Source organism: Mycobacterium sp. 3-98, assembly GCF_035918355.1.
Classification (GTDB): domain Bacteria; phylum Actinomycetota; class Actinomycetes; order Mycobacteriales; family Mycobacteriaceae; genus Mycobacterium; species Mycobacterium intracellulare.
The window spans coordinates 1358293-1815087 of sequence record NZ_CP142360.1 but is presented as its reverse complement, the minus strand read 5'-3'; the positions used below and the strand labels follow the sequence as shown (position 1 = coordinate 1815087).

Sequence of the window (456795 nt, the reverse complement as noted above, 5' to 3'; positions counted from 1 at the left end):
CCACCGCGCGCGCCCAATCCTTGGACAGGTTGACCACCTTGACGATCTGCCCGTTCGGGATGGTCAGCACCTCGCCGTCCGGCGAGCGCAGCCGGGTCACCCGCAACGTCACGTTCTCGACGGTGCCGCTGGCTTCCGTGGCCGCAACGACGGTGAGGGTGACCAGATCCCCGAAGCCGTACTGCCGCTCCACCAGGATGAAAAAGCCGGACAGCAGGTCTCTCACCAACTGCTGGGCGCCGAAACCCAGGGCGGCGCCGACCACGGTGGCCGGGGCGACCAGACCCCCCACCGAGAACTGCAGCACGTCGGCGATCTGCAGCATGACCCAGATGCCGATGATGACGACCGATACCCAGGAGATCACCGAGGCCACGGCCTGGCGGTGCTTGGAGGCTTCCGAGCGCACCAGCGCGTCGCTTTCGGCGAAGCCGAGGTTGAGCTGCCGGGTCACCTGCTGTGCCACCCAGTTGACGAACCTCGCCGCCAGCACCGCCGCGATCAGCACCATGGCGATCCGCAGACCCCTGGTGATGATCCACTCACCGATCTCGCCCCGCCAGAAGTCGTGCCAACGGTGCGTCATCGAGGCCGCAAGAATGCTTGTGTTATTCGTCATCTTTTCGGTTGCGCCAACGGATTCCCGCTTCCAGGAATCCGTCGATGTCTCCATCCAGGACGGCCGCCGGATTGCCGACCTCGTATTCGGTCCGCAGGTCCTTGACCATCTGATAGGGGTGCAGCACGTAGGAGCGCATCTGGTTGCCCCACGAACTGCCGCCTTCGCCTTTTAACGCGTCCAGCTCCGCGCGTTCTTCGGATCGCTTGCGCTCCAACAACTTTGCCTGAAGCACTCGCATCGCCGAGATCTTGTTCTGCAATTGCGATTTTTCGTTCTGGCAAGTGACGACGATACCCGTTGGGACGTGGGTTAAACGTACCGCGGAGTCGGTGGTGTTCACGGATTGGCCGCCTGGGCCGCTCGAACGGTAAACGTCAACGCGCACATCGCCTTCCGGAATGTCGATGTGATCGGTGGTCTCCACCACAGGCAGCACCTCGACTTCGGCGAACGAGGTCTGACGCCGGCTCTGGTTGTCGAACGGGCTGATTCGCACCAGCCGATGGGTGCCCTGCTCCACCGACAGCGTGCCGTAGGCGAACGGGGCGTGCACGGCGAACGTCGCGCTCTTGATGCCGGCCTCTTCGGCGTAGGAGGTGTCGAACAGCTCGACGGGATACTTGTGCTGCTCGGCCCACCGGATATACATCCGCATCAGCATCTCGGCCCAGTCGGCGGCGTCCACCCCACCGGCGCCGGAACGGATCGTGACCAGCGCCTCGCGCTCGTCGTACTCGCCCGAGAGCAGGGTGCGCACCTCGGTGGCCTCGATCTCGGCCTGCAGCGCCTTCAACTCGGCGTCCGCCTCGGCCAGCGCCTCTGCCGCGCCCTCGCCCTCCTCGGCCGCCAGCTCGTACAGCACCGGCAGGTCGTCCAGACGCCCCCGCAGCTCCTCGATCCGGCGCAGCTCGCCCTGGGCGTGGGACAACTCGCTGGTCACCCGCTGGGCGCGGGTCTGGTCGTCCCACAACTGAGGATCGGAAGCCTCGTGTTCGAGCTTCTCGATGCGGGCGCGCAGACCGTCCACATCGAGCACCCGCTCCACCGTGGTCAGGGTGGAGTCGAGGGCGGCGATGTCGGCTTGACGGTCGGGTTCCACAGCCGACAACGTTACCGGGGGCCGCCAGCCTGCCCGGCCACCGGCGAGTGCTGAGGTCACGACCAGCGGTCATGCGTTTAGAGTCGAGGCACGATCATGTGCGCCCCGCGTTGCGCGCCGGCCTATTTTGGAAGCCCCCGGCGCTGACGTGGCCCGAATAGAAGGTCGAGAATGCGCCCGTACCACGTTGCAATCGTCGGCTCCGGACCGTCGGGGTTCTTCGCCGCGTCCTCCTTGCTGAAGGCGGCCGACGCGTCGCAGGACATCGATGTCGCCGTTGACATGCTGGAGATGCTCCCCACCCCGTGGGGGCTGGTGCGCTCCGGCGTCGCGCCCGATCATCCGAAGATCAAGTCGATCAGCAAGCAATTCGAGAAGACGGCCCAAGATCCGCGGTTCCGTTTCTTCGGCAACGTCTCGGTCGGCGAGCACGTGCAAGCCAGTGAGCTCGCCGAGCGTTATGACGCCGTCATCTATGCCGTCGGTGCCCAGTCCGACCGCGCGCTGAACATCCCCGGCGAGGAGTTGCCGGGCAGCATCGCCGCCGTCGACTTCGTGGGCTGGTACAACGCGCACCCCAACTTCGAGGAGGCCACGCCCGACCTGTCGGGCGCGCGCGCCGTGGTCGTCGGCAACGGCAACGTCGCCCTCGACGTCGCGCGCATCCTGGTCACCGATCCCGACGTGCTGGGCCAGACCGACATCGCCGACCACGCGCTGGAGTCGTTGCGGCCGTGCGGGGTCGACGAAGTGGTGGTCATCGGTCGGCGCGGGCCACTGCAGACCGCGTTCACCACGCTCGAACTTCGCGAGCTGGGCGATCTGGAGAACGTCGACGTGATCGTCGACCCGGCGCAGCTCGAGGGCGTGAGCGACGAGGACGCCGCCGCGGCCGGCAAGACGGCCAAGCAGAACATCAACGTGCTGCGTGATTACGCGAAGCGCTCCCCGCGCCCGGGGCATCGCCGGATCGTGTTGCGCTTCATGACCTCGCCGATCGAGATCAAGGGCGAGGGCCGGGTGGAGCGGATTGTGCTCGGCCGCAACGAGCTCGTCACCGACGCCAACGGGCGGGTCTCCGCCAACGACACCGGCGAGCGCGAGGAGCTGCCGGTGCAGCTGGTGGTGCGCTCGGTCGGTTACCGCGGCGTGCCCACGCCGGGGCTGCCGTTCGACGCGAAGACCGCGACGATCCCCAACAGCGGGGGCCGGGTCGACGGGAGCCGCAACGAATACGTGGTCGGGTGGATCAAGCGCGGGCCGACCGGCGTCATCGGCACCAACAAGAAGGACTCCCAGGACACCGTGGACACGCTGCTCGCCGACCTGGCCAGCGCCGCCCGCCCCGATGGTGGCGGCCTGGCGGATTTCCCGGACGACCACGCCGATCAGCTGGCCGAATGGCTGGCCTCGCGCCAGCCCAAACTGGTCACCTCGGCGCATTGGGAGCTCATCGACGCCCACGAGCGGGCGGCCGGCGAGCCGCACGGGCGCCCCCGAGTCAAGCTGCCGAGCTTGGCCAAGTTGCTTCGGGTCAGCCACGGCTAGATCGCCGGCCCTACTCAACGCCGGCGATTCTCCGTAGCGTTGGGGTCGTGCGTAGCGACGAACCGGTGAGCGTACTCACCGAGGACGAGAACTGGAATCGGTTGGGCAGTGTCACGCTGGGCCGGCTGGTCACCAACTTCGCCGGTGAGCCCGAGATCTTTCCGGTCAACTTCGTGGCGCAGGACCGCACCGTGCTGTTCCGCACCGCCGAGGGCACCAAACTGTTCTCGGCCGTGGCGAACCACGCGGTGGTCTTCGAGGTGGACGACCACAACCTCGTCGAAGGCTGGAGCGTCATCGTCCGCGGTCGCGCCCGGCTGCTGAAAACCGACGCGGACATTGCACACGCAGACCGCGCGCAGTTACTGCCGTGGACCGCCATGCGCAAGCCGCACTATGTGCGGATCACCCCGACCGAGGTCACCGGTCGTCATTTCCGGTTCGGCCCGGAGCCCGATTCATAGGTTGCCACAGCGGATCGCGAGCACGGAGTGCCTGCTCCGCGTGCGCGTCGGGATACAACCGCATCCACCGTGCGAGTCGGCGATCCAATTGCGCGGGCGCCGTGAAGTTTCCGAGCGCAGCATCGCGCGAGATCGACACCGCTCGCAGTGTGGCTCCGCGCAGCCTCGCTTCCTCGAAAGCGTGCCGCAGCACCGTGCCGTTGTCCACCTCGGCGACGACGGTGCCGACCTGCGCGAGCCTTCGGCTGGTCGACCGATGGATCACGGCGACCGGGAATAGGGCCGCGCGGACCAACGAGAACGCAACCGATCAGCTTGAAAACCGTTTTGCCCCAGAGGATGTCCGCTTCCACCTTGCGCGGTTCGCCGGCCGCGTCGACGGCCGATGGGCGTCGGCAAGCGCGGCGCGCGCGACGGCGAGTCGGGTAATCCGTCGATTCCCACGACAATCGCCGGAGCCGAATACATTTTGCTCATCGCGACTTCCTTCGTTGAGCGGTGCGTTCTCAGGCTATTGGCCGTAAAGCGCTCTCCCCCAAGGAGATCGGTCTCGAATTTGGCGCCATTGGAACCGACTGGCCGCGAAACGCTGCGAATTCACTGTTGCCATCGCGATGCCGGCAACCGAATACTGGGTGCGGACGAAAACCGGGTTTGTTTGACATGCGAGACAGCGGCACCACAGCCACCACCTAGACGGGAGACCTCGCGCATGACCGCTCAACCGACCTCCGCCCAACAGTCATCGTCACAGCCGCTGGTCGGCAAAGGCTGGGTCCAGGGTGTCGCCCTCGTCATGATCTTCGGCTTCCTGGTGATGGGCATTCTGGCCTACCGCACCTATTCGGCGTCGATGCCGATGCCGGACAAGGTCGTCAGCGAATCCGGTCAGCTGCTGTTCACCGGCGAGGACATCACCCGCGGACAGGAGCTCTACCAGGCGCGCGGCCTGATGGAATACGGCTCGGTGCTCGGTCATGGCGCCTACCTGGGACCCGACTACACCGCCGAATACCTGCGCGCGGCAACGCAGGACGTCGCCGATCAGCTGAGGGCGCAGGGTGTCAGCGAGCCGCGCGATCGGGTGGTCACCGAATTCCGCACCAACCGCTACAACCCGGCGACCAAGACGTTGGTGTTCACCGATCGGCAGGCCGCGGCGTTCGACCACATCCAGAACCGGTACGCGGCCTACTTCGGGGAGAATTCGACGAAATACGGTCTGCTGCCCCACATGATCACCGACCGGGCGCAAATCCGTGAACTGACCGGGTTCTTCGCCTGGACGGCATGGGCGGCGGCGGCCGAACGCCCCGGGCACCGGTACACCTACACCAACAACTGGCCCGCCGAGCCGCGAGTCGACAACGGCCCCACCGCTCCGGTGATCGTCTGGTCGGCGCTGTCGCTGATCGCCCTGCTGGGCGGCATCGGCATCATGTTCGCGGTCTACGGCCGCTGGAGCCAGAAGGTCGGCTGGCACAGCGCCGAGTCGTCCACCCTGTCCTTCCGCCAACCCGGCGAGGTGAGCCTGACGCCCGCGCAACGAGCCTGCATCTGGTTCTTCGCCATCGTCTCGGTGCTGTTCCTGGCGCAGACGCTGCTGGGCGCGGCCGCTGAGCACTACCGGGCCGACCTGTCGAACTTCTTCGGCTTGGACCTGGCCCGCGTGCTGCCGTACAACCTCGCCCGCACCTGGCACCTGCAGCTCTCGCTGTTCTGGACGGCGGCGGCGTTTTTGGCCGGTGGCATCTTCTTGGTGCCGTTCATCGCGCGTCGCGAACCCAGGCGTCAGGCGTTGCTCGCCTACGTGTTGCTCGGGGCGGTCGCCGTGGTGGTGTTCGGCTCGCTGATCTGTGAAGCGCTGTCCATCTATGGCGTGATCCCCGCGGGCGGGCTGTTCTCCCAGCAGTGGGAGTACCTCGACCTGCCGCGGCTGTGGCAGGTCCTGCTGATCGTCGGCATGTTCTTGTGGATCGCCATCATCTGGCGCGGCATCCGCGGCAGGCTCAAGACCGAGTCGAAGATGAACATGCCCTGGCTGTTCTTCTTCTCCGGGCTGGCCATCCCGGCCTTCTACGCCGTCGGCCTGTTGGCCGGCAGCGACGCCCACTACACCGTCGCGGACTTCTGGAGGTTCTGGGTCGTGCACCTGTGGGTGGAGGACTTCCTGGAGTTGTTCACCACCGTGATGGTGGCCTACATGTTCGTTCTGCTCGGTGTGGTGCGCGAGCGGATCGCACTCGGCGTGATCTTCCTCGACGTCATCCTGTACTCGGCCGGCGGCGTCATCGGCACCATGCATCACCTGTACTTCTCCGGCACGCCGGTGGAGCACATGGCGCTGGGGGCGTTCTTCTCCGCCGCCGAAGTCATACCGCTGACCTTCCTGACCGTCGAGGCGTGGGCGTTCCTGCAACTCGGCGCGCGCCAGCAATCCGGCGACGCCAATCCCTTCCCGCATCGCTGGGCGGTGATGTTCCTGGTCGCGGTCGGATTCTGGAACTTCTTGGGGGCGGGCATCTTCGGGTTCCTGATCAACCTGCCCATCGTGTCCTACTACCAGATCGGCACCGCCCTGACGGCCAACCACGGGCACGCGGCGATGATGGGTGTTTACGGCATGCTCGCCGTCGGCCTGGCCATGTTCGCCTTCCGGTACGTGATCCCGGCCGACAAGTGGCCGGAGAAGCTGGCGCGGATCTCGTTCTGGTGCATGAACATCGGGCTGGCGTGGATGGTGTTCGCCACCCTGCTGCCGCTGGGCGTGCTGCAGCTCTACCATTCGGTCAACGACGGCTATTTCGAGGCGCGGTCGCTGGGCTACATCACCAAGCCGGGCAACGCGGTACTCGAATGGCTGCGGCTACCCGGAGACGTCATCCTGATCGTCGGCGGCGTGCTGCCGTTCGTCTGGATCGCCTGGATCGCGCTGCGCAATTTCCGGTCGGGCACGACGGCGCAGGAGCTGCCCGAAAGTCCGCTGTACACCCAGGCCGCGGTCGAGCCGGAGGCCGGCGCCGCGGTGCCGGCGAAGGATTGACGGTGACCGCGCCGGCGACCTCGGTGTGGTTGATCGCGGGGTACTCCCTGGCCCTGCTGGCCGTCGGGTGGAGTTTCGACGTCATGGCCCGACGGGCGTCGGCGCACGCGGCGCGCTGGCGCACAGGCCAATTCACCTACCGGCCCGACCATGACGCCTGGATATGTCCGCAGGACCACTGGCTGTGGCCGACGTCGTTCGATCCCAAGCACCGGGTCATGCGGTACCGCGCGCTGCCGGTGGTCTGCAACAGCTGCCCCGTCAAATCCGACTGCACCACATCGGAGCACGGTCGCGAGATCAGCCGCGAGATCGACCCGTGGCCGCATTCGGACGCCGGCCGGTTTCACCGCGGAATCGCCTGCTGCGTGGCGGCATTGGGCATCGTGTTGCCGCTGGCCACCTTGATCGCCAACCACTCGGCCGCGGACGCGCTGGTCCTGATGGCGACCGTGCTGCTGGTCGCACTGCTCGGAGCGCCGCTCGTCCGCCACCTGTGGAACACTCCGTCGAACGCGCCTGAACACCTGCCGCACCGCACCGCGATCGAGGATCAGGTGGCGGCGGCGATCGACCGCTACTCCACGCGCTGGGGCGGCTGGAAGCCCAAGGAGGACAACACGACATGACCACGCTGGTGATCGGCCTCATCGCCGCCGGAATCGTTGTGCTTGTGGTGCTCGCGACGTGGTCGCTGGTGGTGCTGCGCGAGTACGAACGCGGGGTGGTGTTCCGGATGGGGCATGTACGTCCGCTGTACGCCCCGGGGCTGCGGCTCCTCATTCCGCTTCTGGACAAGATGATTCGCGTCGACCAGCGCCTGGTCACGCTGACCATTCCGCCGCAGGAGGTGATCACCCGCGACAACGTGCCGGCCCGCGTCAACGCCGTCGTGATGTTCCAGGTGACCGATCCGCTGAAAGCGATTCTGGCGGTGGAGAATTACGCGGTCGCGACCTCGCAGATCGCCCAGACCACCCTGCGTTCGCTGCTGGGCCGGGCGGACCTGGACACGCTGCTCGCGCACCGCGAGGACCTCAACAGCGACCTGCGCACGATCATCGAGAAGCAGACCGAACCCTGGGGCGTCCAGGTCCGTGTCGTGGAGATCAAAGACGTCGAGATCCCCGAGTCGATGCAGCGAGCGATGGCGCGTGAGGCCGAGGCCGAACGCGAGCGCCGCGCCAAGGTCATCAACGCCCGCGGCGAGTTGCAGGCCTCGGAGGAGCTGCGCGAGGCCGCCGAGACCCTGTCGAAGAGCCCGGCCTCACTGCAGTTGCGTTACCTGCAGACGCTGCTGGAGCTGGGAGCCGATCAGAACTCGACCGTCGTCTTCCCGTTGCCGGTCGACATCATCACGCCGTTCCTCCGAAATCCCGAGATGCTACGGGGTGTGGTCGACAGCTTCAACCATCGCGGTTGACGGCGGGCCGACGCCGGGGTTAGCCCAAATATCAAGCGCGTCAATTACTTTCAATATTCGACACGCGTAGATCTAGAGGCCGCTTCGGTGAACAGAAGATGAACGATGGGCAAACGTAGTCTTAATTCTGCCTGGTCGGCGCCGTGAAATACACAAAACCCCGCACACGTCGGCCGCACCTGCGACCTTTGAAGGGCCCAAAAACCGAAGGTCTCCCGCGATGCCCTGTGCGCACGGTCCGCCAACTCGATAAGTACCGCGCTGCCCGCTAGGCAGGCGCGGAGCGATCGCGCCCGGCCGTCCCGTCCCCCGACGCGGGGGTGAGCTTTGCCGGCTTGTCATGCCGGCCTGGGATCGGCCCCACCAACTTTGATCAACGCCGTTGCGGCAAGCGCCGGCGCCAGTGGCGTCTGTCCGCAGACCGCACTTCGAGGGGATGTATCCACAATGGATTGGGCTTTTGTTCCACCAGAAATCAACTCCGCCCGGATGTATACGGGCCCCGGCATGGGCTCGCTGTTGGCCGCGGCGGGAAGCTGGGACGCGCTGTCGGCCGAGCTGAGTTCGGCCGCCGAGGGCTACGAATCGGCGCTCTCGGGCCTGGACCTGCAATGGCGCGGTCCCGCAGCGCAGGCGATGGCGTTCGCCGCCATCCGCTACGCCGAGTGGCTGCAGGTGACCGCCGAGCAGACCAGGCAGACGGCCATGCAGGCCCGGACGGCCGCGGCGGCCTATGAGCAGGCGTATGCGATGACGGTGCCCCCGCCCGTGATCACCGCCAACCGCACCCTGCTGGCGGCGCTGGTGGCGTCGAACATCGTCGGCCAGAACACCGCGGCCATCGCGGACACCGAGGCGCAGTACGCCGACTATTGGGCCCAGGACGCCGCCGCCATGTCCGCCTACTCCGTGTCCTCGGCGGCCGCGACCCAGTTGCCGCGGTTTGCGCCCGCGACCAACTCCACCAACGAGTCCGGGGTGAGCGCCCAGAAGGCCGCCGTGACCGCGGCCAACAGCAACGCCGCCGCCAACAAGGCCGTCACGCAGAGTTATTCACCGTTGTCCACGCAGCAAACGGGCGACACCTACAACTACTACGGCGACATCTATGACTTGTCGGATACGACAGCGGCGGCCGGCGGCAAACCCTTCTTTGCGGCCCTCGACGCCATTCAGGGCACCGGCGTCGGCTTCAGCGCTCCCTACAACATGGAGCAGTTCGTATCCGGCATCATCGGGGCCGAGAACAATTTGGGTATTCTCGCTAAGCCCTTGGCCGCCGCCCCTGCTCTCGCGGCGCCCGCACTCAGCAGCACCACAACGGGTCTCGGCGGGGGTCTCGGCGCAGGCCTGGGCAACGTCACCGCAACCCTCTCGCACGCCGGATCGATCGGGCCGATGTCCGTGCCCGCAAGCTGGGCCGCGCCCACGAGCACCCATATCTCGCCGTTGGAGCCGGCCGGTTTCACCACGCTGCCGGGAACCGAGGAGCCGGTAGCGTCCGGTTACCCCGGCTACCCCGGCATGCCGGGCGGCGGCGCCTCGCGATCCGTCGGAGCGGGTGTCCCGCCCCGCTACGGCGTGCGGCTCACGGTGATGCCACGCCCTCCGGCCGCCGGGTGACGCACCGCCAACAGGGCCGCTGTACGCAGCTGATAGCGCTGTAAGACAATGGATTTCGGGTTTCTACCTCCAGAGGTGAACTCTGGCCGCATGTACGCGGGCCCCGGCTCGGGGTCGTTGTTGGCCGCCGCGGGAAGCTGGGACTCACTGGCGGCCGAGTTGAGCATCACGGCCGCCGTGTACGAATCGGTGCTGTCCGGCCTGACGGGCCTGTCCTGGTACGGGCCCGCCTCCCAGGCGATGGCGGCCAGCGCCGCCCCTTACGTGGGATGGCTGCACGCGACGGCCGAGCGCGCACAGCAGACGGGCATCCAAGCTCGGGCGGCGGCGGCAGCCTACGAGCTGGCGCGCGCCATGACCGTGCCCCCGCCCGCGGTCGCGGCCAACCGCACCCAATTGGCGACGCTGGTGGCAACGAACTTCTTCGGGCAGAACACCGCCGCGATCGCGGCGAACGAGGCCCAGTACGCCGAATACTGGGCCCAGGACGCCTCCGCGATGTACAGCTATTCCGCCAGTTCTGCTGCAACGGTGCAGTTTTCGCCGTTCTCTGCCCCGCGCGAAGCGACCACTCAGGATGGGGTGACAGCGCAGCAGGACGCCGTTACGCAAGCTACCGCCAATGCCGCGAACTCGAATGCGGGCCCGGGTTCGCAGCTGTTCGCGTTTTCCAGAAGGGACGGATTCGCGCGAATCCTGGACACCATCCAGGGCGCCCAGGTCGCGTTCCGATCAATCTTCACGGCGGAGGGGTTCAACGCGGGAATCATCCAGGCGGACAAGAACTTGGGCATTTTGCCGAACCTCGCGGCGGTCCCGGCCGCGCTCCCGAAGGCGCCCGCGCTGAGCGGCGCCGCGTCCGGTCTGGGGAACGTCAATGCGGTGCTGGCCCGCGCCGGCCGAATCGGCCCGATGTCGGTGCCCGCGGGTTGGGCCGCCGCGGCGGGTGACCCCGTCCCGGCGTTGCCCGGCGGCGGGTTGTCCGGGCTGCCGGCGACCGAGGCGCTCGCCCGCACCGGGCCCGCCGCCGCCGGCGTCCCCGGCATACCCGGAGGGACGGTTCGGCGGGCACCGCTTGTGGTGCCCCGCTACGGCGTTCGCATCACGGTCATGACGCGCCCGCCCGCGGCCGGCTGACGCGCCCTAGGACTGCGGCTCCTGCGGTGCGGGCGGAGTCGGCGGGGCGATTCTCCAGTTGTCCGGATTCTTGGGCGAATACAGCACCGGGAACAGTTGACCGATGGTCGGCCACTGATCCACGTCGACGGCCATGCGCTGATACACCGCATGTTCGTTGACCGAGGGGCCGTTGATCACTCCGGCGATGGTGACGAATTGCTCGCCGGTGGCATCGGGACGCGGGCTGACCCCGGTCACCAGCAGCGTGCCACTCAGCAGCTCACCGCGGGGACCGCGCGGGACGAACCGCTGGACCAGGAATACCGCCAGCACCGCGATCAGGAGGATCAGCAGTCCGAATTCCCACACCCCGCCATCGTAGGGCCGTGATAAGACTGCGTCATGAGTCGCACCGAGGATCTGGCGCTGGCACTGACGCTTGCCGACCGCGCAGACTCGTTGACGTCCTCCCGATTCGGTTCGCTGGACCTGCGCGTTGACACCAAACCGGATCTGACGCCGGTGACCGATGCCGACCGCGCGGTCGAAACCGAGCTGCGGGAGGCGCTCGCGCGCGAACGCCCGAAGGACAGCATCGTCGGCGAAGAATTCGGCGGAGACACGACCTTCACCGGGCGGCAGTGGATCATCGACCCGATCGACGGGACCAAGAACTTCGTCCGCGGGGTGCCGGTCTGGGCCAGCTTGATCGCGTTGCTGCACGACGGCGTCCCCGTCGTCGGCGTGGTGAGCGCCCCGGCGTTGCAGCGCCGGTGGTGGGCCGCGGACGGCCACGGCGCGTTCGTCGCCTTCAACGGCACACCACCCCGCCGGATATCGGTTTCCTCAGTGGCGCAACTGAATTCGGCCAGTCTGTCGTTCTCCAGTCTTTCCGGGTGGGCGCAGCTGGGCGTGCGGGACCGCTTCATCGCGCTGACCGATGCCGTGTGGCGGGTGCGCGCGTTCGGCGACTTCCTGTCCTATTGCCTGGTGGCCGAGGGGGCGGTCGACATCGCCGCCGAGCCGGAAGTGTCGGTATGGGATCTGGCCGCGCTGGACATCCTGGTGCGCGAAGCGGGCGGGACGCTGACGGCGCTCGACGGCACCGCGGGACCGCATCATGGCAGCGCCGTGGCCACCAACGGCCTGCTGCAGGGGCAGGTGCTCGGCAGCCTCACTGTGAATTAGTTAACAAGTGTTCTCTGTGATCTTACTCCGGAGTAAGATCGGCTGTATCCGCTTGCCCATCAACCTGAGGCCGCTGACCCATGACCGATACCGGTTCACCAAAAACAACCGCCCGCTCGCGCGTCAAACGGCGCGACCATAAGTCCGCGGTCGGGCTGCAACCGCACAAACGCACCGGCGTCGACATCGCCATCGCGCTCATCACCCCGCTCGTCGGCCAGGAGTTCCTGGACAAATACCAGCTGCGCGACCCGCTCAACCGCGCCCTGCGCTACGGCACCAAGACGATTTTCTCTACGGCCGCCACGACTTCTCGGCAGTTCAAGCGGGTCCAGAATCTGCGCACCGGGCCGACCCGGCTCAAGTCCAGCGGCAAGGACTATTTCGACCTGACGCCCGACGACGAGCAGAAGATGATCGTCGAGACCCTCGACGAATTCGCCGAGGAAGTGCTGCGCCCCGCGGCGCACGACGCCGACGAGGCGGCCACCTACCCGCAAGACCTGATCGCCAAGGCCGCCGAGCTGGGCATCACGGCGATCAACATTCCCGAGGATTTCGACGGCATCGCCGCGCACCGCTCCAGCGTGACCAACGTGCTGGTCGCCGAGGCACTCGCCTACGGCGACATGGGCTTGGCGTTGCCGCTGCTCGCCCCGGGCGGCGTCGCCTCCGCGCTGACCCATTGGGGCAGCGCCGATCAGCAGGCGACCTACCTACCGGAATTCGCCGGCGAGAACGTGCCGCAGGCCTGCGTGGCCATCGCCGAGCCGCAACCGCTCTTCGACCCCACCCGGCTCAAGACGACCGCGGTGCGCACCCCGAGTGGCTACCGCCTCGACGGCGTGAAGTCATTGGTGCCGGCCGCGGCCGACGCCGAGCTTTTCATCGTCGGCGCCCAACTCGACGGCAAGCCGGCCTTGTTCATCGTCGAGTCGTCGGCGAAAGGCCTGACGGTAAAGGCCGATCCGAGCATGGGGCTGCGCGCGGCGGCCCTGGGCCACGTCGAGCTCTCCGGGGTGTCGGTGCCGCTGGGCGCGCGCCTCGGCGAGGACGACGCCTCGGATCAGGATTACTCCGAGGCCATCGCGCTGTCCCGGCTGGGCTGGGCGGCGCTGACGGTCGGCACGTCGCACGCGGTGCTCGACTACGTCGTCCCCTACGTGAAGGAACGCGAGGCCTTCGGTGAGCCGATCGCCCACCGCCAGGCGGTGGCCTTCATGTGCGCCAACATCGCCATCGAATTGGACGGGCTGCGGCTGATCACCTGGCGCGGCGCGGCGCGTGCCGAGCAGGGCCTGCCCTTCATCCGCGAAGCGGCGCTGGCCAAGCGGCTCGGCGCCGACAAGGGCATGCAGATCGGACTGGACGGCGTTCAGCTGCTCGGCGGCCACGGCTACACCAAGGAGCACCCAGTCGAGCGGTGGTACCGCGACCTGCGGGCCATCGGCGTCGCCGAGGGTGTCGTCGTCATCTAAGTCGTTAACTCATTCGAGCTGAAAGTTCAATCATGGCAATCAATCTGGAACTGCCCCGCAAGATGCAAGCGGTCACGACCAAGACGCATCAGGGCGCCGCTGAGTTGATGCGGCCGATCGCCCGCAAGTACGACCTCAAGGAGCACGCGTACCCGGTCGAGCTCGACACCCTGTTCAGCCTCTTCGAAGGCGCTTCGGAGTCATTCGAATTCGCCGGAGCGAACGCGCTCGGCGGCGAGGACGAAGAGCGCGACAAGAACCACAACGGCGCCAACATGGCCGCGCTGCTCCAGACGCTGGAAGCCAGCTGGGGCGACCTCGCGATGATGCTGTCGGTCCCCTACCAGGGGCTGGGCAACGCCGCCATCTCCGCCGTCGCGAACGACGAGCAGCTACAACGCCTCGGCAAGGTGTGGGCGGCGATGGCGATCACCGAACCCGGCTTCGGGTCGGACTCGGCGGCGGTCGCGACGACCGCCACCCTGGACGGCGACGAGTACGTGATCAACGGCGAGAAGATCTTCGTCACCGCCGGGTCGCGCGCCACGCACATCGTGGTGTGGGCCACCCTGGACAAGTCGCAGGGCCGCGCGGCGATCAAGTCGTTCGTCGTGCCGCGCGAGCACCCCGGGGTCACGGTCGAGCGGCTCGAGCACAAGCTGGGCATCAAGGGTTCCGATACCGCCGCCATCCGGTTCGACAATGTCCGCATCCCGAAGGAAAACCTGCTCGGCAACCCCGAAATCGAGGTCGGCAAGGGCTTTTCCGGTGTCATGGAGACCTTCGACAACACCCGGCCCATCGTCGCCGCCATGGCCGTCGGCGTGGGGCGCGCGGCGCTCGAGGAGATCCGCAAGATCCTGACCGAGGCCGGCGTGGAGATCTCTTACGACCGACCGGCGCACGTTCAGAGCGCGGCGGCCGCCGAGTTCTTGCGAATGGAAGCCGACTGGGAGGCCAGCTACCTGCTCTCGTTGCGGGCGGCCTGGCAGGCCGACAACAAGATCCCCAACTCCAAAGAGGCGTCGATGAGCAAGGCCAAGGCCGGCCGGATGGTCACCGACGTCACCCTCAAGTCCGTCGAATTGGCCGGCACCGCAGGGTATTCCGAACAGACCCTGCTGGAGAAGTGGGCGCGCGACTCGAAGATCCTGGACATCTTCGAGGGCACCCAACAGATCCAGCAGCTGGTCGTCGCGCGCCGACTGCTGGGCCTGTCCTCGGCCGAGCTCAGGTAGCGACCGCGTTCAGCCGCTCGCGGTCGTCGTCGTCCAGTTCGATCGAGGCGACGTCGACGTTCTCCTCCAGGTGCCGCAGCGACGAGGTGCCGGGGATCAGCAGCACGTTGGGCGCCACGCCGAGCGTCCACGCCAGCGCGACCTGGGCCGGGGTGCGGCCGAGGCGCTGCGCGATCCCCTGGACCAGCTGATGGCCGAGCACGGGGTTGGGACGCATGAACGCCGCGCCCAGCGGGAAGAAGGGGACGAACGCAATCCCCCGCGTCGTGCACTCGCCGAGCACCGCGGCCGACTCGCGGTGAATGAGATTGAATGCGTTTTGCACACAGGCGATTTCGGTGCGCTCGCACGCATGGGCCAGCTGCTCGCGGCTGACGTTGCTCAGCCCGATTGCGCCGATCAGCCCGGCGTCGCGCGCGGAGATCATGGCCGAGAGCTGGTCGTCGAACAGCTGATCGGGAGCCGAGCTGTCGAACACCCGCAGGTTGACCACGGCGAGCCGCTCGACGCCGAGAGTGCGCAGGTTCGTCTCGATGTCGCGGCGCAGCTCGGCCGGCTCGCCGGCCGGCAGCCAGGCCCCGTCGCCGTCGCGGCGCCCGCCGACCTTGCTGACCAGCGCCAGGTTTGGCGGATAGGGATGCAGCGCCTCGCGGATCAACTCGTTGGCAACGTCGGGCCCATAGATCTGGGCGGTGTCGATGTGGTCGACGCCGAGTTCGACCGCGCGCCGCAGTACGGCCAACGCCTCGTCGCGGTCGCGCGGCGGGCCGAACGCGTTCGGACCGGGCAGTTGCATGGCGCCGAAGCCCACGCGGTTGACCGAAAACCCACCGAGTGGAAAGGGATCCATACGGTGAGGTTAGCGTCGAAGCATGGACACGTTTCACGCGCTCGTCGCGCGCCAAGATGGTGACCGGATAACCGCGTCGGTCGAGACGCTTCGTCCCGACGACCTACCGCCCGGGGACGTGACGATCCGGGTCCTGTATTCGAGCGTCAACTACAAAGACGCGCTGGCGCTGACGCCCGGCGGCGGCGTGGTGCGCAACTATCCGGTGGTGCCCGGCATCGACCTGACCGGCGAGGTCGTGGAGTCCACCTCACCGGACTTCGCCGTCGGCGACGCGGTGCTGGCCCACGGCTATGCGATCGGCACCGGCCACCACGGCGGCTACGCCGAATACGCGCGGTTGCCGGCCGACCAGGTGGTGGCGCTCGGCGCGTTGAGCCCCCACGAGGGCGCGGCGATCGGAACCGCGGGCTTCACCGCGGCGATGAGCGTGCAGGCGCTGATCGACTGGGGCATCGCACCCGACGCCGGCGACATCGTCGTCACCGGCGCGACCGGCGGAGTCGGCTCGGTCAGCGTGGACCTGCTGGCGGCCGCCGGGTACCGGGTCGTCGCCTCGACCGGCAAGGCCGACGCCGCCGAGCGGCTGAAAACCCTTGGTGCCGCGGAGGTTATCGGTCGCCTGCCCGCCGATCCCGACGCCAAACCGCGACCGCTCGGCAAGGCCCGCTGGGCGGGCGGGGTGGATTGCGTGGGCGGGGCGACGCTCGCCGACGTGCTCAGCACCATCGACTACGGCGGCGCGGTGGCGGCCAGCGGTCTCACCGGCGGTCCCGCCCTGCACACCACGGTCATGCCGTTCATCCTGCGCGGTGTGGCGCTGCTGGGCATGGACTCGGTGCTGATGCCGATCGGGCCGCGGCGCGCGCTGTGGGCCCGGCTGGGTGATTCGTTGCGGCCGCGTCACTTGGACTCGCTGGTCAGCGACGTCGACGTGAAGGACGTCGTCGGCGTGATCGATCAGGTGCGCGCCGGCAAGTTCTCCGGCCGGGCCGTGGTGCGGGTCGCGGGCGGTTTTTGAGGCGGCAGTAGGCTCTGCTGGCATGCGCGCGGTACGGGTGACTCGGCTCGATGGTCCAGACTCGGTCGAGTTGGCCGACATCGACGAACCGACTGGTGACGGGGTCGTCGTCGACGTGCACGCCGCCGGGGTGGCGTTCCCGGACGCCCTGCTCACCCGCGGCCTGTACCAGTACCGCCCGCAATTGCCCTTTGTGCTGGGCGCCGAAATCGCCGGCGTGGTCCGGTCGGCGCCCGAGGGCGCGCACGTGGGTCCCGGCGACCGGGTCGTCGGCCTCACGATGCTGTCCGGCGGCATGGCCGAGGTCGCAATCTTGGCCCCGGACCGGGTGTTCAAGCTGCCCGACAACGTGAGCTTCGAGGCCGGCGCCGGCCTGCTGTTCAACGACCTGACGGTGTACTTCGCGCTCACCGTGCGGGGCCGGTTGCAGCGCGGCGAGACGGTGCTGGTCCACGGCGCGGCCGGCGGCATCGGCACCTCGGCGCTGCGGTTGGCGCCGGCGCTGGGCGCCTCGCGCACCATCGCCGTCGTCAGCACGCAGGACAAGGCCGACATCGCCACGGCCGCCGGCGCGACGGACGTGGTGCTGGCTGACGGGTTCAAGGACGCGGTCAAGGAGCTGACCCACGGCCGTGGCGTCGACATCGTCGTCGACCCGGTCGGCGGCGACCGGTTCACCGATTCCCTGCGCTCGCTCGCCCCCGGCGGACGACTGCTGGTCGTCGGATTCACCGGCGGTGAGATCCCCACCGTCAAGGTAAACCGATTGCTGCTCAACAACATTGACGTCGTCGGCGTGGGCTGGGGCGCGTGGGCGGGCACGCATCCGGGCGCGCTGGCCGAGCAATGGGCCGGCCTCGAACGTCTGCTCACCTCCGGGGAGCTGGCTCCGCCCGAGCCGGCCACCTACCCGCTGGACGAGGCCGCGGCCACCGTCGCCTCACTCGAAAACCGCACCGCCAAGGGCAAGGTCGTGCTGCGCGTCCGGGGTTGACGGACGTATTTGTTGGCCGCCTCCCAGCGAGCGGGCGCGTTGCCATCGGAGTTGTCGCTGGGAGGTGGGCACCGAGCGGGTCCGGCCTGCCGGAGACGCCTGTGGCGACTGTGACTGACGCGAGACGACGACGGCCTGGCGCTCTTGCGGCCCTTGTGTCCGACCAAAACAAAAAGTAATGTCACTTTCAGTTTTGTGACCGCCGAGCTTGGCCCATCGGAGGAGCCGTCCATGGAATCCTTTGTGCACCTGCGGAAAGGGAAGACGCCACGCCGGCTTCATGCGGATCTTGACGGGCTCAAGGACGACGAGCTGGGCCGCGGCGGGTTCACCGGTCGCACCGCCAACCTCTACCGGCGCAACGATCCCACCGCCTACCGGTCGGTCGGCCCGCTGCGCCCCCTCGACGTGCTGTCCAGCGAGCTCAAGCCCGGCGACGCCACCGACGCGGGTGGCGGGCCGCTGCTGATGTTCAGCAACGACGACTGCCGAATTCTGTTGAGCCGTCGCCATGAGCCGATGCCGTTCTTCGCTCGTCACGTCGACGGCGACCTGCTGTGCTTCGTCCACCAAGGCACCGGTCTGGCCGAGACGGAGTTCGGGCCGCTGCGCTATCGGGAGGGCGATTGGCTGTACATCCCGAAGGCGTGCACCTGGCGCCAGCTGCCCGATACCGCGACGACGATGCTGATGATCGAGGCCCGCGACGAGTTTCGGATACCGCCCCCCGGCGCGCTCGGCCGCCACTTCCCCTTCGACCCGTCGCAGGTCGTCATCCCCGAGCCGGTCCCCGCCGACGACGACGCGTCCGGCGGCGAGTACGAGGTCCGGCTGATCCACGAGGGCGGACCGACAACGCTGTTCTACCAACACAATCCGCTCGACGTCGAGGGCTGGCGCGGCGATAACTTCGCGTTCACGTTCAACATCGCAGACTACAACGTGGTCACCTCCGACAGCGTCCACCTGCCGCCGACCGTGCACCTGTTCATGCAGGCCACCGGCGTCTACGTGATGAACTTCCTGCCCAAGCCCGCCGAGGGCGTCCCGGGCACCGAGCGCACACCGTGGTATCACCGCAACGTCGACTACGACGAGATCGCCTTCTTCCACGGCGGCTCGCTCTACGGCATCCCGATGCCGCCAGGTTTGATTTCGCATGCGCCGCAAGGGGTTCACCACGGCGCACCCGAAAAGGCGCGCGAACGGGCGCGCCGCAAGTTCGACGAATACTCCCGCGTCGACTGGCAGGTGATCGCCATCGACACCCGCCGCCGGCTGACCCCGTCGGCGGAAATACTCGCCCACGACCTAGGACAACATTGATGACCCGCGATGAGGAGGAGCGGCGCTAATGACGCACGCCGTGAAACCCAAGAAGCACGAGTACGATCGCATCCCCTATCTCGTTGCCTTCCAGAACAATTCCGGTGTCCGGGACGTCTACGGCGGCCTGGCCGAGATCACCGTGCTGGAAAGCTACCTGCTCAAGCCCAGGGACAATCCGTCGGACACCGTGCTGGTGTTCATGCACCCGATCGGCGGTGGCGCCTACCTGCCGATGATCAATGCCCTGGCCCGCGCCGGTCATCACGTCATCTACTGCAACAGCCGCTTCCGCGGCACCGACTCGGCGCTGCTGATGGAGAAGGTGGTCGAGGACCTCGGCGAGTGCATCAAGGACGCCAAGAAACGGCTGGGGTACTCCAAGGTGGTGCTGGCCGGATGGAGTGGCGGCGGTTCGCTGTCGGTGTTCTACCAGCAGCAGGCGCAGAATCCGACGATCACCTCCAGCCCGACCGGTGACGGCCCCGACCTGACCAAACTCGACCTGCCCGCCGCCGACGGCATCATGCTGCTGGCCGCGCACATCAGCCGGCACGGCACGCTGACCGAGTGGCTGGACGCATCGATCCTCGACGAATCCGACCCGACCAAGCGCGATCCCGAGCTTGACCTGTACAACCCCGACAACCCCAACCAGCCGCCTTACAGCCAAGAATTCCTGGCCCGGTACCGGCAGGCGCAGATCGACCGCAACCGCCGCATCACCGCTTGGGTCAAAGACAAGTTGGCCGAGCTGAGGGCCGCCGGCCGGCCGGACGACGAGTTCGGGTTCGTCGTGCACGGCACCATGGCCGACCCGCGATGGCTGGACCCGACCGTCGATCCCAACGAACGCGCCCCGGGGACTTGCTACCTGGGGGATCCTCAAGTGGTGAACATGAGCCCCGTCGGGTTGGCCCGGTTCTCCACGTTGCGCGGCTGGCTCTCGCAGTGGAGTTACGACGACGCCCGCGGCGACGCGGTGTCCTGCGGGCCCGATATCGCGATCCCGGCGCTGGTGATCGGTAACCTGGCCGACGACGCGTGCACACCCAGCCACACCCGCCGGCTTTTCGAAGCGATCGGGCACCCGGACAAGGAGATACACGAAATCCCAGGCGCCACACACTATTACGCGGGACCCGACCAGCGTGACGCGCTGCGCACGGCGGTCACCATCGTCACGGACTGGCTCGTCCGGCACGACTTCGCGAGCGCCGAGTGATTCCCACAGGTCCGCTGGACGGCGTCCGGGTGCTCGAACTGGGCACCCTGATCGCCGGCCCGTTCGCCGGGCGGCTGCTGGGCGACATGGGCGCCGACGTCATCAAGGTGGAACTTCCCAAGGCCCCGGACCCGTTGCGCACCTGGGGCCAGGCCGAAGTCGACGGGCAGCACGTCTTCTGGACGGTGCACGCGCGCAACAAACGAGCCATCACCCTCGACCTGCGCCACCCCCAGGGCCGCGAACTGTTCTGCGAGCTCGTCGAGAAATCCGACATCGTGGTGGAGAACTTCCGCCCGGGCACCCTGGAGAAGTGGAACCTGGGCTACGACGTGCTGTCCGAGCGCAACCCCGGCATCATCCTGGTGCGCGTCTCCGGTTACGGACAGACCGGACCCGACGCGTCCAAGGCCGGTTACGCGTCGGTCGCCGAGGCGGCGAGCGGACTGCGACACCTCAACGGTTTCCCGGGCGGCCCGCCGCCCCGGCTGGCGCTCTCGCTCGGCGACAGCCTCGCGGGCATGTTCGGCGCCCAGGGAGCGCTGGCCGCGCTGTACCGCCGCAGCGTGACCGGGCGCGGCCAGGTGGTCGACGTCGCGCTCACCGAATCCTGTTTGGCCGTTCAGGAATCCACGATCCCCGACTACGACGTCGGCGGCGTGGTGCGCGGACCGTCGGGCACCCGGCTCGAGGGCATCGCCCCGTCCAACATCTACCGCAGCGCCGACGGCTCGTGGGTGGTGATCGCCGCCAACCAGGACACCGTCTTCGCCCGGCTGTGCAAGGCCATGGGGCGCCCGGAGCTGGCCACCGACGACCGGTTCGCCACGCACGTCGCGCGCGGCCGCAACCAGGACGAGCTCGACAACATCATCGGCTGCTGGGCGGCCGAACGCCAGCCGGGCGAGGTCATCGAAACCCTTTCCGCCGCAGGGGTGATCGCGGGTCCCATCAACACGGTCGCCGAGGTCGTCAACGACCCGCAGCTGCGGGCCCGCGACATGCTGGTCGAGCACTACGACGAGCGGTTGCAGCGCAATGTGCTCGGACCCGGCATCGTTCCGGTGCTCTCGGAATCTCCGGGCCGGCTGCGCAACGCCGGCCCGGCGCGTCCGGGCGAACACAACGACGACGTCTACGTCGGGTTGCTGGGCAAGACCGCCGCGGAACTCGAGGAGCTGCGGGCCCAGGAGGTGCTATGACCACCCAGCATGTCCAGATTCGAGAAGTGGCCCTGCGCGATGGCCTGCAGATCGAGGCGCCAATCCCGTTGTCGGCCAAGCTCGAACTGCTGGCCGCGGTGGCGGCCACCGGCGTCCGCGAGGTGGAGGCCACCGCGTTCGTCTCCCCGACGAAGGTGCCGTCGATGGCCGACGCCGCCGAGCTCGCCGCCCACCTGCACGACTACCCCGACATCGAATTCTCCGCCCTGGTCGCCAGCCCGAACGGGGCCAGGCGGGCCGTCGCCGCGGGCCTGCGCTCCATCGAGTACGTGGTGGCCGCCGACGACACCTTCAGCGAGGCCAACGTCGGGCGCACCAGCGCGGAGGCTACCCACCAGATCGACGAGATCGTCGCGATCGCGCACGACGGCCCCACCGGCGTCCCTGTCACCGTCGAGGTCGTCATCGCCACCGCGTGGGATTCGCCGTTCGAAGGCCCCACCCCGCCGCAGCGGGTGCTCGACATCGCCGCGGCCGCACGCGAGCGCGGCGCCGACCGGCTGTCGATCGCCGACACCATCGGCACCACCACCCCGGGCCGCGTGAGTTCGCTGATCGCGCAACTGCGTCCGGTCATCGGGGACATGCCGCTGGGCGGCCACTTCCACAACACCCGCGGCTCCGGACTGGCCAGCGCCTACGCCGCGGTCACCGCCGGGGTGACCCGGCTGGACGCCTCGGTCGGTGGGCTGGGCGGCTGCCCGTTCGCCCCGGGCGCCACGGGCAACATCGCCACCGAGGACCTGGTGTATCTGCTGCGCGACAGCGGTGTCGACGTCGACGTCGACCTGCAAGCCGCCATCGCCGCGGCCGCCGTGGCGAAGTCGTTGGTGGGCCACGATTTACCGAGCTCCCTGCTGCGCGCCGGCGACCGGATACAGAATTGATGTCCGCCCCGGAGGCAACCCGCGAGCTGACCGCCAAAGGCCGCCAAACCAGGCAGGCCATCGAGCAGGCCGCCCGTAAACTGTTCGCCGAACGGGGGTTTCACGGCACCACGGTGGCCGACATCACGTCGGCCGCCGGGAAATCGCCGGCGGTGTTCTACCGCTACTTCACCGACAAGGAAGACCTGCTGGCGGCGCTGGCGAAATCGTTCCTGCACGAGGTGGTGACGCCGTCGGGGGCCAGTGTTCACCTGCCCGACGCCCCCGACGACGACGCCTTTTTCACCTCGGTGGTCACCGGCTACTGGAACATGTTCAAGCAGAACATCGGGATCATGATCGCGGTGGCCCAGCTGGCCGCCACCCAGCGCCGGTTCGCCGCCGTGCAGAACGAATTCCGGCGATTGGGCATCGATCTCGTGGCGGCCTCGGTGCGCCGCGCCCAGGAGCAGGGCTACGGCGCCGAATTGAACCCCGAACACACCGCGGCGGCCATCGCGCTGCTGTTCGAGAACTTCACCACCGTGTTCGTCGGTCCCTCCAACCTGGGCATCAAGATCAGCGACAAGGACGCCATCGCCACGCTGTCGACGATCTGGAAGAGAACCCTGTACGGCGCATAAGGAGAAAACCATGGATTTCACGCTGCCCGAGCACCTTCCGGGTGTGCTCGCCGAGATGGACGAGTTCATCGAGACCGAGATCAAACCGCTGGAACGCGAGAACATCCAGTATTTCGACCAGCGCCGCGAGCACGCGCGCACCGATTGGGACAACGACGGCATTCCCACCCGCGAGTGGGAGGACCTGCTCGCCGAGATGCGCAGGCGCGCCGACAAGGCGGGCTGGCTGCGCTACGGCCTGCCGGCCTCGCTCGGCGGCCGCGACGGCAGCAACGTCGACATGGCCGTCATCCGGGAACACCTGGCGCGCAAGGGACTTGGCCTGCACAACGACCTGCAGAACGAGTCGTCGATCGTCGGGAACTTCCCGCAGGTGATCATGATGGAGCGCTTCGGCACCGACGAGCAACGCCGGGTGTGGTCGGAAGCGCTGATCACCGGGGAACGTTCGATGGCGTTCGGACTGACCGAGCCCAAGCACGGCTCGGATGCCACCTGGCTGGAAACACACGCCGAACGTGACGGCGACACCTGGGTGATCAACGGCTCCAAGCGGTTCAACACCGGCGTGCACCGCGCCACCCACGACCTGGTCTTCGCCCGCACCTCCGGGGAGCCCGGCGGCGCACGCGGAATCACCGCGTTTCTGGTGCCGACCGATACGCCGGGGTTCGACGTTCCGTACTACTGGTGGACGTTCAACATGCCCACCGACCACGGCGAGGTCGAGCTGACCGACGTTCGGGTGCCCGCGGACGCGGTGCTCGGCGAGGTGGATCGCGGCCTGGAGGTGGCGCAAACCTTCCTGCACGAGAACAGGATTCGGCAGGCGGCCAGCAGCCTGGGCGCCGCGCAATACTGCATCGACCGCGCCGCCGAATACGCCGGCGGCCGAACTGTGTTCGGCAAGCCGCTGTCGGTCAACCAGGCGGTGCAGTGGCCGCTGGCCGAGTTGCAGACCGAAGCACAGATGGTGCGCCTGCTGGTCCAATACGCCGCCTGGCATCTGGACCGCGACCACCACATGGAGGTCTCCGACAAGGTGTCGATGGCGAATTACCGCGCCAATCGCCTGGTCTGCGACGCCGCCGATCGGGCCATGCAGATCTTCGGCGGCCTCGGGTACAGCCGGCACGAGCCGTTCGAGCACATCTACCGACACCACCGTCGTTACCGGATCACCGAGGGCGCCGAAGAGATCCAGATTCGCCGGGTGGCGCAGCGGCTGTTCAACTTCGGCCGAAAATGATGCACGATGACGAGTCGGCCGAGCTGACCGCCAAACTCGCCGCCGTGCTCACGTCGGCCATCGGCACCGACACGGCGGTCGAGAACCTGCGCGCGCTGACCGGCGGCGCCAGCAGAACCACCTGGGCGTTCGAGGCCGTGACCGGCGCGCAACGCCGCTCGCTGATCCTGCGCACCGGTCCGCCCGACGACGTGCATGCCGGCATGGAACTCGAGGCCCGGTCCCAGGCCGCCGCCGCGGCCGCCGGAGCTCCGGTCCCCCACGTCCTGATCGCCGACGATTCGCCTGCGGCACTGGGTAATCCGTTTCTGATCTGCGATGAGATCAAGGGCGAGACCATCGTGCGGCGCATCCAACGCCGGCTCGACTCCGGTGACGGGCACGCCGGCCGCGCCCGATTGCTGCAGCAGTGCGCGCAGGCGGCGGCCGCCATTCACCGCGCCGACCCACACGGCCCGGGCCTGGCCCACGAGGACCAGCTCGACGAATGGCGCCGGCGCCTTGACGACATGGGCGACACCACCGCCACCTTCGAATGGGGGTTTCGCTGGCTGGCCGCAAACCGGCCCGACCCGACGCCGGCGGTGCTGGTGCACGGCGACTTCCGGATGGGCAACCTCATCGTCGACGGATCCGACCTTGCCGCCGTGCTGGATTGGGAACTGGTGCACGTCGGCCAGGCGTACGAAGACCTGGCGTGGTTCTGCATTAGGGCCTGGCGATTCGGCGCCCCGGCCAGCCTGGGCGCCGGCGGCCTCGGCAGCATCGAGAGCTTCCTGCGGGCCTACGAGCAGGCCGGCGCGACTACCGTCGACCGGGTGGCGTTTCACTGGTGGCTGGTGCTGGCCACGCTGCGCTGGGGTGTCATCTGCCGATTCCAGGCGGAACGGCATCTGAGCGGTCAGCACCGCTCGGTCGAGCTGGCCACCATCGGGCGCCGCGTCTGCGAGACCGAGTGGGACCTGCTCAACCTGCTCGCGCCCGCCGACGATGGGCGCCGCGCGGCGGCGCGAGGAGGAGGCGGGCAATCGGGGCCGGGCGGCCCCGTGAGCGGTGCGTACGGCCGCCCGCGGGCGGCCGAACTCGTGGCCGCGGTGGCCGAATTCCTGGAGACCGACGTCCGGGCCGCGACCGACGGCCAGGTCAACTTTCACGCCAGGGTGGCGGCCAACGCCCTGCGCATCGTCGAGCGCGAACTACTCGACGACAGCGGGGCCGAATCCCGTGCGGCGCTGGCCGGCCTGGGTGTCGCCGACGAGGACCAGCTGGCCGCCGCGATCCGGTCCGGCGAGATGGACGACCGGGCGGCCGACGTCACGGCCTGCCTGCGCACCCTGGTACGGCGCCGGCTCGCCGTCGCCCACCCCGGATACGACAGCGAATAGGAGCCACCGCCATGCCCGCGTCCCGCGCAGAAACGGTCATCGAGGCCGCCGACCGCCTGTTCACGGCGATCGAGCGAGGCGATGTCGCGGCGGTCGGCGCGATGTGGAGCGACGACATCGCGGTATGGCGCGTCGGCTCGCGCCACGACCCCCTCAAAACGGACGACAAGGCCCGCGCGATGCGGGTCATCGAGTGGTTCATCGGCGCGACCACGCAGCGCCGCTACGAAATTCTCGACCGGCAGCTCTTCGACGACGGGTCCGCTCAGGGCTTCGTCCAGCAGCACGTCCTGCACGCGACCGGGCATGCGGGGCAATCGATCTCGCTGCGCGTGTGCATCGTGATCCGGGTGGGCACCGACGGCCGGATCGAGCGCATCGACGAATATTTCGACCCCGCCGGGATCGCGCCGTTGCTGGATTGAGACTAGATTCGCCACCAGACATGGGGGTGACGATGACGACTTTGGAGACACTGCTTCACGATCCCGACCTCGCCGGCGGGTGGAACCTGGTCTTGGATCGCTCGGCCATCACGTTCAAGGGCCGCAACATGTGGGGGCTCGTCAACGTCAAGGGCCGCTTCACCGACTTCACCGGCGACGGCCAACTGACCGGCAAGGGAGCGGTTTTCGGGCGCGTCGACATCCGGGCCGCCTCGCTGGACACCGGGATCGGCCGCCGCGACAAACACCTGCGCTCGGCGGACTTCTTCGACGTGGACCGCTTTCCCGAGATCGGCGTCGTCGTCACCGCGCTGCGCCCCACGACGGGCAAGGCCGCCGACGTTCGGGCCAACTTCACCATCAAGGGCATCACCGCGGAGCTGCCGCTGCCCGTCACGATCTCCGAACTCGACGACGGCTCGGTCCGCGTCGCCGGCGAGACCACGCTCGATCGTGCCCGGTTCGACCTGGGTTGGAACCGGCTCGGCATGATCGGCCCGACGGTGACCGCGGCGGCGGAAGCCATCTTCGTGCGCGAATCGCGATGAGATTTCTGCGGGCACCGGCGATAAACCCGCAGCGACCCCAGTAGCATCTGCACCGTGTCCGACAGCCTCCCCCAATCCAGCGTCGCCCTGCGGATCCTCGTCTACAGCAGCAACGCCCAAACCCGCGAACGGGTGATGCGCGCGCTCGGCAAGCAGCTGCACCCGGATTTGCCCGAGTTGAGCTATGTCGAGGTGGCGACCGGTCCGATGGTGGTGCGCACGATGGACGAGGGCGGCATCGACTTGGCCATCCTGGACGGCGAGGCCACCCCGACGGGCGGCATGGGAATCGCGAAACAGCTCAAAGACGAACTCGAGACCTGCCCACCGCTGGTGGTGCTCACCGGGCGTCCCGACGACGCGTGGCTGGCATCCTGGTCGCGCGCCGAGGGTGCGGTGCCACATCCCATCGACCCCATCCTGCTGGGCCGCACGGTCCTCAATTTGCTGCGAACCCCGGTTCGCTGACCTTCTCCTCGCCGCGGCCATGCCGCGGCTTTTGCCTTCCGCTGACCGCCTGCGGCGGTTCTGACCACCGGCGCCGGTCCGAGTTCGCGCAGCACAGCACGCGCGCGGCCCCCCAATAGTGCAAAACGCCCACCCCGGGCAAGCGCACCGCGCGCCGCGACGCTATGTTGAAGATCACTGTGACGGGCTTCAGACCCAGTTCGTCACAGCAGCCCGGTTACCGCCTGGCCGCTGCAGGCGGCTCGTACGACGGATCATGGAGCGAATTGAACGTCTACATACCCATCCTGGTGCTCGGTGCGATCGCCGCGGCCTTTGCCGTGGGCTCGGTGGTGATCGCGAGCCTGGCGGGCCCGTCACGGTTCAACAAGTCGAAGATGGCGGCCTACGAGTGTGGGATCGAGCCCACCGAGACCTCGGTGAGCGGGCCGCATGCGACGGCAGGACAGCGGTTTCCGGTGAAGTACTACCTGACCGCGATGCTGTTCATCGTCTTCGACATCGAAATCGTGTTCCTGTATCCGTGGGCGGTCAGCTATGACGCGTTGGGCACGTTTGCTCTGGTCGAAATGGTCGTGTTCATGCTCACGGTCTTCGTGGCCTACGCGTACGTGTGGCGCCGCGGCGGCCTGACGTGGGATTGAGGTAAGACGTGGGTCTTGAGGAACAGCTGCCCGGCGGGATTCTGCTGTCCACGGTCGAGAAGGTGGCGGGCTATGTCCGCAAGAACTCGCTGTGGCCGGCGACATTCGGGTTGGCCTGCTGCGCCATCGAGATGATGGCAACCGCCGGGCCAAGATTCGACATCGCTCGGTTCGGCATGGAACGCTTCTCGGCCACCCCCCGGCAGGCCGATCTGATGATCGTCGCCGGCCGGGTCAGCCAGAAGATGGCACCGGTATTGCGGCAGATCTACGACCAGATGGCCGAGCCGAAATGGGTGCTCGCCATGGGCGTGTGCGCGTCGTCGGGCGGAATGTTCAACAACTACGCGATCGTCCAGGGCGTGGATCACGTGGTCCCGGTGGACATCTACCTGCCCGGATGCCCGCCGCGGCCGGAGATGCTGCTGTACGCAATCCTGAAGCTGCACGAGAAGATTCAGGAGATGCCGCTGGGCGTCAACCGGGAAGACGCCATCGCCGAGGCCGAGCAGGCGGCGCTGTCGGCCCGGCCCACCATCGAGATGCGCGGACTGCTGCGATGAGTTCGCCGAATCAGGATCCACACGAGGCGATCGGCCGCGCCGACGAAGAAGTCATCGACGTGCGCCGCGGCATGTTCGGCGTCCAAGGCTCGGGTGACACGTCCGGCTACGGCCGGCTGGTGCGCGAAGTCCTGCTTCCGGGCAGCAGCCCGCGGCCCTACGGCGGCTACTTCGACGAGCTCGTCGACGGACTGGCCGAGGCCCTGAAAAAGGGCGGCGTCGAATTCACGGACGCGATCGAAAAAGTGGTGGTGTACCGCAACGAGCTCACCTTGCATGTGCGCCGGGAGGCGCTGCCGCAGGTCGCCCAGCGCCTTCGCGACGAACCGCAACTGCGCTTCGAAATGTGCCTGGGCGTCAGCGGGGTGCACTACCCGCACGAGGCCGGCCGCGAGCTGCACGCGGTTTATCCGCTGCAATCGATCACGCACAACCGCCGCGTCCGCCTGGAAGTGTCTGCGCCCGACGATGATCCGCACATCCCGTCGCTGTTCGGCATCTATCCGACCACCGACTGGCACGAGCGTGAGACCTACGACTTCTTCGGCATCATCTTCGACGGTCACCCGTCGCTGACCCGCATCGAAATGCCCGACGACTGGCACGGACATCCGCAGCGCAAGGACTACCCTCTCGGCGGAATTCCCGTCGAATACAAAGGCGCACAGATCCCCCCGCCCGACGAGCGGAGAGCGTACAACTGATGAGCACCACCACCGAATCGACGCACGACGGCGCCGGCGAGACACTCGTGGTCGCCGGCGGCCAGGACTGGGACAAGGTCGTCGAAGCCGCCCGCAACGCCGATCCCGGCGAACGCATCGTCGTCAACATGGGGCCCCAGCACCCGTCCACGCACGGGGTGCTGCGGCTGATCCTGGAAATCGAGGGCGAGACGGTCACCGACGCCCGCTGCGGCATCGGGTACCTGCACACCGGCATCGAAAAGAACCTCGAATACCGCTACTGGACCCAGGGCGTCACCTTCGTGACCCGGATGGATTACCTCGCACCGTTTTTCAACGAGACCGCCTACTGCCTGGGCGTGGAGAAGCTACTCGGCATCACCGACCAGATACCCGAGCGCGTCGACGTCATCCGGGTGTTGATGATGGAGCTCAACCGGATTTCGTCGCACCTGGTGGCCTTGGCCACCGGCGGCATGGAACTGGGCGCCATGACCCCGATGTTCGTCGGTTTCCGGGGCCGCGAGATCGTGCTGACCCTGTTCGAATCGATCACCGGCTTGCGGATGAACAGCAACTACATCCGGCCCGGCGGCGTGGCCCAGGACCTGCCGCCGAACGCGCAGACCGAGATCGCCGAGGCCCTCGAACCGCTGCGGGAAGTGCTGCGCGAGATGAGCGGTCTGCTCAACGAGAACGCGATCTGGAAGGCCCGCACCCAGGACGTCGGCTACCTGGACCTGACCGGGTGCATGGCGCTGGGCATCACCGGGCCGATCCTGCGTGCCACCGGGCTGCCGCACGATCTGCGCAAGAGCGAACCGTACTGCGGATATGAAAACTACGAATTCGACGTAATCACCGAAGACACGTGTGATGCTTACGGGCGCTACATGATTCGTGTCAACGAGATGTGGGAGTCGATCAAGATCGTCGAGCAGTGTCTGGACAAGTTGAAGCCCGGCCCGACCATGGTCGAGGATCGCAAGATCGCCTGGCCGGCCGACCTGAAGGTGGGGCCGGACGGCATGGGCAACTCGCCGGAGCACATCGCCAAGATCATGGGCGGTTCGATGGAGGCCTTGATCCACCACTTCAAATTGGTCACCGAGGGCATCAGGGTTCCGCCCGGCCAGGTGTACACCGCGGTCGAGTCGCCGCGCGGGGAGCTCGGCGTGCACATGGTCAGCGACGGCGGCACCCGGCCCTACCGAGTGCATTACCGAGACCCCTCGTTCACCAACCTGCAGTCGGTCGCCGCGATGTGCGAGGGCGGGTTGGTCGCCGACCTGATCACCTCGGTCGCCAGCATCGACCCGGTCATGGGCGGGGTGGACCGGTGACCGGCCCGCAGGGACAGCCAGTCTTCCTGCGGCTCGGCCCGCCGCCGGACGAGCCCAACGCGTTCGTCGTCGAGGGCGCGCCCACGTCGTATCCGCCCGAGGTGCGGGCCCGGCTGGAGGTCGACGCCAAGGAGATCATGGGCCGCTACCCCGAGAAGCGCTCGGCGCTGCTGCCGTTGCTGCACCTGGTGCAGGCGCAGGATTCCTACCTGACGCCGGCGGGCCTGGAGTTCTGCGGTGAGCAGCTGGGACTCAGCGGAGCCGAGGTGTCCGCCGTGGCGAGCTTTTACACGATGTATCGCCGCGGCCCCACCGGCGACTACCTGGTAGGCGTCTGCACCAACACGCTGTGCGCCGTCATGGGCGGCGACGCCATTTTCGATGCCCTGAAAGAACATTTGGGCATCGGCAACGACGAGACGACCGCCGACGGATCGGTCACTCTGCAACACATCGAATGCAACGCCGCCTGCGACTACGCGCCCGTGGTGATGGTCAACTGGGAGTTCTTCGACAACCAGACTTGCGAATCGGCACGCGAACTCGTCGACTCGCTGCGTTCCGGTGAGCCCAAGGCCCCGACCCGCGGCGCGCCGCTGTGCGCCTTCCGGGAGACGTCGCGCATCCTGGCCGGCCTGCCCGACGAGCGGCCCGACCAGGGGCAGGGAGGCGCCGGTGCGGCGACCCTGGCCGGCCTGAAGGTAGCCAAGGAACACGGCATGCAGGCGCCCGGCGCGCCGGAAGGCCAGCCATGACAACCACTTCCGAGACGTCCGGCGCCACGCCGCTCACTCCGGTGCTCAGCCGCTTCTGGGACGACCCCGAGTCCTGGACGCTTGAGACCTACCGTCGGCACGGTGGCTACGAGGCGATGAAGAAGGCGCTGGCGATGGAGCCGGACGCGGTGATCGGGGTGGTGAAGGATTCCGGGCTGCGCGGGCGCGGCGGCGCGGGCTTCTCGACCGGGACCAAGTGGTCGTTCATCCCGCAGGGCGACACCGGCGCGGCCGCCAAACCGCACTACCTGGTGGTCAACGCCGACGAGTCGGAACCCGGTACCTGCAAAGACATCCCGCTGATGCTGGCGACACCGCACGTCCTCGTCGAGGGCGTCATCATCGCCGCCTACGCGATCCGGGCCAACCACGCGTTCATCTATGTGCGCGGCGAGGTGCTGCCGGTGCTGCGCCGCCTGCAGAACGCGGTGGCCGAGGCGTACGCCGCCGGGTACCTGGGCCGCGACATCAACGGCTCGGGATTCGATCTGGAGCTGGTCGTGCACGCGGGCGCCGGCGCGTACATCTGCGGCGAGGAGACCGCGCTGCTGGATTCGCTGGAAGGCCGACGCGGCCAGCCGCGGCTGCGCCCGCCGTTCCCCGCCGTCGCCGGCCTGTACGGCTGCCCCACGGTGATCAACAACGTCGAGACCATCGCGAGCGTGCCGTCGATCATCGGCAACGGCGTGGACTGGTTCCGCTCGATGGGAAGCGAAAAATCCCCGGGCTTCACGCTGTATTCGCTGTCCGGGCACGTCACCCGCCCCGGACAGTACGAGGCCCCGCTGGGAATCACGTTGCGGGAGTTGCTCGCCTACGCCGGCGGGGTGCGGGCCGGCCACCGGCTGAAGTTCTGGACGCCCGGCGGCTCGTCGACCCCGCTGCTGACCGACGAGCATCTCGACGTCCCGCTGGACTACGAGGGCGTGGGCGGCGCCGGCTCGATGCTGGGCACCAAGGCGCTGGAGATCTTCGACGAAACCACCTGCGTGGTGCGTGCGGTGCAGCGCTGGACGTACTTCTACAAGCACGAATCGTGCGGCAAATGCACGCCGTGCCGCGAGGGCACCTTCTGGCTGGACAAGATCTACGAGCGGCTGGAGGCCGGCACGGGCACGCACGAGGACCTCGACAAGCTGCTGGACATCTCCGACTCCATCTTGGGTAAAGCGTTCTGCGCCTTGGGCGATGGCGCCGCCAGCCCCGTCATGTCGTCGATCCAGTACTTCCGCGACGAGTACGTCGCCCATGTCGAGGGCGGCGGATGCCCGTTCGACCCACGAGACTCCATGCTGATACCGAACGGAAAGGCATGACGAGCTGATGACGAGCCTTGCCAAAACCGAGACCGGCGACGAAGTGCGTCCGCCGGAGATGGTGACGCTGACCATCGACGGCATCGAAATCAGCGTTCCCAAGGGAACTCTGGTGATCCGGGCCGCCGAGCTGATGGGCATCCAGATCCCGCGGTTCTGCGACCACCCGCTGCTGGAGCCGGTCGGCGCGTGCCGCCAGTGCCTGGTCGAGGTCGAGGGCCAGCGCAAGCCGATGGCCTCGTGCACCACCGTGGCCACCGACGACATGGTCGTGCGCACCCAGCTCACCTCCGAGGCCGCCGACAAGGCGCAGCACGGCGTGATGGAGCTGCTGCTGATCAACCATCCGCTCGACTGCCCCATGTGCGACAAGGGCGGCGAATGCCCGCTGCAGAACCAGGCAATGTCCAACGGGCGGGCCGATTCTCGCTTCACCGACGAGAAGCGCACCTTCGCCAAGCCGATCAACATCTCCTCGCAGGTGCTGCTCGACCGCGAGCGCTGCATCCTGTGCGCGCGCTGCACGCGGTTCTCCGAACAGATCGCCGGCGACCCGTTCATCGACATGCAGGAGCGGGGCGCCCTGCAGCAGGTCGGCATCTACGCCAACGAGCCGTTCGACTCCTACTTCTCGGGCAACACGGTGCAGATCTGCCCGGTGGGCGCGCTGACCGGGACCGCCTACCGCTTCCGGGCCCGTCCGTTCGATCTCGTCTCCAGCCCGAGCGTCTGCGAACACTGTGCCTCCGGATGCGCACAGCGCACCGACCACCGCCGCGGCAAGGTGCTGCGCCGGCTGGCCGGCGACGACCCGGAAGTCAACGAGGAGTGGAACTGCGACAAGGGCCGGTGGGCGTTCACTTACGCGACCCAGCCCGACGTGATCACCACTCCCCTGGTTCGCGACGCCGACGGCTCGCTGCAGCCGACCTCGTGGTCACACGCGATCGCCGTCGCGACGCAGGGCCTCGAGGCGGCGCGCGGGCGCACGGGGGTGCTGGTCGGCGGCCGCGCGACCCTGGAGGACGCCTACGCCTACTCCAAGTTCGCGCGAATCGTGCTGGACGGCAACGACATCGACTTCCGCGCCCGGCCGAGTTCGGCCGAGGAGGCCGACTTCCTGGCGGCCCGCATCGCCGGCAGGCCGATGACCGTCAGCTACGCCGACCTGGAGTCGGCGCCGGTGGTCGTGCTGGCCGGGTTCGAGCCCGAGGACGAGTCGCCGATCGTGTTCCTGCGGCTGCGCAAGGCGGCCCGCAAACGCGGGTTGCCCGTCTACGCGGTGGCGCCGTTCGCCACCCGGGCGCTGGACAAGATGTCCGGCCGGCTGATCAAGACCGTGCCCGGCGCCGAAGCCGCGGCGCTGGACGGGTTGGCCACCGGCGAGGTGGGTGACCTGCTGTCCACCCCCGGCGCGGTCATCATGGTCGGCGAACGCTTGGCCACCGTGCCGGGCGGATTGTCCGCTGCGGCGCGGCTCGCCGATACCACCGGCGCCCGCCTGGCCTGGGTGCCGCGGCGCGCCGGCGAGCGGGGCGCGCTGGAGGCCGGTGCGCTGCCCGGGCTGCTGCCCGGCGGCCGTCCGGTGGACGACGAGACCGCCCGGGCGCAGGTGGCGCGGGCCTGGAACGTGTCCGAATTGCCCTCCGGCCGTGGGCGTGACGCCGACGGCATCCTGGCCGCCGCCACCGACGGGACGCTGGGCGCGCTGCTGGTGGGTGGCGTCGAGCCCGACGACTTCGCCGACCCCGAAGCGGTGCTGGCGGCGCTGGACGGCGCCGGCTTCGTGGTCAGCCTCGAGATGCGGGACAGCGCCGTCACGCAGCGCGCCGACGTGGTGTTCCCGGTCGCGTCGACGACACAGAAGGCCGGCGCGTTCGTCAACTGGGAGGGCCGCTTCCGGCCCTTCGACGCCGCGCTGCGCAACACCCAGGACGCCACCCAGTCCGACCACCAGGTGCTCGATGCGCTGGCCGACGAGATGGGCGTCTACCTGGGCATGTCCACCGTCGACGCGGCCCGCGAAGAACTGGCCGCGCTGCGGCACTGGGACGGCAAGCGCCCCGCGAGCCCGGACGTCGCGGCGCCGCAGCCACCCGAGGTCGGCGCTGGCGAGGCGGTGCTGGCCGGCTGGCGGATGTTGCTGGACAACGCCCGAATGCAGGACGGTGAGCCACATCTGGCGGGAACGGCCCGCAAATCCGTCGTGCGGCTGTCCGCCGACACGGCCGCCGAGATCGGCGCCGCCGAGGGCGACGCGGTGACCGTCAGCACGTCACGCGGGTCCATCAGCCTGCCGCTGCTCGTCACCGACATGCCCGACCGGGTGGCGTGGCTCCCACTCAACTCGTCGGCGTCGGCGGTGCACCGCCAGCTCGGGGCAACCCCCGGCAGCACAGTGAAAATCGGAGTGGGCAAATGACTCGCGCCGGCGACGATGCAGAGCGAAGCGATGAGGAGGAGCGGCGCACATGACCACCGGCTTGACGGTCTTCGGGCACGACACCTGGTGGCTGGTGCTCGGCAAGGCGCTGGCCATCTTCGTGTTCCTCATGCTCAACGTCCTCGTCGCGATCCTGCTCGAACGCAAGATCCTCGGCTGGATGCAGCGCAGGCCCGGACCGAACCGGGCGGGACCCTGGGGCGTCCTGCAGAGCCTGGCCGACGGAATCAAGTTGGCGCTCAAGGAAACGATCACGCCCGGTGGTGTCGACAAGTTCGTCTACTTCGCGGCGCCGGTCATCTCCACGATCCCGGCGTTCACCGCCTTCGCGTTCATCCCGTTCGGCCCGGTGGTGTCGGTGTTCGGCCACCGGACGCCGCTGCAACTGACCGACCTCCCCGTCGCGGTGCTGTTCATTCTGGGGCTGTCGGCCATCGGGGTGTACGGAATCGTGTTGGGCGGCTGGGCATCCGGGTCCACCTATCCACTGCTGGGCGGGGTGCGCTCCACCGCCCAGGTCATCTCCTACGAGGTGGCGATGGGACTGTCGTTCGCGGCGGTGTTCCTCTACGCCGGCTCCATGTCGACGTCACAGATCGTCGCCGCACAGGACCGGGTCTGGTACGTGTTCCTGCTGCTGCCGTCGTTCGTGATCTACCTGATCTCGATGGTCGGCGAAACCAACCGGGCGCCCTTCGATTTGCCCGAGGCCGAGGGTGAACTGGTCGCGGGATTCCACACCGAGTACTCGTCGCTGAAGTTCGCGATGTTCATGCTGGCCGAGTACGTCAACATGATGACGGTGTCCTCGCTCGCCACCGCCTTGTTCTTCGGCGGCTGGCATGCGCCGTGGCCGCTGAACATGTGGGCCGGCGCCAACACCGGGTGGTGGCCGGTGCTGTGGTTCACCGCCAAGATGTGGACCTTCTTGTTCATCTACTTCTGGCTGCGGGCCTCGCTGCCCCGGCTGCGCTACGACCAGTTCATGGGCCTGGGCTGGAAGCTTTTGATCCCGGCCTCGCTGGTCTGGGTGCTGATCGCGGCGGTGGTCCGCACACTGCGCAACCAGGGGTATCAGCACTGGACCCCGGTACTCGTGGTGAGCAGCATCGTGTTCGCCACGGTCCTGGTGATGTTGCTGCGAAAACCGTTCAGCGCGCCGGGGATTCGCGCGCTGGAGCGCCAGCTGCGGCGTCAGGCGAAGAAGCTGCCGGCCGCATCGATCTCCACACCGGTATTCCCGACACCGCCGCTGCCGGCGAAAGAGATGAAGTCGCTGGCGGCGGCGAGCAAGGAGGAAGCACGTGGCTAAATTCTTGGACGCCGTGGCCGGATTCGGCGTGACGCTGGGATCGATGTTCAAAAAGCGCGTGACCGAGGAGTATCCGGAAAAGCCGGGCCCGGTCATGCCCCGCTATCACGGGCGTCACCAGCTGAACCGCTACCCCGACGGCCTGGAGAAGTGCATCGGCTGCGAACTGTGCGCGTGGGCGTGCCCAGCCGACGCGATCTACGTCGAGGGTGCCGACAACACCGAGGAACTCAGGTACTCCCCCGGGGAACGCTACGGCCGGGTGTATCAGATCAACTATCTGCGCTGCATCGGCTGCGGCCTGTGCATCGAAGCCTGCCCGACCCGGGCGCTGACGATGACCAACGACTACGAGATGGCCGACGACAATCGCGCCGACCTCATCTACGAGAAGGACCGGCTGCTGGCTCCGCTGCTGCAAGACATGCTCGCGCCGCCGCATCCCAGGGCCGAGGGCGCCACCGACAAGGACTACTACCTGGGCAACGTGACCGCACACGGGCTGCGGGACAACCAGCACGCCGGAGACTCCCGGTGACCGGTTTCGCGGGCCACGCCGTCACGTCCGTGATGGCCTCCAGTTTCGCCCACGACACCATCGCTCGAACCTCCACCGGCGAAGCGGTGACGTTCTGGGTGCTGGGGGCGCTGGCGGTGATCGGTGCGCTCGGGGTGGTGTTGGCGGTCAACGCCGTCTACTCGGCGATGTTTTTGGCCATGACGATGATCATCCTGGCGGTGTTCTACATGATCCAGGACGCGTTGTTCTTGGGCGTCGTTCAGGTCGTCGTCTACACCGGCGCGGTCATGATGCTGTTCCTGTTCGTGCTCATGCTCATCGGCGTGGACTCCGCCGAATCGCTGCGGGAGACGCTGCGGGGCCAGCGCGTCGCCGCGGTGGCCGCCGGTGTCGGATTCGGCATCCTGCTCATCGCCGCCATCGGCGACGTGGCCACGGGCGGCTTCGCCGGGCTGACCACCGCGAACGCCGCCGGGAACGTGGAAGGGCTGGCGGCGCTGATCTTTTCGCGCTACCTGTGGGCATTCGAACTCACCAGCGCATTGCTGATCACCGCGGCCGTCGGGGCCATGGTGCTGGCGCATCGCGAGCGTTTCGAACGCCGCAAGACGCAACGCGAGCTCTCCCAGGAACGATTCCAGCCCGGCGGGCACCCCACCCCGCTGCCCGGCCCCGGCGTGTACGCCCGCCACAACGCCGTCGACGTGGCCGCGCTGCTGCCGGACGGCTCGTACTCGAAGCTGTCGGTGTCGCCGATGCTGCAAAGCCGCGGCGCCGACGGCAAGAAGACCCAGTCCCCCGAGGCAAGCTCGAGTCTGTCACAAGGCGGTCTGTCGTGAATCCCGCTAATTACCTGTACCTTTCGGCGCTGCTGTTCACCATCGGCGCCGCCGGTGTGTTGCTGCGCCGCAACGCCATCGTGATGTTCATGTGCGTCGAGCTCATGCTCAACGCCGTCAACCTCGCGTTCGTCACGTTCGCGCGGATGCACGGCCACCTGGACGGACAGATGATCGCGTTCTTCACGATGGTGGTGGCCGCCTGCGAGGTGGTCATCGGCCTGGCCATCATCATGACCATTTTCCGTGCCCGCAAATCGGCGTCCGTCGACGACGCGAACCTACTCAAAGGCTGAAGAGCGCCACGTGACGAATCTTATTGGGACTCAATACAGCTGGCTGCTGGTCGCGCTGCCGTTAGCGGGTGCCACCATCCTGCTGTTCGGCGGGCGGCGCACCGACCGCTGGGGGCATTGGCTGGGCTGCGCCACCGCGCTGGCGGCATTCGCCCTGGGCCTGAGCCTGCTGGGCGAGTTGCTCGGCCGCCCCGCCGACGACCGCGTCATCCACCAAAAGGTGTTCAGCTGGATTCCGGTCGGCCAGCTCCAGGTCGACCTCGGGCTCCAGATCGACCAGCTGTCGGTGTGTTTCGTGTTGCTGATCTCCGGGGTCGGCTCGCTGATCCACATCTATTCGGTCGCCTACATGGCCGAAGACCCCGATCGCCGGCGCTTTTTCGGCTACCTCAACTTGTTCCTTGCCTCGATGCTGCTGCTCGTGGTCGCCGACAACTACGCGGTGCTCTACGTCGGCTGGGAAGGGGTGGGCCTGGCGTCCTACCTGCTGATCGGGTTCTGGTACCACAAGCCGACCGCCGCCACCGCCGCCAAGAAGGCTTTCGTGATGAACCGGGTCGGCGACGCGGGGCTGGCGCTCGGAATGTTCTTGATGTTCAGCACTTTCGGCACGCTGTCGTACGCGGGGGTGTTCGCCGGGGCGCCGGCCGCAGGGCGGGGCGCGCTGACCGCGATGGGGCTGTTGCTGCTGCTGGGCGCCTGCGCCAAATCCGCGCAGGTGCCGCTGCAGGCCTGGCTGGGTGACGCCATGGAGGGCCCCACCCCGGTGTCCGCGTTGATCCACGCCGCCACCATGGTGACCGCCGGGGTGTATCTGATCGTGCGGTCCAACCCGCTGTACAACCTCTCGCCCGACGCGCAACTGGCGGTGGTCGTCGTGGGTGCGGTCACGTTGCTGCTCGGGGCCTTCATCGGCTGCGCCAAGGACGACATCAAGCGGGCGCTGGCGGCCTCGACGATGAGCCAGATCGGTTACATGGTGCTGGCCGCGGGCCTGGGCCCGGCCGGCTACGCGTTCGCGATCATGCATCTGCTCACCCACGGCTTCTTCAAGGCCGGGCTGTTCCTGGGATCCGGCGCGGTGATCCACGCGATGGACGAAGAGCAGGACATGCGCCGCTACGGCGGCCTGCGCGCCGCGTTGCCGATCACGTTCGCCACGTTCGGCCTGGGGTACCTGGCGATCATCGGTGTGCCGCCCTTCGCGGGCTACTTCTCCAAGGACGCCATCATCGAGGCGGCGCTGGCCGCCGGCGGCGTCAGGGGTTACGTGCTGGGCGGGGCGGCGCTGCTGGGGGCGGGCGTCACCGCGTTCTACATGACCCGCGTCATGCTGATGACCTTCTTCGGTAAAAAGCGCTGGGCGCCCGGCGCCCACCCGCACGAGGCGCCCGGCCTGATGACGTGGCCCATGATCCTGCTGGCGATCGGCTCGGTGTTCTCCGGCGGCCTGCTCGCGGTCGGTGGCACCTTGGCGCGCTGGCTCGAACCGGTCGTCGGGAAACACGAAGAAGTCACCCACGCGTTCCCGGTCTGGGTCAGCAGCGCGCTGGCATTGGGTGTGGTCGCCATCGGGATCGCCGTCGCCTACCGGCTTTACGCCACCGCGGACATCCCCCGGGTGGCCCCGCTGTCGGTCTCGGCCCTGACGACGGCCGTCCGCAAGGACTTCTACGGCGATGCCCTCAACGAGGAGGTGTTCATGCGCCCCGGTGCGCAACTGACCCACGCGCTTGTCGAAGTCGACAACGCGGGCGTCGACGGCTCGGTCAACGCGCTGGCGGCGCTCGTGAGCCAGACGTCGAATCGGCTGCGAGGCCTGCAAACCGGCTTCGCCCGCAACTACGCACTGTCGATGCTGACGGGCGCGGTGCTGGTGGTCGCGCTGATCCTGGCGGTGAAACTGTGGTGAACCCGATGACCTCGGTTCCGTGGCTCAGCGTGCTGTGGCTGGTGCCGCTGGCCGGAGCGGTGCTGATCATCCTGATGCCACCCGGGCTGCGGCAGCTCGCCAAGTGGACGGGCCTGGTGTTCGGCATCGCGACCCTGGCGGTCGCGATCGTCGTCACCCTCGGGTTCAAGACCGGCGGCGCCCCGTATCAGTTCGTCGAAAAGCACCAGTGGATCCCGGCTTTCGGGGCCGGCTACACCCTGGGCGTCGACGGCATCGCGGTGGTGCTGGTGCTGCTGACCGCGGTGCTGATCCCGGTGCTGCAGATCGCCGGCTGGAACGACGGGGGCCAGCGCACGCGCGGCGTGCACGCCTACGTCGCGCTGACGCTGGCCATCGAATCCATGGTGCTGATCTCGGTGATCGCGTTGGACGTGCTGCTGTTCTACGTGTTCTTCGAAGCCATGCTCATCCCGATGTACTTCCTGATCGGCGGCTTCGGCGGGGGGTCGGGCCGCTCACGTGCGGCCGTGAAGTTCTTGCTGTACAACCTGTTCGGCGGGCTGATCATGCTGGCCGCGGTGATCGGGCTGTACGTGGTGACCTCGCAGCACGGGTCGGGCACGTTCGACTTCCGTGAGATCGTCGCCGGCGTCGCCTCCGGGCGCTACGGGGCGGACTCCGCGGTGTTCAAGGCGCTCTTCCTGGGCTTCATGTTCGCGTTCGCGATCAAGGCCCCGCTGTGGCCGTTCCACCGCTGGCTGCCCGACGCCGCGGTCGAGGCCACCCCAGCCACCGCGGTGCTGATGATGGCCGTGATGGACAAGGTCGGCACCTTCGGCATGCTGCGCTACTGCCTGCAGCTGTTCCCCGATGCCTCAACGTATTTCCGTCCGCTTATCGTCGTGCTGGCGGTCATCGGGGTGGTCTACGGGGCGATCGTCGCCATCGGCCAGACCGACATCATGCGCCTGATCGCCTACACGTCGATCTCGCACTTCGGGTTCATCATCCTCGGCATCTTCGTGATGACCAGCCAGGGCCAGAGCGGGTCGACGCTGTACATGCTCAATCACGGGCTGTCCACGGCGGCGGTGTTCCTGATCGCCGGCTTCCTGATCTCGCGGCACGGCAGCCGGGCGATCGCCGACTACGGCGGCGTGCAGAAGGTGGCGCCCATCTTGGCGGGCACCTTCCTGGTCTCCGCCATGGCCACCCTGTCATTGCCCGGCCTGGCCCCGTTCATCAGCGAATTCCTGGTCCTGCTGGGAACTTTCAACCGGTACTGGCTGGCCGCCGGATTCGGCGTCACCGCGCTGGTGCTGTCGGCAGTGTACATGCTGTGGCTCTACCAGCGCGTGATGACCGGGCCGGTGGCCACCGGCAACGAGAAGATCGGCGACCTGAGGGCGCGCGAATTGATCGTCGTCGCACCGTTGATCGCGCTGCTGCTCGTGCTCGGGATCTATCCCAAGCCCGTCCTCGACATCATCAATCCGGCCGTCGAGAACACCATGACCACCATCGGCCAGCACGACCCCAAACCAACGGTGCCGGTGGTGGGCAATCCCAGGCCGGCCCAAGCCCGGACCGCTGAAGGACCGCGATGACCCTCCCCACCCCCAGCATCCAGTACTTCCTGCTGTCCCCGACCCTCATCGTGTTCGGCATCGCCGTGGTGGGGGTCCTCGCCGAAGCGTTCCTGCCCAGGCGCATCCGCTACGCCGGCCAGGTGACGCTGGCCCTCGGCGGCTTGATCGCGGCGTTCGTCGCCGTCGTCGCCGTGAGCCGCTCGATCAAGAGCTCGGGGCGGGCCGCGGTCCTGGGCGCCATGGCCATCGACCGTCCGACGCTGTACCTGCAGGGCACCGTGCTGCTGGTCGCGGTGATGGCCGTCATCTTCATCGCCGAACGGACCCAAACCAAAACGGAGAGCAAGGTTTCCGTCGCAACGGGCGCCGGCGGCACGGGAGGCCTGGACTCGTTCACCCCGCAGGCGTCGGCGGTGCCCGACAGTGACGCGGAGCGGGAGGCCGAGCGGGCCGGAGCCGCCCAGACGGAGCTCTTCCCGCTGGCGATGCTGTCGGTCGGCGGCATGATGGTCTTTCCGGCGTCCAACGACCTACTGACGATGTTCGTCGCGCTGGAAGTGTTGTCCTTGCCGCTGTACCTGATGTGCGGCCTGGCCCGCCACCGTCGCCTGCTGTCGCAGGAAGCGGCCATGAAATACTTTCTGCTGGGCGCGTTTTCGTCGGCCTTCTTCCTCTACGGTGTGGCGCTGCTCTACGGCGCGACCGGCACGCTGCTGCTGACCGGTATCCGCGACGCGCTGGCCACACGCGGCGACAGCTCGCTGGCGCTGGTCGGTGTCGCGCTGCTGTCGGTCGGCCTGCTGTTCAAGGTCGGCGCCGTTCCGTTCCACTCGTGGATTCCCGACGTGTACCAGGGCGCCCCCACCCCGATCACGGGATTCATGGCGGCGGCCACCAAGGTGGCGGCGTTCGGCGCGCTGCTTCGGGTGATCTACGTGGCGCTGCCGCCGCTGCATGACCAGTGGCGGCCGGTGCTGTGGACGATTTCCATCCTGACCATGGTGGTGGGGACCATCACCGCGGTGAACCAGACCGACGTCAAGCGGATGCTGGCCTACTCCTCGGTCGCCCACGTCGGATTCATCCTCACCGGCGTCATCGCCGACAACCACACCGGACTTTCCTCCACATTGTTCTATTTGCTCGCCTACAGCTTCAGCACCGTGGGCGCGTTCGCCATCGTGGGCCTGATTCGCGACGACGACGGTGTCGAGGATGCCGCGCTGTCGCACTGGGCCGGGCTGGGACAGCGCTCCCCCATTGTGGGCGTGATGTTTTCGATGTTCTTGTTGGCGTTCGCCGGCATCCCGCTGACCAGTGGATTCGTCAGCAAGCTCGCCGTGTTCAAGGCCGCCGCCCAGGGGGGCGCCGCGCCCCTGGTGATCGTCGGTGTGGTCGCCAGCGGTGTCGCCGCCTACTTCTACGTGCGGGTGATCGTGTCGATGTTCTTCACCGAGGCCACCGAGGACACCCCGCACGTGGTGGCGCCGGGCATCCTGAGCAAGGCCGCGATCGCGGTCTGCGCCGCGGTCACCGTGGTGTTGGGCATCTTCCCGCAGCCGCTGCTCGACCTGGCCGATCACGCCGCGCACCTGCTGCACTGACGGTGACCGACGTCGGCGCTCAGGCCAAGAACGGCCGGATCGCCAGCAGGTAGATCACCAGCGCACCCAGCGGGGCGGCCAACGGCAACCACGGCAACTGCAACGGGAACGACGTTGCGACCAACCCGGCGAACGTAAACCCCACCGCGGCAACGGCCGTCGGCCAGCTGCTCAGCACCACCGGGGCGGCCGCGCCGGCCGCATGGCGGCACACCAGGTAGGCGGTCGCGCACAATCCGGACAGCGCGACGAACACGACCGGCGGATCGGACAGCGTGACCGTCACGACCGCCAGCAGCACGGCAACCGTTGCGGCGAACCGGAATACCGTCCCCGCACCCACCGAAACCAGGGCCGCCACCCACGCGGCCACGGCGAAACCGTGCGAGCCCCCGGCCGCCGATCCCACCATGAGCAGACCGAACCCGGTCGCGAACGCGGGCGAGCCCAGCCGACCCAGCGCGCCCGCACCACCGCTATCCACGCAGCCTCCCGCGCACCCGGCGGCGGCGATCGGGCAGCACACCCATCGACTGCTCGAGACCGCTGTCGCCCCGCCACGACACGATGTCCACGCCGACGGTGGCCATGTCGCGATACATCGAGGAGCGCTGCAGCGCCCACATCCGATCGACCAACGGATCCTGATCGTCTTCGAATGGCGAACTGTCGAGGATGTCCACGGCCAACACGACATGGCCCCGCCTCCGCAGATCGATGAGGGCGAGCGCGAATTCGGTGTCGAGCAGCGTGGAGAACGCGATGACGATCGCCCCGGCAGGCACCGCCGCGCGCGGCGCCAGCGTGCCCGTGGTGCGCTCGAATCGGTCACCGGCACCGAGCACGGTGTCGAGCACCCGATAGAACTGGCGCTGCCCGATGTCGGCGCCGAGCCAGCGCGGACGGTTGCCCCCGAGCGCGACGATCCCGGCCCGATCACCGTGCCGCAGGGCGGTTTGCACCACTTGCGCCGCGCCCCGGACGACCCGTTCGGTGGCTGCCGTCGCCGGACCCGCCGGCTGCCGATACCCGTCGATCAGCATGACCACGTCCGCCGCGCGGTCGGTCAACCGCTCCGTGACGTGCAGCTGGCCGCGGCGCGCGCTCACCGGCCAATTCACCGCGCGCAGTTGGTCTCCCGGCACGTAGGGACGAATGTCGGCGTATTCCACCCCGGGGCCGACGTGCCGGGTCAGGTGGGCGCCCAGCCGGTCGAGCAACTCGATCTGCGGGATGGGCGTGGCCTGCGGCGGCGTCAGCGGAAACACGATGACCTCGGCGGCGTCGACAACGCCGGTGCCGGTGAGCAGCCCACCGCGTGCGATCACCTCGACGCGGGCCGCGATCCGGTACCGTCCCCAGCGCTGCGCCGTGGCCGCGACCGTCTTCGCCCGGCCCGCATCGGCATCGGCGATCTCGAGCTCCATCCCCTCCACGTCCGGGACCGTGAGCCGGGCGGCCGACAACCCTTGTTCTTCCCCGCTGATCCACACCCGCAGGTGCGCCTGCTCGCTTTCGAAGCATCGCTGGGCGTCGGGCTCGCCGTGCACGCGAATTTCCGGCACCCGCCGCTGCCAGCTGATCGAACACAGCACGCCGAGCAGCGGCGCCGCGAACGCGATCAGCTGCCACCGGGCGCCGATGACGGCCGCGGCCATCGCGAACCCCGCGCAGGTGGCAACCGCGCGCGTCAATCCCGATGCGCGCCAGCGAAACTCGATCTCGCGGCCCTGCGTCACGCCGGACTCATCCGGTGTCCCCCGGGCTCGCGCCGGTGCGCGGCACCGGCAGCCGGTGCAGCAGCTCCCCGATGACGTCGGCGCCCTGGATCTTTCGCACCCACATCTCCGGGCGCAAGGTGATGCGGTGCGCGACCGCCGCGGTGGCGAGCGCCTTGACGTCCTCGGGGATCACGTAGTCGCGGCCGAGCAGCAGCGCGCGGGCGCGGGCGAGCTGGACCAGGTCGAGTTCGGCGCGCGGGCTGGCCCCGACCGCGACCTGCGGGTGGTGCCGCGTCGCGTTGGCCAGCGAGACCACGTAGTGCAGGACGTCTTCGTGCACGGTCACCTGCTCGACCGATTCCCGCATCGCCAGCAGGTCGTGCGCGTCCACGACCTGATTGACGGTCGGCTCGGCCGATCCGCGTTCGAGGCGCCGCCGCAACATCGAGGTCTCGTCGCGTTCGGAGAGATACCGCAGTTCCAGCCGGATCGCGAATCGGTCGAGCTGCGCCTCGGGCAGCGGATACGTGCCCTCGTACTCGATCGGGTTGTCGGTGGCCAGAACGATGAAAGGCCGTGACAGCTGGTGTGTTTCGCCGTCGATGCTGACCTGTCGTTCGGCCATCGCCTCCAGCAGCGCCGCCTGGGTTTTCGGTGGCGTGCGATTGATCTCGTCGGCGAGCAACAGGTTGGTGAAGATCGGTCCGGGCCGGAACGCGAAGCGCCCCGACTGCATGTCGTAGATCGTCGACCCGAGCAGGTCCGCCGGCAGCAGGTCGGGGGTGAACTGCACACGGGTGAATTGCAGCCCCAGCGCGGCCGCAAAGGATCTCGCGATCAGCGTCTTGCCCAGGCCCGGCAGGTCCTCGATGAGGATGTGACCGCGCGCGAGAACGGCGGTCAGGATGAGCTTGAGCGCGGCGCGCTTGCCCACCACCACGCGTTCTATTTCGTCGAGGATCGCCTCGCAGTGTGCGGTCGTGGTTGCTGCCGGCAGCGTCATTTCTGGATCGCGCCCCCTGTCATACCTGCTCCAACTTTCGCAGAATCTCTTCCAGTGCCGCCCGGCCCGGCCCCGGCTGGCGGTCACCGTTGCGGATGACGTTGTTGGGGTTGACCCAGTCCCACAGCTCGACACCAAAGAGCATTCGGCCGGTCGCGTGGAAGGCGGCGGGATCTTTGGCTTGCCGTTGGCCCGTGGCGATTTCGTACCGTCGGGCCAGCATCGGGCGCAGATGCCGGTCCCAGTCCGCCCGGGTGGCCTCCGACCGGCGGATGGTCGTCTCGGTGGTGGAAAGCCAGCGGCGCAACGAATCCCCGATGTCGTCGGCCTCGGGCTCGGTGCCGGCCTCGGGCCCGCGTCCCAGCGTGCGCCGCAGGCCGAGCAGTACCACGGCCAGCCCGATACCGGAGGCCGCCAACACGAGTCGGCGGTCATGCTGCGTCAGCGTCAGCAGTTCGATGGCGATGATGAGGCAAACCCCGAGGGTCGCGGTCTTTTTCATGCGACGCTCAGCGATCGGAGTTCGTCGAGGACCAATCGAAGCACGCGCACCGCCACGTCGCGGTGTCCCTCGTTCATCACGTGCGGACTGAACCGCGCCTCGGTGAACAGGTTCACCAGTTGTACGGCGTTATCGGCATGCAGGGCATGGCGTTCGACCGCACGGGCCAACACCTCGGAGGGGGTATCGAAGTCCTGGGGGACGGCCCCGGGAACATGCGCGAGTTCGCGTTCCATCGCGGCGTAGCAGGCGATGATCGCCTCGCGCGGCTCGCGGCTGAGGTCCGTCATCTCCGCCAGCCCACGCTCGGCGGCCCGCGCCAGCGACCGCGGCGGCGCCGCGGCCGCCGGGGATTCGGCCGGCTCGTCGGCGATGCGGAGTGCGATCGGGTGCTGCCGTCGCCTCGCCGTGGCGACCGTTCCGGCGACGATCACGAACAACATCGCGGCCGTGCTGGCGAGCAGCACGCCGAGCATGCTCTGGGAACCGTCGCGCGGCCGGTGCTGCTGCTGCGGTGGTGGCGGCGAGCCGCCATGCCCCGACGGCGGCTGGCCGCCGGTCTCGGATGGGGAGGGAGCCGGGCCGATGCCGTGGGGCGCCAGGAGCCTGCTCAGCAGCATCACGATCAGCAGCCACGCGACGATCACCGCGAGGCCGACCAGCAACACCCGCCAGCTCGGTCGGCCCCTCCCGGTGCCCAGCATGTCGGACAGCGCCCCGGCGGACGGCGCGGGTGCACGGGGGTCTCGCAACCGCGCGACGACCGCGATCGCGACCAAGGCCAGCGTCGCCGCCAGGATGGCGACCACGAACACCATGGCCGCCCGGCCCCCCGACTCGCTGCGGGCCGCATGCTGCTGAGCCGGGAAATACCCGCGCAGGGCGGCCGCGACCACGAGTAGGAGAACGATCAGGGCCACGACCCGCCCTGTCGGCTTATCCATACCAGGCATGGGCACACCACTCAACCGGTTGCCTGCCGCCGTTGCGGCACTGGCTTTGCTCATACTTGCACGTCAGGCGGCCCTAGGGCCAGGACTGGCGTTCGATAGCGTCGGTGGCGTGGTCCAGGCTTCGCCGGAGTGCGATCGACCGCCCCGGCTCAGTCCAGCGCGAACGGCCGGAAACTGCCGTCGAGCACTTGTAGGTGCCCGATGGTGCGTCCGGTGACCTTGCCGGGGTCGACGAGCGCCAATTCCACTGCAGCGCGGGCGAATTCATCCGCGGACGCGGTGTCGTCGAAGTTGCGGGCGTAGTAGGAAAGCCCCGGTGTGAGGATCGGCTTGGACGGCGACAGCGCGTTGACCGCGATGTTGTGGTCGGTGAGATCGAATGCCGCGCATTGGGTTAGATGCTCGAGCGCCGCCTTGGACCCACCGTACCCGGGCAGCACACCGCCGCTGCGGTCGGCGTACGGGCCATCACCGGGCAGTCGCGACGCGACCGAGGTGATGTTGATGATCGACCCGCCACCCGCCTCGATCATGTCGGGGCACACCAGCTGCATCAGCTCGTAAGCCGCGAACACCGCGATGTCGAAATGCCGGCGATACGCGTGCAAGGGCGTACTGACGAACCCCGGCCAGCCGGGCTTGGCGGCGCCGCTCGGCGGTTTGGCGGGCTTGGGGCGCGGTTCGCCGCCGGGCGCCGGCGGGCGGCCGGGCGCGGTGAAGGCCGCATTGTTGACCAGAATCGCGATCGGGCCCAACGCATCTCGCGCCGAGTCCACCAGCCGGGCGATCTCGTCGCGGTCGGTCAGATCGGCGCGCACCGCGACGGCGCGTCCGCCCGCGGCCTCGATGCCGGCGACCGTCTCACCGATCGTTCCCGGCAGCCGGTCATCCCAGACCTCTTCGGTGCGCCCGGCGACCGCCACCGCCGCGCCCTCGGCGGCCAGCGCCAACGCGATCGCTCGACCGAGGCCGCGGCTGGCACCGGTGACGATCGCGGCGCGCCCGGCGAGCCGGCCCGTCATCGCCGCACGCCGTGCACGACGATGGCCGTGGTCTGCTCCACCCACGCGTCGTCGAGCTCTTCCTCCGGGCGCAGCAGCATCCGCAGCATCGTCGCTCCCCCAATCAACTCGATCAAGCGATCCGGATCCACGTCGGGATGGGCTTCGCCCCGGTCGACGGCCTCGCGCAGCCGCACCCGCACCGCGGCGAACAAGTCCACGAATCGCGACATCACCCGCGCGTTGAGCGCGGGATCGGCCGTCATGTCGGCCACCAGGCCGGGCAGCGCGGCGCGCACCACCGGGGTGGTGAACACGTCGCGGGCGGCCTCGATCATCATCCGCGTATCGGCGGCGATATCCCCGGCCGGCGCCTCCAGCGCGGTGGGGGCCACGGGGAAGGCCGCCTCATGCACCAGCTCGGCCTTGCTGGACCACCGCCGGTACAGCGCCGACTTCGTGGTGCCGGCGCGCTCGGCCACCGCGGCCAGACTGATGTTTGAATAGCCCGTTTGGACAAGCAGTTCCGCGGTCGCCGATAGGATGGCCGAGTCGATACGCGGATCGCGCGGGCGGCCGGCGCCGGGGGCCTTGTCAAGGCCGGACGGGTCTGCTTTCATAACGCTACCTACCGTATCGTAATTGCCGCGAAAAAGTCTCAAAGGATGGAGGCACTCCCCGTGGCCACTGAACCGGCAGTCGACAACGTCGACCGGCTGCAGCGCTCCAGCCGCGACGTCACCACGTTGCCGACGGTGATGTCGCGCTGGCTCTCCACCGTACTGCCCGACGGCGCAAAACCCGAGGTGACCGTCGAAAGCGGCGTGGATTCGACGGGCATGTCGTCGGAAACCATCATCTTGACCGTCCGCTGGCAGCAGGACGGGCAACCGACCGAGAAAAAGCTGGTGGCGCGGGTGGCGCCCACCGCCGAGGACGTGCAGGTCTTCCCGACCTACCGGCTCGACCACCAATTCGACGTCATCCGCAAGGTCGGCGAACTCACCGACGTGCCCGTGCCCCGGGTGCGGTGGCTGGAGAACACCGGTGACGTCCTGGGCACACCGTTCTTCGTGATGGACTACGTCGACGGGGAGGTGCCGCCCGACGTCATGCCCTACACGTTCGGCGGCAACTGGTTCGCCGACGCGCCCGCCGAACGGCAGCGCGAACTGCAAGACGCCACCGTCGGCGTCTTGGCTTCGCTGCACTCGATTCCCGACGCGCAGAACACCTTTGGCTTCCTCACCGAGGGACAAATCGGGGACACCGCGCTGCGCAAGCACTTCAATTGGGTGCGGTCCTGGTATGACTTCGCCGTGCCCGACATCGGGCGATCGCCGCTATTGGAACGCACCTTCGACTGGCTGGAGGCCAACTGGCCGGCCGAGACGGCCGCCGCCGAGCCGGTGCTGCTGTGGGGCGACGCGCGCGTCGGCAACGTTTTGTACAAAGACTTCGCGCCCGTGGCGGTGCTGGACTGGGAAATGGTGACGCTGGGCCCGCGCGAGCTGGATGTGGCGTGGATGATATTCGCGCACATGGTCTTTCAAGAACTCGCCGGCCTGGCGATGCTGCCGGGGTTGCCGGAGGTGATGCGCGAGGAGGACGTGCGCGCGACCTACGCGCGCCTGGCCGGCGTCGAAGTTGGCGATCTGCACTGGTTTTACGTGTACTCGGGCGTCATGTGGGCGTGCGTGTTCATGCGCACCGGCGCGCGGCGCGTGCACTTCGGCGAGACCGAAAAGCCCGACGATGTCGAATCGCTGTTCTACCACGCCGGATTGATGCGACGTTTGATCGGAGAGGACCAGTAATGCTCGGACCGCTCGACGAATACCCGGTACATCAGATCCCCCAGCCGATCGCGTGGCCGGGCTCCTCGGACCGCAACTTCTACGACCGCTCCTACTTCAACGCCCACGACCGCACCGGGAACATCTTCGTCATCAGCGGCATCGGCTACTACCCCAACCTCGGGGTCAAGGACGCGTTCCTGCTCGTCAGGCGGGGGGACACCCAGACCGCCGTGCACGTCTCGGACGCCATCGATCAGGACCGGCTCAACCAGCACGTCAACGGCTATCGCGTCGAGGTCATCGAACCGCTGCACCGGCTGCGCATCGTGCTCGACGAAACCGAAGGCATCGCAGCCGATCTCACCTGGAAGGGGTTGTTCGACGTCGTCCAGGAGCAGCCGCACATCCTGCGTTCGGGCAACCGGGTGACGCTGGACGCACAGCGTTTCGCGCAACTCGGCAGCTGGAGCGGCCACATCGTCGTCGACGGGGAGGAAATCACCGTCGACCCCAACACCTGGCTGGGCAGCCGCGACCGGTCCTGGGGCATCCGCCCGATCGGCGAGGCCGAGCCCGCCGGCCGGCCCGCCGACCCGCCGTTCGAGGGCATGTGGTGGCTCTATGTGCCCATGGCCTTCGACGATTTCGCGATCGTCCTGATCATTCAGGAGGAGCCCAACGGGTTCCGTTCGCTCAACGACTGCACCCGGATCTGGCGCGACGGCCGCGTCGAGCAGCTCGGCTGGCCGCGGGTCAAGATCCACTACCGCTCGGGCACCCGCATCCCGACCGGCGCGACCATCGAGGCCACCTCCCCCGACGGCACCGAGGTCCACTTCGACGTGGAGTCCAAGCTGCCGGTCCCCATTCACGTCGGCGGCGGCTACGGCGGCGATTCCGACTGGATACACGGCATGTGGAAGGGCGAGAAGTTCGCCGAGCGGCTGACCTACGACATGACGGACCCGGCGATCGTCGCGCGCGCGGGGTTCGGCGTGATCGACCATGTCGGCCGGGCGCTGTGCCGCGACGGCGACAAGCCACCAGTGGAGGGCTGGGGCCTCTACGAGCACGGCGCGCTGGGCCGCCACGACCCGTCGGGATTCAAGGACTGGCTGACGGTCGCGCCGTAACCGGTCCGCGCTTCACGATTTCGCCCTGCAACTCGCAGAAATGCGGTTCACTAGACCGCGTGTCACAGCCGCCCCGGATCGTCGACGTCGTGGTGGTCGGAGCGGGCTTTGCCGGGCTGGCCGCCGCGCGCGAGCTGAACCGGCAGGGCCACGACGTGGTGGTCTTCGAGGGCCGCGACCGGGTCGGTGGGCGGTCGCTGACCGGCAGCGTCGCCGGATTGCCGGCCGATCTGGGCGGCACTTTCGTCGGGCCGACCCAAGACGCCGTGCTGGCGATGGCGGCCGAACTCGACGTCCCCACCACGCCCACGCACCACGACGGCAAGAACCTGATCCACTGGCGCGGCTGGACGCACGCGTATCGCGGCACCATTCCCAAGCTGTCCCTGACCGGGCTGCTGGACATCGGCCGGCTGCGCTGGCAGTTCGACCGGATCGCCCGCGGCGTCCCGCTGGCGGCCCCGTGGGACGCCCGCCGGGCGCGCGAACTCGACGGCCTGTCGCTCGGCGGCTGGCTGCGCTCGGTGCGGGCAACCGCCTCGTCGCGCGACCTGCTGGCGATCGTGGCGCGGGTGACCTGGGGGTGCGAGCCCGACGACGTGTCGATGCTGCACGCCGCCCGCTACGCGCACGCGGCCGGCGGCCTGGACCGACTGCTCGACGTCGAGGACGGCGCCCAACAGGACCGCTTTCCCGGCGGCACGCAACAGATCGCCGAAGCCGCGGCCGCCGAACTGGACACGCGGGTGGTGCTGGGCGCACCGGTGCGGCGCATCGAACGCCACGGTGCGGGCGTGACCGTGACGACCGATGTCGGCGAGACCGAGGCCGGCTTCGTCATCGTCGCGATCCCGCCGGCCCATCGCGCCTCGATCGAGTTCACTCCCCCGCTGCCCGCCGAGTACGAGCAGCTCGCCCGGCATTGGCCGCAGGGCCGGCTCAGCAAGGCGTACGCGGCCTATTCCACGCCGTTTTGGCGGGCCAACGGCTTTTCCGGGCAGGCGCTGTCCGACCGGGGCCCCGTTTTTATCACGTTCGACGTCAGCCCGCACCCGGACGGTCCGGGCATCCTCATGGGTTTCGTCGACGCCCGCGCGTTCGACTCACTGCCCGGCGACCAGCGCCGTCGCGACGTGTTACGTTGCTTTGCAACGCTTTTCGGTGACGACGCACTCAAACCGCTCGACTACGTCGATCATCGTTGGGGCGCAGAGGAATTCGCGCCGGGCGGCCCGACCGCGGCGGTGCCGCCGGGGTCGTGGACGCGGTTCGGGCGGTGGCTGCGCGAACCGGTCGGCCCGATCCACTGGGCGGGCACCGAGACCGCCGACGAATGGACCGGGTTCCTCGACGGGGCGATCAGGTCCGGCCAGCGTGCGGCCGCCGAGATCACCGCGCTGCTATGAGCTGATCCGGCTGGTCGCCGATTGGTGGATCGCCGCTTCGGCCAGCGTGCGCAGCTGGCGGCTCACCTCGCGCGGGTGCTCGAGCATCGAGCAGTGCCCACCGGGCAGCTCCACCAGACCGATCAGATTCGGCACGTCGCGTGCGATCCGGCGGGACTGGCTGATCGGTGTCAGCCGGTCGCGTTCGCTGCCGATGACCAGCGTCGGCACCGTCAGCCCGCTCAGGTCGAGATAGCGGGACCCCATCGACGTGACCAGCGCCCGCGCGCAGCCGGCCCGCCCCCGCGGCGACGTGTTCTCGAAGAGCTCGTAGACGAGGCGGGCGATGCTCGGGTCGGCGTCGCGCCCGGTCGCCAGCATCGCGACCACATAACGGCTCGGGATGCGGGCCGCACCCGGGACGGGAAACCCACCAAAGACGCCGATGAGGGCCTGCCCGGCGAGCACCCGCGCCGGCGACAGCCCGTGGGGCACCGCGAGAAGTTGCACGTTGCGAATCAGGTCGCCGCTCGTGGTGTTGATCAGCGCGACGGCGTCGGCGCGCCGCGGAACCTTGTGCCGGTAGCGCTCCGACCACGCGGCGATCGTGATGCCGCCCATCGAGTGGCCGGCCACCACCGCCCGTTCATGCGGCGCCAGCGTCGCGTCTAGCACCGAATCCAGATCGGACGCAAGGTGTTTGAGGCTGTACGCCTTGGCCCGCGGTACGCCGCTGCGGCCGTGCCCGCGATGGTCGAACGCGATCACCCGGTAGTCGCCGGCCAGGTCGACGATCTGGTAGGCCCACGCGCGGATCGCGCACGTGATGCCGTGCGTCAAGACGATCGGATAACCGTCAGCAGGCCCGAACACCTCCGCGTGCAGCCAGGTGCCGTCGGCCGCGCGGACCGGCAGGGTCTCGCTCGGTGGCAGCCGTTCGGGGAACGGGTCAAAAGCGCGTACCGCCCGTCGAGCACTCATGCGCCGCTCCCCCCTCGAACACGGCCCCGTCGCCGCAGCTAAGGATGAGACGATTTTATCCCGACATTCGGTATTGGTTTGGGAAATCCGGCTCTTCGGGTACCACATCGCGCTGACCGACGTACGGACGTGGATCCGCCCGGCTCCGGCCGCCGCGACCGGCGCGGTGCTCGGTGGGCGCTATGCCGCGAAGCAACTGCTGCACCGGGTGAGCGGTTGATCGCGCGGCCGTCACGCCGGGGTCTGCTGGCGCAGCGTGGTGTGGGGGCTTTGCCCGTAGGTCTGCCGGTACAGCACCGCGAACCGCCCGGTGTGCGCGAACCCCCACCGCTGGGCGATTTCGGTGACGGTCGAGGTGCCCGCCGACGCCGCGATCAGCTCTAGATGGGCGCGGCGCAGCCGGACACGGCGCATGTACTCGGTGGGTGTGGTGTCGAGTTGGCGGCGGAACAGGTACTGGACCGCCCGGGGGGTCAGATGCACCGCGGCCGCGACATCGTTGATGCCGATGTCCTCGGTGGTGTGACGGTGGATGAAAGACACCGCCTCCTTGAGCGTTTCGGGCAGCGTGCCGTCGCCGCCCGGATCCTGCTCGGTCACATTGGATGGATAACACTCGAGCAGCGCGCCGGCCAACAGGTTGGCCATGCCCGCGGCGATCATCGGTTGCTGGGCGGTGTCGGCACACGCCAACGTCGTCAACACGTAGTCGAGCGCGCGATGCCAGGCCCGCACGGCGGCACGCGAACGTGGTCGCCACTTCAAGAACTGGGTCCGTTGCGACAGCGCCGTGTGCCATTCGGCGGCGACCGCGTGCAGCACCTCCGCCGCGAGGACAACCACATCGAAACGTGCCCCGTTGCAGTGCAATACACACGACATGCCGTGCGCGACGAGGATGGGGAAGTCCGCGGTCGCCGAGGGGCCGCCCGCGACGCTCAACGATCCCGCGCGCGGCTGTATGACGACAACGGTGTCGCCCGCCGGGATCTCGAGCGTCAATCGACCCTGGATCGCCACCTCGTCCACCGTCATCGATCCGGTGTCCCGGCGCCGATGCGACACCGCGCAGTGTCCGGTGAAGCCGGAGAGCCGCCAGCCCGGCCGATAGGCGGCGGCGAAAAGCCGGCGCGCCGCCCGCGCATCGATGCCGCGAAACTGCTTGTATTCCACCGCGACTGGCTGGACCCCGTGCTCGTGCTCACCTCCGAGCTCGGGACGTGCGGGGCGGTACTCGGCCCGGGTCTCCTCGGCCGGTACGCCCGCAGAACCGACGAGCTCCGCGGAGGGCAAACTGGCGGTCGCGCGGGTCGCGGTGGTCATGGCCGGCTCGGAGGAAAGACCGGGGGCAGCCTCGTCATTGCATCACCGTGCCGCCGTCGATGACAGATCTGTGGATGCCCGGCCTTGCGCGCCCAGGCTCTGGTAGACATTCAGCGCGTCGAGCGCGATCCGCTCCCATGCGAAGCGTGACTGTGCGCGGCTGCGCCCGGCCGCGCCCATGCTTTCGCACTGAAAGCGCTGGGCGAGAAGCCGTCTCAGCGCGGCGGCCAGGCCGACCGGATTTTCGGGCGGCAGTACGACGCCGGTGATGTCGTCGAGGACGACGTCGGCGAGGGCGCCGACGGTCGCGGCGACCACCACCACGCCACTGGCCATGGCCTGCAACGCGGTCGAGGGGCGCAGCGGTTCGCGAGGGGTGCACACCATGATGTCGGCGGACCGGACCCACATCGGCATTTCCTTGCCGGGGATTGTGCCCGCGAAGCGGACACGATCGGCGACCCCGAATTCCTTGGCGAGATACTGCAGCTGGGCCCGCGCGTCGTCGTGCACGGTGTTGGTCGCCTCGGTTTCCGCAATGACCACCTCGGCGCCCGGAACCCGGGACAGCGCGCTGATCGCAATGTCAAAACCGTTATGCTGCAGTGGATTCGGCGCGACACAGAGAATGCGCTGCAGCCCGTCGCGGGCTATTTCAGGACCGGTAGGGGTGTATCGCTCGGAGTCCACTCCACAGGTCAGCGCGGACACCCGGGCCCGGCTGTGGCGCAGTTGGGCCAGCATGTCGACCTCGGCGCTGCTCTCGCCGGTCGCCCAAGCGGCGCTGCGCGCCAACAACGGCTCGATGCGCTGGCGTTCGCTCCTACGCGCCGAGGCCGCGTCGTGGGCGCGTGAGGCCGCGGTGAGGCCTAAGAACGTCTGCACGACCGGGACACGCCGACGTCGGGCGGCCAGCTGGGCGGCCAATCCGCCGAGCCACCCGTATGCGTGCACGACGTCGGGTTGTTTTTTTGACCAGACGCGCTCGAGTTTCGCCGCCCAGTCCCCGACGTAAGGCAGCACGTCGATGGCGTCGGCTGCGGCGCGCGGACCAACGGGAACCGCCACGCTGCGGCAGGCGCCGGCGGTGGCCTTGGCAGGCCGTGGACCGTTTCGCCGGAAGCACACGGTCGCGTCATGCCCCTGCGCCGTCAATGCGACGCCCAACTGCTCGGGGTCCTCCCCGACCACGTCATCGCCGCTGACAATTGCGATCTTCACTCGCGGTTCCCTCCGCGCGCCTCGTCCATCCGTCCCAACATCACGAGGCATACCACTTGCGGGCGTCCGCGAAACGAACAGATCGGCGCTTCGTTTCCTGGCCAGGCTTTCGCCTGTCGGCCCCAAGGAGACCTGGTGAAACGCCGGAGGCGATATCAGAGCCGGTTTTCCCGCCCGACCAATGCCCAGACGGTTTTGCCCGACGACGTAGGGGCCGCGCCCCACGCCCGCGATACCGCGGAGACGATCGCCAGACCGGAGACGACCTCGGCACGGCGGTCGACGGCTTCGCGCCGGCGGGGCAAGCGAGGACTGTCGTCCTCGACCGCGACAGTGACGGTGCCTCGATAGTTCTCGACGATCAACACCGGCGCGCTCTCGGTGTGGTCGAGCGCATTCTCGACAAAGACGGTCGCCACCGTGGCGGCGGCCGCGACCACTTCGCGGATGTCCCATTTGGTAAGCCGGTCGGTGACCAAGCCACGTGCATGGTCGATGCTGCCGCTGGATCGCGCAAGCTCGGTGCGCGCCCGTCGCCGGACCTTGAAGGTTTGATCGCGCACAGCCTCCAGCGCGAGCTTCCGGGTGGAATGTACCGGCACATATCGGGCCACCCCGGCCGTGGCGATCGCCCGGCGCACCGTCAGCTGTCCGCACACCAGCAATATCGGAACGTCCGGCCACACGCTGACATGCCAACGAGCGCTGTTGAACACCGTCCAGGCTGAAGCGGAGGACGCGCGCAAACGGTCGATATCGACAATCACCGCATGGGGCTCGTCGATCGCGGTCGCGATCACGGAGTTACGGATGGTGAGATAGCTTGCGCTATCCAGCACTCCTGTCATCGTCAGGATCGTTGTGTCGTGACGTGTTTCCGTCTCGATCCCGATCCCCGGAGGCGGGATATTCATCGAACATCGCTCCGGCGGGACTCCAGGGCCGCCCGATTCCCGCCGTTTTCGTTAGCCGCCGCAATCACCACTTCCGTCTACCCGCATCGATGGTAGACAACCCTCGAAAGGAGGGATAGGGCCGGATTGGGGCCGTTTTACACGGGTTTGACGGTGGTACTCCACATCGTTGAGCGATCGTTGAGCGGCCCATCACAGCAAATCAAGCCAGAAAGGCAGTCATGGCCACCGACCAGAATCCCAAGCAGCGCGACCTGGACTCCGCACGCTTCCGTCGGGACACCGGATACCTGACGACCCAGCAGGGCGTGCGCGTCGACCACACCGACGATTCGCTGTCGGTCGGTGACCGGGGACCGACGCTGCTGGAGGACTTTCACGCCCGGGAGAAGATCACTCACTTCGACCACGAGCGCATCCCGGAGCGCGTGGTGCACGCGCGGGGCGCCGGCGCCTACGGCTATTTCGAACCCTACGACGACGCGTTGGCGCAATACACCGCGGCGAGATTCTTGACCACTCCAGGCTTGCAGACCCCGGTGTTCGTGCGATTCTCCACGGTGGCCGGCTCGCGGGGTTCGGCCGACACCGTGCGCGACGTGCGCGGCTTCGCCACCAAGTTCTACACCGAACAAGGCAATTACGACCTGGTGGGCAACAACTTCCCGGTGTTCTTCATCCAGGACGGCATCAAGTTCCCCGATTTCGTGCACGCGGTGAAACCGGAGCCGCACAACGAGATTCCGCAGGCGCAGTCGGCCCACGACACGCTCTGGGACTTCGTGGCGCTGCAGCCCGAGACGCTGCACACCATCATGTGGCTGATGTCGGACCGGGCATTGCCGCGTAGCTACCGGATGATGCAGGGCTTCGGCGTGCACACCTTCCGGTTGGTAAACGACCGCGGCGAGGGCACTTTCGTGAAGTTCCACTGGAAGCCGCGGCTCGGCGTGCACTCTCTGATCTGGGACGAATGCCAAAAGATCGCCGGCAAAGACCCCGATTACAACCGCCGCGACCTGTGGGAGGCCATCGAGTCGGGCCAGTACCCGGAGTGGGAGCTCGGCGTCCAGCTCGTGCCCGAGGAGGACGAGTTCAGCTTCGATTTCGATCTTCTCGACGCGACGAAAATCATTCCCGAGGAACAGGTTCCGGTGCGCCCGGTGGGCAAGATGGTGCTCAACCGCAACCCGGACAACTTCTTCGCCGAGACCGAGCAGGTCGCGTTCCACACGGCGAACGTGGTGCCCGGCATCGACTTCACCAACGATCCGCTGCTGCAGTTCCGCAACTTCTCCTACCTGGACACCCAACTGATCCGGCTGGGCGGCCCCAACTTCGCCCAGCTGCCGATCAATCGGCCGGTGGCCGAGGTCCGGACCAACCAGCACGACGGCTACGGACAGCACGCGATTCCGCAGGGCCGCTCCAGCTACTACAAGAACACCATCGGCGGCGGCTGCCCAGCGCTGGCCGACGAGAACGTGTTCCGGCACTACACCCAGCGGCTCGACGGGCAGACCATGCGTAAGCGGGCCGAGTCCTTCGAGAATCACTACAGCCAGGCGCGGATGTTCTGGATGAGCATGACGCGCGTGGAGGCCGAACACATCGTCGCCGCGTTCGCTTTCGAGCTCGGCAAGGTGGAGATGCCCGAGATCCGTTCGGCGGTGGTGGCACAGCTCGCGCGGGTCGACGGCGAGTTGGCCGCCCAGGTGGCCGCGAAGCTGGGGCTTCCCGCGCCGCCCGAGGAGCAGGTCGACACGGTGACCGCCTCACCGGCGCTGTCACAGGTCACCGACGCCGGCGACACCATCGAATCGCGCAAGGTCGCCGTGCTGGCCGCCAACGGCGTCGATGTGGTGGGGACACAGCGCTTTATCGAGCTGATGGGACAGCGCGGGGCCGTGGTCGAGGTGTTGGCGCCGGTGGCCGGCGGCACGCTGGAGGGCGGGTCCGGCGGCGAACTGCCCGTTGACCGGTCCTTCACGACGATGGCGTCGGTGCTCTACGACGCGGTCGTGGTGGCGTGCGGGCCGCGGTCGATCGCGACGCTGTCCAACGACGGGTATGCGGTGCACTTCGTGACCGAGGCCTACAAGCATCTCAAGCCCATCGGGGCGTACGGCGCCGGCGTCGACCTGCTGCGCACCGCCGGTATCACCAACCGCCTCGCCGAGGACACCGACGTGCTCAACGACCAGTCCGTCATCACCACCAAGGCCGCCGCCGACGAGTTGCCCGATCGCTTCGTCGAGGAATTCGCCGGCGCGCTCGCCCAACACCGTTGCTGGCAACGGCGCACCGACCCGGTTCCGGCCTAGCGCCGGTGTTTTCCCCGCGGCCCGGGCGGGCATAACTGAAAAGGTGTCTCATCGTGGACAGGAGGATGGATCATGCCGCGTTCGTCGATCAAGAACGAGAAGCTGTACCAGGATCTGCGCAAGAAGGGCGACTCCAAGGAGAAAGCCGCGCGGATTTCGAATGCGGCCGCCGGCCGGGGCAAGTCCTCGGTGGGCCGCAAGGGCGGCAAGTCCGGGTCTTACCAGGACTGGACCGTTCCGGAACTGAAGAAGCGGGCCAAAGAGCTTGGCATGTCAGGCTATTCGAGCCTGACCAAGGACAAGCTGGTGGCCAAGCTGCGTAATCACTGACGCGACAGGCCGAGCCGGTCGGCCAGCACCAAGAAGGCGACCGCGTAATCGTTTTCGGCGGTCTCCGCCTCGATGCGCTGCCAGTCCAGGCGTTCACGCACCGCGCGCACGGCCGGCAACAACCGGCCGAAGTCGCAGTGATGCTCCCCCAGGGAGCGCAACTGCTGGACGAGCACCATGGTCGGGGGCAGCACCGGCATGCCGATCGCCAGGACCTCCTGCTGTTCGGCCTGATCCAGCGTCGCGGCGTCGACGGGCACGCCGTTGATGCGATGCAGGACGTCGACGAGCGTGTCGCCGGTGCGGGCCTTGAACAACCAATCCTCCGGGGGACGTTCGATGGCGAAGCCCGCATTGGTCAGGGTGGCCACCGCCGTCTCCACGTCGGCCTCGGCCACCACGAGGTCAACGTCGTGGCTGGGTTCCGGTGCGCCGTAAGCCCATAACGCATAGCTGCCCGCCAGGGCGAAGCGCGGCCCATGTTCCTTGAGCGCCGAGGCGGCGCCTCTCAGCGCCTCTCGCAACCGCGAGGCGCAGCTGGTTGCGTCGGCATGTGCGTCGAGGGGTTCCATGGTGCATTAGGTGATACCCCGCGGGCCGGACCGGCAACCTGACGACGGACGGTCGTAAGGCCGTTTAACTTGCGCGCAACGGGGAAATCGTCCGTTATGTCAACCGCGGTGCCACGCTCATACGATGCTGCGGCCGTCGTGATTTCGGCCCCCTCCCCCGACCCCATCAGGCGAGGGGGAACGCTCCCGGTGGGCGGCCCGGCGTGACGGCGGGGCTGGTCGAGCACTGGCTCGAGTCCGGACGGCTCGAGCTTCCCCTGCCCGCGTCGGGGCGCACGGCCGAACGCTGGCAGCGGCTGGCGCGGCTGGCCGAGGACAACATCGTCGCGGCCAGGATCGCCGAGTCCCACGTGGATGCGGTCGCGATCCTGCACGAGTTGGGCGGCAAGCCCCCCGACCCCGGTCAGCTGTGGGGCGTGTGGGCCGCCGAAGCGCCGGACACGGCGTTGACGGCAACCGACACCGACGGCGCGTTCACCCTGAACGGCACCAAGGTCTGGTGCGCGGGCGCCGGGTTCTGCACGCATGCGCTGGTGACGGCGCGGCTCGAGGACGGGACCCAAGGCCTGTTCGCGGTGACCGTGACCGACCCCGCCGTCAAGGCCCTGCCCAGCACCTGGTGGAACGCGGGGATGGCCGGCAGCGACACCAGGCCGGTCCAGTTCACCAACGCCCAGGCCGTCGCCGTGGGTGACCCCGGAGCCTACCTGAATCGACCGGGCTTCTGGCACGGCGCAATCGGTGTCGCCGCCTGTTGGCTCGGCGGTGCACGCAGGGTCGCCGACCCGCTATACCGCTGCGCCGCAAGCCGATCCGCCGACGCGTACTCGCTGGCGCACCTGGGCGCGGTGGACGCCGCGCTGGCCGCCAGTGACGCGATGCTGGCCGAGGCCGCGGCGCAGGTCGACGCGGATCCGTTCGACCGATCCGGAACCGCGCAACTGCTGGCCCGCCGCGTCCGCACGGTCGTGGAACACGCTGTCGACGAAGCGATTACGCGCACCGGCCGGGCCCTGGGTCCCGGCCCGCTGTGCCAGGACGGACGGCACGCTCAACGGGTCGCCGACCTGAGCATCTACATCCGGCAGAGCCATGCGGAGCGGGACCTGGCCGAACTCGGGCAGCTGGCGGGCAGGCAGGCGATGAGGGCGCCGTGAAAACCGCGCCGGCGGGCAACTGCGCGTTCGCGGCCGATCCGCTGACCCACGGCAGCACACCGGTGCCGTTGTGGCTGGCCGCTTTCGCCGAAAGTCCCCTGCCGACACTGGATCTGGCGGAGTGCCGACGGCTGATCGTCGTATCCCCGCATCCCGACGACGAAACCCTCGGCCTGGGCGCGATGGCCACGCAGCTGACCGCGCTGGGGGTTGACGTTCAGGTGGTCTCGGTCAGCGACGGCGGCGCTGCCCAGCCCGATGTGTCGGTCACGGACCGACTTCGTATGGCAACCATCCGCAGATACGAATTGGGCCGGGCGGCCAGCCTTTTGAATGTCCCCAGCCCGATCTCGCTGGGTTTTCCCGACGGTGAGCTGACCGATCACGAGGACACGCTGGCCGACACGCTGGCGGAGATCCTCGAGGGTGGCGGCCCGGCGACCTGGTGTGCGGCGACGTGGCGGGGCGACGGGCATCCCGATCACGAAGCCGCCGGGCGCGCGGCCTCCGCGGCGTGCGCCCGCACCGGCACGACGCTGCTGGAATATCCGGTGCTGATGTGGCATTGGGCGCACGTCGCCGATCCTGCGGTGCCGTGGGACCGGGCCTATGCGGTGCCGTCACCGAGTTGGGCGATGGGCCGCAAACGCCGCGCGGCGCAATGCTATCGGAGCCAACTCGAGCCCGCCGGCGGGGAATCCTCGCCCACCTTGCCGGGTTTCGTGCTTGCGCGGCTGCTCGCGGTGGGCGCCGCGATAGGGGAACTCGTATTCCGGTGACCCCCGCGCCGACCCGCGACGAAATGCCGCGGTGAGTGCCCAGGCGACAAAGTGGGTAGGTGAAAACCTATGCGCGTGGCGACCTTCAACATCCTGCACGGCCGCACGGTCGGGGACGGTGTCGACGTTGCGCGCCTGCGCGATTGCGTGCGCCGTCTCGATCCGGACGTGCTCAGCCTGCAGGAGGTCGACTGCGATCAGCCACGCTCCGAGCGGGCCGACCTGACCGCCGCGGCGGCCGAGGCCATGGGCGCTGTCGAGCACCGGTTCGTGGCGGCGATTTCCGGTACCCCGGGCGCGACCTGGATGGCCGCCACCGGCCGGGAACAACCCGGGACAGCCGCGTACGGAATCGCCCTGCTGTCCCGCTACCCCGTGGCCAGTTGGCAGGTGTTGCGACTGCCCCGCATCCCGATGCGGTTTCCGATGTACCTGCCCGGCCCCAACCGGGTGATGATCGTCGACGAGGAGCCGCGGGCGGCGGTCATCGCGCAGCTGCGCACCCCGATGGGCGGGCTGACGGTGGCCAACACGCATTTGTCCTTCGTTCCGGGCTGGAACCGGCGCCAGCTGCTGCGGGTGATTCATGACCTGCGCGGCTTCCCCGGTCCACGGCTACTGACCGGCGACCTGAACATGACGCCAAAAACCGTTGGCCGCTGGTCGGGTATGCGGGCGTTGGCCACCGCCGAAACGTTTCCCGCCGATAACCCCAACCGCCAGCTCGATCACATCTTGACCGACGATCCCCGGCTGCGCGGCGGAGCGGTCGACGCCAGCCCCATGCCGATTTCCGATCACCGACCGCTGGTGGTGGACCTCCAGCGAGTCTGAGCCCGCGGCGTCAGCACGGGCGATCGCCGGCCGATTTCATGGCACCCAGGACACGCTCGATGTCGTACGTCGACGGCGCCTCGCCGGTGACCCTGATGATCTCCACTCCGACGTCGGCGCTGTCGACCGGGTGATGCTGAGGCGCAACAAGTTCGCGGGCGATGGCCATGACCTCGTCGTCGGGCACCCGCCGCGGCAACAACGCCAGCAGCGGTGCGTACCCCGTGGCCGGGGCGAGCGGCGGGCAGCCCGCACGCAGAAACGCGACAACCCTGGACACCCGAGCTTGAAGGTTCATGTTCCACCTCGCTCATCCACCGCCCGCCCGCTCCAGCGGGACACGGCAGGGATAACCGGGCGCGGCGGTTTGAAACCGGGCCGGGACCGGAACCCTCGAGCAAGCGGCTTACTGGTTTTTCTTCTGGCGCTCTTCGGCCGCGTCCGCGCCGGCCCGCGCCGACTCGGCTTCGGCTTCCTTCTTGCCCGCGTCGCGTTGGGCGTCGGCTTTGTCTTGCTGGGCCCGGCCCTCGTCGGCAAGGTCGTCACGGCCGAGCACGGCCCCGCCGACCTCCTTGGCCTTGCCCTTCACGCCCTCGACGGCGCCCTGCACCGCTTCCTGCGGCCCGCTCTTCTGGTCCCCCATGGGTCGACCTCCCTCTCGGTGGTGAGTGAGCTTGCGCTCGATGGCACCTAGGGCGTTCCCGCCGCACGCCTCGCCAAACGCCCCGCCGTCGCATCCACGACCCACGTATCGGAGCGTCGATCGGTCGGTTTGAACGGGGTTTTACCGGGTAGTAGTACTAGCCGGCGGCGCGAAGGGGGGTGAAGGCGGTGACCACCATCGCCGTGATAGGGGCCACCGGCACGGCCGGGTCCCGCGTTGTCGCCCGGCTGAGGTCGCGCGACGTCGCGGTGGTCGAGATCTCACGCGAGCAGGGCGTCGATGTGTTCAGCGGGTTGGACCTGTGCGAGGCGCTCCAGGGGGTCGACGTCGCGATCGACGTGTCCGATCCGGTGCCGCCCGAGCCGTCCGACATCGGCCAATCTCTGGCCACCGCCTCGCACAACATCGTGGGCGCCTGTGCCATCCAGGAGGTGCACCGCCTGGTGGTGCCGACGATCGCGGGCATCGACGACCCGGAATTCGACGGCATCCCCTACTACGAAGGCAAACGGGCGGCGAAGAACATCGTGCTCGACGGCCCGGTGCCGACCACGATCGTGAAATCCACCCAGTGGTATGAATGCGCCACCCACTGCGATGCGGTGAGCTGCGACGGTGACGAGGTGATCGTCGAGGACTGGCTGATTCAGCCGATCGCCGCCGACACCGTCGCCGACGTCCTCGTCGAGGCGGCGCTGGGACAGTCGCACACCCCGCGGACCATCACCGGCCCACACCCCATCCGCCTGCCCGAACTGACATCGAAACTGCTTGCCCAGCAAGGCGATGGCCGGCAGGTGCGGACCGTGCGGCCCGCGGTGGCCGCGCTCGCCAACGGGGCGCTGTTGGCGTCCGGGCACGCGGTGGTCGTCGGTCCCGACGTCGACACGTGGCTGCGGACATTGGCGCCGAGCACCGACGGGCACCACGCGCCCGACGGCGAAAAACCCGGCGGGGGCTGAGCTCACAGCAGCAGCGCACAACTGACGACGATCATCCCGCCGGTGACGAACGCGGCGTAGTCGTTGATGCTCCCGGTGTGGACGCGCCGCAGCCACCCCAGCGATCGCGCAACGCCGTCGCGCCGCAGCGCCAGCACCAGCAGCGCCACCCCGAGGATCAGCTCGATGGCGATGGTTCCCAACGTCTTCGGTTCGACATAGCCGAATCCCACGCCGGGGTCCGGCAGCGTGACCGCCGACCCCAGGGCGCCCGCCGCATATCCGGCCGGGTCGAGCAGCCCGGCGGTGGCGGGGCCGGCGACGTGCGCGACGAACGGGCCGGCCAACACGCCGAAGCCCAGGCAGCACGCGCTCAACATGATCAGGCTGGCCTTCATGCCCGGCCGGATCGGCTCCAAATGGGCGTATGCCCGGTTCCGGCGGCGGTAGAAGCCCAGGTATGCGGCGCGCCCCAGGGCGGCGACGGTCAGGACCTGCGCCAGCAGCGCACAGCCCAGCACGGCGGGCCGGTCGGACAAACCCTTGTGTATCAAGCCAAGTGAGGCATATCCGTTCAGCGGCGGCAGGCCGGCGATCGACAACACCCCGACCGTGAACGCCGCGGTCAGCAGCGGACGCCGACGCACCAGCCCGCCCATCTCGGAGAGCTTGGTCAGCCCGGTGGCGTGCACCACCGCGCCGGCGCACAGGAATAGCAGCGCCTTGAACAGTCCGTGGTTGACCAGGTGATAGACCGCACCCGCGACGCCGTCCGCGGTCCTGCTCGCGAATCCCGTTGTCAGGACTCCGGTTTGGGCGACGGTGTCCCAGGCCAGCAATCGCTTGAGGTCGTCTTGCAGCAACGCCATCGCCGCGCCGACCAGCGCCGAGGCCAGGCCGAGTCCGGTCAGCAGCGCCGGCAGCGACGGCAGGTTCACGAATACCTGCAGCCTGAGGCGGGCCAGCGCCACCACCCCGAGGTCGACCATCAGCGCCGAGAACAGCGCCGACACGGCGCCCGGGACGGGGGTGTGAGTGTCGGGCAGCCAGGCGTGGAACGGCACCAGGCCGGCCTTGGTCGCGAAGCCCGCCACCAGAAACGCGACCGCGAGCAGCGTCGCCCTGGTGGCACCGGTGGCGACGGCGCCGTGCAGTTGCCCGAAGTTCAGCGCCCCGGTCGCCGAGTAGAGCATCGCGCTGCCGATGAAAACCGAGAAGCCGGCGATGCTGGTGAGGACCAGGTTTTTGAAGGCGGCCTCCACCGCGATGGGGCGTTCCAGAAAGAAACCGGTCAGGCCGTAGCTGGCCAGCGCGGCCACCTCGAACCAGACGAACAGATTGACCGTGTCGGCGGTGAGCGCGGCCCCGATCAGCGCAGCCAACAGCAGCTGCACCAGGCAGGCCAGGCCACCCAGCTCTCGGCGGCCGAGGTCTCCGAGTTCGGAAAGCGCGCTGACCACCAACACGATGCCCACCCCGGCGGCCAGCGTGGCGAAGGTGAGCCCGAAAGGGTCTGCCACCAAGGCGATTCCGAGCGACGCACCCCGCACCGGGTGTTCGTTGGACAGGAAGTGCGTCAACAGATGACCGGTACCGGCGAACACGCGCGCGGCGACGCCCAGCAGCACCGCCAGCGATGCGCTCAACGCGGTCACCGCCACCCACAGCGGCGCCCGCCGCGCCCGCCGGGCGGCCAGCGGGGCCAGCACCGCGCCGATCAGCGGGAGCACCACTGGCAACGGGAGCAGCTGCGCGGGCGTCGGCACCGGCTCAGCCCCGCAGCTCGGTCAGGTCCGCCGCGTCGACGCTGCGGTAGTGCTGGGCAACCCGGACCACCACCGTCAAGAACACCGCGGTGATGGCCACCCCGATGACCACCGCGGTGATGCAGAAGTTCTGCAGCACCGGATCGGCCACATTCCCGGCAACCAGGTCTTTTTGAGTGCGCCCGCCCGGCAGCCCGGCGAGCACCGGCGCGGTCGAGTCGTTGCGATAGGCCATCGACACCAGCAGCAGATAGGTCGAGGACTCCATCAGTGACAGGCCGAGGACGATTTTGATCAGGTTGCGGCGCGACGTCACCGCGAACAAACCGAGGCAGAACAACACCCCGGCGGCGACGTAGTTGGCGACGATCATGATTCGTCCTCGTCGGGTGTCCAGTCATGTCCCATGCCCAGCAACGCGAACACCGCGATCGTGATGCCGGTGGCCACCTCCACCAACTCGGCGGCCGAGATCACCTGCAGCGTGCCACCGGCGCGGATCGTCTGTTGGGGCGCCAGCGGAAGCCAATTGTCCAGGAATGAACCGGTCAGCCACATGCCCACCAGGCCAACCGCGACAATGGCTGCGGCACCGGCCATTTCGGCGACCTCCAGCGTCGCCGGGCGCACCGCGGCGCGCACCGCGCGGTGCCCGAGCGCCGTATAGAGCAGGACGACGCAGCCCGCCAGCACCACCCCGGCGGGAAAACCGCCGCCGGGCGTGTAGCCCCACGCGGCCAGGTAGACCCCGGCGACCGCCAGGATGACCGCCGCGACGCGCGCGCCCACTCGCACCACCACCGTCATCGCGACCGCTCGCTCCGGGGCGGGCGCGCCCAGCGCGTCGTCGTCGGCGTGCTCGGGGGCGGGCTCCGGCTCGTCCCGGCGCTCTTGGTCTTCCGCCGCACGCGCCTGTGACTCCCGCCGGTCGGGGCCTTCGTCGGGGTCGGCCTTCTCCTGCTCGGCGCGCCCGGCGCTGGCTTCGCCGACGAACTCCGATCGCGGTTCGCGGCCCCGCGAGAGCAGCAGCACCGCGACGACGGCGGCCAGCAACAAAAACGTCTCGCCGAAGGTGTCGAAGGCTCGGCTGCCGTAGACCACTTCGCTGACCACCTCGGTGGTCCCCCACCGCGGCAGCGCGATCGCCATCGCGTGTCTTGCGATGTCCGGCAACGCGTTTGAACCGTCGGGCAAGGCCGTGAAGCCGACGGCCACCACGGCGGCGAAACCGCCGACCAGCAGCCCGCCCAGCCACGCGCGATGCCACCCGGCCTCGCGCGGGGATCGTCGATCAGTCATCGCGGGCACCACCATCGTCGAGGGCCTCGCCCAGCTCACCCCGGTCGAAAACGTCGGTGCGAATCTTCCCGATGGCGATCAGGTACAGGACCGGCTGGGCGATCGCGCCGACCGCGACCGTGGCGAGCGCGACGTCCGGCGCGGCCATGACCACGAACAGCGCGCCCAGCACGGTGCCCATCGCCGACAGGGCCATCACCGAACCGGTGATGCTGCGCAGGAACACCACCAGCACCGCGCAGCCGACGACCAGCGCCAGGCACAGATAGTCGACCGCCCACAGCGATGTCACCGGCCCGCTCCGGGCCCCTCGGGCTGGTCGATGACCGCGCCGTGCCACATCGGCACCCCGGTCTTGTACGCCGCCCGCGCCAACGCGTGCGCGGCGATCGGATTGACCAGCAGGAGCAACACGGCGACCAGCAGCGCCCTCGAGCCGTACTCGGTGAAAGGCCCTTTGGCCACCGCCAGACCGGCCAACAGCGGTAACGCGCCGGCGGTGATTGTCTTGGAGGAACACTGGATTCGCGTGTAGACGTCGGGCATGCGCAGGATGCCGATCGCCCCGCTCAGCGAAAAGAACACTCCCACAACGCATAAGACGATCACTAGTGCGTCGGTGACGACGGAGCTCACAGCAGACCCCGCTCCAGGTACCGCGCCCACACCAGCGCGCCGAGGTAACTGAACGAGGCCAGCCACAGCGCCACGTCCAGATAAATCGCGCGTTCGGCCACGGCGGCGTAGAACAACACCACCAGCGCGCACTGCGTGGAGATGGTGTTCAGCGCGACCACGCGATCCGACACCGACGGCCCCCGCGCCAGCCGAATCAGCAGGACGCACGCCACCAGCAGCTGCGCGATGCAGACCCCCGAAAGCACGCCGCTCATCCGCTTGTCCCGCCCCGAGACCGGCTCACCGCGATCACTCGGCTCTCCAGCGGCCCGTTCACCGATTCCCGCGCCGGGCCGCGCGGCACGGCCATCGCGTGATACTGCAACAGGTGCCGGCCGCGATCGAGGTCGACGAACTGGTTGTCCACGACCAGGGACGTCAGCAGGCCCGTCGCGGCGAGTTCCCCGTCGGAGCGCGCCTGGGTCGGCGCGATGATCATGCCCGAGCGCAGCGGCCGCGACGGCGACAAGATGCGGCGCGACAGCGACAGGTTGGCGGCCACGATGCGCGCCGCACAGGCGGCCGCGAGCGCCACCAATGCGGCGAGACGGCGAGGCGCCAACGCCGACCACGGCCCGGCGACCGGGCCCAGCGGAGCGAAAGCGAACCCGCACCCCACCGCCACCACCAGGCCGACCAGCAGGTTTTCCACTGTCGGGGTCCAGGTCAGCAGGATCCACACCGCAAAAGCCCATGCCGTCAGCGCCACCACCCGCTGCGCACGCGCCGCAATGCCCACCCCGATGCCCACCTTTCGCCCTCGTATCGCGGGGACGGTCCGGGATACCCGTCGCACGGCATGATCAACCGTCCACGGTGGGCCGCACCCCGAATAACGATTGCGTCACGATCGACATCACGATTGGTTAAGAACGGGTGCGTTCTCTTAGAAATTTGCGGACCGCTTCACGGTTCGCTTAGCAAAGACGGCCGCGAGCGCCCTCAGCGGCCCAAGCGCGCCCCGTCGTTCGTCGTCAGCGAACATCGCCACTGTTTGCCTCCGCTACTTTGGATTTCGAGGATCGGGAGCCTCAGTCGAAAGAAATCCATTTCGTTTCGAAGGACAACAAACATCATGAAAATCAGCAGTATTGTCGCGCGCCGCCGAGTGGCCGGAGTCAGCGCCGGCTGCCTGCTCGGGGGGATGGCCATGGGCATCGTCGGCGCGCCGTCGGCTGCCGCGGCACCCGACTGCAGCCCCGCCGGTGTGAACTCCACCGTCTCCTCGGTGCAAGGATCCGCCGAGCAGTATCTGGCTGCGCACCCCGGGGCCAACCAGGTGGTGACGGCCGCCTATGGCCAGCCGCGCCCCGAGGCCGCATCGAGCCTGCGCAGCTACTTCACCGGGCACCCGCAGGAGTACTACGACCTGCGCGGCATCCTGGCGCCGATCGGCGAGACCGAACGGCAGTGCAACGTCACCGCCCTGCCGCCGTACCTGGAGTCGGCCTACCACGAGTTCATGGCCGGCTGATCCAGCCCACGAGACGACCCGCCACGACGTTGTGGCGGGTCGTTTCCGCGTTGACCCCCGAGGACCCGTGTGAACGGCTTTGCGGGCGGGTACTTCTGGCGAATATCGGTGCGGGCGGCGAACGGGAGTGGAGGGCCGATGATGCGACTGCGTCGCAGCGTGCTGAGCAAGCCGGGAATCGCGCGCAAGCGTCGCGGAAAGGGCTTCTCGTACTACGAGCCGGGCGGCAAGCCGGTTTCCGATCCGGAAACCCTGCAGCGCATCAAGGATCTGGTCATCCCGCCGGCGTGGAAGAAGGTGTGGATCTCGCCGCATCCGAACGGCCACATCCAGGCCGTCGGCGTCGACGCCGCCGGCCGCCGGCAGTACCTCTACCACTCCGCGTGGCAGGCCGAACGCGCCGAGGAGAAGTTCGACCGGGTGCTGGAACTGTCGACGCGGCTTCCCGCGTGCCGCGCCGAGATCGCCAAAGACCTTGCGCGCCAAGGCCTGACCCGCAAGCGGGTGCTGGCGCTCGCGCTGCGGCTGCTCGACCGCGGTTACTTCCGCGCCGGCGGCGAGCAATACGCCGAGGAACACGAGTCCTACGGGTTGTCCACCCTGCTATGTGAGCACGTGGTGGTCCGGCGCGACGCCGTCGAATTCGACTTTCCGGCCAAGAGCGGGGTTCGTCGCACCGTGGAAATCGAGGACCCCGACGTGGTCCGCGCGGTGCGTGCGCTGATGCGCAGGCCCGACCGCACCGAGCGATTGCTGGTGTGCCGCAACTCTTCCGGGTGGATCGATGTGCGCGCCGATGACCTCAACGCCCGATTCAAGGAGCTGGCCGGCGACGACTACACCGTCAAGGACCTGCGAACGTGGCACGGCACGGTGCTGGCGGCCGCGGCCTTCGCCGACGCCGACCCGGCGGTATCGGGCCGGGTGGCCAAGCGCGTCGAGGCCGCCGTGATGAAAGAGGTCGCCGAGGAGCTGGGCAACACGCCCGCGGTGGCGCGCGGTTCCTACGTGGATCCCCGCGTCGTCACCGGCTATGAGCAGGGTCTGACCATCGCCGCGGCGGCGCGCCGCGCCGAGCGCGCCAAATCGCCCGACCTGGCGCAGGAGATTCTGGACAAGGCCACTCGAATGCTGATCCGGCGCCTGGCCAAGGCCGACAGCGCCAACGGATCGTCCGGCCTGCGCAAGACGGCATGAACGATTCCCCACCGCCAGCTGTTAACTCGCTGTGAGTCCACCGGGCGGACCGTGAAGGGGAATAACAACCCTCTTTGCGGGTAACCCGGCACCTGTGGGAAGTGCCAAAGCCGCCCATGCGCGGCCGCCTGCCGTAGTCACGCCTGCCTGCAGGTGGTTCAACCAACAGCCACACACGCCCACCCGCCAGCACTGAAGAACCGTCTGCCCAGGAGGGAACAACATGTCCAAACAAGAGGTCTCCGACTACCTGCTGGAACGGTTGCGGGCGTGGGGCGTCGAGCACGTGTTCGGCTACCCGGGCGACGGCATCAACGGCCTGCTCGCCGCATGGGGCCGGGCGGATAACAAGCCCCAGTTCATTCAGTCGCGACACGAGGAGATGAGCGCCTTCGAGGCGGTCGGCTACGCGAAGTTCACCGGCCGAGTGGGCGTCTGCGCGGCGACATCGGGCCCCGGCGCGGTCCACCTGCTCAACGGCCTCTACGACGCCAAACTCGACCATGTCCCGGTGGTGGCGATCGTCGGTCAAACCAACCGCAGCGCCATGGGCGGCAACTACCAGCAGGAGGTCGACCTGCTGAACCTGTTCAAGGACGTCGCCAGCGACTACGTCCAAATGGTCACCGTCCCCGAGCAATTGCCCAACGTGCTGGACCGCGCGATCCGCATCGCGATGACCCAGCGGGCGCCGACGGCGTTGATCATCCCCAGCGACGTCCAGGAGCTGCCGTACTCGCCGCCCGAGCACGCGTTCAAGATGGTGCCCTCCAGCCTGGGCATCGAGTACCCAGACATCGCCCCCGACGACGCCGCCATCGCGCGCGCCGCCGACGTCCTCAACGCCGGCAAGAAGGTCGCCATGCTGGTGGGCACCGGGGCGCGCGGGGCCCACGAAGAGCTGGCCGAGGTCGCCGACCTGCTCGGCGCCGGCGCGGCCAAGGCGCTGTTGGGCAAGGACGTCCTTTCGGACGAATTGCCTTGGGTCACAGGATCGATCGGGCTGCTGGGAACGCGGCCGAGCTACGAGCTGATGATGGGCTGCGACACGCTGCTCACCGTCGGATCCAGTTTCCCCTACACGCAGTTCTTGCCGCAGTTCGACCAGTGCCGGGCGGTGCAGATCGACATCGACGGGCGAATGATCGGGATGCGCTACCCGTACGAGGTCAACCTGGTCGCCGACGCGAAATCCGCACTGCGCGCCCTGATTCCGCACCTGCGCCGCAAGGAGGACCGGTCGTGGCGCGAAGGCGTCGAGAAGAACGTGGCGCGCTGGTGGGAGACGATGGACAAGGAAGCCATGGTCAGCGCCGACCCGATCAACCCCATGCGGCTGTTCTCCGAGCTGTCCCCGCAGCTGCCCGAGAACGCCATCGTCACAGCCGATTCCGGCTCGTCGGCCAACTGGTACGCGCGCAACCTGCGCTTCCGCGGCAACATGCGCGGCTCGCTGTCGGGGACGCTGGCGACGATGGGCCCCGGGGTTCCCTACGGCATCGGCGCGAAATTCGGCCACCCGGACCGGCCGGTCATCGTGTTCGCGGGCGACGGCGCCATGCAGATGAACGGCATGGCCGAGCTGATCACGATTAAGCGCTACTGGAGCGAGTGGAAAGACCCCCGCCTGATCATCGCGATCCTGCACAACAACGACCTCAACCAGGTGACCTGGGAGATGCGTGCGATGGCCGGCGCCCCGAAATTCGCGGAGTCCCAAAACCTTCCCGACGTCGACTTCGCCGCGTTCGCGGCCAGCCTGGGCCTGAACGCCATGGCGATCAAGGATCCGGACGAATTGTCCGACGCGTGGCGCAATGCCTTGTCGGCCGACCGCCCCACCGTGCTGGACGTCTTCACCGATCCCGACATGCCGCCCATCCCGCCGCACGCCACCTGGGAGCAGTTCAAGTCGGCCACCACCGCGGTGTTGTCCGGTGACGAGGACCGTGTGGGCTTCGTCAAGGTTGGCCTGAAAACCAAGATGCAGGAGTTCATGCCGCACAAGAAGAGCTGACCCGGCCGGGTCGGCCGAGCGGCTACGCCAGCCCGGAGCGGGCGATGCGCAGGTCGTCGACGAACGACTGGTAGACCTCGTCGCGGCGGTCGCTGCGGTCGCGCAACACCGACGACGGGTGCACGGTCGCCACCACGATGGGCTCGGGCGTCCTTGCGATGTCGACGGACTCCGGGAGCTTCAGCTCCCGGCCCCGCTGCTCGGAAACCCGAAAGGTGGTGCCCAGCAACGATTGTGCGGCCGTTGCCCCCAGGCACACGATGACCTCGGGCTGCACGGCCTCGATCTCGGCGATCAGCCAGGGCCGGCAGGCGACGACCTCGGTGCGGCCGGGCTTTTGGTGGATGCGCCGTTTGCCACCCTTGCGGGTGAACTTGAAATGCTTGACGGCGTTGGTCTGATAGGTGAGCACCGGGTCGATGCCGGCGTCTTCGAGCGCCCGGGCGAGCAGTCGGCCCGCCGGCCCGACGAACGGCTCACCGGCGCGGTCCTCCTGGTCACCGGGCTGCTCGCCCACCAACATGATCGGCGCCCCGGGATGCCCGTTGCCGAACACGGTTTGGGTGGCATCTTCGAAAAGCGCACAGCCGTGGCATGTTTCGGCCGCGCTGCGCAGCGCGTCGATGTCCCGCTCCTCGGGGAGATAGCGGTCGGCGCCGGGGGCCTTCGCGGTGGCTGTCATGAGAATGTGGCGGCGTGGGTACCCCCGCTCCCCCACCGAGCGGGGGTACCCAGCCTCGGGTGGCTCGTCAGCCCTTGCCCACGATGGCGTCGCGGGCACGGTCGAGCATCGCGGCGAACGGGCCCGCGGCCAGGTTGGCCACCTGTGATTCCACACCGGCGTGGGGCCGGGTGGGCGCGATGGCTTCGGCGAGCTGCGCGGCGCGGCCCATCCGTTCCAGCTCGTCGGCGCTCAATTCCTCGCCCAGCTTGGCGAATTCGTCGTGCTCCTCGTGCTCGGCGTGGTCGATCACCGCGTCGCGCAGCTTGGTCAACTCGCGGGTGAATTCCTCGCTGTCGACGTCGAGCTTTTCCAGCCGCTGCAGCACGGTCTTGGCCTCGTGCTCTTCGTGCAGCCGCTTGTCGACCACGGTGGTGCCATTGGCGATCTTGCGCTTGGCCCGCGGGTGAACGATTTCCTCCTCCGCGGTCTCGTGCACGGCGAGCAGCCGCCGAAGCTCGACGAAGGCCTTCTCCCGTGCTTCTCCGGACGCCGCCAGGGTGTCGGCGAACATCGCCTTGATCTGCTCGTGCTGACTGACGAGAAAGTCGACCACGTCGGTGGGCGACGTGATGGCGCGTGCCATGGTGTCCCTCCCATCTCCCTTGGTTCGACGCGCAGGGCTGCTGCGCGCTCACCGAAGCGGCTACCCGGCGAAATCGGCCATCAAACGGGTGTGGGCGCGCCCGGGTGGGGTATGTGTCCCTGGTCGTGGGCTACATTTCGGGCAGGTTCGGCCGCGAAGGAGGCACGGCGTGACCAACCCCCAGGACCCGTATTGGCAGAACCCGCTGAGTTACGACCCACTCGGCCGGGTCCCCCCGATCGAGCCGATGGAGCCGATCGAACCGCCGGCGGAACCGCCCGGGATCCCGCCGCCGCCCGCACCCCCGCCGTACCGCCCGGCCGTCAACACCCTCGCGACGCTGTCACTGGTGTTCGCGTTCGTGTTCGCTCCCGCCGGAGCGGTTCTGGGGCACCTCGGGTTGGCGCGGATCCGGCGCACCGGCGAACTCGGCCGCGACCGCGCCCTGGTCGGGGTGACGCTGTCGTACGTGTTCATCCTGTTGGCGGTCGTCGCGCTGGCCGGATGGGCGACGCTGGGCGGGTCCACGTCGTCGCACCGGACGGCCCACGACGCGACCACGTCGGCCGGACCGCCGCCCCCGACCGTCCCACCGGACACGATCACCACGCTGCTGCCCGGATTGGACGCGCTGCGGAACATCACCTCCGACGCGAACCTCGAGGTCGGTCCGACGTGGAACAGCCCCGGCCGCTCGGCGCAGGACGGCAGCATCGACCGCCCGGAATGCTGGGGAAGCATCGCCGCGGGCAGCCCGGACGCCTACACCCCGGGCTCCTTCACCGGGTATCACGCCGGCGAATTCACCGACACGCGCAGCATGTTCAAGTCGATCCAAGTCATCCAGGGCGTGGCGGCTTTCCGCGATCCGGCCGGGGCGCAGTCCCAACTGGACACGCTGCTGTCCGGATGGCGCCAGTGCGGCGGCTCGACCGTCACCGTGACGGCTTCGGGTGGGCAGCCGATCAAGATGGCGGTGAGCGCTCCCGCCGACGCCGGCAACGGCATCACCACATTGGACTTGACGCCCAAGGGAATACAGGTGCGCTCGGCGCGAGCGGTCGCGGCCAAGGCCAACGTCGTCCTCGACCTGAACGTGTCGGCCAGCGGCACCACGGACAGCGAGCGCCCGCGGCTGGCCGCGGTCACCATCGCCAACTACATCCTCGGCAAGATCCCGGGCTGAGCGGCAGGCAAGGTCAACTGTTCACGCGTGGCGACCCGCCGCGCCCGGCTCCGCCGCGCTTGCGATCGCCACTAGGCTGACCGGATGAAATACGTCGACGTCGACGGGGTCGGACGGGTCAGCCGGATCGGCTTGGGCACCTGGCAGTTCGGCTCGCGCGAATGGGGTTATGGCGACAGCTACGCCGCCGGCGCCGCGGGCGACATCGTGCGGCGCGCCCGAGCCCTGGGGGTGACGCTGTTCGACACCGCCGAGGTCTACGGGTTGGGCAAGAGCGAGCGGATCCTGGGCGAGGCGCTCGGCGACGAACGCGCCGAGGTGGCGGTGGCCAGCAAGATCATGCCGGTCGCTCCCTTCCCCGCCGTCGTCAGGCAACGCGCGCGAGCCAGCGCCCGGCGGCTGGGACTGGACCGCATCCCGCTGTACCAGATCCACCAGCCCAACCCGGTGGTGCCGGACTCGGTGATCATGCCGGGGATGCGGGACCTGCTGGACCGCGGGACGATCGGCGCGGCGGGCGTCTCGAACTATTCGCTGCAGCGATGGCAGAAGGCCGATACCGCGCTGGGCGGGCCGGTGATCAGCAACCAGGTGCATTTCTCGCTCGCCTATCCGAAGGCGCTCAAGAACCTGGTGCCTTTCGCCGAACGGGAGAACCGCATCGTGATCGCCTACAGCCCACTGGAGCAGGGACTGCTGGGCGGCAAGTACGGCGTCGACAACCGCCCCGGCGGCGTTCGCGCGATGAACTCGTTGTTCGGCACCGAGAACCTGCGCCGCGTCGAGCCGCTGCTGCAGTTGTTGCGCGACGTCGCAACGCAACTCGGCGCCAAGCCGGCACAGGTGGCGCTGGCCTGGTTGATCAGCTACCCGGGCGTGGTGGCCATCCCCGGCGCGTCCAGCGTCGAGCAGCTCGAGTTCAACGTCGCGGCCGCCGACATCGAGCTGCCGACCGAATCCCGTGACGCGCTCACCGAGGCGGCGCTGGCGTTCCGGCCGACGTCGGCGGCGCGCTTCCTCACCGACCTCGCGCGCGAGAAGCTCGGCCGGCGCTAGGACTGGTTGGCCTCGGCGAACGCGGCCGGGCTGGCCGGCGCGCCGCGCGCGACCACGAGCGGCATCGACGTCGAGGCGTTGGTGCGCAGGATGGTGTGCACGACGTCGATCAGGTCGTCAACCGGCATCAATTTGCCGGGCATGCAGCCGCGCGACGACCACAGCGGAACCGCCTTCATGGCGAGGTCCATATCCCAGTCGGCGTTCATTCCGGTTGCCGCGTCGCCCTCGCCGCCCGCGCACTCCCCGACGATCAGGTTGGTGAAGCCGACGTCGGAGTGTTCGGCCCGCCACGCCTCCACGAGCCGTTCCAGGGCGGCCTTGCTGACGCCGTACGCGCCCAGGCCCGGCCACGGCGGTCCGAAGGTGCCCGCATCGGAGGACAGGTACACCGCCTTGCCGGCCGACGCGGTCAAGTGCGGCATCGCCGCGGCCGTCACCAACGATGCGCCGATCACATTGGTGTCGAAGATGCGCCGCCACGTGTCGGCGTCGGTGTCCACCATGCGCACGAGCGGCCCGACGGCGGGTGTGTAGACGAGGTTGTCGATCCCGCCGAGGGCTTCGACGGCCCGACCGATCGCCGCCCGGCAGGACGCCTCGTCGGTGACGTCGCATTCGATGGCGGTCGCGTTCGGGCCGGCCTCCTTGGCCGCGGCCTCGATGCGCTGCAGACGCCGGGCAAGCAACGCGACCTGATCGCCGCGCTGCGCGAGACCGACCCCGATGCAACGCCCCAGCCCACTCGAGGCGCCGACCACCACTGTCCTTGACATATTCGCCCTCTCTTGTAACGCGAGACGCTGTCGCCAGAAACCTACCGGATGCGACTCGTCCGTTGGCGATCACTCGCTACTTAAGTCGCCACGACGGCGTTCCGGTCGCCCGACTTGGCCCGGTACATGGCCTCATCCGCGCGCGCGGTGACCGCGTCGACGGACTCGGCGGGAAGGGCGAGCGTGGCACCGATGCTCAAGGTCGCGCCTATCGTGTTGCCGGAAACGTGGATGGGTTCGGCGACGCGCCGGCGAATCTTCTCGGCGATCTGGGCGAGCTCGTCGGCGCTGCGGACGCCGGGCAACAGGATCAGCATTTCGTCCCCGCCCGTGCGCCCCACGGTGTCCTCGCGGCGGACGCTCGCCCGGATCCGCGCCGCGACGGTCGCCAGCACGACGTCGCCCGTCCCGTGTCCCCACCGGTCGTTGATCGCCTTGAAGTGGTCAACGTCGCAGAACAGCACGCCCACATGCGTTTCGGGAGGCCGCGGTTGCCGCAGCGCGGCGTCCAGGCGGGCCAGGGCCTCGGCCCGGTTCACCAGGCCGGTGAGGGTGTCGAACCGTGCCAACCGTTCCAATTGTTGTTCGGCCTCGACCTGATCGTCGACCACCCGCAACGCCGCGATGAGCCCATCGGTGTTGCCCTGGGCATCGGTGTAAGGCTTCCCATGACCGTCGACCCAGTGGTATTCGCCGTCGAGGGAACACACCCGGAAGCGTTGGAGCACCTGTTCGCCCCCCGCGATGCGGCGCAGGGCGGTTTGGAGTTTGTCGCGGTCCTCGGGGTGGATGCGGCGGGCGAAATCCGTGCCGGTCCACCTCGACAGCGGGCCGCCCAGCGCGGGTTCCACGGACGGGGAGATCCACGCGACCCCGCCGCCGCGAAAGTGCACGATGATGTCGACGGCGTTGTCCGCGAGGATGCGATATCGCGTCTCGGCCTCGGCGCGTTGCTTGCTGGCCAGCTCCTTGGCGATCAGCAGGTGCTGCTCGCGCTGGCTGAAGTAGAAGGTCACTGCGCCGACGACCGCGGTTCCCAGCAGGATCGAGAAGGTCCACTGCGCGTTGGCGTCCGGGCCGAGCTCCAAAAAGATCGGCCTCACCACGGCCACGACGAGCGGAAAGCCGGCCAGGATCGCGAGCAACCGGACCAGCGAGGACCGGTCGGGCCGCGCGAGCAGCCACGCGAGCGGAAACCGGTCAACGCGCGCCAGCGACGTGGCCGCGACGAGCAGCAACAGGGCCGCTGCCGTCAGGAACGCCTGGCCCTTTGACGGCGAGACCCCCACCAGCGCCAGCGCGTCGAACAGGTAGGCCCCGGCCGTGACGAACGGGATGGCAGCGCTCGCCGCCAGGCACAGCGGCCAGACCGCGCGGGTGCACCGATCCACCCGGATCAGCGCGACGGCGGTCGCCAACGGCAGGGCCGACAACGCGGTCTGAACGCTCGGGCGCCCCGGCCACGACCACTCGCGCATGCCGACGGCCTCACCGAACCAGATCCTGTCCACGGTGAACGAGCCGAGGCTCGCGTACTCCGCGAGCACGAGGACGGCGAAGGCGGCCGCGGCCGCGGCCAAACACCGTCCGGCCCATCGGCGCTCGCGCGAGGGACTCCCCCATTGCAGCAGGATCGCCGCGCCCAGCGCGGCCAGCCACAGCGCGGTCCACGGCATCATCTGCGGCCAGGTCGGATAGATCCGCGTCAAGCGCTCGATGCCGGCCGTCCAGCCCACCCACGTCAGCGCTGCGACCACGAGCACCAACAGCGCGGCGGCCCGCCCGGAGGTGTTCATCGCCGATTCCAGTCGCGCGTCAGGACCGGGCCTGTCCATCGGCTGTCCCTCTCGTTCCCGGCGCTCGGCGCGCAGCATCAATGCCGCCGCCGAAAAAATTAGCCGATGTGGCTTGTCGGCGAGAGCGATTCACCCGATCGGGGGAACGGGGCGGTCGTCGGGGACTAGCTCGACGGGAGTCCCTGCAGCACCACGGCGGTGTGGGCTTCCACGTTGAGGGTGCCTCCGCCGGGCACCTCGTCGGCGGGGGTGGTCTCGTCGGGCCCGGTGTACACCACGACCTGCCAGGCGGCACCGAATTCCTTTGGCGGAAGGGTGAATTCGATCGGTTCGTGGTGGGCGTTGAAGCACAGCAGGAACGAATCGTCCAGCACCCGTTGGCCCCGCTCGTCGCGGCCGGGGATGCCGTGGCCGTTGAGGAACACCGCGACGGACTTGGCGAAGCCCGCGCCCCAGTCCTCGTCGCTCATCTCCGTGCCGTCGGGAGTGAACCAGGCGATGTCGGGCAGCCCGCCCTGGCCGCGGCGGCCCACCGGCTTTCCGGAAAAGAACCGGCGCCGCCGGAACACCGGATGCTCGGCACGCAGCGCCGACACCGTGCGGGTGAACTCCAGCAGGCCCGCGTCGGCGTTGGCCCAGTCGATCCAGGTGAGCTCGTTGTCCTGGCAGTAGCCGTTGTTGTTGCCGTTCTGGGTGCGGCCGAGTTCGTCGCCGTGGCAGATCATCGGAACGCCCTGCGACAACAGCAGGGTGGTCAGGAAGTTGCGCTGCTGCCGGGCGCGTAGCGCCTTGACGGCCTCGTCGTCGGTGGGGCCTTCGGCGCCGCAGTTCCAGGACCGGTTGTGGCTTTCGCCGTCGTTGTTGTCCTCGCCGTTGGCCTCGTTGTGCTTCTCGTTGTAGGACACCAGGTCCCGCAGCGTGAACCCGTCGTGGGCGATGACGAAGTTGATCGACGCCACCGGTCGCCGCGCGGTGTGCTCGTAGAGGTCTGCGGAACCGGACAGCCGGTAGGCGAATTCGTCGAGGGTGGCGGGCTCGCCGCGCCAGAAGTCGCGGACGGTGTCGCGGTACTTGCCGTTCCATTCCGTCCACTGCGGCGGGAAGTTGCCCACCTGATAGCCGCCCGGCCCGACGTCCCACGGTTCGGCGATCAGCTTGACCTGGCTGACGGTCGGATCCTGTTGCACGAGTTCGAAAAACGTCGACAGCCGGTCGACGTCGTAGAACTCGCGGGCCAACGTCGAGGCCAGGTCGAAGCGGAAGCCGTCGACGTGCATCTCGGTCACCCAGTAGCGCAGGGAATCCATGATGAGCTGCAGCGCGTGCGGATGCCCGACGTTGAGGCTGTTACCCGTGCCGGTGTAGTCCATGTAGTACTGCTTGTCGTCGTCAACCAGCCGGTAGTAGGCGGCGTTGTCGATGCCGCGCATCGACAATGTCGGCCCCAGGTGGTTTCCCTCGGCCGTGTGGTTGTAGACCACGTCGAGGATGACCTCGATGCCGGCTTCATGCAGCGAGCGCACCATGGCCTTGAACTCCTGCACCTGGCCGCCCGGTGTGGTCGCGCTGGAGTACTTGAAGTCGGGCGCGAAGAAACCGATCGTGTTGTAGCCCCAGTAGTTGGACAGGCCCTTGTCGACCAGCGTGGAGTCGTTGGCGAAGTGGTGCACCGGCATCAATTCGATGGCCGTGATGCCGAGATCCTTGAGGTGGTCGATGATCACCGGGTGGGCCACCGCGGCGTAGGTGCCGCGCAGCTGTTCGGGGATGTCCGGGTGGGTCTGGGTCAGGCCCTTGACGTGTGCCTCGTAGATGACGGTGTCGGCGTAGTGGCGGTCCGGTGGGCGGTCGTTTCCCCAGTCGAAGTAGGGGCTGATCACGACCGACTTGGGCATGCTGGCCGCCGAGTCGTCGTCGTTGCGGCTGTCGGGGTCGCCGAAGTTGTAGCTGAAGAGCGATTGATTCCACTCGAACGAGCCGTCGATGGCCTTGGAGTACGGATCCACCAGCAGCTTGTTCGGGTTGCATCGGTGCCCCGCCTGCGGGTCGTACGGACCGTGCACGCGGTAGCCGTAGCGCTGGCCGGGTTCGATGTTGGGGATGTAGGCGTGCCAGATGAAGCCGTCGACCTCGGGCAGGGTGATGCGGCTCTCGGTGCCCTCGGCGTCGAACAGGCACAGCTCCACCCGCTCGGCCACCTCGCTGAACAGCGCGAAATTGGTGCCCGCGCCGTCGTAGGTCGCGCCCAGGGGGTAGGCCCTGCCGGGCCACACCTCGCCGGTGGGTGTGGGGGCGCCGGCGTCTGCGGCCTCTGCTGGAGTCATGGCGCATCCAATACCCGGCGAAAGCGCCGGTCAAACTCCCGGGCCGCTCGCCGGGGCGGCGTCACTACACGGAAAGCCTTGTGGCATAGCCGATCACGGATTGAGGATGACCTTCACCGCTCCGTCCTGCTTCTTCTGGAAGATCTCGTACGCGTGCGGCGCCTCATCGAGCGGAAGCACGTGGGTGGCAAACGTGTCGACGCCGAGCGGGTCGTCGTCGGTCAGCAGCGGCATGATGTCGTCGACCCAGCGCTTGACGTTGGCCTGCCCCATCCGCAGGGTGACCTGCTTGTCGAACAGGGTGAGCATCGGCAGCGGGTCCGCCATGCCGCCGTACACGCCGATCAGCGAGATCGTGCCGCCGCGCCGCACGATGTCGATGGCCGAGTACAGGGCGGACAGCCGGTCCACGCCGGCGGTTTGCATGAGCCGCTTGGCCAGCGCGTCCGGCAACAGCCCGGTGGCCTGCTGCGCCAATTTGGCGGTCGGCGAGCCGTGCGCCTCCATGCCCACCGCTTCGATCACGGAGTCGGATCCACGCCCGTCGGTCAGGTCACGGATCGCGTCACCGAGCGAGGAGTCGAGCCGGCCCACATCGATGGTGTGAATGCCGCGTTGCGCCGCGCGGCCCAGCCGCTCCGGGACCAGGTCGACGGCGATGACGCGGTAACCCAGGTGATCGGCGATGCGGGCCGCCATGTCCCCGATGGGGCCCAGTCCGAGCACGGTGACCGTGCCGCCCTCCGGGATGTCGGCGTAAGCCACCGCCTGCCACGCGGTGGGAAGCACGTCGGACAGATAGACGAACCGCGAATCGGGCGGTCCCACAGGGACTTTGATGTGGGTGAACTGGGCCTGGGGGACGCGCAGCAGCTCCGCTTGCCCGCCGGGGACTTCGCCGTAGAGCTCCGAATAGCCGAACAGCGCCGCCCCCATGCCCTGGTCGCGCACCTGGGTGGTCTCGCACTGGGTGTAGAGCTGCTGGCCGCACATGTAGCAACTGCCGCAAGAGATTTGGAAGGGGATGACGACCCGGTCCCCCACCCGAAGGTCGCCCGTCTGGGTGCCGACCTCCCGCACGATGCCCATCGGTTCGTGGCCGAGGATGTCCCCCGGCTTCATGAAGGCCCCGAGGATCTCGTAGAGGTGCAGGTCCGACCCGCAGATGTTGGTCGATGTCACCTCGACGATGGCATCGGTGGGCTGCTCGATCTTCGGGTCGGGCACCGACTCCACCCTGACATCGCGCTTGCCGTGCCACGTGACAGCCTTCATGGAAAGGGCGCATACCCGTCTGCCACCCGACGAAACGACGGCGCCGGCGCCCGTCGTGGTCAGTGCGCGCGGTGCTTGAGCGGATGCTCGCTCTCGATCAGCGCCCGCGCGATCTCGATCAGCTTGATGTTGGATTGTTGCGAGACCCGGGTGAGCAACTGGAACGCCTGAACGGCGTCGATACCGAAGCGCTCCATGATGACCCCCTTCGCCTGCCCGATGATGTCGCGCGAGGCCAGGGCGCTGCGGAACTGATCGTTGCGGCGCATCATCGACCACGCGAGGGCAATGTGCGTGGCGAACACCGTGCCGATCTCCACCGACTCCTCGCTGAACGCGTGCGGGTGGTCGGCATAGAAATTCAGCGCCGCCATGCTGCCGCCGTCGATGAACAACTCGAACGACAGGATGGAGCGGATCGGGGTCTGCTCGAGCGCCATGCGGCGGTAGCGCAACCAGCGCCGTTCGGCGCTCAGGTCCGTGATCTGCATGATGTGGTGCTCCCAGGCCGCGGCCAGGCAAGGCCCCTCGCCGGAGGTGTCCTGGATGGCGTCCAGCACCATCGGGTAGCGATGCGTGGCGACCACACTGCTGACCGACGCGCCCTTCTCGGCCAGGGTGATCCCCGCGTACTGGGCGCCGGTGACGTGCTGGACCCCGTCGTCGAGCAGTTCGTGCAGGCCGGCCGCGGTGCCGCTATGTTCACGCTCCAGATTGGCCACCAGCTCCACCAAATGATTGGCAATCGTGGCGCTGCCGTCTCGCATCACATCACCCCCGGAACCGTTCGTGGCCCGCAGAGCCCTTCCTGATAGGCGTCGCGATGGCATCGCAAAGCCGCGCATACCAACGCTCACCAGAAGTCTATGAGCCATACAACGAAGCGCAAGGCACGATAACGAAACGCCAGGACAACAGCGTAGGCGGCGGCATCCGAGCGGGAGGACGCCCTGGGCCGTTTTGCCCGGCCTGTCCCCTTGGATTCCCTTGTCGAACAGTCGTTTTCAAGACGTCGTCGGTCGCGGGGGCGGCGCGGGACACTCTTCACCACCGAAGTCCGCCTACACTCGGGTCGGTGACCTCCATTGTGATCGTGGGAAGCGGCTTCACCGGATTCACCTGCGCCCGCCGTCTGGCCCGGATTCTGCGCCGGCGGCACGCGCCCGTGGACATCACGATCATTTCTCCGGTCGACTACATGCTGTACACACCGTTGCTGCCCGACGTGGCGGGCGGGGTGGTCGACGCCCGGTTTGTCGCTGTCCCACTGGCTAATTCGTTGCGGGGCGTGCACGCGGTGCGCGGCCGCGTCGACGGGGTGGACTTCGCGCAACAGACGCTGACGTATTGCGATCCCGAGGAACGCAGCCATTCCATGTCCTGGGACCGGCTGGTGCTCACCCCGGGGTCGGTGACGCGGTTGTTCGACGTCCCGGGCCTCGCGAGGCATGCGCGCGGGTTGAAGACCACCGCCGAGGCGCTCTACCTGCGCGACCACTTCGTCGAGCAGCTGGAGCTGGCCAACATCGAGGACGATCCGCAGGTGGCCGCCGCCCGGCGCACCGTGGTAGTGGTCGGCGCGTCCTACTCGGGCACCGAGTTGGTGGCGCAGCTGCGGGCGCTGGCCGACGCGGCGGCCAAACAGATGGGCTTCAACCCCGCCGAAGTGCGATTCCTGCTCCTGGACCTGGCGGAGCAGGTGATGCCCGAGGTGGGCAAGAAGCTCGGCGAGGCCGCGATGAAAGTGTTGCGCAAGCGCGGCATCGACGTCCGGCTCGGCGTCACGCTCAAGCAAGCGCACGCCGATCACGTTGTGCTGAGCGACGATTCGCGCATCGACACGCACACGATCGCCTGGGTGACGGGGGTGACCGGCGCCCCGCTGATCCAAGACCTGGGGCTGCCGACCGAGAAAGGCCGAATCACGGTGCAGCCCGATCTGCAGGTGCCCGGTCACCCGGAGGTGTTCGCCGCCGGCGATGCGGCCGCGGTTCCCGACCTCACCCAGCCCGGCCAGATCACGCCGCCGACCGCCCAGCACGCCACCCGGCAGGGCAAGGTGCTGGCCCGCAACGTCGCCGCCAGCCTCGGTTACGGCAGCCCCAAGCAATACAAGCACCGCAACCTGGGTCTGGTGGTCGATCTCGGGCCCCGCTACGCGGTGGCCAACCCGCTGAACATCCACTTGTCCGGGCTGCCGGCCAAACTCGTCACGAGGTCCTACCACCTGTACGCGATTCCGCGCGGCGTCAACCGATGGGCGGTCTCGCTGGCCTACCTGACCGACGTGCTGTTCAACCGCTCCGTCGTCTCCATCGGGTTGTCCTCCGAGGACGACGCGCAATTCACGGCCAGCGAGGGCATCCCGATGCCCAAGACCAGCTGATCGTCAGCCTTCGGCGGACTGCTGGGCCATCGCGTAGGCGAGCTGAAGGAAATCCGCCCCGGCCAACGCGCTGAAGACGCCCGCGATCAGCCGGGTGAACCGGGGTACGAACACCAGACCGATGGCGAATCCGGTGGCGACCCACATGTCCAGGCAGAACGGACAGGTCAACAACTCGCCCAGGCTGTGCCGAAGCTCGCTGTGCTCGCGGACCTCTTCCTGGACCTCGGCCGGGCCGCCGGTGCCCGCGTAATGCGTGAACGGGGCGCGCAGCGGACTGGTCACCGCGTCTTTGGTCAACGTTCGCGAGAGCTTGTGGGTGCCCAGCGTGAGGATGATCAGGTCCTGAATCCGCCAGCGCGACGGCAACGTGCGCCCGCTGACCACGGCGGCGACCACCGCCGCCGTCACGACGAGGCCGTAGACCACCAACACCGCCAGGTAGCCCCCCAGCGGGCGGGGATTGTCGCCGCGGTAGGCGTCCGCCTCCTTGCGTGCACCGTCCACCACCTGGGCGCCGGTTTCCGTCAACTCACCCATCGCTTCTCCTTGAAGGCATAGGGGGTCGAGTACCCGGCGCCGCCCGGCGCAATCGGCGATCAGCTCACCGCCGCGTGCCCTCCCGGTCCCGGGACTCGGCGGGCTTGGCCCCCTTCGCCGCTTCTCGCAACGTGCGGTTGGTGGACCGCAGGTCGGTGTTGGCGGCCGCCAACGTCTCGTTGTCGTCTTCGAGTTCGAGGATGCGAGCGATGCCGGCCAGGTTGACGCCGGCCTCGACCAGACCGCTGATGCGGCGGAGCCGCGCGAGGTCGTCGGCGCTGTAACGGCGCGTTCCCCCTTGACTTCTCGCGGGCGTGAGCAGCCCGTAGCGTTCGTAGAGCCGCAACGATTGCACCGGAATCCCGGACAGTTCGGCGGCCACCGAGATTCCGTACACGCCGTGGCCGGACGCCGGAGCCCCGGCCTCGCCGCGATGTTCGACCATCGCACATCCCCTCAGCTGATTCACTCAAAAAATCTGTTTAGCACACTTGCATGAATATGTCGACAATGCTATACCGAATCTATGTCGTCAGACACAGGAAATTTGTCGGACCACCGCGTAGATCGGAGTGAGAGGTGACAACCATGCTGATGCGTTCAGATCCCTTCCGTGAGCTCGACCGCTTTGCCCACCAGGTCCTCGGCACGGCCGCCCGGCCTGCAGTGATGCCGATGGACGCCTGGCGCCAGGGCGAGGAGTTCGTCGTCGAGTTCGACCTGCCCGGCATCGATGCCGACTCGCTGGACATCGACATCGAGCGCAATGTCGTGACCGTGCGCGCCGAACGCCCGGCCCTCGACCCCAACCGCGAGATGCTGGCCACCGAGCGCCCGCGCGGCGTGTTCAGCCGCCAGCTGGTGCTCGGCGAAAACCTCGACACCGACAAGATCCAGGCCTCCTATTCCGAAGGTGTCCTGAGTCTGCACATCCCGGTGGCCGAGAAGGCCAAGCCCCGCAAGATCGCCGTCGGCCGCGGCGACGGGCACCGCGCCGTCGCAGAGGGCGCCACCCAGCGCGAGGTCATCAACGCCTGACCGAGCGGCGGACCGGGCGGCGGCCGCAGGCGCACGCGCTCGCGTGCCGGCCTCGCGGCCGCCGCCCGCCACGGCAGTCAGAGAGGAGCCACGGTGGAATCGACATGGGAACTCAACGGCGAAACGGCCAGCGTCGAGCAGGCGTTGTCCGGCGGCAACGCGCAACCCGCGGGCTGGTTTCGGTTCCACTTCACCGATCAGCGGTGGGAATGGTCGGAACAGGTGCAGCGGATGCACGGCTACGAGCCGGGCACCGTCGTGCCCACCACCGATTTGGTGCTCTCGCACAAACACCCCGATGACCGCGGGCAGGTCGCGGCCACCATCGATCAGATCGTGAACACCCGCCAGGCGTTCAGCACCCGGCACCGGATCATCGACACCGGCGGAAACGTACGCCACGTCGTCGTGGTCGGCGATCGGCTCTACAACGACGACGGCGACGTGATCGGGACGCACGGGTTCTACATCGACGTCTCCGCATCGAACGGGCAGGTGCACGAGGACGCGGTCAGCGCGAAACTCGCTCAGATCAGCGAGAATCGGGCGGGCATCGAACGCGCCAAGGGCATGCTGATGCTGATCTACGGCCTCAGCGACAGCGCGGCCTTCGAGTTGCTCCGATGGCTCTCGCAGGAGGCGAATGTCAAGCTGCGCACGCTCGCCGAGCAGATCGCCGAGGACTTCCGCGGCGCGGGCTTGCCGCTCAATACCCAGTCGGAATTCGACCATTTGCTCCTGACGGCGCACCAGCGCGTCCGTCCCGCCGACGACCGCGGGTAAGGCACTGCAGCCCACGTCTTTTCGGCGTGGGCGACCCGCTGGGGACCGTCCGCATTTATGCTGACCACGATGGCGAATCACGGCCCCGATCCCACGACGCCGCTGTGGCGCGCGGCGCAGGTTTTTCGGTTGCTGAGTTGCGTGTATGCCGCCGGGTTTCAAATCGCGATCAATCCCGATCTGCGCCGGCCCGCGCTCGGTTGGGTCCTGTTCACTGTGCTGATCGGCTGGAGCGCGGCGTGCGCCGTCGCCTACCTGCGGGGGTTCGGGCGACGACCGTCATGGGTGCTGGCCGAGATCGCGATCGCGGTGTTGCTCATGTGGTCGAACACCGTCGTCGCGACGCCGCACTGGGCGGCCGAGAACCAGACCTGGCCGACGACATTGTGGGCGAGCAATCCCACGATTTCCGCCGCGATCCAGTTCGGCCCCGGTGGCGGGATGCTGACGGGCCTGGCGGTGATGGCCACCAATTTCGCCGTCAAGGACTACCTCGCCCTCAACCTGGGGCACAACGCCACCGTCATCATCGAGCTGGCCATCGGCATGGCGATCGGCATGGCCGCGCAGACCGCGCGCCGCGCGCACGCCGAACTGCAACGGGCCGCCCAGTTGAGCGCCGCGGTGCAGGAACGCGAGCGGCTGTCCCGCGAGGTGCACGACGGCGCCATCCAGGTGCTGGCGCTGGTCGCCAAGAAGGGCCATGAAATCGGCGGCGCCACAGCGGAACTCGCCGACCTGGCGAGCGAGCAAGAACGAGCGCTGCGTCGATGGGCGGCATGCACCGATATCGATCCCGATGCCGACGGCGCCACGATGGATCTGCGCACGCTGCTGCGATGCCGGGCGTCCGACCGGGTGTCGATCAGCCTGCCGGCGACTCCGGTGTTGTTGGGACGCCGGATAGGGACGGAGCTCGACGCCGCGGTGGGCAATGCCCTGGACAACGTCGGTGCCCATGCGGGACCGGAGGCACGCGCGTACGTACTCGTGGAGGACCTCGGCGATTCCGTCGTGGTCAGTGTCCGCGACGACGGCGTGGGCATTGCGGCCGGTCGACTCGAGGAGGCGGCGCGTCAGGGACGCCTGGGCGTCTCCCAATCGATCGTCGGGCGGCTGGCGTCGCTCGGCGGCACCGCGCAACTGCGCAGCGGCCCCGGCGAGGGCACCGAGTGGGAGTTGTGCGTGCCCCGCGGGGAGGGACGTCGTGGCTGAGGATGCGGCGCCGGCGACGGTGATGGTGGTCGACGACCATCCGATCTGGCGTGATGCGGTCGCGCGCGACCTGGCCGAGGGCGGATTCACCGTGGTGGCCACGGCCGACGGGGTGGCCGCCGCGGGGCGGCGGGCGGCCGTGGTCAAACCCGACGTGGTGGTGATGGATATGCAGCTGCCCGACGGGAACGGCGCACAGGCCACCGCGGCGGTGCTCGCGGCGTCGCCGTCGACGCGGGTGCTGGTGCTGTCGGCCTCCGACGAACGTGAGGACGTCTTGGAAGCCGTCAAAGCCGGTGCGACGGGATACCTGGTCAAGAGCGCCTCGAAATCCGAACTGGCACAGGCTGTGACGGCGACGGCCGCGGGCCGGGCCGTGTTCACCCCGGGGCTGGCCGGACTGGTGCTGGGTGAATACCGGCGCATCGCGCAGAGCAAGGACGACGGCCCCGCCCGTCCCAGCCTGACCGAACGCGAGACAGAGGTGTTGCGGTACGTCGCAAAAGGGCTGTCCGCCAAGCAGATCGCCATGAAGCTGTCGTTGAGCCACCGCACGGTCGAAAACCATGTGCAGGCGACATTCCGTAAGCTTCAGGTCGCGAACCGGGTGGAATTGGCGCGCTACGCGATCGAGCATGGCCTGGACTCCGAACCGTGACCCGCTGTTAGCGGGGTGCCCCGCCGGTCTCGTGGGCCACCGCCCGCGCGGCGACGAGTGCGGCCACGACCACGGCCATGCACACCAGCCCGTCGTCCTTGAGGCCCCACCTGATCGCGGCCAGGATCGCGACACCGGCCACGCACAGCAGCGCGCCGACGACCGCGCCCCGCCCGCGCGAGGTGACGGTCCCGGCGCCGTCCCAGCCGGCCAGCGGGTTGTTTTCGAGCGGCCGCAACGCGACGAACAGCACGGCCACGGCGAGGACCACGATGAGCACCTGCGCGACGCTGACGGCGAGGAAATCCGGCTGGCCCGGAAACCGCGGGGAGCCAAGGTAATCGAAGAGCAGGTGCACGCCCAGCAGCACCGGCATGTGCCACAGGTAGAGGGTCATTGCTCCGGAGTTGCCGATCGCGGTCCACCACCACACCCGCGGTCGCTGCGCCCAGCGCGCGATCGCCGGTGCGGCCGCGATGGCCAAGGCGCTCAAGATGATTGCGTGCCCGGCCAAGAGCAACGACGGCGGGCTGGTGTTGGAAAGGTGGTGATCCCCGGTGCCGACCATGCTGATCTGGTACGGCCCCCAGCGCACCAGTGCGATGTCCACGGCGAAGAAGACGCCGGCCACGGTTAGCGCGGCGCGGCCGTCGAGCAGCCGGCGGCGGTAGGCGACGCCGAACATGGCCGGAATGAGCCAGACGCACAAGTTGAGGTAGCCCAGCGGCATCATCGCCGGCGAATGCAGCCTTATGACGTCGATCAGCGCGATCGCCCCGTAGACCGCTGCCACGCCCGCGGCGAGGCGCCGCGCCGTGGTGATGCGATACAGCATCGGCATGGCGGCCAGCACCAGGACGTAGGCGCCCAGGAACCACAGCAGCTGCGTGCTGACGCCGGCAATCGGCCCGTAAATGTGTTGGGGCAGAGCCCGATACAGCACGGTCAGCGCGACCGCCCAGAATGCCAGGTAGTAGAACACCGGCCGGAACAGCCTGGTGCAGCGTTTCATCAGCCAGTCTCCCCAGTTGGTGCCCGGGGACCAGGAGGACAGGCAGGCCGCGGCGCCGGCGAAGAAGAACAGCGGCATGATCTGAAGCAGCCAGGTCGCCGCCTGGAACAGCATCGAGGTGGTGAGCAGGTTGTCCCAGATCAGGACATGGTTTTCGATGACGCTGATGGCCATCACGGTATGGCCGAGCACCACACCGATCAGGGAGGTGATGCGGATGACGTCCAGGACGCGATCACGGTCGGCCGGCGTGCGCGCGGCCACCTCGGCGACGTCGGGAAATCTGGCGAGAGTTGACATGGGTGTCCTTCTGTGAATCGGGATGAAAGCGTTGCGGCGGAGCCGAAGTCGTGCGATGAGAGAAGCATTGCCGACCGCGCGGCTGTGAGCCTGAGCGGTTCTACGCGTTGGGGCTGAGTAGTACTACTCAGCTCGCGGTGTTGAGTGGGTCGTAGTCGGCCAGCAGCCTCTCGATGCGGGCTTCGTCGAGTCGGACCCGCACGGTTGCGGCTTCCTGCTGGTCGCGAATGACCTTGGCCAGCGTGAACGCGCTCGACACCAAAAAGAGGAAGGTGATGCCGAGGAACAGTCGCTGCCACGCATCAAGGGGAAGAAAGTAAATCCCGGCCAGCGCGGTGAGAAAGCTGATCGCGAAGGCGACGGCGGCCTGAACGAAGAAGGCGGCGGTGGTTTTTGACATGCTGTTGGGAACGGTCATGCCAATAAGCCTGCGACGGCGCACCCTTGGCGGGGATCCGTAAGACTACTCAGATTTGGCGACGACTCGGGGTGCCCTCGACAGCGACGCCGCAACACTCGCGGCGCACGCCCCGAGCATCGTGGCGATCACCGTCGCCACCTCCACCACGGCGAAGTGGGCATCCACGACCGGTTTGACCACCAACACCACGGCGAGGGCGGGCACGATCAGCCGCACCCACCACGCCACGAGGCTGTCACCGGGGATGCGTGAATTTGCCTCTGTGGCAAACACATACAACAAAATGAGCAACAGGGCCGCCGCGCCGAAAACGACCGTGGCGATCCCGCGCATCCCGTGCGCCGAAAGGACGGCCGCCATCGCCGCGACAAGCCCTACCACCGCCACTCGCAGGCCGGTATTCGGCGTTGCCTCACGAGCGGCCGCCAGCCCGGCGGCGACGCGCACCGCCGCCCACCCCGAAGCCAACGCGGCCGCCGCCGTCAACGCGACGCCCGCGACGGCCATCCACGTCCAGCCTGCGTCGGCGTAGAACTCCGGAACAGCCTCGGTCAGAAACTTGGCGTTCCACCGCCACGGCCCCGCGACGCCCTGGTGGTCGCCCACCCACAAGATGACCGCCGCGCAGATCACCACCGCGACCGCGAGCGACATCGATCGGCCCGGCCGGGCGATGCGCGCGGCGCGGGCCGTGACGAGTTCGACGCCCACCATCCCCAGACCGAAGCCGACGAGCTGGCCGGACAGCTGGCTCGGGGTTGCGGCCGTTCCGATGACGACCGCGTCACTGCCCGCGGCGACGCGGGCGGTGACCGCCACCGCAAGGTAGACGTAGACGAGCAAACCCGCGACCACGAGCAGCGTCACCACCGAGGCGACGACCCGAGTCGTCACCCAGCAGACGACGGCACCGACGGCGAGCGCGGCCACCAGTGCGCAAGCCGGCAGCGACAGAACAACCTTGGCGGGGTCGTCACCGGAGGAAAAGTCCACCAGCACAACCGCTCCGAGCGCGACCGCGAACTTAGCCGCCAACGCGAGATAGGCAAGCAGCTGAATGGCGCCCGCCGCGAAACCCGCCCGGGGTCCCAGCGTGGCGCCGATCAACTCGGCGGTACTGCGCGCGTGCGGGGCGTAGGCGCGCAGCCGCGTCAAGGCATAGATCACCGGAATCACGGTCACCGCCCCGAGCAGCGCGCCCAGCCCATCCGCCGCCGCGGACGCGATCACGGCCATGCTCAGCCCGGCCGCTTGCCACGTCCCCAGCAGCGGACGGTTTGGACCGGATTCCGGCGGCGCCGGCGGGCGTAGCGGTTTCTTCGGCATCGCTCAAGCATGACGCAGCGGCGCGCAATCGAATACCGAACGCCAACGCATTCCGATACTTTGTAGCCCCAGGGTCAAGCTAGGTAGGGCTGCACATGTCTGACACGGTGAAGGTGACCGTCGACCGCGCCTCGGTCGCCATGGGCGACGACGTCGACTCCCATCGCGAGTTCTGGGTCTATCCCGCCTCGGCCACCATCGATGACCTGCTGGTCGAGATTTCTTCCCACTACGTACCGGGAATCGCCGGGCCGGCCGGGTGGTGCGTGTATCTGGACAACGACGACCGATCGCGCCACCGGGAAATCGGCCTCATCTATAGCCGGGACGACCTCAGGCAGCGGGATCACATCTGCAGGTTGTTGCCTGGAAAGACGACCATGAGCGATTTGACAAAACGCGTGGGGTCGCCGGAATTGGGCGTCTATGTGTCCTACCTGACTTTTGACGAAGCTCGACCCTTAAGCCTCGACGAGGTTGAGGGAAGTTCCACGTTCACCGGATGCCGGCCCACCAAGCTGGAATCCGAGGCCGCCGCCGACGCCAAACGCGACTGGGTGCTGATGCGCGAGCTGGACCGACTCGCGCGGAGCGTCGCCGGGGCGCGCCGCGACTGGGTTCGGGCCAATCTCCTTGCGGCGCCGCCGCCATGGATCGACATCTTCATCGCCCGCAACTTCCACTACCTGACCGAATTGCACTGCCCGGCCAGCATGTCAATAGCCGCAGAGCTTCTCGGCGTCGACGCCTCCCGCGATGAGGACTTGGCGGCAGCGGCCAACGCCGACGCGCGCCCCCTCGTCGTGACGCTCGCGATGGTGCTGGCCGCCTTCGAATGGGGAACCCAGCGCGGCACGTGGCGGGCAGGAGAGCAGCCATCCCACAAGGTCTACTTGGAGCTGCTCGCCCATTGCGGCTACCGGCTCTCGCCCATCGAACAGGTCATGGCCGGCCACATCAGCGTCGAGCAGCTCAAATTCGGCGCGGCGGACGCCGCCAGGCTCGATCGGATCCGCCAACTCCGGGACCAGCAATACCAGCTCCGCATGAGCCGCTACTACGCCAAGACCATCACCGACGAGCAATACCAGGCCGCCATCGGACCCGTGCATGCCGAACTTTCCAGCCTGGGAGAGCTTCCCGGCCCCATGTAGGCGATTCGAAACGCTCAGGCGTCGATGACCACGCGCCCGTTTTTGGCCCGGGACACGCAGACCAGCATCTCGTCGTCGCCCTCGGCGGCGCTCCCCCGTCGATCAACCTGTCCGGCAAGGACTTTCACCTTGCAGGTGCCGCAGAAGCCCTGCTGGCAGGAGTAGGCCGTCGTCGAGTCGCGGTCGAGCATCACGTCCAGCGCCGACCGGTTGGACGGCACGGTGAGCACCCGCTGCGAACGCGCGAGTTCCAGTTCGAACGGGACGCCGTCGATCACCGGCGGCGGTCCGAAACGTTCGTAGTGCAACGGCGCGTTCGCGTGTTCGTCGCGCGCGATGCGCACCGATTCGAGCAGCGCGGTCGGGCCACACACGTAGACGGCGGTGGTTGGGCCGGCGTCGGCGAGCAGGTCCGCCGCGGTGGGGATCCGGCCGCGCTCGTCGTCGGCCCAGACTGTGACGCGGTCCGGCGCGACCGCAACCACTTCGTCGAGCAGCGGCATGTAATCGCGGCTGCGCCCGGCATACACGGCGCGCCAATCGATTCCGTGCTGCTGCGCGGTCTGGATCATGGGCAGAATGGGCGTGACCCCGATGCCGCCGATCACGAACAACACCTCGTGCTCGTCGGTGACGAGATAAAACGCGTTGCGGGGGCCTTCGAACTCGATCGAGTCCCCCACGTGCAAGGTGTCGTGCATTTCGATCGAACCACCGCCGCCGTCGGGAATGCGGCGCACGGCGATGCGATAGTCGGTGCGCCGCCCGGGCGCACCACACAGCGAGTACTGCCGGCGGCGTCCCGACGGGAGCCGGACATCGATGTGCGCGCCGGGCGTCCAGGATGGCAGCAATCCGCCGTCCGGGTCGGCCAGCGTCAACGCAACCACATCGGGCGCCGGCTCCTCACGTTTGGTGATCACCGCGGTCGTGGTCCGCCGCACGGGCTGGACCCGTGAAGGCGTCCACCGCGACGCCGACGCCATGCCGCCGAACAGCGTGCCGACGCCGTACAACGCGGTGTACATCCGGTCGCGTTTGCGCCGGCCGTAGAGGTCGGCCGGAATGCTGTCCCAAATAGCCCGTGTCACAGCCATCCTCACGCCTGCCCCATGCCGTGACGGCCCGCGGGCTCCGATGTCAGGTTGACCCACTCGCCGGTGAATCCGGCGATGACGTCGGGATGCGAGGTGACCACCCAATGGCCACCCTCGATCGGGACGATCCTGCCGCCGTCCGGAATGGAGCCGGTAAACCGTTGCAGGGCGGGCGATACGAAATAATCCCGCCGGGCGACGAGCACCTGCACCGGCACCCGTGTCTGCGGCAACTGCTTCACGGGCACGAAGAACGGCGCCGGCATGTTCGCCCGGTACAGGTTGAGGCCGTTGAGGTAGTCGTCGATCGACCGGGTCGCCGCCGCCCGCTGCCGGTCGCTGCCGCGGCTGCGGCCGATACGTTCCACCGCGGCAAAGACTTTCCCCGTGGCGCGCGAGCGGATTGCCAGCTCCGGCACAACCGGGCACAGGAAGAACCAGATGTACGACGACGCGAGGGCCTGCTTGACGACGTCGAAGACGGCGCGCGGTGTGCGCGGGGACCGTAGGAACCTGCCGGCATAGTTCAGGTGCGGCCCGGAGATCGACGTGAACGAGGCGACCTTGGCCATCACCGTATCGTCGGTGACCGCCGCCCAGCCCTGGATCGAACCCCAGTCGTGGGCCAACAGGTGGACCTGGCCAACCCCGAGGCTGTCGATCACCGCGCCGACATCGGAAACCAGCTGCGGCAGAACATAATCCGTTCGCCGTGCCGGTTTGGAGGAGTCGCCAGACCCGCGCACGTCATACGCCACGACGTTGAACCGGCCGGCGAGTTCGCCTGCGACACCGTCCCACACGTGGTGGTTGTCCGGGTAGCCGTGGATCGCCAGAACGGTGGGCCGCCGTGGGTCGATCTCCGTGTAGGCGTGGACGGCCAGCGAAACCCCGTCTGAGGCGATCACTGTGCTGGACTGAGTCATCCCGAACGCTCCCGTGTTCAGTGCGACGCGCGGGCGGCGGGTGAGCGGGCCAAATAGTCGACCGCGCGACCCACCCCGCCCAGCTGGGACGGATGGAAACTCGGCGTGTAGTAGGCGCCGATGACCCGCAGGAACTGGAATGGCCCGGGCACCAAGCCCCTTCGGGCCGCGCGGAAGTAGTCGCGCCAGCGCGGTTTGGTCCCCGGTGGCAGGTACGGGTCGACCGAATACATGAACCGCACGCCGCGGATGAACAGCCACAGCAACGCGGGCGTCACGAGCAGCTGGGTGCGCACCTGCCGCCAATACCCGGCGCGCAGGTGCTTCATGGTGTCGAACGCGACGGCCTTGTGCTCGACCTCCTCGGCGCCGTGCCAGCGCAGCAAGTCCAGCATCACCGGATCGGTGCCCAGGGCATCGTGCTGAGGGGTGTCCAGAATCCATTCGCCCAGGATCGCGGTGTAGTGCTCGAGCGCCGCCACCATCGAGACCCGTTCGAGCAACCAGCTCTGCCGGCGGCGCCGGCTCCAGTGCGGCCGGTCACCGATGAGTTGGGTGAACAGCCAGCGCATCTGGTCGGTGAACGGCGTGACGTCGATGTCGTTGGCCGCGAAGTGCCCGAGCACCCCCGCGTGCGCCTGGGAGTGCATGGCCTCCTGGCTGACGAATCCCTGCACATCGCGCCGCAATTGATCGTCTTTGATCAGCGGCAGGGTGTCCTTGAACGCGTCGACGATGAACTCCTCACCCGCCGGCAACAGCAGGTGCAGCACGTTGCAGAAGTGGGTGGTGAAGGGCTCGTTCGGCACGTAGTAGAACGGCAGCGTCGACCAGTCGAAGTCGACGTCACGCGCCTGCAGGACGATGCGCTCGTGATCGAGCGAGGCGTCATGCGGGCCCGCTGCCATGTCATCGACGGTGAACATCGTTGCCATCCCCTTTCCGTGCTAGGCGCTGCGCTGGGCCTCGTCCTCTACTTCAGTGATCAGACGCTCGCTGCGCAAGAACCGGACGAGGTGATCGACCGTCTCGGTGAGCGCCGGCTCGCGCAGGCGGACCGTGGCCAGCCCCCGCCTGTGACGGTACTGGGTGTTGTCGTAGCGCTTGTCGCGCATCGCCGCGATCTTGCCCGCCGACCGGGTGAGGAAGTCGACCAGCGGATACATCTGGTCGTTCGGCGTGCACTGACGATCCAGCTGCTCGGCGAACGATTCGATGTCGTGGTACTCAAAGCGGTACCCGTAGCGCTCGGTCAAGATCCGGGTGATGTCGGTCAGGTTGTAGTAGTCGTCGGCCGTCATGTTGAAGACACTGCCCGACTCGGCTGGGAGGTCCATCAGCGCGACGATGTGATCCGCGATGAGGTCCGCCGGCAGCAGGCTGATCTGGTTGAGCGCGTTGACGGCCAGACCGTGCTCGATCATGAATGCCGTGAGGCGCACCAGGATGTCGTCCTGGCTGCCGAAGCCCGCCCGGGTCGGAGAGATCAGCGACGGCCGGTAGATGCGGACGTCGAGGCCCTTCCGCTGCGCGGCCAGCGCCAGCTGCTCGCCGACCCACTTGGTTTGCGAGTAGCCGAAGTCCAGCCCGGCCATCTTCTCGTTCGCGTCCCACTCCCCGACCACCGGTTCGGTGCTCCAGCCGTAGATGAACGTGCTCGAGACCAGGTGGAAAGTCTTGCGGTGGGCGGTCATCGCCAGTCGCAACAGCTCGCGGGTGCCCTCCACGTTCGCGGGCCGCAGGGCGTCGTAGGTCCGCACGTAGTTGACCAGCGCGCCGTTGTGCACGACGGCGTCGACGTCCTCGGCGAGTTGCTGGAAGGCCGCCTCCCCGATGCCCAGCGCGGGCTCGGCGAGATCGCCACAGATCACCCGCACCCGCGCCCGGACCTCCGCCTCGAGCGCCGGCGTCCAGAGCTGGGCGCGGCGCAGCGACGCGACGATACGGTCCAAACCGTGCGCGGCGTCGGTGGCTCGCACCAGCGCGTGCACGTTGTACGACGTCCGGCTGAGCAGGCTGCCCACCAGGAACGGCCCCAAAAACCCGGTCGCGCCGGTCAGCAGGATGTCGGTGGGCGCACCCGCTCGCGCGGGCGCGAGCTCGGGCAGCGGCAGGGCGGCGTCGGCACGCATCTGCGCGGTCTCGTAGGCCTCGTAGTCGGCCGAGATCTGATCCAGCGCCCGGCGCAGGGCGTCCAGCGGCTGGCCGGATCCCTCGCCGAATTGGCGCATCAGCCCGAAGAATTCGGCCACCGTCAGCCGCTGCAGCAGGCGCGTGTTGACCTCGTCGGCGAGCTCGCCCGCGCCGTGCTCCTCGAGCACGGCCTGCAGGTCGGTGCGGAGTTCGGCCAGCGCCAGCGAATCGATGCCGAGGTCGGCGAACGAGCAGTCCTCGTCGCCGGTGAGGTCGTAGCTCTCGATGAGATTGCGGAAGCGCTCCAGCGGGCCCGCACCGACCTCCACGGCGTCGCGGGTCCGGGTGGCCGCCGGGTTGACCCAACTCGTGAACGCGGGCAGCGTGCCGTCCAGCCACAGCTGGCGGGTCCGCGCGCGCCGGATCTTGCCCGAGGTCGTCTTGGGGATGCTGCGTGGCGGCGCGAACACGATGGTGTGCGGATCGATGTGGCAGTGCCGCCGGATCGCGCGGGCCAGGGCCTTCGCGTCGGGCAGGTTGTGCTCGTCTCGCACCTCGGCGACCACGACCAGCGCCTCCTGCTCGTCGCGCTCGACCGACAGCGCGGCGACGCACCCGCTGCGGACCTGGCCGGCGGAACGTTCGACGACGGCTTCGACGTCGGAGGGGTAGCAGTTGACGCCGCGCACGATGATCAGGTCCTTGCTGCGGCCGCAGACGAACAGCTCACCCTCGTAGAGGAAGCCGAGATCGCCGGTCCGCAGATAGGTGTGGTGGTCATCGCCGGCGATGCGGGCCCCGAACATCTCCGCGGTGAGCTCCGGGCGGTTCCAGTAGCCGCCGCCCTTGGAGGGCCCGTCCAGCCAGACTTCGCCGACCCGGCCCTCGCCCAGCGCCGTTCGCGATTCGGGATCGACGATGCGAACCAGGGTTTCGTCGATGGGCTTGCCGCAACTGACCAATGGGACCTGGTTGCTGTTCTCCGGCAACGCCTTTTCGACCCGCGCGACATTCTTTTCCAGCCCGCGCTTGTTCACCGTGATGGTCTGGCGCCCCCGGATCGAGACGATCAGGGTGGACTCGGCCATGCCGTAGGCGCCGGTCAGCGCCTCGGGCCGCAGGCCGTAGTCGGCGAACCGCTTCCGGAATTGGTCGAAGGTGTTGGCCCGCAACGGTTCTGCCCCCACGACGATGCACTCGAGGCTGCTCAGGTCGACACCGGCCAGCTCGGACGCGGGCAGCTTGTCTTCACGCAGGCAGTATTCGAGCGCGAAGTTCGGTCCCGGCGTGTGCGTGGCGCGCACGTCGCTGATCAGTCGAAGCCAGGACGAGGGCCGCGCGAGGAAGTCCAGCGGCGACATCGCATGGGTGGACCCGCCCAGCAGCAGGATGAACATGTAGGCCGAGATCAGGCCCATGTCGTGATGCTGCGGAAGCCACGAGGCCAGGACCACGTCGCCGGTGAAGGCGGACCCGTTGGCAATCACGTTGGCGTGGCTGACGATGACGCCCTTGGGGTCGTTCGTCGAGCCCGAGGTGTATTGCAGGAAGAGCACGTCCCCCGGCGTGTCCGCCACCGGGGCGCCGCCGAATTCCTGGGCGCCGTCGGTGGCGAACCAGGGCAGCTCCGGCAGTGCGGCGTCGGACCACGCCTGCCCACCGTGGCGCTGGCCGAGCAGCAGCCGGAAGTCGTACTCGAACTGCTTCGTCGACAGCACGGCCTTGGCGCCGCAATCCCGCGCGATGAAACTGAGCTTGGCCAGCCCGGACTCGAACGACATGGGCAGCGGTGGGCTGACGGGGACGGCGATCACCCCGATTCGGGCGCAGGCATACAGCGCCGCGATCATCTCCAGGCCGGGGGGGTAGACGAGCAACGCGCGCTCGCCCGCTTTGAGGCCGGCCTCTTTGGACAGGTAGGCGGCCAGTTCGCGGGTGCGGTCGGCGAAGCTCTGATAGGTGTAGTGCTCGAGTTCGCGCCCGTCGACGTCGACGAAGCGGAAGAGAGTCTGGTCCGGCTTCAGCGCTTCCCACTTGTGCAGGTAATCGATCAGCGTCTCCATCTTTGGAGCGACCCCCCTTCCAGGTTTGGGCTGAGCCCGGGAACGACTTCCGTCATGAATATAAAACCAATGTAACCCTGACGCCCGGTGAAGAGCAAAACATCCAGCAGCATTAATGGGCTATGCACAACACATTCACAGCTTCGACTTAAGCGGCGAATTCAATTGCATAAATCCTGATCTGTGTCGATACGGACTTCAGTATCTCAGTGGCTGTTGAGCAGGGATTATGCTCGATGTTGCTCCTCAAATACTGACGTACGGATGTACTAATCCACGCAATTCATATGTCCCTCGCCGCCCGCAATAATAACCCTGCCACCCGCGTCGCCTTATGGTCAAACCGCTGAGCCAGAAAAGATTTCTAGATTCCGATTTTGCCGGCGTTTTGTGCCCAGGCGCCGGAAGTGGATTGCGGAACTAGAAAGTGACAGGCGTCACGGCGCGGGCGCGCTGTGCGCCCGGGCGATGGTGGACGGTGCGACCTGCGCGATGCGGATCCGCGGTCCCGCCCGGGCCACGAGCTTCACGATGCCCAGGAAGCGCTCCCCGTCGATGATGGGTGACAGCGGCTCGTCCTCGGCCTCGATGATCATCTCGTGGCCGTTGACATCACGCAGCCCCTTGCCGCGGAGCATGCCGTTGGTCAGCGCCGTGGGAAGCTGCGCCACGATCCGCGACGGCCGCAGGTATCCGGCCTGAAAGTGCAGCGCACCCGGCTCGGAAGCTTTGGGGAACAACCGCAGCGGGCCGCCGATGCGCAGATCGATCGCGCCGGCGTGCAGCAGGCTGTGCGTGCGCGACGGGACCTCCTCGCCGTCGATGACCACGTGAGCACTCGTGGGGGTGAACAGGATCGAGGCGTAGTTCGGCGTCTTGACCCGACTCGGGGCGATTTTGGACGTGATGTAGTCGCCGAAGCTGCGGGCGATCACCCGCGCGACGGCGAGCCGACCGTGATCGGGGGCGTCGTAATACCGGTCGTAGAAGCGGTTCCCGACCCCGCCCGCGGCCAGCCCGAAGCAGAGGCGATGAAACGCCGCGCCGTCGGCGGTTTCGCCGTCGAGCACCAGCGTGTCGAGCCACATCTCGGGCGGAGGCTGATCGGCCTCGGCGGCGGCGACCAATGCGCGGATGATCGTCTCCGGCCGGCCGCGGACCCGGGCCTTGCGGGCCACCGCGTTCACGCTGCCCCCGTTGGACGGGACGAACGCCGGCCAACTTTCCGGGTCGCCGATGCATCGCTCGGTTTCGTTGATCAACCAGTGCAGCGCGCCGTCGCCACCGTCGCCGACCAGGTGGGTGACCCGGGGACCGATCTGCGCGATGGTGTCGCGGAGATCGTCGATTGATGCGGTCTCATGCACCTCGCCCCAGGGACCGACGAGGCGACGCAGTTCGTCGATGCGCTCGCGGGGCGCGGCACGATTCTTCCGCGCTTTCGGATTGACGATGACGCCTAGAAACATCCGGCGGTCCCCCACGCGTACCTGACAAAACACCGCTGTCGTGCTACCCGCGCCGGTGGGATGTCGCTGGTCATCCCAGGCACGATACCTGCGAGCGCCGCCGGACGAGCAATGCGTCCTCACCGCCACCGCGCGGCCGCTCGGCCCAGCGGCGCGCTCGGCAGGCGCGTCGTTAGGGTGTCTGCCATGGCCGATTGGACCGCAGCCCGGCTGCCCTCGTTCGCCGGACGGACCATCATCATCACCGGCGCCAACGCCGGGCTGGGTGAGATCACCGCCCGCGAGTTGGTCCGGGTCGGTGGCCACGTCATCCTGGCCGTCCGCAACACCGACAAGGGGCACGCCGCCGCCGCCCGCATGGCCGGCCCCGGTCGGGCCGAGGTGCGCCAGCTCGATCTGCAGGACCTGTCGTCGGTGCGGCGCTTCGCCGAGGGCATCGACACCGTCGACGTCCTGGTCAACAACGCCGGCATCATGGCCACCAAACACGCGGTGACCGTCGACGGCTTCGAGGGTCAGATCGGCACCAACCACCTCGGCCACTTCGCCCTGACCAACCTGCTGCTGCCCAAGCTGACCGACCGCGTGGTGACGGTGTCCTCGCTGATGCACCACTTCGGCTATATCAGCCTCAAGGACTTGAACTTTCAGTCGCGGCCCTATTCGGCCTGGCTGTCCTACAGCCAGTCGAAGCTGGCCAATCTGCTGTTCACCAGCGAGCTGCAGCGGCGTTTGGACGGCGTCGGCGCGTCGCTGCGCGCCCTGGCCGCCCACCCGGGCTGGTCGCACACGAACCTGCAGGGCAACTCCGGCCGCAAACTGGGCGACGCGGCGGTCCTGGCGGTCGACCGCATCGTGTCGACCGACGCGGATTTCGGCGCCCGCCAGACGTTGTACGCGGTGTCGCAGGATTTGCCGGGCAACACTTTCGTCGGCCCGCGGTTCGGGCTGTACGGTCGCACCCAACCGACGTGGCGCAACTGGCCGGCCAAGCGCGCGGGCACCGCCGCCGCGCTCTGGGAACTGTCCGAGCGGCTCACCGGAACCGCATTCCCGCTCTGAGCGGGCCGCGTCTGTGCGGCCCGGCAACCGCGAGGCGCGCCGGTCGGGGCCGCGATTAAATTAGTAGTTCGAGCACAAGCCAGCTGGGTGAGGAGGTTATGCCATGTCCGACGTGCATCTGGCGGCCATTCTCGCCCTGTGTGCCGCGCTGGCATCCGCGATCGGCAACGTCGTGCGTCAGCGGTCCGCGCAGGAGGTCACCGACAGGCGGGTGGGCCACCTGACGTTGTTCGGCATGTTGCTGCGCGACACCCGGTGGTGGCTGGGCGGTTTGGGCGACATCGGCAGTTACGTGCTGCTGGCCGCCGCCCTCGACAAGGGCTCGGTGTTGCTGGTGATGTCGCTGCAGGTGACGGCGCTGCTGTTCGCGCTGCCGATTTACGCGCGGATGAGCCATCACCCGATCACGCGCCGGGAGTGGACCTGGGCGCTGCTGCTGGCGGTCGCGCTGGCGGTGCTCATCGCGATCGGAGACCCGACCGGCGGTCAGCAGCGGGCGCCGCTGCAGACGTGGCTCGTGGTGGCCGCGGTGATCGGCCCGCTGTTGCTGCTGGGCTTGTTGGGCGCCCGCATCTGGGTGGATCGTCCCGTCGCGGCGCTGCTGCTTGCGGCGGTGGCCGGCTCGCTGCTGGCGGTGTTCGCGGTCCTGATGAAGGGCGTCGTCGACATCCTCGAGCGCCATCCGGGCCAGGTGTGGCAATCCTTCGAGCTCTATGCCCTGGTGGGCTGCGGGGTGGCCGGGATGATCTATCACCAATCGGCGTATCGGGCCGGCGCGCTCACCGCGTCGCTGCCGACGATCATCGTGGCGAAGCCCGTGGTGGGCGGGATCCTCGGAATCGTCGTGCTCGGCGAGACGCTTGCGGCCGGCGGCTGGGAGTGGTTTGTCCTGGCGGTGACGGCGGTGGTGGTGATCGTCGCGACGGTGGGCCTGGCGCGCGGTGAGGCGGCCACGGTGTCGGCCGGCGCGGGGCGCGACGTGAAATCCAATGAGCGGCCTACCGCCGCCACCCAAGCGTGAGCGGGCCGGAGCGGGACGCGAATCACCGCCTCTAGCAAGCTTTTCGGCTGCTACGGGTTGATGGTGTTGTCGCCGACCTGGCGGCCCCAGACATACTCGATCGCGTACGGCGATCCGGTGTCCAGGTGGTTGTAGGGCGCGATGCTGTTGCCGGTGTCCATCACCAACTCGGGTGCGGGCCACAGGTCGCGGCTGATCTTCTGCCAGCAACCCGGGGCGCCGCCGGGGCCGCCGCGGGCGTTCACGCGTGGCAGGTTCTCGGGCCAGATGTAGGGGTTGGGCGCCCCGCCGACCACCCCGGCGATGCCGCCCACCAGCGACGCGATGACGGGCACCGCGGACACCGGGTTCGCGATCAGTCCGAGCCCGGAGAGCACCTCGGTGTCCATGTTCAGCGAGTAACCGTTGAAGCCGCCTTCGGCCGCGCCCGTGGGGCCCAGCGCATCGACTTCGCTGCGCATCAGGCAATAGATCTCGGGGCTGTAGGTGTCGAGCAGCTGGGCCGTGGGCACCAGATCGGCGGCCCCGCGCGCCAGATACGGGCCGCCCTTGGTGAACAAGTCGGCCCCGGTGTTGCCGAACCCGGCCGCCGACAACAACGCCTGATCCAAATCCTTTTGCTGCGCGTTGATCGTGCGCGAGGTGACCACCGCGTTGTTCAAGAAGTCGAACAGATCCGGCGAGGCGTCCGCATAGGTGTCCCCCAGCGCCGCCAGCCGCTGAATGTCCTTGCGCGCCTGCGGCATCCGCGGATTCACCTCATCCAAAACCGCGTTCGCATTCACCACCGACTGCCCGAACTTCTCCCCCAACCCGGCCAACGACTGCGCCGCCGCGCTCAACGTCAGATTCAACTTGACCGGATCGACCTTCTGCGCGATCGAGGTGATCGTCTGAAACAGCGTGTTGATCTCGGTGGTCACCGAACGCGCATCCAGCACGGTGTGCGCCGAGATCTTCTGCGGCGACGGGTGCGCCGGCGTCGTCAACGACACATACTTGCCACCGAACACCGTCGTCGCCTTGATATCGGCATTCACATTCGACGGGATCAACGCCAAATACCGCGGATAGACCTCCAGCGTGAACTTCGCCGCCGGCTTGCCATCACGCACCGTCTCCGCGATCTTGCCGACCCGCCCGATCTCCACCCCGTTATAGGTCACCTTCGACCCCGGATCCATCACCAACCCAGCCCGCGACGCCAGCATCGTCAACTCGGTCTTCGGCGTGAAGCCGCCCCGGAACTGGATGTACACCAAGGTGAAGATCACCGCGAGCACCACCACAACGACAAAGGTGTAGACCTTGTAGGGCGGGACCCGGGGGTCGTTGATCTGAACGGGTGAACCTTCCATGGCGCTACACCACGAATCCGAAGGTGGATTTTGCGCTGGGCGGCAAGGCATGCGGTTGGCTATTCAGATAACCCACCGTCGCCACAGCTGGCCCCTCACGTCGGTGCCGCGGCCTGGCGGCGCTGCGGCAAATCACTCCCCCGACTCACTGCCCGTTACCAGGGGCTCTGTACACAGATGCAATAACGAAGACCAGTGCAATGTACCGCGACGCGGTGGCACGAACAACGCAACGCCGAACTATCGCGCCGCGCGCGGCGGGGCCGTCGACCGTGGCGGCACGCGAATGATGGTTCCCGGCAACTCTTTCGCGTGCTACGGGTTGATGGTGTTGTCGCCGACTTGACGGCCCCAGACGTACTCGATCGCGTACGGCGATCCGGTGTCCAGGTGGTTGTAGGGCGCGAGGCTGTTGCCGGTGTCCATCACGAGTTCGGGCGCGGGCCACAGGTCTCGGGTGACCCGCTGCCAGCAACCCGGGGCGCCGCCGGGGCCGCCGCGGGCGTTCACGCGTGGCAGGTTCTCGGGCCAGATGTAGGGGTTGGGCGCCCCGCCGACCACCCCGGCGATGCCGCCCAGGAGCGACGCGATGACCGGGACGGTGGCGACCGGATTGAGCAACAGACCTAGGCCCGAGGTGACCTCGGTGTTCATGTTCAGCGAGTAGCCGTTGAAACCACCTTCGGAGGCGCCGGTGATGGGCACGATGTCGTGGTAGTTGTGCAGGGTGCAATAAAGCTCGGGGCTGTAGGTGTCGAGCAGTTGGGCCGTGGGCACCAGGTCGGCCGCCCCGCGCGCCAGGTACGGGCCGCCCTTGGTGAACAGGTCCGCGCCGGTGTTGCCGAACCCGGCCGCCGACAACAACGCCTGATCCAGATCCTTTTGCTGCGCGTTGATCGTGCGCGAGGTGACCACCGCGTTGTTCAAGAAGTCGAACAGATCCGGCGAGGCGTCCGCATAGGTGTCGCCCAGCGCCGCCAACTGCTGAATGTCCTTGCGCGCCTGCGGCATCCGCGGATTCACCTCATCCAAAACCGCGTTCGCATTCACCACCGACTGCCCGAACTTCTCCCCCAACCCGGCCAACGACTGCGCCGCCGCGCTCAACGTCAGATTCAACTTGACCGGATCGACCTTCTGCGCGATCGAGGTGATCGTCTGAAACAGCGTGTTGATCTCGGTGGTCACCGAACGCGCATCCAGCACGGTGTGCGCCGAGATCTTCTGCGGCGACGGGTGCGCCGGCGTCGTCAACGACACATACTTGCCACCGAACACCGTCGTCGCCTTGATATCGGCATTCACATTCGACGGGATCAACGCCAAATACCGCGGATAGACCTCCAGCGTGAACTTCGCCGCCGGCTTACCATCACGCACCGTCTCCGCGATCTTGCCAACCCGCCCGATCTCCACCCCGTTATAGGTCACCTTCGACCCCGGATCCATCACCAACCCAGCCCGCGACGCCAGCATCGTCAACTCGGTCTTCGGCGTGAAGCCGCCCCGGAACTGGATGTACACCAGGGCCAAGATCACCGCGAGCACGAGCAGCGTGGCGACCGCGATCCACTTATAGGGCGGGGTCCGCTGCGAGTTGATCTGCACAGGTGAACCGGGACTCTGCTGTCTCGATACCACCGTCGCCGCCCCTTACGTTCTCCCCCGGGTCAGAGCCGATACCAGGGGCCCTTGATAGAAAGATCATTAAAATCTACCGCGGCGCCCGCACTTATGCGAACCGCCATTAACAAAATTCGTGTTGGCGCCTGTTCCAGCGCTCAACTTTACGAGACGCGCTGGCGCGTCCCCTCTTCGGTGGCGGCGCACCCGTCCGCGTGCGGGTCTACGCTCGGGTAGCGGTAAGGAGAGGTGCGCAATGCTCGCAGCGTTCGGATTCGAATCCCTGGGTGTGGTCGTCGGCGACATGTATTTCGTCGACCCGTCCCCGCTCGAAGGTCAGGAAACCCCGGAGCGGGGAGTCAGACTGGAACTGCGCCTCGTCGACCGGGCCGAGCCCCAGGGCTCGATCTATGCCGGTGGCCCGATCGCCTTCACCCGCCCCGTGTGGCGGGTGGACCTTTTCGGATCGACGGAAAGCCCACCGGGGACGCTGGACCGGGCCCATCACCACCCGCGTTTCGACGGCTGGGAACCCGGACGCCGGCACTTCGTCCCGGAGCTCTCAGCGGACCCGGTGTCGTGGCTGGCCGAGCAGTTGGCCGACCCGTCCGCCGTGCTGACCCGGGCCGGCGTCGACGCCGACGCGGTCAGCGAGGCCGACAAGAAGGGGCTCGCCGCCGCGGCGCCGGAGATCGTCGCCGCGGTGAAGCGGTTGCTCGACGGCGTGCGGGACGGGGAGCTGGCCCCCGAACCCGCCGAGCCGGTTGCCGCCGCCCGTACCGGTTGGCTCTGATCTGCGTTAGCGTCGTCGGCGTGACCCTCAAAGACATCGCCCTGAACACCCTCGACGGCCGGCCCACCACGCTGGCCGAATTGTCCGACGGCGCAACGCTCGTCGTCAACGTGGCCTCCAAATGCGGGCTCACTCCGCAGTACACGGCGCTCGAGAAGCTGGCCAAGGACTACCGCGACCGCGGCCTGACCGTCGTCGGCGTCCCCTGTAACCAGTTCATGGGACAGGAACCCGGCACGGCCGACGAGATCCAGGAGTTCTGCTCGACCACCTACGGGGTGACGTTCCCGTTGTTGGCGAAGACCGACGTCAACGGCGACGGCCGCCACCCGCTGTACGCCGAGTTGACCAAAGCCGCCGACGCCGACGGCCAGGCGGGAGACATCCAGTGGAACTTCGAGAAGTTCCTCCTCGCACCCGACGGTGCGGTGGTGCAGCGCTTCCGGCCCCGCACCGAGCCCGACGCCCCCGAGGTCATCAGCGCCATCGAGGCCGTGCTGCCGCGGTAGGTCGGCGCTCGCTAGGCGAGCATCGGGTCGATCGCGGAGCGCGGCACCAACACCTGAGTGGCGTCGGGCACCATGCGACCTTGGTCGAAAAAGAAGATCACTCCGTCGTTGGTGACCGCGAAATTCTGGTAGTTGGCGGGGTCGTAGGCGGCGGCCGGCGCGATGGCCACCGGCGGGGGCGTCGGCGTCTGGTTCGCGGGAGGTGTGGTCTGCGGCTGGTTCCCCGGCGGGGTCTGCGCCGGGTTCGCGGGCGGCGCGGCCTGCTTCTGCAGCTCGCTCTGCACGATCGGCGCGACGGTCTGCAGCGGGTCGTCGACGCGCCACAAGGGCGTGTTGTTCTTGTCGTCTGAGGCGGCGGTCCACACGATCGCCTTGCGATAGGTCTGGTCCCAGTTGAACGACTTGAACGTCGTCTTGGGGGCGCCGGTGTTCTCGACGACCTTGAACACCACGGCCTCGGTGCCGCGCGGTGGTATCGCCGACCCGTAATTCGTCGACGAAATGGTCAGTTGGTAGGGCTGGTCGCGGGGTGCGGACGATTTGGCGGCGTTGAGGAAATCGTCGCGCTCCTTGGTGATGAAGTCCGCCACCGACTTCTCGTCGGGGTAGTTGACCGGGAAGCTGATGTCGACGTTGTAGCCGGGGTCGGCCATCTGGATCTTGCATGCCTGGCCGGTGTTGGCACCCTTGAGTTCGGCGCAGTAGTCCTTCGGCGGCGCGGCGGCGGCGACGCCGGCCGAGCCGAATAGAACGAGGGCCGTGGCGGACGCTGCCACCTGGATGCTGCGCATGTGGGATCTCCTCCGACAACTCGCGGTACCGATGCGACGGACGGAGGTAAAGATATGCCATCGCGTGCTTGGCGAACACGTTCCCGACTGATCATTCGCTTTGCGAACGTTCGCGCCAACGCCCCCGCCGGGCGTGAAAACGGCCCCCGGAGCAATCTCCGGGGGCCGTTTTACCTGGTAGCGGGGACAGGATTCGAACCTGCGACCTCTGGGTTATGAGCCCAGCGAGCTACCGAGCTGCTCCACCCCGCGTTGGTGAATGCCAGGTTACCGAACCGGTGTCACGGCGACCAAATCGCGCGCTCAGCGGGGTGAGCGGCCCGGCGTTCGCTGACAGGACTGCGCCGGGCGCGTCAGAGCGCCATCCCCATTTGCGTCAATCTGACCCGGTTCTCGTCGAACCACTCCTGTTCGCGACCAGGCTCAGGCAAAACCAATCCAGCCTCCATTGCATTTGCCGGGTCGACTTCGGTCAACGCGACGAGAAATTCGGCTTCAGACTGGCCGGTGGCACGACTCCACATCCGCGAGAATTCGCGCAGCATCGTTTGGCGGGTCGCGGCATCGCGCCCGTGGCGGATGGCGCCGAACAGGTAGGAGTGGCTCGCCTGTTTGCGGCCAACGAAGCAGTCACCCACCGGGATCTCGTGGAAAAGAACGTTGACGAATAATTCCGGTGCTCCGGTGGCGCTGGTGTGAATGGTGGTGATCTCGTCGGCGATTCGAGCCTTCGCCGACTCGCTCAGCAGTCCTGGCGGACTGTAACACTGGTAGACGGGCATTTCGTGGGAGTCCTTTCGAACGAGTAGGGATTTGGCCGGCGCTATGCCGCCAAGGAAGGCGAGCAGATCAGCGACCCCATCGGGGCGACCGAACCGGCCGTGCTAACCACGCACGGCCGCCATGAATCTTTCGAGTTCGCATGGGATGTCGGGTCCCGAGGGCTCGATCATGACCTCGGTGGCACCGGCCTCCGCCATCGCCGCGACGGCCCTCCCGACCGCGTCGGCCGATCCGCTCAGGGTGACCGACGGAACCGAGGCGTAGCCTCCGGCATGCCAGGCCGCCATGTCGGCCGTGTTCATCTCGACCATGGTCCCCTGGTGAATGTGTAAGTGGCGCAGGCGTTGCGGGATCCGCTCGATCACGTCCAACCACGCTGCGCCACCCGGCATCTCGCGCAACGCGTCGGCACCCTGCGTGGTGTAGACGAAATGATATGCCGCCGCCCAGGGGGCACCCACCGCCGAGCGGACCCGTTCGTCTGCCAGGCTCTCCCCTTCGTCGAGTACGGTGCCCATTGTCGCTACCACTGTGCGCGCAAAATCACGCTGTCCGGGCACGACATTGAACATCGAGATGATCCCGTCGGCGCCGACCCGCTTGGCGACGCCTGCACCCTTGGGACCGGTTGCCGCCAGCAGCAACGGGATTCGCAGGGGCAGCACCTCCGATTGCGATGAGCTGAGCATCAATTTTATGGCCGCACCTTCCCAGTCGACCACCTCGCCGGCCAACAGCGCCTGGTAGGCACGGATATAGGCCTCCATGTACGACCATGCGATCGGGGGCTGGCCGATGGCCGCGCGGCTGGAGAATCCTGTGCCGAACGACGTCAGAATGCGTCCGGGTGCCACTCGGTGCAGTGAGACGGTCTCTGCGGCGTTGACCAACGGATGACGCTGTGTCGGAATCAGTACCGCGGGACCCCAGCTCAATCGTCGTCGTCCGCTCGGCGGCGCGGTGCAAGGCCAGCCAGACGTCATCACCACCGAACGGACTGTCGTAACAGTAGGCGCGCCGATAGCCAAGTTTCTCCGCTGAGGCAATGTGCTGAGCCGACTCGATCGACGGTGGTAACGCGACGCTTACCGCAACATCCGTCATCGCCTCTCTACACCTCCGGCATTCGCTTGCTGAGTTTTTGCAGCGTCAGCATTTCGCGTCCTTCGTCGTCGAGGTACGGGATGCCGATCCCGTACTCTTCCCACCGGCCGGCAATTTTGGATTCCAGCTCGGGCGATAACCGATCGGTCGGCGGGAAGCGGCGCCCGCCCCATTCCGCGCGAGGCTCGATCTCCCAGCTACGGGTGGCGTCGATGAGCACCCGCGTCCACTGGCCGGCCCCGTACTTGTTGGTGTCGTTCTTCTCCGGCGGGGTCGACGGATCGAGCGAGGAGCCCAAACCCGGTCCAAAGAAAGCGATGTCGCCGAGCCCCGCGTTGACCCGATAGGACATGGCCCAATCCAGCGCGACCGGATCGTGGATGTCGATGTCCTCCTCGACGACCATCACGTTTTTGTGGAACCACACCGATCCCCCGGTGCCCCAGAGCGCCGCGGCGATCTGTTGCGCGTGGCCGCGGTACCGCTTCTGGATCTGCACCAGTGTGTTCTGGCCGTTGGTCACCTCGGTCATCCAGAGGTCGGTGATGCCGCCGATGCCAAGATCGTCGAGCACGTTCCAGGTGATCGCCGACCGTGCGAAGTTGGTGATGCTGTCCTCGTTGAACATCCCCGGCCGGATGCCCTCGAGGGTGCCGCGAAGCACCGGGTCGTTGCGGTGGGTGATGCGGGTGACCCGCAGGACCGGCGCCGGTGCCGCGCCGCCGATGAAGCCCGGATACTCGGCGAACGGACCCTCTACGACGAACGTCGAGGGGTCGGGATCGATGAAGCCCTCGACGACGATCTCCGCGGTCGCCGGCACGTGCAACGGCACAGATTCGCAGGGCACCAGGTCAACGGGTCGGCCGAGCAGCGCCCCCATCATGTCCCACTCACAGACGTTCTTGGGAAAGGGGCTGCCGGCGCAGAACGGCAGCACGTCGTGCCACCCATAGACAACCGCAACCGGCATCGGCTCTGGCTTGTATTCCTCCATATGGCCGCCCCAGCCCTGGCTGGGCACCAACAATTTGGCGATCTTGTCGCGGTCGACGATCTGGCCGCGGTAGAGACCAATGTTGTCGCGTCCGGTTACCTTGTCTTCGGTGACGACGCCGCAGAAGGTGTCGATGTAGCGGCCGCCGTCCTCACCGTGCCACTTCGGGACGGGGAGCTCCCACAAATTGATGTCGTCGCCTTCGACGATGTTCTCTTTGACCGGGCCCGAGTCGACAACGCGTGGTGGGATGGGCTTTTTGAACGCCTCTCGCAAGTGACGAACGATGGCCGAATCGCTGGTGCCTTCTGGCAGCCCGAGCATCAGTTGGACCTGGCGCCGGCTGCCCAGTGCCGACGTCAACAGCTTTGTGCACCTGGTGTTCTCATGGCCGACAATGTTTTCGAACAGCAGAGCCGGGCCGCCCAGAGACAGGTTGGCGCGGGTGATCGCACCGATTTCCTGGTCCCAGTCGACAGCGGCTCTGACCCGACGCAACTGGTCCGCCGCTTCCAGTGTTGCCAGCCAGCTACGCAGGTCGGGTCCCGCACCGGCCCCGTCCGGTTGGGTGATACTCGTCGTTTCCGGCAGGCTTGTGCCCGTGGTCATTTCGGTCTCCTCACTCGATCGGGGCGCACAGCGGCTGGCGCAACTCCTGCTCGATCCGGGTGGCCCACCGGTCGGCCTCCGTTAGAGCTGAGTCGCCGTTTGGGTGTTGCTGATCGTCCTTCCAGCGCTTGATCAGACTGTGTTCGATGCCGAGCTGATCAAGGACCCGGCCGACCACATAATCGGTCACTTCGTCGACCGAGGTGGGCCGCGCGTAGTACGCCACCGTCGGTGGGAAGATCACGGCTCCGGCTCGCGCCAGGTAGTGCATGTTCTCCAAGTGGATCTCACTCAACGGGGCCTCGCGCGCGACCAGGACCAGCCTGCGTCGTTCCTTGAGCGTCACGTCGGCGGCGCGCGTGATCAGGTTGTCGCTGAAGCCGATTCGGATGGCGCTCAACGTCTTCATGCTGCACGGGCAGACCACCATGCCGTCGGTGCGGAACGATCCACTGGAGATGCCGGCGGCGAGGTCGCGTGCGCTGTACGCGTGTGAGGCCAACGCCCGAACCGCCTCGACGCTGGTATCGGTCTCGAGCTTGATCGTCGCCCGCGCCCAGTCACTCAACACCAGGTGCGTCTCGACACCCAAGTGCCCGAGGGTTTCCAGTAGGCGGATGCCCAGAGCGGCACCGGTCGCTCCGGTCATGGCAATCACCAATCTCATGACCTCCTCCTTTCACGGATCGCCGCTCGAGAACAGCTACGGCGTAACGTTTTCCGACTTCAGCAGCCACGCCTCTTTCTCGAGGTCATCGATGATGGCGTGCAATAGGTCGGCGGTCGCGGGGTCAGCAGCGTCGACGTCGTCGTGCACGGCGCGGATGGTGCCGACGACGGCGTAGATGCGGGTGGTGATCAGGTCAACGGCTTCGGCGGCGCCGATCAGACCCGGGGGGATAGCCGGAACCGTCGTCGTCGCCACCACCGTGTCCGAGCGGCCGTCCGGGACCGCGTCCAACGCGCGCAGTCGTTCGGCGATTGTGTCGCTGGCCTCGCGGGCGGTGTCCACGATGGCGTCAAGTTGCAGGTGCAGGTCGCGGAAGTTCGTGCCGACGAGGTTCCAGTGCGCCTGTTTGCCTTGCAGGTGCAGTTCGATCAGGTCGACCAGGACCCTCTGCAGGTCTTCGAACAGGCTCGCCGCAGCCCGAAAGGGCCGTACGTCGGCGGCGTTACGCCGGTTGGCGGACAGTGAGATCGTCATCATGCTTCCCTTCAGATGGGGGCCGGGTGGCGGTACCCACGGCAATCCTTCCGTCGTGGATCCAAGTCTGCGGCGAACCGAACGGCCGTCGCATCCGCTGGTGGCTAGTCATGCGGGGTCGTCGATCTTCACGCCATAAGGGGTCCGACGGCCCATGCTCCGGAACCCTTCGGTTCACTATGCGTTGCCGAAAGGTTGTGCCCACTTATCAGACGGGACATCTTTCCCACAATTAGCGCCATGGCCGTACAAACGCCTGGGCGCTCTGCTGCGCCGCCTTGTTCAGCCGAAGCGAGAAAGTCCCGTGCAAATCGCTGCCGTTGTGCACACGCCGCGCGCGGTGATTGCGCTCGACGCACGCACTGTCGCTAGCCTCCGGCATGTCGAAATCCCACGCGTCACGCGAGCAAGTCCCGGCGGTAGGCGGTCGGCGTCGTCGCGAGCCTCCGGCGCATCACCGCCGCCAAATGCTGAGAACTCGCGAACCCGCATTGGTGGGCGATATCGGTGATGCTCAGTGACGGGTTGCCCAGCAGCTCACAGGCGTGCATGAACCGACGATTCATCAGCCACCGGTGCGGCGGCTCTCCGGTGCCCTCCAGGAACAGTCCTGAAAGGCGTGTCGTCGACAAGCCCACCACCGCCGCCAGTTCGTTCAGGCCGACATCATCCGAGAGGTGCGCCTCTAGGTAGTCGATTGCGCGCCGCAGGCGCCAATCCCGATAGCCTGGACCACTTTTCTTCGCTAAGGACGGGGATCCCGACACACTCGAGTGCTGGCGTATAAGTCGAACAACGAGTTGTTGACCGAGAGAGTCAATCATCATCCGGGAACACCCGTCCCGGTGAGTCATTTCGCGAACGATCTGCCGGCATATGCTCTCTGCCAAAGGGTCCCGGGAACACATTGGATCGATCAACGTGACCGACCGAGCCACGTTGGCGGCGCCGCTTTCCACCGCGAGCCTTTCCACCATCGCGTGCGGCACATACACGTGCAGATAACTAAATGGCCGCTCAGCGCTGAATACTCCTCTTGGCTGTTCGCCGGCGACCACAACGTTCATGTGGAAAGCCGGATGTTCGCGGCCCCATTTGCGGCGCCCGTCACCAAAGTACGTGTGGTGGTGATGTCCGCTCAGGGGCATGGCGATAAGGTCCGTGGTGTCGACGGCCGGACCCACCAATTCGTATGCCGATTTGTTTTCGAACCGCCAGATCGCTGCAGTAAGAACACCGCCGGAGCCGGTGATGCGTTGTCCGGGCTTGAAGCCCAGGCACTCAGAAACAACTTCGGGCGTGACGAATGCGGGCCCAGTCATGCTTGGACGCCCTGCCCAGGCGCCGTGTGGACGCCGCGCGCCGACCGGTCGCGGTCATCCGAGATCACACAAACAAGTCTCGACTCGGTGTCGGGCCTTCAGCCACCGATGATGGGACACGTTTCCCACAGATAGCGACATCGTCCGGCTACGCACGACATTCCCGAAATCGGTGCGTCTCTCGTGCACAAGGTACGCGCCGCAGACACGCCAGTGACCCACCTGTCGCGGTAGACACGTCCGGACGTTTCGTTTTACACGCGGAGGACACGATGGATGTCAATCGGTTGGACGCCCAAGCGGCATCCACGGTCACGGCGGAGAAATCGGCCAAGTCTCAAGCGAGACCGAACGCTCGATTTCCGGAGCACCGCCCCCTGCCCCTGCCGTCCGTGACGAGCATTGCAGGGCAAGCATGCTTTCACAGCTTTGTCGCGCTATCGCTGGTGTTCGCAAGCGCCATGTTGTGGGCGGCAACATTCGGCGAGCTTCCCATGTTCGTCAAGCCTCCCACACATTGCGTTCAATACGACTTCGGCCCGGCGGGCTCGGCTGACCGCCTCAGTCGATGAAGATGGGCATGAACACACACCGAAGCACGAGAACGAGATTCGGCTCAGAGCGCTATCGCTTTGTGATCCCGGATTATTCGCGGTCGACCGAATTGGACGACTCGCTTGGCCGGGATGTCGTTTTGCGACAACTTGTCCTGCACGGCCTCGCCACGGTCTTGCTGATGATGGCCGCCTTCGCAATCAGCTGTTAGTCCTCGCGCGTCGTCCGCCGACAAAAACGGATCAGAAGGAGACTCAGTGTGCCTGAATTCGGCGAAACCGCAGTCGTTCTGGGGGGAAGCATCGCCGGCCTGATGGCCGCCCGTGTTCTGGCTGACTACTACACCACGGTGACCGTGGTGGAACGAGACGTTCTGCCCGAACGCCCAGTGGCCCGCCGCGGAGTGCCCCATGGCCCCAGTCCGCACATTCCCCAAGTTCGCGCCACGCAGACCATGGAGGAGCTGTTCCCCGGGCTCCTCGATGAGTTGGTGGCGATGGGAGCGCGAGTGTGGAAGGACGGTGACCTATCGCGAATCTGGATGTCGTTCGCTGGGCACAAATTTCTGCAATCCGGCACCATCCCGGATCCCGAGACGGTGATCAAGTACTACGTCAATAGGCCCCTACTCGAGTGGTGCATCGGACGCAGAGCACGCCACATTCCCAATATCGAGTTCCTCGTTGGCCACGATGCGGTGAGACTGACTTCGACTCCGGCCCGTAACCGGATTACGGGTGTCGTGACCGCACAGCGTGACTCAGGTGCGGAAAGAATCTTGGCCGCCGATCTGGTGGTCGACGCCACAGGACGCGGTTCGCGGACCCCGGTATTCCTCGACGATCTCGGCTACCGTCGCCCCCACGAAGATGAGCTGATGGTGCATGCCGCCTACGCGAGCACGTTGTTGCACGTGCCACCTGGAACGTTGCGCGAATACATGGCTGTCAGTGGCGCATTGCCCGGCCGGCCAACGGGATTCGCAATGTTCGCCGGCGAAAACGACACCTACATGGTTGGAATGCAGATGATGGCGGGAGGCCAGCCGCCCTCCGACCACGACTCGCTGCTGGCCCGCTTGGCAGAAGTCGCGCCCGCGCATGTCGTTGAAGCCGTGCGTCGCGCCGAACCACTCGGACCGCTGCGTCAGCATCGCTTTCCAGCGAATCGGTGGCGCCGATACGACAAGTTGACGGCAATGCCTCAGGGTTTGATCGTCATCGGCGACGCCATGTGCAGCTTCAATCCAGTTTACGGGCAAGGAATGTCGATCGCCGCTGTCGAGGCGCTCATCCTGCGCACGTGCCTTGAGCGCGGCGACCGCGACCTTCAGCGGCGGTATTTCCGAGCGGCCGCCAGGGAGATCCGGACCGCTTGGCAGGCCGCCGTCGGGGCAGACCTAACGCTTCCTCAAATCCAGGGGCCGCGGCCTTTGTCCATGCGAATAACAAACGCGTACCTCCGTCGGGTTATGGCAGCCGCGGAAACCGACCCCGTCGTCGTCCAGCAATTCATGCGGCTGATTGGCATGGTCGACCGTCCGTCGCGCCTGCTGCGCCCCTCGATGGTGTTGCGTGTCATGACGAAGTCGAGGCGGGCGACCAAGGACAAAACGCACGTCAGCGCCCAGCCCTGCAAGGAGGAACAGGTCAATGGACATCTATGAAGCGCTCTACACGACCAGAACGATGCGCCGCATGCGGCCGGACCCGATACCTCTGGGCACGCAGGCCCGCATACTTGATGCGGCGATCCGTGCGCCCAACGGCGGCAACACCCAGCGCTGGCATTTCCTCGCGGTCGACGATCCCGCGCTCAAGCGCTCGCTGGGTGAGTTGTACCGCCGCGGCCGCGAGAAAGAGCACGAAGAATTCAGGACAGGGACAATGGCCGCGCCCGCGCCCGGCCTGGATCCCACCGCGCACGCCGACACGTTGCGTCGCGTCATCCGCTCGGGCGACTACCTGGCCGATCATTTCGACGAGACACCGCTATTGCTCTTTGTTTTCGCGATCGACGACCACGGCGGTGCCAACATCTTTCCCGCCATCTGGAGCGCGCTGCTGGCCGCCCGCGCCGAAGGCGTCGGCGGTGCCATGACAACTTTGCTGCGCTATTTCCCAGATGCGGTGAATGAGCTCTTGGGGGTGCCGATCGAGCAGGGGTGGACGATGTCGGCCATGGTGGCGTTCGGGTATCCACTCGGCAGGTGGGACATTGCCGCCAATCGCCGCCCGGTGCACGAAGTCTCATCTCGTAACCGTTGGGGCGCTTCTTTCGGCACCGACGTGCCGCGACCACTGTGGCCCGGTAGCGACGAACCAATCCTGGGCAATCGGTTGCGGCAGGTGAATCCCGACTGCCGATGTTGAGAGCCAAGGATTCCATTCCACATCGATCAAATCGGGGAGATTGCGTGAGCACTTCAAACAAGGGCATTTTCGCTCGACGCCACGACGACGCGCGTGGACGCCCTGTGAACGGGCATCAGCGGCTGCTCGGCCAAACCGGGTTCCGGATGGTCCGGAAAGCCGACACTCCAACGGATTTCAGCGTCGTCGAAGCCCGCGTCAGATGACTTCGACACCAATGCCGGCACCCGAGGTTGCCGCGCGCTACGACTTCGTGATCTGTGGGTCAGGGTCTTCTGGATCGGTCGTCGCCGGTCGGCTTTCGGAGAATCCGGACGTTACGGTGCTTTTGCTCGAGGCCGGTGAAACCGATGATGTTTCGGCAGTCCACGATCCCACGCAGTGGCCGCTGAACTTGGGTAGCGAGCGTGACTGGTGTTTCGTCTCGCAGCCGAGCGCCCATCTCAAGGGCAGATCGGTGCTGCTGTCGATGGGGAAGGTGCTCGGCGGGGGGTCGAGCATCAACGTGATGGTGTGGGCTCGGGGACATCGAAGCGACTGGGACTACTTCGCAACCCAGGCGGGTGACGAAGCCTGGGGCTATGAATCGGTGCTTGACATCTACCGTCGCATTGAGGATTGGCACGGGCCGGCAGTCTCCGCCCGCGGCACCGGGGGCCCCATGTCCGTGACGTCCCCGCCCGACCCCAATCCGATCGCTCCGGCCATCGTCGAGGCCGCTCGCTCGCTGGGGATCCCGAGCTATCCGAGCAACAACGGCGCCATGATGGACCGCGGCGGCGGCGCAGCGCTCTTGGACGTGACATTGCGAAACGGGCTGCGGCAGTCCGTGTATCGCTCCTACGTTCATCCGCACCTGCACCGCCCGAACATGACAGTCCTCACCGGTGCGACGGTGACTCGGTTGGTCGTCGGCCGAAACCGGGCTACGGCGGTCGAGTTCTCGCACAACGATCGGACGCACCAGGTCGTCGCAGCACACGAGGTAGTTGTTTCGCTTGGGGCGATCAACACGCCAAAAGTCCTCATGCACTCCGGTATCGGCGACGCTGACGAGCTGCGGCGCTTCGGAATTCCCGTCGTGGCGCATCTTCCGGGCGTCGGCAGAAACTATCAGAGCCATCCACGGATCGACTGCGTGTGGGAATTCCGCGAGCCACTCGAGCCACGGAACAACGCCGGGGGCGCCGGGGTGTTCTGGAAGAGCGACCAGAACCTGGAGGCACCCGACCTGCAGATCTGCTTCGGCGAAGTTCCGTTGTCCAGCAGCGCGAACGCTGCCGCTTATGGCCTGCCGGAGCACGGGTGGACGGCGTGCGCCGGGGTGCTGCGCCCGAAAAGCTCTGGCCGAGTCCGGCTTACCGGAGCAAGGCCATGCGACCCGGTGTCGGTCGAAGACAACATGCTGGCACACCACGACGACCTCGCGGCCGCCATCGCCTGCGTGGATCTCGCCCGTGAGATCGGCAACTCGACAGTACTTCGGCGTTTCAACAAGCGCGAGGTCATGCCGGGCGATCTCACACGTGCCGAGCTCGAACAGTTCATCCGCTATGGGGCCGAATGCTATTTCCACCAAAGCTGCACGGCGAAGATGGGACGCGACAGCATGTCTGTGGTCGACTCGAACCTCAAAGTTCATGGCATAGAAGGGCTTCGGATTGCAGACGCCTCAATCATGCCTCGGATCACCACCGGCAACACCATGGCGCCCTGTGTCGTCATCGGTGAGCGCGCCAGCGACATCCTCAAAACGGCGCACGGACTCTGACGCCGGCGCTTGGGCATCGGTTTGTCACCCTGAACCTGGACGATCTGTCGGCAAGACCCGGTCAAGTTGACTGCGCGAGCTGATATCGAGCTTGGTGAACACCTTGCGAAGGTGGTACTGGACGGTTCTGGGGCTGATGAACAACCGGGCGCCGATCTCCGGATTCGACAAGCCGTCCCGAGCCAGCCGCGCGACCTGAGTTTCCTGCGCCGTCAGCTTTTCACCGTCGACACCGGCAGTGCGCTTTCGTGCGGTCTCACCGGTGGCCTGCAGCTCACGTCGGGCCCGTTCAGCGAATGCCTCCATCCCCATCGCGTCGAGCATTTCGTGCGCGATACGCAGCTGCGTCCGCGCCTCCGTGCGCCGGCGCCCTCGCCGCAGCCATTCACCGTAGAGCAGATGCGTGCGGGCGAGCTCGGCACGGACACGACTGTGCCCGTAGTGTGCGATCGACTCTCGGTACAGCAGCTCGGCGGCCTCACCGTCGGCCAGCAGCGCACGGCAGCGCGTCTCCACACCGAGCGCCCATCCGGTGCGGGAAGCGCTGGTCATCTCGGTGATCCACTCCATTGCTTGGGTTGCCTCTTCGCGCATTCCGCTTCGCACGGCGGCCTCGACAAACTCTGCCGCGGCCCAGTTGGCCACCCCCGGGTAACGAAGGCTGGGATACTCCTGTTGCTCGAGCCCGCGGCGGGCGGCCGCCAGTGCTTCCGCGTAGTTGCCGAGGCCGTTATGAAGCAGGGCTTTCGTCCACTCGGCCACGGCGATCGAGATGCCTTCTCCCCGTTGAGGGGCTTCTGCAACGGTCCGCGAGATGAGCGCCTCCGCGTCTGCTTGATGGCCGCGGATCGAGGCCAGGGTCATGGCGGCGTACGGCGCGAGGTTGCTTCCCGTGGCCTCTGTCACCGTGTGCTGCTCTTCGACCAGCACGCTCACAGCCGTCAGATCGCCAACGAACGTCAGCAACATCGCCCGTGTGCTCAGGGCGAGCGGAAGCGCGTTCATCGCGCCCGTCTTGCGTGCCAACGTGAGGTAACGTTGCGAGAGCCTGTCCCAGTGTGCGTCATCCCAAAGGTGCAGTGCCGCTTGGCTAGTCAGCCACATCCAGCGAAGCTCGTCATCAACCGACATACCGGTTCCCATGGCGTCCAGCGCCGCACGCAGGTATGGCACCGCGGCCGAATACCCCTCGATGAAATTCGCCGCCAGCCCGTTGAGCACGAGATCGGGAGCGCGTGGCAGCTCCGCCGATCGGGGGGCCGCGGTCGCAGCCCGCGCTACCTCGAGTACGTGGCCCCCCGGACTGGCGAGACGGCCTGCGAACTCAGCGGCGGAAATCGCGTCCAGGTACGTCTCCCGGGCCAGTCTGGCGTCAATCGGCTCGAGCCGCCGCGCCGCCCGAAGCAGCAGGAGCGGAGCATCGCCGCCCCGGTTCGTGGCGTATGCCAACTGGGCACGAATGAGGTCCGCCCGAGCATGCTGCAGTTCGCTGAGCGGTCCGCGCTCGGCCATGGCAAGCAGATCCAGCGTCGAGTCGAACGCGCCGGCGTCGGCTTTCAATGCCGCGGCAACCAGAGCGCGCTCGACGCGAAGGGCCGGATCGAGGGTCAACATCGTCGCCCGCTCGTGAAAGGCGGCCGCGGCCGCCATGCCGCCACGGGCCCGCGCCCGCCCTGCCGAACGCTCCAACTCGGCGGCGACGTCCTCGTCCGGACCTGGCGCAGCATGTGCGCGATGCCATGCGCGCCGGTCAGGATCGGAGTCCGGGTCGGTCACCTCGGCCAGCGCGGCGTGTACCTGCTGTCTGATGTGCAACGGGGCCGCCCGGTAGGCGGCTGAGCGTGCCAGCGGATGGCGGAAACGCACCCGCGCACCGAATTCCGCCAAGCCCGCCTCGATCGCCGGGGTGGCGGCCTGCGCACCGATCTCCAAACGTGCGGCGGCGCGCCACAGCAGCCCCGGGTCGCCGAGCGGCTCCGCCGCCGCCAACACCAACAATCGACGGCTCTGATCGGGCAAGGCCTCCACCCCGCGGCGGAAACTTTGCTCCATCGCCGCTGACAGCCGCGGCGCCCCTGGTAACCCGAACCCGCCGGCCAGTTCTCGCCCCGCGAGACTACGGGGCAATTCGAGCAGCGCCAGTGGATTGCCGCGAGTCTCGGCGATGATCTGGTCGCGCACCCGCGCATCCAGCGGCGTGGCCAAAACCGTCTCCAATAAAGCTCGCGCGTCCGTTTCCGTGAGCCCGTTGACCTCCAGCGTCGGGAGCTTTTTCAGCTCGGGGTTCACAACCCGAGTCGTGAGGACCAAACCCACAGATTCAGCGGCCAACCGCCGGGCGACAAATACGAGCGTCTGCGACGAGGCCTGGTCGAGCCACTGCAGATCGTCGACCAAACAAACGAGCGGCTCGACCTCAGCCATGCTGGAGAACATGTTCAACACCGCCAACCCGACGAGAAGGCGGTCCGGTGCGGGACCTATCGTTTGACCCAATGCCGTGCTCAAAGCGTCGCGTTGCGGCACCGGCACATAATCGAGACGATCGAGCATCGCCGCGCACAACTGGTGCACCGCGGCGTAGGCCAGCTCCATCTCCGACTCGACCCCGCTGGCACGGATGACGCGACAGCCGGCGGCCCGTTCACCGACGTAGTCCAGCAAGGCCGTCTTACCGACACCCGGCTCTCCATGAAGTACCAGAACACGACTCTCACCGGCGCGCACGCGGGTGAGAAGCTGTTCCAGCGCAACACATTCCGCGTGCCGGCCTATCAGGCCACCACCATTCCGTGGCGGCGACACCGGGTCCACGGTGTCGAGAATAGTCGCGTGGTCAGCCACCCGCTGGCCAAAGGATGCTGTTCGGGCGCCAGGCGTCGTTCACGATGATGTCACGCGCTGACAAGAGCTTGAGCCCCCAGGTTCCGCCCCCGGTGAATTTCTTTGTCGCAGTGTGAGTCCAGCGTCGCGCACGCCGCCACTTATCCGGCAGCGTTTCTCAGGTGATCGCCGTTCATGTCGCCGATCCACACGTTGTGACACCCTCCGGCTTGTACTCGTCGTCGCCGGCGCGACACGATGGGCGTATGGCGGAGGCCAACGCAACAACTCGTGTGGTGGTGATCGTCGTCTTCGACGGCGTGAAACTGTTGGACGTTGCGGGTCCCGCCGAGGTGTTCGCCGAAGCCAATCGGTTCGGCGCACGCTATTCGCTCGAAATCGCATCGGTAGACGGACGCGATGTGACCACGTCGATCGGCACCCGATTCGCTGTGACGTGTCCCCTCTCGGCCCTCGAATCCGTCGACACCGTCATGGTCGCGGGCGGTGACACACTGATCGGGCGGCCGATCGATCCCGCTCTCATCGAAGCACTCAAGACCGTCCCGGGCCGGACCCGGCGCTTGGCATCCGTTTGCACGGGTTCCTTCATCCTGGCGCAGGCGGGCCTGCTCAACGGCAAGCGGGCGACCACGCACTGGCGGCATACCGGGCGGTTGGCCCGCATCTTCCCCGAGGTGAGCGTCGAACCGGATGCGATCTTTGTCCGCGACGGAGATGTATTCACCTCGGCGGGAGTGTCGTCGGGCATTGATCTCGCGTTGACGTTGGTGGAGGCGGATTATGGAGCCGAGTTGGTCCGTAAGGTCGCCCGGTCGTTGGTGGTATATCTCAAACGCGCTGGCGGACAATCGCAATTCTCCGTCATGGTGGAGGCCGACCCTCCGCCGGATTCTCCACTCAGGGCGGTTACCGATGCCGTCAACGCGGATCCAGGTGCCGACCACAGCGTGAAAAAGCTTGCGGCTCAGGCATCTTTGAGTACGCGCCAATTGTCCAGACTGTTTCAGTCCGAGTTGGGTTTGACGCCGGCACGTTATGTCGAGTTGGTTCGCGTCGATTTCGCTCGTGCCGCACTCGAAGCCGGCCGGACCGTTGCCGAGACCGCACGGGTAGCGGGCTTTGGGAGCACAGAAACACTCAGACGGGTTTTTCTCAGCCGCCTGGGCATCACCCCCAGCGCCTATCGGGATCGCTTCCGCACGTCCTACGACTGAAACAACCGGGCCGGCTGCAACAGGTCGTGCATCCCGATGCGGTGGAGCATCTCGGCCCTGAGCCTGTCGAGCACGGCGAAGCCGACCTCCGCGCCATCATCGGCGGGGTCGATATGGACCCGAAAAGGACGCTGCCCAAAGGGTTCTTGCACCACGTTGACGACGGCTTCGGCCACTGTGGATGCATCGGCATCCGGAGGCACGATCGCTGCAAAGGCCTCACGAATGCGGGCGGCGAACCCCGCGTACGGTCCGCCCTCATACTCATCGACCACCGCCTCGTCAGCGGGTGAGCCGGCACGTGCGAAGTGGTTGGTGCCGCTGGTGAACGCGCCGGGAACGATGATGGTCGTCTCGATGCCCCACCGCGCGAGCTCCCGGGCGTAAGCCACGGCCAACGCATCCATCGCGGCCTTCGCCGCAAAGTAGGGGGCGAGATAGGGTGGCGTGCCGCCGGCCGCACTGCTGCTCGATACCCACACCAGGAGGCCTTGCCGTTGCCGTCGCATGTGCGGCAGGATCACGCGGTTGACGCGCTGCGTGCTCAGCACGTTCACGTCATACAGCTCTGCCAACTGTTGCGGTTGAAACGCCTCGGCCGGGCCGAACACCATCTGCCCCGCGTTGTGAACCACCACGTCGATCCGCCCGTTGGCCTGGAAGATCCTTTCAATCGCGGCATCCACCGAAGTCTGCGACTGCACGTCCATTTCCACAGCCCGCAGCTCGACGCCATTGTCCTTCGCGAAGTAGCCGATCGCCTCAACCTGAGACGCGTTGCGGCCGTCCGTGTCCCGCATCGACGCATAAACCCTGTGGCCGGCTAACGCCAGCGCTTCCGCGCTGAGGCGGCCGAACCCGCTTGATGCACCGGTGACCACGATGACGTCGCGACCCATGTGGAAAGCTTGACTCGCCCATCGGGTGATCGCATCCGCCGATGGCTAGTTCTCGTCCCTCTGGACTTCCCGGACGCCGCGTTGGCCCGCACGGCCGATTCATCCTGCCGCGGACAGGCTCGCCGTGTCCTGCGGCGGCCAAAGCGGTTGCGGCACTTCGACACCGAACGGCGTGTTCCAGCCGTTTCGGGATGAAACCTCGTGCACGGGATGCCGATTGGCCGCGACACCCCATTTGCCCCGCGGGTAGCCGAGGGCCAGCATGGCCGACATCGTCCAGCCCTCCTCGACGGGGACGCCCAGTAACTCGTTGACCCTGTCCTCGAAGTTGCGGAGCACCATGGTCATGACGCCGCCGACGCCCTCGGCGCGGGCGGCCAGCAGCACGCTCCAGATCGCCGGGAAGATGTTGGCTCCACCGAGGTCGTCGATCGCGAAGACGAAGAGCAGCAAGGGAATCTCTTCGAAATGGTCGGCCAGGTAGTCCCCCGACCCCTTGATTCGGCGCATCGTCTCGGCGTGGGCGGCCGCGTCGGCACCGGGCGCGGGCGCCACCATCGGTCCCGTCCCCGCCCCGAACTTCTCGTATTCGAGGGCGCGGGCCCGCCGGAACAGTTGGGCGAACTCACCGATGAGCGCCGGATCGTCGACGGCGACAAAGTGCCAGCGTTGGGTGTTGGCCCCGTTGGGGGCGCGAATGGCCGCGTCGAGGATGCGGGCCTGCGTGTCCAGCGGAACCGGATCCGGCCGCAGCCGCCGCATCATCCTGGTGGTGTACAGCGCCTCGTGGATGTCCATCTGTCTACTCCCTTCCGGGCTATTCCGGCCAGCTGTTGTGCAGGATCTTGTCGACGAAGTCGACGCGCTCGAAGGTGGGATCGAAGTGCGCCAGGACGTCGGCGTTCATGGTGCCGGCCGTGGTGTGCGGGCGGTGCTTCATGCCGTCGTTGAACGCCGCCAGGATGCGGTTCTTGAAATCGGGGCGCGGGTGGGCGGCGGTCACCGCGGCGAGCGCCTCGGGAGCCAGCTGCTCGCGCCCGACGCCGACCACGTCGACTTCCACACCGGCCTGCAGCAGCGCGACTTCGGGCGCCAGGAACTCGGGCACGCCGGGCGTCGTGTGCAGGGCGATGCCGAGCCACACTGTGTCGGCGTCGGCCTTGTCGGCGCCGGCGTCCATCAGGAAGTCCCGCGCCGCGTTGGCGCCGTCGACCTCGAAGCGGACGGTCGAGTTGCGGTAGTGGTCGGTCAGACCGACGTCGTGAAACATCGCGGCGGCGTAGAGCAGTTCCAGGTTGGGGTGGATCCCGCGGCGCAGGCCCTGCAGGGCGCCGAAGAAGAACACCCGCCGGGAATGGTTGAACAGCAACTCGTCTTCGGTGTCGCGAATGAAGTCGGTGACCTCGCGCGCCAGCGCGGTGTCGGGCACGTGGATGCCGGCGATGGCGTCGATCGAGCTGGTGGTCATGGTCTTGTCTCCTTCTGCGGTGACGGTTGTGCCCAGTGTGCGACGGTCCGGTCGATCCGACGCCGCTCGTTTGAGCCGTCAACTCCTCAAAAAGCGACACAATGGCTGACGTGGCGCACGAGGGAAAGCATTCGCGGGTGGTGGTCATCGTCGTCTTCGACGGGGTGACGCTGCTCGACGTCGCGGGGGCGGGTGAGGTCTTCGTCGAGGCCAACCGCTTCGGCGCCGACTACCGGCTCAAGATCGCGTCGGTGGACGGCGGCGACGTGACGAGCTCGATCGGGACCCGGTTGGGGGTCACCGATCGCCTGTCGGCCATCGACTCCGCCGATATCGTCCTGGTGGCCGGCAGCGACCACCTGCCCGGGCGACCGATCGATCCGGCGCTGGTCGAGGCCGTCAGGTCGGTCGCCGCGCGGACCGGGCGGATGGCGTCCATCTGCACGGGATCGTTCATCCTCGCGCAGGCCGGCCTGCTCGACGGCCGGCGCGCCACCACGCACTGGCACGACGCCCGGTTGTTGGCCCGCGCCTTCCGGGACGTCACCGTCGAGCCCGACGCGATCTTCGTGCGCGACGGCGACGTGTTCACCTCGGCGGGGATTTCCTCGGGTATCGACCTGGCGCTGGCACTGGTCGAAATGGATCACGGGACCGAACTGGTGCGCGACGTCGCCCGGTGGCTGGTCGTCTATCTGAAACGGGCCGGCGGCCAATCACAGTTCTCGGTGCTGGTCGAGGCCGATCCCCCGCCGCAGTCGCCGCTGCGCGCGGTCACCGAGGCGGTCGCGGCGGACCCCGGCGCCGACTACAGCGTGAAAAAGCTTGCGGCCCTGGCATCGTTGAGCACCCGCCAGCTGACCCGGCTCTTTCAATCCGAGCTGGGGATGACACCGGCGCGCTACGTCGAACTGGTTCGCGTCGACTTCGCCCGTAACGCGCTCGAGGCCGGCCGATCGGTCACCGAGACCGCGGGCATGGCCGGCTTCGGCAGCATCGAGACGCTGCGACGCGCGTTCGTCAATCACCTGGGCATCAGCCCGAAGGCCTATCGGGACAGGTTCCGAACCGCCTACGCCTGAACGCTATTTGGTGTTGTTGTACTTGGTGATCGCGTCGTCCAATCGCTGCAGCGCCGCGCCGTAACCGGCGAAATCGCCCTTCTTCTGCGCGTCCTTGGCCGCGCCGATCGCCGCCTGGATCTCTTGCAGCACAGCCGCTTTGGCCGGTGACAGCGCCACCGACCCGTCCGGCGCCGGCGGGACGGCCGCGGGCGGCGGCGATCCCGGCGTCGCGGCGGGCGCCGGCGCGCTGGGCGGCGGATTCGCCGGGGTCCCCGCCTCGGTGGGCTGAATGCCCGTCGCCGCCGCCCCCGCGCCGGGGCCGAACAGCCCGGTGAGCGCGTCGCGCACGGTCGGGCCGTACCCGATCTTGTCGTTGTACATCATCGCCACCCGGATCAGCCGCGGGTAGGACGACGCGGCGTCGCTGGCCCCCGGGGAGGCGTACACGGGTTCGACGTAGAGCAGCCCGCCCTGCCCCACGGGCAACGTGAGCAGGTTGCCCCACCGGATCCGGTTCTGGTTGTCGCGCCCGATCACCCCGAGGTCCTGGGACACCGCCGGGTCGGTGGTGATCGCGTTGTTGGCCAGCTTGGGCCCGTTGACCTGGCCCGGGATGGTCAGCACGGTGATCCGCCCGTACGTCGCCGGGTCGGAGCTGGCGCTGATGTAGGCGGCGAGATAGTCGCGCTTGAACCTGTTCATCGCGCTGGTCAACTGATACGACGACGAATTGTCGTTCTTCGCAATGTTTTTCGCGACGATGTAATACGGCGGCTGATAGCTGCTGGCGGTCGGGTTCGGGTCCAGCGGCACGTCCCAGAAGTCCGACGTGGAGAAGAACGTCACCGGGTCGTTGACGTGATACTTCGCCAGCAGCATCCGCTGCACCTTGAACAGGTCCTCGGGATAGCGCAGGTGCTCGGCCAGCTCGGGGGTGATGTCGCTCTTGGGCTTGACGGTTCCGGGGAACACCCGCATCCACGCCTTGAGCACCGGATCCTGCTCGTCTTGCTGATACAGGCTGACGGTGCCGTCGTAGGCGTCGACGGTCGCCTTCACCGAATTGCGGATGTAGGAGACCCGCTTGTCGGGTGCGAGCCTGTTGAACGCCACCTCGTTGGAGTCCGCGGTCGCCGACTCCAGCGACGTGAGTTCGGAATACGGGTAGTTGTCCAGTGTGGTGTAGCCGTCGATGATCCACACCAGTCGCTTGTTGACGATCGCCGGGTAGACGGCGCTGTCGGTGGTCAGCCACGGCGCCACCGCCTCCACCCGACGCGCCGGGTCACGGTTGAACAGGATCTTGCTGTTCGAGCCGATCACGTTGGAGAACAAGAAGTTCCGCTCGGCGAACTTGGCGGCGAACACGCTGCGCGACAGCCAGTCGCCGAGGGGTACGCCGCCGAGTCCGGTGTAGGTGTAGTTCTTGGTTTCGTTGCTGGTCTCGTAGTCGTATTCGCGGTCGGCGCCGTTGCGCCCGACGATCGCGTAGTCCGCGGCCGTGTTGGAGATGACCGGCCCGTAGTAGACGCGCGGCTGGTCGAGCGGCGCGGGACCGTCGGACACCACGTTGCCGTTGGCGCCGACGACGTTGACCAGGAATTCGGGGTAGCCGCCGTTTTGGTTGGGGTCGTTGGCGATTCCGCGCACCGTGTTGGCCGGTGACGCGATGAACCCGTTGCCGTGGGTGTAGACCGAGTGCCGGTTGATCCAGTCGCGCTGGTTGTCGATGAGGCGGTCGGGGTTGAGTTCGCGGGCCGCCACGACGTAGTCCCGCAGCGACCCGTTGCGGTCCAGGTAGCGGTCGATGGAGAGCTGGTCGGGGAAGTAGTAGAAGTTCTTGCCCTGCTGGAACTGGGTGAACGCCGGGCTGACGATCGTCGGGTCGAGCAGCCGGATGTTGGAGGTGGTGGCGCGGTCGTCGGCGACCTGCTGGGCGGTGGCCTGCGCGTCGCCGGTGTAGTTGCGGTAGGTGACCACGTCGGCGGTCAGGCCGTAGGCTTGCCGTGTCGCGGCGATGCTGCGGCTGATGTATTCGCTTTCCTTTTGCGCGGCATTGGGTTTGACGCTGATCTGCTCGACGATCAAGGGCCAGCCAGCACCCACGATCAACGACGACAGCAGCAACAGGACCAGGCCGATCGCGGGAATCCTCAAGTCCCGCAGGACGACCGCGGAGAACACCGCGCCCGCGCAGATGAGCGCGATCGCCATGAGGATCAGCTTCGCCGGCAGCACGGCGTTGATGTCGGTGTAGCCGGCGCCGGTGAAGGGCTTGCCGCCGCGGGTGTGCGACAGCAGCTCGTAGCGGTCCAGCCAGTAGGCGACCGCCTTGAGCAACACCAACAGACCGACCAGGGTGACCAGCTGGATCCGCGCCGACCGGCTCAGCGCGCCGGTGCGTCCGGAAAGCCGAATGCCGCCAAAGATGTAGTGGGCCAACAGGTTGGCCACGAACGCCAGGAACACCGCCACGAACAGGTAGCTGAGCAGCAGCCGGTAGAACGGCAACTCGAACGCGTAGAAGCCGAGGTCCTTGCCGAACTGCGGGTCTTTGATGCCGAAGTCGCCGCCGTGCAGGAACAACTGGATCCGCACCCAATAGCTTTGGGCGATGATGCCGGCCAGCAGGCCGATCGCCACCGGGACGCCGGCGCTTACCAGCCGCAGCCGGGAAAGGACCAGGGCGCGGTAGCGCGCCACGGGATCGTTGTCGTTGCTCGGTACGAACACCGGCCGGGTGCGGTAGGCCACCGCGAGCCCGGCGAACACGATGCCGCCCACCAGCAGGCCCGCGATCAGAAAGACCACGAATCGGGTGACGAGCACGGTGGAAAACACCGAGCGGTAGCCGAGCTCGCCGAACCACAGCCAGTCGACGTAGGCGTCGATCAGCCGCGGGCCCGCGAGCAGCAGAGCGATCACACCCAGTGCGATCAGGATCAGAATCCGGCTACGCCGAGTCAGCTTCGGCATTCTTGCGGTGGGCCGCATCCCCACTGGCTACGCTCCCTGATCGATTGCTAGACGGTGACAACTCTACGCACTGCACAACCGGCGATCCCGCGCTTGCCTAGCAACTCGGCGGCTGCCCACCGGACGTGATCGCGTGCAGCGCATCTACCGCCTGGCTGAGCGTCTCGACCTTGACCAGCCGCAGGCCGGACGGATTGTCCGAACTGGCCTCGTAGCAGTTCTTCGCCGGCACCAGGAACACCGTCGCCCCGGCCGCGTGCGCGGCGACCATCTTGTGGGTGATGCCGCCGATCTGGCCGACCTTGCCGTCGGCGGTGATGGTCCCGGTTCCCGCGATGAAATTCGACCCCGCCAGGCCACCGGTGGTCAGCTTGTCGACCACGGCCAGGCTGAACATCAGTCCGGCGGACGGGCCGCCGATGTTGGCGAGATTGAAGTCCACGACGAACGGCGCCCACGGCGCGTCGAGCACCGCGACGCCCAGGTAGCCGTAGTCGCGGTCCTTGTTGGAGCCCAGCGTGATCTGCGCCACACCGGCGGGTTCGTTCTTGCGGCGGTAGTCGATCGTCACGGTCTGACCGGGTTTGGTGTTCTTCAGCAGCCCGGTGAAGGCGTCGACGGTCGCGACCGGGGTGCCGTTGACCGCGTCGATGGCGTCGCCGGCCTTCAGCTTGCCCGCCGAGGGACCGGGTTCGGGGACCTTCGCCACCGTGACCGCCGACGGGTACTTCAGATAGCCCAATGCCGCGTATTCGGCGCTGTCCTCGGATTGCTTGAAGTCGGCGCTGTTGGCCTTGTCCACTTCCTCCCGCGACTTGCCGGGCGGATAGATGATGTCGCGCGGCACCAGCTGTTCGGTGTCCGAAAGCCAGAGCGTCAGCGCCTCGCCCAGCGTCAGATCGTCGCGCTGCGAGACGGTCGTCATGTTCAGGTGACCGGTGGTCGGATGCGTCAGGGTGCCCTGGATCGCCACCACCTGCTTGCCGTCGACCTCGCCGAGCGTGTCGAAGGTGGGGCCGGGACCCAGCGACACGAACGGCACCGTCACCACCGCCAGCAACACACCGAACACCACGATCGGCACCAGCGCGACCATCAGGGTCAGGATGCGCCTGTTCACGCCGAATACACTAGACGGAGCGCGTCGCCGGTCATTCGGCTGCAAGGCCCCCCGTACGAGGTTCAGCTACAAGCTGACCCGCCGTCGCGCGCCTTCCGATCCCACGGTGAGTACCGTTGGGGTCATGGCTGACCTGCCGTTCGGCTTCTCCCCCGGGGAGGACCCCGACAAACACGGGAAGAAAGATCCCGATTCGGGGTCGAACCCCTCCGACCCGTTCGCCGCGTTCGGAATGAGCGGTGATTTCGGCATGGGTGACCTGGGCCAGATCTTCACCCAGCTGGGTCAGATGTTCAGCAGCGCCGGCACCGTCGGACCCGGCGGAACGGCTTCGGGGCCGGTCAATTACGAATTGGCGCGGCGCGTCGCCTCGAACTCGATCGGCTTCGTGGCGCCGGTGCCGGATACGACGAATTCGGCGATCGCCGACGCGGTGCACCTCGCCGAAACCTGGCTGGACGGGGCGACGGCGCTGCCCGCGGGCACCGCCAAGGCGGTGGGTTGGACTCCCGCCGACTGGGTCGACAACACGTTGGCGACGTGGAAGCGGCTGTGTGACCCGATGGCCCAACAGATCTCGACGGTGTGGGCGGCGTCGCTCCCCGAGGAAGCCAAGAGCATGGCCGGCGCGCTACTGCAGATGATGTCGCAGATGGGCGGCATGGCGTTCGGCTCGCAGCTCGGGCAGGCGCTGGGCCGGTTGTCCCGGGAGGTGCTGACGTCGACCGATATCGGTTTACCGTTGGGGCCCAAGGGAATTGCGGCGATCATGCCCGACGCCGTCGAGTCGTTCACCACCGGGCTCGAGCGTCCGCGCAGCGAGATCCTGACCTTTTTGGCCGCGCGCGAGGCCGCCCACCACCGGCTGTTCAGCCACGTCCCGTGGCTGTCGAGCCAATTGCTGGGAGCGGTCGAGGCCTACGCGATGGGCATGCAGATCGACATGTCGGGAATCGAGGAGCTGGCCCGCGACTTCAATCCGGCATCGCTGTCGGATCCGGCGGCGATCGAAAACCTGTTGGGGCAAGGCGTATTCGAGCCCAAGGCCACGCCCGCGCAGACGCAGGCGCTCGAGCGCCTCGAGACGTTGCTCGCCCTGATCGAAGGGTGGGTGCAGGTGGTGGTGGCCGCCGCGCTGGGCGACCGGATTCCCGGCGCCGGCGCGCTCGGCGAGACGCTGCGCCGGCGCCGGGCCAGCGGCGGCCCGGCCGAGCAGACCTTCGCGACGCTGGTCGGGCTGGAGCTGCGGCCGCGGAAGATGCGTGAAGCGGCCGCGTTCTGGGAGCGCCTGACGCAGGCCGCCGGGGTCGACACGCGCGACGGCATCTGGCAGCACCCCGACCTACTGCCCGACGCCGAGGACCTCGATGAGCCCGCCGGTTTCATCGACCGTGTGATCGGTGGTGACACCAGCGGCATCGACGAGGCGATCGCCAAACTCGAACGCGAGGACCCCGACTCCGACGGCCCTGTGGACAACTGAACGGGCCGTCGCCCCCGCCGTGACACAGTGGCGCGGTGACTCAGCATTGCCAGGCCGCGCTGTCCACCTACGCGCTGGACCCGGCGATGCCGGTGCTGCTGCGCCCCGACGGCGCGGTGCAGGTCGGCTGGGATCCCCGTCGCGCGGTGCTGGTACGTCCTCCGGGCGGTTTGGCGGCCGCCGAGCTGGCCACGCTGTTGCGGACCATGTCGTCCCCGACCCCGCTGCCGGAGTTGCAGCGACGGGCGCTTGACCGTGGCCTCACCGACACCGAGGGCCTGAGAAGCCTGGTGGCGCAACTGGTTCGGGCCGGGGTGGCGACCGAATGCGGGCGACCGCGCGGCCGGGCGCCGTCGGTGCGGGTGCACGGCCGCGGGCCGCTCTCGGAGTTGCTCGTGGAGTCGTTGCGCTGCTCGGGCGCCCGGATCGCGCGCAGCAGCCAACCGCACGCGGCGGTGTCGGCCGGCGACGTCGACCTGGTGGTGTTGTCGGACTACCTCGTCGCCGACCCGCGCATGGTGCGCGATCTGCACGACCAGGGCGTCGCGCATCTGTTGGTGCGGGTGCGCGACGGCATCGGGCTGGTGGGGCCGCTGGTGATCCCCGGGGTGACGAGCTGCCTGGGCTGCGCGGACCTGCACCGCAGGGACCGCGACGCGGCGTGGCCGGCGATCTGTGCGCAGCTGCGGGAAACCGTCGGCGTCGCCGACCGGGCCACCGTGCTGGCGACAGCGGCGCTGGCGCTGTCTCAGGTGAACCGGGTGATCGCGGCCGTGCGCGGCCAGGGCGCGGCGTCCGAGCCCGAACCGCCCCAGACGCTGAACGCGACGCTGGAATTCGATCTGCACGCCGGCGCGATCGTCGCGCGGCAGTGGGTCAAGCACCCGTTGTGCGCCTGCTGAGGGCGGTCCCGCGCGCTGACCTGCGGCGACGCGAGTTGACAACAAGCGTTGTCGGCTTCTCTCCACATCGCGTGGGCCATCATGGATGATGGTTACGTGGCAGACATCAAACGGGGCCGGGCTGCGCGTAACGCCAAGCTGGCCAGCATTCCGGTCGGATTCGCCGGTCGGGCAGCGCTCGGATTCGGTAAGCGGCTGACCGGCAAGTCCAGGGACGAGGTCCAGGCCGAGCTTCTGGAAAAGGCCGCCCACCAGTTGTTCACCGTCCTGGGTGAGCTCAAGGGCGGCGCGATGAAGGTGGGCCAGGCCCTGTCGGTGCTCGAGGCCGCGATTCCCGAGGAGTTCGGCGAGCCCTACCGCGAAGCGTTGACCAAGCTGCAAAAGGACGCCCCGCCGCTGCCGGCGGCCAAGGTGCACCGGGTGCTCGACGCCCAACTGGGCACCAAGTGGCGCGAGCGGTTCAGTTCGTTCGACGACACCCCGGTGGCCTCGGCGAGCATCGGCCAGGTGCACAAGGGCGTGTGGTCCGACGGACGCGAGGTGGCGGTCAAGATCCAGTACCCCGGGGCCGACGAGGCGCTGCGGGCCGACCTCAAGACCATGCAGCGGCTGGTCGGGGTGTTCAAGCAGCTCGCGCCGGGCGCCGACATCCAGGGCGTGGTCGACGAGTTGATCGAGCGCACCGAGATGGAACTGGACTACCGCCTCGAGGCCGAGAACCAGCGCGCGTTCGCCAAGGCGTATCACGACCACCCGCACTTCGCGGTGCCGCGCATCGTGGCCAGCGCACCGAAAGTGGTGATCCAGGAGTGGATGCAGGGCATCCCGATGGCCGAGATCATCCGCCACGGCACCACCGAGCAGCGCGATCTGGTCGGCACCCGCCTGCTCGAGCTCACGTTCGACGCGCCGCGCCGGCTGGAGATGCTGCACGGCGACGCCCACCCGGGCAATTTCATGCTGCTCGACGACGGCCGCATGGGCGTCATCGACTTCGGCGCCGTCGCGCCGCTGCCCGGCGGCCTGCCGATCGAGCTCGGGATGAGCATCCGGCTGGCCCGCGACAAGAACTACGACCTGCTGTTGCCGACGATGGAGAAGGCCGGGTTCATCCAGAAGGGCCAGCAGGTGTCGGTGCGCGACATCGATGACATGCTGCGCCAGTACGTCGAACCGGTCGAGGTCGAGGTCTTCCACTACACCCGCAAGTGGCTGCAGAAGATGTCGGCCATCGAGATCGACCGGTCCGTGTCGCAGATCCGCACGGCCCGGCAGATGGACCTGCCGCCCAAGCTGGTGATCCCGATGCGGGTGATCATGTCGGTGGCCGCGATCCTGTGTCAGCTGGACGCCCACGTGCCGATCAAGGCGCTGTCCGAAGAGCTGGTGCCCGGGTTCGCCGAACCCGACAACGCGGTCGTCTAGTCTCGCGCGCTAGGCCGCCTTGCGGGGGCGGCCGCGGGGTCGTTTGAAGCTCAACACCGAACCGCGGTCGAAGATCTCGCCGCCCCACACGCCCCAGGGCTCGGCCCGTTCCAGCGCGGCCGCCAGGCACTGGCGGCGCACCGGGCAGTCGACGCACAGCGACTTGGCGCGTTCGAGATCGGCCGGCGCTTCGGCGAACCAGAGATCGGGATCGCCGGCGTGACACGGCAGGTCCGGCCTGGGGGCTATCCGTGCCGACATGTCCTACCACCTACTTCCTGGTCTGGGTTGCTGTCCTTGAGAGGTGATCCGGACCAGGTCGCTTCGTTGCCGACCGATAACTATGGCCACGGATCCTTGACTTCGGGTCCGTGGCCATCTGGGTGAAAACCGGGGCTGCTGCTTACGTTGCCTTCGGTGGGCCCCCGACTCCTACGGACGCGTCGGTCGCGGCGGCGGCGCGATGCTTACGCGCGGCCGCCGACACGGCGGCGGGTGCGGCATGGGAGGTACCCGCGGACAGCTCCGCGCGGGCCACGCCTACACCGAACGCGTCGCTGAGCATCGCGGCCACCCTCCTTCGTCCGTAGTGCCGAGTCGCGGTATCGAGGGTAAACGGTCACCGTCGTCGTCACAACCGATTTTCTGACCTGCGCGTTTGCCGGTCAGCGACCGCGAACCAGCTCCAGCACGTCGGGGCCGTACTGTTCCAGCTTGCGCGCGCCGATGCCGGGAATCGCGATCAGCGCCTCGTCGTCGTCGGGCCGCAGCTCGGCGATGGCGATCAGCGTGTTGTCGGTGAAGACGACGTAGGCGGGCACCTTCTGTTCCTTGGCGACGTCCAGCCGCCACGCCTTGAGCCGGAGCAGCAGGTCCTCGTCGATGTCGGCCGCGCAGGTCTCGCAGCGGCGCAGCATGACAGCCGCCGGGGTCGTGAGGTTGTTGTTGCAGATCCGGCAGCGGGTCGCGGTGGCCCGGTTGCGCCGAGACTTGTTCGGCCCCGGCTCGGCCCGTGCCTGGGGTGCGATGCCGTTAAGGAACCGCGACGGCTTGCGGCCCTGGCGCCCGCCCGGGCTGCGGGCCAGCGCCCAGCTGAGCGCCAAATGCGTTCGGGCCCTGGTGATTCCGACGTAAAGCAGGCGGCGCTCCTCCTCGACCGCCTCGCTCTCGGCGCCGTGGGCCAGCGCGTGTGAGATGGGAAGCGTGCCGTCGGCCAACCCGACCAAGAACACCGCGTCCCACTCGAGCCCCTTGGCGGCGTGCAGCGATGCCAGCGCGACGCCCTGCACCACCGGTGGGTGCCGGGCGTCGGCGCGCATCCGAAGCTCGGCCAGCAGCCCCGGGAAGTCCAGCTGCGGGCGTTGGGCGACTTCGTCGTCCACCAGTTCGGCCAGCGCGCTCAGGGCCTCCCAGCGCTCGCGGGCGCGGGTACCGACCGGCTCCTGGGCCGTCAGGCCCAGCGGTTCCAGCACCGCGCGGACGACGTCGGGCAGGGGACCCTCCGCACCGCGCTCGGCGGCCCGATGCAGCGCCAGCAGGGCCTGTTTGATCTCCTGGCGATTGAAGAATCCCTCGCCGCCGCGGACCTGGTAGGCGATGCCCGCCTCGGTCAGCGCCTCCTCGTAGATCTCCGACTGCGCGTTGACCCGGTACAGCACGGCGATCTCGGACGGCGGGGTGCCGGATTCGATGAGCCGCGCGATCGACGCCGCGACCGCGGCGGCCTCGGCCGGCTCGTCGGGATGCTCGTGGAACGTCGGCGCGGGACCCGGCGGGCGCTGGCCCACCAGGTGCAGCTTGCTGCCGGCGACCCGCCCGCGGGCCGCGGCGATCACCTGGTTGGCCAGCGAGACCACCTGGGGGGTGGACCGGTAATCGCGCTCAAGGCGCACGACGGTGGCGTCGGGGAAGCGGCGGGAGAAGTCGAGCAGGAACCGCGGCGAGGCCCCGGTGAACGAGTAGATGGTCTGGTTGGCGTCGCCCACCACCGTCAGGTCGTCGCGGTCGCCCAACCAGGCGGTCAGCACCCGCTGCTGCAACGGCGTGACGTCCTGGTATTCGTCGACCACGAAGCAGCGGTAGCGGTCGCGGAACTCCTCGGCCACCGCCGGGTCGTTTTCGATCGCGGCCGCGGTGTGCAGCAGCAGGTCGTCGAAATCGAGCAGGGTGACGTGTTCGCCGCGCGCTTTGAGGGCCTCGTAGGCGGCGTAGACGCCGGCGATCTGGGCGGCGTCCAGTGGGATGTCCCGCCCGGCGGCGGCCACCGCGGCGGGGTATTCCTCGGGGCCGATCAGCGACGCCTTGGCCCACTCGATCTCGCCGGCCAGGTCGCGCACGTCGTCGGTGCTGGCGTTGAGCCGGGTGCGGCTGGCCGCCCGGGCCACCACCGCGAACTTGCTGTCCAGCAGCTGCCACCCGGTGTCACCGACCACCCGCGGCCAGAAGTACCGCAGCTGCCGGTGGGCGGCGGCGTGAAAGGTCAGGGCCGAGACCGCGCCGACGGCCGGCCCCGTGCCCGCCGCGGCGTCGATCGCCCGCAACCGGGAGCGCATCTCCCCCGCCGCCCGCTGGGTGAACGTGACCGCCAGCACCTGGCCGGCGGCGACATGACCGCCGGCGACCAGCTGGGCGATCCGGTGAGTGATGGTGCGGGTCTTGCCCGTTCCGGCGCCGGCCAGCACGCAGACCGGGCCGCGCGGAGCCAGCACGGCCTCGCGCTGCTCGTCGTCCAGCCCGGCTGTCAGTGGATCGGCGACCGTCGGCATGGCGTCCATAGTGGCTTCCCATACTGACAAGTCGCCGAGCGAGCTGAGGCATCGCCACGCCCGAATCGGATGGCCTGGCGTGTCGCTGCGCGGAATGCATCGTCGCCGGGCTACCCCCGAGCGCCCACTCCTTCGCATCCCGCTGCGCGGAATGCATCGTCGCCGGGCTACGTTATCGGGCTATGACCACTGCCCCGCTCACCGTCTACACGACCTCCTGGTGTGGCTACTGCCATCGGCTAATGACGGTGCTCAAGTCCAACGGAATACCGTATGAGGCGGTCGACATCGAGCACGACGCGGCGGCCGCTGACTTCGTCAGCTCGGTCAACGGCGGCAACAGGACGGTCCCGACGGTGAAGTTCGCCGACGGGTCGACGCTGACCAACCCGAGCGCGGCCCAGGTGAAGGCGAAGCTGGCCGAGACCGGTAGCTGAGCAGGCCCAGTCAGTCGATCGCGGCCCAGGATTCGATGATCACCCGCGCGATCGAAATCGACCCGGGCAGCAGGAGTTTCGACTCCGAGGAACTCGACCAGTCCCCGGCCGCCAGCGCCTCGCGCACCTCGTCGCGCGTGAACCACGCCGCCTCGGCGATCTCGCCGTCGTTGAACGAAAAGTCCTGCGCCGGGTCGCCGACGGCGTGGAAGCCGACCATCAGCGAGCGCGGGAACGGCCACGGCTGACTGCCCAAATAGCGCACGTCACGCACGGTCAGCCCGATCTCCTCACGGATCTCCCGAGCCACACACCCCTCGAAAGACTCACCGGCCTCGACGAATCCGGCCAACAGCGAGAACATCCGCTCCGGCCACACCGCCTGGCGCGCCAGCACCGCGCGGTCGCCGCCGTCGTGCACCAGACAAATCACCGCCGGGTCGATGCGCGGGAACTCCTCGTGCCCGGTGACCGGGTTCACGCGTGACCAACCCGCCCGGGCCGGACGTGTGGGTGAACCGTCCACCGAGCTGAATCGCGACTTCTCATGCCAATTCAGCAGTGCGACAGCCGATGACATCAGCTGGCCGCTGGTGTCGTCGAAGATCGGGCCGAGGCTGCGCAAGTTCACCACCTCGGTGCGCGCGTCGGGGTCCTCCGGTGCCTGCAGCGCGCCGCGGATCGCCCACACGTGGCGGCCACCCTCGAGGCGCCCCAGAAACACCGCCTCCGACGGCGGCTTGTCGCCGAGTTCGGCGGCGGCACCCAGCACCACCCGGCCGTCGGAAACCAGCACCTGATTGCGCGAGTCCACCCGCAGCAGCGCCGCCTCGGCCCAGCCCGCGGTGGCCGCCTCGACGTCGGTGCGCAGCTGATCGGCTCGGTCGGCGCCGACGCGCGACAGCAACGGGACGCTGCGCAGCTGAAAGTCCGCGATCGCCATCAATGCCCGACGCTTCGGATGTAGAGCAGGCGGTCGTTGGCCTCGACGGCGTCCACCTCCGGGGCGTCGATACGCCACAGGTGCCCGTCGCGCACCACACCGAGCACGATGTCGCGCAAATGCCGCGGCGAGCCGCCCACTTCGCTCTGCTCAACCTCACGCTCGGCGATCGCCAGGCCGGCGTCGGGGGTCAGCAGGTCCTCGATCATCTCCACGACGCTGGGCGTCGTGGTGGCAAGCCCGAGGAGGCGACCGGCGGTCGCCGACGAGACCACGACCGAGTCCGCGCCCGACTGCTGCAGCAGGTGCTGGTTTTCGGCCTCCCGGATCGAGGCGACGATCTTGGCGTTGGGCGCGATCTCGCGCGCGGTCAGCGTCGCCAGCACCGCGGTGTCGTCGCGGCTGGTGGCGACGATGATGGACGCGGCGTGCTGGGCCCCGGCCAGCCGCAACACATCGGCCTTGGTGGCGTCACCGTGGACGGTGACCAGGCCCGCGCTCTCTGCGTGCTCGAGCGTGCTGCGATCGGTGTCGACGACGACCACCTCCGCCTGGATGGTTTCGTCGCCGAGTATCGCGGCCACCGCCGTTTTCCCCTTGGTGCCATAACCGATCACGATGGTGTGATTGCGCACTCTGCTCCTCCAACGCTGAATCTTCCACCCTTGGCGAGACCGCTCGGAAAGCACTTCGAGCGTGGTGCCGACCAGCACGGCCAGGAACGCGATCCGCAGCGCGGTGAAGATCAGGGTGTGCACCAGGCGCGCGGTTTCGGTGTACGGCGTGATGTCGCCATAGCCGGTGGTCGACAGCGAAACCGCCGAGAAATACAGGCAGTCCAAAAATGTCAGCGGCTCGTTGCGCACATCGCGGAACCCGTCGCGGTCCAGATAGACGATGACGGCCGCGCCGAACAGCACCACCAGGGCGATGGCCAGGCGGCGGGTGATGACCCGAATGGGGCTGGCGTGCTCTTCGGGGATGCGCACCACGCCGATCAGCTGGTGACCGCGCTGGGCGGTCAGCGTTTCGTCCAGACCGCTCAGCTTTCGGGACCTACCGTTGCCCACGGCGGCCCGTCATCGGTTTGATTTCCGCGCACGAGACACGCACGCGTCTTATGTAACCACGGGCACCGCCTCCCCAATACTCGGGCGGCGCGGGTCACACCGCGTACCGTCCGGATCGATCAGCAACCCGGCCAGCTCGGCGGCGCTCGGCAGTTCGTCGGGGACCACGGTGGTGCCGGCGCGCACGTAGTAGAAGGCGGTGCGCACCGACGATTCCGCGACCCCGGCCAGCGCCGCCCAGGCCATCCGGTACACCGCGAGCTGGACGGCGGCCTGGCGCAGCGCCTCCGCGCCGTGCGGCGGTTCGCCGGTTTTCCAGTCCACGACGGTCGCGCCGCCGTCGGGATCGGCGAACACCGCGTCGATGCGCCCGCGGACCAGGGTCTCACCGATCGGCATCTCGAACGGCACCTCGACGGCGACGGGAGACCTTGCGGCCCACGGCGATTCGGTGAATGCGGCCTGCAGCGCGGCCAATTCGGCGCTGTCGCCGACGTCGGAGTCCGCCGCACCCGGCAGATCGCCGAGATCGAACAGGCATTCTGCGCCGTAGAACTTCTGGACCCAGGAGTGAAACGCATTGCCCAGCAACGCATGCGGATCCGGCCGCGACGGTAGCCGATGCCTCAACCGCTGCGCGGTGCCCGCCGGGTCGCGCGCCAGGCCGACCAGGGAGCTGACCGACAGCTGGCCGGGCAGTTCCCGGACCGGTGGCTCGATCAACCGCGCCCGTTCGGCCAGCAACGCATCGACGTCGGCGGCCCAGCCGTCGACATCGGCACACGGCCGGCCGGGCCCGGCGGCGAGCGCCCGCCTCACCAGCGTCGCACCGCGCTCGACCTCCTCGCGCCGCACGGCCAGCGGGTCTGCCGGCCACACCGCTTCGATAACGTTGTCGCGAAGCGGGTTTCGCTCGCCGTCGGCGGGCGACGGCGCCCAGTGCTCCACGGTGCCGCAGGGGTCGCCCGCCACGGCCGCACGGTCGATGACGTCCTTGATTTCCACCAGGAAATCCGACGGGCCGCGCGGCTTGACCCCGGTGGCGCCCCAGTGGTGCCCGGACACCAGCAGGGTGTCCTCGGCCCGGGTGATCGCGACATACAACAATCGGCGTTCCTCGTCCACGCGTCGCCGATCGAGCTGGCGGCGATGCTCGGAGATCTTGTCCGACAGTTGTTTTCGGTTGGTGACGTCCGAGGTGTCGAGCACCGGGATGCCCAGCGCCCCGGCGGCGGCGCGGTCGCCGCGAAGCAGCGGGGGCAGCTCCGCGGCGTCGGTGAGCCAAGTGCTCCTGGACGCGGTCGACGGGAACGTCCCACCCGAGAGGTGCGCGACCGCCACCACCTGCCATTCGAGTCCCTTCGCCGAATGCACGGTGAGCACCTGGACGCGGTCGCGCGCGACGGCCAAAGGTGCCGGCGCCAAACCGTTCTCGACCGCCTCGGCGGCATCCAGAAACCCCAGCAGCCCGCCCACCGAGGCGGTTGCGGACGCATCCAGCCGCGTGGCCGCACCGTCGGCGCGCTCGGCGTAACCGGCGACGACGTCGGCGAACGCGTCCAGGTGCTCGGTGCCGGCCCAACCCGCCGCCACCCCCGCCGCGGCCCGGACCTCGCAGTCGACGCCCAGCACGCGGCGCACCTCGGCCACCAGGTCGGCGAGGGGATGGCCGAGGTGGGCGCGCAGGGCGCTCAGCTCGGCGCCCAAGGCGGTGATCCGCTGATACCCCGCCGCCGAATACGAGCCGGCCGGACCCGGGTCGGCGATCGCGTCGGCCAGGCAGACGGTGTCGGCGTCGACGTGCGAGGGGTCGGCGGCGCGCGCAATCGCCTCGGGCGAGGGCGGCGCGGGGTCCCCCGCGGTCCCGCCGAGCGCGCGCGCACGCTGCCACAGCGCGGCGATGTCGCGGGCGCCGAGGCGCCAGCGCGCGCCGGTGAGCACCCGCATCGCCGCCGCGCCGGCCGTCGGGTCGGCGACCAGCCGCAGCATGGCCACCACCTCGGCGACCTCGGGCACCGACAGCAGCCCGGCCAGCCCGACCACCTCGACGGGAATGCCGCGCGCCCGCAACGCGTCGGCGATCGGCGCGGCGTCGGCGTTGCGGCGCACCAGCACCGCGGCCGTCGGCGGGCTCACGCCGTCGGCCCGGGCCCGCCGGTAGTGGGCGTCGAGTTGGTCGGCGATCCACTCGCGCTCGGCCACCACGTCGGGCAGCAGGGCGCAGCGGACCGTGCCGGGCGGGGCGTCCGGGCGAGGGCGCAGCGCGTGCACGGCCACCGATCGCCGCCGCGCCTCGGCGGATACGGCGTTGGCGACCCGCAGGGTCCGCGGCGGATTGCGCCAGCTGGTCCGCAATTCCAGGGCGGGCGCGGGTGTGCCGTCGGAGCGGGGAAAGTCGGTGGTGAACCGGGGCAGGTTGGTCGCCGAGGCCCCGCGCCAGCCGTAGATGGACTGGATGGGGTCGCCCACGGCCGTCAGCGCCAGCCCGTCGTCGACCCCGCCGCCGAACAGGGCCGACAGCGCGATGCGCTGGGCGTGGCCGGTGTCCTGATACTCGTCGAGCAGCACCACCCGGTAGCGGGCGCGCAGGTCCTCACCGACCTGGGGGAAGCCCGCCGCCAACCGCGCCGCCGAGGCCATCTGCATGCCGAAATCCATCACTTTCTCGGCGCGCATGCGCTCGTCGAGCGCGTCCAGCAGAGACACCAACTCCGCGCGCTCGGTCTGGGTGCCCAGCAGGCGCAGTAACCATTGGCTGGGACCGCGCTCCCGCTGATAGGGCCCCGCGGGCAGGCCATGGACGAGCCGCTCTAGCTCGACGTGGGTATCGCGCAGCTGTCCGGTGTCGACGAGGTGTTCGGCCAACTGTCCCCACAGGCGCAACACCATCGAGGTGACGGCGGCCGGGGTCTTGTCGGTGTGCAGCTCGCCGCGGTAGCCGTTGACCACGTCGAAAGCCAGCTGCCACAGCTCGGTTTCGCTGAGCAACCGGGTGTCGGGCTCGACGGGCAGCAGCAGCCCGTAGTCGCGCAGCAACGAACCCGCGAACGCGTGGTAGGTGCTGATCACCGGGGCGCCCTCGGGCTCGGCGACGGCATCGCCGACCGGGCCCAGGCCGACGCCGGCCAACCGGGCCAGCCGGGACCGGACGCGGCGCAGCAGCTGGCCGGCGGCCTTGCGGGTGAACGTCAGTCCCAGCACCTGGGCGGGTTCGGCGTAGCCGTTGGCGATCAGCCACACCACCCGTGCGGCCATGGTCTCGGTCTTACCGGCTCCGGCCCCCGCGATGACGACCAGCGGGCCCGGCGGCGCGGCGATGACCGCGGACTGCTCCTCGGTCGGCGGGAAAAGGCCGAGCGCGCAAGCCAATTCGCTCGGGTTGTAGCGGGCGTTCATCGGGCCGCCCCGTCGGTGTGCGCCGGGCAGCACGGCCGGATGGGGCAGTGCGTGCAACCGTCGTTGCGCCGCGCCACGAACTGCGGGCCGGCCGTGGCGGCGGCGGCACGCCGGATGACCTGTCGCCATTCGTCGCCGGCGTCCGCGGTGAGCGGGTCCTGTTCGCGTTCGACGGCCCCGGCCGCCCCGGCCTTGCCGACGTAAACCAGCCGCGCCCCACCGGGTTCCACGGTGTCGCCTCCGGGGGCCACCAGGCCTTCGGATACCGCCAGCTGATACATCGCCAGTTGGGCGTGTTGTTGGGCGTCGTCCTTGCTGACCGGGGACTTGCCGGTCTTGACGTCGACGATCACCAGCCGGCCGGCGGCGTCGCGCTCCAGCCGGTCGACGCGGCCGCGCAGCCGAACCTGTTCCCCGTCACCGGTTTGAAGGGTTCCGTCGATCTCGACCTCGACGCCGACCTCGGTGAGCGCGCCGCGGCTCTGGCTTCGCCACTCGACGAACGCCTCGAGCATCGCGCGGTGACGGGCCAGCTCGTTGTCCGAATGCCATTGCGCCGCAAAGGGTAGGTGCTGCCAGGCGCGCTCCAGCTCGGCCAGCAGTTCGGATTCGCTTCGATGCGGTTCGGCGATCAGCGCGTGCACTACCGAACCGATGGTGGAGCGCAGGTCGCGCGGATTGGTCCCGCCGTGGCGTTCGGCGAGCCAGCGCAGCGGGCAGTCGGTCAGTGTCTGCAGGGTCGACGGGGTCAGCGTCACGACGTCGCCGCCACCCCGCAGCGGCTCACCGGTGCTGACCGGGGTCAGGCCGTGCCAGCCGGCCGGGTCGGCGCCGGGCACCCCGGCTTTGGCCAGGCGGGCCAATTGCGTTGCCGCGCAGTCGCGGGCGAGCTCGTCCACCGCCCCGTCGGGGGCGCAGACCACGCCCCGCAGCCGGCCCACCAGCGCAGCCGCCGACAGCACCCGGGGCGCCGAAACAGGTTGCAGCGCAGTCGTTTCCACGTCTTCGTCGGCCCATTGCGCGATGTCGAAGAAGAACGGCGACGGCAGCGCGGCCGCGTGGTCCGCCCCACCGGTGTCGCTGTCGACCGCCGTCACCAACAGCCGCCGGCGGGCACGGCCCATCGCCGCCACCAGCAACCGCCGCTCCTCGGCCACCAGGGGTGCGCGCATCGAGGCGTCCGCGGTGACCCCGTCCAGCTCGTCGAGCAGCCGCTGGGTGCCCAGCACACCGCCCCGCGGAACGGTGTTGGGCCACAAACCATCCTGCAATCCGGCGATGACCACGAAATCCCATTCGTGTCCCAGCGCGGCGTGCGCGCTGAGCACCCTGACCTGCCCCGCCGTGGCGGCCGGCTCGGGGTTGGCGTTCGGCAGGTGCAGCGCGGCGACGTGCTCGACCAGGCCGCGCAACGACGCGCCGGAAGTGCGCGACACGTAGTCGTCGGTGATGTCGAACAACGCGGTGACCGACTCGAGATCCCGGGTGGCCTGGGCCGTGGCGGGGCCGCCGCGCTCGCTGACCGACAGCCAGCGGCGCTGCAGCCCGGACCGGTGCCAGGCGGCCCACAGGGTGTAGCGCGGGTCCTCACCGGCTTCGTGGCACCGCGCGGCCGCATCCAGCACCGCGCGGACCTTGCGCAACGAACGGAACTGTGGACCCGGCGGCACGGCGCCCGACAGCGTCTCGACCAACAGCTCGGCGAAGTCGCCCGGCGGGCGATCGGGGTTGGCGCGCTGCAGGGTTCGGCGCAGTTGCCGCAGCGAAACCGGGTCGACGCGGCCGATGGGGCCGGTCAGCAACGCCAGCGCCTGCTGCCCGTCCAGCCCGTCGGCGGCGGCCAGCAGCACGGTCAGCAGCGCGCGCACCGCCGGCTCCTCGGCCAGCGGCCCGGTGGCGGCGGCCGCGGCCACCGGCACCCCGGCGGCGGCGAGCGCACGCGGCAACCGCGCGCCGGCCCGCGGTACCGACCGCACGATGACCGCCATCTGCGACCAGGGCACGCCGTCGACCAGGTGCGCCCGCCGCAGCGCGTCGGCGATCGCCGCCGCCTCGGCGTGCGCCGAGGCGGCGAGGCGCACCGTGACCGATCCCTCCCCCGCCCCGGCGCCGTCGATCCGGCGGCCGGCGCCGCCGCCGGGCAACCGGGCGGCGATGCCGCTGACGGCGCGGGCCACGGCGGGCGCGCAGCGATGCGACGTCGTCAACGTCACCGCCGGGCCGTCGCCGTCGAGCAGCCCGGCCGGTTCGCCGCCCCGGAAGCCGAACACCGCCTGATTGGGGTCCCCGGCGATCAGCGCCAGCTCGGCGCCCGCCGCGAGCACCCGCACCAGGCGGGCCGCCTGAGGGTCGAGCTGTTGGACGTCGTCGACCAGCAGGACCCGGATCCGGCCGCGTTCGGCCGCCAGCAGCTCGGGATCGACGGCGAACGCCTCCAGCGCCGCGCCCACCAATTCGGCGGCGCCCAGCGCGGGTGTCGTCGCCTCCGGCGCGGCCGTGCCGACCGCCGCGCGCAGCAACATCACCTGCTCGTACTGGCGTGCGAATTGCCCCGCGGCGATCCATTCCGGCCGGCGGCAACGACGGCCAAGCCGCTCCAGTTCCCCTGGGTCGATACCGCGTTCGGCGCAGCGGGCCAACAGGTTTCGCAGTTCCGTGGCGAACCCCGCAGTGCTCAGCGCCGCCCGCAACTGCGCCGGCCACGCGGACGTCGCGCGGGGGCCGTCGTCGAGGTCTCCGGCCAGCAGCTCCCGGATGATGGCGTCCTGCTCGGCGCTGGTGACCAGCCGCGGGGGCGCATCGCCGGCCCGTTCGGCGGCGCGCCGCAAGACCGCGTAGGCATACCCGTGCACGGTCCGCACCAGCGGTTCGCTGACGACGACCCGGCCCGGTCGGGAGCGCAGCAACGCCGTCGTCAACGCGCTGCGCTCGGCCATCCCGAGCCGGCCCGAACCGGTCAGCAGCAGAACCGATTCCGGGTCGATCCCGGCGTCGATCCGGGTGACCGCGGCGTCGATCAGCAGGCTGCTCTTTCCGGTTCCGGGCCCGCCGAGCACGCGAACGATCCCGCGCGCGCCGGGCGCCAGCACAGCGCTCGCGTCGGCCTCCCAGGTGTGTGCCATGGCTGCATGCAATCACCAGGGTGTGACAAGTGGACCCGGCCAGCGCCGACGCGAGCTCTTACCCTGGAAGTCGCAGCAGCGCGAAGAATGGTCTCAAGGCTGCAAAAGGAGGGGTTGACGACCATGACGGACGAGCACGGCTTTCCCATCGACGAGGCGCCCGAGGGCGACGCGGTGGAGCAACTGCGGCCCGCCGATTCCGAGGACGACGCCGGCCTGGACACCGATTACGTGAGCGCCCGGGACCGCGAGGCCAACGAAGCCGACGTGATCGAGCAGGCCTACGTCGTGTCCGCGGACGACGATCGGGACGACGATCGCTGAGGACCGCCCGCGACGCCCGGTGACGGCGGCTGGCACCATCGACGGGTGACCGCGAAGTTGTACGTCCACCGCTACGGTCCGTCCGGTCCGGCGCGGATCCTCGCGCTGCACGGGCTGACAGGGCACGGGCAGCGGTGGCAACACCTGTCCGGCCTGCTGCCCGAGATCGGCCTGGTCGCACCGGATCTGCTCGGCCACGGCCGGTCCTCGTGGGCGGCGCCGTGGACCATCGACGCCAACGTCTCGGCGCTGGCCGCGCTGCTCGACGCGCAGCCCGGCACGCCGGTGGTGGTGGTCGGCCACTCGTTCGGCGCAGGGCTCGCCATGCACCTGGCCGCAGCCCGGCCGAACCAGGTTTCGGGGCTGCTGCTGCTCGATCCGGCGATCGGGTTGGACGGCGCGTGGATGCGCGAAATCGCCGAGGCCATGTTGTCCTCGCCCGACTATCCCGACGCCGAGGAAGCGCGCCTGGAAAAGGTGCACGGCTCGTGGTCGGACGTCGAGCCCGCGCTGCTCGAGGCCGAGCTCGACGAGCATCTGGTCGCCCTCCCCAACGGCCGCTACGGCTGGCGCATCAGCCTGCCGGCGATGATGGCGTACTGGAGCGAGCTCGCCCGCGACGCGGTGCTGCCGCCGGCGCAAACGCCGACGATCCTGGTGCGCGCCAAGCGAACATCGCCGCCGTATGTCACCGACGAACTCATCGCGGGCCTTGCGCAGCGGCTGGGATCGCGTTTCCGGCTGCTGGATTTCGACTGCAACCACATGGTGCCCTACGCCAAGCCCGACGACGTCGCCGCGCTGGCCCGCGAGCTACTGGAAGCCCGCTGACCGTGGCGCCGGTGACCGACGATCAGGTCGAGCGGGTGCGGGCGCTGGTCGCCGCCATCCCGTCCGGCAGGGTGGCCACCTACGGCGACATCGCCTCGGTCGCAGGGCTTTCCAGCCCGCGGATCGTCGGCTGGATCATGCGGACCGACTCCTCGGACCTGCCGTGGCACCGCGTCATCACCGCCTCCGGGCGCCCGGCGCGCCACCTGACCACCCGGCAGCTGGAGCTGCTGCGCGCCGAAGGCGTGCTTGCCCGCGACGGCCGGATCGCGCTGCGCGAGGTTCGCTACGAATTCCCGGACGGGGCCTAGTGGCGATCGCCAGCGCGGCCGTGGCGATCGCAAGCGCGGTGCAGCCGGGCGCAGCGGGTCGCCACTACCGGCCGAAGCCGGGCGCAGCGGGTCGCCACGCAACTAACCTAGAGCACCAACCGGACCAGCGCCGCGGTGCGGGCCAGACCGGGGAACGCCTCGGCGGTGGACCGCGGGTGCAGCGCATGGACCGCCAGGCGAAACATCAACGCCCGCAACAACATCTGCGGCCATTCCGGTAGGGCGTTCCAGCGCTCGATGAGTCCGTCGTCGGCCTCGCCCCAGGACAACGCGTCGATGACGGCCACGCCCGCCGCCCATGACGCGGGCCGCCAGTACGGGGTGATGTCGGTGATGCCCGGCGCCGCGGTGCCCACGAAAAGCACTGTGCCGTAAAGGTCCCCGTGGACCAACTGGTTGGGACTCTTGGTCGGCTTGCGCAACGTGGCGAGCTGGTTGAGCAACTCCACCGAGCGCTCGGCGTCCGCGGTGGCCGGGGCCACCCGGGCGCCGGGCGGCACCGAGGCCAGCGGCCGTTCCTCCCACGCCGCGCGGTCGGCGGCGATGAAAATGTCGACGTCCCCCCAGGGCGCCGCGGGGCCCTGGGTCAAAAAGCGGGGGCGTTCCAGTTTGCCCGTCGCCTCGTGCAGGCGCACCGCCGCCGAGACGACCTCGTCGTGGCGGGGCTCCGGCGTCCCCGCGACGAAGGTGTCCGCCCGCCACCCGGAAACGACGTAGCGCCCGTCGGTGGACCGGACCGGGCGGGCCAGCCGGACGCCGTCGACGAACAACGTCTCGCGGACCCGGGCGGACCACGCCGCGCGGGCGTTGTCGGCCACCAGCGACAGGACGACCTCACCGCACCGCCAGCCACCCTCCCAGCTGGCGCCCAGATAGACGGGTTTGACGCCGGCCAAACCGAACGCCGACAGCACATGGTCCGGCGGTGGCTCGACTGTCACACCGGTACTCTAAACGAGTCCAACAGCGGCGAAGCTCAGTACAGGATCATGTCGGGTTGCATCTGCTGCGCCCAGGCCACAATTCCGCCCTCCAGGTGCACCGCATCGGCGAACCCCGCCTGCTTCAGCACCGCCAGCGCCTGCGCCGAGCGCACGCCCGTTTTGCAATACAGCACCGGCATGCGGTCCCGCGGCAGCTTTGCCAGACCCTCACCCGAGTTGATCGACGACTGCGGGACCAGCTGCGCGCCCTCGATGTGCACGATGTCGAACTCCACGGGCTCGCGGACGTCGATCAGGGCCAGCTCCTTGCCGGAATCCAGCAGCTCGCGCAGCTCCCGCGGGGTGATGGCCGTCGCGTCGCCGGCCGGGGTGGCGGCCACCGCGCCGCACAGCTGCTCATAGTCGACGAGCTCGGTGATCTTCGGCCTCGACGCGTCGGACGGGTCCCGGCGAATCGCGATCGTGCGGTAGGTCATCTGCAGCGCGTCGTAGATCATCAACCGGCCCAGCAACGAATCGCCGATGCCGGTGATGAGTTTGATCACTTCGGTGCTCATCACCGAGGCGATGGACGCGCAGACGATGCCCAGCACGCCGCCTTCGGCGCACGACGGAACGGTGCCGGGCGGCGGCGGCTCCGGGTACAGGTCGCGGTAGTTGAGGCCGCGTCCGTCCGGCGCGTCCTCCCAGCACACCGAGATCTGGCCCTCGAATTGGTAGATCGAGCCCCACACGTACGGCTTTTTCGCCAGCACCGCCGCGTCGTTGATCAGGTACCGGGTCGCGAAGTTGTCGGTGCCGTCCACGATCAGGTCGTAGCAACTGAACAACTCGACGGCGTTGGTGGAGTCCAGGCGCACCTCGTGCAGGCGCACGTCCACCAGCGGGTTGATCGCGAGCATCGACTCCCGCGCCGACACGGCCTTGGGACGCCCGACGTCGGCCACGCCGTGAATGATCTGGCGGTGCAGGTTCGATTCCTCGACGACGTCGAATTCGACGATGCCGATCGTGCCCACGCCGGCCGCGGCAAGGTACAGCAAGGTCGGCGCCCCCAGGCCACCGGCGCCGATCACCAGCACCCGGGCGTTCTTGAGTCGCTTCTGCCCGTCGACCCCCAGGCCGGGAATGATCAGGTGACGGCTGTAGCGGGCCACCTCGTCGCCGGTCAGGTGGTCTGCGGGTGCCACCAGCGGCGGCAACGACGACACGGACAACATCTCCTCGGTCAGCTTCGTGGTTCTGCTTATGAATCCATCACAGCAGCCCGCCGGGGCGACGGCAACGAAGGCACTCGGCCGCTAGGCGATCGGGTACGGCCAGGGGTTGAAGCGGCAGGTTTTCCCGTCGGCCTTGACGGTGTCGGGGTCGAACTGCGCGGCGTCGTTGTTGGACGTGGAGAACGTCTGCTGCATCATCACCGGCGCCAGGGCGCCCTGCTGTTCGCAGGCCTCGTGGTGCAGGTATCCGATGGCGTGGCCGACCTCGTGGTTGATCACGTATTGCCGGTACGAACCGATGTCCCCTTCGAACGGCACGGCGCCGCGCACCCAGCGCGCCTCGTTGATGAAAACCCGCGCCTCGCGGTTGGCGCCGAAAACCGGGTTGTAGCAGGACGTCTCCAGCCGGAATTCGTAGCCGCACCCCTCCCGCACCGTCACCGGCGACACCAGCGAGATCCGAAAGTCGGGCTTTGCCCCACTGGCGCCGTCGATCCGGATGAAAGCGAACTGCGGGTTGTGCGTCCAGCCCTTCGGATTGGCCAACGTCTGGTCGACCATCTGCGCGAACGCTTCGTCGTCGCCGAACATCGTCGGGTCGATGCCGTTCTCCACCTCGACGGTGTACCGGAACACCTTGGCGGTGCCCTGGCCGAACTGGGGCGTCGCGCCCGGCACCGCGTGCCACGTCTTGTCGCCGGCTTCGGTGAAGGGGCCGCCGTCGGGCAACGTCCCGGCCGGCAGGTTGGCGTCGAACGCGGCGAGCCCACGCGGCGGCGCGTCGATGATCGTGGTGCCCACCGCGCCGATCGCGGGCGGACTCTCGATGGGCTGGCTGTTCGTGGGCTTCGACGCGCCGGCGCCGGTCACCGTCTGGTACATGACCACGGCCGTCAGCACCGCCAGGACCGGCAGCGCGTACGCGCGCCAGCCGTAGGTGGAGACGAACCGCCCGAGCCACGTTTGTTTGCGCCACTGCCGCTGCCGCTCACGGTCGGCCCGCGCCCGCCCGGCTTCCGGGGCGGCCAGGGGGTCACGCAGCGCCCGCAGCGGCTCGCGCCACTCGTCGCGCAGCACCGGCACGCGACCGCTGCTGCGCGGGGGTCGCTGCGACGTCATTTTCCCAGGATTACACAGCGGACCACCCACGCCGACCGTGGCGCGCCCGAATCCGGCGCCCGACACCGCTTCTGCCAGGTACGACGACGCCGACGGCGGGAGCTCCAACCCCGCGGGTAGTAAGGTCTTTTCAACGAGCTGCGAGCGGCTAGCCCCGGTGGACCGACGGCCGGCCGTCGACAATCAGATGAGGACTCGATGAGCGAACTCGCCAAGATGCCGGCACGGCGTGCCGTCAGATCGGCTGACCGCGGCCGGCCGGCGGACGGCGCCGCGGCCCCCAACCGGCGGGGCAACCGGCTGCCCCGCGATGAGCGCCGCGGCCAGTTGCTCATCGTCGCCAGCGACGTCTTCGTCGACCGCGGCTACCACGCGGCCGGCATGGACGAGATCGCCGATCGCGCCGGGGTTAGCAAACCCGTTCTGTACCAACACTTTACGAGCAAGCTCGAGCTGTACCTCGCCGTGCTGGCGCGGCACGTGGAAAACCTGGTCTCCGGCGTCCAGCAGGCGTTGAGCACCACCAAGGACAACCGCCGGCGGTTGCACGCCGCGGTGCAGGCGTTCTTCGATTTCATCGAGCACGACAGCCAGGGCTACCGGCTGATCTTCGAAAACGACTACGTCACCGAGCCCGAGGTGGCCGCCCAGGTACGCGTGGCCACCGAATCCTGCATCGACGCGGTGTTCGCGTTGATCAGCGAGGATTCCGGGCTGGACCCGCACCGCGCGCGGATGATCGCCGTCGGGCTGGTCGGCATCAGCGTCGACTGCGCCAGGTACTGGCTCGACTCCGATCGCCCGATTTCGAAGGCGGACGCCGTCGAGGGCACCGTCCAGTTCGCCTGGGGCGGACTGTCACACGTGCCGCTGACCCGCTCCTAGCGTCCCTTGCCGGCATGTTTGCCGGCTTCGATTTCGGCACCGATCCCGAAGCCGACCCGCCGCGCGTCGGCGACGCCGATCTCGACGTAGGCGATCTTGCTGGTGTGGATCAGGAAGCGACGGCCCCGCTCGTCGCTCAGTCGCAGCAGCCCCGACCCCTCGCCGAGCGCGGCGCTGACCAGGTCTTCGACTTCGGCGGGTGTCTGGTCGCTGGCAAGGACCAACTCGCGCGGACTATCCGTGATCCCGATCTTGACCTCCACGGTCACCCCTTCCGTAGGCATTGAAGTCGTGCGCGGGCGGCGAAGTCCCAGCCCCGTCAGCAGCAGGCTAGTTGACGCGGCCGACCCCCACCTCGTCGCGTCCCCACACTTCGCGGTCAGCGAAACTTCGGTCGCGCGCCGATAACGATTCGCTTGCAGGTTGTCTCACACACCCGCGCGATACCCGATCCGCGCTTTCGCATGGCTAACTTCGGCCCCATGGGTACCACATTGCCGCACCTCGACGACCGGATCCGGAGCTACCCGGACGACGACGCTGACGACTGCGACACCGACCCCTACCTGAACGCCGACTACAACTGGACGGGCTGGCCGGCCGATTCACGCTGGCGACCCGCGACGGCGATCCTCGGCGCGGTGGTGGCCGTCGGCGCCATCGCCACCGCCGTCATCATCAACAGCGGCGACAGCGCGTCAACCAAGGCCACGCTGGGAGCGCCGGCCCCCCACCCGGTGACCTCGGCACCCGCGACCACCAAGGCGTCCGCGCCACCGAGCCCCTCGCGCGTGGCCCAGCTGCCGCCGGAGACCGTGACGACCGTCACCACACCGAGCGCCGCGCCCAGCACCCCGGCGGCCCAAACCCCCACGGCCGCACCGCCTCTCGCGCCCGCGCCGCCGACGGCCGCGCTGAACCCGCGCACCGTCGTCTACAGCGTGAGCGGGACCAAGCAGCTGCTGGACCTGGTGAACGTGGTCTACACCGACGCGCGGGGCGTCCCGCAGAGCGAGTTCAACGTCTCGCTGCCGTGGTCGAAGGTGGTGGTCCTCAATCCCGGCGTGCAGACCGAATCCGTGGTCGCGACCAGCTTCTACGGCCAGCTCAGCTGCTCGGTCTTCAACGCCGCCGGTCAGCGGATCATGGCGTCGGGCAGCCCGTCGAACATGGCGACCTGCTCGCGCTGAGTTTGACGGCCGTCAGCTCAGGCCCAACTCGTGCATGCGGCGGTCGTGCGTCTGCTGCAACCGATCGAAGAACGCGTTGAGCTGGCCCAGCCCGCCGGCGCCCGACATCACCAGGTCGACGAGCTCGTCGTGGTCGGCCAGCAGGTACTGGGCCTGGGTGATCGCCTCGCCGAACAGCCGACGGGACCACAGCGCGAGCCGGCTGCGCTGCTTGCCGCTGGACGTGACGGCGGCGCGCACCTCGGCGACGACGAACTGCGAGTGCCCGGTCTCGGCCAGCGCCCCCCGCACCACGTCGGCAACCTCGTCGGGCAGCCCGTCGGCGATCTCCAGGTACAAATCGGCGGCCAGGGCGTCACCGACATACGTCTTCACCAAGGCTTCCAGCCACGTGCTGGGCATCGTCAGGCGGTGGTAGTTCTCCAGCGCCGACACGTACTTCGACATCGCCGACACGACGTCGACGCCGCGGCTTTCCAGCGCGTCGCGCAGCTGCTCGTAGTGCTGCATCTCCGCGGCGGCCATGCTCGCCATCGAGATCCGTCCGCGCAGGTCAGGGGCCATCCGCGCCTCGTCGGTGAGCCGGTAGAACGCGGCGATCTCGCCGTAGGCCAAGACCGCGAACAACTCGTTGACCCCGGGGTGATCGGCCGACAATCGCGGGGCAGCCGACTCCTCCACTTGGTCGGTGGAAGAGGGCTGGTAAGAGGGCCGGGTCATGGCAACACTGTAGTCGGCGGAGTTGGCGCGAAACGGGTGCCGGAGCTCGACCAGCTATCATGTAGGTAGATGGCGGTGTTATTTGTGCCAAATGTTCTTCCCACGCCGCTATCGGCGAAATGTGCGTGCACAGCAGGCCCGCCCGGGCTGGGACCCCCAGACTGAGCCGGAGCCCGCGACTCGGCGACGTATTCGGAGTCGGAACTCGTGCGCGCGTGACCGCGACAGAGAAACACCCGACACAATCCGATACGTCTTCGAGAGGCTACCTACCCACGCATGACCACACTGACCAGCACAACTGAACTGACCTTTGCTCAACTCGGTGTCCGCGACGAAATCGTGCGCGCACTCGCCGAAAAGGGGATCGAAAGCCCTTTCGCCATCCAGGAACTGACCCTGCCGCTCGCGCTCGCCGGCGACGACCTGATCGGGCAGGCCCGCACCGGCATGGGCAAGACCTTCGCCTTCGGGGTGCCGCTGCTGCAGCGCATCACCTCAGACACCGCCGCGCGGCCGCTCAACGGAACACCCCGCGCGCTGATCGTGGTGCCTACCCGCGAGCTCTGCCTGCAGGTGACCGATGACCTGGCGCTGGCGGCCAAGCATTTGACCGCCGACGAAGGCCGCCGGCTCTCCGTCGTCCCCATTTACGGCGGCCGCCCCTACGAGGCGCAGATCGAGGCGCTGCGCGCCGGCGCCGACGTCGTGGTGGGCACCCCGGGCCGGCTGCTCGACCTGAGCCAGCAGGGCCACCTGCAGCTCGGTGGGCTCTCGGTGCTGGTGCTCGACGAGGCCGACGAGATGCTCGACCTCGGCTTTTTGCCCGACATCGAGCGCATCCTGCGGCAGATCCCCGTCGACCGGCAGTCGATGCTGTTCTCGGCGACCATGCCGGACCCGATCATCACGCTGGCCCGCACCTTCATGAACCAGCCCACCCACATCCGGGCCGAAGCGCCGCACTCGGCGGCCACCCACGACACCACCGTCCAGTACGCCTACCGGGCGCACGCCCTGGACAAGGTGGAGCTGGTCAGCCGGATCCTGCAGGCCGAGGGCCGCGGCGCCACGATGATCTTCACCCGCACCAAGCGCACCGCCCAGAAGGTCGCCGACGAGTTGGCCGAGCGCGGTTTCGCGGTGGGCGCCGTCCACGGCGACCTCGGACAGGTGGCACGCGAGAAGGCGCTCAAGGCTTTCCGGACCGGCGACATCGACGTGCTGGTGGCCACCGACGTGGCCGCGCGCGGCATCGATATCGATGACGTCACCCACGTCATCAACTACCAGATCCCCGAGGACGAGCAGGCGTACGTGCACCGCATCGGGCGCACCGGCCGCGCCGGCAAGACCGGCGTCGCCGTCACCCTGGTGGACTGGGACGAGCTCACCCGCTGGGCGCTGATCGATAAGGCGTTGGGGCTGGACAACCCCGAACCCGCCGAGACCTACTCCAGCTCGCCGCACCTGTACGACGAGCTGAGCATCCCCGCCGATGCCGGAGGCACCGTCGGTGCGGCCCGCAAGGCGCAGGGCGCGCGCCGCACCGGTGAGCGCGCCACCCAGAAGCCGGGACAGAAATCGGAGAAGACCGCGCGGCGGTCCGGGACGCGGCGGCGCACCCGCGGCGGCCAGCCGGTCAGCGCGCACCCGTCGGGCAACGGCGCCGCGAGCAGCAACGGTGATGCCGCCGCGGAAACGCCGGCCGGCTCCCCGCCGGGAAACGCCGGCTCCAGCCGTCGCCGCCGTCGGCGCCGCAAGCCGGCGGAAGCCGCCGCGGCGGCCCCCACCGCGCAAAACAACTAATTTTCCGCGCCCACGCATGGTCAGACCCGAGCGCCGGACCAAGCGCGACATCCTGGCCGCCGCGACCATCGCGGTCGTCGTCGCGGTGACGGCGGCCCTCATCTGGTGGACCAGCGACGCGCGGGCGACCAGCAGCCGCCCGGCCGCCGTCCCGGCGCCCAACCCGAGCCCGGCCCGGCAGGTTCCCGCCGGCCTGAAACAACTGTGGACCGCCTCCAGTCCGGCCACCACCGAGCCGGTGGTGGTGGGCGGGGTGGTCGTCACCGGTGCGGGCGTGCGGATCGACGGGCGCGACGCCGGCACGGGCCAGTCCCGCTGGAGCTACGCCCGCGACACCAGCCTCTGCGGAGTCTCGTGGCTGTACCGCTACGCCGTCGGGGTCTACCGCGACGACCGCGGCTGCGGGCAGGTGAGCACCCTGGACGGCTCCACCGGTCGCCGCGGCCCCGCCCGCAGTGGCTACGCCGACCCGCGGGTGCGGCTCTCCTCCGACGGCATGACCGTCTTGTCGGTCGGTGACACCCGCCTGGAGCTGTGGCGCTCGGACATGGTCCGGATGGTGGCCTACGGCGAGACCGACGCCCGGGTGAAGCCGTCGTCGCGAGGGCTGCACTCCGGCTGCAGGCTGATCTCGGCCGCGGCCAGCTCGTCCGCGGTCTCGGTGCTGGAGAGCTGCGCGAATCAGGCCGACCTGCGCCTGGTGCTGCTCCGGCCGGGCAAGGACGACGACGAACCCCAGCAACACGTCGTGGCCGAGCCGGGGATCGCGCCCGATTCGGGTGCCCGGGTGCTGGCAGTCCGGGACACCACCACCGCGGTGTACCTGCCGGCGCCCCAGCCCCGGGTGGACGTGATCGACGAAACCGGCGCCACCGTGGCGAGCACCCTGCTGCCCAAGCCGCCGTCGCGCTCGGCGGCGGTCTCGCACGCCGGCAGCCTGATGACCTGGTGGACCGGCGATTCGCTGATGGTTTTCGACGTGAACACCCTGGCGCTGCGCTACACCATCGCCGCGGGTGACAAGACGGCGCCGCTGGGGCCGGGGGTGATGATGGCGGGCCGGCTGCTGGTGCCCGTCACCGGCGCGATCGGCGTCTACGACCCGGTCAGCGGGACCGGCGAACAATACATTCCGGTCGACCGTGCGGCCAATCCCCCGCCACCCGGGAGGGCGGTGGTCCCGGCCGTGTCGGGGTCGCGGGTGTTCGAGCAGCGCGGCGACACCGTGGTCGCCCTGGGCTGAGCGTTCGGGGCGGCGACGGCCGCCCGGGCGTCTTAGCCCATCGGGCCGCGACGGCCGTCGCCCGAGTTAGCCCGTCGGGCAGCCCAGGGCCCGTCGAGTGTGAATCGTTGGCTTTCGGTGTGAATCTGCGGCGGCGACACGCCGATCGGGCGCGCCGCCAGTTCACACTCAAAGCCGTCAGTTCACACTCAAGATTGCGGCTCGGCGCTGAGCGCCGGGCGGGCGATCGCCGCTAGACCTCGACCGCGAACGTCGGCAGCGGCTTGCCGTTCTTCCAATGCCTGAGCAGCGCCGTCGCCAACTCGCCGTACGCCGACGCGCCCTTGTTCTTGCGGCCCGCCATCACCGACGAACCCGAGGCGCTGGCCTCGGCGAAACGCACCGTGCGCGGAATCGGCGGGGCCAGCACCGGCAGGCTATAGCGGTCGGCGACATCGAGCAGCACGTCGCGGGTGTGGGTGGTGCGCGAGTCGTACAGCGTCGGCAACGCGCCGAGCAGGCGCAGCTCCGGATTGGTGATCTGCTGGACATCGGCGACCGTCCGCAGGAATTGGCCCACACCGCGATGCGCGAGCGTCTCGCACTGCAGCGGCACGATGACCTCGTCGGCGGCCGTCAGCCCGTTGAGGGTCAGCACACCCAGCGACGGCGGACAGTCGATGATCACCACGTCGAACCGGTCTGCGAGTTTGGCCAGCGCTCGCTTGAGCGCGTATTCGCGCCCCGCCCGCATCAGCAGCATCGCCTCGGCGCCCGCCAGGTCAATGTTGGCCGGTAGCAGCGTCATTCCCTCGGCCGTCTCAACCAGCGCGGCGTTGGGCTCGACCTCACCGAGCAATACCTCGTGCACGGAGACCGGGAGTTTGTCCGGGTCTTGGCCCAGCGAGAAGGTCAGGCAGCCCTGCGGGTCGAGGTCGACCAGCAGGACCCGCTTCTTCTCCTCCACCATCGCCGCCCCCAGCGAGGCAACGGTGGTCGTCTTGGCGACGCCACCCTTCTGGTTGGCCACCGCCAATACCCGGGTCCTACTCACTGGCCGCCCGCCCCTCCGCATCGCCGCGCGCTCACAGTGCCATCCTGGCATGTTCGTCCACCATGCGCTCGGGCCCGGCAGCCACCGCATGTCGTCCGGCAGAATCATTCTCTATGGGCTTGCATGATCACCGTTTGGTGCTGCTGCGCCACGGCGAGACCGAGTGGTCGAAGTCTGGCCAGCACACCGGCCGCACCGAGGTCGAGCTGACCGACGCCGGCCGTGAACAGGCCCAGCTGGCCGCCGGGGTGCTGGGCGAGCTCAAACTTGTTGACCCACTGGTGATCAGCAGCCCACGGCGACGCTCGCTGGTCACCGCCGAGCTGGCCGGGTTGTCCGTCGACGACGTGACCGAACAGCTCGCCGAGTGGGACTACGGCTCGTATGAGGGCCTGACCACCGAACAGATCCGGGAGTCGGTGCCCGACTGGCTGGTGTGGACGCACGGATGTCCGGGCGGCGAGAGCGTCGCGCAGGTCAGCGAGCGCGCCGACGCGGCGGTCACGACGGCGCTGCGGCACATGGAGTCGCGCGACGTGGTCTTCGTCAGCCACGGCCACTTCTCGCGCGCGGTGATCACCCGCTGGGTCGAACTTCCGCTGGTCGAGGGCAGTCGCTTCGGCATGATCACCGCGTCGATCGCGGTCTGCGGGTTCGAGCACGGGGTGCGACAGCTGCGGGCGCTCGGGTTGACCGGCCAGTGAACCGCGAACCACCGTTCGCGCTGTGCGGGCCGACCCGAACCCTGATCGCCGACGGCGTGTCGCGGCGCTACTGCGACGTGGGCGCGGCGCAGGCGGCGCTGCGGTCGAATCAGGCGCCGATTGTGTTGGGCGCGTTGCCTTTTGACCTCAGCAGCCCGGCCGCGTTGCTGACGCCGCGCGCCGTCGACGTCACCCACGGGCTCCCGGACTGGCCGACGGGCCCGCTGCCGCCGGTGCGGGTGGCCGCGGCGCTTCCGCCGCCGGGTGACTACCGCGACCGGGTCCGCCGCGCCCGCGATCAGCTCGCCGCAGCCGACAACCCGCTGCGCAAGGTGGTCTTGGCCCGCGCCTTGGAGCTGGCGGCCGATGCCCCCATGGATGCGCGGGCCGTCCTGCGCCGGCTCGTGGCCGCGGACCCGGCGGCCTACGGCTACCTCGTCGATCTGAGCGCCGCCGGCGACGGCTACGCGGGCGTGGCCTTGGTGGGCGCCAGCCCCGAACTCCTGGTGGCGCGCAGCGGCGACCGCGTCGAGTGCCGGCCGTTCGCGGGGTCGGCCCCGCGGGCCGCCGATCCGGATGCCGACGCCGCCAACGGCGCCGCGCTGGCCGCCTCGGCCAAGAACCGGCACGAGCATCAGCTGGTGATCGAGACCATCCGGGCGGCCCTGCAGCCGTTGTGCGACGACCTGTCGATCGCCGCCGAGCCGCAACTGAGCCGCACCGCCGCGGTCTGGCACCTGTGCACACCGATCAGCGGACGGCTTCGCGATACCTCAACGAGCGCAATCGATTTGGCGCTAGCGCTGCACCCCACCCCGGCTGTCGGAGGCGTCCCGACCGAAGCGGCGGTCCAGCTGATCGCCGAGCTGGAGGGCGACCGCGGGTTTTATGCGGGGGCGGTCGGCTGGTGCGACGCCGCCGGCGACGGCCGCTGGGTGGTGTCGCTGCGCTGCGCGCAGCTGTCGGCGGACCGGCGCAGCGCGCTCGCTCGCGCCGGCGGCGGTATCGTCGCCGAGTCCGATCCCGACGACGAAGTCGCCGAGACCACAACCAAATTCGCCACGATACTCAACGCACTAGAAGTCCAACGATGACCACAAACATCCGTCGCGCCGCGCCCCACGACGTCGCCGCCATCACCGAAATGATCCACGCGCTGGCCGAATTCGAGCACGCCGCCGATCAGTGCACGGTCACCGAAACACAAATATCCGCAGCGCTTTTCGGCGACCGCCCGACGGTGTACGGACACGTGGCGGAGGTGGACGGCGAGGTCGCGGCGATGGCGCTGTGGTTCGTCAACTTCTCCACCTGGGACGGCGTGGCGGGCATCTATCTGGAAGATCTGTTCGTGCGCCCGGGATTTCGCCGCCGCGGGCTGGCCCGGGCGCTGCTGGCGGCGCTGGCCAACGAATGCGTGCAGCGGGGCTACACCCGGTTGTCCTGGGCGGTGCTGAACTGGAACACCGACGCCATCACGCTCTACGACGGGATCGGCGGGGAACCGCAGAACGAATGGACCACCTACCGGCTGTCGGGGTCGCGGTTGGCGGGGCTGGCGGAGTCGCCCTGACCGCCGGCGGCCCAGCGCACCGCGGCCGGGCTGAACAGCAACCCCAACACGACCAGCGCGACAAGCCCCGCCGGGATCCCGTAGCCGGGCTGGTGTGATCCGACCGCGAGGTACCAGGCCACCGGCAGCAGGAGCAGCTGGGTGATCACGGCCAGGCCGCGGCCCCAGCGCTTGCCCAGCATCAGCGCGCGGCCCGCGGCGATCACCCCGGCGCCGACGAGGACGAACCAGCCGGCGGTGGCCAGACCGTTGGCCACGTGCTGGTCGGCCCCGGCGATCCCGCGCACCACCAGGACCACGGCCACGATCAGCGCGGCCATCCCCTGCACGGCGACGACGACGCCGGCGCGGCGGACGGCGGTCGGGGCGGATGGCGGCGTCACAGCGCCAGCGTAGTCAGGGCGGCGGCGCTCCTCCTCACGCCGCGCTGCGGCGTGCATCGTCGCACCGCCTAACCCGATTGCGGCGCTCCTCCTCACGCCGCGCTGCGGCGCGCATCGTCGCACCGCCTAAGCTCGTGCTTCATGCGGGCCGTGCTGATCGTCAACCCCACAGCCACTTCCACCACACCGGCCGGTCGCGATCTGCTGGCCCACGCCCTCAAGAGCCGGCTACAGCTCAGCGTCGAACACACCAACCACCGCGGGCACGGCACCGAGCTCGCGCAGAAGGCCGTCGCCGACGGCGTCGACCTCGTGGTCGTGCACGGCGGCGATGGCACGGTGAGCGGGGTGGTCAACGGTCTGCTCGGCCGTCCCGGCACGCTTCCGAGCGGCCCGGTGCCCGCGGTGGCCGTGGTGCCCGGCGGTTCGGCGAACGTGCTGGCGCGATCGCTGGGCATCACTGCGGATCCGGTCGCGGCCACCAACCAGCTCATCCAGTTGCTCGACGACTACCAGCGGCGCGGCACATGGCGCCGGATCGGCCTGATCGACTGCGGCGAGCGGTGGGCCGTGTTCAACACCGGCATGGGCGTCGACGCCGAGGTGGTGGCCGCGGTCGAGGCCGAACGCAGCAAAGGCGGCAAGGTCACCGCGTGGCGCTACATCCGCGCATCGGTGCCGGCCGTGTGGGCCTACACCCGCCGCGAGCCGATGCTGACGCTCGAACTTCCCGGCCGCGAACCCATCACCGGGGTGAGCTTCGCGTTCGTTTCCAACTCCAGCCCGTGGACGTTCGCCAACGAGCGGCCGGTGTGGACCAACCCCGGCTGCAGCTTCGAGTCGGGACTCGGGGTGTTCGCGCCGACCAACCTGAAGACGATCCCGACGCTGCGGATCGTCCGGCAGATGTTCGCAAAACGGCCCACGTTCAACTTCAAGCACCTCGTCACCGAGGACGACCTGCCGTGCGTGCGAGTTACCTCGACCGGGGGCCCCGTCGCCTGCCAGTTCGACGGGGATTACCTCGGCGTGCGCGAAACCATGACGTTCAAGTCGGTGCCCGACGCGCTTGCGGTGGCCGCCCCTCCTCAGCAAAAACGACGCTGACCTGCGGCAACGCGTGGCCTGTGGCGCACGCGACATAAACACGGACGGGGAGAGGCCCGTCAGTGTAGTACAACGGAGTAAGGGCTTGACTACGAGATGATCAAAGTGAGATAGCCCACGAGCGAACTCACACTATTGACATCTGTTGAGCCTGTGAAACGATCAAAAGGTTGCATGCAGAAATTACGTAGGGGTGCGGCCCCTTTTCTTCTGCACGCGTTTAACAGCCGAAGAAAATAGCCGTGCGCCTTGCTGCGCACTCAGTAAGGAGTAAAGACGTATGGATTGGCGCCACAAGGCGGTCTGTCGCGACGAAGACCCGGAGCTGTTCTTCCCGGTGGGGAACAGTGGTCCGGCGCTCGCGCAGATCGCTGACGCGAAACTGGTCTGTAATCGGTGCCCGGTGACGACAGAGTGCCTCGGCTGGGCCCTGAACACGGGCCAGGACTCGGGCGTCTGGGGCGGCATGAGCGAAGACGAGCGGCGTGCGCTGAAGCGTCGCAACGCCCGGACGAAAGCCCGCAGCGGGGTTTAACCCAGATAACGCAAAACGGTGCGGCCTCGACGATTGTCGGGGCCGCACTCTTGCGTGTGCCTATAGCAGCATTCGGGTCCGGCGACCGATCGGGACGCGCAGCACCACGTCGGTGCCGCGGGCCGGGGCCTGGGTCATCCCCAGGGTGCCGTCGAGTTCCGCCGACACCAGCGTCCGCACGATCTGCAGCCCGAGGCTGTCGGAGGTCTCGAGGCTGAAGCCGTCGGGCAGCCCCCGGCCGTCGTCATGCACGACAACATCCAGCCAGCGCGCGGAGCGCTCGGCCCGAATCGTCACCGACCCTTCCTCGACCGCCGGGTCGAAGGCGTGCTCGATCGCGTTTTGCACCAGCTCGGTGATCACCATAATCAGCGCCGTCGCGCGGTCCGAGTCCAGCACGCCCAGATCGCCGACCCGGTTGATGCGGATCGGCCGGTCCACCGAGGCCACGTCGTTCATGATCGGCAGAATCCGGTCGATGACCTCGTCGAGGTTGACCTGCTCGTCCACCGACATCGACAGCGCGTCGTGCACCAACGCGATCGACGACACCCGGCGCACCGACTCGATGAGCGCCTCCCGCCCCTCCGCGTTGGCCGTGCGGCGGGCCTGCAGGCGCAGCAGCGCCGCGACGGTCTGCAGGTTGTTCTTCACCCGGTGGTGGATTTCGCGAATGGTGGCGTCCTTGGAGATCAGGGCCCGGTCGCGGCGCTTGACCTCGGTGACGTCGCGGATCAGCACCGCCGCGCCGGCGCTGGCGCCGTCGACCACCAGCGGCAGCGTGCGCAGCAGCACGGTGGCTCCCCCGGCGTCGACCTCCATGCGCATGCTGCGCCCGCCGGCCACCAGATCCCGCACATGCTCGGCCACTTCCTGCGCCTCGAACGGATCCGAGATCAGCGGGCGCGTGACCTCGATGAGGTTGTGTCCCTCCAGGTCGGCGGTCAGGCCCATGCGGTGGTAGGCCGACAGCGCGTTGGGACTGGCGTAGTCGACGACGCCCTTGACGTCGAGGCGGATGAAGCCGTCGCCGACCCGGGGGGTGGAGCGCGACATCACGACGTCCCCCGCGTCGGGAAAGGTGCCCTCGGCGAGCATGTGGACGAGGTCGCCGGCGCACTGCCGGTAGGCGATCTCCAACTGGCCGGACGCGCGGTCGGCGGCCACCGCGGTCTGATGATGCGTGAGCACGGCGACCACCTGGCCGCCGTAGCGCACCGGGGACGCCTCGACGTGCGTGCCCGGCAACCACGAATTCTCTTGATCCGCAACGTCATCCCTCTTGGCGGTGCCCGACGCGAAGGTGTCGGCGACGAGGGACAGCCGCTCGGAGGCGATGGCGGTGCCCACCGCATCGGTCTGTAGCACCGTGGGCGCGGTATTGGGGCGGCATTGCGCCACGCACACCAGCACGCCGTCGTCGCGACGCACCCACATCAGGTAGTCGGCGAACGACAGGTCGGCCAGCAGCTGCCACTCCCCTACCACCGCGTGCAGATGGTCGACCGCGTTGCCCGGCAGCATGGTGTGTTCGGCGAGCAGATCACCGAGAGTTGACATCGCTTACTCCCCGGGTCGTTCCCCGGCGGCTGGTCGAAGGGCCCGACCGGCTAGCTGATCACCGCGATGAGGTCGCCCGCCTGAATGACGTCGCCCACCGACACGCTCACCTTGCTGACGGTGCCGCCGACCTCCGCAAGGACGGGAATCTCCATCTTCATCGACTCCAGCAGCACCACGATGTCGCCTTTGCCGATCTGATCACCCTCGTTGACAACGACTTCGAGCACGCTGGCCACGATCTCGGCGCGCACATCCTCGGCCATCTTCACCCCACTCGTTTCGGCCTCTGCGCAGGCTGGCCGCTGGTCATCGCTGGTTGTTGGTCCATCGCTGGTTGGTCCATCAACGTTCTATCAGGTCGCCTACATCGAACCACAGGCCCCACCGCGACGACGGCGCCCGGCCCCTCCCGCGGGCCGCACCAGGGCGAAGACACTGCGCGACGCGTCTCATGAGAGACTGGACGACAAGCCAACCGGCGCCAGGCGCCTGGTTTGACAGCAATCAACGGAGGTTCGACCCATGGCCAAACGAGGCCGTAAGAAGCGCGACCGCAAGCACAGCAAGGCCAACCACGGCAAGCGGCCCAATTCCTGAGGACGCTACTGCGTACCCCGGATGATGGTGGTGCGCCGAATCTCGAGCCGTAGCCGCTCGCGCAGGCCCTCCGGGGCCCTCTCACCTTTGCACTTGGTGGCGATCAACGCCTTGATCCGCTCTTCGAGCCCGTAGTGCTTGAAGCAGCCGGGGCACGCCTCGAGATGCCTGCGCAGTTGTTCGCGGGTATCCGGGCCGCATTCACCGTCGAGCAGCAGCCATACCTGGCGGATGACCTCCGCGCAGCCGACGCTGCCGTGGGACTCGTCGTTAGGGCAGGCATCCGCCGAAGCACCGCCCTGGCCGGCGAACTCGCTCATGACGACACCTCCTCGTGCGCCTGCTGACCGCGGTTGAAGCCCCGCTCCTTGGCAACGTCGGCCAACAGGCCGCGCAGTTGCCGTCGACCGCGGTGCAGCCGTGACATTACCGTTCCGATGGGCGTGTCCATGATTTCCGCGATTTCCTTATACGGAAATCCCTCGACGTCGGCGTAATAGACCGCCATCCGGAATTCCTCCGGCAAGGCCTGCAGCGCGTCCTTGATCTCGGAGTCCGGCAGCGACTCCAGCGCCTCCACCTCGGCCGAACGCAGCCCGGTGGAGGAATGCTCGGCATTGGCGGCCAGCTGCCAGTCGGTGATTTCCTCCGTCGGGTACTCCGCGGGCTGGCGCTGCTTCTTGCGGTAGCTGTTGATGTAGGTGTTGGTCAGGATCCGGTACAGCCACGCCTTGAGATTGGTCCCGGCCCGAAACGAGCGGAAGCCCGCGTAGGCCTTCACCATCGTCTCTTGCAGCAAATCCTCGGCGTCGGCGGGATTCCGCGTCATGCGCAGCGCACCCCCATAAAGCTGGTCCAGCAGGGGAATCGCGTCGCGCTCGAACCGCGCCGTCAGTTCCGCGTCCGTCTCTTCGGGCGCCGCGGGTTCGGTGATGGACGGCCCCGCCGCGCTATCGCGGCCATCTAGAGAATCGGCCATATCGATTAACCCGGTCCCTTCTGCCGCGGTGTTACCGGAAAGCACCGAAAGTGCCACCGGACTCGCAAGGACGCCAGCCAACTGCTCCTCGCCTAACAGGCTCGTCGCCGTTGACACCACGCTGCTCCTCCCAATCTAAAGGCTCACCCCGACAGCTTTTGCCCGGGTGTGACCCACCGCATCGAAAACCAATTGGATCAACCGCGCGCGCGATCCGGCTATTTCCGGGCGGAATTCGGCCCGCGATATCGGTGCCCGCTCTCCGGCGTAGACCCCGATCGGGCCGATTCGGGCGTGGCGTTAGTGTGACGCCATGTCCCTCAATGGCAAGACCATGTTCATCTCCGGCGCCAGCCGCGGCATCGGCCTGGCGATCGCCAAGCGCGCCGCGCAGGACGGTGCCAACATCGCCCTGATCGCCAAGACCGCCGAGCCGCACCCGAAGCTGCCGGGAACGGTGTTCACCGCGGCCAAGGAGCTCGAAGAGGCGGGCGGGCAGGCCCTGCCGATCGTCGGGGACGTCCGCGATCCCGATTCGGTCGACGCGGCCGTGGCCAAGACCGTCGAGCAGTTCGGCGGCATCGACATCTGCGTCAACAACGCGTCGGCGATCAACCTGGGTTCGGTCACCGAGGTGCCCATGAAGCGGTTCGACCTGATGAACGGCATCCAGGTGCGGGGCACGTACGCGGTGTCGCAGGCATGCATCCCGCATCTGAAGGGCCGCGAGAACCCGCACATCCTGACGCTGTCGCCGCCGGTGCTGCTGGGCCGCGAGTGGTTGAAGCCGACGGCGTACATGATGGCCAAGTTCGGCATGACGCTGTGCGCGCTGGGCATCGCCGAAGAAATGCGGGACGAGGGCATCGCGTCGAACACGCTGTGGCCGCGCACGCTGGTGGCGACGGCCGCGGTGCAGAACCTGCTCGGCGGCGACGAGGCGATGGGCCGGGCCCGCAAGCCCGAGGTGTACTCGGACGCCGCCTACGTCGTCCTCAACAAGCCGTCCAGGGAGTACACCGGCAACATGCTGCTGTGCGAGGACGTGCTGGTGGAATCCGGCGTCAAGGACCTCTCGACATACGACTGTGTGCCCGGTTCGAAGCTGGGCGTGGACTTCTGGGTCGACGGCGTCAACCCGCCGGGGTACTCGGGGCCTTAGTCGTGATCGCAAGCGCGGCGCAGCCGGGCGCGGCGGGTCACGACCGTCGGAGTTAGTCGTGATCGCAAGCGCGGCGCAGCCGGGCGCGGCGGGTCACGACCGTCGGAGACCAGCGGAGGTAGCCGGTGGGCGGCGCGGCCACTCCGGGCATCGTCGCGTTGATGAAAGCCGGTGTGCCGCACCAGGTTCTGCACTTCGACGCGGTCACCGACCTGTCCGAGTCGTCCGACGTCGCGCCCGAACAGGTCTTCAAGACCCTGATCGTCGCCCTGCCGGGCGAGCTGGCCGTCGCGATCGTGCCGGTGCCGTGGCGGTTGTCGCTGAAGGCGGTCGCCGCGGCGCTGGGTGTGCCCAAGGCCGTCATGGCCGAGCCGGCCGCCGCCGAGCGGGCCACCGGCTATGTGGTGGGCGGCATTTCGCCGTTCGGTCAGCGCAAGCGGCTCCGCACGGTCCTGGACGGCTCCGCGCTGCGCTGGGATCGGATCCTGTGCAGCGCCGGCAAGCGGCATTACGACGTCGCGGTCGCGCCCCGGGACCTGATCCGCCTCACCGGCGCGATCACCGCCGACATCAGCCGAACGTGACGACGACCTTGTCCGCGGCGCCCGGAGTCTGGGCGAGCTCGAGCGCATCACCGACGCTGCCGAACGGGATGGTGTGGCTGACGATCAGCGCGTACTTCTCCCAGTTCGCGACGAGATCCTTGGTCACCTCGAAGATTTCGTCGGGGTAGCCCATGCTCCCGAGCAGGGTGATCTCGTTGCTCATCAGGTTGATGAGGTCGACGGGCACCGGCTCCTTGTGGACGCCGACGATGCCGACGGTGGCGCCCTTTTGCGCCGCGGCGAGCGCGGTGTTGACGACGGCGGGCACACCGGCCGCGTCGAGATAGATGTTCGTGCCGGCCTTCCCGGGGTACATGGAATCGCCCGCGCCGTGCAGTTCGATCAGCCGCGCCACCACGTCCTCGTCGGCGGAGTTGATGACGGCGTCGGCGCCGATCTGCAGCGCCTTGTCCAGCCGGCCGGGGAGCAGGTCCACGACGACGACGTGGCTCACGCCAAGGGATTTGAAGGCCAGCGTGGCGCCCAGGCCGATCGGTCCGGCGCCGAACACGGCGACCTTGTCCGTCGGCTTGGGTCGGCACCGGTTGGCGCCGTGGCGCGCGACGGCCATCGGCTCGTTGAGCGCCGCGACCTCCCACGGGACGTGGTCGGGGATGACCTCGAGACTCGTTCCGCGTACGGCGTTTTCGATGAGCAGGTAGTCGGCGAGCGCGCCGCTGGGCCCGCCGTTGCCGATGATGCCGCTCGGGGCGGCCATCGGGTTGATGACGACGTGGTCGCCGACGGCCAGGCCGCTCACCTTCGCGCCGACCTCGGCGATCTCCCCGGCGGGCTCGTGTCCGAGCGGCGTGTGTCCCTGGCGCGGGGGCAGCCCGCCGATGGTGATGTAGAAGGCGTCCGAGCCGCAGATGCCGCAGGCGCGCATCCGGACCAGTACGTCGTTGGGGCCCACCGTGGGACGCTCGGCGTCGAGCACCTCGGCCTTGCCCGGGCCGGTGACCATTGACATCTTCATCGGTGACTCCTCGGTCTTACGGTCAAGCCGCCATGGATTGCAGAAACCCCGGCCAGTCGGGAAACAGTGCCCGGTCCACGATCTCGATGCGGACTCCAGCCGGGTCGACGTAGTAGGCGAACATCGACAGCGTCTCGCCGCTGGGTCGCGCCTCCAGCCGGTACCCGCTGCGTTCGAGTTGCGCTGCGGCACCGGCCATGTCGTCGACCCAGTAGCCGAGGTGGTGGGCGCCGCCCCTGGGCGGCGGGGTCCAGATCGTGCCGGGCACCGCCTGAATCACTTCCAGGTGCGGTGCGTCCACCGAGTACACAAAGCGGAACGGCACCTCGATGTCGCCGTCCGCGGTGGCCACGCTCAACGCGGCATCGACCGGTTTGGTCCACCGGTACCCCATCACCCTGGTGAGCCGTTCGGCGGCGGCGGCCATATCGTCAACCACCAGCCCGGTGTGATAGCAGTCCGCCGGGTTCATGCTGTGCCTTCCAGTTCGATGTCGAACGTATCGAGATATTCGGCGAAGATCGGTTCGAGCGCTTCGACGGTCAGGCCATACTGGTCGAGGGTGTAGGCATTGAGCGCGAACCGGTCCTGGGGGTGCCCGGCGAGCCAATTGCGCATCCGCGCTTCGGTTTCTGCGGTCAGCGGCTCGTCGGCCCATTCGTAGATGCGCCGCATGACGTCCATCGGGTCACGCATCATCTCGTGGTAGTACATATGGAAGAAGCGCTCGTCGCCGATGCGATCGCGGGCGCGCAGCGGCCGCTGGACGTGGTAGCGCATCTGCGCCATGGCGTTGCGCCCCATGGCATTCAGGTCGATGGCATCGGGATGCAGCACCATCCCCTTGGGCAGCTTCCACAGGTTGCACAGCGACCCCGTCGCCCTGTAGGGGTCGCGGTGCGCCCAGATCAGCCGGGCGTCGGGGAACACCTTGAGCAGCGCCTCGATGTGCACCGAATGCGACGGCATCTTGAGGCTCCAGTTGCCGGGCGCGGTGGACTGCAACACCTGCAGGTAACGCTTCTGATATTCGTACGTGCTGGTCATGTCGGCCTCGTGGAACAGCCATTCGGCGTAGCGCGAGGTCGACAGGAACGAGTCCCAGGACAGCCCCTTGAAATCCTGATTGTGGATGAACATGTCCTCGGTGGGCCCATCGGCGTCTTCCCAGTGCGGCAGCGGCACTTTGGCCTGCGTGACCATGTCCAGGATCTTGCGCTGTTCCTCCAGCAGGGCCAGGCAGCGCGGATCGGTGCGCAGCGCCTCGGTGGTGGCCGGCGGGATCGGGTGCACGCACTGCCAGTGCAGCAGCGAGCGCCGGGCCGGATCCTGGTCGAGCAGGTAACTGATGACCGTGGTTCCAGTGCGGGGCATGCCCAGCACGATCAGCGGTCGCTCGACGGGCGCGTCGAGGACTTCGGGGTGCTCCTGGATGTAGGCGTGGACCTGCATGCGCCGCCCGAGCGCGTCGGTGGCGTCGGTGAGGACCCGTTCGCGGCCGAAGGGGGTGAACGCGGCCGAACTGTTGAGCTCGTCGAGCATGATGGCCAGGCCGTCTCGCCAAGAATCGGAATCGATTTCGGTGAGGCCGGTGCGCTGTGCGGCCAGCTTGAAGACGTCGTCGGTGGTCGAGACGTTGTCGAAGTTGTTGTCGCTCATCGTTTCAGACCGTCAGGTATCCGCCGTCGACGGCGATGGTGGTGCCGGTGATGTACGAGGCGGCGTCGGTACACAGGAACAGCGTCGCGCCGGCGCAGTCCTGGGGCGTGCCGGGCCTGCCCAGGGGCGTGTGGAAGCCGATCTCGACGTCCATCACCTCGGGAATGCCCATGGCCGGGTGGGTCATTCGGGTGTCGATGAGGCCGGGTGCGATGGCGTTGACCCGGATCCCGTCGTTGGCCCACCGCCGCGACAGGTTCATCGTGAGGGCGAGCAGGCCCATCTTCGACGAGGCGTAGCCGGGGACGAACACGGCGGAGCGGAACGCGGACATCGACACGACGCTGACGACGCTCGCCCCGCCGGGAGCCTGGCTGGACTTGAGCAGGTCATGGCAGCGCATGGTCAGCCGCATCGGGCCGAACATGTTCTGCGTCACCGACGCGACGTATCCGTCCGGGTCGTATTCGTCACCCGCCGGGTAGGGGCCGCCGGCGTTGTTGATTAAGATGTCCAGTTCATCCAGCGAATCCGCCAGGGCGTCAACCGATTTCGGGTCCTGTATCTGGCATTGGCGGTAGGTGTAGGCGCTCAGATCCGTCTCGGAATAGTCCGTGGCGGACCCGCGGGTGCCGGTGACGGTGACGGCCGCGCCCGCCCCGGCGAATGCGGCGGCGATGGCGTTGCCGATGCCGCTGGTGCCGCCGGTCACCAGCACGGTGGCGCCGGTGAAATCGAAGTTGACGGTGTTCATTCGGGTGACCTCAGTTCGTTGATGGATTTGGTGAGCCACGCTTTTTCCCAGAAGTTGTCGGCGTCGGCCAACAGTGCCTCGTGGGCTTCGGCGGCGACGGCACGTGCCGCCGCGTGCAACGGCTGGGCGGCCAGGATCAGGTCGGTGAGGTGGATGGCCTGCACCGGCCGCCCGACCGCCAGGTGCGCGCGGGCCGCGTCCACGAGCGCGTCGGCCCCGGCGGCGCTCACCACATCGGCCGCAACGGAATCCGGTGCGATCCCATACAGTTCGGTGGTGGAGCGATGCCGGAACCACCCGGTGTACATCTCCCAGATGGCGCGCACGTTCCACGAGGTCTTGCCGTACCCTTCACCGATGTCGAGGTGCTCGGGCACGGTGACCTCGCGCATCGCGGTATGGACGTCGGCGCCGGAATTCATCAGTTCGGCGGTGCGGTCGTGCACGGCCTGCATGGCGTCACGCATCGCGCTGACTTCCTCCGCGATGCGGTCGGCGCCCTCGATCGGGTCGAAGTGGCCGGTGATCAGCCGCTGCGGTCCGTAGTCGAGCACGGTGTTCAACGACTCGATGTAGAGAATGGGATCGCGATAGCGGTCGCCGCGGATGGTCATCAGATTCGGGACATGCCCGAATAGCGGGCCGAACAGGTTGCCGGTGAACAGGATTCGCTCCTGCGGCAGCCACACCACCAGTGCGTCGGTGGTCTCGCCGCCCGGCGTCCACGCCAGCTCGAAGGTACGCCCTCCGACGGTGATGTTGTGGCGCTGGTCGAAGGTCGTCGTCGGCTCGGGGAACGAGAAGTCGATGGTCGCGGGGTCGAGGGTCTTGAAGTGCTCGAGCACGGCGTCGGAGAACTTCTGGAAGGCGAACGACGTCTTGGGCACCCGGTAGCCCATGAGCAGTGTGTTGTCGTCGCGCCAGTACCGGTAGTTGCGGTGCATCACGACGTTGGTGCCCTCGTCGCGCAGCGCGTTCACCCCGCCCCAATGGTCCGCGTGCCCCTGGGTGACGATGATGGCCCGTGTCGGGCCCGGCACCTCGGCAAAAGCCTTGCGGTGCAGCGGCCCCTCGAAGACCAGCCCGCTGTTGACGATGACCCGCCCCTCGTCGGTGGCCACCGCGTAGGCGTTGGAGACGCCCGGCGACATCCAGACGCCGTCGCCGAGGGCCAGCGCGGGCGTGTCCGTCGCCGCCGACAGGTCGCCGGCCCCGGGCCGCTCCCGATGAATCCCAGCCATGACTGGCGATCCTCTACAGTTCTAGAGGTAAAGTCAATATCCATGGGATTGCAGGGTCTGATCGACAAGGTGGCAGTCGTGGTCGGCGGCGCCACCGGCATCGGCGCGGCGACGGCCGCCCGTCTCGCCGGCGAAGGCTGCCGGGTAATCGTCGGCGACGTCGCCGACGATTGCGCGCGGCGGACGGCCGAACGCATCGCCGCGACCGGCGGCGCGGCGACGCACGTGGCCTTCGACCTGGCGGATCCCGCGTCGGTCGCGGCGCTGATCGACACCGCCGCAACGACTTTCGGCGGCGTGGACCTGCTGTTCAACGTGGGCGCCGACATGAGCATCATCCGGGCCGACACCGACGTGGTGGACATCGATTTCGACGTCTGGGATCGGGTGATGGCGGTGAACCTGCGCGGGTATGTGGCCGCGATGAAATACGCCATCCCGAGAATGCTGGACCGCGGCGGCGGGGCCATCGTCAACATGTCGTCGGCGGCGGCGTTCCAAGGAGAGCCCGCGCGCCCGGCCTATGCCACCGCGAAGGCAGGCATCGGCGCGCTCACTCGCCACGTCGCGTCGCGGTGGGGGAAGGACAACATCCGGTGCAACGCGGTCGCGCCCGGCTTCACCGCGACCGAGACCATCCGCTCGGTGCCGCAGTGGCCGGACCTGGAGGCCGGCGCGCTCAAGCGCATTCGCGGACCGCGCGTCGGCGAGCCCGGCGACATCGCCGCGCTGGTCGCCTTCCTGCTGTCCAGGGAGGGCGAGTGGATCAACGGTCAGGTCGTCAACATCGACGGCGGCACCGTCCTTCGGTGACCCATGGCCGCCAGTACGAGATCCCGCAAGCGCGACGGCGATGAACGCCGCCGCGACCTGTGCGACGCGGCGATCCGGGTGCTGGCCGAGCACGGATCGCGTGGACTCACCCATGGGCAGGTCGACCGCTGCGCCGGCGTCCCCGAGGGCACCACGTCGTACTACTACCGCACCCGCACGGCCCTGCTGCGCGGCGTCGGCAAGCGGGTGGCCGAGATCGACGTCGCAAATTTGCAGTCGGTGATCGATGAGCCGGTCGACCCGGTCTCGCCGTTCGCGCACCTGGCCCGGCTGACCATGATGCAGGCCGACGGGACCGGGCTGATGCTGAACCGGGCGCGCCACGAGTTGCTGCTGGGCGCCGCGCGCGATCCCGATCTGGCCGAGACGGCGCAGGTGTTCGTCGCCCGGATCAACGCGATGGCCCGCGACGCCATCGCCCATCTGCAGCCGGACACCCGCGACCCCGAACTGCTGGCCGCGCAGACCACCGCCGTCACGACCTTCATCGCCGGCATCTTCACCCGGCTGGCCGCCGGCGACCGCACCGTCGGCGCCGCCGAGCAACTCACCCACCTGCTGGAGGCGGTGGCCACCGCCGTGGCGCTCGCGGCGCAGCGGGGTTAGGCGCCGCGGCGGGTCTGCTGGCCATGGCTGGGCCGTTGACGATTGGCGTGGGCGTCAGCGACGCCGACACGATTCAGACGGAGGGCAATTACCCGACGCGCGAGGCGTGCCAGAACGCGGGCCCAGGCGTGAAGGCCACGGCGCCGGGAAGCTGGAACAACTTCTGGTGCGTTGCGGACCGTAACGTCAACGGCAACTGGAAGTCGGTGCTCAGCAACTGATCCGGCCGTCAGGCGTTGCGCCCCTCGGGTGCACGTGTCATTCGGCGACGCTCCGAACGCGAACAACGACTCGCCGAGGAGCGTTTCGTCGTCAAGCCTGCACCTACACCTTCCACCACCCGGAAAAGCTGCTGCGCGACGGAGGCGACGATGAGGCGGTATAGCTCAACACGTCCCCATTTGCGAGGATGACGAACCTATGTGAACTTGACGTTCATGCCGCCCATGGGCCCACGCCGCCGACTTTCTCGATCGTGATGTGAGTCAGGTATCCGGGGGGTGCGTCAGGCGGGGGGAACCCCGTGCCGGGGCCAAAGATAGTCGTGGCGATCTTGTCGAGTAGTTCGGGAGCACCGCCCTCCTCGACGCGCGCCGTGCCCCTGATCAACAGATAGGGCGTCTGCGGCCCGCTGCGGTCGGTGGACGCGATGGTCACCGCCACACGGGGATCACGCCGGATGTTGCGGATCTTCTGATGTTCCTGCAGATGAGCGGTGACGAGCTCGTCACCGCCGTCGGCTGTACTCTGCACCGTCACCCAGACCAGGCTGACTTGCGGGCTTCCGTCGCGATTGATCGTGACAAGCGTGGCCGGGTCGGAACCGATGAGTTGGCGTGCGCTGTCGTTGAGTTTCGTGATGTTCATTGTGTTCTCCTGATTCGTCGTGGTTCCGGGCGTTTCGGCTGTCTATCCATACGACGAAGAAGCTGTGCGTGATCCGACAACCCGGCCATCGCGCTGCTGGCGGCCGGCGAAGAACTACGGAAGCGCAAAAGACGACGCGAAATCGCGCCTGCCCTTAGGCAAATCGGTTATTCAGACGTCCACGCGGTCCCGAGCGCAGTAATAGCGGCCAGCCGAGCGCTACAGGATTTTCATCTGCTCGGGCTCCGGCTCGGCCGGCTCGAGTAGCTGCGGGCCGTTGTTGCGCACGTTGTTGACCAGCGTCGACACCTCACGCGTGCGGATGGCGCGCACGTCGGGCGTGCGGGCCAGCAGTTTTTCGTCGATCGGGGCGTCGGGGTCGAGCCATCGGTCCCAATCGCGTTCGGGCATCACCAACGGCATCCGATCGTGGATCTGCGCGAGCTCCCCGGGCGCGTCGGTGGTGATGATTGTGCAGCTCAGCAGGGGCGACGCGTCCTTGGCCGGCTTCCATACCGACCACAGGCCCGCCATGAACAGCGGCTCGCCGTCCTCCCGGTACATGAAAAACGGTGTCTTGCGAGACTTCTTGCCGGCCGCGGCGTCGGAATTGACCCGCCATTCGTAGTAGCCGTCCATCGGGATCAGGCAACGCTTGGACTTGGCGCTGGTCCGGAAGGCCGGCGAGCTGGTGACCTTGTCGGCGCGGGCGTTGATCAGCATCGGACCCTTGGTTTCGGGCGCGCCGTCGGCGCCCGCCTTGGCCCACGGCGGCACCAAGCCCCAGCGCATCAGCCGCACCCGCCGCGTCGGCTCGTCCTCGGGTTCGGAATGCCGGCTGACGACGGTCGCGATGGTCGAGGTCGGAGCCACGTTGTAGTTGGGCGCGCTCGAATCGGCGTCGGCGCCGGTGGTCTCGTCGATCGCCTTGATCTTCTGGGCCAACAGGGCCGGGTCGGTCGTGACCGCAAACCGTCCGCACATACCTCCATGGTGGCAGAAGCCACGGGACTCCTATGGGTGGCAGAAGCCACGGAACTCCTATGGGTGGCAGAAGCCACCGAACTCCTGTGGGTGGCAGAAGTCGCGAACTCCTATTGGTGGCAACAACCGGTGACAGGCGATGATGGACCGGTGACTACGTGGACGGCCCCCCGGGCACCGCAACCGGTGCACGCGACCGTGACCGTTCCCGGTTCGAAATCGCAGACCAACCGGACCCTGGTGCTGGCGGCGCTGGCGGCGGCGCAGGGCCAGGGCACCCCGACCATCAGCGGGGCACTGCGCAGCCGGGACACCGACTTGATGATCGGCGCGCTGCGCACGCTGGGCCTGCGCGTCGACGGCGACGGGACGGAGTTGACGGTCAGCGGCCGCGTGGTGCCGGAACCGATGGCACAGGTCGATTGCGGCCTGGCGGGCACGGTGCTGCGGTTCGTCCCGCCGCTGGCGGCGCTCGCCGAATCGATCGTCGAGTTCGACGGCGACGAGCAGGCCAGGGCGCGGCCCATCGCGCCGCTACTCGACGCGCTGCGCGGGTTGGGCGTGCGGATCGATGGCTCGGGTCTGCCGTTTCGGGTCCTGGGCACCGGCGCGGTCCCCGGGGGCACCGTCGAGATCGACGCCTCGGCCTCGTCACAGTTCGTCTCCGGGTTGCTGTTGTGCGCGGCCTCTTTCGCCGAGGGGCTGACGGTGCGGCACACCGGTTCGGCGTTGCCGTCGGCGCCGCACATCGCGATGACGGTGACGATGCTGCGCCAGGCCGGCGTCGACGTCGACGACTCCGTCCCCAACCGCTGGCGGGTGCGACCCGGGCCGGTCGCGGCCCGGCACTGGGTGGTCGAGCCGGACCTGACGAACGCCGTCCCGTTCCTGGCGGCGGCCGTCGTCACCGGCGGCGCGGTGCGCATCACGGGCTGGCCGGCGAACAGCGTGCAACCCGCCGAGCACATCCTGGCCGTGTTGGGCAAGTTGAATGCTGTTGTCACCCAACATGATTCGCACCTGGAGGCGCGCGGCTCCGGGGACTACGGCGGTTTTGACGTCGACCTGCGCGCGGTCGGCGAGCTGACCCCGTCGGTGGCCGCCCTGGCGGCGCTGGCGGCCCCGGGCTCGGTGTCGCGCCTGTCCGGCATCGCCCACCTGCGCGGCCACGAGACCGATCGGCTCGCCGCGCTGAGCGCCGAAATCAACCGCCTGGGCGGCGATTGCACCGAAACGCCCGACGGCCTGGTGATCACCGCGACACCGCTGCGGCCGGGCGTCTGGCGCGCGTACGCCGACCACCGGATGGCGATGGCGGGCGCAATCGTCGGGCTTCGGGTAGCCGGCGTCGAGGTCGACGACATCGGCGCCACCACCAAGACGCTGCCCGACTTTCCGCGGCTGTGGGCCGACATGCTGACCGCACAGGAAGACCGCGGCATGTGAAGCCCGGCGACTACGACGAGTCCGACGTCAAGATCCGCTCCGGCCGGGGTTCGCGGCCGCGGACGAAGACGCGTCCCGGGCACGCCGACGCCCAGGCCGCCATGGTGGTCAGTGTCGACCGCGGCCGCTGGGGGTGCGTGCTGGGCGGCGACGTCGACCGTCGGGTCACCGCCATGCGGGCCCGGGAACTGGGCCGCACGCCGATCGTCGTCGGCGACGAGGTCGATGTGGTCGGCGATCTGTCCGGGCGGACGGACACGCTGGCCCGCATCGTGCGCCGCGGTGAGCGCCGAACTGTGTTGCGGCGCACCGCCGATGACACCGATCCGACCGAACGGGTGGTCGTCGCCAACGCCGACCAGCTACTGATCGTGGTGGCGCTCGCCGACCCGCCTCCCCGCACCGGGCTGGTGGACCGGACGCTGATCGCCGCCTATGCCGGCGGACTCACCCCGATCCTGTGCCTGACCAAGACCGACCTCGCCCCGCCGGAGCCGTTCGCGGAGCAGTTCGTCGACCTGGATCTGACGGTGGTCGTCGCGGGCCGCGACGATCCCCTGCTCGCCGTGGCGGATTTGCTCGCCGGCAAGATCACCGTGCTGCTCGGGCATTCCGGCGTCGGCAAGTCAACGTTGGTGAACCGGCTGGTGCCCGACGCGGACCGCGCCGTCGGCGACGTGACCGACATCGGCCGGGGGCGGCACACCTCCACGCAATCGGTCGCGCTCCCACTGGCGACGTCGGGCTGGGTGATCGACACGCCGGGCATCCGCTCCTTCGGGCTGGCCCATATCCAGCCCGACGACGTCATGATGGCGTTCTCGGATTTGGCGGACGCCATCGAGGACTGTCCGCGCGGCTGCGGGCACATGGGCCCGCCGGCCGACCCCGAGTGCGCGCTGGACACACTGACCGGGCCCGCCGCCCGCCGCGTCGCGGCCGCCCGCCGACTGCTGGCCGCACTCAACCAGGCTTCTTAGCCAGCCGCATGCCGAGCTCATCCGGCGGCACCAAATGTCCCTCGGCGCACCGGATTTCGACGCTGACCTCGGCACCGCAGCCCACGTGTGTCAGCCGCAGCCGGTGACGCCCCGGCAGATGATGCCTCCCCCACTCGAACATCGCCCACACCACCGGCATGAAATCGATGCCCGCCTGGGTGAGCACATACTCGTCGCGGCTGCGCTGGCCGGGCTCCCGATAGGGCTGGCGCCGTAGCAGTCCGAGCTCGACGAGCTCGGCCAGCCGCGCCGAGGTGGCGGCCTTGGTGATGCCCACCCGGCGGGCGAAGTCGTCGAAACGAGTGGTGCCGTAGTACGCCTCGCGCATGATCAGCATCGCGGATTTGGTACCGACGACCCCCATCGTCTTTTCGATCGCGCACTCGCCCACCGCCGACCAGGCGTCGCGGTCGGCCAGCGGCCCCTGCAGCAGTGTCATCTAAATCACCTCCCCAGCTGGGTTGCTTTCAGCATACCGAGGTGTTTATCTGAGTATAGCTTGATATACCCAGATGGACTCGAGGAGGAGCCATGAACCAGGGTCGCGACGCCGTCATCGTCGGAGCAGTGCGCACGCCCATCGGCAAGGGCAAGGCCAGTGGCGCGCTGCACGATGTGCTGCCCGCCGACCTGCTCGCGCACAGCCTGCGCGAGCTGGTGACGCGCACCGGTGTCGATCCGGCACAGGTCGACGATGTCATCGCCGGCGCCGTCACCCAGGTCGGTGACCAGGCCGTCAACATCGCCCGCAATGCCCTGCTGGGCGCGGGATTCCCGGAGACGGTGCCCGGTGTCACCATCGACCGCCAGTGCGGTAGCAGCCAGCAGGCCATCAGCTTCGCGGCACAGGGTGTGATCGCCGGCGCCTACGACCTGGTGATCGCCGCCGGCGTGGAATCGATGGGGCGCGTCCCGATGGGCAGCCAGGTGTCACCGGGCAGCAACCCGTTCGGCGAGGGGATGGACGCGCGCTATCCCGAGGGCCTGGTGCCCCAAGGCATCAGCGCCGAACTGATCGCCGCGAAGTGGGGCTTTTCGCGCACCGAACTCGACGAGTTCTCCGCGGGCAGCCACGAGAAGGCGGCCCGCGCCACCAAGGACGGGCTATTCGACAACGAGCTCATCCCGATTGCCGGGCTCGCCACCGACGAGATCATCCGCCCCGGTACGACGGTGCAGACCCTATCCGGATTGCAGCCGGCGTTCTACAGCGAGGCGGCCAAAGCCCGTTTCCCGCAGATCAATTGGGAGATCACCCCGGGCAACTCGTCGCCGCTGTCCGACGGCAGCGCCGCGGTCATGATCACCAGCAGCGAGGTCGCCCAGAAACTGGGCCTGCGCCCGCTGGCCCGGATCCACACCACCACCGTGGTGGGCTCCGACCCGCTCTACATGCTGACCGGCGTCATTCCCGCCACCGAGAAGGTGTTGTCGAAAGCCGGGCTCACGCTGGCCGACATCGACCTGTTCGAGGTGAACGAGGCGTTCGCGCCCGTGGTGCTGGCCTGGGCGCACGACACCGGAGCCGATCTGGCCAAGACCAACGTCAACGGCGGAGCGATCGCGATTGGTCATCCGTTGGGCGCCAGCGGCGCTCGCATCATGACGACGCTGGTGAACGCTTTGGAGCAGCGCGGTGGCCGGTATGGGCTGCAGACGATGTGCGAGGGCGGCGGCATGGCCAACGCCACCATCATCGAGCGACTGGGCTAGGAGACGGGGCGATGGACGTAATCCGCGCCGCCGCAGTGCAGCTCAGCCCCGTCCTTTACAGTCGCGAGGGCACCGTGGAAAAGGTGGTCGGCAAGATCGCGCAGCTGGCACGCCGCGACGTGCAGTTCGCGACATTCCCGGAAACGGTGATTCCCTACTACCCGTACTTCTCGTTCGTCCAGCGCCCCTTCGAGATGCGACCGGAGCACCTGCGGCTCCTCGACCAGGCCGTGGCGATCCCGTCGCCGGCGGTCGACGCGATCGCCGAGGCCGCCCGTGCGGCAGGCATGGTCGTATCGATCGGTGTCAACGAGCGCGACGGTGCTTCGCTGTACAACACGCAGTTGTTGTTCGACGCCGACGGCACCCTGCTGCAGCGCCGCCGCAAGATCATGCCGACCTACCACGAACGGATGGTCTGGGGCCAGGGCGACGGTAGTGGGCTGCGCGCGGTCGACAGCGCAGTCGGGCGCGTCGGACAGTTGGCGTGCTACGAACACTTCAATGCATTGGCCCGCTACGCCTTGATCGCCGACGACGAGCAGATCCACTCGAGCATGTTCCCCGGATCTTTCGGCGGCGACCTGTTCGCGCGGCAGATGGAGATCAGCGTGCGCAATCACGCGCTCGAGTCGGGCGCCTTCGTCGTCAACGCGACCGCGTGGCTCGAAGCGGATCAGCAGGCGCAGATCATGGCCGACACCGACTGTCCGATCGGACCTATCTCGGGCGGCCACTTCACCGCGATCATCACGCCCCAGGGCGAATACGTGGGTGAGCCGCTGCGCACGGGCGAGGGCGACGTCATCGCTGACCTCGACTTGTCGTTGATCAACACGCGGAAGGCGCTGATGGATGCCGGCGGCCACTACAGCCGGCCCGAAACGCTCAGCCTGCTCATCGATCGCACCCCACGTACCCAGGTACACGAGAGCATCGGACCAGAGGAGGTCGAAAGTGTCTGCGTCTGAAACCAAGTTCGAGGGCATTCGGGTGCGCTACGACAGCGCCAAGAGCTATGACGCGCTGGTCGGCGCGCTGCTCGCCGACATCGGAGAAAGCCCGGTGCCGATCGACGACATTACGACGACGACCGGCGACTGGCAGGAATACGAGGGTCGAATCCAAAACCACGCCGGCCCAAGTGGATTCATGTTATTCGGCACGGTCGACCACGGCGCCTGGATCACCAAGGCCGGCATCGACCGCAAGGCGTTGCGCGTCATCCTCGGCAACCCGCTGATCGCCATCACCATGCTGCGCCACGACGTCAAGGCCGGATTGTTCGCCCCGGTCGAGCTGTTGGTCGCCGACGAGGGCGACGATGGCAGCAGCGTGACCTATGTCAAGCCGTCGTCGCTGATGGTCGTCGAGCCCAATCCCGAGTTGCTCAGCGCCGCCGAGCAACTCGACGCCAAGCTGGCGGCACTGGCCGAAAAGGTGACCGGCGGCTCCTGACGACCAAATTCGCTGACGCCCGTCATTGACGGGCGTCAGCGATTGGCGTACCGTGCCTGCATGGCGTCGGCACGCGCAGCATCCCCGGCCAACTCTGCAGCCGCGAGCGTCCGGGAGGCCCGGCGGCTCGAGACGCGGGCGCGCCTGTTCGACGCGGCGTTGTCCGAGATCTCGCAACGCGGGTTCGCCGCCGCCGACGTCAGCGCCATCGCCGCCGCGGCGGGCGTGGTGAGGGGGACGTTCTACTTCCACTTCCCCACCAAGGAGCACGTCCTTATCGAGGTGGAGCGCAACGAGGAGACCCGGATCATCAGCGAACTCGGCGATGCCAAGGGCGATCTGGCCTCCGTGCTGTCACAAGTTGTACAGCACGTTCTGCGTGCCGAACGCCGGCTGGGCGACGCCGTTTTCCGCGACATGCTCGGGTTGCATTTCTCCTCGACCCGTCCGGTCGAAGACGAACTGACGCAGCATCCCCTCGCCCAGTTCCTGGTGGGCGTGATCGGCCGGGCCCAAGACGAGGGACAGGTGCCCGCCGACGCCGACGCGGCGGAACTCGGAACGTTCTTCCTCACCGGGCTTTTCGCGCTGCTGTCCACCGGAGCGCACGACGAAGCGCTGTTGGGCCGTTACGTGGCAACGATTGTCAAGGGAATGGAGAGACGATGAATCGCACGGGCATCGAGGGCTACCGGGACTTCCTGGCCCGCCGCGACGGCGAGGCCGACCTGCTCAACAGGCGGCTGGCGAACCGAGAGCGGTTCTTCGGCGAACTCGAAGCCAGCCCCGTCCGGTCGGCCCATCCCGCCGACCGACAGACGTTCCTGCGCAACCTGCGCCGCCGGCGACCCGAACCCGGCCTGGACCCGAAAATGCTGTTCCTGCTGGCGACCGCCAAGCTGAATCAGGCCGAGCGGTTCGGCGTGGGACTCGGCGAAACCTATGGGCGTAACAGCGACGAGAGCCTGCCGCCCGAGAACGTCTACCTCGAACTCGAGGAGCACTACCACACGCGGCTGCTCGCCTACGCGCTGGACGTCTTCGATCTCACCTTCCAGGTTGTGCCCCCGCCTTTCGTGATGCGCCAGTTCGTCAAGACGAGCGTATTCCTGCCCGAACGGCTCGGCTTCCTGTTCGTCGGGGCCGCAGAGATGGCCGGCTGCATCATGTTTGACGAACTGCGCCGCGTGGGCGGAAGGCTCTTCGCCGACGAACCGGACGTCGCCCAGCGAATCGAATTGCTCTACAGCGAGATCCTCACCGACGAAATCGGCCACGTCGGCTACTGCGCGTCACGCTGCACGTCGGCCGAGCGGGCGATCATGCGCCGCATCTACCCGTACATCGGTCGGCTTTTCGCGCGCCAGACCGCGGAGATCGGCCTGCTCGTCGACAAGAAGGCGTTGGCCGCGCGGCTCGACCGGCCCTTCGACGTCGGCGAACTCACCGCCGGCCTGGGCAACGAGACCTACCTCGTCGCGCACCCCTGACGACGCCCGCGGCGAGCGTGCACTCAGGGCGAAAAGTCAGCGAAATATTCGCCGCCAGAACACGTTCGGCGAGAACCTCTAGGCAGCAAGCGCCCTAGGCGGCGAGGCCGTCGTCGACACTGCGCGCGACGGCCGCGCGCTTCCCGCGCCGCCAACCGCGCACGGCGGCGATCGCGGACTTCAAACCGCGGCGGCGGCCGGTGGCCGGATCGGTACCCAAGAAACCCGGCTCGAGTTCGTCGAACATCCGCTCGCTGCGGGTCTCCGGGGCGTTGTCGGCGTCGTCGCGCAAGTACTTGTTCGGCAGCGACAGCTTGGCCAGCGTGCGCCACGTCTTCGCGTACTGGAACAGGAAAGACCCTGTGGTGTAAGGCAAGTCGTACTTGTCGCAGACCTGGCGCACCCGCACCGAGATCTCGTGCAGCCGGTTGCTCGGCAGGTCCGGGTACAGGTGGTGCTCGATCTGGTGGCACAGGTTGCCGCTCATGAAGCGCAGGGCGGGGCCCGCCTCGAAGTTGGCGCTGCCCAGCATCTGGCGCAGGTACCACTGCCCCTTGGTCTCGCCGATCATGTCGGTCTTGGTGAATTTCTCTGCGCCGTCGGGGAAATGGCCGCAGAAGATCACCGCGTTGGCCCACACGTTGCGAATCACGTTGGCAAGCGCGTTGGCCTTCAGCGTGGACATGTAGGTGGCTCCGGGTGACAACGAGGTCAGCGCGGGGAACGCCACGTAGTCCTTGAACACCTGCCGCCCGGCCTTGGCCAGGAACTCGTCGACCCGCTCCCGGGCTTCGTCGTTGTCCATGCGTCGCTTGGCGATCTTGCCGAGCTCCACGTGCTGCAGGCCGACGCCCCACTCGAAGAGGAGGGCCAGCAGAGTGTTGTACACCAGGTTGAAGATGTTGAAGCGCTTCCAGCGCTGGTCGCGGGTGACGCGCAGCAGGCCGTAGCCGACGTCGTCGTCCATCCCGAGGATGTTGGTGTACTTGTGGTGCACGAAGTTGTGGGTGTAGCGCCAGTGCTTGGACGACCCGCTCATGTCCCACTCCCACGTCGAGGAGTGAATCTCCGGATCGTTCATCCAGTCCCACTGCCCGTGCATGACGTTGTGGCCGATCTCCATGTTCTCGACGATCTTGGCCACGCCCAGGGTCACCGTCCCCGCCCACCAGGCCGAGCGCCGCGAGCTGGCGGCCAGCAGCAGCCGGCCGGTTACCTCGAGCGCGCGCTGGGCCGCGATGGTGCGGCGGATGTAGCGAGCGTCTCGCTCGCCGCGCGAGTCTTCCACGTCCTGGCGGATGGCATCGAGCTCAACGGCCAGGTTTTCGATATCGGCGTCCGTCAGATGGGCGAATACGTCGACGTCACTGATCGCCATCGTCGTCATCTCCCTGCGGTCGTTTGTTCGGTACTAGACCTACGCTATCGTAACCTACGAATCCGTAGGTTACCTGTGAGTAGCCTTTAAATGTCGAGCACGCAATCGCCGGACGCGGCCGACACGCAGGTCTGCACCCGGGTCCCCGGGTCGTGCTCCTGGCCGGTCCGCAGGTCGCGGACGTGGCCCTCCACCAGGCCGACCACGCAGGACTGGCAAATACCCATGCGGCACCCGAACGGCATCTGCACGCCGACGCTCTCCCCCGCATCCATCAACGACGTCGCGGCGTCGGCGGCGACGGTGCGTCCGCTTTGCGCGAAGGTGACCGTCCCGCCCGCACCGGCGGGCGCGGCCTTGGACACCGCGAAGCGCTCGAGATGCAAACGCTCGGCGATGCCCGCGGCCGACCACACGCGCTCGGCCGCGGTGAGCAGGCCCTCCGGCCCGCAGGCCCAGGTTTGGCGCTCGCGCCAGTCCGGCACGTCGGCGTCCAGCGCGGACAGGTCGAGCCGGCCCTGAGTGCGCGTCTCGCGCAGCTGCAACCGATAGCCCGGGTGGTCGGCCTGCAGCGCGGCCAGCTCGCCGCGAAACATCACGTGCGATTCCGTGGGGGCCGAATGCAGGTGGGCGATGTCACCGATTTGGTTGCGGCGCACCAGGGTTCGCAACATCGACATCACCGGCGTGATCCCGGAGCCGGCGGTGAGGAACAGGATCGAGGCGGGCGCGGGGTCGGGCAGGACGAAGTTGCCCTGCGGCGCGGCCAGCCGGACGACGGTGCCCGGTTCAACGCCGGCCACCAGGTGCGACGAGAGGAATCCCTCCGGCATCGCCTTGACGGTGATGGTCACGGTGCGCGCCGAACCGGAGCGCGCGGGCGTCGCCGCCGGGGTCGAGGTCAGTGAATACGACCGCCAGCGCCAGCGCCCGTCCATCAGCAGTCCGATGCCGATGTACTGGCCCGGCTGGTAGTCGAAGTTGAAGCCCCAACCCGGCTTGATGACCAGGGTCGCGGAGTCCTCCGTCTCGCGACGCACCTGCAGGACGCGTCCTCGCAGTTCGCGCGCCGACCAGAGCGGATTGGCCAGGTGCAGATAGTCGTCGGGCAGCAGCGGCGTCGTGATGCGCGCGGCGAGCTTGCGCAGGGCGTGCCAGCCGGGATGCCGGTCGGCACCGGCGACCACGGGCCGCTTGGTGTCGACGACGTTGCCCGCGATCGATGGGTTCCGTTTGCCCAGAGGAAGCTCCTGCTCACGACGTGGCGCTTTACTTACGCTCACATTGTGATCGATTCTGTGTGCTTCACGAAACCTACGGTACCGTAACCTACGGTGTCGTAGCTAGCGCTAGGGGCGGGAATGCCTCACAGCGTCACATCAGCTCCAGCAAAAACGGCAGCTCCTGGTTGGCGTACCAGGCCAAGTCGTGGTCTTGCGCGTCGCCAACGATCAGCTCGGCGTCCTCGTCGCCCAGGTCCGCGGCGTCGACGGCCTCGATGGCCCTGGCCACCGCCTCCTCGGCACCTGCGTTGTCGACGTACGCGGCGATCACGTCCTCGATCGGGACCGCGCCGGGCAGCCTGACGACGGCGTCGTCGAGGTCGGGACGGTAGGTGACCCCGGATGCGTCGAAGTCGACGTCGGCGGCCAGCACCGCGCGGCGCGGCGGCCGGGAATCCGAGGGCGCTTCGCCCGCCAACAGGCGCAGAGAGGCCAGCGCCGCCTCGCGCAGCGCCACGTCGGCGAGCTCGTCGTCGTCGCCCGCGGCGTAGGCCTCGCGCAACTTTGGCGTCAGCGCGAACGCCGTGCCGCTGACCGGACGCAGCGAGCCGTCGGCGACGAGCTGCTGCAGCATGGCCAGCGTGGCGGGGATGTAGACGACGGTCATGTTGGCTAGATCGGCGTGGAGGCGTCGGAGATCTCGGGCGCGGCTGGTTTCACAGCAACGAAGGATAGCCGCACGCAGGGGTTTTCACCGCCGGCTACGACCGGGAAGCCTCCAGCAGCTCCTCGAGTGCCTGCCTCAGCAGTCCCGGCAGCAGGTCGACGTCGCTCATGGCCTCGCGGTCGGCGTTGATTCCGTAATAGAGCATGCCGTTGTACGACGTCACCCCGATCGCCAGCGCCTGGTTCTGCAGCAGCGGCGGCACCGTGTAGGTCTCCAGCAACTTGGTGCCGGCGACGTACATCTGCGACTGGGCCCCCGGCGCGTTGGTGATCAGGAGGTTGAACGTGCGCTTGGAGAAGCTCGGGAAACTGGTCGCGACGCGGATTCCCATGGCGTGCAGCGTGGGCGGGGCGAACCCCGACAGCGTGACGATGGTCCTGGCGTCCACCAGCTGGGCGGCCGTCGGGTTGGACTCGGTGGCGTGCGCGATCTGCGAGAGCCGCACCACGGCGTTGGGCTCCCCCACCGGCAGGTCGACGAGGAACGGCATGACCTGGCTGATCGCCTGGCCGGGGCCGCTCGCGTCGAGGTCGCCGTCGTCGTACACCGACAGCGGCGCCATCGCCCGCACCGTCGCCGTCGGCGACACCGCCACCCCACGCGACATCAGCCAGTTGCCCAGCGCGCCGGCGATCACCGCGAGCACCACGTCGTTGACGTCGCAGTCATAGCGGGCGCGCACGGCGCGGTAGTCCTCGAGGCTGCCGGTGGCGACGGTGAACCGGCGATGACGCGAAACGGTGGCGTTGAGCGGGCTGCTGGGCGCGTCGCCCCGGGCCAGGTTGCGCACGAAATCGAACGCCCGGCGCCCGGCGCCGACGAGCTCGCCGTAGTTGGTCACCAGGCCGCCGATCGCGGACCCGACGGCCTGCAGCTGCGCGCTCGGACCGGTCAGCCACTCACCGATCGCACCCAGCACCAGCCGGGTGTTGCCCGGGTCGCGTTCCGGGATCCAGATGTCTTCGGGGGCCGGGGGCGGGCGCCTCGTCCGGTCGCTGATGACGTGGTTGATCTCCAGCGCCGCCATCCCGTTGATCAGGGCTTGATGCGATTTGGTGTAGAGGGCGAGCCGGTTCTTGGACAGGCCCTCGACCAGGTACATCTCCCAGAGCGGCCGCGACTTGTCCAGCGGCCGCGCGGCCAGCCGCGCGATCAGTTCGTGCAGTTGACCGTCGCTGCCCGGCGAGGGCAGCGCCGAGCGCCGCACGTGATAAGTGATGTCGAAGTCGGCGTCGTCGATCCACACCGGCCGGGCCGTGCCGACCGGCACCTCGCGGACCTTCTGCCGGTAGCGCGGGATCTGGGGCAGCCGCTGCTCGACGGTGGCCAGCAGCGTCTCATAACTCAGCCCGGCCCGCGGACGGCGCAGGATGGCCAGCGATCCGACGTACATGGGGGTGGCGGTGTTTTCCAGCCGATAGAACGACGCGTCCGGCGGGGACAACCGGGTCACCATACGGCGCAGTCCTCCTCGTCGATTCATCGCCCTGTCGCCTCAAACGATGTCTGGCCAACGGTAATCGTCCGGCCCGCGGCGCACGTCGGCATGGGGACGCGCGATGGCGACTTATGCCATGATGACGACTGTCTGCCCCTCTCCAGCAGGCTTCCGGTCCGGCCGAGAAGTTGGAGAGTGCGCGTTGAACACTAGCCCCGTTGCGAATCCATCCGGCGCTTTCACCGTTATGCCGGTCGTCGACTACGAACCGGAAACCCAGGATGTGCCGCGCACCGTCCCGTCGTGCCGGCCGTCCTCGCGCACTCCGCTACGCCGCCGCGGCGGCCACGCCACGCCCCGGTCCTACACCGGGCAACTCAGCAGAGCGCCGGCGCCGGTCATGTCCGCGCGGATGCGCCAGGCGGCGACCTTCGCCGACGCGGCGCTGCGGCGCGTGCTGGAGGTCATCGACCGGCGCCGCCCGGCCGCCCAGCTGCATCCGTTGCTGTCGCCCAGCCTGGTGGATTCGGTTGTCGCGGTGGGGCGTTCGGTGGCCGTGCGGGCGCCCGGCCACGCGGGTGCCGCCGTGTTGCGGCGCATGCGACTGCAGCCGGCGGGCCACCGGGACCCGGACGCGGCCGCCGAGGTCTTCGGCTCCTACAGCCGCGGGAACCGAGTCCACGCCATCGCCTGCCGGGTGGAGCAGGTGGGCGCGGCGAGCGGCGCCCGGTGGATGGTCGTGGCCCTACACATCGGGTGACCGCACCGGTCACCTCGCAGCGAGCGGCCGTCCGCGGTGAACCGCTCGCCCGAAAGCTAATGCAGCTCCGCCGGTTGGGCCGGGTCGCGCCGCGGGCGGTGTCCCAGCGGCAGCAACATCGGCACCCGGCGACGGTAGTCGCGATACTGCTCACCCAGCGCCTCCACCAGGTCGTGCTCCTCCAGGTGGGTGGCGACCAGGATGTAGCCCGTCATGGCGACCGAGAACAGCAGGTGTCCGGCCGTCATCGTGGGCACCGCCCAGAAGACGATCACGAAGCCGAGCATGAGCGGGTGGCGCACCAACCGGTACAGCATCCGGGCGTGAAAACCTATGTGCGTGTAGGGTTTTCCGCGCCACGCCAGATACACCTGGCGCAGGCCGAACAGGTCGAAGTGGCTGACCATGAACGTCGCGGCCAGCGCGATGGCCCAGCCGAGCCAGAACAACGTCCACAGCGCCAGGCGCCCGGCCGGTGGCCGCACGTCCCAGACGACGGCCGGCATCGTCCGCCATTGCCAGTAGAGCAGCACCAGCACGACGCTGGACAGCACCACGTAGGTGCTGCGCTCGATCGGCGATGGCACGATCCGCGTCCACCACGCCTTGAACGACGGCCGCGCCATGACGCTGTGCTGGACGGCGAACACGGCAAGCAGCCCGATGTTGATCAGCACCGCCTCACCGATCGGCGCCGGCAGGCCGTGATCGACGGTTCGCGGCACCCAGAAGTTTCCCAAGAACGCCACGAGGTACAGAAATGCGGCAAGAAAGAGCAGGTAAGCGGCGGCGCCGTAACCGACAATCAAGAATCGCTTCATTCGCTGATTGTGCGCCTCGCCGGCGCGTTTGAACATGGGGCGGATGCCTCATTTTCGGCCGCGTACGGCACGTTTCCAGACGCCCGTCGGGTTAGCTGGGCACCGGGTTCACCAGGCCGTGCCGCAGCGCGTACATGCTGGCGCCGATGCGGTTCGAAACGCCGATCTTGGCGTACGTCCGCTCGACGTGATTGCGGGCCGTTTTCTCGCTGATCACCAGCGACGCCGCGATCTCCTTGTTGGACGCGCCGCGGGCGACCAGGCACAGCACCTCGACCTCCCTGGGGGTCAGCCGGTCCGGCCGCAGGTTCGGTCGTTGCGCGGGTTGTCCGGCCGCGTGCAACACCGCTTCGACCGCGACCGCGTCGAGTTCCCCGGCCTGCGCACGCCCGCGCAGCCGGCGGGCCGCCGCGCCGGCCGACATCGGCTCCCGGTACGGCCTCGGCTCGCGGGCGGACTGGTAACAGACGGCGGCGGCCAGGATGCGATCCGGCATGTGCAGCGCGGGCCCGGCCAGCCCACGCGGATATCCCGAGCCGTCGAGGCATTCGTGGTGATTGCCGGCGACCTCGGCCAGCCGGCCCAGGCCGGGGACCTGGTTGAGGATGCGCACCGTCAGATACGGGTGCAGCCGTACCCGCTCGAATTCCGATGCGCTCAACGGGCCTTGCCGCGACCAGATGTGATTCGACACCCCGATGCGGCCGAGGTCATGGACGTGGCCCGCGCGCCGGGTCAGCGCCACCGCGTCCGTGTCCATTCCGGCGGCCAGCGCGGCGTCGCCCGCGAGCCGGGCCACCGCGCGCGAATGCCCAAGAGTGAACGGGCATTTCAGGTCGACGAAGTCGCCCAGCGCGACGAGCAACGCGTCCAGCGACGCATCGTCAAGCCGCTGATGGCGATCGGGCGCCTCACCCAGCGCCGCCGCCCACGCATCGCCTGCGGGCGGTCCGGCCAGGATCGCGTCGGCGTCGCGCAGGAACGCGTCGGCGACCCGGGGATCGAACTGCCCGCCGCGCCGGCTGCTCACCATGGCCACGGCGCCGGCGACGCCGTACGTGCGGTGATGAACCTCGACCATGTCGGCGAGCTGCGCGATGCGCATCTGGATGGGGATGGTCTCCCCCCGCGCTCCCGCGGGCAGCCCGCCGCCGTCGTAGCGCTCGAAGGCGAACGCGAGCGCGGCCTGCACGTCGGGACTCAACCCGATCCGGTCGGCCAGCAGCGCCGCCGACGCGCAGTGCGAGTGGATCAGCCGGGAGATGTGACCGCGCGCGTTGGCGAAAAGCGTTGCCAGCACGGCCATTCGATGCGCGAGGGGCTGGCCGCGGCCGACGTTGCTCGCCAGGAAGCGCAGGTACGGGATCCCGGACCAGTCGACCAGATAAGAATCGTGGCGGACGGCGATGTCGTCGCCGAACCAGCGCGCGTATTCGTGGGAGTCCGCGTGGCAGCCGACCCACATGATCAGCGTGGTGTAGTAGGCGCAGTCGCGCTCGTCGGCACACAGCCCGAGCCGGTCGGCGAGCCGGGTCGCGATGAGCGCCGCGCGCAGCATGTGCTCGGCGGGTTGGCCGAGGCCGAGATCGATCGCCACCGACAACGCCGCGAGCAGCTCCGCCCGCGTCGGTAGTTCGGACTCTGGCATGAGCCTCATTGTGCCCAGCCGGCGGCCGCGGGGTCACCCGATTGCGGCGGTGCGCCGCACGGCCTCGTGCCGGGCGGCGTCGAAGCTGTCGAAATGCCCGGAGCCCACCGCGAACACGCCGCGTTGCGGCGGCCGGAAGCCGGCCAGCCGCGCCTGCGGGCGCAGCGGCCCCACCGGCCCGAGGTCCACCTCGCGCAAGACCGCGCGCGAGTGTCCCACCGCCCACACCTGTGCGGGCGCGATCATGAATCGCTGGCCGTTGGGCGCGGTTCCGGCGAGCCGGATCCGGCCGGCCCGCAGCGTCGGCCCGGCGATGCGGCCGAGGACGGCCAGGGCCGCCCGGTTGGTCCACGCCCAGGCGGGCAGTCGCGCGCCCACCGCGCTCATCAGTCGCGTCGACCACGTGGCGTGCAGGTCGATCTGCCAGGCCAGCAGCCCCGGGATGGCGACGAACAACGACCACGGGGTGACCCACGCGACGTCGATGTCGCACTGGACCGCGTCGCGGCTGGTCGCCGCGCTGAAGAAGCGGGCGCAGCTCTGCGGGCCCGGCGTGGTCGCGTAGAAGGTCCAGGCGCCGTGGGGGTCGCGGTGCCACACCGAGCGATAGCCGGGCGAGAACGACGTCGCCGGGAACTGCCGCAGCGCCAGGTAGTGCCCGCTGGCGAAGGGGAGCCCCAGCACGCCGAATCCGACGAATCGTTCGTCATCTCCGGCGGGCAGGACGGGGTGGTGCAGGACGGCGGTGGCGGCGTCGAGGGGGGTGCGTGCTGTGGTCATCCCTGGATGGTCCGCGCGGCCACCGCCCCGGCGCATGGGGCGGATGCCTCAAATTCGGCGCGCCCGGTTCGCGAGCGCCCGGCCAGTCGGGCGTTGGGCCGCGAGCGCCCGGACAGTCGGGCGGCGGGCGGAAAGCCGGAAAGGCGAATGCGCCCCGCTAGCGCCGCTTCACCGATTTGGGTGGCTTGGCGCCGCGGCCCTGTTGGCGCGCCGCCGCTCGCCGCTCGCGGCGGCTGGCCCCGGCGGGAACCCCCGCCGGTGTCTTGGCGTCACCGCCGTTGCGCTGCACCTGCGCCGAGCCGTCCTCCGAGGGGCCAGAATAGGTGAGGGCCGGCGCCTGGTTGTCAATCCCCTTGGCGCGCAGCGTACTTGGGGCCTCTTCGCGCACGGCGGTCGTGGTACCGCCCTGCTGGGCGGCTGCGGCGGTGGCGAATTCCTCGAGCCCTTCGGGCGCCTGGACCGGTGCGACCTGCGGGGTGGGCACCGCCTCGACGGTCACGTTGAACAGGAAGCCGACCGACTCCTCTTTCATGCCCTCGAGCATGGCCATGAACATGTCGTAGCCCTCGCGCTGGTATTCGACCAGCGGGTCGCGCTGGGCCATCGCGCGCAGCCCGATGCCCTCCTTGAGGTAGTCCATCTCGTAGAGGTGCTCGCGCCACTTGCGGTCGATGACGTTGAGCAGCACGTTGCGCTCCAGCTGACGCATCGCGCCCTCGCCCGCGATCTCCTCGAGCTCGGCTTCCCTTGCGGCATAAGCGTTTTCGGCGTCTTTCAGCAACGCCTCGAGCAGCTCCTCGCGGGTGAGGTCGTCGCGCTCGGAGTCGGCGTCGTGGTGGGTCAGCGGCGCATGGTCGATGCCCACCGGATACAGCGTCTTCAGGGCCGTCCACAGGGATTCCAGGTCCCAATCCTCCGCGTAGCCGTCGGCCGTCGCGCCGTTGACGTAGGCGGTGACCACGTCGCGGACCATGTCCAGCGCCTGCTCCTTGAGGTTCTCGCCCTCCAGGATGCGGCGGCGCTCGGCGTAGATCACCTTGCGCTGCTGGTTCATCACCTCGTCGTACTTGAGGACGTTTTTGCGGACCTCGAAGTTCTGCTGCTCCACCTGGGTCTGGGCGCTCTTGATCGCGCGGGTGACCATCTTCGCCTCGATGGGCACGTCGTCGGGCAGGTTCAGCCGGTTGAGCATCGCCTCGAGCGCGGCGCCGTTGAAGCGGCGCATGAGCTCGTCGCCCAGGGACAGGTAGAAGCGCGACTCGCCCGGGTCACCCTGCCGGCCGGAGCGGCCGCGCAGCTGGTTGTCGATGCGCCGCGACTCGTGCCGTTCGGTGCCCAGCACGTACAGGCCGCCGGCCTCGATCACCTCTTCGGCCTCCTTGGAGGCCTCCTCCTTGACCTTCGGCAATTCCTCGTGCCACGCCGCTTCGTACTCGTCCGGCGTCTCCACCGGGTCGAGGCCGCGCTCACGCAGCCGCTGGTCGGTGAGGAAGTCGACGTTGCCGCCCAGCACGATGTCGGTGCCTCGACCGGCCATGTTGGTGGCCACGGTGACGCCGCCGCGGCGGCCGGCGACCGCGATGATGGTCGCCTCCTGCTCGTGGAACTTCGCGTTGAGCACGTTGTGCGGGACGCGGCGCTTCTGGAACTGCCGCGACAGGTACTCGGAACGCTCGACGCTGGTGGTACCGATCAGCACCGGCTGGCCCTTTTCGAAGCGCTCGACGACGTCGTCGACGACCGCGATGTACTTGGCCTCCTCGGTCTTGTAGATCAGGTCGGACTGGTCGGCGCGGATCATCGGCTTGTTAGTGGGGATCGGCACCACGCCGAGCTTGTAGATCTCGTGCAGCTCGGCCGCCTCGGTCTGGGCGGTACCGGTCATCCCGGCGAGCTTGTCGTAGAGCCGGAAGTAGTTCTGCAGGGTGATGGTGGCCAGCGTCTGGTTCTCGGCCTTGATCTCGACGTGCTCCTTGGCCTCGATGGCCTGGTGCATGCCCTCGTTGTAGCGGCGGCCGTAGAGCACGCGGCCGGTGAACTCGTCGACGATGAGCACCTCGCCGTCGCGCACGATGTAGTCCTTGTCGCGGTTGAACAGCTCCTTGGCCTTCAACGCGTTGTTGAGGTAGCTGACCAGCGGCGAGTTCGCGGCCTCGTAGAGGTTGTCGATGCCGAGCTGGTCCTCGACGAACTCCACGCCGAGCTCGTGCACGCCAACGGTGCGCTTGCGCAGGTCCACCTCGTAGTGGGTGTCCTTTTCCATCAGCGGAGCGAGCCGGGCGAACTCGAGGTACCAGTTGGAGGCGCCGTCGGCGGGGCCGGAGATGATCAGCGGGGTGCGGGCCTCGTCGATCAGGATGGAGTCGACCTCGTCGACGATGGCGAAGTTGTGTCCGCGCTGGACCAGGTCGTCGAGCGAATGCGCCATGTTGTCGCGCAGGTAGTCGAACCCGAATTCGTTGTTGGTGCCGTAGGTGATGTCGGCGTTGTAGGCCACCCGCCGCTCGTCGGGCGTCATCTGGGCGAGGATCACGCCGACGTCCAGCCCGAGGAAGCGGTGCACGCGGCCCATCCACTCGCTGTCACGTTTGGCCAGGTAGTCGTTGACGGTGACGACGTGCACGCCCTTGCCGCCGATGCCGTTGAGGTAGGCCGGCAGCACGGAGGTCAGGGTCTTGCCCTCACCGGTCTTCATCTCGGCGACGTTGCCGAAGTGCAGCGCGGCCGCGCCCATCACCTGCACGTCGAAGGGGCGCTGGTCGAGCACCCGCCAGGCCGCCTCGCGGGCGACGGCGAAGGCCTCGGGCAGCAGGTCGTCGAGGCTCTCGCCGTCGGCGTGCCGCTTCTTGAACTCGTCGGTCTTGGCCCGCAACTCGGCGTCGGTGAGCTTCTCGATCTCGTCGGACAAGGTGTTGACGTAGTCAGCCACCCGCCTGAGACGCTTGAGCATGCGACCTTCGCCAAGGCGCAGCAACTTCGACAGCACAGCTATGTCCTCTACGGTTTGATCGCCCGGCTCCTCCTCATCGCGCTACGCGCTCTGCATCGTCACCGGGCCGGATCGGAGTCTTTGGCGACACCCATCCTAGGTGACGTCGCTCTTTGGGCGCCGAACGTCGACTTCTTGCGCCAATTTGCTTGAAATCTCGCAATAAGTCGACGTTCGGCGGGGTGACGGGATCAGCCCAGTCGGATCAGGCCGTAGTCGTAGGCGTGGCGCCGGTAGACCACGCACGGCCGCTCGGTGTGCTTGTCGTGGAACAAGAAGAAGTCGTGCCCGACGAGCTCCATCTCGTAGAGCGCGTCGTCGACCGTCATCGGCGTGGCCGGGTGCTCCTTGGTCCGCACGATCCGTCCGGGTTCGTGGTCCTGGTCCACGCCGTCAATCGATGCGCCGTGGTCGACGGGCGCCTCGGGCGCACCGCGCGCCGGTTCGGGCGGCGGCACCGCGGTGGCGGCGGCCAGCGAGACCGGCGTCTTGTCGCCGTAGTGGACCTTGCGGCGGTCCTTGACGCGGCGCAGCCGGCTCTCCAGCTTGTCCACCGCGGACTCGAACGCGGCGTAGAAGCTGTTGGCGCAGGCCTCCGCTCGGCTCACCGGGCCCCGGCCACGGGCGGTGATCTCCACGCGTTGACAGGATTTGCGCTGCCGCCGGTTGGGAGCGTGTTTGAGCTCGACATCGAAGAGGTAGATGGAGCGATCGAACCGCTCGAGGCGGGCGAGTTTTTGGGAGACGTACAGGCGGTAATGATCGGGGATTTCTACGTTGCGGCCTTTGAACACAACGTCGGCGGTGGTTGTCGGCTGGGCTTGCCCATCGGGGGCGGAGGGAGGTTGGTCCAGAATCTGACCGGAATCCACGGATAGCCTTGACATACGTGACAACTCATTTCTCTTTACACGTCGCACGCGCGTTGCGTGCCCGGCTGGCTTGATGCGCCGACGAGGTGAGAGCGGTTCGAGACTGGCTACCGCCGCAGGCTGCCCGCCGGTGCAAGGTGTCGATTACTCACCCCTTCCCGCAAGTGGGGCTCAACCTGGGAATATCCCGACCAAGTGAGTCAATGAATGTTGATTCCGACGTTAGCTCGTGTTCGCCTACCCATGCCACTAATTTCGCAGAGCTGTTGCGAGTTCTTCACAACCTCTTGGCCGGTTCACACCCTCACGCGGCGGCGATCGTCAGCACCGCGACGACCCGGACCCCCGCGGCCTGAAGGACGCGCACCGACTCGCGCGCCGTCGCCCCGGTGGTGACGATGTCGTCGACGACCATGACGTCGGCGGCAGGCGGCCGGCCGCACAGCACGACCCGGCCGGTGATGTTGCGTTCCCGCGCGGCGGTGCCCAGCCCCACCGAGTCGCGGGTCAAGGCCTTGATCCGCAGTGCCTGGGCCACGCCGATCTCCGGGTGCTGCACCACCGCGGCGCGGGCCAACCGGAGAACGGGGTCACCGCCGCGCCGGCGCGCGGCCGAACGCCGGGTCGGTGCCGGCACGATCGTGAGCGGGGTGTCGAGGATCCCCCACGACAGCAGCCGGTGCACCCCGAGAGCCAGTGCGCGCGCCAGCGGCGCGACGAGATCGGCCCGGCCGTGTTCCTTGAGCGCCAGGATCGCCTGCCGGCGGGCGTTGGCGTAGCGGCCGAGCGCGAACACCGGGACGCCCGCGTCGATGCGCGGGTTCACCACGTGCGGCTCGTCCGGCCTGACGGCCAGCTCCGTGGCGCAGGCTTCGCACCACCGGGACGACGGCGCGCCGCAGCCGCCGCATTCGGCCGGCAGGATGAGATCGAGCACGCCGCCAGTGTGGCGGGCGGGGCCGACATCGCCGGCCGATGCCGCGGCCGGGGCATCACTCCCGGCGCGCCTTGACCCTGCTGTCGCGGCGCCGCTCGAGTTCGTCGTCGTCGACAAAGGTCAACATCGGTTGACCGGGCGCACACATCATCGTCGCCAGGAAGCGCAGCGGCGCGTCGGCGCGGTTGTTGGCGTCGGAGTAGTGGATGACGTCTCCCCCGAGCTCCCAGAACGCCTCACCGGCCTTGATCACTCGCGGGGCCTCGCCCTCCAGCTCGAAAAGCATTTCGCCCTCGAGCACGTAACCGAAGACCGGCCCGCCGTGGCGGTGCGGCGCGATGCCGGGGCAGCCGGGCGGGTAGTCGACCGTCACCGTCATGACCTCCGCGTTGGCGGGCAGGAAGGGTGGGGTGACGCACTGAACCACGGTCAGCGCGTCCAGCGGCGCCCCGACGTCATCGATCGACATTGCATCCTCCTCGGCCGAGCCGGACTCGTTCGGTCCGCCCGCTCGAATTCGATAGCTGTGCAACGAAATACGCGGGGCGTGGTTCGTCCCCCTTTAGGACAGCAGCTCGGGGCCATCAAGTCCAATGATCGGTTTCGATATGTTCCTTCTCGCAAAGAGATAACATGTCGGGGATGGAACTGCGCCAACTGGAGTACTTCATCGCGGTCGCGAGCGAAATGAACTTTTCACGTGCGGCGCAACGAGTCCACGTCGTTCAGTCCGCCCTGTCCACCTCGGTGAGCAAGCTGGAAAAGGAACTCGGCGTCGAACTGTTCGACCGATCCAAGCAGCAGATCAAGATGACCCCGGCAGGCGAGCTGTTTCGAGAGCATGCGCGCCGCGTCATCCACACCGCCCGGCTGGCCAAGGATTCGATGGACGACTACCGCGGCGAGCTGTCGGGAACCGTCGAGATCGGATCGCTCATATCCTTCGGCCCGCTGGATGTCCCGAAGATCCTGGGGGACTTTCACCGCACGTACCCGTTCGTCCGAATCATCCTGCGGCTGAGCCCGACTGGCTCGATGCCGCACGTCTCGGCCATTGCCGACGGTTCGCTCGACCTGGCGTTCGTGTCGGCACCCGATCGGTTCCCGGCGGGCGTCGAGATGCGGCTCCTCTGCGAGGAGCCGATGCTCTTCGTCTGTCGGCCCGACCATCGGCTGGCGCAACGCAAGCACATCGCCATCGCCGAACTCGCGCACGAGGACCTGATCGGCTTCCCCGCCGAATTCGGCTTGCGCCGCGTCGTCGAGAACGCATTCAGGGCCGCCGGCGTCACGCCGCGCACACCCTATGAAGCGGCGGTCAACTACTGGATGGCGGCCGGCTTGGTGCAGCACGGACTGGGCACCATATTCATGCCCGCCAGCGACGCCGGCCGCTTTCCGGACCTGCGCGCGGTCCCGTTGCAGCCCGAGATCGTGTGGCCGGTCTTCCTCGCCACGGGTGGGCGAGCGCAGATCGCGCCGGCCGCCACCAAGCTCGCCGAGATGCTACTCGCGGCGGCGCCGCGGCCGCGACGCAGGTCCAAGGACAAATAGCCTTATCCAGCAGCATCTTTCGCGCCCCGCTGTCGACATCCACGCCCGCGGGACGGTGTGCAATTAATTCTTCCCGGGTGGTGTTCGGTGTAGGCAACTGACCATGCACCGGACACGACTCGAGGAGACAGCAAGTGCCACAGGGGGAATCGACACAACTCGACCAGGCGGACATCGAGGCACGGGTGCTCGACACCGTCTACGGCCACTGGCGCAGCCAGATCCTGCGCGCGTTGGCCACGCTCTCGGTGGCCGACCACCTCGCCGACGGTCCCCTGACCGCCGCGGAGGTGGCCGCGCGCGAGGGCAGCCTGCCCGACCGCACCTACCGCCTGATGCGGGCGGGCGTGGCCATCGGCATGCTCAGGTCGACCGGACAGGGACTGTTCGAGAGCACGCCGCTGCTCGAGGCGATGCAGAGCGGTGCGCCACGATCGCTTCATCCGATCATCATGGGATTCACCGCCCCATGGCACACGCTGTCGGTGCGGCTACTGGCGGACGCGATCCGAACGGGTATCCAACCGGCGACCACCGCACTGGGAACAGACCTGTTCACCTTCCTGGAAGAAAACCCGGAGCAGGGGCGCGAGTTCTCCGATCTCATGGCGGCGCTGACGGTGCACTGGGCGGGCGACGTCGCCGACCGGCTCGACACGACCGACGTCCGGTGCGCGATCGACGTCGGTGGCGCCACCGGCAGCCTGCTGCGGCAGCTGCAGGGGCGCAATCCCCAACTGCGCGGCGTGATCTTCGACCGACCCAATGTTGCCGAGAAGGTCGCCCAGTCGATCGCGGCGAGCGGTCAGGCCCAGCGGCTTGACGCCGTCGGCGGTGACTTCTTCGTGGCGGTGCCGCCCGGAGACCTGTATCTGCTCAAGATGGTCCTGCACGACTGGGATGACGAACACTGTGTCACCATCCTCGATCGGTGCCGCGAAGCGATGGAACCCGGCGGCCGGGTCGTTATCGTCGAATGGATCATGGGCGATCCCGATGACCCGGGTTTCGCCGCGTTGATGGACCTCAACATGCTGACGTCGTGCCAGGACGGTCGGGAACGCACGCTGGACGAGTTCGACGCATTGCTGCAGGGCGCGGGCCTGCGGCGCAGCGCGATCCATCGTAACCCGCTGGGACACAGCGTGATCGAGGCGCGCGCGAAATGATGCGCATACCCAACGACGAGCATTGGTATCCCCGCAACGCAAGGAGAGTTTCCGGCTATGGCTCAACTCGGTAGGAGGCACGAACCCTTCCCCGCGGCCCCCGCGATGGCCGACGTGCGTGACATGTACCTGATGCACGACACGCTTCGGCGCGAATTCCGCCTCATGCCAGGACTATTCCAAGGTGTCGTCCGGGGCGACACCAGACGCGCGGCAGCCGTCGCCGCGCACGCCGACCTGCTGTGCCGCCTGCTTCACGTGCACCACGAGGCCGAAGACGCCGTTCTGTGGCCGATATTGCGCGAACGGGCAGGGACACAGGCCACCGTTGTGGTGGCCGCGATGCAGGAGCAACACGCGGCCATCGACGCCGCTCTGGCGCGGGCGGCCGAACTGATGCCGATCTGGCGAGCGACCGCGCGGCGAGGAGCCAACCTTGCCGATGTGTTCGACCATCTGTTCACCGTGCTCGTCGAGCACACCGTGATGGAGGAAGAGCAGGTCCTTCCGCTCGCCAAACGCTGTGTCACGGCGCAGGAGTGGAAGCAGATGGCAAAGCACGGCATGCACTCCTTCTCGGCCAAGGACCTGCTGCTGTGTTTCGGTCTGATGATGCATGAGGGCGACCCCGACGTCGTCAAGGGAGCGCTCGACGATGCACCGCTTGCCGGGCGAATCCTGATACCGCGCCTGGGCAAGCGGGCGTTCGCCTCCCACGCCAAGCGGGTGCACGGCAACGCCGCCGCACAGGACCGTTGACCGCGGCGCGTCTACCGTCCCTGAAAGTCGGGTGTCTCGCCCGCGAGGAACGCGCGTTGGCCCCGGGTCCAGTCGTCGGACTTGCACAGGTAGCTGAAGGTTTCCGTCTCGAACGGGATGTTGTCGTTCAACGGCCGGCCGATGCCCCGAAGAATCGTCTGCTTGGCGGCGCGCACCGCCAACGGACCGTTGGAGGCGATCGTCTCGGCCAGGGCGAGCGCCTCGGGCATGAGCTCCTGCGGGTCGACGATCTTGGTGACGAAACCGATTCGGAGCGCTTCCTCGGCGTCGTAGATCCGTCCCGTCAAGATCAGCTCCATCGCCCGGCCCAGCCCGATGATGCGTGGCAATCGCGAACACCCCCCGTCACCGGGCATCAGACCCCACTTGATCTCCTGATGCCCAAAGCGTGCATGCGGCACGGTGATTCGGATATCGCAGAACTCCGCCAGCTCGTGCCCCCCGGCGATGCAGTCGCCGTTGATGGCGGCGATGATCGGGGTGTTGATCGTGTAGCCACCCGAGATTCCCGCCCACCCCGGCCCTTCCCAGGCCCGGCGGCGGTTGTCCTCGTCGCTGGCGGCGCGAATGTGCGGGATGAGTTTTTTCAAGTCCGCGCCGGCCGAAAACGCCGGACCCGCGCCGGTGACGATGGCGACACGGATGTTGGGGTCCGCCTTGATGCGGTCCCAGGCGGCCAGCGTGGCGGCGGAGAGTTCGCGGTCGAACGCGTTGCGTTGCTCCGCCCTATCGAGGGTGACGACTGCGACGTGCCCTCGCTCCTCGTATTTCACGACGTTGGATTCAGTCACCATGTCATGCCCCCGATCTGGCCACCGCTGACGGTCAGCACGTGGCCCTGGACGTAATCCGAAGCGGGCGAGGCCAGCCACGCGACGGCCTCGGCGATCTCGGCCGGCGATCCGACGCGCCCCAACGGATTGGTGGCCAACGCGCTTTGGCGCACCGCCGCGGAGATGCCGAGTTGGTGTGCGCGGCCGGCCACCTCAATGCGGTCGCCGGCATCGGTGGCTGCGGTCAGCCGGGTTTCGATGAAGCCGGGGGCCACGGCGTTGACGTTGATGCCGAGGTGCCCCCACTCCTTGGCGAGCGCCTTGGTCATGGCGATGGTCGCGCCCTTGGCGGCCGAGTAGTTGACCTGGCCGCCCTGCCCCATCAGTCCGGCCAGCGAGACCACGTTGACCACCTTGCGATGCGAAAGCCTCTTGGCCGCAAGCTCTTCCTTGGCCGCGGTGCGCATCGGCTGTGCCGCCGCGCGCAGCAGCCGGAAAGGCGCGACGGTATGGATGTCGAGCATGGCCTGGAACTGCTCGTCCGACATGGTGTGTATCGGGCCGTCCCAGGTATATCCGGCGTTGTTGACCACGATGTCCAACCGGCCATGGGCCCGCACCGCGGCGTCGACCACGGCGTCGGGCGCGCCGGCGGCGGTGAGATCGATGGCCACGGCGGTTGACGGGCCCGCAAGTTGCGCTGCCGCCGAACGCAATTCGGCGCGGTCGACGTCGGCCATGACGACGATGGCGCCCGCCGCCGACAGGCGCCGGGCGATCGCGGCGCCGATCCCGCGGGCGGCCCCGGTGACGATGGCGACCTTGTCCGCGAGGTCCTCGCTCAACGCGGATCTCCCGACTCGGTCGCCGGATCGAGCGCGGCGGCGAGCAGGTCGGCGGCGAGCTGCAGGGTCGCGGTGTGTTGGGCGTGGCCGCCGGTGCGGTTCTTGATGTCCTCGACCTGGATGGTGCCGACGACGATGCCCCAGATGACATCGGCCAGCGGGGCCACGGGCACGTCGCGAATCAGTTTGAGTTGCACGGCGGTCCGAAGGATCGAGCGCGCCAGGGTGAAGTCCTTTCGACCCTGGGTGTCAAGCGCCGCAAGGGTGTCCGGGTCCAGCGTCTCGACCAGCCGTGTCTGGTGCAGCAGCTGGGTGAGCCGGAAGCGCTCGGGGTCGGAGCGGTACGGCGTGAGGACGGCGTCGAGGAAGTGGCCGATCAGCTGCGGGCAGCTGCCGATCGCGCCGGCCTCGAGGTCGCGCTGCAGCGCCTGCAGTTGCGAACCGATGTCGGCGAAGACCGGAAGCATCAGCGTGAGCAGCAGTTCGTCCTTGGTGCGGAAGTAACCGTAGAGCGTCGGTTTGGTGATCTCGGCGCGCAGCGCCACTTCCTCCATCGTGGAACCGGCGAACCCGCGGGTGCTGAAGGTCTCTTGGGCGGCCGCCAGGATGCTGTCCCGTCGCGCGTTGCGTTCGCGCTCGCGGCGACGCCGCGCCGCCACCGACAGCTCGTTCGCGTTCGGCATCACTCCCCCGTCCGTCGTGTCGGCAGTTCACGTTTGAGAGTCTTCCCCATCGAGTTCTTCGGCAGCGACGCCACGATCTCGACGCGGCGGGGCACCTTGATCGCCGCCAGGTGCGCGCGGCAGTGGGCGTCGACATCGGCGGGCGTGACGTCGCCGACGACGAACGCGACGGGAATCTCACCGCGATAGGGATCGCTCTCGCCCACGACGGCGGCCTCGGCGATCCGGGGATGCCGCAGCAATGTCGCCTCGATCTCCGCCGGAGAGACGTTGTAACCCGAAATCACCAGAAGGTCCTTTTTGCGGTCGACGTAGTGCAGGGCGTCGGCGTGGTCGACGTAGCCGATGTCACCGGTGCGCAGCCACCCGTCGGCGCCGAAGCTCTCCAGGGTGTCCTCGGGCCGGCCGAGATAGCCCCGCGACACCTGCGGGCCGCGAAACTCGATGTCGCCGTTGGTCCCCCGTGCGGCGACGCGCCCGTCGACGGTCACCCGGACCTCCCCGACGACGGGCACTCCGAGCGTATCCGGGGTCGGTTTGCCGGGCAGGGCGTTGAACGTCCCCAGGCTGTTGAGTTCGCTCATCCCCCATCCGCCGTGCAGGTCGAGTCCGCTCATCGCCTTCCACCGCCGCGGCAAGTCGGCGGGGATGGGCGCCGCGCCCGTCGCGCAGATTCGCACCCCCCGCAGGGCGGCGCGCTCCACACCGCGCTGCACCAGGGCCGCGTACAGCGTGGGCGGACCGAAGAGCACATTGGCGGCGTGCTGCTGGACGCACCCCATGAAGTCGCCAGGCTCGAACAACGGACGCGGGATGACCGTGCCGCCGCGAACGAACGTCGGCAGCGAGTACACGAAGAAGCCACCGGTGTGAAACAGCGGCAGGATGGACACGGTGACCGGAGTGCTCACGCCCGGCATGGCCGCGGTGTGGGTGATGGCGTTGTGAATCAGGTTGTAGTGACTCTGCAGCACCCCTTTCGGGCGACCGGTGGTGCCCGCCGTGTAGACGATCTGGCCGACCTCCACGCGCACGTCGCCGACCTCAGCGGGATGCATCCGCGGGCGGGTCTTCATCATCTGGTCGAGAAGATTTGGCGCCGAGGAGTTTTCAGCCTCGTCCGACGAGGGCCACCATGCGTCCAGGCCGGGATAGGGGGCGAAGCCGGGATCGGCCAGATCGGCGATCGACACCGTGAACACGCTCGTGCGCGCGGCACCAACCGTTGCCCGCTCGACGACGGGCAGCAGCTTGTCGAGGCAGACGATGACCCGTGGCTCGGCGTCGTCGAGCACGAACCGAAGCTCGTCGGCGCGGTACATGACGTTGACGCCGCAATGCACGGCGCCGAGCCGCGCGAGAGCGAAGAAGACTATCCAGTGCATCGCCGAGGTGGGCACCATCACCGCCACCACGTCCCCGCGACGCACCCCGTTGCTCTGCAGCACGGCGGCCGCGCGACCGACGAGGGCGTGCAACTCGCCGTAGGTGATGGTGTGACCGAGGTAGACGATCGCCGGCGCGTCGGGCCGTTGCCCGGCGTTCGCCCGCACGATGACATCGACGGTCTCCTCCGGTATGGGCGGAAGCGGTTCGGCCCAGTCCGGATCGAACATCACATAGGCGTCTTCCGCCCGATACCGCTCGGCCTCTCCGAGCCACTGTTCGGGGTAGCCCAGTTCCTCGTAGAACTTGCGTGTTTCGACCTTCATTTAACGGATCGTAAAGTATCCGACCAGTCGTCGGCAAGCGGATTCAAATCAGGGTTGCCGGGGTTATGGGGAGGTAGGTCGGGAAGAACCCGCGCCACAACTACGACGCAGAAAGTGACTCGGAATCGTCTATGAGCAACGCACCAAGCTTTCAAGGGCCGGATGACGGCAGCTACGTGCTGGGTCACGTCGATCGCGAAGTCCGGCGGCTCCTGTTGCAGGGCAGGCTGTATGACGACTACACCACCTACGTGCTGCAGCTGGCGGGCCTGCGACCCGGGATGCGGGTGCTCGACATCGGTTGCGGCCCCGGCGATGTGTCGTTCATCGCCTCGCGCCTGGTGGGGCCGACGGGACGGGTGCTCGGCGTGGATGCCTCCTCGGACATCATCGAGTTCGCCCGCGCCCGGGCCCGCGAGCACGGTCTGAACAATGTCGGATTCGAAGCGACCGCGATCGCCGATGTCTTCCTCGACGAGCCCGTCGACGCGGTGATCGGACGAATGATCCTGATGTATCTTCCCGATCCGGTCGAAGCGCTGCGCCGGCTCGCCACGATGGTGCGCCCCGGCGGCGTCATCGCCTTCTGCGAAATGAACTCGGCGGTGGCGGGCAGCCTGCCGGACCTGCCGCTGTGGCGTTCGCTGGTGGACAGTGTCGTCCAGGCCTTTCGGTACGCGGGCTGTGACACAACCTTCGGCGTCAAGCTGGACGCGGTGTTTCGCCGCGCCGGCCTGGGAGCGCCACGGGTGCGGCTGGGCGCGGTGGGCGGCGACACCGACGTCGCGATTCAGCTGGCCGAGACGTGGCGTTCGATGCTGCCCGTGGCCGAACGCGCGGGCCTGGTCTCGGAGGAGCTGGCCGATCTGGACACGCTTGCGCAGCGGTTGCTCGATCAAGCGGCCGCCGCGCAAGCCATCACGATCACGCCGGCGCTGATCGGCGCCTGGGCGCGCGTATAGGTGAACGGTGGCGTGCGCGCGATCTCGGCCGGCGCACGCCACCGTCGCCTCACGCCGTGGGCGCGGCTTGCCGGACGACCTGAGGCGCCCTCGCGTCCCGGTCCCCGGAAGGCCAGCGGAAGGCGCCGGGCTTGCGGGCTTCCTTGGTGATCACCTTGACGGTGCTGCGGCAGACGAATTCCTTCACCGAGGCCGCCAGCTTGCCCACCAGATAGATTCGTCGGGGCGTGTCGTCGCGGTAGGACAACTGAATCGTCCCGTGCCGGCGCCCGATGCTGATGTTCTGCCCGACGAACGCCTGGTTGATGACACCGGGCTGTTTGCCCTCGATGCGGTCGAGCACCGTATTCGCCGCCTTCGCGCCGAGCGGAAGCGCCGCCTGGCAACCCATCCGCAGCGGTTGATTACTCGGTGCCGCAGCGTCTCCCGCCGCGACGATGCGGGGATCGTCGATGCTGGTGAGGGTTTCGTCCGTGACCAGGCGGCCCAGTCCGTCGGTGCTCAGTCCGCTGCGGGCGGCCAGCTCGGGCACCCCGAAGCCGGCGGTCCACACCGTCAGCGCGCTGGGCAGCTCACGCCCGTCGGTCAAGCGCACATAGCCGGCGTCGACTTCCGCGACCACGGCGTCGTCGAGCACCTCGACGCCAAGACGGGTGAGTTGTCGCCGCACGGAACGGCGGGCCTTCTCGCCGATGGATGGGGCCAAGGTCCCGCCGCACAACAGCGTCACGTGGACCGTGGGTCGTTGTTCGGCGAGTTCGGAGGCCGCCTCTATCCCCGTCAATCCGCCGCCGACGACGCAGATCGAAGCGTCCGCCGGTAAGCCGGCGAGGACCGCGCGCACTCGCTCGGCCTGTTCGAGTTCGGCGATGGGGTAGGCGAATTCATGCGCCCCCGGCACCGAGGCCGGTACCGCGCCGGTGCTGCCGACGGCATAGATCAGGTAGTCGTAGGGCAGCGTTTCGCCCGACGCCAACTCCACGCGGCGGTGGCAGAAATCGATGCGCTCCACCGTGCCGACGATCAATCGCACGGTCTTGCCGAGCATGGCCGCCAGATCCCTCGTGGCCTCGCCACTGCCGGCAACCATCTCATGCAGTCGGATGCGCTCGACGAAGATCGGCCGGGCGTTGACGACCGTGATGTCGACATCGGGGCGCTGTTGCAACCGATTGGCGGCCAAGGCGCCCGAATAGCCGCCGCCGATCACGACCACCCGGTGCTTGCGGAACGAAAGTGGTTGCGTGGTTTTGTTTTTCATGACCGAACCTCCTCGTGGGTTTCTGTGGGTCTCTATGCCTTAGGACACCGTGGCTCGGCTTGTTGTGACACCACACGCCTTTGTGTGTCCCGTTTCACGTGCAGTCCGTCGACCGATGGAACACCGGACCAGCGGCTTTGATTGCGTGGCAACCAGTCATCTCATCTAGAGATAGAACAGATCACAACCGTTCATTGGACAAGATGGCTTTGGCGAGGTCTGATGGAAGTACCTGCCCACACCCGACGATCACGAGGTGACGATCATGCCGTCCTCCGCAACGCATCCGGACCCCCGGGGTGTCGACGATCTCGTTGCGCGGTTCGAGCACGAGGCACTGCCGCTGCTCGATCAGCTGTATCGCGCGGCGCGCCGGTATACCCGGACGCATGCGGACGCGGAAGATCTCGTCCAGGAAACCATGCTCAGGGCCTACGCGGGATTCCCCTCATTCAAGGCCGGCACCAACATCCGCGCATGGCTGTTCACGATCATGAACAACACCTGGATCAACAACCACCGCACCGCATCCCGACGGCCGAACGAGTGGTTGTCCGGCGAAATCGGCGATGTCTCCGTCTCGGTCCGGACGCGGTACTCGCACACCGGTCAATTGTCGGCGGAATGCGAAGCGCTCGAATTGCTCGGCGACGACGAGGTTCGCGAGGCGCTACAGAAACTTCCCGAGGGGCAACGGATGGCTCTGTACTACGCCGACGTCGAAGGGCTGCGGTACAAGGAGATCGCGGCCGTGCTCGACATGCCGCTGGGGTCGGTCATGTCTCGCATCCACCGGGGGCGTCAGAACCTGCGAAAGTTGCTGGCGAATTTCGCGATTCAGCGCGGATACCTTCGCGAGCCGGACGACGCGGTGATCGCCGCGTAGGAGAGCGGCGACTCGGCTGGTCCCGCGTCGCCGGGCTACGTTCTGCTTTCAACTCGGGCGCGATAGCGGGCCGTAACGTGTCGTACGCACAACCTCACCAGCAACCTCTGCGGCGGCGGCATGCCGGCCAGGAAGCGTCGCCGCTCTTCGGTTGTGCTGGCCTCGAGAGCCATTCCGACAAAGGCGATACCGAACCACACATTGCGGCCGTTGAGAAAGGCAGCGCCTCGCTCCGTCACCGCGCGCCACTCGGCGTCGGTGACGTTCTCGTTGATCAGCGGAACGGCCCGTTCCTCTTCGGCATTGAGATGGTCACCGACCAGATCTGCGAGCGACGTCATCTCAGAGATCAACGCCTCCGCGGCCCGCGATTGGGACGGAGTCGAATCGGCTGTAGCAATCCATTGGGCCAGCCATCGTTCGACACTGCCCGCCAACTTCGCTATCAGTGCGTGCTCGGTCTCCATACGGTGGACGTCTTCTGCGCGCAGTGGTACCCGGGCGTGCAGCGTCGGCCACAGCAGTTCGTCTTCGGCGATGTGGTGGTGATGCAACGCCGCCAGAACGTTGGCGATGTGGCCGGCTACCACCTTCCGGCGCCTCCGGTCGCCGGGTCGCACCGAGCCGATCAGCTGGGGCGCGAGTTGGAGCTGGTCGCGGAAAACTCGGTGAACCAAGGCCATCTCGAACGCATCGGTAGGCATTCCCTACTCCCCTCGGGCTCGCGCCGGTGACCAACTGCGCCGCCGGCAAGGTGATCCGTCCGCGATCTCATCGGACGGCTTCTGGTGAACATCACGGCCGCGCATGCGAGCCTTCTATTGGGGGGGACGATGGTCTGCCTCGTGATCGAAAGGGACACGACGCATCTGGGTATGGCGATCTCTAATAGCATTGCTATGAACCACGTTTGGACGGCATAAAACGTTCGGACGTGTCCGCGAGCCCATGCTCCGCCCTGATCGCTTGGGCCGCACGCTCGCCGATGACCACGCAGGGCGCCATGGTATTGGCGCTGGTGATTCTGGGCATGATGGAAGCGTCGGCGACGCGCAGGTTTTCGATTCCGTAGACCTTGAGACTGCCGTCGACGACGGCGAGCTGATCGCGTCCCATCTTGGCGGTACCGACCAGGTGCCAATAGGTGACCGCGGCGTCACGCAGGTAGGACGCGAGATCTTCGCCTCTGAGATCGCCCGGCATGACCTCACGCGTGAAATACCTGTGCAACGGCGCGGAATTGCCGACTCTGCGCATCCCCTCAACGCATTTCACGGCCAGGCGCAGATCGTCGGGATGCGATAGGCCGTTGTGTATGACCCGAACGGGAGCATTCGGATCGGGACTGGTCAGCTCGATATGGCCGCGACTTTTGGGATGCGTGATCGCGCCCAACATGGTCCAGCCGTTATCGGGCAGGCCGAACCGGGCGCTGTTCTCCGGCGTGGTCATCAGGAGCGCCCCTTGGCAGGCAAACAGCTGCGGTTTGTCCGAGCCGTCGTCACCGGGCCAGAGCATGACAGCGTCGCCCGGCTGCTCGGCAGGAGGGCCGGCGGGGATTTCCCAGATGCATGAGAAGCCAAGGTGGTCCTGCAGGTTTTGACCGACACCGGGCAGGTGCTGTTGCACGGGTATGCCCAAGGGACGCAACCCGCCTTGGTCGCCGACTCCAGACAGCATGAGGACCTTGGGGGTATGGATTGCGCCCATCGACAGCACGACCTCGGTGCCGCAATGAAATCGCCTGACTTCGTCGCGGTGACAGATCTCGACGCCCGTCGCCCGGCCGCGATCAATGATCACCCGGCGCACCAATGCGTTAGCCAGCACGGTCAGATTCGGCCGGTCCATGTAGGGATATGTGTAGGAGCGAAAGACCGATTGTCGGTTGCCGTGGCGAGCTGTAACGTCGAAGATCGCGGCCCCGCCCTTGCTCTCCATCATCGGACCGTTCGGATGGTCGAAGCGCGAGATGCCCAGACAGCCGGCGGCTTCGAGCACCACGGCACTAGCGGGATGGGGGTGGGGTTTGGGTTGCACGAAGATCGGCCCGCCCCTTCCCCGATATGCGCCGTCGGGGGCGCCGTGCCAATCCTCGATACGGCGATAGATGTCGAGAACCGACGCGTAGCTCCACGCCATGTCCCCCGACTCGGCGGCGAAGAAATCCCAATCCGCCCGGTGACCGCGGACCCAGGCCATCAGGTTGATGCTCGAGCCCCCACCGAGCACCTTGCCCATCGACAGCGGCAGCGTCCGGCCGTTGAGGTGTTCGTTGGGTCCGGCCACGAAAGCCCAATCCGTCACCCCGCCAAGGTTCGTATGCCAAAGACGCGACTCCGTGACACCGGGCATGTCGTCGCCGCCGCCGGCCTCCAGCAACAACACGCTCACCGTTGGGTCCTCGGCCAGCCGGCGGGCGACGACGCAGCCCGACGAGCCCGCACCGCAGACGATGAAGTCGTAGTCTTGCTTCAGCGCGGCGGCGAGGCGCTCGTGGTTCGCGCGCACACGCCGGTCCATTTCGTGGTCCACGTCCGGCCGCGCATGAGTCGGCATAGTCATCCTTCGGTCGCTAGTGGCCGGCGCTTTGTCCGCCGTCGATATGGAGGACCTCGCCCGTGACGAAGGGCGCCGTCTCCAGGTAGAGCGCCCCGTTCACGACGTCGGCGACAGCACCGATCCGGTTCTGGGGATGCATTCCGGCATAGGCGGCGCAGGCGTCGACGCCCACGTGCATCGGCGTGTCGATGACTCCGGGAGATATTGCGTTGACCCGGATTCCGTTGCGGGCGTATTCGATGGCCAGTGCCTTGGTTGCTGCCGCCAGGCCACCTTTGGTGAGCGCTGTCAGCGCCGCCGGGACGGCGGCCTGCGGTTGGTCGACGAGAGCGGTGGTGATGTTGATGACGTGGCCGCCGTGGCCCTGGGCGAGCATTTGAGCGATGACGCGCTGAGTGAGGTGAAAGAATCCGAGCACATTCACCGACGTCACCCGCGCGTAGTCCTCGGTCGTGTACCGAATGAAGGGCTTGGGAACGAAGACCCCCGCGTTGTTGACCAGAGTGTCGATGCGGCCATAGCGCGCGACCGCCTCGATCACGAGGCGTTCAGCGGTACTGGCGTCAGCGATATCGCCAGCGACGGTGACGACTTCGGGATGGGGCGAAGCGGTTATGGCACGCGAATTGGCGATGACGGCGTAGCCGCGTTTGCGGTATGCGTCGACCAAACCCGCACCGATTCCCCGTGATGCGCCGGTGATGATCGCGACTTTGTCGCGGCCGTGTTCGATGGTCATCGATCAGCCCGCCAGCGCGCGCACGATGTCGGCGGCCGAACCCGTTCTCGCTGTGCGGAACGCGGTGCCCGCCCAGAGGCCGATGCCGTGCGGGTCGCCCACCTTCATCGCGGCCGCCTGGATCGGGGCGGTCATCGTGGCAACGTCGGGAAAGCCGAAAAGCGCGTCGCCCTCGTGCATGTCGATGAATCGGTTGCGCAACGCGCGCGCGTAGCGTCCGGTGAACGCACGCGTCAGCACCGTCTCGGTGAACCGCGGATCGCGCAATGCGGCGCGATACACAGGGTCGGTGCCGGCCTCGTCTGCGAGCAGGAACGCCGTACCGAGTTGCACCGCGGCGGCTCCGGCATCGCGAAGCCGGCGCACGTCAGCGCGGGTCCCCACGCCTCCGGCGGCCACGACGGGACAGTCAAAGCAGGCGACCAGGGCCGCGACCAGATCATCGAGTGGGGTGTCGGGCGGCGCGGCGACCTGATCAAAGGTCGCCCGATGCCCGCCGGCGTCGGGCCCCTGGGCCACCAGGGCGTCCACTCCACAGCCGAGTGCGATCACCGCTTCCCGGATGGTGGTCACGGTGGCGAGAGTCAAGATGCCGGCATGGCTGAGACGGCGACATTGCCCCACGCTGGGTGAACCGAACGTGAAGGACACCACTTCGGGCCGCAAATCGCAGACTGCCTCGAGCTTGGCGTCCCACTCGCCGTCATCATGACGCGGTTCACCGAGGGCCACACCATAGTATTCAGCGTCCCGTTCCAGCGTCGCGGCGAACGCAGTGAGCTGTTCGGACGCGCTCACTGATACCTGGGGGACAAAGAGATTCACTCCGAGTGCGCCGGAGGTCAGCTTCCTCGCAGCAAGGATGGCGTCAGCCAGATCCTCGGCGGACGAGGTGCCGGCCGCGAGGAACCCGAGCCCGCCAGCGTTGGTCACGGCCGCCGCCAACGCGGGCGTCGAGGGTCCGCCCGCCATGGGCGCGCATAGCACGCGCGCCCCCAATTCCGTTAACCTGAATCGGTCAAGCACCGCATACCTCCGACTCGCTCCATGGCCGCACCGACATAAGGGCTTGGGCATCGACGATCACCAGACTGTTGTCTTCCAGGCGGATCCAGCCGCGTTCCTCGAATTCGTGCAGCGTCTGCCCGACCGTCTCGCGCGGGATACCGACAAGAAGAGAAAAGTCCTCTGGTGTCAGGTTGTGGACCACCCGCACGGCGTCACCCTCCTGCAAGCCAAACCTCTTCCGTAGGAACAAAAGCCGACTCGCGAGTCGCACCTGGACGTCTTCCGACACGAAGTCAACCAGGCAATCCGTCGTCGTCTTCGTCCACCGCGCCAACAGGCGCAGCATCTGACAGGCGACCTCAGGGTGCTCAGTCATCCATCCGCAGAATTGATCGCGTTCGATCGGCACGGTGACGACTTCGGTAAGGGTCGTCGCCGTCAGGTACTCCGCGCCGGCGCTGAAAAATGTTATCGCGCCCAGTATGTCGGACGGGCCCAGAATGTTGAGCACGAACTCACATCCGCGCGCACGCCGATGGCAAACTTTGACTCTTCCGGCGATGATCACATGCAGACGATTGCCGAAGTTGCCATCTTGGACCATCGCGTACCCCGCCGGGAAGCGGACGGCCGCCAACTGCTTCGCCCAACCGGACACCGCGCGAGGATCAGTCTTGCTGAAGATTCCCGATGCGAGCAGCGCCCGGGCCACGTCCGCACTCTGTGACGGTTCGCGCCGTCTCGTATCACGTGGATGCCGCGGTCCCTCAGATATTTCCGTGTCCGCATATGCGATTCGCACGATTCCACACACTCCCCACTGCTTTGCATCGGCAGCCCATCGCAGGGGCCGGCCTCTTGGTGCAACTACCGGACTCGCCATGGGCTAACGCTATGCAGTCCAGAGCAAACCGAGCTACCCAACGCACGCGGGCGGTTGGCCGGATCGCGCATGCGACCTGGGCAGCGAGGTGTGCGGGCGGCTCGTCTGGAGACAGGCCATGCCCGCAGGCCGTGGATGCCATCGACGATCGTCGAACGGCCGATGGGGGTCGGCTACCGCGGGTATCCCGGTGCGTCCGTGAGCGTCTCGCGCACGGCCTCGAGGAAGCGCTCGGTGGGCGTATAGCCGCATGTGACCATGCGCAGGTGGCCATCGTAGGTGACGACCCCGGTGACGTATTCCCGTTCGATCTGCGTCAATACGACTGGGCCCCAGATGGTTCGGGGTCGAATCGGCCGAACACGCGACATGGCTTGCACGCCGAGGTTGGTGATCGTCAGCTCGGAGGGTAAATGGGTGCAAAGGAATTGCTCTGCGGTGTCACAGTCGGCGTCGAATGGGAAGTTGTCCTCAATCACGGCAGAACCGAGCATCAGTCCGGCGGGCGACCTCATGGCTTTCAACCGGTCACCGGTCTCGCGCGCCTGACGCCAAAACGCGGTACCGTCCGCTGGTGCCATCCCGGTGCATGCGAACGAAATGCATAGGCAACAGCCGGGTTCCTGGGCGACAAGCTCCCGGGCATTGATCGGGCTGTACGCGCGGACGAAGTCGTCGCCGCACTCAGCGCTACGCACACGGGAGGCGGCTGTCACGATCGCGGCGTGCACAGTAGTGTCTTCGTTGCGGCAGCGCTCGAGCAGGTGCGCGGTAGCGCCGCGGTCCATCACAACCCCATGCACATAGGGCGGTGTGGCATCGAAGGGGCGGATACGCGTGGGCACGGCCATCCGCGGGTCACCGAGTTCGGCTGATACATCACCGATGTCGCTGGCCTCGAATCTGCGCGCGGCCAGGTCTTCCAGCGACTCCGGTACCGGCAGCACCGGCAGCCATTCGCCATTGAGCGCGGCCAGCAGGTCGTCGAGCACTGCGACGGACGAAATCCCGTCGGATATGACGTGGTCGAACGTCAGCAGCAGCGTCGAGGTCGTCCGTCGGGCCAGAAGTGTCGCCCGCATCAACGGAACCGTCGCGACCCCGAAGGGCCGGGCGAGTTCCTGCGCGGCGAACACGTGCCAACCTTGGTCGGGATCTCGATGAATACTGAGCTCGATCGGTGTCGCCGGGTCGGCGCGATAGAACACCGGACCCAGCTCGTGGTCCTCGTGGACGTGGGCCGACAGCAACGGATGCCGACGTTGCACGGCATCGAGCGCGTCACCCACGAGGTCCGGGTCGAGGGCTACGTCAAACTCGGCGACCAGTACGAAAAGCAATGGGTTACGTTCGGAATAGCGGTATAAGCAACGCTCCCGCAACCCGAGGGCACGCAGTTCGCCGGTGGGTTGTGCTGCAATACGTTCGCTTGTCACTCTTCGTGTCTCCCGATTAGTAGTGGAACGTGCCGTGGCGGCGTTGGCCACGCGAAAAGCTCAGTCCGACACCGTGTTGCGGCTCGCGTGCCGCAGAGACTATGCCCTCGCCCACGCACAAACGAGCGGCGGCAGGACGATGATCGCTTGCGCCGCGGCGGCTTCGTCCTGCAAGCGCCGCCTGAGCGTGCTTAGCTCGGCCAGCTCATCCGGGACTGGACCCTGCTGTTGAGCCACGGGGAAGATCGATCGCCAGGTCTCCACAACGTAAGTCAGGATGTCGGGGTCGTCGGCCGGACCCAGCGGTGCGCCGAGCGCCAGCCGCGGCGGAGCCAGGCCGGCGGACCGAAACACCGTGTGGAGTTTCGCCCCGAACGCCGCGTCGAGGCCCACGCCCTCAAAGGTTTTGGCAAAACAGTCCTTTACGGCCCGCCACAGCGGCAATTCGGCCACGCTGTAAACCCCGTTGATATCGGATTCGCAGAATACGATGAGGCCACCGGGACGCACCATCGACGCCAGGTGACGCAGCGCGGTGACGGGGTCCGGCAGATGCATGAGGATCAACCGTCCGATTACGGCGTCTACCGGCCGGTCCAAACGGATGTCGGTGATCGCGGTCGCCTCGAACCTGATCGTGCGCAGGCCTTGTTGTGCGGCACGGGAGCGGGCGAGCCTGACGACGTCGGCGGCCGCATCCACGCCGAGTACCGCGCCCTGCTGCCCGACCAGGCGCGCAGCGATGAACGACACATCACCAGGTCCGCAGCCCACATCCAGCACCCGCATGCCCGGGCGCAGGCCCGCCAGCCGCAGCACGTGCTCGGTGAAGTCGTTGTGCAGACTGCCCTGCAACAGCAGACGCCTGATCTCGGCATCGACATGCCCCAGCACATAAGTGCTGGGATCCGAGGGCTTTTGATCGATACTCATGGCTCGCGCATTCACTGAGTCGGGCATTACGCCGCCCACGTTAAGTTGCTCGCCCGGCGGTCCCTAGCCGCCGCACGCAGCGCTCTGGCCAAACTGCGCGGGCTACCGGCTCCCGGATTTCCGGCACCGCGGCGTAGCCTCGACACTGGCATCACCGGTGTTTGGGCGGTGACCCGTCGACGCGATGGTGCCGCGGAAGGTGGAAAGGCTGACCGAGTGATCGACCGGCGGACAGCTCGCGTTTCGGATACCGACGCATGGACGACGACGAAGACGCTTGACGACTTCGCCGTACTCTGCTGCGAGGAGCCCCACCTCGAGCTGCGCAGTGACCCGACGTCGTTTTCGATCACCCAGCGCACGGGTCGCATCGGCCCGATCGCCTTCAGCGAATTCGTCGCCGGCGGCGACGCATTGGTCGATTCCGGCGAGCACTGCAGCGGGTACCGGGTGAATGTGGTGCGATCCGGGCGCCTCGAGTCGTTGCACCGGGGCGCATCGCTGTTCGCCGGCGCCGGCACTCTTGCCGTGTACCAGCCGGAGGGCCAGGGGATGGCGCGCTGGGCGGGCGGGAGCCGGATGCTGGGCGTGAAAATCGACCGCAGCGCTGTCGACCATGCTCTCGGCGATGCCCTCGGTCGGCAGGTGAAGACTCAAGTCGACTTCGCCCCCGTGATGCCGATCGACGCACCGCTGACCCGGAGTTGGGTCAACATGCTGTGGCTGTTCACCGAGCAGTTTTGTCGACCCGACAGCCTGCTCCATCAACCTCTGGTCGCGATGCCGTTCGTCGACGGCCTCGTGCGCGGGCTCTTGCTGGCCGTCGATCACCCGGACCGCGAAGCCGTCATGGACGGCATCGGACCGGCGCCGCCTCGCACGATCCGCGCGGCGATTGACATCATCGAAGCCGAGGCGCACCTGCCGACGACGGTTTCGTCCCTTGCGGCGCGCAGCCACGTCAGTGTCCGTTCCCTGCAGGAGGGTTTTCGCAGCTACCTGGGCATGTCTCCGATGGCGTATCTGCGCGACGTCCGCCTGCGCCGTGCGCATCAGACGCTGATCGAGTCGGACCCGTCGGACGTCACGGTCGCCTCAGTCGCGTACCGTTGGGGCTTCACCAATCTCGGCCGGTTCGCCGCCGCACACGCACGTCGGTACGGTGAGATTCCTTCGGTGACGCTGAACCGGACGGCATTTCCGCGCCGGGCGTAATCCGGCCTGCGCGCTGCGCACACCGGCTAGTCAGCCCGCCATCGCGGCAATACCTTCGAATCCATGCCTGAGCGCCGAATACCCTTGCGCCGAATGGGTTTCCTCACCATCGGCCGGTTCGACGACGCCGATCCGCGGCCGGGCCACGAAGAAACTCTACGGATGATCGAGCGTGCCGAGGCGCTGGGCTTCGACAGTGTCTGGGTACGCCAACGGCATCTGCAACCGGGTATCGCCTCCCCGGTGGCGCTGTTGGCCGCCGCCAGCCAGCGCACCCGCCGGATTGAACTGGGTACCGCGGTGATCCCGCTCGGCTTGGAGAACCCGCTGCGCCTCGCCGAAGACCTGGCAACCGTCGACGTCTTGTCGGGTGGCCGGCTCAACGTCGGTGTGTCGGTGGGCACCCCGGTGCTCTACGAACGGTTCAAAACCGCGCTCTATCCCGAAACCCATGAGGTGGAGGACTTTTCGAAGGCACGGGTCGCGCGGTTACTTGCGTGCCTGCGGGGCGATCCAGTCAGCGATTTCGAGGGCACCGTGGGCCACGACGAATTCTTCCGCCGAGTCCAGCCCCACTCGCCCGGCCTGGCCGACCGGGTCTGGTACGGCGGCGGACTGCAATCCGCGGTGTGGGCCGGGATTCAGGGTCTCAACTACCTCACCGCTAACTTGGTCAGCAGCGAAGGAAGCCATGCGCATGACTTCGCCACGATCCAGGCCGAACATATCGACGCGTTTCGCGCACACCATCCCAGCCCCGAAACCGCCCGAATCGCACAGGCATTGGTGGTCATTCCGACCGATTCCGCGTCGCGCTCGCAGGTGAAGCGGTACCGGGCTTACGCGCAAAGCCGCATCGACCGCACCCGGCAGCCCGATGGGCCGCGTGGCATGATCGCCTCTCCCGACTACGTCGGCACGTCCGGGGAACTCGCCGATATCTTGTACGCGCATCGGGGTTTTCAGCGTGTCAGCGAGGTGGCCTTCGCGCTGCCACACGGATTCGACGAACACGATCAAGTGCAAATAGTCACCGACATGGCCGAGAAACTGGGACCGAAGCTGGGGTGGAGTCCCGCCCCAACACACCATGAGCCACCGCCACTGTGCGCGCACTCTGAGCACCGTGGGCGCGCGTCCGTGGAGCGGAGGACCGTCCATGCAAAATAGCCACACGCCGTCCCCCGATGCCTATCGGTGTCTTTTCGGTGAATCCGGGGCGGCGCTTTCCGAACCGGAATGGATCGCTGCGATGAATGCCGCCCTGCCACCACAGCTTTCGGCGCTGAACGCCCGATTCGAGAGCGGATCACGCGCAGCCAGGACGCTGCGGGTGTCGTTTCGCCCCGGACCCGAGCGCTTCACAGCGTTCACGATTCTCAGTGGCGGATCCACCGCTGAGATGCTGGATCAGACGGCGGCGCATTGCGGCACCCTGGTGGCGGGCCACGGCCTGCCGACCCTGACGATGACGGTGAACTACCTGCGCGCGGGCACGGGAAGCCTGTTTGTTGTCACCGCTGAGGTGCTGTCGGTGACCAGCACCTCAGCGGTGCTCGGGGCGGAGCTTGTGGACGAGCAAGGACGGCCGGTCGCTTCCGCGTCGGTCGTCGCGCAGCTGCGGAACATCACGGGGTACAGGTGAGGGCCCCCTCGACCGGACAGTGCGTTGCAACGTCTTCAACGGCGGCTCCTGGTAGCGAGCGGTATGAGCCGCGGCGAACCTGCCGAGATTGGTGAAGCCCCAGCGGTACGCCACTGAGGCCACCGTGACGGTCGACGGGTCGGACTCGAGCAGGGCCTGGTGCGCCCGGCGCAGCCGGACCTGGCGCAAATAGGCCATCGGCGTGACGCCCACATGACGCTGAAACCCGTGCTGGAGTGACCGAACGCCCACATGGCTGCGTCGAGCCAGCGCTGCGACGGTCAACGGTTGGTCCGCTTCGGCCTCGATGATCTCGATTGCCCTGCGGATGGCGCCTGGCGGCGGCTCAGCCGCCTCGCCCTCCAAACCTGCGCGGTATGGATGGTCCGCGGCAAGCAAGAGACCGCGGATCAGGCCCTCGGCAAACGGCATTCCGACCATCGGCTGGTTCAGCACACTGTGAGGCCGGAACAGCTGCTCGCTGAACTCCGACACGAGGGTGATCCAGCTGCGGACCGTCGGGGCTGCGGTCCGCATGAGCGGCGCAAAGTCGATTTGCGAAGCGATGGACCGCCCCAGCGAATCCGCCAGCGCATCTTCGACGGCGTGACGATCGATCATCACGGCCAGCAGACGGCCGACGTAACGGTCCACGCCCGCTCGGCCTTCGGGCCGATACACCGCGACCGATCCCGGCTCCGCGGCGACGGACACCTCGTCGACCGACGCGGCAGATGTGGGAGAAACCGGCAAAGTGACGTGATAGTGAGGACGCATCTCACCGCCGTTCACCCATACGTCGTCGTGGAAATCTGCGTCTAGCACCGTGATCGGGCCGGCGCGACGCATCCGGTGCGTGAACGAGAACGATCCGGGGTCTCCGACCGGCCCGATCTCTGGCCACCAGTGCGGCGATGAATCCGGCCGGCCTGTGCGCAGCTCGGCGAAGTCGTCCAACGACTGCACCGAAGCCCACACGCCGTCTGCCACGGCCGCCCCAGCGTCTGCCGCCCGCTCTTCCTTCATGGTCATGCGGTCCGCGCGCGGGTCACCAGCTCCGCTGCACTGTGGTGAAATACCTTGCGTCGCAACGTCTCAGTGGGCGTCTCACGATAGCGGGCCGCGTGGGCGGCGGCGAACCTGCCGAGATTGCTGAACCCCCACCGATAGGCAATAGAGGCCACCGTAGCGGTCGACGGGTCGGACTCGAGCAATGCCTCGTGCGCTCGGCGCAACCTGACCTCGCGCAGATATGCCATCGGCGACGTGTCCAGGTAGCGCTGGAAACCCTGCTGCAGCGTCCGGACACTTACGTGGCTGCGGACGGCAATCGACGACAACGTCAACGGCAGGTGTGCTTCCTCTTCGATGATGTCGACTGCGGCGCGAATGGCGCGAGGTGCAGCGAGGCGTTCGTCTCGGGTGAGGGCCTCGAGGTGGGGATGCTCGGCGGCGAGCAAGAACCCGCGCACCAGACCGTCGGCGAATGGCAGCCCGACCAGCGGTTGGTTCAGCAGACTACCGCGGCGGAAGTACTGCTCCTTGAACGACAGCAGCATATTGATCCAACTTCTCGTCGCGGCCGCATCCACCGGCAGGACGGGCGAGAAGTCGACCTGCGACGTCACCTGTCGGCCGAGCGCATTGCTGAGGGCGTCGTCGATTGCGGAACGGTTGATCTTGAGGCAAATCAACCTGCTTCCCGCGTCCCATTGCCCGGCGCCGAGGCCCTCCGGCGTGTACACGGCCGCGCTGCCCGGGCCGCCAACGACGGACTGTCCCCTGTGTTCGGCCGCCGTGCGGCCGGCGCGCACCACGATCACCCGGTAGCTGCCGCACACCTGACCGCCATCCATGGGCATGTCGGATTCCACGGCGATTTCCGACAACGCGACCGGGCCAATCCGGCCCACGCGCTGATTCACCGAAAACGAGTCCGGGTCAGCCAGCAAGCGGAGGTGCGGTTGGCCACAGCAGACCCGGGCAAAGTCATCGAAGTCCTTCGCCGGCGTCCAGACGGGCGCCTCCGACGCCTCCGCTGCCGGTTTGCTCGTGTCGACGTCGTCTTTTTTCACTATGCGCAGATCCCCTCTCGACGCCTGCGGACGCCACGCTAACGCCGCTGACTTTGCTGCGCTATGCCTCGACGGGAAGTCCGCGCAATCTGGCCAGGGGGCCGCGTAAACCGGCCAGGCCGTGCGTCGGCGCCACGACCACTAACGCCTGGTGCGCGGTCTTTCCTACGGCAGACAGGCCCAGATTGGTGCGCGCGGTGCGTTTGCCGGAGCCGCGCGGTCAGCCTCCATGGTGGCGACCCGCCGCGCCCGGCTTCGCCGCGCTTGCGATCGCCACTAGCCCGGCAGCACCGGCGCCGCGCCGGGAATCGTCAGCCCGGGCACATCCGACCAGCCCTGCTGACCGTCGGCGGACGGCGAATACTGCAGCACCCCTTCGGGTCCCGCGACGTAGGCCGTGGACGGGTTGGCCACCACGGTGGTCACCGGCATCTGCAGGCCGCGGGCCGGCGCGTCGGAGTTCACCCCGTCGATGTTCACGTACGAGACAGGATGGTTGGCGTCGGTGCGGGTCACCACGATGTCGTCGCCGGTGCGCCACGACAGCGACACCACCGAATTGCCCAACCCGAAGCCCAGCCGGCGTGGATACGTGAGCGCGTACTGGCCGGCCTGGGTCTGCTCGACGCTGGCGAGGATCACCTGCCCGCCGATCACCATCGCGGCCCGCGTGCTGTCGCGGGACAGCTGCAGGTCGGTGATCGGCCCCGGGAACCGGGTGGCCACCGCCACCGAATCCACCGGAATGCGCGCGGGTTGCCCCGACGCCGGCTCCTGGATCGCCCGGAGCACGTTGTTGCCGTCGACCACCACCCAGACCACGTCGTCCAGCGACCAAGTGGGTCGCGACAGGCTGTGCCCGTCGGCGGACTGCACCGCCTCCTGACCCAGATCACCGATCCACAAGGAGGCCGCCATGTCCGGGGCGCCGCGGTGCAGCGTCACCACGGACGCCACCTCCCGGCCGCTGCGCGACAACGCGGCGCCGGTCTGATCCCCCATGCGACCGAACGCGCCCGGCACCATCGAGGTGTGCTGGCCGTCCAGCGACACCAGTGACCCGTTCACCAGGGCGTGCAGCCCGGCGCCCGCGCCGTCGGCCACGCCGGGATCGGTGGCCGCAACATCGGAGGTGGTCCACCCGTCGCGGAATCGGTCGTCCAGCGGCGCGCCGTCGGCGTTGATCACGTACGGTCCCCGGATGTCGGCGCGGGCCAGCGTCCAAATGATCTGCGCCGCAACCAATTGCCTGCTGTGCGGGTCGGTGGTGGACAGCTTCTCCAGATCGACGCGCGCCCCGCCATACCCGCGCCCGATCCCGTTCTTGCCGCCGTCGGCCCGGGTCACCGGCCCGCGCAGCCGTAGCGGCGGGGCGAGCAGGTTGCGGACCGTGTGCGCCATCTCCGGCCGCGGCCCGGCGATCACCTTGGACACCAGCTCGGTCGCCAGCTGGTCGTGGTCGGGCACCGCGACATAGCGCGGATCGGGGACCACGGTCTTGCCGGTCGGGTCGGCGAAGTAAAGAGTATTGCGTTTGTAGGTCGCCTGGAACTGTTGCCAGTCCAGGAAAACCCCGTTCGGCAGGCGGTCGATGCGCCAGCCGCCGGAGGTCTTGACCAACTCGATCGGCCCGGGATCGGGCAGCACGCCCTCGGCGGTTTCGAACACCCCCATGTCGGACAGCGAGCCCAGGATGTCCGCCCGCATGGTTGCCGAAACACGTTCGGCCGCACGGGTTTCGACGAACACGACGTGGTCGATCAGCAGCGCGCTACCGGCGTCGTCCCACGAGTTGGACGCCGACTGAGTGAGGAACTGGCGGGCGGCCAGGTGCCGGTTCGCCGGATCGGCTGTGGCCTTGAGGAATTCGCGCAGCAGCACGTCGGGGTCCATGCCCGGGGTCGGCTTGGGCAGGTTCGACGGCGCCGGCCGCTCGACGGTGCCGATCGCCTGCGGCGCCGACGAACTGGGCACCCCGGCGCAGCCCGCCAGCAGGACGGCCAGCATCAGCAGGCCCAGCAGGCGCCGCATCACAGCGTCCTTTCGGCGTGCTCACGCTGGCGCTGCGGACGTTCCTTGCGCTCGGACCCGGACTGCGGGGCGGATTGACCACCCGGCTGGGAAGGCTGCGGGATCGGTTTCATGGGCAGCGGGCTGGTGGTGACCTTATGGCCCCGGACCAACGGCAGCGTCAGCCGGAAGCACGAGCCGTCGCCCGGTTCGCCCCACGCCTCCAGCCGGCCCTGGTGCAGCCGCGCGTCCTCGATGCTGATCGCCAGGCCGAGCCCGGTGCCGCCGGACCGGCGCACCCGCGAGGGGTCCGCGCGCCAGAACCTGCTGAAGACCAGCTTCTCCTCGCCCGGGCGCAGCCCGACCCCATAGTCGCGGACGGTGACCGCGACCGTGTCCTCGTCGGCGCCCATCCGGATCTTGACCGGCTTGTGCTCGGCGTGGTCGATGGCGTTGGCGATCAGGTTGCGCAGGATCCGCTCCACCCGGCGGGTGTCGACCTCGGCGATCACCTCGTGCGTGGGCAAATCCACCTGCAGTTCGATGCCGGCGTCCTCGGCCAGATGCCCCACGTTGCTCAGCGCGCTGCGCACGGTGGTGCGCAGGTCGACCGCCTCGACGGACAGCTCGGCGACACCGGCGTCGTGCCGGGAGATCTCCAGCAGGTCGTTGAGCAGCGACTCGAACCGGTCCAGCTCGCTGACCATCAGCTCGGTGGAGCGCGCCAGCGTCGGGTCGAGGTCCGCGCTGTGGTCATAGATCAGGTCGGCGGCCATGCGCACCGTGGTCAGCGGGGTGCGCAGTTCGTGGCTCACGTCAGAAGTGAAGCGGCGCTGCAGGTTACCGAACTCCTCCAACTGGGTGATCTGTCGCGACAGGCTTTCGGCCATGTCGTTGAACGACATCGCCAGCCGCGCCATGTCGTCCTCGCCGCGCACCGGCATCCGTTCCGACAGGTGCCCCTCGGCGAACCGTTCGGCGATGCGCGACGCCGACCGCACCGGCACGACGACCTGGCGCGACACCAGCAACGCGATCCCGGCCAGCAGCACCAGCAGCACCGCGCCGCCGGTGATCATGGTGCCGCGCACCAGCTGGATGGTGGCCTGCTCGTTCTTCAGTGGGAAGATCAGGTACAGCTCCAGGTTGGCCACCTGCGAGGACGCCGGGGTGCCGACGATCAGCGCCGGGCCCGAGAACCCGTCGGTGTGCACGGTCGCGTACTGGTAGGACGCCTGCCCGGCCTTGACGAAGCCGCGCAAGGAATTGGGCACCTGGTCGACGGGGCCGGCCGTGGTGGCGGCGCGCGGTCCGTCGCCCGGCACCATCAGCACCGCGTCGAAGGCGCCGGCCATCCCCGCGCCGGAGGCCTGGTCGGTCTTGGACGTCAGCGTGTTGCGGGCCAGCTGCAGGCTGCTGTCCAGCGAGCGCGCCTCCTCGCCGTTCACGATCCCACCGACCGTGGTCCGCGCCCGCTCGATCTGTTCGATGGCGGCCTTGACCTTGACGTCGAGCACGCGATTGGTGACCTGAGACGTCAACACGAAGCCGAGCGCCAAGATGACCGCCAGCGACAGCCCAAGCGTCAACGCGACGACCCGCAACTGCAGCGAGCGGCGCCAGGCGATGGCGACGGCCCGACTCACTGCGCCCATGCCGCGAGTCATGGGGCCGGAGCGCCCCCAGCGGCTCCGTGTGCGTCGCCGGGAGCCCCAGATCACGTGTTCCTACCGGTCACGGAGGTCCGGCCTTGTACCCAACTCCTCGAACGGTCAACACCACGGTCGGGTTCTCAGGGTCTTTCTCGACCTTGGCCCGCAGACGCTGGACGTGCACGTTCACCAGGCGGGTATCCGCCGGGTGACGATAGCCCCACACCTGTTCGAGCAGCACATCACGAGTAAACACCTGCCGCGGTTTGCGCGCCAACGCCACCAGCAAGTCGAACTCCAGCGGGGTCAGCGAGATCTGCTCGCCGTTGCGCGTGACCTTGTGCGCGGGCACGTCGATCTCGACATCGGCGATGGAGAGCATCTCGGCGGGCTCGTCGTCGTTGCGCCGCAGCCGCGCCCGCACCCGGGCCACCAGCTCCTTGGGCTTGAACGGCTTCATGATGTAGTCGTCGGCGCCCGACTCGAGGCCAAGGACCACGTCGACGGTGTCGGTCTTGGCGGTCAGCATCACGATCGGCACGCCGGAATCGGCGCGCAACACCCGACACACGTCGATGCCGTTCATGCCGGGCAGCATCAGGTCCAACAACACCAGATCGGGGCGCAGTTCGCGCACCGCAGTCAGGGCCTGGGTGCCGTCACCGATGACCGCAGTGTCGAAACCCTCCCCACGAAGCACGATGGTGAGCATCTCGGCTAGCGAAGCGTCGTCATCGACGACCAAAATCCTTTGCCTCATGGAGTCCATGGTGTCACCAGATCGGGACAAAACTCGGGCGCCACACGGGCGTTTCTTCTCCGATACGGCCGAATCGTGACAAATCTGTGCTATCTGGCCATCAAACTGGCGGCCAAACCACCCGGATCGACGTCTTTGTCGACGACCCGCCACGGGCCGCCCCAGCCCGCGGCCGCCAGCCCCGCGTAGACGTCGCCGGTGCGTTGCTGGAGCCCGTCGTCGCGTTCGTAGCTGTCGCGCGCCCGGCCCGGATCGGATGCGGCGCGGCTGCGCGCCCGCTGCCCGGCCAGTTCGGCCGGCACCGCCAGCAGCACCTGCCAGTCGGGCGCGGGCAGACCCAGGCGCTGGTATTCGAGGCCGTGCACCCACGCCACCGCCGGCCCGCCCGCGTCCTGATGCAAGCGGGCGGCGGTGTAGGCCGCGTTGGAGGCGACGTAACGGTCCATGATCACCACGTCGTGGTCGCGGCGCAGCCCCTCGAGCTGCTGGACCGCGGCGGCGCGGTCGAGCGCGAAGAGGGTCGCCATCGCGTAGACCGAGGACGCCAGGTCCCCGTGCTCGCCGTGCAGCGCCTCGGCCGCGATGTCGGCGGTCACCGATTGCCCGTACCGCGGGAAGGCCAGCGTGGCCACCGACCGCCCGGCCGCTTCGAAAGCGGACAGCAACCCTTCGGTTAACGTCCGCTTGCCGGCGCCGTCGACGCCTTCGATCGCGATCAGCACGGCGCGAGCCTAGTCCCTCGCCGAGTGCCCGGCTGGCCGGGCACTCGGTGCCGAACGCCCGGTTGGCCGGGCGTTCGGCCAAAGCCGGCTCAGTAGCGGTAGTGGTCGGCCTTGTAGGGGCCGTCGACGTCGACGCCGATGTACTCGGCCTGCTCCTTGGTCAGCTTGGTCAGCTTGCCACCGAGCGCCTCGACGTGGATGCGGGCCACCTTCTCGTCGAGGTGCTTGGGCAGCCGGTAGACCTCGTTGTCGTACTCGTCGTTCTTGGTCCACAGCTCGATCTGCGCGATGACCTGGTTGGAGAAGCTGTTGCTCATCACGAACGACGGGTGGCCGGTGGCGTTGCCCAGGTTCAGCAGCCGGCCCTCGGAGAGCACGATGATCGACTTGCCGGTGTCCGGGAAGGTCCACAGGTCGACCTGCGGGCGGATGTTGGTCTTGGTGGCGCCGGACTTCTCCAGCCGGGCGATCTGGATCTCGTTGTCGAAGTGGCCGATGTTGCCCAGGATGGCCTTGTCCTTCATCGCCTTCATGTGCTCGAGGGTGATGATGTCCTTGTTACCGGTGGTCGTGATGATGATGTCGGCCTCGCCGATCACGTCCTCCACCCGCTTGACGTCAAAGCCCTCCATCAGCGCCTGCAGGGCGTTGATCGGGTCGATCTCGGTGACCGTCACCCGGGCGCCCTGGCCGGCCACCGACTCGGCCGAACCCTTACCGACGTCGCCGTAGCCGCAGATCAGCACCTTCTTGCCGCCGATCAGCACGTCGGTGCCGCGGTTGATGCCGTCGATCAGCGAGTGCCGGCAGCCGTACTTGTTGTCGAACTTGGATTTGGTGACCGAGTCGTTGACGTTGATCGCCGGGAACGCGAGGTCGCCGGCGGCGGCGAACTGGTAGAGCCGCAGCACGCCGGTGGTGGTCTCCTCCGAGACGCCCTTGATCGACGCGGCGATCTTGGTCCACTTGTCCTTGTCGGTCTCGAAGCGCTTGCGCAGCAGGTTGAGGAACACCCGGTGCTCGGTCGAGTCGTCCTCGTCGTCGGGCGGCACCACGCCGGCCTTCTCGTACTGCGCGCCGCGCAGCACCAGCATGGTGGCGTCACCGCCGTCGTCCAGGATCATGTTGGCCGGCTCGTCGGGCCAGGTCAGCACCTGCTCGGCCGCCCACCAGTACTCCTCGAGCGTCTCGCCCTTCCACGCGTACACCGGCACACCCTTGGGTTCTTCGGGGGTGCCGTGCGGGCCGACGACGACGGCCGCGGCGGCGTGGTCCTGGGTGGAGAAGATGTTGCAGGACGCCCACCGCACCTCGGCGCCCAGCGCGACGAGGGTCTCGATCAGCACCGCGGTCTGCACGGTCATGTGCAGCGAACCCGAGATGCGCGCGCCCTTGAGCGGCTGCACGTCGTGGTACTCGCGGCGCAGCGACATCAGACCGGGCATCTCCTGCTCGGAGAGCTCGATGTCCCGGCGACCGTAATCCGCCAACGACAAATCGGCGACCTTGAAGTCGATGCCGTTTCGAACGTCGGGGGTGAGTGCGTTTTCGGTCGTCGTCATGGCTTCTCTTCCTTTTTCCTGCCGTCTCGGGGCTCGCTCGGATCCAAGCGGTAATTAGCTTAGGTATGTTCTTGCGCCACTGTAGTCGTGCGCCCGCGCGCCGCACGGGCCAGGGAACGTTCAGGGAACCTTGACGACGCCGTGCCGCTCGGCGAACGGGGTCATCAGCCGCGCCAGGTCGGCGGCCACGTCGTGGTCGGCCTCGGGCGGCATCGACACATAGCTCAGCGCCAGCCGCACGATGGCGCGCGCCAGCACACCGGCATCCTCGTCGCTGGTGGCCACCCAGCTGTGCGTGAGCGCGGTGGTCAGCCGCTCGGAGGCCCGCGTGATGATGGGCGCGCTGCCGGTGGTGATGATCTGCAGCAGGTCCGGCTTGGCGACGCCGGTCAGCAGCGAGATCACCAGCGGATCGGCCGACAGCTCGGTGAACAGGTCGCGGAAGCCCTGCAGGAACGCCGCATAGATGTCGCCGACGTGGGCACCCAGCGCGGCGTTGACGGCGTCGACCAGGCGATCGGCCAGGCGCAGGCCGTACCCCTGCGCCAGCCCCTGCCGCGAGCCGAACTCGTTGTAGATGGTCTGCCGGCTGATGCCCGCGGCGCGGGCCACGTCGGACAGGGTGATGGCCGACCAGTCCCGGGTCAGCAGCTCCTCGCGCATCGCGTCGAGCACCGAATCACGCAGCAGGGCGCGCGACGCCTCGGCGTACGGCATCCGCTTCACAGGCGCGACAATAGTGGCTCGCGAGCCGAAATCGGCTCTTTCGCTACTGGCGGTGGCGGCCGAAGGAATCACGAACGGGCGATCTCCACCATCTCGAAGTCGGTTTTGGCCGCGCCGCAATCCGGGCAGCTCCAGTCCTCCGGGATGTCGACCCACCGGGTTCCGGGCGCGATGCCGTCCTCCGGCCACCCCTTGGCCTCGTCGTACTCGAATCCGCATTGGACGCAGACGAAAAGCTTGTAGTCCTCGCTCATCGGTTCACTCCTATCGGGCTAGTTTCGAAATCGACCTTCTCGCGCACCGCGCAATCGGGGCAGCACCAGTCGTCGGGAATGTCGCTGAAGGGCGTGCCCGGCGGAAAGCCTTCCCGCGGAGCGCCTTTCGCCTCGTCGTAGATGTAGTCGCAGCCGGGGCAGCGGTAGGCGGTCATGCGCGGGCCTCCTGGGCCCCGTAGCGCGCGAGCAGCTTCTCGCGGAGCCGCGGCTGGATGTTGACCCGGGTGATGTCACCGTCGTAGTGCGCCAGCACCCGGTGGTCCATGACCTTGCGCCACAGCGGCGGGAAGTACGTGAGCGAGATCATCGACGCGTACCCGCTGGGCAGGTTGGGCGAGCCGTCCAGGCTGCGCAGCGTCTGGTAGCGCCGCGTCGGGTTGGCGTGGTGATCGCTGTGTCGCTGCAGGTGATACAGGAACAGGTTGGTCACCACGTGGTCGGAGTTCCAGCTGTGCGCGGGGGTGCACCGCTCGTAGCGGCCGCTCGAATTCTGTTGCCGCAGAAGGCCGTAGTGCTCGAGGTAGTTGACCGCCTCGAGCAGGCTGAAGCCGAAGACCGCCTGGACGATCACGAACGGGATCAGCGCCGGCCCGAAGACCGCGATCAGGATCCCCCACAGCACCACCGCCATGGCCCAGGCGTTGAGCACGTCGTTGGACGGGTACGTCAGCGGGTTCCAGGGATTCTTGCCCAGCCGGCGAATCCGCTGGGCCTCCAGCCGCAGCGACGAGCGCAGGCTCCCGAAGACGCTGCGCGGCAAGAACTCCCAGAAGGTTTCCCCGAAGCGCGACGACGCGGGATCCTCCGGGGTGGCGACCCGCACGTGGTGGCCGCGGTTGTGCTCGATGTAGAAGTGGCCGTAGCAGGTCTGCGCCAGCGTGATCTTGGACAGCCAGCGCTCCAGCGAATCCTTCTTGTGGCCCATCTCGTGGGCGGTGTTGATGCCGACGCCGCCCAGCACCCCGACCGACAGCGCCACGCCGAGCTTGCCCGCCCAGCCCAGCGGCCCGTCGAAGCCGAGCCAGCTCAGGTTCGACGCGGTGAACAGGTAGGCGCCGAAGACCACGCTGAGGTACTGGAACGGCAGAAACGCGTAGGTGCAGTAGCGGTAGTACCTGTCGTTCTCGAGGCGCTCCATCACCTCGTCGGGCGGGTTCTGCCCGTCGGGCCCGAAACGCAGGTCCAGGATCGGCAGCAGGACGTAGAGCAGGATGGGCCCGATCCACAGCGGCGCCTGCGCGGCGGCGTGCCAGCCGACCCGGTTCAGCGCCCAGACGAGCGGCAGCATCACGAACAACGCCGTCGGCGCGATCAGCCCCATCAGCCAGAGTCGGCGCTTCTTGTCCCGCCACGCGGGCGCGCCGGCTGGCTGTTCTACCTGCGGTTCGAGTGTGGTCATCTGCCCAACCTCCTTGTGAGTCACACCACGTTGCGATTGGACAATACCGGCGTTTGCGTCTCCTGTCTAGACAAACACCATGATTTTGTAAACCAGCAGCCGCTACGGCACCGGGCTGTTCGGGTCCGCCTCGAGCGAGTCGCTGGGCTCGGGTGCCACCGCCTCCCGCTCGCCCTGCACCGAATGCCGGTATCCGTAGCCGACGTAGATCGCCGTGCCGACCACCAGCCAGACCCCGAACCGGACCCAGGTGAGCGCGGTGAGGTTGAGCATCAGCCACACGCAGGCCGCGATCGAGGCGATCGGAAGCAGCGGCACCCACGGCGCCTTGAAGCCGCGCTCTAAGTCCGGCCGGGTCCGGCGCAGCACGATCACGCCGGCGGAGACCAGGACGAACGCGAACAGCGTGCCCACGTTGACCATCTCCTCGAGCTTGGTAATGGGGAACACCGACGCGGTCACGGCCACCACCAGGGCGACCAGCACGGTGATCCGCACCGGGGTGCCCCGCGAACCGGTCTTGGCCAGCGAGCGCGGCAACAGCCCGTCGCGCGCCATCGCGAACAGCACCCGGCACTGGCCGAGCATCAGCACCATCACCACGGTGGTCAGTCCCGCGAGCGCGCCGATCGAGATGATCTTGCTGGCCCAGTGAATGCCGTTCGCGGTGAAGGCGGTCGCCAGGTTGGCCTGCCCGCGGCCCGGGACCGTCTTGAGCTGCGTGTAGGACACCATGCCCGACAGCACGACCGCGACCGCGACGTAGAGCAGGGTCACGATGCCCAGCGACGCCAGGATCCCGCGGGGAACGTCGCGCTGCGGATGCTTGGTCTCCTCGGCCATGGTGGCCACGATGTCGAATCCGATGAACGCGAAGAAGACGATGGACGCCCCCGCCAACACGCCGTACCAGCCGTAGTGGCTGCTGTGCGCCCCCGTCAACAACGACAGAACCGATTGGTCGATGCCCTTGGCCTCGCTGCTGGCCTCCGGTTTGGGAACGAACGGCGAATAGTTGGCGCGCTTGATGTAGAAGACCCCGACCACCACGACGAACAGCACGACCGACACCTTGATGCCGGTGACCACCGCGGAGAACCTCGACGACAGCTTGGTGCCCAACGCGATCAGCGTCGCCACCCCCGCGACGATCACCAGCGCGCCCCAGTCGACCTGGGCCGATCCGAATTCGGCTGTGCCACCGGCGAACCCGAACACGGTGCCCAGGTAGCTCGACCAGCCCTTGGCCACCACGGCGGCGCCGATCGCCAATTCCAGCAGCAGGTTCCAGCCGATGATCCAGGCCAAGAACTCCCCGAAGGTCGCATACGAGAAGGTGTAGGCGCTACCGGCCACCGGCAGCGTCGAGGCGAACTCGGCGTAACACAGCGCCGCGAGCGCGCAGGTGCCCGCCGCGATCACGAACGACAGCCAGATGGACGGCCCGGTGATGTCGCCGGTCGTCGACGCGGTGACCGTGAAGATGCCGGCGCCGATCACCACCGCGACGCCGAAGACGACCAGGTCCCACATGGTCAGGTCCTTGCGCAACTTGGTGTCCGGCTCGTCGGTGTCGGCGATCGACTGTTCCACCGACTTCGTGCGCCACCGATTGGCCATGCAACCGCCCTTTCCCAACGCTGGGAGCCATTGGTCCGACACAGTACTGGGTACTCCCCCCAGATGCCGGACAGCAAAGCAGACGCGCGGGACCACGCGCTGGTCATCGGGGGGAGCATCGCCGGGCTGTGCGCCGCGCGGGTGCTGTCGGACGCGTATTCGCGGGTCACCGTCTACGAGCGCGACGAGTTGCCGGCCTTCCCGGCGAACCGGGCGACGGTCCCCCAGGACCGGCACCTGCACATGTTGATGGCGCGCGGCGCGATCGAATTCGAGAACCTCTTTCCCGGCCTGCTCGACGACATGGTGGCCGCGGGCGTGCCCTAGCTGAAGAACCGGCCCGACTGCATCCACCTCGGAGCCGCGGGCCACGTCCTGGGCACGGGGCAAACCCTGCGCGACGAATTCACCGCCTACGTGCCGAGCCGGCCGCACCTGGAATGGCAGTTGCGCAAACGGGTTCACGACCTCGACAACGTCACCATCGTGCGGCGCTCGGTGGCCGAACCGCGGTTCGACCCCGCGCGACAACGGGTGACCGGTGCGCTGGTGGATCCGGCCGATCCCGACGGCGGGGAGCCGGAATTCGTCGGCGCGGACCTCGTCGTCGACGCGGCGGGGCGGGGCACCCGGCTGCCGGTGTGGTTGGCGCAGTGGGGTTTTGCGCGCCCCGTCGAACAGGCCGTCGACATCGGCATCAACTACGCCACCCAGCAGTTCCGCATTCCCGACGGGCTGATCGCGGAGAAGGTCGTCGTCGCCGGCGCCTCCCACGACCGGTCCCTGGGGCTGGGCATGCTGTGCTACGAGGACGGCACCTGGGTCCTGACCACGTTCGGCGTGGCCGACGTCAAACCGCCGAGAACGTTTCCCGAAATGCTGGGTCTGGCCGGGCAGCTGCTTCCGGGCCGCTTCAGCGTGGCGCTGGCACAGGCCGAGCCGCTAGGCGATCCGGCCTTCCACGCGTTCCCGGCCAGCCGGTGGCGCCGCTACGACAAACTGGAGCGCTTCCCCGGCGGCATCATCGCCTTCGGCGACGCGGTGGCCAGCTTCAATCCCACCTTCGGCCAGGGCATGACGATGACCTCCCTGCAGGCCGGCCATCTGCGCCGCGCGCTGCAAGGCCCCGACGATCAACTCGCCGCGACGCTGCACCGCGCCACCGCCAGGAGCACCTTCCCAGTGTGGATGATGAACGCCATCGGCGACATCACCTTCCACCACGCCGGCACGAAGGGGCCGATTCCCTGGTGGTGGCGGCCCTCCGGCGCGCTGTTCGACCAATTCCTCGGCGCCGCCGAAACCGAACCCGTTCTGGCGGAATGGTTTTTGCGCCGGTTCTCCCTGCTGGACAGCCTCTACATGGTGCCGCCGCCGCGGATCATCGGCCGCGCCATCGCGCACAACGCGCGCCTGTGGTTAGGCGAGCGTCGTCAGGCGGTCAGGCAGCGGCGCGTGGCGACCGCAAGCGCGGCCGCGGCGACCGCAAGCGCGGCGGAGCCGGGCGAAGCGGGTCGCCGCGCTCGGCACCAGCCGGGCGCTGCGGGTCGCCACCATCAGTCCTAGCCGCTACAGCCCTACCGTCGCCCTGAACAACTTGCTCGGCTCGTGCGCGACCAGCCGGATCGGGGCGTCGTCGGCCGCCACCCACGCGGCCATCCCCCGCTTGAGCGTCAGCGAGCCGGACTTGCCGTGCACCGTCGTGGAACCCTGGATGCACAACAGGATCTGCGGGCCGTCGTGGCTGCACGTCGCATCCACCTCGTGGCCGACGTACTCGTCTTCGAGGTCCAGCAGCGCGACGGCGAACTCGTCGGTCGGCGTCTCATAGATCAGCCCGAAGCCCTCGCGGCGGATGTGCGGCCGCAACTGCTCCTCGGTGGTGGGCGCGAAGTCCAGGACCCGCAGCAGCTCGGGCACGTCGACGTGCTTGGGGGTCAGCCCACCCCGTAACACGTTGTCGGAGTTGGCCATCACCTCCACCGCGAAACCCCGCAGGTAGGTGTGCAGGTTGCCGGCCGACACGAAGATGGCCTCACCCGGGCCCAGGCTGACGCGGTTGAGCAGCAACGCCGCCAGCACGCCGGCGTCGCCGGGATAGCGCTCGCCGAGCTCGAGCACCGTCTTGGCCTCGGCCGCGAATTCGGTTGCCCCCGAACTGAGGTACGCGATCGCGCCGTCCAGCACGGCGGGCACCAGCACGTCGATGTCGGGCTGCGGGGCGGTGATCCACGTGGTGAACAGCGCGCGCAGGCCGTCGGCGTCGGACTGGTCGTTCAGCAGATCGATGAAGGGGTCGAGGTCGGAGACCGCCAGGGCCCGCAGCAGCTCGACGGTGCGCGACACCTGGCGGAAGCCCGCGAGCGCCTCGAACGGGTGCAGCGCCACCAGCAGCTCCGGCTTGTGCGAGGTGTCCCGATAGTTGCGCACCGGCGAGGTCAGCGGGATGCCGACCCGCTCCTCGCGCAGGTAGCCCTCGGCCGCCTGCGCGGCGCTCGGGTGCGCCTGCAGCGACAGCGGCTCGTCGGCGGCCAGCACCTTGACGAGGAACGGCAGCACGTCCCCGAAGCGGGCCCGCGACCCGGGGCCGAGCTGGCCCTCGGGGTCGGCGTCGAGCGCCTCGAGCAACGTGATCTCACCGTTGTCGGTTTCCAGCCAGGCCGGGTCGCCCGGGTGGGCGCCGAACCAGAGCTCGGCCTCCGGATGCGCCGCCGGCACCGGACGTTCGGTGAACTCGGCGATCGCGGTACGCGAACCCCACGCGTACGTTCTCAAGGCCCCGCGAAGCAGTTCCACTGTTCTATTTATCCCCGCACCAGTCGCATGTAAACCGCGGCCATCTCCAGCCGGACGGCTAATACTGCCAGCTGCTGCTCGACGCGACCGGGACCCCCCAGCGCAGGCGAAACACCGGAGCCGGCCGAGCCGCCGGGACCGTCGGGCACATCCTCGGCGGCGAGCAGGTACACGTCGTCGAGCCCGGCCGTCCGGGCGGCCACCACGGTCTGCTCGGCCGCCAGGATGATCGCCAGCACCCGCAGCCGCGGCGGCAGCGGCCCGTCGATCTCCTCGTCGTGGAACAGGGCGGCGTCCGGATCGGCGATGGCGCCCCCGAAACCGGACGAGGCCGCGGCGCGCAGGGCGACCACCGCGTCCGCCAGCCCGGTGGCCGGGGTGACCTGGTTCGCGATCCGCAGCAGCACCGAGCTGCCGTGCCGGGCCAGGGCCAGCGTCGCGGCGCCGTCGCCGGCCAGCGCGATCTGGCGGTCGGCGATGCGCGCGGCCAGCAGCTTCGCCGGATTGGTGAACAGCTCGCGGGCGGCGCTGTTGCGCAGCGCCTCGGCGTCGAGCTCGTCGGCGAGCAACGCCAGGTCCACGCTGGGCCGTGGGTCGACGGCGTGCACCACCGCGAGCCCGGCGGCCAGATACCGGCACAGCCCGAATTCGTCGGGAACCCCCAGCCGGGGCGCCAGCACCGCCGCGTGCCCGGCCGTGGCGTCGCGCAACGGACCCTCGTAGGGCGCGGCCACCACGACCCGCGCGCCACGGCGCACCCCGGTCGCGGCGGCGGCGACCAGCGCGGGGTCGCCGGGGTCGTCGCCCGCGACGATCAGCACGTCGAGCGGCCCCACCCACGGGGGCGCCTCGCCGGCCAGCGTGAACGGCTGGGACGCCACCGAATTCAACGTCGCGGCCAGGATCGCCCCGGCGGTCTCCGCGGTGCCGCGGCCCGACACCCAGATCACGCTGCGCGGACGGTCCTCGGCGCTCAGCGGGTCCAGCGCGCCCTCCTCGACCGCGGTGGCGATCGCACGCACCTGCGCGCCGGCCGACGACGCCGCCCGCAGCAGGCCGTCGCGGTCGGCGGTCAGCAGGCCGTCGGTGTCTTCGAGATCGATTGCCTGGGTGGCGTTCACGGGGCGGCCTCCGCGCGCGGGGTCTGCGCGGCGATTTCGGCGCTGATCTGGGCGACCACGGCGCCGACGTCCTCGGCGGTGCGGCCCTCCACGTTGAGCCGCAGCAGCGGCTCGGTGTTCGAGCTGCGCAGGTTGAACCAGTTGCCGTCGCCCAGGTCGACCGTCACGCCGTCCACGTGATCGAGGGAGTGGATGCGGGTGCCGAACGATCTCAGCACCGCCTCGGTGCACTGCGCGGCGTCGGCCACGGTGAAGTTGATCTCGCCGGACGATTCGTAGCGCTGGTAGTCCGCGGTCAGCTCGGACAGCGGGCGGTCCTGCTCCCCGAGCGCCGCCAGCACGTACAGCGCGGCCAGCATCCCGGAGTCGGCGCCCCAGAAGTCGCGGAAGTAGTAGTGGGCCGAATGTTCGCCGCCGAAGATCGCGCCGGTGTCGGCCATCAGCGCCTTGATATAGGAGTGGCCCACCCGCGAGCGCAGCGGTGTGCCGCCGCGCTCGCTGACCAGTTCGGGCACCGCGCGCGAGGTGATCACGTTGTGGATGATCGTCGCGCCGATCTCGCGGCCCAGCTCGCGCGCGGCCACCAGGCTGGTCACCGTCGACGGCGACACGGGGTTGCCGCGTTCGTCGACCACGAAGCAGCGGTCGGCGTCCCCGTCGAAGGCCAGCCCGATGTCGGCGCCGGTCTCGCGCACGAACGTCTGCAGGTCCACCAGGTTGGCGGGCTCGAGCGGGTTGGCCTCGTGATTGGGGAAGGAGCCGTCGAGCTCGAAGTACAACGGCAACAACGTGATCGAGGCGATCGGGCCGAGCACCGCGGGGGTGGTCAGGCCGGCCATGCCGTTGCCGGCGTCGACGGCCACGCGCAGCGGGCGCAGCCCCGAGGTGTCCACCAGGGACCGCAGGTACTGCCCGTAGTCGGCCAGCACGTCGCGGTCGGAGACGGTGCCGGGTGGGCCGTCGTAACCCTGCACGCCGGCGATGACGTCGTCGGCGATGACGCGCAATCCGCTCTCGGCGCCGACCGGTTTGGCCCCCGCCCGGCAGAGCTTGATTCCGTTGTAGGCGGCGGGGTTATGGCTCGCGGTGAACATCGCGCCGGGGCAGTCCAGCAACCCGGAGGCGAAGTAGAGCTGATCGGTGGAGGCCAGACCGACGCGCACCACGTCGAGGCCCTGGCCGGTGACGCCGGCGGCGAAGGCCGCGGCCAGGGTGGGCGAACTGTCGCGCATGTCGTGGCCGATCACGACTTGGCGGGCGCCCTCGGCGCGCATCAGTCTGGCGAAGGCTGCGCCCAAATCGGTGACCAGCGGCTGGTCGAGCTCTTCGCCGACTAGACCACGCACGTCGTACGCCTTGACGACACGGTGGACAGTCGCGGCGGGCCGAGACATGCGGGACTCCTGACGACGTGAACTCTTGGCCGTCAGCCTATCGGGCCGAAGAGAACACGAGCCGCGGTGCGGGCGGATTCGCCTAGTCGCTGGGATCGGGCAACACACGCAGGTGCCCGCGGCGCCTTCCGGACCGATGCTCCGGCGGGGCGAGCACGCTGCTGCTGGGCGCGGTGGCCTGGGTGCCGCCGTGATGGAGGTGCGGGTCGGCGAAGCCGTTCACGGGCGTTGGGGCGCCGCCGTACGGCGCGCCGCGATCCCCCGAACCTCCTTCGCGGACGGCGTCGGCCAGGGCGACCAGGTCGTCCTCGTCGGGGTGGGTGGGCAGGGGGCCGGCATGGCGCACCAGCTCCCATCCGCGGGGGGCGGTGATGCGGCCGGCGTGGTTGACGCACAGATCCCAGGAGTGCGGTTCCCGAGCGGTCGCCAGCGGGCCGACGACTGCCGTCGAGTCCGAATAGACGAACGTTAGGGTCGCCACGGCGTAGTGCGGGCACCCGGGCCGGCAACAGCGACGGGGAACGTTCACGCTCGAAAGGCTATCGTGCGCAAACGCCGCCGAAGCGCCGGACACGCGCAACCGGACGGCCGCCGATGTCCAACCGTTACCATCGGCCCAATGAGTGAATCCCGCGGCGATTCGCGCAGCTCCCCGCAAAGAGATCGGTTTTCGGACGGATCGGCTCCGCGCCGGCCCGCCGGCCATCGACGGTTCCGCCGGGGTCGCGAGATGCGCGGGGCGCTGCTGCCCCCCAGCGTGCCGGGGTGGCGCAGCCGCGCCGAGCGGTTCGACATGGCGGTGCTGGAGGCCTACGAGCCCATCGAGCGGAGCTGGCACGACCGGCTGGCCGACCTCGACGTGGCGGTCGATGAGATTCCGCGGATCGCGGCCAAGGATCCCGACAGCGTGCAGTGGCCGGCCGAGGTGATCGCCGACGGGCCGATCCCCCTGGCCCGGTTGATCCCGGCCGGTGTCGACATCCGCGGCAACTCCACGCGGGCGCGAATTGTCCTGTTCCGCAAGCCAATTGAGCGACGGGCGAAGGACACCATCGAACTCGGCGACTTGCTGCACGAAATCCTGGTGGCCCAGGTCGCCATCTATCTCGACGTTGAGCCATCGGTCATCGATCCGACGATCGACGACGAATAACGACGGTGCGCGGCTTTTAGATGATGCCGCGCTTGAGGCGGCGGCGCTCGCGTTCGGAGAGACCGCCCCAGATCCCGAAGCGCTCATCATGCTCGAGGGCGTACTCGAGGCACTCGTGGCGCACCTCGCAACCCAGGCAGATCTTCTTGGCCTCGCGGGTGGAACCACCCTTTTCCGGGAAGAAGGCCTCGGGGTCGGTCTGGGCGCACAGCGCCCGGTCCTGCCACTGGTCGGCGACGGGCGCCGGCAACGGCTCGGGCTCGAATGCGCCTGGCGCATCAGGAACCACGGTCAAATGCGGCCGGGCGGGTCGGGCCGGCGCCGAGTCGATCGGGGTGTGCGGCGTGCTCGCCATTGCGCCTCGAAAAGTTTCGTAAGACATACGGTCGTCCGCCTCCTCAGCTTGATTGAGAAAGAGTGATTGATTTCCCACTGTTCTGATGTACAGACAATTCGAACAAGTGATCGAATCTCGGTCTGCGACACCGGAGTCGGCCGGCCAACCGGGAAATGACACTGATGTGATTAGACACGGGTTGATCTGCCGGGTCAAGCACTTCGGCGCATTTCCATACCATCTCGTGATCGAATTTCGGCGTTTCTGTTGCTTTGGGCCGTCGGCGTGTTGATCACATAGCTCACAACTTCCCCACAAGTCGTGGGGAGCCCCGACTTTGAGGCAGGCCCGACGGGCCCACCACCGCACGCTCGTCGGGCAGTACTGTCGTGCTGTGTGAGGCTCAAGTGAAGGTCACCGTCCTGGTCGGTGGGGTTGGCGGCGCCCGCTTCCTGCTGGGGATTCAACAGTTGTTCGGGCTGGGTCAGTTTCACACGCAAGGGCGCCCAGACACGAAAGCCGGCAGTCACGAGCTGACGGCGATCGTCAACGTTGGCGATGACGCCTGGATCCACGGACTGCGAGTCTGCCCCGATTTGGACACCTGCATGTACACCTTAGGTGGAGGTGTCGACCCGGAGCGAGGGTGGGGGCACCGCGACGAAACCTGGCACGCCAAAGAGGAATTGGCGCGCTACGGGGTGCAGCCGGACTGGTTCGGACTCGGCGACCGCGACCTGGGCACCCACCTGGTGCGCACGCAGATGCTCAACGCCGGCTACCCGCTGTCACAGATCACCACGGCGCTGTGCGACCGCTGGCAACCGGGCGCGCGGCTGCTGCCCGTCACCGACGACCGCTGCGAGACGCACGTGGTGATAACCGATCCCGACGACGGCAGCCGGCGGGCCATCCACTTCCAGGAATGGTGGGTGCGCTACCGCGCCCAGGTGCCCACCCACAGCTTCGCGTTCGTCGGCGCCGAAAAAGCAGCGGCCACAACCGAAGCCACAGCGGCCATCGCCGAGGCCGACGTCATCCTGCTGGCCCCGTCGAATCCGGTGGTGAGCGTCGGCGCCATCCTGGCGGTCCCCGGCGTTCGCGGCGCGCTGCGGGCGTCCAAGGCCCCGGTCGTCGGCTACTCGCCGATCATCGGTGGAAAGCCGTTGCGCGGCATGGCCGATGCCTGCCTGTCGGTGATCGGCGTCGAGTCCACCGCCGAGGCCGTCGGCCGCCACTACGGCGCGCGTCGGGGCACCGGCATCCTGGATGGCTGGCTGGTGAGTGAAGGCGACGGCGCCGACATCGAGGGCGTCGCGGTGCGCTCGGTGCCGCTGGTGATGACCGACCCCGAGGCGACCGCCGAGATGGTCCGCGCCGGGCTGGAGCTGGCGGGGGTGGCGCCGTGACCCCCTCCCCCGGCGAGCACGGCACCGCCGCCGCGATCGAGATCCTGCCCGTCGCCGGGCTGCCCGAATTCCGGCCGGGCGACGATCTGGGCGCGGCCGTCGCCGCGGCCGCGCCGTGGCTGCGCGACGGCGACGTCGTGGTGGTCACCAGCAAGGCGGTGTCCAAATGTGAGGGGCGGCTGGTGCCGGCGCCCCGCGACCCGGAGGAGCGCGATCGGCTGCGGCGCAAGCTGGTCGACGACGAGGCCGTTCGGGTGCTGGCCCGCAAGGGCAAGACCTTGATCACCGAGAGCCGGATCGGGCTGGTGCAGGCCGCCGCGGGCGTGGACGGCTCCAACGTCGGGCGCGACGAGCTGGCCCTGCTGCCCGTCGACCCGGACGGCAGCGCCGCCACGCTGCGCGCCGCGCTGCGCGAGCGGCTCGGCGTCGAGGTCGCCGTCGTCATCACCGACACCATGGGCCGCGCCTGGCGCAACGGCCAGACCGACGCGGCGGTGGGTGCCGCGGGACTGGCTGTGCTGCACGGCTATTCGGGGGCGCTCGACCAGCACGGCAACGAGTTGCTGGTCACCGAGGTCGCGATCGCCGACGAGATCGCCGCGGCCGCCGACCTGGTCAAGGGCAAACTGACCGCGATGCCGGTGGCGGTGGTGCGCGGCCTGTCCGTGACCGACGACGGCTCGACGGCACGGGACTTGTTGCGGCCCGGCACCGAAGACCTGTTCTGGCTCGGCACGGCCGAGGCGATCGACATGGGCCGCCGCGAGGCGCAGCTGCTGCGCCGATCGGTGCGACGGTTCAGCGCCGACCCGGTCCCGGCCGATCTGGTGGAGGCGGCCGTCGCCGAGGCCCTCACCGCGCCGGCCCCCCACCACACCCGCCCGGTGCGGTTCGTCTGGCTGCAGCACCCGGGCACCCGGGCCCGGCTGCTGGACCGCATGAAGGACAAGTGGCGCCGCGACCTCGCCGGCGACGGCAGGCCCGCCGAGGCCATCGAGCGCCGGGTGGCGCGCGGCCAGATCCTCTACGACGCGCCCGAAGTCGTCATCCCGATCCTGGTTCCCGACGGCGCCCACTCCTATCCGGACGCCGCCCGCACCGACGCCGAGCACACCATGTTCACCGTGGCTGTCGGGGCGGCCGTGCAGGCCCTGCTGGTCGCGCTGGCGGTGCGCGGGCTGGGCAGCTGCTGGATCGGGTCGACGATCTTCGCCGCCGACCTGGTGCGCGCCGAGCTCGACCTGCCCGCCGACTGGGAGCCATTGGGCGCCATCGCCATCGGCTACGCCGCCGAGCCCGCCGGCCCGCGCGACGCCGCGGATCCCGGGGACCTGCTGATCCGCAAGTGAGCCGTCGTTTTTCCGAGATACTAAGCCCATGAACTTCGCGGGCAAGGCGGCGGTTTCGGCCGACAAGGTCCGCGGCGGCTACTACACCCCGGCACCGGTGGCGCGCTTTTTGGCCAGCTGGGTTCGCGAGGCCGGCCCCAAGATCGTCGAACCCTCCTGCGGTGACGGCGCGATCCTGCGCGAGCTGGCCGCGCTCAGCGACCGGGCCCACGGCGTCGAGCTGATCGCGCGCGAGGCGGCCAAGGCCCGCCGGTTCGCGCCCGTCGACACCGACAGCCTGTTCACCTGGATTGCCCGCGCCGCCGAAGCCGGCGCCGGCGGCTGGGACGGGGTCGCCGGCAATCCGCCCTACATCCGGTTCGGCAACTGGGCGTCCCAGCACCGCGACCCCGCCCTGGAGCTGATGCGCCGCGAGGGGCTGCGCCCGACCAGGCTGACCAACGCGTGGGTGCCGTTCGTCGTGGCCGCCACACTGCTGGTGCGCGACGGCGGGCGGGTGGGCCTGGTGCTGCCGGCCGAGCTGCTGCAGGTCTCCTATGCCGCGCCGCTGCGCGACTTTCTGGTGAGCCGATTCCGCGACATCACGCTGCTGACCTTCCAGCGCCTGGTGTTCGACGGCATCCTGCAAGAGGTCGTGCTGTTCTGCGGCGTAAGGGACACGGGCGGGTCCGGCCCCGCCCGCATCCGGACCGTGCACCTACGGGACGCCGACGCGCTGGCGCGGGCGGACCTCGAGGCCGGATGGGCGCCCGCGCTGCTGCACGAAAACGAGAAGTGGACCAAGTACTTTCTGGACCCCGCCGCGATCCGGCTGCTGCGCGCGCTCAAGGGCTCCGGCGCCCTGCTCCCGCTCGGGTCCGTCGCCGAGGTCGACGTCGGCATCGTGACCGGGCGCAACGCGTTCTTCACCCTGACCGACGCCCAGGCGGCGGAGCTGGGTTTGCGGCCGCACTGCGTGCCGCTGGTCTCGCGCAGCGCCCAGCTGTCCGGGCTGGTCTACGACACCGATTGCCGGGCAAGCGATCTCGCGGCCGGGCACCGCGGCTGGCTGCTCAACGCGCCACGCGAGCCGGCCGATCCCGCGTTGATCGCCCACATCCGCGCCGGGGAAGCCGCCGGCGTGCACCGCGGCTACAAGTGCTCGATCCGCACGCCCTGGTGGCGGACGCCGTCGCTGTGGGCGCCGGATCTGTTCCTGCTGCGCCAGATTCACCGGGCGCCGCGGCTGACCGTCAACGGCGTGGGCGCGGTGAGCACCGACACCGTGCATCGGGTGCGCCTGCCCGGTGAGGACCCCGTCGACCCGGCGGCGCTGGCCGCGGTGTTCCACAACAGCGTGACGTTCGCCTTCGCCGAGATCATGGGCCGCAGCTACGGCGGGGGCGTGCTAGAGCTCGAACCCCGCGAGGCCGAGCAGCTGCCCATCCCCGCGCCGGCACACGCCGATCCCGACCTCGCCGTCGATGTGGACCTGCTGTTGAAGGCGGGCGAGATCGACAAGGCGCTCGACCTCGTCGACCGTCGCGTGCTGATCGGCGGGCTGGGACTGCCGGCCGAGGCGGTGGCGGACTGCCGCCGGGCGTGGGCATCGCTGGCCGATCGCAGGAAACGGCGGCGCACCCGGTGAGCCTGCGGGAGTCGGTGATCGCGACCCTGTCCGGCTGGGAACCCCCCGACGCGGGCCAGGATTCGTTGCGGCACGCCGTCTTGGCGTTCGTCGCGGCCCGCGACGACGCGTGCCGCCGCGAGTGTGTGCCGGGGCATGTCACCGCGTCGGCGCTGGTGCTCGATGACGCCGGCGACCGGGTGCTGCTGACGTTGCACCGCCGCCTGGGCCGGTGGGTGCAGCTGGGCGGCCATTGCGACGACGACGACGCCGACATCGTCGCCGCGGCGTTGCGCGAGGCCACCGAGGAGTCCGGGGTCGACGGGCTGCGGATCGAGCCCGAATTGGCGGCCGTGCACGTGCACCCGGTGGTGTGCTCGCTGGGCGTGCCGACCCGGCATCTGGATTTGCAGTTCGTGGCGCACGCGCCGGCCGGCGCGCGGATCGCGATCAGCGACGAGTCGGAGGACCTGCGCTGGTGGCCCGCCGACGAGTTGCCGGAGGGCACCGATCACGCGCTGGCGTACCTGGTGTCGCGGGCGCTCCGTCGAGCGCCCGGCTAGCCGCACATTCGCAGCCGAGTGCCCGGCTAGCCGGGCACTCGTCGGGAACGGCCTTCAGACGTCGGACGAGTAGCGGATCCCGCCGTCGGGAATCGAGACACCGGGCCACACCCGGGCGCCGCGCAGCAGTTCGCACCGCGCGCCGATGTCGGCGCCGTCGCCGATCACCCCGTCGCGGATCAGCGCCCGCGGGCCGATGCGCGCGCCGAACCCGATGATCGAGCGCTCGATGACGCTGCCCGCCTCGACCTTGGCCCCGTCGAAGACCACCGCGCCGTCCAGCCGGACGCCGGGCCCGATCTCGGCGCCGCGCCCCACCACGGTCCCGCCGATCAGCACCGCGCCCGGCGACACCGCCGCGCCGTCGTGCACCAGCTGCTCGCCGCGGTGGCCGTGCAGGGCGGGAGACGGCGCGATGCCGCGCACCAGATCCGCCGATCCCCGGACGAAGTCTTCCGGGGTGCCCATGTCGCGCCAGTAGCTGGCGTCGACGTAGCCGCAGACCTTGACGCCGGGATCGGACAGCAGCGCGGGGAACACCTCGCGCTCCACCGAAACCTCACGGCCGCGCGGGATCCGGTCGATCACGCGGCGCGAGAACACGTAGCAGCCGGCGTTGATCTGGTCGGTCGGCGGATCCTGCGTCTTCTCCAGGAAGGCGGTGACCCGGCCGTCCTCGGTGCTCACACAGCCGAAGGCCCGCGGGTCGCCCACCCGCACCAGGTGCAGGGTGACGTCGGATTCCTGGGCGCGGTGGAAGTCGAGCATCTGGCCCAAATCGGCGCCGGAGAGCACGTCGCCGTTGAACACCATGGCGGTGTCGTGCCGCAGGTGGCCGGCGACGTTGGCGATGCCGCCGCCGGTGCCCAGCGGGCTCTCCTCGGTGACGTATTCGATCTGCAGGCCCAGCTTCGAGCCGTCACCGAACTCCGCCTCGAAGACGCCGGCCCGATACGACGTGCTCAAGATGACGTGCTCGATGCCCGCCGCGGCGACCCGCGACAGCAGATGGGTGAGGAACGGCAGTCCGGCCGTGGGCAGCATGGGCTTGGGCGCCGACAGCGTCAGCGGCCGCAGCCGGGTGCCCTTGCCGCCGACCAGGATCACGACGTCGACTTGTGGAGTTCCCACCTCAGTGTCGCCCTTCTACCAGTTTCGCCCGGCCCGACGCGCGCACCGCGCTGCGCACCATCAGGCGGGAACGTACCGCCAACGAGGCGCGCAGCGCCCAGCGCAGCGGCGCGCGCAACCAACCGGCATGCCGGTCGGCCAGAAACATATACGTGCTCTTGTGATGAGCGGCCAGGTGGCTGGCCGGGTCCCCGCCCGTGGAGTGGCCCTTGTGGTGCAGGACTTCCGCCGACGGCACGTAGACGGACAGCCAGCCGGCCTTGCCGAGCCGGTCGCCGAGGTCGACGTCCTCCATATACATGAAGTAGCGCTCGTCGAACCCGCCGATCTGGCCGAACGCCGACCGGCGCACCAGCAGGCACGACCCCGACAGCCAGCCCACCGGGCGCTCGCTGGGCTCCAGCCGCTCCTGGCGGTACGCCGCCGACCACGGGTTGGTTTTCCAGAACGGCCCGACGACCGCGTGCATGCCGCCGCGGATCAGGCTGGGCAGGTGCCGCGCCGACGGATACACCGAGCCGTCGGGATCGCGGACCAGCGGGCCCAGCGCGCCGGCGCGCGGCCAGCGCGACGCGGCGTCCAGCAGGGCGTCGATGCTGCCCGGTCCCCACTGCACGTCCGGGTTGGCCACGATCACCCACTCGTCGTCGCGGTCCAGCTGCGCGACGGCGCGATTCACCGCGGTGCCGTAGCCGAGGTTGGCTCCGGTGTGAAACAGCCGCACGTTGGGATAGCGATCGACCGCCGCCTGCGGGGTGCCGTCGGTGGAGCCGTTGTCGGCCAGCAGCACGCACACCTCCCGCTCCGTGGCCAGCGACAGCGAGGCCAGGAAGCGCTCCAGATGCGGGCCCGGCGAGTAGGTCACCGTCACGACCGGCAGCACGTCAGTCACGCGTAGAGGGTAACGGTCGATCGGCCGCGGCCAGGGCCGCGACAAGCGCGGGGCGCCAGGGCCGCAGCGGCCGCAGCCCGGCCGCCGCGGACTGGCCACCCGACAGCGCGGAGTAGGCCGGCCGCGGCGCCGGCCGGGGAAAGCGGTCGGTGCCGACCGGACGCACCCGCGCCGGGTCGGCGCCGCACTCCTCGAAGACGGCGCGGGCCTGCTCGAACCGCGAGACCGCGCCCTCGTTGGCGGCGTGCAGGATCGGGCCGGGCACGCGGTCGTCGACGATCTGCAGCAGCGCGGCGGCCAGGTCGCCGACGTAGGTCGGCGAGCCGATCTGGTCGTCGACCACGTCCACCGGGCCGTCCCCGGCGGCCAGCCGGCGCATGACGGCGACGAAGTCCTTGCCGGCGCCGCCGGTGTAGACCCAGGCGGTGCGGACGACGACCGCCTCGGGCAGCGCGGCCAGGACGGTCTGCTCCCCCGCGGCCTTGCTGCGGGCGTACACGCCCTGCGGCGCGGTCTGATCGCTGGGCTCGTACGGCCGCGGTGCGGCGCCGCCGAAATCGCCATTGAAGACGTAGTCGGTGGAGACGTGGATCAACCGGGCGCCGGCCCGCGCGCAGGCCCGCGCGATGTGCCCGGGACCGGCCTCGTTGACCGCAAAGGCGCCCGCCTCGTCGGTCTCGGCGCCATCGACATCTGTGTAGGCCGCGCAGTTGATCACCACGTCACCGCGCTGCACGATCCGTTCGGCGGCCGCGGGGTCGGTGATGTCCCACTGCGACGACGAATGCGCCAGGACCTCCCGGCCCTGATCCGCCGCCAGCGAGCTCAAATAGCCGCCCAGCTGCCCACCGGCGCCGGCGATCACGATCCTGCCTGACATGGTTCGAGTTTGGCATGGCCCGGCGAAGCCCAGAAAAGCGCGGGCCCAAGAAATCGCGGGGTAGCGCGGGCCACGCCGCGATCGGCTACCCGTGAAGCTCGTGTGTCGCAAGTAATGTAGTGGGATGCCTGTGCAACGTGTGGTTCGTGTGATTGCCACCGTGCTGACGCTCGCGGTCGTCGTCGGCACCGGGATCGCGTGGAGCAATGTCCGGTCCTTCGAAGACGGCATCTTTCACATGTCGGCACCCTCGCTGGGCAAGGGCGGCGACGACGGCGCGATCGACATCCTGTTGGTCGGCCTCGACAGCCGCACCGACGCGCACGGCAACCCGCTGTCCCAAGAGGAACTCGAGACGCTGCGGGCCGGCGACGAGGAAGCCACCAACACCGACACGATCATCCTGATCCGCATCCCCAACAACGGGAAGTCGGCGACCGCGATCTCGATCCCGCGCGACTCCTACGTCGCCGCCCCCGGCCTGGGCAAGACGAAGATCAACGGCGTCTACGGCCAGACCCGGGAGGCCAAGCGCGCCAGCCTGGTCCGGGCCGGCGACGCCGCGGCGGACGCGGCCGCCCAGGGCACCGAGGCCGGCCGCGAGGCGCTGATCAAGACCGTCGCCGACCTGACCGGCGTCACCGTCGACCACTACGCCGAGATCGGCCTGCTGGGCTTCTCGCTGATCACCGAGGCCCTCGGCGGCGTCGACGTCTGCCTCAAAGAGCCGGTGTTCGAACCCCTTTCGGGTGCCGACTTCCCGGCGGGCCCGCAACGGCTCAGCGGCCCCGAAGCCCTCAGCTTCGTGCGCCAGCGCCACGAACTGCCGCGCGGCGACCTGGACCGGGTGGTGCGCCAGCAGGTGGTGATGGCCTCGCTGGCCCACCGGGTCATCTCCGGCAAGACGCTGTCCAGCCCCACCACGGTGCGGCGCCTGGAAGCCGCCGTGCAGCGTTCGGTGGTGATCTCGGCCGGGTGGGACGTGATGGATTTCGTGCAGCAGATGCAGAAGCTGGCCGGCGGCAACGTCGCGTTCGCCACCATCCCGGTGCTCGACGGCGCCGGCTGGAGCGACGACGGCATGCAGAGCGTGGTGCGGGTGGACCCGCACCAGGTGGCCGACTGGGTGAACGGACTCCTGCACGAGCAGGAGGAGGGCAAGACCGAGGAGATCGCCTACACGCCCGCGAAGACCACCGCCAGCGTCGTCAACGACACCGACATCAACGGGCTGGCCGCGGCCGTGTCAGACGTGTTGAGCGCCAAGGGTTTTGCCACGGGCACGGTGGGCAACAACGACGGCGGGCACGTCAAGGCCAGCCAGGTCCGCGCCGCCAAGAGCGACGACATGGGGGCCAAGGAGGTCTCCAAGGAATTGGGTGGGCTGCCGGTGATCGCCGACGCCTCGCTGGCGCCGGGCGCGGTGCGGGTGGTGCTGGCCAACGACTACAGCGGCCCGGGCTCGGGCCTGTCGGGCACCGAGACGATCATGCCCGCGCGGGTGTCCACCGCCGGCGCGGTGGCCACCAACCCCAACGTCCCCCCGCCGTCGCCGATCCTGACCGCCGGCTCCGACAAACCGGAGTGCATAAACTAACGACCCGTGCAGCAACCGAGCACGCTGAGCGGGGCCATCCTCGATCCGATGTTGCGGGCCGACCCGGTCGGCCCGCGGATCACCTACTACGACGACGCGACCGGCGAGCGCATCGAGTTGTCCGGGGTGACGCTGGCCAACTGGGCCGCCAAGACCGGCAACCTGTTGCGCGACGAACTGGGGGCCGGGCCGGCCAGCCGCGTCGCGATCCTGCTGCCCGCGCACTGGCAGACGGCCGCGGTGCTGTTCGGGGTGTGGTGGATCGGCGCCGAGGCGGTGCTGGCGGGGCCGGCCGACCTGGCGCTCTGCACCGCCGAGCGCCTCGACGAGGCCGACGACGCGGTGGCCGGGGGCGAGGTCGCGGTGCTGTCGCTGGACGCGTTCGGCCGCCCGGCACCCGACCTGCCGATCGGTGTGACCGACTACGCCACCGCGGTGCGGGTGCACGGCGACCAGATCGTTCCCGAACCGCGCCCGGGGCCCGCGCTGGGTGGCCGCTCGGTCGACGAGGTGCTGGCGGATTGTCAAACATCCGCGGCGGCAAGGGGTTTGACGTCGAGCGACCGCGTGCTGTCCGGCAAGCCGTGGACCGAACCCGCCGAGCTGGTGGACAACCTGCTGTCGATCATGGCCGTCGGCGCCTCGCTGGTGCAGGTGGCCAACGCCGATCCGGACGCGCAGTCGCGCCGCATCGAGACCGAAAAGGTCACCCGGGTGCTCTGAGGCGGGGCCCCCGCCCCGGCACGATTCATATTGATATCGCAATATTTCGATGTTAACGTCGAGCGAGCACGGGCTGAACACGCGGACGACGAGGAAGGTTGCGGCAATGGCGGTGTACGGGCTCTTGGCGAAGGCGGCGGGGACGGTCGTCACCGGGCTGGTCGGCGTGACGGCCTACGAGGTGGTGCGCAAGGCCGTGGCCAAGGCGCCGCTGCACGAGACCGCGGTGAAGGGCGCCGAGCTCGGTCTGCGCGGCACCCGCAGGGCCGAGGAGGCCGCCGAGTCGGCGCGCCTGCGGCTCGCCGACGTCATGGCCGAGGCCCGCGAGCGCATCGGCGAGGAGGCGCCCACGCCGTCGATCGCAGAACCCCACGACCACGAGCACTGATCGCCGCTATGGACCTCGCCCTAGTCCCCGACGTTGACGACGAGGTGCGGGCGAAAGACCCCGCGCTGCAGGTGATTTCCGACGCCGCCGGACGTATGCGGGTCGCGGTCGCCTGGGTGCGCGCCGATTCGCGGCGCGCCGTGGCGGTCGAGGAGGCCGTCGCCAAGTGCGAGGGCGTGCGGGTGGTGCACGCCTACCCGCGCACCGGGTCGGTGGTCGTCTGGTATTCGCCGCGGCGCTGCGACCGCTCCTCGGTGCTGGCGGCCATCGGCGACGCGGCGCACGTCGCCGCCGAACTGATCCCGGCGCGCGCGCCGCACTCCACCGAGATCCGCAACGCCGACGTGCTGCGCATGGTGATCGGCGGCGCGGCGCTGGCGCTGCTCGGGATGCGCCGCTACGTGTTCGCGCGGCCGCCGCTGCTCGGCCCCAGCGGCCGGCTGTTCGCCACCGGTGTCACCGTCTTCACCGGCTACCCCTTCCTGCGCGGCGCGCTGCGCTCGCTGCGCTCCGGCAAGGCCGGGACCGACGCGCTGGTCTCCGCGGCGACCGTGGCGAGCCTGGTGCTGCGGGAGAACGTGGTCGCGCTGACGGTGCTATGGCTGCTCAACATCGGCGAGTACCTGCAGGATCTGACGCTGCGACGGACCCGTCGGGCCATCTCGGAGTTGCTGCGCGGCAACCAGGACACGGCGTGGCTGCGGCTCGACGACGGCCCCACCCCGCGCGAGGTCCAGGTGCCGATCGACACCGTGCAGATCGGCGACGAGGTCGTGGTGCACGACCACGTCGCGATCCCGGTCGACGGCGAGGTGGTCGACGGCGAGGCCGTCGTCAACCAGTCCGCGATCACCGGGGAGAACCTGCCGGTCAGCATCGTGGCCGGCGCGCACGTGCACGCAGGTTCGGTGGTGGTGCGCGGACGCCTGGTGGTGAGGGCCAGCGCGGTCGGCAACCAGACCACCATCGGGCGCATCATCGCCCGGGTCGAAGAGGCGCAACACGACCGGGCGCCGATCCAGACCGTCGGCGAAAACTTCTCCCGCCGTTTCGTTCCCACCTCGTTCATCGTCTCGGCCATCACGCTGGCGATCACCGGTGACGTCCGCCGGGCGATGACGATGCTGCTGATCGCCTGCCCGTGCGCGGTGGGTTTGGCCACCCCGACGGCGATCAGCGCGGCGATCGGCAACGGCGCGCGCCGCGGCATCCTGATCAAGGGCGGTTCGCACCTCGAGCAGGCCGGCCAGGTGGACGCGATCGTGTTCGACAAGACCGGCACGCTCACCGTCGGACGCCCGGTGGTCACCAACATCATTGCGCTGCACAAGGACTGGCAGCCCGAACAGGTGCTGGCCTACGCGGCCAGCTCGGAGATCCACTCGCGGCACCCGCTGGCCGAGGCGGTGATCCGCTCCACCGAGGAACGCCACATCACCATCCCGCCGCACGAGGAGTGCGAGGTGCTGGTCGGGCTGGGCATGCGGACCTGGGCCGACGGCCGGACCCTGCTGCTGGGCAGCCCCGGGCTGCTGCGCTCCGAAAAGGTCAGGGTGTCCAAGAAGGCGTCGGAATGGGTGGACAGGCTGCGCCGCCAGGCCGAGACGCCGCTGCTGCTGGCCGTCGACGGCACGCTGGTGGGTTTGATCAGCCTGCGCGACGAGGTGCGGCCGGAGGCCGCCGACGTGCTGAAGAAGCTGCGCGCCAACGGTATTCGCCGGGTGGTCATGCTCACCGGGGATCACCCGGACATCGCCGAGGTGGTGGCGCGCGAACTCGGGATCGACGAGTGGCACGCCGAGGTGATGCCGGAGGACAAGCTCGCGGCGGTGCGCGAGCTGCAGGACGAGGGCTTCATCGTCGGGATGGTCGGCGACGGCATCAACGACGCGCCCGCGCTCGCGGCCGCCGACATCGGCATCGCGATGGGGCTGGCCGGAACCGACGTCGCCGTGGAGACCGCCGACGTGGCCCTGGCCAACGACGACCTGCATCGCCTGCTCGACGTGCGGGACCTCGGGGCCCGCGCGGTCGACGTCATCCGCGAGAACTACGGCATGTCGATCGCCGTCAACGCCGCCGGGCTGATCATCGGGGCGGGCGGCGCGCTGTCCCCGGTGCTGGCCGCGATCCTGCACAACGCGTCGTCGGTGGCGGTGGTGGCCAACAGCTCCCGGCTGATCAGATACCGGTTGGATGCGCCGCGCAACGGCAGCGGCAACTGACCCGGCTCAGCAGCCGCACTGCTCGCCGCGCCAGGCGCGCACGCCCTGCCACACGGCGACACCGGCGATCGCGAGCCCCACGGCGGGGTCGATCCACCAGGCGCTCGACCACAGCGCCGTCGCCGCGAGGCCGATCAGCACCCCGGCCGCCTGGGCGCCGCACAGGTAGTTCTGGATCCCCTCCGCCTCGGTGGCGCCCGAGCCCAACCGCGCGCCCAGGCGGTGGTTGGCCCGGCCCAGCACCGGCATGAGCAGCAGGGCCAGGGCGGTCAGCGCGATCCCGATCACCGACGTCTCGGCGCGGTGCTCGCCGACCAGCTCGCGGATGGATTCGGCGGCGATGTACGGGGCGGTGAGCCAGAACGACACCGCGACGCCGCGTTGTGCGCGCCGCTCGGCGCTCGGGGAAAAGGTGCGCGCGCCGCTGAACCGCCACACCACCATCGCGCTGGCCAGCGCCTCCGACGCCCCGCCGAGGGCCCAGCCGGTCAGGGCGATGGAGCCGACCGAGAGTCCCTGCCACAGCCCGACGGCGCCCTCGACGAGCACCACGGCCAGGCTGATCCACGCCAGCCGGCGCGCCCACGCGGCGCCGCGCCGCCAGCCGGCGTCGTGCGCGGCGGTGCATTCCCGCGTCAGGGCGGCCGATGTGGTCATTGGGCCAGGTTAGCGAGCGCGCGGCGGGGCCGGGGTCGCAACACCCGGCCGTGATCGATCTGTGTCGCGCCGCCGGCACGGCGGGGCCCGGCCCGCCGGCCGCCGCCCGGCGTTGGTAGTTATTGTGGCTAACCAGTAGACCCGAAGGGATTTCCGCGATGGCGCGCACCGACGACGACACCTGGGACCTGGCGACCAGCGTGGGCGCGACCGCCACCATGGTGGCCGCGGGACGGGCCCGGGCCACCCGGGACGGCCTGATCGACGACCGGTTCGCCGAGCCGCTGGTGCGCGCGGTGGGTGTCGACTTCATGACCCGGTGGGCGGCCGGTGAACTCGATTCTGCCGACGTCGACGAGCCCGGCGCCGCGTGGGGCATGCAGCGCATGACCGACATGATGGCCGCCCGCACCCGCTACATCGACGCGTTCTTCGCCGAGGCGGGGGCGGCCGGCATCGGTCAGGTGGTCATCCTCGCCTCCGGCCTGGATGCGCGCGCCTACCGGCTGCCCTGGCCCGCGGGCACCACGGTGTTCGAGATCGACCAGCCGCAGGTGCTCGAGTTCAAGGCCGCCACCATCGCCGACCTCGGCGCCGAGCCGACCGCCGAGGTGCGCAACGTCCCGGTCGACCTGCGCCACGACTGGCCGTCGGCGCTGCGCCAGGCCGGCTTCGATGCCGGGAGACCCGCCGCCTGGGCCGCCGAGGGGCTGATCGGCTTCCTGCCGCCGGAGGCCCAGGATCGGTTGCTGGACAACATCACCGACCTGTCGGCCGACGGCAGCCAGTTGGTTGCCGAGGTGTTCGCGAACACGGGCACCAGCGGGGACGCGCTGAACGCGGCGAGCGAAAAGTGGCGGCAGGGCGGCCTCGACATCGCGCTGGGCGACCTGGGCTTCCCCGGGCCGCGCAACGACGTGGCGACCTACCTGCAGCAGAAGGGCTGGCAGCCGGTGCGCACGCCGCTGAATCAGCTGCTGGCCAACACCGGGCTCCCGCTGCAATCGACCGACCCCGAGGCGCCCTTCGCCCAGAACTACTACTGCACCGCGGTGCGCAGCGCGGCGCGTTGAGGAAGGCAGGCACCAGTGCCAAACAGCAAGCCACCCAAGCCACTTGACGGATTTCGGGTGCTCGACTTCACCCAGAACATCGCCGGGCCGATGGCCGGCCAGGTGCTGGCCGACCTGGGGGCCGAGGTCATCAAGGTCGAGGCGCCCGTCGGCGAGGCGGCCCGCCACATCACCGCGGTGCTGCCCGGCCGCCCGCCGCTGGCCACCCTGTTCCTCCCCCACAACCGCGGCAAGAAGTCGGTGATGGCGGACCTGCGCGACGACGAGGCCAAGCAGCAGATCATGCGGCTGGTCGACACCGCAGACGTTGTGCTGGAAGGGTTTCGGCCCGGGGTGATGGAACGCATGGGACTGGGACCCGACGAGCTGCAATCCCGCAACCCCAAACTCATCTACGCGCGCCTCTCGGCCTACGGCGGCAACGGCCCGGAGGGCAGCCGGCCCGGCGTGGACCTGATGGTCGCCGCCGAATCCGGCATGACCACCGGGATGCCCACGCCCAGCGGCAAACCCCAGATCATCCCGTTCCAGCTCGTCGACGCCGCCAGCGGACACGTGCTGGCGCAGGCGGTGCTGGCCGCGCTGCTCAACCGCGAGCGCCACGGCGTGGCCGACGTCGTGCGGGTCGCCATGTACGACGTCGCGGTCAGCCTGCAGGCCAGCCAGCTGACCATCCACCTGAACAAGCCCAACGCGGAACCCAAGCCGTCCGACTCAACGCCAAAGCCCAAGCGGCGCAAGGGTGTTGGGTTCGCCACCCAGCCGTCGGACGCCTTCAAGGCGGCCGACGGATACCTGGTGATCAGCGCGTACGTGCCCAAGCACTGGGACAAGCTGTGCGAGATCATCGGCCGCCCCGACATGCGCGAGGACGAGCGGTTCATCGACCAGCGCGCCCGGGCGCTCAACTATCCGGAGCTCACCGAGGAACTCGAGAAGGCGCTGGCCGCCAAGACCGCCGACGAATGGGTCCGGCTGCTGCAGGACGGCGGCCTGATGGCCTGCCACGCCTACACCTGGAAGCAGGTGGTCGGCACCGCGCTGTTCGCGGAGAACGAGCTCGCCCTGCCGGTCGGTGAGGGTGAGGACGCGGTCACGGTGATCCGCACCCCGGCACGCTATTCCAGCTTCGACGCTGACGCCACCGACCCTCCCCCGGCCCTCGGGCAGCACACCGAGGAGTATCTGGGCGCACCGCAACCCGCGTCCTGAGTCTCAGGGCGCCAGCTTGACCACCCGGTCGTTGCCGCGGTCGGCGATATAGACGCTTCGTTCCTTGTCGACCGCCACCGCCAAGGGCGTGTTGAGCCCGTCGAACGGCAGGACGGTCGGCGTGTTCGAGCCCGCCGGGAACTTCAGCACGTCGCTCTTGTCGTGTTCGGTGACGTAGACGGTGCCGCTGTTGTCCACCGCGATGCCCCACGGCACGGAGACGTTCTGAAATGGCAACTCCGCCTGGGTATTCGAATTGGCGTCGAGCTTGACGATCCTGTTGTTGTCGGTGTCGGCGACGTACACGGTGCCCGCGGCGTCGACGGCGACACCGTCGGGATTCTTCAGTCCGTTGAACGGCAACTCGGTCTGGGTCATGGATCCCGCCGCCAGCTTCACCACCCTGCTGTTGCCGCGGTCGGCGACGTACACCGCGCCCTGGCTGTCGACCGCGACGCCCTCGGGGTAGCTCAGACCGGAAAACGGCAGCACCTTCTGGTCGTTGGAGCCCGCGGCCAGGCTGACCACCCGGTTGTTGAAATCGGCGACGTACACCGTGCCGGCGCCGTCGACGGCCAGACCCTGCGGCTGGTAGAGCCCGTGGAACGGCAGCACCGTCGTGGCGTTCGAACCGGCCGTCAGCTTCACCACGCGCCCGTACATGCCCTCGCTGGTGACGTAGACGTCGCCGGCGCTGTCCAGCGCCACCCCGCCCGGGGACAGGCGGAAGTCAATCCCGTTGAAGGGCAACACACTTTGACCGGACGCCTCCTGCGACGGCCCCGAGGACCGCGTGGACAGGTAACCGGCGACCGCCACGATGAACGCCACGAGGGCGACGAGCGCGATGGCGCCGACGATGATCCACTGCTTTCGCTTGCTGTCGATCGGCACGGCGGGACTCCTGAAGTCCGGCCCGGACCCGTAGGTGTGGCCGAACGTCGTTGGGGCGGGACGGATCATCGAGGGGTGATGGCCGGAGCGCTCGGACCAGCCGGTGCCGCCGGGCCTCGGGGCCACCGGACCGGCCATGGTCTCGGCGGCGGGCCAGGACTGCGGCTCGCGCTCCGGGCGCTGGGCCGACGCCTCCGCACGCTGGACCGCGTCCTCCCCTTCGCGCAGGATCGTGGTCGCCTTGCGCTGCTCGGACGTGGTCAGCGCGTCATGCGCGGCGGCGGCGAATTCGCCCGCGGTGCGATAGCGCTCCTCGGGACGTTTGGCCATGCCCTTGGCGATCACCTGATCCAGGGCGGGCGGAAACGCCCCGGGGCGCAGTTGGCTGGGCGACGGGGGTGCCTTCGTCAGGTGCGCGGCGACCAGCCGTTCGATCGTGTCGGCCCGATACGGCGGCGAGCCGGTCAGGCACTCACTCAAAACGCATGCGAGCGAATAGATGTCGGCGCTGTGGGTGACGGTGTCGTCGGTGAACCGCTCCGGTGCCATGTAGTAATACGTGCCGATCGCGGTCCCGAACTGGGTCAACCCCGGATCGGTTGCGGCCCGGGCGATTCCGAAATCCGCCAGGTACGCGAAGTCGCTGCCGGTGATCAGGATGTTGCCCGGTGTGACGTCGCGGTGCGTCACCCCGATGGCGTGCGCCGCGTCCAGGGCGGCGGCGACCTGGCTGATGATCGCGATCGCCCGCGGCGCGGCCAGCGGCCCGTCCCGGCGCAACAGCGTGCCCAGATCGACGCCGTCGACGAGACGCATGTCCACATAGAAACGCCCGTCGATCTCGCCGTAGTCGTGGATCGGCACCACATGCGGTTCGGTCAGCCGTCCGGCGATATCGGCCTCGCGCTGCAGGCGCGCACGGAACTCCGAGTTGCCGGAGAACTGTTGTGAGATCAGTTTCAGGGCCACCATGCGGTGCTTGCGGGTGTCCTCGGCCTCGTACACCTCGCCCATGCCGCCCTGGCGCAGCAGGCGCACCAGCCGGTAGGGCCCGAACCAGGACCCGGCCCGCGAGGCCGGTCCGCTATCGCTCACCGTCGAGTCTCCATGTCACGAAATCGCATTGACCGCGCCCGACAGCTTCGCCGTGAACGAGCTGGGCAGCGGGATGGAACCGTACTGGTCCAGCCCCTCCTGGCCCGGCCCGATCGCGGCCTGCATGAACGCCTTCACCGCCTTGCCCGTCGCCGCGTCCGGGTACTTCGAACAGACGATTTCATAGGTCGCCAGCACGATCGGGTACGCGCCGGACTGTGTCGGCCTGTAGAACGACGAGGTGTCCAGCACCAGGTCGTTGCCCTGCCCCTTGAAGGTCGCCCCGGCGATCGTCTTCTCGACGCTGTCCTTGGTGATCGGCACCGCGTCCGGGCCCGCCGACGTGATGATCGACGCCATGTTGAGCTGCTTGCCCACCGCGAACGACCACTCGTTGTAGGTGATCGACCCCTCGGTGTTCTGCAGCAGCGCCGATGTGCCGTTGTTCCCGCTGGCGCCCTGCCCGACGCCGCCGTTGAACACCTCGCTGTCGCCCTTGCCCCAGGCGCCGTCCGACGCGCCGTCGAGGTACTTCTGGAAGTTGGCGGTGGTGCCGGATTTGTCGCTGCGGAAGATGACCGTGATGGGCGTCGACGGAAGGTTGAGGCCCGAGTTGATCGCCTTCAGCGCCGGATCGTCCCACTTGGTGATGGTGCCGTTGAAGATCTTCGCCACGGTGGGCCCGTCCAGTTTCAGCCCGCTCACCCCGGTCAGGTGATAGGTGACCGCGATCGGTCCGAACACCGTGGGCAGATCCCAGGCCTGCGAACCGCACCGCTGCGCCGCCCGGTCATTTTGACCGGTGGACGGGTCCAGCGGGACATCGGAACCGGCGAGATCCGTTTGGTTGTTCAGGAATTCGGTCACGCCGGCGCCGGAGCCGTTGGCGTCGTAATCGAGCGTGTAACCCGGGCAGGCCCGAACGTAGGCGTAGACGAACTGCTCGATGGCGTTTTGCTGCGCGGTCGAGCCGCTGTCTTTGAGGACCTTCTTACCGCCGCAGTCCACCGACGCCTGCTTGCCGCTCGATCCCGACGACGAGTTGTTGTCGCCGCATCCCGCCAGCGCCAGGGCGACGGCGGCCACCACGCTCAGGGCGACGCCAGATCGAGCGAACCTCACGAAACTCCTTCGATCGTCAACAAAAGTTAACCAATCGCGAATATACAAACCCTTGACAAAGAATAAGAGGTTAATGGCCGGTGACCGCGTGCCGGGCGCAAACACGTAGCATCGGTTGTCAATGCGTCGCGAACAACAGTTACCGGCCGCAGTTGCGGCTCCTGTCGCCGATGGTGGCCAGCTCATGCGGGCCGTCGACCTCACTTTGGGGTTCGGCCCCAAAACGGTCCTCGAGCAGGTCAGCCTCGACTTCCCCGCCCGTTCCGTCACCACCCTGCTGGGGCCGACCGGCTCGGGCAAGACCACCTTCCTGCGCACCCTGAACCGGATGAACGACAAGGTCTCCGGATTCCGGCACAGCGGTGACGTCCTGTTGGGCGGGCGCACCATCTTCGCCGACCGCGACCTGATGGAGTTCCGCCGCAGCGTGGGCATGCTGTTCCAGCGTCCCAACCCGTTCCCGATGTCGATCATGGACAACGTGGTGGCCGGCGTGCGCGCGCACAAAATGGCGCCGCGCAAGCAATTCAAAACTGTCGCCGAGGCCCGGCTCACCGAGGTCGGCCTCTGGGACGCGGTCAAGGATCGCCTCGGGGATTCGCCGTTCCGGCTCTCCGGTGGCCAGCAGCAGTTGTTGTGCCTGGCCCGCGCGCTCGCGGTCAACCCGGACGTGCTGTTGCTCGACGAGCCCACCTCGTCGCTGGACCCGACCACCACCGAGAAGATCGAGGGACTCATCCGCTCCCTCGCCGACCGGCTGACCGTGATCATGGTCACCCACGATCTCGCGCAGGCCGCCCGCACCGGCGACCGGACCGCCTTCTTTTTCGAGGGCAGGCTGGTCGAGGAGGGGCCGACCAAGCAGTTGTTCCTGTCGCCGCAGCACGAGGAGACCGTCCGCTACTTCGCGCCGTTCCGGCCGGCACAGGGCTCGGATCGGGGCTCCTCGCAGACGGCCGGGGTCGCGGAAAGCCAATAGCGGGAAAGGGTCTCGCCGGGAAGAGGAAGCGGGGACGTGAAGAGTCGTCTGGGTACGCTGCTGGGTCTGGTGGCCATCGCGCCGCCGGTCCTCGGGATCGCGGCTTGCGGTGCGCACGCCACGCGGGGGGCGCCGAGCACCGGGCCGGCAGCCGGCAGCGTCGCCACCGCCCCGGCGACGTCCACGATCGAGCTCTCCGAGACCGGCAGCACGCTGCTCTACCCGCTGTTCAGCGAGTGGGGCGCCGCCTACCGCGCCAAGCACCCGAACGTCACCATCACCACACAGGGCAGCGGCTCGGGCGCCGGGATCTCCCAGGCCGCCGCCGGGGCGGTCGTCATCGGCGCCTCCGACGCCTACCTGTCCGCGGGCGACATGGCCGCGCACAAGGGGCTGATGAACATCGCGCTGGCCATCTCGGCGCAGCAGGTCAACTACAACCTGCCCGGGGTGCATCAGCACCTCAAGCTCAACGGCAAGGTGCTGGCCGGCATGTACCGGGGCACGATCAAGACCTGGAACGACCCGCAGATCGCCGGCATCAACCCCGGCCTGCAGCTCCCCGCGACCCCGGTGGTGCCGCTGCACCGCTCCGACGGGTCCGGCAGCACGTTTCAGTTCACCCAGTACCTGTCCAAGCAGGACCCCGACGGCTGGGGCCGCTCACCCGGGTTCGGCACCACCGTCTCCTTCCCGGCCGTGCCCGAAGCGCTGGGCGAGAACGGCGACGGCGCCATGGTGACCGGCTGCGCCGCGAACCCGGGGTGTGTGGCCTACACCAGCATCGGCTCGCTCGACGAGGCCGACCAGCACGGCCTCGGCGAGGCCAAGCTGGGCAACGCCTCCGGCAAATACCTGCTGCCCAACGCCAAGAGCATTCAGGCCGCGGCCGCCGGCGTCGCCTCGAAAACCCCGGCGAACCAGGCGATCTCGCTGATCAACGGCCCCGCCACGGATGGGTACCCGATCGTCAACTACGAGTACGCGATCGTCAACGCGGACCAGCGCGACGACGCCACCGCCCAAACGCTGCAGGCGTTCCTGCACTGGGCGATCACCGAGGGCAACGGCCCGTCGTTTCTGGACAGGGTTCACTTCCAGCCGCTGCCGGCCGAGGTGGTGACGCTGTCGGACGCCCAGATCGCCAAGATCGGCGGATGAACGCAGAAAAGCAAAGGGACGCAAGGGACCTAAAGGGAAAGAGAAAGGGAGAAGGCCGTGAAAGTTCGTATGAGTAGGTTGCTGGCGATGGCCGCGACCGCGCCCCTGGTTTTCGCCGCGGCTGCGTGTGGTTCGAACTCGCAGACCGGTGCGCCGAGTCAGGGCGGCGGCGGCCCGGTCGCGACGACGCCGGCGTCATCGCCGGTGACGTTGTCGGAGACCGGCAGCACGCTGCTCTACCCGCTGTTCAACCTGTGGGGCCCCGCCTATCACGACAAGTACTCGAACGTCACGATCACCACCCAGGGCACCGGCTCCGGGACCGGGATCTCCCAGGCCGCGGCCGGGGCGGTCGCGATCGGCGCCTCCGACGCCTACCTGTCCGAGGGCGACATGGCCGCGCACAAGGGACTGATGAACATCGCGCTGGCCATTTCCGCGCAGCAGGTCAACTACAACCTGCCCGGTGTCACCGAACACATCAAGCTCAACGGCAAGGTGCTGGCCGGCATGTACAACGGCTCCGTCAAGACCTGGAACGACCCGCAGATCGCCGGGCTGAACCCCGGCGTGAATCTGCCTGCCACACCGGTGGTTCCGCTGCACCGCTCCGACGGCTCCGGTGACACCTTCCTGTTCACCCAGTACCTGTCCAAGCAGGACCCCGACGGCTGGGGCAAATCGCCCGGCTTCGGCACCACCGTCGCCTTCCCGACGGTGCCCGGCGCGCTCGGGGAGAACGGCAACGGCGGCATGGTGACCGGCTGCGCGGACACCCCGGGCTGCGTGGCCTACATCGGCATCAGCTTCCTCGACCAAGCGCAGGGCAAGGGGCTCGGCGAGGCGCAGCTGGCCAACGCCTCCGACAAGTACCTGCTGCCCGACGCCAAGAGCATTCAGGCCGCGGCCGCCGGATTCGCCTCGAAAACCCCGGCGAACCAAGCGATCTCGCTGATCAACGGCCCGGCGCCGGACGGCTATCCGATCGTCAACTACGAGTACGCCATCGTCAACAGCGGTCAGAAGGACGCCGCCACCGCCCAGACCCTGCAGGCCTTCCTGCACTGGGCGATCAGCGACGGCAACAACGCCTCGTTCCTGGACAAGGTTCACTTCCAGCCGCTGCCGGCCGACGTGGCGAAGCTGTCGGACGCCCAGATCGCCAAGATCAGCGGCCAGTAGGGGTTTGGTGACCGACATCGCGATGGGCGGCGCGCGGGCGCGGATCCGCGGCGCGCGCCGCCCGGGCCTGGCCATCCGTTCCCTGGGTGCGGCGGGCGCGGTGGTTCCGCTGCTCGCGCTCGTGTTCGTCCTCGCGACCCTGCTTCTCGAGGCGCTGCCCGCGATCAGGGTCAACGGGCTGCACTTTTTCACCGCCACCGAGTGGAACCCCGGCAACACCTACGGCGACGCCGTCGTCACCCGCGGCGTCCGCCATCCCGTCGGCGCCTACTACGGGGCGCTGCCGCTGATCGTGGGCACCCTGGCGACCTCGGCGATCGCCCTGGTCATCGCGGTGCCGGTGTCGATCGGGGCGGCGCTGGTGATCGTGGAGCGGTTGCCGAAGCGTCTCGCGTCGGCCATCGGGATGGTGCTCGAATTGCTCGCCGGAATCCCCAGCGTCATCGTCGGCCTTTGGGGCGCAATGACATTCGGGCCGTTCATCGCCCACTACGTGGCCCCGGTGATCGCCCGCAACGCGCCCGACGTGCCGGTGCTCAGCTACTTGCGCGGCAACACCGGCAACGGGGAGGGCCTGTTGGTGTCCGGGCTGGTGCTCGCGGTGATGGTCATTCCCATCATCGCCAGCACCACCCGCGACCTGATCCGCCAGGTGCCGGTGCTGCCCCGCGAGGGCGCGGTCGCGCTGGGGATGACCGACTGGGAGTGCGCGCGGCGGGTCACCCTGCCGTGGGTGTCGAGCGGCATCGTCGGAGCGGTGGTGCTCGGGCTCGGCCGCGCGTTGGGAGAGACGATGGCCGTCGCCATGGTGTCGGGTGCGGTGTTGGGCGCGATACCCGCCAACATCTACGCGACGATGACCACCATCGCGGCCACCGTTGTGTCGCAGCTGGATTCGGCGATGACGGACTTCACCGACTTCGCCGTGAAGACCCTCGCCGAGGTGTCCCTGGTGTTGATGGTGATCACGTTGCTCACGAACGTCGCGGCCCGCGCGATGGTGCGCCGGGTGTCGGGCACGGCGCTGCCGGTGGGACGGGGTGTCTGACATGGTCGGTACCCGACGCAAGATCGTCAACGCGCTGTTCTGGATCGGCTGCGTGTGCTGCCTGGCGGTGGTGGTCGTGCCGACGCTGTGGATGCTGGTCGAGGTCGTCGGGCGCGCCCTGCCGGTCTTCAAATGGAGCGTGCTCACCGAGAACACCCGCGGCAACGGCGGCGGGCTGCGCAACGCCATCATCGGCACCGTGGTCATCGGCGTCGGCGTCATGCTGGTCGGGGGCACCGTCAGCGTGCTGACCGGGATCTATCTCTCCGAATTCGCCGGCGGCAGAACGCGTTCCATCCTGCGCGGCGCCTACGAGATCCTGTCCGGCATCCCGTCGATCGTGCTCGGCTACGTCGGCTACCTGGCCCTGGTGGTGAAATTCCACTGGGGCTTCTCCCTGGCGGCCGGGGTGCTGACGCTCTCGGCGATGAGCATTCCGTACATCGCCAAGGCCACCGAGTCCGCGCTGGCGCAGGTGCCCACGGCCTACCGGGAGGGGGCCGAAGCGCTCGGGTTGCCGCTCGGCTGGACCCTGCGCAAGATCGTGCTCAAGTCGGCGATCCCCGGCATCGTCACCGGGCTGCTGGTGGCGCTCGCGCTGGCGGTGGGCGAGACGGCGCCGATGCTGTACACGGCGGGCTGGTCGAACTCGGCCCCGACCGGCAAGCTCACCGACTCACCGGTGGGCTACCTGACCTACCCGATCTGGACGTTCTACAACCTGCCGTCGAAGGCGGCCCGCGACCTGTCCTACGACGCCGCGTTCCTGCTGATCGTGTTCGTGTTCCTGCTGATCGTCCTCGGGCGGCTGATCACCTGGTTCGCGCGGCGGCACTCGGAATCCGGGTAGCCCGATTCGGTTGCGCCTCAGCCTCGTTCAGGCGGTCGGTAGCCGCACCACCTGAACGAAGAACTCGTCGATCTGCCGGACCGCCTTCATGAACTGGTCCAGGTCGACGGGTTTGGTGACGTAGGCGTTGGCGTGCAGCTTGTAGCTCTTGAGGATGTCCTCCTCGGCCGAGGAGGTGGTCAGCACGACGACCGGGATCTGGGCCAGCTCGGGGTCGGACTTGATCTTCTCCAAAAGCTGGCGGCCGTCGTATTTGGGCAGGTTCAAATCCAGCAGGATCAGGTCGGGCCGCGGCGCGTCGGCGAACTCGCCGCGCCGGTACAGGTAGTTGAGTCCCTCCTCCCCGTCGTGCGCGACGTGCAGCCGGTTCTTGAGTTTGTTGTGCTCGAACGCTTCTCGCGTGATCAGCTCGTCCCCCGGGTCGTCTTCGACCAGCAGGATGTCGATCGCTCTTCCTTCGGGTGTCACTGATGCGCTCCTTCCAAAGCGACTGAGTCCTCTTCCTCGACGGGCCCGGGCATGGGTAACGTGAATTCGAATCGCGTCCCCTCGGTGTAGGACGTGTCGATCCGCACGGTGCCGCCGTGGTGCTCGACGATCTTCTTGACCAACGCGAGGCCCACGCCGGTTCCCGCATACACCTCCCGGCCGTGCAGCCGCTGGAAGATGACGAAGACCTTGTCGGAGAATTCCTCCGGGATGCCGATGCCGTTGTCCGACACGCTGAACAACCATTCGCCGTCGTGGGTGCCCTCGCCGGGTGCGCATTCGATGACGACGCGGGGCGGGCGATCCTTGTGCCGGAACTTGATCGCGTTGCCGATCAGGTTCTGCCACAGCATCGTCAGCAGCGTCGGATCCCCCACGATCTCCGGCAGCGGCTCCGTCGGGCGCACGATCTGGGCTTCGGTCTCCTCGATCGCGACGGCCAGGTTGCCCAGGCCGGCGTCGAGCGTCGCGTCGAGCTGCACCTCGGTCTCCGTGGTGCCCAGCCGGCCGACCCGGGAGAAGGTGAGCAGGTCGTTGATCAGCGCCTGCATGCGTTTGGCGCCGTCGACCGCGAACCCGATGTATTCGATGCCGCGTTCGTCGAGCTTGTCGGCGTAGCGTTTCTCGAGCAGCTGACAGAAGGAGGCCACCTTGCGCAGCGGCTCCTGCAGATCGTGCGAGGCGACATAGGCGAACTGCTCGAGTTCGGTGTTGGACCGGCGCAATTCGGCGGTCTGCTCATCGAGCAGGGTTTGGGCCGAACGGGACACGTCGAGCTCTTCGACCATGCGCTTGCGCATGTTCTCGACGTCGATGGCCATGTTGCGAATGTCCTTGGGCCGCTTGGGCGCCGAGATCACTTCGTCGAAGTTGCCCTGGGTGATCCGGCGGCAGGCCGCGGCCAGGCTCGCGATCGGCCGGGTGATCGCCGCGCGACTCAGCAACCCCAACAGCACGGCCGCGCCCAAAACGATCAGCACCATCGCGCCCAGCACCCAGTCGCGCCAGCCGTTGATGTCGTTGAGCTCGTCGACGGCGCTGGCCGCCGCGTCGGCCAGGTGCGTGTTCTGCGTGTCGAAAAGCACTCGCAGACGGTCGAATTTGGCTTTGCCGAGGTCGGCCATCGAGGTGCTGACGACGCTGGGAACCTTGGGGGTCACGGCCGCGATGACGGGTTCGGCGTAGCTGGTGCGCCAGTCCGCGGCGGCGGTTTCGACCGCCTCCAGGTCGGCGATCAGCTCCGCGCGCCCGCCCACCAGCCGGCGAATCTCGTCGGCGGCGGCCCGTTCGGCGCGTTGCCCGTCGTAATACGGCGCGAGGAACTGCCGGTCGGCGGTGATCAGGTAACCGCGCACGCCCGTTTCCTGGTCCCGCAGGGCCGCCTGCAAATGCGTCGCGGCGACGCGCGCCGGCTGGATGTCCTCGCCCACCTGGCGCGACACCTGGTCGGTGCGGTCCAGCAGCACCCCGCCGACGACCGCGCCGAGGAGCACCGTCGCACCCATGATCCACAGGACGAGGGCCAGCCACCCCCGCACGGTGAGCTGCGCGAGCCGAAGCGGAGCCGGTGCCGTCACGTGGTGGTCCTCTCGATGCGGAGCACGGCGATGTCGTCGGTGAGGCCGCCGCGCGGCTCGGCGAGTTCCTGGGCGCCGTCGATGAGGGCGTCGACGAACGCCGGGCCGGGTCGGTTGGCGTGCGAGCGGGCCAGCTCGAGCAGGCCGTCCTCGCCGAGCCGCTCGGTCCCCTGCCCCGAATAGCCTTCGTAGAGACCGTCGGTCAGCAACAGCAGGCCGTGGCCGGCGGGCAGCTCCAGCTCGTGGCGCGGCCAGCCGTCGGCGCGCAGGCCCAGCGCCGGGCCGCCCGGCGGCTCCACCCACTGGACCGCGCCGCCGCCCTGCAGCAACATCCCCGGATGCCCGGCGCGGATGACGCTGACCTCCGGGCGCTCCGGGCAGATCTCGAGGCTGAGCACGGTCGCGAAGATGCCGGTGCCGGTGCGTTCCGAATACAGCACCCGCTCGAGCTGGCGCATCAGGTCGACGCCGTGCACGCCGGCGAAGGTGAGCGTGCGAAACGCGATCCGCAGCGCCGCGCCCAGGGCCGCCTCGTGCGGGCCGTGCCCGGCGACGTCGCCGATCAGGACGTGCACGATCCGGTCGGGCGTCTGGACGACGTCGTAGAAGTCGCCGCAGAGCAAAGCGCCTTCGCGGCTGGGGCGGTAGCGGGCGACGATGTCGACGCCCGGGTCGTCCAGCAGCAGCGGGGAGGGCAGCAGTCCGCGTTCCAGCAGCGCGTTCTCCCGGGCCCGCAGCTGGGTCGCGTGCAGGTCGGCGGCGATCAGCTCGGCGCGCTTGCGCTCGATCGCGTACAGCAGCGCGCGGCGCAGCATTTCCGGCTCGACGCGGCCCTTGACCAGGTAGTCCTGGGCGCCGGCGGCGACTGCCGACGCCCCGAAATACTCGTCGTTGAGCCCGGTCAGCACGACGATCGGCACGGTGGCGTCCAGCTTGGCGACGCGGTCCAACGCGTCGATCCCGCTGGCGTCGGGCAGGTGCAGATCCAGCAGCACGCAATCGGGGCGGGCGGATTCCAGCTCGCGTTCGGCGTCCGCCATCGACTTGGCCCACACCACCCGGATGTCGGCGGCCGCGTCGGAGATCAGGTCTTCCACGAGCACCGCGTCGGCGCGGTCGTCCTCGACCAAGAGCAACGACAAGGATTGCCAACTCGCCGTCGGCGTGACCGGAGCACGTGCCGGAATCAATTCCCGGCCATCTGTGGACGGGTGTGGGAAGTCACGTTCTGCACTTGCAGACCCCCTGGCCGCGATAAGACCCTTGCTCGTTGGCGGTGGTCGGACGGGATTGCCGGTGCCTGTTTACCGACCGTCGGCTTGGACGTCACGCGCCGTGGAGATCCTATGCGGTGCGGGCGGGGTTTTCCCAACGGACCCGCGGAACGAATCAGCGCAGCAGCGCCCGCGACATCACCACGCGCTGAATCTGATTGGTGCCCTCATAGATCTGGGTGATCTTGGCGTCACGCATCATCCGCTCGACGGGGAAATCGACGGTGTAGCCGGCGCCGCCGAAGAGCTGCACCGCGTCCGTGGTGACCTCCATCGCGACGTCAGACGCCAGGCACTTCGACGCCGCCGAGATGAAGCCCAGGTGCGATTCGCCGCGCTCGGCGCGGGCGGCGGCGTGGTACACCATCAGCCGGGCGGACTCCACCTTCATCGCCATGTCGGCGAGCATGAACTGCACGCCCTGGTTGTCGCTGACCGGGCGGCCGAACTGCTTGCGGTCCTTGGTGTAGGCGATGGCCGCGTCCAGCGCGCCCTGGGCGATGCCGACCGCCTGCGCGCCGATGGTGGGCCGGGTGTGGTCCAGCGTCGCCAGCGCCGTCTTGAAACCGGTGCCCGGCTCGCCGATGATCCGGTCGCCGGGGATCCGGCAGTTCTCGAAGTACAGCTCGGTGGTCGGCGAACCCTTGATACCCAGCTTCTTTTCTTTGGGCCCGACGCTGAATCCCTCGTCGTCCTTGTGCACCATGAACGACGAAATCCCATTGGCGCCCTTGTCCGGATCGGTCACCGCCATCACCGTGTACCAGCTGGACTTGCCGCCGTTGGTGATCCAGCATTTGGCGCCGTTGAGGATCCAGTCGTCCCCGTCGGCCTTGGCCCGGGTCCGCATGGATCCGGCGTCGCTGCCGGCCTCGCGCTCGGACAACGCGTAGGACGCCATCGCCGAGCCGTCCGCGATCGAGGGCAGCACCTGCTTTTTCAGCTCGTCGGAGCCGCGCAGGATCAGCCCCATCGTGCCGAGCTTGTTGACCGCGGGAATCAGCGACGCCGAGGCGTCCACGCGGGCGACCTCTTCGATGACGATGCACGCGGCCACCGAGTCGGCGCCCTGCCCGCCGTACTCCTCGGGCACGTGCACGGCGTTGAAGCCCGACGCGTTCAGGGCCTCCAGCGCCTCCTGCGGGAAGCGCGAGTTCTCGTCGACGTCGGCGGCGTGCGGGGCGATTTCCTTTTCCGCCAGCGCGCGGATCGCCGCCCGCAATTCGGTGTGTTCCTCGGGCAACTGGAACAGATCAAAGGTGGGATTTCCGGCCCATCCAGCCATCTCGAGCCTCCTACGCTCTCCTGTGGCGCCCTGCCGAACCGCCCGACTCCTGCGCGGGCGCGGCGCGCCTCGTCGCCAAGCTACTAGTCGGTAACTTTACCCCGGCGCTGCTGCAGCGCCTCATCCTTGGCCCGCACGGTCTCGGCCAGCTGCTGCTGGAAGTCGACGATCCGGGCACGCAGCGCCGGATCCGACGATCCGAGGATGCGCACGGCGAGCAGGCCGGCGTTGCGGGCGCCCCCGATGGAGACCGTGGCCACCGGGACACCGGCGGGCATCTGCACGATCGACAGCAACGAGTCCAGGCCGTCGAGCCTCGCGAGCGGCACCGGCACGCCGATCACCGGCAGCGGCGTCGCGGACGCGACCATGCCGGGCAGGTGCGCCGCCCCGCCGGCGCCGGCGATGATCACCTCGATGCCGCGCCCGGCCGCGTCGCGGGCGTAGTCGAACATCACCTGCGGGGTGCGGTGCGCCGAGACGACCCGGACCTCGGCCGGCACGTCGAACTCGGCCAGCGCCGCCGCGGCGTCCTGCATCACCGACCAGTCGCTGTCGCTGCCCATGATCACGCCGACGCGAGCCTGCTGCTCACTCATGGTCATGGTCATTTGCGCCGCTCCTCCTCATCGACTGCGCTCCGCATCGTCGCCGGCGTGTGGATCCCATCCGTCCGTCCACTGCCCGTGTGACAACCAGTGTGCCGCCAGGTCGGCGCGTTCCCGCAGCTTCGCCACGCTTTCGCGGGCCGGGTCCAGGCCGACGAAGTTGATGTGGCCGACCTTGCGGCCCGGGCGCTCCTGCTTGCCGTACAGGTGCACCCGCGCGTCGGGCATCCGCGCGAACAGGTGGTGCAGCCGCTCGTCGACGCTCATCTGCGGGGGCGTCGCGGCGCCCAGCACGTTGGCCATCACGGTCACCGGCGCCAGCGCGTCGGTGTCGCCGAGCGGGTAGTCGAGCACCGCGCGCAGATGCTGCTCGAACTGGCTGGTGCGCGACCCGTCCATGGTCCAGTGCCCCGAGTTGTGCGGCCGCATCGCCAGCTCGTTGACGAGCAGCGACCCGTCACCGGTCTCGAACAGCTCGACCGCGAGCACGCCGACCACCCCGAGTTCGCCGGCGAGCCGCAACGCCAGCCGCTGCGCCTCGGCGGAGACGTCGCCGGGCAGGTCCGGCGCGGGGGCGATCACCTGCACGCAGATCCCGTCGCGCTGCACGGTCTCGACGACCGGCCACGCCGCCCCCTGCCCGAACGGCGACCGGGCCACCAGCGCGGAGAGCTCGCGGCGCAGGTTCACCTGCTCCTCGGCCATCACCGGCACGCCGTCGGCCAGGAAGGCGGCCGCGATCTCGCGAGCGTGCACCGGGTCGCGGGCCATCCGCACCCCACGCCCGTCGTAACCGCCGCGGATCGCCTTGACCACCACGGGCCCGGCGATCCCCCGCGCGAACTCGTCGAGTTCGTCGACGCTGCGGATCTCGGCGTAGCGGGGCACCGGCACGCCGAGGGCCTCCAACCGCCGCCGCATCACGAGCTTGTCCTGCGCGTGCACCAGCGCCTGCGGCGGTGGCGCCACGTTGATGCCCTCGGCGACGAGCTTGTCCAGCAGTTCGGTCGGCACGTGCTCGTGGTCGAACGTCAGCACGTCGGCACCCTCGGCCACCCGGCGTAGGTCCTCGAGATCGGTGTGCGAACCGATCACCACGTCGGGGGCGACCAGCGCGGCCGATTCGTCGGCGTCGGTGGCCAGCACCCGCAGCGTCTGCCCCAGGGCGATCGCCGCCTGGTGGGTCATCCGGGCGAGCTGACCGCCTCCGACCATCGCGACGACGGGGATGACCCGGGGAACGGCTCGGGCGGCCGGGGGGCGCGTTTCGAGGGGGGCTGCGCCCGGGGGGCGTGTACTCGGCACGGCCATCATCGTGTCACGGCCGCGCACACCGCCGCCAAGGCGTGTGACCGGCGCTGACACTGAATTGTTATGTACGATTTTGCGTCGAATTTGTGTCCGTCCGTACACTGACGTGTTGTGTCCTTCGCCGAAGCCACGATCGCGCGTCTGCCAAGGGTTTTGCAGCCCTATTTGCTACGCCACCACGAACTGATCAAATTCGCCATTGTCGGCGGCACCACGTTCGTCATCGACTCGGCGATTTTCTACACGCTCAAGCTGACAATTCTTGAACCCAAACCGGTCACCGCGAAGGTGATCGCCGGGATCGTGGCGGTCATCGCGTCCTACGTGCTGAACCGGGAATGGAGCTTCCGCAACCGCGGCGGCCGCGAGCGCCACCACGAGGCCCTGCTGTTCTTCGCGTTCAGCGGCGTGGGGGTGCTGCTGTCCATGGCGCCGCTGTGGTTCTCCAGCTACGTGCTGCAACTGCGCGTGCCGACGGTGTCGCTGGCGGTGGAAAACCTCGCCGACTTCATCTCGGCCTACATCATCGGAAACCTGCTGCAGATGGCGTTCCGCTTCTGGGCGTTCCGCCGTTGGGTATTTCCGGACCAGTTTGCCCGCACCCCCGACAAGGCCCTGGAATCCGCCCTCACCGCCGGCGGTATTGCCGAGATCTTCGAAGACGAGATCGAGGGCGGAAACGTCACCCTGCTGCGCGCCTGGCGCAATCGGGCCGGCCGCCTGGGTCAGCTCGGCGATTCCTCGGAACCGAGGGTGTCGAAGACTTCGTGATACAGCAGCGCGTGCACCTCGCGCAGCCGCGGAATGTCGTAGAACTCCAACGGATCCTGTGACGCCGATTCGATGATCAGCGTCCCGGTGCGAAACATTCGCTCGGTGATCCGGTCGCGGAATTCCACGCTGTTGATCCGGGCCAGCGGGATGTCGATCCCGGTGCGCGTCAACACCCCGTGCCGGAACATCACCCGCCGGTTCGTCACCACGAAATGGGTCGTCAGCCAGCTTCCGAAGGGCCACAACGTCAGCCACCCGACGATCACCAGCCAGATCCCCCAGATGACGCCGTGGATGATGTTCTTGGCGAGCTGCTCCCAGTGCGTCGAGTTGAGGTATCCCGAGCCGAACGCCGCCAGCCCGGTCACCACGATGAGAACCAGCACCGGCCAGATCAACCGCTTCCAGTGCGGGTGCCGATGCACGATGACGTGCTCGCCGGCGGCCAGCACATTGTCCGGATAGCCCATGCCCGCCGACCTTAGCCGCGCGCGGGGCCGAACTAGCGCAAATGCACCACATCGCCGGCCGCGACGACGGCGGTCTGCCCGCCACTGTCCAGGCACAACCTGCCCTGGTCGTCGATGGCGGTCGCGGTGCCGTCGATCTGCTTGCCGCCGGGCAGGTGCGCGCGCACCCGGTTGCCGAGGGTCAGGCTGCGCGCCCGGTAGTCGGCGGCCAGCGCCCAGTCGGCGCCGCGGGCGGCGCGCCAGGCCACGATGCGCCGCCCCAGCTCCCGCAGCAGGTCCGACACCAACCGCGTGCGGTCGGGTTCGGCCACGCCGAGATCGAGCAGCGACGTCGCGCCGGGGCCGTCGATCTCCTCGGCGGACTGAGTCACGTTGAGCCCCAAGCCGATAACCACCACCGGCTTTGCCACCTCGGCGAGAATCCCGGCCAGCTTGCCCGGCGAATCGCCCGGCCCGGCCAGCACGTCGTTGGGCCATTTGAGCCCCACCCGGACCCCGGACCCCTCCAGCAGCGGCGCGGCGGTGTCGACGACCGCCACCCCGGTGGCCAGCGGCAGCCAGCCCCACCCGGTGCTGGGGACGTCGACGACGCTGACGCCGACCGACATGGTGATCTGGGCGCGTGGGGTGGCCGACCAGCCGCGGCCGTGCCGCCCGCGGCCGGCGGTCTGGTGCTCGGCGATCAGCACGGCGCCGGCGACGTCGTCGCCCGACGCCGCCCGCGCCAGCAGGTCGGCGTTGGTGGATCCGGTCTGCTCGACGACGTCGAGTTGACGCCAGCCCAGCCCGGTGCCGATCAACTCGGCGCGCAGCGCGGCGGCGTCCAGTGGTGCTCGAAGTTGATCTCGGTCTGTCACCGGACCCAGCCTAGAACTCAGGACCGACGGTCGCGCATGTCCAGGACGGCCAGGTGGCTGAACAGCATGCTGGTTCCGATCGGGTTGCCCCCACCGGGATACGCGGTGCCGCTGGGCGCGGCCATGGTGTTGCCCGCCGCGTACAGGCCCGGAATCGGGTGGCCGGACGTGTCGAGCACCCGCGCCGCGGCGTCGGTGCGCAGGCCGCCTTTGGTGCCCAGGTCCGAGATGCCGAACGCCGCGGCGTGATAGGGCGGCGAGTCGATGGGCACCAGCGGCGAGGCGCCCGCCGAGAACGCGCGATCGAACGCCTCGTCGCCGCGGCCGAAGTCCTCGTCGACGCCGGAGGCGGCAAAACCGTTGAACCGCTTCACCGTTGCCGCCAGCCGCTCGCCCGGCACCCCGATCTTGGCGGCCAGCTCCTCGAGGGTGTCCGCGGAGTGCCACAGGCCGGCGGCGACGTACTTCTCGGTCTCGACGATGGAGACGTTGGCCGCCTTGACCGGCGGCACCTCGCCCTCGGAGTCGTCGTAGATCATCCAGTACGGCAACGTGATTGAGCCGTCCTGCAGTTGCGCGATGATCTCGCGGCCGGCCCGGTCGTAGGCCCGGGACTCGTTGACGAACCGGTCGCCGTCCTGGTTGACGAAGATGCCGCCGGTGAACCACAGCGCGAAGGCGGACCGGCCGTCGGGGTGGGTCATGCCCGGCGACCACCAGGCCTGGTCCAGCAGGTCGGTGTCCGCGCCCGCGGCGATGCCGGCCTGCAGCGCCAGACCGCGACTTCCCGGGCCCCCCATGGTGTCTCGCGCGCTGCCCGGCACCCCGTACTTCCGCCGGAGCTCGTCGTTGCCCTCGAAGCCGCCGGCGGCCAGCAGCACGCCCCGGCGGGCGCGGACGGCGCGGCGCTGCCCGCCGGTCTCGACGATCGCGCCGGTGACCCGGCCGTCGTCTACCACGAGGTCGACCAGCGCGGTGTCGCGCTGCAGCGACGCGCCCGGGTACTCGCCGATGGCCTTGAGGAAGCGGGCGATCAGCGCGCGGCCCCCGACGTAGTAGTCCGACGGCGGTTCGGCGCCGAGCCGGTCGGTGTCCAGCGGCCCGCGGATCGCGTCGCGGAACTCGGGGGCGGCGGCCACCGCCAGCGGCTTGGCCGCGATGTGGCGCTGGCCGTCGAGGCGCGCCTTGGGCGCCTTGCCGTAGTAGTCGGGCCACGGCAGCGGCACGAACTTCAGGTTCGGGTCGGCCTCCAGGTACTCGATCAGCGGCGCGCCGCAGCGGACGTAGGTTTCCTGCAGCTCGCGCGGGGTGCGATCGCCGACCACGGCGCGGTAGTAGGTGAGCGCGTCCTCGATGGTGTCGTCGGTGCCGGCGCGCAGCAGCACCGGATTGCACGGGAACCACACGCCGCCACCGCCGGAATACGCCGTGGTGCCACCGAATTTCGCGGTGGCCTCGACCAGGAGCACGTTGAGGCCTTCGCGCGCCGCGGTGTACGCGCCGGTCACGCCGCCGCCGCCCGATCCCGCGACCAGTACGTCGCATTCGGCCGTCCAGTCCGCGGGTCCCAAGAGGCGGGCGTCCATCAGCGGAGACTACCTCGCCGCGTTCACAGGTAGCGCTGCCGGCCGTGCGACGCGAATTCCGCGTCGAGCGAGCGCTTTTCGTCGGCGCTCATCCGGTGGTACGCGGGCGCTCCCCGCCCGGCCCACCGATACACCGGTTCGTCGGTATGCCAGCGCTGTCGTTGCAGCACGCGCTTGAGCACCTTGTTGGAGCCGGTGACGGGCAGGCTCGTCGACAGCCGCAGGAACCGGGGAGCGCCCTTGCTGCCCAAATCTTGCTGGGCGGACAGGTAGGCGGCGAACCCGGCGGCGTCGAAACTCTCGGGATCGGCCACCTCGAGGGCCGCCATCACCTGATCGCCCGAGCGCGGATCGGGCACCGCGTAGACCCCGGCCGCCACCACGTCCGGGTGCCGGCGCAGCACGCGCTCGATGGTCAGCGCGGACGTGTTCTCGCCGTCGACCCGGATCCAGTCGCCGCGGCGGCCGGCGAAGTACAGGAACCCCGCCTCGTCCCGGTACCCGAGGTCGCCGGTCCAATACCAGCCGTTGCGGATCCGCTCGGCGTCGGCGTCGTCGTTTTTGTAGTAGCCCTCGAACGTCCGGGTGCCGGCCTTGTCGACGATTTCGCCCACGGCCTCGTCGGGGTTGAGCACCCGGCTGTGCTCGTCGAGGAGCGCGGGCGGGCAGTCGGTCAGCGTCTGCGGATCGACCACCGCGACACCGGGGTGGGCCGGCCGGCCCAGCGCCCCCGGCGGTGCGTCCGGGGCGTGCGCGACGGCGCCGCCACCCTCGCTCGAGCCGTAGCCCTCCAGCAGCTCCGCGCCGAAGCGGCGCCGGAACTGCGCCTGGTCGTCCGGTGACGCCTCGGTGCCGAAGCCGCGGACCAGCGCGTTGTCGGCGTCGTCGGGCCGCTCGGGTGTGGCCATCAGATAGGCGAGCGCCTTGCCCACGTAGGTGAAGAACGTCGCGCCGAAGTAGCGCACGTCGGGCAGGAACCGGGACGCCGAGAACACCGGCGTCAGGCACACCGTGGCGCCGTTGGCCAGCGCCGGCGCCCACAGCGCCATGATCGCGTTGCCGTGGAACAGCGGCATGCAGCAGTAGTCGACGTCGTCGCGGACATGCCCGAACTTCTCGGTGGCCGTGTGCGCGATTAAGGCCAGCCGCCCCTGGCTGCATTTGACCGCCTTCGACGCGCCCGTCGTCCCCGAGGTGAACAGCAGCAGGAACAACGACTCCGGGCCGACCCCGGCCGCGACGTCGGGTTGGCCGCGGTGGGCGTCCACGCGCTCGCGGTAGCCGGGGTCGTCGACCTGCAGAAAACGGTCCGCCGCCAGTTCCAGGCCGAGCCCGCGCAGTCGCTCCGCGCCCGCGGCGTCGGTGACGATCAGCTGGCAATCGGTGTGCCGGATCTCTTCGGCCAGCTCGGCGGCGCCGCGGGTCGGGTTGATACCCACCACGGTCGCCCCCGCCAGCGCCGCGCCGCCGAGCCAGAAGACGAAGTCGGGCACGTTGTCCAGCAGCACCCCGATGTGAAACGGGCCGTCACGGCGCATCGATCGGGCCAGCGCGGCGCGCGCGGCGGATTCGCGGACCACCTCGTCCCACGTCCAGTCGCGGTCGCGGGTGCGCAGCCCGACGTGTTCGTCACCGAGGCGATCGAGGAGCATCGTCGCGATGTCGGCGGCCATCTCAGGCCGACGCGTGCACGAGGTCCAGGTACTCCTGCGGCAGCTCGTCGCGGGACAGCTTGGTCACGCTGACCACACCGGGGTTGTAGGAGTCCTCACCAATGATCTTGCCGCTCTTGTCGATTGGCCACAGCAGCAGCTGCCGGAACACCACCAGGTAATCCCCGTCGGGGTCGTCGACCGGCATCCCGAGGATGCGCGTCAGCTCCGCCGCCGGGTAGAGCTGCTTGAGCAGACCCTCGGTCACCAGGCAGTCGTCGTCGACGACGAGCCGCTGCACCTCGAACTCGAGAATGTTGGTGCGGGTCGCCAGGAAGTCGACGTAGTAGCTGCGCACCCCGTCGGTGGTTTTCGCGCCCACATCCTGGGCCCCGTGCCAAAAGTGGTAGGCGGGATCGGGGCTCAGCGTCGCCATCAACCGCTCCAAATCCGGTGCGGCCTCGGCCTTCATATGTTCGATCACCACGCTCAGCACCGCCCGGTGCCGCTCGTTGGTGGTTTGGGCCAACCGCCTCTCCAGCGGTTCCCAGGTCCGGTTGGGGTCGATGATCGCCATGCGGTCATCATCACGAATCCGCCGGCCCGCGGTCATCCGCCAGCCGTCGCCCGTATTCGCCGATCCGCCCGACGATCGTCGGTCAGGCCTGTTCCGGTTCGTCGAGTTCGGTCGAGGACAGCGCGATCCGCCGGATCATGAGCACCAGCGTGGCCGTGAACCGGTCCATCGGATCGTTGAGATCCCACCCCATCTGCGACCCCACATGCGCGAGCCGCGCCGCGACGGTGCTGTGATGCAGATGCAGTTCGGCGGCCGTGCGCCGCAGCGACCCGAATACGAGGAAGGCCTCCACGGTGTCGACGTCGAGCGCACCCGTCGGTGTCGCGGCAATCTCGTCGATCCGCAACACATCTCGTTGCCGACGCACCCGTTCCAGGGGGATGTCGGCCAACAGCTCCAGCGCGCTGAGCCGCTCGTAGGCCACGGCGCGCCTGCCGTAACCGGTCGACGACGCGAAGCGCAGCGCGCCCAGCGCCTGCTGCCAAGAGGTGGCCGCGGCCAGCGCTTCGACGCTGGCACCGATGCCGACCCAGGGACCCCGGTTCGCCCCCTCGGTGCGCCGTCCCGGGAACGCGGTGGTGATCGCGCCCTCCAGCCCGTCGGAGAGCGCCCGGGTGTCGATGGGCCCCTGGCACAGCACGGCCGTCGCGTTCCCGATGGCGGTCGAGCGCACCGACGAGCCCGGAAGCTGGCGGGCGATGATCCGCAGCGCCTCGGGCGGCGAGTGCGCCGACACCGCCAGCACGCAGATGTTGCGCTTCTCGTCCAGCCCGAGCAGGCGGACCGCCCGCACCCGATCCTCCCGGCGCTCCTTGCCGGACAGCACGACTTCGAGCAGCGCCGGGTCCCCGATGTGCAACTCGCCCGACGCCCCGGCGCGCGCCGGCACCGCGCGCAGCGTGTGGGCCAACCGATCGAGCAGCACCGGATCGAGGGCGTGCCCGGGACCGTCGCGCTCCAGCCACACGCTCGGCTCGTCCGCCGGTGCCGGCGGCGGCACATCCCCGCCCGGTTCCAGGCCGCCCGTCGCGTCGTAACGAATCACGGTGCCCGACGCCCACCGCGCGCCGACCGGGCACTCGGCCAGCAACGCCGCGCAGCGCACCACGGTGTCGGCGTCGGCCGCCGACTCGTGGAGCCGGTCGAAGTGGGAGATGATCCGCAGCACAGAGGCGGAATCGGAACCCAGTTGCGACATGCGCGCCGGATCGGCGTTCATCAGCGGAGGTTACCGTCAAAGCCCTTCAAACCCCTTTAAAGCCCATGAAAGGGACGGGCTACCAGCCACGCTAAGCTCGACTCCCATGACGAGCGTTACCGACCACACCGCGGAACCCGCTGCCGAACACACCATCGACATCCACACCACCGCGGGCAAGCTGGCCGAACTGCACAAGCGCCGCGAGGAGTCGCTGCACCCGGTGGGTGAAGAGGCCGTCGAGAAGGTGCACGCCAAGGGCAAGCTGACCGCCCGCGAGCGCATCCTCGCCCTGCTCGACGAGGACTCGTTCGTCGAGCTCGACGCGCTGGCCCGGCACCGGAGCAAGAACTTCGGCCTGGAGAACAACCGCCCGCTCGGCGACGGCGTGATCACCGGCTACGGCACCATCGACGGCCGCGACGTGTGCATCTTCAGCCAGGACGCCACGGTGTTCGGCGGCAGCCTCGGCGAGGTGTACGGCGAGAAGATCGTCAAGGTCCAGGAGCTGGCGATCAAGACCGGGCGCCCGCTGATCGGCATCAACGACGGCGCGGGGGCGCGCATCCAGGAGGGCGTCGTCTCGCTCGGCCTCTACAGCCGCATCTTCCGCAACAACATCCTGGCCTCCGGCGTCATCCCGCAGATCTCGCTGATCATGGGGGCCGCCGCCGGTGGGCACGTCTACTCCCCCGCGCTGACCGACTTCGTGGTCATGGTCGACCAGACCAGCCAGATGTTCATCACCGGGCCCGACGTCATCAAGACCGTCACCGGCGAGGACGTCACCATGGAGGAGCTGGGCGGCGCCCACACCCACATGGCCAAGTCGGGCACGCTGCACTACGTCGCCTCCGGTGAGCAGGACGCCTTCGACTGGGTCCGCGACCTGCTGAGCTACCTGCCGCCCAACAACGCGACCGACCCGCCCCGCTACGCCGAGCCGCACCCGCCCGGCGCCATCGAGGACAACCTCACCGAGGAGGACCTCGAGCTGGACACGCTGATCCCGGACTCGCCCAACCAGCCCTACGACATGCACGAGGTGATCACCCGCATCCTCGACGACGACGAATTCCTGGAAGTCCAGGGGGGTTACGCGCAGAACATCGTCGTCGGGTTCGGCCGCATCGACGGCCGCCCGGTCGGGATCGTGGCCAACCAGCCGACGCAGTTCGCCGGCTGCCTGGACATCAACGCCTCGGAGAAGGCGGCCCGCTTCGTGCGGACCTGCGACTGCTTCAACATCCCGATCATCATGCTGGTCGACGTGCCGGGCTTTTTGCCGGGCACCGGCCAGGAGTACAACGGCATCATCCGGCGCGGCGCCAAGCTGCTGTACGCCTACGGCGAGGCCACCGTCCCCAAGATCACCGTCATCACCCGCAAGGCCTACGGCGGCGCCTACTGCGTCATGGGCTCCAAGGACATGGGCTGCGACGTCAACATCGCCTGGCCGTCGGCGCAGATCGCCGTGATGGGGGCCTCCGGCGCCGTCGGATTCGTCTACCGCAAGCAGCTTTCCGAGGCGGCCAAGGAGGGCAAGGACGTCGACGCGCTGCGCCTGCAGCTGCAGCAGGAGTACGAGGACACCCTGGTCAACCCGTACGTCGCCGCCGAGCGCGGATACGTCGACGCGGTGATCCCGCCCTCGCACACCCGCGGCTACATCGGCACGGCGCTGCGCCTGCTCGAACGCAAGATCGCCCACCTGCCCCCCAAGAAGCACGGGAACATTCCGCTGTGAGTCGAGTGAGCGACGGGAACGAGACGAACAATTCGGCCGCTGTGAGTGACGAAAACGGTTCTGCGGCAACCGAAGCCGCGCCCGAGGCGCATGAGCCGCACATCCAGATCCTCAAGGGCGAACCCACCGTCGAGGAGGTGGCCGCGCTGGTCGCGGTGCTGGGCTGCGTCGGCGGTGCGCCCGAGCCCGAACAGCCCGAGGAGACCCGCTGGGGCCTGCCGGTCGACCGGCTGCGGTTCGCGATGTCGAACTACCAGCGGCTCACGTTCCAGCAAATGACGCACATGAGGCATTGACCCGCCTGGTGCTGGCGTCGGCCTCGGCCGGCCGGCTCAAGGTGTTGCGTCAGGCCGGCGTCGACCCGCTGGTCGTGGTGTCCGGCGTCGACGAGGACGCGGTCGCGGCCGCGCTGGGACCCGGCGCGGAGCCGCCCGACGTGGTGTGCGCCCTGGCCAGGGCCAAGGCCGAACAGGTCGCCGGCGGGCTGGACGGCGCCGTCGCGGCCGATTGCGTTGTCCTTGGCTGTGATTCGATGCTTTCCCTCGACGGCCGGCTGTGCGGCAAGCCCGGGTCGGCCGACGCCGCGGCGAGCCAGTGGCGCCGCATGGGCGGGCGCTCCGGCGGGCTGCACACCGGGCACTGCCTGCTGCGGATGTCCGACGGCGCGATCACCCATTGCGAGGTCGAATCAGCTTGCACCACAGTCCATTTCGCCGAACCGACGGATGCCGATCTGCGCGCCTATGTGGCCGGCGGCGAACCGTGGCACGTGGCGGGCGGCTTCACCCTCGACGGCCTGGGCGGCTGGTTCGTCGACGGCATCGACGGCGACCCGTCGAACGTGATCGGCGTGAGCCTGCCGCTGCTGCGGCGCCTGCTGGGGCGGGCCGGGCTGTCGGTGGCCGCGCTGTGGGCCGGCAATTGACCCCGAGCGCCGACTTGTGGGGCCGATCCCGCTCCAACCGCGGCAACTAGTCGACGTTGGTGACGAAATCCCGGGATGAGTAGGCTCGGCAGCGTGGCATTACCCCCCGATCCAAGCCCGACACTGTCGAACTACGCCCACCCCGAGCGACTGGTCACGGCCGACTGGCTGTCGGCCCACCTGGGCACCCCCGGCCTGGTGATCGTCGAGTCCGATGAGGACGTGCTGCTCTACGACGTGGGCCACATCCCCGGTGCGGTGAAAGTCGACTGGCACACCGATCTCAACGACCCGCGGGTCCGCGACTACATCGACGGTGCGCAGTTCGCGGAGTTGATGGACCGCAAGGGCATTGCCCGCGACGACACCGTGGTGATCTACGGCGACAAGAGCAACTGGTGGGCCGCCTATGCGCTGTGGGTGTTCACGTTGTTCGGTCACCCGGACGTGCGCCTGCTCAACGGCGGCCGCGACCTGTGGCTGGCCGAACGCCGGGAGACCACGCTGGACGTCCCCACCAAGACGTCCACCGGCTACCCCGTCGTCACGCGCAACGACGAGCCCATCCGCGCCTTCAAGGACGACGTGCTGGGGATCCTCGGCAGCCAGCCGCTGATCGACGTGCGCTCGCCCGACGAGTACACCGGCAAACGCACGCACATGCCCGAGTACCCCGAGGAGGGCGTGCTGCGCGGCGGCCACATCCCCACCGCCCGGTCGATCCCGTGGGCCAAGGCGGTCGACGAGAGCGGCCGCTTCCGCAGCCGCGAGGAACTCGAGGAGCTCTACGGCTTCCTCGAGCCCGACGACAAGACCGTCGTGTACTGCCGCATCGGCGAACGGTCCAGCCACACGTGGTTCGTCCTGACGCACCTGCTGGGCAAGCCCGGCGTGCGCAATTACGACGGGTCGTGGACCGAGTGGGGCAACACCGTGCGCACCCCGATCGTCGCGGGCCCCGAACCGGGACCGGCACCGGGGCCCGTCTCCGTTTGATGGGTTCGTCATGAGCATGCCCGCGCCGCTGGCCGAGGTGGTCTCCGACTTCGCCGAGGTCGAGGGCCAGGACAAGCTGAAGCTGCTGCTGGAATTCGCCGACGAGCTGCCGGACCTGCCGCCCGAGCTCGAAGAGCGGGCCATGGAGCCGGTGCCCGAGTGCCAGACGCCGCTGTTTCTGCACGTCGACGCCAGCGACCCGAACCGGGTGCGGTTGCACTTCAGCGCGCCCGCCGAATCGCCGACCACCCGGGGTTTCGCGTCGATCCTGGCCACCGGCCTGGATGAGCAGCCCGCCGCCGAAATCCTGGCGGTGCCCGAGGATTTCTACGACGACCTCGGGTTGGCCGCGCTGATCAGCCCGCTGCGGTTGCGCGGCCTGTCGGCGATGCTCGCGCGCATCAAGCGCAGGCTGCGCGAGTCGACCGGATAAACCCGGACCGCCTCGTCGGCCCAACGGCGCGGCGCTTAGACTTCCCGAGAACTCGTTGTAAGAAATTCTCTTAGAGAAGCCCCGCAGAAATACGTCTGCGACCGATGCCATACAGGAGGCGCTGTGGCCAGTCACGCCAGCTCGAGGATCTCCAAAGTCCTCGTCGCCAACCGCGGCGAGATCGCTGTCCGGGTGATCCGCGCGGCCCGCGACGCGGGCCTGTCCAGCGTGGCGGTGTACGCCGAACCCGACGCCGACGCGCCGCACGTGCGGCTGGCCGACGAGGCGTTCGCGTTGGGCGGTCAGACGTCCGCGGAGTCCTACCTGGACTTCGGCAAGCTCCTCGACGCGGCGGCCAAGTCCGGCGCCAACGCCGTGCACCCCGGCTACGGATTCCTCTCGGAGAACGCCGATTTCGCTCAGGCTGTGCTCGACGCGGGCCTGATCTGGATCGGCCCCAGCCCGCAGTCCATCCGCGACCTCGGTGACAAGGTCACCGCCCGCCACATCGCCGCCCGCGCCCAGGCGCCGCTGGTGCCCGGCACCCCCGACCCCGTCAAGGACGCCGACGAGGTGGTGGCATTCGCCAAGGAGTACGGCGTGCCGATCGCGATCAAGGCCGCCTTCGGCGGCGGCGGCCGCGGCATGAAGGTGGCCCGCACCATCGAGGAGATCCCGCACCTCTACGAGTCGGCCGTGCGTGAGGCCGTCGCGGCGTTCGGCCGCGGCGAGTGCTTCGTCGAGCGCTACCTGGACAAGCCGCGCCACGTGGAGGCGCAGGTGATCGCCGACCAGCACGGCAACGTCATCGTCGCCGGCACCCGCGACTGCTCGCTGCAGCGCCGGTTCCAGAAGCTGGTGGAGGAGGCGCCCGCGCCGTTCCTGACCGACGCGCAGCGCAAGGAGATCCACGAGTCGGCCAAGCGGATCTGCAAGGAGGCCCACTACTACGGCGCCGGGACCGTCGAATACCTGGTCGGCCAGGACGGCCTGATCTCCTTCCTGGAGGTCAACACGCGCCTGCAGGTCGAGCACCCGGTCACCGAGGAGACCGCCGGCATCGACCTGGTGCTGCAGCAGTTCAAGATCGCCAACGGCGAGAAGCTGGACCTCACCGAGGACCCCACCCCGCGCGGGCACGCCATCGAGTTCCGGATCAACGGCGAGGACGCCGGGCGAGGCTTCCTGCCGGCGCCCGGCCCGGTCACCCGCTACGACATCCCGACCGGGCCCGGCGTCCGGCTGGATTCGGGCGTCGAGGCCGGTTCGGTCATCGGCGGGCAGTTCGACTCCATGCTGTCCAAGCTGATCGTGTACGGCGCCACCCGCGAGGAGGCGCTGGCCCGCTCCCGTCGCGCCCTGGACGAATTCCACGTCGAGGGGCTCGCCACGGTCATCCCGTTCCACCGCGCCGTCGTGAGTGACCCGGCGTTCATCGGTGACGGCGAGAGCTTCTCGGTCCACACGCGCTGGATCGAGACCGAGTGGGACAACACCATCGAACCGTTCACCGCCGGCGAGCCCCTGGACGACGAAGCCGACGCCCGGCCCCGCCAGAAGGTCGTCGTGGAGGTCGGCGGCCGCCGGCTCGAGGTGTCGCTGCCCGGTGACCTGGCGCTGTCGGGCGGGGGCTCCGGCGGCGGCGAGGCGGGTGTCATCCGCAAGAAGCCCAAGGCCCGTAAGCGGGGGGCGCACGCCGGTGCGGCCGCCTCCGGCGACGCGGTCACCGCGCCCATGCAGGGCACCGTGGTCAAGGTCGCCGTCGAGGAGGGCCAGGAGGTTGCCGCCGGCGACCTGGTGGTGGTCCTCGAGGCGATGAAGATGGAGAACCCGGTCACCGCGCACAAGGACGGCGTCATCACCGGGCTCGCGGTCGAGCCCGGCGCGGCCATCACGCAGGGCACGGTGCTGGCCGAGATCAAGTAGCGGCCCGACGGACTTCAACGGGATCACCGGGAGCGTTGTCGCCCCTGGCCACCACGAGTAGGGTGGCGGGCAAGGTTGAGTTCACAGCCGCCGCCCGGGGTACGTTGTTGGCGTGGGGATAGGCGAAACTCCCTGCTTCTGCGAACTTTTTGCAGTCGGCTGACGTATTCCACAGCAGGAATCCTCCGCACGGATGGAGTCAGCAATGTCTGTGGCGCAATCGTGGCAACAAAGCCGCACGGCGCAGTTCACCGCCCGGTGGGGCCCGACGGGCACCCTGATCACGGTCGACGGTGAGCTCGACGCGGCCAATGCGGATCAGCTCGCCGCGTACGTCCAACAGAGCGTCAACCGCTCCCGGCGGGTGATCCTCGACCTGCGCGGCCTGAAGTTCATTGGCACCGCGGGCTTTTCGACCCTGCACCGGATCAACGTGGTGTGCTCGGCCGCGCAGGTGCCGTGGGCCATGGCGCCGAGCCCGGCGGTGTCGAGGTTGCTGCGCGTCTGCGATCCGGACGGCACGCTCCCGGTGACGACGCCGAAGGCCGAGCCGCTGCTCGAGCCGCTGCGGGTCGATGAGGGCGAAAACCCCCGGCCGCTATTGCAATTGGTCCCGCAGCCGCGTTAGCGATTTCGCCAGTAGGCGCGAGACGTGCATCTGTGAGATGCCGACCCGCTCGGCGATCTGCGTCTGCGTCATCGACTCGAAGAACCGCAGCACCAACACCGTTCGTTCCCGCTCGGGCAGGGCCTCGAGCAACGGGCGCAACGATTCCTGGTCCTCGATGCGGTCCAGGCCGGTGTCCACGTCGCCGAGGGTGTCGGCGATCGCGCGAGCTTCCTCTTCCTCGCCCCCGCCCCCACTGTCGATCGACAAGGTGTTGTAGGAGCTGCCGGCTACCAGGCCCTCGACCACCTCTTCGCGGTCCATCTCGAGCTCGGCGGCGAGTTCGGTCGCGGTGGGCGCACGGCCCAGCCGTTGGGACAGATCGGCGGTGGCGGTGCCGAGCCGCAAGTGCAGTTCCTTGAGGCGCCGTGGCACCTTGACCGACCAGCTGTTGTCGCGGAAGTGGCGGCGGACCTCGCCCATGATCGTGGGCACCGCGAACGAAACGAAGTCGGAGCCGGCGTCGACGTCGAAACGCACCACCGCGTTGACCAGCCCGACGCGCGCCACCTGGACCAGGTCGTCGCGCGGCTCGCCGCGGCCCTCGAAGCGGCGCGCGATGTGGTCGGCCAGCGGAAGGCAGCGCTCGACGATCTTGTCCCGTTGGCGCTGAAGTTCCATGGAATCGGCCGCGACGGAGGCCAACTCACGGAACATGTCCGGAACATCGGCGTACTCGTTCGGACGCGAGACCGAACCGCCGGCAGCTCGCGGTGTCACCTGCTGGAGGCCGCCCGTCGCGCCGTCAGTGTGATGCCGAAAACACTGCCGGTTTCATTGGGTTCGCGACCATCGTGAAAAGTCTGCACGTCGTCGGCCAACGACGTCAGCACATGCCAACTGAAGCTGCCGGGCGACACCACATCGTGGGTGTCGCATGCCGCGGAAGCCTCCACCACCAATTGGTCGTCCTGCGGATCGACCACGACGCTCAGCGTCGCGTCGGGAGTGGCCGAGCGAATCAACCGGGTGCACACCTCATCGACCGCGAGTCGCAGGTCCGCCACCGCATCGAAATCCAGGTCCTCGAAGGTGCCGATCGCGCCGACCAGGGTGCGCAGCATCGCGAGGTTCTCCAGCCGCGCTGCGACGTGAAGTTCGACGGCGCGATGGCCGCGCGGACGCTTGTTAGCGTGCGATCCAGCATCGTTCATATGGTCTCCCGGCATGGTTTGACTGACACTACTACTGCTCCGCAGCCCGCCGTGGACCGTGCGTTCGAGCCGGTCAGTCATGATCGCCGCCGGGTATCCGGCCCGCCATGGACGGGCCTGACGCGACCGATACAGACCGGACGCGCCGGCTCAGGCGCGTCGCAGTAATCGCCGGGGTCACGCTGATCGTCTTGCTGGTGGTCGCAGTGGGCATGTATGTCGATGTGTTCGTGATTCTGTCCCCCATGATGGGGTGACGCCATTTTTGTCCAAGCAAACGCAACCGTTTCGGCACTCATCATGGTGCACACCTGATACCCACTCGACGGCGCCCGTAATCTCGGATTCGGGTTTCCGGCAGGATCTGACCGCGGGCGACGTCGTGGCAGGTCACCCCGGGAAAAGCGGGGCGCCGCATGCGCGGACGGCCCCCTAGCTGGCGGGCCTTTGCCGCAGCACCTCGGGATGTTCGGAGTACCAGCGATCCGCGAGCCTGCGTATCCGCCGGTGCTCCAAGCCCAGCCAGATCAGACCCAGCACCGCGGCGATGACGGCGGTGACGCCCGCAGTCATGCCCTCATGGTGGTGTCCGGTCGCGAAGGCCGCCAGGCTCCCGCAGGTGCCGATCACCCCCGCGACCACCAACAGGTACCCCGGCCAGTGCAGGACGTCGATCAGCGACTCGCCGGCGAGCGGCCGCGTGGTCCTGAGATGGTCGACGGGGTCGTGATAGGTGTCTCCCATGGCTGCTCCCTGCTCCTCAGCGCACCATCAACGTTAGATCGCGGGGAGGCAAACCTAAAGAGCCAGCACCGGACCGGCGATCGGGGCGACGCCCATGGCGACCATGAGCGCCATGACGGTCAGCAGGAACCACCCGGCGCCCTGCCATCCCCACCAGGTTCCGCGGGCCTTCCACACGCGGTACGTGCGCACGAACGCCCAGATCCCGCCGGCCAGCGCGATCATCGGACCGCCGATCGCCAGCAGGGTGCGCTGCGGCGGGCCGCAGGCCACCGTGTCGACGCCCCCGGCCGGACACGTGCTCACCCACACCGCGGCGATCAGCAGGAAGCCGACGGCGGCGGCCGTCGCCGCGGCGGCGAACCGGACGGCGGCGAGCACCTCGCGGTCTTCCTGTCCCAGGCGGTCACCGCCTGGTCGCTGGCCTGCTTTCTGCATCGTCCTCACCTCCCCGGATTCGGCCCCGCCTACGTTCATCGCTAGCCGCGTCGTTTTGGTTACAACCCTCGCGGCTACGCCCCCCGGCGGCGGGTCTAATAAATACCCCCGGACAAACCGGGGCAAACGGCCCGGGGATCTGGTCAGGCCGTCAGGGCCGGTCGGTCAGGGCGCCGCGAATGGCCCGCATCGCGGCGTCGATCTCGGCGCGCGTGACGGTCAGCGCCGGGCGGAACCGGACGCCGTCGCGGCCCGAGGGCAGCACGATCACCGCGCGCCGCCACAGCCGGCGGATCAGCTCGTCGCGGTCGGCGGCGCTCGGCAGGCTGAACGCGCACATCAGCCCGCGGCCGCGGGGCTCGAGGACGACGCCGGGGAACTCGGCGGCGAGTTGCTCGAGGCAGCCCAGCAGGTAGGCGCCCTGGGCGGCGGCGTGATCGAAGAGTTCGTCGGCCTCGATCACCTCCAGGATGCGGCGGGCGCGCACCATGTCGGCCAGGTTGCCGCCCCACGTGGAGTTCAGCCGGGACGGCACCGCGAACACGTTGTCGGCGACCTCGTCGACGCGGCGGCCCGCCATGATGCCGCACACCTGGGTCTTCTTGCCGAATGCGACCACGTCGGGTTGCACGCCGAATTGCCGGTAGGCCCAAGCGGTTCCGGTCAGGCCGCAACCGGTCTGAACCTCGTCGAAGATCAGCAGCGCATCGTGCCGGTCGCACAGCTCGCGCATGGCGGCGAAGAACTCCGGCCGGAAGTGGCGGTCCCCGCCTTCGCCCTGGATCGGTTCGGCCACAAAGCAGGCGATGTCGTGCGGGTGGGCCTCGAAGGCCGCGCGGGCCTGGGCCAGCGACGCGGCCTCGAGCGCGGCCACGTCGGCCCCCGGCCGGATATAGGGGGCGTCGATGCGCGGCCAGTCGAACGTGGGGAAGCGATCCACGGTGACCGGGTTGGTGTTGGTCAGCGACAGCGTGTAGCCGCTGCGGCCGTGGAAGGCGCCGCGCAGGTGCAGCACCCGGGTGCCCAGCGCGGGGTCGAGGCCGCGCGCCTCGTTGAACCGGCTCTTCCAGTCGAACGCCACCTTGAGCGCGTTCTCCACCGCGAGCGCCCCGCCGTCGACGAAGAACAGGTGCGGCAGCGCCGGGTCGCCCAGCACCCGGGCGAACGTCTCGACGAAACGGGCCATCGCCACCGAGTACACGTCGGAATTGCTGGGCTTGTTCAGCGCGGCGGCGACGAGCTCCGCCCGGAATGCGTCGTCGCCGGCCAGCGCCGGGTGGTTCATGCCCAAAGCCGAGGAGGCGAAGAACGAGAACATGTCGAGGTAGCGCCGGCCGTCGCGGGCGTCATAGAGGTAGGAGCCGCGCGAGCGGTCCAGATCCAGGACGAAGTCGAAGCCGTCGATCAGCATGCTGCGCGCCAGCACCTCATGGACGCGGCCGGGATCGCGGTCGGCGTCCGGGCGGCGACCGGCGCGGGCGAAACGTTCCAGGGCGGCCGTCATGACGCCCATGCTACGGGCAAGACGCCGGATTTTTACACTATTATGGCGCTGTGCCAGGATAATTTATGGAATATGCTGCCTATCCGCGTAAAAAGTATTCAGGATGATGGTGCTGCGGGTCTTGACGTTCGCGGCCGTCCGGATCCGCTGCAGCAGGTCCTCGAGCGCCCGGGCGGACGCGACGCGCACCAGCAGGACGTAGCTTTCTTCGCCGGCCACCGAGTGACACGATTCGATTTCCTCGATGTGCTCGAGGCGGGCGGGCGCATCATCGGGTTGAGAGGGATCCAGAGGAGTGATGGCCACGAACGCCGACAGCAGGTGCCCGACGGCCTCCGGGTCGACGCGCGCCGAGTATCCGGCGATCACGCCGCGGGCCTCGAGGCGGCGCACCCTCGACTGGACCGCCGACACCGACAGCCGGGCGCTGGCCGCCAGCTCCGCCAGCGTCGCGCGCCCGTCGGCGACCAGTTCGCGCACCAGGATCCGGTCGACATCGTCGAGCGTCTCACTCATGGCCGGAGACTATCGCAGGAACGGCGCGCCGTGACCCGCGCGAAATGGCTGCCGACGTGGCAGCTTCGCGCGTTGTTCGCGGCGGGCCTCTCGGCGATGTACGCCGCCGAGGTGCCCGCCTACGGCACCCTGGTCGCGGTGAGCGAGCAGGTCAACGCCGATGTCGTGGCGCGCCAGCCCGACGCCGAACGGTTCGGCTCGCTGCGGCGCGTCACCGCCGAGCGGCACGGCGCCATCCGTGTCGGCAGCCCGGCCGAATTGGCCGCGGTCGCCGACCTGTTCGCCGCGTTCGGCATGCTCCCGGTCGGCTATTACGACCTGCGCTGCGCGGCCTCCCCCGTCCCGGTGGTGTCGACCGCCTTCCGGCCGGTCGATGCAAACGAGCTGTCGCTCAACCCTTTTCGAGTGTTCACCTCGATGCTGGCCACGCGCGACGCGCGCTTCTTCGACCATGACCTGCGCCGCCGCGTCGAGGCCTTCCTGGCGCGCCGCCGGCTGTTCGATCCCGCGTTGCTCGCCGGCGCGCGCACCATCGCCGCCGACGGCGGCTGCGCCCGCGACTGCGCGCACGAGTTCGTCGCGGCGGCGGTGGCGGCGTTCGCCTTGTCGGCCGAGCCCATCGACAAGTCCTGGTACGACGAGTTGTCGCGGGTGTCCGCGGTGGCCGCCGACATCGCCGGCGTCGGCTCCACCCACCTCAACCACCTGACGCCGCGCGTCCTCGACATCGACGATCTGTACCGGCGGATGACCGGGCGGGGCATCACGATGATCGACGCCATCCAGGGGCCGCCGCGCACCGACGGGCCGGCGGTTCTGTTGCGCCAGACCTCTTTTCGCGCCCTGGCCGAACCCCGCCGGTTCCGCGGCGCCGACGGCCGGATCACCGAGGGGGCGCTGCGGGTGCGCTTCGGCGAGGTGGAGGCCCGCGGTGTCGCGCTGACCCCGAAGGGCCGCGCGCGCTACGACGCCGCGATGAGCGCCGCCGACCCGGCCGCGGTGTGGGCGGAGCACTTTCCGCCCACCGACGAGCAGATGGCCGCCGAGGGGCTGGGCTACTACCGCGGCGGTGACCCGTCGGCGCCGATCGTCTACGAGGACTTCCTGCCGGCGTCGGCGGCGGGCATCTTCCGGTCGAACCTGGACAGCGACGCCGAAACCGCCGACGCGCCAGACGAATCCGGCTACGACGCGCAGTGCCTGGCCGGGGCGATCGGCCGCGACATCGCCGACCCCTACGCGCTCTACGAGGAGGCCTGCAGATGACCACCGAACAGTTACGCGCCCGGGTGCTGGGGGCATTCGACGCGATCGGCGTCACCGCGAGCCTCGGCGAGCCGGACGCTCATGGGCTGCCGGCCAGCACGCCGATCACCGGCGAGGTGCTCTTCACCGTCGCCCCCACCACGCCCGAGCGCGCCGAGCGGGCGATCGCCGAAGCGGCCCAAGCGTTTTCGGTGTGGCGAACCACGCCCGCGCCGGTGCGCGGCGCGCTGGTGGCGCGGCTGGCCGAGTTGCTGACCGAACACAAGCGCGAACTGGCCACCCTGGTGACCGTCGAGGTCGGCAAGATCACCTCCGAGGCGGCCGGCGAGGTGCAGGAGATGATCGACGTCTGCCAGTTCGCCGTCGGCCTGTCGCGCCAGCTGTACGGGCGCACCATCGCGTCGGAACGGCCCGGGCACCGGCTGCTGGAGACCTGGCACCCGCTCGGCGTGGTCGGGGTGATCACCGCGTTCAACTTCCCGGTCGCCGTGTGGGCGTGGAACGCCGCGCTGGCCCTGGTGTGCGGGGACCCCGTGGTGTGGAAGCCCTCGGAGCTGACGCCGTTGACGGCGCTGGCCACCCAGGCGCTGATCGCCCGCGCCGCGGCCGACGTCGGCGCCCCGCCCGCGGTGAGCTCCCTGGTGCTCGGCGACCGCGACCTCGGCGGGCTGCTGGTCGACGACCCCCGGGTCGCGCTGGTGTCCGCGACCGGTTCGGTGCGGATGGGCCGCGAGGTGGGCCCCCGCGTCGCCGCGCGGTTCGGCCGGGTGCTGCTGGAGCTGGGCGGCAACAACGCCGCCATCGTGACCCCGTCGGCCGACCTGGACCTCGCGGTGCGCGCCGTGGTGTTCGCCGCCGCCGGCACCGCCGGCCAGCGCTGCACCAGCCTGCGCCGGCTCATCGTCCACGAATCGGTGGCCGACGAGGTGGTGGACCGCGTCGTGTCCGCCTTCCGGCGACTGCCCATCGGCGACCCGTCCGCACCGGGCACGCTCGTCGGGCCGCTGATCCACGAGACCGCCTACCGCGACATGGTGGGGGCGCTGGAATCCGCGCGCGCCGACGGCGGCGAGGTCATCGACGGCGACCGCAGGCACCCGCAGGGTCGCGAGCAGCCGAGCGCCTACTACGTCGCGCCGGCCGTGGTGCGCATGCCCGCTCAGACCGCCGTCGTGGCGACCGAGACCTTCGCGCCCATCCTCTACGTGCTGACCTACGACCGGCTGGGCGACGCGATCGCCCTCAATAACGCCGTGCCACAGGGGCTTTCGTCGTCCATCTTCACCACGGACCTGCGCGAGGCCGAACGGTTCCTGGCCGAATCCGACTGCGGAATCGCCAATGTCAACATCGGCACCTCGGGCGCCGAGATCGGCGGCGCGTTCGGCGGCGAGAAGGAAACCGGCGGCGGGCGGGAATCCGGCACGGACTCGTGGAAGGCCTACATGCGCCAAAGTACCAATACCGTCAATTATTCCGGTGAGTTGCCGCTGGCCCAGGGCGTGGAGTTCGGATGAAGCCTGTGAATCCATTGTGGCGGTCGTCTCATGTCGTGTGAGTACTATCTGACACATGCCGACAGCCCGAAGGCGTCTATCCCCCGAGGATCGGCGCGCTGAGCTGCTCGCTTTAGGGGCAGAGGTTTTTGGGAAGCGACCTTACGACGAGGTCCGCATCGATGAGATCGCGGAACGCGCCGGGGTGTCGCGGGCCCTGATGTACCACTATTTCCCCGACAAGCGAGCGTTCTTCGCAGCGGTGGTCAAGGACGAGGCCGACCGCCTGTACGAGAACACCAACATGGACGACGTCACCGGTCTGACCATGTACGAGGAGATCCGAGTCGGCGTGCTGGCCTACATGGCCTACCACGAGCAGAACCCGGAGGCCGCCTGGGCGGCGTACGTCGGGCTGGGCCGGTCCGACCCGGTGCTGCTGGGCGTCGAGGACGACGCCAAGAACCGCCAGATGGAACACATCATGTCCCGGATCAACCAGCTGCTCACCGAGCTGAACACGGGCATGGAACCCGACGTCGAGCGGCATCTGCGGGTGATCCTGCACGGCTGGCTGGCGCTGACCTTCGAGATCTGCCGGCAACGGATCATCGACCCCACCACCGACGCCGACAAGCTCGCCGACGCCTGCGCGCACGCGCTGCTCGACGCGATCGCGCGGGTGCCCGAGATCCCGGAGAAGCTCGGCGAGGCGATGTCCACCTCGCGGCTCTAGGCGCGGCATGTCGGTCCCCGTTGGCACCATGGATGGGTGAGCACTCGCGCTGATTCCGGGCCGCCCGGCCCCGCCGACCCGCTGGGCCGGTTCAGCGCCGTCACCCGAGAGTGGTTCACCGGCACCTTCGACGCGCCGACCACGGCGCAGGCCGAGGCCTGGGAGGCCATCGCCGACGGTCACCACACTTTGGTGATCGCCCCCACCGGGTCCGGCAAGACGCTGGCGGCGTTCCTGTGGGCGCTGGACAGCCTCGCCGGCGCGGCCGGCCGCCCGCCGGGCACCCGGGTGCTCTACGTGTCCCCGCTCAAGGCGCTGGCCGTCGACGTCGAGCGCAACCTGCGCACCCCGCTGGCCGGGCTCACCCGCATCGCCGAACGCCGGGGCCTGCCGCCGCCGGACATCAGCGTCGGCGTGCGCTCCGGCGACACCCCGCCCGCCACCCGCCGCCAGCTCATCAACCGGCCTCCCGACGTGCTGATCACCACACCGGAGTCGCTGTTTTTGATGCTCACCTCCGCGGCGCGCGAGACCCTGGCCGGGGTGCAGACGGTGATCGTCGACGAGATCCACGCCATCGCCGCGGGCAAGCGCGGCGCGCACCTGGCGGTGTCGCTGGAGCGCCTCGACGCGCTGCGGGAGGACAAACCCGCCCAGCGGATCGGGCTGTCGGCGACGGTGCGGCCACCTGAGGAACTCGCCCGGTTCCTGTCCGGGGGGCAGCCGACCACGATCGTCGCGCCGGCGTCGGCCAAGACCGTCGAGCTCACCGTGGCCGTGCCGGTGCCTGACATGGCGAACCTGGCGAACAACACGATCTGGCCCGACGTGGAGAACCGCCTGGTCGACCTGATCGAGGCGCACAACTCGACGATCGTGTTCGCCAATTCGCGTCGGCTGGCCGAACGACTTACCGCCCGCCTCAACGAGATTCATGCCGAGCGCAGCGGCGTCGAGCTATCCACGGAGGCCAACCCGAAGGTGGCGGGCGGCGCCCCGGCCCACATCATGGGCTCCGGCCAGACCTACGGGGCCGAGGCGATACTGGCGCGCGCCCACCACGGTTCGGTCAGCAAGGAACAACGCGCCCTGGTCGAGGAGGACCTCAAACGCGGACTGCTCAAGGCGGTGGTGGCGACCTCCAGCCTGGAGCTCGGCATCGACATGGGCGCCGTCGATCTGGTGATCCAGGTGGAGGCGCCGCCGTCGGTGGCCAGCGGGCTGCAACGCATCGGCCGGGCCGGGCACCAGGTCGGCGAGGTCTCCCAGGGGGTGCTGTTCCCCAAGCACCGCACCGACCTGATCGGCTGTGCGGTCAGCGTGCAGCGCATGCTGGCCGGCCAGATCGAGACGATGCGGGTGCCGGCCAATCCGCTCGACATCCTGGCGCAGCAGACCGTGGCGGCCGCCGCGCTCGAGCCGCTGGACGCCGACAAATGGTTCGACACGGTGCGCCGGGCCGCCCCGTTCGCGACGCTGCCGCGCAGCGTGTACGAGGCCACCCTGGACTTGTTGAGCGGCAAGTACCCCTCCACCGATTTCGCCGAGCTGCGTCCGCGGCTGGTCTACGACCGCGATACCGGCACGCTGACCGCGCGCCCCGGCGCGCAACGCCTGGCGGTGACCTCCGGCGGCGCCATCCCCGACCGGGGGCTGTTCACGGTGTATCTGGCCTCCGAGGCCGAAAAGCCTTCGCGGGTCGGCGAACTCGAAGAGGAAATGGTCTACGAGTCCCGCCCCGGCGACGTCATCTCGCTGGGCGCCACCAGCTGGCGCATCACCGAGATCACCCACGACCGGGTGCTGGTGATCCCGGCGCCCGGCCAGCCGGCCCGGTTGCCGTTCTGGCGCGGCGACGGGGTCGGCCGCCCGGCCGAGCTGGGCGCCGCGCTGGGCGCGTTCACCGGTGAGCTGGCCGGGCTCACCCGGGAGGAATTCGAAACCCGCTGCGCCGGACTGGGTTTCGATGCCTACGCCACCGACAACCTGGCCCGCCTGCTCGACGAGCAGCGTACCGCCGCCGGGGTGGTGCCCACCGACACCACCCTGCTCGTCGAGCGGTTCCGCGACGAGCTCGGCGACTGGCGGGTGATCCTGCACTCGCCCTACGGGCTGCCGGTGAACGGTCCGCTGGCGCTGGCGGTGGGACGGCGGCTGCGGGAACGCTACGGCATCGACGAGAAGCCCACCGCCTCCGACGACGGCGTCGTGGTGCGCCTGCCCGACACCGTGTCCGATTTCGCGTCGGACACGGGGATCGAAACCCCGCCCGGCGCGGACCTTTTCGTCTTCGACGCCGACGAGATCGACCCCATCGTCACCGACGAGGTGGGCGGCTCGGCGCTGTTCGCATCGCGGTTCCGCGAATGCGCGGCGCGCGCCCTGTTGTTGCCGCGCCGGCACCCGGGCCGCCGCTCGCCCCTGTGGCAGCAGCGCCAGCGCGCGGCCCAGTTGCTCGAGGTGGCCCGCAAATACCCCGACTTCCCCGTCGTGTTGGAGACCATCCGCGAATGCCTGCAGGACGTCTACGACGTCCCCGCCCTGGTGGCGCTGATGACCGGCATCGCCCAGCGCAGGGTGCGGGTTGTCGAGGTGGAAACGGCGCGGCCCTCGCCGTTCGCGGCCTCGCTGCTGTTCGGCTACGTCGGCGCGTTCATGTACGAGGGCGACAGCCCGCTGGCCGAGCGCCGCGCCGCCGCGCTCTCGCTGGACAGCACGCTGCTGGCCGAGCTGCTGGGCCGGGTGGAACTGCGCGACCTGCTCGACCCCGAGGTCATCGCCGCCACCGCCCGCCAGCTGCAGCACCTCTCTGCGGAACGGGCCGCGCGCGACGCCGAGGGCGTCGCCGACCTGCTGCGGCTGTTGGGCCCGCTGACCGAGGAGGAGGTGGCCGCCCGCGCGGGTGGCGCCGACGTGGGGGGCTGGCTGGAGGGCCTGCGCGCGGCGCGGCGCGCGCTGACGGTGTCGTTCGCCGGCCGCGGCTGGTGGGTGGCCATCGAGGACATCGGGCGGCTGCGCGACGGCATCGGCATCCCGGTTCCGCTGGGCGTGCCGACGGCCTTCACCGGGGAGGTCGCCGATCCCCTGGGCGAATTGCTGGGCCGCTACGCGCGCACCCACACCCCGTTCACCACGGCCGAAGTGGCGGCCCGATTCGGCCTGGGGCTGCGGGTGACCTCCGATGTCCTGGGCCGGCTGGCCGCCGACGGGAGGCTGGTGCGCGGCGACTTCGTCGCCGAGACCCCGGGGCCGTCCGGCGGTGTCGCCGGGGCCGAGCAGTGGTGCGATGCCGACGTGCTGCGCATCCTGAGGCGGCGGTCGCTGGCGGCGCTGCGGGCCCAGGTCGAGCCGGTCAGCACCGCCGCCTACGGGCGCTTCCTGCCCGCCTGGCATCACGTGGGGGCGGCCGAATCGCCGCGCGCCCCTGGCCATTCCGGGCTGGACGGGCTGATGTCGGTGATCGATCAGCTGGCCGGCGTGCGGATCCCCGCTTCGGCGATCGAGCCGCTGGTGCTGGCCCCCCGGGTCCGCGACTACTCCCCCGCGATGCTCGACGAATTGCTGGCCACCGGCGAGGTCACCTGGTCGGGCGCCGGGTCGATCTCGGGTAGCGACGGCTGGATCGCGCTGCACGCCGGCGAATCCGCGCCGCTGACACTGGGCGGGCCCGCCGACATCGAGCTCGGCGACGCCCACCGCGCCATCCTGGACACGCTCGCCGGGGGCGGCGCCTACTTCTTCCGCCAACTCGCGCACAGCGGGGTGCCCGACGCCGCGCTCAAAACCGCGCTGTGGGAACTGATCTGGGCCGGCTGGATCACCGGCGACACGTTCGCCCCGGTGCGCGCCGTCCTCGGCGGCGCCGGCGCGCGCAAGCGCTCGGCGCCCGCGCACCGCTCGCAACGCCCGCCCCGGCTGAGCCGGTACAGCGTCGCGCACGCGCAGTCCCGGCCCGCCGACCCCACCGTCGCCGGCCGCTGGTCCATCCTGGCGGCCCCCGAGCCGGATTCCACGCTGCGCGCCCACTACCAGGCCGAGCTGTTGCTGGGCCGCCACGGCGTGCTGACCCGGGGCGCGGTGGCCACCGAGGGCGTCCCCGGCGGGTTCGCCACCCTGTACAAGGTGCTGAGCGCCTTCGAGGACGCGGGCCGCTGCCAGCGCGGCTACTTCATCGAGTCGCTGGGCGGGGCGCAGTTCGCCGTCGCGTCGACCGTCGATCGGCTGCGCAACTTCAGCGAGGGGGTCGATCCGGAACGGCCGCAGTACCGGGCGGTGGTGCTGGCCGCCGCGGACCCGGCCAACCCGTACGGCGCGGCGCTGCCCTGGCCCGCCTCCGGCGGCGAGGGCGCGCGCCCCGGCCGCAAGGCCGGCGCGCTCGTCGTGCTGGTCGACGGCGAGCTGGCCTGGTTCCTGGAACGCGGTGGGCGCTCGCTGCTGACATTCACCGACGATCCCGGGGCCCACCACGCGGCGGCGTCGGCCCTGGCCGACCTGGTCGCCTCCCGCCGCGTGGCGGGGATGCTGGTGGAGCGCATCGACGGGGTGCCGGCCCTGGCGCCCCGCGCGGAGGCGTCCGGCCCGCTGGGCGCCCTCACCGAGGCCGGATTCCACACGACGCCACGCGGACTGCGGCTGCGCTGAGATGCCCGAAGGTGACACCGTCTGGCACACCGCCACCGTGCTGCGCGAGCACCTGGTCGGCGCGACGCTGACCCGATGCGACGTTCGGGTGCCGCGGTTCGCCACCGTCGACCTCACCGGCGAGGTGGTCGACGAGGTCGTCAGCCGCGGCAAGCACCTGTTCATCCGGGTGGGACGGGCCAGTATTCACTCGCATCTGAAGATGGAGGGCAGCTGGCGGGTCGGCGAGCGCCCGGTGCGGGTCGACCATCGGGCGCGCATCGTGTTGGAGACCGGCACCGTCCGGGCCGTCGGCGTCGACCTGGGCGTGCTGGAGATACTGGACCGCGACCGGGACGGCGAGGCCGTCGCGCACCTGGGACCCGATCTGCTGGGCGAGGATTGGGACGCCGCGCGTGCCGCGGCCAACCTGATGGCCGACCCGCACCGGCCGATCGCCGAGGCGCTCTTGGACCAGCGGGTGCTGGCCGGGATCGGCAACGTCTATTGCAACGAATTGTGTTTTGTCAGCGGGCATCTGCCCACCGCGCCGGTGGGCGCCATCGCTGATCCGCTCCGGCTGGTCTCCCGCGCACGAGAAATGCTGTGGCTCAACCGCTTTCGCTGGAATCGGTGCACCACCGGTGACACCCGCAGCGGGCGCCAGCTCTGGGTATACGGGCGCGCCGGGCAGCGCTGCCGTCGCTGCGCCACCCCCATCAACGTCGACGACACGAAAGAGCGGGTGGCCTACTGGTGCCCGTCGTGTCAGCGCTAGTCCCGTGCGTGCGCGAGGAAAAACTGGGCGATGGCCTCCGACCCGTCGAGCGCGTGCGTGGTGGGCCCGATGACGGCCGCGGGCAGATATTGCTTGCCGCCCGGCCAGGTGTGCCCGCCCTTGTCGATCTTGTAGAACACCACCTCGGTGGACGCCGCACACGCCGCGGAGACAAACCGGCGGACGACCGTGCCGTCGCGGACGTCGGGCAGCAGCTCCATTGACGGTTCGCCGGCGCACCCGTCCGCCGCGCGCCACTTGGCCACCATGGCATCCGCCGAGATGGAATGGCTGAGCCCGCCACGGCCGCGGACCGCGCCACCCTTGAACGGCACCAGCGGGTCGGCGGTCCCGTGCGCCTCCCACACCGACACCGGCCGCGACGGGTTGCAGGCCACACCCACGCCCAGGGTGCCGGCCACCGGCGCCGCGGCGGCGAAGACGTCGGCCCGGTCGCAGGCCAGCCGGTTGGACATGAAGCCGCCATTGGACATCCCCGTGACGAAAACGTGTCCGGGCGCGATGTTGAAGTCGTTTCGCAGCTTGCCCACCAGCCCGACGAGGAAGGCCACGTCGTCGATGTGGCGGCGATCCGCGGGTGACGCGCCGCGCCCGTCGGCCCAGCTCTTGTCGTACCCGTCGGGGTAGACGACCAACAGGTCGTGGGCGTCAGCAACGGAGTTGAACCCCGTCAGCGCGCGCTGCGCGATCCCGGTTCCGCCGCCGCCGTGCAGACTGAGCACCAGGCCGATGGGGTCGCCCGCCGGCACGTGCAACATGTAGGTTCGGTCCATGCCGCCGGATCGGAACGTACCGGAAACGTCTCGAGCGCTTGCCGCCGACACGTGCCGCACCCCGCAGCCGGCCACGCATATCGCCACCACAGCGAGCCACAGCCATCGCGCGTACGGCATGTTGTCAGGTCGCCGACGGCGCAGCGACGGACAACGAACGGTTACGCGCCGCCGAAAACAGAGCAAACATTGATGTGGCACGGACCGCATTATCGGCGATCCTCCATCGGGTAACGCCGCGGCGTGCGAGCATTCGAACTGGCCCCGCCCTCAGCAAGCTACGGCTCTTCTGTTCCACGGGAGTATCACAGATGACGAGCACCCAGATCCGCAAGCCCGGCCGGGCGCGGTCGCTCCTGGCTATCGGCGCCGTGCCGGTCGCCGGCCTACTCAGCGCGATGACGGCGCCGGCGACCACGCACGCCACCTCCGCCGATGACGCGTTCCTCGCCGCGCTGAAAGCCAAGGGGATCAATTTCGAGTCGCCCGAGGCGGTGGTCAACTCCGGTCATACCGTGTGCCACGAACTCGATTCGGGCCAAACGCCGGAACAGGTTGCCAACAACGTGCTGTCCAGCAGTTCGCTGGACAGCTATCACGCCGGTTACTTCGTCGGCGTCAGCATCAAGGCGTACTGCCCCAAGTACGCGGCGGCGGCATCCGGGTCCTGAAATTTACAGCCGGTTGACAGACTGGTGACCAATTCGCGGCTAAAGTTGGAACATCCGAAACTAATGTGACGACCACAAGGCCAAAATGATTCCGAAACTTTTGGTCGGTGTTGCGGGTGTTGCCATCGTTCTTGGCGCTTCCGGTTGGACCGCAGCATCGGCCAGCACCGACCCTAATCCCTTCAGTCATCTCAGCTGCGCCTGCAAGGAATTGGATCCACCGGGCGGCTCCGCCCAGCGCGACAAAATCAGCCAGGGCATCCAGCACGGTCTTTCCGCCGCATCCCCGGTCGCACAGTGAGCGCGGTCTAGAGCCAGTCGCGACGTTTGAACATCACGTACAGCACCACCATCAGGACGGCTATCACGCTGGTGCTGGCGGCGAATCCGGCCGCCGTACCGAAGCCCGGGTAGGGAACGTTCTGCCCGTAGAACCCGGTGATCGCCGTCGGCACGGCGATGATGGCCGCCCATCCCGTCAACTTCTTCATGACGGTGTTCAGCCGGGCGTCCTGCAGCGACAGGTTGGTCTCGAAAATCGTGGTGACCATGTCGCGCAGCGACTCCGTCCATTCGGACACCCGCAGCACGTGGTCGTAGAGGTCGGCGTACAGCGGGTCGAGCTGGCGGTCGGCGCCGTCCGAAATGCGGTGGTGCTGAATCGAATTGACCACCTCGCGCATCGGTAACGCCACCCGCCGCAGGTTCACCAGGTCCCGGCGCAACCCGAAGGTGCGGCGCGCAAAGTCGCCCTTGCGCGACGTGCCGTCGAACAACTCGTCCTCGATGGCCTCGATGCCGTCGTCGAGGGCCTCGACGGCGGCGAAATGGCTGTCGACCACGACGTCGAGCAGGCCGTGCACCAGGGCGCCGACGCCGTAGGCCTGGCCGCCGATCTCCTCCCACCGCCGGGTCACCAGCGCCATGTCGAAGTCGGGCGTCAGGCGCACGGTGATCAACCCCTGCGGCAGCACGAACGCCGAGATGCGGCGCATCGACAGCGTGCGACCGGGGGCGTCGACGACGTTCGTTGCGGCGCCGGCGATCTCGGCGGCGTACACGGTGAAGAAGGTGTGGGTCTCGTAGCCGGTGGCTTTGACCCGTTCGGCCGCCGCCACGGCGTCTTCCACCGCCCAACGGTTCAGGCCGAGCTCGCCGGCCAGGCCGCCCAGGGTGTCGTGGTCGGGATTGCACAGGTCGGCCCACACCAGGGTGTCGGGCTCGGCGAGGTAGTCCGAGATCTTGCCGAACTCGAAGTCGTCCTGCGCCTTGCCGCCGCGCCACACGCGGCCCTGGATCTGCGGAGCGGTCTGCACCAGGCGATCTTCTCAGCCCGCCGACGGCGGACGGTGCATCACCGTGCCCGGAAGCTCCGCGCCGTACTCGATGTCGTCGTAGTCGCGGCCCTTGCGGCGGCGAGCGCCGCTCGCACCCGAGCCGGGGCGCACCGGGGCCATCGGGAGCATGGGCGGCTCCGCGCCGCCCGGGGGGAGCGGCGACACCGCCGAGGCGAGCTGCACCGGCGCCTGCGAGGTTCCCAGCATTCCCACCGTCGCGGGCGGCATGGTCAGGTGGCCCAGCGAAATTCCCACACCCAGCGCCGCTCGGGGCGCCAGTGACGACCCCGCGGCGCCGATCGCGCTGACGAGCCGCGTCTCCGCCGAGGCCAGCGCCGCGGCGCCGTCCGCCAACCCCGGACCGATGTCCTCGCCCAGCGACGCAAACGCGTGGGCGGTGGCCAATTGGGCCCACACACCCAGGATGTTGACGGGCACCCCGCCCGCGATGGTCTGGTTCCCCCAGGTGCTCCAGTACCCGAACCAGCCCTCGTTGGGGTCGAAAGCGTCTGCGGCGCTTGACCCTTGGCCGATCGAGTCGGCGGCCAGGAGCTGCGCCCCGGAATTGCCCGTGGTCGCCGCGTGCACCATGGCGGCCTGTGTCGTGGCCCCCGAGGGGTTGGCCACCTCGGGCGGCGGCGAGAACTGCGGCAGCTTGACCGCGCCCGCCGAGGTCGCGGCGTAGCGATACATGGCCGCGGAGTTGTTCACCCACATGGTGTGGTACTCGGCCTCGGTTTCGGCGATGGCCGGGTAATTGACCCCGAAGAAGTTGGTGGCCAACAACATCGCCAGGCGCGCCCGGTTGGCGGCCACCAGCGAGGGATGAACCACCGTCCAGTGGGTCCATTCGAACGCAGCGGCAACGACTTGCACCGACGCCGCGGTCTGCTGGCACTGCTGCGCGGTGAGGCGCAGCCAGGCGAGATAGGGTTCCAGCGCCTGGGCCATCGCCATCGACGACGGACCGTGCCACGTCGTGGACAGCCACGACAGCTCCGCGGTGTAGCTACTCGCCGATTGCTCCAGCTCGGCGCTCAATTCCTGCCAGAAGCCGGCGGCTTCGATAAGTGACCAAGCGCCGGGTCCGGAGTGGATCAGCGCCGAGATTATCTCGGGCGGCAGTATCCCAAAATCCATGAACCTTTACCTTGGGGAAGAAGTGGGTTGGGCGAGCGCCGCGCGTCGGCGCGGGTGCTGGTGGCCGCTGAGGGACCTGTCAGACCCGGCCTACCCGGTGCATGCGATCGGCGCCCGCAGTCGTGCGGCGCCACCGTCAATGTCATCCGGCCGACGGGTTTCGAGGCATCACTTTGCCTTTGACCTCCCGGCCCACGGCAACGTCCTCGTACTTTTGCTGTTTGCGTTTTCGCCAGCCGGTGCCCGCCGAGGCGGTCGGCGGCGGCACCATCATCGGCATCATGGGAAATCCGGATTCCGCGGCGGGCAGCGGGGACGCCGTGGACGCGAGTTGTACCCCGGTCGGTGTGCCCGGCAGCAGGCCGACCACGGCGGGGGGCGCGGTCAACTTGCCCAGCGAGACGCCGACGCCCAGCGCGCCGGTCGGCGCCGACGCTCCCGCGCCGATGCCCTTGATCGCGTTGGCCAGGGTGGCCGAGGTCAGTCCCAGGCCCTCCGACAGGCCGGAGCCGATGTCACCGCCCACGGACGCGACCCCTTGCGCGGTCGCCAACTGCGCCCACACACCGAGCAGATTGATGGGGAAACCCGACGAGATGAACTGGTTGCCCCAGGTGCTCGCCCAGCCGAACCAGCTGGCGTTGGGGTCGAAGCCGGTGACGCTGTCGCCGAGCGCGTCCTGGACCTGCGGACCGAACGAGTCACTCGCGGCTTTCATCACCGCCGCCTCTTGGTTGGCCGTCCCGTCCGGATTGGTGTCGGGAACCGGCGAGGTGAACCGGGACAGCTGCCCCGTCGCCTGCGACGTCGTCGCCTGATAGCGGGTCATCGCCGCGGCGTTGTTCGCCCACATGGTCTGGTATTCGTTTTCGGCCTCGGCGATCGCCGCGGTGTTGGTCCCGAACCGGTTGGTCGCCAGCAACTGCCGCAGGCGCGTCCGGTTGGCGGTGACGACCGAGGGGTGGACCACCGTGGCCCGAGTGGCGCTGAACGCCGAGGCCGCCGCCTCCGCCGAGGTGGCCATCTGCGCGGACTGCAGCGCGGTCTCGCGCAACCACAGCAGGTAAGGCTGGACGGACTGCAGCATGGCCGTCGCGGACGGGCCGTCCCACGATTCGATGAGCGAGGTCAACGTGGAGGTATAGGTGGAGACGGAATTCTCCAGTTCGACGGCCAGGCGCTGCCAGGCGCCGGCGGCCTCGATCAGCGAGCCCGCTCCGGGCCCGGTGTGGATGAGTGTCGAGGTGACCTCGGGGGGTGCTAGTAGATCCATCTCGTCTCACAATGCCCACGCTGAGAACGCCTCAGCAAATTTCCGTTAACCAGGCCGCGAAAAAGCCCCAAACTCTGTACGTCGATGCCTGCTACCTGCCGTCGGTACCTCCCAGTTCGACCGCAAGCCGCTAGGACACCCTATACCCCCAGCAACGGGCTCCTCTTCCCATTTAATCGAGCAGGGGACTTGGCCCCCGCCGCTGGTCGGGAGCGGGGGCCCTCTATCAGACGGTCACCGAGTCGCCGCGGTTCACCGTGACGATCCGGTCGCCCAGCCCGCGACGCTGCATTTGCCGGGTGAAGTCGGACAGCGGCGACGCGAACACCGCGTAGTCGTCGAAGTGCACCGGGATGGCCTTCGGCAGGCCCAGCATCGCGACGAGTTCGGCCCCCTGGCGACCGTCCATGGTTACGGTCAGCCCGAACGGAAGCCGCCGGCCGGCCGGCAGCCGGGTGCCGCCGAGGTGCAGCATGCCGACGTCGATCGGGTCGAACCGCGCCGGGATCTCGTTGAGCTCCTGGATCAGCAGAGTGTCCCCGGAGATGTAGAGCCGGCGCCGGGGTGCGCCGTCGGCGGAGCCGATCTCGACCATGGTGCCCATCACCGGCGGCAGCAGGCGCCGGCTCCACCCCGGCGCGTGGCGCCCGGGCAGCGACGTGAGGGTCACGGTGGTGTCGCCCTTGGTGATCGTGTGCTGCTGCCAGGTTTGCAGGCCGCGCGCGTGCGCGAAGCCGCGGTGGTGCAGGCGTTTGGCGGCGTGCGGCGTCGTGATGATGGGCAGGTCGTGGTCGAGACCCCGCTGCGACACCCTGTCCCAGTGGTCGCCGTGCAGATGGGAGAGCACGACGGCGTCGAGGCGCGGAAGTTCGTCGATGCCCAACGCCGGCTCCTTCAGGCGCTTGGACACCAGCCCGTGGCCGAGGTAGGCGCGTTGCCCGCGGTGCAGGAAATTCGGATCGGTCAGCAGCGTCAGCCCGCCGACGGAAATCAGCGTGGTGGCGTTGCCGACGAACGTGACGGCGATGTCCATACGCGCGGGCTACCCGATCCCGGGCGGTCCACGCCGCGGGTTGCCCGCCTCAGTCGATGTGCGACGGGGGGTCGGCGAACGCGAGGTCCGACGGGCGCTGGTCGGGACCCATCACGTCGCAGTGCCCGTCGGGCACGAGGTAGGAACTGGCGCCGTTGGGAATCAGGCGGGTGACGGCCACGCAGCGTTGCCAGGTGCCGTCGGGCTGGACGGGCCCGTCGCACTTGCTGAGCACGCCTCCCCCGTACTGGCAGCCTGCGCTCACCGGCGGTGCCCAGGCGATGAGCCCGGCGGCCATCAGCAGGGCCGCCGATCCCGACACGATGCCGCGCTTCATGGTCGCCTCCCGTCACCTCGCCCCTGGGGCCCTGCGGCGTTGCCGACTGCTTGTGACGCTACCGCTTGCACACCCTGTCCGCGTAGGGATCACAGCGGCTGACGAACTCGCGCCGCACGCCCGAGCGCGGGTCGGTGAACTCGATGCGCCGTGCCAACAACCGCAGCGGTGTGCTGAAGTCGTCGGGCGCAACGTCAATCACGTTGGGGTACAACGGATCCCCCTCGATCGGTATCCCCAGCGAGGCCATGTGCACGCGCAGCTGGTGGGTACGCCCGGTGCGCGGGGTCAGCCGGTAGAGGCCGTCCGCGCTCACCAGCTCCACCAGCGTCTCGGCGTTGGCCGCTCCCGGCTCGCAGACCGCCTGCAGCTGACCCCGGCGCTTGACGATGCGGCTTTTCACCACGCGGGGCAACCGCAGCGCCGGGTCCACGGCGGCGCGGGCCAGATACGTCTTGTCCACCAGGCCCCGCGAGAACAGCGTCTGGAACGCGCCCCGCATTTCGCGGCGCGCGGTGAACACCAGCACGCCGGCGGTCAGCCGGTCCAGCCGGTGCGCCGGGCTCAGCTCGGGCAGGTCCAGCTCCCGGCGCAGCCGCACCAGCGCGCTCTGCGCGACGTGGCGTCCCCGCGGCATGGTGGCCACGAAGTGGGGCTTGTCGACGACCACGATGTCGTCATCGCGATAGAGCACCGGGATCTCGAACGGCACCGGCACCTCGTCGGGCAGCTCGCGGTAGAGGTAGACGCTCGCCCCGGCGGGCAGCACGGTCTTGGCATCGATCACCGCGCCGTCGGCGCCCACCACCTCCCCGGCCAGCACCTTGGCGCGGGCCGGCGCGCCGAACCGGGCGCTCAGCTCGGCCAGCACCGGTCCGCCCCGCAGCCGCACCCGCGCCGGGCCGAGCCCGTCACGCACGGGAAGCGGGGCGGGCCTCACTTGAGCGGGACCGGCTCGAGGATCTCGGCGCGGGCCTCGGGCGCGCTGGCCCGCAATTCGTCGGCCGACACGTCGTCGGGCTGGGCCTGGGACAGCACCTCGGCCTCCACCCGGGCGGTGTAGTTGGCGACCTCGCGGTCGATGTCCGCCGCGGACCAATTCAGCACCGGCGCAACCACATCCGCGACCTCGCGGGCGCAGTCGACACCGCGGTGTGAGTATTCGATGGAGATGCGCATCCGGCGGGCCAGGACGTCCTCCAGATGCAAGGCCCCCTCGGCGGTTACGGCATAGAGCGCCTCGACCCGCAGGTAGCCCGGCGCTTCCTTGATCGGGTCGAGCAGGTCGGGGCGGTCGTCCGCCAACGCCAGCACGTCACCGATCAGCGAGCCGTAGCGGTCCAGCAGGTGGCGCACCCGGTAGGGGTGCAGCCCCTGCAGCTCGGCGACGTGCTCGGCCTGGTTGATGAGCGCGAAGTAACCGTCGGCGCCCAGCAGGCTGACCTTCTCGGTGATCGACGGCGCCACCCGCGCCGGAATGAATTGGGCCGCAGCGTCAATCGCGTCCGCGGCCATCACCCGGTAGGTGGTGTACTTGCCGCCCGCGATGGCCACCAATCCCGGCGCGGGCACCGCCACGGCGTGCTCGCGGGACAGCTTCGAGGTTTCCTCGCTCTCCCCGGCCAGCAGCGGCCGCAGCCCGGCGTACACCCCGTCGATGTCGGCGTGGGTCAGCGGGATGGCCAGCACCGTGTTGACCGTGGTGAGGATGTAGTCGATGTCGGCCTTGGTGGCCGCGGGATGGGCCAGGTCGAGATTCCAGTCGGTGTCGGTGGTGCCGATGATCCAGTGGCTGCCCCACGGGATGACGAACATCACCGACTTCTCGGTGCGCAGGATGATCGCGACGTCGCTGACGATGCGGTCGCGCGGCACCACGATGTGCACGCCCTTGGAGGCCCGCACCTGAAATCGCCCGCGCTGCTTGGACAATGCCTGGATCTCGTCGGTCCACACCCCGGTCGCGTTGACCACCACGTGGCCGCGGACTTCGGTGACCGCGCCGTCCTCGGAATCGCGGACCCGCACCCCGGTCACCCGATCGCCCTCGCGCAGCAGGGCGACGACCTGGGTGGAGGTACGCACCACCGCGCCGTAATGCGCTGCGGTGCGCGCGACGGTCATGGTGTGCCGGGCGTCGTCGACGACCGTGTCGTAGTAACGGATTCCGCCGATCAACGAGCTGCGCTTGAGGCCCGGGCTCAACCGCAACGCGCCCGCACGGGTCAAATGCTTTTGTGCCGGAACGGATTTCGCGCCACCCATCCGGTCGTAGAGAAAGATGCCGGCGGCGACGTAGGGCCGTTCCCACACGCGGTTGGTCAGCGGGAACAGGAACGGCATCGGCTTGACCAGGTGCGGCGCCAGCGTGGTCAGCGACAGCTCGCGCTCGTAGAGCGCCTCGCGGACCAGGCCGAACTCCAGTTGCTCGAGGTAGCGCAGGCCGCCGTGGAACATCTTCGACGAGCGGCTCGAGGTGCCCGAGGCGAAGTCGCGCGCCTCCACCAGCGCCACCTTGAGCCCGCGGGTCGCGGCGTCCAGCGCGCAGCCCGAACCCACCACGCCGCCGCCGATCACGACCACGTCGAACTGCTCGGCGCCCAGCCGGTCCCAGGCCGCCTGCCGCTGTTCCGGACCCAGCACGGACACCGGCGAGCTTCGCTGGGTGGACGCGTGGATGGGATCAGTCACGACCTGGACTCCTCACTGGGTTACTCGTCAGTAGGGGCGTGCTGCACCAAGGCTAACCGCTAGTCCAGATCGTCGTGCGCCATCAGCCGCCGCGCCGCCTCGGTGATCGAGCCGGACAGCGACGGATACACCGCCAGCGTCTGCGCCAGCTCGTTGACCGTGATGCGGTTCTGCACTGCCACGGCGATCGGCAGGATCAGCTCGGAGGCGATCGGCGCCACCACCACGCCGCCGATCACCACGCCGGTGGACTTGCGGCAGAACACCTTCACGAAGCCCTGCCGCAGCCCGGACATCTTCGCGCGCGCGTTGGTGCGCAGCGGCAGCATGATCGTGCGCGCCGACACCGAACCGTCGTCGATCATGGTCTGCGGCACCCCGACGGCGGCGATCTCGGGGCGGGTGAACACCGTCGCCGCCACCGTGCGCAACCGGATCGGGCTGACGCCCTCGCCCAGCGCGTGATACATCGCGATGCGGCCCTGCATGGCCGCGACCGAGGCCAGCGGCAGCAGGCCGGTGCAGTCGCCGGCGGCGTAGATGCCGGACACCGAGGTCCGCGACACCCGGTCCACGGTCAGGTAGCCGCCGCGGCCCAGCTCGATGCCGACCCGTTCGAGGCCCAGGCCGCTGGTGTTGGGCACCGAACCGATGGTCATCAGCGCGTGGCTGCCCTCCACGGTGCGCCCGTCGGCCAGGGTGACCAGCACGCCGTCCCCGGTGCGGGTGACCGACGCGGCGCGGGCGTTCTTCACCAGCTTCACGCCGCGCTCGGAGAACGCGGCCTCCAGCACCCGGGCGGCGTCGGCGTCCTCATACGGCAGCACCCGGTCGCGGCTGGCGACGACCGTCACCGGCACACCCAATTCGGTGTAGGCGTGCACGAACTCCGCCCCGGTGACCCCCGACCCGACCACGATGAGGTGCTCGGGCAGCGCCTCCAGGTCGTAGAGCTGGCGCCAGGTCAGGATGCGCTCGCCGTCGGGCTGGGCCGACGGCAGCACCCGCGGGCTGGCGCCGGTGGCGATCAGCACCACGTCGGCCTCGTACTCGCTGGTGGTGCCGTCCTGGGCGGTTGCCTTGATGTTGTGGCGGGCCAGCCCGGGCGTGGGGTCGATCAGCTCGCCGCGGCCGGCCACCACGTGCACTCCCACGCCGAGCAGCTGATCGGCGATGTCGGACGACTGATCGGTGGCGAGTTGCTTGACGCGGGAGTGGATCTGCCGCAGCGAGAGCTTGGCGTCGTCGATGTCGATCTCGAAGCCCAGCCGCGGCGCGCGGCGCAGCTCGGTGCGCAGCCAGGTCGACGCGATGAACGTCTTGGACGGCACGCAGTCGTCCAGGACGGCGGCCCCGCCGATGCCCTCGGACTCGATGACGGTGACGTGCGTCGTGTCGGGGTGGGAAGTGGCGGCCACCAGCGCGGCTTCGTAACCGGCCGGGCCGCCACCGAGGATCACGATGCGCGTCGCCACAGCCCTAACCTAACGAAGCCGGGCGCACGCCGCCCAACGCTCGGGGGAAGACCGGGCCAGCTCGGACGTCTAAGCTTTCCCCGTGCCGCTCTACGCCGCGTACGGGTCGAACATGGACCCCGAACAGATGCTGAAGCGCGCACCCCATTCGCCGATGGCCGGAACGGGCTGGCTGCACGGGTGGCGGTTGACGTTCGGCGGCGAGGACATCGGCTGGGAGGGCGCGCTGGCGACCGTGGTCGAGGATCCGGACTCCAAGGTGTTCGTCGTCCTCTACGACATGACACCGGCCGACGAGGTCAACCTGGACCGCTGGGAGGGCTCGGAGTTCGGCGTCCACCAGAAGATCCGCTGCCGGGTCGAGCGCATCTCGTCGGACACCACCACCGACCCGGTCCTGGCGTGGCTGTACGTGCTGGACGCGTGGGAGGGCGGACTACCGTCGGCCCGATACCTCGGGGTCATGGCGGACGCCGCCGAAATCGCAGGTGCGCCAAGCGATTACGTGCACAGCCTGCGCACTCGACCGGCCCGCAACATCGGCCCGGGCACCAGCGCCTGAAAAATCACTCGCCTCTGGGCGATCAGGAGTGTAAACAGACAGACCGAAAACCTACGCGTACTTCCACGGAAGGAAATTCGACTGTCAATCCTGTCCGCACCGCCGGTCGCCGACGCACTGGCGCGGGCGTTCGCCGCCGCCGTCAACCCGGCCCCCAAGGCCGCCGTGCGCTTCCCCGAGGTTTCGGGCCGCACGAGCGAAATCACCGTCCCCACCCGGCACGGCCCCACCCGCGCGACCGTCTATCACCCGCCGGCCGGCACCACCGACCCGCCCGTCTATGTCAACGTGCACGGCGGCGGGTTCGTGGTCGGGCACCCCGAACAGGACGACCCGTGGTGCCGCTATCTGGCCGCCAACGCGGGCGTGGTGGTGATCAACCCCGACTACGTGCTGGCGCCGCTTCACCGCTTTCCCGCCGCGGTGCACCAGATCTATGACGTGGTGCGCTGGGCGGCCGGCCCACACCCCGACTGGGACGGTGCCCGGCTGTGCGTCGGCGGCCAGAGCGCGGGCGGCAACCTGTCCGCCGCGGCGGCCCGGCTCGCGTGGGAGAACGGCGGCCCGCCGATCGCGTTCCAGGTGTTGCACTACGCCCCGCTTGACCTGGTCACGCCCACCCGCGACAAGCCGTCCACCCTCGGCCGCCGGGCGATCATGAAACCGTGGATGGGCGAGGTCTTCGACACCGCCTACATACCCGAGCGGGCGCAGCGGCGCGACCGCCTGGCCTCGCCCGCCTGGGGGAACAACGCCGACGACATCGCCGGCATCGCGCCGGCGCTGGTCGTGACGGCCGAGCACGACCGCCTTTGCGGCGAAGCCCGCCGGTACGCAAAGAAGCTGGACGCGGCCGGCGCGTTGGCGGAGTACTACGAGGTGGCCGGCGTCGACCACGGATACAACATCATGAGCCGGGCCGGCGACGTCACGCGCCGCGCGTACGCCCACATCGCCGGCCACGTCGTGCGCGCCACCAACCGCGACGGCGCCCGCTAAGACCGCTCGAACGCCGCCGACTGCTCGACGATGTTGGCCAGCACCCGCACCCCGATCGCCAGGGCCCGCTCGTCGAGATTGAACGTCGGCTGGTGCAGGTCCAGCTGCGGCCCCACCCCCGGCCACACCCCCAGCCGCGCCATCGCGCCCGGGATCTCCTCCAGGTACCAGGAGAAGTCCTCGCCGCCCCCGGACTGGCGGGTGTCGGCCAGCGCGTCGGGGCCGACGGCCTCGATCGCGTGGGTGAGGATGCGCGTCGAGACGTCCTCGTTGACCACCGGCGGCACGCCGCGGCGGTATTGCAGCGTGTGCTCGATGGCCAGCGGCGCCAGCAGCCCGGCCACGGTCTCGCGGATGATCTCCTCGAGCCCCACCCAGGTCTGCCGGCTGGCGGTGCGCACGGTGCCGGCCAGCACGCCGGTCTGCGGGATGGCGTTGGCGGCCACGCCGGCGTTGACCGCCCCCCACACCAGCACGGTGCCGTTACGCGGGTCGATGCGCCGCGACAACACCCCGGGCAGGCCGGTGATCAGCGTGCCCAGCCCGTACACCAGGTCGGCGGTCAGGTGGGGACGCGAGGTGTGGCCGCCGGGCGAGTACAGCGTGATCTCGATCTGGTCGGCGGCCGAGGTGATGGGGCCGTGCCGGACCGCGATCTTGCCGACCTCCAGCCGGGGATCACAGTGCAGCGCGAAGATCCGGGACACCCCGCTGATGGCGCCGGCCGCGATGGCGTCGATCGCCCCGCCGGGCATGAGTTCCTCGGCGGCCTGGAAGAGCAACCGCACCCCGATCGGCAGCTCGGGGACCGACGCCAGCACCAGGGCCGTGCCCAGCAGGATGGCGGTGTGCGCGTCGTGGCCGCAGGCGTGCGCGACGTTGGGCATGGTGGACGCGTAGGGGGCGCCGGTGCGTTCGGCCATCGGCAGGGCGTCCATGTCGGCCCGCAGCGCGATCCGGGGCTCGTGCTCGGGGCCGATGTCGCAGACCAGTCCCGTACCGCCGGGCAACACCTTCGGGTTGAGCCCCGCTTCGGCCAGCCGCTCGGCGACGAACTGGGTGGTGGCGTACTCCTGGCGGCCCAACTCGGGGTAGCGGTGGATGTGCCGGCGCCATTCGACCAGGTCTGCGTGATGAGAGGCCAGCCAGGATTCGGCGGCGTCGGCGAGTCTCATGCGCGCTCCCCGCCGCGTCTGCGTTCGTGCGCCGCCATCACCCGGTCGCGTTCGGCGGGCGTCTGGGCCAGCTGGACCACCGTGCGCGCCAGCATGATCGCACCCTCGATCACGGCGCGGTCGGCGCTGGGGTTGGTGGCGGCCTCGGCGAAGCCGCGCTGGTGCACCATGGCCCCGCCGGAGTCGAGCCCGATCACCGGGTGGATCCCCGGCAGCGCCTTGGTCACGTTGCCCATGTCGGTGCTGCCCATGGGCAGCGCCGCCTCGTACTCGCGGGCCACCGGCTCGCGGCCGAGCCGTCGCATCTCCTCGCGAAAGACGTCGGCCAGCCATTGGTCGGGGGTGAGTTCGTCGTAGGCGGGTGCCGGGTTGTCGATGTCGTATTCGCAGCCGGTGGCCAGCGCGCCCGCGGCGAAGCAGGCGTACATCCTGCCCTCGAGTTCCCGGAGCGAGTCGGCTTCGACCGCGCGCATCGCGTACTGAAGCTTCGCGCGCCCGGGGATGACGTTGACCGCCTGCCCGCCGTCGGTGACGATCCCGTGCACCAGCTGCCCGGGCGCCAGTTGCTGGCGCAGCAGCCCGACGGCCACCTGCGCGACGGTCACGGCGTCGGCGGCATTGATCCCGAGGTGCGGCGCGACGGCGGCGTGGGATTCCGTGCCGCGGTACGTGATGGTCGCCTCGGACAGCGCCAGCGAGCGGGCCGCGGCGATATCCGTCGGCCCGGGATGGAGCATGACGGCGGCGGCGATGTCATCGAACACCCCCGCCCGCAACAACAGCGCCTTGCCGCCGCCGGCCTCCTCGGCGGGAGTCCCCAGCAGCGCCACCCGCAGGCCCAGCTCGTCGGCGACCTCGGCCAGCGCCAGCGCGGTGCCCACCGCCGAGGCGGCGATGATGTTGTGGCCGCAGGCGTGCCCGATCTCGGGCAGCGCGTCGTATTCGGCGCACACCCCGACGGTCAGCGGCCCGCTGCCGTAGTCGGCGCGGAAGGCGGTGTCCAGACCGCCGGGGGCGGCGGTGATCTCGAAGCCACGCTCGGCGACGAGTGCCTGCGCCTTGGCGCAGCTGCGGTGCTCGGCGAACGCCAGCTCGGGCTCGGCGTGAATGGCGTGCGACAACTCGACGAGGTCGCCGCCGCGCCGCCGCACGACAGCTTCGACGCTGTCCAGCAGGCTGTCTAACGGGGCGGTGGGCACTCTCGCAGTATGTCACTCACCGGCCTACGGCCCTGAGGCACTGAGGGCTACACCAGCCCGGCGATGAAACTCGCCGCCTGGCCCGGGTAGGGCGGGGCGGAGTAGTCGTGGTGCGCATCCCGGTCGCGACCGCCGACGACGCAGACGGGATCGCCTTCGCTGCACAGGTCGATGGTGCGGCCGGCGAACGCGCCCGTCGACGACAGGGGTGTGTCGAAGCGGTTGCCGGGATTGCCGAACACCGCGACGGCCCTGATCTTGTTGGCCAGGGCGGGATCCAGCGGGGGCGCCGATCCGAAGTTCCCGATGCGCTGGCCGACGGGCGGCACCCCGGCGAGCATCGAGATCGCGGCGGCGCCCTGCGAGAAGCCGCCGAGCACCAGCCGCGTGGACGGGCACTGGTCGACCATCTCCGCGATGTGGTCGCGTGCGTCGTTGGCGGCGTCGGCGGTCGTCAGGAAGTTGTAGCTGGCCGGATAGTTCACCGCATAGGAATCGACGGTGCGCGACCCCAGCGCGGGCCGCAGGGCGGCGAACAGCGCGTCGCCCACCACACCCAGGCCCGGCGGCTCGGCGGTGCCGCGGGCGAAGATCAGTTGGACGTTCGGACAATCCGCCTTGGCCGACGGCGCCGGGCCGAATGTGACCGAAACCACTGACAGCACAACACCAACGGCGATTGCAATGACCGGGCCAACCACCGGCCACCTACGAAGACTCATACGCCAGATCTTGACACATACCGGCGACACCGTCGCCGGGCCAGGTTCGATCGCCCGGCTCCTCACTCGCGCCTCACCTGCGCTCGCCGTCCCCGGGCTAGGCTCCCGCTGTGACCCAAACCTCGTCCGACCCAGGCGACCTCGCGCGCCGCGCCGCCGCGGTCATCGCCGAGCGCACCGGAATCGACGAGCATGACGTCGCCATCGTGCTCGGCTCGGGATGGTCGCCGGCGGTCGCCGCGCTCGGCACCGAGGCGATCGGGAAGACCGCCGTGCTGCCCCAGGCCGACCTGCCCGGCTTCCGGCCGCCCACCGCGATCGGGCACACCGGCGAGCTGTTGTCGATGCGCATCGGCGCACACCGGGTGCTGGTGCTCGTCGGCCGCATCCACGCCTACGAGGGCCATGACCTGTGCCACGTCGTGCACCCGGTGCGGGCGGCCTGCGCGGCCGGCGTGCGCGCGGTCGTGCTCACCAATGCGGCGGGCGGACTGCGCCCGGACATGGCCGTCGGCGAACCGGTGCTGATCAGCGACCACCTGAACCTGACCGCGCGTTCCCCGCTGGTCGGACCGCAATTCGTGGACCTGACCGACGCCTACTCCCCGCGGCTGCGCGAATTCGCCCGCCAGGCCGACCCGACGCTGACCGAGGGCGTCTACGCCGGCCTGCCCGGCCCGCACTACGAGACCCCCGCGGAAATCCGGATGCTGCGCACGCTGGGCGCCGACCTGGTCGGCATGTCGACGGTGCACGAGACCATCGCGGCGCGGGCCGCCGGCGCCGAGGTGCTCGGGGTGTCGCTGGTGACCAACCTGGCCGCCGGCATCGGCGGCGAGCCGCTCAGCCACGCCGAGGTGCTCTCCGCGGGGGCCGCGTCCGCCAGCCGGATGGGCGCCCTCCTGGCCCTGATCCTCGAGCGGCTGCCCCGGTTTTAGGGCCATGACGCCCGAGGAGTGGATCGCCCACGACCCCGACCCGCGGACGGCCGCCGAGCTCGCCGCGTGCGACGCGGGAGAATTAGCCGCACGGTTCGCCCGTCCCCTGAGGTTCGGCACCGCGGGCCTGCGCGGCCCGGTGCGCGGCGGGCCCGACGCGATGAACGTCGCGGTGGTGTCGCGCGCCACCTGGGCGGTGGCGCAGGTGCTCAAGCGGCGCGCCCCGGCCGGTGCGCGGGTGATCGTGGGGCGCGACGCCCGGCACGGTTCGGCGGTATTCGCCACGGTGGCCGCCGAAGTGCTTGCCGATCAAGGGTTTTCGGTGCTGTTGCTGCCCGGTCCGGTGCCGACCCCGGTGGTCGCGTTCGCGGTGCGCCACACCGGCGCGCTGGCCGGGATCCAGATCACGGCGTCGCACAACCCGCCGGCCGACAACGGCTACAAGGTGTACGTCGACGGCGGCATCCAGCTCGTCTCCCCCACCGACCGCGAGATCGAGGCCGCGATGGCCGACGCCCCGCCCGCCGACCAGATCGGCAGGGCCCCCGTCGAACCCGGGCGGGCCGATCTGGTCGAGCGCTACGTCGAGCGCGCGTCCGGGCTGCGGCGCGGGGCCGGCTCGGCGCGGGTCGCCCTGACGGCCCTGCACGGGGTGGGCGGCGCGGTGGCCGTGGAGACGCTGCGCCGCGCCGGGTTCGCCCAAGTGCACACCGTCGCAGCGCAATTCGCTCCGGACCCGGACTTCCCCACCGTCGCGTTCCCCAACCCCGAGGAGCAGGGTGCCGCCGACGCGCTGTTGGCCCTGGCCTCCGACGTGCGCGCCGACGTGGCGATCGCGCTGGATCCCGACGCCGACCGGTGCGCCGTCGGCATTCCCGACAAAGCGGGGTGGCGGATGCTGTCCGGCGACGAAACCGGTTGGCTGCTAGGAGATTACATTCTTTCCCAGCCGCAGCGCGCCGAAACGCCGGTGGTGGCCAGCACCCTGGTGTCCTCGCGGATGCTGTCGGCCATCGCCGCGCACCGCGGCGCCGTCCACGTCGAAACCCTCACCGGCTTCAAATGGCTGGCGCGCGCCGATGCCGAGGTCCCCGGCGGCACCCTGGTATACGCCTACGAGGAAGCGATCGGGCACTGCGTCGACCCGGACGCCGTACGCGACAAGGACGGCATCAGCGCCGCGGTCCTGGTGTGCGACCTGGTGGCCACGCTGCTGCGCCAAGGCCGTTCGGTCGTCGACCTGCTCGACGAGCTGGCTCGCCGATACGGCGTGCACGACGTCGCCGCGATCTCGCGCCGGGTCGCCGACCCCGCCGAGGCGGCCGCGCTGATGCACCGGCTACGGACCACCCCGCCGGCGACGCTAGCCGGGTTCCCCGCCGAACTCACCGACGTCACCGATGCGCTGATCTTCACCGGCGGTGACGACCACACGTCGGTCAGGGTGGTGGTGCGGCCCTCCGGGACCGAGCCGAAACTGAAGTGCTACTTGGAGATTCGCTGCGCGCCTAGCGACGATCTGGATTCTTCGCGGCGGCGCGCCGGTGCCCTGCGCGCCGAGCTGGTCGCTGCGATGCGGGGCTGGTGAACAGGTTCGGCCCGAACTGGCGGTCCCCCGCGTCGCCGAGGCCAGGCACGATATAGGCCGACTTGTTGAGCCCCTTGTCGACCGCGGCGGTGAACACTCGCGCGTCCGGCGCCGCTTTCTGCACGGCCGCAAGGCCTTCCGGCGCGGCGACCACGCACAGCGCGGTGATGTCGGTGGCGCCGCGGCGCTGCAGCAGGCCGATGGTGTGGGCCATCGACCCGCCGGTGGCCAGCATGGGGTCGAGGACCATCACCGGCCGGCGCGCGAGTTTGTCGGGCAGCGCCTCGAGATACGGGACCGGCAGGTGGGTTTCCTCGTCGCGGGCGACACCGACGAAACCCACCTCCGCCTCGGGTATCGCGGCCTGGGCGGCCTCGACCATGCCCAACCCGGCCCGCAGCACCGGAACCAGCAGCGGCGGGTTGACCAGTCGCGTCCCGGCCGTCGCGGCCACCGGGGTGCGGATCCTGACCGACTTTCGCGGCGCCTCCCGGCTGGCCTCGTACACCAGCATCAGCGTGAGCTCGCGCAGCGCGGCCCGAAACCCGGCATTGTCGGTGCGTTCGTCGCGCAGCACCGTCAGCCGGGCTGCGGCCAGCGGGTGGTCGATCACGCGCACGTCCATCCCATGAAGGGTATATAACGATCGGGCAAAGCCCTTCTGACACGCTTGCGTTCGTCCGGCCACAGCGCACGCGCGTTCGTATACTCCCGGGGTGTCGCGCGAAAATCGAAGTCCGAGAAGCCTACTCGGCAGGGCGCATCGCCTCCTGCTGGCGCTCGGGGTGGTCGCTTTGGTGGCACTGGCGGCAAGTCCGCTGACCCCGCGCATAGGCCTTGCGGCAGCGGCCATTCCGCAACCGGCGCATATCGTGATCGTGGTGGAGGAAAACCGTTCCGAGAACGGCATCATCGGCAACAAGTCGGCGCCCTTCATCACCTCCCTGGCCGCCAAGGGCGCCAACATGACGCAGTCATACGCCGAAACCCACCCCAGCGAACCGAATTACCTGGCGCTGTTCGCGGGCAACACCTTCGGGGTGACCAAGGACCTGTGCCCGATCAACGCCGGCGCGGCCCCCAATCTCGGATCCGAATTGCTGGCCGCGGGCCACACGTTCGTCGGCTTCGCCGAAGGCCTGCCAACCGTAGGCTCGCCGGTGTGCACCGCGGGCAAGTACGCGCGCAAGCACGTGCCGTGGGCCAACTTCACCAACGTGCCGGCGGCGAACTCGATGCCGTTCTCCGCGTTCCCGATGGGCAACTACGCCAGCCTGCCGACCGTGTCGTTCGTCATCCCCAACAACGACAACAACATGCACGACGGGTCCATCGCGCAGGCCGACGCCTGGCTGAATCGCCAGCTGTCCGGTTACGCCAATTGGGCGGTGGCCAACAACAGCCTGCTGATCCTGACGTTCGACGAGGACGACAACGGCAGCCACAACCAGATCCCCACGGTGTTCTACGGCGCGCACGTCCGCCCCGGCAACTACAGCGAGCAGATCAACCACTACAACGTGCTTTCCACGGTGGAGCAGATGTACGGGCTACCCAAGACGGGCTATGCCGCCAGCGCCGCGCCCATCACCGACATCTGGGACTAGACCACTGCCCGGCGGCGCCTTGGCCGGTCGTCGCTATTCTGTGCCGCATGGCTGCTGACCTCGTGCCCATTCGCCTGAGCCTGTCCGCCGGCGACCGCTACACCGTGTGGGCGCCCCGCTGGCGTGACTCCGGCGACGAGTGGGAGGCCTTCCTGGGCAAGGACGAGGACCTGTTCGTCTTCTCCTCCGTCGCCGACCTGGTGGCGTTCGTGCGGTCCGACACCGACAACGACCTGACCGACCACCCGGCGTGGAAGGCCCTGACGTCGGCGCACGCGCATGACTTCGAGCCCGCCGAGGACAAGCAGTTCGATCTGGTCGCGGTCGAGGAGCTGGTCTCCGAGAAGCCCACCGCGGAATCGGTGTCCGCGCTGGCGGGCACGCTGGCCATCGTGTCGTCCATCGGATCGGTGTGCGAGCTGGCGGCGGTGTCGAAGTTCTTCAACGGCAACCCCAGCCTGGGGACGGTGTCGGGCGGGGTCGAGCACTTCACCGGCAAGGCCGGCGCCAAACGCTGGCATGCGATCGCCGAGATCATCGGGCGCAGCTGGGACGACGTGCTGGGCGCGATCGATGACATCGCCACCACCCCCGACGTCGACGCCAAGTTGTCGGCCAAGGCCGAAGACGAACTGGCCGAGGAGCGCGAAGAGGACGAGACCGAAGACGCCGTCGAGGAATCCGCGGCCGACGACATTGACGACGACGTTGACGACGAAGTTGACGAAGACGACGAGGACGACGACACCGAAGCCCGGGCGGCCGGCGACACCGCGGTGCTCGGCGGCGACAAGGACTTCTGGCTGCAGGTCGGCATCGATCCGATCCGGATCATGACGAGCTCGGGCACCTTCTTCACCCTGCGCTGCTACCTCGACGACGAGCCGATCTTCCTGGGCCGCAACGGACGGATCAGCGTGTTCCCGTCCGAGCGCGCGCTGGCCCGCTACCTGGCCGACGAGCACGACCACGACCTGTCCGATCTGAGCACCTACGACGACATCCGCACCGCCGCCACCGACGGATCGCTCACGGTCGAGGTCACCGACGACAACATCTACGTGCTCACCGGCCTGGCCGACGACCTGGCCGACGGGCCCGAGGCCGTGGACCGGGAGCAACTGGAACTGGCCGTCGAGGTGCTCCGCGACATCGGCGACTACTCCGAGGATCCCGCGGTGGACAAGGCGCTCGAAACCAACCGGCCGCTGGGCAAATTGGTGGCCGCCGTGCTCGAACCCGGCTCGGTCACCAAGCCGTCGCCGCCGTACGCCGCGGCGGTGCGCGAGTGGGAGAAGCTGGAGCAATTCGTCGAGGGCCGGCTCCGCCGCGAGTAGGGCGTTTCACGGGCTAGGTTGGTGACGTGTCGCTTCCCGGAATCGGCCCGCTGCCGCTGTACGGGTTCCAGCGCCCGGCCATGTTGCTGTTCGGTTTGGTGCCCCTGGCCCTGCTGGCCGTCTACGTCGTGGTGCAGGCCCGTCGCAACCGACGGCTGCACCGCTACACCGACGCCCCCGTGGCGCAGTCGCCGTGGCGGCACCTGCCGATCGCCGCGTCGCTACTCAGCCTGGCGTTGCTGACGATCGCGCTGGCCACCCCCACCCACGACATGCGCATCCCGCGCAACCGCGCCGTCATCATGCTCGTCATCGACATGTCGCAGTCCATGCGGGCGACCGACGTCGAACCCAACCGGCTCAAGGCCGCCGAACAGGCGGCCAGCCAGTTCGCCAGCCAGCTGACGCCTGGCATCAACCTCGGGCTGGTCGGCTTCGCCGGCACACCCTATTTGCTGGTGCCGCCCACGCCGCAGCACCAGGCGACCATCGACGCGCTCAAGAAGCTGGACTTCGCCGACAGCACGGCCACCGGCCAGGCCATCTTCACCGCCCTGCACGCGATCGGCGCCACGGCGGTCACCGGGGGCGACAATCCGCCGCCGGCCCGCATCGTGCTGCTCTCCGACGGCCGCGAGAACAAGCCTTCCAACCCCAGCGATCCGCACGACGGTGTCTACACCGCGGCCCGCCTGGCCAAGGACGAGGGCGTGCCCATCTCGACGATCTCGTTCGGCACCAAGGGCGGCGAGATCGAGATGGACGGGCAGCGCGTCGCGGTCCCGGTGTCGACCGACCAGATGAAGACGATCGCCCGGCTCTCCGGCGGGCAGCCCTATACCGCCACCAACATCGGCGAGCTCAACAAGAGCTACAACGCGATCGAGAACGAGATCGGCTACCGCACCGTGCCGGGACCCGGCAGTTCCGGCTGGCTGCGCCTGGGGGTGCTCGCGGCGCTGATCGCGACGGCGTTGGCGCTGTTGATCAACCGGCGCCTGCCGGCCTAGCGCCCGTCCACCGACCGAGCCCGCCCGGCGGGTCAGGCGGGCAGCCTGCGGTTCAGCAGCAGGCCGGCCAGCACGGCGCCGGCCATCACGACGGCACCGAGCAGCATCCACGCCAGGCTCGCGTCGCCCTTGACGGTTTCGTAGCCGATCTGGCGCTGCAGCGTCGTGTACACGTTCTTCAGCGAGTCCAGGCTGTCGGCGTGGAACGCCTCGCCGTCGGTGATCTCGCAGATCTTCTGCAGGGTCTGATCGTCCACCGGGACCGGAATGGTGGCGCCCTCGTAGTCGACGGTCCCGTACGGGGTGCCGAACGAGATCGTCGAGATCTGCACCCCTTGGCCCTTGGCGGCCCGGGCGGCGGTGAACGCCCCCTGCGGGGCGTTGGGGTCCAGCGGCACGTTCTCGGCGCCGTCGGACTCCAGCACGATCCGCGCCGGCGGCGGGCCTTCGCCGCCGCCCATCACCGAGCCGACCGTCGCGATCGCCTGCAGAGCGGTGAAAATGCCTTCTCCCGTAGCGGTTTTCGGGGCGGGCTGCAGACTGTCGATGCCCGACTTCACCGCGCCGCGGTTCGTCGTCGGGGGCACCAGCAGCGTGGCGTTGGCCGCGAATTCCACCAGCCCCAGGTTGATGGCCGGCGTCAGCTGATCGGCGAACTGCTTGCCGGCCTCCTTCGCCGCGGCCAGGCGGTTGGGCGGAACATCGTTGGAGGCCATCGATTCCGAGACGTCGATGACGAGCATCACGACCGCGCGGTTGAGCGGGATCCGGACATCCGACGTCGGCCCGGCCATCGCCGTGGTCAGCAGCACCAGCGACGTGGCCAGCAGGATGGTCGGCACGTGCCGCCACCGGCTCGGGTGCGGCGGGGCCACGCGCTCCAGCACCTCCATGTTGGCGAACCGCAGCACCCGGCGACGGCGGGCGAATTGCTGCACGACATAAAGGCCGATCACCAGCAGCACGGCCAGCAGCGCGAGGAAGAACCAGGGGTTCTGGAATCCAGTCAGCGACACCGGGCCCAGCAGCGGCACCTTCATGTCGAGCCACACTAGGCGTCGAATCCGGGCCCCGCATCGGGCCCCGGCTCAGCCCGCGGCGAGATCGCGGCGCTGGGTGAACTTGATGTCGAGGCTGCGCAGGTGGGTCTGCAGCCCGGCGTCCTGGACCGGGATCAGGTGGGCCGGCTCGTCGGTCTCGTTGTAGTGGGCGTGCCACATGCCCGGCGGGGTGGTGAAGGCGCCACCGGCCTGCCAGTCCACCCGGATGGGATCGACGATGTCGCCCCGCTCGTCGAGACGCGTGCCCAGCAGCGTGTAGCAGCCGGCCACGGGCGCGTCCAGGATGAGGTCCAGCGCGACCGACTGGTGCCGGTGCGGGCGCTGGACCTGATGGGGCGGAAGCACGCCGAACATGGCCCACAGCACGTGCGTGATGGTCAGGGTCTGGTCCTGCTCGGCGTTGGCCAGCAGGACGCTGACGCGGCTCTTCTCGTTGGCGCCGGGGCGCGACGCGATCTCGGTCAGCTTGGCGACGGCGTCCGCGCGGCGGAACTTGGTCGCCCGGAAGCGGGGCCGGGTCGCGTCGGCGCCGAGGTAACGCATCAGGGGCTCGTCGTGCACCCAGTACATGGCCGTGTCGGCGCCGGCGTAGAACACCGAGTGCGTGCCGGCGGGCAGCGTCACGAAGTCGCCCTTCTCCCACTCGATCAGGCGGCCGTTGACCGCCGCGAACCCCCGCCCGTAGAGCACGTAATACAGCTGCGAGGTGGCGTTGGGGTGGGTGTCGACGTGCTCGTTCGCACGAATGGACACGAAGTTGGCCAGCAGCGCGGGGCTGGTCGCCGCGCCGGCCGGGCCACCCAGCTCGGCCGACAGGTCCAGCGCGATCACGCCGGTCGGCGCGTCAAGGTAGAGCTCGGGACCGAACCGCCGGATCGGCACCCGCGGGGTCAGCCCCGAGCCGATCGGGTTGGCGGCCCTGGAGTACTCGAAGTATTCGGCCTGCTCGGCCCACTCTTCGAACCGCCCCTCGAACGCGTACTCGGCGACGTTGACCATCGGCGCGGGGACCGTCGGGTCCAGGTTCGGGCTCGCTAGCTGCTGCATGTCGGTCTCCCTTGCCGCTCAGGTGGATCTGGTATCTAAATAGTATTTATCTTGTATCTAAGTGTCAAACGTCGCAGCTAGACGCGGCCGGTGTACGGTCAATTGGTCGGTTGAGATACGACTTAGCTACCAGAAGGGCCGGGTGTGGCGGCGAAGGACAGGCGGACGGGGACGGCCAAGGACCGCGCGCTGGACTACGTCAAGACGCGGGTGCTCACCGGCGAGTTCCCCGGCGGCGAGCTGATCAGCGAGGGCGACGTGGCCAGCGCGCTGGGGATGTCGCGCACGCCGGTGCGCGAGGCGTTTTTGCGGCTGGAGGCCGAGGGGCTGCTGCGCCTGTATCCCCAGCGGGGGGCCCTGGTGGTTCCGGTGTCGCCCGACGAGGTGCGCGCGGTGATGGAGGCGCGGCTGGTGCTCGAGCAGTTCGCGGCGGGCAAGGTGATCGGGCGCGGCGGCGCCGCATGCGCCGCCGTGTTCGGGCGCCTGTCCGGCGAGCTTGCCAGGCAACGCGACGCGGCCGCCGCGGCAAACTGGCGAGAATTCGTGGAGGCCGACCGCGCCTTCCATGCCATCACGCTGCAGGAGTCGGGCAACGCCATCCTGTCCGGCTTCTACGCGTCCCTGCGCGACCGCCAGATGCGGATGATCGGCGAATCGACGCTGCGCGACCCCGACCGGGTGGCCACGATTCTCGAGGAGCATCGGGGTATCGCCGAAGCCCTGCGCGACGGCGATCGCGCGCGGGCGGCGACCGCGGTGCAGACCCACCTGGCCGGCACGGTCCGCGCCATCGGCCTGTCCGTCGACCCGGATCCGTTCTGGGCTACCGGATTTGGCCGCGATGGAGCAGACTGATCGAATAACGCGGGGGCGCAGCGCTCCCGGTCCGCATGTATCGGGGGGAACGATGACCTGGGTGACGGCCTCGAGGTTGCGCGGCACGATGACGAAAACGGCTGTGGCCCTGTCGATTTTGGGGACGGCCACGACGGGTGCGACGATCCCGGCGAACGCGGCACCCGGCTTCGCGCGCACACCCGCCGCGCCGCTCGACGATCCCGATCCCGGCCTTCCCACCAACCCGTCGGATCCCCGATGTGCGGGGATGCCGGGGCTGGCGCAGTGCCAGGGCGGCCCGTACGCCATGGGCGGGGCGCCCACCGGCCCCGCGGATTTGAGCTGCATCAGCATGCCCAGCGACCCGGCGTGCGCGGGTGGCCCGTACGCCCCGCCGCCACCCCCGCCGCCCATTGCGCCGCCACCGGAACCGCTGGCGCCCATGGCCGCGGCCCCCGTAGAACCACCGCCGATGGCCCCGCCGCCGATGGTGGAGCCACCACCCATGCCGGCGGCCGACCCGTCGATGGGGATGCCCGGGCACATCTGAGAACGTCGCACCGGCGGCTCAGCCGATCAGCACCGCGTATCGCGGCTTGATCACCTCGTCGATGATGGCCAGCCGCTCGTCGAACGGGATGAACGCGGACTTCATCGCGTTGATGGTGAACCGTTCGAGGTCGCTCCAGCCGTAGCCGAACGCCTCCACCAGGCGGAGCATCTCGCGGCTCATGAAGGTATCGCTCATCAACCGGTTGTCGGTGTTGACGGTCACCCGGAACCGGGCGCGGGCCAGCAGGTCGAACGGATGCTCGGCGATGCTCTTGACGGCGCCGGTCTGCACGTTCGAGCTCGGACACAGTTCCAGCGGAATTCGCTTGTCCCGCAGGATCGCCGCCTGCTGACCCAACCGGACCTGTCCGTCGGGCAGCACGTCGATGTCGTCGACGATCCGCACCCCGTGCCCCAGCCGGTCGGCACCGCAGAACGCGATCGCCTCGTGGATGGACGGCAGGCCGAACGCCTCGCCGGCGTGAATGGTGAAGCGCGCGTTGTGGTCTCGCATGTACTCGAAGGCGTCCAGGTGGCGCGTCGGCGGGTTGCCGGCCTCGGCGCCGGCGATGTCGAAGCCGACAACGCCCTTGTCCCGGAACCGGATTGCCAGCTCGGCGATCTCGCGGGACACCGCCGCGTGCCGCATCGCGGTGACCAGTAGGCGCACCACGATCGGACGGCCCGCGCCGGCACAGGCCTTCTCACCGTCGGCGAATCCGGCCAGCACGGCATCGACGATCGCGTCGAAGGACATCCCGCGGTCGATGTGCAGCTCGGGTGCGAACCGCACCTCGGCGTAGACCACCGAGTCGGCGGCCAGGTCTTCGACGCACTCGTAGGCGACGCGGTGCAGCGCCTCGGGGGTCTGCATCACCGCGACGGTGTGGGAGAACGGCTCCAGGTAGCGCTCCAGCGAGCCGCTGTGCGAACGCGTGCGAAACCACGTCGCCAGCTCGTCGACGTCGGTGGCGGGCAGCTCGTCGTAGCCGGTCTGCCCGGCGATCTCCAGCACGGTCGACGGGCGCAGCCCGCCGTCGAGGTGGTCGTGCAGCAGGGCCTTGGGGGCCTTGCGGATCTGCTCGAGGCCCAGCGGCGCGGTCATTGCGAGATCCGATCGATGATCAGCGGACGCGAAGCCGGGGCGGCGTCGCCGACGCCGAAGGCGCCGTCCAGCTCGGCGAGCGCCGCGCCGAAGCGCTCCGGGGTGTCGGTGTACAGGGTGAACAGCGGCTCACCGGCCGTGACCGGCTCGCCAGGGCGGCGATGCAGCCGGATGCCGGCGCCGAACTGCACGCGATCGCCCGGACGGGATCTGCCCGCTCCGAGCCGCCAAGCCGCCAGCCCCACTGCCATCGCGTCGATATCGCCCATTGTGCCGCCCCGGGTGGCAGTCACGGTCTCGGCATGCCGAGCGATCGGCAGCGGCACCGACAAATCGCCGCCCTGGGCGGCGACGAGCTGGCGAAACCGGTCCATCGCGGTGCCATCCCGCAGTGTCTCGGCGGGATCGCGGCCGTCGACGCCGGCCAGCTCGAGCATCTCGGAGGCCAGCCGCAGCGTCAGCTCGACGACGTCGGGCGGCCCGCCCCCGGCCAGCACCTCGAGCGACTCGGCGACCTCGAGGGCGTTGCCGACGGTCGCGCCCAGCGGGGTGTTCATGTCCGTCAGCAGCGCGCGGGTGGGCACCCCGTGCGCGGCGCCCAGCGCGACCATGGCGCTCGCCAGGTCGCGGGACTGCGCTTCCGAGTCGGTGAACGCCCCGGAACCGACCTTCACGTCGAGCACCAGCGCGCCGGCCCCCTCGGCCAGCTTCTTGCTCATCACCGAGCTCGCGATCAGCGGCAGCGACTCGACGGTGGCGGTGATGTCGCGCAGCGCATACAGCTTGGCGTCGGCCGGGGCCAGGTCACCGGCGGCGAAGATGGCCGCGCCGAGGTCGCGCAGTTGGTCGCGCACCCGCCGGCCGGACAGCGCGGCGGTGAATCCGGCGATGGATTCCAGCTTGTCCAGCGTGCCGCCGGTGTGGCCGAGCCCGCGGCCCGACGCCTGCGGCACCGCGGCGCCGCACGCGGCGACGACGGGCACCAGGGGCAGGGTGATCTTGTCCCCCACCCCGCCGGTGGAGTGCTTGTCGACCGTGGGGACGCCGAGGTCGCTGAAGTCGAGCCGCTCGCCCGAGGCCAGCATCGCCGACGTCCACCGGGCCGTCTCGCCGCGATCCATGCCCCGCAACAGGATCGCCATCAGCAGGGCCGCCATCTGCTCCTCGGCCACCCGGCCGGCGGTGTAGGCGTCGACGACCCAGTCGATGGCGGCGTCGGACAACCGGCCGCCGTCGCGCTTGGTCCTGATCACCGTGGGCGCGTCGAAGGCGGGCGGCATCAGCGGCGCCCTGCGGCCACGTCGTCGGGACCGAAGGCATCCGGCAGGAGGTCGCCGAGCCGGCGCGGCCCGCGCGGATGGTCGATCAGCAACTCGGGACCGCCGTGTTCGAGCAGCACCTGGCGACATCGCCCGCACGGCATGAGCACCGATCCGCGCTGGTCCACGCACGCCAGCGCGACCAGCCGGCCGCCGCCGGTGGAATGCAGGGCGCACACCACGGCGCACTCGGCACAGAGACCAAGGCCATATGAGATGTTCTCCACATTGCACCCGGTGACCACGCGGTGATCGTCGACCAGCGCGGCCGCACCCACTGCGAACCGCGAGTACGGCGCATAGGCCCCTTCCGATGCCTGGATTGCCTTGTCCCGCAACGTTTTCCAGTCGATCTCCGGCATCGCGCAACCCCGCTCGTCGGTGGCCGTTTCCGACAGTCACCCTAGCCGCAAAACGGCATTTCGCTTGACGGACATTGACGCAAGCCACACCGTGCGCGAGCTAAGCTCAAGTGCCCGGCGTGACTGTCGCGCAACGTCGCAAGAAGGTCGCAAGAAGGCTGGTGAGGACTGGGGTGACTACACAACCGACAACCGCGGATCCGGCGGCACCCGCACCGGCGACCTCGCGCAAACGCAGGCCGCCGCGGACCCTCTACCGGGGCGATCCCGGCATGTGGTCGTGGGTGCTGCATCGCATCAGCGGCGCGACCGTCTTCTTTTTCCTGTTCGTGCACGTCCTGGACGCCGCGATGCTGCGGGTCAGCCCGCAGACCTACAACGCGGTGATCCACGACTATCAGATGCCCATCGTCGGCCTGATGGAATACGGCCTGATCGCCGCGGTGCTCTTCCACGGCCTGAACGGGATCCGGGTGATCCTGATCGACTTCTGGTCCGAGGGCCCGCGCTACCAGCGCCTGATGTTCTGGATCGTCGGCGTCGTGTTCCTGCTGCTGATGGTTCCGGCCGGCGTCGTGACCGTCATCCACATGATGGAGCACTTCCGATGAGCAGCCCCGACCTTCAGCTGACCCGCGGCCAGACGGCGCCGGTCAAACAACGCAGCTACGACCGGCCCGCCAGCCTGGACAATCCCCGCTCGCCGCGGCGCCGGGCCGGCATCCCCAACTTCGAGAAGTTCGCCTGGCTGTTCATGCGGTTCTCGGGCATCGCGCTGTTCGTGCTGGCGATCGGCCACCTGTTCATCATGCTGATGTGGGACAACGGCGTGTACCGCATCGACTTCAACTATGTGGCGCAGCGCTGGGCGTCGCCGTTCTGGCAATTCTGGGACCTCGCGCTGCTGTGGCTGGCGCAGCTGCACGGCGGCAACGGCCTGCGCACGATCATCGACGACTACAGCCGCAAGGACAGCACCCGGTTCTGGCTCAACAGCCTGCTATTGCTGTCGATGGGGTTCACGTTGGTGCTGGGCACCTACGTGCTGCTGACGTTCGACCCCAACATTCACGCCTGACGGAGGGAGGCTGACCCGTGATCCAGCAACACCGGTACGACGTGGTGATCGTCGGCGCGGGCGGCGCAGGGATGCGCGCCGCGGTGGAAGCGGGTCCCCGGGTGCGCACCGCGGTGCTGACCAAGCTCTACCCCACCCGCAGCCACACCGGCGCCGCCCAGGGCGGCATGTGCGCGGCGCTGGCCAACGTCGAAGAGGACAACTGGGAATGGCACACCTTCGACACCGTCAAGGGCGGCGACTACCTCGCCGACCAGGACGCGGTGGAGATCATGTGCAAGGAAGCCATCGACGCGGTGCTCGACCTGGAAAAGATGGGGATGCCGTTCAACCGCACCCCCGAGGGCCGCATCGACCAGCGCCGGTTCGGCGGACACACCCGCGACCACGGCAAGGCCCCGGTGCGCCGGTCCTGTTACGCCGCCGATCGCACCGGCCACATGATCCTGCAGACGCTGTACCAGAACTGCGTAAAGCACGACGTGCAGTTCTTCAACGAGTTCTACGCGCTGGACCTGGTTTTGACGCAGACGCCGAGCGGGCCGGTGGCCACCGGCGTGGTCGCTTACGAGCTGGCCACCGGCGAGATCCACGTCTTCCACGGGAAGGCGATCGTGCTCGCCACCGGCGGTTCGGGCCGCATGTACAAGACCACCTCCAACGCGCACACGCTGACCGGCGACGGCATCGGCATCGTCTTCCGCAAGGGACTTCCCTTGGAGGACATGGAGTTTCACCAATTTCACCCCACCGGCCTGGCCGGTTTGGGCATCCTGATCTCCGAGGCCGTGCGCGGCGAGGGTGGCCGGCTGCTCAACGGCGAGGGTGAGCGGTTCATGGAACGCTACGCACCGACGATCGTCGACCTGGCACCGCGCGACATCGTCGCTCGCTCAATGGTTTTGGAAGTCCTGGAGGGCCGCGGCGCCGGCCCGCACAAGGACTACGTATACATCGACGTCCGGCACCTCGGCGAGGACGTGCTCGAGGCCAAGCTGCCCGACATCACCGAGTTCGCCCGCACCTATCTGGGCGTGGACCCGGTCAAGGAGCTGGTCCCGGTGTACCCGACGTGTCACTACGTGATGGGCGGCATCCCGACCACCGTCACCGGACAGGTGTTGCGGGACAACACCTCCACGGTCCCGGGCCTGTACGCGGCGGGCGAATGCGCGTGCGTGTCGGTGCACGGCGCCAACCGGCTGGGCACCAACTCGCTGCTGGACATCAACGTGTTCGGCCGCCGGGCCGGCATCGCCGCCGCCAATTACGCACGGGGACACGACTTCGTGGACATGCCGCCGGATCCGGCGGCGATGGTCGTCGGCTGGGTGGGCGACATCCTCTCCGAGCACGGCAACGAGCGCGTCGCCGACATCCGCAACGCGTTGCAGCAGTCGATGGACAACAACGCCGCGGTGTTCCGCACCGAGGAGACGCTCAAGCAGGCGCTGACCGACATCCACGCCCTGAAGGAGCGCTATTCGCGAATCACCGTGCACGACAAGGGGAAGCGATTCAACAGCGACCTGCTGGAGGCCATCGAGCTGGGCTTCTTGCTCGAGCTGGCCGAGGTCACCGTGGTCGGCGCGCTGAACCGCAAGGAGTCCCGCGGCGGGCACGCCCGCGAGGACTACCCCAACCGCGACGACGTCAACTACATGCGCCACACCATGGCCTACAAGCAGGGCCCCGACCTTTTGAGCGACATCGCGCTGGACTTCAAGCCCGTGGTGCAGACGCGCTACGAACCCAAGGAACGGAAGTACTGATGACGGACGTTGCAGAGCCGCAGGCCGAAAGTCTGGAACCGCCCCTTCCGCCGGTTCCCGACGAGGCGGTGATGGTGACCGTCAAGATCGCCCGGTTCAACCCCGACCAGCCCGATGCCTACGCGGAAACCGGTGGCTGGCAAAGCTTTCGGGTGCCCTGCCTGCCCAGCGACCGGATGCTCAACCTGCTGATCTACATCAAGAGCTACCTGGACGGGACGCTGACCTTCCGGCGCTCCTGCGCGCACGGGGTGTGCGGGTCGGATGCCATGCGGATCAACGGTGTCAACCGGTTGGCCTGCAAGGTGCTGATGCGCGACCTGCTCCCCAAGAAGGCGGGCAAACCGCTGACCATCACGGTCGAGCCGATCCGCGGGCTGCCGGTCGAGAAGGACCTCGTGGTCGACATGGAGCCGTTCTTCGACGCCTACCGCGCGGTCAAGCCGTACCTGATCACCACCGGCAACCCGCCGACGCGCGAACGCATTCAGAGCCCGACCGACCGCGCCCGCTACGACGACACCACCAAGTGCATCCTGTGCGCGGCGTGCACCACCAGCTGCCCGATCTTCTGGCACGAGGGCAGCTACTACGGCCCGGCCGCGATCGTCAACGCCCACCGGTTCATCTTCGACAGCCGCGACGAGGCGGCCGCCGAGCGCCTGGACATCCTCAACGAGGTCGACGGCGTGTGGCGGTGCCGCACCACGTTCAACTGCACCGAGGCCTGCCCGCGCGGCATCCAGATCACCAAGGCGATCCAGGAGGTCAAGCGCGCGATCATGTTCTCGCGCTGACCGGCCGCGTCTGCTCGTCACACATCGCCGGGCTGTCTCGTCTGAGGGGTATGACACAGAAAACCCGCATCGAGCCCCTGCCCCCCAAGCGCGCCGGATTGCTGATCCGGGCCATGTATCGGATAGCCAAGCGTCGCTACGGCCAAGTTCCCGAGCCGTTCGCCGTGGCCGCGCATCATCGCAAGCTGATGACCGCGAGCGCCATGCACGAGACGATGGTCGAGCGGGCGTCGAAAACCCTGCCGGCCAGCGTGCGTGAGCTGGCGGTGTTGTGGACCGCGCGCCAGATCGGCTGCTCGTGGTGCGTCGACTTCGGATCGATGCTGCAGCGCCTGGACGGCCTGGACGTGGAGCGGCTCAAGGAGATCGACAACTACGCCACCTCGCCGGCCTATACCGACGACGAGCGCGCCGCCATCGCCTATGCCGACGCGATGACCACCGATCCGCACACCGTCACCGACGAGCAGGTCGACGACCTGCGGGCCCGCTTCGGCGATGCCGGGGTGTTCGAGCTGACCTATCAAATTGGATTGGAGAACATGCGGGCGCGGGTGAACACCGCGCTGGGCATCACCGAGCAAGGCTTCAATTCGGGTGACGCGTGCCGGATTCCCTGGGCTAGCGACGATCGCAAGCGCGGCGTAGCCGGGCGCAGCGGGTCGTCGCCCGTTGGCTAGCGACGATCGCAAGCGCGGCGTAGCCGGGCGCAGCGGGTCGTCGCCCGTTGGCTAGCGACGATCGCAAGCGCGGCGTAGCCGGGCGCAGCGGGTCGTCGCCCGTTGGCTAGCGACGATCGCAAGCGCGGCGTAGCCGGGCGCAGCGGGTCGTCGCCCGTTGGCTAGCGACGATCGCAAGCGCGGCGTAGCCGGGCGCAGCGGGTCGTCGCCCGTTGGCTAGCGACGATCGCAAGCGCGGCGTAGCCGGGCGCAGCGGGTCGTCGCCCGTTGGCTAGCAAACCAGGGCGTGGGCTGATCAGCCCTCCTGGGCGGGCTCGATCTCGATATAGGTGGTCGGAATACTGAGCGCCGCGCTGCCCTTGTCCAGACCGCGCTCGAATAACTTCATCGGCAGGCTCCAGTTCGCCGCAATCACCTTGTACGCGTGGGCGTGTTCGGACTCGGGCAAGATCCTGGCCTTTCCGGCGACCGCTTGCCCTTTTGGCTTGCCGCGAAGACTGCTGGGCACCACAACGACACGCGGATTGTTGTTGATCCGCTTCACCTTTCCGGTGGACGCATCCGTTCGCACGTAGATCTTTCCGTCGGCGACACCGTGGTTGATCGGGCTCGGCATCGCCTCGCCGGAACGCTTGAACGTCACCAACAAGATTTGCCGCGTTTTGTCGAAACCGGTGAAGTCCTTACCTTGCGGGGTCGCAGCGCCGACGTCGAAGGCGCTGCGGTGGCGCATCATGTCCATACCGCGGAACATCAATTTGCCCAACGTTTCGGTGACGCTGCCGCCCATGTGCTCTCTCCAATCTGCGCCTGACTCGACTGACTTACGGCTGCTCGCGCCGCAGCGGAGAGCCGGTGAACTTCTCGGGATTGGCGACATCCCATAAGGCGCAAACCTTTCCGTCGCGCACCGTCATCGCCATGATCCGCGGGCACATCTCGCGGTAGCCGTCGGCAGCGGGGAAGCCGGCGGTGTAGATGCCCAGCTCGCCGTTGACCAGTCCTGCTTGATAGGACGTGTAGAAGGCGGGCCCGTAGCGGTTTGCCAGGCCGAGCATGAACCGGACCACCTTGTCCGGGCCGTGAATGACGTGAACCGCGGTGGGCGCCTTGCCATTTGAATCGCCGGTGAAGATGACGTCCGGGTGCAGCAAGGAGACCACCGCCTCCAGATCGCCGGCGGCCATGGCGGCCAACAACTTTCCCACCACCTCATTGTGCGATGGGTCGGGTTCGGGCGGTGGCTCGGCCGCGACGGCCTTGCGGGCCCGCGAGGCCAGCTGCCGGGCGGCGGCCTCGCTGGTACCCAGCGCCTCGGCAACCTCCGCGAACGGCACGTCGAACCCGTCGTGCAAGACGAACGCGACCCGCTGGTCAGGCGAGAGGCGCTCCAGCACCACCATCGCCGCGAACCGGGCGTCCTCGCCGGCCACCACCGCGGACAGCGGGTCGGCTTCGGAAGCAGGCGGGCCGAATCCGGTGACGACGGGCTCGGGCAGCCAGTTTCCGGTGTAGGTCTCGCGCCGGTGCGCCGCCGAGCGCAGCCTGTCCAGACCAAGCCGGCTCACCACCGTGGTCAACCACGCCCGCAGGTCGGTGATCTGCGTTCCCTTGTCGGGGTCCTGGCGGTGCCAGCGCAGCCAGGCATCTTGGACGATGTCCTCGGCGTCGGCGATCGTGCCGGTCAGCCGGTAGGCGACCGACATGAGATGCGGTCGCAACGACTCGAATTCGCTGACCTGTTGCGCTGAGGTCATATCGCCGAGCCTAGCCCGGCGACGGCGAGCGCCGAAACGGCGCGAGTGAGGAGTCGGGCAATCCAACCAAGCCCGGCGACGGCGAGCGCCGAAACGGCGCGAGTGAGGAGTCGGGCAATCCAGCCGAGCCCGAAGCGGGCGCTACGCTCACCACCAATGACCGACAACCTGTGGCTGCACTTCTCCCGGCACGGCCCGGGAATCACGCCGCCGATCATCACCCGCGGTGAGGGCGTCACCATCTTCGACGACCGCGGCAAGAGTTACCTCGACGGCCTATCCGGGCTGTTCACCGTGCAGGTCGGTCACGGCCGCGCCGAGCTCGCCGAGGCCGCCGTCCGGCAGGCGGGCACGCTGGCGTTCTTTCCGCTGTGGGGATACGCCACCCCGACGGCGATCGAGCTCGCCGAGCGCCTCGCCGGCTACACCCCGGGTGACCTCAACCGCGTCTTCTTCACCACCGGCGGCACCGAGGCCGTCGAGACCGCGTGGAAACTGGCCAAGCAGTACTTCAAGCTCACCGGCAAACCCGGTAAGCACAAGGTGATTTCGCGATCGGTCGCCTACCACGGCACCACCCAGGGCGCCCTGGCGATCACCGGGCTGCCCCGGTACAAGGCGCCCTTCGAACCGGTGACGCCCGGCGGCTTCCGGGTGCCCAACACCAACTTCTATCGGGCACCGGAACCGCTGCGCACCGACCCGAAAGCCTTCGGGCAGTGGGCCGCGGACCGCATCGCCGAGGCCATCGAGTTCGAGGGCCCCGACACCGTGGCGGCGGTGTTCCTGGAACCGGTGCAGAACGCCGGTGGCAGCATCCCGCCTCCCCCAGGCTATTTCGAGCGCGTGCGGGAAATCTGCGACGAATACGACGTGCTGCTGGTCTCCGACGAGGTGATCTGCGCGTTCGGCCGCATCGGGTCGATGTTCGCCTGTGACGACTTCGGCTACGTGCCCGACATGATCACCTGCGCCAAGGGAATGACGTCGGGCTACTCACCGATCGGCGCAATGATCGCCAGCGAGCGCCTGTTCGAGCCGTTCAACGACGGCGCGACGATGTTCCCGCACGGCTATACCTTTGGCGGCCATCCGGTTTCGGCGGCCGTCGGGCTGGCCAACCTCGACATCTTCGAGCGCGAGGGGCTCAACGATCACGTCCGGGCCAACGCGCCGGCCTTGCGCGCCACCCTGGAAAAGCTCTACGACCTGCCGATCGTCGGCGACGTGCGCGGCGAGGGGTTTTTCTACGGCGTGGAACTGGTCAAGGACAAGGCGACCAAGCAGACGTTCAGCGACGACGAGCGCCGGCCGCTGCTGGCGCGGGTGGGCTCGGCACTGTTCGATGCCGGGTTGTATTGCCGCACCGACGACCGTGGCGATTCGGTCATTCAACTGGCGCCGCCGCTGATCAGCTGCCAGGCCGAGTTCGACACCATCGAGGCCATCCTGCGCGAGGTGCTGCACGAGGAGTCGGCGCGGCTCTAGCCGGATGGTGGCGACCCGCTGCGCCCGGCTTCGCCGCGCTTGCGATCGCCACCAGACACTAGCTCGCGCGCCTGACCGCGTCGGCGGCCAGCATCACCTCGCGGACGTGCGGGGCGCTCGGATTGCGCCCGAACCGCGAGACGGCGTTGCACAACCAGGCCAGTGCCGAGCGCAGCTCCGGCTCGGTGGCAGCGTCACGATGCAGCGTGAGTTCCGCCAGCACCTGATCGAGCCCGGAACGCCGCACCTGGGTCGCCTTCTCCACCTGTTTGAGCAGATCCTTCAGCGCGCGCGGGGCGACACCGGCCGCGCCGTCGCGCCGGCGCCGCAGCCTGGCCCACAATCGGTCGTCGGGAATGGCGAATCCTCTGAAGTCGGTGCGGGCGGGCGCTTCCCGCGGACCGCGCGCCCAGCGTATCCCGGGGCCGCCGCCCCGGCTGAGTAACTTCCGTCTCATCAGTCACAGCGCGGCTCCCCGAATTCGGGCCCCCGATCGCTTAATGTGCACAGACGATGAGCTTCCTACGTTCGATGTCGTGCCTGGTCGCAGCGGGTTTCGTGGCCTGGGCTCCCGCCACGATTGCCTTGCCCCCCGCCAAGGCCGAACCCGGCGCCGAACCCAACGCCGCGCCCGCGAGCTGCCCGTACAAGGTGAACACCCCGCCGGCGGTGGACTCGTCGGAGGTCCCCACGGCCGGGGATCCCCCGATCCCGCTGGCGGTGCCCGCCAAGCCGGTGGGGGGTGACGCCCTGGCCAGTTGCGGCATTGTCGCCGCACCCAACACGCCGCCGCTCCCGGGCGATGTGTCCGCCGAGGCCTGGCTGGTGGCCGACCTGGACAGCGGCGCGGTCATCGCCGCCAAAGACCCGCACGGCCGGCACCGCCCGGCCAGCATCATCAAGGTGTTGGTGGCAATGGCCGCCATCAACACGCTCAACCTGAACAAGTCGGTCGCCGGAACCGCCGACGACGCGGCCGCCGAGGGCACCAAGGTCGGCGTCCAGGAAGGCGGCGTGTTCACCGTCAACCAGCTGCTGCACGGGCTGCTGATGCACTCCGGCAACGACGCCGCCCACGCGCTGGCCATGCAGCTCGGCGGCATGCAGCAAGCGCTGGAGAAGATCAACGTGCTGGCCGCCAAGCTCGGCGGCCAGGACACCCGGGTGGCGACGCCGTCCGGGCTGGACGCGCCCGGCATGAGCACCTCGGCCTACGACATCGGGCTGTTCTATCGCTACGCGTGGCAGAACCCCACGTTCGCCAACATCGTCGCGACCCGGACGTTCGACTTCCCCGGCCACGGCGACCACCCCGGCTACGAGCTGGAGAACGACAACCAGCTGCTCTACAAGTATCCCGGCGCCCTGGGCGGCAAGACCGGCTACACCGACGACGCGGGCCAGACGTTCGTGGGCGCGGCCAACCATGACGGGCGGCGGCTGGTGGCGGTGCTGCTGCACGGGACGCGGCAACCGATCGCGCCGTGGGAACAGGCCGCCCATCTGCTGGACTACGGGTTCGCCACCCCGCAGGGCACGCAGGTCGGCTCGCTGGTCGCTCCCGACCCGTCGCTGGCGCCCGCCAAGAGCGACACCGCCGCCGACCGGCTCGCCAATAACGCCGCGGCCGGCGCGATCATCGGCTCGGCGGACGCCATGCCGGTCCGGGTGGGCGTCGCTGTCATCGGCGCCATCATCGTGTTTAGCTTGATCATGGCCGCACGCTCGATGAACCGCCGACCCCAACACCGCTGAGCGCCGGTGGGCACCGGATCGCGGCGCGGCCTGCTGGTCGGGCTGACCGCCGCCAGCGTGGGCGTCATCTATGGCTATGACCTGTCCATCATCGCCGGTGCGCAGTTGTTCGTCACCGAGGACTTCGGGCTGTCCACCCGGCAACAGGAACTGCTGACGACGATGGTGGTGATCGGCCAGATCATCGGGGCGCTCGGCGCCGGTGTGCTGGCCAACGTGATCGGCCGCAAACGCTCGGTCGTGCTGATCCTGTTCGCCTACGCGGCTTTCGCGCTGCTGGCCGCGTTCTCGGTGTCGCTGCCGATGCTGCTGGGGGCGCGCCTGCTCGTCGGGCTGACCATCGGCGTGACGGTGGTGGTCGTCCCGGTGTACGTGGCCGAATCGGCGCCGACGGCGGTGCGCGGCTCGCTGCTGACGGCTTACCAGCTGGCGATCGTCAGCGGGCTCATCGTCGGATACGTGACCGGCTACCTGCTGGCTGGCACGCACAGCTGGCGGTGGATGCTGGGGTTGGCGTGTGTGCCCGCACTGCTGTTGGCGCCGTTGGTGATTCGGATGCCCGATACGGCCCGGTGGTACGTGCTCAAAGGCCGGGTCGACGACGCCCGGCGGGCGCTGCTGCGGGTGGAGCCCGACGCGCGGGTGGACGACGAGCTGGCCGATATCGGCCGGGCGGTCAGCGAAGGTGGCGGCCGGCTCTCCGAGATGCTGCCGGAAATGGTTCGCAGGCCCTATCTTCGGGCGACTGTCTTCGTCGTCGTTCTCGGCTTCCTGATCCAGATCACGGGCATCAACGCGATCATCTACTACAGCCCCCGGATCTTCGAGGCCATGGGCTTCACCGGAAATTTCGCGCTGCTGGGTCTGCCGGCGCTGGTCCAGGTGGCGGGATTGGCCGCCGTCGGCACGGCGCTGCTGCTGGTCGACCGGGTGGGCCGGCGGCCAATCCTGTTGTGCGGCACCGCGATGATGATCGGCGCCGATGTCGTGCTGATGGCCGTGTTCGGCCGTGGGATCGGCGGCGCGGTCGCCGGGTTCGCCGGCGTGTTGCTGTTCATCTTCGGCTACACCATGGGTTTCGGCTCCCTGGGCTGGGTGTACGCCAGCGAAAGCTTCCCGTCCCGGCTGCGCTCGATCGGGTCGAGCACCATGTTGACCTCCAACCTGGTGGCCAACGCCATCATCGCCGCCGTCTTCCTGACCATGCTGCATTCCTTGGGCGGCGCAGGGACTTTCGCGGCGTTCGCCGCGCTCGCGTTGATCGCGTTCGTCTTCGTCTATCGGTATGCGCCGGAGACCAAGGGCCGCCAGCTCGAGGACATCCGCCACTTCTGGGAGAACGGCGGCCGGTGGGACTGATCGCCGCGGGAACCATGGTCGTGGACGGGCGGCTCTGCCGACCGGGCTGGCTCGAGACCGCTGGCGGGCGGATCGCGGCCGCCGCGCCCGGGCCGCCGCCGCGCCCGCCCGACCGCGACTACCCCGATTGCACTGTGGTGCCGGGATTTATCGACATGCACGTGCACGGCGGCGGGGGCGCTTCCTACACCGACGCCGACGGCATCGGCAAGGCCGCCGCCTTCCACCTGCGTCACGGCACCACCACGACGCTGGCCAGCCTGGTGACCGCCGCTCCCCCGGAATTGCTCAGTGGGGTGCGCGCGCTCACCGACGCCACCAGGAGTGGCACGATCGCGGGGATCCACCTCGAAGGCCCCTGGCTGAGCCGGGCACGGTGCGGGGCCCACGACCGCACCCAGATGCGCGACCCGGACCCCGACGAGATCGATGCGCTGCTGACCGCCGCCGGCGACGCGATCAAGATGGTCACCCTGGCGCCGGAGCTGCCCGGTGCCGACGCCGCCATCCGGCGTTTCCTGGACGCGGGAGTCGTTGTGGCGGTGGGCCATACCGACGCGACCTACGAGCAGACCCGCCGCGCCATCGAGCTGGGCGCCACGGTCGGCACGCATCTGTTCAACGCCATGCCGCCGCTGCACCATCGGGAGCCCGGCCCGGCGCTCGCGCTGCTGCGGGACCCACGGGTGACCGTCGAGCTCATCGCCGACGGCGTGCACCTACACCCGGACGTGGCGCGCGCGGTGATCGAGGCCGCCGGCGCGGACCGCGTCGCCGTGATCACCGACGCGATCGCCGCGGCGGGCCGCGCCGACGGCGCGTATCGGCTCGGCGCGGTGCGCATCGACGTGGTCTCCGGCGTCGCGCGGGTGCAGGGGACGTCGACGATCGCGGGCAGCACGGCCACCATGGATCGGCTCTTTCGCGCCGTGGCCGGGTTCGGCGCGAACCGCGACGCCGGGCTGGCCGCGGCGGTTCAGGTGACGTCGGCGACCCCGGCGCGCGCGCTCGGGCTCGAACGGGTCGGTAGCCTGCGGCCCGGCTACGACGCCAATCTTGTGGTGCTCGACCGTGATCTGCGGGTGAGCGACGTCATGGTGCGCGGCGACTGGCTCTGAGCGTTAACATCGGAGACGTCAGCACCTGACACCGGACGAGGGGCCCCGTACCCGGCCAGCGACAAGACGGGCGCCGTGGAGGTGCGCAATGGCATGGCTCGTCTTGATCGCGTCGGGCGTCCTGGAGGCGGTGTGGGCGACCGCCCTGAACAAGTCCGACGGCTTCTCCCGGCTCGGCCCTTCGCTGGTCTTCGTTGTCGCACTGGCGCTTTCGATGGCCGGGCTGGCGACCGCGATGCGCACGCTGCCGGTCGGAACCAGTTACGCGGTCTGGGTCGGCGTCGGGGCCGTGCTGACGGTGGGCTACGCGGCGCTGATCGGCGAGGAACCGGCGTCGTTGACCAAGCTGTTGCTGATCGGCGGCATCGTGGCCTGCATCGCGGGCTTGAAGTTGGTCAGCTAGCGGCCACGGCGGGCCAACCCTGCGATCCGCGAAAGTGCCAGCGCCCCAACGGCTCCCAGCCCCATTGCGGTCAGCGTCTGGCGGGTGCTCAGACCTTCGTCCATGTGCACCCGCGGCGCGATGATCGCCGGGGCCGGGGGCTCCACAGGGCGGTCGCGCGGGTCGGTGGATGCCGTCGCCCCCCACGCAGTGCAGAACAACACGAGATAGGCGGTGATGTAAGCGAACACCATCAACCCCAGCACCGGGCCGAACGCCGCGCCCGCGGGGCTGCGCAACACCGTCTTCAAATAGATCGACCCCACCTGCTTGAACACTTCGAAGCCGACGGCCGCGATCAGCCCGGCCCGCATCGAATCGACGAAGCTGACCTTCTCCCGGGGCAGGCGCGCGATCATCCACGTGAACAGCAGCCACGACACCAAGGTCGCGATCAGGATCGAGAAAAGCCAGAACAGCCAATCGAACACCGCGAATTGCGGCACGCCAAGCCATTTCAGCAACGCGGCCATCGGCGCGGCGTGGCCGACGGTGGTCAGCGCGACGGTGGCCAGGATCACCGCGAACGTCCCCACCATCGCCAGCAGATCGGAGAACTTGCTCCGCACGAAGCCCGGCGACTCCACGTGCGAGTCCCACCACATCTCGGTCAGCGCCTGCCGCAGGTGCGATATCCAGCCCAGCCCCGCCCACACCGCGGTGACCAGACCGATGACACCGACCGAAGTCCGGGCGTCGATGGCCGAGTTCATCAACTCCTGCAGCTGATTACCCAGCGTGCCCGACACCTGGGACCGGATGTGGTCGTCGATCGTGCTCAGCAGGTGCGGCCGCCGGGCCAGCACGAAGCCGAACACCGCGAAACCGACCATGAGCAACGGGAACAACGCGAAAATCGTGTAATACGTGAGGCCGGCGGCGAAGAACCCGCCGTTGCGCTCGTCGAAACGCTGGTAGGCGCGGATGACGTGGTCGAGCCACCCGTGCCGGGACCGCAGCCGATCAAGAAACCCCTCCTCGGCCGGCTCGCTCATGGTGAAACGTCTTACCTCCGTTGCGGAAGGAACCCAAGCCGATCGTAAACCCGCTGGACCGTCTTCCCGGCGACATCCTGGGCCCGTTCGGCGCCGGCCGCCAAAACGGCCTCCAATTCGGCCAAGTCGGCCGTCAGTTCGTCGACGCGGGCCTTGATCGGGGCGACGAACTCGACCACCGCCTCGGCGGTGTCCTTCTTCAGATCGCCGTAACCCTTTCCGGCATAGCCCTCGACGAGCTTGTCGACGCCGACGCCGCTGACCGCCGACTGGATGGTCAGCAGGTTGGACACGCCGGGCTTGGCGTCGGTATCGAAGCGGATCTCGCGCTCGCTGTCGGTCACCGCCGACCGAATCTTCTTGGCCGACAACGCCGGATCGTCGAGCAGGTTGATCAGCCCGGCGTCGGTGGCCGCGGATTTGCTCATCTTCGACGTGGGGTCCTGTAGGTCGTAGATCTTCGCGGTCGCCTTGGGGATGAGCACGTCGGGTACCACGAACGTGTCCGGGAATCGGGCGTTGAACCGCTGCGCCACGTCGCGGGCCAGCTCGAGGTGCTGGCGCTGGTCTTCGCCCACCGGCACCAGGTCGGTGTCGTAGGCCAGCACGTCGGCGGCCTGCAGCACCGGATAGGTGAACAAACCCACGGTGGTGGAGTCGGCGCCCTGGCGCAGCGACTTGTCCTTGAACTGCGTCATCCGCGACGCCTGCCCGAAGCCGGTGAAGCAGCCCAGCACCCACGCCAACTGGGAGTGGGCGGGCACGTGGCTCTGCACGAACACGGTGCTGCGCGCCGGGTCGATGCCCAGCGCCAGGTATTGGGCGGCGGTGACCAGGGTCCGCCGCCGCAGCGCCTCGGGATCCTGGGCGACGGTGATGGCATGGAGGTCGACCACGCAGAAGAACGCGTCATGGTCGTCCTGCAGTTCGACCCAGTGGGTGACGGCGCCCAACGCGTTACCCAGGTGAAGCGAATCGGACGTGGGCTGCACGCCGGAGAAAATGCGGCTGGATCCGGTAGCGGTGCTCATGATGCACCGATCTTTTCACGCGCGGCCGCCCCGCCCGGTGTGCGGCCAGCCTCACCCTCGATGCCGAGTGTGCGGCGTGCCGGCCGCTCGCGATCGGCCCGCCTTGCGATACCGGCGGTACCGCCTTTAATGTCGGGCTATGCACAACCTCGTCTGCTCGGCTCCCCGCTCGTGAGACCCGCTCACTCGGCGTCGCACTCGGCCCGTCCCCCGATTCATCTCGGTTCCGGCGAGCCGGTCGTGCTGCTCCACGGGTTTTTGATGTCGCAGACGGTGTGGGATCCGGTGGCGCCGCGGCTGGCCGACACCGGCCGCTACGAGGTCTTCGCCCCGACCATGGCCGGGCACAACGGCGGCCCCTACGCGGGCACCTGGCTGCTGAGCTCGTCGGTGCTGGCCGACCACGTCGAACGCCAGCTCGACCAGCTCGGCTGGGAGAGCGCGCACCTGGTGGGCAACTCGCTGGGCGGCTGGGTGGCCTTCGAGCTCGAGCGACGCGGGCGGGCGCGCAGCGTCACCGGCGTCGGCGCCGCGGGCGGGTGGACGCGCTGGAGCCCGGTCAAATTCGAGGTCATCAGCAAGTTCATCGCCGGGATGCCGATCCTGGGACTGGCCCGGCTGCTGGGCCCGCGCGCGCTGCGGCTGCCGCTGAGCCGCCGCCTGGCCACCCTGCCGCTGAGCGCCACCCCGGAAGGGGTCAGCGACGAGCAACTGCGCGGTGTGGTCGACGACGCCGCGCACTGCCCGGCGTACTTCCAGCTGCTGATCAAGTCGCTGCTGCAGCCCGGCCTGCTGGAGCTGGCGCAGACCGCGGTGCCCGTGCAGCTGGTGCTGTGCGAGAAGGACCGGGTGGTGCCGCCCAGCAGGTTCAGCCGGCATTTCACCGACTTTTTGCCGGAGGGAACGAAGATCACCAAGCTCGACGGCGTCGGGCACGTGCCGATGTTCGAGGCGCCGGAGCGGATCACCGCGGCCATCGCCGACTTCATCGACGAGTGCACCGCGGGCCCGGACCGGCTTTCCGACCGGCACCGGCCGCCGGCTAGCTAGCCAGTTCCTTTTCCAGGTTCTCCGCGATCGAGTCGAGGAATTCCTCGCTCTGCTGCCACTCCTGGTCGGGCCCGATCAGGATGGCGAGGTCCTTGGTCATCTTCCCGCTCTCGACGGTGGAGACGACGACGTTTTCCAGCGTCTGCGCGAACTCGACCACCTCGGGGGTGTCGTCCAGCTTGCCGCGGTGCGCCAGTCCCCGCGTCCAGGCGAAGATCGAGGCGATCGGGTTGGTCGAGGTCGGCTTGCCGGCCTGGTACTGGCGGAAGTGCCGGGTGACGGTGCCGTGCGCGGCCTCGGCCTCGACCGTCTTGCCGTCGGCCGTCATCAGCACCGAGGTCATCAGCCCCAGCGAGCCGTAGCCCTGGGCGATGGCGTCGGATTGCACGTCGCCGTCGTAGTTCTTGCACGCCCACACGTAGCCGCCCTCCCACTTGAGGCAGGCGGCGACCATGTCGTCGATCAGCCGGTGCTCGTAGGTCAGGCCCTCGGCCTCGAACTGCTCCTTGAATTCCTCGTCGTAGATGCGCTGGAACTCGTCTTTGAACATGCCGTCGTAGGCCTTGAGGATGGTGTTCTTGGTGGACAGGTACACCGGCCACTTGGCGTTCAGGCCGTACTTGAACGACGCGCGCGCGAAGTCGCGCACGGAGTCCTTGAAGTTGTACATCCCCATCACCACGCCGCCGTCGTCGGGCAGGGACACCATCTCGTGGACCATCGGCTCGCTGCCGTCGGCCGGGGTGAACGTGATGGCGACGGTGCCGGGCTTGTCGACCTTGAAGTTGGTCGCCCGGTACTGGTCGCCGAACGCGTGGCGGCCGATGACGATCGGTTTGGTCCAGCCCGGAACCAGGCGCGGCACGTTGGAGATGACGATCGGTTCGCGGAAGATGGTGCCGCCCAAGATGTTCCGGATCGTCCCGTTCGGCGAGAGCCACATCTTCTTGAGGTTGAACTCCGAGACGCGAGCCTCGTCGGGGGTGATCGTCGCGCACTTGACGCCCACGCCGTGCTTCTTGATGGCGTAGGCCGCGTCGATCGTCACCTGGTCGTCGGTGCGGTCGCGGTGCTCGATGCCCAGGTCGTAGTAGTCCAGATCGATGTCGAGGTGCGGAAGGATCAGCTGGTCCTTGATCAGCTTCCAGATGACGCGGGTCATCTCGTCGCCGTCGAGCTCGACCACGCGGCCCTTGACCTTGATCTTGGCTTCTTTGGAACCCGGGCTCGACATCGGTGCCTTTCCTGCGGCGTCAGCCTTGTGCGGCGGCCAGCACTTCGTTGAACGTCTTGCTCGGCCGCATCACCGCCGTCGTCTTCTCGCTGTCCGGGTAGTAGTACCCACCGATGTCGACCGACTCACCCTGCACCTCAGCGAGTTCGCCCACGATGGTGTCCTCGTTCTCGGCCAACGAGTCCGCCAGCGCGGCGAAGCGCTCGCGCAAATCCTGGTCGTCGTTTTGCGCGGCGAGTTCCTGGGCCCAGTACAGCGCCAGGTAGAACTGGCTGCCGCGGTTGTCGAGTTCACCGGTCTTGCGCGACGGACTCTTGTTGTTGTCCAACAGCTTTCCGATCGCGGCATCCAGCGTCTTGCCCAAGAGCTTGGCGCGCTCGTTGTCGGTCTTGATGCCGATGTCCTCGAAACACGCTCCCAGAGCCAGGAATTCACCGAGGGAGTCCCAGCGCAGGTGGTTCTCCTCGACGAGCTGGTGGACGTGCTTGGGCGCCGAACCGCCCGCGCCGGTTTCGTACATTCCGCCGCCGGCCATCAACGGCACGATGGACAGCATCTTGGCGCTGGTGCCCAGCTCCAGGATCGGGAACAGGTCGGTGAGGTAGTCGCGCAGGATGTTTCCGGTGGCGGCGATCGTGTCCTGGCCGCGCATCGCGCGCTCCAGCGTGTACCTCATGGCCCACACCTGCGGCATGATGTTGATGTCCAGGCCCTCGGTGTCGTGTTCCTTGAGGTACTCCTTGACCTTCTTGCGCAGCTCGACCTCGTGCGGGCGTTCGGTGTCGAGCCAGAACACCACGGTCATGCCCGAGTTGCGCGCCCGGGTGACGGCCAGCTTGACCCAGTCCCGGATCGCTTCGTCCCGCACGATGGGCATGCGCCAGATGTCGCCGGCCTCCACGTTCTGGGTGAGCAGGACCTCCCCGGTGTCGAGGTCGACGATGTTGGCGACGCCGCCCTCGGGGATCTCGAAGGTCTTGTCATGCGAGCCGTACTCCTCGGCCTGCTGCGCCATCAGCCCGACGTTGGGGACCGTGCCCATCGTCGTCGGATCGAACTGCCCGTGGGTCTTGCAGAAGTTGATGATCTCTTGGTAGATCCGGGAAAAGGTGGACTCGGGGTTGACGGCCTTGGTGTCCTTCTGCCGACCGTCGGCGCCCCACATCTTGCCGCCTGCGCGGATCATCGCCGGCATCGACGCGTCGACGATCACGTCGCTGGGCGAATGAAAGTTGGTGATGCCCTTGGCCGAATCGACCATCGCGAGCTCGGGCCTGTGCTCGTGGCAGGCGTGCAGGTCGCGGATGATCTCCTCGTGCAGCGACGCCGGCAGCGACTCGATCTTGCTGTACAGATCGACCAATCCGTTGTTGACGTCGACGCCGAGTTCGTCGAAGAGCTCCTGGTGCTTGGCGAAGGCCTCCTTGTAGAAGATCTTCACGGCGTGGCCGAAGACGATGGGGTGGGAGACCTTCATCATCGTCGCCTTGACGTGCAGCGAGAACATCACGCCGGTCTCGTAGGCGTCCTGCATCTGCTCCTCGTAGAACTCGACGAGGGCCTTCTTGCTCATGAACATGGAGTCGATGACGTCGGCGTTGCGCAGCGACACCATCGGCTTGAGCACGATCGTCTCGCCGCTTTCGGTCTCCAGCTCCATCTTCACGTTGCGCGCGCGGTCCAGCGTCATCGACTTCTCGCCGTGATAGAAGTCGCCGCCGCGCATGGTCGCGACGTGGGTGCGCGACGCCGGCGACCAGGGCGCCATGCTGTGCGGATGCTTGCGCGCATACTCCTTGACGGCCTTGGGTGCGCGTCGGTCCGAGTTGCCTTGCCGCAGTACGGGATTCACGGCGCTGCCCAGGCACTTGGCGTAGCGGTCGCGAATTTCTTTGTCCTCGTCGGTCTTCGGGCTCTGCGGAAAGTCCGGAATCTTGAATCCCTTGCCTTGCAGCTCCTTGACGGCGGCGATCAGCTGGGGCACCGAGGCGCTGATGTTGGGCAGCTTGATGATGTTGGTGTCGGCCAGCTTGGTCAGCCGGCCCAACTCCGCGAGGTTGTCCGGGACCCGCTGCTCTTCGGTCAGGTGTTCGGGGAACTCGGCGAGGATCCGGGCGGCCACGGAGATGTCGCTGGTCTTGATCTCGATGCCCGCGGGTTCGGCGAAGGCACGCACGATCGGCAGGAACGCGTAGGTCGCCAGCAGCGGCGCCTCGTCGGTCAGCGTGTAGATGACGGTCGGCTTTTCGGCGCTCACGGTCCCTCTCCCGGCGTGATTATGGTCAGATCTGTGGGGGGCTCAGCAATCTAACTGCCACGTTATCAAGGGTGTTTGGACAGGTGTCGACCTGCGTCTGCACCGCGACAGTTGGCAGCGGGTCGGCACAGTAAGATAGTCTTCGTATTGGTCATGAGCGCCAGCGACAAGCCCCGGCTTGCTGGCCGGCAACCCTCCAACCGCGGTGGGGTGCCCCGGGTGATGACCAGGTCTAGTAGCCACAGGCTGCGCGGCAAGCGCGGGTCCGCCATAACGGACCCCTGACTAGAGGGGACACGTGATGTGCTTCTGTCCAGCTCCTTGCGATCATCGGCTCGCCTTGGTGGAGCCGCTGATGTGCGCGACCGTGCGCCGCTGCTAGCCGGCCGGCCGTAAGGCCCCGCTGAAGACCCGAGCCCATATTTCAGGAGAAAGCCAACCCACGTGAGTTCCGACAGTTCTTCTTCCAACGGCACCACCAGCGAGAACACCGATCCGACCGCGCATTGGTCGTTCGAGACCAAGCAGGTGCACGCCGGGCAGCAGCCCGACCCGGCCACCAACGCCCGCGCCCTGCCGATCTACCAGACCACCTCGTACGTCTTCGACGACACCACGCACGCCGCCGCCCTGTTCGGGCTGGAGGTGCCGGGCAACATCTACACCCGGATCGGCAACCCGACCACCGACGTCGTCGAGCAGCGCATCGCCGCGCTCGAGGGCGGTGTGGCGGCGCTGTTCCTGAGCTCCGGCCAGGCGGCGGCCACGTTCGCCATCTTGAACATCGCGTGTGCCGGAGATCACATCGTCTCGAGCCCCAGGCTCTACGGCGGGACCTACAACCTGTTCCACTACTCGCTGGCAAAGCTCGGCATCGAGGTCAGCTTCGTGGAGGACCCCGACGATCTGGATTCGTGGCGGGCCGCGGCGCGGCCGAACACCAAGGCCTTCTTCGCCGAGACCATCTCCAACCCGCAGATCGACATCCTGGACATCCCCGGTGTCGGCGGGGTCGCCCACGACACGGGCGTCCCGCTGATCGTCGACAACACGATCGCCACGCCCTACCTGATCCAGCCGCTGAAGCACGGCGCGGACATCGTCGTGCACTCGGCCACCAAGTACCTCGGCGGCCACGGCTCGGCGATCGCCGGGGTCGTCGTCGACGGCGGCACGTTCGACTGGACGCAGGGCCGTTTCCCGGGGTTCACCACGCCGGACCCGAGCTACCACGGGGTGGTGTTCGCCGAGCTCGGACCGCCGGCCTACGCGCTCAAGGCGCGCGTGCAGCTGCTGCGCGACCTCGGTTCGGCCGCCGCGCCGTTCAACGCGTTCCTGGTCGCCCAGGGCATCGAGACGCTGAGCCTGCGCGTCGAGCGTCACGTCGCCAACGCCCAGCGCGTGGCCGAGTTCTTGTCCGGCCACGACGGCGTGCTCTCGGTGAACTATGCGGGACTGCCCAGCTCGCCCTGGCACGAGCGGGCAAAGAAGCTGGCGCCCAAGGGAACCGGGGCGGTGCTGTCGTTCGAGCTGGCCGGCGGCATCGAGGCCGGCAAGGCCTTCGTGAACGCGCTGAAGTTGCACAGCCACGTCGCCAACATCGGCGACGTGCGTTCCCTGGTGATCCACCCGGCCTCCACGACGCACGCCCAGCTGTCCCCGCAGGAGCAGCTGAGCACCGGGGTTAGCCCGGGCCTGGTGCGGCTGGCGGTCGGCATCGAGGGGATCGACGACATCCTGGCCGACCTGGAGCTCGGCTTCGCCGCGGCGGCCAAGTTCGGCGCGACCGCCGGAGCCTCGGGCACCGATCCGCACGCCGTGGCGGCGTTCTGAAGGAGACCGCCCCGATGACGATCCCCGACGCGCCCACCCAAACGCTGCCCGACGAAGGCGAAATCGGCTTTGTCCACATCGGCTCGCTGACCACCGAAAGCGGCGCGGTGATCGACGACGTGCACATCGCCGTGCAGCGCTGGGGCGAGTTGTCGCCCACGCGCGACAACGTGGTGGTGGTGCTGCACGCGCTGACCGGTGACTCGCACGTCACCGGCCCGGCCGGACCAGGACATCCCACCGGCGGCTGGTGGGACGGCATGGTCGGGCCGGGAGCCCCGATCGACACCGACCGGTGGTGCGCGGTGGCCACCAACGTGCTCGGCGGTTGCCGCGGCTCCACCGGGCCCAGCTCGCGGACCCGGGACGGAAAGCCTTGGGGCTCAAGGTTCCCGCGGATTTCGATCCGCGACCAGGTGGAGGCCGACATCGCCGCACTGGCCGCGCTGGGGATCGACGAGGTCGCCGCGGTGGTCGGTGGATCCATGGGCGGCGCAAGGGCTTTGGAGTGGATGGTCGGTCACCCGGACCGGGTCCGGTCCGGGCTGCTGCTGGCGGTGGGCGCGCGCGCCACCGCCGATCAGATCGGTACCCAGTCCACGCAGATCGCGGTGATCGAGGCCGACCCGAACTGGCAGGGCGGCGACTATCACGACACCGGGCTGGCGCCCGACACCGGGCTGGCGATCGCGCGGCGCTTCGCCCACCTGACCTACCGCGGCGAGGTGGACCTGGACACCCGGTTCGCCAATGACGCGCAGGGCGACGAGGATCCCGCCGCCGGCGGCCGCTACGCGGTGCAAAGCTACCTGGAGTACCAGGGCGACAAGCTGCTCGAGCGCTTCGACGCGGGCAGCTACGTGGTATTGACCGAGGCGCTGAACACTCACGACGTCGGCCGTGGCCGCGGCGGGGTGGCCAAGGCGCTGCGCGGCTGCCCGGTGCCGGCGGTGGTGGGCGGCATCACGTCCGACCGGCTCTACCCGCTGCGTCTGCAGGAGGAGTTGGCCGAGCACCTGCCGGGCTGCACCGCTTTGCAGGTGGTCGACTCACTCTGCGGGCACGACGGCTTCCTGGTGGAATCCGACGCGGTGGGCGAATTGATCCGCAAGACACTGGTTTTGGCCGGCGCGGACAGCAGGGAAGGCACGTCGCAACGGTGACCCGCTCGCGGCACGACCGCTCCTTGTCATTCGGCTCGGCGGCCGCGGCCTATGAGCGTGGCCGCCCGTCCTATCCCCCGGAAGCGATCGACTGGCTGTTGCCGGTCGGCGCGCGCCAGGTGCTCGACCTGGGGGCGGGCACCGGCAAGCTGACGACCCGGCTGGTGGAGCGCGGCCTGGACGTCGTGGCCGTCGATCCGATCCCGGACATGCTGGAGGTGCTGCGGACCTCGCTGCCCGAGACCCGCGCCCTGCTGGGCACGGCCGAAGAGATTCCGTTGGAAGACAACAGCGTTGACGTGGTGCTGGTGGCCCAGGCCTGGCATTGGGTGGACCCCGAGCGCGCGATACCCGAGGTGGCCCGCGTGCTACGGCCGGGCGGGCGGCTGGGCCTGGTGTGGAACACCCGCGACGAACGGCTCGGCTGGGTGCGCGAACTGGGCCGGATCATCGGCAGCGACGGCGACGGCGGCCGCACCCAGGTGCAGCTGCCCGAGCCGTTCACCGACCTCGCGCAGCATCGGGTCGAGTGGACGAGTTACCTTACGCCGCAAGCATTGATCGACCTCGTCGCGTCGCGCAGCTACTGCATCACCTCGCCGACCGAGGTTCGCTCCAGAACGCTCGACGAGGTGCGCCAGTTGCTGGCCACCCATCCGGCCCTGGCGAATGCGACCGGGCTGGCGCTGCCCTATATCACCATGTGCACCCGGGCGACGCTGGCCGGCTGAGCGCCCGCGTAGTGTCTCGTCGCATGGAGCAGCGACTGAGTCTGATCACCCTGGGCGTTGCCGATCTGGACCGCGCCCGCCGCTTCTATGAGCGCCTGGGCTGGCACGGTCAAGTGGTGCAGGAGACCGTCTTCTTTCAGGCGGGCGGCATCGCGGTGAGTCTGTGGGCGCGAGAGAAGCTTTCGGCCGATCTCGGCATCGCCGATCAAGGCGATGACGGTTTCGGCGGCATCGCCTTGGCTCACAACGTGCGGTCGCGCGCCGAAGTGGACGAGATCCTGGCCGCGGCAACAGATGCCGGAGCCACCATCACCCGCGCCGCTGCCGAAACGTTCTACGGCGGGTATGCGGGCGCGTTCCGCGATCCCGATGGTCACGCATGGGAGATCGCCCACAACCCCGGGTTCGCGCTAGCCGACGACGGCGCGATCACAGTCCCCGACTTCTCGGAAGGCTGATCCGTCGTTCAAGTACCCCAGCCCGGTTACCACCCGTCATCGTCGTCGTCACGCAGTAGTTTCTCCGGATGGTGGAAGGTGTTGGTGCGTGGCCGATTACGCTCGAGGTGGGGTGGGGGTTTCCATTCGGTCTCGCCGCGGGTGTTTTTGCGGGTGGTCCAGCCGCCGGGGTTGAGCATGCGGTGATGCGGGCCGCAGGCGAAGGTGAGCTGGTTGATGTCGGTGCTGTGACAGGTGCTGTAGTCGGTGGTGTGGTGGACTTCGCAGTAGTAACCCGACACGGTGCAGCCCGGGGCGGTGCAGCCGCGGTCCTTGGCGTACAACACGATTCGTTGTCCCGGGGAGGCCAGCCGCTTGGCGCCTCTCTGTGTCAAGAGGTGTGCCATTGTTCGGTTGTATGGTGGCTGCTAGCAGGTCCGGGAAGTGGCTTGTCCGAAGAGTCAGTGTGCGGGGTTTCAGCTGGCCGCGCTGGATATTAGAGCCGCCCCCGATTGTCCTCCCGGGCCTGCCTTACGTCTTGTCGCGTCGCGGAGCAGTTGGCGGTAGACGATGTCAGACAGGCGTCGTTTCAGGCACCGTATTGCTTCCTTGTGACTCTTACCGCCGGTTCGTTTCCGCAAGTAGTAGGCCTTGCTTGGGGTGTCCTGCCGGATTTGTGTTAAGGCCATGATGTGTAGACAGCAGTTGAGTTGGCGGTCTCCGGCGCGAGAGAGCCGGTGGCGGATGACATCTCCGGAGGACACGTCGATCGGGGCGGTGCCGTTGTAGCTGGCGAACGCCGCGGCGGAGCAGAACCGATCGATGGTGCCGACTCGGGCGAGGATCTTGGCCGCGGTCAATTCTCCGATGCCGCACAACTCGGTGAGGGTTGTGCCAGAGGCGCTGACGGCGGTCTTGATGTCGGCGGCCGCCTTGGTGATTCGGCGGTCCAGGTGGCGTACCTCAGTGATGAGGTCGGCGGCGAGGCTGCGCAGGGTTTTGCCGGCGGCATCGCGAGGACGGACCTTGCGAAGGAGTTCGACGGCCCGCTCGGCTGTGAGATCACGTTTTGCACCACCAGGAATGAGATTGGCAAGCACGACGTGCAGGCGGTTGACGGTCTGGGTGCGGGTTTTGACCAGGTCGTCGCGGTGGTCGACGATCGCACGTAGGGCGATCACGGTGCCGTCTACCACAACAGAAGTCAGCGAACGTGCGCTCAGTGCGGCGATCCCCACGCTTACTGCGTCCGCGTCGTCGTTCTTGCGACCGTGGCCGGTCGACAGCGTCCGCACGCGCGCAGCTAGTTTCGCAGGTATATCGACGACGTCGATTCCGTCGGTACGTAGCCACGCTGTCAGTGGCGCGCCCAGACCGGATGCGCCTTCGATCGCCCATGTCGAGTCGGGCCACTGGCGGGCGAAACGACGCAATGCGCGGTAGCCGTCACGGCTGACCGGTACGCGAATGGCGGCTACGGGCCGCGACGAGGCGTCCACTGCTGCGGCAGTCCAGGACGCTTTGTGTGGATCGATTGCGATCACCATCTGGGTCTTCAATATCGCTGGCACGAAACTTCTCTCCTCGCCTCGGTTTAGAGATGAAAGCGCGGAGGGCACACCAACTTTCGGCTACGCAGGCCTCTCTTCAGCCACTCTGCGCATATACGGCGGTGACCGGCCGACAAGCCAAGCGAAAGTCAACCACGGGTGACAGGTGTGATACGAGTCAACCGGCCACCACCTCGGAGATCATGGCTGCAGACCACGATCGCCTGCAAGGATTTAACAAGTTGGTGTGATACAGCGCCAGGGCCTTGCCCTTATCGAAAATCGCCAAGTAGTGATGCGCGTGGCGGGCCAGGCGGATCACCTCACTCATCGGCAAAATCGTGCCCCCACCGGTCAGGGCTCGCCCGGCGGCGGCCTCCAACTCGGCCAGGGTGGTGGTGACGATGATGGAGGCCGGTAACCCGTTGTGCTGACCCAACTCCCCAGAGGCCAACAGGCCACGCAGCGCCGCCAGCAGGGCGTCGTGGCCGCGCTGAGCAGCCGAGCGGGTATCACGGTCGATGGCCTCTTGGCTGGGCGTCCCGTCGACACACGGGATGTCGTCGAGAGGGTTGCACATGCCCGGGGCGCCGAGTTTGGCCTCCACGGCTTCCAGCGTGGCCCGCAGCTCGGGGGTGATCAGGCCCCGCAGCTCCGACATGCCGTCGGCCTGTTGGCGGCCTAGGGTCACCCCGCGGCTGCGGGCCCGGTCCTCATCGGTGAAGACGCCATCGGGGTTAAGCGCATCGGTGAGCCCGCGGGCCAGCTCGGTGAGGTGTTCGGGGCCGAACTGGGTGCCGAACCCGGCCAGTTGGGCTTCGGCGAACTCACGGGCCGCAGCGCTCACCCAGCCGGGTAGTTGGTGGTAGAACTTGCGGATCACGGCCACCTGACCCGCGCCCAGGTCTCCGGCGCGCTGGGCCGCCGCGGTGGCCGCCAACACCGGCGGCAATGGTTCACCGGTCAATCCGTGGCGCTGACCTAAATCGGCGGCCTCTTTGATACGCCGAGACGCTTCGTGACGGCTGATCAGGGTACGTTCGGTCAGCGCGTGGGCCAGCCCGCCGCCGAGCTCCTGCGAGGGACCTTGGCGGGCCAGCGAATTGAGCAGCGGATGCTCAATGACCGGAATGCGCCGGCGCAGCCTCTCACAACGCTCCAACACCGCCAGCTGCTGCTGAACGGTCAACGCGTCGAGCACCAACGCACACGCGCGGTCCACCTCGGCATCGAGCGCGTCGAACACCGCGTCGACATCGGGCAGACCAGTGGAACTCACACCGCCAAACTATCGACACACACCGACAAAAATCGGCTCTGAGGCCGCCCTAGATTCACACTCGCGCAATTGGTTTCGAAAAATCCGATCCCGAGAAGACAGCCGATTCTCCGCCCGCTCAATAAGCCACATCGCGAACACACCCACCTCACGAAACGCTTATTGTGCGAACCTTTACCCCACCGTTTCGTAAACGTGACAGTGATAGATCAGAGTTCGTAGGCGTGATTCGAGTGCCGTCGGTGCACTCCATGCGGACGGGGAGGCTGGCGTGAAGGCACTTGCACGAACTCATCAATGGATCTGGGTCTTGCGCCAACAGCCCCTCACCATTCGCCTGCTCGCCGCGGCCGCCGGCCTGCTCACCGTGGCCTCGGCCTTTGCGGCGCCGGCCGAAGCGGAGGGCAACGGCGACGACTTCATCGACGCGCTCAATCACGCCGGCATCGACTTCGGCGAACCCGGAAACGCGATGGCCGTAGGCGAGTCGATCTGCCCGATGCTGGCGCAGCCGGGCGGCAGCTTCGCCGGGGCAGCGTCCAGCATCTCCGGCCGTGGCATGTCCCCGCAGATGGCGAGCATGTTCACCACGATCGCGATCCAGACGTACTGCCCCCAGGAGATGGCGAACATCGCCAGCGGCAACCTGTCCGGCGCCATGCCGCAGGTTCCGGGAATGCCCGGCCAGATCCCGGGAATGGGGGGCCAGATCCCGGGCATGGGTGGCCAGATCCCGGGCATGGCGGGCCAGGTCCCCGGAATGACGGGCCAAATCCCGGGCATGGCGGGCCAGATGCCGGGACAGATTCCGGCGCTCCCGAGTTACTAGACGGTGCCCAGCGGGTCGATCGTCCAGGCAATGTAGTCCATCGCCGCCCCGACCGCCGCGGTGGTGATGAAGTCGATTCCCTTGCCGCGCACCACCAATAGGCCGGCCCGCTCCTCGGATAGCACCAATCGCAACAGCGCGGCCACGCCCACACCGATGCCGATCAACAGCGAGCCCCGCCGCCAGAAGTTGGCTCCCACCAATACCAGTGCCGCGGCAAAGATCAAGCCCACCAACAGAATCGGCCACTGGGCTCGCAGCACGGTCCGCGCGGTCATTCCCGTTCGGCCAGCTCGACGACGTTGGTCAGCAGGAACGCCCGGGTCAAGGGGCCCACACCGCCCGGGTTGGGCGACACGTGCCCGGCCACGTCCCAGACGTCGGGATGCACGTCGCCGACGAGTCCGTCGTCGGTCCGGCTCACCCCGACGTCGAGCACCGCGGCGCCGGGACGCACCATGTCGGCGGTCAGCAGGTGCGGGACTCCGACGGCGGCCACGATGATGTCGGCCTGTTTGGTCAACGCCGGAAGGTCGCGAGTTCCGGTGTGGCACAACGTCACCGTCGCGTTCTCCGAACGGCGGGTCAGCAGCAGCCCCAACGGGCGACCGACCGTCACACCGCGGCCGATGACGACCACGTGCGCCCCGGCGATCTCGACGTCGTAGCGGCGCAGCAGGTGCACGATGCCGCGCGGCGTGCACGGCAGCGGGGCAGCGTTGTTGAGCACCAGCCGGCCCAGGTTGGTCGGGTGCAGACCGTCGGCGTCCTTGTTCGGGTCGACGCGCTCCAGCGCCGCGTTCTCGTCCAGGTGCTTGGGCAGCGGCAACTGCACGATGTAGCCGGTGCAGTCGGGGTTCGCGTTGAGCTCGTCGATGGTCTCGTTGAGCGTGGCGGTGCTGATGTCGGCGGGCAGGTCGCGGCGGATCGAGGTGATCCCGACCTTGGCGCAGTCGGCGTGCTTGCCCCGCACGTACGCCTGGGAGCCCGGGTCGTCGCCCACCAGGATGGTGCCCAAACCGGGGGTGCGTCCCGACGCGGTCAATACGGCCACCCGCTGTTTGAGGTCGACGAAGATCTCGTCGCGGGTGGCCTTGCCGTCCAGCGTGATTGCTCCCACGCTGACAGTCTGGCAGATCTCGATGATGGCGACCCGCCGCGCCCGGCTACGCCGCGCTCGCGATCGCCATTAGGCTCCCGGTATGTCTACCCCTCCGGACGTCTTCAGCCCCGCGAAGCTCGGTCCGATAACGCTGCGTAACCGCGCCATCAAGTCCGCCACGTTCGAGGCGCGCACGCCCGAGGCGCTGGTGACCGACGACCTCATTGAATACCACCGGCTGCCGGCCGCCGGCGGGGTCGGCATGACGACTGTCGCCTACTGCGCCGTCTCGCCCGGCGGGCGCACCGAGGGCAACGGCATCTGGATGCGGCCCGAGGCCGTGCCGGGGTTCCGCCGGCTCACCGACGCGATCCACGCCGAGGGCGCGGCGGTCAGCGCGCAGATCGGCCACGCCGGCCCGGTCGCCAACGCCAAGTCCAACAAGGCGAAGGCGCTGGCGCCGGTCCGATTCTTCAACCCGATCGGGATGCGGTTCGCCAAGAAGGCCACCCGTGAGGACATCGACGACGTCATCGAAGGCCACGCGAACGCCGCCCGGCTGGCCATCGAAGCGGGCTTCGACGCCGTCGAAATCCACCTGGGCCACAACTACTTGGCGAGTTCGTTCCTGTCCCCGCTGATCAATCGCCGCGACGACGAATTCGGCGGATCGCTGCAGAACCGGGCGAAGGTCGCCCGCGGGATGGTGATGGCCGTCCGCCGCGCGGTCGAAAAGGAAGGCACGCCGATCGCGGTGACCGCCAAGCTGAACATGGCCGACGGCGTTCGCGGCGGCATCAGCACCGACGAATCGCTGACCACCGCCAAGTGGCTGGAAGAGGACGGTGGGCTCGACGCGATCGAACTGACCGCGGGCAGCTCGCTGGTCAATCCGATGTACCTGTTCCGCGGCGACGCGCCGCTCAAGCAGTTCGCCGGCGCGTTCAAGCCGCCGCTGCGTTGGGGCATGCGCATGACGGGCAAGAAGTTCCTGCGCGAATACCCCTACCGCGAGGCCTATTTATTGCGCGACGCCAAGCTGTTTCGCGCCGAGTTGAAGATGCCGTTGATCCTGCTCGGCGGCATCACCAACCGCGAGACGATGGACCTGGCGATGGCCGAGGGTTTCGAGTTCGTCGCGATGGCCCGCGCGCTGCTCGCCGAGCCTGACCTGATCAACCGGATCGCCGCCGAGGACGCCCAGCACCGGGTGCACTCCGCCTGCACGCACTGCAATCAGTGCATGCCGACGATCTACAGCCGGACGCACTGCGTCGTGACCGGCGCGCCCGACGCCGCGGCCGCTCCACGCTGATCCACAGGGCCGCAAGCTACAGTTGTGGCGATGTCAGCACCAGCCCCGCCAGCGCTAACCGTCCATCACGAAGGGTCCGAACGTACCTTCGCAGCCGGCCACGATGTGGTCGTCGGGCGCGATCTGCGGGCCGACATGCGCATCACGCATCCGCTGATTTCGCGGGCCCACCTGTTGCTGCGTTTCGACCAGGGCAAGTGGCTGGCCATCGACAACGGTTCGCTCAACGGAACTTTCGTCAACGGCCGGCGCGTGCCGGTCGTCGAGATCCACGACGGGCAGACCCTCAACATCGGCAACCCCGACGGGCCGCTGCTGACGTTCGACGTCGGCCGCCACCAAGGCATGGCCGGGCGCCCACCCAAGACCGAATCGATGAACATCCCGGTGGCGGCCCCGCCGCAGCCGGCGGCGTGGTCGGCGCAACCGGGCCCGCCCGTCGCCGCTCCACCCGGGCCGCCGCCGCCTCCAGCCGGGCGCACGCCCAACTGGGCGGCGCCGCCGCGGCGGCCGCAGCCCGCTCCCCGGCCCGGCCCGGCGGGCCAAACCATGTACGGCGCCGGCGGTGGGCGACCGCCCGCCTACCCGCCCGCCGCGCCACCCCCGCCGCACAATTCCCCCCTGCAAGCACCCGTCCACAGCCCCCCGCCGGCGCAGCACATCCCCGCGCCCACCCGGGCCGCACCCGCCAACGCCAAGCCGCCCGAGGTGGCGAACCTGGCGACCAAGATGTTCCAGGCGCTGCGGCCGTCGCGGTCCGGCGCGATCCAGAAACCGGCCGGGTCGCAAACCATCGGGCGGGCCACCGACAACGACATCGTCATCCAGGACGTGCTCGCCTCGCGCCATCACGCGTTCTTGATCCAGACGCCGCTGGGCACCGAGATCCGCGACGCGCACAGCGTGAACGGCACCTTCGTCAACGGCGTCCGGGTCGGGTCCGCGGTGTTGACCGAGGGCGACGTGGTCACCATCGGCAACGTCGACCTGGTGTTCACGGGCGACGGCCTGGTCCGGCGCACCGAGGCGGCGACGCGGACCGGCGGCCTGGAGGTCAACTCCGTCTGCTACACCGTCGACCACGGCAAGCAGTTGCTCGACCACATCTCACTGACCGCCCGGCCCGGGACACTCACGGCCATCATCGGCGGTTCGGGCGCCGGGAAGACCACGCTGTCGCGGCTGATCGTCGGCTACACCAGCCCCACGTCGGGCACGGTGACCTTCGAGGGCCACAACATCCACACCGAGTACGCGTCCATGCGCAGCAGGATCGGGATGGTCCCCCAGGACGACGTCGTGCACCGCCAGCTCACGGTCAACCAGGCCCTCAACTACGCCGCCGAACTGCGCCTGCCGCCCGACACCAGCAAAGAGGAACGCGCCCGCGTCGTCGCCCAGGTGCTCGAGGAACTCGACATGACCCAGCACGCCGAGACGCGGGTCGACAAGCTCTCGGGCGGCCAGCGCAAGCGCGCCTCGGTCGCGCTCGAGCTGCTCACCCAGCCGTCGCTGCTGCTGCTCGACGAGCCGACGTCCGGGCTGGACCCGGCGCTGGACCGCCAGGTCATGCTGATGCTGCGCCAGCTCGCCGACGCGGGCCGCGTGGTGCTGGTGGTGACCCACTCGGTGTCCTACCTGGACGTGTGCGACCAGATCCTGCTGGTCGCGCCCGGCGGCAAGACCGCGTTCTGCGGGCCACCCGACCAGGTCGAGGCGGCCATGGGCACCCGCAACTGGGCCGACATCTTCGCCAAGGTGGGCGCCGACCCGGACGAGGCCAACCGACGCTTCAAGGAGCGCAATCAGCAGTCGTCGCAGCCGCCGACCCCGCAGAGCCCGGCGGACCTGGGCGAACCACCCCAAACCAACCTGTGGCGGCAGCTATCCACGATCGCGCGCCGCCAGGTTCGCCTCGTCGTGTCCGACCGTGGCTACACGATCTTCCTGGCGATCCTGCCGTTCCTCATCGGCGCGTTGTCGCTGACGGTGAAGGGCCCGCACCCCGGCCTCGGGCCGGCCGACCCGATGGGCCCCGCACCCACCCAGCCGCAGTACATCATGGTGCTGCTCAACATCGGCGCCGTCTTCATGGGCACCGCGCTGACCATCCGGGATCTCATCGGCGAGCGCGCCATCTTCAAGCGGGAGCAGGCCGTCGGCCTGTCGACCACCGCCTATCTGTTGGCCAAGATCGCGGTGTTCTGCGTCTTCGCCACGGGCCAGGCGGCGATCGCGACCATCATCGTGCGGCTGGGGAAGGGCGCGCCGACCGCGCACCCGCAGTTCTTCGGCAACTCCACCTTCTCGCTGTTCGTCACCGTCGCGGGCACCTGTGTGGCCTCGGCCATGCTCGGCCTGCTGCTGTCGGCGCTGGCGCAGTCCAACGAGCAGATCATGCCGCTGCTGGTGGTGTCGATCATGTCGCAGCTGGTGTTCTCCAGCGGGATGATCCCGGTGTATCAGCGCATCGGGCTGGAACAGCTGGCGTGGTTGACGCCCGCCCGCTGGGGCTACGCGGCGGGCGCGTCCTCGATCGACTTCCCGTCGCTGGTGAAGGTCAAGCAGATCCCCACCAACGATCCGATCTGGCAGCACTCGAAGCACATCTTCGTCTTCGACATGGCCATGCTCACGCTGCTCTCGATCGCCTACACCGGCATCGTGCGCTGGCACATCCGGCTGAAACGCTGAGGCGGCTCTCAGGCGGCGACCCTAATCTGGGATGCGATGACCCGACCTGCCCAGCCCCTGCTGACGGCGCGATCCGAGCACTCGCAGGGCAGCTTCACCGCCGGCCGCGACGTCGTCGTCGGCAACGACCTGCGCGCCGACCTGCGGGTCGCGCACCCGTTGATCGCCCGCGCGCACCTGCTGTTGCGCTTCGATCGGGGCCGGTGGCTCGCGGTCGACAACAACACGCTCAACGGCGTCTACCTCGACGGCCGGCGGGTGCCGGTCGTCGACATTCGCGACGGCCAGAGCATCAACATCGGCAAGCCCGACGGCCCGCGGATCACCTTCGAAGTGGGACGGCCGCCCGCACGCTCGTTTCGCCGCAGGGACGCCGGGCGCACCGCGCCGCAGCCGCCGGCCGACGCCGGGGAGTTCCCCACCACCCGGGTCGCCGTCGCGGGACCCGAAGCCGATCGCCGGCCGGTGACCGGGCGGGCCGCCTGGATCGGCCGCGCGCTCGACAACGACATCGTCATCCACGACGTGCTGGCTTCGCGCCGCCACGCCTTCTTGACGCCGACGCCGGCCGGCCCCGAGATCCGCGACGCGAACAGCAGCAACGGCACCTTCGTCAACGGGGTCAGGGTCGCCTCGGCGGCGCTGTCCGAGGGCGACGTGGTGACGATCGGCAACGTCGACCTGGTGTTGCGCGGCGGCGCGCTGGTTCGCCTGCAGGAGGCGGCGACCCGCGCCGGCGGCCTCGAGGTGCGCGAGGTCAACTTCGCCATCGGTGACAAGCGCCTGCTGGAACGGATCTCGCTGACCGCCCGCCCCGGCACACTGACCGCGCTCATCGGTGGCTCCGGCGCGGGCAAGACGACGCTGTCGCGGCTGATCGCCGGGTACGCCACCCCGACGTCGGGCTCGGTCACCTTCGAGGGCCACGACATCCACACCGAGTACGCGTCGCTGCGCACCCGGATCGGGATGGTCCCCCAAGACGACGTCGTGCACCGGCAGCTCACGGTCAGCCAGGCCCTCGGATACGCCGCCGAGCTGCGCCTGCCGCCGGACACCAGCAAAGCCGACCGGGGCCGGGTCGTCGCCGAGGTTCTCGACGAGCTCGGCCTGACCGAGCACGCGAACACCCGGGTCGACAGGCTCTCCGGCGGGCAGCGCAAGCGCGCGTCGGTGGCGCTCGAGCTGCTCACCGGGCCGTCGCTGCTGATCCTCGACGAACCCACGTCGGGCCTGGACCCCGCGCTGGATCTGCAGGTCATGACGATGCTGCGGCAACTCGCCGACGCAGGCCGCGTCGTGCTGGTGGTGACGCACTCGCTGACCTACCTCGACGTCTGCGACCAGGTGTTGCTGATGGCGCCGGGCGGCAAGACGGCGTTCCTGGGTCCGCCCGCCCAGATCGGTCCCGCCATGGGAACCACCAACTGGGCGCACATCTTCGCGAAGGTGGGCGCCGACCCGGACGAGGCCAATCGCCGCTTTCTGGCCCAGAACAGACCGCCGCCCCCGCGGCGCACCCAGGCGCCGGCCGAGCTCGGCGCGCCGCCGCGCACCAGCAAGCGCCACCAGTTCTCCACCATCGCGCGCCGACAGGTCCGGCTGGTGGTGTCCGACCGCGCCTATTTCGTGTTCCTGGCCGTGCTGCCGTTCGTCATGGGCGCGCTGTCGCTGACCGTTCCCGGCAGCGCCGGCTTCGGCTACGCCGACCCGGCCGGCGAGTCGGCGGGCGAGGCCGGGATGATCCTGACCCTGCTCACCATGGCGGCCGCGTTCATGGGCACCGCGCTGACCATCCGCGACCTCATCGGGGAGCGGCCGATCTTTCGGCGCGAACAGGCCGTCGGCCTGTCGACCACCGCGTACCTGCTGGCCAAGGTCGCGGTGTTCTGCGGGTTCGCCGTCGCCCAGGCGGCCATCGCCACCGCCATCGTGGTGCTGGGCAAGGGGCCGCCGACGCGACCCGCGGTGCTGCTCGGTCCCTCTAGCTCGGCGGCCACCGTCGAGCTGTTCGTCGCCGTCGCGGCGACGTGTGTGGCCGCGGCGATGCTGGGCCTGCTGCTCTCGGCGCTCGCCCGCACGGGCGAGCAGGTGATGCCGATGCTGGTGGTGTCACTGATGATGCAGATGGTGCTCTGCGGTGGGATGGTGCCGGTCACCGACCGGATCCTTCTGGACCAGGCGTCCTGGCTGATGCCGTCGCGGTGGGGATACGCCGCGCAAGGGGCGACCGTCGACCTGTGGGCGGTCTCGCCCGGCCCGCAAAGTCCCCGGGACAGCCATTCCCAGCACGCGCCGGCGGCCTGGCTGCTCGACATGGGCATGCTCGCGGCGCTCTCGGTCGGCTATGGCGCGCTGGTGCGCTGGCGCATCCGGCTCGCGCGCTGAACCTCAGCCGTCGTCGTGCGGGCCCCCATCCAGTCGAAGCCCGTGCGCCAGCGCGAAGGCCACCGCCTGGTCGACGTCGACGCGGGCGCCGGCCAGCGACGCGGTCGTCCACAACCCGGGGTCGGCGGTGGTGCCGCGCAGATCGGCGCCGTCGAGCCGGGCGCCGGCGGTCCGCGCGCCACGCAGGTCCGCGCCGCGCAGCACGGCCTTGCGCAGGTCGGCCTCCACCAGGCTGGCCTCCCGCAGCCGGCAGCCGCTGAAGTCGACGCCCCGCAGGTCGATGCCGGCGAGCACGGCGAGCGTGAAATCCACCTCGTCGAACGTGATCGGCCGCAGCCGGCACTGCACGAACACCGACCCCAGCATCGAGCATTGGGCAAAAGAGCTGTGCCACAACGACGTCCGGTGAAACGAGCAGTTGCGGAAGGCCGAGCCGCGGTGCTGCGACTCGGCCAGGTTGGCGCCGCTGAAATTGCATTCGGTGAACACGGTCCGCTCGGTCCGCAAGCGGCTCAGGTCTTCGTCGGTGAAGTCGTGGCCGTCGAACTCGCGGTCGACCCACTCCTCGCTCAATTGGGCGTCAGGGTGGCCAGGGCGTATTCGCTGACCGCGATCAGGGCGTCGGTCGCCGACCGGCGGTCGCGGGCGTCGACCGTGATCACCGGGATGTGCGGGGGCAGGGTCAGCGCTTCGCGCACCTCGGCGACCGGGTAGCGCGGGGCCCCGTCGAACTCGTTGACCGCGACCAGGAACGGCAGGTTGCGGTGCTCGAAGAAGTCCACGGCGGCGAAGCTGTCCTGCAGGCGCCGGCAGTCGACCAGCACCACCGCCCCGATGGCGCCGCGGACCAGGTCGTCCCACATGAACCAGAAGCGGCGCTGCCCCGGCGTGCCGAACAGGTAGAGCACCAGGTCTTCGGCCAGGGTGATCCGGCCGAAGTCCATCGCGACGGTGGTGGTCCGCTTGTCCGGGGTGGCCTCGAGGGCGTCGACGCCGGTCGAGGCGTCGGTCAGCATCGCCTCGGTGCGCAGCGGCATGATCTCCGACACCGCCCCGACGAAGGTGGTCTTGCCGGCGCCGAATCCGCCGGCGATCACGATCTTCGTCGACGCGTGCGCGCCGGAATCTTGCTGCACCTCAGAGTGCGCGTAAGCCACGCAGGGTCCTTCCTATGAGTTCGTGACGCTCATCTCGGGTCGAACGCTCGGACAACGTCCTGTGCACCCGAAGGTAGCCGGACAGCACCAGATCCCCGACGAGGACGCGCGCGACGCCGAGCGGCAGGTCCAGCCGGGCCGAAATTTCGGCGACCGACGGGCTCGGCGGGCCCTGGCCGCACAGCTGGATGATTCTGCCCCGCGCGTCGTTGGGCGGATACCGGTGGGGGGCGCCGGGCTGCAGAGTCTGCAGCGGCGCCTCCAGGGGGAGCTCGACGTTGGTGTCGGTCCGGCCGGACGTCAGGGTGTACGGGCGGACCAGGTTCCCCTTACGGTGTGCGGGCCAGCTCTCGGGGGTGTCCATCGCGGCTCACGAGTGGGCGGCGGACCGGCGGGTCGACTGCACCACGCCCCCGACCCGTTCGACGAGGACGGCCATCTCGTAGCCGATCTGACCGATGTCGCACGACGTCACGGCGAGCGTCGCGAGATGCGAGCCATCCCCGACGCGCATCAACAGCAGGTAGCCGTTGGCCATCTCGACGACCGACTGCAGCACCTGCCCGCCCTCGAACAGCTGCGCGGCGCCGGTCGCCAGGCTGGCCAGCCCGGAGGCGACGGCGGCCAGCTGGTCGGCGCGTTCCCTGGGCAGGTGCTCGCTGGCGGCGATGGGCAGCCCGTCGACGGACACCAGCAGCGCGTGCGCGACGCCGGGGACCTCGCGGGCGAACCTGGTCACCAGCCAGTCCAGTGAGTTGTCGGGGGAGGTCATTGTTCGTCGGGTCCTTGCTCCGTGTCACGGGCATGCGAGCGTCCGCTGCGCACGCCGCCGAAATGGTTGCTGAACGAGGCGCGCACCGCCTCGGGGTCGCGGGTGACGGCCGCGTGCTGCGGCTCCCGGTGCGATCTGCCGTTCTGGCCGTGCTCGGGCTCGTCCCGTTCGGCCAGACCCGTTGCGTTGGCGCCGCCGGGCACCAGCCGGGCGCCGGGCGTGCGCACCGGCAGGCCGTGGTCGGTGGTGTGCGACTCGACGGGCTTGTCCTCGGCGGCCGCCGCCAGGGTCCAGCCGCGGTCCCATACCGACTGCCAGTCCAGGTCGGGGCTGTTGACCAGGTCGTGCGGGTCGCCCAGCATCTCCGAGAGCATCCGCCGGTAGATGACGTCATCGTCGGTCGCCGGGTCGGCGGGCTTGTCTTGCCGGGGTTCGCGGGGCCGGGCGGCGAAGAAGGCCGAGGTGTCCGATGCCGCCCGCACCGGCGGAGCCGGCGCCGGTTCGGGCGCGGGCTCCGGCGCGGGCGTGGGCTGCGGTGGTGGCTCCGGTGCGGCCTCGGGCTCGGCGGGCCTGGCGGCCGGCGCGGCCTGGGGCGCGTTTTCCCACCAGGGGGTCGCGAGCTCGCGGCGCCGCCGCGGGGGCGGTGGTTCGGCGGGCGGGGTCGGGACGTCGGTGATGCCGCTGGAACCCGGGTTGCGGCGCGGCAGCAGGGTGACCGACGGCCCGGGCGCGGGCGGGGCGTTGCGGGCCGCCGGCTCGCGCGTGCCGTCGTGCCGCCGCGCGTCGTCGGCGGGCGGGGGCGCGGCGATCGCGCTGGCGAGTTTGGCGCTCGGAGACGACACCGCCCGAATGTGCCGGGGCGCAGCCGATTCCGCGGCGGCCAGGCCGGTGAGGACCGTCGGCGGCAGGTAGATCTCGGCGGTGGTGCCCGTACCCGTCTCGTTGGCCGCGGGGCCGCGCAGCCCCACCCGGATGCCGTGCCGGCCCGCGATCCGGCCCACCACGAACAGCCCCATGTGGCGCGCGTTGTCGGGGCTGACGTCGCCGCCGGCCTGCAGGCGCATGTTGGCGATGCGGCGGTCGGCGTCGTTCATCCCCAGACCGGAGTCGGCGATCCGCACCACGACCCCGCCGTCACCGCCGCGGGACGCCGAGACCCGCACCGACGTCGTCGGCGGCGAGTAGCGCAGGGCGTTGTCGATCAGCTCGGCGAACAGGTGGATGGCGCCGCCCGCGGCCGCGCCCACCAGCGCGCACTCGGGCAGCCCGGCGATCTCGACGCGGCGATAGTCCTCGACCTCGGATACCGCGGCGTTGATCACCGTGGCCAGCGGCACCGGGTCGCGCTGGTCGCGCGCGAGCTGCGCGCCGGCCAGCACCAGCAGGTTGGCGCTGTTGCGGCGCAGCCGGGCGGCCAGGTGGTCCAGCCGGAACAGGCTGTCGAGGCGTTCGGGGTTCTCCTCGTTGCGCTCCAGCCGGTCGATGAGCGCCAGCTGCTGGTCGACCAGCGACCGGCTGCGCCGCGACATGGTCTCGAACATGTCGTTGACCAGCAGCCGCAACCGCGCCTCGTCGCCGGCCAGCAGCAGGGCCTGGGTGTGCAGTTCGTCGACGGCGTGGGCGACCTGACCGATCTCCTCGGTCGTGTAGACCGGCAGCGGCGTCGGAATCGGTTCGGCCCCACCGGCTTTCACCCGGGCGACCTCCTCCTCGAGATCGGTGTGGGCGACCTTGAGCGCGCCGTCGCGCAGGATGCGCAGCGGCCGCACCAACGCGCGCGCCACCAGCAGCACCACGACCAGAGCGATGACGATCGCCGCCAGCACCAACACGGTGTCGAGGATCGCGGCGCTGCGCCGGTCGGCGGCCTGGGCGTGCACCGCCTTGGTCACTGAGGCGGTGACGTTCTTGATGACCTGGTCGGCGATGTCGTCGGTGGCTTGGACGGACCGCAGCAGGTCCGCGTTGTCGACGAGCACGCTGGCCGGGTCGGACATGATCGCCATCCGGGCCACCATCTGCTGTTGCAGCGTCTTGGCCTCGGGCGATCCCGCCCCGAGCACTTCGCTCATGCCGAACAGCGTCGACGGTTCGGTGCCCGCCAGGGTGGCCATCGAGGTGCGCAGCTGCGGCTCGGGCAGTTCGGCCCCGCGGGTGATGAGGATCTTCTGCATCGTCATCTGCCCGCGCGCGCCGACCGCCCGGCTCAACCCCTGCGCCTGGGCGCGGATGTGCTCGTCGTCGACCCGCACCGAGGCGTTGATGACGTCTTCGGCCGTCAACAGGATCGGCGCGTACAGGGTCACCCGCTCCCGCAGACCGAGGCCGCTGTCAGACGCCTTGCTCACCAGCATCTGGCCGGCGTCGAGCAGCGTGTTGACGCCCGATCGGACATCGTCGGTGACGTCGGTGTCGGCCAGCCGGCCCTGCAGTTCGCCTTTGCGGGCCTCGTAGTTCTTTTTGGCGCCCTCGACGTCGCGCCCGGCGGAGCCGGCCTGCAGCGCGACGTCCAGGGCCGACATGTATTTGGTGATCACCGGGACCACGTCGGCGCGGGTGGCGGCCAGTTTCAGGCGCGCCGCGCTGTCCATCGCGGTGTCGATGCGAAGCACACCGAAAACCGTCACCAAGATCAGCGGCACCAGCACGATCGCCAGCACCTTCCAACCGACCGGCCAGTTGCTCAGCGACCAGGCGGGCGAGCGTTTGGCCGCCGCGTCGGCGCCGGGAACCGGTGCGGGCGGGGCGGCATCCGCCTCGGCCGCGCCGGCCGGGCGGGCGAACATGGTCACGTCATCGCGGCCGCATGACCGGCCGCCGCGCTGACCCTGAGCGCTGAACAAAACGAGAGGCTCATGAAACTTCCTGCTTTATTTCCACCCGCCCCGCGCCAGATAGGCGCGCGCGTGTAAGTGTGGCAATCCGACGAGTATGACAGCCCGCGGCCCAGCCCACCAGAATCGTTACTGAGCAGACAGGTCCCTCCAAGGTGGCGCCGCGCGCCCGCGGTCGGTCCTGGCAAACACCGGTCCCGCGAAAACGCTAGGCGGGCCGAAGGATTGCGACCAGGAAGTCGGAGTCGTCGGTGAACGGCCGCAGATCCCAGGTGGACAGCAGCACGTCGATCGCGAATCCCGCGTCGACCGCGTCGTTCAGAAACACGTCGAAGTCATAGTCGCGCCCGGCGCCGAAGCCGATCGCCGCGCGACCGTCGCCGGCGACGTGGGCGCGCAGCCGGCTCAGCACTCGGACCCGGGTGCTGGGGGCCAGAAACGTCATGACGTTGCCGGCGGAGACGATGACGTCGAACGGGTCGGCGATGCCGCGCGCGGGCAGGTCGAGCTCGGCGAGGTCGCCGACCAGCCAGCGCGGGCCGGGATGGTCCTGTTCGGCCGCGGCGATGAGCGCGGGGTCGACGTCCACGCCGACCACCCGGTGGCCGGCGCCGGCCAGGTAGCCGCCCAACCGGCCGGGCCCGCAGCCGGCGTCGAGGATGCGGGCGCCGCGGGGGGCCATGGCGTCCACGAAGCGGGCCTCGCCGGCCAGGTCGTCACCCGCGCGGGCCATGGCGCGGAACCGCTCGATATACCAATGCGAATGCCCGGGATCGGCAGCGACCTTCTGCATCCAAATGCTCTGCTCGACCATGCGACCATTATCGCGTTGTGTTCAAGCTGATGTTCTACTCCCCGCGCATCGCCCCCAATACGGGCAACGCCATCCGCACGGCGGCGGCGACGGGTTGCGAATTGCATCTGGTCGAGCCGATGGGATTCGACCTGTCCGAACCCAAGCTGCGACGGGCGGGGCTGGACTACCACGACCTGGCCTCGGTCACCGTGCACGCCTCGTTGGCGGCGGCCTGGGACGCGCTGTCGCCCGAGCGGGTCTTCGCGTTCACCTCGCACGCGCCCACCTCGTTCGCGCAGGTGCGCTACCGCGCGGGCGACGTGCTGATGTTCGGCCCCGAGCCCACCGGGCTGGACGCGGCGACGCTGGCCGACCCGCACATCACCGGGCAGGTCCGCATCCCGATGCTGGCGGGCCGGCGCTCGCTGAACCTGTCCAACGCCGCGGCGGTCGCCGTCTACGAGGCGTGGCGCCAGCACGAGTACGCCGGGGCGACCTAGGTCGCGATCGCCGCGGTGAGTTTCGCGCCCGCGGGAAGTCAGCACGGCATGGCTACCTTCATCACCATCGGTTACGGGGACGCGGCCGGGTACCACCGCGTGAGCGACGAGTGCAGGCAGGCCGCGCACGCGCGCGATGACGCGCTGCGCGCCGCGGGTGCCCTCATCGGGACCGCCGGACACCCCGTTCAGGTGCGCAATCCGGACGGCGCCGGCGTGCGGATCGAGCCCGGGCCCTATCTGCATTCGGCGCTGCCGATTGCCGGGTTCGCGGTCTTGGAGGCCGACGATCTCGACGCGGCGATCGAGCGGGTGAGCCAGACCCCGTGCGCCGTCGCGCACGGGGTCGTCGAGGTGTGGCCGCTGATGTCCTGGCCGACCTAGCTCTCTTGATCGTGGCGACCCGCCGCGCCCGGCTACGTCGCCCGCGCGAACGCCGCGGTCACCAGCTGTTCCAGTGCGTGACCTGCTCGGCGGGCAGCCGCTTGGCCGGGCGGAAGTCGGTGCCCTTGGTGTAGGCGATCGGGAACAGGCCGCCCTGGCTGTAACGGTCGCGCGGGATGCCCACGATGTCGGCGACCTGTTGCTCGCCGTCGCGCAGCAGGTGCAGCGTCGTCCAGCACGACCCCAGTCCCCGCGAGCGCAGCGCCAGGCAGAAGCTCCAGACCGCCGGGAACAGCGACGCCCAGAACGACACCCCACCCAACGGCGACTTGTCCGGGCGGCCCTCGAGGCAGGGGATCAACAGCACCGGCGCCTCGTGCATGTGCTCGGCGAGGTAGGTGGCGGAATCGCGGACCGCGCCCATCCGCTCGCCGCGGGTGTCCCCGTCGGGGTACGCGGCCCCCGGAGCGCTGAGGTAGCCGCGGGCGTTGGCCAGGTAGACGTCGGCGATCGCCTTCTTCTTCTCGGCGTCCTCGACGAAGACCCACTGCCAGCCCTGCGCGTTGGACCCGGTGGGCGCCTGCAGCGCGAGTTCGAGGCATTCCCTGAGCACGTCGCGGCTGACCGGCTTGTCGAAGTCGAGGCGCTTGCGGACCGAGCGGGTGGTGGTGAGGACTTCGTCGACGGACAGGTTGAGGGTCATGGGTGGAGACTACCGACGCGGCGGGCCGGCCGGTTCACGCCGAACGTGCACTCACGGCGACGATTCGGCGGAGTCTGCGCCCTGAGTGCACGTTCGGCGTGGCACGTCAGCGGAAATCGCGGGACTTCGAGCCGACCGCCAGGGTGATGCGGCCCAACCGCTCGGCGACGACGGTGATCGCGCCGGTGGCGTTTTGGACCTGCCCGCGCACCAGCAGCGCCGGCGCCGAGTTCGCCAGCTTGCGATGCCGCGCCCACACCCCCGGCGCGCAGAGCACGTTGACCATCCCGGTCTCGTCCTCCAGGTTCAGGAACGTCACCCCCTGGGCCGTGCCGGGGCGCTGCCGGTGGGTCACCGCCCCGGCGATCAGCACGCGGTCGCCGTCGGGCACCGATCCCAGCTTCTCGGCGGGCACCACCCCCATCGCGTCCAGGTCTTCCCGCAGGAACTGCGTCGGGTAGCTGTCCGGGGAGATGCCGGTGGCCCACACGTCGGCGGCGGCCAGTTCCAGCTCACTCATCCCCGGCAACGCCGGGACGTGCGAGGACGAGCCCACCCCGGGCAGGCGGCCCGGCCGCTGGGTGGCCGCCGCCCCGGCCGCCCACAGCCCCTCGCGCCGGGACATGCCGAAGCAGGCAAAGGCCCCGGCGGTGGCCAGCGCCTCGGTCTGCGGCACGCTCAATTGCAGCCGTGACGTCACATCCAGCAGGGAGGCGAAGGGGCCGTTGGCCTTTCGCTCCTCGACCAGTTGCTCGGCCAGGTCGTCGCCGATATGGCGGACCGCACCCAGACCGAGCCGGACCTCGGTTCCCGTGTTTTCCAGGGTGGCGTGCGCCAGGCTGGCGTTGACGTCCGGGCCGTGCACGGTCACGCCGTGCCGGCGCGCATCGGCCACCAGCGACTGCGGCGAGTAGAAACCCATCGGCTGGGCGCGCAGCAGCGCGGCGCAGAACGCCGCCGGGTGGTGCAGCTTGAACCACGACGAGTAGAACACCAGCGACGCGAAGCTCAGCGCGTGGCTTTCCGGGAAACCGAAATTGGCGAACGCCTCCAGCTTTTCGTAGGTCCGGTCGATCACCTCGTCGGGTGCGCCGTGCAGCGCGCGCATGCCCTCGTAGAACCGGCCGCGCAGCCGCCGCATGCGTTCGGTGGAGCGCTTGGACCCCATGGCGCGGCGCAGCTGATCGGCCTCGGCGGCGGAAAACCCGGCGCAGTCGACCGCGAGTTGCATCAGCTGCTCCTGAAAAAGCGGCACCCCCAACGTCTTTCGCAGCGCCGGTTCCATGGACGGGTGGTCGTAGACCACCGGGTCCTCACCGTTACGCCGCCGGATGTAGGGGTGCACCGACCCGCCCTGGATCGGGCCGGGACGGATCAGCGCGACCTCCACCACCAGGTCGTAGAACACCCGCGGCTTCAGCCGCGGCAGCGTGGCCATCTGCGCGCGCGACTCCACCTGGAACACGCCGACGGAGTCGGCGCGGGCCAGCATCTCGTACACCGCCGGCTCGGAGAGGTCCAGGCGGGCCAGGTCCACCTCGATCCCCTTGTGCTCGGCCACCAGGTCGATGGCGTAGTGCAGCGCCGAGAGCATGCCCAGCCCGAGCAGGTCGAACTTCACCAAACCGATTGCCGCGCAGTCGTCTTTGTCCCATTGCAGGACGCTGCGGTTCTCCATCCGCGCCCACTCCACCGGGCACACGTCGGCGATCGGGCGGTCGCAGATCACCATGCCGCCGGAGTGAATGCCCATGTGCCGCGGCAGGTTCCGGATCTGGTTCGCCAGGTCGATCACCGGCTCGGGGATGTCCTCGACCTCCGGCGAGTCCGCCAGCCCGCCCCAGTGGCTGATCTGCTTGCTCCACGCGTCCTGCTGGCCCTGCGAGAAGCCCAGGGCGCGGGCCATGTCGCGCACCGCGATCTTTCCCCGGTAGGTGATGACGTTGGCGACCTGGGCGGCGTAGTCCCGGCCGTATTTGTCGTACACGTACTGGATGACCTTTTCGCGCTGGTCGGACTCGATGTCCATGTCGATGTCGGGTGGCCCGTCGCGGGCCGGCGACAGGAAGCGCTCGAACAGCAGCTCGTTGGCCACCGGGTCGACGGCGGTGACGCCGAGGGCGTAGCAGACCGCGGAGTTGGCCGCCGATCCCCTGCCCTGGCACAGGATGTTGTTGTCCCGGCAGAACCGGGCGATGTCGTGCACCACCAGGAAGTAGCCCGGAAACTGCAGCTGGGCAATGACTTTGAGCTCATGCTCGATCTGTGCGTAGGCGCGCGGTGCGCTCGGACCGTAGCGGTCGCGCGCGCCGGCCATGGTCAGCTGCCGCAGCCAGCTGCCCTCGGTGTGCCCGTCGGGCACGTCGAACGGCGGCAGCTGGGGTGCGATGAGCGCCAGCCCGAACGCGCACTGCTCGCCCAGTTCGGCGGCCGCGGTCACCACGTCGGGGCCCCCAGCGAACAGCCGGGCCATCTCCGCGCCGGAGCGCAGGTGCGAACCGCCCAGCGGGGCCAGCCACCCGGCGGCCGAATCCAGGGACTCCCGGGCCCGGATGGCGCCCATCGCCATGGCCAGCCGGCGCCGCGACGGCCCCGCGAAATGCGCGCCGGTGGTGGCGACGACGCCGACCCCGAAGCGCGGGGCCAGCGCGGCCAGCACCGCATTGCGTTCGTCGTCGAACGGTTGCCCGTGATGGGTCAACTCGACGCTGACCCTTTGCGCACCGAACCGGTCCACCAGGTCGGCCAGCGCCCGCTCGGCGGCGTCCGGACCACCGTCGGAAAGCGCTTGGCGCACATGGCCTTTGCGACACCCGGTCAGGATGTGCCAGTGCCCGCCGGCGGCCTCGGTCAGCGCGTCGAAATCGTAACGGGGCTTGCCCTTCTCGCCGCCGGCCAGGTGCGCCGCGGCCAGCTGCCGCGACAGCCGCCGGTAACCCTCGGGGCCGCGGGCCAGCACCAGCAGGTGCGGGCCGGCCGGGTCCGGCCGCTCGGTGCGGGCCTCACCGCCCAGCGACAGTTCGGCGCCGAACACGGTACGCATGTCGAGCTCGGCGGCCGCCTCGGCGAACCGCACCGCCCCGTACAGGCCGTCGTGGTCGGTGAGCGCCAGGGCGCGCAGGCCCAGCCGGGCCGCCTCCTCGACCAGTTCCTCGGGCGTGCTAGCCCCGTCTAGGAAGCTGAACGCCGAATGCGCATGCAGTTCGGCATACGGAACGGAACGGGCGGCGGACGGGCGGGGTGCCCGGCCGTCCCCCGGCGGCCGGTACGTGGCGCGCTTGCGCGACAGGGGGGCGTCCTCGGGAAGGCCCGCCGGCTCACCGGCACGGCGCGGCTTGCTGTCGAGCACCCGCTCCATTTCCGCCCAGCTCGGCGGCCCGTTGAACCAGCCCACACGCGCAGTCTATCGAAAATATGTTCGATAGAGGTCGCCGTGAGAGGGTTGGCACATGCCGGTCATCATCGACCCGCGCCGCCACGACGCGGTGCTGTTCGACCTGGAAACCGACCTCGGCTCAACGCTGGCCGCGCGGCTGCGTGACGTCGGGGTGGGCACCGCCGTCGTCCCCGCGGACGGCGCGGCGCGGGCGGCCGCGGACCTGAAGGTGCGCCCGGGCCGCGCCGTCGTGGTCGCCGGGGCGGCGGCCGGCGTCGAGGCCGCCCGCGCCGCGGGATTCGCGTCGGTGATCGGCGTCGGGCCGGCCGGGAGCGCCGGCGCGCTGCGTGACGCCGGGGCCGACGCCGTGGTCAGCGACCTCGGCGAGGTCGGCGTGCGCACCGGGGACCTTCGGATGTCGCAACTGCCGGATGCGATGCGGGCCCTCACCGACGCCGCCGATGGCCTGGCCGGCCGGCGGCCGGCCGTGTTCTTCGACTTCGACGGCACGCTCTCGGACATCGTCGACGACCCCGACGCCGCGCGGCCCGTCGCCGGGGCCACCGAGGCGCTGGCGAAGCTGGCCGCCGGCTGTCCGGTCGCGGTGCTGTCCGGCCGCGATCTCGCCGATGTGACGAATCGCGTTGGCGTGCCTGGCATTTGGTACGCGGGCAGTCACGGTTTCGAGCTGACCGCGCCCGACGGGACACACCATCAGAACGACGCCGCGGCCGCGGCCATCCCGGTGCTCGAGCAGGCGGCGGCCCGGCTGCGCGACCAGCTCGGCGGAATCCCCGGAGTGGTGGTGGAGCACAAGCGATTCGGCGTCGCCGTGCACTACCGCAACGCCGGACGCGACCGCGTGGGTGAGGTGCTGGCCGCGGTGCGCGCGGCGGGGCGCCGCGACGCGCTCCGGGTGACCACCGGCCGCGAGGTCATCGAGCTGCGTCCGGATCTGGACTGGGACAAGGGAAAAACGCTGCGCTGGGTGATCGATCACCTGCACCGGGCCGGGTCGGGATCACTCACGCCGGTCTACCTCGGCGACGACATCACCGACGAGGACGCGTTCGACGCGGTGCACGACGACGGGGTGCCGATCCTGGTGCGGCACAGCGACGATGGCGACCGCGCCACCGCGGCGCTGTTCGCGCTGGACAGCCCCGCGCGGGCCGCGGCATTCACCGACCGGCTGGCCGATCAGCTCGAAGCCTAGTCAGGCGTATTCCACCACGCCGTCGTCGAGCACCACGCGAACGCCGGAACCCTCGGCGCCGGACGCCTCGGTGCGGAACACCGCCTTGCCCTCCCCGGTACGCCAGATCAGCGTGGTCAGCGTCTCGCCGGGGAACACCGGCGAGGTGAATCGCGAGGCGATCGAGGTGATGTTGGCCGCGACACCCCCACCGAGCTCGGCCACCAGCGCGCGACCCGACACCCCGTAGGTGCACAGCCCGTGCAGGATCGGCTTGGGGAACCCGGCGAGCTCGCGGGCGAACCATGGGTCGCTGTGCAGCGGGTTGCGGTCGCCGGAGAGCCGGTAGATCAGCGCCTGGTCCTCGCGGGTGGGCAGCGCGATCCGCGCGTCGGGCTCGCGGTCCGGGAACTCCGGCGCGACCGGCCGCTGACCCGGCATCCCGCCGAACCCGCCCTCGCCGCGGATGACCAGGGTGGTGAGCGTCTCGGCGATCAGCTGCCCCGATTGCGGGTCGGTGCCCCGGCCGCGCAGCACGAGGATCGCGTTCTTGCCCTCGCCCTTGTCCTGGATGTCGGCGACCTCGGAGACCACCGAGAGCTTCCCCGCGGGCGGCAGCGGGGCGTGCAGCCGGATGCTCTGCGATCCGTGTAAGAGCATGGCCCAGTTGAACTTTCCGACCAGGCCCGCCGCGCCGAAGGCCGGGCAGCAGATCACCGCGTAGGTGGGCAGCACCTGCTGGTCGATGTCGTGGCTGTTCTCGGTGGTGAACGCCAGGTCGTCGATGCCGGCGCCGACACCGAGCGCGTAGAGCAGCGTGTCCCGGTCGGTCCATTCGAAGGTCATGGGTTCGGTCACCGCGCCGACGGCACTCGGGTCAATCGCCATGGGGTCTCCTATTCCAGAAGTCGAGAGCTTTTCTGCACGTAACCATCGCAAACCCTTCCCACCGAAGGCGTCGGCAGGGCAGGCTATCTCCCATGTCCAAGCGCAGCTTGTTCCGGAAGGCCTCGGTTGCGGTCGCCGCCCTCACCGCAACGGTAATCGTCGCCGGCTGCGGCGGCTCGCCGCAGGCGCGGTCGATCACGGTGACGTTCGTCCGGCACGCCCAGTCGGAGGCCAACGCCGCCGGCACCATCGACACCGACGTGCCGGGCCCGGGTCTGACTCCGGAGGGCAAGGGGCAGGCCGAACAGATCGCGCACCAACTCGGCCGCAAGGACTACGACAGCGTCTACGCCTCCACGATGACGCGGACGCAGCAAACCGCCGCGCCGCTGGCCGCCGAGCTCGGCAAGCAGGTCGAGATTTTGCCCGGCATCCAGGAGATCAACGCCGGCTGGTACAACGGCAAACCCGAGTCGATGGCGAAGTCGACCTACCTGGTGGCCCCGGTGAACTGGATCAAGGGCGATGTGTCCTACAGCATCCCCGGCTCGATCAGCGGCAAAGAGTTCAACGACCAGTTCACCGCGGCCGTCAACAAGGTCTACAACAGCGGCCACCGCAACCCGGTGGTGTTCTCGCACGCCAACGCGATCATGGTGTGGACGCTGATGAACACCCGCAACGGCAAGGAAAGCCTGATGAACACCCACCCGTTGCCCAACACTGGCCGCGTGGTGATCACCGGCAACCCGATGACCGGCTGGACGCTGGTCGACTGGGACGGGATCCGCGACTTCCACAGCTAGCCCGCGGCCAGCCCTCGCGGATCGGCAGTTGACGTGGGCGGCTGCCGACGCCACCATGTCTTCATGCGGTATGTCGTTACCGGCGGTACCGGGTTTATTGGTCGCCGCGTCGTGTCTCGTCTTCTGGAATCCCGGCCCGACGCGCAGGTGTGGGTCCTGGTGCGACGGCGGTCGCTGGGCCGCTTCGAACGCCTCGCGGCGCAGTGGGGCGATCGGGTCAAACCGCTGGTCGCCGAGCTGCCGGAGCTGGACCTGAGCGACGAGGTCCTCGCCGAGCTGGGCGAGATCGACCACGTGGTGCACTGCGCGGCGATCTACGACATCACCGCCGGGGAGCCCGAGCAGCGCGCCGCCAACGTCGAGGGCACCCGCGCGGTGATCGGGCTGGCGCGGCGCCTGGGCGCGACGATGCACCACGTCTCGTCGATCGCCGTGGCGGGCGACTTCCGCGGCGAATACACCGAGGACGACTTCGACGTCGGCCAGCAACTGCCGACGCCCTATCACCAGACCAAGTTCGAAGCCGAACTGCTGGTGCGCTCGACGCCCGGCCTGCGCCATCGCATCTACCGCCCGGCGGTGGTCGTGGGCGATTCGCGCACCGGCGAGATGGACAAGGTGGACGGGCCGTACTACTTCTTCGGCGTGCTGGCCAAGTTGGCCGTCCTGCCGTCGCTGACGCCCATCCTGCTGCCCGACACCGGCCGCACCAACATCGTCCCTGTCGACTACGTCGTCGACGCGCTGGTCGCGCTCCTGCACGCCGACGGTCGTGACGGGCAGACGTTCCACCTCACCGCCGAGAAGACGATCGGCCTGCGCGGCATCTACCGCGGCGTGGCCAAGGCGGCCGGGCTGCCGCCGCTGCGCGGGTCGCTGCCCCGCTCGGTGGCCGCCCCCGTCCTCAACGTGCGCGGCCGGGCCAGGGTGCTGCGCAACATGGCGGCCACCCAGCTGGGCATCCCCGCCGAGGTGTTCGACCTCGTCGACCTGCCGCCCACCTTCGTCAGCGAGAAGACCCGAAACGCCTTGCGGGACTACGAGATACGGGTTCCCGAGTTCTCCTCCTACGCACCGAAGCTGTGGCGGTACTGGGCGGAACACCTCGATCCGGACCGCGCGCGCCGCGACGATCCGCGAGGACCGTTGCACGGCCGGCACGTCATCATCACCGGCGCGTCCAGCGGCATCGGCCGGGCGTCGGCGATCGCGATCGCCGAGCGCGGCGCCACGGTGTTCGCGCTGGCCCGCAACGGCGCCGCGCTGGATGAGCTGGTCGCCGAGATCCGCGCCAATGGCGGTGCCGCCCATGCCTTTACCTGTGACGTCACCGATTCCGCGTCGGTGGAGCACACCGTCAAAGACATCCTGGGGCGCTTCGACCACGTCGATTACCTGGTGAACAACGCCGGCCGCTCGATCCGCCGCTCGGTGGTCAACTCCACCGACCGGCTACACGACTACGAACGGGTGATGGCGGTCAACTACTTCGGCGCGGTGCGAATGGTGCTGGCGCTGCTGCCGCATTGGCGCGAGCGGCGATTCGGCCACGTCGTCAACGTGTCGAGCGCCGGCGTGCAGGCACGCAACCCCAAATACAGCTCCTACCTGCCGACCAAGGCCGCGCTGGACGCGTTCTCCGACGTGGTCGGATCCGAGGTGCTGTCCGACCACATCACCTTCACCAACATCCACATGCCGCTGGTGCGCACCCCCATGATCGTGCCGTCGCACCGGCTCAACCCGGTCCGGGCGATCAGCCCCGAACGCGCGGCGGCGATGGTGGTGCGCGGGCTGGTGGACAAGCCCGCGCGCATCGACACCCCGCTGGGCACGCTTGCCGAGGCCGGAAATTACTTCGTCCCCAGGACTTCTCGGCGAATCCTGCACCAGCTCTATCTCGGCTATCCCGACTCGGCCGCGGCGCGCGGGCTGGCACCCGCCGCCCAAGCGCCGCCGCCGGCCGTGCGCCGCAAGCCCAACCGGCCCGTCCGCGCCGTCACCGGCGGCCTGCGCACGCCGCGGGGCGTCAAGCGGCTGGTGCGCCGGGTGCCCGGCGTGCACTGGTGATCATTTCTCCAACGTGAACTGGTTGACGTCGACGTAGCCCACCCGAAAGGCGTCGGCACAGCCGGTCAGATATTTCATGTACCGCTCGTAGACTTCCTCGGACTGCACCGCGATGGCTTCCTCCTTGTGGGCTTGCAGCGCGGCGGCCCAGATGTCGAGGGTCTTCGCGTAGTGCGGCTGCAGCGACTGGATGCGGCTCACGGTGAAGCCGTTCGCGGTGGCGCGCTCCTGCACCATCGGTATCGACGGTAACCGCCCACCCGGAAAGATCTCGGTGACAATGAATTTGATGAATCGGGCGAACGTGAACGAGATGGGCATGCCGCGCTCCACCATCTCGGTCGGGTGCAGACCGGTGATGGTGTGCAGCAGCATGACCCCGTCGTCGGGCAGCAGGTCATGCGCCATGGTGAAGAACGCGTCGTAGCGCTCGTGCCCGAAGTGCTCGAAGGCGCCGATGCTGACGATCCGGTCGACCGGCTCGTCGAACTCCTCCCAGCCCTGCAGCAGGATCCGCGCGGAACGGGGGCTCTTCGACTGCGCGATCAGCCGCTCGACGTGCTCGGCTTGGTTGCGGCTCAGGGTGAGGCCGACAACGTTGACGTCGTATTTCTCCACGGCGCGCATCATGGTGGCGCCCCAGCCGCAGCCGACGTCGAGCAACGTCATGCCCGGTTGCAGCCCGAGTTTGCCCAGGGCGAGGTCGATCTTGGCGATCTGCGCTTCCTCCAGCGTCATGTCCTCGCGCTCGAAGTAGGCGCAGCTGTACGTCTGGGTCGGGTCGAGGAATAGCCGGAAGAAGTCGTCCGACAAGTCGTAGTGGGCCTGCACGTCGTCGAAGTGCGGCGTTAATTCAGTGCCCTCCGGGGGCTCCGACGTTGTGGGCATCAGCTCAGCCTAATAGCCGAGATGGCTATGTTGTAGACAATGAACGGTTGTAGACAATGAACGCTCCCGTTTTCGTCGACGTCGACACCGGCGTGGATGACGCGCTGGCGCTGATCTACCTGTTCGCCAGCCCGGACGCCGAGGTGGTCGGCATCGCCTCGACCGGTGGAAACGTCGGGGTGGAGCAGGTCTGCGAAAACAATCTCGGCCTGCTGCGGCTGTGCGAGGTCACCGGCATACCGGTTTCGAGAGGCTCCGATCAAACCCTGACCGGACCGATGTGTTTGCCGTCAAAAGTCCACGGCCCCAGGGGATTAGGCTACGCCGAGCTGCCACCGGGTGGGGACGGGCTCACCGACTACGACTCCGCGGACGCGTGGGTGCGGGCGGCGAAGGCCCACCCCGGGGAGCTCATCGGCGTGGCGACCGGCCCGTTGACCAATCTGGCGCTGGCGCTGCGCGCCGAACCACCCTGCCGTCGCTGCTGCGCCGGCTGGTGATCATGGGGGGTTCCTACGACCACCGGGGCAACACCACCACGGTCGCGGAATGGAACATCAGCGTGGACCCGGAGGCCGCGGCCGAGGTGCTGGCGGCCTGGGGCCAGGAAACCGTTGGCCACCAACGGCTTCCGATCCTGTGCGGGCTGGATTTGACCCGTAAGGTCGCGATGACACCGGAGCACCTGGCCCGGCTGGCGGCCGCCGCCGGGTCGACGACCACGCCGCTGAGCGAACACGACGAACGCGCAACCCGGTCCACGGCGTCCAACCCCCTGATCAGGGTGATCGAGGACGCGACCCGGTTCTACCTGGAGGCCTACCACGACCTCGGCCACGGGTATCAAGCACACATGCACGATCCGTTGGCCGCCGCCGTCGCGCTGGATCCGGGGCTCGTCAACACCCGGCCGGCGACGGTGGACATCGAGCTGACCGGGACCCTGACCCGCGCCATGACGGTGACCGACTGGTCGGGTCGACGAGAACCCAACGCGCTCATCGGGATTGACGTGGACGCAGCGGGGTTCTTCGATCGGTTCATCGAGCGGGTGGGCCCCTTCGCGCGCCGGTTAGCCGATACCCCATGAAGTTTCGTGCCATCGAGCTGATCCGGGCGGGGTGGGGCGGCGTGCTGCTGGCCGCCCCCGCCGAGGTGCTGAGCCACATCCACGGGGTACGGGTCGATCGCAAGGCGATCGTCGTCACCCGGATCCTGGGCGCTCGCCATCTGGTCCAGGCGGCGTTGTCGGGGGTCGACCCCGGCCCGGAGGAGCTGGCGGCCGGGGTCTGGGTCGACACGGTGCACTCGGCGACCGCGCTCGGCCTGGCCCTCGTCGACCGGCGCCGGGCCCGCGGCGGGGTGACCGACGCCGTGGTCGCGGCGTCGTGGGCGTTCCTGGGGTGGCGCCATTTGCGCACCGGTCAGGCCAGGACCGGCGCTCTCCGCGGCCGCGACCGGCTGGCCCGCGCCGTTCTGCGGGCGTTGCCCGGCGGCCGCGCCCTGGTGGCGCAGGCGCAGGCGGTACGCGCCGATTAACGCCACGCCCTTGACGTCAGGGACAATGGGAGTTTGTGTTGGCATGATTTGGTGGGATGTGTGGGGCTCGGCGTCAATTCGTTAGCAGCTCTCATCAAATGAAAGGTTTCGGAAGTCATGGCGGAGCTGGTTACGGGGAAAACGCTGCCGAACGTGGTCGTCACGGGCATTGCCATGACGACCGCACTGGCGACTGACGCCGAGTCCACGTGGAAGCTGTTGCTGGACAGGCAAAGTGGCATCCGCAAACTCGAGGACTCGTTCGTCGAGGAGTTTGACCTGCCGGTGCGCATCGGCGGTCATCTACTCGAGGATTTCGACGGCGGACTCACCCGCGCCGAACGCCACCGGATGGGCTACCTGCAGATGATGTCGACCGTCCTGGGCCGGCGGGTCTGGGAGAACGCCGGCTCGCCCGAGGTCGACAGCAACCGGCTGATGGTGTCCGTCGGCACGGGCCTGGGCTCGGCGGAGCAAATCGTGTTCAGCTACGACGACCTGCGCGCCCGCGGGATGAAGGGTGTCTCCCCGCTGGCGGTGTCCAAGTACATGCCCAACGGGGCAGCCGCTGCGGTGGGCCTGGAGCGGCACGCCAAGGCCGGGGTCATCACCCCGGTGTCGGCGTGCGCATCGGGTTCGGAGGGCGTCGCCCAGGCGTGGCGCAACATCGTCTTCGGGGAGGCCGACATCGCGATCTGCGGTGGCGTGGAGGTCAGGATCGAGGCGGTCGCGATCGCGGCGTTCGCGCAGATGCGGATCGTGATGTCGACCAAGAACGACGACCCCGTCGGCGCGTGCCGCCCGTTCGACCGCGACCGGACCGGCTTCGTGTTCGGCGAGGCCGGCGCCCTGATGGTGATCGAGACCGAGGAGCACGCCAAGGCCCGCGGGGCCAACATCTTGGCCCGCATCATGGGCGCCAGCATCACCTCCGACGGCTACCACATGGTGGCCCCCGACCCCAACGGCGAACGCGCCGGGCACGCCATGAGCCGCGCCATCCAGCTCGCCGGGCTCTCCCCCAGCGACATCCACCACGTCAACGCCCACGCCACCGGCACCTCGGTCGGCGACGTCGCCGAGGGCAGGGCCATCAACAACGCCCTGGGCCCCCACGGCGGCAACGCCGCCGTCTACGCCCCCAAGGCCGCCCTGGGCCACTCCGTGGGCGCCGTGGGCGCCGTCGAATCGATCCTGACCGTGCTCGCGCTGCGCGACCAGGTCGTGCCGCCCACGCTGAACCTGGAAAACCTCGACCCCGAGATCGACCTGGACGTGGTGGCCGGCAAACCCCGCCCCGGCAACTACGAGTACGCGATCAACAACTCGTTCGGCTTCGGCGGACACAACGTGGCGACCGTCTTCGGACGCTACTGACGCGCGCATAGCGAAGCGCATCGAAACCGCTTAGTGCCGAACGCGTTTTCGCCACACCGGCGACCCGTCGGACCGCATCCTCGAACACGGTTTGGTGCACGGGGTGCGGGGTACTGGACCGACTATGGCCTTCGCCGACTATCAAAAAGAGCTGTACGACCAGTCGCTGCACGGTAATCAGCCGCAGTACCCGATCAGGTTCGAGGACCTGGAGGAAAAGGCGGCGGCGGCGATGGCACCGAAGGTGCTGCAGTACGTCGCGGGCGGCGCCGGTGACGAGCACACCCAGCGCGCCAACTGCGCGGCCTTCAAACGGTGGGGGCTGTACCCGCGGATGGGGATCGCCCCCGAGGAGCGCGACATGTCCGTCGAGCTGTTCGGCATGAGGTTTCCGTCACCGATCTTCATGGCGCCCATCGGCGTCATCGGGGTGTGCGACCCGGAGGGCCACGGGGACATGCTCTGCGCCCGGGCCTCCGTCCGCACCGGCGTCCCGTTCTTCGTGGGCACGCTCACCTCCGACCCGATGGAGGATATCGCCGCCGAACTGGGCGATAGCCCGGCGTTCTTCCAGCTGTACACGCCGCCGGACCGCAAGATGGCCGCCAGCCTGGTGCACCGCGCCGAGGCGGCCGGCTTCAAGGCCATCGCGGTCACCCTGGACACCTGGGTCACCGGCTGGCGGCCCCGCGACCTCAGCGGGGGGAACTACCCCCAGGTGCCCAGCGGGTGCCTGGCCAACTACACCAGCGATCCCGTTTTTCGCTCCCGCTTGAGCCGGGGCGAAGACGCCACCGAGGCGGCGGTGCGCAAGCTGCCCATTTTCGGCGGCCCGTTCCGGTGGGACGACCTGGAGTGGCTGCGGGCGGAGACCGACCTGCCGCTGATGGTCAAGGGCGTCTGCCACCCCGACGACGTCCGCCGCGCCAAAGACATTGGCGTGGACGGCATTTACTGCTCCAACCACGGCGGCCGGCAGGCCAACGGCGGGTTGCCCTGCCTGGATTGCCTGCCCGACGTGCTCGAGGCGGCCGGCGGGCTGCCCGTGCTGTTCGACTCGGGCGTGCGCAGCGGGGCCGACATCATCAAGGCCCTCGCGCTGGGGGCGACCGCCGTCGGGATCGGCCGCCCCTACGCCTACGGGCTGGCCCTCGGGGGCGTCGAGGGCGTCGTGCACGTGCTGCGCTCGCTGCTGGCCGAAGCGGACCTGATCATGGCCGTCGACGGATATCCCTCGCTCAAGGACCTGACGCCGGAGGCGCTGCGGCCCACCTACTCGTAGCTGCCCTCGAGGTACCAGCGCCGCTGGCGATAGCACAACAGCAACGCACGCTCGCTTTCCAGCAGGATCTGGGCGCGGGCGGTGCGGCCGGACCCTTGACCGGCCCCCTGACCGCCCACGGGCCGGTCGTCCCACCACCGCTCGTCGACCGGCCAGGGGCCGGCCCACCAGCACAGCCGCTCGTCTCGGCCCTGGCTGATCATGCGGGCGGGGTCGGCGGAGAACAGCCCGCGGTTGGTCACCCGTATCGGGTTCCCTTGGGTGTCAAGCAATTCCACCGGATCGTCCAGCAACACCGCCGGTGACGGCGCGGGCAGCCGGCCGGGCCACGGCAGATCGGGATCGGCCCGCGGCACCGGCTCGTCGCCCAGCGGGATCAGCGTGATGCGCTCGGCCGGCCCGCGACCCCCGGACAGCACCGGCACTCGCACCGCCTCCGGACCGAGCAACCCCTGCACCCGCACCAGCGCCCGGCGGGCCCGCAGCCTGTCCTCCTCCCCCAGCCCACCCCAGAGCGGCAACTGCAGCGCCTCGGCGGATACCACCTCCACCGCCTGCAGCCGCAACAGCGTCACCGCGGCGGTGGGCCGGGGATCGCGCGCGGTGCGATTGCTCAGCCAGCCGTCGAGCTGCCAGCGCACCCGGTCGGCGGTGGCGTCCTCGGTCAACGGCTCGGCGCACCGCCACACCCGATGGCGTTCTTCGCCGTTGGCGGTGACGGCGTGGATGGCCAGCCGGGTGCATCCCACGCCGGCGGCCATCAGCGCCTGATGCAGCGTTCCGGCCAGCGAGCGCCCGGCGAACGCCGCGGCATCGACCCGGTCGATCGGCGGATCGCAGTCCAGCACGGCCTCGAGCTCGGCCGGCGGCTCCCGCCCGGAGGGCGGCCGTTCGGGCTCGCCGCGGGCCAACCGGTGCGCGGTCACCCCGTCGGCGCCGAACCGGGAGGCCACATCGCTGCGCGACAGCGCGGCGAACTGCCCGATGGTGCGAATCCCCATCCGCCACAACAGGTCCGTCAGCTCTTCCCGGCCCGGACCGGACAGGCTCGGCTCGGTGGCGAGTTGGCGGATGGACAGGACCGACAAAAACCTCGCGTCGCCTCCCGGCTCGACGACGCGGCCCGCCCGCGCCGCGAAGACCGCGGTGGACAACTGGTCGGCGATCCCGACCTGACACTCGGCGCCGGCGGCGGCCACGGCATCGATCAGCCGTTCGGCGGCGACGGCCTCGGACCCGAAATAGCGGGCCGCCCCGCGCACCGGCAACACCAGGAGCCCGGGCCGCAGCACCTCGGCGCGGGGCACCAGGTCGTCCACCGCCGCGATCACCGCTTCAAAGAAGCGGGCGTCGCGGTCCGCGTCGGCGGTGGTGACATGCAGCTGCGGGCACCGGGCCGCCGCCTCCCGGCGTCGCAGCCCCCGGCGCACCCCCACCGCGCGGGCGGCCGACGAACAGGCGACCACCCGGTTGGCCAGCGTGACCGCGACCGGGACGGACGCGGACAGATCCGCGGCCGCCGCCGCCGCGACCGCGGGCCAATCCATGCACCAGATCGCCAAAACCCTTGAACCAGAAGGGGTTACCACCGGAGTTCACCCCGCTCGCGCTTGGGCCGTCACCCGTCGTCCCGCACACATCCCGCTGACCTGCAGCCGCACCCCGCTGATCCGCCCGAATCCGGGGGCGGGCGTTCCCCAGTGCGGGGTGATCTCGTAGCCACAGACCCGGGCCGCCAGCCGCGTCGGCGCGCCCTGCCAATCGCCGCCGGTGACCAGCAGAGTGCAACCCTTGCTGCGGGCCCGCGCCACCACCGCCCGCGCCCGCGTCGGCGGCACCCGGCGCCCGCCCAGCCCGAGGACCACCAGATCCATGCCGTCGACGAGCACCGCGGCCACCTCGACCGGATCGGTTCCGGGATCCGGTATCACCGCGAGCCGGCTCAGATCCGCCCCCATCTCCGCGGCGGCCAGCAGCCCGATGTCCGGCTGGCCGACGATCGCGGCGTTGCCACCGGCCGCCGTGACCGCGGCGACCATGCTCAACAACAGCGACCGGGCACCCGAGAGCACCGCCACCGTTCCCCGCGGCAGCGGCGCCGGCAGCAGGTCCGCCAGCCACTGCGGCAGCGCCAGCTGGGACTCCGAGTCCAGCAGGTCGTCGGGGACGGTCGGCCCGGCCTTTTTCGAGGAGATGCTCGCCATCCGCCGTCGAAGCGATTCGAGCTGCTCAGCGCGGGTTTCTTCGCGGTGACTGGAGGCAAAAGCCGCGGTCATGACCTAGCCTCCTTCACCGGGCGTTCGAAAGTATGTTCGAAGTAAACACCGGCCCTCTGACAACCGTCAAGCAACGTGAGGGGCTGCTTTATGCGCTCGGTGCCGGTGTGGCTGATGGTGTTTTCGGGCGTGATTTTTTCGGCGGCAACGCCCACTCCGTCGACGCTGAACCATGCCAGCCGGCCGGCCGCCGCGGCCCCGGGCACGGGGCCGGCGTCGCCGCACGTCGCGCCTCACAAGTCCCATCGGCCACACCAGACCCTGGCGGAGGGCGCAGTGCGTGTGCCCACCTCCGAGCGACAACACGTTTTCGCTGGTCACGGGCCCGCCCGAGATTGTCGCTCGGAGGTGGGCACAACGCCTGTCCACCCGCGCAGCGACGCGTGTGGCGCCTGTTACCCATGTTGTGCGGCATCACTCGGCGGCCGCATCTCCCGCTCGCGCGTCTTGTCCAGGAGGCGGACCTTCCGGCGGAAGCTCAGCGGGCACGCCGAGCGGTGATCACTTCCACCGGAAACAACGCCGAAAAGTCCTGCACCCACGCGAGGGCGACTACTCCCATTCGATGGTGCCCGGCGGCTTGCTGGTGATGTCCAGCACCACGCGGTTGACCTCGGCGACCTCGTTGGTGATGCGGGTCGAGATGCGTTCGAGCACCTCGTAGGGGACCCGGGTCCAGTCGGCGGTCATGGCGTCCTCACTGGTCACCGGCCGCAACACGATCGGGTGCCCGTAGGTGCGGTTGTCGCCCTGCACGCCGACCGAACGCACGTCGCCCAGCAGCACCACGGGGCACTGCCAGATCAGGGTGTCCAGGCCGGCGGCCGTCAGCTCCTCGCGCGCGATCGAGTCCGCCCGCCGCAGCGTGTCCAGCCGCTCCGCGGTGACCTCGCCGACGATCCGGATGCCCAGGCCGGGACCCGGGAACGGTTGGCGCGCAACGATTTCCTCCGGCAGGCCCAGCTCGCGCCCGACCGCGCGCACCTCGTCCTTGAACAGCAGCCGCAGCGGCTCGACGAGTTTGAACGTCAGGTCGCCGGGCAGGCCGCCGACGTTGTGGTGGCTCTTGATGTTCGCTGTGCCGCTGCCGCCGCCGGACTCCACCACGTCGGGATACAGCGTGCCCTGGACCAGGAACTCGACGCCGGAGCCGTCGGAAGCGTTGTCCCCCACGATGTCTCGCACCGCGCCCTCGAACGCCCGGATGAAATGGCGGCCGATGATCTTGCGCTTGCCTTCGGGATTGGTCACGCCGGCGAGCGCGTCGAGGAAGGTGTCGGCCGCGTCGACGGTCACCAGATTGGCGCCGGTGGCGGCCACGAAATCGCGTTGCACCTGTGCGCGCTCGCCCTCGCGCAGCAGCCCGTGGTCGACGAAGACACAGGTCAGGCGGTCACCGATGGCGCGCTGTACCAGCGCGGCGGCCACCGCGGAATCCACGCCGCCGGACAGCCCGCAAATCGCATGGCCGTCGCCAATCTGGGCGCGCACCTGCTCGACCAGCGCCTCGGCGATGTTGGCGGCCGTCCAGTCCGCGCCGAGCCCGGCGAAGTCGTGCAGGAAGCGGCTGAGCACCTGCTGCCCGTGCGGGCTGTGCATCACCTCCGGGTGGTACTGCACGCCGGCCAGCCGACGGGCCCGGTTCTCGAACCCGGCGACCGCCGCGCCCGCGCTGCTGGCCACCACCTCGAACCCGTCCGGCGCGGCCGTGACCGCGTCGCCGTGGCTCATCCACACCGGCTGGACGCTCGGTAAGCCCGAATGCAGTTCGCCGCCAAGGACTTTCAGTTCGGTGCGGCCGTATTCGCTGGTGCCGGTGTGGGCGACGGTCCCGCCCAGCGCCTGGGCCATGGCCTGGAACCCGTAACAGATGCCGAACACCGGCACCCCGAGGTCGAACAGCGCCGGGTCCAGCTGCGGGGCGCCGTCGGCGTAGACACTGGACGGCCCGCCGGAAAGGACCAGCGCCAGCGGGTCCCTGGCCTTGATGTCCTCGGCCGTGGCGGTGTGCGGGATGACCTCCGAGAAAACCCGCGCCTCGCGGACCCGGCGGGCGATCAGCTGCGCGTACTGCGCCCCGAAGTCCACGACGAGCACCGGTCGAGCGGGCGGTCCGGACGCGCCCGCCGGCTCGGTTGCCTCAGTTTCCCTGGATTCGGCCACGCAGGCGAGTCTAGTGGCCGCCTGCGCCGCCGCCGCCCGAGAGGCCCACGGCGAAAACGCGGTGCGTAACGCGCCGCCGCGGCGAATTCTATGCCTTTGGCATGAGGTCGGCGGTCGAGTATTGATAACGACAATCATTTTCAATTGACTGGTCGAGGATCTGCACACTGCCCAGCCCAGGAGTTGCCGTGATGACGTTGCCCGCCGCAAGCGCGCCGCCGATGGCCGACCGCCGACGAGGCGTCCGGCGATGACCGCGCCGGTGTGGATGGCGTCCCCGCCCGAGGTGCACTCGGCGTTGCTCAGCAGCGGACCGGGGCCGGCGTCGCTGTTCGCCGCGGCGGCGGCGTGGAGCTCAATGAGCGCCGAATACGCCTCGGCCGCAGAAGAACTCGGCGCGCTGTTGACGTCGACGCAGGCCGGGGCGTGGCAGGGGCCCAGCGCCGAATCCTACGTCGCCGCGCACGCCCCGTACCTGGCGTGGTTGACACAGGCCAGCGCGCACAGCGCCGCGGCGGCCGCCCAGCACGAGGCGGCGGGCACCGCCTACACCGCCGCGCTGGCGGCGATGCCGACCCTGCCGGAGCTGACCACCAACCACGTCGTCCACGGTGCCCTGGTGGCGACGAATTTCTTTGGGATCAACACCATTCCGATCGCGGTCAACGAGGCCGACTATGCGCGGATGTGGGTCCAGGCCGCCGGCACGATGGCGACCTATGAAGCCGTCTCCACGGCGACGGTGGCGGCCGTACCGCCGACCGACCCGGCGCCGCCGATCCTGAAGTCCGAGGCCACCGCGCAACACGACCACGAGGAGGACGACGACCACCACGACCACGAGCACGGGTTCGACAGCCCGCTCAACCAGTTCGTCGCCCAGATCCTGCGGCTGTTCGGCCTCGACTGGGATCCGGTCGAGGGGACCCTCAACGGCCTGCCCTACGAGGCCTACACCAACCCCGGGGACCTGATGTGGTGGGTGGTCCGGGCCCTCGAGCTGTTTTCCGATTTCCAGCAGTTCGGGGCCCTGTTGCAGGAAAACCCGGCGGCGGCCTTCGAGTTCATCACGCAACTCGTGCTGCTCGACTGGCCGACACACCTGGCCCAGCTCGCCAGTTGGCTCCCGACGCAGCCCCAGTTGCTGTTGCTGCCGATGCTCGTCGCCGCGGCCCCCTTCGGGGCGCTGGCCGGCTTTGCCGGCCTGGCCGCCCCGGCCCCCCCGGCCGCGCCCGCCGCGGTGCCGGCCGCCCCGGCCCCAGCCGCACCTCCGAGCCTGCCGGCGGCGCCCGCCATGAGCCCCGTCACCGCGCCAGCCGCGGCCGCCGCGCCGGCACCCGCGCCCGCGCCCGCGCCCTCGGCCGCCACGGTGGCCAGCCCGGCGCCGCCCGCGCCGCCGGCCGCCGGCACCGTCCCGTTCGTGCCCCCGTACGCCCTCGCGCCTCCCGGCATCGGTTTCGGTTCGGGGATGAGCGCGGGCGCCGCCGCCGGCGCGAAAAAGAAGGCGCCCGAACCCGATTCGGCCGCGGCCGTCGCGGCCGCGGCCGCGCGGGAGGCGGCGCGCACCCGCCGGCGCCGGCGGGCGCGGCAGCGCGCCCATGGCGACGAGTTCATGGACATGAACGTCGACGTCGATCCGGACTGGAACGAGCCGGAGACGACGGCGTCGCACGGCGGCGCCGGAAACCTGGGCTTCGCCGGCACGGCGCGCAAAGAACCCGTCGCCGCGGCGGGCCTGACCACCCTGGCGGCCGACGAATTCGGCGACGCACCCCGCATGCCGATGGTGCCGGGCACCTGGCCCCCGGGCGACGGCACGGGGGCGCCCGGCAGCGGGGGCTGACTCCGTTGTCGACGAAATCACCTGCGGCACAGTGCGTTAACGCGTTGACCGGCGACCGGCCGTCCCCGCAGGCATCCGCCCCGCCGCGGCGGCGGACACCGAAACGCTGGCGGCACGCATGGCGGACATGGTGGAGTGGGTATCGGTCAACCAGCCCCCGAGACCAGAAAGCGAGGACCGCCGGTGAGCTCAGAGCTGGGTCTGCCAGAAAAGGTGCGCGCCTGCCTGTTCGACCTCGACGGCGTGCTCACCGACACCGCCAGTGTGCACACCAAGGCGTGGAAGGCGATGTTCGACGCCTACCTGTCCGACCGGGCCCAGCGCACCGGCGACGAATTCGTCCCCTTCGACGCGGCCGCGGACTACCGCAAATACGTGGACGGCAAGAAACGCGAGGACGGGGTCCGGTCGTTTCTGGAAAGCCGCGGCATCGAACTGCCCGACGGCAGCCCCGATGACCCCGATGACGCCGAGACCGTCTACGGCCTGGGCAACCGCAAGAACGACATGTTCCAGAAGGTCCTCAAGCAGGACGGCGTCAAGGTCTTCGACGGTTCGCGGCGCTACCTCGAGGCGGCGTCGGCCGCGGGCCTGGGCATCGCGGTGGTGTCCTCGAGCGCCAACACCCGCGACGTCCTCGAGGTCACCGGGCTGGACCGGTTCGTGCAAAAGCGGGTGGACGGCATCACCCTGCGCCAGGAACACATCGCCGGCAAGCCGGCGCCCGACTCCTACCTGCGCGGGGCGCAACTGCTCGACGTCCCCGCCGAGGCGGCGGCCGTGTTCGAAGACGCCTTGTCGGGGGTGGCCGCCGGCCGGGCCGGTAACTTCGGTTTCGTGATAGGTGTCGACAGGGTGGGCCAAGCCGAGGACTTACGCCGCAACGGCGCGGACGTGGTGGTCAGCGACCTCGCCGAGTTGCTGCAGTCATGATCACCGACGAAGCGTTTCCCGTTGACCCGTGGCACGTTCGCGAAACCCAGCTCGACCTCAACCTGCTGGCCCAGTCGGAATCCCTGTTCACCCTGTCCAACGGGCACATCGGGCTGCGCGGCAACCTCGACGAGGGCGAGCCCTACGGCCTGCCGGGCACCTACCTGAACTCCTTCTACGAGATCCGGCCGCTGCCCTACGCCGAAGCCGGCTACGGCTACCCGGAAGCCGGCCAGACGCTGGTCGACGTCACCAACGGCAAGATCATCCGGTTGCTGGTCGAAGACGAGCCCTTCGACGTGCGCTACGGCGAACTGATCTCTCACGAGCGCGATCTCGACCTGCGCGCCGGGACGCTGACGAGAACCGCGCACTGGCGCTCGCCCGCGGGCAAAGAGGTCAAGGTGGTCACCACCCGGCTGGTCTCGCTGCCGCACCGCGGCCTGGCCGCCATCGAGTACGTCGTGGAAGCGGTCGGCGAATTCGTGCGGGTCACGGTGCAGTCCGAACTGGTCACCAACGAGGACCAGCCGCAGACCTCCGGCGACCCGCGCGTGTCGGCCATCCTGGAGAACCCGCTCGAAGAGGTCGCCCACGAAAACACCGATACGGGCGCGGTCCTCATGCACCGCACCCGTAGCAGCGCGCTGATGATGGCCGCCGGAATGGATCACGAGGTCGAGGTTCCCGGCCGCGTCGAGGTCAGCACCGATGCGCGGGCCGATCTGGCGCGAACCACCGTGATCTGCGGGCTGCGCGAGGGACAGAAGTTGCGCATCGTCAAATACCTGGCCTACGGCTGGTCGAGCATGCGCTCGCGTCCGGCGCTGCGCGACCAGGTCGCGGCCGCGCTGCACGGCGGCCGCTACAGCGGATGGCAGGGGCTGCTGGATTCGCAACGGAAGTACCTGGACAACTTCTGGGACTGCGCGGACGTCGAGGTCGAGGGCGACCCCGAATCCCAGCAGGCGGTGCGCTTCGGGCTCTTCCACCTGCTGCAGGCCAGCGCCCGCGCCGAACGCCGCGCCATCGCGGCCAAGGGACTCACCGGAACCGGCTACGACGGGCACGCCTTCTGGGACACCGAGGGTTACGTGCTGCCGGTGCTGACCTACACCGCGCCGCACACCGTGGCCGACGCGCTGAAGTGGCGGGCCTCCACCCTGGATCTGGCCAAGGAGCGGGCGGCCGAACTGGGCCTGGAGGGCGCCGCCTTCCCGTGGCGGACCATCCGCGGGCAGGAGTGCTCGGCGTACTGGCCGGCCGGCACGGCGGCCTGGCACATCAACGCCGACATCGCGATGGCCTTCGAGCGCTACCGCATCGTCACCGGCGACGACGAGCTGGAAGCCGATTGCGGCCTGAAGGTGCTGGTCGAGACCGCCCGGCTGTGGCTCTCGCTCGGCCATCACGACCGGCACGGCGTCTGGCACCTGGACGGTGTCACCGGCCCCGACGAGTACACCGCGGTCGTCCGCGACAACGCCTTCACCAACCTGATGGCCGCGCACAACCTGCACACCGCCGCCGACGCGTGCAACCGCCATCCCGACGCGGCCAAGGCGCTGGGGGTCACCACCGAGGAGGCGGCCGCGTGGCGCGATGCCGCCGACGCCGCCCACATCCCCTACGACGACGGGCTCGGGGTCCATCAGCAGTGCGAGGGGTTCACCACCTACGCCGAATGGGACTTCGAGAAGAACACCACCTACCCGCTGCTGCTGCACGAGGCCTACGTCCGGCTCTATCCCGCGCAGGTGATCAAGCAGGCCGACCTGGTGCTGGCGATGCACTGGCAGAGCCACGCGTTCACCCCCGAACAGAAGGCCCGCAACGTCGACTACTACGAGCCGCGCATGGTGCGCGACTCGTCGCTGTCGGCCTGCACCCAGGCGGTGATGTGCGCCGAGGTCGGGCATCTGGAGCTGGCCCACGACTATGCCTACGAGGCCGCCCTGATCGACCTGCGCGATCTGCACCACAACACCCGCGACGGCCTGCACATGGCCTCGCTCGCCGGCGCCTGGACCGCGCTGGTGGCCGGGTTCGGCGGCCTGCGCGACGACGAGGGCATGCTGTCATTGGATCCCGCTCTGCCGGACGGGATTTCGCGGTTGCGATTCCGGCTGCGGTGGCGCGACTTCCGGGTCACCATCGACGTCAACCACGTCGATGTCACGTACACGCTGCGCGACGGGCCCGGCGGCGAGCTGACCATCCGCCACGCCGGCGAGGACCTCGAGCTGAGCACCGAATCCCCGACGACGGTCGCCGTGCGTCCCCGCAAGCCGCTCCTGCCGCCGCCGCACCAGCCGCTGGGGCGCGCGCCCATGCACCGGCGGGTGCTGTCGCGGCCTCACTGAGTGTCGGCGGGCCCGAGCATCCGCTCCACTTCGGCGCCCACCGCGGCGCGCAATTCGGCGTCGGTCAGCTCTTCGATCCCGGTCGCCGAGCGCAGGACCGGCGCGAACAACCGCCAACCAAATTGCAGGGCAAGGGCATTGGCGACGGCGAGCCTCGCCTTGACCTCGTCGTCGTAGAGCGGCCGCACCCCGTCGAGCAGGGTGGCGATGTTGGGGAAGCGCTTCTGCAGCTGGCCCGCCGGATAGCCGTCGAGCACGGTGCGGGCCATCACCCGCATCTGGCGGTCCAGGGAGCGCTGCACCACCTCGGCGGGGGTGTCGGTCTCCAGCTGGGCGCTCAGGTCGTCCCCCAGGTGGTCGAGCACGGCGCCGACGAGTTGTTCCTTGGTGCCGAAGTGCCGGAACACCAGCCCGTGGTTGACGCCTGCCCGCGCGGCGATGTCGCGGATGGAGGTCGCCGCCGGGCCGCGCTCGGCGAACAGCTCGGTGGCGGCCTCCAGGATCGCCGCGGCCACTTCCGCCCGCCCGGTCGGGGGTTTCCCGCGGCCTCTTGCGGACGTTGTAGTCATCTGACTACACTACCAAACGTAGTCACTTGACTACACCCGTTTTGACTCGAGGAACACGACATGACTGCTCAAATCACCGTCACCAAGCTGGGAAGTCGCATCGGGGCCCGAATCGACGGCGTCAGCCTCGGCGGCCACCTCGACGACGCCGCGGTCGAGACGATCCGCCGGGCGCTGTTGACGCACAAGGTCGTCTTCTTTCGCCACCAGCACCACCTTGACGACGAGCAGCAGCTCGATTTCGCGCGCCTGCTGGGCACCCCCATCGGCCACCCGGCCGCGTCCGCCCTGGCCGCCAAGCACATGCCGGTGATCACGCCGATCGACTCCGAGTACGGCAAGGCGACCCGCTGGCACACCGACGTGACGTTCGCCGCCAACTACCCGGCGGCCTCGATCCTGCGGGCGGTCACCCTGCCCTCCTATGGCGGCTCGACGCTGTGGGCCTCCACCGTGGCGGCCTACCAGCATCTGCCGGAGCCGCTGAAGCACCTGGTGGAAAACCTCTGGGCGCTGCACACCAACCGCTACGACTACGTGTCCACCGAGGCGGTCATGTCGATGAGCGACGCGCAGCGGGCGTTTCGGCAAGCCTTCGAGAAGCCCGACTTCCGCACCGAGCATCCCGTGGTGCGGGTGCACCCGGAGACCGGTGAACGCGCGCTGCTGGCCGGCGATTTCGTGCGCGGCTTCGTGGGCCTGGACAACCACGAGTCGAGCGTGCTGCTCGAGCTACTCCAGCGACGAATCACCATGCCGGAGAACACCATTCGCTGGGCCTGGGCGCCGGGCGACGTCGCCATGTGGGACAACCGCGCGACCCAGCACCGGGCCATCGACGACTACGACGACCAGCCCCGGCTCATGCACCGCATCACCTTGATGGGCGATGTGCCGGTCAACGTGCGCGGCGAGCGCAGCCGGGTGGTCAGCGGCACACCGCTCGAGGTGCTGGCGAGCTGATGGTGACGACCCGCAGCGCCCGGCTACGCCGCGCTCGCGATCGTCACGGGAGCTGATGGTGACGACCCGCAGCGCCCGGCTACGCCGCGCTCGCGATCGTCACGGCGAGTTAGCTAGCCCACCGAGCTGACCGGATCGACCGGTGACCAGCGCAGCGCGCCCGGGGCGGAGAGGGGCACCCGCGGGTGCGCCGGCGCTATCGGATCCAGCCGGCGATACGGCTCGCCCTGCGCCGGGCGCCGGTCGTTTTCGCCGTTGTTCGGCCACAGCGACGCGGCCCGCTCGGCCTGGGCGGTGATGGACAGCGACGGATTCACGCCCAGGTTCGCCGAGATCGCCGCGCCGTCCACCACATACAGCGTCGGGTAGCCGTAGACCCGGTGATAGGGGTCGATGACCCCGTGGTCGGCGTTGTCGCCGATCACCGCGCCGCCGAGGAAGTGCGCGGTCAGCGGGATGTTGAGCAGCTCGCCCCAGGTGCCGCCGGCCACGCCGTCGATCTTGGCGGCGATGCGGCGGGTGACCTCGTTGCCCACCGGGATCCACGTCGGGTTCGGCTCGCCGTGGCCCTGCTTGCTGGTGTACCAGCGGATGCCGAGCTTGCCGCGTTTGGTGAACGTGGTGATCGAGTTGTCCAGGTGCTGCATCACCAGCGCGATCATGGTGCGCTCACTCCACTGGCGCGGGTTGAGCAGCCGCAGCATTCCGCGCGGATCTTCACGGGCGGTGTCCAGCAACTGCTTCCAGCGCGGCACGTCGGTGCCTTCGGGGCCCGGCCCGTCGGTCATCAACGTCTGCAGCAGCCCCATCGCGTTGGAGCCCTTGCCGTAGCGGACCGGCTCGATGTGGGTGTCGGGCGTCGGGTGGATCGACGACGTGATCGCCACCCCGTGGGTGAGGTCCAGATCCGGAGAGACCTCCAGGCGCCCGGCCCCGACGATGGACTCGGAGTTGGTGCGGGTCAGCACGCCGAGGCGGTTGGAGAGCCGGGGCAGCCGGCCCTCGTCGCGCATCTTGAACAGCAGGTGCTGGGTGCCCCACGTCCCGGCGGCCAGGATCAGGTGCTTGGCGGTGTAGGTGCGCCGGTCGCGGCGCAGCCAACTGCCGGTGCGCACCGTGCGGACCTCCCACAGCCCGTCGGGGCGCTGCTCGAACCGCTTCACCGTCGTCATCGGAATGACTTGCGCCCCACCCGATTCCGCGAGATAGAGGTAGTTCTTCAGCAGGGTGTTCTTGGCGCCGTAGCGGCACCCGGTCATGCAGCAGCCGCACTCAAGGCAGCCGGTGCGCTCGGGTCCGGCGCCGCCGAAGTAGGGGTCCGGCACGGTCTTGCCCGGCGCCTTGGTGCCGTCGGGGCCGAAGAACACCCCGACCGGTGTCGGCACGAACGTGTCGCCGCAGCCCATGTCGTCGGCGACCTCCTTGACGACGCGATCGGCGTCGGTGAAGGTCGGGTTTTCCACCACGCCCAGCATGCGTCGCGCCTGGTCGTAGTGCGGCATCAGCTCGTCGCGCCAGTCGGTGATGTGCGACCACTGCTGGTCTTTGAAGAACGGCTCCGGCGGCACATACAGCGTGTTGGCGTAGTTCAGCGAGCCGCCGCCCACGCCGGCGCCGGCCAGGATCAGCACGTTGCGCAGCGGGTGGATGCGCTGGATGCCGTAGCAACCCAGCTTCGGTGCCCACAGGAACTTGCGCAGATCCCAGGACGTCTCGGCGAAATCCTCGTCGGCGAACCGGCGTCCGGCCTCGAGGACGCCGACGCGGTAGCCCTTTTCCGTCAGCCGCAATGCGCTGACGCTGCCCCCAAAACCCGAACCGATGATCAGTACGTCGTAATCCGGCTTCATCGCACCAGTATGGCCTTACTCGCGGGTAACAAACCAGCGGCCTCCGCCGATGCGCGGGCGCCCGGCTGCCCGGGCGGTCGGCGTCCCGCGCCCGCCTGGCCGGGCACTCGCCGATGACGAGTCAGCTACCGACGGTCAGCCCGACCTTCTGGAATTCCTTGAGGTCGCAGTAGCCGGCCTTGGCCATCGACCGGCGCAGCCCGCCGACCAGGTTGAGGCTGCCGAACGGGTCATCGGACGGCCCGCCCAGCACCTGCCGCAGGGGCGGGCGTTCACCGACGGCGATCTGCAGCAGCGCCCCGCGCGGCAACGACGGGTGCGCGGCCGCGGCCGGCCAGAACCACCCCTCGCCGAGCGCCTCGGCGGACTCGGCGAGCGGGGTGCCCAGCACCACCGCGTCGGCGCCGCAGGCGATGGCCTTCGCCAGCTCGCCCGAGGTGTGGATGTCGCCGTCGGCCAGGACGTGCACGTACCGGCCGCCGGTCTCGTCGAGATATTCGCGGCGCGCGGCGGCCGCGTCGGCGATCGCGGTGGCCATCGGCACGCTGATGCCCAGCACCTCGTCGCTGGTGGTCACGCCGCGGGTGGCGCCGTAGCCGACGATGACGCCGGCGGCGCCGGTGCGCATCAGGTGCAGCGCGGTGCGGTGGTCCTGCACGCCCCCGGCGACCACCGGCACGTCGAGCTCGGAGATGAACGTCTTCAGGTTCAGCGGCTCGCCGTCGCTGGCCACTCTTTCGGCGGAGACGATGGTGCCCTGGATGACCAGCAGGTCGATGCCGGCCTGCAGCAACACCGGGGTGAGCGCCTGGGCGTTTTGCGGGCTGACCCGCACCGCGGTGGTGACGCCGGCCTCGCGGATGCGGGCGACGGCCGAGCCCAGCAGGTCCGGGTTCAGCGGGGCGGCATGGAATTCCTGCAGCAGCCGGATCGCCGCCGAGGGTTCGGGCTCCTTGCTGGCGGCCTCGACCAGCTGGGCGATCTTGGCCTCGACATCGGCGTGCCGGCCGATCAGCCCCTCGCCGTTGAGCACGCCCAGCCCGCCGAGGCGGCCCAGCTCGATCGCGAACTCCGGCGACACGAGCGCATCGGTCGGATGCGCCAGCACCGGGATCTCGAACCGGTAGGCGTCGAGCTGCCAGGCGGTCGACACGTCCTGCGACGACCGGGTGCGCCGGGACGCCACGATGCTGACTTCGCTCAGTTCATAGCTGCGACGGGCGGTGCGGCCCATCCCGATCTCGACCATCTGGGCCTCAGCGCGCGTAGTAGTTGGGGGCTTCGACCGTCATGGCGACGTCGTGCGGGTGGCTTTCCCGCAGCCCGGCCGCCGTGATCCGGACGAACTGGGCCTGCTGCAGTTCCTCGATGGTCGACGAGCCGGTGTACCCCATCGCCGCGCGCAGACCGCCGGTCAGCTGGTGGATCACCGAAGACAGCGGGCCGCGGAACGGCACCCGGCCCTCGATCCCCTCGGGCACCAGCTTGTCCTCGGAGAGCGCGTCGTCAGCGAAGTAGCGGTCCTTGGAGTACGACTTTCCGGTCCCGGAGCCCCGGCCCGCCATGGCCCCCAGCGACCCCATGCCGCGGTAGCTCTTGAACTGCTTGCCGTTGACGAAGATCAGCTCGCCGGGCGCCTCGGCGGTGCCCGCCAGCAGCGAGCCCAGCATGGCCGTCGACGCCCCGGCGGCCAGCGCCTTGGCGATGTCGCCGGAGTACTGCAGCCCGCCGTCGGCGATCACCGGCACCCCGGCCGGCCCGCAGGCGGCGACGGCCTCCAGGATCGCGGTGATCTGCGGCGCGCCCACGCCCGCGACCACCCGGGTGGTGCAGATCGACCCCGGCCCCACGCCCACCTTCACGGCGTCGGCGCCGGCGGCGACCAGCGCGGCGGCCGCCGACCGGGTGGCGACGTTGCCACCGATCACCTCGACGCGGTCGCCGGCCTCGGCCTTGAGTTTGCCGACCATGTCGAGCACCAGCCGGTTGTGCGCGTGCGCGGTGTCCACGATCAGCACGTCCACCCCGGCGTCGACCAGCATCATCGCCCGCACCCAGGCGTCGCCGCCGACGCCGACGGCGGCGCCGACCAGCAGCCTGCCGTCGCTGTCCTTGGTGGCCAGCGGGTGCTGTTCGGTCTTGACGAAATCTTTGACGGTGATCAGCCCGGTCAGCCGGCCGTGGCCGTCGACGATCGGCAGCTTCTCGATCTTGTGGCGCCGCAACAGGCCCAGCGCCGCGTCGGCGGACACCCCCTCCTGCGCGGTGATCAGCGGGGCCTTGGTCATCACCTCGGCGACCTTCTTGGTCTGGTCGACCTCGAACCGCATGTCGCGGTTGGTGATGATGCCGACGAGCGCGCCCGATTCGTCGACCACCGGCAGGCCGGAGATGCGGAACCGGGCGCACAGCGCGTCGACCTGGGCCAGCGTATTGTCCGGGCGGCAGGTGACCGGATCGGTGACCATGCCCGCCTCGGAGCGCTTCACCATCTCGACCTGGCCGGCCTGTTCGGCGACGGGCAGGTTGCGGTGCAGCACACCCATGCCGCCGGCGCGCGCCATCGCGATCGCCATGCGCGACTCGGTGACGGTGTCCATTGCCGAGCTCACCAGCGGCACCTTGAGCCTGATCTTCTTGGTGAGCTGGCTGGACGTGTCGGCGGTGGCGGGGACCACGTCGGAGGCGGCGGGCAGCAACAGGACGTCGTCGAAGGTCAGCCCCAGCATCGCGATCTTGTGCGGGTTGTCGCCCCCCGTGGGCACCGGGTCGTCGACCAGGCCGCCGACCCGCACATACGGACTGCCGACGAGGTCAGAGCTGGCTTCCAGGTGGGACGTGCCACGGGTCATCAGTGGGGCCCTCCATACGATGCGGCGTGAGAAAACCCATCCTATCGGCTCCCCTTCGCCGGGTGACGATGCGCGCCGGGACGGCGCGAGGAGGAAGTCGGCCAATCGGGCACAGCGTGAGAGTTCGCTTGCTCGGGGCGCGCCGCGCACCCCGAACGGAACGGGAACGGCGGGCGGCTCCCTGCTGGCGTTATCCCGACCGGGCTGCGTAGGCTAGGGGCGTGCGCGACCACCTCCCACCGGGTTTGCCGCCCGACCCTTTCGCCGACGACCCCTGTGATCCGTCGGCGGCACTGGAAGCCGTCGAGCCGGGCCAGCCCCTGGATCAGCAGGAGCGGATGGCCGTCGAGGCCGACCTCGCTGATCTGGCGGTGTACGAAGCGTTGCTGGCGCACAAAGGCATTCGCGGGCTCGTCGTCTGCTGCGACGAGTGTCAGCAGGATCACTACCACGACTGGGACATGCTGCGGGCCAACCTGCTGCAGCTGTTGATCGACGGCACCGTGCGCCCGCACGAGCCCGCCTATGACCCCGAGCCGGACGCCTACGTCACGTGGGATTACTGCCGGGGCTACGCCGACGCCTCGCTCAACGAGGCGACGTCAGACGCCGACGGCTTCCACCGCCGTCACTGATTGGGCGCACCCGGCGTAGCCGCCGACGAGGGCAGCGTCGCGTTCGGGTTGCGCGATTCGACCTTGGCGTTCAACAGCTTCAGCTGATTCATCAGCTCCCGCTTGGCGACGGGGTCGTCGATCGACTGCACCAAACTGCTCACGTCGGTCAGCTGAGTCTTGGCCTGCTCCCACTCGCCGCGGTCGATCGATTCCTGCACCTTGGCCAGGTCGGCCTTGGCGGCCAGCATTTCCTGCTTTTCGTGGACCCGCGGTTGGTCGAAGAACATCGCGTGCAGCCCGTGCAGGGGGGTGCCGGGACGGGCCTCGACCACCATGGCCCCGAAACCGCTGAGCGCGATCAGCGCGGCGGCGACCGAGGCGATGGCGGTCAGGCCGCGACGGCCCCGCCGGCGCTCGGCCAGTCCTTTCCGCAGCGCGTTGACGGCCTCCTCGGGCGTCACTAGCGCGCTGGCCGGCGGCCATCGCAGGTTGTCGCGCCAGTCCTCGAGCATCGTGGTCAGCACGTCGACGTCGGGGTCCTCGACGCTCACCGGCCGGCGGTGGGCCAGCGCATCGAGGAGCAGGTCGGTGCGGGCGAATTCATCCAGGGATTCAGGCACAGTCACCTGCCGCAATCATCTCGGACTTCAACCGCGACAACGCGCGGTGCTGGGCAACTCGGACCGCCCCCGTGGTGCTGCCGACCGCGGCCGCGGTCTCCTCGGCGGACAGGCCGACGACGACGCGCAGGATCAAGATCTCGCGCTGCTTGGCGGGCAGGATTTCGAGCAGTTCGCTCATCCGGCTCACCGAATCGGCTTCGATGGCAAGCTGTTCGGGCCCCGCGTCGGGCGACCACCGTTCGGGAATCGATTCGGTGGGATAGGCCAGGTCACGACCGGCGGCCCGATGGGCGTCGGCGACCTTGTGGGCCGCGATGCCATAGAGGAAGGCCAGGAAGGGGCGTCCGCGATCGCGATAGCGGGGCAGCGCCGTGATGGTCGCCAAGCACACCTCCTGCGCCACGTCATCCGCTGACAGGCCACCCCGATCGACCGTGCCGACGCGGGCCCGGCAATATCGCACGACGATCGGACGGATGGTCTCCAGCACCTCCCTCAGCGCGCCGTGGTCTCCGGTGACGGCCTTGGCGACCACGGCATCGAGACGTTCCCCTGCTGGAATTGTCATCGACGGTGATATCCCTAACGTTACGAACCGGACACATCGCGGGCCAACTGGGCTAACTAACGAAATGACAATAACGGGCAAGGGCCCGATTCAAGCGGAACGCCACGTTCCACCGGCGTGCCGCACCTGGCCTGCGCAGACATCCCGGATTTCGTGCAGTTGCTGTGCCGAAAACGTGACGCTTTCGATATCGATCAGCAAGCACGCCAACGCCCAACGCAACGGGAGCAGACCTAACCGGCCGGTGGTCTGCAGCGCGGCGTCCGCGACCGCGCGGGCGCGCTCGATGTTTCCCGCACTGCACAGCGCGGCGGCCAGCACCACCTCGCTCTTGACTCGGTGCCGGGCCGACGGGACGCTCATGGCCGCCGCCAGCTCCGCCGCCTCGCCGGCATGGCGGACGGCGACGTCACCCTCGCCGCGGGCCATCGCGAGTTCGGCGGCCACCCACCGCCGGCGCACCGGAATCCGGTCGGGCACGGGCGTTTTGGGGTCCGTGGCTGCCAGTAGCGGGTCGGCGCGCGCCAGCAGCGCCGCCGCGGCCGCGAAACGCCCCACGCCCAGCGCGTCGGCCGCCAGCCCGATCAGGGCGTCGGCGCCCGCCTCGGGATCGGCGCCGGCCAGCGCCAGGGCGCGCCCGTCCCAGCGTCGCGCGACGGTGTGCCAACCGAGCTGGCGCAGGAACGATCCCTGCGTGCTCATGCCCAGCGAGGCCAGCCGGCCGGCCGGCGCGGCGCGCCGCAGCGCCGCGAGGTCGCGCTGCGCGGCGCCGTAGCGCCCCTGTCCCCCGGCCGCGACGGCGCGCAGCCACAGTTGCGCCGGCGTCGTCGCCGACGGCAGCGGCCAGTCGCCGGGCCCGTCTCCGAACGCGGCGTCGGCCAACCGCCGCCCAATCAAGGAAGTGTGACGAGTTTCAATCACAATGATGTAGTAAACAGTTTGTGGTCTTCCTGTTACCGAACAGTTAATCACTATAGCCCATGGATAAATTCGGTCCGCGGGCGCGGTCGGCGCTGAGCTGGGAAATCACGTTTCGGACAACCGCCTGGTAGCGCCCCGTCGGAGGCGCCATTTCATTCGAGATGAACGCAACGTTAATTTTGCACCAAAGGACACATACTTTGCCGGGCTAAGTGGCTATTGACGGAAATTCACCGTCGCCCCTAACGTCTACACACGACGGGTAGTCATCGGGGACTCCACTCCACTTAATTTAAGTTGCACACAATCGCTTTCGCGAACCCGACCGCACGTGGGCGGGCCGTGCAGAGAGGGAACGAACCAATGCCACAGCCGGAGCAGCTACCTGGACCCAACGCCGACATCTGGAATTGGCAACTGCAGGGCTTGTGCCGCGGCGTTGACTCAGCAATGTTCTTCCACCCCGACGGCGAGCGCGGGCGCGCCCGCATGCAACGCGAGCAACGCGCCAAGGAAATGTGCCGGCAATGCCCGGTGATCCAGGAATGCCGTTCGCACGCCCTCGAAGTCGGCGAGCCCTATGGGGTGTGGGGCGGCCTGTCGGAATCCGAGCGCGACCTCCTGCTCAAGGGTGACCTCGGCCGCGGCATCCGCCGCAGCGCCTGACCGATCGTCCTTCGCGGGCGGCGGCCTAGTATTCCGGCCGTCGACGCGACCTGGGCAGGTACTCCGCGCCGCCCTCGCCTTCCCAGCGGTGGATCTGCTTGTCCGGAACGTGCGCCGAATCACGCTGGGTGAACAGCGATTTCGCCTTCTCCGCGGGCATGGTTGCTTCCATCGTCTGCATCATCGCAAGACCACCTGTGGCCCAAGGCTTTTCGCCGCATGCATTTCGTACGGCAGGGCCCTCAGCACCGTCACGGACCGCCCAGTCCCACCCGGGATGGCGTAGAAACGCTGGTCGCCGGGGCGGGCGCCGGCAATCGCGCGACCCAGCGGGGACGCCATCGAATAGGCCTTGATGCCGGCGGCCTCGGGGCACGGCCGGCCGAGCAGAAGCGTCTCCGTCTCGCCGGTGTCGTCGTAGCGGATGGTCAACACCATGCCCGCTTCGGCGACGGGGTCAAAGGCCGCCCCTTCGCCGACGACGACCGCGTGGGACAGCAGGCCCTCGATCTCGCAGATGCGCGCGCGCCACACGGACTGGCGCGCACGGCGATTCGGGTTGTAGTCCATGAGGTCGTCGGGAACCTCGGCCCCGCGGCGCGAACGCAGCCCGGCCAGTTCGTCGTGCAATCGGGTGTAGTCCTGAGGCGTCATCCGGATGCGCTGGATGGTGGTCATGGCGCGTGGCGTCCTTTCGTGTCGGAGGGGTTGCCGCCAGGGGCGGGCGGGCCGGTGCACCGCCCCTGACGACTCGGGTCGCCCGGGGGGCGAAGTCTGCGTCCCTTGCTGATTCCATGGTCGCGTGACCGGCCGCAGTGGCGCTTGCCCCCACCGGACAACGGGGAGGGGGCTCGTTGTCGAGCCCCGACAATGTCGCCGCCGCACGGCCCGGCCGGCCGTCGAATGAACGATTCGCGGCCGCCGCCCGTGAACCAGACATGGACGCGGCGGGCCAGCCGCGGTCTATAGCCGACGCGGCGTCGAGACGCGTTGCGCCGCGCCGGTCCCCGCACAACGGAGGGGATGCACTGTGGCACACGGGCGCACCACACTGGGACGACAAGCGTGGCTGGATCGGCCGAGCTACCGACTCGAGCACGCTCTGACCTTCGTGTTCGCCGCGGCGGGTCGGCACCGGGATCGGATCAGCAATTTCTTGCACGGCACCTGGCTCGGTCATCCGCTGCATCCGGCTCTGACGTCGATTCCGATGGGAGCGCTGACGACGACGGTCGCAATGGATGCGGTCGGCGTGTTGCCGCGCCGCGCCGCGCCGCTGCACGACGCGTCGAGGTTTGCGCTGGGCGTCGGGCTCGCCGGCAGCGTCGGCGCGGCCGCCACCGGACTGACGGACTGGCAGCACACCCACGAACAATCGCGTCGAATCGGTCTCGTCCACGGCGCCCTCAACGCCATCGCCACCGGCCTGTACGCGGTGTCCTGGTGGGACCGCCGGGGCGGGCGGCACCGGCGCGGGATGGCGGCGAGCGCGCTGGGCTACGGCCTCACCCTCGGCGCCGGCTACCTCGGCGGCACGTTGGTGTTCGCATCGGGCACCGGGGTTGACCGCTCCGGCGCCCGGCTGAGCGGAGACCGGTGGACACCGGTGCTGGCGGTCGCGTCCTTGGATGGCCAGCCGCGGCGTGTGGAGGTGGCCGGCGTCGGCGTGGTGCTCTATCGCAACGAAGGCCGGGTGCTGGCCGTCGGCGAGCACTGCCCCCACCTGGGCGCGCCGATGAACGACGGCTGGATCGACCGCGATCGAATCGTTTGCCCCTGGCACGGTTCCAGGTTCGCGTGCGAATCGGGAGAAGTGTTGCGCGGACCGGCAACAGCGGCGCTGCCGAGTTATCCGGTGCGGATCCGCGACGGGCTGATCGAGGTGCGCGGAGTCGCGCAGTGAACGCCTACGACGTGCTGTTCGAGCACCACAGAGTTTTACGCGGACTCTGCGAGAGGATCACAGCGATACCGCCCGAGGCCGACGAGCGCCAAGTCGCCCTCGACGAGCTGTTGATTGAGCTGGACGTCCACATGCGGATCGAGGACGACCTGTTCTACCCCGCCGTGTCGGCGGCGAGCACACTCGTCGCGATCGCCCATGCGGAGCATCGCCAGGTCTGGGATCAGTTGGCGGTGCTCCTTCGGACGTCGCCGACCGCGCCGGACTACGAAGACGAATGGCGCTCATTCGTCACCGTCCTCGATGCCCATGCCAGCGAGGAGGAACGCGACTTATGCCCGGCCCCAATAGATTTGAGCGAGGACATGCTCGAGCGCCTCGGCAACCGAATGATCGAGCGCATCGCCCGGCTGCGTGGGTCGACGCTCAACCGGCTCCGCGTCCGCGGCCGCGCGGCCCTGCTCAGTTCGCTGTGACGGGCGGGGATCTGGCGCTGCGGCGAGTCGTGCCCGTTTTTGAAATCGGCGAATTGGGTAGGCACCGCCCATGAACAAGGGCGCATCCTTTGCGGTCGCGGCGCTCACCGCGACCCTCGCACCGCTGGCCGCCTGCGCGAACCAGCAGGGCAGCCAACCCAATACGTCGCCGCTGACCAGCCCCGCCCCGGGCGCGGAGCGGCTGACCACCCAGCTCAAGACCGCCGACGGGATCCCGGTCGCCAACGCCACCTTCGAATTCGCGAACGGCTACGCCACGGTGACCGTGGAGGCCGGCCCCAACCAGGTGCTGAGCCCCGGTTTCCATGGGCTGCAAATCCATTCGGTCGGCAAATGCGAGGGCGACTTCGACTCCGCGGGAAGCGTCTACCAGGCGGCCGATCACACGGGCTACCCCGCCAGCGGAGACCTGACCGCGCTGCAGGTGCGCTCCGACGGCTCGGCGAAGCTGGTCACCACCAGCAACTCGTTTACCGCCGCGGACCTGAGAAGCAGCTCGGGCAGCGCCCTGATCCTGCACCAGAGCGTCGACAACTTGGGCGGCGGCCCCACCGCCGAGTCGAACAAACGAATCGCCTGCGGTGTGATCGCGGCGGCGTCGGCGACGACGACCTCGTCGACCACCAGCGTCACAACCAGCACCAGCACCAGCACAGTCGTCGTGCCACCGCCGTCGACGAGCACGAGCACGAGCACCGTCACGGTCACCAGCACCCCGACCACGACGTCCGCGCCGACCACGACCGTAACGACCCCGCCCAGCCTGCCGCCGGGCACCCGCTGACGCTTGAGGCCCCGAAAACGGCGCCGGCCCCGCGACGGCGAATTACTGTGCTGAGATGCAGACCGCGCTGTTCACCCTGGGTCTGGTCCTGTTTCTGCTCGGCCTGCTCACCGGGCTGGCCGTCCCCGCCCTGAAGAACGGGCGCATGGGGTTGTCGAGCCACCTGGAGGCGTTGCTCAACGGCATGTTCCTCGTGTTGCTCGGTCTGCTGTGGCCGCACATTCACCTGCCCCACGCGTGGGGAATCGCCGCGGTCGCGCTCATCGTGTACGCGGCCTACGCGAACTGGTTGACGACGCTGCTCGCGGCGGCGTGGGGCGCCGGTCGCAGATTCGCGCCCATCGCGGCGGGCGACTTTGAGGCCTCGACGGCGAAGGAGAGCTTTGTCAGCTTCGGGTTGGTGTCGCTCTCGCTGGCGATCTTGGTGGGCGTAGGCATCGTCATCGTCGGGGTCCTCGTCGGGCGCTGAGGATCGTGCTTAGGTCGGGATTGTGAAACCCCTCGCCGACTTCTTTCGCGACACGGTCGGGGCGCGGATAGCGGTGGCCGCCGTGCTCGGAGTCGCCGTCGCCCTTGGGGTGGGCAACACGGTCGGCTGGCGGTTCGCGCTGGCCGGCTGGATCGTCACCGCCGGTGTCTACGTGGTGTGGACGCGGCTCATCCTGGGCGGAATGGATGCCGATCAAACCCGCGAATATGCGACCCGGGAGGATCCCACCCGGTGGGCATCCGACGCGGTCATCGTGTCGGCGAGCGTCGCGAGCCTGGGCGGGGTGGGTTACGTGGTCGCCGCGGCGTCGCGTTCGGGTCCCGGCGCCGTGGAAGCCGCCGTCGTCGGCATCCTGACCGTCGCGGCGTCCTGGTTCGCCGTGCACACGCTGTTCACCGTGCACTACGCGCGGCTGTATTACTCGGACGAACCGGGCGGAATCAACTTCCACGACCCGGAGCCGCCGCGCTTTCGCGACTTTGCGTATGTCGCCTTCACGGTCGGCATGACCTATCAGGTGTCAGATACCGAGATCGGATTGACCTCCATCAGGGCCACGGTGCTGCGCCAGGCGCTGCTGTCCTACCTGCTCGGCGCGGTCGTCCTGGCGGTCACCATCAACCTGATCGCGGGATTGGGCGCCAAGTTCTGACGCGTGCGGTCGAGTGGAACGCGTTGCGCCACAGTCGATCGCTTCGAAATAGTCGGCCATCTCTTGCTGCGACTCGGGATAGCCGCGCATGAGCACGTGGAGCAGCCGGGCCAGCCGGCGGTTGTCGCGCAGCAGCTCCTCTTTCTCGGCCTCGGTGAACTCGCGGCCGATCAACAACCGCCCGGCCTGTGCGTTGACGATGTAGCCGGTGGCGATCACCCACTGATAGGCCTCGGGATTCAAAGCGCTGATCTGCCTACCGGTCTCGGCGCTTTTCATGGTGATCGGCGGCGCCGGGGCGGATGAATCGAGAGACTTACCGAGCCGCCGCTCCGACGGCATCGCCGAGTGACCGAGTTGCTCATTTCGTAACGGGTATGTCCGCTATCCACTCACTAGCCGGTACATCTGACGGAGGTATGAAGACGTACGGCGGTATGTCCTGCCCGATGCACAACGGCCAGTCGACCACGCTGTCATCGTCTTGATATTCGGGTCCGTGCACAGTGCAGCATCATCCCATAGCACACAGACGACACAACAGATTCGTTAGCTGGCACGTCACGTCGAGCGCGTGTATGTCCTGTTAGATACATTGTTCGGCGCAAGTGGTGGCTTAGCTTGCTGCCTCAAAAATCGCGGTCATCGCGCGCAGGCGCCCGACGACGAGAAACACCCCCGGTCCCAAGACCGAGGGTGCATCTTTGAGTCAGCCGAGACCCCTTGCTAGTGATGGTGATGATCGTGGCCGTGGTCATCCCTCTCGGCCGGCTTGTCGACGACGGCCGTCTCGGTGCTGCTCCATGCAAGCCAAGCCAAGCGCCGGCCGGGATTCAGTTACCTGTGCGCGAATTCGGCAAGCTTGGCATTGACGGCTGCAGAATCGGGTCCCGCGTACGCCTTCGGATCGCGCGTTTTGACCCATACGAGTAACGGGCAACTTACTGCGGGACCGTCCACGGTGCCTAGTTGCTCGATGCGCTTGCCGGTCTTCGCCTCGCGCAATTCGATGTCGTACTGAACTGCGTAGACGTCAACGTCGACGTGTTCGCCGGTGTCAGTCTGCAAGTTGCAGGTGCGGGCCTTTACTTCCGTCCCGGATTTGCGGGTAAGGCAGGCAACAACGTTCGTCGAGCGGAAGTCGTCGGGATTCGCCCGGTAGTCGGCACGGGAATCCAATGTCACTTCCGCCCAGTGGGAATTGGCCAGTTCGCGCATCGGGCTCGGCTCGTCGTCCGGGGCGAACGCAGCAATCTTGTACGGCTTCCCGTACGCGGCTGCGTTACTGATCGATCCGCCGTCGCACACCACATCGAAGGCCGTGGGAGATGCGGCTTCCTGGACTCGACCGCGCTCATCGCGGGCCATGTCCTGGAGGAGAAAAAATCCGACCAACGCCACCGGTACGAGAACGACGACCGCCGCGACGGCAAGCACGACTATGAGCCCGACATTGGTCTTACGTCGAAGAGGCGGCTGCGACGGGTACGACGGTGGCCACTGCTGGGGGTATTGCGGTGGTTGCGGTGGCCACTGCTGCGGATAGCTCACGCTCACGCTCCCCAAGTCAGAGTCCGGCCAGCGTAGCAATCGGCGCGACGAAAACGCCCCCGGCGATTTGAGCCGGGGGCGTTTGTCGTCATTCATTCAGTGGTGGTGATGACCGTGGCCGTGGTCATCGGCCTCCTCGGCCGGCTTATCCACGATGGCCGTCTCGGTGGTCAGCACCATCCGCGCCACCGACGCCGCGTTGAGCACCGCCGAGCGGGTGACCTTGACCGGGTCGATGACACCGTCGGCGATCAAGTCACCGTAGGTGAGCTTGTCCGCGTTCAGCCCGTGCCCGTTGGGCAGCTCGGTCACCTTGTGCACCGCGACCGCACCGTCGAGCCCGGCGTTGGTGGCGATCCAGTACAGCGGGGCCGCCAGCGCCTCGGAGAAGACGTCGACGCCGAGCGCTTGATCGCCGGACAGCGAGCCGCGCAGCTGTTGAAGCGCCTTGCGGGTCTGCAGCAGCGCCGAGCCGCCGCCCGCCACGATGCCCTCCTCGACGGCGGCCTTGGCGGCCGCGACGGCATCCTCGACGCTCTCCTTGCGTTCCTTGAGCGCGGTCTCGGTGGCGGCACCCACCTGGATCACGGCGACACCGCCGGCCAGCTTGGCCAGCCGCTCCTGCAGCTTCTCGCGGTCCCAGTCGGAGTCGGTGGACTCGATCTCGGCGCGCAGCTGCTTGATGCGGTTGGCCACCGCGTCCTTGGCGCCGCCGCCGTCGACGATGACGGTGTCGTCCTTGCTGACCACCACGCGGCGAGCCGAGCCCAGCACGTCCGTGCCGACCTCGCGCAGCAGCAGGCCGGCGTCGGGGTTGATCACCTGGCCGCCCGTCACGATCGCCAGATCCTCCAGGAACGCCTTGCGGCGGTCGCCGAAGAACGGCGCCTTGACCGCGACGGCCTTGAGCGTCTTGCGAATCGAGTTCACCACGAGGGTCGCCAGCGGCTCGCCCTCGATGTCCTCGGCGATGATCAGCAGCGGCTTGCCGGATTCGGCGACCTTTTCCAGCATGGGCAGCAGGTCGGGCAGCGAGCTGATCTTCTCCTGGTGCAACAGGATCACGGGGTCGTCCAGCACGGCCTGCTGGGCATCGAAGTCGGTCACGAAATACGCCGACAGGAAGCCCTTGTCGAAGCCGACGCCCTCGGTGAACTCGAGCTCGGTGCTCAGCGTGGAGGATTCCTCGACGCTGACCACGCCATCGGTGCCGACCTTGGTCATCGCCTCGCCGACGAGCTCGCCGAGGAGCTGGTCGCGCGACGACACGGTCGCCACCTGGGCGATCGCTTCCTTCCCGGAGACCGGGGTGGCCGACGCCAGCAGGGCCTCGGACACCGCGTCGGCGGCCTTGGAGATTCCCGCACCGAGTTCGATGGGGTTGGCGCCGGCCGCAACCAGGCGCAGGCCGCCCTTGACCAGCGCCTGGGCCAGCACAGTCGCCGTGGTGGTCCCGTCGCCGGCGACGTCGTTGGTCTTGGTCGCCACCGACTTCACCAGCTGGGCGCCCAGGTTCTCGAACGGGTCTTCCAGGTCGATCTCCCGCGCGACGGTGACACCGTCGTTGGTGACCGCGGGCCCGCCGAATGCCTTGGCCAGCACCACATGCCGGCCGCGCGGGCCCAACGTCACGCGTACCGCGTCGGCGAGCGTGTTCACGCCCGCCTCGATGGCGCGGCGCGCCGTTTCGTCGTACTCAATAATCTTGCTCATCAGGCTCCTTCACGCCCCAGCTTTGAGGCTCTAACGCATGCCGCCCCGGAAATCACCCGCGCGGACGCGGGGATCGCCGGGGCGGGACACGGTTCTTACTTGGAGACGACAGCCAGCACGTCGCGCGCCGACAGGATCAGGTACTCCTCGCCGTTGTACTTGATCTCGGTGCCGCCGTACTTGCTGTAGATGACGGTGTCGCCTTCCGAGACGTCCAGCGGGATGCGCTTCTCGCCGTCTTCGTCCCACCGGCCGGGGCCGACTGCGACGACGGTGCCTTCCTGCGGCTTCTCCTTGGCGGTGTCGGGAATGACCAGACCGGACGCGGTCGTGGTCTCGGCCTCGTTGGCCTGCACGAGAATCTTGTCCTCGAGTGGCTTGATGTTCACCTTCGCCACGATTGGAGCCCTCCAGTGTTTGGGTCGGGTCCGGGACGAGCCCGGACCGGGAGTTGGTGGCCGGTCCGGGGCGGGCCCGGAACCTGCCGAATTATCAGGTGTTCGGCATTCGTCCATGCCCGAGCGCCGTCGTCGCGGGTGCCGACACAGGGCGTGGCCGATTGCCACCTAGCACTCTATACACGGGAGTGCTAGCACTCAAGGGGGCCCCGCTGCTCCCCGCGTGTTCGCCCTCAGCGATCAGCTGACCTGCGCCTTCACCACCGGCAGGCCTGGGTCGCTGGGCGCGTCCAGCGGGGATGGCGCCGCCCCGGCCGCCACCAGATGCGCGGCGAACGACGCGATCATCGCGCCGTTGTCGGTGCACAGCCGGGGCCTGGGAATCCGCAACGTGAGGCCGGCCGCCGCGCAGCGCTGCTCGGCCAGCTCCCGCAACCGCGAATTCGCGGCCACTCCCCCGGCGATCAGCAGTGTCGAGACGCCGAGGTCCGTCGCGGCGCGCACGGCCTTGCGGGTCAGCACGTCGGCCACCGCCTCCTGGAACCCGGCCGCGACATCGGCGTTCACCGCGTCCGGGTGGCTTTCCAGGTGCCGGGCCACGGCCGTCTTGAGGCCGGAGAAGCTGAACGCATAGGGGTCGTCGCGCGGCCCCGTCATGCCGCGCGGGAAGGCGATCGCGTCGCGGTCGCCGGTGCGGGCCAGCTCGTCGAGCACCCTGCCGCCCGGGTAGCCCAGCCCCAGCAGCCGCGCCACCTTGTCGTAGGCCTCGCCGGCCGCGTCGTCGACGGTGCTGCCCAGCTCGACGATCGGCTCGCCGAGCGAGCGCACGTGCAGCAGGTGGGTGTGGCCGCCCGAGACCAGCAGCGCCACGCACTCGGGCAGCGGCCCGTGCTCGTAGACGTCGGCGGCCAGGTGCCCGCCCAGATGGTTCACCGCATAGAACGGAACCCCCCAGGCGGCCGAATAGGCCTTGGCCGCAGCAACTCCCACCAACAGGGCGCCGGCCAGCCCGGGCCCGATGGTGGCGGCGACGATGTCGGGCTTGTCCAGGCCCGCGGTCGCCAGCGCGCGGCGCATGGCGGGCCCCAACGCCTCCAGGTGCGCGCGCGAGGCGATCTCGGGGACCACGCCGCCGAACCGCACGTGTTCGTCGACGCTGGATGCCACCTCGTCGGCCAGCAGCGTGACGGTGCCGTCGGTGTCCAGCCGCGCGATGCCGACTCCCGTTTCGTCGCACGACGTTTCGATGGCCAAGATCGTCGTCACAGCGCCTCCCGCCGCATGGTGTAGGCGTCGGCGCCGCTGACTCGGTAGTAGCGCCGGCGCACGCCGATCTGCTCGAACCCGACACTGCGGTACAGCCCGATGGCCGCCTCGTTGTCGGTGCGCACCTCCAGGTAGACGACGCCGCCGTCGGCGAACGTCAGCAGCTCGTCGAGCAACCGGCGGCCGATGCCCTGCCCCTGGTAGGCGGGGTCCACGCCGATGGTGTGGACCTCGTGCTCGTAGGGCGGTGTGCGGCCCAATCGCGAGATGCCGGCGTAGCCGACGAGTGTGTCGCCGACGCGAGCGCCCACGTAATGGTTGTGGGCACTGGCCAATTCGCGGTTGAACGCCGCCGCCGGCCACGGATCGTCGCCGTCGAAGAGCTGCGCCTCCAGCTCGGCGCAGCGCTGCGCGTCGGCCCGCGTCAACGCCCCGACGGTCACCGGCTCGGCGATCATTGCCGCGCCGCCAGGGGTTTGGCGTCGGGCCGACGCAGGTACAGGGCCACCAGCGGAGCCGGGTCATCGCGCCAATCCCCCACCGCGGCAACGAGTCCGGCCGGTGTCGGGTGGACGGGACCGCACACCGGCAGGCCGAACATCGCCGCGTGGTCGGGTGAGCCGGCCACCGCCTGCGCTCCGCCGTGGTCGACGTCGGCGGGGGCATCAACGCCCGGTCCGCCGGTCCGGACGCCGTCGCGGTAGCGGGCCCAGTAGACCTCGCGCCGTCGGGCGTCGGTCACCACGAGCGCGTCCCCGGTGGTGTGCACGCCGATGGCGTCCAGGCTGCACACGCCGTGCACCGGGATGCCGAGCGCATGCCCGTAGGCGGCGGCGGTGGCCATCCCGGCCCGCAGGCCGGTGAACGGACCCGGGCCACAGCCCACCACGACGGCGTCGAGGTCGGCCATTGCCAGCCCCGCATCGGCAAGGGCGGCAAGCACATTCGGGGTCAGGCGTTCGGCGTGGGCGCGGGCGTCGACGGTGACCCGCTGCGCCAGCACGCACAGGTCCTCGCGCCGCACGATGCCGGCCGTCACCGCCGGGGTGGCGGTGTCGAGGGCAAGGACGATGCTCATGGGTGCGCCTCACTGTCAACCCACTGCCAGGTCGCGATCCGCACGTCGGATCCGCTGAGGCGTTCCAGCCTGATGTCGAGGTGGCGTTCCGCGAGGCGCTCGACCAGCCCTTCACCCCATTCCACCACGACGACAGCGTCGTCGAGATCGCTGTCCAAGTCCAGCGAATCGAGCTCACCGAGCAGGTCGGCGCCCTGGTTGTCGGTGTGGTCGAGCAACCGGTACATGTCGACGTGAATCATCGCCGGGGCGGCTTCCCGTCGCGGCGGATGCACCCGCGCCAACACGTAGGACGGCGAGGTGACCGGGCCATCGACGTCCATGGCCGCGGCAATCCCCTTGGCCAGCACGGTCTTTCCCGCACCGAGCGGACCGGAGAGCACCACCACGTCGCCCGCCCGCAGCTGCTCACCGAGCCGGGTCCCCAACGCGATCGTGTCCTCGACGCGCTCGCAGGTCGCGGTGCCCTCACCCTTACCCACGACGCCACAGCCTTTCCCGTATCCGCCGCAGCCGCAGCGCCGCCTTGGTCGGGGTGGCACGCCTGACCAGCCGCACCAGGCCACCGTTGATCGCCTCCGGCTTGTCCAGCAGCGCCAGGTGACTCGCGCCGACGACGATGACCAACTCGGACCGCGGCAGGCTGGCGGCCATCTTTCGCGAATACTCGTCCGGGGTGAGCAGGTCGTGGTCCCCGCAGGCGATCAGGGTCGGGACCCGCAGCAGGGTCCACAGCCCGGCGGTTTCGTCGTGCTTTTCCAACGCGTCCAGAAACCCCACCATGGTGGGTATCGGCGTGCTGTTCATCATCCGCTGCGAGAACGCGTCCAGGCTCCGGCTGACCTGCAGATCGCTGTAGGACGCGGCGCGCAGCACCGGGCCGATCAGCGAGCGGGATACGTTGCGCCCGCGGTGCATCAGGTTCGGCGCGGACCGCGCGGCGACCCGGACCGCTTCCAGCGCAGGGTTTTTCAGGATCTCGCCCAGTGGTGATCTCGCCACACCTTCGGCCGCCGAGGAAATCAGCGCGGCGCCCACGATTCGGCGCCCGTACTGTTCGGGGAACTGGCGGGCGTGCGACAACACCGTCATGCCGCCCATCGAGTGGCCCACCAGCACGATCATTCCGCGCGGCACCACCGCGTTCAGCACGGTCTGCAGGTCCCTGCCGAGCTGGGTCAGCGTGTAGGTCTCGGGCTCGGCCTCGCCGGATCGGCCGTGGCCACGCTGGTCGTAGAAGACCATGCGCACGTCGGGGCCCAACTGGTCGGGCAGCCGGGTCCGCTGAAAGTGGAAGGCCCCCATCTGCAGGCAGAATCCGTGCACGAACACCAGCGTCAGCGGCGCGTCGGCGGGGCCCGCGTCGCGGACCGCGAGCGGCACCCCGTCGGGCGTGGTCACCACCAGGCTGCGGTCGTCCTCGAGCCGGTTGAAATCCTCGTGGGCGTAAGGGTCTTCGACCGTGGCGCGTTGGGTGATCGAGCGGCGGGCCGAGGCTCCGATGATCGTGGCGATGGCCGTCAGCCCCGCACCACCCGCAAGCCATGCCCTGCCCCTATAGCGCCTGCGGGTTCCGTCAGGGCTCAATGGTTCGCGCCTCGCGGTAGGTCCTGGTGATCCGCCCGCGGGGGCTGGTCACCACTTCGTAGTGGATGGTGCCGAGCAGATCCGCCCAATCCTGCGCGGTGGGTTCGCCGCTCGCGCCGGGACCGAACAGGATCGCCTCGTCGCCCTCGGCGACATCGGTGGGGCCGGGTCCCAGGTCGACGACGAACTGGTCCATGCAGATCCGCCCGACCCCCGGTCGGCGCCGGCCGTTGATCAACACCTCCAGGCGGTTGCCCAGGGACCGGAAGACGCCGTCGGCATAGCCCACCGGCAGCAGCGCGAGGGTGGTGTCTCGCCGCGCGGTCCAGGTGTGCCCGTAGGACACGCTCTCGCCCGCACGAATCGACTTCACCAGTGCCACCGGGCATTTCACTGTCATCGCCGGAATCAGTCCCATGTCGCCGCGCTCGGGAACCGGGCTCAGTCCGTACACCGCGATGCCGGGGCGCACCATGTCGAAGGCGAGGTCGGGCCGCGACATCGTGGCCGACGAGTTCGACAGGTGCGCGGCCTCGTACCGCACCCCCTGATCGCGCGCCTGGGCGAGCATCTCGGTAAACCGTTGGGCCTGAAGGTCGTTGACCGGGTTGGCGGGTTGGTCTGCGTACACCATGTGGGACATCAGGCCGCGCAGCACGATGGCGTTCTCGGCGACGGCGCGGCGCAGCGCGGTCAGCATCGACGGGTAGTGCTCCGGCGGTACGCCGTTGCGATTCAGCCCGGTGTCGACCTTGACGGTGACCGTCGCGGTCCGGCCGGTGCGGCGCACGGCGTCGAGCAGCTCGTCGAGCTGGCGCTCCGACGACACGGCGATCTGGACGTCGGCCAGCAGCGCGGGCCCGAAGTCGAAGCCGGGTGGGTGCAGCCAGGCCAGCACCGGCGCGCGGACGCCGTCGGCGCGCAGCGCCAGCGCTTCGTCGACGGTGGCCACACCCAGCTCGGCGGCCCCCGCGGCCAGCGCGGCGCGCGCCGTCTGGGCGGCTCCGTGGCCGTACCCGTCGGCCTTGACGACGGCCATCACCTGCGCGCCGCCCGCCTGCTCGCACAGCAGCCGCACGTTGTGCGCGATGGCGCCGAGGTCCACCAGGGCCTCGGCGAGGAGGCCCGGTGTCAGGGATATCGGCGTAGCGGCCCGCCCGGTCATGGGCGCCATTGTCCCAGAACCGCGCCGCACGCCGCCGAGCGTGGACTTGTTGGCGAGATTTCGGCGTGATCGGCGCAACAACTCCACGCTCGACGGCGCGGCGCCACCACCTCAGTGCGCGAAGTGCTGATCCGCGTAGTGGCCGCCGGGCCGGAGCTTGTCCAGCGAACTGAGCGCCGAGACGGCGTCATCGTGCAGGGCCCGGGCCAGGTCGGCGGACAGGCCCTCGCGCACCACGATGCGCAGCACGGAGACGTTGGTGGCGTTGTCCGGCATGGTGTAGGCGGGCACCTGCCAGCCGTAGGTCCGAAGCTCGTGGGAGACGTCGAACTCGGTGTAGCCGCGGTCCTTGGCCAGCCGGAACGCGACCACGGGGATCGCCGAGCCGTCGGAGACCAGCTCGCAGTGCTCGCTGACCCGCAGCTGCTCACCGAGCCAGCGCGCCGTCCCGGACAGCGCCTGCATGACCTTGGTGTAGCCCTCCCGGCCGAGCCGCAGGAAGTTGTAGTACTGGCCGACCACCTGGTTGCCGGGCCGGGAGAAGTTCAGCGTGAAGGTCGGCATATCGCCGCCGAGATAGTTGACCCGGAACACCAGGTCGTCGGGCAGGTACTCCTTGCTGCGCCACACCACGAACCCGACGCCGGGATAGGTCAGCCCGTACTTGTGGCCGCTGACGTTGATCGACACCACCCGGGGCAGCCGGAAGTCCCACTTGAGCTCGGGGTGCAGGAAGGGCACCACGAATCCGCCGCTGGCGGCGTCGACGTGCACCGGGACGTCCACACCGCCGCCGGCGGCCAGCTTGTCCAGCGCGCCGCAGATGTCGGCGACCGGCTCCAGCTCGCCGGTGTAGGTGGTGCCCAGGATCGCCACCACGCCGATGGTGTTCTCGTCGACGGCGTCGACGACCTGTTCGGGGGTGATGACATAGCGCCCCTCCTCCATCGGCAGGTAGCGGGGCTCGACGTCGAAGTAGCGGCAGAACTTCTCCCAGACCACCTGGACGTTGGACCCCATCACCAGGTTCGGGGTGCGGCCCTTCCAGTCCTTGCCGATTTTCGCGCGCCACCGCCACTTCATCGCCAGCCCGCCGAGCATCACCGCCTCGCTGGAGCCGATCGTGGACACCCCGCACGCGCTGTAGGGGTCGGCGTCGTTCAGGCCGTCGGCGTGGAACAGGTCGGCCACCATGCACACGCAGCGCTGCTCGATGGCCGCGGTCGCCGGGTACTCGTCCTTGTCGATCATGTTCTTGTCGAACGTCTCGGCCATCAGCTTGCCGGCCTCGGGGTCCATCCAGGTGGTGACGAAGGTGGCCAGGTTCAGCCGCGAACTCCCGTCGAGCATCAGCTCGTCGTGGATGAACCGGTAGGCGGCGTCGGGATCCATCGATTCGTCGGGCATCCGCAGTGCGGGGACCGGCGCGGTGAACAGCCGGCCCGTGTAGGCGGGGGCGATGGAGTGCGCGGGCAGCGAAGGGTGTTGTGGCACTGGGGAATCCTCTCGATAGGTCTACAGGGCGGCCAGGGCGGCTCGGATGTGTGGCACCATGCGCGAGGCCGAGGTGGGCGCGTCGCCGGGGCCCGGGTCGGCGGCCGAGCTCGCCGCCGCGCGCGCGTGGACGAAAGCCGCGGCCGCGGCCGCCTCCCCCGGCGGCAGGCCCGCCGCCAGCAGCGCGCCGATCATGCCGGACAGCACGTCGCCGGAGCCGGCGGTGGCCGCCCACGACTGCCCGGCCGGGCTGAGGTAGACCGGACCGCCCGGATCGGCGACGACCGTGACGTTCCCCTTGAGCAACACCGTGGCGCCGAACGCGTCGGCCAGCTTGCGGCACGCGCCCACCCGGTCATCACCGGGGGGGTTACCCGCCAGACGGGCGAATTCACCCGCGTGCGGGGTCAGCACCGTCGGCGCGCCGCGTTCGGCGACCAGTTCGGGATGGGCCGCCAGGATGGTCAGCCCGTCGGCGTCCACGATCACCGGCAGGTCGGTGTCGAGCGCGAACCACAGCGCCGCGGCCCCGGCGTCGTCGGTGCCCAATCCCGGCCCGACGACCCAGGACTGCACCCGCCCGGCCGACGCGGGGGTGGGCGAGGCGATCACCTCGGGCCAATGGGCGAGCACCTCGCGGCGCGCGCTGCCGGCGTAGCGCACCATCCCGGAGGTCGCCGCGACGGCGGCGCCGGTGCACAGCACGGCCGCACCCGGGTACGTCGACGAGCCGGCCATCACGCCGGTGACACCCTGGGTGTACTTGTCGTCGTGGGGTCCCGGCACCGGCCAGCGCGCCGCCACGTCGGCGGCCTCGAAGCCCAGCACGTCCGTGTCGGGCAGGTCCAGGCCGATGTCGATCAGCCGCACCCGCCCGCACTCGCCGAGCGCGTGCACGGGTTTGAGCCCGCCGAAGGTGACGGTCAGGACGGCGCGCACGGCGGGGCCGCTGGTGGCACCGGTGGCCGCGTCGATGCCACTGGGGATGTCGACGGCAACCACCGGGATCCCCGCGTCATCGACCGCGGCGAACACCTCGGCCGCGGCGGGCCGCAACGATCCCGAGCCGGAGATGCCCACCACCCCGTCGATGACGAGATCGGTTGCGGGCGAGACGCTTTCGACGATCCTGCCGCCCGCCCTGCGGAACGCCGCCAGCCCCTTGCGGTGGGTGCGCTCGGGGTTGAGCAGGATCGCGTCGGCGGCCGCACCGCGACGGCGCACGAAGGTGGCCGCCCACAGCGCGTCACCGCCGTTGTCTCCGGAGCCGACGACCGCGCACACCCGTCGCCCGCTCACCCCGCCGGTGCGGGCCGCCAACTCGCCGATGATCTCGGCGGCCAGCCCGTAGGCCGCGCGCCGCATCAGGGCGCCGTCAGGCAGGCTGGCCAGCAGCGGCGCCTCGGCCTGGCGGATCGCGTCTACGGAGTAGTAATGCCGCATCAGAGCCAGATTACGTGTCGCCGTCGCGGGGGCTTGGCGCCCACCATCTTTCGCCGCGGACCGCCATCAGCTCGGGGGCACGCTGCGGCGCGCCATGGCCTTGAGTCGCGCGGGACTCAATTGCCGGCTGCGCCGGGACCGGGTGCGGGTCATCGGGTAGAAGCACAGTCCGATGAGGATCGAGGCGAAATGCCCGATCGCGGTGAAGTCGAGGTCGACGCGGTCCATCGTGATCAGCGGGAAGCCGAAGATGACGAACAGCACCCCCAGATAGCCCCAGCGCCAGGGCCGGGCGATGTGGTAGGCCAGCACGGCCATCACGCCGACGAGGAAATAGCTGACCCCGATGTCGCGGGCGTGCACGAGGCGTTGCGACGCATCGCGTTCCTCGATCGCGAAGTAGAGGATGCCCTCGCTGATGTAGGTGGCCAGGATGTGAGAGCTCAATCCCACACTGAGCCAGCGCAGCTGACCGAGCCAATGCTCGGCCGGCGCGAGAAACAGGGTGAACAGCAGCAGGTAGGGCTCGAAGCTTTTGCCGTCGATCCACAGCAGGCTGGAAAACAGTACGTGGAGCGGATCCTTGCCCAATTCGTGAATGTTGGTGGAGCGGTGCAACAACACCGAGTGCAACTGCCGGCCGGTGAGATGGTTCTGGATGATCGTCGTGACCATCAGCACCAACAGCCAGCCGTAGGTCAGCGGCGCGGTGCTGACGAAATGCCACACCGCCAGCGTCATGCTGCGCACTCGTGCTCGAACCGATGCAGGCGCCACGACATCAACCTTCGCACGCGGGGCGCCGCGCCCCTGCGACTTCGGCGGCTAACACGCCGCCACCCCTCAGCTACCCGATGGCGCCGGGACCTCGGCCGGCGGAGCGGCCGCGGGCGCCGGCGGTGTCAAATGTCGCCACCAGCAGCCGATGTAGAGCACCATCGAGGCCACCAGCGCGACCAGGACCCAGATCACGACGGTGATGTCGACCCAGCTGCCGAAGGGTGGTGAGCCGGGCAGGGCGTTTCGCAACGGCACCACCGCGAACAGCATCGCCGCGTACCAGGTCGTCATCGGTGGCTGGAACGGCCGCCGGTCCCGCGCGGTCTGAACCGCAACGAACACAGCCAGACTGGCGATCGTGATGAGCACGCCGAGGATGACGATGGCGAACGCCGCGGTGCTCAGCGACCGCCGCAGTTGCAGCCGGTAGGGGCCGTCCGCCTGGGGCCTGGTCGCGGTGAGCTGCCACCCCGAGAGGTGGTCGACGAACGTGACGGGCACGTGTGCGGGCGCGCGGTCGGTGTCGGGGCCGTAGAAGATCTCGACTTCGATCAGCCCCGAGCGGTATTGGTCGAACGGCCAGCGTTCGATCTGCCCGGCGATGGTCAGCGGGACCGACATCAGGCCGGGGAGCATGCCCTTGGTCCAGGTGTGCCGGGACGGCATCGCCGAGGATCGGACGCGGAGGCTGAGATCCTCTTTGAGATGGTGGGTTTTCGGATCCAGCAACGCCGATCCCGGATTGAAGGCGAGGTTGACGGCGAGCACGCTGTAGTTCGACTGGATCTCTTCGACGTTGATCGTCGCCGAGGGCTCGTCGGCGCTCACGACCGGGGTTATACCGTCCAGACGCCGGACGGCATCGCCTTGGGCGTACATCATGATCGACACGATGTATGCCGCGACGATGAGCACGACGAGGCCCACGACAACGTATCTGATGCCGCCCGATCGCATACTTCCTCCCGCACGGACGCCGTGACCAGCTGGCCGAAATGCTTCCCAGGGCAATGTAATGGATCGACCGCGGGTCCGTCGCCGATACGCGCGAAGCGGTGCGCGCTGCCTACTCGACGGTGACGGACTTGGCCAGGTTGCGCGGCTTGTCCACGTCGTAGCCGCGCGCCTGGGCCACGGACGCGGCGAACACCTGAAGCGGGATCGTCGACAGCAGGGGCTGCAAAAGCGTTGACACGGAGGGGATTTCGATCAAGTGGTCGGCGTAGGGGCGCACGGTGTCGTCGCCTTCCTCGGCGATCACGATGGTGATCGCCCCGCGGGCCTGGATTTCGCGGATGTTGGACAGCAGCTTGGCGTGCAGCACGGCGGACCCCTTGGGGGACGGCATGACGACGATGACGGGCAGATCGTCCTCGATCAGCGCGATGGGGCCGTGCTTGAGCTCGCCGGCGGCGAACCCCTCGGCGTGCATGTAGGCCAGTTCCTTGAGTTTGAGCGCACCTTCCAGCGCCACCGGGTAGCCGACGTGGCGGCCCAGGAACAGCACCGTCGGCGACTGGGCGAATTGGTATGCCAGCGCGGCCACCGGCTTGATCGTCGCGAGGACCCGCGCGACGACGTCCGGCATGGCTTCCAGCTCGTGGTACTCGCGCGCGACCTCGTCGGGGTACTTGGTGCCCCGCGCCTGCGCCAGCGCCAGGCCGACCAGATAGTTGGCGGTGATCTGCGCCAGGAACGTCTTCGTCGACGCCACCCCGATCTCCGGGCCGGCGCGGGTGTAGAGCACCGCGTCGCACTCGCGCGGGATCTGCGAGCCGTTGGTGTTGCAGATCGCCAGCACCTTGGCCTTCTGCTCCTTGGCGTGCCGCACAGCCTCGAGCGTGTCGGCGGTCTCGCCGGACTGCGAGATGGCGACCACCAGGGTGCTGCGGTCCAAAACCGGGTCCCGGTAACGGAATTCGCTGGCCAGCTCCACCTCGACCGGCAGCCGCGTCCAGTGCTCGATGGCGTACTTCGCCAGCAGCCCGGAGTGGTACGCGGTGCCGCAGGCCACCACGAACACCTTGTCGATCTCGCGCAGTTCCTGATCGGAGAGCCGCTGCTCGTCGAGCACGATCCGGCCGTCGACGAAATGGCCCAGCAGGGTGTCGGCGACGGCGGCGGGTTGCTCGGCGATCTCCTTGAGCATGAAGTACTCGTAGCCACCTTTTTCGGCGGCGGCCAGATCCCAATCGATATGGAACTCGCGGTATTCGACATCGTCGTTGCCGTCGAAGTCGGTGATCCGGTAGCCGTCCGCGGTGATCACCACGGCCTGGTCCTGGCCGAGTTCGACGGCGTTGCGGGTGTGCGGGATGAAGGCCGCGACGTCGGAGCCGACGAACATCTCGCCGTCGCCGATGCCGAGCACCAGCGGGGTGGAGCGGCGGGCGGCGACGATGGTGCCGGGGTCGTCGGCGTTGGCGAACACCAGCGTGAAGTGGCCGTCGAGGCGGCGCAGCACCGCGAGGACCGACGCGGGGAAATCGCCGGCGGTCTCGCCGTGGCGGTAGGCCTGCGCCACCAGGTGCACCGCGACCTCGGTGTCGGTGTCGCTGGCGAACTCCACGCCCTGGGCCTCGAGCTCGTGGCGCAGGTTCGCGTAGTTCTCGATGATGCCGTTGTGGACCACCGCGATCTTGCCGGCGGCGTCGCGGTGCGGGTGGGCGTTGCGGTCGGTGGGGCGCCCGTGGGTGGCCCACCGGGTGTGGCCCAGGCCGGTGGTGCCGGTCAGCGAGTGCCGCGGCATCTGGGCGACCGCCTCTTCCAGGTTGGCCAGCCGGCCGGCGCGGCGGCTCACCGTCAGGGTGCCGTCGCCGTTCGCCAGCGCGATGCCCGACGAGTCGTACCCGCGGTACTCCATCCGGCGCAGCGCGGCCATGACGACGTCACAGGCGGGCTGCTGCCCGACATAGCCGACAATTCCGCACATTCTGACCAGGGTAGTGCAGGCGGCACACCGAACCCGCAATCCGGCGCTATGGTTAGGCCGCCCACCTGCAGGAAGGCGTGCCCGGGCACCGCGACTGGGACGGCCTCAGGTGGACGTCCTGGACCAATCCGCCCAGTCCCCAGCCATTCATGTCACCGTCATAACCGGCGGGAGTTCTTTCATCTGATGTGCGCGCGACGTTTTCGTTCACGTCATCGCGGCCGCGCTTAACGCCTCTAGCATTCGAAATTGTCAGCAAAGATCGTCACCGACCGAAGGACGAGCTGCGTGAGGTTGCCCAGAGTCTCTGGCTACCTCGATTCCCGTTTTCGCCGACGCATGAATTCAGCCGTCGATGGTTGTTCACCGGGAATTGTGCAGCGGGTCGCATTGAAATGCGTAACTTGCTCCGACCGACAACCGTGCGCCATGAGGAGGCAATCATGACCGCAGTTCGGTACGACGAAGTGGTGCCCGCCCCCTCGGCGCCGGCCCCCGGGCACGCCGCCCGGCCACGCCGGCACCCGTCCGCGGGCTCCGGAAACGCCTTGATGGACTTGACCACCCACGTGCTCACCGCCACGCTGCACCAGCTCTACGCGGCGCTGTGGCGGGCGGGGGTCATCGAGGTCACGGCGTAGTCATCTGCGCCGGCGCGCGATTGGGATGCGCTAACGTCGACGCGTGGCCCGCATCCGCAAGCTCGTTGCCGCTCTGCACCGCCGTGGTCCGCACCGGGTTTTGCGGGGTGACCTGGCCTTTGCCGGCCTGCCGGGAGTGGTGTACACCCCGGAGGAGGGCCTGAATCTGCCCGGCGTGGCGTTCGGCCACGAGTGGCTGGCCGGCGCCGCCCGGTACTCGAATCTGCTCGAGCATCTGGCGTCGTGGGGGATCGTGGCCGGCGCTCCCGACACCCAGCGGGGTGTGGCCCCCTCGGTGCTGAACTTCGCCTTCGATCTGGGCACCGCCCTGGACATCGTGTCGGGTGTGCGCCTCGGGCCGGGCAAGATCAGCGTGCATCCCGCCAAGCTGGGCGTGGTCGGTCATGGTTTCGGCGGCTCGGCCGCGGTATTCGCCGCCGCGGGAATGCCCGCCAAGCTCGCGGCGGTGGCGGCGATTTTCCCCAGCGTCACCAGCCCGCCGGCCCAGCAGCCCGCCGCGACGCTCAAGGTGCCGGGAGTGATCTTCACCGCGCCGGGCGACCGGACGACGTTGAACTCCAACGCGCTGGCGCTTGCCGAGGCGTGGAAGCCGGCGACGCTGCGCATCGTCAGCAAGGCCGAGCCCGGCGGGCTGGTGGAGGGTCGGCGGCTGGCCACGGTGCTCGGCCTGCCCGGCCCGCACCGGCGTACCCAGCGGTCGGTTCGGGCGCTGCTGACCGGTTACCTGCTCTACACGCTCGGCGGCGACAAGAGGTATCGCGATTTCGCCGACCCGGACGTGCACCTGCCCGGGACGGACGCCATCGATCCCGAGGCCGAGGCGATTCCCCTGGAAGACAAGATCGTCGCCCTGCTGAAGTGAGGGGGAGTTGATGTCGAGCGTGCACGCGTTGTACGCCCGCTGGATCACCGAACTCTGGAACGGACGGCCGGTCGCGGCCGAGCTGGTCACCGACGACTTCGTCGGTCACTGGCCCGGCCGGGAGGTACAGGGACCGGACGCGCTCGCGCAGATCATCGAGCAGACACGAAACATGTTCTCGGACTTGAGCTTCGCCATCGTGGTCGGCCCGCTGACCGAGGGTGATCTGGTGGCCGGGCGCTGGGTGGGCACCGGCCACGGCCCGGACGGCCCGGTCTCGTTCACCGGCAACGACATCCTGCGCCTGGCCGCCGACGGCCGGCGGTTCGCCGAGTACTGGACGGGCACTTCCGCGGGCTGAGCGCCCCGTCCCGCACGGGCGCGTGGTAAGTGTCATGGATGCGAATCGGGATCGCTCTCAACTATTCGGGCGGCTTTCACGAAGCCGTGGACCGCGTCGTCGAACTCGAAAAGTCCGGCATCGAGGTCGCGGTGGTGGCCGAGGCGTATTCGTTCGACGCCATCAGCCAGCTGGGATACCTGGCCGCCAAGACCAACACGGTCGAACTGGCGTCCGGGGTGCTTCCCCTCTACATCCGCACGCCGTCGCTGCTGGCGATGACGGCCGCGGGCCTGGATTTCGTGTCCGACGGGCGATTCCGCCTCGGCATCGGCACCTCCGGGCCGCAAGTGATCGAGGGCTTTCACGGGGTCCCGTTCGACGCCCCACTCGGGCGCACCCGCGAGATCGTGGAGATCTGCCGCAAGGTGTGGCGCCGCGAGCGCGTGCAGTACGCCGGCAAGCACTACCAGCTGCCTCTGCCCGCCGACCGCGGAACGGGTCTGGGCAAGCCGCTGCAGCTCATCAATCACCCTGTGCGCGAACGCATTCCGATCAGCATCGCCGCGCTGGGTCCCAAGAATGTCGAGCTCACCGCCGAGATCGCCGAGGGCTGGCAGCCGGTCTTCTATCTTCCGGACAAGGCCGCGTCGATCTGGGGTGAGCCGCTGGCCGCCGGCGCCGCCAAACGCGATCCCGCGCTGGGTCCGCTCGACGTCATGGTGCACGCGTCGCTGGCCATCGGGGACAACGTCGACGAGCGGCTGGCCTGGGTCAAGCCGCAGCTCGGGCTCTACATCGGCGGGATGGGCGCCAAAGGCCGCAATTTCTACCACAATCTGGCGACGCGTTACGGGTACGGCGAGGTCGCCGACCGGATCCAGGAGCTGTATCTGTCCGGCCGCAAGCAGGAGGCCATCGACGCCGTGCCCGACGAGCTGGTGCGGGGCATGTCGCTGATCGGGCCGCGCGGGTATGTGGCCGAACGGATGGCCGCCTTCGCCGAGGCCGGCGTGACCACGCTGTTGTTGAGCCCGCAGGCCACCGACCGCGACGAGTCCATGCGTTTCGTCGAGGAAGCCCTGCAACTGCAGCCCTGAGCGGTCACTGCCCCGCCTGCGGAAGCTGGTCCGCGGCAATCTCGCACGGCGTCGACCCCTCCCCCGCGGCGGGTGCGGGTTCGGCGGCCGGCGCTGCCGCGGGAGCCGGCGGCTCGGCCGGCGCCGGATCCGCCGGCGGCGGGGTCTCGACCGGTTGGGCTTGCTGTTCGGGCTCCGTGGGATCGGGCTGACCCGCCTCCCCGTCGACGGGTTCGGCTGGGCCGCTCCCCTCGGCGGTGTCGTCGGCGTCCTCGGCGTCGCCGGAGTCCTCTGCGCCCATCGCGTCAGTCGGATCCTCGGCGTGAAAAGGGTTCTCGTCGAACGCGTTTCCGTCCGCCGAATCGCCGAGCGCGGCCGCGCCATCCGACCCGTCGCCCGCCGACCCGAGCAGATCGCCCATCGCGTCGACAATCCTGCCGGCGAGCCCGAGAAGACCGCCGCCACCCCCACCGAGCCCACCACTGCCGAGTCCGCCGCCGAGCCCACCACTGCCGAGCCCACCGCCGCCGAGCCCACTGCCGAGCCCGCCCAGATCGCCCAAGCTTTCGGCGGGCCACCCCGACGCGTCACCGATGCCGCTACCCCAGCCCGCGACCGGCGCCGGCGGGGCCGGCAGGGGGGCGACCGGCGCCGGCGCCGCGGCCGCCACCGTCGCCGCGGAGTCGTCCACCCGCGGTGCGGACGCGGCGGCCACCGGCGGGGCGAGCTGCACCGGAACGACGCCCGCCCCGAGATCACCGGGAAACTCGAACCGCGCCGCCGGGGCGGCCGCGGCCCTGTCGATCACCATGGCGTAGGACGTCTGAACCCCGTCCGACGCGGACCGCATCGCGGCCAGCCAGTCGTTACGAATGTCGTTGTCCACGTAGGGAATCACCTGCTGCCGCACCACATCCTCGGCGCCCCGCCGGACCCCGGCCGTGACCGCGGCGGCGGCGGCCAACCAGGCCGGCCGCTGCGCCTGCGCCCGGTCGTCGACGGCGATGGCCGTCGCGACTTTCGAATCGACCAGGTGCCACAGGTTGTCGCGCAGCGACTCGCATCGCTGGGCCGCCGCGCGCAGTTCGCCGACGACCGCGTCCGCGCTGTCGCAATGCCGTTGCAACAGCTGCACCGCGGCGTCGCCGCCCGCGCCCTGCCACGCGGCGGCCAGCTCGGCCACCTGGGCGCGCTGCATGCGCAGCGCCTCGGCGGCCACCACGCCGGCGGCCCGCAGCTCCGCGCAGTCACGGTCGAGCGCGCGCAGGTCGAGTTCGTCCTCGCTCGCATACCATTCCCGGATCTGCGCGGGATGCGCTGTCAGGTCGGGATGTTGGTAGCCGAGCGCGTGGGACGCCAGCACGTAGGTCTGGGTGTGCTCGACGGCAACCCGGCCCTCGGCGAGGCGCGCGTCCACGTCCAACCGGTCGGCCACGAGCTACGCGATCCGCGCCGCGGCATACAGTTCGGCGTCGGCGTAGCGCTGCGCGCTGGACCGCAGGGCGGCGGCGATCTCGCTGGACGCGCGCGACCACTGCGTCACCTGCTGCGTCAGGCGCCCCAACTCGACGCGAAGCGCGTCGCCGCGCGCGGCGTGCGCCCGCCCGGCGCAGGCCCCGCCGAAGGCCAGCCTGGCCAGGTGATCGCTGACCGCGCGGTCGAGAAATTCCGCGGCCATGGCGAATTGGTTAGCGACCCGGTGCGTGGCCGACGCGTCGATCTGGGCGCGGGCGGCGGCGACAGGCCGTGTTCCCCCAACGAATTTCATGCCTAATCCGACGCCGGTAGGCGTGTCGGGGTTCCCGGCGCTGCGGGATCAGTGCGCGGCGCTGACCGCTTCGGCGACCCGGGTGGCGATCCGCGCAGCGATCTCCTTTTCGGGGGCCTCCACCATCACGCGGATCATGGGCTCAGTTCCCGACGGGCGCAACAGGATTCGACCGGTGTCGCCCAGCTCGGCCTCGGCTTGCCCGACCGCGGACTGCACCGACGGCGCGGCGGCGGCCGTGGCCTTGTCGGCGACCGTGACGTTGATCAGCACCTGCGGCAGCGTCTGCATGGCCGAGGCCAAATGCGCCAGCGACGAGCCGGTCTGCGCCATGCGGTTCATCAGCCGCAGCCCGGTGACGATGCCGTCGCCGGTCGAGCCCAGCGCGGGCATCACGATGTGCCCGGACTGCTCGCCGCCCAGGCTGTAGTCGCCGGCCCGCAGTTCCTCCACGACGTAGCGATCGCCGACGCCGGTGGTGCGCACCGTGATTCCGGCCGAACGCATGGCCAGATGCAACCCCAGGTTGCTCATCACGGTGGTCACCAGCGTCCGCGAGGACAGTTCGCCGGCCTCGTGCATGGCCAGCGCGAGCACCACCATGATGTGGTCGCCGTCGACGAGGTTGCCGTCGGCGTCGATGGCCAGGCACCGGTCGGCGTCCCCGTCGTGCGCCAGGCCCAGGTCGGCGCGGTGCGCGACGACCGCCGCGCGCAGCGAATCCAGGTGCGTGGAGCCGCAGTTGTCGTTGATGTTGAGCCCGTTGGGTTCGGCGTTGATCGCGATCACCCTCGCGCCGGCCGCGCGGTACGCGCGCGGGCCCACCGCCGAGGCCGCGCCGTGGGCGCAGTCCACCACCACGGTCAGCCCGTCGAGGCGCAGCGTGCTGGCCTTGCTCAGGTGACGCAGGTAGCGGTCGGCCGCGTCCTCGGCGTCGACGACCCGGCCGATGCCGGTTCCGACCGGGCGCGGCCCCGGATCCCCGACGAGGGCTTCGATCTGGTCCTCGGTGCCGTCGTCGAGCTTGCGGCCGCCGGGCCCGAAGATCTTGATGCCGTTGTCGGGCATCGGGTTGTGGGAGGCGGAGATCATCACCCCGAAGTCGGCGTCGTAGGCGCCGGTCAGGTAGGCCACCGCGGGGGTGGGCAGCACCCCCACCCGCAGCGCGTCGACGCCCTGGCTGGTCAGCCCGGCGATCACCGCAGCCTCCAGCATCTCGCCGCTGGCCCGCGGATCGCGGCCGATCACCGCGACGCGGCGGCCCGGCGCCGACGCGCTCGCCAGACGCCGCGCCGCCGCGGAACCCAGCGCCAGCGCCAGCTCGGCGGTCAACTCGCGGTTGGCGACCCCACGGACACCGTCGGTGCCGAATAGTCGACCCATGCGAACAAACCTCTCACAGTTGTCGGGCTAGCACCTAACGTGCCCGTTCCTTTGTGGCCGAAACCAGGCGCGGGTGGGCGCAGACACGCCGCAACCGGCCACAACTTGTGCACCGCGATGCCAAGTTGTGGCCGGAAAGCGACGGCTGATCAGCGCTTGCTGTACTGAGGCGCCTTGCGGGCCTTCTTCAGGCCGTACTTCTTGCGCTCGGTGGCGCGCGGGTCACGGGTGAGGAACCCGGCCTTCTTCAGCGCGGGACGGTCGTCCGGCGAGGCCACGATGAGCGCCCGCGCGATGCCCAGGCGCAGCGCGCCGGCCTGCCCCGAGGGGCCGCCGCCGTGCAGGTGGGCGTAGACGTCGAAGCTCTCCACCCGGTCCACGGTGACCAGCGGGGCCTTGATGAGCTGCTGGTGCACCTTGTTGGGGAAGTAGCCCTCCAGGGTGCGGCCGTTCAGGTTGAATTGGCCGGTGCCGGGCACCAGGCGCACCCGCACCACGGCCTCCTTGCGGCGGCCGACGGTCTGGATGGGCCGTTCGAACACGTAGGGCTCGGCGGGCGCGGCGACGTCGGCGGGCTCCGAGGCCTCGACCGGGGCTTCGGTCACCTCGGCGGCGGCCACTGTTTCCTCTGCGGTCTCTGGGTTGTCCGGGTTCTCTGGGTTCTCCAGGCCCTCGGTCGTTTCGGTCACTGGGCCACCTGCTTGATCTCGTACGGAACGGGCTGCTGTGCGACGTGGGGGTGCGTCGGGCCGGCGTAGACGTGCAGCTTGCGCGCGATCTGCCGGGCGAGCTTGTTCTTGGGCAGCATGCCGACGATCGCGTCCTCCACGACGCGGTCGGGGTGCTTGGCCATCAGCTCGCGGATGGTGCGGCTGCTCAGACCGCCGGGGTACCCCGAGTGGCGGTACGCCAGCTTCTTGTCCAGCTTCTGGCCGCTGAAGGCGACCTTGTCGGCGTTGATGACGATGACGAAGTCACCGCCGTCGACGTTGGGGGTGAACGTCGGCTTGTGCTTGCCGCGCAGCAGGTTGGCTGCCGCGACGGCAAGGCGGCCAAGCACCACGTCCGTGGCGTCGATGACGTGCCACGACCTCGTGGTGTCACCCGCCTTTGGCGTGTACGTAGGCACAGCGCTTACCACTCTTTCTCTGCGAGCCTCTGTTCCGAGGCTGTGGATCCCGGTGTGACCGGGTGCCGGTCAGGCGTCCGCGGTAAGGGCTTGGTCTCGGCGACCGACGTTGACCCGAGGCCCTGGCGTCCCGCACGCCAACGGAGCAGCTTACCGACCGCCATCCCCGCAGGTCAAAATGACTGTGTGGCCCCGACGGCTCTCCCCCGTCAGGACCACACAGTCTCACGCGCGGCCAGACCGCGCGGTGTCTCGTCGGCCGCTACCGCGCCCACACGCCGGCGGCGCGGCGGTCGGCGTTGGCCACCTCGTCCGCGCCGTCGCGGACCGCGTTTCCGAGCGCGGCCAGCATCTCGTTGAGCGCGGTCGCCGACTGGTGCCATTTCAGCTGCTCGGCCTGGTAGGCGGCGGCCGCTTCGCTGGTCCACAGCTGCTGCAAGGGCGCGATGTGTGCTCTCAGCTCGTCGAGCGCGGCATTGAAGCGGGCCGATGTCGAGTGAATTTCCTGGCGCACCGAGTATTCAATTTCACCGAAGTTGTAGGACAACACCGAATCCACGGGATCTTTCCTCCTCACAGGTTTCCGCCGGCGGCGGCGATGCGGTCGGCGTGGCTTTGGCCGGCCTCCTGCAGGGTGGCCGCGTTCTGCCGAATGGTGTCGGCGATGGCGTGTAGGGCGTGGTAGAGCCGCACCGACTCGGCGTTCCAGCGATCGATCACGTCTTTGAAGCGCGTGGCCGCCGGCCCGCCCCACGCCGACGGCGGCACGCCGCCCATCCGGCCGATGAACGCCTGCAACATTGCCCTGATTTCCTCGTTGCGCGCGTCGGTGGTGCCCGCCACCGACCGCATCAGGTCGACGTCGGCGCTCAGTGGGTTTGGTGCAGCCATACCTATTACGACCGTGACGGGGATCGTTCGGTTCCACGAATTGTCATCCGATCGCGTGGGCGGATCTGACCGCCTGCTCGCACGCATCGCGGACCCCGCCCTCGTCGCCGGGTCTGCTCTGGCATCCGACGCTGATCCGCAGGGGGCCGTCGAGCAGCACCGTCCAGCGCACCTCATGACCCGGGCGCACCTCGCGGTAGGTCACCGCCGACCGGCCCGCGCTGGTACCGGACGGGTTGAAGTCGACGAACAGCCCGGCGGGCTCGACGTCGATCGCGCGTTTCAACCGTTCGGCGGTGCCGCTGAGCGTCTCGCCGGCCACCGGCGACTGGGTGATGTGCAGCGCGACCTCGGGATCGGCCGGAGACGTGACCTGGACCCGCGCCGAGCCCGGCCCGGTGACCACCCGTCGCGCCGGCCATGTCGCCGGGACCGACAGCGCCACCCGGCCTTCCACCAAAAACGTCGTGGGCGTGGCCTCTACTCGCGTCGGGGGCACTACGCCACGCCGGTCCGGCGCCATCGCAGCCGGCGCCGCCGCGGCGACGACGATGGCGGCGGCCCCCAGTGTGCCCAGGGCCCGCACCCGCGACGGGCGGGCGGTGGGACGCGCCCCCGACGGCAGCGGGCGCACCGGGAAGGACGCCCGCGCAAGCCGGGTGAAGCGAATATGGTTGATTTCCAGCACACTTGGTGCCGACGGCCCGCTCCCGCGTAGCCCGTGGATGATCGACGCCGCCAGCGCCGACGCCCCGGCGACCGTGCTCGGCGTGTCGATCACCACCGCCGCGGGGGCCGCGCCGGCGATGACGGCCGCGACGGCTTCGGCGACGGATTGCGGATCGGCGTTGCGCGGTACGGCGGTGATCTCGCTCGCGGTGACCGCCACCAGCCGCTCGGCGATTTCCACCGCCACCGTCGGTTCCGCGCGAGACGCCCGCGTCAGCAGCCATGATCGCGGGCGCGTCCGCACCGCGCCGGCCACCCTCGCGGCGGCCGCGGTCACCACGCCCACGCGCGAGGAGGACCACCAGGACGGGTGCACGACGACCATGCCGTCGGCGGTTCCGCAGGTTGCCGCCCGCAGCGCGGCCTCCCACAACGCGTCGACGGTTACCGGCCGCTCCCCCACCAGCGCGACGCGGTCGTCTATCGCGTCCAGGGCGGACCGGATGACGTCGGCCGTCTCGCCCTCGTCGATCGGTCCTGTGCCACAACATAACCGGCGGATAGTGCCCGGCCCGGCCTCGATGATCGGACGGTGTTCGCTCACGGCGGGCTCCAAGCCACCTGGACGAGGTCTTCGTCGCCGGTACGGTTGGTCAGCAAGCCGCGGCCCGGCGGCAATTGCGCCGGCCGAGCGCGGCCGAACGGCGCGCCCTCGCTGGGAGATCCGCTCATCATCAGCGACATGCAACCGAGGTCACGCAGACCCGCGAGCACCGGCTCGAACATCGCGCGCTCCGCCCCGGCGCCGCGCCGGGCGACGACGAGGTGCAATCCCAAATCTTGTGCGTAGGGCAGGAATTCGGCGATCGGTCCCAGCGGATTTCCCGTCGGCGTGGCGACCAGGTCGTAGTCGTCGACCACGACGTAGATCTGCGGCCCGGACCACCACGAGCGGCTGCGCAACTCGGCCTGGCTCGCGTCGGGCGGCGGCATTCGTGCGCTCAGCAGGGCGAGCACGTCGGGCAGCAGCGCGGCCAACGCGGCCGGCGACATCGCATACCCGCGGAGATGCTCCGACTCGACAACGCCGAGCAGCGTGCGCCGGAAGTCGACGATCAACAGCTGTGCTTGCGCGGCGGTCTTCGTCCGGACCAGCTCACGGCACAAGGTACGCAGCGTCGCCGTCTTCCCGCACGCGCTGTCGCCGAGGATCACCAGATGCGGCTGACCGTCGAAATCTATTGCCGCCGGGCATAGTTCGCGCTCTCGCAGGCCGAGCAGCACTTGGGCGCGAAGCTCGGCTCCCGACCCGCGCACCAAGGTCTCGCGGTCCACGTGATCGGGCAAGAGCGGTATCGGCGGCGCAACCGAGTGACCGGCGAGCACCTCGGCGACGGGCCTTGCGACCACCATGTGCAGGCCGTCCCGGGACAGCCCCCGTCCCGGGCTGTCGTGCGGGACGTGCGCGGCGGCCTTGCGGTCCAGTTCGGAGTCGGCGGGATCGCCGAGCCGCAACTCGACGCGGGTGCCGAGCTGATCCCGCAGCGACGGCCTGACGTCGGCCCAGCGCGACGCCGACAACACCACGTGCACACCGAACGAAAGCCCATGGGTCGCAAGGGCGGTGATCGAGGCCTCCAGCGCCTCGAATTCCTGGCGCACGGTTGCCCAGCCGTCGATGACGAGGAAGACGTCGCCGAACGGATCATCGTTGGCGACGCCGGCTGCGGCCCGCCGGCGATAGTCGGCGATCGAGCCGATCGCGTGCTCACCGAATATGGCTTCACGCCGCCGCACGACCGACTCGCATTCGGCGACGATCCGCCCGACGAGTCGGGACTCGGCCCTGCCGGCGACCGCACCGACGTGCGGCAACGACCGCACCGACGACAGCGTCCCGCCACCGAAATCCAAGCAGTAGAACTGCACCTGGCTCGCGTCGTGCGTGGCCGCCAGGGCGGTGATGAGTGTGCGCAGCGCCGTCGACTTGCCGGATTGGGGCCCCCCGACGATCGCCGCGTTGCCGGCGGCCCCGGACAGGTCGATCATCAGTGGCGTTCGGCGCTGTTCGAAGGGGCGGTCGACAAGGCCGATGGGGACGGCGGTCAGGCCGGCCGGCGTGGGCTCCGCGCTGTGCAGCAGGGTGTGCAGCTGCGGCGCCGGCCCCAGCGGGGGCAGCCAAACCCGGTGCGCGGGCGGCCCCTGGCCGCGCAGCCGGTCCAGGACCGCATGGTAGATGGCCGGCGGGGAAGTCATGTTCGCCCGGTGGGTGCGACGGACCGCGCCGGTGACGCGGGTCGTGAACGCCTGGGTCGAGCGCGCCGCGGCGGGGGCCTTATCCGGGGAAGCGTCCGTCCGCAGCGGTCCCGAAACCGAGGCGGCCTGGAAGCGAATCGGTTCGCCGCCGCCGATCCGCAGGAAGCCGGCGCCGGGCGCGGCGGGCAGCTCGTACGCATCGAGATTGCCCAGCACCGTGCGGGATTCGGCGGCGGACAGGGTCTTCAGGCACAGGCGGTACGACAGGTGGGCCTCGAGCCCGCGTAGCCGTCCCTCGTCGAGGCGCTGGCTGGCCAGCAGCAGGTGCATGCCCAGGGATCGGCCGAGACGACCGATCGCCACGAAGGTGTCGGCGAAATCTGGTTGCTGGCTGAGCAATTCGGAGAACTCGTCGACGATTATGAACAGCGTCGGCAGGGCCGGCAGCGGCTCAGGCGGGTCGCCGCTGCGGCGCGCGCCTTCGTAGGCCTCGACGCTGACGCAGCCCGCCGTGCGCAGCAGCTGCTGGCGACGATTCATCTCGCCGGCCAGCGCGTCGCGCATGCGGCTCACCAGCGGCGCGTCGTCGGCCAGGTTGGTGATCACGGCGGCCACGTGTGGCGCTCGCGCATAGTCGAGAAAGGTTGCCCCGCCCTTGAAGTCGATGAGCAACAGGTTGAGCGTCAGCGGGGAGTTACGGACCATCATGCCCAGCGCGATGGTCCGCAACAGCTCCGATTTTCCCGACCCGGTTGCACCGATGCAGAGCCCATGCGGGCCCATCCCGCCCTCGGCCGGCTCTTTGATGTCCAGCTCGAGCGGTGCGCCCTGCATGGTGGTGCCGATGGGGACGCGCAGGCGGTCGCGGCGCGCCTGGCCGCGCCATAGCGTCGCCGGGTCGAAACGATGCACGTCGCGCAGACCGACCAATCCGGGCCAACCGGGATCACCGCCCCCCGCTCTCCCCCGATGACCGGCCAGCCGGAGGGCGCACACCAGCGCGTCGACGGGCTCCATCCGGTCGGGGCAAGAAACCGGCGCGGCCTCGCCGGAGCGCCGGATCGTCAGCGGCGCACCGTCATTGCCGCCGCCGATCGCGATGGTGGTGGCGCCGCCGAGCGCGGTGGGACCCTCGTCCAGCTCGGCGACCACCACCACCCGGGTCGCCGCAACGCCCGCGAGCGCGCCCTGCGCCTGCGCGGCATCCGAATAGACCATCCGCACCGGACCGGCCGCGTCGGAATCGCCGGGATGTTGGTTGTGCGGCAACCATTTCAGCCATTCCCAGTGGGCGCGATGCGGCTCGCTGACCGCGGCGGCGATCCGCACCTGATCGGGCGCATGCTGCACGGCGAGCTGGCAGATCATCGCGCGTAGCAAGCCACGCGCGGCCCTCGCGTCGCCGTCGATCGTCACCAGCGATCCGTCCCGCAGGTCGATCGGTACCGGCGCAACGACTGTCGAATATGCGTGGAGGAACCGGCGCAACGCCGTGTCGGTGACCGGATCGCGAAGCTCCTCGGCGGCGAGCTCCGGCGCCACCAAACGACGGGCGAGCGGCTGAGGTCCCGTGCCCAGCCGCACGACGCAGAAGTCCGCGTCGCCCGGTCCGCGCTGCCACATCCGAGCGCCGCCGATCAACGTCCACAGTGTGTCGGGATGGGGATGACGCCGAATGGCGCACGCGCGCTGCGCCATAGCGACCTCGGATACGGATTGACTGAGCCGACTCAGGTAGTCGAGATACCGTCCGCGGTCGGCATCGATGCCATCGCCGCGCCGGTGGGCCCGGCCGGTCAGCCCGGACGCCAGGGCCGAGACCAGCATCATCAGCGGGAAGGCCAGGAACACGGGGGTGCGGGCCATGGCGGTCCCCGACGCGAACGCGGCGGCCATGATGCCGATGCTCACCACGGAGATAGCCACCGGCAGCAGGCGGGGCAGCAGGCCGGGCCCCGCCGGTGGCGGCAGGTCCGGTGGCGCCTCGACCACGATTGGCGCCTGTTGTGCCTCGGGCACCAACATCTCGGTCATCGCATCGCCTCCAGTTCGACGACGGTAGGGAGCACCGAAAACGGCGACAAGTCACCTGTGGACAGCCGGATGCCGGGACGTCGAAACCCGGCTATGTTCGCCAGGATCCGACCGAAGGGACCGCCGTTGGCTGCATCCGATACCGGGCTGTGCCGGGTCCGCGTTCATTGGGGCACCGCCGTCGCCGATCTGGTGCTGCCCGCCGGAGTGCCTGTCGCGGTGTTGATTCCGTCGCTCATCGACGCCCTCGGGGTCCGTCCCGCCGACCAGGAGGCGGTGCGCTACCAGGTGTCGATCCCCGGCGCGTCCGCGCTGAACCCGTCGACGACGTTGGCGCAGAACCGCATCGGCGACGGCGCGGTCTTGGTGCTGAGCACACCCTCCGTGCCGTTACCCGCGCCGCGTTACGTCGACATCGCGCGGGAGGTGGCGGCCACGCTGGAGGGGCCCGCTCGGTTGCGTGGCGGTGCCGCAACCCGGCGGGTCACCCGGCTCTGCGGAGCGACTGCGGCCGTCGTCCTGACGGCGGTTGGCGGGCTGGCTTTGGTCCGAAACACCTTCAGCGACAGCCACCCTCGAGACGAAGGGATGACGGGCGCCGCTTTGGGATCGGCCGCCCTCGTCGCGCTCGGGCTTGCCGCGGTCGCGCACCGGGCCTACCGAGACCCGATCGCCGGGCTGGCGCTGAGCGTGATCGCCATCGTCTTCGCGGCGGTGGCCGGGTTTGTGATGGTGCCCGGTGGCCCAAGCGTTTCCAACGTGTTGCTGGCCGCGGCGGCGGCGGCCGTCACCGCCGTGCTGGCGATGCGGCTGTCGGGCTGCGGCGTCGTCGCGTTGACGGCGGCGGCGTGCTTCGCGGCGGCCGTCGCCGCGGCGGCGCTGGTGGGCGCGATCACCGCCGCGCCTGTGCATGTCATCGCGTCGGCATCCGCGGTCCTGTCGCTCGGTCTGCTCGGGGCGGCGCCGCGCATGTCCATTGCGCTGGCGGGGTTGTCGCCCCGATTTGCGACGGCGGACTTCGCTGTCCCCGGCCCGAGTGACTCGCGGGTGCCCGCGCAAGCGATCCGCGCCGACCGGTGGTTGGTGAGCCTGCGCGCGGGGCTGTCGTCGTCGGCCGGCGTCGGCGCCGCTCTCACCGTGCTCGCCGGCGCACCGCGGCTGTCCTGCATGGCGTTCGGGACCGTCACCGCCGCCCTGTTCCTGCTGCGCTGCAGGTCCGGCGCAGGCGCCGGGCTGCTGAGCTTTGCCGTCGGCGGAACCCTCATCGCGGCAACGACCTTCGGCGTCACGGTACTGCGCATGCAGATGCCCGGACCGCTCCTCGCGGCGGCGACGGCGCTGGCCGCCGCCGCGATGTACCTCGGGTTTGCCGCGACACCCTCCTCGCCCGTCGCGCTCCGATGTGTCGAAGTGCTCGAGTGGCTGGCGTGGTCGGCACTGGTCCCGCTGGCCTGCTGGATCAGCGGGCTCTACGGCGCGGTCCGGGGATTGCATCTCACGTGAGGAACTCGCACGTTGGGCGCGTGTTCGCGGTGTCGGCGCTGACGATGCTCGCCGCGTTCGGAACGCCGCCGGCGCAGGCGGTTTCGCCACCCGGCATCGACGACAAGTGGCTGCCCCAGCCCGCCTTGCCCGCGCCGACGCGGCCGACCGTGCAGCGCGAGGTCTGCGCGGCGCTGACGCGCGACTCGAGGCCGGGCCGTAACCAGCCGCCCGGGGCGTTCGATCTCTCGGAGGTGTGGCGCCTCACCCGCGGCGCCGGACAACGGATCGCGGTGATCGACACCGGGGTCTCGCGGCACCGCCGGCTGCCCGACGTGGTGCCCGGGGGTGACTACGTGTCGACCGGCGACGGCACGCAGGACTGCGACGCGCACGGCACGCTGGTCGCGGGAATCATTGCGGCCGCGGCGGATTCCAAGTCGGACGGCTTCAGCGGGATCGCTCCGGAGGCCACGTTGATCAGCATTCGGCAGTCCAGCGCGAAGTTCGCGCCCGCCACCGACCGGTTCCGCTCAGGGGTGGGTGACGTCGACACCATGGCGAAAGCCGTTCGGACGGCAGCGGATCTGGGCGCGTCGGTGATCAACATTTCCTCGGTGGCGTGCGTTCCGGTGGCCGCCGCGCTCGACGACCGCGCGCTGGGCGCCGCGCTGGCCTACGCCGTCGACGTCAAGAATGCCGTCGTGGTTGCGGCGGCGGGGAATACCGGCGGCGCCGCGCAGTGCCCGCCGCAGCGACCGGACGCCACCTGGCAGACCATCACGGTCGCGGTCAGTCCCGCGTGGTACGACGACTACGTGCTGACCGTCGGTTCGGTGAACGCCGAAGGGGCTCCCTCGGGTTTCAGCCTTGCCGGACCTTGGGTCGATGTCGCCGCGCCCGGCGAGGCCGTGGCCTCCCTCGCGCCGGATCCGGTGTCGGGCACGAGTTATGCCGCCCCGGTGGTGAGCGGTCTGGCCGCTCTCATCCGGGCCCGCTTCCCGGCGCTGACCGCGCGGCAGGTGATGCAGCGCATCGAGTCGACCGCGCATCATCCGCCCGCGGGGTGGGATCCGCTCGTCGGCAACGGCACCATCGATCCGCTCGCCGCGGTCAGCACCGGGACGGGCCCGCCCGCCACCACTCCCAAGCCGCCGCCTGCCGCGGCGCCGGCCGCCGTGTCGCCGCCGACGACCCGATCGCGCGATACCCGCGCCCGGGACACCGCGGTGCGCGGCGCCGCGGTTTGCCTCGTCGCGCTGACGGTCGCGCTCGCCGCCGGAGCGGTCAGAAGCCGGTTACGGGGAGCCCGCGACCGCGTCCCGGGCGATTGACGCGCCGCGTCTGCTCAGCTCCGGTCCCGCCGGCAAGAGCGTGAGGATCGGCCAGGGCGCCGGGGTCGGCTCGGAGAGGCCGAGATCGTGCGCGGCGTCGTCGTCGGGGATGGCGAATCGCACCCCGGTGTCGACGATCAGGTAGCGGGTGCCGGCTTTGTCGCCCGCCCGCACGTAGGCGCTGCGGCCGGTCGGCACGTACGCGGCATCCAGCGCGGGGCCCCGGCCGTCCGCCTGCGCCAGCGTCACCGCCGCCTGACCGGGCGGCACGGGCAGCCGGCCCCCCGCCAGCAAAGCCACCCCCGCTCGCCCGCCCGCCCAGCTGGCGCATAACGTGCCGGCGGCCTCCGGCAGCGTCGGCGCCCGGTCGGGGAAACCGGCCACGGGCAGCTCGGCGACGACGGGCGCGGCCCGGATCGCCGCGGGCGCGACGGTGATGGGACTGACCGTGCCCTGGGAGCTGCCAAAGCGCATCAGGTCGGCGGCGACCTGGCCGATCCGCTGCACGCCGTCGGCCAGCACCGCGTAATACTCGTCACCGTCGGCGCGTGTGACGCGAAGCACACTGCCGACGCGAAACCCCGGCAGCCCGGGCGCGGCGCCCCCGAGGCCGCGGATGCGGGGCGCCGAGATCGGCGGCGCCTCGGGCATGGCGTTCAGCAACGCTTGCGAGACGAGCCGCGGCGCGTGGCCCTCGAGTCGGAGCGCCCGCACGACGGCCGCGTCTTCCAGGTCCACGATGGCCCGGTGCCCGTCGTAGAGCAGATAGGCCGGCGAACCCGAGGAGACCGCGGCAAGGACGGCCTGCCCGGGGGGCATGCGGGTGACCCCGTTGTCGGCGACGGGGCCGACGACGACCGTCGTGCTGCTGGCGTCATCGCTGTCGCACATCGAGAAGGCCAGTTCCTGCGCGGGCAGGGGCCTGCCGACGAATTGCGGTGCACCCGGGATGCCCAGCAGCGGGCCGCGTTTGGCGCGCTCCAGGTCGGCCTCGCGGATCGGCTGCGGATCGGCGGCGCTCCCCGCGATGAGCCGCGCGGAGGCCAGGTTCGGCACCGGATGCCAGACATCGCCCACTCGAACGAACAGCGCACCCGAGTCCCGGGACATCACGATCTGCGCCCGATCCAACGCGACGTGCGGGCTCAGCAAACCCAGCAGCGCACAGCCCGCCAGTGCGAGGACCGTGACCACACAGCCGGCTGCCAGCGATGCCGACGGCATCCGCGCCCGGGGACCGGTCGGGTATATCGCCTCGCCCAGCAACGCGCATTCGGTGCGGCGCACGAGGTATCGGTGAGCGCTGACGCGCAGCCACGTGGTCGGCTGACGCGGCACTGATCCCCCCACCCTGCGAAATCCGTCTGGGCCCACGGTAGGCCGCCGAACGGCCCCGCCGGAGCGCTTATCCACAGGTCGCAGGAGTTTCGCCCCGGCCGAAATTGGGTAAAATTGCCCGGTGAAAACTCACCGTGCAGCTCGCCTCGTCGGCCTGGGCGCTTCGGCCCTGGTGACCGCCGCCGGCCTCCTCGCCGCACCGGCTGCGACGCCGGTCGCCTCCGCCGATGACTGCCCGGACGTCGAGGTCATCTTCGCCCGCGGCACCAACGAGCCCCCCGGCCTGGGCCGGGTTGGCGATGCCTTCGTGGACTCGCTGCGTCAGCAGACGGGCGGGCTGAACATCCTGCCCTACGGCGTGAACTACGCCGCCAGCAAGCTGCAGCTGCACGGCGGTGACGGCGCCAACGACACCATCGACCGCGTGAAGAAGAGCGTGGAGAAGTGCCCGAGCACCAAGATCGTGCTGGGCGGCTACTCGCAGGGCGCCTCGGTGATGGACATCGTGGCCGGCGTGCCCATCGGCGGAATCAACTGGGGCAACTCGCTGCCGCCGCAGTACGCCGACAACATCGCGGCCGTCGCCACCTTCGGCGACGTGGCCGACCGCGCCGGCGGCACGTTGCCCAGCCAGAGCAAGCTGCTGGGCTCCAAGGCCATCGACCTGTGCAACCCCAACGACCCGATCTGCCACGCGGGCCCCGGCAACGAGTGGAGTGGGCACACCGAGGGCTACGTCCCCGTCTACACCACCCAGGCCGCGGCGTTCGTCGCGTCCCGGCTCGTCGGCGCCGGCCAGTCGGTGCCCGGGTACGGCCCGTCGTTCCCCGGCGCCGGCCCGCAGGTTCCGGGCCAGCCCGGGTACGGCCAGCAGACGCCGGTGTACGGGCAGACCCCGCCCGGGTCGGGCCCCTCGATCCACGGCGGCACCGGCACCGCCCCGGCGCCCGCGCCGCTCGCGCCCGGGCCGGTCACGTCCGTACCGCAAGCACCTCTCGTCTAAATCGTTACCGGCGGGTTATCAACGCGCGCTTAACATCTCTGTGTGAGGCTTATCCCTTTAGGGCTGGGCGTCGGATTGCTCGCGGGGGCAGCGTTATTGGTTGCCCCGCAATTGGTTCCCCGTGCATCGGCGTCCTGCCCCGGCGTTGAAGTGGTGTTTGCCCGGGGAACGGATGAGGCGCCCGGTGTCGGGAAGGTGGGCGGGGCGTTCGTCAACTCGTTGCGCGAGCAGACCCGTAAAAGCGTTGGCGCATATGGCGTGAACTATCCCGCCGACAAGGACTTCCTGGCCGCCGCGGACGGCGCCAACGACGCGAGCAGCCACATCCAGCGCATGGCGGTGAACTGCCCCAACACCAAGCTGGTGCTGGGTGGCTACTCGCAGGGGGCCGCCGTCATCGACATCGTCACGGCCGCACCGGTGTCCGGCTTCGGGTTTCGCAGGCCGTTGCCGCCGGCGGCCGCCGATCACGTCGCCGCCGTCGCTCTCTTCGGGAATCCGTCCGGCCGGGCGGGAAACCTGATGAGCGCGCTGAGCCCGAATTTCGAGGGCAAGACCATCGACCTGTGCAACCCGGGCGACCCGATCTGTTCGGGCGGCCTGCGGTGGGCGTCGCATTTGAGCTACGTGCCCGGATTGACCAACAAGGCCGCGAGTTTCGCCGCGGCGAGGGTCTAGCGCGAGCGCACGTCCCTGGTGATGAGGTTGCGGGCGGCCAGCTGGTCGTCGGGCGGGTAGTCGACGCCGACCAGTGTCAGCCCGTGCGCCGGGGCGGTCGCGTAGTCGTTGGATCGGGCTGTGGCGCTGAGCAGTTCACGGCACCAGGAGACGGGACGGCGGTGTTCGCCGACGGCCAGCAGCGCCCCGACCAGGGAGCGCACCATCGACCAGCAGAACGCGTCGGCGCTGACCCGCGCGGTGATCAGGTCACCCTCGCGCGTCCACTCCAGCCGCTGCAGGTCGCGGATGGTGGTGGCGTTCTCGCGGTGACGGCAGAACGCGGCGAAGTCGTGCAATCCCAACAGGTCCCGCGAGGCGGTGGCCATGGCCTCGACGTCCAGGGGGCGCGGCCAGGCGGTGACGTAGCGGGCCTGCTGCGGATCCACACCCCACGGCGCCGTCGACAGCCGGTACACGTAGTGACGCCGCAGCGCCGAGAATCGGGCGTCGAAACCCGCAGGGGCGCGGACGATGTCGACGACCCGGACGTCGGTGGGCAGGAACCGGCCCAGCCGGCGCAGCAAAGGCAGAAACTCCGCCTCACCGACGTGCGGTGCACGCGAGTACGCGTTCGGCAGGGCCGCCGCGGGCACGTCGACATGGGCCACCTGCCCGGTGGCGTGGACTCCGGCATCGGTGCGTCCCGCCGCCCGCAGCCGCACGGGTGTGCGGAAGATGGTCGTCAGCGCCTCGTCGAGAGCCCCGGCCACGGTACGCTGGCCGGTCTGAGTGGCCCAGCCTGCGAAATTTGTTCCGTCGTAGGCGATATCGAGCCGCAGACGGACGTCCTTGCTAACTCTCGTCAGCCTCGTCGTTCGCCTTCTCGGCGGCCTCGGCTTCGGCCCTCGCGGCCACGGCCTTGTCGGCCTTGTCTTCGGCTTCGGCCTGGGCCTTGGTCGGCTCGTCTGAGGCCTCGGAGGCCTGGGTCTCGGGCTTGGTCTCCGAGGCCTCGGCGGTGGCTTCCTCGGCCGTCGGGCCGACGGCTTCCTCAGGCTCGACGGCGGCCTGAGGCGCCGCCGCCGCCGCGACAGGAGCGTCAGACTTCTTGGACGCCTTCACCCGGCGGGCCCGATCGGCCTCGGAGGTGACCGTCTTCTCCCGCACCAGCTCGATCACGGCCATGGGCGCGTTGTCGCCCTTGCGCGGCTCGACCTTGATGATCCGGGTGTAGCCGCCGTTGCGGTCGGCGAAGAACGGCCCGATCTCCTCGAACAGGGTGTGCACGACGTCCTTGTCGCGGATCTTCTTCAGCACCTCCCGACGGTTGTGCAGCGCACCCTTTTTCGCGTGGGTGATCAGCTTTTCCGCATACGGCCGCAGCGCACGCGCCTTGGGCTCGGTCGTCTTGATACGGCCGTGCTCGAACAGCGACGTCGCCAGGTTGGCCAGAAGGGCCTTCTGGTGCGATGACGACCCGCCGAGGCGAGGACCCTTGGTGGGCTTGGGCATTGCGACTTCTCCTAATTGGGGCCGGTCCCCGTATCAGGTAGGACCGGGACGGACTTTCGCCAGTTGTGTCCGGTTCCTCAGCTGCCGCTGCACGGCCGCATCGTCACCGGACGGCCTTTAGAGCTGTTCGGTTTCCGCGTAGTCCTGGTCGTCGTAGGCGGCCTCGGTGGACCAGGTGCCGGTGGCGACGTCGTAGCCCGCGACCTGCGAGGGGTCGAAGCTCGCCGGGCTGTCCTTGAGCGACAGGCCCAGCTGGTGCAGCTTGACCTTCACCTCGTCGATGGACTTCTGACCGAAGTTGCGGATGTCCAGCAGGTCGGACTCGGTGCGCGACACCAGCTCGCCGACGGTGTGCACGCCCTCGCGCTTGAGGCAGTTGTAGGACCGCACCGTCAGGTCCAGGTCGTCGATCGGCAGCGCGAACGACGCGATGTGGTCGGCCTCCGCCGGCGACGGCCCGATCTCGATGCCCTCGGCCTCGACGTTGAGTTCGCGTGCCAGACCGAACAATTCGACCAGGGTCTTGCCCGCGGACGCCAGCGCATCGCGGGGGTTGATCGAACTCTTGGTCTCGACATCGAGGATCAGCTTGTCGAAGTCGGTGCGCTGCTCGACACGGGTGGCGTCCACCTTGTAGGTGACCTTGAGCACCGGCGAGTAGATGGAATCGACTGGGATGCGGCCGATTTCGGCGCCCGAAGCCCGGTTCTGAACGGCCGGCACGTAGCCACGGCCCCGCTCGACGACCAGCTCGACCTCGAGCTTGCCCTTGTCGTTCAGCGTCGCGATGTGCAGGTCGGGGTTGTGCACCGTGACACCGGCGGGGGGCACGATATCGCCCGCGGTGACCTCGCCCGGACCCTGCTTGCGCAGGTACATCGTGACGGGCTCGTCCTCCTCGGAGGACACCACCAGGCTCTTGAGGTTCAGGATGATCGCGGTGACGTCTTCCTTGACGCCGGGCACGGTGGTGAACTCGTGCAGCACGCCGTCAATGCGGATGCTGGTGACGGCCGCACCCGGAATCGAGGACAGCAGCGTCCGGCGCAGCGAATTGCCCAGGGTGTAACCGAATCCGGGCTCCAGCGGCTCGATGACGAACTGGGAGCGGTTGTCGGTGAGGACTTCCTCCGACAGTGTGGGTCGCTGAGAGATCAGCATGGTGTTTCTTCTTCTCCTTCTCGGCACCCGCTATTTGATGCCGTTGGGTTTTCGGGCCGGCCGGCCCGAAAGTCACTTACTTCGAGTAGAACTCGACGATGAGCTGCTCGGTGAGTGGGACGTCGATCTGTGCCCGCTCGGGCAGCTGGTGGACGAGGATGCGCTGACGCTCCCCCACGACCTGCAGCCAGCTCGGGATCGGCCGGTCGCCCGCCGTCTCCCGCGCGATCTGGAACGGCACGGTGTTCAGCGAGGAGTCCCGCACGTCGATGATGTCATACTGCGACACCCGGTAGCTGGGGACGTTGACGTGCACGCCGTTGACGCTGAAGTGTCCGTGGCTGACCAGCTGGCGTGCCATCCGGCGGGTGCGCGCCAGTCCGGCGCGGTAGACGACGTTGTCGAGCCGGCTTTCCAGGATCCGCAGCAGCTCTTCACCCGTCTTGCCGGGCTGCCGCACGGCCTCTTCGTAGTAGCGGCGGAACTGCTTTTCCATCACGCCGTAGGTGAAGCGGGCCTTCTGCTTCTCCTGCAGCTGCAGCAGGTATTCGCTTTCCTTGATCCGCGCGCGGCCGTGCTGGCCGGGCGGGTAGGGGCGCTTCTCGAACGCCTGGTCGCCACCGACGAGGTCGGTGCGCAGCCGGCGCGACTTGCGGGTGACGGGTCCGGTGTAACGAGCCATGAGTATCTCCTAGACCCTTCTGCGCTTCGGGGGGCGAACGCCGTTGTGCGGCTGGGGGGTGACGTCGGAGATCGCGCCGACCTCCAGTCCGGCGGCCTGCAGCGACCGGATCGCGGTCTCCCGGCCCGAGCCCGGTCCCTTGACGAACACGTCGACCTTCTTGACGCCGTGCTCCTGCGCCTTGCGGGCCGCGTTCTCGGCGGCCAGCTGCGCGGCGAACGGCGTCGACTTCCGCGAGCCCTTGAACCCGACGTGACCCGACGACGCCCAGGCGATGACGTTGCCCTGCGGGTCGGTGATCGTCACGATCGTGTTGTTGAACGTGCTCTTGATGTGGGCGGCGCCGTGCGGGACGTTCTTCTTTTCCCGGCGACGGGTCTTCTGCCCCTTCTTGGGGGCGGACGCTGCCTTCTTGGCTGGTGGCATGGGGGGTTACCTGGCCTTCTTCTTGCCGGCGATGGTGCGCTTGGGGCCCTTGCGGGTGCGCGCGTTGGTCTTGGTCCGCTGGCCGCGCACCGGCAGGCCGCGGCGGTGCCGCAGGCCCTGGTAGCAGCCGATCTCGATCTTGCGGCGGATGTCGGCCTGGACCTCGCGGCGCAGGTCACCCTCCACCTTCAGGTTGGCTTCGATGTAGTCGCGCAGGTGGGTCAGCTGGTCGTCGGTGAGGTCCCTGGTGCGCAGGTTCTTGTCGATCCCGGTCGCTTCGAGAATCTCGTTCGAACGGGTCCGGCCGACGCCGAAGATGTACGTCAGCGCGATCTCCATCCGCTTGTCACGCGGCAGATCGACGCCTACTAGTCGAGCCATAGGTGGCGTTTCCTCTTTTTCTCGGCGGAGGTCTGATCCCAGCCCGTTCCCGATCTATCCGGGGCCCGGCCTCCGTCCGGGCGTGGATGAGCGACGTATTCGCTCAGTGGTGCTGGGAGGTCTGCATTCAGTTGTGTTGGTACCGCGGGGCGCCTGGCTCAGCCTTGGCGCTGCTTGTGGCGCGGATCGGAGCAGATCACCATGACCCGCCCGTGCCGACGGATCACCCTGCACTTGTCACAGATTGGCTTGACGCTCGGGTTCACCTTCACGGCTGTTCGATCCTGTTCTGTGTCGTTCGTAGGTTGTTCTGATCGGGCTTGTTACTTGTACCGGTACACGATGCGGCCCCGGGACAGGTCGTAGGGAGACAACTCCACCACCACCCGGTCCTCGGGCAGGATGCGGATGTAGTGCTGCCGCATCTTGCCACTGATGTGGGCAAGCACCTTGTGACCGTTCTCCAGCTCAATGCGGAACATCGCATTGGGCAGCGGCTCGACCACGCGGCCTTCGACCTCGATGGCGCCGTCTTTCTTGGCCATAACTAGTTAACAATCCTCATCGTTTAGTCTCGTTCGCGTCTGCGCCCAGATCGGCGCGACATGGCGCACCGACTTGTAACGTGAGCCGGTGACAGGAAATTCCTAGGACTGGACACACCGAAAGTCGGCGCGGATGCCGCACCGTCGTTCCACGATACCTGGTCATCGGCGTCCACCAAAATCGCTGTCGGCGGAAGGCGGGCCGCCCGCTCGACCTCCCACACGCCCGCTGACGAGCGCATACTTAACGCCGATGACCAACCCCTCAAGCCAGCGCAAGCCCGTCATGCTCACCGTCGACGACGACCCCTCGGTTTCGCGGGCGGTCGCGCGCGACCTGCGTCGTCATTACGGCGAGGACCACCGGATCGTGCGCGCGGAGTCGGGGCCCGACGCGCTGGGCACCCTCAAGGAGCTCAAACTGCGCGGCGAGACGGTCGCGCTGCTCATCGCCGACTACCGGATGCCGCAGATGAGCGGCATCGAGTTCCTCGAGCAGGCGATGGACCTGTATCCGGCGGCGCGCCGCGTGCTGCTGACCGCCTACGCCGACACGCACGCCGCCATCGACGCGATCAACGTCGTCGACCTGGACCACTACCTGCTCAAGCCGTGGGACCCGCCCGAGGAGAAGTTCTACCCCGTCATCGACGGGTTGCTGGACGCCTGGCGGGCCGCCCCCGAGCACCCCGTCCCGCACACCAAGGTGATCGGCCACCGCTGGTCGGCGCGGTCCTGGCAGGTGCGCGACTTCCTGGCCCGCAACGGCCTCTACTACACCTGGTTCATGGCCGACGAGCCCGCCGGCGAGCGGCTGCTCAACGCGGCGGGCGAGGACGGCCTGCGGCTGCCGGTGGTGGTCACCCAGCGCGGCGACACCCTCGTCGAACCCACGGACACGCAGCTGGCCGAGACCCTGGGCCTGACCACCACGCCGTCGCAGGAGTTCTACGACCTGATCGTGGTCGGCGGCGGGCCCGCGGGCCTGGCCGCCGCGGTGTACGGCGCCTCCGAGGGCCTGCGCACCGTGCTCATCGAGCACATCGCGACGGGCGGTCAGGCCGGGCAGAGCTCGCGCATCGAGAACTACCTGGGCTTCCCGGACGGGGTTTCGGGCGGCCAGCTGGCCGACCGCGCCCGCCGCCAGGCCGAGAAGTTCGGCGCCGAATTGATCACCGCCCGCAAGGCGACCGCCCTCGAGGTGAACGGGTCCAAGCGCACCGTGCGCTTCGCCGACGGCGGCTCGATCGACGCGCACGCGGTCATCCTGGCCACCGGCGTCGCCTACCGCCAGCTGGACGCCGAAGGGTGCGCCGAGCTGACCGGCTGCGGCATCTACTACGGGGCGGCGGTCTCCATCGCCGCGGAGTGCGAAGACGAAGAGGTCTACGTGATCGGCGGGGCCAACTCGGCCGGGCAGGCCGCCATGTACCTGTCGCGCACGGCCAAATCGGTCAACATCGTGGTGCGCGCCCCCTCCCTGGAGGCGTCGATGTCCTACTACCTGATCCAGCAGATCGAGGCCAACCCCAAGATCAACGTGCTGACCTGCACCGAGGTGCAGCGCGCCACCGGCGACGGCCACCTCGAGCAGCTGAGCCTGGTCAACAACCGGACCGGCGAGACCGAGGACGTCACCTGCGGCCGGATGTTCATCTTCATCGGGGCCGCCCCGCGCACCGACTGGCTGGACGGGGTGCTGGCCCGAGACGACCACGGTTTCATCCTGACCGGCCCGGACCTGCGCAACGTGTGCGGCTGGACGCTGGACCGCCCGCCGCATCAGCTCGAAACCAGCGTGCCGGGGGTCTTCGCCACCGGCGACGTCCGCTCGACGTCGGCCAAGCGGGTCGCGGCCGCCGTCGGCGAAGGGTCGATGGCCGTGATGCTGGTCCACCGCTACCTGGCCGAATCATGACCGGCGCCGAATCGATCAAGGTCCCGTGCGAGCCCGACGAGCTGCGCAGCCTGTTTCTGTTCGAGGCGCTCACCGACGAGCAGCTTGCGGTGCTGTGCGCGGCGGGCCACATCGAAACCTACGAACCGGGCCCGATCTGCGTCGAAGGCGAACCGGCGACCTGCTTCTACGTGCTGATCGAGGGCGAGCTGATGATGTCCAAGCTCTCCGGCGGCCAGGACATCGAGACCAACCGCACCTCGCAGCGCGGCGTGTACTGCGGGGCCTGGCGGGCGTTCACCGGCGGCAAGCAGAAGAGCTACGACGCCTCGGTGCACGTGACCCGGCCGTCGCGGTTCTTCGTGATGGACGCCCCGGTGTTCGCCCAATTCATGCGCGACCAGTTCCCGATGGCCGTCCACCTGCTCGACGGCATCGCCGTCGGCACCGACCGGACCCGCCGCATCATCGACAACCGGGAGAAGCTGCTGGCGCTGGGCCGGCTGTCGGCCGGGCTGACCCACCAGCTCAACAACCCGGCCGCGGCGATCTCGCGGGCCGCGTCGGATCTGCGCGAACGGGTGGCCAGCATGCGGCACAAGCTGGCGATGCTCGCCGACGGCACCGTCTCCCCCGAAGCGCTCAGCGCCTTGGTCCGGCTGCAGGAGAGGGTCGCCGAGCAGGTCGCGAAGTCCGCCTCGCAGCATCTGAGCGCGATGGAGACCGCCGACCGCGAGGACGCCGTCGGCGACTGGCTGGAAGCCCACGGCATCGACGGCGGCTGGGACATCGCGCCGACGTTCGTCGAGGGCGGCATCGACACCGATTGGCTGGAGCGGATTTCCGCGGTCAGCGAGGAGCTCGCGTCGACATCGGCGGAGCAGGCGATCCGGTGGATCAACTACACCATCGAGAGCGAACTGCTGATGAACCAGATCCTCGAAGCGAGCAAACGGATTTCGGCCCTGGTCGCCGACGCCAAACAGTATTCGCAGCTGGATCGGGCGCCGTTCCAGGTGACCAACGTGCACGAACTGCTGCGCAGCACGCTGGTGATGTTCGCCGACCGGCTGACCAAGGACGGCGGAAAAAACTCGCACGCCATCGCCGTGGTCAAGGACTTCGACCAGTCGCTTCCCGAAATCCCTTGCTATCCGGGTGATCTCAATCAAGTGTGGACCAACATCATCGACAACGCGATCGCCGCGATGCGCGATACCGGCGGCACGCTGACCATCCGCACCTGCCGGGAAGGCGAGCACATGGCCCGCGTCGAGATCTGCGACACCGGCCCGGGCATACCCGAGGACGTGCGCGAGCACATCTTCGAGCCGTTCTTCACCACCAAGCCGTTCGGCGAGGGTACCGGTCTGGGCCTGGATCTGGCGTTCAACATCGTGGTCAAGAAGCATCGCGGGGACCTGCGGGTGGAATCGGCGCCCGGCGACACTCGATTCATCGTGCTGCTGCCACTGCAACCGCCCGCCGCCGACGTCGCCCCCGAACTCGACGGCCCGGAAGAAAACGTCACGACCCCGGAATAGGACTGGAATAGGGCCGCACCGCGCCCGGTTGGGAAGACCATGACCGATGCAGCAAGCAAGCCCGATCTCGGCCGGTTCGGATCGTTCGGACGCGGCGTCACACCCCAGCAGGCCAAGGACATCGAGGCGCTGGGCTACGGGGCCGTCTGGGTCGGCGGGTCGCCTCCCGCCGAGCTGTCCTGGGTCGAACCCCTCCTGGAAGCCACGACGACGCTGCAGGTGGGCACCGGCATCGTCAACATCTGGACCGCGGCCGCCAAGCCGGTCGCCGAGTCCTTCGACCGCATAGACAAGGCGTACCCGGGCCGCTTCCTGCTCGGCATCGGCGTCGGCCATCCCGAGGCTCACACTGAATACCGCAAGCCCTACGACGCCCTGGTGGACTACCTGAAGCAGCTCGACGACTACGGGGTGCCCGCGAACCGCCGGGTCGTCGCCGCGCTCGGGCCGCGCGTGCTCAAGCTGTCCGCGGAGCGCTCCGCCGGGGCACACCCCTACCTGACCACGCCGGAACACACCGCGCGGGCCCGCGAGATCATCGGCCCGTCGGCGTTCCTGGCCCCCGAGCACAAGGCGATCCTGACCACCGACGCCGAGAAGGCGCGGGCGGTCGGCCGTAAGGCGCTCGACGTCTATTTCAATCTCGCCAACTACCGAAACAACTGGAAGCGGCTGGGTTTCGGCGAGGACGAGGTCGCCCGGCCGGGCAGCGACCGGCTGGTCGACGCGGTGGTGGCCTATGGCACCGTGGACCAGATCGCGGCGCGGCTCACCGAGCACCTCGAGGCCGGCGCCGATCACGTCCCGGTGCAGGTCCTGACCAAGGATGAAAACCTGGTCTCGGCGCTGGCCGAACTGGCGGGGCCACTGGGACTGAATCCGTCCTGACGACCGGCAGGGGGAGCTGGATGACCGAGGGAGTTTCGCTCAAGCCCGACCTGGGCCAGTTCGGCGTGTGGCTGCCGACGCGATCCATCGAACCCGAGTTGGCGGCGGGGATCGAATCGCTGGGCTACGGCGCCGCCTGGATCGGCGGCTCGCCGGACGCCGAGTTGTCCTGGGTCGAACCGGCCCTGGCGCGCACCACGTCGCTGCAGCTGGCCACCGGAATCGTCAACATCTGGTCGGCGCCCGCCGCGGCCGTCGCCGAGTCGTTCCGCCGCATCGAAACTCACCACCCGGGAAGGTTTTTGCTCGGCGTCGGGGTCGGCCACCCCGAGCACACCCAGGAGTACGTCAAGCCGTACGACCCCTGGTCTCCTACCTCGACGAACTCGACGCGGCGCTGGTGCCGACCAGCCGCCGGGTGGTCGCCGCGCTCGGGCCGCGGGTGCTGCGGCTCGCCGCGCGACGCAGCGCCGGCGCACATCCCTACCTGACCACCCCGGAACACACGGCCAAGGCGCGCGAGTTGCTGGGCGGGGCAGTGTATTTGGCGCCCGAGCACAAGGTGGTGCTGAGCACGGACGCCACACAGGCCCGCGAGATCGGCCGCCAGACCGTCGAGCATTATCTGGGCCTGAGCAACTACGTGAACAATTGGCTGCGGCTGGGGTTCACCGAAGCCGACGTGCGCACGCCCGGCAGCGACCGGCTGATCGACGCGGTGGTCGCCCACGGCACCCCGGAGGCGATCGCGGGCCGGCTGCGCGAGCACCTGGACGCCGGAGCCGACCACGTGGCCATCCAGGTGCTGGGCGGCTATTCCGAAGAAACCCTGCTACCTGCGCTGACCGAATTGGCCGGCGCTCTGGGGCTAACTGCCGCAAACTGACCCATCGGCTCGGTTAGGGTTTGGGGCATGCGGTTACTGGTCACCGGCGGCGCTGGTTTCATCGGCGCCAATTTCGTGCACAGCACCGTTCGCGAGCACCCCGAGGACTCCGTGACCGTGCTCGACGCCCTGACCTATGCGGGCCGGCGCGAGTCACTGGCCGGCGTCGAGGACGCCATCGAGCTGGTGGTCGGCGACATCACCGATGCCGAACTGGTGTCGCGGCTGGTCGCCGAATCCGACGCCGTGGTGCACTTCGCCGCGGAGAGCCACGTCGATAATGCGCTGGAGGGCCCCGAGCCGTTCCTGCACACCAACGTGGTCGGCACCTTCACCATCCTCGAAGCGGTGCGGCGTTACGGTGTGCGGCTGCACCACATCTCGACCGACGAGGTCTACGGCGACCTGGAGCTCGACGACCCCCAGCGGTTCACCGAGGCGACGCCGTACAACCCGTCCAGCCCCTATTCGGCAACCAAGGCCGCCGCCGACATGCTGGTGCGGGCCTGGGTGCGCTCGTACGGGGTGCGCGCGACGATCTCGAACTGCTCCAACAACTACGGGCCGTATCAGCACGTCGAGAAGTTCATCCCGCGACAGATCACCAACGTGCTCACCGGGCGGCGACCCAAGCTCTACGGTGCCGGCGCCAACGTCCGGGACTGGATCCACGTCGACGACCACAACAGCGCGGTGCGGCGCATCCTGGAGAAGGGCGAGATCGGCCGGACGTATTTGATCAGCTCCGAGGGCGAGCGCGACAACCTGACCGTGTTGCGGACGCTGCTGCAGATGATGGGCCGCGAACCCGACGACTTCGACCATGTCACCGATCGCGCCGGCCACGACCTGCGCTACGCGATCGACCCATCGACGCTGTACGACGAATTGTGTTGGGCGCCAAAGCATACCGACTTCGAGGAGGGGCTGCGTGAGACCATCGACTGGTACCGCGCGAACGAATCATGGTGGCGCCCGTTGAAGGACGCCTCCGAAGCCCGCTACGAAGAACGTGGGCAGTGACGTGGAAGTTCGCGAGCTGAAAGTTCCCGGCGCCTGGGAGATCACCCCCGCCGTTCATGGCGATTCGCGGGGCCATTTCTTCGAATGGCTGACCGACAAGGGATTCAGGTCCTTCGCCGGTCACCGGTTGGATGTTCGGCAGGCCAATTGCTCGGTGTCATCGGCCGGCGTGCTGCGCGGCCTGCACTTCGCCCAGGTACCGCCGAGCCAGGCCAAGTACGTGACCTGCGTGCGCGGGGCGGTATTCGACGTCGTCGTCGACATCCGGGTGGGCTCACCGACATTCGGTCAGTGGGACTCGGTGCTGCTCGACGACACCGAGCACAGGACGATCTACATCTCCGAGGGCCTCGGACACGGTTTCCTGGCGCTGCAAGACAATTCGACGGTGATGTACTTGTGCTCGGCGGAATACAACCCGCAACGCGAACACACCATTTGCGCAACCGATCCGGCGCTGGGGATCGATTGGCCGCTGGTGGACGGCGCGCCGCCCACCCTGTCCGACCGCGACGCGGCGGCCCCCAGCCTCGACGACGTACGCGCCTCCGGCCTGCTCCCCACGTGGGAGGAGACGAACGCGTTCGTCGAGGGTTTGCGGGCAAAGCCCGCGAATTGACGCGGGCGATCGGCATGCCCATCTGAGGCGATGTGCGTTATCCCGCACCATTGTTGACGCGCGCGGCGCGCAAAATCATTTGCACCGCCTGAGCTGCCTATTAGACGCATATCTATTAACGTTCCCATTGCGGGCGCCGAATTGGACCAGTACCGTAAACCGGCCCAATTCAGGATTCGGTGGCGCTAGGATTGCGCCGATGATGCCGATGACGCCCTGTTCAAATGGCGGGAACCGTCAATGAAACTCGGGCAGGTGTTCGATCCGCGCCGCAATGCGCTGAACGCATGGCGGTTAGCGCTCGCGGGCGAGGTCATTTTCTGGCACACCTACCCGATCCGGGGTCATCTCCCTTCGGTGCGGGCGGTTCTTCAACTGCTGCTCTGCGTCGGCGTCGACGGATTCTTCGCGATTTCGGGATTCCTCATCACCGCGAGTTGGATCAGCAACCCTCGGCTGCGCGAGTATCTCGCCGCTCGCGCCCTTCGCATCCTGCCCGGCTTCTACGTCTGCATGATCGTGACCGCGTTCGTCTTCGCCCCATTGAGCGTGGCGATCCAGGGCGGCTCGGCGGCAAGGCTGCTCTTCTCGTTCGCTCCGTTCGAGTACGTGCTGAAGAACATCGCCGTGATGTGGCTCAAATTCGATGTCGGAGGCACTCCGCACGGGATCCCCAATGCCGGCATCTGGAACGCTTCCCTGTGGTCGCTCTTCTGGGAAGTGATGTGCTATATCGTCGTCGCCGTCATCGGCGTGGCCGGGCTCGCCAATCGCCGATGGGTTTCGTTGACGATTTTGGTGGTGGCGGCGATCGGCGCGTCACTCATGCCGCCCGTCCGGTTCCCCGACGTGTTCCATCACCCCGAGGGCAACATAGCGACCACTCTCATCTTCATGGCGTGCCGCGCCGCCATCATGTTTGCGGCTGGAGCGTTCTTGTATCAATGGCGGGACGTGATTCCCGCTCGCTGGTCGCTGGTCGCGGTGAGCGTGGTCATCGTGCTGGCGGCCGGCCAGCTGCCGGACTACAGGGTTGTCGCCGCCATCCCGCTCGCCTATGCCGTCGTCGTCTCGGGCTCCCTGCTGCAAAGCAAGCGGTTGAGATTGCGCACCGACCTGTCCTACGGCATGTACATCTACGCCTTCCCGATCCAGCAGTTGCTGCTCGTCCTCGGGTTGATCAGCCTCACCCCCATCGTGTTCTGCCTCACCGTCGCGGTAGCGACCCTGCCGCTGGCGGCGGCAAGCTGGTTCCTCGTTGAGAAACCGGCCAGGTCCCTGAAGTCGCGTTTCAAAGGGAAACCTTTGGCCTCCCGGTCGCAAGCGCCGGTCGCATTGCCACCAGAGGTCTCGGGTGCTGCTTAGCACCTGTCACGGCCTGTATCGACGTTAGGTCACCGGTCCACCGGCACGTCGTTTTGGTCGTTGTCGCCCGACCGAGCCCGCCTATGTCGTCCGACCGATACGATGGCGCCCGAGGGAGCGCGGCGTACACGTGGACGGAGGCCGATGAAACTCGGGCAGGTATTCGATCCGCGCAAAAACGCGCTGAACGCACTGAGATTGGCGCTGGCGGCCGAGGTGATGCTGTTCCATTCCTGGCCGATCACCGGCCACATGCCGCCGAAATCTACCCTGCAGCTTTTCTTCTCGGTGGGTGTTGACGGATTTTTCGCGATCTCCGGCTTCCTCATCACCAGGAGTTGGATCAGTGATTCGCGCCTGCGCGACTACCTTGCGGCCCGCGCGCTTCGTATCCTTCCTGGCTTCTACATCTGCCTGATCGCGACCGCGTTCGTTTTTGCCCCGCTCAGCGTGGCCATCCAGGGCGGCTCGGCCGCCAAGCTGCTCGGGTCCACCGCGCCACTCGAGTACGTCGTGAAAAACGCCGCTGTCGCCTACTTGCAGGTCGATGTCGGCGGCACCCCGCGCTTCGTGCCGGGCGGACCGACCTGGAACGGCTCGCTGTGGTCGTTGATCTGGGAACTGCTGTGCTACCTCGCCGTCGCCGTGATCGGCGTAGCCGGATTGGCTAATCGCCGGTGGATTTCTGCCGTGATCCTGGCCCTGGCTACGGGTCTGGCGCTGATACTTCCGCCGCTGACATTTCCGGGCGTGTGGACCATCCCGCAGCTCGCGGTGCGCGCAGCCATCATGTTTTCGGCGGGCGCGGTCATGTACCAGTGGCGAGACCTGATCCCAGCCCGCTGGTCACTCGTCGCCATCAGTCTCGTGATCGTGGCGGGCGCCGGGTTCCTGCCCGACTACCGGGTCGTTGGTGCCCTGCCCCTGGCCTACGCAGTCATCGTGTCGGGTGCCCTACTGAAGAACGACCGGTTGAGACTGCGTACGGATCTGTCCTACGGCCTGTACATCTATGCATTCCCGACCCAGCAGTTGCTGGCCGTCTGCGGGCTCGCGACTCGCCTCCATCCCGCGGTGTTCTTCCTCGTCGCCGTCGCGGCCAGCTTGCCGCTGGCCGCTGCAAGCTGGTTCCTCGTCGAAAAACCCTCGATGTCGCTCAAACGCCGGCTCAAACAGAGGTGGTCCGCCCCCGTAACCTCCAGCTCCGAGGAGCCGCCCCCCGCCAGCAAAGCCGACGTCATTGGCGACCGGCCCGGTCCGGGTTTGAGCGAAACCGCCTAGCTCCCAATGACGTTCAAAAACAGCTGAAAACGCCAGTCGTCCCGGCAGAGTGACATAGACTGCCGCCGACAGCTGGGGGCAACGGGTGGAGGTCTATGAAGCTCGGGCAGGCATTCGATACGCGCGATAACGCACTCAACGCATGGCGGTTGGTGCTGGCGATTTCGGTGATCCTCGGGCACTCGTTTACTGTCACGGGCCGCCCGTCGCCGACCGGGATCGTCGGACATCTGCTTGGCGCCGGAGGGGTCGACGGGTTCTTTGCGGTCTCGGGATTCCTCATCACCGCCAGTTGGCTGCGCCAACCGCACCTGCGGGAATACCTGACGGCGCGAGCTCTTCGCATCCTGCCCGGGTACTACGTGTGCCTGATCGTCACGGCCTTCATCATCGCTCCCGTCGGTGTGGCAATTCAGGGTGGCGCAGCGCTGAAGCTCCTCTTCTCAGCCGCGCCCTTCCAGTACGTCTTGATGAACATCGCGGTGGCGACGCTCAAGGTCGACGTCGGCGGAACACCAACTGGGATCCCTTATCCGGGAACGTGGAACAGTTCGCTGTGGACGCTTATGTTCGAGATCGCCTGCTACTTCGTCGTTGCCGGCCTCGGGGTGGCCGGGCTCGCCAATCGCCGCTGGGTCTCGCCCACGATCCTGGTGACAGCGGTAATCTGCGCAGCGTTGGTGCCGCCCTTCAAACTGCAGGCGGAATTCACGCTCCAATTTGCCGCCGCCAGCGCCCGCTTCGCCATCATGTTCGCGGCGGGAGCGCTCCTCTACCAGTGGCGAGACGTCATTCCGGCGCGGTGGTGGCTCGTCGGGGCGAGTGTCGCAGTCGTCCTGCTGGGCGGGACCGTACTGCCGGATTACCGCAGGCTCGGCGGCATACCGCTTGCGTACGCGATCATCGTCTCGGGCGCCCTCATCCGAAACAAGCGCTTGAGGTTACGTACGGATCTCTCTTATGGCGTGTACATCTACGCGTTCCCAACTCAACAGTTGCTGGTGATCTGTGGGGTTGGCGTTCTGAATCCGAACGTGTTCTCGATAGTGGCCACACTGTGCACCCTTCCGCTGGCCGCGCTGAGCTGGTTCGTCATCGAAAAGCCTGCGATGTCTCTCAAACGCCGACTCAAAAAGAGGTGGTCCGGGCCCGCCGCGGCCGAAACGGACCCCAGGGTGGCAGAGACCGACACAGAACGTCCCGCTGCCACGGCCGATGCGACGGCCGACCGGCCGGCCCCGAACGGCACCGGCGCCGCCTAGCCGGGTTCGGCCCGCTGACAAAATAAAAAGGCTCAATCGTCCCCGCTCCAACAGCGGTAATATCCGCGAAGCGGGGGGTGCACGACGGGCGGTGGCCGATGACCCTCGGACAAGCTTTCAATGGCGGAAACAACGCGCTGAACGCGTGGCGGCTGGTGCTGGCTGCCGAGGTGATGCTGTGGCACTGCTGGCCCATCACCGGCCGGATGCCACCGGCGGCGACGCTGCAACTTCTGTTCTCGATAGGGGTGGACGGGTTCTTCGCGATCTCGGGGTTCCTCATCACCAGGAGTTGGCTCGACGACCCGCACGTGCGTGACTACCTGACCGCCCGCGCCCTTCGTATCCTGCCCGGCTACTACGCGTGCCTCATCGTGACGGCGTTCGCCTTCGCCCCGCTCAGCGTGGCGCTCCAGGGCGGCTCGGTCGGCGAGCTCGTGTGCTCCGGCGGGCCGCTCGAATACGTCCTGAAAAACAGCGCGGTGGCCTATGTCCATCTCGATGTCGGCGGAACACCAAGCGGGATACCTCATTCCGGGCTCTGGAACGGTTCGCTGTGGTCGCTGGTCTGGGAAGTGATCTGCTATCTCGCCGTCGCCGGTGTCGGTCTGGCGGGCCTGGCCCATCACCGCTGGGTCTCTCCGGCAATACTCGTCGTGGCTACGGGTCTGGCAACGGCGATGCCGCCGATGACGTTCCCCGGGGTATGGACCATTCCCCAGATCGCCGTGCGTTCGGCGATCATGTTCGCGGCCGGAGCCGTCCTCTATCAATGGAGAGAGGTGATCCCCGCGCGGTGGCCGCTCGTCGGGGTGAGCGTCGTCATCGTGCTGGCGTCCAGCATGCTGCCCGATTACCGTACGGTCGCCGCCCTTCCGTTGGCCTACGCGATCATCGTGTCCGGAGCCTTGCTGAAGAGCAGCCGCTTGAGGCTACGCACGGATCTGTCCTACGGCGTCTACATCTACGCGTTCCCGACCCAGCAACTCTTGGCCGTGTGCGGCCTTGCGCGTCTTCAACCCGTTGCGTTCTTTCTCGTCGCCGCCGCGGCGACGCTACCCGTGGCCGCGGCGAGCTGGTTCCTCATCGAAAAGCCCTCGATGGCTCTCAAGCGCCGGCTCAAACGGAAGTGGTCTGACGCCGCGAAAGCCGAAGGCGGCCACCCCGCCACCACAACAGCAGGATGACCACTTCGGCGGCCACGCTGATCGCCGCATGAGGCGACGGATCCCAGCCCCGTTCGGAGAAGCCGAAAAGCCCCACGGTCCGCGACAGCGCGAAGGCGACCAGAGATCCGGCGGCCATCGCGGCACCGGCCCAGCGCAGCCACGCGGGACCGCCGGCCACGATCAGCAGAGCGATCGCCAATGACACACTGGCCTGCACCAGGAATCCCGTGCCGATGGCCGGAATGCGTTGGTAGCCATGGACATAGAGGTAGGCGTGGCTGACGGCGCTGAGGGCCAACGACGCGGCGAGTCCGAGCCGCACCAGGGCGCCGATCACCGCAACGCCCGCTCTTTCAGCGCCAGCGCGGACTCTCCCGTGGTGTAGCCGACCTCGCGGATACCCAATGCGTCGCGCAGCTTGCCGGCCGGCAGCGTCACCGGTTTGGGCGCGGGCCCGTCACCGGGTCTGGGCAGCGGGTACGCGGTGGCGGTGCCGCTGTGAAACGTCACATTGTCCTCCGTTTTGGAAAACAGCTGGTGGACATGGCCATTGAGGCACGTGACGGAGGAGAACCGGCGCAGGTAGCTCAGCGCCTGGGCGGCGTCGTCGGTGCCCCAGCCCCATTGGGGGTACATCGCGAACAAGGGGATGTGACTGAACACGATGATCGGGGTGTCGCTCGGCAGATGGGCGACGTCCTTCTTGACGAACTCCAGCTGATCCACCCCCAGATGGCCCAGCTTGCGCAGGTTCAACGTGTTGACGAGCGCGATCAGGTGCACACCGGCGATGTCGAAGCTGTACCAGCCGTCGCCAACCGCGGCCGCGCCGAAGGTGTTTCGGTACTTCTGTCCCGCGTCGTCGACGGAGTCGTGCTCGCCCGGCACGGTGAACACGTGGGGCGTCTTCAGACCGCTCATCATCTGCTTCGCCTGATCGAACTGTTCGGGGCTGGAAAGGTGAGTGAGGTCGCCGGTGTGGATGACGAAATCCGGTGTGTAGCCGAGGCTGTTGACCTTGTCGATCGCGTCGCTGAACGTCGCCGCGACGTCCCTGTTGGGCGCACCGGTGAAGCCGAGGTGGCTGTCGCTGATTTGGGCGAACCGCAGGGCGGGCCGGACGTGCGCGCGCTGAGCCGCCGCTTCCCCGGCGACATGCGAGATGACCTCGCCCCCGGCCACGGTCAACCCGACCGCCGCCCCGAACCACGCCGTGTGCCGGAGGAGCTGGCGCCGGGTCATGGCATCGTCGCCCGGGCGGCCGGTCATCCCGTCACCACCACGGTGCCGCGCATCATCGGATGAATCGAGCAGACATAGTCGAAAGTCCCAGGGGCGGAGAAGGTGTGGGCGAAGGTCGCTCCGGTTCCCATGCCGGGTGAGTGAAATGAGCCGTCACTTGCGGCGACCGTATGGGGTTCCTCGTCGCGGTTGGTCCAGGTGACGGTGGTCCCGGCGGGCACCGTCAGGTTCGGCGGCGCGAAAGCGAAGCCGTCGATGGTGACCTGGTTGGCGGCGGCTGCGGGGGGCGGCGCGGTGATCGACACCCCGGTGGTGGGCGCGGGGGTGGTCGCCACGGGACGCGGCCGGCCACAGCCGGGCGATGAGAGCACGCTCGCGGCCAGCACGGCCGCCAAAAGCCTTCGACGCAGGGCGATATCCATGCCCACAGATAGGGCGGCGGGTTACACCGTTCAGGCGCGGCGCCCCGGGGCGAAGACCTCGATAGCACCGTCGACCTCACGAACCATCAATTCGGGCAACGGTTTTGGTGCGATCGGCAACTGGTGGGTGAGCACCTGCCCGCTGGGCGAGAACGACGTGGTGTGGCAGGGGCAGCGCAAGGTGTCTTCGGGCGCGTCGAACCACAGCTTGCACCCTTGATGGGTGCACACCCCCGATATCGCGTGCACGTTGCCGTCGATGCGCCGGACGAATCCGGTCACCGAACCCAGATCGAAAGCGCGCATGGCCCCGTCGGGCACGTCCGAGCTGGAGGCGACGCGCTGCCAGCTTCCCTCGTTGGGGGTGAGTTGCCCGGCGGCGTTATCCGGGGCACTCGGTCGCCGATGGCGACCGGAGATCACTGCGCGATCGAGGGAAACCGCGGCGACCGCGGCCGTCGCCGCGGCCGACGTGCCGACGATGACCTGGCGGCGCGTGCCGGTGCGCCCGGGCGGGGTTCGCGGCGGCGTGCCTGACATCTGCTCGCCGATGCGACGGTGCAGATCGGCGAGGAATTCCGGGCGCGGCGTGTCATCCCCGCTGCGGGCGGCCCGCAGCTCGATGGCGGTGCGCAGCTGCGCCGCCTCGAAGTCGTCGGGCGCGAACGGCCTGGGCCGGCGCCCCCGCAACAGATCGTCGACATAGCGTCGCAAGCCCCGCGCATTCATTGCTTGCCCCCATCGTTGACCTGCGCCGCCAGCCGCAGGGCGCGGTGCTGGAGCACTTTGGCATTGGGCACGCTGATTCCGAGTTCCGCGGCCGACTCCTTGATCGAATTGCCGCGCAGAAAGCGCGATTCCAGGATCAGGCGATACCGATCCGGCAGGGCGTCCAGGACGCGGGCCACCCGCTGCGGCGCGGTGCTGATCGCCTCCTCGCTGTCGGCCGGTTGCTCGATGTCCTCGATCGAGGTGATCTCCCGTCCCAGGGTCTGGCGCCAGTGTGCGGCCAGCACCGTCCTGGCCGTGGTCCGCAGGTAGGCGCGCACCTCGGCCACGCTCACGGTCAGGCGCAGCGGCCGCAGCGCGGCGAGGAACACCTCGGCGGTGAGGTCTTCGGCGTCGGTCCGGTTGCCGACGCGCGCGAACAGCGTGCGGTACACCCACCCCACGTTGTCGGAGTACACGGCCTCCCAGTCCGGGTAGCCGGGCTCATAACCGGCGCCGGGTACCGCGCGCAGGGGTCGCGGCCCGACGGGATCGCTTCTTGCCGCCACATGCCTCCTTCACCCGATCAATATCGGCTCGGGTTACACGGGTCAGCGCGCGGCGAGCGCGGCTTCGGCGGCCATCAGCTCGTCGAGCTTGGTGGCGGTGGCGGAAAACACGGACTTGGCGATGCCCAGTATCCGCTCGCGGACCCGGGGCTTCGCCGACGCCGACGGCAGCAGGTGGCCGATCAGGTGACCGAACAGGTCCAGGCGCGCCGTCGACAACCACGACATCAAGTCCGGGTCGTCGAACCAGCGCAGCTGGTTGCTGTAATCGGCCCACGCCAGCCGTAGCCAGTCGACATCGGTGTCCGGATGCGGCAGCGGCACACAAAGCTCGTTTTTCAGCGAGTCGTCGCGGTACGCGGCCTCGATGTGGGCGATCAGCGCCGCGCTGAAGATCTGTTGGCAGCCGCGCACGCTCTGCAGGGTGATGCGGTTGGAATCGAATATCGGTGTGGCGGGCCGCTTTTCGGCGCCATCGGCGGTGCAGTCGAGATAGAGCTCGCGGCCGCTGACCGCCACGGCGCCCCGGTCGAGGACCATCGTGTCGGCCTCGATGGCCCGCAGGTGCCCCATCCGCACGACGTCGGTGATCCGCCGCAGCTGCTCGAGTTCGAGGCGGGTGACGGTGGCGCAGCGGTACATGGCGGGACGGATCGCCGGCTCGATCCGCAGCAGCAGGCCGGCCTCTTCGAGGCGGTCGAACAGATCCCGAACCGACGCCGCGTCGTTGATGGCGCGCAGTTGCGCGGTGAAGCTGGCCTTGGTCTTCTCGGCGAACAACGCGCCGGGCTGCATGGTCTCGCGATCCAGCAGCCAGGAATCGCGCGGCATGATCCAGGTGAGCCGATCCGGGTCGACGCCCTGGCCCAGTAGCCACAGGCAGGTGTCGATGCCGGTCTTTCCCGCCCCGACGATGACGTAGCGCTCGTGGGCGCCGCGCCGCGGCAGGTCGCCGGGCGGGACGCAGTCGATGCCGGGCGCGACCCGATATGGCGGCGGGCGCATCGCGGGGACCGTGACCCGCATGTAGGTGGCGTCGACGATGCGGCGCGCCACCCGGACGGTGTAGTCGGCGCCGGCGAGCGTGCGGAACCGGGCTTCACCACGGTGTTCGCCGAGGTATTCGCTCATCGGGAAGTACCTGACCCGCCCGCTCGGCAGCAGCCGCCGGCGCATGATGTGGTCGTAGTAGGCGCAGATCTCGCCGGCGGTGGCCAGTTCGTAAAGCCCCCGGTTCCAACCGACTTGGTCGATGGCGTCGCCACCCAGCGGCAGCGAGTTAACGCCGTAGAACGCCGAGGGCTGGTGCAGCCGCACGAACGGGTAGGCCATGGTCCAGTGCCCACCGGGCGCGTGGTTGCGGTCCACCACCACGACGCGGGCCCGCGCCGCTGAGGCTTCGGCGACCAGCGCGTCGATGAACGCCATGGCCATGGCGCCCGCCCCGACCACCAGGTAGTCGGCCTCGATGGTGTGCATACCGCTGTCAGGCTAGCCCGCCACCCACCTTGCCAAGGCCCGAACCGGGTTACTAGGATATGCAAGTATCCGCTTAAGCGCGTCAACCACATCCGAGGGCCCCATGACCACACAGATTCCCCACTTCATCGACGGTCGGCGCACCACCGGCCAGTCCGGCCGCACCGCCGACGTCTTCGACCCCAGCACCGGGAGTGTCCAGGCCCAGGTGCCGATGGCCGGCCAGGCCGACATCGACGCCGCGGTGGCGTCGGCCCTCGAGGCCCAAAAAGGTTGGGCCGCAACGAATCCGCAACGCCGCGCGCGGGTGATGATGCGTTTCATCGAGCTGGTCAACAAACACAACGACGAGCTGGCCGAGCTGCTGTCGCGCGAGCACGGCAAGACCCTGGCCGACGCCAAGGGCGACATCCAGCGCGGCATCGAGGTCATCGAGTTCGCCATCGGCATCCCGCACCTGCTCAAGGGCGAATACAGCGAGGGCGCCGGTCCGGGCATCGACGTCTATTCGCTGCGCCAGCCGCTGGGCGTGGTCGCGGGCATCACGCCGTTCAACTTCCCGGCGATGATCCCGTTGTGGAAGGCCGGCCCGGCGCTGGCCTGCGGCAACGCGTTCGTGCTCAAGCCCAGCGAGCGCGACCCGTCGGTCCCGGTGCGCCTCGCCGAACTCTTCGTTGAGGCCGGCCTGCCACCGAGCGTGTTCCAGGTCGTGCACGGCGACAAGGAGGCCGTCGACGCCATCCTGAACCACCCGGACATCCAGGCGGTCGGGTTCGTCGGGAGCTCCGACATCGCCCAGTACATCTACGCCGGGGCCGCGGCCACCGGCAAGCGTTCGCAGTGCTTCGGCGGCGCGAAGAACCACATGATCGTGATGCCCGATGCCGACCTGGACCAGGCCGTCGACGCGCTGATCGGCGCGGGATATGGCAGCGCGGGCGAGCGCTGCATGGCGATCAGCGTCGCGGTCCCGGTCGGTGAGCAGACCGCGGACCGGCTGCGCGCCCGGCTCATCGAGCGGATCAACAACCTGCGCGTGGGCCACAGCCTGGACCCCAAGGCCGATTACGGTCCGCTGGTGACCGAGGCCGCCGTGGCGCGGGTGCGCGACTACATCGGCCAGGGCGTCGACGCGGGCGCCGAATTGGTCATCGA

Annotated in this window: 433 protein-coding genes, 1 tRNA gene, 8 pseudogenes and 2 riboswitches (2 of these 444 cut by a window edge); of the genes and pseudogenes, 204 read left to right on the top strand and 238 right to left on the bottom strand. The window is 68.9% G+C overall.

The window, feature by feature from the left end:
- Positions 1-619, bottom strand: partial view of a mechanosensitive ion channel family protein gene (locus QGN30_RS08860; RefSeq protein WP_026071243.1) — the 5' portion only. It extends 359 nt beyond the left edge of the window; only the first 619 of its 978 coding nucleotides appear in the window; the start codon lies at positions 617-619; the stop codon falls past the left edge of the window.
- Positions 609-1721, bottom strand: a complete 1113-nt coding sequence (prfB, locus tag QGN30_RS08855) for a peptide chain release factor 2 (protein WP_008259372.1) — start codon at positions 1719-1721, stop codon at positions 609-611. Before prfB ends, QGN30_RS08860 begins: the two co-directional genes overlap by 11 nt.
- A 171-nt stretch (positions 1722-1892) precedes the next feature.
- Between prfB and QGN30_RS08850 the strand changes: the two genes are divergently transcribed.
- The 7 genes from QGN30_RS08850 to QGN30_RS08820 all read left to right on the top strand — a co-directional run bounded on the left by QGN30_RS08850 (position 1893) and on the right by QGN30_RS08820 (position 10959).
- Positions 1893-3269, top strand: coding sequence for an FAD-dependent oxidoreductase (locus QGN30_RS08850; RefSeq protein ID WP_036459546.1), 1377 nt, complete (start codon positions 1893-1895; stop codon positions 3267-3269).
- Between the two features lie 47 nt (positions 3270-3316).
- Positions 3317-3733, top strand: a complete 417-nt coding sequence (locus tag QGN30_RS08845) for a pyridoxamine 5'-phosphate oxidase family protein (RefSeq protein WP_009954272.1) — start codon at positions 3317-3319, stop codon at positions 3731-3733.
- 712 nt (positions 3734-4445) lie between these two features.
- On the top strand, positions 4446-6776 hold the full coding sequence (locus QGN30_RS08840) for a nitric-oxide reductase large subunit (protein WP_009954273.1): 2331 nt from the start codon (positions 4446-4448) through the stop codon (positions 6774-6776).
- A gap of 2 nt (positions 6777-6778) precedes the next feature.
- Entirely contained in the window at positions 6779-7405 is a 627-nt protein-coding gene (locus QGN30_RS08835; protein ID WP_014712156.1) for a hypothetical protein, read from the top strand.
- Positions 7402-8199 carry a slipin family protein gene (locus QGN30_RS08830; RefSeq protein WP_009954275.1) on the top strand — a complete coding sequence of 266 codons (798 nt, stop codon included), beginning with the start codon at positions 7402-7404 and terminating at the stop codon, positions 8197-8199. The genes QGN30_RS08835 and QGN30_RS08830 overlap by 4 nt, the downstream gene beginning before the upstream one ends.
- Before the next feature lie 447 nt (positions 8200-8646).
- Positions 8647-9822, top strand: coding sequence for a PPE family protein (locus QGN30_RS08825; protein ID WP_095763633.1), 1176 nt, complete (start codon positions 8647-8649; stop codon positions 9820-9822).
- A gap of 48 nt (positions 9823-9870) precedes the next feature.
- Complete coding sequence (locus tag QGN30_RS08820) at positions 9871-10959, top strand: PPE family protein (RefSeq protein ID WP_014942742.1); 1089 nt, start codon at positions 9871-9873, stop codon at positions 10957-10959.
- Between the two features lie 6 nt (positions 10960-10965).
- On the opposite strand, the gene QGN30_RS08815 is transcribed toward QGN30_RS08820, so the two are convergent.
- Positions 10966-11310, bottom strand: coding sequence for a hypothetical protein (locus QGN30_RS08815; protein WP_009955097.1), 345 nt, complete (start codon positions 11308-11310; stop codon positions 10966-10968).
- 33 nt (positions 11311-11343) lie between these two features.
- Here QGN30_RS08815 and hisN point away from each other — a divergent pair, with 33 nt between their 5' ends.
- The 3 genes from hisN (at position 11344) to QGN30_RS08800 (ending at position 14845) form a co-directional block, all read left to right on the top strand.
- On the top strand, positions 11344-12129 hold the full coding sequence (gene hisN, locus QGN30_RS08810; RefSeq protein WP_014380847.1) for a histidinol-phosphatase: 786 nt from the start codon (positions 11344-11346) through the stop codon (positions 12127-12129).
- Positions 12130-12209: 80 nt separating this feature from the next.
- Positions 12210-13607 (top strand): acyl-CoA dehydrogenase family protein, encoded by a 1398-nt coding sequence (locus QGN30_RS08805; RefSeq protein WP_008259397.1) that lies wholly within the window; start codon positions 12210-12212, stop codon positions 13605-13607.
- A 32-nt stretch (positions 13608-13639) separates the two neighbouring features.
- Positions 13640-14845 carry an acyl-CoA dehydrogenase family protein gene (locus tag QGN30_RS08800; protein ID WP_008259399.1) on the top strand — a complete coding sequence of 402 codons (1206 nt, stop codon included), beginning with the start codon at positions 13640-13642 and terminating at the stop codon, positions 14843-14845.
- Here QGN30_RS08800 and QGN30_RS08795 read toward each other — a convergent pair.
- On the bottom strand, positions 14838-15695 hold the full coding sequence (locus QGN30_RS08795; RefSeq protein ID WP_009955101.1) for an oxidoreductase: 858 nt from the start codon (positions 15693-15695) through the stop codon (positions 14838-14840). The two genes, QGN30_RS08800 and QGN30_RS08795, sit on opposite strands and share 8 nt — an antisense overlap.
- Before the next feature lie 22 nt (positions 15696-15717).
- Here QGN30_RS08795 and QGN30_RS08790 point away from each other — a divergent pair, with 22 nt between their 5' ends.
- The 26 genes from QGN30_RS08790 to nuoN all read left to right on the top strand — a co-directional run bounded on the left by QGN30_RS08790 (position 15718) and on the right by nuoN (position 42915).
- Entirely contained in the window at positions 15718-16716 is a 999-nt protein-coding gene (locus tag QGN30_RS08790) for an acrylyl-CoA reductase family protein (RefSeq protein ID WP_009955102.1), read from the top strand.
- A 22-nt stretch (positions 16717-16738) separates the two neighbouring features.
- The gene (locus QGN30_RS08785; RefSeq protein ID WP_009955103.1) at positions 16739-17710 is read left to right on the top strand and encodes an NADPH:quinone oxidoreductase family protein; all 972 of its coding nucleotides are present in this window, start codon (positions 16739-16741) and stop codon (positions 17708-17710) included.
- Between the two features lie 231 nt (positions 17711-17941).
- On the top strand, positions 17942-19036 hold the full coding sequence (locus tag QGN30_RS08780) for a homogentisate 1,2-dioxygenase (RefSeq protein WP_009955104.1): 1095 nt from the start codon (positions 17942-17944) through the stop codon (positions 19034-19036).
- Between the two features lie 28 nt (positions 19037-19064).
- Positions 19065-20261: an alpha/beta hydrolase family protein gene (locus QGN30_RS08775; protein ID WP_009955106.1), complete on the top strand. Its 1197-nt coding sequence runs from the start codon at positions 19065-19067 to the stop codon at positions 20259-20261.
- Positions 20258-21463, top strand: coding sequence for a CaiB/BaiF CoA transferase family protein (locus QGN30_RS08770; protein WP_009955107.1), 1206 nt, complete (start codon positions 20258-20260; stop codon positions 21461-21463). Before QGN30_RS08775 ends, QGN30_RS08770 begins: the two co-directional genes overlap by 4 nt.
- A complete protein-coding gene (locus QGN30_RS08765; protein WP_014380849.1) occupies positions 21460-22371 on the top strand; it encodes a hydroxymethylglutaryl-CoA lyase in 912 nt (303 codons plus the stop codon). Before QGN30_RS08770 ends, QGN30_RS08765 begins: the two co-directional genes overlap by 4 nt.
- Complete coding sequence (locus QGN30_RS08760; RefSeq protein WP_009955109.1) at positions 22371-22994, top strand: TetR/AcrR family transcriptional regulator; 624 nt, start codon at positions 22371-22373, stop codon at positions 22992-22994. Before QGN30_RS08765 ends, QGN30_RS08760 begins: the two co-directional genes overlap by 1 nt.
- 10 nt (positions 22995-23004) lie before the next feature.
- The gene (locus QGN30_RS08755) at positions 23005-24243 is read left to right on the top strand and encodes an acyl-CoA dehydrogenase family protein (protein WP_009955110.1); all 1239 of its coding nucleotides are present in this window, start codon (positions 23005-23007) and stop codon (positions 24241-24243) included.
- Entirely contained in the window at positions 24240-25628 is a 1389-nt protein-coding gene (locus QGN30_RS08750; RefSeq protein WP_014380850.1) for a phosphotransferase family protein, read from the top strand. The genes QGN30_RS08755 and QGN30_RS08750 overlap by 4 nt, the downstream gene beginning before the upstream one ends.
- A gap of 11 nt (positions 25629-25639) precedes the next feature.
- Positions 25640-26053, top strand: coding sequence for a nuclear transport factor 2 family protein (locus QGN30_RS08745; RefSeq protein WP_009955114.1), 414 nt, complete (start codon positions 25640-25642; stop codon positions 26051-26053).
- A 32-nt stretch (positions 26054-26085) separates the two neighbouring features.
- Complete coding sequence (locus tag QGN30_RS08740) at positions 26086-26622, top strand: YceI family protein (protein ID WP_029384835.1); 537 nt, start codon at positions 26086-26088, stop codon at positions 26620-26622.
- A 54-nt stretch (positions 26623-26676) separates the two neighbouring features.
- Positions 26677-27090 carry an Rv3143 family two-component system response regulator gene (locus QGN30_RS08735; RefSeq protein ID WP_008259435.1) on the top strand — a complete coding sequence of 138 codons (414 nt, stop codon included), beginning with the start codon at positions 26677-26679 and terminating at the stop codon, positions 27088-27090.
- Positions 27091-27356: 266 nt separating this feature from the next.
- Positions 27357-27734 (top strand): NADH-quinone oxidoreductase subunit A, encoded by a 378-nt coding sequence (locus QGN30_RS08730; RefSeq protein WP_008259436.1) that lies wholly within the window; start codon positions 27357-27359, stop codon positions 27732-27734.
- Positions 27735-27742: 8 nt separating this feature from the next.
- Positions 27743-28297, top strand: coding sequence for a NuoB/complex I 20 kDa subunit family protein (locus QGN30_RS08725; RefSeq protein WP_008259437.1), 555 nt, complete (start codon positions 27743-27745; stop codon positions 28295-28297).
- Positions 28294-29001, top strand: a complete 708-nt coding sequence (locus QGN30_RS08720; protein ID WP_009955118.1) for an NADH-quinone oxidoreductase subunit C — start codon at positions 28294-28296, stop codon at positions 28999-29001. Before QGN30_RS08725 ends, QGN30_RS08720 begins: the two co-directional genes overlap by 4 nt.
- Positions 29001-30326 (top strand): NADH dehydrogenase (quinone) subunit D, encoded by a 1326-nt coding sequence (nuoD, locus tag QGN30_RS08715; protein WP_008259439.1) that lies wholly within the window; start codon positions 29001-29003, stop codon positions 30324-30326. Before QGN30_RS08720 ends, nuoD begins: the two co-directional genes overlap by 1 nt.
- Entirely contained in the window at positions 30323-31081 is a 759-nt protein-coding gene (gene nuoE, locus QGN30_RS08710; protein WP_009955120.1) for an NADH-quinone oxidoreductase subunit NuoE, read from the top strand. Before nuoD ends, nuoE begins: the two co-directional genes overlap by 4 nt.
- Entirely contained in the window at positions 31078-32418 is a 1341-nt protein-coding gene (gene nuoF / locus QGN30_RS08705; protein WP_009955121.1) for an NADH-quinone oxidoreductase subunit NuoF, read from the top strand. Before nuoE ends, nuoF begins: the two co-directional genes overlap by 4 nt.
- A gap of 7 nt (positions 32419-32425) precedes the next feature.
- A complete protein-coding gene (locus QGN30_RS08700) occupies positions 32426-34840 on the top strand; it encodes an NADH-quinone oxidoreductase subunit G (protein ID WP_248923190.1) in 2415 nt (804 codons plus the stop codon).
- A 61-nt stretch (positions 34841-34901) separates the two neighbouring features.
- A complete protein-coding gene (gene nuoH / locus QGN30_RS08695) occupies positions 34902-36173 on the top strand; it encodes an NADH-quinone oxidoreductase subunit NuoH (RefSeq protein ID WP_009952978.1) in 1272 nt (423 codons plus the stop codon).
- A 43-nt stretch (positions 36174-36216) separates the two neighbouring features.
- Positions 36217-36711: an NADH-quinone oxidoreductase subunit NuoI gene (nuoI, locus tag QGN30_RS08690; protein WP_230487587.1), complete on the top strand. Its 495-nt coding sequence runs from the start codon at positions 36217-36219 to the stop codon at positions 36709-36711.
- 32 nt (positions 36712-36743) lie between these two features.
- Positions 36744-37532 (top strand): NADH-quinone oxidoreductase subunit J, encoded by a 789-nt coding sequence (locus QGN30_RS08685; RefSeq protein WP_029384250.1) that lies wholly within the window; start codon positions 36744-36746, stop codon positions 37530-37532.
- Positions 37529-37828 (top strand): NADH-quinone oxidoreductase subunit NuoK, encoded by a 300-nt coding sequence (gene nuoK, locus QGN30_RS08680; protein WP_008259456.1) that lies wholly within the window; start codon positions 37529-37531, stop codon positions 37826-37828. Before QGN30_RS08685 ends, nuoK begins: the two co-directional genes overlap by 4 nt.
- 10 nt (positions 37829-37838) lie before the next feature.
- A complete protein-coding gene (gene nuoL, locus QGN30_RS08675; protein WP_248923191.1) occupies positions 37839-39740 on the top strand; it encodes an NADH-quinone oxidoreductase subunit L in 1902 nt (633 codons plus the stop codon).
- Positions 39741-39745: 5 nt separating this feature from the next.
- A complete protein-coding gene (locus QGN30_RS08670; protein ID WP_029384252.1) occupies positions 39746-41329 on the top strand; it encodes an NADH-quinone oxidoreductase subunit M in 1584 nt (527 codons plus the stop codon).
- On the top strand, positions 41326-42915 hold the full coding sequence (nuoN, locus tag QGN30_RS08665) for an NADH-quinone oxidoreductase subunit NuoN (protein WP_009952984.1): 1590 nt from the start codon (positions 41326-41328) through the stop codon (positions 42913-42915). The genes QGN30_RS08670 and nuoN overlap by 4 nt, the downstream gene beginning before the upstream one ends.
- A gap of 19 nt (positions 42916-42934) precedes the next feature.
- On the opposite strand, the gene QGN30_RS08660 is transcribed toward nuoN, so the two are convergent.
- The 7 genes from QGN30_RS08660 to QGN30_RS08630 form a co-directional block, all read right to left on the bottom strand.
- Complete coding sequence (locus QGN30_RS08660) at positions 42935-43399, bottom strand: hypothetical protein (RefSeq protein ID WP_042792058.1); 465 nt, start codon at positions 43397-43399, stop codon at positions 42935-42937.
- A complete protein-coding gene (locus QGN30_RS08655) occupies positions 43392-44654 on the bottom strand; it encodes a DUF58 domain-containing protein (protein ID WP_248923192.1) in 1263 nt (420 codons plus the stop codon). The genes QGN30_RS08660 and QGN30_RS08655 overlap by 8 nt, the downstream gene beginning before the upstream one ends.
- Before the next feature lie 7 nt (positions 44655-44661).
- Positions 44662-45639, bottom strand: coding sequence for an AAA family ATPase (locus QGN30_RS08650; RefSeq protein ID WP_009952989.1), 978 nt, complete (start codon positions 45637-45639; stop codon positions 44662-44664).
- 19 nt (positions 45640-45658) lie between these two features.
- Complete coding sequence (locus tag QGN30_RS08645) at positions 45659-46141, bottom strand: hypothetical protein (protein ID WP_009952990.1); 483 nt, start codon at positions 46139-46141, stop codon at positions 45659-45661.
- Entirely contained in the window at positions 46138-47085 is a 948-nt protein-coding gene (locus QGN30_RS08640) for a DUF4129 domain-containing protein (RefSeq protein ID WP_029384254.1), read from the bottom strand. Before QGN30_RS08640 ends, QGN30_RS08645 begins: the two co-directional genes overlap by 4 nt.
- A gap of 158 nt (positions 47086-47243) precedes the next feature.
- Positions 47244-48116 (bottom strand): SDR family NAD(P)-dependent oxidoreductase, encoded by an 873-nt coding sequence (locus QGN30_RS08635; protein WP_014380858.1) that lies wholly within the window; start codon positions 48114-48116, stop codon positions 47244-47246.
- Positions 48113-48715 (bottom strand): TetR/AcrR family transcriptional regulator, encoded by a 603-nt coding sequence (locus QGN30_RS08630; RefSeq protein ID WP_008259472.1) that lies wholly within the window; start codon positions 48713-48715, stop codon positions 48113-48115. The genes QGN30_RS08635 and QGN30_RS08630 overlap by 4 nt, the downstream gene beginning before the upstream one ends.
- 60 nt (positions 48716-48775) lie before the next feature.
- On the opposite strand from QGN30_RS08630, the gene QGN30_RS08625 reads away from it, so the two are divergent.
- From QGN30_RS08625 to QGN30_RS08615, 3 genes are read left to right on the top strand one after another with little or no spacing between them, the layout of a single operon-like run.
- Entirely contained in the window at positions 48776-49912 is a 1137-nt protein-coding gene (locus QGN30_RS08625; protein WP_009957464.1) for a phosphotransferase family protein, read from the top strand.
- Complete coding sequence (locus QGN30_RS08620) at positions 49912-51027, top strand: hypothetical protein (protein WP_009957463.1); 1116 nt, start codon at positions 49912-49914, stop codon at positions 51025-51027. The genes QGN30_RS08625 and QGN30_RS08620 overlap by 1 nt, the downstream gene beginning before the upstream one ends.
- 59 nt (positions 51028-51086) lie before the next feature.
- Complete coding sequence (locus QGN30_RS08615) at positions 51087-52433, top strand: flavin monoamine oxidase family protein (RefSeq protein ID WP_009957462.1); 1347 nt, start codon at positions 51087-51089, stop codon at positions 52431-52433.
- On the opposite strand, the gene QGN30_RS08610 is transcribed toward QGN30_RS08615, so the two are convergent.
- A complete protein-coding gene (locus QGN30_RS08610) occupies positions 52428-53393 on the bottom strand; it encodes an alpha/beta fold hydrolase (protein ID WP_014380859.1) in 966 nt (321 codons plus the stop codon). The genes QGN30_RS08615 and QGN30_RS08610 overlap by 6 nt on opposite strands.
- On the opposite strand from QGN30_RS08610, the gene QGN30_RS08605 reads away from it, so the two are divergent.
- Entirely contained in the window at positions 53392-53613 is a 222-nt protein-coding gene (locus QGN30_RS08605) for a hypothetical protein (protein ID WP_134770484.1), read from the top strand. The two genes, QGN30_RS08610 and QGN30_RS08605, sit on opposite strands and share 2 nt — an antisense overlap.
- 11 nt (positions 53614-53624) lie before the next feature.
- On the opposite strand, the gene QGN30_RS08600 is transcribed toward QGN30_RS08605, so the two are convergent.
- The 3 genes from QGN30_RS08600 to QGN30_RS08590 form a co-directional block, all read right to left on the bottom strand.
- Positions 53625-54716, bottom strand: coding sequence for a helix-turn-helix domain-containing protein (locus QGN30_RS08600; protein WP_014380861.1), 1092 nt, complete (start codon positions 54714-54716; stop codon positions 53625-53627).
- Positions 54717-54758: 42 nt separating this feature from the next.
- Positions 54759-55937 carry a glycosyltransferase gene (locus tag QGN30_RS08595; RefSeq protein ID WP_014380862.1) on the bottom strand — a complete coding sequence of 393 codons (1179 nt, stop codon included), beginning with the start codon at positions 55935-55937 and terminating at the stop codon, positions 54759-54761.
- Positions 55938-56092: 155 nt separating this feature from the next.
- Positions 56093-56851 carry an STAS domain-containing protein gene (locus tag QGN30_RS08590; protein ID WP_014380863.1) on the bottom strand — a complete coding sequence of 253 codons (759 nt, stop codon included), beginning with the start codon at positions 56849-56851 and terminating at the stop codon, positions 56093-56095.
- A 221-nt stretch (positions 56852-57072) separates the two neighbouring features.
- Between QGN30_RS08590 and QGN30_RS08585 the strand changes: the two genes are divergently transcribed.
- Together QGN30_RS08585 and QGN30_RS08580 are read left to right on the top strand one after the other, a co-directional pair.
- Positions 57073-59175 carry a catalase gene (locus tag QGN30_RS08585; RefSeq protein ID WP_009957455.1) on the top strand — a complete coding sequence of 701 codons (2103 nt, stop codon included), beginning with the start codon at positions 57073-57075 and terminating at the stop codon, positions 59173-59175.
- Positions 59176-59247: 72 nt separating this feature from the next.
- Positions 59248-59505, top strand: a complete 258-nt coding sequence (locus tag QGN30_RS08580; protein ID WP_008259505.1) for a DUF7218 family protein — start codon at positions 59248-59250, stop codon at positions 59503-59505.
- Here the strand turns inward: QGN30_RS08580 and QGN30_RS08575 are convergent.
- A complete protein-coding gene (locus QGN30_RS08575) occupies positions 59499-60077 on the bottom strand; it encodes a nucleotidyltransferase family protein (protein ID WP_009957454.1) in 579 nt (192 codons plus the stop codon). The two genes, QGN30_RS08580 and QGN30_RS08575, sit on opposite strands and share 7 nt — an antisense overlap.
- Before the next feature lie 203 nt (positions 60078-60280).
- On the opposite strand from QGN30_RS08575, the gene QGN30_RS08570 reads away from it, so the two are divergent.
- The 3 genes from QGN30_RS08570 to QGN30_RS08560 all read left to right on the top strand — a co-directional run bounded on the left by QGN30_RS08570 (position 60281) and on the right by QGN30_RS08560 (position 62847).
- Positions 60281-61234, top strand: a complete 954-nt coding sequence (locus QGN30_RS08570) for an acyl-CoA dehydrogenase family protein (protein WP_095562865.1) — start codon at positions 60281-60283, stop codon at positions 61232-61234.
- On the top strand, positions 61231-62013 hold the full coding sequence (locus tag QGN30_RS08565; protein WP_038537277.1) for a PIG-L deacetylase family protein: 783 nt from the start codon (positions 61231-61233) through the stop codon (positions 62011-62013). Before QGN30_RS08570 ends, QGN30_RS08565 begins: the two co-directional genes overlap by 4 nt.
- A 69-nt stretch (positions 62014-62082) precedes the next feature.
- Positions 62083-62847: an endonuclease/exonuclease/phosphatase family protein gene (locus QGN30_RS08560; RefSeq protein ID WP_008259511.1), complete on the top strand. Its 765-nt coding sequence runs from the start codon at positions 62083-62085 to the stop codon at positions 62845-62847.
- 10 nt (positions 62848-62857) lie between these two features.
- Here the strand turns inward: QGN30_RS08560 and QGN30_RS08555 are convergent, their stop codons facing one another.
- Positions 62858-63145, bottom strand: a complete 288-nt coding sequence (locus QGN30_RS08555; protein WP_038537280.1) for a DUF3349 domain-containing protein — start codon at positions 63143-63145, stop codon at positions 62858-62860.
- Positions 63146-63253: 108 nt separating this feature from the next.
- Positions 63254-63490, bottom strand: coding sequence for a microaggregate-binding protein 1 (gene mbp1, locus QGN30_RS08550; RefSeq protein ID WP_008259513.1), 237 nt, complete (start codon positions 63488-63490; stop codon positions 63254-63256).
- A 179-nt stretch (positions 63491-63669) separates the two neighbouring features.
- Between mbp1 and QGN30_RS08545 the strand changes: the two genes are divergently transcribed.
- On the top strand, positions 63670-64473 hold the full coding sequence (locus tag QGN30_RS08545; protein WP_038537282.1) for an SDR family oxidoreductase: 804 nt from the start codon (positions 63670-63672) through the stop codon (positions 64471-64473).
- A gap of 2 nt (positions 64474-64475) precedes the next feature.
- On the opposite strand, the gene QGN30_RS08540 is transcribed toward QGN30_RS08545, so the two are convergent.
- From QGN30_RS08540 to QGN30_RS08510, 7 genes are read right to left on the bottom strand one after another with little or no spacing between them, the layout of a single operon-like run.
- A complete protein-coding gene (locus tag QGN30_RS08540; RefSeq protein WP_326566808.1) occupies positions 64476-66218 on the bottom strand; it encodes a complex I subunit 5 family protein in 1743 nt (580 codons plus the stop codon).
- Positions 66219-66222: 4 nt separating this feature from the next.
- A complete protein-coding gene (locus QGN30_RS08535; RefSeq protein WP_014380866.1) occupies positions 66223-66591 on the bottom strand; it encodes a sodium:proton antiporter in 369 nt (122 codons plus the stop codon).
- On the bottom strand, positions 66588-67532 hold the full coding sequence (locus tag QGN30_RS08530) for an MnhB domain-containing protein (protein WP_029385357.1): 945 nt from the start codon (positions 67530-67532) through the stop codon (positions 66588-66590). The genes QGN30_RS08535 and QGN30_RS08530 overlap by 4 nt, the downstream gene beginning before the upstream one ends.
- Positions 67510-67809, bottom strand: a complete 300-nt coding sequence (locus QGN30_RS08525; RefSeq protein WP_014383119.1) for a Na(+)/H(+) antiporter subunit B — start codon at positions 67807-67809, stop codon at positions 67510-67512. The genes QGN30_RS08530 and QGN30_RS08525 overlap by 23 nt, the downstream gene beginning before the upstream one ends.
- The gene (gene mnhG, locus QGN30_RS08520) at positions 67806-68153 is read right to left on the bottom strand and encodes a monovalent cation/H(+) antiporter subunit G (RefSeq protein ID WP_014712192.1); all 348 of its coding nucleotides are present in this window, start codon (positions 68151-68153) and stop codon (positions 67806-67808) included. Before mnhG ends, QGN30_RS08525 begins: the two co-directional genes overlap by 4 nt.
- Positions 68150-68410: a monovalent cation/H+ antiporter complex subunit F gene (locus QGN30_RS08515; RefSeq protein ID WP_009956830.1), complete on the bottom strand. Its 261-nt coding sequence runs from the start codon at positions 68408-68410 to the stop codon at positions 68150-68152. Before QGN30_RS08515 ends, mnhG begins: the two co-directional genes overlap by 4 nt.
- Positions 68407-68946: a Na+/H+ antiporter subunit E gene (locus tag QGN30_RS08510; protein WP_014380868.1), complete on the bottom strand. Its 540-nt coding sequence runs from the start codon at positions 68944-68946 to the stop codon at positions 68407-68409. The genes QGN30_RS08515 and QGN30_RS08510 overlap by 4 nt, the downstream gene beginning before the upstream one ends.
- Positions 68947-69270: 324 nt before the next feature.
- Between QGN30_RS08510 and QGN30_RS08505 the strand changes: the two genes are divergently transcribed.
- From QGN30_RS08505 to QGN30_RS08495, 3 genes are all read left to right on the top strand, one after another.
- Positions 69271-69669, top strand: a complete 399-nt coding sequence (locus QGN30_RS08505; protein ID WP_008259529.1) for a heme-binding protein — start codon at positions 69271-69273, stop codon at positions 69667-69669.
- 141 nt (positions 69670-69810) lie between these two features.
- Positions 69811-70866, top strand: coding sequence for a DNA topoisomerase IB (locus QGN30_RS08500; protein ID WP_036397574.1), 1056 nt, complete (start codon positions 69811-69813; stop codon positions 70864-70866).
- Between the two features lie 223 nt (positions 70867-71089).
- Positions 71090-72883: a thiamine pyrophosphate-requiring protein gene (locus tag QGN30_RS08495; protein WP_009956826.1), complete on the top strand. Its 1794-nt coding sequence runs from the start codon at positions 71090-71092 to the stop codon at positions 72881-72883.
- Positions 72884-72905: 22 nt separating this feature from the next.
- Here the strand turns inward: QGN30_RS08495 and QGN30_RS08490 are convergent, their stop codons facing one another.
- Positions 72906-73565: a UdgX family uracil-DNA binding protein gene (locus QGN30_RS08490; RefSeq protein ID WP_009956825.1), complete on the bottom strand. Its 660-nt coding sequence runs from the start codon at positions 73563-73565 to the stop codon at positions 72906-72908.
- A gap of 67 nt (positions 73566-73632) precedes the next feature.
- Positions 73633-74190: a hemerythrin domain-containing protein gene (locus tag QGN30_RS08485; protein ID WP_014380870.1), complete on the bottom strand. Its 558-nt coding sequence runs from the start codon at positions 74188-74190 to the stop codon at positions 73633-73635.
- A 169-nt stretch (positions 74191-74359) separates the two neighbouring features.
- On the opposite strand from QGN30_RS08485, the gene QGN30_RS08480 reads away from it, so the two are divergent.
- Together QGN30_RS08480 and QGN30_RS08475 are read left to right on the top strand one after the other, a co-directional pair.
- The gene (locus QGN30_RS08480; protein WP_014383122.1) at positions 74360-75376 is read left to right on the top strand and encodes a sensor domain-containing protein; all 1017 of its coding nucleotides are present in this window, start codon (positions 74360-74362) and stop codon (positions 75374-75376) included.
- An 84-nt stretch (positions 75377-75460) separates the two neighbouring features.
- Positions 75461-76432, top strand: a complete 972-nt coding sequence (locus tag QGN30_RS08475) for an aldo/keto reductase (protein WP_014383123.1) — start codon at positions 75461-75463, stop codon at positions 76430-76432.
- Here QGN30_RS08475 and QGN30_RS08470 read toward each other — a convergent pair.
- The 5 genes from QGN30_RS08470 to QGN30_RS08450 form a co-directional block, all read right to left on the bottom strand.
- Positions 76429-77196 (bottom strand): SDR family oxidoreductase, encoded by a 768-nt coding sequence (locus tag QGN30_RS08470; RefSeq protein ID WP_248923691.1) that lies wholly within the window; start codon positions 77194-77196, stop codon positions 76429-76431. The genes QGN30_RS08475 and QGN30_RS08470 overlap by 4 nt on opposite strands.
- Positions 77197-77288: 92 nt before the next feature.
- Entirely contained in the window at positions 77289-79082 is a 1794-nt protein-coding gene (locus tag QGN30_RS08465) for a sensor domain-containing diguanylate cyclase (RefSeq protein ID WP_014380872.1), read from the bottom strand.
- Positions 79083-79168: 86 nt separating this feature from the next.
- On the bottom strand, positions 79169-81328 hold the full coding sequence (glgX, locus tag QGN30_RS08460) for a glycogen debranching protein GlgX (RefSeq protein WP_009954046.1): 2160 nt from the start codon (positions 81326-81328) through the stop codon (positions 79169-79171).
- A gap of 93 nt (positions 81329-81421) precedes the next feature.
- Positions 81422-82603: a zinc-dependent alcohol dehydrogenase gene (locus QGN30_RS08455; RefSeq protein ID WP_009954047.1), complete on the bottom strand. Its 1182-nt coding sequence runs from the start codon at positions 82601-82603 to the stop codon at positions 81422-81424.
- Positions 82604-82662: 59 nt separating this feature from the next.
- Entirely contained in the window at positions 82663-83370 is a 708-nt protein-coding gene (locus tag QGN30_RS08450; RefSeq protein WP_248923208.1) for a GAF and ANTAR domain-containing protein, read from the bottom strand.
- Positions 83371-83678: 308 nt separating this feature from the next.
- Here QGN30_RS08450 and QGN30_RS08445 point away from each other — a divergent pair, with 308 nt between their 5' ends.
- Positions 83679-84989 (top strand): NAD(P)/FAD-dependent oxidoreductase, encoded by a 1311-nt coding sequence (locus QGN30_RS08445; RefSeq protein ID WP_043955295.1) that lies wholly within the window; start codon positions 83679-83681, stop codon positions 84987-84989.
- A gap of 3 nt (positions 84990-84992) precedes the next feature.
- Here QGN30_RS08445 and QGN30_RS08440 read toward each other — a convergent pair whose 3' ends face one another.
- Together QGN30_RS08440 and QGN30_RS08435 are read right to left on the bottom strand one after the other, a co-directional pair.
- The gene (locus QGN30_RS08440; protein WP_202376660.1) at positions 84993-85529 is read right to left on the bottom strand and encodes a DUF1360 domain-containing protein; all 537 of its coding nucleotides are present in this window, start codon (positions 85527-85529) and stop codon (positions 84993-84995) included.
- A 64-nt stretch (positions 85530-85593) separates the two neighbouring features.
- Positions 85594-85974: a MerR family transcriptional regulator gene (locus tag QGN30_RS08435; RefSeq protein WP_233042145.1), complete on the bottom strand. Its 381-nt coding sequence runs from the start codon at positions 85972-85974 to the stop codon at positions 85594-85596.
- 143 nt (positions 85975-86117) lie between these two features.
- Between QGN30_RS08435 and QGN30_RS08430 the strand changes: the two genes are divergently transcribed.
- The 4 genes from QGN30_RS08430 (at position 86118) to QGN30_RS08415 (ending at position 89223) form a co-directional block, all read left to right on the top strand.
- Positions 86118-86567 carry an Hsp20/alpha crystallin family protein gene (locus QGN30_RS08430; RefSeq protein WP_014380875.1) on the top strand — a complete coding sequence of 150 codons (450 nt, stop codon included), beginning with the start codon at positions 86118-86120 and terminating at the stop codon, positions 86565-86567.
- A gap of 93 nt (positions 86568-86660) precedes the next feature.
- A complete protein-coding gene (locus QGN30_RS08425) occupies positions 86661-87350 on the top strand; it encodes a PAS and ANTAR domain-containing protein (RefSeq protein ID WP_014380876.1) in 690 nt (229 codons plus the stop codon).
- A 57-nt stretch (positions 87351-87407) separates the two neighbouring features.
- Positions 87408-88565, top strand: coding sequence for a MacS family sensor histidine kinase (macS, locus tag QGN30_RS08420; RefSeq protein ID WP_009952934.1), 1158 nt, complete (start codon positions 87408-87410; stop codon positions 88563-88565).
- Entirely contained in the window at positions 88558-89223 is a 666-nt protein-coding gene (locus QGN30_RS08415; protein ID WP_014380877.1) for a response regulator, read from the top strand. Before macS ends, QGN30_RS08415 begins: the two co-directional genes overlap by 8 nt.
- Here the strand turns inward: QGN30_RS08415 and QGN30_RS08410 are convergent.
- The 3 genes and pseudogenes from QGN30_RS08410 to QGN30_RS08400 form a co-directional block, all read right to left on the bottom strand.
- Positions 89187-90535, bottom strand: a pseudogene (locus tag QGN30_RS08410) (acyltransferase family protein). The gene QGN30_RS08415 and the pseudogene QGN30_RS08410 sit on opposite strands and share 37 nt — an antisense overlap.
- A 127-nt stretch (positions 90536-90662) precedes the next feature.
- Entirely contained in the window at positions 90663-90953 is a 291-nt protein-coding gene (locus QGN30_RS08405) for a YiaA/YiaB family inner membrane protein (RefSeq protein WP_009952929.1), read from the bottom strand.
- Positions 90954-90998: 45 nt separating this feature from the next.
- Positions 90999-92282 (bottom strand): hypothetical protein, encoded by a 1284-nt coding sequence (locus QGN30_RS08400; RefSeq protein WP_009952928.1) that lies wholly within the window; start codon positions 92280-92282, stop codon positions 90999-91001.
- A gap of 95 nt (positions 92283-92377) precedes the next feature.
- Here QGN30_RS08400 and QGN30_RS08395 point away from each other — a divergent pair, with 95 nt between their 5' ends.
- Positions 92378-93436, top strand: a complete 1059-nt coding sequence (locus tag QGN30_RS08395; protein WP_014383124.1) for a hypothetical protein — start codon at positions 92378-92380, stop codon at positions 93434-93436.
- A 14-nt stretch (positions 93437-93450) separates the two neighbouring features.
- On the opposite strand, the gene QGN30_RS08390 is transcribed toward QGN30_RS08395, so the two are convergent.
- The 5 genes from QGN30_RS08390 to QGN30_RS08370 all read right to left on the bottom strand — a co-directional run bounded on the left by QGN30_RS08390 (position 93451) and on the right by QGN30_RS08370 (position 101124).
- Positions 93451-94533, bottom strand: a complete 1083-nt coding sequence (locus QGN30_RS08390) for a PDR/VanB family oxidoreductase (protein WP_014380887.1) — start codon at positions 94531-94533, stop codon at positions 93451-93453.
- Between the two features lie 2 nt (positions 94534-94535).
- Complete coding sequence (locus tag QGN30_RS08385; protein WP_036453707.1) at positions 94536-95459, bottom strand: alpha/beta fold hydrolase; 924 nt, start codon at positions 95457-95459, stop codon at positions 94536-94538.
- 17 nt (positions 95460-95476) lie between these two features.
- Positions 95477-96385 (bottom strand): metal-dependent hydrolase, encoded by a 909-nt coding sequence (locus QGN30_RS08380; protein ID WP_008259582.1) that lies wholly within the window; start codon positions 96383-96385, stop codon positions 95477-95479.
- Positions 96386-96406: 21 nt separating this feature from the next.
- Complete coding sequence (locus QGN30_RS08375; protein WP_095562870.1) at positions 96407-99655, bottom strand: thioester reductase domain-containing protein; 3249 nt, start codon at positions 99653-99655, stop codon at positions 96407-96409.
- A gap of 437 nt (positions 99656-100092) precedes the next feature.
- Positions 100093-101124, bottom strand: a complete 1032-nt coding sequence (locus QGN30_RS08370) for a diacylglycerol/lipid kinase family protein (protein ID WP_014380891.1) — start codon at positions 101122-101124, stop codon at positions 100093-100095.
- 186 nt (positions 101125-101310) lie between these two features.
- Between QGN30_RS08370 and QGN30_RS08365 the strand changes: the two genes are divergently transcribed.
- Together QGN30_RS08365 and QGN30_RS08360 are read left to right on the top strand one after the other, a co-directional pair.
- A complete protein-coding gene (locus QGN30_RS08365; protein WP_009952920.1) occupies positions 101311-102186 on the top strand; it encodes an SDR family NAD(P)-dependent oxidoreductase in 876 nt (291 codons plus the stop codon).
- A 103-nt stretch (positions 102187-102289) separates the two neighbouring features.
- Positions 102290-103207 (top strand): DMT family transporter, encoded by a 918-nt coding sequence (locus QGN30_RS08360; RefSeq protein WP_009952918.1) that lies wholly within the window; start codon positions 102290-102292, stop codon positions 103205-103207.
- Between the two features lie 50 nt (positions 103208-103257).
- Here the strand turns inward: QGN30_RS08360 and QGN30_RS08355 are convergent, their stop codons facing one another.
- Together QGN30_RS08355 and QGN30_RS08350 are read right to left on the bottom strand one after the other, a co-directional pair.
- Complete coding sequence (locus QGN30_RS08355) at positions 103258-104565, bottom strand: MCE family protein (protein ID WP_163800554.1); 1308 nt, start codon at positions 104563-104565, stop codon at positions 103258-103260.
- Between the two features lie 315 nt (positions 104566-104880).
- Complete coding sequence (locus QGN30_RS08350; protein WP_014383127.1) at positions 104881-106173, bottom strand: MCE family protein; 1293 nt, start codon at positions 106171-106173, stop codon at positions 104881-104883.
- A gap of 271 nt (positions 106174-106444) precedes the next feature.
- On the opposite strand from QGN30_RS08350, the gene QGN30_RS08345 reads away from it, so the two are divergent.
- Positions 106445-106981 (top strand): hypothetical protein, encoded by a 537-nt coding sequence (locus QGN30_RS08345; protein WP_095562872.1) that lies wholly within the window; start codon positions 106445-106447, stop codon positions 106979-106981.
- A 20-nt stretch (positions 106982-107001) separates the two neighbouring features.
- A complete protein-coding gene (locus QGN30_RS08340; protein ID WP_008259599.1) occupies positions 107002-107490 on the top strand; it encodes a glutathione peroxidase in 489 nt (162 codons plus the stop codon).
- A gap of 11 nt (positions 107491-107501) precedes the next feature.
- Here QGN30_RS08340 and QGN30_RS08335 read toward each other — a convergent pair whose 3' ends face one another.
- From QGN30_RS08335 to QGN30_RS08300, 8 genes are all read right to left on the bottom strand, one after another.
- A complete protein-coding gene (locus QGN30_RS08335; RefSeq protein WP_009956618.1) occupies positions 107502-108281 on the bottom strand; it encodes an RsiV family protein in 780 nt (259 codons plus the stop codon).
- Positions 108282-108456: 175 nt separating this feature from the next.
- Positions 108457-108533: transfer RNA gene (locus QGN30_RS08330), tRNA-Met, on the bottom strand.
- A gap of 101 nt (positions 108534-108634) precedes the next feature.
- Positions 108635-109063, bottom strand: coding sequence for a tautomerase family protein (locus QGN30_RS08325; protein WP_014383140.1), 429 nt, complete (start codon positions 109061-109063; stop codon positions 108635-108637).
- Between the two features lie 102 nt (positions 109064-109165).
- On the bottom strand, positions 109166-110092 hold the full coding sequence (locus QGN30_RS08320; RefSeq protein WP_248923209.1) for an LLM class flavin-dependent oxidoreductase: 927 nt from the start codon (positions 110090-110092) through the stop codon (positions 109166-109168).
- 83 nt (positions 110093-110175) lie between these two features.
- Positions 110176-111774, bottom strand: coding sequence for a UbiD family decarboxylase (locus tag QGN30_RS08315; protein ID WP_014380896.1), 1599 nt, complete (start codon positions 111772-111774; stop codon positions 110176-110178).
- Between the two features lie 10 nt (positions 111775-111784).
- On the bottom strand, positions 111785-112441 hold the full coding sequence (locus QGN30_RS08310; RefSeq protein ID WP_014385624.1) for a UbiX family flavin prenyltransferase: 657 nt from the start codon (positions 112439-112441) through the stop codon (positions 111785-111787).
- 36 nt (positions 112442-112477) lie between these two features.
- The gene (locus tag QGN30_RS08305) at positions 112478-112981 is read right to left on the bottom strand and encodes a Dps family protein (RefSeq protein WP_014380898.1); all 504 of its coding nucleotides are present in this window, start codon (positions 112979-112981) and stop codon (positions 112478-112480) included.
- Between the two features lie 395 nt (positions 112982-113376).
- A complete protein-coding gene (locus tag QGN30_RS08300; protein WP_248923210.1) occupies positions 113377-114300 on the bottom strand; it encodes a helix-turn-helix domain-containing protein in 924 nt (307 codons plus the stop codon).
- Positions 114301-115114: 814 nt separating this feature from the next.
- Between QGN30_RS08300 and QGN30_RS08295 the strand changes: the two genes are divergently transcribed.
- The 3 genes from QGN30_RS08295 (at position 115115) to QGN30_RS08285 (ending at position 118998) form a co-directional block, all read left to right on the top strand.
- Complete coding sequence (locus QGN30_RS08295; protein ID WP_014380901.1) at positions 115115-116521, top strand: FAD-dependent oxidoreductase; 1407 nt, start codon at positions 115115-115117, stop codon at positions 116519-116521.
- Entirely contained in the window at positions 116508-117227 is a 720-nt protein-coding gene (locus tag QGN30_RS08290; RefSeq protein ID WP_009956605.1) for a nitroreductase family protein, read from the top strand. The genes QGN30_RS08295 and QGN30_RS08290 overlap by 14 nt, the downstream gene beginning before the upstream one ends.
- Before the next feature lie 217 nt (positions 117228-117444).
- Positions 117445-118998, top strand: coding sequence for a GMC family oxidoreductase (locus QGN30_RS08285; protein ID WP_009956604.1), 1554 nt, complete (start codon positions 117445-117447; stop codon positions 118996-118998).
- Between the two features lie 24 nt (positions 118999-119022).
- On the opposite strand, the gene QGN30_RS08280 is transcribed toward QGN30_RS08285, so the two are convergent.
- Positions 119023-121812, bottom strand: a complete 2790-nt coding sequence (locus tag QGN30_RS08280; RefSeq protein WP_080552563.1) for a helix-turn-helix transcriptional regulator — start codon at positions 121810-121812, stop codon at positions 119023-119025.
- A gap of 275 nt (positions 121813-122087) precedes the next feature.
- Between QGN30_RS08280 and QGN30_RS08275 the strand changes: the two genes are divergently transcribed.
- Entirely contained in the window at positions 122088-123059 is a 972-nt protein-coding gene (locus QGN30_RS08275) for a GlxA family transcriptional regulator (protein WP_009956601.1), read from the top strand.
- Here the strand turns inward: QGN30_RS08275 and QGN30_RS08270 are convergent.
- The 3 genes from QGN30_RS08270 to QGN30_RS08260 form a co-directional block, all read right to left on the bottom strand.
- Positions 123050-123958, bottom strand: a complete 909-nt coding sequence (locus QGN30_RS08270; protein WP_009956600.1) for an SDR family oxidoreductase — start codon at positions 123956-123958, stop codon at positions 123050-123052. The two genes, QGN30_RS08275 and QGN30_RS08270, sit on opposite strands and share 10 nt — an antisense overlap.
- Positions 123959-124057: 99 nt before the next feature.
- Positions 124058-124756 (bottom strand): nitroreductase family protein, encoded by a 699-nt coding sequence (locus tag QGN30_RS08265; protein ID WP_009956599.1) that lies wholly within the window; start codon positions 124754-124756, stop codon positions 124058-124060.
- A 19-nt stretch (positions 124757-124775) separates the two neighbouring features.
- A complete protein-coding gene (locus QGN30_RS08260; RefSeq protein WP_225341438.1) occupies positions 124776-125426 on the bottom strand; it encodes an HD domain-containing protein in 651 nt (216 codons plus the stop codon).
- Between the two features lie 101 nt (positions 125427-125527).
- On the opposite strand from QGN30_RS08260, the gene QGN30_RS08255 reads away from it, so the two are divergent.
- Positions 125528-126508, top strand: coding sequence for a GlxA family transcriptional regulator (locus QGN30_RS08255; RefSeq protein WP_196233682.1), 981 nt, complete (start codon positions 125528-125530; stop codon positions 126506-126508).
- 3 nt (positions 126509-126511) lie between these two features.
- Here QGN30_RS08255 and QGN30_RS08250 read toward each other — a convergent pair whose 3' ends face one another.
- Both QGN30_RS08250 and QGN30_RS08245 read right to left on the bottom strand, forming a co-directional pair.
- Positions 126512-129490, bottom strand: coding sequence for a UPF0182 family protein (locus QGN30_RS08250; RefSeq protein WP_026071234.1), 2979 nt, complete (start codon positions 129488-129490; stop codon positions 126512-126514).
- Positions 129491-129563: 73 nt separating this feature from the next.
- Entirely contained in the window at positions 129564-130586 is a 1023-nt protein-coding gene (locus QGN30_RS08245) for a YlbL family protein (RefSeq protein ID WP_009955776.1), read from the bottom strand.
- A 106-nt stretch (positions 130587-130692) separates the two neighbouring features.
- Here QGN30_RS08245 and QGN30_RS08240 point away from each other — a divergent pair, with 106 nt between their 5' ends.
- From QGN30_RS08240 to QGN30_RS08230, 3 genes are all read left to right on the top strand, one after another.
- Positions 130693-132069, top strand: coding sequence for a zinc-dependent metalloprotease (locus tag QGN30_RS08240; protein ID WP_248913401.1), 1377 nt, complete (start codon positions 130693-130695; stop codon positions 132067-132069).
- A gap of 86 nt (positions 132070-132155) precedes the next feature.
- The gene (locus QGN30_RS08235; RefSeq protein WP_179293517.1) at positions 132156-132971 is read left to right on the top strand and encodes a cyclodehydratase; all 816 of its coding nucleotides are present in this window, start codon (positions 132156-132158) and stop codon (positions 132969-132971) included.
- Between the two features lie 81 nt (positions 132972-133052).
- Entirely contained in the window at positions 133053-134396 is a 1344-nt protein-coding gene (locus QGN30_RS08230) for a macrolide-binding ATPase MABP-1 (protein ID WP_008259631.1), read from the top strand.
- A 9-nt stretch (positions 134397-134405) separates the two neighbouring features.
- Here QGN30_RS08230 and QGN30_RS08225 read toward each other — a convergent pair whose 3' ends face one another.
- Complete coding sequence (locus QGN30_RS08225) at positions 134406-134657, bottom strand: WhiB family transcriptional regulator (protein WP_008259632.1); 252 nt, start codon at positions 134655-134657, stop codon at positions 134406-134408.
- A 404-nt stretch (positions 134658-135061) separates the two neighbouring features.
- Positions 135062-137161, bottom strand: coding sequence for an ATP-dependent DNA helicase UvrD2 (locus QGN30_RS08220; RefSeq protein WP_162130201.1), 2100 nt, complete (start codon positions 137159-137161; stop codon positions 135062-135064).
- Between the two features lie 182 nt (positions 137162-137343).
- Between QGN30_RS08220 and mrx1 the strand changes: the two genes are divergently transcribed.
- Complete coding sequence (gene mrx1, locus QGN30_RS08215; protein ID WP_008259646.1) at positions 137344-137598, top strand: mycoredoxin Mrx1; 255 nt, start codon at positions 137344-137346, stop codon at positions 137596-137598.
- A gap of 10 nt (positions 137599-137608) precedes the next feature.
- Here the strand turns inward: mrx1 and nudC are convergent, their stop codons facing one another.
- The 4 genes from nudC to QGN30_RS08195 are packed head-to-tail and all read right to left on the bottom strand — an operon-like array spanning position 137609 to position 146129.
- Positions 137609-138541 carry an NAD(+) diphosphatase gene (gene nudC / locus QGN30_RS08210; RefSeq protein WP_008259652.1) on the bottom strand — a complete coding sequence of 311 codons (933 nt, stop codon included), beginning with the start codon at positions 138539-138541 and terminating at the stop codon, positions 137609-137611.
- Positions 138541-139611: a potassium channel family protein gene (locus tag QGN30_RS08205; protein ID WP_008259653.1), complete on the bottom strand. Its 1071-nt coding sequence runs from the start codon at positions 139609-139611 to the stop codon at positions 138541-138543. The genes nudC and QGN30_RS08205 overlap by 1 nt, the downstream gene beginning before the upstream one ends.
- A gap of 48 nt (positions 139612-139659) precedes the next feature.
- Positions 139660-143007 carry an ATP-dependent helicase gene (locus tag QGN30_RS08200; RefSeq protein ID WP_038538791.1) on the bottom strand — a complete coding sequence of 1116 codons (3348 nt, stop codon included), beginning with the start codon at positions 143005-143007 and terminating at the stop codon, positions 139660-139662.
- Positions 143004-146129 (bottom strand): ATP-dependent DNA helicase, encoded by a 3126-nt coding sequence (locus tag QGN30_RS08195; RefSeq protein WP_038537321.1) that lies wholly within the window; start codon positions 146127-146129, stop codon positions 143004-143006. Before QGN30_RS08195 ends, QGN30_RS08200 begins: the two co-directional genes overlap by 4 nt.
- A 123-nt stretch (positions 146130-146252) precedes the next feature.
- Here QGN30_RS08195 and QGN30_RS08190 point away from each other — a divergent pair, with 123 nt between their 5' ends.
- The 3 genes from QGN30_RS08190 to QGN30_RS08180 are packed head-to-tail and all read left to right on the top strand — an operon-like array spanning position 146253 to position 147595.
- A complete protein-coding gene (locus tag QGN30_RS08190) occupies positions 146253-146453 on the top strand; it encodes a hypothetical protein (protein WP_009955655.1) in 201 nt (66 codons plus the stop codon).
- 45 nt (positions 146454-146498) lie between these two features.
- The gene (locus tag QGN30_RS08185; RefSeq protein ID WP_248923211.1) at positions 146499-147284 is read left to right on the top strand and encodes an alpha/beta fold hydrolase; all 786 of its coding nucleotides are present in this window, start codon (positions 146499-146501) and stop codon (positions 147282-147284) included.
- Positions 147285-147286: 2 nt separating this feature from the next.
- A complete protein-coding gene (locus QGN30_RS08180; RefSeq protein WP_038537325.1) occupies positions 147287-147595 on the top strand; it encodes an MGMT family protein in 309 nt (102 codons plus the stop codon).
- Between the two features lie 107 nt (positions 147596-147702).
- On the opposite strand, the gene QGN30_RS08175 is transcribed toward QGN30_RS08180, so the two are convergent.
- The 3 genes from QGN30_RS08175 to QGN30_RS08165 form a co-directional block, all read right to left on the bottom strand.
- Positions 147703-148557, bottom strand: coding sequence for a TIGR02569 family protein (locus QGN30_RS08175; protein WP_008259667.1), 855 nt, complete (start codon positions 148555-148557; stop codon positions 147703-147705).
- A 35-nt stretch (positions 148558-148592) separates the two neighbouring features.
- Positions 148593-149780, bottom strand: a complete 1188-nt coding sequence (gene moeZ, locus QGN30_RS08170) for an adenylyltransferase/sulfurtransferase MoeZ (RefSeq protein WP_038537327.1) — start codon at positions 149778-149780, stop codon at positions 148593-148595.
- Positions 149781-149861: 81 nt separating this feature from the next.
- Positions 149862-150899: a DUF3152 domain-containing protein gene (locus QGN30_RS08165; RefSeq protein ID WP_014712236.1), complete on the bottom strand. Its 1038-nt coding sequence runs from the start codon at positions 150897-150899 to the stop codon at positions 149862-149864.
- Between the two features lie 198 nt (positions 150900-151097).
- Between QGN30_RS08165 and QGN30_RS08160 the strand changes: the two genes are divergently transcribed.
- Positions 151098-151784, top strand: coding sequence for a TetR/AcrR family transcriptional regulator (locus QGN30_RS08160; RefSeq protein WP_008259670.1), 687 nt, complete (start codon positions 151098-151100; stop codon positions 151782-151784).
- Here the strand turns inward: QGN30_RS08160 and QGN30_RS08155 are convergent.
- Positions 151781-152047: a DUF3107 domain-containing protein gene (locus tag QGN30_RS08155; RefSeq protein ID WP_036389938.1), complete on the bottom strand. Its 267-nt coding sequence runs from the start codon at positions 152045-152047 to the stop codon at positions 151781-151783. The genes QGN30_RS08160 and QGN30_RS08155 overlap by 4 nt on opposite strands.
- 219 nt (positions 152048-152266) lie before the next feature.
- Here QGN30_RS08155 and QGN30_RS08150 point away from each other — a divergent pair, with 219 nt between their 5' ends.
- Positions 152267-152974 (top strand): MmpS family transport accessory protein, encoded by a 708-nt coding sequence (locus QGN30_RS08150; RefSeq protein WP_014712237.1) that lies wholly within the window; start codon positions 152267-152269, stop codon positions 152972-152974.
- A 12-nt stretch (positions 152975-152986) separates the two neighbouring features.
- Here the strand turns inward: QGN30_RS08150 and QGN30_RS08145 are convergent, their stop codons facing one another.
- Positions 152987-153694, bottom strand: coding sequence for a ferritin-like fold-containing protein (locus tag QGN30_RS08145; RefSeq protein ID WP_026071232.1), 708 nt, complete (start codon positions 153692-153694; stop codon positions 152987-152989).
- A 279-nt stretch (positions 153695-153973) separates the two neighbouring features.
- Between QGN30_RS08145 and QGN30_RS08140 the strand changes: the two genes are divergently transcribed.
- Positions 153974-155503 (top strand): DEAD/DEAH box helicase, encoded by a 1530-nt coding sequence (locus tag QGN30_RS08140; protein ID WP_038537330.1) that lies wholly within the window; start codon positions 153974-153976, stop codon positions 155501-155503.
- Positions 155504-155519: 16 nt separating this feature from the next.
- Entirely contained in the window at positions 155520-156746 is a 1227-nt protein-coding gene (locus QGN30_RS08135; RefSeq protein WP_038537333.1) for an Rv3212 family protein, read from the top strand.
- 232 nt (positions 156747-156978) lie between these two features.
- Here the strand turns inward: QGN30_RS08135 and QGN30_RS08130 are convergent, their stop codons facing one another.
- Positions 156979-157779 carry a ParA family protein gene (locus tag QGN30_RS08130; protein WP_009956179.1) on the bottom strand — a complete coding sequence of 267 codons (801 nt, stop codon included), beginning with the start codon at positions 157777-157779 and terminating at the stop codon, positions 156979-156981.
- A gap of 113 nt (positions 157780-157892) precedes the next feature.
- Between QGN30_RS08130 and QGN30_RS08125 the strand changes: the two genes are divergently transcribed.
- Genes QGN30_RS08125 through QGN30_RS08115 form a run of 3 tightly spaced genes read left to right on the top strand, consistent with a single transcriptional unit; the run spans position 157893 to position 160056 of the window.
- On the top strand, positions 157893-158483 hold the full coding sequence (locus QGN30_RS08125; RefSeq protein WP_014383165.1) for an acid phosphatase: 591 nt from the start codon (positions 157893-157895) through the stop codon (positions 158481-158483).
- Positions 158480-159577: an isochorismate synthase gene (locus tag QGN30_RS08120; RefSeq protein ID WP_014383166.1), complete on the top strand. Its 1098-nt coding sequence runs from the start codon at positions 158480-158482 to the stop codon at positions 159575-159577. Before QGN30_RS08125 ends, QGN30_RS08120 begins: the two co-directional genes overlap by 4 nt.
- A complete protein-coding gene (locus QGN30_RS08115; RefSeq protein ID WP_038537336.1) occupies positions 159574-160056 on the top strand; it encodes a GNAT family N-acetyltransferase in 483 nt (160 codons plus the stop codon). The genes QGN30_RS08120 and QGN30_RS08115 overlap by 4 nt, the downstream gene beginning before the upstream one ends.
- Here the strand turns inward: QGN30_RS08115 and QGN30_RS08110 are convergent.
- Positions 160008-160439 (bottom strand): hypothetical protein, encoded by a 432-nt coding sequence (locus QGN30_RS08110; RefSeq protein ID WP_014380927.1) that lies wholly within the window; start codon positions 160437-160439, stop codon positions 160008-160010. The two genes, QGN30_RS08115 and QGN30_RS08110, sit on opposite strands and share 49 nt — an antisense overlap.
- A gap of 141 nt (positions 160440-160580) precedes the next feature.
- Between QGN30_RS08110 and QGN30_RS08105 the strand changes: the two genes are divergently transcribed.
- Positions 160581-161546, top strand: coding sequence for a diacylglycerol/lipid kinase family protein (locus QGN30_RS08105; RefSeq protein WP_248923212.1), 966 nt, complete (start codon positions 160581-160583; stop codon positions 161544-161546).
- 280 nt (positions 161547-161826) lie between these two features.
- Complete coding sequence (gene whiB1, locus QGN30_RS08100) at positions 161827-162081, top strand: transcriptional regulator WhiB1 (protein ID WP_003874607.1); 255 nt, start codon at positions 161827-161829, stop codon at positions 162079-162081.
- A gap of 60 nt (positions 162082-162141) precedes the next feature.
- Here the strand turns inward: whiB1 and QGN30_RS08095 are convergent, their stop codons facing one another.
- Together QGN30_RS08095 and QGN30_RS08090 are read right to left on the bottom strand one after the other, a co-directional pair.
- Positions 162142-163641, bottom strand: a complete 1500-nt coding sequence (locus tag QGN30_RS08095) for a sensor histidine kinase (RefSeq protein WP_038537339.1) — start codon at positions 163639-163641, stop codon at positions 162142-162144.
- A gap of 50 nt (positions 163642-163691) precedes the next feature.
- Complete coding sequence (locus QGN30_RS08090; protein WP_007773063.1) at positions 163692-163907, bottom strand: biotin/lipoyl-binding carrier protein; 216 nt, start codon at positions 163905-163907, stop codon at positions 163692-163694.
- 259 nt (positions 163908-164166) lie between these two features.
- On the opposite strand from QGN30_RS08090, the gene QGN30_RS25735 reads away from it, so the two are divergent.
- Entirely contained in the window at positions 164167-164241 is a 75-nt protein-coding gene (locus tag QGN30_RS25735) for a 50S ribosomal protein bL37 (protein ID WP_085976515.1), read from the top strand.
- Positions 164242-164246: 5 nt separating this feature from the next.
- Here QGN30_RS25735 and rsrA read toward each other — a convergent pair whose 3' ends face one another.
- Positions 164247-164561: a mycothiol system anti-sigma-R factor gene (gene rsrA / locus QGN30_RS08085; protein WP_008259700.1), complete on the bottom strand. Its 315-nt coding sequence runs from the start codon at positions 164559-164561 to the stop codon at positions 164247-164249.
- Positions 164558-165220 carry a sigma-70 family RNA polymerase sigma factor gene (locus QGN30_RS08080; RefSeq protein ID WP_008259701.1) on the bottom strand — a complete coding sequence of 221 codons (663 nt, stop codon included), beginning with the start codon at positions 165218-165220 and terminating at the stop codon, positions 164558-164560. Before QGN30_RS08080 ends, rsrA begins: the two co-directional genes overlap by 4 nt.
- 313 nt (positions 165221-165533) lie before the next feature.
- Between QGN30_RS08080 and QGN30_RS08075 the strand changes: the two genes are divergently transcribed.
- Both QGN30_RS08075 and QGN30_RS08070 read left to right on the top strand, forming a co-directional pair.
- On the top strand, positions 165534-166382 hold the full coding sequence (locus tag QGN30_RS08075; RefSeq protein ID WP_009952807.1) for an SDR family oxidoreductase: 849 nt from the start codon (positions 165534-165536) through the stop codon (positions 166380-166382).
- A gap of 125 nt (positions 166383-166507) precedes the next feature.
- Entirely contained in the window at positions 166508-166966 is a 459-nt protein-coding gene (locus tag QGN30_RS08070) for an aminoacyl-tRNA deacylase (protein ID WP_009952808.1), read from the top strand.
- Here QGN30_RS08070 and QGN30_RS08065 read toward each other — a convergent pair.
- The 5 genes from QGN30_RS08065 to QGN30_RS08045 are packed head-to-tail and all read right to left on the bottom strand — an operon-like array spanning position 166953 to position 171617.
- Entirely contained in the window at positions 166953-167963 is a 1011-nt protein-coding gene (locus QGN30_RS08065; protein WP_009952809.1) for a zinc-dependent alcohol dehydrogenase, read from the bottom strand. The genes QGN30_RS08070 and QGN30_RS08065 overlap by 14 nt on opposite strands.
- A gap of 22 nt (positions 167964-167985) precedes the next feature.
- Positions 167986-168435, bottom strand: coding sequence for a VOC family protein (locus QGN30_RS08060; RefSeq protein ID WP_014380933.1), 450 nt, complete (start codon positions 168433-168435; stop codon positions 167986-167988).
- Positions 168432-169622 (bottom strand): sulfotransferase family protein, encoded by a 1191-nt coding sequence (locus tag QGN30_RS08055; RefSeq protein WP_014383171.1) that lies wholly within the window; start codon positions 169620-169622, stop codon positions 168432-168434. The genes QGN30_RS08060 and QGN30_RS08055 overlap by 4 nt, the downstream gene beginning before the upstream one ends.
- A gap of 4 nt (positions 169623-169626) precedes the next feature.
- Positions 169627-170376 (bottom strand): SDR family NAD(P)-dependent oxidoreductase, encoded by a 750-nt coding sequence (locus tag QGN30_RS08050; protein ID WP_201406011.1) that lies wholly within the window; start codon positions 170374-170376, stop codon positions 169627-169629.
- Positions 170373-171617, bottom strand: a complete 1245-nt coding sequence (locus QGN30_RS08045) for an alkyl sulfatase dimerization domain-containing protein (RefSeq protein WP_248923213.1) — start codon at positions 171615-171617, stop codon at positions 170373-170375. Before QGN30_RS08045 ends, QGN30_RS08050 begins: the two co-directional genes overlap by 4 nt.
- Before the next feature lie 42 nt (positions 171618-171659).
- Here QGN30_RS08045 and QGN30_RS08040 point away from each other — a divergent pair, with 42 nt between their 5' ends.
- The 3 genes from QGN30_RS08040 to QGN30_RS08030 are packed head-to-tail and all read left to right on the top strand — an operon-like array spanning position 171660 to position 173278.
- Entirely contained in the window at positions 171660-172430 is a 771-nt protein-coding gene (locus QGN30_RS08040) for an SDR family NAD(P)-dependent oxidoreductase (RefSeq protein WP_009952815.1), read from the top strand.
- A 3-nt stretch (positions 172431-172433) separates the two neighbouring features.
- Complete coding sequence (locus QGN30_RS08035) at positions 172434-173057, top strand: TetR/AcrR family transcriptional regulator (RefSeq protein ID WP_009952817.1); 624 nt, start codon at positions 172434-172436, stop codon at positions 173055-173057.
- Between the two features lie 23 nt (positions 173058-173080).
- Complete coding sequence (locus QGN30_RS08030) at positions 173081-173278, top strand: hypothetical protein (RefSeq protein WP_050782782.1); 198 nt, start codon at positions 173081-173083, stop codon at positions 173276-173278.
- A gap of 214 nt (positions 173279-173492) precedes the next feature.
- Here QGN30_RS08030 and QGN30_RS08025 read toward each other — a convergent pair whose 3' ends face one another.
- Positions 173493-173924: a PPOX class F420-dependent oxidoreductase gene (locus QGN30_RS08025; RefSeq protein ID WP_009952819.1), complete on the bottom strand. Its 432-nt coding sequence runs from the start codon at positions 173922-173924 to the stop codon at positions 173493-173495.
- Positions 173925-174143: 219 nt separating this feature from the next.
- On the bottom strand, positions 174144-174908 hold the full coding sequence (locus QGN30_RS08020; protein ID WP_009952821.1) for an SOS response-associated peptidase: 765 nt from the start codon (positions 174906-174908) through the stop codon (positions 174144-174146).
- A gap of 150 nt (positions 174909-175058) precedes the next feature.
- Between QGN30_RS08020 and aroA the strand changes: the two genes are divergently transcribed.
- Positions 175059-176354, top strand: coding sequence for a 3-phosphoshikimate 1-carboxyvinyltransferase (gene aroA / locus QGN30_RS08015; RefSeq protein ID WP_029384202.1), 1296 nt, complete (start codon positions 175059-175061; stop codon positions 176352-176354).
- On the top strand, positions 176351-177334 hold the full coding sequence (gene rsgA / locus QGN30_RS08010) for a ribosome small subunit-dependent GTPase A (protein ID WP_009952824.1): 984 nt from the start codon (positions 176351-176353) through the stop codon (positions 177332-177334). Before aroA ends, rsgA begins: the two co-directional genes overlap by 4 nt.
- Here rsgA and QGN30_RS08005 read toward each other — a convergent pair.
- Positions 177318-177794, bottom strand: coding sequence for a winged helix-turn-helix transcriptional regulator (locus tag QGN30_RS08005; protein WP_009952825.1), 477 nt, complete (start codon positions 177792-177794; stop codon positions 177318-177320). The two genes, rsgA and QGN30_RS08005, sit on opposite strands and share 17 nt — an antisense overlap.
- 92 nt (positions 177795-177886) lie before the next feature.
- Here QGN30_RS08005 and QGN30_RS08000 point away from each other — a divergent pair, with 92 nt between their 5' ends.
- From QGN30_RS08000 to QGN30_RS07980, 5 genes are read left to right on the top strand one after another with little or no spacing between them, the layout of a single operon-like run.
- The gene (locus QGN30_RS08000) at positions 177887-179068 is read left to right on the top strand and encodes a thiolase family protein (protein ID WP_009952826.1); all 1182 of its coding nucleotides are present in this window, start codon (positions 177887-177889) and stop codon (positions 179066-179068) included.
- A gap of 11 nt (positions 179069-179079) precedes the next feature.
- The gene (locus QGN30_RS07995) at positions 179080-180039 is read left to right on the top strand and encodes a carbon-nitrogen hydrolase family protein (RefSeq protein ID WP_008259741.1); all 960 of its coding nucleotides are present in this window, start codon (positions 179080-179082) and stop codon (positions 180037-180039) included.
- Positions 180026-180526, top strand: coding sequence for a DUF302 domain-containing protein (locus QGN30_RS07990; RefSeq protein ID WP_014385650.1), 501 nt, complete (start codon positions 180026-180028; stop codon positions 180524-180526). The genes QGN30_RS07995 and QGN30_RS07990 overlap by 14 nt, the downstream gene beginning before the upstream one ends.
- A gap of 60 nt (positions 180527-180586) precedes the next feature.
- Complete coding sequence (locus QGN30_RS07985) at positions 180587-181195, top strand: TetR/AcrR family transcriptional regulator (protein WP_036459576.1); 609 nt, start codon at positions 180587-180589, stop codon at positions 181193-181195.
- Entirely contained in the window at positions 181192-182016 is an 825-nt protein-coding gene (locus tag QGN30_RS07980) for a hypothetical protein (RefSeq protein ID WP_036459578.1), read from the top strand. Before QGN30_RS07985 ends, QGN30_RS07980 begins: the two co-directional genes overlap by 4 nt.
- Positions 182017-182110: 94 nt before the next feature.
- On the opposite strand, the gene QGN30_RS07975 is transcribed toward QGN30_RS07980, so the two are convergent.
- The 4 genes from QGN30_RS07975 to QGN30_RS07960 all read right to left on the bottom strand — a co-directional run bounded on the left by QGN30_RS07975 (position 182111) and on the right by QGN30_RS07960 (position 186800).
- Positions 182111-183394 (bottom strand): fatty acid desaturase family protein, encoded by a 1284-nt coding sequence (locus QGN30_RS07975; RefSeq protein ID WP_009952833.1) that lies wholly within the window; start codon positions 183392-183394, stop codon positions 182111-182113.
- Positions 183395-183480: 86 nt separating this feature from the next.
- Positions 183481-184635, bottom strand: coding sequence for a ferredoxin reductase (locus QGN30_RS07970; RefSeq protein ID WP_043955835.1), 1155 nt, complete (start codon positions 184633-184635; stop codon positions 183481-183483).
- A gap of 133 nt (positions 184636-184768) precedes the next feature.
- A complete protein-coding gene (locus QGN30_RS07965; RefSeq protein ID WP_009957351.1) occupies positions 184769-185284 on the bottom strand; it encodes a DUF6912 family protein in 516 nt (171 codons plus the stop codon).
- A 94-nt stretch (positions 185285-185378) separates the two neighbouring features.
- Complete coding sequence (locus QGN30_RS07960) at positions 185379-186800, bottom strand: WS/DGAT/MGAT family O-acyltransferase (RefSeq protein WP_095562876.1); 1422 nt, start codon at positions 186798-186800, stop codon at positions 185379-185381.
- A gap of 229 nt (positions 186801-187029) precedes the next feature.
- On the opposite strand from QGN30_RS07960, the gene QGN30_RS07955 reads away from it, so the two are divergent.
- On the top strand, positions 187030-187542 hold the full coding sequence (locus QGN30_RS07955; protein WP_095562877.1) for an Rv3235 family protein: 513 nt from the start codon (positions 187030-187032) through the stop codon (positions 187540-187542).
- A 56-nt stretch (positions 187543-187598) separates the two neighbouring features.
- Here QGN30_RS07955 and mddA read toward each other — a convergent pair whose 3' ends face one another.
- From mddA to QGN30_RS07920, 7 genes are all read right to left on the bottom strand, one after another.
- A complete protein-coding gene (mddA, locus tag QGN30_RS07950) occupies positions 187599-188363 on the bottom strand; it encodes a methanethiol S-methyltransferase (protein WP_026071227.1) in 765 nt (254 codons plus the stop codon).
- A gap of 91 nt (positions 188364-188454) precedes the next feature.
- Entirely contained in the window at positions 188455-190011 is a 1557-nt protein-coding gene (locus QGN30_RS07945) for an HD domain-containing phosphohydrolase (protein ID WP_009957354.1), read from the bottom strand.
- Positions 190012-190044: 33 nt separating this feature from the next.
- A complete protein-coding gene (locus QGN30_RS07940) occupies positions 190045-190791 on the bottom strand; it encodes a hypothetical protein (RefSeq protein WP_009957355.1) in 747 nt (248 codons plus the stop codon).
- Between the two features lie 157 nt (positions 190792-190948).
- Positions 190949-193777 (bottom strand): preprotein translocase subunit SecA, encoded by a 2829-nt coding sequence (secA, locus tag QGN30_RS07935; RefSeq protein WP_009957356.1) that lies wholly within the window; start codon positions 193775-193777, stop codon positions 190949-190951.
- Positions 193778-193971: 194 nt separating this feature from the next.
- Positions 193972-194652 carry a ribosome hibernation-promoting factor, HPF/YfiA family gene (gene hpf, locus QGN30_RS07930; protein WP_014380956.1) on the bottom strand — a complete coding sequence of 227 codons (681 nt, stop codon included), beginning with the start codon at positions 194650-194652 and terminating at the stop codon, positions 193972-193974.
- A 304-nt stretch (positions 194653-194956) separates the two neighbouring features.
- Complete coding sequence (locus QGN30_RS07925; protein ID WP_014380957.1) at positions 194957-195589, bottom strand: ComF family protein; 633 nt, start codon at positions 195587-195589, stop codon at positions 194957-194959.
- Between the two features lie 55 nt (positions 195590-195644).
- Complete coding sequence (locus QGN30_RS07920; RefSeq protein WP_042792090.1) at positions 195645-196058, bottom strand: cupin domain-containing protein; 414 nt, start codon at positions 196056-196058, stop codon at positions 195645-195647.
- Between the two features lie 173 nt (positions 196059-196231).
- Between QGN30_RS07920 and QGN30_RS07915 the strand changes: the two genes are divergently transcribed.
- The 3 genes from QGN30_RS07915 (at position 196232) to QGN30_RS07905 (ending at position 199071) form a co-directional block, all read left to right on the top strand.
- Entirely contained in the window at positions 196232-197143 is a 912-nt protein-coding gene (locus QGN30_RS07915) for a LysR family transcriptional regulator (RefSeq protein ID WP_042792091.1), read from the top strand.
- 134 nt (positions 197144-197277) lie between these two features.
- On the top strand, positions 197278-198312 hold the full coding sequence (locus QGN30_RS07910; protein WP_051472960.1) for a methyltransferase: 1035 nt from the start codon (positions 197278-197280) through the stop codon (positions 198310-198312).
- A gap of 105 nt (positions 198313-198417) precedes the next feature.
- Positions 198418-199071: a hemerythrin domain-containing protein gene (locus QGN30_RS07905; protein WP_248923214.1), complete on the top strand. Its 654-nt coding sequence runs from the start codon at positions 198418-198420 to the stop codon at positions 199069-199071.
- A gap of 11 nt (positions 199072-199082) precedes the next feature.
- Here QGN30_RS07905 and QGN30_RS07900 read toward each other — a convergent pair whose 3' ends face one another.
- The 4 genes from QGN30_RS07900 to QGN30_RS07885 are packed head-to-tail and all read right to left on the bottom strand — an operon-like array spanning position 199083 to position 203105.
- Complete coding sequence (locus QGN30_RS07900; RefSeq protein ID WP_042792093.1) at positions 199083-199886, bottom strand: enoyl-CoA hydratase/isomerase family protein; 804 nt, start codon at positions 199884-199886, stop codon at positions 199083-199085.
- Positions 199880-200710: an SDR family NAD(P)-dependent oxidoreductase gene (locus tag QGN30_RS07895; RefSeq protein ID WP_042792094.1), complete on the bottom strand. Its 831-nt coding sequence runs from the start codon at positions 200708-200710 to the stop codon at positions 199880-199882. The genes QGN30_RS07900 and QGN30_RS07895 overlap by 7 nt, the downstream gene beginning before the upstream one ends.
- Complete coding sequence (locus QGN30_RS07890) at positions 200707-201393, bottom strand: TetR/AcrR family transcriptional regulator (RefSeq protein ID WP_051472961.1); 687 nt, start codon at positions 201391-201393, stop codon at positions 200707-200709. Before QGN30_RS07890 ends, QGN30_RS07895 begins: the two co-directional genes overlap by 4 nt.
- Entirely contained in the window at positions 201393-203105 is a 1713-nt protein-coding gene (locus QGN30_RS07885; RefSeq protein ID WP_042792095.1) for a class I adenylate-forming enzyme family protein, read from the bottom strand. The genes QGN30_RS07890 and QGN30_RS07885 overlap by 1 nt, the downstream gene beginning before the upstream one ends.
- A gap of 131 nt (positions 203106-203236) precedes the next feature.
- Here QGN30_RS07885 and QGN30_RS07880 point away from each other — a divergent pair, with 131 nt between their 5' ends.
- A complete protein-coding gene (locus QGN30_RS07880) occupies positions 203237-204067 on the top strand; it encodes a class I SAM-dependent methyltransferase (protein ID WP_014385662.1) in 831 nt (276 codons plus the stop codon).
- A 49-nt stretch (positions 204068-204116) separates the two neighbouring features.
- Here the strand turns inward: QGN30_RS07880 and QGN30_RS07875 are convergent, their stop codons facing one another.
- Positions 204117-205328, bottom strand: a complete 1212-nt coding sequence (locus QGN30_RS07875) for an NAD(P)/FAD-dependent oxidoreductase (RefSeq protein ID WP_042792096.1) — start codon at positions 205326-205328, stop codon at positions 204117-204119.
- A gap of 265 nt (positions 205329-205593) precedes the next feature.
- Between QGN30_RS07875 and QGN30_RS07870 the strand changes: the two genes are divergently transcribed.
- Positions 205594-206214, top strand: coding sequence for a sigma-70 family RNA polymerase sigma factor (locus QGN30_RS07870; RefSeq protein WP_051019801.1), 621 nt, complete (start codon positions 205594-205596; stop codon positions 206212-206214).
- Positions 206215-206249: 35 nt separating this feature from the next.
- On the opposite strand, the gene QGN30_RS07865 is transcribed toward QGN30_RS07870, so the two are convergent.
- The 7 genes from QGN30_RS07865 to QGN30_RS07835 all read right to left on the bottom strand — a co-directional run bounded on the left by QGN30_RS07865 (position 206250) and on the right by QGN30_RS07835 (position 213775).
- Positions 206250-206918: a hemerythrin domain-containing protein gene (locus QGN30_RS07865; protein WP_051472962.1), complete on the bottom strand. Its 669-nt coding sequence runs from the start codon at positions 206916-206918 to the stop codon at positions 206250-206252.
- A gap of 193 nt (positions 206919-207111) precedes the next feature.
- A complete protein-coding gene (locus QGN30_RS07860) occupies positions 207112-208737 on the bottom strand; it encodes a GMC family oxidoreductase (protein ID WP_051472984.1) in 1626 nt (541 codons plus the stop codon).
- Between the two features lie 52 nt (positions 208738-208789).
- Positions 208790-209515, bottom strand: a complete 726-nt coding sequence (locus QGN30_RS07855; protein ID WP_042792097.1) for an SDR family NAD(P)-dependent oxidoreductase — start codon at positions 209513-209515, stop codon at positions 208790-208792.
- A gap of 3 nt (positions 209516-209518) precedes the next feature.
- Positions 209519-210487: an NAD(P)H-dependent flavin oxidoreductase gene (locus QGN30_RS07850; RefSeq protein WP_042792098.1), complete on the bottom strand. Its 969-nt coding sequence runs from the start codon at positions 210485-210487 to the stop codon at positions 209519-209521.
- 46 nt (positions 210488-210533) lie between these two features.
- On the bottom strand, positions 210534-211235 hold the full coding sequence (locus QGN30_RS07845) for a Crp/Fnr family transcriptional regulator (RefSeq protein ID WP_051472963.1): 702 nt from the start codon (positions 211233-211235) through the stop codon (positions 210534-210536).
- A 344-nt stretch (positions 211236-211579) separates the two neighbouring features.
- Positions 211580-212842 carry a condensation domain-containing protein gene (locus QGN30_RS07840; protein ID WP_157742838.1) on the bottom strand — a complete coding sequence of 421 codons (1263 nt, stop codon included), beginning with the start codon at positions 212840-212842 and terminating at the stop codon, positions 211580-211582.
- 99 nt (positions 212843-212941) lie between these two features.
- Positions 212942-213775, bottom strand: a complete 834-nt coding sequence (locus QGN30_RS07835) for a class I SAM-dependent methyltransferase (protein WP_042792099.1) — start codon at positions 213773-213775, stop codon at positions 212942-212944.
- A 45-nt stretch (positions 213776-213820) separates the two neighbouring features.
- On the opposite strand from QGN30_RS07835, the gene QGN30_RS07830 reads away from it, so the two are divergent.
- The 3 genes from QGN30_RS07830 (at position 213821) to QGN30_RS07820 (ending at position 216635) form a co-directional block, all read left to right on the top strand.
- Positions 213821-214990 (top strand): AraC family transcriptional regulator, encoded by a 1170-nt coding sequence (locus QGN30_RS07830; protein WP_082278435.1) that lies wholly within the window; start codon positions 213821-213823, stop codon positions 214988-214990.
- 63 nt (positions 214991-215053) lie between these two features.
- Positions 215054-216160 carry an LLM class flavin-dependent oxidoreductase gene (locus QGN30_RS07825; protein ID WP_082278436.1) on the top strand — a complete coding sequence of 369 codons (1107 nt, stop codon included), beginning with the start codon at positions 215054-215056 and terminating at the stop codon, positions 216158-216160.
- Positions 216150-216635 (top strand): PaaI family thioesterase, encoded by a 486-nt coding sequence (locus QGN30_RS07820; protein ID WP_157742839.1) that lies wholly within the window; start codon positions 216150-216152, stop codon positions 216633-216635. The genes QGN30_RS07825 and QGN30_RS07820 overlap by 11 nt, the downstream gene beginning before the upstream one ends.
- Here QGN30_RS07820 and QGN30_RS07815 read toward each other — a convergent pair.
- From QGN30_RS07815 to QGN30_RS07760, 12 genes are all read right to left on the bottom strand, one after another.
- Positions 216537-217667 carry an AraC family transcriptional regulator gene (locus QGN30_RS07815; RefSeq protein ID WP_082278437.1) on the bottom strand — a complete coding sequence of 377 codons (1131 nt, stop codon included), beginning with the start codon at positions 217665-217667 and terminating at the stop codon, positions 216537-216539. The genes QGN30_RS07820 and QGN30_RS07815 overlap by 99 nt on opposite strands.
- The gene (locus QGN30_RS07810) at positions 217664-218710 is read right to left on the bottom strand and encodes an AraC family transcriptional regulator (protein WP_051472968.1); all 1047 of its coding nucleotides are present in this window, start codon (positions 218708-218710) and stop codon (positions 217664-217666) included. Before QGN30_RS07810 ends, QGN30_RS07815 begins: the two co-directional genes overlap by 4 nt.
- A gap of 276 nt (positions 218711-218986) precedes the next feature.
- Positions 218987-220741 (bottom strand): MtrAB system accessory lipoprotein LpqB, encoded by a 1755-nt coding sequence (lpqB, locus tag QGN30_RS07805; RefSeq protein WP_014383182.1) that lies wholly within the window; start codon positions 220739-220741, stop codon positions 218987-218989.
- Entirely contained in the window at positions 220741-222441 is a 1701-nt protein-coding gene (gene mtrB / locus QGN30_RS07800; protein ID WP_009957360.1) for an MtrAB system histidine kinase MtrB, read from the bottom strand. The genes lpqB and mtrB overlap by 1 nt, the downstream gene beginning before the upstream one ends.
- A 13-nt stretch (positions 222442-222454) precedes the next feature.
- A complete protein-coding gene (mtrA, locus tag QGN30_RS07795; RefSeq protein ID WP_007168097.1) occupies positions 222455-223141 on the bottom strand; it encodes a two-component system response regulator MtrA in 687 nt (228 codons plus the stop codon).
- An 80-nt stretch (positions 223142-223221) separates the two neighbouring features.
- The gene (locus tag QGN30_RS07790) at positions 223222-223854 is read right to left on the bottom strand and encodes a dTMP kinase (RefSeq protein ID WP_136245222.1); all 633 of its coding nucleotides are present in this window, start codon (positions 223852-223854) and stop codon (positions 223222-223224) included.
- Between the two features lie 89 nt (positions 223855-223943).
- Positions 223944-225416 (bottom strand): adenosylhomocysteinase, encoded by a 1473-nt coding sequence (gene ahcY / locus QGN30_RS07785; RefSeq protein WP_008259773.1) that lies wholly within the window; start codon positions 225414-225416, stop codon positions 223944-223946.
- A 120-nt stretch (positions 225417-225536) separates the two neighbouring features.
- The gene (alkX, locus tag QGN30_RS07780; protein WP_009957362.1) at positions 225537-226133 is read right to left on the bottom strand and encodes a TetR family transcriptional regulator AlkX; all 597 of its coding nucleotides are present in this window, start codon (positions 226131-226133) and stop codon (positions 225537-225539) included.
- A gap of 77 nt (positions 226134-226210) precedes the next feature.
- Entirely contained in the window at positions 226211-226396 is a 186-nt protein-coding gene (locus QGN30_RS07775) for a rubredoxin (RefSeq protein WP_014380961.1), read from the bottom strand.
- Positions 226393-226572: a rubredoxin gene (locus QGN30_RS07770; RefSeq protein ID WP_008259795.1), complete on the bottom strand. Its 180-nt coding sequence runs from the start codon at positions 226570-226572 to the stop codon at positions 226393-226395. The genes QGN30_RS07775 and QGN30_RS07770 overlap by 4 nt, the downstream gene beginning before the upstream one ends.
- Positions 226569-227816: an alkane 1-monooxygenase gene (locus QGN30_RS07765; RefSeq protein WP_014380962.1), complete on the bottom strand. Its 1248-nt coding sequence runs from the start codon at positions 227814-227816 to the stop codon at positions 226569-226571. Before QGN30_RS07765 ends, QGN30_RS07770 begins: the two co-directional genes overlap by 4 nt.
- A 102-nt stretch (positions 227817-227918) precedes the next feature.
- On the bottom strand, positions 227919-229436 hold the full coding sequence (locus QGN30_RS07760) for an APC family permease (RefSeq protein WP_008259797.1): 1518 nt from the start codon (positions 229434-229436) through the stop codon (positions 227919-227921).
- Between the two features lie 99 nt (positions 229437-229535).
- Between QGN30_RS07760 and QGN30_RS07755 the strand changes: the two are divergent.
- Positions 229536-231002, top strand: a pseudogene (locus tag QGN30_RS07755) (FAD-dependent oxidoreductase).
- A gap of 3 nt (positions 231003-231005) precedes the next feature.
- Here QGN30_RS07755 and manA read toward each other — a convergent pair.
- The 4 genes from manA to QGN30_RS07735 form a co-directional block, all read right to left on the bottom strand.
- Entirely contained in the window at positions 231006-232232 is a 1227-nt protein-coding gene (gene manA, locus QGN30_RS07750; RefSeq protein WP_008259799.1) for a mannose-6-phosphate isomerase, class I, read from the bottom strand.
- An 8-nt stretch (positions 232233-232240) separates the two neighbouring features.
- Positions 232241-233353 carry a hypothetical protein gene (locus QGN30_RS07745; RefSeq protein WP_014380964.1) on the bottom strand — a complete coding sequence of 371 codons (1113 nt, stop codon included), beginning with the start codon at positions 233351-233353 and terminating at the stop codon, positions 232241-232243.
- The gene (locus QGN30_RS07740; RefSeq protein WP_041787100.1) at positions 233350-234747 is read right to left on the bottom strand and encodes a phosphomannomutase/phosphoglucomutase; all 1398 of its coding nucleotides are present in this window, start codon (positions 234745-234747) and stop codon (positions 233350-233352) included. The genes QGN30_RS07745 and QGN30_RS07740 overlap by 4 nt, the downstream gene beginning before the upstream one ends.
- A gap of 82 nt (positions 234748-234829) precedes the next feature.
- Entirely contained in the window at positions 234830-235276 is a 447-nt protein-coding gene (locus tag QGN30_RS07735; protein WP_193375011.1) for a DUF3499 domain-containing protein, read from the bottom strand.
- 201 nt (positions 235277-235477) lie between these two features.
- Between QGN30_RS07735 and QGN30_RS07730 the strand changes: the two genes are divergently transcribed.
- Positions 235478-235900, top strand: coding sequence for a metallopeptidase family protein (locus QGN30_RS07730; RefSeq protein ID WP_009955382.1), 423 nt, complete (start codon positions 235478-235480; stop codon positions 235898-235900).
- A gap of 16 nt (positions 235901-235916) precedes the next feature.
- On the opposite strand, the gene QGN30_RS07725 is transcribed toward QGN30_RS07730, so the two are convergent.
- Positions 235917-236255: a WhiB family transcriptional regulator gene (locus QGN30_RS07725; RefSeq protein ID WP_014380966.1), complete on the bottom strand. Its 339-nt coding sequence runs from the start codon at positions 236253-236255 to the stop codon at positions 235917-235919.
- A gap of 389 nt (positions 236256-236644) precedes the next feature.
- Between QGN30_RS07725 and cofD the strand changes: the two genes are divergently transcribed.
- From cofD to QGN30_RS07705, 4 genes are read left to right on the top strand one after another with little or no spacing between them, the layout of a single operon-like run.
- Entirely contained in the window at positions 236645-237646 is a 1002-nt protein-coding gene (cofD, locus tag QGN30_RS07720) for a 2-phospho-L-lactate transferase (protein ID WP_095580546.1), read from the top strand.
- Entirely contained in the window at positions 237643-238995 is a 1353-nt protein-coding gene (locus QGN30_RS07715) for a coenzyme F420-0:L-glutamate ligase (protein WP_233042194.1), read from the top strand. The genes cofD and QGN30_RS07715 overlap by 4 nt, the downstream gene beginning before the upstream one ends.
- A gap of 28 nt (positions 238996-239023) precedes the next feature.
- Positions 239024-240622, top strand: a complete 1599-nt coding sequence (locus QGN30_RS07710; RefSeq protein WP_248923216.1) for a class I SAM-dependent methyltransferase — start codon at positions 239024-239026, stop codon at positions 240620-240622.
- Positions 240619-241164 carry an NUDIX hydrolase gene (locus QGN30_RS07705; RefSeq protein ID WP_041787101.1) on the top strand — a complete coding sequence of 182 codons (546 nt, stop codon included), beginning with the start codon at positions 240619-240621 and terminating at the stop codon, positions 241162-241164. The genes QGN30_RS07710 and QGN30_RS07705 overlap by 4 nt, the downstream gene beginning before the upstream one ends.
- Before the next feature lie 54 nt (positions 241165-241218).
- Here QGN30_RS07705 and QGN30_RS07700 read toward each other — a convergent pair whose 3' ends face one another.
- The 3 genes from QGN30_RS07700 to rfbD are packed head-to-tail and all read right to left on the bottom strand — an operon-like array spanning position 241219 to position 244067.
- On the bottom strand, positions 241219-242295 hold the full coding sequence (locus QGN30_RS07700; protein WP_008259820.1) for a sugar phosphate nucleotidyltransferase: 1077 nt from the start codon (positions 242293-242295) through the stop codon (positions 241219-241221).
- Between the two features lies 1 nt (position 242296).
- The gene (locus QGN30_RS07695; protein WP_008259824.1) at positions 242297-243187 is read right to left on the bottom strand and encodes a glycosyltransferase family 2 protein; all 891 of its coding nucleotides are present in this window, start codon (positions 243185-243187) and stop codon (positions 242297-242299) included.
- Positions 243180-244067: a dTDP-4-dehydrorhamnose reductase gene (gene rfbD / locus QGN30_RS07690; RefSeq protein ID WP_233042195.1), complete on the bottom strand. Its 888-nt coding sequence runs from the start codon at positions 244065-244067 to the stop codon at positions 243180-243182. Before rfbD ends, QGN30_RS07695 begins: the two co-directional genes overlap by 8 nt.
- Positions 244068-244191: 124 nt before the next feature.
- On the opposite strand from rfbD, the gene QGN30_RS07685 reads away from it, so the two are divergent.
- The 4 genes from QGN30_RS07685 to ctpC all read left to right on the top strand — a co-directional run bounded on the left by QGN30_RS07685 (position 244192) and on the right by ctpC (position 249000).
- Complete coding sequence (locus QGN30_RS07685; protein WP_233042196.1) at positions 244192-245664, top strand: LCP family protein; 1473 nt, start codon at positions 244192-244194, stop codon at positions 245662-245664.
- 6 nt (positions 245665-245670) lie between these two features.
- Complete coding sequence (locus tag QGN30_RS07680) at positions 245671-246387, top strand: TIGR03089 family protein (protein WP_201406210.1); 717 nt, start codon at positions 245671-245673, stop codon at positions 246385-246387.
- A 106-nt stretch (positions 246388-246493) separates the two neighbouring features.
- Positions 246494-246775 carry a DUF1490 family protein gene (locus QGN30_RS07675; RefSeq protein ID WP_008259830.1) on the top strand — a complete coding sequence of 94 codons (282 nt, stop codon included), beginning with the start codon at positions 246494-246496 and terminating at the stop codon, positions 246773-246775.
- An 8-nt stretch (positions 246776-246783) separates the two neighbouring features.
- Positions 246784-249000 (top strand): manganese-exporting P-type ATPase CtpC, encoded by a 2217-nt coding sequence (gene ctpC / locus QGN30_RS07670; RefSeq protein WP_014383193.1) that lies wholly within the window; start codon positions 246784-246786, stop codon positions 248998-249000.
- Between the two features lie 6 nt (positions 249001-249006).
- Here the strand turns inward: ctpC and QGN30_RS07665 are convergent, their stop codons facing one another.
- Positions 249007-249657, bottom strand: coding sequence for a cation transporter (locus tag QGN30_RS07665; protein WP_014380976.1), 651 nt, complete (start codon positions 249655-249657; stop codon positions 249007-249009).
- Between the two features lie 158 nt (positions 249658-249815).
- Between QGN30_RS07665 and QGN30_RS07660 the strand changes: the two genes are divergently transcribed.
- Both QGN30_RS07660 and QGN30_RS07655 read left to right on the top strand, forming a co-directional pair.
- Positions 249816-250730, top strand: a complete 915-nt coding sequence (locus tag QGN30_RS07660; protein ID WP_014385685.1) for a class I SAM-dependent methyltransferase — start codon at positions 249816-249818, stop codon at positions 250728-250730.
- A gap of 15 nt (positions 250731-250745) precedes the next feature.
- Complete coding sequence (locus QGN30_RS07655; RefSeq protein ID WP_233042199.1) at positions 250746-251942, top strand: CaiB/BaiF CoA transferase family protein; 1197 nt, start codon at positions 250746-250748, stop codon at positions 251940-251942.
- 3 nt (positions 251943-251945) lie between these two features.
- Here QGN30_RS07655 and QGN30_RS07650 read toward each other — a convergent pair whose 3' ends face one another.
- Together QGN30_RS07650 and pstS (QGN30_RS07645) are read right to left on the bottom strand one after the other, a co-directional pair.
- Positions 251946-253931, bottom strand: a complete 1986-nt coding sequence (locus QGN30_RS07650) for a serine/threonine-protein kinase PknD (RefSeq protein ID WP_233042200.1) — start codon at positions 253929-253931, stop codon at positions 251946-251948.
- 15 nt (positions 253932-253946) lie between these two features.
- The gene (gene pstS, locus QGN30_RS07645; protein ID WP_248923217.1) at positions 253947-255053 is read right to left on the bottom strand and encodes a phosphate ABC transporter substrate-binding protein PstS; all 1107 of its coding nucleotides are present in this window, start codon (positions 255051-255053) and stop codon (positions 253947-253949) included.
- 184 nt (positions 255054-255237) lie between these two features.
- Between pstS (QGN30_RS07645) and QGN30_RS07640 the strand changes: the two genes are divergently transcribed.
- The 5 genes from QGN30_RS07640 to pstA all read left to right on the top strand — a co-directional run bounded on the left by QGN30_RS07640 (position 255238) and on the right by pstA (position 260273).
- Positions 255238-256032 (top strand): ATP-binding cassette domain-containing protein, encoded by a 795-nt coding sequence (locus QGN30_RS07640; RefSeq protein WP_009953225.1) that lies wholly within the window; start codon positions 255238-255240, stop codon positions 256030-256032.
- A 36-nt stretch (positions 256033-256068) separates the two neighbouring features.
- Positions 256069-257193: a phosphate ABC transporter substrate-binding protein PstS gene (gene pstS / locus QGN30_RS07635; protein WP_248923218.1), complete on the top strand. Its 1125-nt coding sequence runs from the start codon at positions 256069-256071 to the stop codon at positions 257191-257193.
- 69 nt (positions 257194-257262) lie between these two features.
- Positions 257263-258375: a phosphate ABC transporter substrate-binding protein PstS gene (gene pstS, locus QGN30_RS07630; RefSeq protein ID WP_263646580.1), complete on the top strand. Its 1113-nt coding sequence runs from the start codon at positions 257263-257265 to the stop codon at positions 258373-258375.
- 22 nt (positions 258376-258397) lie between these two features.
- Entirely contained in the window at positions 258398-259423 is a 1026-nt protein-coding gene (gene pstC / locus QGN30_RS07625) for a phosphate ABC transporter permease subunit PstC (RefSeq protein WP_043955837.1), read from the top strand.
- Between the two features lies 1 nt (position 259424).
- Complete coding sequence (pstA, locus tag QGN30_RS07620) at positions 259425-260273, top strand: phosphate ABC transporter permease PstA (protein ID WP_201406213.1); 849 nt, start codon at positions 259425-259427, stop codon at positions 260271-260273.
- Positions 260274-260300: 27 nt separating this feature from the next.
- Here pstA and QGN30_RS07615 read toward each other — a convergent pair whose 3' ends face one another.
- From QGN30_RS07615 to QGN30_RS07590, 6 genes are all read right to left on the bottom strand, one after another.
- A complete protein-coding gene (locus QGN30_RS07615; RefSeq protein WP_009953231.1) occupies positions 260301-260741 on the bottom strand; it encodes a response regulator in 441 nt (146 codons plus the stop codon).
- On the bottom strand, positions 260738-262339 hold the full coding sequence (locus QGN30_RS07610) for a sensor histidine kinase (RefSeq protein WP_248923219.1): 1602 nt from the start codon (positions 262337-262339) through the stop codon (positions 260738-260740). Before QGN30_RS07610 ends, QGN30_RS07615 begins: the two co-directional genes overlap by 4 nt.
- On the bottom strand, positions 262336-263481 hold the full coding sequence (locus tag QGN30_RS07605) for a PP2C family protein-serine/threonine phosphatase (RefSeq protein ID WP_009953233.1): 1146 nt from the start codon (positions 263479-263481) through the stop codon (positions 262336-262338). Before QGN30_RS07605 ends, QGN30_RS07610 begins: the two co-directional genes overlap by 4 nt.
- A 247-nt stretch (positions 263482-263728) precedes the next feature.
- Positions 263729-264898 carry an acyl-CoA dehydrogenase gene (locus QGN30_RS07600; RefSeq protein WP_009953234.1) on the bottom strand — a complete coding sequence of 390 codons (1170 nt, stop codon included), beginning with the start codon at positions 264896-264898 and terminating at the stop codon, positions 263729-263731.
- An 83-nt stretch (positions 264899-264981) separates the two neighbouring features.
- Positions 264982-265497 carry a 5-(carboxyamino)imidazole ribonucleotide mutase gene (gene purE / locus QGN30_RS07595; protein WP_036455259.1) on the bottom strand — a complete coding sequence of 172 codons (516 nt, stop codon included), beginning with the start codon at positions 265495-265497 and terminating at the stop codon, positions 264982-264984.
- Between the two features lie 27 nt (positions 265498-265524).
- Complete coding sequence (locus tag QGN30_RS07590) at positions 265525-266820, bottom strand: 5-(carboxyamino)imidazole ribonucleotide synthase (protein WP_376713499.1); 1296 nt, start codon at positions 266818-266820, stop codon at positions 265525-265527.
- Positions 266821-266928: 108 nt separating this feature from the next.
- Between QGN30_RS07590 and QGN30_RS07585 the strand changes: the two genes are divergently transcribed.
- Positions 266929-267588 (top strand): GtrA family protein, encoded by a 660-nt coding sequence (locus tag QGN30_RS07585; RefSeq protein ID WP_008259906.1) that lies wholly within the window; start codon positions 266929-266931, stop codon positions 267586-267588.
- On the opposite strand, the gene QGN30_RS07580 is transcribed toward QGN30_RS07585, so the two are convergent.
- The 6 genes from QGN30_RS07580 to QGN30_RS07555 are packed head-to-tail and all read right to left on the bottom strand — an operon-like array spanning position 267543 to position 273955.
- Complete coding sequence (locus tag QGN30_RS07580) at positions 267543-268061, bottom strand: PH domain-containing protein (protein ID WP_008259908.1); 519 nt, start codon at positions 268059-268061, stop codon at positions 267543-267545. The genes QGN30_RS07585 and QGN30_RS07580 overlap by 46 nt on opposite strands.
- Before the next feature lie 32 nt (positions 268062-268093).
- Positions 268094-268918 carry a biotin--[acetyl-CoA-carboxylase] ligase gene (locus QGN30_RS07575; RefSeq protein WP_225324389.1) on the bottom strand — a complete coding sequence of 275 codons (825 nt, stop codon included), beginning with the start codon at positions 268916-268918 and terminating at the stop codon, positions 268094-268096.
- Positions 268919-268935: 17 nt separating this feature from the next.
- Entirely contained in the window at positions 268936-270504 is a 1569-nt protein-coding gene (locus QGN30_RS07570) for an FAD-binding protein (RefSeq protein WP_248923220.1), read from the bottom strand.
- 23 nt (positions 270505-270527) lie between these two features.
- Positions 270528-272177, bottom strand: a complete 1650-nt coding sequence (locus tag QGN30_RS07565; protein ID WP_202288331.1) for an AMP-binding protein — start codon at positions 272175-272177, stop codon at positions 270528-270530.
- A gap of 1 nt (position 272178) precedes the next feature.
- Positions 272179-272769 (bottom strand): nuclear transport factor 2 family protein, encoded by a 591-nt coding sequence (locus QGN30_RS07560; RefSeq protein WP_202288333.1) that lies wholly within the window; start codon positions 272767-272769, stop codon positions 272179-272181.
- Positions 272770-272815: 46 nt separating this feature from the next.
- Positions 272816-273955 (bottom strand): PucR family transcriptional regulator, encoded by a 1140-nt coding sequence (locus tag QGN30_RS07555; RefSeq protein ID WP_202288335.1) that lies wholly within the window; start codon positions 273953-273955, stop codon positions 272816-272818.
- An 85-nt stretch (positions 273956-274040) separates the two neighbouring features.
- Here QGN30_RS07555 and QGN30_RS07550 point away from each other — a divergent pair, with 85 nt between their 5' ends.
- From QGN30_RS07550 to QGN30_RS07520, 7 genes are all read left to right on the top strand, one after another.
- Complete coding sequence (locus QGN30_RS07550; protein ID WP_008259921.1) at positions 274041-275681, top strand: acyl-CoA carboxylase subunit beta; 1641 nt, start codon at positions 274041-274043, stop codon at positions 275679-275681.
- 5 nt (positions 275682-275686) lie between these two features.
- A complete protein-coding gene (locus QGN30_RS07545; RefSeq protein WP_009953244.1) occupies positions 275687-275977 on the top strand; it encodes an acyl-CoA carboxylase subunit epsilon in 291 nt (96 codons plus the stop codon).
- Positions 275974-276606 carry a Maf family protein gene (locus QGN30_RS07540; RefSeq protein WP_202288337.1) on the top strand — a complete coding sequence of 211 codons (633 nt, stop codon included), beginning with the start codon at positions 275974-275976 and terminating at the stop codon, positions 276604-276606. The genes QGN30_RS07545 and QGN30_RS07540 overlap by 4 nt, the downstream gene beginning before the upstream one ends.
- Positions 276607-276699: 93 nt before the next feature.
- Entirely contained in the window at positions 276700-277602 is a 903-nt protein-coding gene (locus QGN30_RS07535) for a sulfurtransferase (protein WP_014380993.1), read from the top strand.
- A gap of 10 nt (positions 277603-277612) precedes the next feature.
- Positions 277613-278035 (top strand): SufE family protein, encoded by a 423-nt coding sequence (locus tag QGN30_RS07530; RefSeq protein ID WP_009953247.1) that lies wholly within the window; start codon positions 277613-277615, stop codon positions 278033-278035.
- 123 nt (positions 278036-278158) lie between these two features.
- Complete coding sequence (locus QGN30_RS07525; RefSeq protein ID WP_009953248.1) at positions 278159-279961, top strand: acetyl/propionyl/methylcrotonyl-CoA carboxylase subunit alpha; 1803 nt, start codon at positions 278159-278161, stop codon at positions 279959-279961.
- 193 nt (positions 279962-280154) lie between these two features.
- Positions 280155-280589, top strand: a complete 435-nt coding sequence (locus QGN30_RS07520) for an STAS domain-containing protein (protein WP_248923221.1) — start codon at positions 280155-280157, stop codon at positions 280587-280589.
- Here QGN30_RS07520 and QGN30_RS07515 read toward each other — a convergent pair.
- Both QGN30_RS07515 and QGN30_RS07510 read right to left on the bottom strand, forming a co-directional pair.
- The gene (locus QGN30_RS07515; RefSeq protein WP_008259929.1) at positions 280560-281348 is read right to left on the bottom strand and encodes an RNA polymerase sigma factor SigF; all 789 of its coding nucleotides are present in this window, start codon (positions 281346-281348) and stop codon (positions 280560-280562) included. The genes QGN30_RS07520 and QGN30_RS07515 overlap by 30 nt on opposite strands.
- Positions 281345-281782 carry an ATP-binding protein gene (locus QGN30_RS07510; RefSeq protein ID WP_008259930.1) on the bottom strand — a complete coding sequence of 146 codons (438 nt, stop codon included), beginning with the start codon at positions 281780-281782 and terminating at the stop codon, positions 281345-281347. The genes QGN30_RS07515 and QGN30_RS07510 overlap by 4 nt, the downstream gene beginning before the upstream one ends.
- Positions 281783-281889: 107 nt before the next feature.
- On the opposite strand from QGN30_RS07510, the gene QGN30_RS07505 reads away from it, so the two are divergent.
- Positions 281890-282039, top strand: a complete 150-nt coding sequence (locus QGN30_RS07505; protein ID WP_248923222.1) for a hypothetical protein — start codon at positions 281890-281892, stop codon at positions 282037-282039.
- Positions 282040-282214: 175 nt separating this feature from the next.
- On the opposite strand, the gene usfY is transcribed toward QGN30_RS07505, so the two are convergent.
- The 4 genes from usfY to QGN30_RS07485 all read right to left on the bottom strand — a co-directional run bounded on the left by usfY (position 282215) and on the right by QGN30_RS07485 (position 284984).
- Positions 282215-282526, bottom strand: coding sequence for a protein UsfY (gene usfY / locus QGN30_RS07500; protein ID WP_201358427.1), 312 nt, complete (start codon positions 282524-282526; stop codon positions 282215-282217).
- A gap of 54 nt (positions 282527-282580) precedes the next feature.
- On the bottom strand, positions 282581-282964 hold the full coding sequence (locus tag QGN30_RS07495) for a hypothetical protein (RefSeq protein WP_014385698.1): 384 nt from the start codon (positions 282962-282964) through the stop codon (positions 282581-282583).
- A 151-nt stretch (positions 282965-283115) separates the two neighbouring features.
- Positions 283116-284468: an L-lysine 6-transaminase gene (gene lat, locus QGN30_RS07490; RefSeq protein WP_202349377.1), complete on the bottom strand. Its 1353-nt coding sequence runs from the start codon at positions 284466-284468 to the stop codon at positions 283116-283118.
- A 63-nt stretch (positions 284469-284531) separates the two neighbouring features.
- Complete coding sequence (locus tag QGN30_RS07485; RefSeq protein ID WP_008259938.1) at positions 284532-284984, bottom strand: Lrp/AsnC family transcriptional regulator; 453 nt, start codon at positions 284982-284984, stop codon at positions 284532-284534.
- Between the two features lie 30 nt (positions 284985-285014).
- Between QGN30_RS07485 and hglS the strand changes: the two genes are divergently transcribed.
- From hglS to nei2, 5 genes are read left to right on the top strand one after another with little or no spacing between them, the layout of a single operon-like run.
- Positions 285015-286250, top strand: coding sequence for a 2-oxoadipate dioxygenase/decarboxylase (hglS, locus tag QGN30_RS07480; protein WP_233042203.1), 1236 nt, complete (start codon positions 285015-285017; stop codon positions 286248-286250).
- Positions 286247-287767 (top strand): L-piperidine-6-carboxylate dehydrogenase, encoded by a 1521-nt coding sequence (gene amaB, locus QGN30_RS07475; RefSeq protein ID WP_009953254.1) that lies wholly within the window; start codon positions 286247-286249, stop codon positions 287765-287767. The genes hglS and amaB overlap by 4 nt, the downstream gene beginning before the upstream one ends.
- Before the next feature lie 55 nt (positions 287768-287822).
- Positions 287823-288482 carry a TetR/AcrR family transcriptional regulator gene (locus tag QGN30_RS07470; RefSeq protein ID WP_009953255.1) on the top strand — a complete coding sequence of 220 codons (660 nt, stop codon included), beginning with the start codon at positions 287823-287825 and terminating at the stop codon, positions 288480-288482.
- A gap of 36 nt (positions 288483-288518) precedes the next feature.
- Positions 288519-293123 (top strand): ATP-dependent helicase, encoded by a 4605-nt coding sequence (locus QGN30_RS07465; protein ID WP_014385702.1) that lies wholly within the window; start codon positions 288519-288521, stop codon positions 293121-293123.
- A gap of 1 nt (position 293124) precedes the next feature.
- On the top strand, positions 293125-293880 hold the full coding sequence (gene nei2, locus QGN30_RS07460) for an endonuclease VIII Nei2 (protein WP_225346336.1): 756 nt from the start codon (positions 293125-293127) through the stop codon (positions 293878-293880).
- Here the strand turns inward: nei2 and QGN30_RS07455 are convergent.
- Positions 293877-294794: an extracellular catalytic domain type 1 short-chain-length polyhydroxyalkanoate depolymerase gene (locus tag QGN30_RS07455; protein WP_014383210.1), complete on the bottom strand. Its 918-nt coding sequence runs from the start codon at positions 294792-294794 to the stop codon at positions 293877-293879. The genes nei2 and QGN30_RS07455 overlap by 4 nt on opposite strands.
- A gap of 191 nt (positions 294795-294985) precedes the next feature.
- Here QGN30_RS07455 and QGN30_RS07450 point away from each other — a divergent pair, with 191 nt between their 5' ends.
- Positions 294986-295345, top strand: a complete 360-nt coding sequence (locus tag QGN30_RS07450) for a DUF732 domain-containing protein (protein ID WP_008259948.1) — start codon at positions 294986-294988, stop codon at positions 295343-295345.
- 85 nt (positions 295346-295430) lie between these two features.
- Positions 295431-295646 carry a hypothetical protein gene (locus QGN30_RS07445; protein WP_225346335.1) on the top strand — a complete coding sequence of 72 codons (216 nt, stop codon included), beginning with the start codon at positions 295431-295433 and terminating at the stop codon, positions 295644-295646.
- Between the two features lie 7 nt (positions 295647-295653).
- On the opposite strand, the gene QGN30_RS07440 is transcribed toward QGN30_RS07445, so the two are convergent.
- The 8 genes from QGN30_RS07440 to QGN30_RS07405 all read right to left on the bottom strand — a co-directional run bounded on the left by QGN30_RS07440 (position 295654) and on the right by QGN30_RS07405 (position 304631).
- Entirely contained in the window at positions 295654-296661 is a 1008-nt protein-coding gene (locus QGN30_RS07440; RefSeq protein ID WP_014385705.1) for a magnesium transporter CorA family protein, read from the bottom strand.
- Between the two features lie 12 nt (positions 296662-296673).
- Positions 296674-297822 (bottom strand): PPE family protein, encoded by a 1149-nt coding sequence (locus QGN30_RS07435; protein WP_248923223.1) that lies wholly within the window; start codon positions 297820-297822, stop codon positions 296674-296676.
- 142 nt (positions 297823-297964) lie between these two features.
- Entirely contained in the window at positions 297965-299095 is a 1131-nt protein-coding gene (locus QGN30_RS07430) for a PPE family protein (protein ID WP_225346334.1), read from the bottom strand.
- 226 nt (positions 299096-299321) lie between these two features.
- Positions 299322-300128, bottom strand: coding sequence for an MBL fold metallo-hydrolase (locus QGN30_RS07425; protein ID WP_095562893.1), 807 nt, complete (start codon positions 300126-300128; stop codon positions 299322-299324).
- Positions 300129-300177: 49 nt separating this feature from the next.
- Positions 300178-300465: a CDGP domain-containing protein gene (locus tag QGN30_RS07420; RefSeq protein ID WP_042913223.1), complete on the bottom strand. Its 288-nt coding sequence runs from the start codon at positions 300463-300465 to the stop codon at positions 300178-300180.
- Positions 300466-300523: 58 nt separating this feature from the next.
- Complete coding sequence (locus tag QGN30_RS07415; RefSeq protein WP_225346333.1) at positions 300524-301405, bottom strand: pseudouridine synthase; 882 nt, start codon at positions 301403-301405, stop codon at positions 300524-300526.
- Entirely contained in the window at positions 301402-303156 is a 1755-nt protein-coding gene (locus QGN30_RS07410; RefSeq protein WP_038537400.1) for a glycerol-3-phosphate dehydrogenase/oxidase, read from the bottom strand. The genes QGN30_RS07415 and QGN30_RS07410 overlap by 4 nt, the downstream gene beginning before the upstream one ends.
- Before the next feature lie 59 nt (positions 303157-303215).
- Positions 303216-304631 (bottom strand): NAD(P)H-quinone dehydrogenase, encoded by a 1416-nt coding sequence (locus QGN30_RS07405; protein ID WP_014385710.1) that lies wholly within the window; start codon positions 304629-304631, stop codon positions 303216-303218.
- 82 nt (positions 304632-304713) lie between these two features.
- On the opposite strand from QGN30_RS07405, the gene QGN30_RS07400 reads away from it, so the two are divergent.
- Positions 304714-305193: a gamma-glutamylcyclotransferase gene (locus QGN30_RS07400; RefSeq protein WP_008259963.1), complete on the top strand. Its 480-nt coding sequence runs from the start codon at positions 304714-304716 to the stop codon at positions 305191-305193.
- 165 nt (positions 305194-305358) lie between these two features.
- Positions 305359-306192, top strand: coding sequence for an alpha/beta hydrolase (locus QGN30_RS07395; protein WP_225346332.1), 834 nt, complete (start codon positions 305359-305361; stop codon positions 306190-306192).
- Here the strand turns inward: QGN30_RS07395 and QGN30_RS07390 are convergent.
- From QGN30_RS07390 to QGN30_RS07380, 3 genes are read right to left on the bottom strand one after another with little or no spacing between them, the layout of a single operon-like run.
- Positions 306189-307367, bottom strand: a complete 1179-nt coding sequence (locus QGN30_RS07390) for a M20 family metallopeptidase (RefSeq protein WP_009954070.1) — start codon at positions 307365-307367, stop codon at positions 306189-306191. The two genes, QGN30_RS07395 and QGN30_RS07390, sit on opposite strands and share 4 nt — an antisense overlap.
- A complete protein-coding gene (locus QGN30_RS07385) occupies positions 307364-308566 on the bottom strand; it encodes a M20 family metallopeptidase (RefSeq protein WP_009954071.1) in 1203 nt (400 codons plus the stop codon). The genes QGN30_RS07390 and QGN30_RS07385 overlap by 4 nt, the downstream gene beginning before the upstream one ends.
- A gap of 47 nt (positions 308567-308613) precedes the next feature.
- Positions 308614-309228, bottom strand: a complete 615-nt coding sequence (locus QGN30_RS07380; protein ID WP_225346341.1) for a cutinase family protein — start codon at positions 309226-309228, stop codon at positions 308614-308616.
- A gap of 170 nt (positions 309229-309398) precedes the next feature.
- On the opposite strand from QGN30_RS07380, the gene QGN30_RS07375 reads away from it, so the two are divergent.
- Positions 309399-310226, top strand: coding sequence for a purine-nucleoside phosphorylase (locus tag QGN30_RS07375; protein ID WP_014385715.1), 828 nt, complete (start codon positions 309399-309401; stop codon positions 310224-310226).
- 4 nt (positions 310227-310230) lie between these two features.
- The gene (locus QGN30_RS07370) at positions 310231-311814 is read left to right on the top strand and encodes a phospho-sugar mutase (protein WP_202349380.1); all 1584 of its coding nucleotides are present in this window, start codon (positions 310231-310233) and stop codon (positions 311812-311814) included.
- Here the strand turns inward: QGN30_RS07370 and upp are convergent.
- Positions 311735-312439 carry a uracil phosphoribosyltransferase gene (upp, locus tag QGN30_RS07365; RefSeq protein ID WP_020188467.1) on the bottom strand — a complete coding sequence of 235 codons (705 nt, stop codon included), beginning with the start codon at positions 312437-312439 and terminating at the stop codon, positions 311735-311737. The two genes, QGN30_RS07370 and upp, sit on opposite strands and share 80 nt — an antisense overlap.
- Positions 312440-312530: 91 nt before the next feature.
- Here upp and QGN30_RS07360 point away from each other — a divergent pair, with 91 nt between their 5' ends.
- From QGN30_RS07360 to QGN30_RS07350, 3 genes are read left to right on the top strand one after another with little or no spacing between them, the layout of a single operon-like run.
- Positions 312531-313421 carry an alkaline phosphatase family protein gene (locus QGN30_RS07360; RefSeq protein ID WP_026071214.1) on the top strand — a complete coding sequence of 297 codons (891 nt, stop codon included), beginning with the start codon at positions 312531-312533 and terminating at the stop codon, positions 313419-313421.
- A 47-nt stretch (positions 313422-313468) separates the two neighbouring features.
- Positions 313469-314758 (top strand): protein export chaperone SatS, encoded by a 1290-nt coding sequence (gene satS / locus QGN30_RS07355; protein WP_038537414.1) that lies wholly within the window; start codon positions 313469-313471, stop codon positions 314756-314758.
- A gap of 26 nt (positions 314759-314784) precedes the next feature.
- A complete protein-coding gene (locus QGN30_RS07350; RefSeq protein ID WP_014942842.1) occupies positions 314785-315768 on the top strand; it encodes a VWA domain-containing protein in 984 nt (327 codons plus the stop codon).
- Positions 315769-315800: 32 nt separating this feature from the next.
- Here the strand turns inward: QGN30_RS07350 and QGN30_RS07345 are convergent, their stop codons facing one another.
- Both QGN30_RS07345 and QGN30_RS07340 read right to left on the bottom strand, forming a co-directional pair.
- Entirely contained in the window at positions 315801-316808 is a 1008-nt protein-coding gene (locus QGN30_RS07345) for a VWA domain-containing protein (RefSeq protein ID WP_008259993.1), read from the bottom strand.
- A 48-nt stretch (positions 316809-316856) separates the two neighbouring features.
- The gene (locus QGN30_RS07340; RefSeq protein ID WP_248923224.1) at positions 316857-317876 is read right to left on the bottom strand and encodes a cupin; all 1020 of its coding nucleotides are present in this window, start codon (positions 317874-317876) and stop codon (positions 316857-316859) included.
- Positions 317877-318020: 144 nt separating this feature from the next.
- On the opposite strand from QGN30_RS07340, the gene QGN30_RS07335 reads away from it, so the two are divergent.
- Together QGN30_RS07335 and QGN30_RS07330 are read left to right on the top strand one after the other, a co-directional pair.
- A complete protein-coding gene (locus QGN30_RS07335) occupies positions 318021-318731 on the top strand; it encodes a GntR family transcriptional regulator (RefSeq protein ID WP_038537418.1) in 711 nt (236 codons plus the stop codon).
- Between the two features lie 88 nt (positions 318732-318819).
- Complete coding sequence (locus QGN30_RS07330; RefSeq protein WP_042792104.1) at positions 318820-319263, top strand: hypothetical protein; 444 nt, start codon at positions 318820-318822, stop codon at positions 319261-319263.
- An 18-nt stretch (positions 319264-319281) separates the two neighbouring features.
- Here QGN30_RS07330 and QGN30_RS07325 read toward each other — a convergent pair whose 3' ends face one another.
- Genes QGN30_RS07325 through QGN30_RS07315 form a run of 3 tightly spaced genes read right to left on the bottom strand, consistent with a single transcriptional unit; the run spans position 319282 to position 322051 of the window.
- Positions 319282-320370, bottom strand: coding sequence for an adenosine deaminase (locus tag QGN30_RS07325; protein ID WP_008260006.1), 1089 nt, complete (start codon positions 320368-320370; stop codon positions 319282-319284).
- On the bottom strand, positions 320367-321650 hold the full coding sequence (locus QGN30_RS07320; RefSeq protein ID WP_038537421.1) for a thymidine phosphorylase: 1284 nt from the start codon (positions 321648-321650) through the stop codon (positions 320367-320369). Before QGN30_RS07320 ends, QGN30_RS07325 begins: the two co-directional genes overlap by 4 nt.
- The gene (locus QGN30_RS07315) at positions 321650-322051 is read right to left on the bottom strand and encodes a cytidine deaminase (protein ID WP_014712288.1); all 402 of its coding nucleotides are present in this window, start codon (positions 322049-322051) and stop codon (positions 321650-321652) included. Before QGN30_RS07315 ends, QGN30_RS07320 begins: the two co-directional genes overlap by 1 nt.
- Positions 322052-322323: 272 nt before the next feature.
- Between QGN30_RS07315 and sdhC the strand changes: the two genes are divergently transcribed.
- The 5 genes and pseudogenes from sdhC to QGN30_RS07290 form a co-directional block, all read left to right on the top strand.
- The gene (gene sdhC, locus QGN30_RS07310; protein WP_038537422.1) at positions 322324-322662 is read left to right on the top strand and encodes a succinate dehydrogenase, cytochrome b556 subunit; all 339 of its coding nucleotides are present in this window, start codon (positions 322324-322326) and stop codon (positions 322660-322662) included.
- Positions 322659-323129, top strand: a complete 471-nt coding sequence (locus tag QGN30_RS07305; RefSeq protein ID WP_009954090.1) for a succinate dehydrogenase hydrophobic membrane anchor subunit — start codon at positions 322659-322661, stop codon at positions 323127-323129. Before sdhC ends, QGN30_RS07305 begins: the two co-directional genes overlap by 4 nt.
- Positions 323130-323146: 17 nt before the next feature.
- On the top strand, positions 323147-324901 hold the full coding sequence (gene sdhA, locus QGN30_RS07300) for a succinate dehydrogenase flavoprotein subunit (RefSeq protein WP_038537424.1): 1755 nt from the start codon (positions 323147-323149) through the stop codon (positions 324899-324901).
- Entirely contained in the window at positions 324901-325698 is a 798-nt protein-coding gene (locus QGN30_RS07295; RefSeq protein ID WP_009954091.1) for a succinate dehydrogenase iron-sulfur subunit, read from the top strand. The genes sdhA and QGN30_RS07295 overlap by 1 nt, the downstream gene beginning before the upstream one ends.
- An 11-nt stretch (positions 325699-325709) precedes the next feature.
- Positions 325710-326378 (top strand): annotated as a pseudogene (locus QGN30_RS07290) (carboxymuconolactone decarboxylase family protein); the annotation flags it as partial.
- 295 nt (positions 326379-326673) lie between these two features.
- Here QGN30_RS07290 and QGN30_RS07285 read toward each other — a convergent pair.
- Complete coding sequence (locus QGN30_RS07285) at positions 326674-327168, bottom strand: PPOX class F420-dependent oxidoreductase (RefSeq protein WP_009954093.1); 495 nt, start codon at positions 327166-327168, stop codon at positions 326674-326676.
- Between the two features lie 34 nt (positions 327169-327202).
- Entirely contained in the window at positions 327203-328135 is a 933-nt protein-coding gene (locus tag QGN30_RS07280) for a sigma-70 family RNA polymerase sigma factor (RefSeq protein ID WP_009954095.1), read from the bottom strand.
- Positions 328136-328291: 156 nt separating this feature from the next.
- Here QGN30_RS07280 and QGN30_RS07275 point away from each other — a divergent pair, with 156 nt between their 5' ends.
- On the top strand, positions 328292-329623 hold the full coding sequence (locus QGN30_RS07275) for an aspartate aminotransferase family protein (RefSeq protein ID WP_248923226.1): 1332 nt from the start codon (positions 328292-328294) through the stop codon (positions 329621-329623).
- Positions 329624-329681: 58 nt separating this feature from the next.
- Here QGN30_RS07275 and QGN30_RS07270 read toward each other — a convergent pair whose 3' ends face one another.
- Positions 329682-329966, bottom strand: coding sequence for a hypothetical protein (locus QGN30_RS07270; RefSeq protein ID WP_009954099.1), 285 nt, complete (start codon positions 329964-329966; stop codon positions 329682-329684).
- A gap of 170 nt (positions 329967-330136) precedes the next feature.
- On the opposite strand from QGN30_RS07270, the gene QGN30_RS07265 reads away from it, so the two are divergent.
- The 4 genes from QGN30_RS07265 to QGN30_RS07250 all read left to right on the top strand — a co-directional run bounded on the left by QGN30_RS07265 (position 330137) and on the right by QGN30_RS07250 (position 334258).
- Positions 330137-331378, top strand: a complete 1242-nt coding sequence (locus QGN30_RS07265) for a D-alanyl-D-alanine carboxypeptidase family protein (protein ID WP_014381024.1) — start codon at positions 330137-330139, stop codon at positions 331376-331378.
- 6 nt (positions 331379-331384) lie between these two features.
- Positions 331385-332737 carry a sugar porter family MFS transporter gene (locus tag QGN30_RS07260; RefSeq protein WP_233042206.1) on the top strand — a complete coding sequence of 451 codons (1353 nt, stop codon included), beginning with the start codon at positions 331385-331387 and terminating at the stop codon, positions 332735-332737.
- A 14-nt stretch (positions 332738-332751) separates the two neighbouring features.
- Positions 332752-333855, top strand: coding sequence for an N-acetylglucosamine-6-phosphate deacetylase (nagA, locus tag QGN30_RS07255; RefSeq protein WP_263650307.1), 1104 nt, complete (start codon positions 332752-332754; stop codon positions 333853-333855).
- A 12-nt stretch (positions 333856-333867) separates the two neighbouring features.
- A riboswitch (guanidine-III (ykkC-III) riboswitch) is annotated at positions 333868-333930 on the top strand.
- A 13-nt stretch (positions 333931-333943) separates the two neighbouring features.
- The gene (locus QGN30_RS07250) at positions 333944-334258 is read left to right on the top strand and encodes a DMT family transporter (protein ID WP_008260036.1); all 315 of its coding nucleotides are present in this window, start codon (positions 333944-333946) and stop codon (positions 334256-334258) included.
- On the opposite strand, the gene yhjD is transcribed toward QGN30_RS07250, so the two are convergent.
- Both yhjD and trpS read right to left on the bottom strand, forming a co-directional pair.
- Positions 334255-335292, bottom strand: coding sequence for an inner membrane protein YhjD (yhjD, locus tag QGN30_RS07245; protein ID WP_009954105.1), 1038 nt, complete (start codon positions 335290-335292; stop codon positions 334255-334257). The two genes, QGN30_RS07250 and yhjD, sit on opposite strands and share 4 nt — an antisense overlap.
- A gap of 11 nt (positions 335293-335303) precedes the next feature.
- The gene (gene trpS / locus QGN30_RS07240) at positions 335304-336323 is read right to left on the bottom strand and encodes a tryptophan--tRNA ligase (protein ID WP_014381028.1); all 1020 of its coding nucleotides are present in this window, start codon (positions 336321-336323) and stop codon (positions 335304-335306) included.
- A 240-nt stretch (positions 336324-336563) separates the two neighbouring features.
- On the opposite strand from trpS, the gene QGN30_RS07235 reads away from it, so the two are divergent.
- Positions 336564-337373, top strand: coding sequence for an alpha/beta fold hydrolase (locus tag QGN30_RS07235; protein WP_014383222.1), 810 nt, complete (start codon positions 336564-336566; stop codon positions 337371-337373).
- Here QGN30_RS07235 and QGN30_RS07230 read toward each other — a convergent pair.
- On the bottom strand, positions 337366-338607 hold the full coding sequence (locus QGN30_RS07230; RefSeq protein ID WP_009954109.1) for an NADP-dependent isocitrate dehydrogenase: 1242 nt from the start codon (positions 338605-338607) through the stop codon (positions 337366-337368). The two genes, QGN30_RS07235 and QGN30_RS07230, sit on opposite strands and share 8 nt — an antisense overlap.
- Positions 338608-338626: 19 nt before the next feature.
- Positions 338627-340864 (bottom strand): NADP-dependent isocitrate dehydrogenase, encoded by a 2238-nt coding sequence (locus QGN30_RS07225; protein WP_095562898.1) that lies wholly within the window; start codon positions 340862-340864, stop codon positions 338627-338629.
- 149 nt (positions 340865-341013) lie between these two features.
- Positions 341014-341130: riboswitch (SAM riboswitch) on the top strand.
- A 178-nt stretch (positions 341131-341308) separates the two neighbouring features.
- Between QGN30_RS07225 and QGN30_RS07220 the strand changes: the two genes are divergently transcribed.
- Genes QGN30_RS07220 through QGN30_RS07205 form a run of 4 tightly spaced genes read left to right on the top strand, consistent with a single transcriptional unit; the run spans position 341309 to position 345049 of the window.
- Complete coding sequence (locus tag QGN30_RS07220) at positions 341309-342697, top strand: bifunctional o-acetylhomoserine/o-acetylserine sulfhydrylase (protein ID WP_014385729.1); 1389 nt, start codon at positions 341309-341311, stop codon at positions 342695-342697.
- Positions 342698-342711: 14 nt separating this feature from the next.
- Complete coding sequence (gene metX / locus QGN30_RS07215) at positions 342712-343860, top strand: homoserine O-acetyltransferase MetX (protein ID WP_009954114.1); 1149 nt, start codon at positions 342712-342714, stop codon at positions 343858-343860.
- A complete protein-coding gene (locus QGN30_RS07210; RefSeq protein ID WP_009954115.1) occupies positions 343857-344591 on the top strand; it encodes a class I SAM-dependent methyltransferase in 735 nt (244 codons plus the stop codon). Before metX ends, QGN30_RS07210 begins: the two co-directional genes overlap by 4 nt.
- A gap of 23 nt (positions 344592-344614) precedes the next feature.
- Positions 344615-345049: a VOC family protein gene (locus QGN30_RS07205; protein ID WP_009954116.1), complete on the top strand. Its 435-nt coding sequence runs from the start codon at positions 344615-344617 to the stop codon at positions 345047-345049.
- Between the two features lie 26 nt (positions 345050-345075).
- Here QGN30_RS07205 and QGN30_RS07200 read toward each other — a convergent pair.
- From QGN30_RS07200 to QGN30_RS07190, 3 genes and pseudogenes are all read right to left on the bottom strand, one after another.
- A pseudogene (locus QGN30_RS07200) lies at positions 345076-345405 on the bottom strand (HNH endonuclease signature motif containing protein); the annotation flags it as partial.
- 99 nt (positions 345406-345504) lie between these two features.
- Positions 345505-346575 (bottom strand): IS110 family transposase, encoded by a 1071-nt coding sequence (locus tag QGN30_RS07195; protein ID WP_042792078.1) that lies wholly within the window; start codon positions 346573-346575, stop codon positions 345505-345507.
- A 238-nt stretch (positions 346576-346813) separates the two neighbouring features.
- Positions 346814-347857: pseudogene (locus QGN30_RS07190) on the bottom strand (13E12 repeat family protein); the annotation flags it as partial.
- A gap of 271 nt (positions 347858-348128) precedes the next feature.
- Here QGN30_RS07190 and QGN30_RS07185 point away from each other — a divergent pair.
- A complete protein-coding gene (locus QGN30_RS07185) occupies positions 348129-348686 on the top strand; it encodes a DUF732 domain-containing protein (protein WP_196233685.1) in 558 nt (185 codons plus the stop codon).
- Here QGN30_RS07185 and QGN30_RS07180 read toward each other — a convergent pair.
- Both QGN30_RS07180 and QGN30_RS07175 read right to left on the bottom strand, forming a co-directional pair.
- Entirely contained in the window at positions 348683-348964 is a 282-nt protein-coding gene (locus QGN30_RS07180; RefSeq protein WP_008260053.1) for a DUF3017 domain-containing protein, read from the bottom strand. The two genes, QGN30_RS07185 and QGN30_RS07180, sit on opposite strands and share 4 nt — an antisense overlap.
- Positions 348961-349806, bottom strand: coding sequence for a bifunctional methylenetetrahydrofolate dehydrogenase/methenyltetrahydrofolate cyclohydrolase (locus QGN30_RS07175; protein ID WP_036459640.1), 846 nt, complete (start codon positions 349804-349806; stop codon positions 348961-348963). Before QGN30_RS07175 ends, QGN30_RS07180 begins: the two co-directional genes overlap by 4 nt.
- An 82-nt stretch (positions 349807-349888) precedes the next feature.
- On the opposite strand from QGN30_RS07175, the gene QGN30_RS07170 reads away from it, so the two are divergent.
- The 3 genes from QGN30_RS07170 to QGN30_RS07160 are packed head-to-tail and all read left to right on the top strand — an operon-like array spanning position 349889 to position 356185.
- Complete coding sequence (locus QGN30_RS07170; protein WP_036459641.1) at positions 349889-351103, top strand: NADH:flavin oxidoreductase; 1215 nt, start codon at positions 349889-349891, stop codon at positions 351101-351103.
- A gap of 30 nt (positions 351104-351133) precedes the next feature.
- The gene (locus tag QGN30_RS07165; RefSeq protein WP_041787225.1) at positions 351134-353797 is read left to right on the top strand and encodes an FHA domain-containing protein; all 2664 of its coding nucleotides are present in this window, start codon (positions 351134-351136) and stop codon (positions 353795-353797) included.
- Between the two features lie 36 nt (positions 353798-353833).
- Positions 353834-356185 carry an ATP-binding cassette domain-containing protein gene (locus QGN30_RS07160; RefSeq protein WP_038537436.1) on the top strand — a complete coding sequence of 784 codons (2352 nt, stop codon included), beginning with the start codon at positions 353834-353836 and terminating at the stop codon, positions 356183-356185.
- A 3-nt stretch (positions 356186-356188) separates the two neighbouring features.
- Here QGN30_RS07160 and QGN30_RS07155 read toward each other — a convergent pair whose 3' ends face one another.
- From QGN30_RS07155 to QGN30_RS07130, 6 genes are all read right to left on the bottom strand, one after another.
- Positions 356189-356758, bottom strand: a complete 570-nt coding sequence (locus QGN30_RS07155; protein ID WP_014385737.1) for a pentapeptide repeat-containing protein — start codon at positions 356756-356758, stop codon at positions 356189-356191.
- Positions 356755-357342, bottom strand: a complete 588-nt coding sequence (locus QGN30_RS07150; RefSeq protein WP_008260062.1) for a GTP-binding protein — start codon at positions 357340-357342, stop codon at positions 356755-356757. The genes QGN30_RS07155 and QGN30_RS07150 overlap by 4 nt, the downstream gene beginning before the upstream one ends.
- Positions 357323-357706: a DUF742 domain-containing protein gene (locus QGN30_RS07145; RefSeq protein WP_009956846.1), complete on the bottom strand. Its 384-nt coding sequence runs from the start codon at positions 357704-357706 to the stop codon at positions 357323-357325. Before QGN30_RS07145 ends, QGN30_RS07150 begins: the two co-directional genes overlap by 20 nt.
- 6 nt (positions 357707-357712) lie before the next feature.
- Positions 357713-358114 (bottom strand): serine protease inhibitor, encoded by a 402-nt coding sequence (locus tag QGN30_RS07140; protein WP_009956847.1) that lies wholly within the window; start codon positions 358112-358114, stop codon positions 357713-357715.
- Entirely contained in the window at positions 358111-360906 is a 2796-nt protein-coding gene (locus tag QGN30_RS07135; protein WP_416188414.1) for a sensor histidine kinase, read from the bottom strand. Before QGN30_RS07135 ends, QGN30_RS07140 begins: the two co-directional genes overlap by 4 nt.
- A 250-nt stretch (positions 360907-361156) precedes the next feature.
- Positions 361157-361762: a class I SAM-dependent methyltransferase gene (locus QGN30_RS07130; RefSeq protein ID WP_008260070.1), complete on the bottom strand. Its 606-nt coding sequence runs from the start codon at positions 361760-361762 to the stop codon at positions 361157-361159.
- Between the two features lie 17 nt (positions 361763-361779).
- Between QGN30_RS07130 and QGN30_RS07125 the strand changes: the two genes are divergently transcribed.
- Entirely contained in the window at positions 361780-362244 is a 465-nt protein-coding gene (locus QGN30_RS07125) for a tRNA (cytidine(34)-2'-O)-methyltransferase (RefSeq protein WP_008260072.1), read from the top strand.
- A 48-nt stretch (positions 362245-362292) separates the two neighbouring features.
- Complete coding sequence (locus QGN30_RS07120) at positions 362293-362628, top strand: YciI family protein (RefSeq protein WP_008260074.1); 336 nt, start codon at positions 362293-362295, stop codon at positions 362626-362628.
- 58 nt (positions 362629-362686) lie between these two features.
- Here QGN30_RS07120 and QGN30_RS07115 read toward each other — a convergent pair whose 3' ends face one another.
- Positions 362687-363331 carry a nitroreductase family protein gene (locus QGN30_RS07115; protein ID WP_009956979.1) on the bottom strand — a complete coding sequence of 215 codons (645 nt, stop codon included), beginning with the start codon at positions 363329-363331 and terminating at the stop codon, positions 362687-362689.
- Between the two features lie 106 nt (positions 363332-363437).
- Positions 363438-366725 carry an error-prone DNA polymerase gene (locus QGN30_RS07110; RefSeq protein WP_248923227.1) on the bottom strand — a complete coding sequence of 1096 codons (3288 nt, stop codon included), beginning with the start codon at positions 366723-366725 and terminating at the stop codon, positions 363438-363440.
- Positions 366726-366780: 55 nt separating this feature from the next.
- Here QGN30_RS07110 and otsB point away from each other — a divergent pair, with 55 nt between their 5' ends.
- Positions 366781-367923 carry a trehalose-phosphatase gene (gene otsB, locus QGN30_RS07105; protein ID WP_014381036.1) on the top strand — a complete coding sequence of 381 codons (1143 nt, stop codon included), beginning with the start codon at positions 366781-366783 and terminating at the stop codon, positions 367921-367923.
- Here the strand turns inward: otsB and QGN30_RS07100 are convergent, their stop codons facing one another.
- A complete protein-coding gene (locus QGN30_RS07100; RefSeq protein ID WP_009956140.1) occupies positions 367924-368790 on the bottom strand; it encodes a MaoC family dehydratase in 867 nt (288 codons plus the stop codon).
- Positions 368791-368882: 92 nt separating this feature from the next.
- On the opposite strand from QGN30_RS07100, the gene QGN30_RS07095 reads away from it, so the two are divergent.
- Both QGN30_RS07095 and QGN30_RS07090 read left to right on the top strand, forming a co-directional pair.
- Positions 368883-369596, top strand: a complete 714-nt coding sequence (locus QGN30_RS07095; RefSeq protein ID WP_009956139.1) for a histidine phosphatase family protein — start codon at positions 368883-368885, stop codon at positions 369594-369596.
- A gap of 63 nt (positions 369597-369659) precedes the next feature.
- Positions 369660-371666 (top strand): SDR family oxidoreductase, encoded by a 2007-nt coding sequence (locus QGN30_RS07090; RefSeq protein WP_014381038.1) that lies wholly within the window; start codon positions 369660-369662, stop codon positions 371664-371666.
- Here QGN30_RS07090 and cmaA1 read toward each other — a convergent pair whose 3' ends face one another.
- Positions 371667-372554 carry a cyclopropane mycolic acid synthase CmaA1 gene (gene cmaA1 / locus QGN30_RS07085; protein ID WP_014942852.1) on the bottom strand — a complete coding sequence of 296 codons (888 nt, stop codon included), beginning with the start codon at positions 372552-372554 and terminating at the stop codon, positions 371667-371669.
- Between the two features lie 56 nt (positions 372555-372610).
- On the opposite strand from cmaA1, the pseudogene QGN30_RS07080 reads away from it, so the two are divergent.
- From QGN30_RS07080 to QGN30_RS07065, 4 genes and pseudogenes are all read left to right on the top strand, one after another.
- Positions 372611-373644: pseudogene (locus QGN30_RS07080) on the top strand (nucleoside hydrolase).
- On the top strand, positions 373641-374093 hold the full coding sequence (locus QGN30_RS07075; protein ID WP_009957770.1) for a hypothetical protein: 453 nt from the start codon (positions 373641-373643) through the stop codon (positions 374091-374093). Before QGN30_RS07080 ends, QGN30_RS07075 begins: the two are co-directional and overlap by 4 nt.
- A 117-nt stretch (positions 374094-374210) precedes the next feature.
- Positions 374211-375470, top strand: a complete 1260-nt coding sequence (kasB, locus tag QGN30_RS07070) for a 3-oxoacyl-ACP synthase KasB (RefSeq protein ID WP_014381042.1) — start codon at positions 374211-374213, stop codon at positions 375468-375470.
- 124 nt (positions 375471-375594) lie between these two features.
- Positions 375595-376752, top strand: coding sequence for an alpha-hydroxy-acid oxidizing protein (locus QGN30_RS07065; RefSeq protein WP_248923228.1), 1158 nt, complete (start codon positions 375595-375597; stop codon positions 376750-376752).
- Here the strand turns inward: QGN30_RS07065 and QGN30_RS07060 are convergent.
- The 3 genes from QGN30_RS07060 to guaA all read right to left on the bottom strand — a co-directional run bounded on the left by QGN30_RS07060 (position 376743) and on the right by guaA (position 381191).
- Entirely contained in the window at positions 376743-378299 is a 1557-nt protein-coding gene (locus QGN30_RS07060; RefSeq protein ID WP_014383238.1) for a DNA polymerase Y family protein, read from the bottom strand. The two genes, QGN30_RS07065 and QGN30_RS07060, sit on opposite strands and share 10 nt — an antisense overlap.
- A 48-nt stretch (positions 378300-378347) precedes the next feature.
- A complete protein-coding gene (locus QGN30_RS07055; RefSeq protein WP_026071206.1) occupies positions 378348-379028 on the bottom strand; it encodes a hypothetical protein in 681 nt (226 codons plus the stop codon).
- A 552-nt stretch (positions 379029-379580) separates the two neighbouring features.
- Positions 379581-381191: a glutamine-hydrolyzing GMP synthase gene (guaA, locus tag QGN30_RS07050; protein ID WP_026071205.1), complete on the bottom strand. Its 1611-nt coding sequence runs from the start codon at positions 381189-381191 to the stop codon at positions 379581-379583.
- Between the two features lie 250 nt (positions 381192-381441).
- Between guaA and QGN30_RS07045 the strand changes: the two genes are divergently transcribed.
- The 3 genes from QGN30_RS07045 (at position 381442) to QGN30_RS07035 (ending at position 386330) form a co-directional block, all read left to right on the top strand.
- Positions 381442-383034 carry a PPE family protein gene (locus QGN30_RS07045; protein WP_095562903.1) on the top strand — a complete coding sequence of 531 codons (1593 nt, stop codon included), beginning with the start codon at positions 381442-381444 and terminating at the stop codon, positions 383032-383034.
- A gap of 135 nt (positions 383035-383169) precedes the next feature.
- Positions 383170-383967, top strand: a complete 798-nt coding sequence (locus tag QGN30_RS07040) for a beta-phosphoglucomutase family hydrolase (protein ID WP_371286284.1) — start codon at positions 383170-383172, stop codon at positions 383965-383967.
- Entirely contained in the window at positions 383964-386330 is a 2367-nt protein-coding gene (locus QGN30_RS07035) for a glycoside hydrolase family 65 protein (protein WP_042792106.1), read from the top strand. The genes QGN30_RS07040 and QGN30_RS07035 overlap by 4 nt, the downstream gene beginning before the upstream one ends.
- Here the strand turns inward: QGN30_RS07035 and QGN30_RS07030 are convergent.
- Positions 386324-386899 (bottom strand): TetR/AcrR family transcriptional regulator, encoded by a 576-nt coding sequence (locus tag QGN30_RS07030; RefSeq protein ID WP_009954986.1) that lies wholly within the window; start codon positions 386897-386899, stop codon positions 386324-386326. The two genes, QGN30_RS07035 and QGN30_RS07030, sit on opposite strands and share 7 nt — an antisense overlap.
- A gap of 60 nt (positions 386900-386959) precedes the next feature.
- Here QGN30_RS07030 and QGN30_RS07025 point away from each other — a divergent pair, with 60 nt between their 5' ends.
- On the top strand, positions 386960-387862 hold the full coding sequence (locus tag QGN30_RS07025) for a TauD/TfdA dioxygenase family protein (protein ID WP_038537460.1): 903 nt from the start codon (positions 386960-386962) through the stop codon (positions 387860-387862).
- A gap of 113 nt (positions 387863-387975) precedes the next feature.
- Here the strand turns inward: QGN30_RS07025 and QGN30_RS07020 are convergent, their stop codons facing one another.
- From QGN30_RS07020 to guaB, 3 genes are all read right to left on the bottom strand, one after another.
- The gene (locus tag QGN30_RS07020) at positions 387976-389712 is read right to left on the bottom strand and encodes a GMC oxidoreductase (protein WP_009954983.1); all 1737 of its coding nucleotides are present in this window, start codon (positions 389710-389712) and stop codon (positions 387976-387978) included.
- Between the two features lie 121 nt (positions 389713-389833).
- Complete coding sequence (locus QGN30_RS07015; RefSeq protein WP_008260152.1) at positions 389834-390961, bottom strand: GuaB3 family IMP dehydrogenase-related protein; 1128 nt, start codon at positions 390959-390961, stop codon at positions 389834-389836.
- A gap of 7 nt (positions 390962-390968) precedes the next feature.
- The gene (gene guaB, locus QGN30_RS07010; protein WP_014942860.1) at positions 390969-392564 is read right to left on the bottom strand and encodes an IMP dehydrogenase; all 1596 of its coding nucleotides are present in this window, start codon (positions 392562-392564) and stop codon (positions 390969-390971) included.
- Between the two features lie 221 nt (positions 392565-392785).
- On the opposite strand from guaB, the gene QGN30_RS07005 reads away from it, so the two are divergent.
- Positions 392786-393199, top strand: a complete 414-nt coding sequence (locus QGN30_RS07005) for a DUF5319 domain-containing protein (RefSeq protein ID WP_007773416.1) — start codon at positions 392786-392788, stop codon at positions 393197-393199.
- Here the strand turns inward: QGN30_RS07005 and QGN30_RS07000 are convergent.
- The 3 genes from QGN30_RS07000 to QGN30_RS06990 form a co-directional block, all read right to left on the bottom strand.
- A complete protein-coding gene (locus QGN30_RS07000) occupies positions 393193-393807 on the bottom strand; it encodes an anti-sigma-D factor RsdA (protein ID WP_225344829.1) in 615 nt (204 codons plus the stop codon). The two genes, QGN30_RS07005 and QGN30_RS07000, sit on opposite strands and share 7 nt — an antisense overlap.
- A complete protein-coding gene (locus tag QGN30_RS06995; protein WP_014381051.1) occupies positions 393794-394372 on the bottom strand; it encodes a sigma-70 family RNA polymerase sigma factor in 579 nt (192 codons plus the stop codon). Before QGN30_RS06995 ends, QGN30_RS07000 begins: the two co-directional genes overlap by 14 nt.
- A 90-nt stretch (positions 394373-394462) precedes the next feature.
- The gene (locus QGN30_RS06990; RefSeq protein ID WP_008260168.1) at positions 394463-395293 is read right to left on the bottom strand and encodes a hypothetical protein; all 831 of its coding nucleotides are present in this window, start codon (positions 395291-395293) and stop codon (positions 394463-394465) included.
- Positions 395294-395656: 363 nt separating this feature from the next.
- Between QGN30_RS06990 and QGN30_RS06985 the strand changes: the two genes are divergently transcribed.
- On the top strand, positions 395657-395959 hold the full coding sequence (locus QGN30_RS06985) for a WhiB family transcriptional regulator (protein WP_008260171.1): 303 nt from the start codon (positions 395657-395659) through the stop codon (positions 395957-395959).
- Positions 395960-395984: 25 nt separating this feature from the next.
- On the opposite strand, the gene QGN30_RS06980 is transcribed toward QGN30_RS06985, so the two are convergent.
- Together QGN30_RS06980 and QGN30_RS06975 are read right to left on the bottom strand one after the other, a co-directional pair.
- A complete protein-coding gene (locus QGN30_RS06980; RefSeq protein ID WP_202349970.1) occupies positions 395985-396143 on the bottom strand; it encodes a hypothetical protein in 159 nt (52 codons plus the stop codon).
- The gene (locus QGN30_RS06975; protein WP_008260175.1) at positions 396140-396637 is read right to left on the bottom strand and encodes a GreA/GreB family elongation factor; all 498 of its coding nucleotides are present in this window, start codon (positions 396635-396637) and stop codon (positions 396140-396142) included. Before QGN30_RS06975 ends, QGN30_RS06980 begins: the two co-directional genes overlap by 4 nt.
- A gap of 433 nt (positions 396638-397070) precedes the next feature.
- Between QGN30_RS06975 and QGN30_RS06970 the strand changes: the two genes are divergently transcribed.
- The 5 genes from QGN30_RS06970 (at position 397071) to QGN30_RS06950 (ending at position 400285) form a co-directional block, all read left to right on the top strand.
- The gene (locus QGN30_RS06970) at positions 397071-397862 is read left to right on the top strand and encodes a Rieske 2Fe-2S domain-containing protein (RefSeq protein WP_014942864.1); all 792 of its coding nucleotides are present in this window, start codon (positions 397071-397073) and stop codon (positions 397860-397862) included.
- Positions 397859-398338: a hemerythrin domain-containing protein gene (locus tag QGN30_RS06965; protein WP_008260180.1), complete on the top strand. Its 480-nt coding sequence runs from the start codon at positions 397859-397861 to the stop codon at positions 398336-398338. Before QGN30_RS06970 ends, QGN30_RS06965 begins: the two co-directional genes overlap by 4 nt.
- 70 nt (positions 398339-398408) lie before the next feature.
- Positions 398409-399143, top strand: a complete 735-nt coding sequence (locus QGN30_RS06960) for a superoxide dismutase family protein (protein WP_014383246.1) — start codon at positions 398409-398411, stop codon at positions 399141-399143.
- A 55-nt stretch (positions 399144-399198) separates the two neighbouring features.
- A complete protein-coding gene (locus tag QGN30_RS06955) occupies positions 399199-399612 on the top strand; it encodes a hypothetical protein (protein ID WP_009957480.1) in 414 nt (137 codons plus the stop codon).
- A 22-nt stretch (positions 399613-399634) separates the two neighbouring features.
- A complete protein-coding gene (locus QGN30_RS06950; RefSeq protein WP_008260184.1) occupies positions 399635-400285 on the top strand; it encodes a DUF1345 domain-containing protein in 651 nt (216 codons plus the stop codon).
- Positions 400286-400321: 36 nt separating this feature from the next.
- On the opposite strand, the pseudogene QGN30_RS06945 reads toward QGN30_RS06950, so the two are convergent.
- From QGN30_RS06945 to glmS, 15 genes and pseudogenes are all read right to left on the bottom strand, one after another.
- Positions 400322-400573: pseudogene (locus QGN30_RS06945) on the bottom strand (oxygenase MpaB family protein); the annotation flags it as partial.
- A 549-nt stretch (positions 400574-401122) separates the two neighbouring features.
- A complete protein-coding gene (locus tag QGN30_RS06940; protein WP_225331404.1) occupies positions 401123-401836 on the bottom strand; it encodes a hypothetical protein in 714 nt (237 codons plus the stop codon).
- 96 nt (positions 401837-401932) lie between these two features.
- Positions 401933-403549: a chaperonin GroEL gene (gene groL / locus QGN30_RS06935; protein WP_014383248.1), complete on the bottom strand. Its 1617-nt coding sequence runs from the start codon at positions 403547-403549 to the stop codon at positions 401933-401935.
- Positions 403550-403644: 95 nt separating this feature from the next.
- Complete coding sequence (groES, locus tag QGN30_RS06930; protein ID WP_007167930.1) at positions 403645-403947, bottom strand: co-chaperone GroES; 303 nt, start codon at positions 403945-403947, stop codon at positions 403645-403647.
- Between the two features lie 240 nt (positions 403948-404187).
- A complete protein-coding gene (gene tsaD, locus QGN30_RS06925) occupies positions 404188-405213 on the bottom strand; it encodes a tRNA (adenosine(37)-N6)-threonylcarbamoyltransferase complex transferase subunit TsaD (RefSeq protein WP_038537473.1) in 1026 nt (341 codons plus the stop codon).
- Complete coding sequence (gene rimI / locus QGN30_RS06920) at positions 405210-405671, bottom strand: ribosomal protein S18-alanine N-acetyltransferase (RefSeq protein ID WP_009957474.1); 462 nt, start codon at positions 405669-405671, stop codon at positions 405210-405212. Before rimI ends, tsaD begins: the two co-directional genes overlap by 4 nt.
- Positions 405668-406291 carry a tRNA (adenosine(37)-N6)-threonylcarbamoyltransferase complex dimerization subunit type 1 TsaB gene (gene tsaB / locus QGN30_RS06915; RefSeq protein WP_095562905.1) on the bottom strand — a complete coding sequence of 208 codons (624 nt, stop codon included), beginning with the start codon at positions 406289-406291 and terminating at the stop codon, positions 405668-405670. The genes rimI and tsaB overlap by 4 nt, the downstream gene beginning before the upstream one ends.
- Positions 406288-406773, bottom strand: a complete 486-nt coding sequence (tsaE, locus tag QGN30_RS06910; RefSeq protein ID WP_095562906.1) for a tRNA (adenosine(37)-N6)-threonylcarbamoyltransferase complex ATPase subunit type 1 TsaE — start codon at positions 406771-406773, stop codon at positions 406288-406290. The genes tsaB and tsaE overlap by 4 nt, the downstream gene beginning before the upstream one ends.
- The gene (locus tag QGN30_RS06905; protein WP_179293521.1) at positions 406766-407815 is read right to left on the bottom strand and encodes an alpha/beta fold hydrolase; all 1050 of its coding nucleotides are present in this window, start codon (positions 407813-407815) and stop codon (positions 406766-406768) included. The genes tsaE and QGN30_RS06905 overlap by 8 nt, the downstream gene beginning before the upstream one ends.
- A 52-nt stretch (positions 407816-407867) precedes the next feature.
- A complete protein-coding gene (gene alr / locus QGN30_RS06900; RefSeq protein ID WP_009957469.1) occupies positions 407868-409043 on the bottom strand; it encodes an alanine racemase in 1176 nt (391 codons plus the stop codon).
- Positions 409044-409154: 111 nt separating this feature from the next.
- Positions 409155-410537 (bottom strand): glutamate decarboxylase, encoded by a 1383-nt coding sequence (locus QGN30_RS06895; RefSeq protein ID WP_009957468.1) that lies wholly within the window; start codon positions 410535-410537, stop codon positions 409155-409157.
- Positions 410538-410558: 21 nt separating this feature from the next.
- Complete coding sequence (locus QGN30_RS06890) at positions 410559-411980, bottom strand: NAD(P)H-hydrate dehydratase (RefSeq protein WP_248923229.1); 1422 nt, start codon at positions 411978-411980, stop codon at positions 410559-410561.
- Positions 411981-412046: 66 nt separating this feature from the next.
- On the bottom strand, positions 412047-412757 hold the full coding sequence (locus tag QGN30_RS06885; RefSeq protein WP_085981092.1) for a rhomboid-like protein: 711 nt from the start codon (positions 412755-412757) through the stop codon (positions 412047-412049).
- Between the two features lie 66 nt (positions 412758-412823).
- Positions 412824-413717, bottom strand: a complete 894-nt coding sequence (locus QGN30_RS06880; protein ID WP_008260207.1) for a DUF4436 domain-containing protein — start codon at positions 413715-413717, stop codon at positions 412824-412826.
- Positions 413718-413826: 109 nt separating this feature from the next.
- Positions 413827-415692, bottom strand: a complete 1866-nt coding sequence (gene glmS / locus QGN30_RS06875) for a glutamine--fructose-6-phosphate transaminase (isomerizing) (RefSeq protein ID WP_009952459.1) — start codon at positions 415690-415692, stop codon at positions 413827-413829.
- Between the two features lie 443 nt (positions 415693-416135).
- Between glmS and QGN30_RS06870 the strand changes: the two genes are divergently transcribed.
- Genes QGN30_RS06870 through QGN30_RS06855 form a run of 4 tightly spaced genes read left to right on the top strand, consistent with a single transcriptional unit; the run spans position 416136 to position 418656 of the window.
- Entirely contained in the window at positions 416136-416333 is a 198-nt protein-coding gene (locus QGN30_RS06870; RefSeq protein ID WP_008260212.1) for an Rv1535 family protein, read from the top strand.
- A 43-nt stretch (positions 416334-416376) separates the two neighbouring features.
- Positions 416377-417216, top strand: coding sequence for a dienelactone hydrolase family protein (locus QGN30_RS06865; protein WP_248923230.1), 840 nt, complete (start codon positions 416377-416379; stop codon positions 417214-417216).
- A gap of 10 nt (positions 417217-417226) precedes the next feature.
- Positions 417227-417577 (top strand): ester cyclase, encoded by a 351-nt coding sequence (locus QGN30_RS06860; RefSeq protein ID WP_248923231.1) that lies wholly within the window; start codon positions 417227-417229, stop codon positions 417575-417577.
- 38 nt (positions 417578-417615) lie between these two features.
- Positions 417616-418656: an LLM class F420-dependent oxidoreductase gene (locus QGN30_RS06855; protein ID WP_008260216.1), complete on the top strand. Its 1041-nt coding sequence runs from the start codon at positions 417616-417618 to the stop codon at positions 418654-418656.
- 4 nt (positions 418657-418660) lie between these two features.
- Here QGN30_RS06855 and QGN30_RS06850 read toward each other — a convergent pair whose 3' ends face one another.
- The 9 genes from QGN30_RS06850 to eccCb all read right to left on the bottom strand — a co-directional run bounded on the left by QGN30_RS06850 (position 418661) and on the right by eccCb (position 428765).
- The gene (locus tag QGN30_RS06850) at positions 418661-420070 is read right to left on the bottom strand and encodes a hypothetical protein (protein ID WP_095562910.1); all 1410 of its coding nucleotides are present in this window, start codon (positions 420068-420070) and stop codon (positions 418661-418663) included.
- A 3-nt stretch (positions 420071-420073) separates the two neighbouring features.
- On the bottom strand, positions 420074-420403 hold the full coding sequence (locus tag QGN30_RS06845; protein ID WP_014385766.1) for a hypothetical protein: 330 nt from the start codon (positions 420401-420403) through the stop codon (positions 420074-420076).
- A gap of 48 nt (positions 420404-420451) precedes the next feature.
- Positions 420452-421786 (bottom strand): phosphoglucosamine mutase, encoded by a 1335-nt coding sequence (glmM, locus tag QGN30_RS06840; protein ID WP_009955889.1) that lies wholly within the window; start codon positions 421784-421786, stop codon positions 420452-420454.
- Between the two features lie 149 nt (positions 421787-421935).
- Entirely contained in the window at positions 421936-422391 is a 456-nt protein-coding gene (gene rpsI / locus QGN30_RS06835) for a 30S ribosomal protein S9 (RefSeq protein WP_026071202.1), read from the bottom strand.
- Positions 422392-422471: 80 nt separating this feature from the next.
- Entirely contained in the window at positions 422472-422915 is a 444-nt protein-coding gene (gene rplM / locus QGN30_RS06830; RefSeq protein ID WP_008260230.1) for a 50S ribosomal protein L13, read from the bottom strand.
- A 262-nt stretch (positions 422916-423177) separates the two neighbouring features.
- On the bottom strand, positions 423178-423474 hold the full coding sequence (locus QGN30_RS06825) for a WXG100 family type VII secretion target (RefSeq protein WP_008260232.1): 297 nt from the start codon (positions 423472-423474) through the stop codon (positions 423178-423180).
- Between the two features lie 14 nt (positions 423475-423488).
- Entirely contained in the window at positions 423489-423806 is a 318-nt protein-coding gene (locus QGN30_RS06820) for a WXG100 family type VII secretion target (protein WP_009955887.1), read from the bottom strand.
- Between the two features lie 43 nt (positions 423807-423849).
- Positions 423850-425079, bottom strand: coding sequence for a type VII secretion-associated protein (locus QGN30_RS06815; RefSeq protein ID WP_248923232.1), 1230 nt, complete (start codon positions 425077-425079; stop codon positions 423850-423852).
- Positions 425076-428765 (bottom strand): type VII secretion protein EccCb, encoded by a 3690-nt coding sequence (gene eccCb / locus QGN30_RS06810; RefSeq protein ID WP_326566649.1) that lies wholly within the window; start codon positions 428763-428765, stop codon positions 425076-425078. The genes QGN30_RS06815 and eccCb overlap by 4 nt, the downstream gene beginning before the upstream one ends.
- Positions 428766-428858: 93 nt before the next feature.
- On the opposite strand from eccCb, the gene eccD reads away from it, so the two are divergent.
- Both eccD and mycP read left to right on the top strand, forming a co-directional pair.
- Positions 428859-430268 (top strand): type VII secretion integral membrane protein EccD, encoded by a 1410-nt coding sequence (gene eccD, locus QGN30_RS06805; RefSeq protein ID WP_248923234.1) that lies wholly within the window; start codon positions 428859-428861, stop codon positions 430266-430268.
- Positions 430265-431581, top strand: a complete 1317-nt coding sequence (gene mycP, locus QGN30_RS06800) for a type VII secretion-associated serine protease mycosin (RefSeq protein ID WP_416366852.1) — start codon at positions 430265-430267, stop codon at positions 431579-431581. Before eccD ends, mycP begins: the two co-directional genes overlap by 4 nt.
- Here mycP and eccB read toward each other — a convergent pair.
- Entirely contained in the window at positions 431546-432919 is a 1374-nt protein-coding gene (gene eccB, locus QGN30_RS06795) for a type VII secretion protein EccB (RefSeq protein WP_014385772.1), read from the bottom strand. The two genes, mycP and eccB, sit on opposite strands and share 36 nt — an antisense overlap.
- Before the next feature lie 121 nt (positions 432920-433040).
- Here eccB and QGN30_RS06790 point away from each other — a divergent pair, with 121 nt between their 5' ends.
- Both QGN30_RS06790 and QGN30_RS06785 read left to right on the top strand, forming a co-directional pair.
- Positions 433041-433922, top strand: coding sequence for a cutinase family protein (locus QGN30_RS06790; protein WP_014385773.1), 882 nt, complete (start codon positions 433041-433043; stop codon positions 433920-433922).
- A 42-nt stretch (positions 433923-433964) separates the two neighbouring features.
- Positions 433965-434600: a cutinase family protein gene (locus tag QGN30_RS06785; RefSeq protein ID WP_026071200.1), complete on the top strand. Its 636-nt coding sequence runs from the start codon at positions 433965-433967 to the stop codon at positions 434598-434600.
- Here the strand turns inward: QGN30_RS06785 and truA are convergent.
- The 8 genes from truA to infA all read right to left on the bottom strand — a co-directional run bounded on the left by truA (position 434597) and on the right by infA (position 439286).
- Positions 434597-435448, bottom strand: coding sequence for a tRNA pseudouridine(38-40) synthase TruA (gene truA, locus QGN30_RS06780; RefSeq protein ID WP_248923693.1), 852 nt, complete (start codon positions 435446-435448; stop codon positions 434597-434599). The two genes, QGN30_RS06785 and truA, sit on opposite strands and share 4 nt — an antisense overlap.
- Positions 435435-436091, bottom strand: a complete 657-nt coding sequence (gene rplQ, locus QGN30_RS06775) for a 50S ribosomal protein L17 (RefSeq protein ID WP_014381079.1) — start codon at positions 436089-436091, stop codon at positions 435435-435437. The genes truA and rplQ overlap by 14 nt, the downstream gene beginning before the upstream one ends.
- A gap of 117 nt (positions 436092-436208) precedes the next feature.
- The gene (locus tag QGN30_RS06770) at positions 436209-437252 is read right to left on the bottom strand and encodes a DNA-directed RNA polymerase subunit alpha (RefSeq protein WP_008260253.1); all 1044 of its coding nucleotides are present in this window, start codon (positions 437250-437252) and stop codon (positions 436209-436211) included.
- Between the two features lie 76 nt (positions 437253-437328).
- Positions 437329-437934 (bottom strand): 30S ribosomal protein S4, encoded by a 606-nt coding sequence (gene rpsD, locus QGN30_RS06765; protein ID WP_009952905.1) that lies wholly within the window; start codon positions 437932-437934, stop codon positions 437329-437331.
- A gap of 9 nt (positions 437935-437943) precedes the next feature.
- Positions 437944-438360: a 30S ribosomal protein S11 gene (gene rpsK / locus QGN30_RS06760; protein ID WP_008260256.1), complete on the bottom strand. Its 417-nt coding sequence runs from the start codon at positions 438358-438360 to the stop codon at positions 437944-437946.
- Between the two features lie 6 nt (positions 438361-438366).
- Positions 438367-438741, bottom strand: coding sequence for a 30S ribosomal protein S13 (gene rpsM / locus QGN30_RS06755; protein ID WP_008260257.1), 375 nt, complete (start codon positions 438739-438741; stop codon positions 438367-438369).
- Between the two features lie 158 nt (positions 438742-438899).
- Positions 438900-439013, bottom strand: a complete 114-nt coding sequence (rpmJ, locus tag QGN30_RS06750; protein ID WP_003879483.1) for a 50S ribosomal protein L36 — start codon at positions 439011-439013, stop codon at positions 438900-438902.
- A 51-nt stretch (positions 439014-439064) separates the two neighbouring features.
- Entirely contained in the window at positions 439065-439286 is a 222-nt protein-coding gene (infA, locus tag QGN30_RS06745) for a translation initiation factor IF-1 (RefSeq protein WP_003418601.1), read from the bottom strand.
- Positions 439287-439539: 253 nt separating this feature from the next.
- Between infA and QGN30_RS06740 the strand changes: the two genes are divergently transcribed.
- From QGN30_RS06740 to QGN30_RS06695, 10 genes and pseudogenes are all read left to right on the top strand, one after another.
- Positions 439540-441204, top strand: a complete 1665-nt coding sequence (locus QGN30_RS06740) for an FAD-dependent oxidoreductase (protein WP_009952904.1) — start codon at positions 439540-439542, stop codon at positions 441202-441204.
- The gene (locus QGN30_RS06735; protein WP_009952902.1) at positions 441201-442727 is read left to right on the top strand and encodes an ATP-binding protein; all 1527 of its coding nucleotides are present in this window, start codon (positions 441201-441203) and stop codon (positions 442725-442727) included. Before QGN30_RS06740 ends, QGN30_RS06735 begins: the two co-directional genes overlap by 4 nt.
- Before the next feature lie 39 nt (positions 442728-442766).
- The gene (locus QGN30_RS06730; RefSeq protein ID WP_038537527.1) at positions 442767-443615 is read left to right on the top strand and encodes an LLM class F420-dependent oxidoreductase; all 849 of its coding nucleotides are present in this window, start codon (positions 442767-442769) and stop codon (positions 443613-443615) included.
- Between the two features lie 20 nt (positions 443616-443635).
- Positions 443636-444501: pseudogene (locus QGN30_RS06725) on the top strand (LLM class F420-dependent oxidoreductase).
- Between the two features lie 27 nt (positions 444502-444528).
- Positions 444529-445524, top strand: a complete 996-nt coding sequence (rfbB, locus tag QGN30_RS06720; protein WP_008260499.1) for a dTDP-glucose 4,6-dehydratase — start codon at positions 444529-444531, stop codon at positions 445522-445524.
- Between the two features lies 1 nt (position 445525).
- Positions 445526-446143, top strand: coding sequence for a dTDP-4-dehydrorhamnose 3,5-epimerase (gene rfbC / locus QGN30_RS06715; RefSeq protein ID WP_026071199.1), 618 nt, complete (start codon positions 445526-445528; stop codon positions 446141-446143).
- Positions 446144-446383: 240 nt separating this feature from the next.
- Positions 446384-447508: an acyltransferase family protein gene (locus tag QGN30_RS06710; protein WP_020823550.1), complete on the top strand. Its 1125-nt coding sequence runs from the start codon at positions 446384-446386 to the stop codon at positions 447506-447508.
- Positions 447509-447652: 144 nt separating this feature from the next.
- Positions 447653-448789, top strand: coding sequence for an acyltransferase family protein (locus QGN30_RS06705; protein ID WP_042792107.1), 1137 nt, complete (start codon positions 447653-447655; stop codon positions 448787-448789).
- Positions 448790-448884: 95 nt separating this feature from the next.
- Positions 448885-450051, top strand: coding sequence for an acyltransferase family protein (locus QGN30_RS06700; protein ID WP_020823552.1), 1167 nt, complete (start codon positions 448885-448887; stop codon positions 450049-450051).
- Positions 450052-450149: 98 nt separating this feature from the next.
- Entirely contained in the window at positions 450150-451238 is a 1089-nt protein-coding gene (locus QGN30_RS06695; protein WP_009952894.1) for an acyltransferase family protein, read from the top strand.
- On the opposite strand, the gene QGN30_RS06690 is transcribed toward QGN30_RS06695, so the two are convergent.
- From QGN30_RS06690 to QGN30_RS06665, 6 genes are read right to left on the bottom strand one after another with little or no spacing between them, the layout of a single operon-like run.
- Positions 451171-451557, bottom strand: coding sequence for a hypothetical protein (locus QGN30_RS06690; protein ID WP_008260507.1), 387 nt, complete (start codon positions 451555-451557; stop codon positions 451171-451173). The genes QGN30_RS06695 and QGN30_RS06690 overlap by 68 nt on opposite strands.
- Entirely contained in the window at positions 451554-452489 is a 936-nt protein-coding gene (locus QGN30_RS06685; protein ID WP_201368169.1) for a metallophosphoesterase family protein, read from the bottom strand. The genes QGN30_RS06690 and QGN30_RS06685 overlap by 4 nt, the downstream gene beginning before the upstream one ends.
- Positions 452486-452884 (bottom strand): cupredoxin domain-containing protein, encoded by a 399-nt coding sequence (locus QGN30_RS06680; RefSeq protein WP_263428326.1) that lies wholly within the window; start codon positions 452882-452884, stop codon positions 452486-452488. Before QGN30_RS06680 ends, QGN30_RS06685 begins: the two co-directional genes overlap by 4 nt.
- A 30-nt stretch (positions 452885-452914) precedes the next feature.
- Positions 452915-453613, bottom strand: coding sequence for a Rieske (2Fe-2S) protein (locus QGN30_RS06675; RefSeq protein WP_008260511.1), 699 nt, complete (start codon positions 453611-453613; stop codon positions 452915-452917).
- Positions 453610-454161: an RNA polymerase sigma factor gene (locus QGN30_RS06670; protein ID WP_136246095.1), complete on the bottom strand. Its 552-nt coding sequence runs from the start codon at positions 454159-454161 to the stop codon at positions 453610-453612. The genes QGN30_RS06675 and QGN30_RS06670 overlap by 4 nt, the downstream gene beginning before the upstream one ends.
- 42 nt (positions 454162-454203) lie before the next feature.
- Positions 454204-455640, bottom strand: a complete 1437-nt coding sequence (locus QGN30_RS06665) for an NAD(P)/FAD-dependent oxidoreductase (RefSeq protein WP_248923235.1) — start codon at positions 455638-455640, stop codon at positions 454204-454206.
- A 103-nt stretch (positions 455641-455743) separates the two neighbouring features.
- Here QGN30_RS06665 and QGN30_RS06660 point away from each other — a divergent pair, with 103 nt between their 5' ends.
- On the top strand, positions 455744-456795 hold the 5' portion of the coding sequence (locus tag QGN30_RS06660) for a CoA-acylating methylmalonate-semialdehyde dehydrogenase (protein ID WP_095562914.1). The gene runs 469 nt beyond the window's last position; 1052 of the gene's 1521 nt are visible here — the first part of the coding sequence; the start codon lies at positions 455744-455746; the stop codon falls past the right edge of the window.

Bases quoted from the DNA above. Each gene is read 5' to 3' on its own strand.
- rplQ (WP_014381079.1), bottom strand. From the start codon at position 436,091: ATGCCCAAGCCCACCAAGGGTCCTCGCCTCGGCGGGTCGTCATCGCAC.
- metX (WP_009954114.1), top strand. From the start codon at position 342,712: ATGACGATCCCCGACGCGCCCACCCAAACGCTGCCCGACGAAGGCGAA.
- QGN30_RS08325 (WP_014383140.1), bottom strand. From the start codon at position 109,063: ATGCCCGTCTACCAGTGTTACAGTCCGCCAGGACTGCTGAGCGAGTCG.
- QGN30_RS07430 (WP_225346334.1), bottom strand. From the start codon at position 299,095: ATGGATCTACTAGCACCCCCCGAGGTCACCTCGACACTCATCCACACC.
- QGN30_RS07875 (WP_042792096.1), bottom strand. From the start codon at position 205,328: ATGAAAAACAAAACCACGCAACCACTTTCGTTCCGCAAGCACCGGGTG.
- QGN30_RS08380 (WP_008259582.1), bottom strand. From the start codon at position 96,385: ATGTTCACCGTCGATGACATGGCAGCGGGCCCGCATGACGCCTCGCTC.
- QGN30_RS08530 (WP_029385357.1), bottom strand. From the start codon at position 67,532: ATGGTGGTGCCCGCGATGACTGATCGACGATCCCCGCGCGAGGCCGGG.
- QGN30_RS07660 (WP_014385685.1), top strand. From the start codon at position 249,816: ATGGCGCGCACCGACGACGACACCTGGGACCTGGCGACCAGCGTGGGC.
- QGN30_RS07090 (WP_014381038.1), top strand. From the start codon at position 369,660: ATGCGGTATGTCGTTACCGGCGGTACCGGGTTTATTGGTCGCCGCGTC.
- QGN30_RS06740 (WP_009952904.1), top strand. From the start codon at position 439,540: ATGACCAACCCCTCAAGCCAGCGCAAGCCCGTCATGCTCACCGTCGAC.
- QGN30_RS08025 (WP_009952819.1), bottom strand. From the start codon at position 173,924: ATGAACATCACGAAACTCAACGACAGCGCACGCCAACTCATCGGTTCC.
- QGN30_RS07470 (WP_009953255.1), top strand. From the start codon at position 287,823: ATGCCGACAGCCCGAAGGCGTCTATCCCCCGAGGATCGGCGCGCTGAG.
- alr (WP_009957469.1), bottom strand. From the start codon at position 409,043: ATGACCGGGCGGGCCGCTACGCCGATATCCCTGACACCGGGCCTCCTC.
- QGN30_RS07035 (WP_042792106.1), top strand. From the start codon at position 383,964: ATGATCACCGACGAAGCGTTTCCCGTTGACCCGTGGCACGTTCGCGAA.
- QGN30_RS06870 (WP_008260212.1), top strand. From the start codon at position 416,136: ATGACCGCAGTTCGGTACGACGAAGTGGTGCCCGCCCCCTCGGCGCCG.
- QGN30_RS07675 (WP_008259830.1), top strand. From the start codon at position 246,494: ATGGCGGTGTACGGGCTCTTGGCGAAGGCGGCGGGGACGGTCGTCACC.
- QGN30_RS07445 (WP_225346335.1), top strand. From the start codon at position 295,431: ATGATTCCGAAACTTTTGGTCGGTGTTGCGGGTGTTGCCATCGTTCTT.
- QGN30_RS06845 (WP_014385766.1), bottom strand. From the start codon at position 420,403: ATGAAATTCGTTGGGGGAACACGGCCTGTCGCCGCCGCCCGCGCCCAG.
- QGN30_RS07425 (WP_095562893.1), bottom strand. From the start codon at position 300,128: ATGGACATCGCCGTCACGTTCGTCGGCAACGCCACCACGCTGATTTCC.
- QGN30_RS08160 (WP_008259670.1), top strand. From the start codon at position 151,098: ATGAGCGAACTCGCCAAGATGCCGGCACGGCGTGCCGTCAGATCGGCT.
- QGN30_RS07485 (WP_008259938.1), bottom strand. From the start codon at position 284,984: ATGAGTGAGACGCTCGACGATGTCGACCGGATCCTGGTGCGCGAACTG.
- trpS (WP_014381028.1), bottom strand. From the start codon at position 336,323: ATGAGCACCGCTACCGGATCCAGCCGCATTTTCTCCGGCGTGCAGCCC.
- QGN30_RS07025 (WP_038537460.1), top strand. From the start codon at position 386,960: ATGACTGCTCAAATCACCGTCACCAAGCTGGGAAGTCGCATCGGGGCC.
- QGN30_RS07390 (WP_009954070.1), bottom strand. From the start codon at position 307,367: ATGAGACTCGCCGACGCCGCCGAATCCTGGCTGGCCTCTCATCACGCA.
- glmS (WP_009952459.1), bottom strand. From the start codon at position 415,692: ATGTGCGGAATTGTCGGCTATGTCGGGCAGCAGCCCGCCTGTGACGTC.
- pstS (WP_263646580.1), top strand. From the start codon at position 257,263: ATGAGTAGGTTGCTGGCGATGGCCGCGACCGCGCCCCTGGTTTTCGCC.
- QGN30_RS08650 (WP_009952989.1), bottom strand. From the start codon at position 45,639: ATGACGCTGCCGGCAGCAACCACGACCGCACACTGCGAGGCGATCCTC.
- QGN30_RS06710 (WP_020823550.1), top strand. From the start codon at position 446,384: ATGAAACTCGGGCAGGTGTTCGATCCGCGCCGCAATGCGCTGAACGCA.
- QGN30_RS07170 (WP_036459641.1), top strand. From the start codon at position 349,889: ATGTCTACCCCTCCGGACGTCTTCAGCCCCGCGAAGCTCGGTCCGATA.
- QGN30_RS08285 (WP_009956604.1), top strand. From the start codon at position 117,445: ATGCCGGCACCCGAGGTTGCCGCGCGCTACGACTTCGTGATCTGTGGG.
- QGN30_RS08785 (WP_009955103.1), top strand. From the start codon at position 16,739: ATGCGCGCGGTACGGGTGACTCGGCTCGATGGTCCAGACTCGGTCGAG.
- QGN30_RS08745 (WP_009955114.1), top strand. From the start codon at position 25,640: ATGCCCGCGTCCCGCGCAGAAACGGTCATCGAGGCCGCCGACCGCCTG.
- QGN30_RS08150 (WP_014712237.1), top strand. From the start codon at position 152,267: ATGGGTACCACATTGCCGCACCTCGACGACCGGATCCGGAGCTACCCG.
- QGN30_RS06860 (WP_248923231.1), top strand. From the start codon at position 417,227: ATGTCGAGCGTGCACGCGTTGTACGCCCGCTGGATCACCGAACTCTGG.
- QGN30_RS06890 (WP_248923229.1), bottom strand. From the start codon at position 411,980: ATGCGGCATTACTACTCCGTAGACGCGATCCGCCAGGCCGAGGCGCCG.
- QGN30_RS07045 (WP_095562903.1), top strand. From the start codon at position 381,442: ATGACCGCGCCGGTGTGGATGGCGTCCCCGCCCGAGGTGCACTCGGCG.
- QGN30_RS07060 (WP_014383238.1), bottom strand. From the start codon at position 378,299: ATGGATTGGCCCGCGGTCGCGGCGGCGGCGGCCGCGGATCTGTCCGCG.
- QGN30_RS07870 (WP_051019801.1), top strand. From the start codon at position 205,594: ATGCCGTCCTCCGCAACGCATCCGGACCCCCGGGGTGTCGACGATCTC.
- QGN30_RS08780 (WP_009955104.1), top strand. From the start codon at position 17,942: ATGGAATCCTTTGTGCACCTGCGGAAAGGGAAGACGCCACGCCGGCTT.
- QGN30_RS08755 (WP_009955110.1), top strand. From the start codon at position 23,005: ATGGATTTCACGCTGCCCGAGCACCTTCCGGGTGTGCTCGCCGAGATG.
- QGN30_RS08395 (WP_014383124.1), top strand. From the start codon at position 92,378: ATGTCTGACACGGTGAAGGTGACCGTCGACCGCGCCTCGGTCGCCATG.
- QGN30_RS08405 (WP_009952929.1), bottom strand. From the start codon at position 90,953: ATGACCGTTCCCAACAGCATGTCAAAAACCACCGCCGCCTTCTTCGTT.
- QGN30_RS07055 (WP_026071206.1), bottom strand. From the start codon at position 379,028: ATGACCGCGGCTTTTGCCTCCAGTCACCGCGAAGAAACCCGCGCTGAG.
- QGN30_RS08475 (WP_014383123.1), top strand. From the start codon at position 75,461: ATGAAATACGTCGACGTCGACGGGGTCGGACGGGTCAGCCGGATCGGC.
- cmaA1 (WP_014942852.1), bottom strand. From the start codon at position 372,554: ATGCCCACAACGTCGGAGCCCCCGGAGGGCACTGAATTAACGCCGCAC.
- QGN30_RS07015 (WP_008260152.1), bottom strand. From the start codon at position 390,961: ATGGTCGAGATCGGGATGGGCCGCACCGCCCGTCGCAGCTATGAACTG.
- QGN30_RS08335 (WP_009956618.1), bottom strand. From the start codon at position 108,281: ATGCGCAGCATCCAGGTGGCAGCGTCCGCCACGGCCCTCGTTCTATTC.
- QGN30_RS08515 (WP_009956830.1), bottom strand. From the start codon at position 68,410: ATGAGCGGCGTGCTTTCGGGGGTCTGCATCGCGCAGCTGCTGGTGGCG.
- QGN30_RS08670 (WP_029384252.1), top strand. From the start codon at position 39,746: ATGACCTCGGTTCCGTGGCTCAGCGTGCTGTGGCTGGTGCCGCTGGCC.
- QGN30_RS06700 (WP_020823552.1), top strand. From the start codon at position 448,885: ATGAAGCTCGGGCAGGCATTCGATACGCGCGATAACGCACTCAACGCA.
- QGN30_RS07530 (WP_009953247.1), top strand. From the start codon at position 277,613: ATGAGCATGCCCGCGCCGCTGGCCGAGGTGGTCTCCGACTTCGCCGAG.
- mrx1 (WP_008259646.1), top strand. From the start codon at position 137,344: ATGACCACTGCCCCGCTCACCGTCTACACGACCTCCTGGTGTGGCTAC.
- QGN30_RS07285 (WP_009954093.1), bottom strand. From the start codon at position 327,168: ATGGGCGGCAGCGTCACCGAAACGTTGGGCAAATTGATGTTCCGCGGT.
- QGN30_RS08385 (WP_036453707.1), bottom strand. From the start codon at position 95,459: ATGACTCAGTCCAGCACAGTGATCGCCTCAGACGGGGTTTCGCTGGCC.
- QGN30_RS07510 (WP_008259930.1), bottom strand. From the start codon at position 281,782: ATGAACGATGCTGGATCGCACGCTAACAAGCGTCCGCGCGGCCATCGC.
- QGN30_RS08685 (WP_029384250.1), top strand. From the start codon at position 36,744: ATGGCCTCCAGTTTCGCCCACGACACCATCGCTCGAACCTCCACCGGC.
- rpsD (WP_009952905.1), bottom strand. From the start codon at position 437,934: ATGGCTCGTTACACCGGACCCGTCACCCGCAAGTCGCGCCGGCTGCGC.
- QGN30_RS07915 (WP_042792091.1), top strand. From the start codon at position 196,232: ATGGAACTGCGCCAACTGGAGTACTTCATCGCGGTCGCGAGCGAAATG.
- QGN30_RS07590 (WP_376713499.1), bottom strand. From the start codon at position 266,820: ATGATGGCCGTGCCGAGTACACGCCCCCCGGGCGCAGCCCCCCTCGAA.
- QGN30_RS07075 (WP_009957770.1), top strand. From the start codon at position 373,641: ATGAAGTTTCGTGCCATCGAGCTGATCCGGGCGGGGTGGGGCGGCGTG.
- ahcY (WP_008259773.1), bottom strand. From the start codon at position 225,416: ATGACGACGACCGAAAACGCACTCACCCCCGACGTTCGAAACGGCATC.
- QGN30_RS08200 (WP_038538791.1), bottom strand. From the start codon at position 143,007: ATGAACGCCCGCTACAACCCGAGCGAATTGGCTTGCGCGCTCGGCCTT.
- rfbB (WP_008260499.1), top strand. From the start codon at position 444,529: ATGCGGTTACTGGTCACCGGCGGCGCTGGTTTCATCGGCGCCAATTTC.
- QGN30_RS08535 (WP_014380866.1), bottom strand. From the start codon at position 66,591: ATGATCGTCGCCAACTACGTCGCCGCCGGGGTGTTGTTCTGCCTCGGT.
- QGN30_RS07020 (WP_009954983.1), bottom strand. From the start codon at position 389,712: ATGAAGCCGGATTACGACGTACTGATCATCGGTTCGGGTTTTGGGGGC.
- nuoD (WP_008259439.1), top strand. From the start codon at position 29,001: ATGAGCACCACCACCGAATCGACGCACGACGGCGCCGGCGAGACACTC.
- QGN30_RS08580 (WP_008259505.1), top strand. From the start codon at position 59,248: ATGCCGCGTTCGTCGATCAAGAACGAGAAGCTGTACCAGGATCTGCGC.
- QGN30_RS07835 (WP_042792099.1), bottom strand. From the start codon at position 213,775: ATGAGTATCGATCAAAAGCCCTCGGATCCCAGCACTTATGTGCTGGGG.
- QGN30_RS08560 (WP_008259511.1), top strand. From the start codon at position 62,083: ATGCGCGTGGCGACCTTCAACATCCTGCACGGCCGCACGGTCGGGGAC.
- nagA (WP_263650307.1), top strand. From the start codon at position 332,752: ATGGTCGTGGACGGGCGGCTCTGCCGACCGGGCTGGCTCGAGACCGCT.
- QGN30_RS07960 (WP_095562876.1), bottom strand. From the start codon at position 186,800: ATGGTGACCCGGTTGTCCCCGCCGGACGCGTCGTTCTATCGGCTGGAA.
- QGN30_RS07450 (WP_008259948.1), top strand. From the start codon at position 294,986: ATGACGAGCACCCAGATCCGCAAGCCCGGCCGGGCGCGGTCGCTCCTG.
- QGN30_RS08145 (WP_026071232.1), bottom strand. From the start codon at position 153,694: ATGACCCGGCCCTCTTACCAGCCCTCTTCCACCGACCAAGTGGAGGAG.
- QGN30_RS07710 (WP_248923216.1), top strand. From the start codon at position 239,024: ATGAACTTCGCGGGCAAGGCGGCGGTTTCGGCCGACAAGGTCCGCGGC.
- purE (WP_036455259.1), bottom strand. From the start codon at position 265,497: ATGAGTGAGCAGCAGGCTCGCGTCGGCGTGATCATGGGCAGCGACAGC.
- rfbD (WP_233042195.1), bottom strand. From the start codon at position 244,067: ATGTCAGGCAGGATCGTGATCGCCGGCGCCGGTGGGCAGCTGGGCGGC.
- QGN30_RS07295 (WP_009954091.1), top strand. From the start codon at position 324,901: ATGACGGACGTTGCAGAGCCGCAGGCCGAAAGTCTGGAACCGCCCCTT.
- upp (WP_020188467.1), bottom strand. From the start codon at position 312,439: ATGGACGTGCGCGTGATCGACCACCCGCTGGCCGCAGCCCGGCTGACG.
- QGN30_RS08195 (WP_038537321.1), bottom strand. From the start codon at position 146,129: ATGGCACACACCTGGGAGGCCGACGCGAGCGCTGTGCTGGCGCCCGGC.
- QGN30_RS07580 (WP_008259908.1), bottom strand. From the start codon at position 268,061: ATGGGCTATCCGGACAATGTGCTGGCCGCCGGCGAGCACGTCATCGTG.
- QGN30_RS08050 (WP_201406011.1), bottom strand. From the start codon at position 170,376: ATGAACACCGTCAACTTCGATTTCACCGGCGCCACCGTGCTGGTGACC.
- QGN30_RS08225 (WP_008259632.1), bottom strand. From the start codon at position 134,657: ATGTCGGCACGGATAGCCCCCAGGCCGGACCTGCCGTGTCACGCCGGC.
- QGN30_RS07120 (WP_008260074.1), top strand. From the start codon at position 362,293: ATGGCTACCTTCATCACCATCGGTTACGGGGACGCGGCCGGGTACCAC.
- QGN30_RS07165 (WP_041787225.1), top strand. From the start codon at position 351,134: ATGTCAGCACCAGCCCCGCCAGCGCTAACCGTCCATCACGAAGGGTCC.
- QGN30_RS08400 (WP_009952928.1), bottom strand. From the start codon at position 92,282: ATGCCGAAGAAACCGCTACGCCCGCCGGCGCCGCCGGAATCCGGTCCA.
- QGN30_RS07965 (WP_009957351.1), bottom strand. From the start codon at position 185,284: ATGACCGTCGTCTACATCCCCGCCACGCTGGCCATGCTGCAGCAGCTC.
- QGN30_RS08390 (WP_014380887.1), bottom strand. From the start codon at position 94,533: ATGGCTGTGACACGGGCTATTTGGGACAGCATTCCGGCCGACCTCTAC.
- QGN30_RS08125 (WP_014383165.1), top strand. From the start codon at position 157,893: ATGGGCTTGCATGATCACCGTTTGGTGCTGCTGCGCCACGGCGAGACC.
- QGN30_RS07065 (WP_248923228.1), top strand. From the start codon at position 375,595: ATGGCCTTCGCCGACTATCAAAAAGAGCTGTACGACCAGTCGCTGCAC.
- QGN30_RS08310 (WP_014385624.1), bottom strand. From the start codon at position 112,441: ATGAGATTGGTGATTGCCATGACCGGAGCGACCGGTGCCGCTCTGGGC.
- nudC (WP_008259652.1), bottom strand. From the start codon at position 138,541: ATGGCGATCGCGGACTTTCAGCTGCGCAGCGTCCCGTTGCTGTCGCGC.
- QGN30_RS08455 (WP_009954047.1), bottom strand. From the start codon at position 82,603: ATGAAGGCTGTCACGTGGCACGGCAAGCGCGATGTCAGGGTGGAGTCG.
- QGN30_RS07940 (WP_009957355.1), bottom strand. From the start codon at position 190,791: ATGACCACAGCACGCACCCCCCTCGACGCCGCCACCGCCGTCCTGCAC.
- macS (WP_009952934.1), top strand. From the start codon at position 87,408: ATGCTGACCACGATGGCGAATCACGGCCCCGATCCCACGACGCCGCTG.
- nuoN (WP_009952984.1), top strand. From the start codon at position 41,326: ATGACCCTCCCCACCCCCAGCATCCAGTACTTCCTGCTGTCCCCGACC.
- QGN30_RS07865 (WP_051472962.1), bottom strand. From the start codon at position 206,918: ATGCCTACCGATGCGTTCGAGATGGCCTTGGTTCACCGAGTTTTCCGC.
- QGN30_RS08805 (WP_008259397.1), top strand. From the start codon at position 12,210: ATGACCGATACCGGTTCACCAAAAACAACCGCCCGCTCGCGCGTCAAA.
- QGN30_RS08610 (WP_014380859.1), bottom strand. From the start codon at position 53,393: ATGAGTGCTCGACGGGCGGTACGCGCTTTTGACCCGTTCCCCGAACGG.
- QGN30_RS07205 (WP_009954116.1), top strand. From the start codon at position 344,615: ATGGAGCAGCGACTGAGTCTGATCACCCTGGGCGTTGCCGATCTGGAC.
- QGN30_RS08590 (WP_014380863.1), bottom strand. From the start codon at position 56,851: ATGAATATCCCGCCTCCGGGGATCGGGATCGAGACGGAAACACGTCAC.
- QGN30_RS08230 (WP_008259631.1), top strand. From the start codon at position 133,053: ATGGATGATGGTTACGTGGCAGACATCAAACGGGGCCGGGCTGCGCGT.
- eccD (WP_248923234.1), top strand. From the start codon at position 428,859: ATGTTCGCCAGGATCCGACCGAAGGGACCGCCGTTGGCTGCATCCGAT.
- QGN30_RS08095 (WP_038537339.1), bottom strand. From the start codon at position 163,641: ATGTCAACTCTCGGTGATCTGCTCGCCGAACACACCATGCTGCCGGGC.
- lpqB (WP_014383182.1), bottom strand. From the start codon at position 220,741: ATGCGGCGCCTGCTGGGCCTGCTGATGCTGGCCGTCCTGCTGGCGGGC.
- pstC (WP_043955837.1), top strand. From the start codon at position 258,398: ATGGGCGGCGCGCGGGCGCGGATCCGCGGCGCGCGCCGCCCGGGCCTG.
- lat (WP_202349377.1), bottom strand. From the start codon at position 284,468: ATGACGGCCGCCCTGGAACGTTTCGCCCGCGCCGGTCGCCGCCCGGAC.
- QGN30_RS07725 (WP_014380966.1), bottom strand. From the start codon at position 236,255: ATGGCGAGCACGCCGCACACCCCGATCGACTCGGCGCCGGCCCGACCC.
- QGN30_RS08440 (WP_202376660.1), bottom strand. From the start codon at position 85,529: ATGGGTGAGTTGACGGAAACCGGCGCCCAGGTGGTGGACGGTGCACGC.
- QGN30_RS08255 (WP_196233682.1), top strand. From the start codon at position 125,528: ATGGCTGACGTGGCGCACGAGGGAAAGCATTCGCGGGTGGTGGTCATC.
- QGN30_RS07495 (WP_014385698.1), bottom strand. From the start codon at position 282,964: ATGCAGAAAGCAGGCCAGCGACCAGGCGGTGACCGCCTGGGACAGGAA.
- QGN30_RS08760 (WP_009955109.1), top strand. From the start codon at position 22,371: ATGTCCGCCCCGGAGGCAACCCGCGAGCTGACCGCCAAAGGCCGCCAA.
- QGN30_RS07740 (WP_041787100.1), bottom strand. From the start codon at position 234,747: ATGTCTCGGCCCGCCGCGACTGTCCACCGTGTCGTCAAGGCGTACGAC.
- QGN30_RS08635 (WP_014380858.1), bottom strand. From the start codon at position 48,116: ATGACGGGCCGGCTCGCCGGGCGCGCCGCGATCGTCACCGGTGCCAGC.
- QGN30_RS07180 (WP_008260053.1), bottom strand. From the start codon at position 348,964: ATGACCGCGCGGACCGTGCTGCGAGCCCAGTGGCCGATTCTGTTGGTG.
- rpsK (WP_008260256.1), bottom strand. From the start codon at position 438,360: ATGCCACCAGCCAAGAAGGCAGCGTCCGCCCCCAAGAAGGGGCAGAAG.
- nei2 (WP_225346336.1), top strand. From the start codon at position 293,125: ATGCCCGAAGGTGACACCGTCTGGCACACCGCCACCGTGCTGCGCGAG.
- QGN30_RS07330 (WP_042792104.1), top strand. From the start codon at position 318,820: ATGACGAAAACGGCTGTGGCCCTGTCGATTTTGGGGACGGCCACGACG.
- QGN30_RS08275 (WP_009956601.1), top strand. From the start codon at position 122,088: ATGGCGGAGGCCAACGCAACAACTCGTGTGGTGGTGATCGTCGTCTTC.
- QGN30_RS08360 (WP_009952918.1), top strand. From the start codon at position 102,290: ATGTCCGACGTGCATCTGGCGGCCATTCTCGCCCTGTGTGCCGCGCTG.
- QGN30_RS08105 (WP_248923212.1), top strand. From the start codon at position 160,581: ATGCGGGCCGTGCTGATCGTCAACCCCACAGCCACTTCCACCACACCG.
- QGN30_RS06730 (WP_038537527.1), top strand. From the start codon at position 442,767: ATGACCGATGCAGCAAGCAAGCCCGATCTCGGCCGGTTCGGATCGTTC.
- QGN30_RS08830 (WP_009954275.1), top strand. From the start codon at position 7,402: ATGACCACGCTGGTGATCGGCCTCATCGCCGCCGGAATCGTTGTGCTT.
- QGN30_RS06960 (WP_014383246.1), top strand. From the start codon at position 398,409: ATGAACAAGGGCGCATCCTTTGCGGTCGCGGCGCTCACCGCGACCCTC.
- QGN30_RS07640 (WP_009953225.1), top strand. From the start codon at position 255,238: ATGCGGGCCGTCGACCTCACTTTGGGGTTCGGCCCCAAAACGGTCCTC.
- QGN30_RS08065 (WP_009952809.1), bottom strand. From the start codon at position 167,963: ATGAAGATGTCAATGGTCACCGGCCCGGGCAAGGCCGAGGTGCTCGAC.
- QGN30_RS08825 (WP_095763633.1), top strand. From the start codon at position 8,647: ATGGATTGGGCTTTTGTTCCACCAGAAATCAACTCCGCCCGGATGTAT.
- alkX (WP_009957362.1), bottom strand. From the start codon at position 226,133: ATGCCGTACGCCGAGGCGTCGCGCGCCCTGCTGCGTGATTCGGTGCTC.
- QGN30_RS06770 (WP_008260253.1), bottom strand. From the start codon at position 437,252: ATGCTGATCTCTCAGCGACCCACACTGTCGGAGGAAGTCCTCACCGAC.
- QGN30_RS07945 (WP_009957354.1), bottom strand. From the start codon at position 190,011: ATGCCAGAGTCCGAACTACCGACGCGGGCGGAGCTGCTCGCGGCGTTG.
- QGN30_RS07815 (WP_082278437.1), bottom strand. From the start codon at position 217,667: ATGACCATGAAGGAAGAGCGGGCGGCAGACGCTGGGGCGGCCGTGGCA.
- hisN (WP_014380847.1), top strand. From the start codon at position 11,344: ATGAGTCGCACCGAGGATCTGGCGCTGGCACTGACGCTTGCCGACCGC.
- QGN30_RS07820 (WP_157742839.1), top strand. From the start codon at position 216,150: ATGCAAAATAGCCACACGCCGTCCCCCGATGCCTATCGGTGTCTTTTC.
- QGN30_RS07320 (WP_038537421.1), bottom strand. From the start codon at position 321,650: ATGCCGCCCGCCTTCGACGCGCCCACGGTGATCAGGACCAAGCGCGAC.
- QGN30_RS08555 (WP_038537280.1), bottom strand. From the start codon at position 63,145: ATGAACCTTCAAGCTCGGGTGTCCAGGGTTGTCGCGTTTCTGCGTGCG.
- QGN30_RS07765 (WP_014380962.1), bottom strand. From the start codon at position 227,816: ATGACCACACTCGAACCGCAGGTAGAACAGCCAGCCGGCGCGCCCGCG.
- QGN30_RS07325 (WP_008260006.1), bottom strand. From the start codon at position 320,370: ATGACCGCGCCGCTGGGCCTCGAGCAGATCCGCAAGGCCCCCAAGGCC.
- QGN30_RS07160 (WP_038537436.1), top strand. From the start codon at position 353,834: ATGACCCGACCTGCCCAGCCCCTGCTGACGGCGCGATCCGAGCACTCG.
- QGN30_RS08290 (WP_009956605.1), top strand. From the start codon at position 116,508: ATGGACATCTATGAAGCGCTCTACACGACCAGAACGATGCGCCGCATG.
- QGN30_RS06735 (WP_009952902.1), top strand. From the start codon at position 441,201: ATGACCGGCGCCGAATCGATCAAGGTCCCGTGCGAGCCCGACGAGCTG.
- QGN30_RS07855 (WP_042792097.1), bottom strand. From the start codon at position 209,515: ATGACCATCGAACACGGCCGCGACAAAGTCGCGATCATCACCGGCGCA.
- QGN30_RS07775 (WP_014380961.1), bottom strand. From the start codon at position 226,396: ATGAGCGAGGACTACAAGCTTTTCGTCTGCGTCCAATGCGGATTCGAG.
- QGN30_RS07455 (WP_014383210.1), bottom strand. From the start codon at position 294,794: ATGCCGTACGCGCGATGGCTGTGGCTCGCTGTGGTGGCGATATGCGTG.
- QGN30_RS08165 (WP_014712236.1), bottom strand. From the start codon at position 150,899: ATGACGTCGCAGCGACCCCCGCGCAGCAGCGGTCGCGTGCCGGTGCTG.
- QGN30_RS08575 (WP_009957454.1), bottom strand. From the start codon at position 60,077: ATGGAACCCCTCGACGCACATGCCGACGCAACCAGCTGCGCCTCGCGG.
- infA (WP_003418601.1), bottom strand. From the start codon at position 439,286: ATGGCCAAGAAAGACGGCGCCATCGAGGTCGAAGGCCGCGTGGTCGAG.
- QGN30_RS07665 (WP_014380976.1), bottom strand. From the start codon at position 249,657: ATGACCACATCGGCCGCCCTGACGCGGGAATGCACCGCCGCGCACGAC.
- QGN30_RS07550 (WP_008259921.1), top strand. From the start codon at position 274,041: ATGACGAGCGTTACCGACCACACCGCGGAACCCGCTGCCGAACACACC.
- QGN30_RS07340 (WP_248923224.1), bottom strand. From the start codon at position 317,876: ATGCAGCAGCTAGCGAGCCCGAACCTGGACCCGACGGTCCCCGCGCCG.
- rimI (WP_009957474.1), bottom strand. From the start codon at position 405,671: ATGATCGCCGAGCCGGTGACCGTCGGGGCGTTGACGCGGGCCGACGCG.
- QGN30_RS08640 (WP_029384254.1), bottom strand. From the start codon at position 47,085: ATGGATAAGCCGACAGGGCGGGTCGTGGCCCTGATCGTTCTCCTACTC.
- usfY (WP_201358427.1), bottom strand. From the start codon at position 282,526: ATGGGAGACACCTATCACGACCCCGTCGACCATCTCAGGACCACGCGG.
- QGN30_RS08140 (WP_038537330.1), top strand. From the start codon at position 153,974: ATGACCACACTGACCAGCACAACTGAACTGACCTTTGCTCAACTCGGT.
- mbp1 (WP_008259513.1), bottom strand. From the start codon at position 63,490: ATGGGGGACCAGAAGAGCGGGCCGCAGGAAGCGGTGCAGGGCGCCGTC.
- QGN30_RS07250 (WP_008260036.1), top strand. From the start codon at position 333,944: ATGGCATGGCTCGTCTTGATCGCGTCGGGCGTCCTGGAGGCGGTGTGG.
- QGN30_RS07600 (WP_009953234.1), bottom strand. From the start codon at position 264,898: ATGGCTGGATGGGCCGGAAATCCCACCTTTGATCTGTTCCAGTTGCCC.
- QGN30_RS08030 (WP_050782782.1), top strand. From the start codon at position 173,081: ATGGCTGGGCCGTTGACGATTGGCGTGGGCGTCAGCGACGCCGACACG.
- QGN30_RS07370 (WP_202349380.1), top strand. From the start codon at position 310,231: ATGACGCCCGAGGAGTGGATCGCCCACGACCCCGACCCGCGGACGGCC.
- QGN30_RS07565 (WP_202288331.1), bottom strand. From the start codon at position 272,177: ATGGCCGCCGACATCGCGACGATGCTCCTCGATCGCCTCGGTGACGAA.
- QGN30_RS08435 (WP_233042145.1), bottom strand. From the start codon at position 85,974: ATGGTCGAACATCGCGGCGAGGCCGGGGCTCCGGCGTCCGGCCACGGC.
- moeZ (WP_038537327.1), bottom strand. From the start codon at position 149,780: ATGTTGTCCGTGTCGTCGTTGCCGCCGCTGGTGGCACCCGCAGACCAC.
- QGN30_RS08620 (WP_009957463.1), top strand. From the start codon at position 49,912: ATGCTCGGACCGCTCGACGAATACCCGGTACATCAGATCCCCCAGCCG.
- QGN30_RS07730 (WP_009955382.1), top strand. From the start codon at position 235,478: ATGCGCGGGGCGCTGCTGCCCCCCAGCGTGCCGGGGTGGCGCAGCCGC.
- QGN30_RS08630 (WP_008259472.1), bottom strand. From the start codon at position 48,715: ATGAAAGCAGACCCGTCCGGCCTTGACAAGGCCCCCGGCGCCGGCCGC.
- QGN30_RS08040 (WP_009952815.1), top strand. From the start codon at position 171,660: ATGGGATTGCAGGGTCTGATCGACAAGGTGGCAGTCGTGGTCGGCGGC.
- QGN30_RS06695 (WP_009952894.1), top strand. From the start codon at position 450,150: ATGACCCTCGGACAAGCTTTCAATGGCGGAAACAACGCGCTGAACGCG.
- QGN30_RS08720 (WP_009955118.1), top strand. From the start codon at position 28,294: ATGAGTTCGCCGAATCAGGATCCACACGAGGCGATCGGCCGCGCCGAC.
- whiB1 (WP_003874607.1), top strand. From the start codon at position 161,827: ATGGATTGGCGCCACAAGGCGGTCTGTCGCGACGAAGACCCGGAGCTG.
- QGN30_RS07305 (WP_009954090.1), top strand. From the start codon at position 322,659: ATGAGCAGCCCCGACCTTCAGCTGACCCGCGGCCAGACGGCGCCGGTC.
- QGN30_RS07885 (WP_042792095.1), bottom strand. From the start codon at position 203,105: ATGAAGGTCGAAACACGCAAGTTCTACGAGGAACTGGGCTACCCCGAA.
- QGN30_RS08115 (WP_038537336.1), top strand. From the start codon at position 159,574: ATGACCACAAACATCCGTCGCGCCGCGCCCCACGACGTCGCCGCCATC.
- QGN30_RS07955 (WP_095562877.1), top strand. From the start codon at position 187,030: ATGCCGGTCGTCGACTACGAACCGGAAACCCAGGATGTGCCGCGCACC.
- satS (WP_038537414.1), top strand. From the start codon at position 313,469: ATGGCTGCTGACCTCGTGCCCATTCGCCTGAGCCTGTCCGCCGGCGAC.
- QGN30_RS07900 (WP_042792093.1), bottom strand. From the start codon at position 199,886: ATGGTGACTGAATCCAACGTCGTGAAATACGAGGAGCGAGGGCACGTC.
- QGN30_RS07995 (WP_008259741.1), top strand. From the start codon at position 179,080: ATGGACGTAATCCGCGCCGCCGCAGTGCAGCTCAGCCCCGTCCTTTAC.
- QGN30_RS08035 (WP_009952817.1), top strand. From the start codon at position 172,434: ATGGCCGCCAGTACGAGATCCCGCAAGCGCGACGGCGATGAACGCCGC.
- QGN30_RS07230 (WP_009954109.1), bottom strand. From the start codon at position 338,607: ATGTCGAGCCCGGGTTCCAAAGAAGCCAAGATCAAGGTCAAGGGCCGC.
- guaB (WP_014942860.1), bottom strand. From the start codon at position 392,564: ATGACCCGTGGCACGTCCCACCTGGAAGCCAGCTCTGACCTCGTCGGC.
- QGN30_RS08505 (WP_008259529.1), top strand. From the start codon at position 69,271: ATGAAAATCAGCAGTATTGTCGCGCGCCGCCGAGTGGCCGGAGTCAGC.
- QGN30_RS08600 (WP_014380861.1), bottom strand. From the start codon at position 54,716: ATGACCACCGCGACCCGCGCGACCGCCAGTTTGCCCTCCGCGGAGCTC.
- amaB (WP_009953254.1), top strand. From the start codon at position 286,247: ATGACCACCGAACAGTTACGCGCCCGGGTGCTGGGGGCATTCGACGCG.
- QGN30_RS06680 (WP_263428326.1), bottom strand. From the start codon at position 452,884: ATGGATATCGCCCTGCGTCGAAGGCTTTTGGCGGCCGTGCTGGCCGCG.
- QGN30_RS07115 (WP_009956979.1), bottom strand. From the start codon at position 363,331: ATGACCCTCAACCTGTCCGTCGACGAAGTCCTCACCACCACCCGCTCG.
- glgX (WP_009954046.1), bottom strand. From the start codon at position 81,328: ATGACTCCAGCAGAGGCCGCAGACGCCGGCGCCCCCACACCCACCGGC.
- QGN30_RS08645 (WP_009952990.1), bottom strand. From the start codon at position 46,141: ATGAAAAAGACCGCGACCCTCGGGGTTTGCCTCATCATCGCCATCGAA.
- QGN30_RS08020 (WP_009952821.1), bottom strand. From the start codon at position 174,908: ATGTGCGGACGGTTTGCGGTCACGACCGACCCGGCCCTGTTGGCCCAG.
- QGN30_RS08005 (WP_009952825.1), bottom strand. From the start codon at position 177,794: ATGACACTGCTGCAGGGGCCGCTGGCCGACCGCGACGCCTGGTCGGCG.
- QGN30_RS07920 (WP_042792090.1), bottom strand. From the start codon at position 196,058: ATGTCGATCGATGACGTCGGGGCGCCGCTGGACGCGCTGACCGTGGTT.
- QGN30_RS08060 (WP_014380933.1), bottom strand. From the start codon at position 168,435: ATGAACCCGGCGGACTGCTATCACACCGGGCTGGTGGTTGACGATATG.
- QGN30_RS08300 (WP_248923210.1), bottom strand. From the start codon at position 114,300: ATGACTGGGCCCGCATTCGTCACGCCCGAAGTTGTTTCTGAGTGCCTG.
- QGN30_RS07145 (WP_009956846.1), bottom strand. From the start codon at position 357,706: ATGGACACCCCCGAGAGCTGGCCCGCACACCGTAAGGGGAACCTGGTC.
- QGN30_RS08485 (WP_014380870.1), bottom strand. From the start codon at position 74,190: ATGGCACGCGCCATCACGTCGCCCACCGACGTGGTCGACTTTCTCGTC.
- QGN30_RS07560 (WP_202288333.1), bottom strand. From the start codon at position 272,769: ATGACCGCGGGCCGGCGGATTCGTGATGATGACCGCATGGCGATCATC.
- QGN30_RS07905 (WP_248923214.1), top strand. From the start codon at position 198,418: ATGGCCGACGTGCGTGACATGTACCTGATGCACGACACGCTTCGGCGC.
- QGN30_RS08045 (WP_248923213.1), bottom strand. From the start codon at position 171,617: ATGGCTGGGATTCATCGGGAGCGGCCCGGGGCCGGCGACCTGTCGGCG.
- QGN30_RS07980 (WP_036459578.1), top strand. From the start codon at position 181,192: ATGAATCGCACGGGCATCGAGGGCTACCGGGACTTCCTGGCCCGCCGC.
- QGN30_RS08800 (WP_008259399.1), top strand. From the start codon at position 13,640: ATGGCAATCAATCTGGAACTGCCCCGCAAGATGCAAGCGGTCACGACC.
- QGN30_RS07880 (WP_014385662.1), top strand. From the start codon at position 203,237: ATGAGCAACGCACCAAGCTTTCAAGGGCCGGATGACGGCAGCTACGTG.
- QGN30_RS07420 (WP_042913223.1), bottom strand. From the start codon at position 300,465: ATGAAGCGCGGCATCGTGTCGGGATCGGCGGCCCTGCTGATGGCCGCC.
- QGN30_RS08055 (WP_014383171.1), bottom strand. From the start codon at position 169,622: ATGAGCGACAACAACTTCGACAACGTCTCGACCACCGACGACGTCTTC.
- QGN30_RS08135 (WP_038537333.1), top strand. From the start codon at position 155,520: ATGGTCAGACCCGAGCGCCGGACCAAGCGCGACATCCTGGCCGCCGCG.
- QGN30_RS08605 (WP_134770484.1), top strand. From the start codon at position 53,392: ATGCGCCGCTCCCCCCTCGAACACGGCCCCGTCGCCGCAGCTAAGGAT.
- QGN30_RS06980 (WP_202349970.1), bottom strand. From the start codon at position 396,143: ATGATGCAGACGATGGAAGCAACCATGCCCGCGGAGAAGGCGAAATCG.
- ctpC (WP_014383193.1), top strand. From the start codon at position 246,784: ATGGACCTCGCCCTAGTCCCCGACGTTGACGACGAGGTGCGGGCGAAA.
- QGN30_RS07275 (WP_248923226.1), top strand. From the start codon at position 328,292: ATGACCGACAACCTGTGGCTGCACTTCTCCCGGCACGGCCCGGGAATC.
- QGN30_RS08450 (WP_248923208.1), bottom strand. From the start codon at position 83,370: ATGCGAGACGGCAGCGCCACGATTGCCAATCATTTGGTGGAGCTGGTG.
- QGN30_RS08355 (WP_163800554.1), bottom strand. From the start codon at position 104,565: ATGGAAGGTTCACCCGTTCAGATCAACGACCCCCGGGTCCCGCCCTAC.
- QGN30_RS07570 (WP_248923220.1), bottom strand. From the start codon at position 270,504: ATGGACGCCCGCCTCTTGGGACCCGCGGACTGGACGGCCGAATGCGAC.
- QGN30_RS08235 (WP_179293517.1), top strand. From the start codon at position 132,156: ATGCCGGTGCTGCTGCGCCCCGACGGCGCGGTGCAGGTCGGCTGGGAT.
- QGN30_RS07760 (WP_008259797.1), bottom strand. From the start codon at position 229,436: ATGGCCAATCGGTGGCGCACGAAGTCGGTGGAACAGTCGATCGCCGAC.
- QGN30_RS06820 (WP_009955887.1), bottom strand. From the start codon at position 423,806: ATGGCTGCACCAAACCCACTGAGCGCCGACGTCGACCTGATGCGGTCG.
- QGN30_RS08345 (WP_095562872.1), top strand. From the start codon at position 106,445: ATGCTCGCAGCGTTCGGATTCGAATCCCTGGGTGTGGTCGTCGGCGAC.
- QGN30_RS08075 (WP_009952807.1), top strand. From the start codon at position 165,534: ATGTCCCTCAATGGCAAGACCATGTTCATCTCCGGCGCCAGCCGCGGC.
- QGN30_RS08315 (WP_014380896.1), bottom strand. From the start codon at position 111,774: ATGACCACGGGCACAAGCCTGCCGGAAACGACGAGTATCACCCAACCG.
- QGN30_RS06665 (WP_248923235.1), bottom strand. From the start codon at position 455,640: ATGCACACCATCGAGGCCGACTACCTGGTGGTCGGGGCGGGCGCCATG.
- eccCb (WP_326566649.1), bottom strand. From the start codon at position 428,765: ATGACCGAGATGTTGGTGCCCGAGGCACAACAGGCGCCAATCGTGGTC.
- QGN30_RS07890 (WP_051472961.1), bottom strand. From the start codon at position 201,393: ATGCCGAACGCGAACGAGCTGTCGGTGGCGGCGCGGCGTCGCCGCGAG.
- QGN30_RS07130 (WP_008260070.1), bottom strand. From the start codon at position 361,762: ATGGTCGAGCAGAGCATTTGGATGCAGAAGGTCGCTGCCGATCCCGGG.
- mddA (WP_026071227.1), bottom strand. From the start codon at position 188,363: ATGAAGCGATTCTTGATTGTCGGTTACGGCGCCGCCGCTTACCTGCTC.
- QGN30_RS07505 (WP_248923222.1), top strand. From the start codon at position 281,890: ATGGACGGGCCTGACGCGACCGATACAGACCGGACGCGCCGGCTCAGG.
- QGN30_RS08765 (WP_014380849.1), top strand. From the start codon at position 21,460: ATGACCACCCAGCATGTCCAGATTCGAGAAGTGGCCCTGCGCGATGGC.
- nuoI (WP_230487587.1), top strand. From the start codon at position 36,217: ATGTTCAAAAAGCGCGTGACCGAGGAGTATCCGGAAAAGCCGGGCCCG.
- QGN30_RS07030 (WP_009954986.1), bottom strand. From the start codon at position 386,899: ATGACTACAACGTCCGCAAGAGGCCGCGGGAAACCCCCGACCGGGCGG.
- QGN30_RS08270 (WP_009956600.1), bottom strand. From the start codon at position 123,958: ATGGGTCGCGACGTCATCGTGGTCACCGGTGCATCAAGCGGGTTCGGC.
- QGN30_RS08495 (WP_009956826.1), top strand. From the start codon at position 71,090: ATGTCCAAACAAGAGGTCTCCGACTACCTGCTGGAACGGTTGCGGGCG.
- QGN30_RS06985 (WP_008260171.1), top strand. From the start codon at position 395,657: ATGCCACAGCCGGAGCAGCTACCTGGACCCAACGCCGACATCTGGAAT.
- QGN30_RS07280 (WP_009954095.1), bottom strand. From the start codon at position 328,135: ATGACCTCAGCGCAACAGGTCAGCGAATTCGAGTCGTTGCGACCGCAT.
- QGN30_RS08370 (WP_014380891.1), bottom strand. From the start codon at position 101,124: ATGTTTCTAGGCGTCATCGTCAATCCGAAAGCGCGGAAGAATCGTGCC.
- QGN30_RS08490 (WP_009956825.1), bottom strand. From the start codon at position 73,565: ATGACAGCCACCGCGAAGGCCCCCGGCGCCGACCGCTATCTCCCCGAG.
- rpsM (WP_008260257.1), bottom strand. From the start codon at position 438,741: ATGGCTCGACTAGTAGGCGTCGATCTGCCGCGTGACAAGCGGATGGAG.
- QGN30_RS06685 (WP_201368169.1), bottom strand. From the start codon at position 452,489: ATGACCGGCCGCCCGGGCGACGATGCCATGACCCGGCGCCAGCTCCTC.
- QGN30_RS08790 (WP_009955102.1), top strand. From the start codon at position 15,718: ATGGACACGTTTCACGCGCTCGTCGCGCGCCAAGATGGTGACCGGATA.
- QGN30_RS08430 (WP_014380875.1), top strand. From the start codon at position 86,118: ATGCTGATGCGTTCAGATCCCTTCCGTGAGCTCGACCGCTTTGCCCAC.
- QGN30_RS07985 (WP_036459576.1), top strand. From the start codon at position 180,587: ATGGCGTCGGCACGCGCAGCATCCCCGGCCAACTCTGCAGCCGCGAGC.
- QGN30_RS08795 (WP_009955101.1), bottom strand. From the start codon at position 15,695: ATGGATCCCTTTCCACTCGGTGGGTTTTCGGTCAACCGCGTGGGCTTC.
- QGN30_RS07975 (WP_009952833.1), bottom strand. From the start codon at position 183,394: ATGGCGATCAGTGACGTCGACGTATTCGCCCATCTGACGGACGCCGAT.
- QGN30_RS07435 (WP_248923223.1), bottom strand. From the start codon at position 297,822: ATGGATTTTGGGATACTGCCGCCCGAGATAATCTCGGCGCTGATCCAC.
- QGN30_RS08700 (WP_248923190.1), top strand. From the start codon at position 32,426: ATGACGAGCCTTGCCAAAACCGAGACCGGCGACGAAGTGCGTCCGCCG.
- QGN30_RS08840 (WP_009954273.1), top strand. From the start codon at position 4,446: ATGACCGCTCAACCGACCTCCGCCCAACAGTCATCGTCACAGCCGCTG.
- QGN30_RS08305 (WP_014380898.1), bottom strand. From the start codon at position 112,981: ATGATGACGATCTCACTGTCCGCCAACCGGCGTAACGCCGCCGACGTA.
- QGN30_RS07100 (WP_009956140.1), bottom strand. From the start codon at position 368,790: ATGGCGATTGACCCGAGTGCCGTCGGCGCGGTGACCGAACCCATGACC.
- QGN30_RS08090 (WP_007773063.1), bottom strand. From the start codon at position 163,907: ATGGCCGAGGATGTGCGCGCCGAGATCGTGGCCAGCGTGCTCGAAGTC.
- QGN30_RS07140 (WP_009956847.1), bottom strand. From the start codon at position 358,114: ATGACCTCCCCCGACAACTCACTGGACTGGCTGGTGACCAGGTTCGCC.
- QGN30_RS06955 (WP_009957480.1), top strand. From the start codon at position 399,199: ATGCAGACCGCGCTGTTCACCCTGGGTCTGGTCCTGTTTCTGCTCGGC.
- QGN30_RS08500 (WP_036397574.1), top strand. From the start codon at position 69,811: ATGCGACTGCGTCGCAGCGTGCTGAGCAAGCCGGGAATCGCGCGCAAG.
- QGN30_RS08850 (WP_036459546.1), top strand. From the start codon at position 1,893: ATGCGCCCGTACCACGTTGCAATCGTCGGCTCCGGACCGTCGGGGTTC.
- tsaB (WP_095562905.1), bottom strand. From the start codon at position 406,291: ATGAGCATCGTCCTTGCCCTCGACACCGCCACCCCGGCGGTGACGGCC.
- pstA (WP_201406213.1), top strand. From the start codon at position 259,425: ATGGTCGGTACCCGACGCAAGATCGTCAACGCGCTGTTCTGGATCGGC.
- otsB (WP_014381036.1), top strand. From the start codon at position 366,781: ATGCCGGTCATCATCGACCCGCGCCGCCACGACGCGGTGCTGTTCGAC.
- kasB (WP_014381042.1), top strand. From the start codon at position 374,211: ATGGCGGAGCTGGTTACGGGGAAAACGCTGCCGAACGTGGTCGTCACG.
- QGN30_RS07860 (WP_051472984.1), bottom strand. From the start codon at position 208,737: ATGGACCGGCGTGTGCGCGCGAACCACGAGCGCCTCGCCGCCGCGCTG.
- QGN30_RS07520 (WP_248923221.1), top strand. From the start codon at position 280,155: ATGGAGTCAGCAATGTCTGTGGCGCAATCGTGGCAACAAAGCCGCACG.
- yhjD (WP_009954105.1), bottom strand. From the start codon at position 335,292: ATGAGCGAGCCGGCCGAGGAGGGGTTTCTTGATCGGCTGCGGTCCCGG.
- QGN30_RS06880 (WP_008260207.1), bottom strand. From the start codon at position 413,717: ATGCGATCGGGCGGCATCAGATACGTTGTCGTGGGCCTCGTCGTGCTC.
- QGN30_RS07265 (WP_014381024.1), top strand. From the start codon at position 330,137: ATGAGCTTCCTACGTTCGATGTCGTGCCTGGTCGCAGCGGGTTTCGTG.
- mtrA (WP_007168097.1), bottom strand. From the start codon at position 223,141: ATGGACTCCATGAGGCAAAGGATTTTGGTCGTCGATGACGACGCTTCG.
- glmM (WP_009955889.1), bottom strand. From the start codon at position 421,786: ATGGGTCGACTATTCGGCACCGACGGTGTCCGTGGGGTCGCCAACCGC.
- QGN30_RS06705 (WP_042792107.1), top strand. From the start codon at position 447,653: ATGAAACTCGGGCAGGTATTCGATCCGCGCAAAAACGCGCTGAACGCA.
- QGN30_RS06995 (WP_014381051.1), bottom strand. From the start codon at position 394,372: ATGACAATTCCAGCAGGGGAACGTCTCGATGCCGTGGTCGCCAAGGCC.
- QGN30_RS07685 (WP_233042196.1), top strand. From the start codon at position 244,192: ATGCCTGTGCAACGTGTGGTTCGTGTGATTGCCACCGTGCTGACGCTC.
- QGN30_RS06855 (WP_008260216.1), top strand. From the start codon at position 417,616: ATGCGAATCGGGATCGCTCTCAACTATTCGGGCGGCTTTCACGAAGCC.
- QGN30_RS06675 (WP_008260511.1), bottom strand. From the start codon at position 453,613: ATGAATGCGCGGGGCTTGCGACGCTATGTCGACGATCTGTTGCGGGGG.
- QGN30_RS07315 (WP_014712288.1), bottom strand. From the start codon at position 322,051: ATGCCGGAGATCGACTGGAAAACGTTGCGGGACAAGGCAATCCAGGCA.
- sdhC (WP_038537422.1), top strand. From the start codon at position 322,324: ATGTGGTCGTGGGTGCTGCATCGCATCAGCGGCGCGACCGTCTTCTTT.
- QGN30_RS08585 (WP_009957455.1), top strand. From the start codon at position 57,073: ATGGCCACCGACCAGAATCCCAAGCAGCGCGACCTGGACTCCGCACGC.
- QGN30_RS08365 (WP_009952920.1), top strand. From the start codon at position 101,311: ATGGCCGATTGGACCGCAGCCCGGCTGCCCTCGTTCGCCGGACGGACC.
- QGN30_RS06975 (WP_008260175.1), bottom strand. From the start codon at position 396,637: ATGACCACCATCCAGCGCATCCGGATGACGCCTCAGGACTACACCCGA.
- QGN30_RS08740 (WP_029384835.1), top strand. From the start codon at position 26,086: ATGACGACTTTGGAGACACTGCTTCACGATCCCGACCTCGCCGGCGGG.
- QGN30_RS08820 (WP_014942742.1), top strand. From the start codon at position 9,871: ATGGATTTCGGGTTTCTACCTCCAGAGGTGAACTCTGGCCGCATGTAC.
- QGN30_RS08260 (WP_225341438.1), bottom strand. From the start codon at position 125,426: ATGACCACCAGCTCGATCGACGCCATCGCCGGCATCCACGTGCCCGAC.
- QGN30_RS08220 (WP_162130201.1), bottom strand. From the start codon at position 137,161: ATGCCGACGGTCGCCGATCCACTGACAGCCGGGCTGGACGACGAGCAG.
- QGN30_RS08190 (WP_009955655.1), top strand. From the start codon at position 146,253: ATGACGGACGAGCACGGCTTTCCCATCGACGAGGCGCCCGAGGGCGAC.
- QGN30_RS07825 (WP_082278436.1), top strand. From the start codon at position 215,054: ATGCCTGAGCGCCGAATACCCTTGCGCCGAATGGGTTTCCTCACCATC.
- groL (WP_014383248.1), bottom strand. From the start codon at position 403,549: ATGAGCAAGATTATTGAGTACGACGAAACGGCGCGCCGCGCCATCGAG.
- QGN30_RS07095 (WP_009956139.1), top strand. From the start codon at position 368,883: ATGTCCAAGCGCAGCTTGTTCCGGAAGGCCTCGGTTGCGGTCGCCGCC.
- QGN30_RS07195 (WP_042792078.1), bottom strand. From the start codon at position 346,575: ATGGTGATCGCAATCGATCCACACAAAGCGTCCTGGACTGCCGCAGCA.
- rsrA (WP_008259700.1), bottom strand. From the start codon at position 164,561: ATGAGCGAGTTCGCCGGCCAGGGCGGTGCTTCGGCGGATGCCTGCCCT.
- QGN30_RS08375 (WP_095562870.1), bottom strand. From the start codon at position 99,655: ATGGAGACGCTGATCGATTACCTGCACAAGTGGGAAGCGCTGAAGCCG.
- QGN30_RS08465 (WP_014380872.1), bottom strand. From the start codon at position 79,082: ATGCTGCGCGCCGAGCGCCGGGAACGAGAGGGACAGCCGATGGACAGG.
- QGN30_RS08265 (WP_009956599.1), bottom strand. From the start codon at position 124,756: ATGGACATCCACGAGGCGCTGTACACCACCAGGATGATGCGGCGGCTG.
- nuoF (WP_009955121.1), top strand. From the start codon at position 31,078: ATGACAACCACTTCCGAGACGTCCGGCGCCACGCCGCTCACTCCGGTG.
- QGN30_RS08080 (WP_008259701.1), bottom strand. From the start codon at position 165,220: ATGGCCGATTCTCTAGATGGCCGCGATAGCGCGGCGGGGCCGTCCATC.
- QGN30_RS07850 (WP_042792098.1), bottom strand. From the start codon at position 210,487: ATGGCGGGCGGACCCTCGACGCCCGCGTTGGCGGCGGCCGTGACCAAC.
- QGN30_RS07770 (WP_008259795.1), bottom strand. From the start codon at position 226,572: ATGACCGCCTACCGCTGCCCCGGCTGCGACTACATCTACGACGAGGCG.
- QGN30_RS07555 (WP_202288335.1), bottom strand. From the start codon at position 273,955: ATGAACGCCGATCCGGCGCGCATGTCGCAACTGGGTTCCGATTCCGCC.
- QGN30_RS08750 (WP_014380850.1), top strand. From the start codon at position 24,240: ATGATGCACGATGACGAGTCGGCCGAGCTGACCGCCAAACTCGCCGCC.
- QGN30_RS08775 (WP_009955106.1), top strand. From the start codon at position 19,065: ATGACGCACGCCGTGAAACCCAAGAAGCACGAGTACGATCGCATCCCC.
- QGN30_RS08000 (WP_009952826.1), top strand. From the start codon at position 177,887: ATGAACCAGGGTCGCGACGCCGTCATCGTCGGAGCAGTGCGCACGCCC.
- QGN30_RS07345 (WP_008259993.1), bottom strand. From the start codon at position 316,808: ATGAAGGTGCCGCTGCTGGGCCCGGTGTCGCTGACTGGATTCCAGAAC.